418 protein-coding genes and 47 pseudogenes (2 of these 465 only partly in view) are annotated in these 456,689 nt (G+C 69.4%); 230 read left to right on the top strand and 235 right to left on the bottom strand.

Translation table 11 applies throughout. From position 1 onward, the window contains the following. Positions 1-442, bottom strand: the start of a protein-coding gene (locus OHU89_RS52305) for a radical SAM protein (RefSeq protein ID WP_405654067.1). The gene continues 620 nt to the left of window position 1, outside the view; only the first 442 of its 1,062 coding nucleotides appear in the window; its start codon is at positions 440-442; its stop codon lies off the left edge, out of view. A gap of 334 nt (positions 443-776) precedes the next feature. On the opposite strand from OHU89_RS52305, the gene OHU89_RS52300 reads away from it, so the two are divergent. The 3 genes from OHU89_RS52300 (at position 777) to OHU89_RS52290 (ending at position 3,777) form a co-directional block, all read left to right on the top strand. Continuing rightward, entirely contained in the window at positions 777-2,093 is a 1,317-nt protein-coding gene (locus OHU89_RS52300; RefSeq protein WP_405654065.1) for an XRE family transcriptional regulator, read from the top strand. A 113-nt stretch (positions 2,094-2,206) separates the two neighbouring features. Further along, positions 2,207-2,548, top strand: a complete 342-nt coding sequence (locus tag OHU89_RS52295) for a DUF5713 family protein (protein WP_405655083.1) — start codon at positions 2,207-2,209, stop codon at positions 2,546-2,548. Positions 2,549-3,309: 761 nt separating this feature from the next. After that, positions 3,310-3,777 carry a hypothetical protein gene (locus OHU89_RS52290; protein ID WP_405654063.1) on the top strand — a complete coding sequence of 156 codons (468 nt, stop codon included), beginning with the start codon at positions 3,310-3,312 and terminating at the stop codon, positions 3,775-3,777. Between the two features lie 77 nt (positions 3,778-3,854). Here OHU89_RS52290 and OHU89_RS52285 read toward each other — a convergent pair. Then, a pseudogene (locus OHU89_RS52285) lies at positions 3,855-4,016 on the bottom strand (IS3 family transposase); the annotation flags it as partial. On the opposite strand from OHU89_RS52285, the pseudogene OHU89_RS52280 reads away from it, so the two are divergent. Continuing rightward, positions 4,015-4,197: pseudogene (locus tag OHU89_RS52280) on the top strand (DUF3459 domain-containing protein); the annotation flags it as partial. The pseudogenes OHU89_RS52285 and OHU89_RS52280 sit on opposite strands and share 2 nt — an antisense overlap. 27 nt (positions 4,198-4,224) lie before the next feature. On the opposite strand, the gene OHU89_RS52275 reads toward OHU89_RS52280, so the two are convergent. Together OHU89_RS52275 and OHU89_RS52270 are read right to left on the bottom strand one after the other, a co-directional pair. After that, positions 4,225-4,884, bottom strand: coding sequence for a hypothetical protein (locus tag OHU89_RS52275; protein WP_384174654.1), 660 nt, complete (start codon positions 4,882-4,884; stop codon positions 4,225-4,227). 228 nt (positions 4,885-5,112) lie between these two features. Next, positions 5,113-5,268, bottom strand: a pseudogene (locus OHU89_RS52270) (helix-turn-helix domain-containing protein); the annotation flags it as partial. A 434-nt stretch (positions 5,269-5,702) separates the two neighbouring features. On the opposite strand from OHU89_RS52270, the gene OHU89_RS52265 reads away from it, so the two are divergent. Genes OHU89_RS52265 through OHU89_RS52255 form a run of 3 tightly spaced genes read left to right on the top strand, consistent with a single transcriptional unit; the run spans position 5,703 to position 6,979 of the window. Continuing rightward, on the top strand, positions 5,703-6,137 hold the full coding sequence (locus tag OHU89_RS52265; RefSeq protein ID WP_405654061.1) for a hypothetical protein: 435 nt from the start codon (positions 5,703-5,705) through the stop codon (positions 6,135-6,137). 35 nt (positions 6,138-6,172) lie between these two features. Then, on the top strand, positions 6,173-6,571 hold the full coding sequence (locus tag OHU89_RS52260) for a hypothetical protein (RefSeq protein WP_405654058.1): 399 nt from the start codon (positions 6,173-6,175) through the stop codon (positions 6,569-6,571). Between the two features lie 18 nt (positions 6,572-6,589). Further along, positions 6,590-6,979: a hypothetical protein gene (locus tag OHU89_RS52255; protein ID WP_405654056.1), complete on the top strand. Its 390-nt coding sequence runs from the start codon at positions 6,590-6,592 to the stop codon at positions 6,977-6,979. 217 nt (positions 6,980-7,196) lie between these two features. Here the strand turns inward: OHU89_RS52255 and OHU89_RS52250 are convergent, their stop codons facing one another. The 4 genes from OHU89_RS52250 to OHU89_RS52235 all read right to left on the bottom strand — a co-directional run bounded on the left by OHU89_RS52250 (position 7,197) and on the right by OHU89_RS52235 (position 12,177). Then, complete coding sequence (locus tag OHU89_RS52250) at positions 7,197-7,778, bottom strand: hypothetical protein (RefSeq protein ID WP_405654054.1); 582 nt, start codon at positions 7,776-7,778, stop codon at positions 7,197-7,199. Positions 7,779-8,136: 358 nt separating this feature from the next. Beyond that, positions 8,137-9,384, bottom strand: a complete 1,248-nt coding sequence (locus tag OHU89_RS52245) for a PQQ-binding-like beta-propeller repeat protein (protein WP_405654052.1) — start codon at positions 9,382-9,384, stop codon at positions 8,137-8,139. A 651-nt stretch (positions 9,385-10,035) separates the two neighbouring features. Further along, complete coding sequence (locus OHU89_RS52240; protein ID WP_405652878.1) at positions 10,036-11,574, bottom strand: ISKra4 family transposase; 1,539 nt, start codon at positions 11,572-11,574, stop codon at positions 10,036-10,038. A gap of 75 nt (positions 11,575-11,649) precedes the next feature. After that, positions 11,650-12,177: a hypothetical protein gene (locus tag OHU89_RS52235; RefSeq protein WP_405652876.1), complete on the bottom strand. Its 528-nt coding sequence runs from the start codon at positions 12,175-12,177 to the stop codon at positions 11,650-11,652. Between the two features lie 144 nt (positions 12,178-12,321). On the opposite strand from OHU89_RS52235, the pseudogene OHU89_RS52230 reads away from it, so the two are divergent. The 3 genes and pseudogenes from OHU89_RS52230 to OHU89_RS52220 form a co-directional block, all read left to right on the top strand. Then, positions 12,322-12,492 (top strand): annotated as a pseudogene (locus tag OHU89_RS52230) (IS5/IS1182 family transposase); the annotation flags it as partial. 84 nt (positions 12,493-12,576) lie between these two features. Continuing rightward, positions 12,577-12,867: a hypothetical protein gene (locus tag OHU89_RS52225; RefSeq protein ID WP_405654050.1), complete on the top strand. Its 291-nt coding sequence runs from the start codon at positions 12,577-12,579 to the stop codon at positions 12,865-12,867. A gap of 34 nt (positions 12,868-12,901) precedes the next feature. Continuing rightward, positions 12,902-14,548 carry an IS1182 family transposase gene (locus OHU89_RS52220; protein WP_405639002.1) on the top strand — a complete coding sequence of 549 codons (1,647 nt, stop codon included), beginning with the start codon at positions 12,902-12,904 and terminating at the stop codon, positions 14,546-14,548. Here the strand turns inward: OHU89_RS52220 and OHU89_RS52215 are convergent, their stop codons facing one another. The 3 genes and pseudogenes from OHU89_RS52215 to OHU89_RS52205 all read right to left on the bottom strand — a co-directional run bounded on the left by OHU89_RS52215 (position 14,549) and on the right by OHU89_RS52205 (position 17,209). Then, a complete protein-coding gene (locus OHU89_RS52215; RefSeq protein ID WP_405654048.1) occupies positions 14,549-15,412 on the bottom strand; it encodes a PP2C family protein-serine/threonine phosphatase in 864 nt (287 codons plus the stop codon). Between the two features lie 416 nt (positions 15,413-15,828). Beyond that, positions 15,829-16,551: pseudogene (locus tag OHU89_RS52210) on the bottom strand (PAS domain-containing protein); the annotation flags it as partial. Next, a complete protein-coding gene (locus OHU89_RS52205; protein ID WP_405654046.1) occupies positions 16,526-17,209 on the bottom strand; it encodes a TetR/AcrR family transcriptional regulator in 684 nt (227 codons plus the stop codon). The pseudogene OHU89_RS52210 and the gene OHU89_RS52205, both read right to left, overlap by 26 nt. Positions 17,210-17,325: 116 nt before the next feature. On the opposite strand from OHU89_RS52205, the gene OHU89_RS52200 reads away from it, so the two are divergent. The 4 genes and pseudogenes from OHU89_RS52200 to OHU89_RS52185 all read left to right on the top strand — a co-directional run. After that, positions 17,326-18,447: an aminomethyltransferase family protein gene (locus OHU89_RS52200; protein ID WP_266587606.1), complete on the top strand. Its 1,122-nt coding sequence runs from the start codon at positions 17,326-17,328 to the stop codon at positions 18,445-18,447. 18 nt (positions 18,448-18,465) lie between these two features. After that, positions 18,466-19,311: a formyltetrahydrofolate deformylase gene (gene purU, locus OHU89_RS52195; protein WP_405654044.1), complete on the top strand. Its 846-nt coding sequence runs from the start codon at positions 18,466-18,468 to the stop codon at positions 19,309-19,311. A 26-nt stretch (positions 19,312-19,337) separates the two neighbouring features. Then, complete coding sequence (locus tag OHU89_RS52190; protein ID WP_327348267.1) at positions 19,338-20,186, top strand: bifunctional methylenetetrahydrofolate dehydrogenase/methenyltetrahydrofolate cyclohydrolase; 849 nt, start codon at positions 19,338-19,340, stop codon at positions 20,184-20,186. 233 nt (positions 20,187-20,419) lie between these two features. Then, a pseudogene (locus tag OHU89_RS52185) lies at positions 20,420-20,662 on the top strand (cupin domain-containing protein); the annotation flags it as partial. A gap of 80 nt (positions 20,663-20,742) precedes the next feature. Here the strand turns inward: OHU89_RS52185 and OHU89_RS52180 are convergent. From OHU89_RS52180 to OHU89_RS52115, 14 genes are all read right to left on the bottom strand, one after another. Continuing rightward, entirely contained in the window at positions 20,743-21,633 is an 891-nt protein-coding gene (locus tag OHU89_RS52180; protein ID WP_266587600.1) for a hypothetical protein, read from the bottom strand. Between the two features lie 7 nt (positions 21,634-21,640). Then, the gene (locus OHU89_RS52175) at positions 21,641-22,363 is read right to left on the bottom strand and encodes a gamma-glutamyl-gamma-aminobutyrate hydrolase family protein (protein WP_266587598.1); all 723 of its coding nucleotides are present in this window, start codon (positions 22,361-22,363) and stop codon (positions 21,641-21,643) included. Beyond that, a complete protein-coding gene (locus OHU89_RS52170; RefSeq protein ID WP_266587596.1) occupies positions 22,360-23,850 on the bottom strand; it encodes an aldehyde dehydrogenase in 1,491 nt (496 codons plus the stop codon). The genes OHU89_RS52175 and OHU89_RS52170 overlap by 4 nt, the downstream gene beginning before the upstream one ends. Positions 23,851-23,968: 118 nt before the next feature. Next, positions 23,969-25,426 carry an APC family permease gene (locus OHU89_RS52165; RefSeq protein ID WP_405654042.1) on the bottom strand — a complete coding sequence of 486 codons (1,458 nt, stop codon included), beginning with the start codon at positions 25,424-25,426 and terminating at the stop codon, positions 23,969-23,971. A 144-nt stretch (positions 25,427-25,570) separates the two neighbouring features. Beyond that, positions 25,571-27,892: an FdhF/YdeP family oxidoreductase gene (locus tag OHU89_RS52160; RefSeq protein WP_405655080.1), complete on the bottom strand. Its 2,322-nt coding sequence runs from the start codon at positions 27,890-27,892 to the stop codon at positions 25,571-25,573. A 22-nt stretch (positions 27,893-27,914) separates the two neighbouring features. Beyond that, positions 27,915-28,127 (bottom strand): ferredoxin, encoded by a 213-nt coding sequence (locus tag OHU89_RS52155; RefSeq protein WP_266587592.1) that lies wholly within the window; start codon positions 28,125-28,127, stop codon positions 27,915-27,917. Positions 28,128-28,157: 30 nt separating this feature from the next. Further along, positions 28,158-29,354 carry a cytochrome P450 gene (locus OHU89_RS52150; protein ID WP_405654040.1) on the bottom strand — a complete coding sequence of 399 codons (1,197 nt, stop codon included), beginning with the start codon at positions 29,352-29,354 and terminating at the stop codon, positions 28,158-28,160. A 230-nt stretch (positions 29,355-29,584) separates the two neighbouring features. Next, the gene (locus OHU89_RS52145) at positions 29,585-30,187 is read right to left on the bottom strand and encodes a TetR/AcrR family transcriptional regulator (RefSeq protein ID WP_059082810.1); all 603 of its coding nucleotides are present in this window, start codon (positions 30,185-30,187) and stop codon (positions 29,585-29,587) included. A 49-nt stretch (positions 30,188-30,236) separates the two neighbouring features. Further along, on the bottom strand, positions 30,237-31,082 hold the full coding sequence (locus OHU89_RS52140; RefSeq protein ID WP_059082809.1) for a fumarylacetoacetate hydrolase family protein: 846 nt from the start codon (positions 31,080-31,082) through the stop codon (positions 30,237-30,239). Between the two features lie 11 nt (positions 31,083-31,093). After that, positions 31,094-32,020, bottom strand: coding sequence for a 3,4-dihydroxyphenylacetate 2,3-dioxygenase (locus OHU89_RS52135; protein WP_059082808.1), 927 nt, complete (start codon positions 32,018-32,020; stop codon positions 31,094-31,096). Then, positions 32,013-33,476, bottom strand: coding sequence for an aldehyde dehydrogenase (locus OHU89_RS52130; RefSeq protein ID WP_405654037.1), 1,464 nt, complete (start codon positions 33,474-33,476; stop codon positions 32,013-32,015). Before OHU89_RS52130 ends, OHU89_RS52135 begins: the two co-directional genes overlap by 8 nt. A gap of 34 nt (positions 33,477-33,510) precedes the next feature. Then, on the bottom strand, positions 33,511-34,317 hold the full coding sequence (locus OHU89_RS52125) for an acetoacetate decarboxylase family protein (RefSeq protein ID WP_189786219.1): 807 nt from the start codon (positions 34,315-34,317) through the stop codon (positions 33,511-33,513). 14 nt (positions 34,318-34,331) lie between these two features. Next, positions 34,332-35,540, bottom strand: a complete 1,209-nt coding sequence (locus OHU89_RS52120; RefSeq protein WP_059082832.1) for an NAD(P)/FAD-dependent oxidoreductase — start codon at positions 35,538-35,540, stop codon at positions 34,332-34,334. A 2-nt stretch (positions 35,541-35,542) separates the two neighbouring features. Beyond that, positions 35,543-35,731, bottom strand: a complete 189-nt coding sequence (locus tag OHU89_RS52115) for a ferredoxin (RefSeq protein ID WP_059082805.1) — start codon at positions 35,729-35,731, stop codon at positions 35,543-35,545. Positions 35,732-36,047: 316 nt separating this feature from the next. On the opposite strand from OHU89_RS52115, the gene OHU89_RS52110 reads away from it, so the two are divergent. From OHU89_RS52110 to OHU89_RS52065, 10 genes and pseudogenes are all read left to right on the top strand, one after another. Then, entirely contained in the window at positions 36,048-37,403 is a 1,356-nt protein-coding gene (locus OHU89_RS52110; protein WP_059082804.1) for a glutamine synthetase family protein, read from the top strand. A 17-nt stretch (positions 37,404-37,420) separates the two neighbouring features. After that, complete coding sequence (locus OHU89_RS52105; RefSeq protein WP_266587567.1) at positions 37,421-38,707, top strand: cytochrome P450; 1,287 nt, start codon at positions 37,421-37,423, stop codon at positions 38,705-38,707. A 111-nt stretch (positions 38,708-38,818) separates the two neighbouring features. Continuing rightward, complete coding sequence (locus OHU89_RS52100) at positions 38,819-39,757, top strand: TIGR03619 family F420-dependent LLM class oxidoreductase (protein ID WP_059082802.1); 939 nt, start codon at positions 38,819-38,821, stop codon at positions 39,755-39,757. 101 nt (positions 39,758-39,858) lie between these two features. Beyond that, positions 39,859-40,588: pseudogene (npdG, locus tag OHU89_RS52095) on the top strand (NADPH-dependent F420 reductase). 908 nt (positions 40,589-41,496) lie between these two features. Next, on the top strand, positions 41,497-41,961 hold the full coding sequence (locus OHU89_RS52090; protein ID WP_405654034.1) for a hypothetical protein: 465 nt from the start codon (positions 41,497-41,499) through the stop codon (positions 41,959-41,961). Between the two features lie 290 nt (positions 41,962-42,251). Further along, positions 42,252-42,596 (top strand): hypothetical protein, encoded by a 345-nt coding sequence (locus OHU89_RS52085; RefSeq protein WP_405654033.1) that lies wholly within the window; start codon positions 42,252-42,254, stop codon positions 42,594-42,596. A gap of 288 nt (positions 42,597-42,884) precedes the next feature. Further along, complete coding sequence (locus OHU89_RS52080; RefSeq protein ID WP_405654031.1) at positions 42,885-43,442, top strand: hypothetical protein; 558 nt, start codon at positions 42,885-42,887, stop codon at positions 43,440-43,442. Positions 43,443-43,454: 12 nt separating this feature from the next. Next, positions 43,455-43,880, top strand: a complete 426-nt coding sequence (locus OHU89_RS52075) for a hypothetical protein (protein WP_405654029.1) — start codon at positions 43,455-43,457, stop codon at positions 43,878-43,880. Then, positions 43,864-44,577, top strand: a complete 714-nt coding sequence (locus OHU89_RS52070; protein WP_405654027.1) for a hypothetical protein — start codon at positions 43,864-43,866, stop codon at positions 44,575-44,577. The genes OHU89_RS52075 and OHU89_RS52070 overlap by 17 nt, the downstream gene beginning before the upstream one ends. A 320-nt stretch (positions 44,578-44,897) precedes the next feature. Then, a complete protein-coding gene (locus tag OHU89_RS52065; protein WP_405654025.1) occupies positions 44,898-45,812 on the top strand; it encodes a replication-relaxation family protein in 915 nt (304 codons plus the stop codon). Between the two features lie 324 nt (positions 45,813-46,136). Here OHU89_RS52065 and OHU89_RS52060 read toward each other — a convergent pair whose 3' ends face one another. Beyond that, entirely contained in the window at positions 46,137-46,589 is a 453-nt protein-coding gene (locus OHU89_RS52060) for a hypothetical protein (protein ID WP_405654023.1), read from the bottom strand. A 90-nt stretch (positions 46,590-46,679) separates the two neighbouring features. Further along, positions 46,680-46,868: a hypothetical protein gene (locus OHU89_RS52055; protein WP_405654022.1), complete on the bottom strand. Its 189-nt coding sequence runs from the start codon at positions 46,866-46,868 to the stop codon at positions 46,680-46,682. 43 nt (positions 46,869-46,911) lie between these two features. Between OHU89_RS52055 and OHU89_RS52050 the strand changes: the two genes are divergently transcribed. From OHU89_RS52050 to OHU89_RS52025, 6 genes are all read left to right on the top strand, one after another. Further along, the gene (locus OHU89_RS52050; protein WP_405654020.1) at positions 46,912-47,301 is read left to right on the top strand and encodes a hypothetical protein; all 390 of its coding nucleotides are present in this window, start codon (positions 46,912-46,914) and stop codon (positions 47,299-47,301) included. Positions 47,302-47,303: 2 nt separating this feature from the next. Further along, positions 47,304-47,978: a nucleotidyl transferase AbiEii/AbiGii toxin family protein gene (locus tag OHU89_RS52045; protein WP_405655078.1), complete on the top strand. Its 675-nt coding sequence runs from the start codon at positions 47,304-47,306 to the stop codon at positions 47,976-47,978. Between the two features lie 285 nt (positions 47,979-48,263). Next, on the top strand, positions 48,264-50,222 hold the full coding sequence (locus OHU89_RS52040) for a DEAD/DEAH box helicase family protein (protein WP_405655076.1): 1,959 nt from the start codon (positions 48,264-48,266) through the stop codon (positions 50,220-50,222). Between the two features lie 55 nt (positions 50,223-50,277). Then, positions 50,278-51,555 (top strand): IS21 family transposase, encoded by a 1,278-nt coding sequence (gene istA, locus OHU89_RS52035; protein ID WP_405652990.1) that lies wholly within the window; start codon positions 50,278-50,280, stop codon positions 51,553-51,555. A gap of 2 nt (positions 51,556-51,557) precedes the next feature. Then, positions 51,558-52,385 carry an IS21-like element helper ATPase IstB gene (gene istB, locus OHU89_RS52030; RefSeq protein WP_405652987.1) on the top strand — a complete coding sequence of 276 codons (828 nt, stop codon included), beginning with the start codon at positions 51,558-51,560 and terminating at the stop codon, positions 52,383-52,385. Between the two features lie 326 nt (positions 52,386-52,711). Next, the gene (locus tag OHU89_RS52025; RefSeq protein ID WP_405654018.1) at positions 52,712-53,059 is read left to right on the top strand and encodes a helicase associated domain-containing protein; all 348 of its coding nucleotides are present in this window, start codon (positions 52,712-52,714) and stop codon (positions 53,057-53,059) included. A gap of 30 nt (positions 53,060-53,089) precedes the next feature. On the opposite strand, the gene OHU89_RS52020 is transcribed toward OHU89_RS52025, so the two are convergent. The 4 genes and pseudogenes from OHU89_RS52020 to OHU89_RS52005 form a co-directional block, all read right to left on the bottom strand. Further along, positions 53,090-53,452 carry a tetratricopeptide repeat protein gene (locus OHU89_RS52020; protein WP_405654016.1) on the bottom strand — a complete coding sequence of 121 codons (363 nt, stop codon included), beginning with the start codon at positions 53,450-53,452 and terminating at the stop codon, positions 53,090-53,092. Next, positions 53,403-53,729, bottom strand: a complete 327-nt coding sequence (locus OHU89_RS52015; RefSeq protein ID WP_405654014.1) for a nucleoside triphosphate pyrophosphohydrolase — start codon at positions 53,727-53,729, stop codon at positions 53,403-53,405. The genes OHU89_RS52020 and OHU89_RS52015 overlap by 50 nt, the downstream gene beginning before the upstream one ends. Before the next feature lie 326 nt (positions 53,730-54,055). Beyond that, positions 54,056-54,232 (bottom strand): annotated as a pseudogene (locus OHU89_RS52010) (UDP-glucose 6-dehydrogenase); the annotation flags it as partial. Positions 54,233-54,284: 52 nt separating this feature from the next. Beyond that, positions 54,285-54,719: an NUDIX domain-containing protein gene (locus OHU89_RS52005; protein WP_405654012.1), complete on the bottom strand. Its 435-nt coding sequence runs from the start codon at positions 54,717-54,719 to the stop codon at positions 54,285-54,287. Between the two features lie 383 nt (positions 54,720-55,102). Between OHU89_RS52005 and OHU89_RS52000 the strand changes: the two genes are divergently transcribed. From OHU89_RS52000 to OHU89_RS51985, 4 genes are all read left to right on the top strand, one after another. Then, the gene (locus tag OHU89_RS52000; RefSeq protein ID WP_362409139.1) at positions 55,103-55,369 is read left to right on the top strand and encodes a hypothetical protein; all 267 of its coding nucleotides are present in this window, start codon (positions 55,103-55,105) and stop codon (positions 55,367-55,369) included. 267 nt (positions 55,370-55,636) lie between these two features. After that, the gene (locus OHU89_RS51995; protein ID WP_405639058.1) at positions 55,637-56,242 is read left to right on the top strand and encodes a hypothetical protein; all 606 of its coding nucleotides are present in this window, start codon (positions 55,637-55,639) and stop codon (positions 56,240-56,242) included. A gap of 45 nt (positions 56,243-56,287) precedes the next feature. Then, positions 56,288-57,817: an ISKra4 family transposase gene (locus tag OHU89_RS51990; protein ID WP_405654010.1), complete on the top strand. Its 1,530-nt coding sequence runs from the start codon at positions 56,288-56,290 to the stop codon at positions 57,815-57,817. Between the two features lie 210 nt (positions 57,818-58,027). Further along, positions 58,028-58,351, top strand: a complete 324-nt coding sequence (locus OHU89_RS51985) for a hypothetical protein (protein WP_405654008.1) — start codon at positions 58,028-58,030, stop codon at positions 58,349-58,351. 488 nt (positions 58,352-58,839) lie between these two features. Here the strand turns inward: OHU89_RS51985 and OHU89_RS51980 are convergent, their stop codons facing one another. From OHU89_RS51980 to OHU89_RS51970, 3 genes are all read right to left on the bottom strand, one after another. After that, positions 58,840-59,394, bottom strand: a complete 555-nt coding sequence (locus OHU89_RS51980) for a hypothetical protein (protein ID WP_405654005.1) — start codon at positions 59,392-59,394, stop codon at positions 58,840-58,842. 135 nt (positions 59,395-59,529) lie between these two features. Next, positions 59,530-60,363, bottom strand: coding sequence for a transposase family protein (locus OHU89_RS51975; RefSeq protein WP_405653565.1), 834 nt, complete (start codon positions 60,361-60,363; stop codon positions 59,530-59,532). A 73-nt stretch (positions 60,364-60,436) separates the two neighbouring features. Continuing rightward, positions 60,437-60,913: a hypothetical protein gene (locus OHU89_RS51970; protein WP_405654003.1), complete on the bottom strand. Its 477-nt coding sequence runs from the start codon at positions 60,911-60,913 to the stop codon at positions 60,437-60,439. 165 nt (positions 60,914-61,078) lie between these two features. Here OHU89_RS51970 and OHU89_RS51965 point away from each other — a divergent pair, with 165 nt between their 5' ends. From OHU89_RS51965 to OHU89_RS51910, 12 genes and pseudogenes are all read left to right on the top strand, one after another. Further along, the gene (locus tag OHU89_RS51965; RefSeq protein ID WP_405654001.1) at positions 61,079-61,471 is read left to right on the top strand and encodes a hypothetical protein; all 393 of its coding nucleotides are present in this window, start codon (positions 61,079-61,081) and stop codon (positions 61,469-61,471) included. An 895-nt stretch (positions 61,472-62,366) separates the two neighbouring features. Continuing rightward, a complete protein-coding gene (locus OHU89_RS51960) occupies positions 62,367-63,212 on the top strand; it encodes an IS5 family transposase (protein ID WP_405655073.1) in 846 nt (281 codons plus the stop codon). Between the two features lie 300 nt (positions 63,213-63,512). Then, entirely contained in the window at positions 63,513-64,001 is a 489-nt protein-coding gene (locus OHU89_RS51955; protein WP_405653999.1) for a helix-turn-helix domain-containing protein, read from the top strand. 322 nt (positions 64,002-64,323) lie between these two features. Next, positions 64,324-65,379: a hypothetical protein gene (locus OHU89_RS51950; RefSeq protein WP_405653998.1), complete on the top strand. Its 1,056-nt coding sequence runs from the start codon at positions 64,324-64,326 to the stop codon at positions 65,377-65,379. Beyond that, a pseudogene (locus OHU89_RS51945) lies at positions 65,376-65,912 on the top strand (GNAT family N-acetyltransferase); the annotation flags it as partial. The gene OHU89_RS51950 and the pseudogene OHU89_RS51945, both read left to right, overlap by 4 nt. 1,034 nt (positions 65,913-66,946) lie before the next feature. Continuing rightward, positions 66,947-67,651, top strand: a complete 705-nt coding sequence (locus tag OHU89_RS51940; RefSeq protein WP_361495564.1) for a response regulator transcription factor — start codon at positions 66,947-66,949, stop codon at positions 67,649-67,651. Next, positions 67,648-69,048, top strand: coding sequence for a HAMP domain-containing sensor histidine kinase (locus OHU89_RS51935; protein ID WP_361495562.1), 1,401 nt, complete (start codon positions 67,648-67,650; stop codon positions 69,046-69,048). Before OHU89_RS51940 ends, OHU89_RS51935 begins: the two co-directional genes overlap by 4 nt. Positions 69,049-69,126: 78 nt before the next feature. Continuing rightward, positions 69,127-69,543: a hypothetical protein gene (locus OHU89_RS51930; RefSeq protein ID WP_405653996.1), complete on the top strand. Its 417-nt coding sequence runs from the start codon at positions 69,127-69,129 to the stop codon at positions 69,541-69,543. Continuing rightward, positions 69,540-70,529, top strand: a complete 990-nt coding sequence (locus tag OHU89_RS51925) for an FAD:protein FMN transferase (RefSeq protein ID WP_405653994.1) — start codon at positions 69,540-69,542, stop codon at positions 70,527-70,529. Before OHU89_RS51930 ends, OHU89_RS51925 begins: the two co-directional genes overlap by 4 nt. Beyond that, complete coding sequence (locus OHU89_RS51920; RefSeq protein ID WP_405653992.1) at positions 70,526-71,212, top strand: ferric reductase-like transmembrane domain-containing protein; 687 nt, start codon at positions 70,526-70,528, stop codon at positions 71,210-71,212. Before OHU89_RS51925 ends, OHU89_RS51920 begins: the two co-directional genes overlap by 4 nt. After that, complete coding sequence (locus tag OHU89_RS51915; RefSeq protein WP_405653991.1) at positions 71,209-72,552, top strand: NADH-ubiquinone oxidoreductase-F iron-sulfur binding region domain-containing protein; 1,344 nt, start codon at positions 71,209-71,211, stop codon at positions 72,550-72,552. The genes OHU89_RS51920 and OHU89_RS51915 overlap by 4 nt, the downstream gene beginning before the upstream one ends. After that, positions 72,549-72,761, top strand: coding sequence for a ferredoxin (locus OHU89_RS51910; RefSeq protein ID WP_405653988.1), 213 nt, complete (start codon positions 72,549-72,551; stop codon positions 72,759-72,761). The genes OHU89_RS51915 and OHU89_RS51910 overlap by 4 nt, the downstream gene beginning before the upstream one ends. 86 nt (positions 72,762-72,847) lie before the next feature. Here OHU89_RS51910 and OHU89_RS51905 read toward each other — a convergent pair whose 3' ends face one another. Continuing rightward, entirely contained in the window at positions 72,848-73,366 is a 519-nt protein-coding gene (locus tag OHU89_RS51905; protein WP_405653986.1) for a DUF2231 domain-containing protein, read from the bottom strand. 235 nt (positions 73,367-73,601) lie between these two features. Next, a complete protein-coding gene (locus tag OHU89_RS51900; protein WP_405655071.1) occupies positions 73,602-74,771 on the bottom strand; it encodes an RNA-guided endonuclease InsQ/TnpB family protein in 1,170 nt (389 codons plus the stop codon). Between the two features lie 11 nt (positions 74,772-74,782). Here OHU89_RS51900 and tnpA (OHU89_RS51895) point away from each other — a divergent pair, with 11 nt between their 5' ends. From tnpA (OHU89_RS51895) to OHU89_RS51885, 3 genes are all read left to right on the top strand, one after another. Further along, positions 74,783-75,211, top strand: a complete 429-nt coding sequence (gene tnpA, locus OHU89_RS51895) for an IS200/IS605 family transposase (protein WP_266898953.1) — start codon at positions 74,783-74,785, stop codon at positions 75,209-75,211. Between the two features lie 235 nt (positions 75,212-75,446). Continuing rightward, positions 75,447-77,060 carry an IS1634 family transposase gene (locus tag OHU89_RS51890; RefSeq protein ID WP_405638699.1) on the top strand — a complete coding sequence of 538 codons (1,614 nt, stop codon included), beginning with the start codon at positions 75,447-75,449 and terminating at the stop codon, positions 77,058-77,060. 410 nt (positions 77,061-77,470) lie between these two features. Beyond that, positions 77,471-79,600: a heavy metal translocating P-type ATPase gene (locus tag OHU89_RS51885; RefSeq protein ID WP_405655069.1), complete on the top strand. Its 2,130-nt coding sequence runs from the start codon at positions 77,471-77,473 to the stop codon at positions 79,598-79,600. Between the two features lie 494 nt (positions 79,601-80,094). Here the strand turns inward: OHU89_RS51885 and OHU89_RS51880 are convergent, their stop codons facing one another. After that, complete coding sequence (locus OHU89_RS51880) at positions 80,095-81,270, bottom strand: DUF4259 domain-containing protein (protein WP_405653984.1); 1,176 nt, start codon at positions 81,268-81,270, stop codon at positions 80,095-80,097. Positions 81,271-81,665: 395 nt separating this feature from the next. Further along, positions 81,666-83,105: an amino acid permease gene (locus tag OHU89_RS51875; RefSeq protein WP_405653982.1), complete on the bottom strand. Its 1,440-nt coding sequence runs from the start codon at positions 83,103-83,105 to the stop codon at positions 81,666-81,668. Between the two features lie 241 nt (positions 83,106-83,346). On the opposite strand from OHU89_RS51875, the gene OHU89_RS51870 reads away from it, so the two are divergent. Both OHU89_RS51870 and OHU89_RS51865 read left to right on the top strand, forming a co-directional pair. Further along, positions 83,347-84,081 (top strand): FadR/GntR family transcriptional regulator, encoded by a 735-nt coding sequence (locus OHU89_RS51870; RefSeq protein ID WP_307020548.1) that lies wholly within the window; start codon positions 83,347-83,349, stop codon positions 84,079-84,081. 70 nt (positions 84,082-84,151) lie between these two features. Continuing rightward, entirely contained in the window at positions 84,152-85,624 is a 1,473-nt protein-coding gene (locus tag OHU89_RS51865) for an APC family permease (protein WP_405653979.1), read from the top strand. 333 nt (positions 85,625-85,957) lie between these two features. On the opposite strand, the pseudogene OHU89_RS51860 reads toward OHU89_RS51865, so the two are convergent. The 4 genes and pseudogenes from OHU89_RS51860 to OHU89_RS51845 form a co-directional block, all read right to left on the bottom strand. Continuing rightward, positions 85,958-86,449, bottom strand: a pseudogene (locus OHU89_RS51860) (DUF262 domain-containing protein); the annotation flags it as partial. Positions 86,450-86,549: 100 nt separating this feature from the next. Then, positions 86,550-86,924, bottom strand: a complete 375-nt coding sequence (locus OHU89_RS51855; RefSeq protein ID WP_405653977.1) for a hypothetical protein — start codon at positions 86,922-86,924, stop codon at positions 86,550-86,552. 2 nt (positions 86,925-86,926) lie between these two features. Beyond that, positions 86,927-88,726, bottom strand: a complete 1,800-nt coding sequence (locus tag OHU89_RS51850; RefSeq protein ID WP_405653975.1) for a hypothetical protein — start codon at positions 88,724-88,726, stop codon at positions 86,927-86,929. Between the two features lie 179 nt (positions 88,727-88,905). Next, positions 88,906-89,329 (bottom strand): annotated as a pseudogene (locus OHU89_RS51845) (ATP-binding protein). A gap of 301 nt (positions 89,330-89,630) precedes the next feature. On the opposite strand from OHU89_RS51845, the pseudogene OHU89_RS51840 reads away from it, so the two are divergent. The 5 genes and pseudogenes from OHU89_RS51840 to OHU89_RS51820 form a co-directional block, all read left to right on the top strand. Then, positions 89,631-90,071 (top strand): annotated as a pseudogene (locus OHU89_RS51840) (IS5/IS1182 family transposase); the annotation flags it as partial. Further along, positions 90,068-90,394, top strand: coding sequence for a hypothetical protein (locus OHU89_RS51835; RefSeq protein ID WP_405653974.1), 327 nt, complete (start codon positions 90,068-90,070; stop codon positions 90,392-90,394). The pseudogene OHU89_RS51840 and the gene OHU89_RS51835, both read left to right, overlap by 4 nt. 177 nt (positions 90,395-90,571) lie before the next feature. After that, on the top strand, positions 90,572-91,117 hold the full coding sequence (locus tag OHU89_RS51830) for an IS1096 element passenger TnpR family protein (RefSeq protein WP_405653972.1): 546 nt from the start codon (positions 90,572-90,574) through the stop codon (positions 91,115-91,117). Between the two features lie 313 nt (positions 91,118-91,430). After that, on the top strand, positions 91,431-91,790 hold the full coding sequence (locus OHU89_RS51825; protein WP_405653969.1) for a hypothetical protein: 360 nt from the start codon (positions 91,431-91,433) through the stop codon (positions 91,788-91,790). Positions 91,791-91,983: 193 nt separating this feature from the next. Beyond that, positions 91,984-92,862: a Ku protein gene (locus tag OHU89_RS51820; protein WP_405653967.1), complete on the top strand. Its 879-nt coding sequence runs from the start codon at positions 91,984-91,986 to the stop codon at positions 92,860-92,862. 28 nt (positions 92,863-92,890) lie between these two features. Here the strand turns inward: OHU89_RS51820 and OHU89_RS51815 are convergent. Continuing rightward, positions 92,891-93,058: pseudogene (locus OHU89_RS51815) on the bottom strand (DUF6233 domain-containing protein); the annotation flags it as partial. Positions 93,059-93,240: 182 nt separating this feature from the next. Between OHU89_RS51815 and OHU89_RS51810 the strand changes: the two are divergent. Together OHU89_RS51810 and OHU89_RS51805 are read left to right on the top strand one after the other, a co-directional pair. Further along, positions 93,241-93,504, top strand: coding sequence for a hypothetical protein (locus OHU89_RS51810; protein WP_351694255.1), 264 nt, complete (start codon positions 93,241-93,243; stop codon positions 93,502-93,504). After that, the gene (locus OHU89_RS51805; protein ID WP_266882193.1) at positions 93,501-93,866 is read left to right on the top strand and encodes a hypothetical protein; all 366 of its coding nucleotides are present in this window, start codon (positions 93,501-93,503) and stop codon (positions 93,864-93,866) included. The genes OHU89_RS51810 and OHU89_RS51805 overlap by 4 nt, the downstream gene beginning before the upstream one ends. A 140-nt stretch (positions 93,867-94,006) precedes the next feature. Here the strand turns inward: OHU89_RS51805 and OHU89_RS51800 are convergent, their stop codons facing one another. Beyond that, positions 94,007-94,711, bottom strand: coding sequence for a PE-PGRS family protein (locus tag OHU89_RS51800; protein WP_405653965.1), 705 nt, complete (start codon positions 94,709-94,711; stop codon positions 94,007-94,009). 233 nt (positions 94,712-94,944) lie between these two features. Between OHU89_RS51800 and OHU89_RS51795 the strand changes: the two genes are divergently transcribed. The 8 genes from OHU89_RS51795 to OHU89_RS51760 all read left to right on the top strand — a co-directional run bounded on the left by OHU89_RS51795 (position 94,945) and on the right by OHU89_RS51760 (position 99,169). Then, a complete protein-coding gene (locus tag OHU89_RS51795) occupies positions 94,945-95,220 on the top strand; it encodes a hypothetical protein (RefSeq protein ID WP_405653963.1) in 276 nt (91 codons plus the stop codon). A 132-nt stretch (positions 95,221-95,352) separates the two neighbouring features. Then, entirely contained in the window at positions 95,353-95,610 is a 258-nt protein-coding gene (locus tag OHU89_RS51790; protein ID WP_405653961.1) for a hypothetical protein, read from the top strand. 89 nt (positions 95,611-95,699) lie between these two features. After that, positions 95,700-96,413 (top strand): DUF6879 family protein, encoded by a 714-nt coding sequence (locus OHU89_RS51785; protein WP_405653959.1) that lies wholly within the window; start codon positions 95,700-95,702, stop codon positions 96,411-96,413. A 17-nt stretch (positions 96,414-96,430) separates the two neighbouring features. Further along, entirely contained in the window at positions 96,431-97,270 is an 840-nt protein-coding gene (locus tag OHU89_RS51780; RefSeq protein ID WP_405653957.1) for a helix-turn-helix domain-containing protein, read from the top strand. 87 nt (positions 97,271-97,357) lie between these two features. Continuing rightward, the gene (locus OHU89_RS51775; RefSeq protein WP_405653955.1) at positions 97,358-97,816 is read left to right on the top strand and encodes a hypothetical protein; all 459 of its coding nucleotides are present in this window, start codon (positions 97,358-97,360) and stop codon (positions 97,814-97,816) included. Beyond that, complete coding sequence (locus OHU89_RS51770) at positions 97,813-98,013, top strand: hypothetical protein (RefSeq protein WP_405653953.1); 201 nt, start codon at positions 97,813-97,815, stop codon at positions 98,011-98,013. Before OHU89_RS51775 ends, OHU89_RS51770 begins: the two co-directional genes overlap by 4 nt. Continuing rightward, complete coding sequence (locus OHU89_RS51765; RefSeq protein WP_405653951.1) at positions 98,010-98,213, top strand: hypothetical protein; 204 nt, start codon at positions 98,010-98,012, stop codon at positions 98,211-98,213. Before OHU89_RS51770 ends, OHU89_RS51765 begins: the two co-directional genes overlap by 4 nt. 224 nt (positions 98,214-98,437) lie before the next feature. Next, the gene (locus tag OHU89_RS51760; RefSeq protein ID WP_405653949.1) at positions 98,438-99,169 is read left to right on the top strand and encodes a hypothetical protein; all 732 of its coding nucleotides are present in this window, start codon (positions 98,438-98,440) and stop codon (positions 99,167-99,169) included. 613 nt (positions 99,170-99,782) lie between these two features. On the opposite strand, the gene OHU89_RS51755 is transcribed toward OHU89_RS51760, so the two are convergent. The 4 genes from OHU89_RS51755 to OHU89_RS51740 form a co-directional block, all read right to left on the bottom strand. Then, the gene (locus OHU89_RS51755) at positions 99,783-101,405 is read right to left on the bottom strand and encodes an ISAzo13 family transposase (protein WP_405655067.1); all 1,623 of its coding nucleotides are present in this window, start codon (positions 101,403-101,405) and stop codon (positions 99,783-99,785) included. A 61-nt stretch (positions 101,406-101,466) separates the two neighbouring features. Further along, positions 101,467-101,757 (bottom strand): hypothetical protein, encoded by a 291-nt coding sequence (locus OHU89_RS51750; RefSeq protein WP_405653947.1) that lies wholly within the window; start codon positions 101,755-101,757, stop codon positions 101,467-101,469. A gap of 71 nt (positions 101,758-101,828) precedes the next feature. After that, positions 101,829-102,839: an IS3 family transposase gene (locus OHU89_RS51745; protein ID WP_405653945.1), complete on the bottom strand. Its 1,011-nt coding sequence runs from the start codon at positions 102,837-102,839 to the stop codon at positions 101,829-101,831. A gap of 16 nt (positions 102,840-102,855) precedes the next feature. Further along, entirely contained in the window at positions 102,856-103,959 is a 1,104-nt protein-coding gene (locus OHU89_RS51740; protein ID WP_405655066.1) for an IS110 family transposase, read from the bottom strand. Positions 103,960-103,966: 7 nt separating this feature from the next. Here OHU89_RS51740 and OHU89_RS51735 point away from each other — a divergent pair. After that, positions 103,967-104,380: pseudogene (locus tag OHU89_RS51735) on the top strand (ATP-binding protein); the annotation flags it as partial. A gap of 543 nt (positions 104,381-104,923) precedes the next feature. Here OHU89_RS51735 and OHU89_RS51730 read toward each other — a convergent pair. Next, positions 104,924-106,030 carry an epoxide hydrolase family protein gene (locus OHU89_RS51730; protein ID WP_405653943.1) on the bottom strand — a complete coding sequence of 369 codons (1,107 nt, stop codon included), beginning with the start codon at positions 106,028-106,030 and terminating at the stop codon, positions 104,924-104,926. 142 nt (positions 106,031-106,172) lie between these two features. Between OHU89_RS51730 and OHU89_RS51725 the strand changes: the two genes are divergently transcribed. Continuing rightward, on the top strand, positions 106,173-106,655 hold the full coding sequence (locus tag OHU89_RS51725) for a MarR family transcriptional regulator (protein WP_351068831.1): 483 nt from the start codon (positions 106,173-106,175) through the stop codon (positions 106,653-106,655). A gap of 314 nt (positions 106,656-106,969) precedes the next feature. On the opposite strand, the pseudogene OHU89_RS51720 reads toward OHU89_RS51725, so the two are convergent. Continuing rightward, positions 106,970-107,227 (bottom strand): annotated as a pseudogene (locus OHU89_RS51720) (hypothetical protein); the annotation flags it as partial. A 254-nt stretch (positions 107,228-107,481) separates the two neighbouring features. On the opposite strand from OHU89_RS51720, the pseudogene OHU89_RS51715 reads away from it, so the two are divergent. The 3 genes and pseudogenes from OHU89_RS51715 to OHU89_RS51705 all read left to right on the top strand — a co-directional run. Next, a pseudogene (locus OHU89_RS51715) lies at positions 107,482-107,715 on the top strand (hypothetical protein); the annotation flags it as partial. A 139-nt stretch (positions 107,716-107,854) separates the two neighbouring features. After that, positions 107,855-110,569: an ATP-binding protein gene (locus OHU89_RS51710; RefSeq protein ID WP_405653941.1), complete on the top strand. Its 2,715-nt coding sequence runs from the start codon at positions 107,855-107,857 to the stop codon at positions 110,567-110,569. A gap of 81 nt (positions 110,570-110,650) precedes the next feature. Next, a complete protein-coding gene (locus OHU89_RS51705) occupies positions 110,651-113,434 on the top strand; it encodes an AAA family ATPase (RefSeq protein WP_405653939.1) in 2,784 nt (927 codons plus the stop codon). A 46-nt stretch (positions 113,435-113,480) separates the two neighbouring features. Here OHU89_RS51705 and OHU89_RS51700 read toward each other — a convergent pair whose 3' ends face one another. The 7 genes from OHU89_RS51700 to OHU89_RS51670 form a co-directional block, all read right to left on the bottom strand. Beyond that, entirely contained in the window at positions 113,481-114,350 is an 870-nt protein-coding gene (locus OHU89_RS51700) for an alpha/beta fold hydrolase (RefSeq protein ID WP_405653938.1), read from the bottom strand. Between the two features lie 247 nt (positions 114,351-114,597). After that, positions 114,598-115,470 (bottom strand): alpha/beta fold hydrolase, encoded by an 873-nt coding sequence (locus OHU89_RS51695; RefSeq protein ID WP_405653936.1) that lies wholly within the window; start codon positions 115,468-115,470, stop codon positions 114,598-114,600. Between the two features lie 44 nt (positions 115,471-115,514). Next, on the bottom strand, positions 115,515-115,994 hold the full coding sequence (locus tag OHU89_RS51690; RefSeq protein WP_405653934.1) for a cupin domain-containing protein: 480 nt from the start codon (positions 115,992-115,994) through the stop codon (positions 115,515-115,517). Between the two features lie 14 nt (positions 115,995-116,008). Next, a complete protein-coding gene (locus tag OHU89_RS51685) occupies positions 116,009-116,998 on the bottom strand; it encodes an alpha/beta fold hydrolase (RefSeq protein ID WP_405653932.1) in 990 nt (329 codons plus the stop codon). Between the two features lie 71 nt (positions 116,999-117,069). Continuing rightward, positions 117,070-117,900, bottom strand: a complete 831-nt coding sequence (locus OHU89_RS51680) for an oxidoreductase (protein WP_405653930.1) — start codon at positions 117,898-117,900, stop codon at positions 117,070-117,072. Beyond that, a complete protein-coding gene (locus OHU89_RS51675) occupies positions 117,897-118,706 on the bottom strand; it encodes an alpha/beta hydrolase (RefSeq protein ID WP_405653929.1) in 810 nt (269 codons plus the stop codon). Before OHU89_RS51675 ends, OHU89_RS51680 begins: the two co-directional genes overlap by 4 nt. A gap of 272 nt (positions 118,707-118,978) precedes the next feature. Then, positions 118,979-119,218 carry a hypothetical protein gene (locus OHU89_RS51670; protein WP_405653927.1) on the bottom strand — a complete coding sequence of 80 codons (240 nt, stop codon included), beginning with the start codon at positions 119,216-119,218 and terminating at the stop codon, positions 118,979-118,981. A 463-nt stretch (positions 119,219-119,681) separates the two neighbouring features. On the opposite strand from OHU89_RS51670, the gene OHU89_RS51665 reads away from it, so the two are divergent. The 6 genes from OHU89_RS51665 (at position 119,682) to OHU89_RS51640 (ending at position 127,387) form a co-directional block, all read left to right on the top strand. Continuing rightward, positions 119,682-120,347 carry a hypothetical protein gene (locus OHU89_RS51665; protein WP_405653925.1) on the top strand — a complete coding sequence of 222 codons (666 nt, stop codon included), beginning with the start codon at positions 119,682-119,684 and terminating at the stop codon, positions 120,345-120,347. 6 nt (positions 120,348-120,353) lie between these two features. Continuing rightward, a complete protein-coding gene (locus OHU89_RS51660; RefSeq protein WP_405653924.1) occupies positions 120,354-121,874 on the top strand; it encodes a DNA polymerase Y family protein in 1,521 nt (506 codons plus the stop codon). After that, the gene (locus OHU89_RS51655) at positions 121,867-125,025 is read left to right on the top strand and encodes an error-prone DNA polymerase (protein ID WP_405653922.1); all 3,159 of its coding nucleotides are present in this window, start codon (positions 121,867-121,869) and stop codon (positions 125,023-125,025) included. Before OHU89_RS51660 ends, OHU89_RS51655 begins: the two co-directional genes overlap by 8 nt. A 369-nt stretch (positions 125,026-125,394) precedes the next feature. After that, positions 125,395-125,784: a hypothetical protein gene (locus tag OHU89_RS51650; protein ID WP_405653920.1), complete on the top strand. Its 390-nt coding sequence runs from the start codon at positions 125,395-125,397 to the stop codon at positions 125,782-125,784. 410 nt (positions 125,785-126,194) lie between these two features. Next, on the top strand, positions 126,195-126,593 hold the full coding sequence (locus OHU89_RS51645) for a hypothetical protein (RefSeq protein WP_405655064.1): 399 nt from the start codon (positions 126,195-126,197) through the stop codon (positions 126,591-126,593). A 104-nt stretch (positions 126,594-126,697) separates the two neighbouring features. Continuing rightward, complete coding sequence (locus tag OHU89_RS51640; RefSeq protein ID WP_405653918.1) at positions 126,698-127,387, top strand: class I SAM-dependent methyltransferase; 690 nt, start codon at positions 126,698-126,700, stop codon at positions 127,385-127,387. A gap of 593 nt (positions 127,388-127,980) precedes the next feature. Here the strand turns inward: OHU89_RS51640 and OHU89_RS51635 are convergent. Next, positions 127,981-128,388 (bottom strand): hypothetical protein, encoded by a 408-nt coding sequence (locus OHU89_RS51635; RefSeq protein WP_405653917.1) that lies wholly within the window; start codon positions 128,386-128,388, stop codon positions 127,981-127,983. A gap of 39 nt (positions 128,389-128,427) precedes the next feature. After that, complete coding sequence (locus OHU89_RS51630) at positions 128,428-129,105, bottom strand: HAD family hydrolase (protein WP_405653915.1); 678 nt, start codon at positions 129,103-129,105, stop codon at positions 128,428-128,430. 152 nt (positions 129,106-129,257) lie between these two features. Between OHU89_RS51630 and OHU89_RS51625 the strand changes: the two genes are divergently transcribed. From OHU89_RS51625 to OHU89_RS51570, 12 genes are all read left to right on the top strand, one after another. Beyond that, positions 129,258-130,451 carry a helix-turn-helix domain-containing protein gene (locus tag OHU89_RS51625; RefSeq protein WP_405653913.1) on the top strand — a complete coding sequence of 398 codons (1,194 nt, stop codon included), beginning with the start codon at positions 129,258-129,260 and terminating at the stop codon, positions 130,449-130,451. A gap of 96 nt (positions 130,452-130,547) precedes the next feature. Then, complete coding sequence (locus OHU89_RS51620; RefSeq protein ID WP_405653911.1) at positions 130,548-130,910, top strand: hypothetical protein; 363 nt, start codon at positions 130,548-130,550, stop codon at positions 130,908-130,910. Between the two features lie 158 nt (positions 130,911-131,068). Beyond that, a complete protein-coding gene (locus OHU89_RS51615) occupies positions 131,069-131,551 on the top strand; it encodes a hypothetical protein (protein WP_405653909.1) in 483 nt (160 codons plus the stop codon). A gap of 150 nt (positions 131,552-131,701) precedes the next feature. Continuing rightward, positions 131,702-133,099, top strand: coding sequence for an ATP-binding protein (locus OHU89_RS51610; protein WP_405653908.1), 1,398 nt, complete (start codon positions 131,702-131,704; stop codon positions 133,097-133,099). A gap of 36 nt (positions 133,100-133,135) precedes the next feature. Continuing rightward, complete coding sequence (locus tag OHU89_RS51605; RefSeq protein WP_405653906.1) at positions 133,136-133,630, top strand: roadblock/LC7 domain-containing protein; 495 nt, start codon at positions 133,136-133,138, stop codon at positions 133,628-133,630. Next, positions 133,627-134,013, top strand: a complete 387-nt coding sequence (locus OHU89_RS51600) for a DUF742 domain-containing protein (RefSeq protein WP_405653904.1) — start codon at positions 133,627-133,629, stop codon at positions 134,011-134,013. The genes OHU89_RS51605 and OHU89_RS51600 overlap by 4 nt, the downstream gene beginning before the upstream one ends. A gap of 76 nt (positions 134,014-134,089) precedes the next feature. Next, the gene (locus OHU89_RS51595; RefSeq protein WP_405655062.1) at positions 134,090-134,638 is read left to right on the top strand and encodes a GTP-binding protein; all 549 of its coding nucleotides are present in this window, start codon (positions 134,090-134,092) and stop codon (positions 134,636-134,638) included. A gap of 86 nt (positions 134,639-134,724) precedes the next feature. Then, positions 134,725-135,291 (top strand): GAF domain-containing protein, encoded by a 567-nt coding sequence (locus OHU89_RS51590; protein WP_405653902.1) that lies wholly within the window; start codon positions 134,725-134,727, stop codon positions 135,289-135,291. A gap of 52 nt (positions 135,292-135,343) precedes the next feature. Continuing rightward, a complete protein-coding gene (locus OHU89_RS51585; RefSeq protein ID WP_405653900.1) occupies positions 135,344-136,606 on the top strand; it encodes an acyl-CoA dehydrogenase family protein in 1,263 nt (420 codons plus the stop codon). A 309-nt stretch (positions 136,607-136,915) separates the two neighbouring features. Beyond that, entirely contained in the window at positions 136,916-137,389 is a 474-nt protein-coding gene (locus tag OHU89_RS51580) for a hypothetical protein (protein WP_405653897.1), read from the top strand. A gap of 71 nt (positions 137,390-137,460) precedes the next feature. Then, a complete protein-coding gene (locus tag OHU89_RS51575) occupies positions 137,461-137,943 on the top strand; it encodes a hypothetical protein (RefSeq protein ID WP_405653895.1) in 483 nt (160 codons plus the stop codon). Positions 137,944-138,840: 897 nt separating this feature from the next. Then, positions 138,841-139,326, top strand: coding sequence for a hypothetical protein (locus OHU89_RS51570; protein WP_405653893.1), 486 nt, complete (start codon positions 138,841-138,843; stop codon positions 139,324-139,326). A gap of 52 nt (positions 139,327-139,378) precedes the next feature. Here the strand turns inward: OHU89_RS51570 and OHU89_RS51565 are convergent. Further along, positions 139,379-140,580, bottom strand: a pseudogene (locus OHU89_RS51565) (IS3 family transposase). Positions 140,581-140,688: 108 nt separating this feature from the next. On the opposite strand from OHU89_RS51565, the gene OHU89_RS51560 reads away from it, so the two are divergent. Further along, the gene (locus tag OHU89_RS51560; protein WP_405653890.1) at positions 140,689-140,823 is read left to right on the top strand and encodes a hypothetical protein; all 135 of its coding nucleotides are present in this window, start codon (positions 140,689-140,691) and stop codon (positions 140,821-140,823) included. 229 nt (positions 140,824-141,052) lie between these two features. Here the strand turns inward: OHU89_RS51560 and OHU89_RS51555 are convergent, their stop codons facing one another. From OHU89_RS51555 to OHU89_RS51545, 3 genes are all read right to left on the bottom strand, one after another. Beyond that, positions 141,053-141,793, bottom strand: coding sequence for a hypothetical protein (locus OHU89_RS51555; protein ID WP_405653888.1), 741 nt, complete (start codon positions 141,791-141,793; stop codon positions 141,053-141,055). Beyond that, positions 141,790-143,397 (bottom strand): RHS repeat-associated core domain-containing protein, encoded by a 1,608-nt coding sequence (locus tag OHU89_RS51550; RefSeq protein WP_405653886.1) that lies wholly within the window; start codon positions 143,395-143,397, stop codon positions 141,790-141,792. Before OHU89_RS51550 ends, OHU89_RS51555 begins: the two co-directional genes overlap by 4 nt. Positions 143,398-143,750: 353 nt before the next feature. Beyond that, positions 143,751-148,082, bottom strand: a complete 4,332-nt coding sequence (locus OHU89_RS51545) for a hypothetical protein (protein WP_405653885.1) — start codon at positions 148,080-148,082, stop codon at positions 143,751-143,753. Positions 148,083-148,296: 214 nt separating this feature from the next. On the opposite strand from OHU89_RS51545, the pseudogene OHU89_RS51540 reads away from it, so the two are divergent. Continuing rightward, positions 148,297-148,926: pseudogene (locus OHU89_RS51540) on the top strand (helicase associated domain-containing protein); the annotation flags it as partial. Positions 148,927-149,020: 94 nt separating this feature from the next. Next, positions 149,021-149,416 carry a helicase associated domain-containing protein gene (locus tag OHU89_RS51535; protein ID WP_405653883.1) on the top strand — a complete coding sequence of 132 codons (396 nt, stop codon included), beginning with the start codon at positions 149,021-149,023 and terminating at the stop codon, positions 149,414-149,416. 69 nt (positions 149,417-149,485) lie between these two features. Here the strand turns inward: OHU89_RS51535 and OHU89_RS51530 are convergent, their stop codons facing one another. Both OHU89_RS51530 and OHU89_RS51525 read right to left on the bottom strand, forming a co-directional pair. Further along, positions 149,486-150,565 (bottom strand): tetratricopeptide repeat protein, encoded by a 1,080-nt coding sequence (locus tag OHU89_RS51530; RefSeq protein ID WP_405653881.1) that lies wholly within the window; start codon positions 150,563-150,565, stop codon positions 149,486-149,488. Next, positions 150,535-150,915 (bottom strand): hypothetical protein, encoded by a 381-nt coding sequence (locus tag OHU89_RS51525; RefSeq protein ID WP_405653879.1) that lies wholly within the window; start codon positions 150,913-150,915, stop codon positions 150,535-150,537. Before OHU89_RS51525 ends, OHU89_RS51530 begins: the two co-directional genes overlap by 31 nt. An 851-nt stretch (positions 150,916-151,766) precedes the next feature. On the opposite strand from OHU89_RS51525, the gene OHU89_RS51520 reads away from it, so the two are divergent. Next, the gene (locus OHU89_RS51520; protein WP_405653877.1) at positions 151,767-153,968 is read left to right on the top strand and encodes a hypothetical protein; all 2,202 of its coding nucleotides are present in this window, start codon (positions 151,767-151,769) and stop codon (positions 153,966-153,968) included. A gap of 44 nt (positions 153,969-154,012) precedes the next feature. On the opposite strand, the gene OHU89_RS51515 is transcribed toward OHU89_RS51520, so the two are convergent. After that, positions 154,013-155,704, bottom strand: coding sequence for an ISAzo13 family transposase (locus tag OHU89_RS51515; RefSeq protein WP_405653875.1), 1,692 nt, complete (start codon positions 155,702-155,704; stop codon positions 154,013-154,015). A gap of 118 nt (positions 155,705-155,822) precedes the next feature. Here OHU89_RS51515 and OHU89_RS51510 point away from each other — a divergent pair, with 118 nt between their 5' ends. Continuing rightward, positions 155,823-156,641 carry an IS5 family transposase gene (locus OHU89_RS51510; RefSeq protein ID WP_405653873.1) on the top strand — a complete coding sequence of 273 codons (819 nt, stop codon included), beginning with the start codon at positions 155,823-155,825 and terminating at the stop codon, positions 156,639-156,641. A 138-nt stretch (positions 156,642-156,779) separates the two neighbouring features. Here the strand turns inward: OHU89_RS51510 and OHU89_RS51505 are convergent, their stop codons facing one another. Continuing rightward, positions 156,780-157,097: a DUF6087 family protein gene (locus OHU89_RS51505; protein ID WP_405653871.1), complete on the bottom strand. Its 318-nt coding sequence runs from the start codon at positions 157,095-157,097 to the stop codon at positions 156,780-156,782. A 107-nt stretch (positions 157,098-157,204) separates the two neighbouring features. Here OHU89_RS51505 and OHU89_RS51500 point away from each other — a divergent pair, with 107 nt between their 5' ends. Continuing rightward, positions 157,205-157,867, top strand: a complete 663-nt coding sequence (locus OHU89_RS51500) for an HAD family hydrolase (protein WP_405649168.1) — start codon at positions 157,205-157,207, stop codon at positions 157,865-157,867. Here OHU89_RS51500 and OHU89_RS51495 read toward each other — a convergent pair. The 7 genes from OHU89_RS51495 to OHU89_RS51465 form a co-directional block, all read right to left on the bottom strand. After that, positions 157,851-158,725 (bottom strand): IS5 family transposase gene (locus tag OHU89_RS51495; RefSeq protein WP_405649167.1). Its coding sequence is split into 2 segments (ribosomal slippage): positions 157,851-158,348 and positions 158,351-158,725, totalling 873 coding nucleotides; the frame shifts between segments, so codons are not numbered across the junction. The genes OHU89_RS51500 and OHU89_RS51495 overlap by 17 nt on opposite strands. A gap of 20 nt (positions 158,726-158,745) precedes the next feature. Next, positions 158,746-159,894, bottom strand: coding sequence for an ATP-grasp peptide maturase system methyltransferase (gene tgmC, locus OHU89_RS51490; protein ID WP_405653869.1), 1,149 nt, complete (start codon positions 159,892-159,894; stop codon positions 158,746-158,748). Beyond that, the gene (gene tgmB, locus OHU89_RS51485; RefSeq protein ID WP_405653867.1) at positions 159,891-160,844 is read right to left on the bottom strand and encodes an ATP-grasp ribosomal peptide maturase; all 954 of its coding nucleotides are present in this window, start codon (positions 160,842-160,844) and stop codon (positions 159,891-159,893) included. The genes tgmC and tgmB overlap by 4 nt, the downstream gene beginning before the upstream one ends. Beyond that, positions 160,841-161,134 carry a putative ATP-grasp-modified RiPP gene (gene tgmA, locus OHU89_RS51480; RefSeq protein WP_405653865.1) on the bottom strand — a complete coding sequence of 98 codons (294 nt, stop codon included), beginning with the start codon at positions 161,132-161,134 and terminating at the stop codon, positions 160,841-160,843. Before tgmA ends, tgmB begins: the two co-directional genes overlap by 4 nt. 163 nt (positions 161,135-161,297) lie before the next feature. Continuing rightward, positions 161,298-161,612 (bottom strand): hypothetical protein, encoded by a 315-nt coding sequence (locus OHU89_RS51475; RefSeq protein WP_405653863.1) that lies wholly within the window; start codon positions 161,610-161,612, stop codon positions 161,298-161,300. 399 nt (positions 161,613-162,011) lie between these two features. Next, entirely contained in the window at positions 162,012-162,293 is a 282-nt protein-coding gene (locus OHU89_RS51470) for a DUF6415 family natural product biosynthesis protein (protein ID WP_405653862.1), read from the bottom strand. Positions 162,294-162,300: 7 nt separating this feature from the next. After that, positions 162,301-162,912 carry an ATP-binding protein gene (locus OHU89_RS51465; protein ID WP_405653861.1) on the bottom strand — a complete coding sequence of 204 codons (612 nt, stop codon included), beginning with the start codon at positions 162,910-162,912 and terminating at the stop codon, positions 162,301-162,303. A gap of 356 nt (positions 162,913-163,268) precedes the next feature. Here OHU89_RS51465 and OHU89_RS51460 point away from each other — a divergent pair, with 356 nt between their 5' ends. The 5 genes and pseudogenes from OHU89_RS51460 to OHU89_RS51440 form a co-directional block, all read left to right on the top strand. Then, the gene (locus OHU89_RS51460; RefSeq protein ID WP_405653859.1) at positions 163,269-164,513 is read left to right on the top strand and encodes a hypothetical protein; all 1,245 of its coding nucleotides are present in this window, start codon (positions 163,269-163,271) and stop codon (positions 164,511-164,513) included. Beyond that, on the top strand, positions 164,498-165,031 hold the full coding sequence (locus tag OHU89_RS51455; RefSeq protein ID WP_405653857.1) for a GNAT family N-acetyltransferase: 534 nt from the start codon (positions 164,498-164,500) through the stop codon (positions 165,029-165,031). Before OHU89_RS51460 ends, OHU89_RS51455 begins: the two co-directional genes overlap by 16 nt. 357 nt (positions 165,032-165,388) lie before the next feature. After that, positions 165,389-165,487: pseudogene (locus tag OHU89_RS51450) on the top strand (AAA family ATPase); the annotation flags it as partial. A 593-nt stretch (positions 165,488-166,080) separates the two neighbouring features. Beyond that, positions 166,081-166,623: an MOSC domain-containing protein gene (locus OHU89_RS51445; protein WP_405653855.1), complete on the top strand. Its 543-nt coding sequence runs from the start codon at positions 166,081-166,083 to the stop codon at positions 166,621-166,623. A gap of 79 nt (positions 166,624-166,702) precedes the next feature. Next, a pseudogene (locus tag OHU89_RS51440) lies at positions 166,703-167,335 on the top strand (transposase family protein); the annotation flags it as partial. A 132-nt stretch (positions 167,336-167,467) separates the two neighbouring features. Here OHU89_RS51440 and OHU89_RS51435 read toward each other — a convergent pair. The 7 genes from OHU89_RS51435 to OHU89_RS51405 form a co-directional block, all read right to left on the bottom strand. Then, complete coding sequence (locus OHU89_RS51435; RefSeq protein WP_405655060.1) at positions 167,468-167,605, bottom strand: transposase family protein; 138 nt, start codon at positions 167,603-167,605, stop codon at positions 167,468-167,470. Positions 167,606-167,752: 147 nt separating this feature from the next. Next, positions 167,753-169,288 carry an ISKra4 family transposase gene (locus OHU89_RS51430; RefSeq protein ID WP_405654216.1) on the bottom strand — a complete coding sequence of 512 codons (1,536 nt, stop codon included), beginning with the start codon at positions 169,286-169,288 and terminating at the stop codon, positions 167,753-167,755. A 5-nt stretch (positions 169,289-169,293) separates the two neighbouring features. Further along, positions 169,294-169,773, bottom strand: a complete 480-nt coding sequence (locus tag OHU89_RS51425; protein WP_405638640.1) for a hypothetical protein — start codon at positions 169,771-169,773, stop codon at positions 169,294-169,296. Between the two features lie 414 nt (positions 169,774-170,187). Continuing rightward, positions 170,188-170,658 (bottom strand): hypothetical protein, encoded by a 471-nt coding sequence (locus OHU89_RS51420; protein ID WP_405653853.1) that lies wholly within the window; start codon positions 170,656-170,658, stop codon positions 170,188-170,190. 556 nt (positions 170,659-171,214) lie between these two features. After that, on the bottom strand, positions 171,215-172,837 hold the full coding sequence (locus tag OHU89_RS51415; protein ID WP_405654237.1) for an ISAzo13 family transposase: 1,623 nt from the start codon (positions 172,835-172,837) through the stop codon (positions 171,215-171,217). A gap of 359 nt (positions 172,838-173,196) precedes the next feature. Next, positions 173,197-173,562: a helix-turn-helix domain-containing protein gene (locus tag OHU89_RS51410; protein ID WP_405653851.1), complete on the bottom strand. Its 366-nt coding sequence runs from the start codon at positions 173,560-173,562 to the stop codon at positions 173,197-173,199. An 88-nt stretch (positions 173,563-173,650) separates the two neighbouring features. Further along, a complete protein-coding gene (locus tag OHU89_RS51405; protein WP_405653849.1) occupies positions 173,651-174,466 on the bottom strand; it encodes a hypothetical protein in 816 nt (271 codons plus the stop codon). Between the two features lie 267 nt (positions 174,467-174,733). On the opposite strand from OHU89_RS51405, the gene OHU89_RS51400 reads away from it, so the two are divergent. After that, positions 174,734-175,939, top strand: coding sequence for a hypothetical protein (locus OHU89_RS51400; RefSeq protein ID WP_405653847.1), 1,206 nt, complete (start codon positions 174,734-174,736; stop codon positions 175,937-175,939). Between the two features lie 61 nt (positions 175,940-176,000). Here OHU89_RS51400 and OHU89_RS51395 read toward each other — a convergent pair whose 3' ends face one another. Continuing rightward, complete coding sequence (locus OHU89_RS51395; protein ID WP_405653845.1) at positions 176,001-177,242, bottom strand: IPT/TIG domain-containing protein; 1,242 nt, start codon at positions 177,240-177,242, stop codon at positions 176,001-176,003. Between the two features lie 133 nt (positions 177,243-177,375). Then, positions 177,376-178,188 (bottom strand): IPT/TIG domain-containing protein, encoded by an 813-nt coding sequence (locus tag OHU89_RS51390; protein WP_405653843.1) that lies wholly within the window; start codon positions 178,186-178,188, stop codon positions 177,376-177,378. Between the two features lie 634 nt (positions 178,189-178,822). Here OHU89_RS51390 and OHU89_RS51385 point away from each other — a divergent pair. From OHU89_RS51385 to OHU89_RS51375, 3 genes and pseudogenes are all read left to right on the top strand, one after another. After that, positions 178,823-179,182 carry a hypothetical protein gene (locus tag OHU89_RS51385; protein ID WP_405653841.1) on the top strand — a complete coding sequence of 120 codons (360 nt, stop codon included), beginning with the start codon at positions 178,823-178,825 and terminating at the stop codon, positions 179,180-179,182. Positions 179,183-179,234: 52 nt separating this feature from the next. Beyond that, positions 179,235-179,546, top strand: a pseudogene (locus OHU89_RS51380) (IS5/IS1182 family transposase); the annotation flags it as partial. A gap of 85 nt (positions 179,547-179,631) precedes the next feature. Next, complete coding sequence (locus OHU89_RS51375; protein WP_405654237.1) at positions 179,632-181,254, top strand: ISAzo13 family transposase; 1,623 nt, start codon at positions 179,632-179,634, stop codon at positions 181,252-181,254. A gap of 6 nt (positions 181,255-181,260) precedes the next feature. On the opposite strand, the pseudogene OHU89_RS51370 reads toward OHU89_RS51375, so the two are convergent. From OHU89_RS51370 to OHU89_RS51355, 4 genes and pseudogenes are all read right to left on the bottom strand, one after another. Next, a pseudogene (locus OHU89_RS51370) lies at positions 181,261-181,916 on the bottom strand (hypothetical protein). Between the two features lie 260 nt (positions 181,917-182,176). After that, positions 182,177-182,659, bottom strand: a complete 483-nt coding sequence (locus tag OHU89_RS51365; protein WP_405653839.1) for a hypothetical protein — start codon at positions 182,657-182,659, stop codon at positions 182,177-182,179. A 278-nt stretch (positions 182,660-182,937) separates the two neighbouring features. Further along, positions 182,938-183,606 carry a response regulator gene (locus tag OHU89_RS51360; protein ID WP_405653836.1) on the bottom strand — a complete coding sequence of 223 codons (669 nt, stop codon included), beginning with the start codon at positions 183,604-183,606 and terminating at the stop codon, positions 182,938-182,940. Beyond that, positions 183,603-184,763, bottom strand: a complete 1,161-nt coding sequence (locus tag OHU89_RS51355; RefSeq protein ID WP_405655058.1) for a sensor histidine kinase — start codon at positions 184,761-184,763, stop codon at positions 183,603-183,605. Before OHU89_RS51355 ends, OHU89_RS51360 begins: the two co-directional genes overlap by 4 nt. A 400-nt stretch (positions 184,764-185,163) precedes the next feature. Here OHU89_RS51355 and OHU89_RS51350 point away from each other — a divergent pair, with 400 nt between their 5' ends. The 3 genes from OHU89_RS51350 (at position 185,164) to OHU89_RS51340 (ending at position 186,898) form a co-directional block, all read left to right on the top strand. Next, on the top strand, positions 185,164-185,697 hold the full coding sequence (locus OHU89_RS51350) for an RICIN domain-containing protein (protein WP_405653834.1): 534 nt from the start codon (positions 185,164-185,166) through the stop codon (positions 185,695-185,697). Between the two features lie 371 nt (positions 185,698-186,068). After that, on the top strand, positions 186,069-186,416 hold the full coding sequence (locus OHU89_RS51345; RefSeq protein ID WP_405653832.1) for a hypothetical protein: 348 nt from the start codon (positions 186,069-186,071) through the stop codon (positions 186,414-186,416). Next, positions 186,317-186,898: a transposase gene (locus OHU89_RS51340; RefSeq protein WP_405655057.1), complete on the top strand. Its 582-nt coding sequence runs from the start codon at positions 186,317-186,319 to the stop codon at positions 186,896-186,898. The genes OHU89_RS51345 and OHU89_RS51340 overlap by 100 nt, the downstream gene beginning before the upstream one ends. Positions 186,899-186,950: 52 nt before the next feature. Here OHU89_RS51340 and OHU89_RS51335 read toward each other — a convergent pair. After that, a pseudogene (locus OHU89_RS51335) lies at positions 186,951-187,139 on the bottom strand (hypothetical protein); the annotation flags it as partial. A gap of 164 nt (positions 187,140-187,303) precedes the next feature. On the opposite strand from OHU89_RS51335, the pseudogene OHU89_RS51330 reads away from it, so the two are divergent. Beyond that, positions 187,304-187,381 (top strand): annotated as a pseudogene (locus OHU89_RS51330) (e9imm peptide); the annotation flags it as partial. Positions 187,382-187,623: 242 nt separating this feature from the next. On the opposite strand, the gene OHU89_RS51325 reads toward OHU89_RS51330, so the two are convergent. Further along, complete coding sequence (locus OHU89_RS51325; protein ID WP_405654216.1) at positions 187,624-189,159, bottom strand: ISKra4 family transposase; 1,536 nt, start codon at positions 189,157-189,159, stop codon at positions 187,624-187,626. 5 nt (positions 189,160-189,164) lie between these two features. Then, a complete protein-coding gene (locus OHU89_RS51320; RefSeq protein ID WP_405638640.1) occupies positions 189,165-189,644 on the bottom strand; it encodes a hypothetical protein in 480 nt (159 codons plus the stop codon). A 245-nt stretch (positions 189,645-189,889) separates the two neighbouring features. Between OHU89_RS51320 and OHU89_RS51315 the strand changes: the two genes are divergently transcribed. Further along, on the top strand, positions 189,890-190,330 hold the full coding sequence (locus OHU89_RS51315) for a DUF6188 family protein (RefSeq protein WP_405653830.1): 441 nt from the start codon (positions 189,890-189,892) through the stop codon (positions 190,328-190,330). Here the strand turns inward: OHU89_RS51315 and OHU89_RS51310 are convergent. After that, a pseudogene (locus tag OHU89_RS51310) lies at positions 190,327-190,440 on the bottom strand (AAA family ATPase); the annotation flags it as partial. The gene OHU89_RS51315 and the pseudogene OHU89_RS51310 sit on opposite strands and share 4 nt — an antisense overlap. Positions 190,441-190,488: 48 nt before the next feature. On the opposite strand from OHU89_RS51310, the pseudogene OHU89_RS51305 reads away from it, so the two are divergent. Together OHU89_RS51305 and OHU89_RS51300 are read left to right on the top strand one after the other, a co-directional pair. Then, a pseudogene (locus OHU89_RS51305) lies at positions 190,489-191,079 on the top strand (DinB family protein); the annotation flags it as partial. Positions 191,080-191,319: 240 nt separating this feature from the next. Next, positions 191,320-191,541, top strand: coding sequence for a hypothetical protein (locus tag OHU89_RS51300; protein ID WP_405653828.1), 222 nt, complete (start codon positions 191,320-191,322; stop codon positions 191,539-191,541). On the opposite strand, the gene arsM is transcribed toward OHU89_RS51300, so the two are convergent. The 3 genes from arsM to OHU89_RS51285 all read right to left on the bottom strand — a co-directional run bounded on the left by arsM (position 191,542) and on the right by OHU89_RS51285 (position 195,620). Beyond that, positions 191,542-192,402, bottom strand: coding sequence for an arsenite methyltransferase (arsM, locus tag OHU89_RS51295; protein WP_405653826.1), 861 nt, complete (start codon positions 192,400-192,402; stop codon positions 191,542-191,544). It abuts the gene before it with no gap. Between the two features lie 83 nt (positions 192,403-192,485). Continuing rightward, complete coding sequence (locus tag OHU89_RS51290) at positions 192,486-194,006, bottom strand: FAD-dependent monooxygenase (RefSeq protein WP_405653824.1); 1,521 nt, start codon at positions 194,004-194,006, stop codon at positions 192,486-192,488. 150 nt (positions 194,007-194,156) lie between these two features. Next, positions 194,157-195,620, bottom strand: coding sequence for a benzaldehyde dehydrogenase (locus tag OHU89_RS51285; RefSeq protein WP_405653822.1), 1,464 nt, complete (start codon positions 195,618-195,620; stop codon positions 194,157-194,159). A gap of 144 nt (positions 195,621-195,764) precedes the next feature. Between OHU89_RS51285 and OHU89_RS51280 the strand changes: the two genes are divergently transcribed. Continuing rightward, positions 195,765-198,194 (top strand): SpoIIE family protein phosphatase, encoded by a 2,430-nt coding sequence (locus OHU89_RS51280; RefSeq protein WP_405653820.1) that lies wholly within the window; start codon positions 195,765-195,767, stop codon positions 198,192-198,194. Positions 198,195-198,326: 132 nt separating this feature from the next. On the opposite strand, the gene OHU89_RS51275 is transcribed toward OHU89_RS51280, so the two are convergent. Continuing rightward, the gene (locus tag OHU89_RS51275; protein WP_405653817.1) at positions 198,327-198,623 is read right to left on the bottom strand and encodes a group II intron maturase-specific domain-containing protein; all 297 of its coding nucleotides are present in this window, start codon (positions 198,621-198,623) and stop codon (positions 198,327-198,329) included. 158 nt (positions 198,624-198,781) lie between these two features. On the opposite strand from OHU89_RS51275, the gene OHU89_RS51270 reads away from it, so the two are divergent. Continuing rightward, positions 198,782-200,413 carry an IS1182 family transposase gene (locus OHU89_RS51270; protein ID WP_405638794.1) on the top strand — a complete coding sequence of 544 codons (1,632 nt, stop codon included), beginning with the start codon at positions 198,782-198,784 and terminating at the stop codon, positions 200,411-200,413. Positions 200,414-200,527: 114 nt separating this feature from the next. Here OHU89_RS51270 and tnpA (OHU89_RS51265) read toward each other — a convergent pair whose 3' ends face one another. After that, positions 200,528-200,956 carry an IS200/IS605 family transposase gene (tnpA, locus tag OHU89_RS51265; protein ID WP_266898953.1) on the bottom strand — a complete coding sequence of 143 codons (429 nt, stop codon included), beginning with the start codon at positions 200,954-200,956 and terminating at the stop codon, positions 200,528-200,530. Between the two features lie 11 nt (positions 200,957-200,967). On the opposite strand from tnpA (OHU89_RS51265), the gene OHU89_RS51260 reads away from it, so the two are divergent. Continuing rightward, positions 200,968-202,137, top strand: a complete 1,170-nt coding sequence (locus OHU89_RS51260; RefSeq protein ID WP_405654224.1) for an RNA-guided endonuclease InsQ/TnpB family protein — start codon at positions 200,968-200,970, stop codon at positions 202,135-202,137. A gap of 222 nt (positions 202,138-202,359) precedes the next feature. Here OHU89_RS51260 and istB (OHU89_RS51255) read toward each other — a convergent pair whose 3' ends face one another. From istB (OHU89_RS51255) to OHU89_RS51235, 5 genes are all read right to left on the bottom strand, one after another. Next, the gene (gene istB, locus OHU89_RS51255) at positions 202,360-203,085 is read right to left on the bottom strand and encodes an IS21-like element helper ATPase IstB (RefSeq protein WP_405655056.1); all 726 of its coding nucleotides are present in this window, start codon (positions 203,083-203,085) and stop codon (positions 202,360-202,362) included. 108 nt (positions 203,086-203,193) lie between these two features. Then, positions 203,194-204,669 carry an IS21 family transposase gene (gene istA, locus OHU89_RS51250; protein ID WP_405655055.1) on the bottom strand — a complete coding sequence of 492 codons (1,476 nt, stop codon included), beginning with the start codon at positions 204,667-204,669 and terminating at the stop codon, positions 203,194-203,196. A 118-nt stretch (positions 204,670-204,787) separates the two neighbouring features. Then, positions 204,788-205,204 (bottom strand): reverse transcriptase domain-containing protein, encoded by a 417-nt coding sequence (locus OHU89_RS51245; protein WP_405655054.1) that lies wholly within the window; start codon positions 205,202-205,204, stop codon positions 204,788-204,790. Positions 205,205-205,391: 187 nt separating this feature from the next. Continuing rightward, positions 205,392-206,699 carry an IS4 family transposase gene (locus tag OHU89_RS51240; RefSeq protein WP_405653815.1) on the bottom strand — a complete coding sequence of 436 codons (1,308 nt, stop codon included), beginning with the start codon at positions 206,697-206,699 and terminating at the stop codon, positions 205,392-205,394. 60 nt (positions 206,700-206,759) lie between these two features. Further along, the gene (locus tag OHU89_RS51235; RefSeq protein ID WP_405653813.1) at positions 206,760-207,368 is read right to left on the bottom strand and encodes a reverse transcriptase domain-containing protein; all 609 of its coding nucleotides are present in this window, start codon (positions 207,366-207,368) and stop codon (positions 206,760-206,762) included. Between the two features lie 697 nt (positions 207,369-208,065). Between OHU89_RS51235 and OHU89_RS51230 the strand changes: the two genes are divergently transcribed. The 5 genes from OHU89_RS51230 to OHU89_RS51210 all read left to right on the top strand — a co-directional run bounded on the left by OHU89_RS51230 (position 208,066) and on the right by OHU89_RS51210 (position 211,443). Beyond that, positions 208,066-208,341 carry a transposase family protein gene (locus OHU89_RS51230; RefSeq protein WP_405653810.1) on the top strand — a complete coding sequence of 92 codons (276 nt, stop codon included), beginning with the start codon at positions 208,066-208,068 and terminating at the stop codon, positions 208,339-208,341. 27 nt (positions 208,342-208,368) lie between these two features. Beyond that, the gene (locus OHU89_RS51225) at positions 208,369-209,247 is read left to right on the top strand and encodes an ATP-binding protein (RefSeq protein ID WP_405653808.1); all 879 of its coding nucleotides are present in this window, start codon (positions 208,369-208,371) and stop codon (positions 209,245-209,247) included. After that, positions 209,244-210,431, top strand: coding sequence for a TniQ family protein (locus tag OHU89_RS51220; RefSeq protein WP_405653806.1), 1,188 nt, complete (start codon positions 209,244-209,246; stop codon positions 210,429-210,431). Before OHU89_RS51225 ends, OHU89_RS51220 begins: the two co-directional genes overlap by 4 nt. An 8-nt stretch (positions 210,432-210,439) precedes the next feature. After that, entirely contained in the window at positions 210,440-210,811 is a 372-nt protein-coding gene (locus OHU89_RS51215; RefSeq protein WP_405653804.1) for a hypothetical protein, read from the top strand. Between the two features lie 218 nt (positions 210,812-211,029). Then, positions 211,030-211,443, top strand: a complete 414-nt coding sequence (locus OHU89_RS51210) for a LysR family transcriptional regulator (RefSeq protein ID WP_405653801.1) — start codon at positions 211,030-211,032, stop codon at positions 211,441-211,443. A gap of 62 nt (positions 211,444-211,505) precedes the next feature. On the opposite strand, the gene OHU89_RS51205 is transcribed toward OHU89_RS51210, so the two are convergent. Beyond that, positions 211,506-212,012 carry a MarR family winged helix-turn-helix transcriptional regulator gene (locus OHU89_RS51205; protein ID WP_405653799.1) on the bottom strand — a complete coding sequence of 169 codons (507 nt, stop codon included), beginning with the start codon at positions 212,010-212,012 and terminating at the stop codon, positions 211,506-211,508. A 19-nt stretch (positions 212,013-212,031) separates the two neighbouring features. After that, on the bottom strand, positions 212,032-212,427 hold the full coding sequence (locus tag OHU89_RS51200) for a nuclear transport factor 2 family protein (protein ID WP_405653797.1): 396 nt from the start codon (positions 212,425-212,427) through the stop codon (positions 212,032-212,034). A 137-nt stretch (positions 212,428-212,564) separates the two neighbouring features. Between OHU89_RS51200 and OHU89_RS51195 the strand changes: the two genes are divergently transcribed. Continuing rightward, positions 212,565-215,153 carry an excinuclease ABC subunit UvrA gene (locus OHU89_RS51195; protein WP_405653795.1) on the top strand — a complete coding sequence of 863 codons (2,589 nt, stop codon included), beginning with the start codon at positions 212,565-212,567 and terminating at the stop codon, positions 215,151-215,153. 176 nt (positions 215,154-215,329) lie between these two features. Further along, positions 215,330-215,884 (top strand): hypothetical protein, encoded by a 555-nt coding sequence (locus OHU89_RS51190; RefSeq protein ID WP_405655053.1) that lies wholly within the window; start codon positions 215,330-215,332, stop codon positions 215,882-215,884. Here OHU89_RS51190 and OHU89_RS51185 read toward each other — a convergent pair. The 3 genes from OHU89_RS51185 to OHU89_RS51175 all read right to left on the bottom strand — a co-directional run bounded on the left by OHU89_RS51185 (position 215,878) and on the right by OHU89_RS51175 (position 219,126). Continuing rightward, on the bottom strand, positions 215,878-217,242 hold the full coding sequence (locus tag OHU89_RS51185; protein WP_405653793.1) for a glutamate decarboxylase: 1,365 nt from the start codon (positions 217,240-217,242) through the stop codon (positions 215,878-215,880). The genes OHU89_RS51190 and OHU89_RS51185 overlap by 7 nt on opposite strands. A gap of 267 nt (positions 217,243-217,509) precedes the next feature. Beyond that, positions 217,510-217,854: a potassium channel family protein gene (locus OHU89_RS51180; protein WP_405653791.1), complete on the bottom strand. Its 345-nt coding sequence runs from the start codon at positions 217,852-217,854 to the stop codon at positions 217,510-217,512. Between the two features lie 24 nt (positions 217,855-217,878). After that, positions 217,879-219,126 (bottom strand): IS110 family transposase, encoded by a 1,248-nt coding sequence (locus OHU89_RS51175; protein WP_405653789.1) that lies wholly within the window; start codon positions 219,124-219,126, stop codon positions 217,879-217,881. A 430-nt stretch (positions 219,127-219,556) separates the two neighbouring features. Here OHU89_RS51175 and OHU89_RS51170 point away from each other — a divergent pair, with 430 nt between their 5' ends. Continuing rightward, complete coding sequence (locus tag OHU89_RS51170; protein WP_405653787.1) at positions 219,557-219,814, top strand: hypothetical protein; 258 nt, start codon at positions 219,557-219,559, stop codon at positions 219,812-219,814. On the opposite strand, the gene OHU89_RS51165 is transcribed toward OHU89_RS51170, so the two are convergent. After that, a complete protein-coding gene (locus tag OHU89_RS51165; protein WP_405653785.1) occupies positions 219,801-220,394 on the bottom strand; it encodes a DUF4277 domain-containing protein in 594 nt (197 codons plus the stop codon). The two genes, OHU89_RS51170 and OHU89_RS51165, sit on opposite strands and share 14 nt — an antisense overlap. Positions 220,395-220,543: 149 nt before the next feature. On the opposite strand from OHU89_RS51165, the pseudogene OHU89_RS51160 reads away from it, so the two are divergent. Further along, a pseudogene (locus OHU89_RS51160) lies at positions 220,544-221,256 on the top strand (aspartate aminotransferase family protein); the annotation flags it as partial. Between the two features lie 97 nt (positions 221,257-221,353). Here the strand turns inward: OHU89_RS51160 and OHU89_RS51155 are convergent. Genes OHU89_RS51155 through OHU89_RS51140 form a run of 4 tightly spaced genes read right to left on the bottom strand, consistent with a single transcriptional unit; the run spans position 221,354 to position 225,131 of the window. Continuing rightward, entirely contained in the window at positions 221,354-222,652 is a 1,299-nt protein-coding gene (locus tag OHU89_RS51155; RefSeq protein ID WP_405653782.1) for an NAD(P)/FAD-dependent oxidoreductase, read from the bottom strand. Next, positions 222,649-223,476: an amino acid ABC transporter ATP-binding protein gene (locus OHU89_RS51150; RefSeq protein WP_405653780.1), complete on the bottom strand. Its 828-nt coding sequence runs from the start codon at positions 223,474-223,476 to the stop codon at positions 222,649-222,651. The genes OHU89_RS51155 and OHU89_RS51150 overlap by 4 nt, the downstream gene beginning before the upstream one ends. After that, positions 223,473-224,228 (bottom strand): amino acid ABC transporter permease, encoded by a 756-nt coding sequence (locus OHU89_RS51145; protein WP_405653778.1) that lies wholly within the window; start codon positions 224,226-224,228, stop codon positions 223,473-223,475. Before OHU89_RS51145 ends, OHU89_RS51150 begins: the two co-directional genes overlap by 4 nt. A gap of 9 nt (positions 224,229-224,237) precedes the next feature. Next, the gene (locus tag OHU89_RS51140) at positions 224,238-225,131 is read right to left on the bottom strand and encodes a substrate-binding periplasmic protein (RefSeq protein WP_405653776.1); all 894 of its coding nucleotides are present in this window, start codon (positions 225,129-225,131) and stop codon (positions 224,238-224,240) included. 244 nt (positions 225,132-225,375) lie between these two features. Between OHU89_RS51140 and OHU89_RS51135 the strand changes: the two genes are divergently transcribed. The 4 genes and pseudogenes from OHU89_RS51135 (at position 225,376) to OHU89_RS51120 (ending at position 228,146) form a co-directional block, all read left to right on the top strand. Continuing rightward, positions 225,376-226,560 (top strand): CdaR family transcriptional regulator, encoded by a 1,185-nt coding sequence (locus OHU89_RS51135; protein WP_405653774.1) that lies wholly within the window; start codon positions 225,376-225,378, stop codon positions 226,558-226,560. 48 nt (positions 226,561-226,608) lie between these two features. Next, positions 226,609-226,929: pseudogene (locus OHU89_RS51130) on the top strand (DUF4277 domain-containing protein); the annotation flags it as partial. A 334-nt stretch (positions 226,930-227,263) separates the two neighbouring features. Next, a pseudogene (locus OHU89_RS51125) lies at positions 227,264-227,764 on the top strand (lytic polysaccharide monooxygenase); the annotation flags it as partial. Positions 227,765-227,999: 235 nt separating this feature from the next. Continuing rightward, positions 228,000-228,146 (top strand): hypothetical protein, encoded by a 147-nt coding sequence (locus tag OHU89_RS51120; protein ID WP_405653772.1) that lies wholly within the window; start codon positions 228,000-228,002, stop codon positions 228,144-228,146. A gap of 50 nt (positions 228,147-228,196) precedes the next feature. Here OHU89_RS51120 and OHU89_RS51115 read toward each other — a convergent pair whose 3' ends face one another. The 5 genes and pseudogenes from OHU89_RS51115 to OHU89_RS51095 all read right to left on the bottom strand — a co-directional run bounded on the left by OHU89_RS51115 (position 228,197) and on the right by OHU89_RS51095 (position 231,830). Further along, positions 228,197-228,907 carry a respiratory chain complex I subunit 1 family protein gene (locus OHU89_RS51115; RefSeq protein ID WP_405653770.1) on the bottom strand — a complete coding sequence of 237 codons (711 nt, stop codon included), beginning with the start codon at positions 228,905-228,907 and terminating at the stop codon, positions 228,197-228,199. Beyond that, positions 228,904-229,638, bottom strand: a complete 735-nt coding sequence (locus OHU89_RS51110; protein WP_405653768.1) for a hypothetical protein — start codon at positions 229,636-229,638, stop codon at positions 228,904-228,906. Before OHU89_RS51110 ends, OHU89_RS51115 begins: the two co-directional genes overlap by 4 nt. Then, positions 229,629-230,936 carry a proton-conducting transporter membrane subunit gene (locus OHU89_RS51105; protein ID WP_405653766.1) on the bottom strand — a complete coding sequence of 436 codons (1,308 nt, stop codon included), beginning with the start codon at positions 230,934-230,936 and terminating at the stop codon, positions 229,629-229,631. The genes OHU89_RS51110 and OHU89_RS51105 overlap by 10 nt, the downstream gene beginning before the upstream one ends. Beyond that, positions 230,933-231,294, bottom strand: a pseudogene (locus OHU89_RS51100) (NADH-quinone oxidoreductase subunit B family protein). The gene OHU89_RS51105 and the pseudogene OHU89_RS51100 overlap by 4 nt, the downstream one beginning before the upstream one ends. Positions 231,295-231,479: 185 nt before the next feature. Beyond that, positions 231,480-231,830, bottom strand: a complete 351-nt coding sequence (locus tag OHU89_RS51095; RefSeq protein ID WP_336542276.1) for a metalloregulator ArsR/SmtB family transcription factor — start codon at positions 231,828-231,830, stop codon at positions 231,480-231,482. Between the two features lie 214 nt (positions 231,831-232,044). On the opposite strand from OHU89_RS51095, the gene OHU89_RS51090 reads away from it, so the two are divergent. The 3 genes and pseudogenes from OHU89_RS51090 to OHU89_RS51080 form a co-directional block, all read left to right on the top strand. Then, positions 232,045-232,230 carry a hypothetical protein gene (locus OHU89_RS51090; protein ID WP_405653764.1) on the top strand — a complete coding sequence of 62 codons (186 nt, stop codon included), beginning with the start codon at positions 232,045-232,047 and terminating at the stop codon, positions 232,228-232,230. A 19-nt stretch (positions 232,231-232,249) separates the two neighbouring features. Continuing rightward, positions 232,250-232,420 carry a hypothetical protein gene (locus OHU89_RS51085; RefSeq protein ID WP_405653762.1) on the top strand — a complete coding sequence of 57 codons (171 nt, stop codon included), beginning with the start codon at positions 232,250-232,252 and terminating at the stop codon, positions 232,418-232,420. Between the two features lie 174 nt (positions 232,421-232,594). After that, positions 232,595-232,957 (top strand): annotated as a pseudogene (locus OHU89_RS51080) (2-phosphosulfolactate phosphatase); the annotation flags it as partial. Between the two features lie 97 nt (positions 232,958-233,054). Here the strand turns inward: OHU89_RS51080 and OHU89_RS51075 are convergent. From OHU89_RS51075 to OHU89_RS51020, 12 genes and pseudogenes are all read right to left on the bottom strand, one after another. Then, positions 233,055-233,468: an anti-sigma factor antagonist gene (locus tag OHU89_RS51075; protein ID WP_405653760.1), complete on the bottom strand. Its 414-nt coding sequence runs from the start codon at positions 233,466-233,468 to the stop codon at positions 233,055-233,057. Between the two features lie 36 nt (positions 233,469-233,504). Continuing rightward, positions 233,505-233,930, bottom strand: a complete 426-nt coding sequence (locus OHU89_RS51070) for an ATP-binding protein (protein ID WP_405653758.1) — start codon at positions 233,928-233,930, stop codon at positions 233,505-233,507. After that, positions 233,930-234,337 (bottom strand): pyridoxamine 5'-phosphate oxidase family protein, encoded by a 408-nt coding sequence (locus OHU89_RS51065; protein ID WP_405653756.1) that lies wholly within the window; start codon positions 234,335-234,337, stop codon positions 233,930-233,932. Before OHU89_RS51065 ends, OHU89_RS51070 begins: the two co-directional genes overlap by 1 nt. Beyond that, complete coding sequence (locus OHU89_RS51060; RefSeq protein ID WP_405653754.1) at positions 234,334-236,067, bottom strand: SulP family inorganic anion transporter; 1,734 nt, start codon at positions 236,065-236,067, stop codon at positions 234,334-234,336. Before OHU89_RS51060 ends, OHU89_RS51065 begins: the two co-directional genes overlap by 4 nt. Further along, the gene (locus OHU89_RS51055) at positions 236,064-236,405 is read right to left on the bottom strand and encodes an ArsR/SmtB family transcription factor (protein WP_405653752.1); all 342 of its coding nucleotides are present in this window, start codon (positions 236,403-236,405) and stop codon (positions 236,064-236,066) included. The genes OHU89_RS51060 and OHU89_RS51055 overlap by 4 nt, the downstream gene beginning before the upstream one ends. 224 nt (positions 236,406-236,629) lie before the next feature. Further along, complete coding sequence (locus OHU89_RS51050; RefSeq protein ID WP_405653750.1) at positions 236,630-236,989, bottom strand: zinc ribbon domain-containing protein YjdM; 360 nt, start codon at positions 236,987-236,989, stop codon at positions 236,630-236,632. A gap of 135 nt (positions 236,990-237,124) precedes the next feature. Beyond that, positions 237,125-237,256: pseudogene (locus OHU89_RS51045) on the bottom strand (peptidoglycan bridge formation protein FemAB); the annotation flags it as partial. Then, positions 237,256-238,755, bottom strand: coding sequence for a gamma-aminobutyraldehyde dehydrogenase (locus tag OHU89_RS51040; protein WP_405653748.1), 1,500 nt, complete (start codon positions 238,753-238,755; stop codon positions 237,256-237,258). The pseudogene OHU89_RS51045 and the gene OHU89_RS51040, both read right to left, overlap by 1 nt. Continuing rightward, positions 238,755-239,828: a proline racemase family protein gene (locus OHU89_RS51035; protein WP_405653746.1), complete on the bottom strand. Its 1,074-nt coding sequence runs from the start codon at positions 239,826-239,828 to the stop codon at positions 238,755-238,757. Before OHU89_RS51035 ends, OHU89_RS51040 begins: the two co-directional genes overlap by 1 nt. Next, on the bottom strand, positions 239,828-240,745 hold the full coding sequence (locus OHU89_RS51030) for a dihydrodipicolinate synthase family protein (protein ID WP_405653744.1): 918 nt from the start codon (positions 240,743-240,745) through the stop codon (positions 239,828-239,830). The genes OHU89_RS51035 and OHU89_RS51030 overlap by 1 nt, the downstream gene beginning before the upstream one ends. Positions 240,746-240,807: 62 nt before the next feature. Then, on the bottom strand, positions 240,808-242,052 hold the full coding sequence (locus tag OHU89_RS51025; RefSeq protein WP_405653742.1) for an NAD(P)/FAD-dependent oxidoreductase: 1,245 nt from the start codon (positions 242,050-242,052) through the stop codon (positions 240,808-240,810). A 16-nt stretch (positions 242,053-242,068) separates the two neighbouring features. Beyond that, positions 242,069-242,575: a hypothetical protein gene (locus OHU89_RS51020; protein WP_405653740.1), complete on the bottom strand. Its 507-nt coding sequence runs from the start codon at positions 242,573-242,575 to the stop codon at positions 242,069-242,071. Between the two features lie 537 nt (positions 242,576-243,112). On the opposite strand from OHU89_RS51020, the gene OHU89_RS51015 reads away from it, so the two are divergent. The 5 genes from OHU89_RS51015 to OHU89_RS50995 all read left to right on the top strand — a co-directional run bounded on the left by OHU89_RS51015 (position 243,113) and on the right by OHU89_RS50995 (position 246,975). Then, complete coding sequence (locus tag OHU89_RS51015; protein ID WP_405653738.1) at positions 243,113-243,985, top strand: transporter substrate-binding domain-containing protein; 873 nt, start codon at positions 243,113-243,115, stop codon at positions 243,983-243,985. 34 nt (positions 243,986-244,019) lie between these two features. Continuing rightward, on the top strand, positions 244,020-244,835 hold the full coding sequence (locus OHU89_RS51010) for an amino acid ABC transporter permease (protein ID WP_405653736.1): 816 nt from the start codon (positions 244,020-244,022) through the stop codon (positions 244,833-244,835). 5 nt (positions 244,836-244,840) lie between these two features. Next, positions 244,841-245,647 (top strand): amino acid ABC transporter ATP-binding protein, encoded by an 807-nt coding sequence (locus OHU89_RS51005; RefSeq protein WP_405653734.1) that lies wholly within the window; start codon positions 244,841-244,843, stop codon positions 245,645-245,647. A gap of 176 nt (positions 245,648-245,823) precedes the next feature. Beyond that, the gene (locus OHU89_RS51000; RefSeq protein ID WP_405653732.1) at positions 245,824-246,213 is read left to right on the top strand and encodes a PPOX class F420-dependent oxidoreductase; all 390 of its coding nucleotides are present in this window, start codon (positions 245,824-245,826) and stop codon (positions 246,211-246,213) included. A gap of 48 nt (positions 246,214-246,261) precedes the next feature. Further along, the gene (locus OHU89_RS50995; protein WP_405653729.1) at positions 246,262-246,975 is read left to right on the top strand and encodes a GntR family transcriptional regulator; all 714 of its coding nucleotides are present in this window, start codon (positions 246,262-246,264) and stop codon (positions 246,973-246,975) included. Between the two features lie 787 nt (positions 246,976-247,762). Here the strand turns inward: OHU89_RS50995 and OHU89_RS50990 are convergent. The 12 genes from OHU89_RS50990 to OHU89_RS50935 form a co-directional block, all read right to left on the bottom strand. Beyond that, complete coding sequence (locus OHU89_RS50990; protein ID WP_405653727.1) at positions 247,763-248,803, bottom strand: LacI family DNA-binding transcriptional regulator; 1,041 nt, start codon at positions 248,801-248,803, stop codon at positions 247,763-247,765. Positions 248,804-248,976: 173 nt separating this feature from the next. Continuing rightward, positions 248,977-250,020, bottom strand: coding sequence for a Gfo/Idh/MocA family oxidoreductase (locus OHU89_RS50985; RefSeq protein ID WP_405653724.1), 1,044 nt, complete (start codon positions 250,018-250,020; stop codon positions 248,977-248,979). A gap of 95 nt (positions 250,021-250,115) precedes the next feature. Further along, positions 250,116-250,898: a TIM barrel protein gene (locus OHU89_RS50980; protein ID WP_405522439.1), complete on the bottom strand. Its 783-nt coding sequence runs from the start codon at positions 250,896-250,898 to the stop codon at positions 250,116-250,118. Positions 250,899-251,123: 225 nt separating this feature from the next. Further along, positions 251,124-252,107 (bottom strand): TIM barrel protein, encoded by a 984-nt coding sequence (locus tag OHU89_RS50975; protein ID WP_405653722.1) that lies wholly within the window; start codon positions 252,105-252,107, stop codon positions 251,124-251,126. Positions 252,108-252,137: 30 nt separating this feature from the next. After that, a complete protein-coding gene (locus tag OHU89_RS50970) occupies positions 252,138-253,646 on the bottom strand; it encodes a CoA-acylating methylmalonate-semialdehyde dehydrogenase (RefSeq protein ID WP_405653720.1) in 1,509 nt (502 codons plus the stop codon). 29 nt (positions 253,647-253,675) lie between these two features. Next, on the bottom strand, positions 253,676-255,559 hold the full coding sequence (gene iolD, locus OHU89_RS50965) for a 3D-(3,5/4)-trihydroxycyclohexane-1,2-dione acylhydrolase (decyclizing) (RefSeq protein WP_405653718.1): 1,884 nt from the start codon (positions 255,557-255,559) through the stop codon (positions 253,676-253,678). After that, on the bottom strand, positions 255,559-256,431 hold the full coding sequence (gene iolB / locus OHU89_RS50960) for a 5-deoxy-glucuronate isomerase (RefSeq protein ID WP_405653717.1): 873 nt from the start codon (positions 256,429-256,431) through the stop codon (positions 255,559-255,561). Before iolB ends, iolD begins: the two co-directional genes overlap by 1 nt. Beyond that, positions 256,428-257,300: an aldolase gene (locus tag OHU89_RS50955; protein WP_266965894.1), complete on the bottom strand. Its 873-nt coding sequence runs from the start codon at positions 257,298-257,300 to the stop codon at positions 256,428-256,430. Before OHU89_RS50955 ends, iolB begins: the two co-directional genes overlap by 4 nt. Before the next feature lie 4 nt (positions 257,301-257,304). Further along, the gene (iolC, locus tag OHU89_RS50950) at positions 257,305-258,282 is read right to left on the bottom strand and encodes a 5-dehydro-2-deoxygluconokinase (RefSeq protein ID WP_405653714.1); all 978 of its coding nucleotides are present in this window, start codon (positions 258,280-258,282) and stop codon (positions 257,305-257,307) included. A 116-nt stretch (positions 258,283-258,398) separates the two neighbouring features. After that, positions 258,399-259,313: an ATP-binding cassette domain-containing protein gene (locus OHU89_RS50945; RefSeq protein ID WP_405653712.1), complete on the bottom strand. Its 915-nt coding sequence runs from the start codon at positions 259,311-259,313 to the stop codon at positions 258,399-258,401. 5 nt (positions 259,314-259,318) lie between these two features. After that, positions 259,319-260,389: an ABC transporter permease gene (locus OHU89_RS50940; protein WP_405653710.1), complete on the bottom strand. Its 1,071-nt coding sequence runs from the start codon at positions 260,387-260,389 to the stop codon at positions 259,319-259,321. 5 nt (positions 260,390-260,394) lie between these two features. After that, a complete protein-coding gene (locus OHU89_RS50935) occupies positions 260,395-261,399 on the bottom strand; it encodes a substrate-binding domain-containing protein (RefSeq protein WP_405653707.1) in 1,005 nt (334 codons plus the stop codon). Positions 261,400-261,883: 484 nt separating this feature from the next. On the opposite strand from OHU89_RS50935, the gene OHU89_RS50930 reads away from it, so the two are divergent. Then, positions 261,884-262,969: an ATP-dependent DNA ligase gene (locus OHU89_RS50930; RefSeq protein ID WP_405653705.1), complete on the top strand. Its 1,086-nt coding sequence runs from the start codon at positions 261,884-261,886 to the stop codon at positions 262,967-262,969. On the opposite strand, the gene OHU89_RS50925 is transcribed toward OHU89_RS50930, so the two are convergent. From OHU89_RS50925 to OHU89_RS50915, 3 genes are all read right to left on the bottom strand, one after another. Beyond that, on the bottom strand, positions 262,893-264,506 hold the full coding sequence (locus tag OHU89_RS50925; RefSeq protein ID WP_405638699.1) for an IS1634 family transposase: 1,614 nt from the start codon (positions 264,504-264,506) through the stop codon (positions 262,893-262,895). The genes OHU89_RS50930 and OHU89_RS50925 overlap by 77 nt on opposite strands. Before the next feature lie 267 nt (positions 264,507-264,773). Continuing rightward, entirely contained in the window at positions 264,774-265,421 is a 648-nt protein-coding gene (locus tag OHU89_RS50920) for a DUF6292 family protein (protein WP_405653702.1), read from the bottom strand. Positions 265,422-265,550: 129 nt separating this feature from the next. Further along, the gene (locus tag OHU89_RS50915; protein ID WP_361497337.1) at positions 265,551-266,045 is read right to left on the bottom strand and encodes a hypothetical protein; all 495 of its coding nucleotides are present in this window, start codon (positions 266,043-266,045) and stop codon (positions 265,551-265,553) included. A 410-nt stretch (positions 266,046-266,455) separates the two neighbouring features. Here OHU89_RS50915 and OHU89_RS50910 point away from each other — a divergent pair, with 410 nt between their 5' ends. The 4 genes from OHU89_RS50910 (at position 266,456) to OHU89_RS50895 (ending at position 269,147) form a co-directional block, all read left to right on the top strand. Beyond that, the gene (locus tag OHU89_RS50910; RefSeq protein ID WP_405653699.1) at positions 266,456-266,743 is read left to right on the top strand and encodes a transposase; all 288 of its coding nucleotides are present in this window, start codon (positions 266,456-266,458) and stop codon (positions 266,741-266,743) included. Between the two features lie 2 nt (positions 266,744-266,745). Continuing rightward, complete coding sequence (locus OHU89_RS50905) at positions 266,746-267,477, top strand: IS3 family transposase (protein WP_405653696.1); 732 nt, start codon at positions 266,746-266,748, stop codon at positions 267,475-267,477. Between the two features lie 169 nt (positions 267,478-267,646). Beyond that, positions 267,647-268,846 carry an IS30 family transposase gene (locus OHU89_RS50900; RefSeq protein WP_405655052.1) on the top strand — a complete coding sequence of 400 codons (1,200 nt, stop codon included), beginning with the start codon at positions 267,647-267,649 and terminating at the stop codon, positions 268,844-268,846. Beyond that, complete coding sequence (locus tag OHU89_RS50895; RefSeq protein ID WP_405653694.1) at positions 268,830-269,147, top strand: transposase; 318 nt, start codon at positions 268,830-268,832, stop codon at positions 269,145-269,147. The genes OHU89_RS50900 and OHU89_RS50895 overlap by 17 nt, the downstream gene beginning before the upstream one ends. On the opposite strand, the gene OHU89_RS50890 is transcribed toward OHU89_RS50895, so the two are convergent. Beyond that, positions 269,125-269,442, bottom strand: coding sequence for a hypothetical protein (locus tag OHU89_RS50890; RefSeq protein ID WP_405653691.1), 318 nt, complete (start codon positions 269,440-269,442; stop codon positions 269,125-269,127). The two genes, OHU89_RS50895 and OHU89_RS50890, sit on opposite strands and share 23 nt — an antisense overlap. Here OHU89_RS50890 and OHU89_RS50885 point away from each other — a divergent pair. Both OHU89_RS50885 and OHU89_RS50880 read left to right on the top strand, forming a co-directional pair. Then, a pseudogene (locus tag OHU89_RS50885) lies at positions 269,395-269,658 on the top strand (CoA-transferase); the annotation flags it as partial. The gene OHU89_RS50890 and the pseudogene OHU89_RS50885 sit on opposite strands and share 48 nt — an antisense overlap. Beyond that, positions 269,658-270,155: a CoA-transferase gene (locus OHU89_RS50880; protein WP_405653689.1), complete on the top strand. Its 498-nt coding sequence runs from the start codon at positions 269,658-269,660 to the stop codon at positions 270,153-270,155. The pseudogene OHU89_RS50885 and the gene OHU89_RS50880, both read left to right, overlap by 1 nt. Positions 270,156-270,706: 551 nt before the next feature. Here OHU89_RS50880 and OHU89_RS50875 read toward each other — a convergent pair. After that, positions 270,707-271,924 carry an IS110 family transposase gene (locus OHU89_RS50875; protein ID WP_405653687.1) on the bottom strand — a complete coding sequence of 406 codons (1,218 nt, stop codon included), beginning with the start codon at positions 271,922-271,924 and terminating at the stop codon, positions 270,707-270,709. A gap of 303 nt (positions 271,925-272,227) precedes the next feature. On the opposite strand from OHU89_RS50875, the gene OHU89_RS50870 reads away from it, so the two are divergent. From OHU89_RS50870 to OHU89_RS50860, 3 genes are all read left to right on the top strand, one after another. Next, positions 272,228-272,353 carry a hypothetical protein gene (locus tag OHU89_RS50870; protein ID WP_405653685.1) on the top strand — a complete coding sequence of 42 codons (126 nt, stop codon included), beginning with the start codon at positions 272,228-272,230 and terminating at the stop codon, positions 272,351-272,353. Continuing rightward, positions 272,354-272,614, top strand: coding sequence for a DUF2568 domain-containing protein (locus OHU89_RS50865; protein WP_405655051.1), 261 nt, complete (start codon positions 272,354-272,356; stop codon positions 272,612-272,614). 421 nt (positions 272,615-273,035) lie between these two features. Continuing rightward, positions 273,036-273,458: a hypothetical protein gene (locus OHU89_RS50860; protein WP_405653683.1), complete on the top strand. Its 423-nt coding sequence runs from the start codon at positions 273,036-273,038 to the stop codon at positions 273,456-273,458. 101 nt (positions 273,459-273,559) lie between these two features. Here OHU89_RS50860 and OHU89_RS50855 read toward each other — a convergent pair. From OHU89_RS50855 to OHU89_RS50835, 5 genes and pseudogenes are all read right to left on the bottom strand, one after another. After that, positions 273,560-273,850: pseudogene (locus OHU89_RS50855) on the bottom strand (MFS transporter); the annotation flags it as partial. Positions 273,851-274,022: 172 nt separating this feature from the next. After that, on the bottom strand, positions 274,023-276,332 hold the full coding sequence (locus OHU89_RS50850) for an ABC transporter permease (protein ID WP_405653680.1): 2,310 nt from the start codon (positions 276,330-276,332) through the stop codon (positions 274,023-274,025). A 29-nt stretch (positions 276,333-276,361) separates the two neighbouring features. Beyond that, complete coding sequence (locus OHU89_RS50845; RefSeq protein ID WP_405653678.1) at positions 276,362-277,054, bottom strand: ABC transporter ATP-binding protein; 693 nt, start codon at positions 277,052-277,054, stop codon at positions 276,362-276,364. Next, positions 277,051-277,575 (bottom strand): PadR family transcriptional regulator, encoded by a 525-nt coding sequence (locus OHU89_RS50840; protein WP_405653675.1) that lies wholly within the window; start codon positions 277,573-277,575, stop codon positions 277,051-277,053. The genes OHU89_RS50845 and OHU89_RS50840 overlap by 4 nt, the downstream gene beginning before the upstream one ends. 384 nt (positions 277,576-277,959) lie before the next feature. Next, positions 277,960-278,229: pseudogene (locus tag OHU89_RS50835) on the bottom strand (transposase); the annotation flags it as partial. Here OHU89_RS50835 and OHU89_RS50830 point away from each other — a divergent pair. The 3 genes and pseudogenes from OHU89_RS50830 to OHU89_RS50820 form a co-directional block, all read left to right on the top strand. Then, positions 278,229-278,459, top strand: a pseudogene (locus tag OHU89_RS50830) (branched chain amino acid aminotransferase); the annotation flags it as partial. The pseudogenes OHU89_RS50835 and OHU89_RS50830 overlap by 1 nt on opposite strands. Before the next feature lie 538 nt (positions 278,460-278,997). Beyond that, positions 278,998-280,053 carry a protein TolB gene (locus OHU89_RS50825; protein ID WP_405653672.1) on the top strand — a complete coding sequence of 352 codons (1,056 nt, stop codon included), beginning with the start codon at positions 278,998-279,000 and terminating at the stop codon, positions 280,051-280,053. Continuing rightward, the gene (locus OHU89_RS50820) at positions 280,053-282,098 is read left to right on the top strand and encodes a TolB family protein (RefSeq protein WP_405653669.1); all 2,046 of its coding nucleotides are present in this window, start codon (positions 280,053-280,055) and stop codon (positions 282,096-282,098) included. Before OHU89_RS50825 ends, OHU89_RS50820 begins: the two co-directional genes overlap by 1 nt. Before the next feature lie 57 nt (positions 282,099-282,155). Here OHU89_RS50820 and OHU89_RS50815 read toward each other — a convergent pair. The 5 genes and pseudogenes from OHU89_RS50815 to OHU89_RS50795 form a co-directional block, all read right to left on the bottom strand. Further along, positions 282,156-282,539: pseudogene (locus tag OHU89_RS50815) on the bottom strand (RNA-guided endonuclease InsQ/TnpB family protein); the annotation flags it as partial. Positions 282,540-282,576: 37 nt separating this feature from the next. Then, the gene (locus OHU89_RS50810) at positions 282,577-283,788 is read right to left on the bottom strand and encodes an XdhC family protein (RefSeq protein ID WP_405653666.1); all 1,212 of its coding nucleotides are present in this window, start codon (positions 283,786-283,788) and stop codon (positions 282,577-282,579) included. Further along, on the bottom strand, positions 283,781-285,898 hold the full coding sequence (locus OHU89_RS50805; RefSeq protein WP_405653663.1) for a xanthine dehydrogenase family protein molybdopterin-binding subunit: 2,118 nt from the start codon (positions 285,896-285,898) through the stop codon (positions 283,781-283,783). Before OHU89_RS50805 ends, OHU89_RS50810 begins: the two co-directional genes overlap by 8 nt. Then, on the bottom strand, positions 285,895-286,887 hold the full coding sequence (locus tag OHU89_RS50800; RefSeq protein ID WP_405653660.1) for an FAD binding domain-containing protein: 993 nt from the start codon (positions 286,885-286,887) through the stop codon (positions 285,895-285,897). The genes OHU89_RS50805 and OHU89_RS50800 overlap by 4 nt, the downstream gene beginning before the upstream one ends. After that, positions 286,884-287,441 carry a 2Fe-2S iron-sulfur cluster-binding protein gene (locus OHU89_RS50795; RefSeq protein WP_389962290.1) on the bottom strand — a complete coding sequence of 186 codons (558 nt, stop codon included), beginning with the start codon at positions 287,439-287,441 and terminating at the stop codon, positions 286,884-286,886. Before OHU89_RS50795 ends, OHU89_RS50800 begins: the two co-directional genes overlap by 4 nt. A gap of 156 nt (positions 287,442-287,597) precedes the next feature. Between OHU89_RS50795 and OHU89_RS50790 the strand changes: the two genes are divergently transcribed. The 3 genes from OHU89_RS50790 to OHU89_RS50780 all read left to right on the top strand — a co-directional run bounded on the left by OHU89_RS50790 (position 287,598) and on the right by OHU89_RS50780 (position 288,739). Next, positions 287,598-288,203 carry a TetR/AcrR family transcriptional regulator gene (locus OHU89_RS50790; RefSeq protein ID WP_266882349.1) on the top strand — a complete coding sequence of 202 codons (606 nt, stop codon included), beginning with the start codon at positions 287,598-287,600 and terminating at the stop codon, positions 288,201-288,203. 186 nt (positions 288,204-288,389) lie between these two features. Next, complete coding sequence (locus OHU89_RS50785) at positions 288,390-288,542, top strand: helix-turn-helix domain-containing protein (protein ID WP_405655050.1); 153 nt, start codon at positions 288,390-288,392, stop codon at positions 288,540-288,542. Further along, entirely contained in the window at positions 288,479-288,739 is a 261-nt protein-coding gene (locus OHU89_RS50780) for a hypothetical protein (RefSeq protein WP_405653656.1), read from the top strand. The genes OHU89_RS50785 and OHU89_RS50780 overlap by 64 nt, the downstream gene beginning before the upstream one ends. Positions 288,740-288,813: 74 nt before the next feature. On the opposite strand, the gene OHU89_RS50775 is transcribed toward OHU89_RS50780, so the two are convergent. Continuing rightward, complete coding sequence (locus OHU89_RS50775) at positions 288,814-289,569, bottom strand: class I SAM-dependent methyltransferase (RefSeq protein WP_405655048.1); 756 nt, start codon at positions 289,567-289,569, stop codon at positions 288,814-288,816. A 182-nt stretch (positions 289,570-289,751) separates the two neighbouring features. Here OHU89_RS50775 and OHU89_RS50770 point away from each other — a divergent pair, with 182 nt between their 5' ends. The 3 genes and pseudogenes from OHU89_RS50770 to OHU89_RS50760 all read left to right on the top strand — a co-directional run. Then, positions 289,752-290,063 (top strand): transposase, encoded by a 312-nt coding sequence (locus tag OHU89_RS50770; protein ID WP_405653654.1) that lies wholly within the window; start codon positions 289,752-289,754, stop codon positions 290,061-290,063. Beyond that, entirely contained in the window at positions 290,060-290,512 is a 453-nt protein-coding gene (locus OHU89_RS50765) for an IS3 family transposase (RefSeq protein ID WP_405653652.1), read from the top strand. The genes OHU89_RS50770 and OHU89_RS50765 overlap by 4 nt, the downstream gene beginning before the upstream one ends. Further along, a pseudogene (locus OHU89_RS50760) lies at positions 290,509-290,571 on the top strand (hypothetical protein); the annotation flags it as partial. The gene OHU89_RS50765 and the pseudogene OHU89_RS50760, both read left to right, overlap by 4 nt. 40 nt (positions 290,572-290,611) lie before the next feature. Here the strand turns inward: OHU89_RS50760 and OHU89_RS50755 are convergent. The 7 genes from OHU89_RS50755 to OHU89_RS50725 form a co-directional block, all read right to left on the bottom strand. Then, positions 290,612-290,905 (bottom strand): transposase, encoded by a 294-nt coding sequence (locus tag OHU89_RS50755; RefSeq protein WP_405653650.1) that lies wholly within the window; start codon positions 290,903-290,905, stop codon positions 290,612-290,614. Positions 290,906-290,987: 82 nt separating this feature from the next. Beyond that, on the bottom strand, positions 290,988-292,715 hold the full coding sequence (locus OHU89_RS50750) for a thiamine pyrophosphate-dependent enzyme (RefSeq protein ID WP_405653648.1): 1,728 nt from the start codon (positions 292,713-292,715) through the stop codon (positions 290,988-290,990). Further along, on the bottom strand, positions 292,706-293,986 hold the full coding sequence (locus OHU89_RS50745; RefSeq protein ID WP_405653645.1) for a cation:proton antiporter: 1,281 nt from the start codon (positions 293,984-293,986) through the stop codon (positions 292,706-292,708). Before OHU89_RS50745 ends, OHU89_RS50750 begins: the two co-directional genes overlap by 10 nt. 13 nt (positions 293,987-293,999) lie before the next feature. Beyond that, positions 294,000-295,391: a cytochrome P450 gene (locus OHU89_RS50740; protein ID WP_405653642.1), complete on the bottom strand. Its 1,392-nt coding sequence runs from the start codon at positions 295,389-295,391 to the stop codon at positions 294,000-294,002. Then, positions 295,388-296,488 (bottom strand): alpha-hydroxy acid oxidase, encoded by a 1,101-nt coding sequence (locus tag OHU89_RS50735; protein ID WP_405653640.1) that lies wholly within the window; start codon positions 296,486-296,488, stop codon positions 295,388-295,390. The genes OHU89_RS50740 and OHU89_RS50735 overlap by 4 nt, the downstream gene beginning before the upstream one ends. Positions 296,489-296,496: 8 nt before the next feature. Continuing rightward, positions 296,497-298,086 carry an NAD(P)-binding domain-containing protein gene (locus OHU89_RS50730; RefSeq protein WP_405653637.1) on the bottom strand — a complete coding sequence of 530 codons (1,590 nt, stop codon included), beginning with the start codon at positions 298,084-298,086 and terminating at the stop codon, positions 296,497-296,499. A gap of 228 nt (positions 298,087-298,314) precedes the next feature. Next, on the bottom strand, positions 298,315-298,497 hold the full coding sequence (locus OHU89_RS50725) for a hypothetical protein (protein ID WP_405653635.1): 183 nt from the start codon (positions 298,495-298,497) through the stop codon (positions 298,315-298,317). 460 nt (positions 298,498-298,957) lie between these two features. Between OHU89_RS50725 and OHU89_RS50720 the strand changes: the two genes are divergently transcribed. Then, positions 298,958-299,794, top strand: a complete 837-nt coding sequence (locus OHU89_RS50720; protein WP_405653633.1) for a DUF1206 domain-containing protein — start codon at positions 298,958-298,960, stop codon at positions 299,792-299,794. A 152-nt stretch (positions 299,795-299,946) separates the two neighbouring features. Here the strand turns inward: OHU89_RS50720 and OHU89_RS50715 are convergent, their stop codons facing one another. Then, positions 299,947-300,117 carry a hypothetical protein gene (locus tag OHU89_RS50715; protein WP_405653631.1) on the bottom strand — a complete coding sequence of 57 codons (171 nt, stop codon included), beginning with the start codon at positions 300,115-300,117 and terminating at the stop codon, positions 299,947-299,949. 179 nt (positions 300,118-300,296) lie between these two features. On the opposite strand from OHU89_RS50715, the gene OHU89_RS50710 reads away from it, so the two are divergent. Next, entirely contained in the window at positions 300,297-300,725 is a 429-nt protein-coding gene (locus OHU89_RS50710; RefSeq protein ID WP_405653628.1) for a hypothetical protein, read from the top strand. Positions 300,726-300,858: 133 nt separating this feature from the next. Continuing rightward, positions 300,859-301,830 (top strand): YihY/virulence factor BrkB family protein, encoded by a 972-nt coding sequence (locus tag OHU89_RS50705; RefSeq protein ID WP_405653626.1) that lies wholly within the window; start codon positions 300,859-300,861, stop codon positions 301,828-301,830. 59 nt (positions 301,831-301,889) lie between these two features. Here the strand turns inward: OHU89_RS50705 and OHU89_RS50700 are convergent, their stop codons facing one another. The 4 genes from OHU89_RS50700 to OHU89_RS50685 form a co-directional block, all read right to left on the bottom strand. Further along, the gene (locus OHU89_RS50700; RefSeq protein WP_405653624.1) at positions 301,890-302,606 is read right to left on the bottom strand and encodes an ANTAR domain-containing protein; all 717 of its coding nucleotides are present in this window, start codon (positions 302,604-302,606) and stop codon (positions 301,890-301,892) included. A 79-nt stretch (positions 302,607-302,685) separates the two neighbouring features. Then, a complete protein-coding gene (locus OHU89_RS50695; protein ID WP_405653622.1) occupies positions 302,686-303,447 on the bottom strand; it encodes an ANTAR domain-containing protein in 762 nt (253 codons plus the stop codon). Beyond that, positions 303,444-304,100: a hypothetical protein gene (locus OHU89_RS50690; RefSeq protein ID WP_405653620.1), complete on the bottom strand. Its 657-nt coding sequence runs from the start codon at positions 304,098-304,100 to the stop codon at positions 303,444-303,446. Before OHU89_RS50690 ends, OHU89_RS50695 begins: the two co-directional genes overlap by 4 nt. Beyond that, entirely contained in the window at positions 304,100-304,465 is a 366-nt protein-coding gene (locus tag OHU89_RS50685; RefSeq protein ID WP_405653618.1) for an STAS domain-containing protein, read from the bottom strand. Before OHU89_RS50685 ends, OHU89_RS50690 begins: the two co-directional genes overlap by 1 nt. Before the next feature lie 1,104 nt (positions 304,466-305,569). Between OHU89_RS50685 and OHU89_RS50680 the strand changes: the two genes are divergently transcribed. After that, positions 305,570-306,151, top strand: coding sequence for a hypothetical protein (locus OHU89_RS50680; protein WP_405653616.1), 582 nt, complete (start codon positions 305,570-305,572; stop codon positions 306,149-306,151). 411 nt (positions 306,152-306,562) lie between these two features. Here the strand turns inward: OHU89_RS50680 and OHU89_RS50675 are convergent, their stop codons facing one another. The 5 genes from OHU89_RS50675 to OHU89_RS50655 form a co-directional block, all read right to left on the bottom strand. Further along, complete coding sequence (locus tag OHU89_RS50675; protein WP_405653614.1) at positions 306,563-307,282, bottom strand: SGNH/GDSL hydrolase family protein; 720 nt, start codon at positions 307,280-307,282, stop codon at positions 306,563-306,565. Then, the gene (locus OHU89_RS50670; RefSeq protein ID WP_405653612.1) at positions 307,279-307,749 is read right to left on the bottom strand and encodes a cupin domain-containing protein; all 471 of its coding nucleotides are present in this window, start codon (positions 307,747-307,749) and stop codon (positions 307,279-307,281) included. The genes OHU89_RS50675 and OHU89_RS50670 overlap by 4 nt, the downstream gene beginning before the upstream one ends. Positions 307,750-307,831: 82 nt before the next feature. Further along, on the bottom strand, positions 307,832-308,668 hold the full coding sequence (locus OHU89_RS50665) for a helix-turn-helix domain-containing protein (protein ID WP_405653610.1): 837 nt from the start codon (positions 308,666-308,668) through the stop codon (positions 307,832-307,834). A 714-nt stretch (positions 308,669-309,382) separates the two neighbouring features. Next, positions 309,383-309,913, bottom strand: coding sequence for a hypothetical protein (locus tag OHU89_RS50660; protein WP_405653608.1), 531 nt, complete (start codon positions 309,911-309,913; stop codon positions 309,383-309,385). 366 nt (positions 309,914-310,279) lie between these two features. Continuing rightward, complete coding sequence (locus OHU89_RS50655; protein ID WP_405653607.1) at positions 310,280-312,541, bottom strand: MMPL family transporter; 2,262 nt, start codon at positions 312,539-312,541, stop codon at positions 310,280-310,282. Between the two features lie 175 nt (positions 312,542-312,716). On the opposite strand from OHU89_RS50655, the gene OHU89_RS50650 reads away from it, so the two are divergent. The 3 genes from OHU89_RS50650 to OHU89_RS50640 all read left to right on the top strand — a co-directional run bounded on the left by OHU89_RS50650 (position 312,717) and on the right by OHU89_RS50640 (position 315,523). Continuing rightward, entirely contained in the window at positions 312,717-313,889 is a 1,173-nt protein-coding gene (locus tag OHU89_RS50650) for a sensor histidine kinase (protein WP_405653605.1), read from the top strand. Continuing rightward, complete coding sequence (locus OHU89_RS50645) at positions 313,864-314,526, top strand: response regulator (RefSeq protein ID WP_405653603.1); 663 nt, start codon at positions 313,864-313,866, stop codon at positions 314,524-314,526. The genes OHU89_RS50650 and OHU89_RS50645 overlap by 26 nt, the downstream gene beginning before the upstream one ends. 523 nt (positions 314,527-315,049) lie before the next feature. Next, on the top strand, positions 315,050-315,523 hold the full coding sequence (locus OHU89_RS50640) for a hypothetical protein (RefSeq protein WP_405653601.1): 474 nt from the start codon (positions 315,050-315,052) through the stop codon (positions 315,521-315,523). 13 nt (positions 315,524-315,536) lie between these two features. Here the strand turns inward: OHU89_RS50640 and OHU89_RS50635 are convergent, their stop codons facing one another. Then, positions 315,537-316,736 carry an RNA-guided endonuclease InsQ/TnpB family protein gene (locus OHU89_RS50635; protein ID WP_405653599.1) on the bottom strand — a complete coding sequence of 400 codons (1,200 nt, stop codon included), beginning with the start codon at positions 316,734-316,736 and terminating at the stop codon, positions 315,537-315,539. Positions 316,737-316,890: 154 nt separating this feature from the next. On the opposite strand from OHU89_RS50635, the gene OHU89_RS50630 reads away from it, so the two are divergent. The 6 genes and pseudogenes from OHU89_RS50630 (at position 316,891) to OHU89_RS50605 (ending at position 320,499) form a co-directional block, all read left to right on the top strand. Continuing rightward, positions 316,891-317,748: a cellulose binding domain-containing protein gene (locus OHU89_RS50630; RefSeq protein WP_405653597.1), complete on the top strand. Its 858-nt coding sequence runs from the start codon at positions 316,891-316,893 to the stop codon at positions 317,746-317,748. A gap of 42 nt (positions 317,749-317,790) precedes the next feature. After that, positions 317,791-318,056, top strand: a pseudogene (locus tag OHU89_RS50625) (cellulose-binding protein); the annotation flags it as partial. A gap of 212 nt (positions 318,057-318,268) precedes the next feature. After that, positions 318,269-319,744, top strand: a complete 1,476-nt coding sequence (locus tag OHU89_RS50620; protein ID WP_405653595.1) for a cellulase family glycosylhydrolase — start codon at positions 318,269-318,271, stop codon at positions 319,742-319,744. Between the two features lie 161 nt (positions 319,745-319,905). Next, the gene (locus tag OHU89_RS50615; protein WP_405653593.1) at positions 319,906-320,193 is read left to right on the top strand and encodes a hypothetical protein; all 288 of its coding nucleotides are present in this window, start codon (positions 319,906-319,908) and stop codon (positions 320,191-320,193) included. After that, positions 320,190-320,327: a hypothetical protein gene (locus OHU89_RS50610; RefSeq protein WP_405653591.1), complete on the top strand. Its 138-nt coding sequence runs from the start codon at positions 320,190-320,192 to the stop codon at positions 320,325-320,327. The genes OHU89_RS50615 and OHU89_RS50610 overlap by 4 nt, the downstream gene beginning before the upstream one ends. Next, positions 320,299-320,499, top strand: coding sequence for a DUF5990 family protein (locus OHU89_RS50605; protein WP_405655047.1), 201 nt, complete (start codon positions 320,299-320,301; stop codon positions 320,497-320,499). The genes OHU89_RS50610 and OHU89_RS50605 overlap by 29 nt, the downstream gene beginning before the upstream one ends. Before the next feature lie 154 nt (positions 320,500-320,653). Here the strand turns inward: OHU89_RS50605 and OHU89_RS50600 are convergent, their stop codons facing one another. Beyond that, positions 320,654-321,649: a helix-turn-helix domain-containing protein gene (locus OHU89_RS50600; protein WP_405653589.1), complete on the bottom strand. Its 996-nt coding sequence runs from the start codon at positions 321,647-321,649 to the stop codon at positions 320,654-320,656. 160 nt (positions 321,650-321,809) lie between these two features. On the opposite strand from OHU89_RS50600, the gene OHU89_RS50595 reads away from it, so the two are divergent. The 3 genes from OHU89_RS50595 (at position 321,810) to OHU89_RS50585 (ending at position 323,703) form a co-directional block, all read left to right on the top strand. Continuing rightward, complete coding sequence (locus OHU89_RS50595) at positions 321,810-322,118, top strand: hypothetical protein (protein ID WP_405653587.1); 309 nt, start codon at positions 321,810-321,812, stop codon at positions 322,116-322,118. Positions 322,119-322,286: 168 nt separating this feature from the next. Then, on the top strand, positions 322,287-322,460 hold the full coding sequence (locus OHU89_RS50590; RefSeq protein WP_405653585.1) for a hypothetical protein: 174 nt from the start codon (positions 322,287-322,289) through the stop codon (positions 322,458-322,460). Positions 322,461-322,515: 55 nt separating this feature from the next. Further along, positions 322,516-323,703 (top strand): tachylectin-related carbohydrate-binding protein, encoded by a 1,188-nt coding sequence (locus tag OHU89_RS50585; protein WP_405653583.1) that lies wholly within the window; start codon positions 322,516-322,518, stop codon positions 323,701-323,703. A gap of 223 nt (positions 323,704-323,926) precedes the next feature. Here the strand turns inward: OHU89_RS50585 and OHU89_RS50580 are convergent, their stop codons facing one another. Continuing rightward, positions 323,927-325,216, bottom strand: a complete 1,290-nt coding sequence (locus tag OHU89_RS50580) for a hypothetical protein (protein WP_365414213.1) — start codon at positions 325,214-325,216, stop codon at positions 323,927-323,929. 902 nt (positions 325,217-326,118) lie between these two features. On the opposite strand from OHU89_RS50580, the gene OHU89_RS50575 reads away from it, so the two are divergent. The 6 genes and pseudogenes from OHU89_RS50575 to OHU89_RS50550 all read left to right on the top strand — a co-directional run bounded on the left by OHU89_RS50575 (position 326,119) and on the right by OHU89_RS50550 (position 335,050). Beyond that, entirely contained in the window at positions 326,119-327,252 is a 1,134-nt protein-coding gene (locus OHU89_RS50575) for a GH12 family glycosyl hydrolase domain-containing protein (protein WP_405653580.1), read from the top strand. A 238-nt stretch (positions 327,253-327,490) separates the two neighbouring features. Then, a complete protein-coding gene (locus OHU89_RS50570; RefSeq protein WP_405653577.1) occupies positions 327,491-329,641 on the top strand; it encodes a glycoside hydrolase family 3 N-terminal domain-containing protein in 2,151 nt (716 codons plus the stop codon). Between the two features lie 42 nt (positions 329,642-329,683). Next, a complete protein-coding gene (locus OHU89_RS50565) occupies positions 329,684-331,891 on the top strand; it encodes a glycoside hydrolase family 6 protein (RefSeq protein WP_405653575.1) in 2,208 nt (735 codons plus the stop codon). A 100-nt stretch (positions 331,892-331,991) separates the two neighbouring features. Continuing rightward, positions 331,992-333,080 carry a lytic polysaccharide monooxygenase gene (locus OHU89_RS50560; protein WP_405653573.1) on the top strand — a complete coding sequence of 363 codons (1,089 nt, stop codon included), beginning with the start codon at positions 331,992-331,994 and terminating at the stop codon, positions 333,078-333,080. Positions 333,081-333,968: 888 nt separating this feature from the next. Further along, positions 333,969-334,349: pseudogene (locus OHU89_RS50555) on the top strand (transposase); the annotation flags it as partial. A gap of 395 nt (positions 334,350-334,744) precedes the next feature. After that, entirely contained in the window at positions 334,745-335,050 is a 306-nt protein-coding gene (locus tag OHU89_RS50550; RefSeq protein WP_405653572.1) for a hypothetical protein, read from the top strand. Between the two features lie 130 nt (positions 335,051-335,180). On the opposite strand, the gene OHU89_RS50545 is transcribed toward OHU89_RS50550, so the two are convergent. From OHU89_RS50545 to OHU89_RS50525, 5 genes are all read right to left on the bottom strand, one after another. Then, the gene (locus tag OHU89_RS50545) at positions 335,181-336,281 is read right to left on the bottom strand and encodes a hypothetical protein (RefSeq protein ID WP_405653570.1); all 1,101 of its coding nucleotides are present in this window, start codon (positions 336,279-336,281) and stop codon (positions 335,181-335,183) included. A 169-nt stretch (positions 336,282-336,450) separates the two neighbouring features. After that, complete coding sequence (gene fxsT / locus OHU89_RS50540) at positions 336,451-339,003, bottom strand: FxSxx-COOH system tetratricopeptide repeat protein (RefSeq protein ID WP_405653567.1); 2,553 nt, start codon at positions 339,001-339,003, stop codon at positions 336,451-336,453. 768 nt (positions 339,004-339,771) lie between these two features. Next, on the bottom strand, positions 339,772-340,605 hold the full coding sequence (locus OHU89_RS50535; protein WP_405653565.1) for a transposase family protein: 834 nt from the start codon (positions 340,603-340,605) through the stop codon (positions 339,772-339,774). A 73-nt stretch (positions 340,606-340,678) separates the two neighbouring features. Next, positions 340,679-341,155, bottom strand: a complete 477-nt coding sequence (locus tag OHU89_RS50530; RefSeq protein ID WP_405653563.1) for a hypothetical protein — start codon at positions 341,153-341,155, stop codon at positions 340,679-340,681. A 738-nt stretch (positions 341,156-341,893) separates the two neighbouring features. After that, positions 341,894-342,229: a hypothetical protein gene (locus OHU89_RS50525; RefSeq protein ID WP_405653561.1), complete on the bottom strand. Its 336-nt coding sequence runs from the start codon at positions 342,227-342,229 to the stop codon at positions 341,894-341,896. 170 nt (positions 342,230-342,399) lie between these two features. On the opposite strand from OHU89_RS50525, the gene OHU89_RS50520 reads away from it, so the two are divergent. Beyond that, positions 342,400-344,355: an ATP-binding protein gene (locus OHU89_RS50520; protein WP_405653558.1), complete on the top strand. Its 1,956-nt coding sequence runs from the start codon at positions 342,400-342,402 to the stop codon at positions 344,353-344,355. Further along, complete coding sequence (locus tag OHU89_RS50515) at positions 344,343-344,987, top strand: response regulator (RefSeq protein WP_405653556.1); 645 nt, start codon at positions 344,343-344,345, stop codon at positions 344,985-344,987. Before OHU89_RS50520 ends, OHU89_RS50515 begins: the two co-directional genes overlap by 13 nt. A 182-nt stretch (positions 344,988-345,169) precedes the next feature. Here the strand turns inward: OHU89_RS50515 and OHU89_RS50510 are convergent, their stop codons facing one another. Further along, positions 345,170-345,802, bottom strand: a complete 633-nt coding sequence (locus OHU89_RS50510; RefSeq protein ID WP_405653554.1) for a TetR/AcrR family transcriptional regulator — start codon at positions 345,800-345,802, stop codon at positions 345,170-345,172. A gap of 52 nt (positions 345,803-345,854) precedes the next feature. On the opposite strand from OHU89_RS50510, the gene OHU89_RS50505 reads away from it, so the two are divergent. Continuing rightward, on the top strand, positions 345,855-346,619 hold the full coding sequence (locus OHU89_RS50505; protein ID WP_405653552.1) for an SDR family oxidoreductase: 765 nt from the start codon (positions 345,855-345,857) through the stop codon (positions 346,617-346,619). 248 nt (positions 346,620-346,867) lie between these two features. On the opposite strand, the gene OHU89_RS50500 is transcribed toward OHU89_RS50505, so the two are convergent. Together OHU89_RS50500 and OHU89_RS50495 are read right to left on the bottom strand one after the other, a co-directional pair. Then, complete coding sequence (locus OHU89_RS50500; RefSeq protein WP_405653550.1) at positions 346,868-347,305, bottom strand: DUF4259 domain-containing protein; 438 nt, start codon at positions 347,303-347,305, stop codon at positions 346,868-346,870. Positions 347,306-347,562: 257 nt separating this feature from the next. Then, complete coding sequence (locus OHU89_RS50495) at positions 347,563-348,780, bottom strand: IS110 family transposase (RefSeq protein WP_405644442.1); 1,218 nt, start codon at positions 348,778-348,780, stop codon at positions 347,563-347,565. Between the two features lie 424 nt (positions 348,781-349,204). On the opposite strand from OHU89_RS50495, the gene OHU89_RS50490 reads away from it, so the two are divergent. Then, positions 349,205-349,630, top strand: coding sequence for a hypothetical protein (locus tag OHU89_RS50490; protein WP_401897499.1), 426 nt, complete (start codon positions 349,205-349,207; stop codon positions 349,628-349,630). A 298-nt stretch (positions 349,631-349,928) separates the two neighbouring features. On the opposite strand, the gene OHU89_RS50485 is transcribed toward OHU89_RS50490, so the two are convergent. Next, a complete protein-coding gene (locus OHU89_RS50485; RefSeq protein ID WP_405653546.1) occupies positions 349,929-351,125 on the bottom strand; it encodes an RNA-guided endonuclease InsQ/TnpB family protein in 1,197 nt (398 codons plus the stop codon). 217 nt (positions 351,126-351,342) lie between these two features. Here OHU89_RS50485 and OHU89_RS50480 point away from each other — a divergent pair, with 217 nt between their 5' ends. The 4 genes from OHU89_RS50480 (at position 351,343) to OHU89_RS50465 (ending at position 361,317) form a co-directional block, all read left to right on the top strand. Beyond that, positions 351,343-351,702 (top strand): hypothetical protein, encoded by a 360-nt coding sequence (locus OHU89_RS50480; protein ID WP_405653543.1) that lies wholly within the window; start codon positions 351,343-351,345, stop codon positions 351,700-351,702. 256 nt (positions 351,703-351,958) lie between these two features. Then, positions 351,959-352,438: a hypothetical protein gene (locus tag OHU89_RS50475; protein WP_405638640.1), complete on the top strand. Its 480-nt coding sequence runs from the start codon at positions 351,959-351,961 to the stop codon at positions 352,436-352,438. A gap of 5 nt (positions 352,439-352,443) precedes the next feature. Then, positions 352,444-353,979: an ISKra4 family transposase gene (locus OHU89_RS50470; protein WP_405654216.1), complete on the top strand. Its 1,536-nt coding sequence runs from the start codon at positions 352,444-352,446 to the stop codon at positions 353,977-353,979. 177 nt (positions 353,980-354,156) lie between these two features. Continuing rightward, on the top strand, positions 354,157-361,317 hold the full coding sequence (locus tag OHU89_RS50465) for an RHS repeat-associated core domain-containing protein (RefSeq protein WP_405653540.1): 7,161 nt from the start codon (positions 354,157-354,159) through the stop codon (positions 361,315-361,317). Here OHU89_RS50465 and OHU89_RS50460 read toward each other — a convergent pair. The 5 genes and pseudogenes from OHU89_RS50460 to OHU89_RS50440 form a co-directional block, all read right to left on the bottom strand. Next, positions 361,314-361,634, bottom strand: coding sequence for a hypothetical protein (locus OHU89_RS50460; RefSeq protein WP_405653537.1), 321 nt, complete (start codon positions 361,632-361,634; stop codon positions 361,314-361,316). The two genes, OHU89_RS50465 and OHU89_RS50460, sit on opposite strands and share 4 nt — an antisense overlap. A gap of 539 nt (positions 361,635-362,173) precedes the next feature. Then, positions 362,174-362,941, bottom strand: a pseudogene (locus tag OHU89_RS50455) (IS4 family transposase). Further along, positions 362,842-363,267: a transposase domain-containing protein gene (locus OHU89_RS50450; protein WP_405655046.1), complete on the bottom strand. Its 426-nt coding sequence runs from the start codon at positions 363,265-363,267 to the stop codon at positions 362,842-362,844. Before OHU89_RS50450 ends, OHU89_RS50455 begins: the two are co-directional and overlap by 100 nt. A gap of 387 nt (positions 363,268-363,654) precedes the next feature. Further along, complete coding sequence (locus tag OHU89_RS50445; protein WP_405653534.1) at positions 363,655-364,323, bottom strand: response regulator; 669 nt, start codon at positions 364,321-364,323, stop codon at positions 363,655-363,657. Further along, positions 364,320-365,498: a sensor histidine kinase gene (locus OHU89_RS50440; protein WP_405653531.1), complete on the bottom strand. Its 1,179-nt coding sequence runs from the start codon at positions 365,496-365,498 to the stop codon at positions 364,320-364,322. The genes OHU89_RS50445 and OHU89_RS50440 overlap by 4 nt, the downstream gene beginning before the upstream one ends. 247 nt (positions 365,499-365,745) lie before the next feature. Between OHU89_RS50440 and OHU89_RS50435 the strand changes: the two genes are divergently transcribed. Beyond that, complete coding sequence (locus tag OHU89_RS50435) at positions 365,746-366,150, top strand: hypothetical protein (RefSeq protein ID WP_267013246.1); 405 nt, start codon at positions 365,746-365,748, stop codon at positions 366,148-366,150. 304 nt (positions 366,151-366,454) lie between these two features. Here the strand turns inward: OHU89_RS50435 and OHU89_RS50430 are convergent, their stop codons facing one another. From OHU89_RS50430 to OHU89_RS50420, 3 genes are all read right to left on the bottom strand, one after another. Beyond that, positions 366,455-367,618: a pentapeptide repeat-containing protein gene (locus OHU89_RS50430; RefSeq protein ID WP_405653527.1), complete on the bottom strand. Its 1,164-nt coding sequence runs from the start codon at positions 367,616-367,618 to the stop codon at positions 366,455-366,457. Between the two features lie 200 nt (positions 367,619-367,818). Then, positions 367,819-369,354 (bottom strand): ISKra4 family transposase, encoded by a 1,536-nt coding sequence (locus tag OHU89_RS50425; RefSeq protein ID WP_405654216.1) that lies wholly within the window; start codon positions 369,352-369,354, stop codon positions 367,819-367,821. Positions 369,355-369,359: 5 nt separating this feature from the next. Further along, the gene (locus OHU89_RS50420) at positions 369,360-369,839 is read right to left on the bottom strand and encodes a hypothetical protein (RefSeq protein WP_405638640.1); all 480 of its coding nucleotides are present in this window, start codon (positions 369,837-369,839) and stop codon (positions 369,360-369,362) included. A 308-nt stretch (positions 369,840-370,147) separates the two neighbouring features. Between OHU89_RS50420 and OHU89_RS50415 the strand changes: the two genes are divergently transcribed. Further along, entirely contained in the window at positions 370,148-371,080 is a 933-nt protein-coding gene (locus OHU89_RS50415) for a hypothetical protein (protein ID WP_405655137.1), read from the top strand. Between the two features lie 242 nt (positions 371,081-371,322). On the opposite strand, the pseudogene OHU89_RS50410 reads toward OHU89_RS50415, so the two are convergent. After that, positions 371,323-371,499 (bottom strand): annotated as a pseudogene (locus OHU89_RS50410) (hypothetical protein); the annotation flags it as partial. Then, positions 371,426-371,695, bottom strand: coding sequence for a universal stress protein (locus tag OHU89_RS50405; protein ID WP_405653524.1), 270 nt, complete (start codon positions 371,693-371,695; stop codon positions 371,426-371,428). The pseudogene OHU89_RS50410 and the gene OHU89_RS50405, both read right to left, overlap by 74 nt. Positions 371,696-371,890: 195 nt before the next feature. Here OHU89_RS50405 and OHU89_RS50400 point away from each other — a divergent pair, with 195 nt between their 5' ends. The 5 genes from OHU89_RS50400 (at position 371,891) to OHU89_RS50380 (ending at position 378,577) form a co-directional block, all read left to right on the top strand. Continuing rightward, positions 371,891-372,766 (top strand): universal stress protein, encoded by an 876-nt coding sequence (locus tag OHU89_RS50400; protein WP_405653521.1) that lies wholly within the window; start codon positions 371,891-371,893, stop codon positions 372,764-372,766. A 594-nt stretch (positions 372,767-373,360) separates the two neighbouring features. Further along, on the top strand, positions 373,361-374,233 hold the full coding sequence (locus OHU89_RS50395) for a universal stress protein (protein WP_405653519.1): 873 nt from the start codon (positions 373,361-373,363) through the stop codon (positions 374,231-374,233). Between the two features lie 212 nt (positions 374,234-374,445). Then, entirely contained in the window at positions 374,446-377,268 is a 2,823-nt protein-coding gene (locus OHU89_RS50390) for a cation-translocating P-type ATPase (protein WP_405653516.1), read from the top strand. After that, positions 377,265-377,924, top strand: a complete 660-nt coding sequence (locus tag OHU89_RS50385) for a potassium channel family protein (RefSeq protein ID WP_405653513.1) — start codon at positions 377,265-377,267, stop codon at positions 377,922-377,924. Before OHU89_RS50390 ends, OHU89_RS50385 begins: the two co-directional genes overlap by 4 nt. Next, the gene (locus tag OHU89_RS50380; protein ID WP_405653510.1) at positions 377,921-378,577 is read left to right on the top strand and encodes a potassium channel family protein; all 657 of its coding nucleotides are present in this window, start codon (positions 377,921-377,923) and stop codon (positions 378,575-378,577) included. The genes OHU89_RS50385 and OHU89_RS50380 overlap by 4 nt, the downstream gene beginning before the upstream one ends. A 4-nt stretch (positions 378,578-378,581) precedes the next feature. On the opposite strand, the gene OHU89_RS50375 is transcribed toward OHU89_RS50380, so the two are convergent. Together OHU89_RS50375 and OHU89_RS50370 are read right to left on the bottom strand one after the other, a co-directional pair. Further along, on the bottom strand, positions 378,582-378,812 hold the full coding sequence (locus tag OHU89_RS50375; RefSeq protein ID WP_405653508.1) for a hypothetical protein: 231 nt from the start codon (positions 378,810-378,812) through the stop codon (positions 378,582-378,584). Then, positions 378,785-378,955 carry a hypothetical protein gene (locus tag OHU89_RS50370; protein ID WP_405653506.1) on the bottom strand — a complete coding sequence of 57 codons (171 nt, stop codon included), beginning with the start codon at positions 378,953-378,955 and terminating at the stop codon, positions 378,785-378,787. Before OHU89_RS50370 ends, OHU89_RS50375 begins: the two co-directional genes overlap by 28 nt. 323 nt (positions 378,956-379,278) lie before the next feature. Here OHU89_RS50370 and OHU89_RS50365 point away from each other — a divergent pair, with 323 nt between their 5' ends. After that, entirely contained in the window at positions 379,279-380,139 is an 861-nt protein-coding gene (locus OHU89_RS50365) for a CBS domain-containing protein (protein ID WP_405653504.1), read from the top strand. Between the two features lie 25 nt (positions 380,140-380,164). Here the strand turns inward: OHU89_RS50365 and OHU89_RS50360 are convergent, their stop codons facing one another. The 8 genes from OHU89_RS50360 to OHU89_RS50325 all read right to left on the bottom strand — a co-directional run bounded on the left by OHU89_RS50360 (position 380,165) and on the right by OHU89_RS50325 (position 389,312). Continuing rightward, positions 380,165-380,416 carry an acyl carrier protein gene (locus tag OHU89_RS50360; protein WP_405653502.1) on the bottom strand — a complete coding sequence of 84 codons (252 nt, stop codon included), beginning with the start codon at positions 380,414-380,416 and terminating at the stop codon, positions 380,165-380,167. Then, positions 380,413-381,870, bottom strand: coding sequence for a 2-oxo acid dehydrogenase subunit E2 (locus OHU89_RS50355; RefSeq protein ID WP_405653500.1), 1,458 nt, complete (start codon positions 381,868-381,870; stop codon positions 380,413-380,415). Before OHU89_RS50355 ends, OHU89_RS50360 begins: the two co-directional genes overlap by 4 nt. A gap of 2 nt (positions 381,871-381,872) precedes the next feature. Beyond that, positions 381,873-382,871: an alpha-ketoacid dehydrogenase subunit beta gene (locus OHU89_RS50350; protein ID WP_405653498.1), complete on the bottom strand. Its 999-nt coding sequence runs from the start codon at positions 382,869-382,871 to the stop codon at positions 381,873-381,875. Between the two features lie 2 nt (positions 382,872-382,873). Then, complete coding sequence (gene pdhA, locus OHU89_RS50345) at positions 382,874-383,956, bottom strand: pyruvate dehydrogenase (acetyl-transferring) E1 component subunit alpha (protein ID WP_405653496.1); 1,083 nt, start codon at positions 383,954-383,956, stop codon at positions 382,874-382,876. Then, on the bottom strand, positions 383,953-385,743 hold the full coding sequence (gene acsA, locus OHU89_RS50340) for an acetate--CoA ligase (protein ID WP_405653494.1): 1,791 nt from the start codon (positions 385,741-385,743) through the stop codon (positions 383,953-383,955). The genes pdhA and acsA overlap by 4 nt, the downstream gene beginning before the upstream one ends. Before the next feature lie 68 nt (positions 385,744-385,811). Further along, positions 385,812-386,840, bottom strand: coding sequence for an alcohol dehydrogenase catalytic domain-containing protein (locus tag OHU89_RS50335; protein WP_405655043.1), 1,029 nt, complete (start codon positions 386,838-386,840; stop codon positions 385,812-385,814). Positions 386,841-386,929: 89 nt separating this feature from the next. After that, on the bottom strand, positions 386,930-388,450 hold the full coding sequence (locus OHU89_RS50330; protein ID WP_405653492.1) for an AAA family ATPase: 1,521 nt from the start codon (positions 388,448-388,450) through the stop codon (positions 386,930-386,932). Beyond that, positions 388,443-389,312, bottom strand: coding sequence for a universal stress protein (locus tag OHU89_RS50325; protein WP_405653490.1), 870 nt, complete (start codon positions 389,310-389,312; stop codon positions 388,443-388,445). The genes OHU89_RS50330 and OHU89_RS50325 overlap by 8 nt, the downstream gene beginning before the upstream one ends. A 208-nt stretch (positions 389,313-389,520) precedes the next feature. Between OHU89_RS50325 and OHU89_RS50320 the strand changes: the two genes are divergently transcribed. Beyond that, entirely contained in the window at positions 389,521-390,342 is an 822-nt protein-coding gene (locus tag OHU89_RS50320) for a universal stress protein (RefSeq protein ID WP_405653487.1), read from the top strand. A 30-nt stretch (positions 390,343-390,372) separates the two neighbouring features. On the opposite strand, the gene OHU89_RS50315 is transcribed toward OHU89_RS50320, so the two are convergent. Continuing rightward, positions 390,373-391,572: an RNA-guided endonuclease InsQ/TnpB family protein gene (locus tag OHU89_RS50315; protein WP_405653485.1), complete on the bottom strand. Its 1,200-nt coding sequence runs from the start codon at positions 391,570-391,572 to the stop codon at positions 390,373-390,375. A gap of 409 nt (positions 391,573-391,981) precedes the next feature. Between OHU89_RS50315 and OHU89_RS50310 the strand changes: the two genes are divergently transcribed. The 5 genes from OHU89_RS50310 to OHU89_RS50290 all read left to right on the top strand — a co-directional run bounded on the left by OHU89_RS50310 (position 391,982) and on the right by OHU89_RS50290 (position 395,765). Further along, the gene (locus tag OHU89_RS50310) at positions 391,982-392,500 is read left to right on the top strand and encodes a hypothetical protein (protein ID WP_405653483.1); all 519 of its coding nucleotides are present in this window, start codon (positions 391,982-391,984) and stop codon (positions 392,498-392,500) included. A gap of 30 nt (positions 392,501-392,530) precedes the next feature. Beyond that, the gene (locus tag OHU89_RS50305) at positions 392,531-393,928 is read left to right on the top strand and encodes a nicotinate phosphoribosyltransferase (RefSeq protein WP_405653482.1); all 1,398 of its coding nucleotides are present in this window, start codon (positions 392,531-392,533) and stop codon (positions 393,926-393,928) included. An 11-nt stretch (positions 393,929-393,939) separates the two neighbouring features. Continuing rightward, on the top strand, positions 393,940-394,227 hold the full coding sequence (locus OHU89_RS50300) for a DUF1876 domain-containing protein (RefSeq protein WP_405653480.1): 288 nt from the start codon (positions 393,940-393,942) through the stop codon (positions 394,225-394,227). Positions 394,228-394,277: 50 nt separating this feature from the next. Beyond that, positions 394,278-394,736, top strand: coding sequence for an Hsp20/alpha crystallin family protein (locus OHU89_RS50295; RefSeq protein WP_405653478.1), 459 nt, complete (start codon positions 394,278-394,280; stop codon positions 394,734-394,736). Between the two features lie 120 nt (positions 394,737-394,856). Continuing rightward, positions 394,857-395,765, top strand: coding sequence for a pyridoxamine 5'-phosphate oxidase family protein (locus OHU89_RS50290; protein ID WP_405653476.1), 909 nt, complete (start codon positions 394,857-394,859; stop codon positions 395,763-395,765). Between the two features lie 97 nt (positions 395,766-395,862). On the opposite strand, the gene OHU89_RS50285 is transcribed toward OHU89_RS50290, so the two are convergent. Then, positions 395,863-397,059 (bottom strand): RNA-guided endonuclease InsQ/TnpB family protein, encoded by a 1,197-nt coding sequence (locus OHU89_RS50285; RefSeq protein WP_405653474.1) that lies wholly within the window; start codon positions 397,057-397,059, stop codon positions 395,863-395,865. A 154-nt stretch (positions 397,060-397,213) separates the two neighbouring features. On the opposite strand from OHU89_RS50285, the pseudogene OHU89_RS50280 reads away from it, so the two are divergent. The 6 genes and pseudogenes from OHU89_RS50280 (at position 397,214) to OHU89_RS50255 (ending at position 404,115) form a co-directional block, all read left to right on the top strand. Next, positions 397,214-398,205, top strand: a pseudogene (locus OHU89_RS50280) (Acg family FMN-binding oxidoreductase). A gap of 212 nt (positions 398,206-398,417) precedes the next feature. Continuing rightward, the gene (locus OHU89_RS50275; protein WP_405653472.1) at positions 398,418-399,257 is read left to right on the top strand and encodes a universal stress protein; all 840 of its coding nucleotides are present in this window, start codon (positions 398,418-398,420) and stop codon (positions 399,255-399,257) included. A 53-nt stretch (positions 399,258-399,310) separates the two neighbouring features. Next, positions 399,311-401,722: a glycoside hydrolase family 65 protein gene (locus OHU89_RS50270; RefSeq protein ID WP_405653470.1), complete on the top strand. Its 2,412-nt coding sequence runs from the start codon at positions 399,311-399,313 to the stop codon at positions 401,720-401,722. Positions 401,723-402,293: 571 nt separating this feature from the next. Beyond that, complete coding sequence (locus tag OHU89_RS50265; RefSeq protein ID WP_405653467.1) at positions 402,294-402,758, top strand: cation transporting ATPase C-terminal domain-containing protein; 465 nt, start codon at positions 402,294-402,296, stop codon at positions 402,756-402,758. 133 nt (positions 402,759-402,891) lie between these two features. Continuing rightward, a complete protein-coding gene (locus OHU89_RS50260; RefSeq protein ID WP_405653464.1) occupies positions 402,892-403,311 on the top strand; it encodes a CBS domain-containing protein in 420 nt (139 codons plus the stop codon). A 54-nt stretch (positions 403,312-403,365) separates the two neighbouring features. Next, positions 403,366-404,115, top strand: coding sequence for an SDR family oxidoreductase (locus OHU89_RS50255; protein ID WP_405653462.1), 750 nt, complete (start codon positions 403,366-403,368; stop codon positions 404,113-404,115). 93 nt (positions 404,116-404,208) lie between these two features. On the opposite strand, the pseudogene OHU89_RS50250 reads toward OHU89_RS50255, so the two are convergent. The 4 genes and pseudogenes from OHU89_RS50250 to OHU89_RS50235 form a co-directional block, all read right to left on the bottom strand. Next, positions 404,209-404,929, bottom strand: a pseudogene (locus OHU89_RS50250) (LuxR C-terminal-related transcriptional regulator); the annotation flags it as partial. A gap of 77 nt (positions 404,930-405,006) precedes the next feature. Further along, positions 405,007-406,251, bottom strand: a complete 1,245-nt coding sequence (locus OHU89_RS50245; RefSeq protein WP_405653459.1) for a hypothetical protein — start codon at positions 406,249-406,251, stop codon at positions 405,007-405,009. Positions 406,252-407,207: 956 nt separating this feature from the next. Further along, on the bottom strand, positions 407,208-409,028 hold the full coding sequence (locus OHU89_RS50240) for a stealth family protein (RefSeq protein ID WP_405653456.1): 1,821 nt from the start codon (positions 409,026-409,028) through the stop codon (positions 407,208-407,210). Between the two features lie 1,552 nt (positions 409,029-410,580). Beyond that, a pseudogene (locus OHU89_RS50235) lies at positions 410,581-411,223 on the bottom strand (sensor histidine kinase); the annotation flags it as partial. 41 nt (positions 411,224-411,264) lie between these two features. Here OHU89_RS50235 and OHU89_RS50230 point away from each other — a divergent pair. The 8 genes from OHU89_RS50230 (at position 411,265) to OHU89_RS50195 (ending at position 417,739) form a co-directional block, all read left to right on the top strand. Beyond that, positions 411,265-411,969, top strand: coding sequence for a HAMP domain-containing protein (locus OHU89_RS50230; RefSeq protein ID WP_405653453.1), 705 nt, complete (start codon positions 411,265-411,267; stop codon positions 411,967-411,969). Beyond that, positions 411,959-412,285, top strand: coding sequence for an ATP-binding protein (locus OHU89_RS50225; protein ID WP_405655041.1), 327 nt, complete (start codon positions 411,959-411,961; stop codon positions 412,283-412,285). Before OHU89_RS50230 ends, OHU89_RS50225 begins: the two co-directional genes overlap by 11 nt. A 12-nt stretch (positions 412,286-412,297) precedes the next feature. Next, positions 412,298-412,624 carry a rhodanese-like domain-containing protein gene (locus OHU89_RS50220; protein ID WP_405653451.1) on the top strand — a complete coding sequence of 109 codons (327 nt, stop codon included), beginning with the start codon at positions 412,298-412,300 and terminating at the stop codon, positions 412,622-412,624. Between the two features lie 87 nt (positions 412,625-412,711). Beyond that, positions 412,712-413,941, top strand: coding sequence for an FAD-dependent oxidoreductase (locus tag OHU89_RS50215; RefSeq protein ID WP_405653448.1), 1,230 nt, complete (start codon positions 412,712-412,714; stop codon positions 413,939-413,941). A 126-nt stretch (positions 413,942-414,067) separates the two neighbouring features. Beyond that, positions 414,068-415,453, top strand: coding sequence for a rhodanese-like domain-containing protein (locus OHU89_RS50210; RefSeq protein WP_405653447.1), 1,386 nt, complete (start codon positions 414,068-414,070; stop codon positions 415,451-415,453). 92 nt (positions 415,454-415,545) lie between these two features. Continuing rightward, positions 415,546-416,127 (top strand): rhodanese-like domain-containing protein, encoded by a 582-nt coding sequence (locus tag OHU89_RS50205; protein WP_405653444.1) that lies wholly within the window; start codon positions 415,546-415,548, stop codon positions 416,125-416,127. Next, on the top strand, positions 416,124-417,098 hold the full coding sequence (locus OHU89_RS50200; protein ID WP_405653442.1) for a sulfite exporter TauE/SafE family protein: 975 nt from the start codon (positions 416,124-416,126) through the stop codon (positions 417,096-417,098). Before OHU89_RS50205 ends, OHU89_RS50200 begins: the two co-directional genes overlap by 4 nt. A gap of 353 nt (positions 417,099-417,451) precedes the next feature. Then, positions 417,452-417,739, top strand: a complete 288-nt coding sequence (locus tag OHU89_RS50195) for a hypothetical protein (protein ID WP_405653439.1) — start codon at positions 417,452-417,454, stop codon at positions 417,737-417,739. An 18-nt stretch (positions 417,740-417,757) separates the two neighbouring features. On the opposite strand, the gene OHU89_RS50190 is transcribed toward OHU89_RS50195, so the two are convergent. The 5 genes from OHU89_RS50190 to OHU89_RS50170 are packed head-to-tail and all read right to left on the bottom strand — an operon-like array spanning position 417,758 to position 420,506. Beyond that, positions 417,758-417,916 carry a hypothetical protein gene (locus OHU89_RS50190; RefSeq protein WP_405653437.1) on the bottom strand — a complete coding sequence of 53 codons (159 nt, stop codon included), beginning with the start codon at positions 417,914-417,916 and terminating at the stop codon, positions 417,758-417,760. A gap of 35 nt (positions 417,917-417,951) precedes the next feature. After that, a complete protein-coding gene (locus tag OHU89_RS50185; protein ID WP_405653435.1) occupies positions 417,952-418,371 on the bottom strand; it encodes a PIG-L family deacetylase in 420 nt (139 codons plus the stop codon). Positions 418,372-418,427: 56 nt separating this feature from the next. Then, a complete protein-coding gene (locus OHU89_RS50180; protein ID WP_405653433.1) occupies positions 418,428-418,901 on the bottom strand; it encodes a DsrE/DsrF/DrsH-like family protein in 474 nt (157 codons plus the stop codon). A 28-nt stretch (positions 418,902-418,929) separates the two neighbouring features. Further along, a complete protein-coding gene (locus OHU89_RS50175) occupies positions 418,930-419,247 on the bottom strand; it encodes a TusE/DsrC/DsvC family sulfur relay protein (RefSeq protein ID WP_405653431.1) in 318 nt (105 codons plus the stop codon). Between the two features lie 17 nt (positions 419,248-419,264). After that, positions 419,265-420,506 (bottom strand): NAD(P)/FAD-dependent oxidoreductase, encoded by a 1,242-nt coding sequence (locus OHU89_RS50170; RefSeq protein WP_405653429.1) that lies wholly within the window; start codon positions 420,504-420,506, stop codon positions 419,265-419,267. A gap of 276 nt (positions 420,507-420,782) precedes the next feature. Here OHU89_RS50170 and OHU89_RS50165 point away from each other — a divergent pair, with 276 nt between their 5' ends. The 3 genes from OHU89_RS50165 to OHU89_RS50155 are packed head-to-tail and all read left to right on the top strand — an operon-like array spanning position 420,783 to position 423,336. After that, entirely contained in the window at positions 420,783-421,235 is a 453-nt protein-coding gene (locus tag OHU89_RS50165; protein ID WP_405653427.1) for an OsmC family protein, read from the top strand. Then, positions 421,232-422,926 carry an aminotransferase class V-fold PLP-dependent enzyme gene (locus OHU89_RS50160; RefSeq protein ID WP_405653424.1) on the top strand — a complete coding sequence of 565 codons (1,695 nt, stop codon included), beginning with the start codon at positions 421,232-421,234 and terminating at the stop codon, positions 422,924-422,926. Before OHU89_RS50165 ends, OHU89_RS50160 begins: the two co-directional genes overlap by 4 nt. A 41-nt stretch (positions 422,927-422,967) precedes the next feature. Further along, positions 422,968-423,336 carry a thioredoxin family protein gene (locus OHU89_RS50155; protein ID WP_405653421.1) on the top strand — a complete coding sequence of 123 codons (369 nt, stop codon included), beginning with the start codon at positions 422,968-422,970 and terminating at the stop codon, positions 423,334-423,336. A gap of 47 nt (positions 423,337-423,383) precedes the next feature. Here the strand turns inward: OHU89_RS50155 and OHU89_RS50150 are convergent, their stop codons facing one another. After that, positions 423,384-423,971 (bottom strand): rhodanese-like domain-containing protein, encoded by a 588-nt coding sequence (locus OHU89_RS50150; protein WP_405653419.1) that lies wholly within the window; start codon positions 423,969-423,971, stop codon positions 423,384-423,386. Between the two features lie 97 nt (positions 423,972-424,068). On the opposite strand from OHU89_RS50150, the gene OHU89_RS50145 reads away from it, so the two are divergent. Continuing rightward, entirely contained in the window at positions 424,069-424,356 is a 288-nt protein-coding gene (locus tag OHU89_RS50145) for a metal-sensitive transcriptional regulator (RefSeq protein WP_101403955.1), read from the top strand. Positions 424,357-424,519: 163 nt separating this feature from the next. Here OHU89_RS50145 and OHU89_RS50140 read toward each other — a convergent pair whose 3' ends face one another. From OHU89_RS50140 to OHU89_RS50130, 3 genes are all read right to left on the bottom strand, one after another. Further along, positions 424,520-425,266 carry a sulfite exporter TauE/SafE family protein gene (locus OHU89_RS50140; protein ID WP_405653416.1) on the bottom strand — a complete coding sequence of 249 codons (747 nt, stop codon included), beginning with the start codon at positions 425,264-425,266 and terminating at the stop codon, positions 424,520-424,522. Beyond that, positions 425,263-425,649 (bottom strand): rhodanese-like domain-containing protein, encoded by a 387-nt coding sequence (locus tag OHU89_RS50135; RefSeq protein WP_405653414.1) that lies wholly within the window; start codon positions 425,647-425,649, stop codon positions 425,263-425,265. The genes OHU89_RS50140 and OHU89_RS50135 overlap by 4 nt, the downstream gene beginning before the upstream one ends. A gap of 70 nt (positions 425,650-425,719) precedes the next feature. Next, positions 425,720-427,087 carry a rhodanese-like domain-containing protein gene (locus tag OHU89_RS50130; protein ID WP_405653411.1) on the bottom strand — a complete coding sequence of 456 codons (1,368 nt, stop codon included), beginning with the start codon at positions 427,085-427,087 and terminating at the stop codon, positions 425,720-425,722. A 119-nt stretch (positions 427,088-427,206) separates the two neighbouring features. Here OHU89_RS50130 and OHU89_RS50125 point away from each other — a divergent pair, with 119 nt between their 5' ends. The 3 genes and pseudogenes from OHU89_RS50125 to OHU89_RS50115 form a co-directional block, all read left to right on the top strand. Continuing rightward, entirely contained in the window at positions 427,207-427,611 is a 405-nt protein-coding gene (locus tag OHU89_RS50125; RefSeq protein WP_405653408.1) for a DUF302 domain-containing protein, read from the top strand. 405 nt (positions 427,612-428,016) lie between these two features. Further along, a pseudogene (locus tag OHU89_RS50120) lies at positions 428,017-428,100 on the top strand (helix-turn-helix domain-containing protein); the annotation flags it as partial. A gap of 8 nt (positions 428,101-428,108) precedes the next feature. Further along, positions 428,109-428,345 (top strand): annotated as a pseudogene (locus OHU89_RS50115) (zinc ribbon domain-containing protein); the annotation flags it as partial. A gap of 256 nt (positions 428,346-428,601) precedes the next feature. On the opposite strand, the gene OHU89_RS50110 reads toward OHU89_RS50115, so the two are convergent. The 9 genes from OHU89_RS50110 to OHU89_RS50070 all read right to left on the bottom strand — a co-directional run bounded on the left by OHU89_RS50110 (position 428,602) and on the right by OHU89_RS50070 (position 435,324). Then, complete coding sequence (locus OHU89_RS50110) at positions 428,602-429,453, bottom strand: slipin family protein (protein ID WP_405653406.1); 852 nt, start codon at positions 429,451-429,453, stop codon at positions 428,602-428,604. 262 nt (positions 429,454-429,715) lie between these two features. Next, positions 429,716-431,389, bottom strand: coding sequence for a GAF domain-containing protein (locus OHU89_RS50105; protein ID WP_405655039.1), 1,674 nt, complete (start codon positions 431,387-431,389; stop codon positions 429,716-429,718). Between the two features lie 348 nt (positions 431,390-431,737). Continuing rightward, positions 431,738-432,349, bottom strand: coding sequence for a hypothetical protein (locus tag OHU89_RS50100; RefSeq protein ID WP_405653404.1), 612 nt, complete (start codon positions 432,347-432,349; stop codon positions 431,738-431,740). Between the two features lie 20 nt (positions 432,350-432,369). After that, the gene (htpX, locus tag OHU89_RS50095; RefSeq protein WP_405655037.1) at positions 432,370-433,296 is read right to left on the bottom strand and encodes a zinc metalloprotease HtpX; all 927 of its coding nucleotides are present in this window, start codon (positions 433,294-433,296) and stop codon (positions 432,370-432,372) included. A 2-nt stretch (positions 433,297-433,298) separates the two neighbouring features. Further along, on the bottom strand, positions 433,299-433,580 hold the full coding sequence (locus OHU89_RS50090) for a hypothetical protein (protein WP_405653402.1): 282 nt from the start codon (positions 433,578-433,580) through the stop codon (positions 433,299-433,301). Next, positions 433,577-434,353, bottom strand: a complete 777-nt coding sequence (locus tag OHU89_RS50085; RefSeq protein WP_405653399.1) for a PspA/IM30 family protein — start codon at positions 434,351-434,353, stop codon at positions 433,577-433,579. The genes OHU89_RS50090 and OHU89_RS50085 overlap by 4 nt, the downstream gene beginning before the upstream one ends. 13 nt (positions 434,354-434,366) lie before the next feature. After that, positions 434,367-434,732 carry a hypothetical protein gene (locus OHU89_RS50080; protein ID WP_405653397.1) on the bottom strand — a complete coding sequence of 122 codons (366 nt, stop codon included), beginning with the start codon at positions 434,730-434,732 and terminating at the stop codon, positions 434,367-434,369. 58 nt (positions 434,733-434,790) lie between these two features. Then, positions 434,791-435,030, bottom strand: a complete 240-nt coding sequence (locus tag OHU89_RS50075; RefSeq protein WP_405653394.1) for a DUF2933 domain-containing protein — start codon at positions 435,028-435,030, stop codon at positions 434,791-434,793. A 27-nt stretch (positions 435,031-435,057) separates the two neighbouring features. Beyond that, positions 435,058-435,324 (bottom strand): SHOCT domain-containing protein, encoded by a 267-nt coding sequence (locus OHU89_RS50070; RefSeq protein WP_405653392.1) that lies wholly within the window; start codon positions 435,322-435,324, stop codon positions 435,058-435,060. 203 nt (positions 435,325-435,527) lie between these two features. On the opposite strand from OHU89_RS50070, the gene OHU89_RS50065 reads away from it, so the two are divergent. From OHU89_RS50065 to OHU89_RS50055, 3 genes are all read left to right on the top strand, one after another. Further along, positions 435,528-438,278, top strand: coding sequence for a heavy metal translocating P-type ATPase (locus tag OHU89_RS50065; protein WP_405653389.1), 2,751 nt, complete (start codon positions 435,528-435,530; stop codon positions 438,276-438,278). Next, positions 438,275-438,595 (top strand): metal-sensitive transcriptional regulator, encoded by a 321-nt coding sequence (locus OHU89_RS50060; RefSeq protein ID WP_405653387.1) that lies wholly within the window; start codon positions 438,275-438,277, stop codon positions 438,593-438,595. Before OHU89_RS50065 ends, OHU89_RS50060 begins: the two co-directional genes overlap by 4 nt. A 1,215-nt stretch (positions 438,596-439,810) precedes the next feature. Continuing rightward, positions 439,811-440,524, top strand: coding sequence for a CBS domain-containing protein (locus OHU89_RS50055; RefSeq protein ID WP_405655034.1), 714 nt, complete (start codon positions 439,811-439,813; stop codon positions 440,522-440,524). 425 nt (positions 440,525-440,949) lie between these two features. Here the strand turns inward: OHU89_RS50055 and OHU89_RS50050 are convergent, their stop codons facing one another. Next, positions 440,950-441,687, bottom strand: a complete 738-nt coding sequence (locus tag OHU89_RS50050; protein ID WP_405653385.1) for a hypothetical protein — start codon at positions 441,685-441,687, stop codon at positions 440,950-440,952. Positions 441,688-441,989: 302 nt separating this feature from the next. Further along, the gene (locus OHU89_RS50045; RefSeq protein ID WP_405655032.1) at positions 441,990-443,120 is read right to left on the bottom strand and encodes an RNA-guided endonuclease InsQ/TnpB family protein; all 1,131 of its coding nucleotides are present in this window, start codon (positions 443,118-443,120) and stop codon (positions 441,990-441,992) included. A gap of 53 nt (positions 443,121-443,173) precedes the next feature. On the opposite strand from OHU89_RS50045, the gene tnpA (OHU89_RS50040) reads away from it, so the two are divergent. Next, positions 443,174-443,602, top strand: coding sequence for an IS200/IS605 family transposase (tnpA, locus tag OHU89_RS50040; RefSeq protein WP_405653383.1), 429 nt, complete (start codon positions 443,174-443,176; stop codon positions 443,600-443,602). Positions 443,603-444,131: 529 nt separating this feature from the next. Here tnpA (OHU89_RS50040) and OHU89_RS50035 read toward each other — a convergent pair. Together OHU89_RS50035 and OHU89_RS50030 are read right to left on the bottom strand one after the other, a co-directional pair. Next, a complete protein-coding gene (locus OHU89_RS50035; protein WP_405653381.1) occupies positions 444,132-445,613 on the bottom strand; it encodes a sensor histidine kinase in 1,482 nt (493 codons plus the stop codon). After that, positions 445,610-446,359, bottom strand: a complete 750-nt coding sequence (locus OHU89_RS50030) for a response regulator transcription factor (protein WP_405653378.1) — start codon at positions 446,357-446,359, stop codon at positions 445,610-445,612. The genes OHU89_RS50035 and OHU89_RS50030 overlap by 4 nt, the downstream gene beginning before the upstream one ends. A gap of 223 nt (positions 446,360-446,582) precedes the next feature. Between OHU89_RS50030 and OHU89_RS50025 the strand changes: the two genes are divergently transcribed. Then, positions 446,583-447,935, top strand: coding sequence for a ferric reductase-like transmembrane domain-containing protein (locus tag OHU89_RS50025; RefSeq protein WP_405653376.1), 1,353 nt, complete (start codon positions 446,583-446,585; stop codon positions 447,933-447,935). 7 nt (positions 447,936-447,942) lie between these two features. Beyond that, positions 447,943-448,398, top strand: a complete 456-nt coding sequence (locus OHU89_RS50020; RefSeq protein WP_405653375.1) for an FMN-binding protein — start codon at positions 447,943-447,945, stop codon at positions 448,396-448,398. 217 nt (positions 448,399-448,615) lie between these two features. Here the strand turns inward: OHU89_RS50020 and ppdK are convergent, their stop codons facing one another. Then, positions 448,616-451,300, bottom strand: a complete 2,685-nt coding sequence (gene ppdK / locus OHU89_RS50015) for a pyruvate, phosphate dikinase (protein ID WP_405653373.1) — start codon at positions 451,298-451,300, stop codon at positions 448,616-448,618. A 14-nt stretch (positions 451,301-451,314) separates the two neighbouring features. Next, positions 451,315-452,214, bottom strand: coding sequence for a universal stress protein (locus OHU89_RS50010; protein ID WP_405653371.1), 900 nt, complete (start codon positions 452,212-452,214; stop codon positions 451,315-451,317). Between the two features lie 162 nt (positions 452,215-452,376). Between OHU89_RS50010 and OHU89_RS50005 the strand changes: the two genes are divergently transcribed. The 5 genes from OHU89_RS50005 to OHU89_RS49985 form a co-directional block, all read left to right on the top strand. After that, positions 452,377-453,195 carry a universal stress protein gene (locus OHU89_RS50005; RefSeq protein ID WP_405653369.1) on the top strand — a complete coding sequence of 273 codons (819 nt, stop codon included), beginning with the start codon at positions 452,377-452,379 and terminating at the stop codon, positions 453,193-453,195. 73 nt (positions 453,196-453,268) lie between these two features. After that, positions 453,269-453,742: a hydrogenase maturation protease gene (locus tag OHU89_RS50000; protein WP_405653366.1), complete on the top strand. Its 474-nt coding sequence runs from the start codon at positions 453,269-453,271 to the stop codon at positions 453,740-453,742. Continuing rightward, positions 453,739-456,030 (top strand): carbamoyltransferase HypF, encoded by a 2,292-nt coding sequence (hypF, locus tag OHU89_RS49995; RefSeq protein ID WP_405653364.1) that lies wholly within the window; start codon positions 453,739-453,741, stop codon positions 456,028-456,030. Before OHU89_RS50000 ends, hypF begins: the two co-directional genes overlap by 4 nt. Positions 456,031-456,036: 6 nt before the next feature. After that, positions 456,037-456,285, top strand: a complete 249-nt coding sequence (locus OHU89_RS49990; RefSeq protein ID WP_405653362.1) for a HypC/HybG/HupF family hydrogenase formation chaperone — start codon at positions 456,037-456,039, stop codon at positions 456,283-456,285. A 164-nt stretch (positions 456,286-456,449) separates the two neighbouring features. Further along, positions 456,450-456,689: the start of a 4Fe-4S dicluster domain-containing protein gene (locus tag OHU89_RS49985; protein WP_405653360.1), read on the top strand. 894 nt of this gene lie beyond the right edge of the window; the window shows 240 of its 1,134 coding nt (coding positions 1-240); it begins with the start codon at positions 456,450-456,452; the stop codon falls past the right edge of the window.

Here is a 456,689-nt window from a genome sequence, read left to right as displayed (position 1 = left end):
TCGCCGCGAGGACGCCGAGGTAGCCGGGCATGTCCAGGGCCTTGATCTGCGGGTCGGAGGCGCCTTCGAGGGTGTTGGGGCAAAACACGCAACCGGTGCACTGGGAGCGCGCGTTGGAGTTGAGGGTCAGCATCCGGGTGCCGTTGCGCCAGTAGCCCAGCACCGCGTCGTCGTCCTCGATGCCGTCGACCTCGCCGACCTTCTCGCCGTTCAGCCGCAGCTCGTGCTCGTCGAGCTCGAACGGGGAGTCGGTGCGGCCCAGCGAGAGGATCAGGTACAGCGGGGTGTCGGGGCGCGAGTCCAGCCGCAGCTGGAACCGCATGCGGGGCTTGTCCAGCGGGGACCGGGCCCCCGACGCGTTCAGCGCGATCAGCAGCACGTCCTCAGGGTTGATGTTCCATGCGCTGGCCACCTGGTTGAGGTGGCGAACCGACGTGAGCATCCGAGATTCCCTTTCGTGTGGAGGGAGTTGCCGCACCGGCAACGGGTGATGCTGCCGACGGCGCGCGGCGATCAGGCGGGGCCAGAGGCAGGCGGATGATGATCTGCTGGTCCCTGCCGCCCACGTCTCGTCGGCGGCCGCGACCGGAACGGGTGGCGGAGCACATGGCGGACCCCCCCCCCCTTTGCTCGGGCGGACAGCCGCCGCGTGCTGCGACATCACGAGAATGAGCTCAACTGTTCGAGTTCGTCGACCAGTTGAGAGGGGTCCCATGGGGGGTCCCGCCTCCGCAAAAGAGTCACCGGCCCTGTGCGCTGAGTGATTGGATGGAGAGGTGGAAGAGACCACCGGTCACCCGTTGGTGGTGGCACGTCATGCGGCCGGCAAGACGATGGAGGAACTCGTCTCCGGCATCCATGCCGCCGCCGCGCGACGGCATCTGCGCTCAGGGATCGACGAAGCACGGGTGCGTAAATGGCAGCGCGGGGTGCGCCCCAGCGAGGAATCCCAGATCTACATCGCCGAAGCACTCGGCTGGCCTGCACACATCGTCCGCGCCGACGACTGGCCGAACTGGCTGCCGCTCACCGCCAACGGGGTGCTCCCCCTCGGCCCCCACAGCTCCGTGCCCGCTCTGAGAGAGGCCCAGCGAACAGCGATGGAACGCCGCACCTTCCTGACGATCTCCGGCGCCGCCCTGTCCGCCCTGGCCGCGGACTGGGCCGCCGGCCCTGCCGACGCGCTCACCCAAGCCCACGACGGCAAACCCATCGGTGAAGACCTCGTCACCTACCTGGAGAACTCCACCCAGCACCTCGCCAGCCTGTCCACCGAGCAGCGACAGCACACCCCCGCCCTCCTGGACGCCCACCTCACCACGGTGACCGAACTGCTCGAAACCGGCCGCTACACACCCGCCCTCGGCATGCGCCTGCACACCCTGGCGGCCTCCCTCTCCCAGACCGTCGCCTGGCACGCCTTCGACCTGCGCCGCCACACCCACGCGAGCCAGAGCTGGGTCGCGGGCCTGCACAACGCCCACGCGGCAGGAGATCGCGACCTGGGCGCCGGGCTCCTGGGCGACCTCGCCTACCAGGCCGCCTGGCGCCGCGATCACACCACCGCAACCACCATCCTCCACCACGCCCTGACCCGCGCCCAGAATCCCGCCGCCCGCTGCCTGCTCCAACTGCGGCTGGCCCGCACCCTCGCCGCACGCAGCGACCGCAGCGAACGCGGCGCCGTGCTCCGCGCCCTCACCGCCGCCGAGCACCACCTCAACGAAGCCGGCACCGACCGGCCCGCCTGGTGCGCCTGGGTATCCGAAGCCGACCTCGCCGTCGACTCCGGACAAGCCCTCCTGGACCTCGGCGACACCCGCCGCGCCCACCAGCTCATCAGCGAAGGCGAACGCCTCCTGCCGCCCACCCGGGACAAGACCAAGGGCGTCTTCCTCGCCTACCGCGCCGCAAGCTACCTCGACCTGAAAGAACCCGAACCCGCCGCGGCCGCCGCCACCCAGTCCCTGCTCCTGGCCCGCCGCTTCGGAGCACCCCGCTGCGCCCGCCTCGTCGACGACCTGCTCCCCCGCTTTCAGCCCTACGCCCGCGCGCACGGCGTACCCGAGCTCCTCCAACTCGCCACCGCATAGGGCCTTTCGTGGAAATCCTGGTCTCGTGGGGTCTGGCGTACAAAGAGGGCGTCGTTGTCAGTGGTGCCGTGCATGATCGGCGCGTCAGGTCTTCGCGGAGGTCGGGAAGGGCCATGCCGATCACAAACCAGCAGGTAGAGAGGCACGCGTTTCTGCGGCAGATGTACGACGACTCGTACTTCCCTGATCGCATAGTCGACCAGGGGAAGGCGATCCTGCTACGGCTGTGCGAGCGAATCGAGGCCCAGCAGCCGTCGGATCTGGGGACCTTGTATGCGCTCACCCAGGCTGCGACGGAGGAGTTCAACCTGCTTGACAGGGAGTTCGTGGCGGCCGGGAGCGGAATCGAGACCGTTGCGCGTGAGTGGATCTGTGACGAGTTTTGCTTCGTCGCGTCGGCATACGGGTTCACTGACCCACATGCGGAGGTGCTGACCGCCGGCCGGGACTGGTGAACGATGACGGGAAAGCCACCTCCGATCAGAGCCATTCGTATCGCGGGCCAGACCACCGCCCGAGGCGGCACCTCAACATCCTCACAGTCGTATCGCGTGGCGACAGCGCGGTTCGCTGGTGCAGGGCCCTTCGTATCCTCACACGAGTGCCCCTGGAGAGGTTTGGGAAAGAGGGTAGGGACCCAGCTGTGACAGCTCAGAGTCGCCGGACAACTCCGATGTGCCAGTGTCGGATGAGACCATCCGCCCACGAGTTCACGGAGCTGTGAGGGGCGGAGTCGTGGCGCCATTGCCGAACGATGTTGCGGCGGCGGACATGCGCAGGGACGGGACTGCGAGCCGCTGGAGCCGTACCCGGGGAACGCGCGGGCTCGGTGTAAGTGGCGTTGCAGCAAGTACAAGCGGATCATCTACCCGAGTACAAGTGTCGAGTGCGGTGCGCTCCCCGCCTGCCGACGAGTGGCTCCTCATCGTCGACATGTGTGAACCAGGGCACGTCATTGAGAGCGCTGCTCATGCAGTCCGTGATGAGCGCGTGAAGCGGCGCGTTGACGGCGAACGTCGTCACCGTCTCCGGTAGAGCCAACTTCCCTCATAGTCACGGTCAACGGTCTCCTGCGACTCGATGGTGAACCCGCGATAGAGCTCAGAAGCTGTTGTCTTTTCGGGCGTGATCGGTGCGTTTCCGCTGGTCGGGGATAGCAGTGGTGATTCCGTGGGAGTCGTGGCCTGTCGGGTCGTCGCTCCCCGGGAGGTCACGAATGCCGTCAGTCGTCGGACTGCTGGAACAGCACGAGCTCGCCGCTCGCCGTCGAGTCGACGGGCTGCGGGAAGAGGCCGACCGCATCCAAGCCGAACTGGCCGCGGCCGAGCAGGAATGGCAGGAATGGGCGATTGCTCGCAGGCGGGTCGACACGGTGCTGGCTCCGCACGGCGGCAACACCGCCGGCACAGAGGTCACTGAGGATCCGCAGGTTGCGGACGCACCGCCGCAACCCCGGGATGCGGCGAAGCCGAAGTCGCAGGTGCCGATGTGGCGTGAAGGGCTGGCCTGGTCGGTGCTGTCGGTGGACTATCAGCGCATCCTCACCGCGCTCGCGGACCGGCACCGGCTCCATCAAGGGGCCCTGACCTGCCAGGAGTTGGCCGTGACGTTCGGCCTGGACGCGGTGCCGGCGAAGGTGGAGGCGCTGCGGTCGAAGGCGAAACGCCTGGTCGAACCGTGCTGAACCATGCATCTGCTAGAGAAAGGGGACTGCTGCAGGGGTGGGTGACAGCGGGGTTTATGCAGCCAGGGCTGCGGCTCGGTCATGATGGTCTCGTACTCGACGGGGGTCAATCGGGCCAGGCGTCTCTGACGCCGGCGTCGGTGGTAGGTGCGCTCGATCCAGGTGACGATCGCGATCCGCAGTTCCTGGCGGGTGGCCCAGGTACGGCGGTCGAGGACGTTCTTCTGAAGCAGCGCGAAGCGTGGCGATCTGCGGGTCGCGGTCAACCTTTCCGGGAAGCCCGCCGCCATCCCGCTGGGCGCCGGCCGGCACCGGGCCGGCGGGGGGAGGGTGCTGGCCGCCTGGGAGCCGGCCGAGGCCCCGGGCGACGACGGGGTGCTGCACCTGCCGCCGGAGTCGTGCGTGGTGCTGGCCGACGACCGAGACCGCGCCTCCTGCGGGCGGCCGTCAGATCTTCCCCCGGTCCCACGCGTTCAGCATGCCGTCGAAGGAACGGACCAGGGCCAGTACGGCGGCCCCTGACCGCGGGTCCAGGAACGCTTCTTCAAAATGCACCTGGTTTCCGTGCGCCTTGAATTCCAGTGGCACCCGGCCGCCCTCGCGCCAGATGATGCGGCCCGGTCCACGAGGAAGGTCGCCGCCCCCGCCCAGCACGGCCGCCACGAAGAGGAACGGCAGCAGGGGCGAGAACAGCCACCACACGCACCACCAGACGATCCGGCCCTTGTATCCCACCGCGTCGGGTGCGCCGGGCCGGCTCACCGTCCACCGGGTACGCAGCCCCCTCCTGAACGCCTTCTCGCGTACGACGGTGCAGAGGAGCTCACCCTGCTCGCCGAGTACTTGATAAACCGAGACGCCCTTCGCGCAGGAGGCGGTCACCACGGTGGCGACCCGCGCCCCGCGGTACTCGTCCGCCCACAGGACGAAGGAGCGTGCGCCGCTGCCCCGGGCCGCGAGATAGGCGGGCACGCCCCCCGGCGGCAGCTCCCGTTCCACGTGGCCGACCGTCCAGGACGGTCCCGGCTTGACAAAGAGGTTGATCTTGCGGGCGACCGGCTCGGGAGTGACCCCCTCCTGTCGCCTCGGGTGAGTCATCGTCAGCATGCCGACCATCCGGCTTCCCCCTCGTACGGTCCTCGCCGGTGCGAGGAGCGTACGGATCCTACGGCCGTGAGGGTGCTTGTGCCGCTGGGGCCGGGCAACTCGCGTTCCGAGTAAGGGTCTTCGCCCGGCGACGCCGTGCCGAAGCGCGGGAGACGGCTCAGACAACGATGACCCGGCGCCCGCGCGCGTGACCGGCCTGGCTGTCGATGTGCGCCGCCGCGGCCTCGCACCCGCGCGCCGGCCCCGCGGGCGGGACATCAGCGCGTCTCGGCCACCCGCCTGCCACCTCGCCCACCAGTTGTCCACGGCCCTGACCGACACTCTGCACAGGGCCGCAACCTCCGACCGGTCCCGGCCGTCCACCAGCGCGGACACCGCCAGCAGACGTACAGCCTCCTGTGCGTCCGGCGACCAGCGCGAACACAAAGCGTTTCGGATCAATATGCGTTGGAAGGGTAATCCGCTGCGGGCGGGTTCAAGACCGGTCTCCGAGCTGGCGGGATCGGCCTCACGCCCCGTGAAGTCGTCCATTCTGGACCCGTTGATCTGGTGCGACGTCCCGCTGGAGCCGCCGGGCGCCGCTTCGAAGCCTGCCACCAACGCAACCCGATCCCTGTCCTGCGCGCAGGCCGACGACGTCCCTTGCACCGTGCCGTACGACATCTACGGCACGGCCTACGGAAGAAGTGAGACACCGGCCGGACCCACGCTGATGCCGGGGGCCGGCACGGCCCGCCGCTCCGTGCGGGTCGGCCCCCGGCGTACACTCACGGGCGCACCGTCGAGCGACGGCGAACCCGGGGGGGGAGACACCGTCCGTGCATGACTACGACGACCCGGCCTGGGGGAGGCCGCTTCCCGTCCGCCCGGCCGCACTGCGCTGGCTGCTGCTTCTCCCCCTGACCCTGGTGTTCCTGCCGCTGTGGTGGGTGGTGTGGGTCTTCCTCGCGGTCTGCCTCTACTGCGTAGCGCCGGTGGCCGAGCTGATCGTCTACATGGTGCCGCGTGCCGAGAACGGCGCGATGCGGGTGCTGAACGCCACGCTGGGCCAGGTGCCGTTCGTCCCGCTCTGGTGCGTGACCCCGGTAACGATGGTGCGGGAGGGCGACACGGCGTACTACCAGGCGCACAGCACGGATCCCGGATACCTCGCCTACGAGCAGCCGCTCCGCGACAGCAGGTTCCTGACGGATCCTGACTCGTCGGGTAGCGACGTAACCGCCGTGGAGGTCCACGGCGGCCGGAAGCCCTGATGGGCAAGGGCTGGGAACGCCGCAGGCGTCGGCTTGTGAACCGGATGTCTCAGGCGGGGCCGGTCGGCGGCGTGCTCGCCGTTCTGCTCAGCCTGGGGCGGGCGAGGAACTCCGACTGCGAGGACGTGTTCGCGGAGACGGCGCTCGCCGTCGACGGCGTGGTGTCGGCCGAGTTCGACTGCAGCGACATGTTCGGCGGCGGCTGGCAGCGGGGCAAGGTGGTCCTGCGGGCCTCGTCATACGACGAGGCGATTCGGATCATGGACGCGCTGTTGCGGGCGTTCGCCGCCGAGCCGCGCCTCGAACCCCGGTGGGCGACGCCGCAGGAGTACCGCAACGAGGACGGGTCGATCGTCGTCGGCGCGGGGGCCGTCGGATTCTCGGCGGTTCCGACGATCCGTGAGGTGCGCGGACACTACGGAAGGACTGACTGAGTGATACGACGTGAGCGAATGCGGTTGTTGCCGGCTGTCGTGGCGGCGGCGCTGATGCTGTCCGTCTCGGCATGCGGTGCAGCCAAGTGCGAGAAGGCGTTCCCCGCGGCGGCGATGTCGGTCCCCGGTGTGGTCTCCGCAGAATGGGACTGCAGCGAACAGTTCGGCGGCGGCTGGCAGCGCGGTGACGTGGTGATCGAGGCGACCACCGAGGACGAGGCCATCGCGGTGATGGACGCGGCCCTGCGGGCCTTCGCTGCATCGCCCGACCTCGAGGACCGTTGGGCGACCCCGCAGAAGTACGTGACCGAAGACGGGTCGATCATCGTCGGGGCGAACGACGTGGGGTTCAACGGCGCGCCAAATGTCGGCGAGGTGCGCGAACACTACGGCATCACGCCCGGCTGACACCCGCTAGTACCTCCGGCCGGAGAGAGTCCCGGTCGCCTCGGCGGAGACGGAGCGTGAGCTGGTCGGCCGGGCGCTGACGCGGGGGCTGCTGCTCGACTGCCTGGCCCGCCACCACGTCGGGTGGGCACGGTGGTTCGGCATCGCGCTGGGGTACGCGGCGTGCTCGCGGGAGGAACTGCGCACGGCCCTCCCGGTGCTGGTCGAACCAGGAGTATCAGATCATTGAAGAATCCCATGCGCCGGTCGTGGCGGAGCGGCCTGGCCCGGCCACGCCCAAAGCGAGCGTGAACCGGCCCGGCTGCTGCTCGGCCAGCCAGCCGCGGGCCACCAGCCGTTTCGCCTTCGAACGCAGCGTCTCCACCCGCGCCGGCACCACGTCCATGCCGAACAAGACGGCCATCTCCTGACAGGTCGCCGAGCCCTGCCCGAGCCGGACCCGATCGGCGAGCGCCCGCACGATGCGCTGGTAGTCCACTGACAGCACCGTCCAGGCCAGCCCCTCACGCCACACCGGCACCGGCGACTTCGGCTTCGCCGCCCCCGGCGCTGACGACGTCTTTTCAGCCTGCCCCTCGGCGGCCGGCGCTGCCCGGGCCGCCTGGGCGTGACCTTGCCCGGTCCCGTCCACGGGGGCCAGCACCTCGCCGACCCGCGAACGGGCGGTGGCCCACTCCTTCCATTCCTGCTCGGCCACGGCCAACTCGGCCTGGATACGGTCGGCTTCCTCCCGCAACTCGTCCACCCGACGGCGAGTGGCGAGCTCGCGCTGTTCCAGCAGCCCCACGACCGACGGCATCCACGACCTCCACAGGAGCGACAACACAACAGCCCACCACTCCCACAGGATCGCCGACCCCATGCCCGACCAGCGAAAACGCAGTCCTCAAGTCCGGAAAGACAACAGCTTCTAACGTCGTGACCGAGGGCCTGGGCTGGGGGACTCCGAGGTGAGCGGGCGGGCCTGAGCTGGCGCGGCCCGCCGACGGACCGTCTGCCGGCGGTCCAGGAAGGCGGCCAGGCGCTCGCGACGGCCCTGGGCAACCTGTCGGGCCGCGCCTCCCGCGGCCCGACCCATGACGCCCTGCCCTGTCCTGCGGCCGACGCCGGGCGTGGTCAGGTTCCCGCCACCGCGCTACCCGCCCGCCTCCGTCGGCTCAGACGGCCGGCAGCGCGTACAGCCGCTTGGCGTGCATCGCGGCCAGCCGCTTGCCCGCCGGGACCACATACCACTTCTCGTTCTCACCGGTTTTGTCGTTGTACGTCCAGCGCAGCTTCCCGGTCGCCGCGTCGAAGGCATGCACGCCGCCGTTCTTGTCGTGCTCGGTCGCGCCGTACAGCGTGCCGCCCACCTTGGCGAACTGCCACGCCTCCGCAGCAGAGCCCACCAAGTCCTCGTTGTGCCAGATCTGCTTGCCCGTACCGGGGTCCACCGCCCACATGCCGTACGCGCTGTCGGAGGCGTAGAGCACCCCGTCCAGGACCTGCGGATCGTTGAACCAGGTGAACTTCTCATTCGCCAGCGACCAACGCTCCGTGCCCGCGGCCAGCGCGAACGCCCGCAACCGCTGCCCGTCCGGCACGATCATCAGGTCCTCGTGCACGGCGAAGCGGTAGTAGTTGGACCTGCCGATCTTCTTCGTCCAGAGCTGCCGGCCCGTCGTCGTGTCGCGGACGGTCACGTTCTTCCGGAAGTCTGTGTACGCGAGGCGCCCGCCGACGACCGTGGCGGTGATGCCGAACTCCTCGGTCCCCGTGTCCCGCTTTTCACGCCAGGCAATCTTGCCGGAGGTGGTGTCGATCGCGGCGATCACGTTGGTCGGCGTCGAGAGGTTCTCCTCCAGGATCCCGGCGAGGACGTAGACGTGTCGGTCGTCGGCCGCGATGGGGCGCGGCTGCTCGTACTCCTTGCCCAGGCGGCTGCGCCAGGTCTCCTTGCCCGTGGCCGGATCGAGGCCCACCACGTCGCCGTCGTACTCGGCGCTGGCGAGATAGAGCGTCCCCCCGCCGTTGATCAGCTTGGCGCCGGGAATGGTGACGCCCGGCCGTGACCACTTCTCCTTGCCGCTGACGACGTCACGCCCCACCAGCGGGTCACCCGACACCACGACCGTGCCGCCGATGACCGCGAGCGCGTGGATCCCGGCCAGGTCGTCGTTGGCTGTCTTCTGTTGCCACAGCGGCTTGGGCGCGGTGCCCGGGGGCGGAGTGGTGAAGGTGTCACTGCCCTTGTTGGTGTCACCGCCCTTGCTTCCACCGGGAGTTGTGCTGCCGCCCGACGCGCCCGTCTCCTCCTCGGGGGTGCACCCCCATGCGCCTGCCCCCAGCACGGCCAGGCCGAGGCCCGTCCCGGCCAGCCTGAGCGCCTGCCTGCGTGACACCGCGTGCCCGTCACGTATGCCCATGTCGGTTCCCCGTCCCCGTTTTCGCCCGTATGGTGCCGACGCCCCTCGGACGTCTTGATCGCGGTCAGGCTAGCCGTCAGATTTCGGCCAGTCGTCGGGCGGTACGCAACCGGGACGCGTCCGTGAAACTCCTGTCACACAAGATCAGCGACTCCTGGCACTCGCGTAAGCGCTAATGATCTGCTGCGATGGTTCGCAGGATGTACGGCATCCACGCCGCCAGCGGAGACGGGATCACTCTCTCCGCCGGGGGGACCGAGGATCACAACGGACTGCGGGATGATCGGCGCACACGGCCCCCCACCCGGGCACTTGAGGGTGAGTCTTCGTCCGCTGGAAGGGGAATCCGCTGCGGGCGTGGTCGCGGCGTGCTGTCGAGCAGGTGAATTTGGCCTCCCTGTCCTGCGCTCCCGTCCGCAAACACGGAGTTGGGGACGCGTTGGGGAGACAAGGATAGGAACAGACTGACAAAGGCAGGGGAGTGCCGACACAGTTCACCCCATCTGACGTGCAAGAACTCCATGGATCAGCGTAGAAACGCAAGGACCGCCAAGATCCCCAAAGGACTCACACACCGCCAACGAGCGCGAACACAAAGCGTTTTCGGATCAATTAAAGGTGGGTGCGGGTCCTCTGAAGTGACGGTCGGGATCAGGCCGTGAGGCGGTATTTCTGCTGGTCGTGGCTGGGGTAGAGGCGTTGGTGTTCGCGGGCCGTGTGGAAGGTCCAGTAGTCCTCGAAGTCGCCGTTCGTGATCAGTGCGCGGAGTTGGAGGACGGCTTCGGCGCCGTCGAGTCCCCAGCGGGCGCCGGTGATGTCGAGGCGGTCGGCGATCAGGTGGCGGCAGGCTCCTTCGACGGCGCCGGTGGCGATGGGCCAGCCGGCTGTGAGGGCGGTGTCGTAGTGGAGCTGGTCGAGGTGGCCGGTGAGGTAGCGGTGGCAGGTGGTGACGGCGTCGCGGCGGGTGGCGGGAAGCTGTTCGGCTGCGGCTTGGAGGGTCATCTCGGTGGCGGCGCGCTCCGCGTGTCCGGCGAGGATCGCGGTGAGTTTGTCCGCGGCCCAGGTCTCGGCCTCGCGGCTGCCGGGTGGATGGAAAGCATGCGCGGCCGTCCAGCAGTACTCGGCAACGTGCACGAAGTCGAGGAGGACGTTGAGGCGGATGTCGCGGCGGGAGGCTTCGTCCTGGATCAGGTCGAGTTGGTGGCGGGCGCCGTCGACGAGCACGATCCAGTCCCGCAGATGCTGCGGGTCGCGGGCCTCGGCCTGGTCGAAGGCGTCTGTGATGACCTGCTCCGGAGGACGGATCACGGAGGCGGTGCACCATTTGCGCTCCGCTTTCGGGCCCGGCCTGACCGGCCGGCTCTGGCTGCGGCCGCCGGGCGGATGCACGATGTCGTGCGGCCTGCGCGGGGCCGGGACGGTGTCGAAGATGCAGGCCACCGTCGCCATGCGCTTGCGGTTGGGTTTCTCCCCCGGGGCCAGGCGTCCGCGCCGTCCGGCCGCCGCGGTCCTGGCCGCGGCCCGGCGGGTGGCCTCGCGCAGGGCTTCGGGGCGCATCACCACGCCTTTGCCGTCGACCTGGAGGACCAGCGGCATCTCGCGCGTGCACGGAGTGGGGATCTTCACCGTGTAGTAGGCGGCGATGTCGACAGCGGCGGCGACCACGAGTTCTTTGAGGCGGCGCTTGCCGAGCACTCTTCCGCACCGACGCTCGACCGCCTGCTGGGCCTGGTCGAACGAGCCTCTCACGGCTTCCAGGACCGCGAGGCGGGCCAGGCCGCGCGAGTGCCGGCCGGCGGGCAGCGACAACGCTTCGTCCGCCGGGTGCACGTTGGACACGCCCCGGCCGCGATAGGCGATCCTGGTCACCCGCACCGACCCGAACACGCAGGTCAGCCAGCGGGGATGGCTGCTCTCCCGCCAGGTCCGCGCCTGTCCTTCCGGCCCGCGCACCACCGGCCGTCCCGCGCCGGGGCGGGCCGCGGCTTCTTCCGCCCTCGCCCGCGCATCGAGGTGATCCTGCATCAACTGCCGCAGCAGCTCGCGTCCTTGGTGTTCGAGCAGTTCTTCCAGTTCGTCATGGGCCAGGCTGTGCGCCGGGGCGCCGGCCAACGTCGAGACAAGGCGTTCGAAGGCATCACGGGAGGCCACATACCCATCTGGCTCGGATAAGGCATCGTAGGGTTCCATCTGGGGCTCTTCTTCAGGTCTTCTTGCGATTCGGTTTGGTTGGCACCTTCGAATCTACGGAGAAGAGCCCCTTGGTCACCGGGAGTTGACCCGGCCGGTGTCCCCGTCATGGCGGGCCAGGGTGAACCGGCCCGGCGTGTCCTCGTCCAGCCAGCCCCGCTCCACCAGACGCTTCAGCTTCCCCCGGGTACCCTCGATCTTCGCCGTGGTGGCCTCCAGCCCGATCCGCGGCACGATCTGCTTGGCCTGCAACGGACCCGGAGCATCAGCGACGATCTCCACGATGTCCCGGTACACATCCGGCAACACCCCAGCGACCAGACCCTCCCGCCACGGCGGCACCGCCATCACCCCGATCCCGTGAGGCGCCGGCGCCCCCTCGGGTTCCGACGCATCGCGCGCCTCCACCTCCGGTGGTGCCTCCGCGGCCGACAACTCCGCCAGCACCTGCACGACGGTCTCCCGCGTGATCTCCCACCGCGACAGATCTGCCCGGGCCCTCTCCAGGCGGACGGCCAACTCCGCAGCCTCAGCCTGGAGTTCTTCCACCCGCTGTCGAGCCGCGGCCTCCCGCGCCTGAAGCTCTTCCGGCAACGACACCATGGCGCCCCCACCTCCACCTCGCCACGGTAGAAGCACGACGACACCGCCCACACGTCAATCAGCATCTTCCCAGCTCAGCTATCCCTCGAAAGGACCCGCACCCATTAAAGGTTGTCCTGTAACCGGTAGGAGGATTGGGGAGGCATGAGTGGGGTGATGTCAGCGGATGATCCAAAGTGGATCGAGCAGTTCGCGGGTTTGACCGAGGTGCAGTTCACCAGGCTGGTGGCCTTGGTACGACGTCGTGGTGGTGACGTTCAACGAGGCCGGCCTTGGAGACTGCCGCTGGAAGACGGCACCGACGCCGTGATCACACCAACCACAACATGATCGTTTCACTCGGAGAAGGGCAACCAACGCCCCGTACCTTCTCGGCCTGAGCCGGTCCAGAATGCCGCCATGGCCGACGAAGAGCACAAGCAGCCAGGTGCACGCTCCTTCCTGTCATGCGCCACCGAGGTGGCACGGCTGATGGATCTTGGGAACGCGGCCGACGTGCCGGAAGCACGCCGCGCACGGCACCTGGCCCATGCGGTGCGCAAGCCACTGCTCGAACGCACCCACCTGCCCGAAGAGTTCTTCGCCCCATTGAGTGACTCTGTCGGGGATCTTGGAATTCTCAGGCGGAAGGGCATGGTGATCGGGCAGGCTCGGCTTGGTTTCGCAGGTCGTGCGTCTTCTCCGAGGTGAGCCGGTGTCCCTTCGCCCCCGTTGTGGTGAACAAGTGCCCTCCGCGACCGCGCGGGTGGCGCGGGCGAGTAATCCCCGTGGCACGACGGCGATGTGGGTGCGGGACCGGCTGGACGGGCTGTGGCACGACGAGGACTTCGACGCCTGGTATCCGCGGGACGGACGGCCCGGGCTGTCGCCGGCCCAACTCGCCACGGTGAGCGTGCTGCAGTTCCTGCTGAACCTCTCCGACCGGCAGGCGGCGGAGGCGGTGCGCTGCCGGATCGACTTCAAGTACGCCCTCGCGCTGGATCTCGAAGATCCCGGCTTTCATCACAGCGTGCTTTCCGACTTCCGCGACCGGCTGGCCCAGGACGACCGCGCCGACGCTCTCCTCGATCTGGCACTTGCCCGGTTGCAGGAAGCCGGGTTGGTCAAGGCGCGGGGCCGGCAGCGTACCGACTCCACCTATTTACGGGCCGCGGTTCGTGAACTGACGCGGCTGGAGCTGGTGCTGGAAGCAGTTCGAGCTGCTCTGGAGGAGTGCGCCCGCACCTCGCCCGAGATCCTCGACGGTCTTGTGACCGAGGACTGGGCGCTGCGCTACGGGCGGCAGGTCCGTCTGGTCAGCCAGCCCAGCCATCCGGCCGCCCGGCTCAAACAGGCCGGCGCCGACGCCGCCGACCTCCTCGACCGGATCCACAGCCAGCGTCCGGGAGCGGCGCCGGGGCCTGCGGCGGAGGCGCTGCGGCAGATCATGGTGCAGCACTTCCTCATCGACGCCCGCGGCCGACTGCGCCCACGGACGGAGAAGGACGGTCTGCCACCCACCGGGCGGCGCCTGGAGTCTCCTTACGACCTCGAGGCCCGCTACGTCCGCCGCGGTCACCGCACCTGGACCGGCTATCTCGCTCACGCCACCGAGACCTGCGACGAGGGCAGCGTCAACGTCATCACGGACGTGGCCACCACCGCCCCCACCGGCGACAGCGTCGCCCTTCCCGGCATCCACACCCGGCTCAAGCGACGCCGACTACTCCCCGCCCAGCACCTGGTCGACGGCGGCTACACCTCCGTCACGCTGATGGACACCGCCGCCCGCACCCACCACATCGAGGTCATCGGACCGGTCTCGCCCGATAACTCCTGGCAGCGCAAGGCCGGTACCGGCTTCTCCCGCGAGGACTTCACCGTCGACTTCGACCGTCGCCAGGTCACCTGCCCAGGCGGAAAGGTCAGCGGAAACTGGACCGAGCCGCCCGCCCAGGCGCCCTACACGGTCGTGCCGTTCGACACCCGGCACTGCAGCCCGTGCCCCCACCGCGCCTCATGCACCCGCTCCAACGACCCACGCAAGGGACGCACCGTCTACTTCCTCCCCCGTCGTCTCCACGACCTCCAGGCCCAGAACCGCGCCGACCAACAAGACCCGCAGTGGCAGCGGCTCTACGCCTCCCGTTCTGGGGTCGAAGGCACCATGAACGAGCTGGTCAACGGACACCGGATGCGCCGCTGCCGCTACCACGGCGTGGCCAAGGCCCACGTCCAGCACGTCCTGACCGCGATCGCCGTCAACATCGAACGCCTCAGCACCCAGGAGCCAGAAGACTCCAACTACCGGCCCCGACCACCGACGGCGTTCCAGCAGTACCTCGACGACCACGAACTGCCCCGCCCCCGCTGGTGGCGCCAAGGACAGTGATCAAGGAAAACCAAGATCCCCGACAGAGTCTCTCAGTGCGGCGTCGTCCTCGGGGGGCTGGGGCAGGAGTGTGGTGATGACCTTGTCGCATGTCTTGTCCAGTTGGCCGTCCGCGGGTCCGGCGAGTGCGGTGCAGAGAGAGCTGACTCCGGCGTCGATGTCCGTGTGACGGTTTTCGACGAGTCCGTCGGTGTAGAGGGCGAGCGTGGCGCCTTCCGGCAGTTCGATGTCGGCGCATTCGAAGGGCAGGCCGCCCAGGCCGAGGGGCGGTCCGGCGGGAAGGTCCACGAGCTCGGCGTGTCCGTCGGGGGTGACGAGCACGGGCGGCAGGTGGCCCGCCCGGGCCATGACGCAGTGCCGGGAGACCGGATCATAGATCGCGTACAGGCAGGTGACGCCCAGCGCCTGGTCCTCGGCGTCGGCGGGCCCGGCAGGGGCGCCGGTCCGCGCCACGAGGTCGTCGAGGCGGGCGAGCAGTTCGTCCGGCGCGAGGTCGAGCGCCGCAAGCGCCGCGACGGTGGTGCGCACCCGGCCCATGGTGGCGGCCGCGCCCGTGCCGTGTCCGGCGACGTCCCCCACTACCAGCCCGACGCGTGCCCCGGACAGGGGTATGACGTCGTACCAGTCCCCTCCGACGCCGGCGGGCCCGGCCGCGGGCAGATAGCGGTGAGCGACCTCCACGCCCGGCTGCTGGGGCAGGGTGCGGGGGAGTAGATCACGCTGGAGGGTGAGCGCGGTCGCGTGTTCTCGGGTGTAGCGGCGGGCGTTGTCCAGGCAGACCGCGGTGCGGGAGACGAGCTCTTCGGCGAGCTGGATCTCCTCGTGCTCGAAGGGGTCGGCGTGTCGGGAGCGTGCGAAGGCCACGACGCCCAGGGTGGCGCCACGGGCTTTGAGGGGAAGGGCGAGCGCGTGGGTGGCCGCGTCGGTGGCCGGCGCGTCTCGGCCAGGCACCGCAGGCGGACGGCGTCCAGTGCGTCGTACGCAGTGTCCTTGGCCGCGGCGTGATCGGTGCGGTGAGCCACCCGGCACAGGGTGGGGCGGGTGCCGAAGTGTTGTGGTTCCTGCCCGCCCAAGACGGCTTCGACGATGTCCACGGTGACGGCGTCGGCGAACTCGGGGACCACGAGTTCCGCCAGGTCTTGGGCCGTGCGCCGGATGTCCAGGGTCCTTCCGATACTGCCGCTGGCTCGGCTGAGCAGTGCGAGACGCCGGCGCGCCACATAGCGGTCGGTGATATCGAGGGCTGCCTCACAGACTCCGATCGGTCGGCCGTGCTCGTCCTGAAGCCGGAAGTAGGAACACGACCAGACGCGTTCGTGATGGGGGTCGAGGTATGTGGAGCTGCGGTAACGGACGTCGATCACGGGTGCGCCGGTGCGGGCCACGCGCTGGACGATCTCTTCGACGCTCGTGGCTGTCCCGTCGGTCTCCCCCAGCACCTCGCCCTGCGGCAGGATGTCCTTCACGAACCTGTCGGCAGCATCCTCCAGCGGGATTCCGAACTGTTTTTCGATCGCGGCGTTGATCCAGCGCACCCGGGCGTCCGTGTCGTAGACCACCAACTGGACGGGCGCTTCCCGGTCGAGTCCGTCAAGCATGGCCCGGCCGATGGCCTCCCGATGCGCCAGTTCGGCGTCCATGGCCGTCAGCAGCCACCCGGTCGCGCCCGCCCCCAGGGCGAGCGGGGTGAGAGACAAGGACACGGATACCGGGCGGCCGTCACCACGGCGGACCGGCCGGGGGCCGAGCGACCATGCCGCACCACCGCCACCAGCGGCTGAGACGCCGGCACCCGTCTCGGTATCGGCCAGGACGGCGTCGGCGGGCCGGCCGAGGACTTCTTCGGACTCCAGACCGAACAGTTCCTCGGCTTCCCGGCTCCACCCGGTGAACCGCAGGCGCTGGTCCAGCACCGCCGTCGCGCCGACGGGCGTCGGTATGGCCGAGGAAGACCTGCCGGGCGGCCGGACCGGCTGGTCACGCCCTTGGAAAATGCTCGTCATCGCCGCTCCTGAAGTGGGTGCAGGAGAGCTTCGGCTCATTCAATGTACCGCCGACCCTCCTTGGTGACACCTGCGCGCGATGGGCCGCGAGGAGCCGGCGCAAGGCGTCGACACCCTCCTCGGTGCGGTTCGGTGCACCGGACGTGACCTGGTGGAAGACCAGGCCGTCCAGGGCCGCGAAGACGATCTCCGTCATCTCCCGCGGCACGTCGAAGCAGGCCAGTGCCTCGCGGACGGCATCGCGGTAGGCGTCGTAGAGCAGGTCGACGTGGTGGCGCAGCTCCGGCCGCCGACTGGCTTCGAGCTTGAGCTCGAACTGGAAGGCCTGGAGGTCGGGGTCGGCCGCGATGAAGTCGGCCAGGGTGGCGGCGAAGTCCTCCAGCCTTCCGCTGGCGGGCACCAGCGAGGACGTCTCGATACTGCGGGTGACGCACCACCGCAGCGCCTCTTCGAGCAGCGTGTCGCGCGAGCCGAAGTGGTGGGCGACCAGTCCGTGCGTGACACCGGCCTCGGCTGCGACGGCACGGTAGGTCAGTTTCCGCAGGCCGCCACGGGCCACCACCCTGACCGCCGCTTCCAGGAGGGCTCCCCGCCCTTCGCCGTAACCGGGCCGGGCCTCCTGGCCGATTTCTCCGTCTGTTTCTGCCTCGGCAGTCACTCGCCCTCCCGTCCCCCTGTCTGACCGTTCCCCGAAGGTCAATCTATCCTATTGACAAGTTATCCAGATGGATAGATTCTCGCTGCAGCGCACGCCTTCTATCCACTGGAGTCCCCATGGCCATCCCCGAAGGACTGAGCACCACCCCGTTCGCTCCCCGCTACGCGGACCACGTCGAGGAGTGGATCGACGTCTACGGCAACGCCGTACCGCTGGCCATCGGTGATCCGGCCGAGGAGTACGAGGCCATCCGCACCGCCGTCGGGGCCTCCGAGTACTCGATGCTCTACAAGTGGCACGTCGAGGGTGAGGATGCCGTCGCCACCGTCGACGCCGTCTTCTCGCGCAGCGTCAAAGAACTGGGCGCCGGACGCATCGCCTACGGGGTCGTGGCGGATGCCGATGGGATGATGCTGGACGACGTGACCGTGGCCGTCCTCGCGCCCGACCACGTCGTCGTCACCGGCGGAAACCCGGCCACCCAGCAGTCGCTGACCGCCCACGCCCCGGCCGGAACCACCGTCACCGAGCGCCGCGACGAGTCCGCCGTCCTCACCCTGCAGGGCCCGCGCAGCCGCAACGTCCTGCAACGCCTCACCCACGTGGATGTGTCCAACGCCGCGTTCCCCTACTACACCTTCCTGCGCGACGCCCTCATCGCGGGCATTTCCGCACAGGTCAGCCGGCTCGGGTTCACCGCCGAACTCGGCTACGAGATCCAGGTCCCGCGGGATCGCGCGCTGGAGCTGTGGGACGCGGTCTTCGAGGCCGGAGCGGACCTGGGGATCAAGGCCTTCGGCGCCATCGCCCTGCTGACCTGCCGCACCGAGGCCGGGATGATCATGGGGGAGCTGGAGTACGACCACACGGTCACCCCGTTCGAGTGCCGGATGGGCTGGGCGCTCGACTTCGACAAGGGACCCTTCCAGGGCCGGGACGCGCTGCTGGCCAAGAAGGACAGCGTCACCGGCCGCGTCGTCAGCGTCGTCGTCGACGCCGCGCCGGAGGCCGCCGAGGGCGCCCGGCTGGAGCTGGACGGCCGGGACATCGGCTACGTGACGATGGCGCTGCCCTCCCCCGTCCTCGACGGCGCCACCCTCGGCCTGGCCCGGGTGCACCGCGACGCCGTGAAGTCCGGCACCGCGCTGACCGCCGTCGCCGCCGACGGCTCCAAGGCCGACGCAACGGTCCGGCCCACACCCGTGTACGACCCCGAGCGCGCCCGCGTGCGGGCCTGACCCGACGGAGATCCTGACGTGCAACGCTACATTCTCACCCTCCGCTGCCCCGACCAGCCGGGCATCGTTCACGCACTCGCCGCGGGCGTCGCCCAGGCCGAGGGAAACATCCTGGAGAGCGCTCAGTTCTCCGATCCCGACACCGGCGTCTTCACCATTCGCGTGAGCCTGGAGACACCCGCGGCCGACACCGGGAAACTGCGGGACGAACTCACGCTGCGGCTGGCCCGCTTCGACCCGGTCCTGACGATCCGGCCCGAGGAACAGCGCCGCCGGGTACTGCTGATGGTGTCGAAGTTCGACCACTGCCTGGTCGACCTGCTCTACCGCTGGGACCTGGGTGAACTGCCCGTCGACATCCCGCTGATCGTCTCCAACCACCCCGACCTGGAGCCCGTCGCGAAGCGGTACGGCATCCCCTTCGTCCACCTCCCCGTCACCCGCGACACCAAGCCGGAGGCGGAGGAGGAGCTGCTGCGGCTGGTGGCCGAGCACCAGGTGGACTTCGTGGTGCTCGCCCGCTACATGCAGGTCCTCTCCGACGACCTGTGCCGCAGGCTGTCCGGGAGAGTCATCAACATCCACCACTCCTTCCTGCCGGGCTTCAAGGGCGCCAAGCCCTACCACCAGGCCCACGACCGGGGCGTCAAACTCATCGGCGCCACCGCCCACCTCGTCACCGCCGACCTGGACGAGGGCCCGATCATCGAGCAGGACGTCGTCCGCGTCGGACACCGTCACTCCGCGCCCGAACTCGTCGCGATCGGCCGGGACGTCGAGCGAATAGTGCTGGCCCGCGCGGTCCGGCTGCACGCGGAGGACCGCGTCGTCCTCACCGGCTCCCGCACCGTCGTCTTCTCCTGACAGCCGCACCGAGAGGCTCGTACGACATGACCACCGCAACGCTGCTCGACGGGAAGGCCGCGGCAGCCGACACCAAACGTGAACTCGCCGAACGGGTGGCGATGCTGAAGAGCCGGGGCATCACTCCTGGCCTTGGCACCATCCTGGTCGGCGACGACCCCGCCAGCCACTCCTACGTCGGTGGCAAGCACCGCGACTGCGCCCAGGTCGGCATCGCATCGCTCCGGGTGGAGCTGCCCGCCACGGCGACTCAGGCCGATGTCGAGGCCGCCGTGCTCAGGCTCAACGCCGACCAGGCCTGCACCGGTTTCATCGTCCAGCTGCCACTGCCGGCCCACATCGACACCCACGCCGTGCTGGAGCTCATCGACCCGGCCAAGGACGCCGACGGGCTCCACCCCGCCAACCTGGGCCGACTCGTGCTGGGCATGCCGGGGCCACTGCCCTGCACCCCACGCGGCATCATCGACCTGCTGCGGCGCAACCACGTGCCCATCACCGGACAGCAGTTCTGTGTCATCGGCTGCGGGCTCACCGTGGGCCGCCCGCTCGGCCTGATGCTGACCCGCAGCACCGAGCACGCCACGGTGACCCTCTGCCACGAGGCCACCCAGGACATCGCTGCCCACGCCCGCGTCGCCGACGTGGTCGTGGCCGCGGCCGGCGTGGCCCATCTGGTCAAGCCCGACTGGATCAAGCCGGGCGCCACCGTCCTGTCCGTGGGCATCACCCGGACCGTCGAGGGCATCCTCGGAGACGTCCACCCGGACGTCGACCAGGTCGCCGGCTCCTTCGCGCCGCCGGTCGGCGGAGTGGGGCCGATGACCCGGGCCATGCTGCTGACCAACATCGTCGAGGCGGCCGAGCGCGGCTGACGTACACGGCTCGGGGCCGGTACCGCTTAAGCGGTACCGGCCCCGGCGTACCCGAGCCGCAGCACGCGCTCCACGGAAAGGACGGCACCATGCCCCCACGGAAGTTTCCCGCGACCCTGTTGACTCGCCGAGGCGAAGGCCCGCGCGGTCATGCCTTCATTCCTCCTGCGCCACCGGGCCGGCCCCAGCGACTGGCGGTGATGGAGTGAGAGCTTCGGGGCGAGTCCTGGAGCGACAAGCATCCTCACGACGAGCTCAACTACGTTCTCGAAGGCCACTTGTTCGTGCGGTGCGACGGGAAGACGACCGAAGGGCACACCGGGGACCTCGTCCTGGTTCCGGCCGGCACGGTCGGCAGGTATTGGGCGCCGGACTACGCCCGGATGCTTGCCGTCTACGGCCCCAACCCCCAGGGACGACCGAGCCGAGTGCACGGCTACCAGCGGATCGGTCCCGAGCAGGACGCCGGCAACTGACCCTGCCGTCCGCCTGTTTACACGAATGACCACCCGCGGCGCGACCTGCCGGCACGGTGAACCAGTCCCCCGAGGGGGCTTCAGCGGGCGAATTGTTCCACCGGGTCCCCCTCGTAGTTCCAGGGCCACGGCGTCACCAGCCCGCCGACCGCGGAGAAGACCGGGTCGGCATCGCCGCTGCGGCCCGCGCGGACCAGGGCATAGGCGAGGATTCCCAGGTCCGCGACGGCGGCCGCGTGACGCAGGTGACCAGGTTGCGGCCAGTGGGCCATGCCGTGGTCCAGCAGTCGTGCGGTGTGCGGCTGCGACCAGTACCGGCTCACCCCCAGCGCCTCGATACCCCCGCTGCTCCTTTCGCGGTGGTACTGCCGTACAGCCGCCGTCAGGGGCAGGCATGCCGTCGGCGCGTCCCAGGGCATGACCGCGATGGCATCGTCGAGAAAGTCCCGCAGCGCGGCCTGGCTGCCCTGCTCCTCCGGAGACAGATATCCCAGGATCTGCAGGTACGCCTCCCGGTGCCAAGGATCACGCGCGTGTATCTCCTGCCAGACGGGAGAAAGCTCAGAGCTCGGCCTGCCCAGAAGTCGCAGCGCCGCCAGCGCGGCCACCCACGGGGTCGGATCTTCCGGGGCGGCCTCGGTGGCAGCACGGCAGATCGCCAGGGCACTCCGCGGATCGGTCGCCAGTTCGGACCAGGTGGCCAGTACCAGGGCGTCCGGGTCGCGGGGCCGGCGTTCGCGCCAGGTCCGGGCCAGCGCGGGCGCGGCCTGCGCGAGGACGCCGACCCGGTGAGAGCGGCGGTCCCAGTCGTCACCGGTGTCCCGCAGGAGCCGCTCCACCTGGGCGATGGCGAGGTCCTGCGGTCCCGGTCCCCGGGCGGCGGCGATGCCTCTCAGCACCCGGCCCAGCGGAACGTCGTCGAGTTCGGGGGCGAGGCGGGGTGCCTGTCGCTTGTGGCCGAAGAGAGCCATGTCCTTGTCAGTGTCTGTGGTGGGCGGCGTACACCAGCGCGTCGAACAGCGCCTGCTGGGCCGGGTCCTGGTCCGCGGTGTCCTCGGGGTGCCACTGCACCGCCGTGAACCACCCGGGGTGCCCAGGCAGTTCGAGCCCCTCCACGGTGCCGTCGGCGGCCCGCGCGGTGACCGTGAGCCCGACGCCGATGCGGTCGACTCGCTGATGGTGGTAGCAGGAGACCTCCGTCTTCTCGACGCCGGTGGCCTGTTCGAGCAGGGAGCCGCGCTGGATCGCGACCGGGTGCACGATGTGCCGGTGTTCGCGGTCCGCGCCGCCCATGTCCTGTTCGAGGCTCCCGCCGAGGGCGACATTCACCACCTGCAGCCCGCGGCAGATCGCCAGCAGGGGCAGGCCCGAGTCCAGGGCCCGCCGGGCGACTTCGAGGTCGAACACATCCTGGAGGTCGTCGACGTCATAGACGCTGTCATGGGTGTCGGTGACGCCGTAGCGGTGCGGGGCCAGGTCTCCGCCGCCCGGGAGCAGCACGCCGTCGAAGCGGGCGAGGCGCTCGGCCACGTCGGCTCCGGCCGGTTCGGCGGGGTGGATGCTCACCGGCTCACCCCCGGCCCGCCACACGGCCTCGACCAACGCACGGGCGTTGACCTCGGCGACGTAGCGGAGCGCGGACGTGGTGGCGGCGAACCGGGCCGGAATCGCGATCAGAGGTCGCGGGTGCGTACGGGTCACAGCTTGATCCAGGTGGTCTTCAGTTCGGTGTACTTCTCGATGGCGTGGGCGGACTTGTCGCGGCCGTTGCCCGACTGCTTCATACCGCCGAACGGGACGGTCAGGTCACCCTCCTCATAGCAGTTGACCCAGACCGTGCCGGCCTTCAGCGCGCGCGAGACCTTGTGGGCGGTGGACAGGTCGGAGGTCCACAGGCCGGCGGCGAGGCCGTACTCGGTGGCGTTGGCCAGCCGTACCGCCTCGTCGAGGTCGTCGAAGGCGAGGACGGACAGGACCGGGCCGAAGATCTCCTCGCGGGCCAGCCGCACGCCGGGGCCGACCCGGTCGAACACAGTGGGCCGCAGATAGCTGCCGCCGGTCTCGGCCAGGGCCCGGCCCCCGCCCGCGCGTAGCCGGGCGCCTTCGTCCAGGCCGGAGGCGACATGCTCCAGGACCCTGCCGAGGTGGCCCTCGCCGACCAGTGCGCCCATCTCGGTGGCCGGATCGAGCGGGTCGCCCACCCGCAGTTCGCGCGCTCGCGCCACGACGGCCTCCGTGACCTGTTCGGCGATGGAGGAGTGGACCAGTAGCCGGGAGGGTGCGGTGCACATCTCTCCCTGGTTGAAGAAGATGCCCCAGGCCGCGGTCGCCGCGGCCTTCTCCAGGTCGGGGGCATCGGGCAGGACGATGTTCGGTGACTTGCCGCCGAGCTCCAGCCAGACGCGCTTGAGGTTGGAGTCGGCGGCGTAGCGCAGGAAGTGCCGGCCGACGGCGGTGGATCCGGTGAATGCCAGGACATCGACGTCTGGGTGGAGGCCGAGCGCCCGGCCGGCCACCGGACCGTCACCGGTCACGACGTTGAGGACGCCCGGCGGCAGTCCGGCGTCGGTGGCGGCGCGGCCGAGCAGGAGGGCGGACAGCGGAGAGGACTCCGACGGCTTCAGGACGACCGTGCAGCCGGCAGCGAGCGCGGGAGCGACTTTCCAACTCGCCAACGTGAGCGGGAAGTTCCACGGCACGACGGCGCCGACGACACCGGTCGGCTCCCGGGTGATCAGGGCCAGCGAGTCCGGTGCGGTGTGCGGGGACTCGTCCGTGAGCTTGTCGGCGAGCTGCCCGTACCAGCGGAAGGTGTTGATCGCGGCGCGCAGCTCGATGGCGTACGCGTCCGTGATGGGTTTGCCCATCTCCAGGCTCACGGTCAGTGCCAGTTCCTCGCGCCGTTCCTCCAGCAGCTCGGCGATTCGCAGCAGGACCCGGCCACGCTCGGCGGGCGCCAGGTGCGGCCACGGCCCCGTGTCGAAGGCTCGGCGCGCCGCCGCGACGGCGAGATCGACCTCCGCCTCCCTTGCGTCGGCGACCTTCACCAGGGTCTGGCCGTCGCGCGGGGAGATCACGGCGAATGATCCACCGTCACCGGCTTCGCTCCTGCCGTCGATGTGGTGCTGCGTGGGCAGGTCGAGTTCCTTGGCGCGGCGCAGCAGTTCCTCGTGGGTGGCGTTCAGCACGCGCTCTCCCTCTCCGTTTCATCCGTTTCGTTTGGCGAAAACAACTCACGCGCTCCGGCAGAAGGCCGGATACGGCCGGGGCGCAGGCTCCGGCCGTATCGGTGAGGCAAAGCGGTGTTCAGTCGGCGGTCTGTGTCCGGGACCGCGTCAGCCGGGCGGCGACGACGCCGAGGATCAGCACCACCGGGACGGTGAGCTGGAGCCATATGGCCGTCGTCTGGTCACCGCCGATCAGCGTCGTGAAGTTGGCGATGATGAGCCAGATGGCACCCGCGATGCCGAGGGCGCCCAGGACGGGGGCGATCAGCGTGTTCCAGGGGCGGGTGTCGGCACGTGAGCGGCGGAAGAAGACGACGATCGAGGCCGAGGTCAGGAAGTACAGCAGCATGACGCCGAGGACGGCGACTCCGCTGAACCAGGAGAAGAGGGTCAGTACCGGGTCCTTGCCGAGGATGGCGAAGGGCATCACCAGCAGTACGGAGAGCACGGTTTGCGCCGTGCCCGCGACCCAGGGCGAGTGGCGCCGGTTGATGGCGGTCAGCGCGTGGGGAAGCAGGCCCTCCCGGCCGAGGGAGAACAGGTAGCGGTTGGCGGAGTTGTGGAAGGCCAGGATGCCCGCGAAGAGGGAGGTGGCCAGCAGGATCGGCAGCACGTCGTTCGCCCAGCCGCCGAACAGGGCGGCGATCGGGGCGAAGACGAAGCTTGTCGCGTCGCCGCTCTGCAGGGCCTTGCCGGCGTCGCCCGTCGCCTGGGACGCGCCGTGCGCCGAGATCAGCATCCACGAGGTGAAGGCGAAGAATCCCGTGATCACCGCGACCGACAGGTAGGTGGCCCGGGGGACGGTCTTGCGGGGCTCGCGGGCCTCCTCGCCGTAGATGGCGGTGGCCTCGAAGCCGAACATCGACGCCACGGCGAACATCAGGGCCACACCGGGAGCGCCCTGAAGCGCGGCGGACGGCGAGAAGCTGTCCGTGAAGCCCAGGCCCTCGTGTCCGCCGCCCTTGAACAGCGTCACTAGGGCGAAGGCGATCAGGATGCTGAACTCCGCCAGGACGAAGACGGCGAGGATCTTGGCGCCCATCTCGATGCCCGAGGCGCCGAGGGCCTGCACGATCACCATGGTGACCAGCGTCCAGACCCACCACGCGACATGTACGCCCGAGTAGTGCTCGACCAGACCGCTTACCGTGACGCCGTACAGCCCGTACATGGCGGCCTGGACGGCACAGTAGGCGAAGAGGGCGACCCCGGCACTGCCGGAACCGGCCGGACGGCCGAGCCCCTTGCCGATGTAGGTGTAGAAGGCTCCGGCGTCCACGACATGGCGACCCATGGCGACGAATCCGACGGAGAACAGCAGGATGATGACGCCGGCCGCAAGGTAGGCGGCAGGAGCACCCGCACCGTTGCCGATGGCAACGGCGATGGGCACAGCTCCCGCGATGCCCGTCAACGGCGCCTGGGCGGAGAGAACGAAGAAGAGAATGCCCAGGACACCGAGAGAATCGGGCTTGAGCTTGCCTGCCATGGATGCATCATGACCCGTTTGCGTAGGAACCGCGGTCTGACTGTCCACTCGTATCACCTGCCAGGAACGGGGAGGGATGGGGAGATTGTTTTAGGCCAAACGAGTTGCCCCATAGTGGGCCGGAACTATCCGTTTGACAAGGGGTTGCGCGAGATCCTTCGCCAACCGCGGGCGTCTTTGCAGGACCGTGACTCAGGCGGCGGCCAGGTCGGCCGTGCCCCGGCGTACGAGTCGCACGACGACCGACTTCGACGTCGGGGTGTTGCTGAGGTCGGCGGTGCTGTCCAGGGGTACCAGGACGTTGGTCTCGGGGAAGTAGGCCGCGCAGCAGCCGCGGGCGGTCGGGTAGGACACGACACGGAAGTCGGGTGCCACACGTTCGGCGCCGTCGGGGTACTCGCCGACCAGGTCGACCCGGTCGGCATCGGCCAGCTGGAGAGCGGCCAGATCGTCGGGGTGGACGAAGACCACCCGGCGCCCTCCATGGATACCGCGGTAGCGGTCGTCGAGGCCGTAGAGCGTGGTGTTGTACTGGTCGTGGGAGCGGACCGTCTGCAGGAGGAGCCGCCCCTCGGGCACGTACAGCACGGTCATCGGATTGACGGTGAAGCGGGCCTTGCCGGTCGCGGTCGGGAAATGCCGGTCGTCCCGTGGCCCGTGCGGCAGGACGAACCCGCCCGGATGGCGTACGCGCCGGTTGAAGTCCTCGAAGCCGGGGACGACCCGGGCGATGCGGTCACGGATCAGGTCGTAGTCCTCCGCCATGGCTCGCCAGGGGACGCTTGGCGGCTCACCGCGAGCGGCGAGCACCCGCTCGGCCAGTTCGCAGACGATCGCCGTCTCCGAGCGCAGCTCGGGCGAGGCGGGCGCCAGCGTGCCCCGGGAGGCGTGCACCGAGCTCCTCGAGTCCTCGACGGTGACGACCTGCGGTCCGCCGCCGCGCAGGTCGGCCTCGGTGCGGCCGAGCGTGGGAAGGATCAGCGCCCGGCGGCCCGTGACCAGGTGGGAGCGGTTGAGCTTGGTGGAGACCTGCACCGTCAGGGCCGTACGGCGCAGGGCCTGCTCGGTGACGGCGGTGTCCGGGGTGGCCGAGACGAAGTTGCCGCCCATGGCGAAGAAGACCTTCACCCTTCCGTCCCGCATGGCGCGGATGGTGTCGACCACGTCAAGCCCGTGGTGACGCGGCATGGGCAGGCCGAACTCCTTCTCCAGCGCGTCCAGGAAGTCGTCCGCGGGCTTCTCGTAGATCCCCATGGTGCGGTCGCCCTGGACGTTGGAGTGGCCGCGCACCGGGCAGACCCCGGCACCGGGGCGGCCGATGTTGCCGCGCAGGAGGAGGAAGTTGACCACCTCGCGGATGGTCGGTACGGAGTGCTTGTGCTGGGTCAGGCCCATCGCCCAGCACACCACGATCTTCCGGGCCTTCAGCACCCGCTGGTGGATCCGCTCGATCTGCTCGCGCTCCAGGCCCGTGGCCTCCAGGACTTCCGCCCAGGGCGTGGCGCGCACGTCGGCCGCGAACTCCTCGAACCCGTCGGTGTGCTCCTCGACGAACGCACGGTCCACCACCGTGCCCGGGGCCCGGTCCTCGGCCTCCAGCAGAAGCCGGTTCAGGGCCCGGAACAGGGCGAGGTCGCCGCCGAGGCGGATCTGTGCGAACTCGTCCGCCAGCGCGGTGCCCCGGCCGATCATCCCTGAGGGCCGCTGCGGATTCCTGAAGCGCAGCAGGCCGGCCTCGGGCAGCGGGTTGACCGCCACGACGTGCCCCCCGCCCCGCTTCGTCCGCTCCAGGGCGGAGAGCATGCGGGGATGGTTCGTCCCCGGGTTCTGGCCCACGACGAGGACCAGGTCCGCCTGGTGCAGGTCGTCGAGCGAGACGCTGCCCTTGCCGATCCCGATGGTCTCGGACAGGGCCACGCCGGAGGACTCGTGGCACATGTTCGAGCAGTCGGGCAGGTTGTTGGTGCCCAGCGCGCGGACGAACAGCTGGTAGACGAACGCCGCCTCATTGCTGGTGCGCCCCGAGGTGTAGAAGGACGCCTCGTCCGGTGAGTCCAGCGCGGCCAGTTCCCCGGCCATGATGTCGTACGCCTGCTCCCAGCTCACCGGCGTGTAGTGCCGCGCCCCGGGCGCCAGGTACATCGGGTGGGTGAGCCTGCCCTGCTGGCCCAGCCAGTAGTCGCTGCGCTCCAGCAGCTCCGCCACGCTGTGCTCGGCGAAGAAGGCCGGGGTGACGCGGCGCAGTGTGGCCTCCTCGGCCACCGCCTTGGCGCCGTTCTCGCAGAACTCGGCGGCGTGCCGGTGGTCGCCCTCCGGCCAGGCGCAGCCGGGGCAGTCGAACCCGGTCTTCTGGTTGACGCTCAGCAGGGTCAGCAGGGTCCGCTTGGCGCCCATCTGGCGGCCGCCGTGCCGCAGCGACTGGACGACGGCCGGGATGCCGGCCGCGTACTCCTTGGGCGGACCGACGGTCAGACCGCTGTCGCCGGGGTCGTTCTCCGGTGGCCCGGACGCCATCGGTGACATGCCGCGTTCCCGTCTACTCGTGCACCGTGATGGCCTGCAGCGGACAGACCTCGGCGGCCTCGTACAGCTCCTCGGCGCTTGCCTCGTCCACGTCGGCCACGTAGACGTCCGTCGCCTGCGACCGCAGGGACAGGCGTCCCTCGTCGTCCAGCGCGAACAGGTCGGGGGCGGCGTACACGCACTGGCCGTGGTCCTGGCACTTCTTGAGGTCGACTTCGACCTTCATGACGGCTCCTGCCTCTCGGAGGGTCGGGGATCAGAGAAAACGGACGGGGAGGTGGGTGATCGTGCGCAGGAACTCGGTGTGCGCATAGGCGGGCTCGCCCGCCAGCGCGACCCCGTTGAACCGGTTGACGATCGAGCTGAAGACGATGTCGGCCTCGGCGCGGGCCAGGACCTGGCCGGCGCAGCCGTGCATGCCGGAGCCGAAGGCAAGGTGCTGGCTGGCCGCACCCGGGCGGGTGTGGTCGAAGGTGTCGGGGTCGGCGAAGACCTCGGGGTCGCGGTTGGCGGAGGCGATGAGCAGGGCCAGCGCTTCTCCGGCCGGTACGGTGGTGTCGCCGATGACCGTGTCCTGCGTGGTCAGGCGCACCACCATCGACTCGGGTGTGTCGATCCGCAGGATCTCGTTGATGATGCCGGGCCGCGCCTCCGGCTCGTCCCGGTAGGCGGCGAACAGCTCGGGCCGCTGCGTCATCAGCCAGATGCCGTGGTTGATCAGGTGCTTGACGTCGAGGTGGCCCACGGCGAAGAACAGGAAGATGGTGTAGACGACCTCTTCCTCGGTCATCCTGCCCTCGTCCTGCGCGGCGACGAAGGCGTCGATCAGGCCCTCGCCGGGGCGGGCTCGTTTGTCGGCCACGAGCCGGCGGATGTGCTCGGCGAACCAGGCGAACGCCTCCGCGGTGGCGCGGGCTTCCTCGTCGTTGCCGCCGGGGCCGAGGCTCAGCCCGATCTCGTAGGTCTTGCGCTGGATGGTGTCCATCTCGGTCGGCTCGATCCCGAAGATGTGGCAGGTGGTCTCGAAGGTGCACTTCAGCGAGAGGCCGTCGGCCACGTCCAGGGTGCCGTCGCCCTTCTCGACCTCGTCGAGCACGGCCTCCACGGAGGCGCGCATCACCTTGGACCACTCCTCGACGGCCTTGGGTGTGAACCAGCGGTTGGTGATCCGCCGCAGCCGCGTGTGGTCGGGGGCGTCCTTGCCGAGCATGGTGTGGTGGATCGGGGCGGCCGGCCCGAAGTCGAGCTGCTGCACGCTCAGGCTGGGGTTGCGGATCAGCCGGGCGACGTCCTCGTAGTGGGAGACGACGTACAGGCCGACCGGATGCCGGTAGACAGGGTGCTCCTGCCGCAGCCGCGCGTAGTACGGGTACGGGTCCGCACGGAAGCCGGGGTCACGGAAGGGCAGCAGGTCCTCGGTGGCGGACGCGGGTCCGGCGGTGGTGACGGTCATGTAGTGGCACTCCTCGTATCGGGCGCGAGGCGGAGGGGGAGCTGGGGAGTGGAAGAAGGAGGGGCGGACCAAAGGCCCCGTACCGCGAGAATTATCCAGTCGGATAATTTCGTCAATACTTCGCGGGCACGTAATCAACTCTTTACGCCGCCGGAAACGGACGAGCTCCCGTCGCCTGGCGACGGGAGCTCGTCCTGACCTGCTGTTATGCAGGGATTGGCAGGGGGCGACTACTCTGCGTCTCCCGGCTGCCGGGTCAGCAATGACCGCAGTCTTTTCAGCGCGGCCTCGGTGACGTCCGGCTCGTCGAGGACCAGCTGGTGCAGCACGAGACCCTCCAGGGCGGCGAAGACAAGCCGGGTCAGGGCTGGGCTGGTGCCGTCGGGCAGGCTGCGGGACAGCTCCCTCTCCGTGGCCTGGAAATACTCGTCGTACAGCGCGCGGATCTGCGGCAGCAGCTCGGGCCTGCGTCGGGATTCGAGCATGAGCTCGTACTGGAACGTCTGCATGGCAGGCTCGCGGGTGACCATGTCCGCCAGTCCCGCCGCGAAGTCCGCGATGTCGCCCGTGCCGGGTTCCAGGGAGCTCGTACTCGCGCTGGTGCGCACCGCGTGTTCGAGGGCTGCCTCGATCAGCGCGTCCCGCGAGCCGAAGTGGTGTACCACGAGCCCGTGCGTGACACCCGCCTCCTCCGCAACAGCGCGATAGGTGAGCTTGCGCAGCCCGCCCCGGGCCACCACGCGCACGGCCGCATTGAGCAGGGCCTCACGGCCGGTCCCGTAGTCCACCCGCTTGCGGGGCCTGGCCGGGGGCTTCTCGGAGGAATCGCTCATGAGCGCGACCCTACCCGTACGCCGGGACCGGCAGACCGTCGCAGGAGCGTCAACGCTTCGGCGGGCGGATGCCGCGGAACTCCCAGTCGCCGCCGAGCGCGGTGGACAGGACTTCCTCGGACTCGGTGGGCTGGGCGCCGACGTCGGTGCGTACCGGGGTGGGGCCGGTGACGATGTGGTTGGTGAGTCTGCCGAGGCCCTCCACCTCGACCTCGACGACGTCTCCGGGCTGGACGGGGCGGGAATTGGCCGGGGTGCCGGACAGCAGTACGTCTCCCGGGTAGAGGGTGATGGTGCGGGCGATGTCGGCGACGAGGTAGTGCATGTCCCACTTCATCTCGTCCGTCGTACCGTCCTGGACGACCTCCCCGTTGACGTACGTGCGCAGGGCCTTGCCGTGGAAGTCCCAATCGGTGACCAGGCCGGGGCCGAGGGGGCAGAGGGTGTCGGAGCCCTTGACGCGGAGCATGGAGCCGGCGTCGGTGTCGCGGAAGTCGTGCAGTCCGTAGTCGTTGGCGATCGTGTAGCCGGCGATGTACTCGCCCGCTTCGGCCGGGGAGATGTTGCGCGCGGTCTTCCCGATGACGATGGCGACCTCGCCCTCGTAGTTGAGCCATTTGCAGCCCTCGGGGCGGACGATGGCGCCCTTGTGGGAGTTGAGGGCCGAGGTCGGCTTGTGGAAGTAGGTGGGGGTGTCGGGAAGGTCGATCTGGAACTCGTCGACGCGGCTGCGGTGGTTGAGGTGGACGGCGATGACCTTGGAGGGGACGACCGGGGGCAGGTGCTGTGCGTCCTCGGTCTTGACGCGGCGGCCGTCCCCGGCGACGAGTTCGTCACCGTCGACGGTGACCTGGACGGCGGCGCCGTCGAGGAGGATGCGGCGGTACTCGGGCATGTTACGGACTCCTAGATGCGGCTGTGGGGGGTGCGAGGGGTGGGCAGGCCGGTGCCGGTCCAGCCGTCGGCCGGGCGGTCGAACCAGAGGTGCACCTGGCCGGTGCCGATCGAGTTCTCGTACTCGCCGTACTGACGGGCCTTGGCGACGCAGGCGCGCTCGCCGAGGGCGCCGGCCATCATCAGGTAGTGGAAGAACTTCGCCTCCGGCTTGTACTTCCAGAACTCGTCCATGGTGTCGAGGACCTTGCCGTGCCGGCCCTCCTTGAACCAGGCGATCCGCTCGAAGTCCGCCGCGCGGGCCTCGGGCGTGAAGATGTGCACCGGGTCGCTGGCTTCGTGGTCGCGCAGCTCCCGCAACGGCCAGAACGTGTGCGAGAGGGCACCGGAGGCGATCAGCAGCACGCGTCGCCCCGGGGTGGCGGCGATGCCGTCGGCCAGGGCGCGGCCGAGGCGCAGGTGGTCCTCCATGTCGCCGGTCTGGCAGACGCCGATGGTCACCCACCGCTTGTCGGGCAGACCCTCGCCGAGGAACTTCCAGAGGTTGATGGTGGCGTAGTAGATCGGCAGGTACTCGTCGTCGATCGCGGTGATCCAGGTGCCGTGCTTGTCGGCAAACTTCTCGATGTTCCCGGCCAGTTCGGGATCACCGGGGAAGTCGTACGGCATCCGGCACATCCCGCGCGGCAACTCCTCGGAGGTGAACAGGCCGGCGCGGCGGGCTTGCGCGGTCACGACGAACTCGACGGTGGTGGCCCAATGGGAGTCCAGGACGACGACGGTGTCGTAGTCGTCGCGCTCGAAGACATCCTGACGGAGCTGGTTCAGGCCGGTGACGAGGGTGATCTCCTTGCCCCCGTTGAGCTCCAGCCGGGTCTCCTCGGGCAGCACGATGGTGGGGACGTGGGCCAGCAGGCCCGCCCCGACGATCTCACCCATGGTTCCTCCAACCGCTCGGGGCGGTCACGGTGTTCTTGACGTCGCAGTAGAAGTCGAAGCTCCAGGTGCCGCCCTCGCGGCCGACACCGGAAAGCCGGGAGCCGCCGAAGGGTGCCTGCAGGTCGCGGACGAAGAAGCAGTTCACCCACACCGTGCCCGCGACCAGCCGCGCGGTGATGCGTTCGGCGCGCTCGCGGTTGCCCGTGAAGACGGTGGCGGCCAGGCCGAAGCGGGTGCCGTTGGCGAGCAGGACGGCCTCCTCCTCGTCCGTGAAGGTCTGCAGCGTCAGGACAGGGCCGAAGACCTCCTCCTGCACGATCTCGGAGTCCTGGGCGACACCGGTGAGCAGGGTGGGGGCGTAGTACTGGCCGTCCCCCCGGTGGCCGCCGATGACGGCGCGGGCACCGGCCGCCACGGCCCGCTGCACGAACCCGTCGATCTTCTCCAGCTGGCGGGGGTGGATGTTGGGCCCGATGTCCGTGGCCTCGTCACGCGGATCACCCTGCTTCAGCGCGCTCGCCTTCTCGACGAACCGGCGCGTGAACTCCTCCACGACCGCCTCCTCGACCAGCAGCCGGGTACCAGCCAGGCACACCTGGCCGGCGTTGTCGTACTGCTGCACCGCCAGGTCGACGGCGAGGTCCAGGTCCGCGTCGGCGAACACCAGCAGCGGCGACTTGCCGCCCAGTTCGAGACTCAGGGGCGTGAGGTTCGCGGCCGCCGACTCCGCGATGCGCTTGGCCGTGGGCACCGAGCCGGTGAAGCTGATCCGGCGCACGTCGGGGTGCGAGGTCAGCGCGTCGCCGATCTCGGAGCCGTAGCCCTGGACGACGTTGAGGACACCCGCCGGGAGCCCGGCCTCGGCGGCGATGTCGGCCAGCAGGGAGGCGGTCAGCGGCGACCACTCGGCGGGCTTCAGCATCACTGTGTCGCCGGCGGCCAGCGCCGGCGCGACCTTCCAGGTGGCCAGCATGAGCGGGGCGTTCCACGGGGTGATCAGGACGCAGGGGCCGGCCGGGTCCCAGCTGACGTGGTTGGTGTGGCCGCGCGTCTCGAAGTCCTCGTGCTCCAGCGACAGCAGCCAGTCCGCGAAGAAACGGAAGTTGTGGGCGACCCGCGGCATCACCCCACGGCGGTGGGAGCGCAGAAGGGCTCCGTTGTCGATGGTCTCGACGATGGCGAGCTCTTCGATCCGCTTCTCGACCCCGTCGGCGATCGCGTGCAGGATGCGGGCGCGTTCCGCGCGGGAGGTGGCGGCCCAGGCGGGGAACGCGGCCTTCGCGGCGGCCACGGCGGCGGCCGCCTCCATGGCCGTGCCCCGGGAGATGTCGCCGATCGTGCTGCCGTCGATGGGCGAGACGTCCTCGAACGTCTGTGTCGAGGCGACGCGCTCGCCGCCGATCCAGTGCCGGGTGTCGACGGCGACCCCGGCCACGGTGATGATGTGTTCGCTCATGCTCTGTTCCTCCGGTCTCACGAGGTGGTGGGGTCTACTCGGCGCCGGAGGTGCCGGATTCCAGCAGTCGGCCGCCGTCCCAGACGACGCCGACCTGGCGGTAGTAGGCGGCGATCGGCTCGCGGATCTCCAGGCGGGCCAGTTCTTCGGTGGGCGCCTCGAACAGCTCCAGCTCGGCGTCGCCGCGCCAGGCCTGTCCCGCCTCGAAGGACGCGGCGCCCGACTCGATCAGCTCGTCGAGGGCGAGGCCCTTGCCCTTCTCGATGGAGGGCAGCCAGCGGTGGTGGGCCATCGGGTGGGCGTTGACGAAGCCGTTCGTCTCCGACGGCTCGCGCAGGGTGACCACGGTGTGGGCCAGGCGCCGGTCGGCGGCGGCGAGCGTGGCGCCGAAACGGGCCCCCGCCTCGATGCGCGGGGCGGGCCCGTAGGGGTGCGGGCGGGTCTGGTGGATCGAGCCGAGCTTCTTCGGGTAGCCCTGGTGCAGCCCGCGTGCGATGGCGAAGTCCTTGTCGACCCAGATGTAGACGCAGCGCGAGTACGTCTGCCCGCGGTACTTGCAGCGGACGACCGCGAAGGCCTCCTTGTACTGGGAGAGCACCGGGTCGAGCAGTTCCTCGCCGGACGCCGAGCAGGACTGCCAGTCGGCCCAGATCAGCGCGACCGCGCCCGGGTCCTCGTCGGCGAGCTCCAGGGGCTCTGGAAGCAGCTCACGCACGCGGGCCGGGTCGGTGCGGTACTCGACGGTGAGCAGGTCCCCGGAGTACCGATAGGGCGGTGAGGGGATCAGCGACGAGGCTCCGCTCGCCGTCTTGGGGAAGAAGAATCCACGGACGGTGGTCATGATCAGCAAGGTCCTTAGGCGGAGGGGGCGGGCTGCTTGAGCAGTTCGGCGCGGTAACGGGAGGCGGCGGCCGCCGCGGCCTGACCGCCCAGGGCGACGACACCGGCCAGCCGGGCACCGGCGTGGTAGCCGACGACGACGTCACCGTCGAGGTCGCCCTCCAGTACGCGCACGTCCTCCTTGCCGAGTACCGGTGCCCCGAAGGACTGCAGGCGGAAGTCGTGCTGGTCGCTCCAGAAGGTGGGCAGCGGCGCGAACGAGGACAGGTCGTGGCCGGTGCCGCTCAGCCCGGCGACCAGGGTCTTCGCGGCGTGCTTGGCGGTGTCCGTGGGGATGCACCAGTGCTCCACACGGCGCGGTACGCCGTCGTAGCGGGCGTTGGGGAAACGGGCGACGTCACCGACGGCCACCACGTCGGGCCGTCCGCCGACGCGCAGGTGCTCGTCGGTGAGCACGCCGTCGCTCAGGTCGAGGCCGTTGCCGTCCAGCCACTCGGTGTTGGCGACCGACCCGACCGACTCAACCACCACATCGGCGGGCAGGACGGTGCCGTCACCGAGGGCGACGCCGGTGACATGGTCGTCGCCGGTGAAGCCGGTCACGCCCGTGCCGAGGGCGAAGCGCACGCCGCGCTCTTCATGACGCTTCAGCAGGGCCCTGGCGAGGAGCTCTCCCAGGGGGCCGACCATCGGCAGCGGCAGCGGGTCGACGACCGTCACCTCGCGGGCGCCCAGAGCGACGGCGGTGGCGGCGACCTCGCAGCCGATGAAGCCGCCTCCGACGACGACCACCCGGGCTCCGGGCCTGGTGAGGGCCTGTCGCAGGCCCTGCGCGTCGTCGATGGTGCGGACCGTGTGCCGGCCGGCGAGCGGGCCGGGGCAGCGCAGGCGCCGGGGCCGCATTCCGGTGGCGACGACCAGTCCGTCGTACGTGAGTGCCTCGCCGTCGTCGAACTCGACGATGTTCTCAGCGAGCCGCGCGGCGACGACCTTGGTGCCCAGCCGCCACTCCGCGTCGGCCACGCTCGCCCGCGGGCGGAAGGCGAGGGACTCGAAGGGTGCCTTGCCGGCCAGGACCTCCTTGGACAGGGGCGGCCGGTTGTAGGGCATGTGCGGCTCGTCACCGACGAGCGTGATGGCTCCGGTCCAGCCGGCAGCCCGCAGCTGCTCGGCCGCGCGCAGACCGGCCATGGAGGCGCCGGCCACGACGATGCGTGCGTTCATCATCAGCCCTCGATACGGATGGCCTGGAGCGGACACACGTCTGCGGCTTCCTCGACCTCGTCGCGCAGCGCGTCGTCGGGGTCGGAGACGTAGGCCAGGTGGCCGCTGTCGTCCATGGAGAAGACATCGGGGGCGGCGAAGACGCACTGGCCGTGGTCCTGGCACTTGTTCATGTCGACGACGACCTTCATGGCCAGTCCTCCTGAAAGTGAGGGCGTCGGGGCGGGGGCAAGGGGAAGAAAAGGGGCCCGACCGCTGTCGGCCGGGCCCCGGCCAAGGGCCCGGCGACTGACGGGGGCCCTTACTCATTTGGCTTCAAACAACATAAGAAGCCGTCCACCCCTGGTCAATACCTATCCATGCGGATAATTTTTTTCCATCCCCTCTTGTGGGGCGTCCGCAACCCCCATACCGTTTGGCATCAAACAAGTCCCCCGTGCCCCCAACAGCACCGGCCCTCTGACTTCCCTCGCCACCCACATCCCCCAAGCGCCCGAGGAGACATCGGTGAGCGCAGCTCCAACCCCCAGCGTCCGTCAGCACATGCAGCGGCTCGCCGCCGAGGGCATCGACGTGGTGCGCGTGACATATCCCGACCTCATCGGCACCGACCGCGCACGCGACATCCTGCTGGACCACCTGCCGTCGGCCTGCGACCACGGCCTGGCCTTCTGCCGGGCCGTCTACCACACCAGCCCCCAGGGCGACGTGGTCCCCGTCTCCGGCGGTCTCGACGCCGGCCTGCCCGACATCACCGTGCGACCGGACCTGGACAGCCTGGCCCCCCTCCCCTGGGAGCCCGGCGTCGCGTCCTGCCTCGCCGACGTCACCGACCCGGCCACCGGCCTGCCCGCACCGGAGTCGCCCCGCGATCTTCTGCGCACCGTCCTCGCCCGGTGTGCCGAACACGGCCTGCGTCCGGTGGTCGGCCCCGAGCTCGAGTACTTCCTCTGCGACGAGGACCCTGCCTACCCGAGCGGCTGGAAGCGTTACTCGGGCGCCGCCGGCGTCGTCTACACAGCCGGTCTGCGCGCCGACGGCAACAATCATCTGCTCCGCACGCTGCGTCTGCTGCGGGACATGAACATCGGCGCGACCAGCGGCAACCACGAGTTCGACGGCGGCCAGTTCGAGATCAACCTCACCCACTCCGAAGCCCTGTCCGCCGCGGACCGCGCCTTCCGCTTCAAGTCCGCGATCAAGGAGCTGGCCCGGAAGGAGGGGAAACTCGCCACGTTCATGGCCAAGCCGTTCAACGATGCCGGCGGCTCCGGTTTCCATCTCCACCTGTCCTGCGACAACGACGAGGGCGGCAACGCCTTCGACGATCCCGCCGGGCCGTACGGGCTGTCCGCCACCGCCCGCCACGCCGTCGCCGGCATCCTCGCCCACGCCCCGGCCCTGGCCGCACTGGCCAACCCGACCGTGAACTCCTACAAGCGTTTCGGTCCCGACACCCTCGCGCCCTGGCTGATCGACTGGGGCCTGGACAACCGCAGCGCCATGGTCCGCATCCCGCCCGAGCGCGGCTCCGGCGCACGGTTCGAACTGCGCCTCGGTGACGCCAGCGCCAACCCGTACCTGCTGATCGCGGGCACGGTCGCCGCCGCGCTGCTCGGGGTGCTGGCTGGCGAGGAGCCCCCCGCCCCACTGGAGGGGTACGGCTACGACACCGCCAAGGCAGCAGTACTGCCCATGAGCCTGCCGGCCGCGCTGGACGCCCTGGAAGCGGACACGGAACTGACCGACGTCCTCGGCAAGGACTTCACCGCTTCCTTCCTCTCCTACAAGCGCAACGAGATCGAACGCTTCCAACGGCACGTCACCGACTGGGAGTTCACCGAGTACGCCTACCACCTGTGACGACTGGGAGCCATGCGATGACGACCGAGACCCCGACCGCCGCCGTGAACGAGCCGATGCCGCTTGCGGACGTCAACCTCGCCGACCTGGACAACTTCACCGACGGGATCACCCCGTGGCGGATGTTCCACACCCTGCGTCACCAGGACCCGGTGCACTGGCAGCCCGAGGAGGCCCCCAACTCCGGCTTCTGGGCGGTGACGCGGCACGCCGACATCGCCCGCGTCGACCGCGACGCCGAGACCTTCACCTCGATGAAGTTCGTCAACCTCGAAGAGGTCGACGAGGACCAGATCAAGACGCGTGCCTCCATCCTGGAACTGGACGGCGTCCGCCACCGCGCCATGCGCAGCCTGCTCCAGCGCCAGTTCGGCGCGAGCGTCATCAACAGCTACACCGACTTCCTGCGCGGCCTGACCGCCACCACGCTGGACGCGGCGCTCGCCAAGGGGAGCTTCGACTTCGTCAAGGAGGTCTCCGCCGACTTCCCCATCAACGTCCTCGCCCGCCTCCTCGACGTTCCGCCGGAGGACAACCAGCAGCTCATCGACTGGGGCAACCGCATCATCGGCAACACCGACCCCGACTACGCCGACGTCCTGCTCGACAGCGCGGAGAGCGAGCAGTACCGGCACCTCCCGTTCCGCTCGCCCGCCTCGCTGGAGGTCTTCGAGTACGGCCGTGAGCTGGCCCGGCAGCGGCGCGGCGGCGACGGCACGGACCTGGTGTCCAGGCTGGTGAACACCACCCCGAGGGACGGCGTTCCCCTCACGCCGCAGGACTTCGACAACTACTTCCTGCTCCTCGTCGTGGCCGGCAACGAGACCACCCGCCACACCATCACCCACTCCATGCTGGCCCTCCTCCAGCACCCCGAGCAGCTGGCCCGGCTCCAGGAGGACCCGTCCCTGATCCCCGTCGCGGTGGAGGAGTTCCTGCGCTGGGCGTCGCCCGTCTACCACTTCCGCCGCACGGCGACCCGGGACGTGGAACTGGGCGGCAAGCGCATCAAGGAGGGCGACAAGGTCGTCATGTGGTACGCCTCCGGCAACCGCGACGAGGCGGTCTTCGGCAACCCGTACGACTTCGACGTCGCCCGCGCCGACAACGACCACGTGACCTTCGGCAAGGGCAGCCCCCACCTGTGCCTGGGCAACCTCCTCGCCCGCACCGAGATCCGCATCATGTTCGAGGAGCTCATCCCGAGGATCGCCGACATCCGTCTGACCGGCGAAGTCCCGCGCGTGCGCTCCAACTTCGTCAACGGCATCAAGAAGCTGCCGGTCGCAGTCACCCTCGCCTGACCGCCTTCCCGAGCCGCCCAGAAGGTGCGGCCGCCCGGGGCGCCCCGCCCCGCACGAGCGGCCGCACCTCTCGTCCGCCCGCCAAAAACACTCGGCCCGAGGATCACCACGATGACCACTCCCCGCATGCAGCTCGTCCTGAGCGAGAACTGGACCATGACCGGAGGCCGCGCGGATCTGCCGACCGTGATCCGCTGGGCCCGCGAGGCCGAGGACGCCGGATTCGACTCCGTCATGATCAGCGAACACATCGTGCTCGGCCCCGACGCCGGAGCAGGTGGCGTGATGGGCAACCCCCGCGACTACGCCCTGCCCGGCAACCAGGACCCCCACACCCCGTGGCCCAACTCGCTCATGCTGCTCAGCGCGATCGCCGCCGTCACCGAGCGCGTGCGTCTCGCAGCGTCGGCGGTCATTGCTCCCCTGCGGCATCCCCTGCTCCTGGCCCGTGAGCTCGGCACCCTCGACCTTCTCTCCGAGGGCCGCCTGATCGTGCTGCCCAACGTCAGCTGGAGCCGGGACGAGTACGCGGCACTCGGCGTCCCGTTCTCCCGGCGCGGCAAGCTCCTCGACGAGCACCTGGAGATCTGGGCGAAGTTGTGGGGCCCCTCTCCCGTGTCTCACGAGAGCGAGTACTACGCCTTCCAGGACGTCTACTTCGAGCCCAAGGCATACTGCCCGGACGGCCCCCGACTGTGCTTCGGTGGCGCGGGCATGCACGACGCGATGGTCCGCAGGATCGTCCGGTACGGCCACGCCTTCAACCCGCTGGGGAAGGTGACGCCCGAGCAGATGCAGACGCTGAAGACCGCGATGGCCGCCGCGGGCCGCGACATCGCCGATCTGGAGATGATCGGCGGCACCCGCGCCGTGTTCCCCGACGACGACTCCTGCGCCGACCTCGCCCAGGCCCTCGAGCCCGTCCCCGAGCAGATGGCCCAGGGATTCACCACCTTCTGCGTCAAGCCCTCGCAGTTCACCGACGATCCGAACGGAGTGGGCGCGTTCTGCCGCGAGGTGATGCGCCGCGTGGAGTCCCTGACCGCCTGACGGCGCCGATTCGGTGTCCCGCATCGCGGCCCGAGCGGCCCGCTGACGACGAATGGCACCGGGCCGCGGAAGAGCGAACCGAACGAGCCGAGGACCGCAGCATGACGACTTTCGACGAAGCTGCCGGCACCCGTCCCTCCACTCCCGCTGAAGCCACTCGAGACGATCCCCATCGCCTCCCCGACGTGTTCGGCCTGGTCGTCGGCATCCTCGGCGGAACCGGCCCGCAGGGGCGCGGCCTCGCCTACCGGGCTCGCTGGCGCGGGCCAACAGGTCATCATCGGGTCAGGAGACGCCGCCCGGGCCGCCTCCGCGGCAGCAGACATCGGCCCTGACGTCCGCGGCGCTGACAACGCCACGACCGCGCGGGAGAGCGATCTGGTGATCGTCGCCACTCCCTGGGAGGGGCATGCCGAGCTGCTGGCCACGCTCCGCGATGAACTCGCCGGCAAGATCGTGGTCGACTGCGTCAACCCCCTCGGCTTCGACAAGAAGGGAGCCTACGCACTCAGGCCCGAGGAGGGCAGCGCCGCCCAGCAGGCTGCCGCGCTGCTGTCTGACTCCCGGGTGACCGCTGCGTTTCACCATCTCTCCGCCGTCACTCTGGAAGACCGGCAGATCGAGAAGATCGACACGGACGTACTCGTCCTGGGCGACGAACGCGCCGCCACCGACACCGTCCAGGCACTCGCCTCACGCCTCCCGGGCGCACGCGGCCTCTACGGCGGACGACTGCGCAACGCCCACCAAGTGGAGTCGCTGGTAGCCAACCTGATCTCGGTGAACTGCCGCTACAAGGCCCACGTCGGCCTGCGCCTCAGCGACGTCTGAGAGGACTCCCAGCATCTTTCACCGAGCCCCGCCCTCACGTTTCGCCTCCGATCCGGTACGGCCATGGGACGCAACCAGGCTTCATCGGCACCGGACAGCAAGGTCCCCAGTCGTGCCCCACGGAGTGGTGTAGCCATGTGGACGGCGCGCTGACACAAAGCCTGTAGCCGGGCCGCGCGGTGGAGCTTCCTGTGCGGCCGGCCGGCTGGCTACAGCGGCATGACCCACAAAGTTCCCGGGTGCCGGGCGGATCACCACCGCGATCTGCGGCATCACGAAGGCGGCTCGACTACACCACACCACCCGCCAGGACACCATCTCTCCGTGGTCGCCGCGCGCACCGTGAACAGCCACCGCCGCCGCACGCCAACGATCCCCATAGGTCTGACAGCAGCCTCATTCCTGCAGGCATAGACGAACCCGCCCTCGTTCCGGTCTTCAACCTGGCGACGACGCGCGGGTTCAGCGGTTGCCCCCTCCAAGAATCCGCGAACTCGCCTGCTTCCGACCGCACAGCGCAGAAGATCCGCCGCCAGGAGCAGGGTCACCAGTACGCCGAAGCCCAGCTCATCGCGCTCGGGGCTCCGGTGCCGCGGGCCGGGTGCAACCCGGCCGTCTGGCTTCGGGAGGCCCTGGTCGCGGTCGGGGCACGCAACGTACGGCACCGCGGAGCGCACCGTTACGTATGGCGGCTCGGGCGAAGCCGGCGCGAGCGGGAGCAGATCAAGCTCGGCCTCCCCACCCAACGGCCCTATCCCAAACAGCCCGACCCCGAACCGATCGCGGCCTGAGGGCAGTCCAGCCGCACAGTCCGTAGCGCCCGCCGCGGTCGCCCGTCTCACGGGACGCCCCCTATCCCGCCCATAGGCCCTCTGGCCTGCTCCCCAGCTCGGTCATAGGGTCCTGGCATGTCGTGGACACCGCTCGTTGCCGCGATAGTCGGCGCCGTCATCGCGATGGGCTCGACGCTGCTCGCTGAACGGCGTAGGACACAACGAGAGGACGCGGCCGAATGGCGACGGACCCGCCAGTCTCTGTACTCAAAGTTTCTGGCCGCCCATGCCCAGGCGGGCAGCGACCTGAGGAACATTGCATCCACGCCTGATCTTGAGCTTGGCGAACGGTATCGACAAGCTCGAGCCGCCTACACGCTTTGTTACGTCTCCCGCCACGAACTGGAGATACTTGCGCCTGACTCTGTCGTACGTCCCGCGTATGAGTGCAGTCGCTCGGTCCGAGCAATGCGCGACGCCGTCAGTACGGGCGCAACGCTCGACACCCCCGATTTCACGGAACTCACCAATCAGTACCTGCACTTTCGACTGCAGACGACGGTCGCCATGCGAAGCGATCTTGTGTCGGGGCGCCGCTGAGCCGCAGAGGTTCCAGGGTTCGAAGGCAGGCTCTCAATCCGAACATCACCATGGCCGAGCTCATCGCGCTGTCCCGCCGGCGCGACGCCCCGGACCCTGGCGTCGAGGTTGAGGAGACCGAGGACTTCGAGCGGATGGAACGGACGTCCACGCCGCCTTGCGCAAAGCCGCCCACGTGGGACTCCAAAGCCCGTACCGGGCCCGGCGAGCTCCTGCACCGTGCCACCCGGTGCGATGGCTGCAGCTGACCACCACACCAGCGCCGCACCCCCATCCGGGAGGGATACTCGATGACGATGACGACGACCCAGCGCATCCTCGACCTCGCTGCAGCGGCACCGGCCAGCCACGACGAGGACCTGGTGCAGCTCCTGGGCGAGGCGAACGAGCTGTACCAGCAAGGCCTGCAGGATCTGCACCAGGAGACGGTAGACCGCCACACCGAACTGCCCACCGCGGACCTGCTGGCCGCTGCACAGACGGCCGGCCTGCCCTGTGATGCCTCACAGGACCGCGCCGAGGTGATCCTGCTGCTGGCCCTGGCCGAATGGGAAAGGACGCCGGCCGCGATGGCGTTCATCGAGATGGCCGAGGCCGCCGCGCGCCGCGGGGTCTGCCTGATCCCCGAAGAGTAAGCCCCGAGCCGTCAGCACGGCCGCCGTCGAAAAACGCTGTGCCGCGGGCTGAACCTCCCATGGCCGTCGACCGGTCCCATGCAAAGGTCGGGGCGCTGGTCAAAGCATCACCGTGCTCAAGTCCTACGGCACCGTCGGCGCCCCTGACGCGAGTGCAGGCATGGAGGGCATCTACGGACCTGTGGGCGTGCTGGCCGGAGAAGCACACCACATCACACGCCGAAGCACCCAGGTTTGGGGACGTGACCGCTGCCCGTGGCCCTGGGTGTCGGAGGCAGAATCTACGTCATGGCCAACTCGTACGCACAACCGATTCTGAGAACAGCGGACCTCTCCGAGAGTTTGCGCATTGTCGAGCGGTTGCTCGGAATCGCCGATCTCCAGGGCCTCGAAGTCGATTTCGAGGTACGGGTCTCCTCGGAGCAGGTCCTTTCAGCACTGCTGGCATTGATTCCGAACGCCGAATGGTGGGCCGAAGGGGACCGGGACGGCTCGTCGGAGGAAGGGGACGATCCTGCGGCGCATCTCCCCATCCGGCTGCGGAATTGGGCCATGCCTCCCGAAGCGGTGGACCCGTTCCTCAAAGCGGTGGGAGACAGCCCTGCGTCAGCCCGATGGGATTTCAACGCCTGGCCCGAGGCTCCTGAAGTGGGTCTGGGTGTCGGCGGTACAAGGGGTGCGTTCGTGACACTGTGCGTGAATGTCCGCGATGTCGATCTGGCGGAGCCCTCGGCGGATCACACAGTCTTCGTCCACGTCAAGCAGGTCGAGGCAGAACGCGCGCCGTGGCTCGCAGCTCAGGTCGGTCTGACGGTGATCGGCGACCTGGTGATGGCCCCGTACTAAACAAAGCACCTGGTGCTGCTCCTGGGCGAGGCGAATGAGCTGTACCAGCAGGGCCTACAGGATCTGCACCGGAAGATGACAGAACGCCTCGGCCAACTGGCCGCTGCGGACCTGATGACCGCTGCGGAAGCGGCCGGCCTGCCCTGTGATGCCTCACAGGACCGCGCCGAGGTGATCCTGCTGCTGGCCCTGGCCGAGTGGGAGATGACGCCGGCCGCCATGGCGTTCATCGAGATGGCCGAGGCCGCCGCGCGCCGCGGGGCCTGCCTGATCCCCGAGGAGTGGGCCGGGAGCTGTCAGCGCGGCCGCCGTCGAGAAAACGGTGTGCCGCGGGCTGGACCCCCCACCGGAACTTCTGCCATTATTTTCTTTGCGTGCCGGGGTGGCCGGCGCACTGCTGACAGAAGGGGACGGTTCTGCCATGACCTCGCACCGTGAACCTCGCCTGGCCGACGCTGCCGAGATCGCGGCCGAACACGGTCTGACGTCCGCACGGATCAGCCAGTTCTACACCGAACGCACCGAGAACACCGCCGGCACCGCGTTCCCCGAGCCGGTCGACAAGCGCGGCCGGGCCCGCCTGTGGGACCACGCGGAGGTCACCGAGTGGTTTTCGCACCGCTCCTCGGCGCGGCTCACCCAGCACAGGCCGCCCTCCCTCGATCCGGAGACGTTGCTGAACGCCTCGGACGCCTCGAGGTACCTCGGCTACAAGAACGCCAACCAGGTCAACACCTTCGTACGGGACCACCCCGGCTACTTCCCCGAACCGGACGTCGTGGAAGAGATGGGCACGGCCGAGAACCCGTACCGCCGCCAGTTGTGGAAGGTGGCGACCCTTAAGGAGTGGATGGCCAGCCGGCCCGGCCGCGGACGGCGCGCCGGGACCAAGCAGGCGCCGCCGCTGCCCGAGGTGTCCGCCGACGGTGATCCCCAGGAGCTGCTGGGGGCAAGCCAGGCAGCCGCGCTGCTGGGATACAAGAGTGTCGGCTCTTTCTCCAGCGCTCTGTCCCAGGGCAATCTGCCGCTGCTGAAGACCGTGGACGGCGTCGCCGAAGCGGGCCGTCAGAAGGGGCGCCGGCGGTGGACGCGTCGGCGCATCCTGGACCAGGCCGCACAGCGGTCCAGTAGGTAGCACCTGGCGGTGAGCGGACCTGCGCGCACCGCCCCATGAACGCGGCTCCTGGTGTGGGGAGTTGGTCCCTTGCGGGCCGGGGGTCGCACGATGGCCGGCATGGCGTGGTTCGTCACCACGCCCCGCAGCAGCATCTGCTGCTGCGGACCGGCCATCACCCATGTTCCGGCGGCGCGCGCGGACGACTCCACAGCGTCATCCGCCAGTGGCGTGGTCTGGCCAGACCATGGCACAGACCATGAGGTTGTTCTGGGATCGTGACCGTGGTCGGGGTCTCGTGGTCCGGGCCATGGTCTGGGTCGGCCGGTTGTCTGTCGTCCATGACTCGTTCTTCTTCAGGTGTTTCGGCCGCTGAACTGGCCCCCAGCCCTGCTGAGCCGTTGCGCTTGCAGGTCCTGACCGCGCTCGCCCTGCACCGGATGGCCACGACCGGCCAGCTGCTCCAGATGCTGCGGCCGACCGGCTCTCGCCAACTGGTCTCCCGGGCGCTGAACAAGTTGCGCGCGGCGGGCTTGGTCGACCTCACCCCGCTGCCGGACTTGGACCGGCCGCGTACGCATGCCTGGTACCTCACCCCGGACGGGGTGCTGCTGGCCCGCGATCATCCCCTCCTGCGGGGACGCCCGCCCTACCCCATCACCTCAGCGACAGCAGCGTCACTGAAGACGCCGCACACGCTGACCGTCGTACGCACCCACCTGCCGTTCGCGGCAGACGCACGCCGCCTCGGACACGAACACGGCCCGTGGGACTGGACTCCCGAGGTGGCACATTCCATCGGAGAGGGCGAGCGACTCGTGGCCGACGCCGTCCTGCACTACACCGTCATCGACAGCGAACGACGGCGCAAGCTGCGCGCGTTCGTGGAAGTCGACCGCACCACCATGAGCAGCGAGCGCCTGGCCGTGAAGCTGATCGAATACGCCAGACTCTTCCACTACGAAGCCCAGCCCGTCGGACGCCGCCGATCTGTCTCCACCGGCCCGGCGTGGCTGCGCTGGTATCCCGTCTTCCCCCGCATCCTCTTTGTCCTCACCGGTGCCGCCCCGGCCCGGCTGGACGACCGCATCAGCGACCTGCAGGCGATGGTCGCCCACCACCCGCTCGTCGCAGCCCTCGCCCGCGAAGTTCCGCTGGGAGCCGCCGTCCTCGAGGACATCGAGGAACACGCGCCCTCCGGACCGGTCTGGGTACCGCTGACCGGGGGCGAACCCCGCCCGTGGACCGATCTGTGACCACGCCGAGCGTGCGCGTGAACCGGGGCCCTGGAGATCGCCTTTCACGAGGTGCGCATCGAAGCCAACGCACACAACGTGACCTTGCTCTTCTCGGACCTTCAGGTGAGCGAGGTCCCGATTGGATACGCACCCTTCGTCACGGAGTAGGGATCAGGGTTCTGTGATCTTGTGACTGCCGGCTGTCCAGGTCGTTCTTCCAGGTGATCGACGGAATCCTGCCGGGGACGGGGCCGGGGACGCCGGGGGCTGAGGCAGCCCCCGGGCAGCAGGTACACGCCCGGAGCACCGCCCAGCCCGCGAAATTTGGTGGCGGCCTCGTCGCTAGGGCAGGGCCAGCCACGTGTACAGGGCGCCCGCGAGCGCCACGGCGATGCTGACGAACGCCACCCATCGGCCGGAATCCAAGCCCAGCAAGGTCGGCGTCGGAGGCCGTCCAGCCTGTTCACGCTGGTTGAGCCGCATCGCCTCCAGGCTCAGCGCATCGGCGAGACGGCCCTGGAGCTCGGTAACCGCCTCGGCGGCAAGCTGCGCGGAAGCGCGCAGCCTGGAGGTCTCCAGATCGGTTACGGCCACGCTGACCGCCGCGATCACCCCCATAGAGCCGGCAAGTGCGTACTGCTCGGCCTGCACAGCAACACCGTAGGCGGTGCCGAGAATGGCCAGCCACAGCACGAGAACCTGAAGGAACAACACCGCACGGCCACGCCGGTTCTCGTACCAGCGCCACGCATGGTCCAGCGCAACGGCCAGCGTCTCCCGCTCCCCCTCAGACATCGCCACACCATCGCAGAGGAGACAAAAACCGTCCACGTCTTGGCCAACTCTCCGCCGGTTAACGACCACCGTGCGCAGAGCGGTGGCGACCTACACGACACGGACCTGGTCGGCTTCGTCGGTGTACTCGCGCGGCTGCGGGCCGGCGGACGTGCCGGGGAGTGGTTCGCCGATGTCGGGGTCGCCGCACAGGGCGACCAGGACACGGTCCAGGGCGTGGAGCGAAGTCTCGGACGTGACGCCTTCCCGCTGCGTGGAGGCCGCGTCGCACAGGGGCACCGTCCCGCCCAGGGTCCGCCACGCCAGCCGTCATAATGGAGGCATGGCAGCCCGTGCGCACTCCCCCACCCCGAGACCTGATCCGGCTGGAGCGGTCGCGGAGGACCTGGCGCTGTACCGGCGCAAGTTCCAGCAGCGTCTGCCCGCATCCCTGGACGAACTGCAGGGCCCCGCACGCGGTGTGGTGGACCTTCCGCTGCACGTGGCGTGGTCCGGGATGACCTCCTACGACTTGGCCAAGCCGCGGCAGCGGATGGGCCTGTACCGCACTGTCCTGCACGAAGGCCTGCGCGAGGACCTCACGTCTTTGCTGAACCAGGACGTCCTGCTGGAACTGTGGCCGACACTGCGCCGTCTCGTCGGCCGCACCGTGCGCACTGTCTGGGAAGACGCCTTCCCTCAGCTTGCCGCCCGCGGCCGGACGGCCGCGTGAACATGGACATGCCCCAGCTGCACGCACGGCTCCTGGCGGACGTCATCGCCCTCGGCTCCCCTTATCCTCTCGTGCTGACCGGCGGCTACGCCGTCCGCGCACATCGTCTGGTCAGCCGGCCCAGCCAGGACCTCGATGTCGCCACCGAAAACCCCGCCCCCATGGCCGACATCGCCGCCGTGCTGCGCAGCGGCCTGCAAGCGCGCGGCTGGCAGGTGCAGTCCCTGGAAACCGCCCCGCTGTCGGCCCGCTTCACCGTGCGTGACCCGGACACCGACCAAGAGGTCGAAGTCGACATCCTCAAGGAAATCTTCTGGCGTCCCGTTGCCGACAGCCCCTACGGGCCCGTCCTTGCGGAAGAAGACGTGATCGGCACGAAAGTACGCGCCCTGGGAGACCGAGGCGCGCCCCGAGACCTCATCGACGTGTTCGCCGCCTCCCGTCGCTGGAACGTGACCGACCTCGAGGAATTCGGCCGGCGACACGCCCGGGGACGCTTCGAACGAGAAGACCTCCAGGCCAACCTCGCGGGCGCCGAGTGGACCGACGACGAGGCGTTTGCCGCCTACGGCCTCGACGCCGCCACCATCGCCGCGCTGCGCGCCTGGGCCGTGCACTGGGCCGACGACCTCGCCAGCAGACTCCACGAAGAAGACCCCACGCACGACGACGACTAAAGCGCCCGCCCGCGCCCCTGCCCCGGCCACAGGCCCGCGAGCCGGGGCCGGGCGACGGTCACGGCAGCCACCGTGCGGCCAAGGGGCAGCGCCCAGACCGACCAGCACCCTGAGCCGGCTGCGGCACCCACCACACCGCCGCCGCCCCCAACTCCCGCAGGCCCCCACGCCATGCCCGCGACAACGGCTACATTCCCAAGCAATGACCACCGTTCCTGTGCCCACCGCCCCCGCAGCCGCCGCCCCTTCTCCACCAGGTCGGAAGGGTGACGGTTCGTGAGCGCCATGGAACTGCGCCCCCACCAGAGCGAAGCCGTCGACAACGTGCTCCGCCTCCTTGGCACGCCACCCGGCGGACAGGTACCGCCCGGTGGGCTCAGAGCCCAGGTCATCGCCGCCACCGGCTCCGGGAAAACCCTCATCGCCGCCCACAGCGCGCAGCGGCTGTCCGCCCGGCGCGTCCTGGTCCTGGTGCCCACCCTGGACCTGCTCACCCAGACCGCCGGCGCGTGGCGCCGCGGCGGCCGCACCGGCGCCATGATCGGCGTGTGCTCACTGCGAGCCGAGGAGAGCCAGGGCCTGCCCTGCACCACCGATCCCGACGAACTGATCTCCTGGACAGCAGGGTTGGAAGCGGTCACCGTCTTCGCCACCTACGCCGCTGTGGGGCTGAAGATTCTGCAGGGCGCGCACGCGGCCGGCCTCCCGGCCTGGGACCTGATGGTCGTCGACGAAGCCCATCGCACCAGCGGAGACGGCATGAAACCCTGGGCCGCCGTCCACGACCAGACACAGATCCCCGCGCAACGACGGCTGTACATGACCGCCACCGCCCGGGTCTGGGAAGCAGACGGCGCGGACGAAGGCCAGAGCGGGAGTAGGGCGCCGCGGCTGGTGGCCTCCATGGACACAGACTCGCCGGTGTTCGGGCCCGTCGCGTACAAACTCACCCTGTCCGAGGCGATCGGGCGGGGCATCGTCGCCCCGTACCAGGTGCTGTGCCTGGACATCCGTGATCCCGATCTGTACGCGGCTTTGAACAGCGAGGCCACCGGATCCGATGCGGTCCGCGGGGCGCGGCTGGCGGCCGTGCAGACCGGGCTGATGCATGCTGCGGTCAAGGAGCGGTTTCGTCGAGTGCTGTCGTTCCATAGCCGGGTAGGCGAAGCGGAGGCGATGGCGGCCGCCGTGCCGGTGACGGCCCGCCGGCTCGCTGAGGACGCCCCAGACACCTACCCGCCGGCTCGGCAGGTGTGGGCGGACTGGCTGTACGGCGAGCACGCCCCCGGCCACCGGCGGGCCGTGCTGAATGAGTTCGCTTCCGATTTCCTCGCATGGCCCGCGTTCGAGGGTGAGGATGTGCGGGCTGAGCTGCGGGTCCTTTCCTCGGTCCGCGTCCTCGGGGAAGGTGTCGATACCGCCGAATGCGATGCCGTGCTTTTCGCGGATGCGCGTGGCTCCATGGTCGATATCGTGCAGATGGTCGGGCGCGCGCTGCGGTTGCACCCAGGACGCGGGAAACTCGCCACGCTGATCGTTCCGGTATTCCTCGGACCGGACGAAGATCCGAATGAGTTGCTCACCTCGGATGCCTACAACAGCCTCAGCAAGGTCCTCGGAGCCCTGCGGGCGCACGATGCCGAGACGATCGAGGCGCTTGCCGATCCCCGTCTGCGCAGCGGCAGTTGGGTGTCCGAGGACGGCGACGGCGTCGAGGAGGACATTGGTGGTGAGGAGGACGGCCAGGAGCAGGATCTTGTTCCGGCGGTCGGGGCCGCGGCGGCGGGAGTGCTGCGGTTCACCGAGGAACGCGACCCGGCCGTCCTCACGCAATTCGTCGGGCTGCGGGTCATCGACCCCGAACGCGCCTACTGGCTCCGCGGCATCGAGGCCGCCACGAGGTGGCTGCGCGAGACCGGCAACAGCGAGCTGCGCGTGCCGTACACGTTCGTCTGCCCGGAGGACTGGGACAGTAGTGCGGGGCATCCGCTGGGGGTCTGGGTCGCAGATCAGCGGCGCTACTACGCGGCCGGGGCCCTGGACGCCAAGCGGGTCACCACGCTGGAGAACCTCGGCATGGTCTGGTCAGTGCACGCCTCCGCGTGGGATGCCGGCCTCGCCGTGGCCCGCGACTACGCCGCCGTACACGGCCACTTCCTCCCGCCGGCCTCCGCCGTCTGGCAGGACATGGCGATCTGTCGGCGTCGTCTGAACGGTGACCCTCTGGTGGCGGATCAAAACTGACTCACTTCGTGGCATCCATACCAACCTGATCTTGATTGGAGATCGGGAGGAGAGGGTGATCCAAGTGGAGGACTGGGCAGAGATCCGCAGGCTGCACCGGGCCGAGGAGATGCCGATCAGGGCGATCGCAAGGCATCTGGGCATCTCGAAGAACACGGTGAAACGGGCGCTGGCCACGGACCGGCCGCCGGTGTACTCCCGGCCGCTGAAGGGCTCGGCGGTCGACGCGGTCGAACCGCAGATCCGTGAGCTGCTGAAACAGACCCCGACGATGCCGGCGACGGTGATCGCGGAGCGGATCGGCTGGGACCGCGGGATGACGATTCTCAAGGACCGTGTCCGCGAGCTGCGGCCGGCCTACCTCCCTGTCGATCCGGTCTCGCGCACGACGTATCAGCCCGGCGAACTGGCTCAGTGCGACCTGTGGTTCCCGCCGGTGGACATCCCGCTCGGCTATGGCCAGTCCGGGCGGCCACCGGTACTGGTGATGGTCTCGGGCTACTCGAGGATCATCGCCGCGCGGATGCTGCCGAGCCGGATGACAGGCGATCTGATCGACGGTCACTGGCAGCTGCTGACCGGCTGGAATGCGGTGCCGAAAATGCTGGTCTGGGACAACGAGGCCGGTATCGGCCAGGGCAAGGTCACCGTCGACTTCGCCGCCTTCGCCGGACTCCTCGCGGTCAAGATCTTCCTCTGCCGGCCCCGTGATCCAGAAGCGAAGGGGCTGGTCGAGAGGGCCAACGGCTACCTCGAGACGAGCTTTCTGCCCGGCCGCACCTTCAGCGGACCCGGCGACTTCAACACCCAGCTCGGACAGTGGCTGCACGTCGCCAACCGGCGCATCCACCGCACCCTGGGCACCCGTCCCGTCGAGCGGTGGGAGGCCGACCGGGCCGGCATGCTCGCCCTCCCGCCCGTCGATCCGCCCCGCTGGTCGCGCTTCTTCACCCGCATCGGACGCGACCACTACATCCGCGTCGACACCTGCGACTACTCCGTGCACCCCCTGGCGATCGGCAAGAAAGTCCAGGTCACCACCAGCATCGAGGAGGTCATCGCCACCCTCGCTCCCGGCGGGGCCGTCGTGGCCCGCCATGCCCGCTGCTGGGCCAAGCACCAGACCATCACCGATCCCGATCACGCCCGCACCGCCGCTGCCCTGCGCGGTGAGTACCGCCACCACACCGCGGCCCAGGCCGCCCGACTCCGCGCCACGGCCGCCGACCGCCTGGTCGATGTCGAGCAACGCGAACTGACCGACTACGACCGGGTGTTCACCCTCATCGAGGGCGACGCCGGCCGCGACGAGACCGGGGACGGGGTGTCCTGAATATGGCCCGCACCGCCACCACACCGGTCACTGCGAAGACGGGCAGCGGCCGGACCGGCGAGCAGACCGCATCCGACCTGGCCTTCTACTCCCGGGCGATGAAGGCCCCGGCCCTGCTGGACGCCGCCGAGCGCCTCGCCGAGCGGGCCCGCACCGAATCCTGGACCCACGCCGAGTTCCTGGTCGCCTGCCTGCAGCGCGAAGTCGCCGCCCGCGAGAGCCACGGCGGCGAGGCCCGCATCCGCGGCGCCCGCTTCCCCGCGATCAAGACGATCGAGGAACTCGACGTCACCCATCTGCGCGGCATAACGCGCCAACAGCTCGCGCATCTGGGCACGTTGGACTTCATCACCGGCAAAGAGAACACAGTTTTTCTGGGACCGCCCGGGACCGGGAAGACACACCTGGCGATCGGACTTGCGGTCCGCGCCTGCCAGGCCGGCCACCGGGTCGCGTTCGCCACCGCCGCCGAATGGGTCGACCGCCTGGCCGCCGCCCACCACGCCGGACACCTCCAGGCCGAGCTCACCAAACTGTCCCGCTATCCGCTGATCGTGGTCGACGAAGTCGGCTACATCCCCTTCGAAGCCGAGGCCGCCAACCTGTTCTTCCAGCTCATCTCGAACCGATACGAACGCGCGTCCGTGATCGTCACGAGCAACAAGCCCTTCGGACGCTGGGGAGAGGTCTTCGGCGACGAGACCGTGGCCGCCGCCATGATCGACCGCCTCGTCCACCACGCCGAGGTCCACTCCCTCAAAGGCGATTCCTACCGGATGCGCGGACGGCAACTCGGCCGCGTCCCCACCGCCACAACAGAAACCGACTGAACCACCACCAACCACAGGCCACACGGGTCACGATTCAACCGACCAGACTGGGTCCGCGTTCAACCGCCGCCGACACGATCGGGACCTGGGCGAAAAACCAGCGCGCGGCTGCGAAGAAGGCCCGGGAGAACACCGCACGGCGTGCCGCCGGAGAGACCGGCATCTCCAGCGCTGGGGAGCTGTCACCAGCGCGTCTGGAGGCCCTGGAGGAGATCGATCCGGGGCGGTGCCCGGAGTGGGAGATCGGATGGCAACGCTGCTATCGGCTGCTTCTCCGTCACGTCCAGGCCTGCGGCGCCCTCCCCGCCAAGACGGGCGAGCTGGTCGTGCAGGGCGAGGACCTCGCGGTATGGATCGCCGGACAGACGGCCGCGTGGGACAAGCTGACGCCAGCCCAGCACTACCTCCTCGAGAGCCTCGGCATCGACCCCGAGCATGGACCAGAGCTCCGGCCGATGAGGACGTCCCAGGACGAGCTGTGGGAACGCAACATGACCGCCGCACGGCAATTCCACGCCCGCGAAGGACACCTCCGCGTGGCACGGCAGCATCGCGAGGACGTCGAGGGCGAACTGCTCGGGCTCGGGTCGTTCGTAGCCAACGCCCGCCGCAGGGCCGCCAAGCTGAGCCCCGAACGCCGTGAAGCCCTCAACGCGTTGGGGATGCGCTGGTAGACGGTGCGGGAGCAGCTGGTGGCACGGGCACTACCCGGCCCCGGGACTCTCCGGTTCTTCGCCCAACGACGCCAACCCACAGGCTGTCTTCTGGGTATCGGGGTGGCCTTCTCCCAACACCCGCCGCCGACCCTCCAGCGTCTCCTCACCCAACACACGCGCCTCCCCCACCCGACCCACAGCCACCAGGTCAACGGCCAGGTTGTACGCCGTACTCAGCGTGCCCGGTGATCCAACCCCAACACCCCCTGGTGCACGAAGCCGCGTACCAAACAACGTCCCCAACCGCGTACGCAGTTGCGCACGAAGCCGTGTACCGACTCGTCGCCGAGGACAGCCTGGATCAGCGGTTGCCCGTCCAGACGACCCGGTCGGCAAAGCCGCCCCGCTCACCCGCCTTGGCCTCACGGATCTTCTCCAGCCGATCCGCGTCGACCCCCAGGTCCGCAGCGAGCGCGCGCACGACCTCCAGCACGTCCGCGAGCTCCTCCGGCGCCGCGTCCTCATCCGCCTCAAGGAACTCGGCGACCTCCTCGCCGAGCTTGTCCCGCAGCCGGCCGCGATATTCCTCCGGGCCCGCGGTGTAGGTGACCGGCTCGGCCCCGTCCGCCCGGATGATCTGCGGAATCCGGTCCCGCACCAACTTGCCGTGCCTGCTGTAGGGCTCCACCCGTGCTCCCCCGCACCTGTCTTCATGAGGCGGTCGCCAGACGCCGCCCCTTCATGCCGCCGCAGCCTAGAGAAATCGCCTCACCACTCGCCATGCGAACCGCCAATCCCACCCGTTCGGAGGGACCCCGTGCCGCAGCAGCGGCTCGCCACCGCCGCCCCCGCGGCGGAAGCGGGCGCCGAGCCCGTCCGACCGAAGGGCCAGCCCGCTGCCGCGGCGGGATCGTGGGCAGGGCGGTGACACCCAGGGCGGCGTCCCTCGCGGTGAGCGCCTCATCCCGTTCAGCCAGGGCCTCGGCCCGAGCGTGGTGCATGAGCCGGTCGACGGGTGTGCTGGGTCAGGAGGTTATCGAGGTCGCGTTCGAAGAACGGGGCCTTGCCCGAGTTCAAAACGGCGACCTTGTCCATGTCGCAGTCCATACCGAGGACCTCGTGGCCGAGTTCGGCCATGCAGGCCGCGTGGGTGGCGCCGAGGTAGCCGCAGCCGACGACGGTGAGTTTCATGAACGGGTGTCCCTTCGGGATGGGGCCGCCCGGCGGCCCCACCAGGACAAGGTCAGGCGGGCCGGGCGGCCAGATGGCGGTGGATCCCGTCCCGGATGAACGGCGGGATCGTGAGGGTGCCGAGGTGTTCAGGGGCGAAGAACTGGAGCTTGACGCCCTCCGCGAGGGGCAGCGTGGTCTCGTCGCCGTCCCAGGAGGCGGCGAAGAACGTGATCAGCTGCCCGGAGCCGTGCTCGTCACGGATCTCGAAGAGCTCGGTCAGGCCGTGGACGGTCAGGCTGGCTTCTTCGTCGAGCTCGCGGACGATCGTCTCGTGCGGCTTTTCGCCGGGGTCGCAGCCGCCGCCCAGCACGCTCCAGTGATCTGGCCAGGCGATGCCGGGCAGGTCGTCACGCAGGTGGAGGAGGAGTTCGCCGCGGCGGTTGGCGATGATCGCGACCGCTCCGCGGGCGGTGGCCGGGCAGTCGGTGGTGGTGTTCTGGTGCATCGGGATACCGTAGTAAGGCAGTTGAGGCTCATGCGGCAGCCCTCACCGTGTGGTCATGAAACCAGGAGGCCGCCATGAGGGCCTGCATCCTCGTGCGGTCGAACCGCCCGCCCGGCTTGAGCCCGCCCTCCAGCAGCGGCCTCAAAGACCCGGGGGCCTCGGTCAGGGCGGTGTGGATCTGGGCATCCGCCCAGCCTGCCAGGGGCCCGTTCAGCCAGGACGGGACCGGGCTGGCGAAGCCGAGCTTGTCCCGGCCCGCGCAGGGTTCAGGAGCAAGACGTGTCCCTTCTGTATTCCCGACGGGAGTGAGCAGCAGAGTTCGCCAGCCCGTTTATATCAATCTCCAGTTGCAATTAAGGGGCAGTGGAGTGCACACTCTCCTCATGAGCGACACTCCACGCGTCCGTGCCCGGCAGGCCGAGCTCACCCCGGCTCAGCGCCTGGAGCTCGATGAGCTGCAAGCAGCCATCACTCAGGCGAAGGAAGCGTTCGCGCACGCCGCGGGGCGTATCGCCGTGGAGCTGGGCAGAGGAGGTAACTCCGCCGTCGCCCGGCACCTGGATGTCACCCCTCAGCACATTTCCACCCTTGCCCTCGCCTACAAGGCCCAGCAGGCAGACACAGCCAGCGAGGAGGAGGTGGCGGCATGACGAGTGCACCCAAGCCATCGGGCGTCCCTCCGATGCCCGAGCGAAACACCAAAGCGCTGCGCGCCGCGATCGCCCAACACACTCCGCAGCTGCTCGCCGACTACGACCGGCACTGGGACGCCGCAATCGGACAGCCCCGCTACACCGCTCCGGTACCGGCCTTTGGGTGTAGCTCTTCTCCGGTGAGTCCTTTTTGGGCTCGATCGTTGCTGATCGCGGTGGTTTGCCGGATCGTCGTGCCCAGGGTTCGGGTTCTTGGGGGCGTCGATGGTGTCGTGGTTGGAGGAGTTGGAGCGGCGCGAGGCTGGTGCGCGGGCTCGGATCTCGGAACTGCGTGGTCAGATCAATGAGTTGGCGGGGCAGCTGGCCGAGCAGGAAGCCGTGGTTTCCCGGTTGGAGATCACCCGGGAGACGATGACCGAGATCCTGTCCGGGGACGGGCCGGTCACCGGACCGGATGCGGAGATGGAGCCGGAAGGCGAGGCCGGGGCGCCTGAGGAACCAGCGGCGGAAGCGGACCGGTTCGAGGCCGGCTCGCCGGTCGGGGTGCGGCTGGTGCCGTCGTGGACGGACCAGTTGGGGGCGGAGGCGCTGCCGGATGCGTACGCGGACATCGTGGAGGTGCTCGCCGACGCGGTGCATCCGATGCGGGCGCATCAGCTGTGCTCCGTGTTGGGTTTGTCGACGGACAAGAGCAAGGTGGAAGGGTTCCGGTCGAAGCTGAAGCGGCTGAGCGGGCGGGGTTGGATCGCCGAGGTGTCGCCGGGTCTGTTCGCTTCGCGGGATACGGCGCCGCCGGGGCGTGCGCCGGGGCGCGGCAACGACTCCGTGGTGTCGCCTCGCGCCGGTGAGCGGGAGGGCTCTCGCGCCTAGCGTCGAGGGTGACGAAACCATTCGATGCCCCGGAACGAGAGCCCGATGGAAGACTACGAGCATGCCGCGATGGCTGACCCGTTTGCCAGCGCGGTTTCTTTCTTCACTCAGCTGATCTGCGATCTCTCCGGCCCCGCCGTACTGGCCCTGCCCCATCAGGACGTGGAGGAGATGGCCGCGGCGCGGGGCCGGGAGCTGGCCCGGCTGCTGCTGCAGGCCCACCTTGACCTGCGCGCCCGCCACGAGGAGGCGGAACTGACCGTGCTGGATCCATGCGCCCGTGCAGCCCTCGCCGGCGGACGCACCCGGCTGGAGCGCGGGCATCACCGCGAACTGGCCACCATCATCGGGACGGTGAGGGTCACCCGGTGCGCGCTCAGGTCGCCGGGCCAGGCCAACTGCTATCCGGCCGACGCGGTGCTCGGCCTGCCGCACGAGCGGCACAGCCTGGGAGTGCGCAAGCTGGCCGTGCTCGAGGCGGTGCGCGGCTCGTATGACACCGCGATGGAGGCGATCACCCGCTGCTGCGGGAAGGTCGTGGGCAAACGCCAGGTCGAACACCTGGTGCAGGCAGCGGCGGTGGACGTGGCCGCGTTCTACGCCGCGCGCACCCCGGTGCCGCAGAACGCATCCACGCTGCTGGTGCTGTCCGCGGACGGCAAGGGGATCATCATGCGGCCGGGCCATCTGCGCGAGGCCACCCGCAAGGCAGCCGAGCGTGCCAAGCGGACCTTCCGCACCCGCCTGGCCGTCGGGGAGAAGACGGGACGCAAGCGGATGGCGACCCTGGCCGCCGTCTACGACGCCGACCCGGCCGTGCGCCGCCCGCACGACATCATCGCCCCGCCCGGCGGCCGCAGCACCGCCCGCATCCCGCGCCCCGGTCCCAAAGCCCAGGCCAAGTGGCTGACAGGATCGGTCGAGCACGATCCCGAGCACGTCATCGCCGCCGCCTTCGACCAGGCCCAGGCCCGTGACCCGCAGCACCGCAGGTGCTGGGTGGTCCTCGTCGACGGCGCCCGCCACCAACTCGACCTGATCCAGGCCGAGGCCGAGCGCCGCGGCGTGAACATCCACATCGTCCTCGACCTGGTCCACGTGATCGAGAAACTCTGGGCCGCGGCCCGCTGCTTCCACGCTCCCGCCGATCCGGCTGCCGAGGACTGGATCGCCGTCAAGGCCGCCCGTGTCCTGCACGGATGCGGCCAACAGGCCGCCGACGAGATCCGCGCCGAAGCCGACCACCGCAAGCTGACAGGTGATCAACGGACGGCCGCCGACAAAGCCTGCCAATACCTCAACAACAACGCCGACTTCGTCCACTACGACCGGGCACTCGCCGCCGGCTGGCCCATCGCCAGCGGCGTCATCGAAGGCGCAGCCCGCCACCTCATCGCCGACCGACTCGACATAACCGGCAGCAGATGGAGCGTCCCAGGCGCCGAGGCACTCCTCAACCTCCGCGCCGTCATCAGCAACGACGACTTCCCGGCGTACTGGAACTTCCACGTCCAGGCCGAACGCAGGCGCCTACATCCCGCCGCCGACCAGGCCGACTACAAACTCACCGCCTGAGCAACGACCTCACCGGAGAAGAGCTACACCCCCGGCCTTTCTCGCCCGCTGGTGGACCGAGTTCGCCCTTGCCCGCGACCCTGACCTCGACCGCCACGTTCGTGAGCTGGAAGAGCGCGCCGCTGACGCCGCCACCAACGACCAGGCCCTGCAGTTGCTGACCCAGGCCGCCCATCTGCGCCGTGAAGCCGCAAAGGTGGAGCCCGGTCAGTGAACTTCGCCTTCATGGGCCCGCCGTGGCAGATGGACTGGGTCCGCTCGGCGCGCGCCGATCACGATGCGCCGCCCCCTCCTGTGCGCGCCCTGGTAGAAGACGTCCGCGCCGAACTCGTCACGGTCAAAGACCCCTACTTCCGCGGCATCGACAACCTGCCCGATCTACCCGAGGGCTGCTGGGTGGAACCCGGACGCTCAACCGTGCCCGACGGCCCGCACATCGCCTACTTCGACCACGGCCGCGGATGGCTGCGCTACGTCTTCATCCGCCGCACGACCGACCCGCAGATCATCGTCGAAGAAGTCTTCTGGCAGTAACCACTCCCGGTGGGAGCGGATGCCGGGCACCTAGAGCTGCGGGACGTAGGCGACGGTCGCGGCGGGGCAGCCTACGCAGAGACGGACAAAGCACTGGCGTCCTTTGATGTCTGCAGTCGCCCATCGGGCGGGTGTGATGTGGGTACGGGTTCGAAGGATGGCTGTGCACGGCCAGTCGCGTGAACAACCCGGCCGACAGCCCGAAAGTGCCCGAGGCGCCAGGTCAGCAGCACCGCTGCAGGCGGATCACGTGAATCGGCCCCGCCAGAGCCGCGACGCTTGCCCTCACGGACCCCATCACGCCGATCAGGAAGCCCCGCGTCACTGTGCGCGTGTCCGTTCGAAGCGGGGCCCGGGACGAGCGGAATCTGTCAGGCCGCTCCGACATCGGCAGCAGAATCTGCCGGGACAGCGGTGGTTGCGGTCTGTGGGCTTGGTAGGCAGCCAGCGCAGCTCCACCCAGACTTCGTACGCTTCGTAGCCGAACATCAGCTGACATCCCCGGAGATGATCGGGGGAAGCAGTCCGTCGCCCGGCCAGAACGGCCGCTCGGCGACGAGGCCGGTGAGGAACCTGTCGACCTCGGCCAGGACAGCGACGCGCTCCTGCGGCCCGTAGGTGATGACCTGGTCGGCGGCGGCGTCGAAGACCCGCACCTGGCTGTCGGGGCCGACGCAGACAAAAGCGCGCCCGATCTCGGGCAGCCCGAGGCTGAGGGCGTCACACTCTCCCGTGCGGACGAGCTGCACGAGGTCGGTGGTGACCGTTGCCCAGTCGCCGACCGCAGGCCAGCTGGCACCGCCGTCCAGTTCGTGGGTGAGCGTGGACAGCGGAATGATCTCGCCCGGCCGGCGTCCCCGGGTGAGGCGGTCGTGGATCCGGGCGCCGTCGGGCTGCCTCACCTGGGGGTGGAGCAGGGAGGCGGCAGCGACCACGGTGGTGTTGATCTCCTGGGTGCCGGAGTCGGGGTAGTACGCCTCATGCGCGAAGAGCAGATACGTGTCCGTGGCGCGGGCTGAGTCGTCAGTCTGGATGTGCGTCATGAGTTGGGATCCCTTCAGCAGTGAGGCTGCGCCAAGCTCGTTTTTGCAGTTCAGTGGGGCTGGTGTGATGCGCCGGTGAGGTCCTCACGCTGGTAGGCGGAATGATCGTCGGGGCGAGATCGTCCGCCCGTCCCGTCACCGCTGTACTTCGCTGTTCGCCAGGACGAGCAGGGCTCGCAGGAGCGTGGTGGCCTGCCGGGTGTCGGTGCGGAGCTTGGTCAGGGTCCGCCATGACTTGAGGTTCGCGAAGCCGTGTTCGTTGGCGGCGCGTTCGCGGCTGACCAGGCGGTTCGTCTCCTTCTCGGCAGCGGTCAGCTGGTGGTTGCGGGTGGCCTTGCGGCCGGTGATGATCACCGGGTCGTCGTCGGGTTTGTCGTCGAGGCCGACGAAGCCGAGGTCGGCCAGGGCACCGAGGCCGGCTTCCCGCAGGTGTCCGGTGATCTTGTTGTGGCGGGCGGTGGTGATCTCGCTGGACCGGCCGGGCCTGGCCGCGGAGATCCAGATCAGGTTGCCCTTCTCATCGGTCAGCGCGAGAAACAGCAGGCCATGGGCCTTGTGCTTGCCTGAGTAGTTCTTCCGGTCGTCCTTCCCGGTGCGGCGGTGGGTGCGGATCAGGGTGCCGTCGAGGAGGACCACGACCCCGCCGCTGCGGGCGATCTTCTTCAACGCCCGGTCCAGGCGCGGGGACCGGGCGGCCAGCAGCTTCACGACTTCCTTCACCCAGCGGCGGACGGTGGACTCCCCGACACCGTTGCCGCCGGCCATGTCGGCCAGACGCTGGTCGTGGCGCAGGACGGCGAGCACGATGACGGCCTGCCGGCCGGGTTCGGCCTTGCGCCAGGGCGAGCGCATCTGGTTCCGGCGCCGGCGTATCAGGTCGGCGACGAGGCTGATGGTCCGCTTCGACAGCGGGAGGCGGACCTGGTAGACAACTTCCTGAGTGTCCCCGGCGGGCTGGTTTTTGCTCACACATCTACCAACTCCCGCCGGGGGCCCTCGCGTTACGGCAGGAATCGGCCCGTCCGGCCGTCGACACCGCTGGTCAGCGGGGTCGGTAGCGGCCCGATGCGGTGCGGACGAGCCAGCCACGGTCGGAGAGTTTGCGCAGCTGGCCCCGGACCGGCTCGATCTTCGCCGGGGTCGTCTCCCGGCCCAGCGCGAGGGCGACATCCTTGGCCATCACCGGACCGTCCGCCCCGGCCACGATCTCCATGATCCGGCGGTACTCCGAGGTCAGGGCCTCCAGCCCCATCCCCTCGACGCGACCGGGCACCACCCGCATCCCGCCCGCACCCGGGCCCACCGTCACAGCAACCGGCTCCGGCTCCGGCCCCGGCGACACGAAGCCCGGCGGTCGCCGTCCACCGTCGGTGGCCTCGGACCATTGCCCGAACACCACCTCGGCGGCCTCCAACCGGGCCACCTCCAGCTCGAGTTCACCCAGCTCCTTGCGCAGGAGTTCGGCACGTTTCGCCAGCTCAAGCCGCCGCTCGATCGTCCACGTCAGTACGTCCGTCATGAACATTCCTCCCGACGCGGAACCTACGCAGCAGCCCCCGACCCTCACGCCAGAACCCGCGAGAACGCCCACGCCAGACGATCTCGTGCTAACAATCAGGCCACCTGTCAGCGTGAGCACCTCACCGGCGCATCACACCAGCCCCACTGAACTGCAGAGACGAGCTTGGCGCAGCCTCACTGCTACGCGTTCGCCACACACATCCTGACCGGCGGCTACGTCCACGCAGTCCGGCGCCGCACCGACGGCAGGCAGGGCCCGTTCACCGGCGCCGACCTCCAGCCGGCCATCGTGACAGTTGAACGCCCCGGCAGCTCGTACGCGCTCGATCACTTGATGGTGCACCAGGCCGCGATGGCGCCCGACACCGTCACCCTCTTCATCCGCGGCCCCCGCCGAAAGACTGCCTCCCACGCCGCCGAGGAGCTCATGCCCTCCGAGCAGTCCTGGCCCGAGTCCGCCGTACCCGGCAACCAGCCCGAACAGTCACACTCCGCCACCGTCGACGAATCCCTGACGATGCGCCGCTCCCTGCGAGACCGCCCAATCATCAACTGACCCCCGCCGGATCCCGCAGCCCCTACGGCGTGCCGCCCGCCTGCGACACGACAGGCAACGGCGAACACCCCGAACGACACGAGGAGTTTCCGGTGGCCGACGTACTGACGACCGCTCACCCGACAAGAAAAACAAGGCCTTCGGTCCGCTGTGGACCGGCTGGGCCGGTGAAGACCGCACCGCCCTGCACACCCTCACCCTCGCCACCCTCACCTGGGGGCGCACGCACGATGACCTGGAGAAACCATGCGGCAGTTATCGCTGATACAGGCGCCGACACCACTCGCACGCTCGACGCCCTGTGCAGGCCGCGCTTACGGCCTCCCAACACTGGGCTGGAGGCCCCATCCCCCACGCTGCCTCCACCGACCAAGAGAGCGCTTCACTCACCCACCAGCCCATTGACCCTCGGCGCACGGACGCCGAGCGCGGCGGCCTCAAGGTCACCGGCCACTCCTGGCGGGCCAGCGCCAACAGCGACATGAAACGCGGCGGCACGTCACTGGCCGGACGGTGGGCAATACCCGCAGCAGAGTGAATCAGATACTCCGGGTGATGGCCCGGCCAGCGGCGTCCAGGCGCGGGGAGATGTGCGCCGCGGTGGCATCGAGCAGTTGCAGGACGCGCCGAAGCCGGGTGACTGCGAAAGCCACGGTCCTGAGAGGACGTTCGTGTCATCTATGCGGTGGTTTACGGCGGTTGGCGCATGCCGGGAATCAGCGTGTACAGGCTGAACAGGAGGTATGTCTCTTCGGTCGCGACGCACCTGATCTTGCGTTTCACCCTAGTTGGTAACGAGAGCTCCTGTCCGGTTCGAATAAGCACCTGAATTTGGCTTTTGCCTCGCCCGATCGAGCGATATGCCCGATCGGGAGCCCCGTGCATGAGTATCCCCATGGCCACTTCGCAGCAGCGCAAGCCGTACCTGAGTGATCTGTCCGACGCCCGCTGGGAGTTGATCGAGCCGACCTTGACGGCCTGGCGGGCCGAGCGACAGAAGACCTCGCTCCACCTCGGCGGCAAGGTCACTGACCTGCGAGAAGTGATGAACGCGATCCTCTTCCTCAATCGGACCGGCGTCCCCTGGCGCTACCTGCCGCACGACTTCCCGCCGCACACCACCGTGTTCAGCTACTTCAGCGCATGGACCGCCGACGGCACCATCGAGAAACTCGGCGTCCGCCTACACCGAATGGTCCGTGAGCAGGCAGGACGCACCGCCGAGCCCACCGCCTGCGTTCTCGACGCACAGAGCGTGAAGACCGCCACCAGCGTCCCCACCGACACCCAGGGCACCGACGCCGGCAAGAAGATCGTGGGCCGCAAACGCAGCATCGTCGTCGACACCCTCGGCCTGTTACTGCTGGTCATCGTGACCGCAGCCAGCGTCTCCGACAACGAGGCCGGCAAACAGCTCCTCACCCGGATCGCCGCCGACCACCCCACGATCACCAAGGCATGGGTCGACACCGGCTACAAGACCCAGGCCATCGAGCACGGCGCCGCCCTCGGTATCGATGTCGACGTCGTCCCCAGGAACGCCCAGGTCAAAGGGTTTTCCGTGATTCCGCGAAGGTGGGTAGTGGAGCGAAGTTTCGGTTGGATCATGATGCACCGTCGCCTCGCCCGGGACTACGAGACCAAACCCGCTCACTCCGAGAGCATGATCCGCCTCGCGATGATCTCCAACCTTGCGAAACGAGCAACCGGAGAAACGCCCATAACTTGGCACAACCCGTGAACTATCCCGTCTTCAACCGGAACGTCCTCTGAGAACGACGGCGCGACGCGCGGGTCGGTCGCCAACTCCAACGGCTGCCAGCAGGGTTGAGTCACTCCGAGTCATTCTCAGAACTCCAGGGCAGATCACCTGCCCCGGGCCCGGGAACCCGGGCGGCCGCCGGGCTGTACGAGTAGAACCCCGGCCCACCCGCGGCTCGCGGCTTGATCAACTCGCCACCTGTCGCAGCGACCCCGGAATTCGCCTCACGGTGGAGCCTTCGGCGCTCTCCGGGAGACAGACACCACACAGGAGGACGCCATGCCAGCCCACCGCGCTCTGACCGCCAAACAGGAAAGAGAGGTCCGCACCCTCTACGCCCATGGCCTCAACTCAACCGAGTTAGCCGAGCGGTACAGCGTCACGCACAAGACAATCCTCAAGGCCATCCCACAGAACGAGCGCCGGACGTCGGGCGGAAGCACCCTGCGGAAGGACCTGCCGATGGACGAGATCGTGCCCCGGTACGAAAGCGGCGAGAGTAGTGCAGCCGTCCTGGCCGACGAGTACGGGGTCAGCGCGACCACTCTGAAGAGAAGGTTGCAGGACGCGGGCGCCATGAGCCCCCTCGCCCGGATCAGCACCCCTCAAGGGATCCGCGCCCTGGCCCAGGAGTACGACAACGGGGCGACACTCGACAGTCTCTCTGCGCGCTACGGGGTGTCGCGACCCAAGATAAAGCGGCTTCTGGAAGAGACCGAAGTGACGATCCGGCGGCGTGGCCCGGCCAGGAGCAGCCACAGCCGCTGACGGGGGTCCGGCTGTGGCGGAAGAGGTTCTGACAGGTCATTGGGTCGGTGCGTCGTTGGCATCGATCGAGAGGTCGAGCCAGACACGGGGGGTTCTGTCCACGGGCCCGTACGCCGGGCTTGCCCGGCACTCGCCACTGCCGGCCGGTGACATCCGGGGTGACGCCGAGTTTTGGGAACCTACAGGCCCGCTCAGGAACGTGAGGGGCGGCGGGGCTGAGGGAAACCCAGGTTCAGGTTGGTCGGTCAACCGGCGAGTCGGGAAAGGCCGTCACTCCTCACCCATCGAACTGGGTTTCCCGAGGCGCCCACCTGGTGTCACCGTGGGCCGTGCACCACTCCTCGCACAGAAGGGTCCCGAGGTGGAGCGTCGGGCGTTCATGGAGGACTCGATCGGCGCCGCCAGCGCCGTCGGAATGCCCGCATCGACGCGCCAAGGCATACCTGTCGGCCTGAAGGGTGCCATCGGTACCGCCCACCTGATCGGACTCCGCGAAGGCCTCCGTTCCCTCTACCAGCTCGATGACGCCTACGGCGGCGGCGACGTCCGCTCACTGGCCCGCAGACATCTCAAGCGTGTCGAGCGGATCATCAACACCGCGAGCTACCCGGAGACGGTCGGCCGGCAACTCCAGCTGCTTGCCGGGGAAACCACCGAGCACTGTGGCTGGCTGTACTACGACGCCGACGACCAGGGCCGCGCCCGGCGATACTGGGGTGAAGCCCTCACCACCGCGACCGTCCTCGGCGACGACAACCTCGCCATCATGGTGCTCGCCTCCCTGAGCATGCAGGCCAGCTACGAGGGGCGCCCGCGTCAGGGCCTGGACCTCGCCCGCGCTGCTCAGGAGCGCGCCCTGCGCTACGGCTCTCCCATGCTGCAATCCCTCCTCGCCTCACGCGAGGCGCGGGCCCTCTCGCTCTTGGGGGACGACTGTGGTGCGAAGCAACGCCTCGTCGAGTCGATGCGGCTCGTCGAGCGCAGTAACCACGGACGCCCGTCTCCGCACTGGGCCGCCTTCCACGGGCACGCGGAACTCGACTACGCGCAAGGGTTGCATTTCACCGAAGCCGGACACCACCACGGTGCCGTGCAGTTCCTGCGCGCCGCCCTCGACCACCAGGACCGAACCTACGGACGCAACCGCGCCCTGTACCGGCTCACACTGTCCCGCAGCCTCGTCCGGGCCGGCGAGGTCGATGAGGCCGCCGCGCAGGCCGTCGAGAGTCTCGAGCATCTCGAGGAAGTCGAATCCGCACGCGTCACCCGACGGCTCAACGAAGTCACCGGCCTCCTGCGCAGTGTCGACGCCACCAGTGCCCGGGACGCCGCCGATCACCTGACCGAGTACGCCCAGATCAGTGGAGCCGCCCGATGAGCGAGGTGACCTATGTACGGCACGAGGCAGCCGAGGCCACCCGGCAGCTCGACGCGTTCCTGCACGCCTACGAAGAGGTGTACGCCGAGCCGCCCTACCGTGAAGGCCCCAGCGACGTCGCCGAGTTCATCGAGCACTACCAGACACATGCCCAGCGCCCCGGCATGCGCCTGGTCCTCGCTCACGACGGCGACCAGGTCGCCGGTTTCACCTACGGCTACCGCCTCTCCCCCGACACCCGCTGGTGGCACAACCTCCAAGACGTCAAACTCCCCGACGACTTCACCCGGGAAGACGGCCGACGCACCTTCGTCATCATCGAACTCGCCGTGCGCAAACCATGGCGGCGCCGCGGCATCGCCGCGGGACTGCACGCGCGACTCCTGGCGGGCCTGGACGTCGAGCGCGTCACGCTCACGATGCGGCCCGAACCCGAGGCCGCACCGGCACAGTCCGCCTACGCCTCATGGGGATACCGGAAAGTGGGAGTGTCCCACCCCTGGGACGAAGCGCCGCTGTACGACTGCATGCTCGGTGGCCTGCTGCGCCTGACGTGCACGCTTCTGCGTCTCGTGCTGCGCGACATCGCCGGTCAAGACCACCCGCTCGCCCTTGTGACCCCATGTGACGACCTCCTTGCTGCGCTCCAACAGCCACTGTTCGGCCGAGTCCCGGGCCGCCTTCAACGCCATCGGCGCAGAAGTCCTACGCCCCAGCAGAACGTCGCATTCCTTGATCAGTTTTTGGGTGTTGGTGATGTCGCGGCTCTGGCGTGCGGTGGCCAGGCGCTGCAGGAGGTGGCGGACTTCGGGTGATATCCGGGCCGGCTGATCGTGCGGTTCGACGTGAGCGCGGGCCGACGGTCGGGCGATGGGCCGGTTTGGCAGGTCGTCCAGCGCAGGGGTCACCGGTGAACCACTGGGTGCCGCGGGCGGTCTCGGTGCCCATGAGGACGCGGCGGCTCGTGTCCTGACTGTCGCAGCGGATGCGGTGCACGTACGGCAGGCGCTGCAGGGTGAACCGGTCCAGCAGCACCTTGGCCTCCACCACCATGCGGGCCACCGGCTGCGTGTCCCGGTCGGGCCGGACAGCCGCATTCATGTGGATGGTCAGACCAGAACCGTCGCCGAGCCGCAGCCACACCACGGAGCCGGCCAGGGCCAACTCCGGCCCCGGCGGCGAACACACCACCTCGCCCGACATGGCCTGGGCGCGCAGCAGCCGCTCGGCAGCAGCCTTCACGTAGAGGTGGTCCGCGCTGGTTACGTCTCGGGCCCGGCGCGCACACGGCGGCCGCGTCGTGTCCAGATCGGGGTGATGGGCGAAATGGCGCCTGTTCCCTGTCAAGTTCAGCGTGTTGAAGTGGATTCGGCTCGGGGCGGGGTGCATGAGGTGGCGTCTCCCGCACGCTCACTGCTGTGTCGGCAGTCGGGACCTACGGTCTGGTCGACGTGGGTGCCGTTCGCGTCGACGGGGACGGTTGGCCCCTACCGTCAGCACGGGGCGCTGACGCACTCTGGGGGAGTCAGCACAGTAGGTCCTTTCACCCGAGAGGCGGACAGTCCGTATGAACGCCCAGACCAGGGGCGATGCTGAGGAGACGCGCGTGCTGGTCGTGGAGGACGATCGTGGCATCGCGGAGTCCTTGGTGCGTGGCCTTCGGCAGGCCGGATATGGAGTCGAAGGTGTCCGGACCGGGCGGGCGGCGCTGTCGGCGCCCACACCCGACGTCGTCCTGCTGGATCTGGGGCTGCCGGACATCGACGGCGTCGAGGTGTGCCGGCGGCTGCGTGCCCGGTCGGACGCCGCGATCATCGCGGTGACCGCTCGGGGCGAGGAGGCCGACCGGGTGGTTGCCCTGGACGAGGGCGCCGACGACTACCTGGTCAAGCCTTTCGGGCTGGCCGAGCTGCTGGCGCGGATCCGGGCCGTGCTGCGCCGCAGGCGTCCTACGGAGCCGGAGATCCTGCGGCACGGGCCGCTGGCGCTGGACCTGCGAACCCGGCAGGTCTCGGTCGACGGACGTGCGGTGGCACTGACGCCGAAGGAGTTCGGCATCCTGGAGTGCCTGGCTGCGGACCCGGGCCGGGTGGTAACCCGGCAGCAGATCCTGGAGCGGGCGTGGGATGCCCACTGGTACGGGCCGACGAAGGTGCTGGACGTCCACGTGGCCGCGCTGCGCCGCAAGCTCGGCATGCCAGGGCTGATCGAGACGGTCTACGGGCAGGGCTTCCGGCTCGGGACGGTCCAGGAGTCGCAGGAGCATCCGTGACGCGCCGGATCACCTGGACGCTCCTGGTCCTCACGTCCGTGCTGTTGGTGCTGGCGGTGGTACCGCTGGCGGTGTCGCTCACGGCGCGCGAGCGCGTCGCCTACCGCGACAGCCAGCGGGCTGCCACGCGGGTGATCGCCGCGGCGGCCGAGGAGCACCTCTCCGACAACAAGGCGCCGACCGTCATGCGCCAGGAGCTGGATGCCGCGGCGCGGGCGGGGGACTGCGCCGCGGTGTACGACACCTCCGGGCGCGTGGTGGCCAGTACGTCCTGTACGGCGGCCCAGGGTGAGGAGGCGGAAGAACTGGCGGAGGACGTGCTGGCCGGGCACGAGCCGGAGCCACCGGAGAACGAGGGATGGCTTGTGGCCGCGGAACCGGCCGGAGAAGTGCGCCAGCCCGCTGGAGCCGTCGTCCTGGCCCGCTCCGCCGGCCCGTTGGATGCCCGTATCGCGGCTATCTGGGGCTGGTCCGCCGCGATCGGCGTCGCCGGGCTGGCCGCTTCCGCTCTGCTGTCCGTGCGCCTGGCCCGCTGGGTCAGCCGTCCGTTGTCGACGCTGGACGCCAGCGCCCGGCGACTGGGTGAGGGCGTCCTCGACGAGCGGGCCGACGTCGGGCCAGGTCCGCCGGAGGTGCGGAGGCTGGCCGCGACCTTCAACACCATGGCGGCCCGCACGGAAGCCCTGGTGCACGGCCACCGGGCGGTGATCGCGGATGTGTCCCACCAGCTGCGCACCCCCCTGACCGCACTGCGGCTGCGCCTCGACGTCCTGGCCGCCGGCGCCGAGGGTGACACCGCTGCGGAGCTGGGCGCCGCGCAGGAAGAGATCGCACGGTTGTCCCGGTTGGTCGACGGGCTGCTGGCGGTCGCGCGTGCCGAGCAGACGACACCGCGTCCGACCGCAGTGGGGGTCGACGAGGTGGTGGCCGAGCGGGTGGCCGCCTGGTCGCCCGTCGCCGAGGAACGCGATATCCGGCTGACCGCCGTGTCCGAGGAGCCGGCATTGACCGTGGCGCTGGGTGCGGGGCATCTGGAGCAGATCCTCGACAACCTGATCGCCAACGCCGTGGATGCTGTGCCCGAAGGCGGAAGCATCACCCTTGACCGTGGCACGGTGGGGGACGCGGTCCGGGTGTTCGTGCGGGACGACGGTCCCGGGATGACGGACGAGGCGAAGGCGGTCGCCTTCCGCCGGTTCGGTAACCCCCAGGCCCGGGGTGCGGGCCTTGGGCTGGCCATCGTGCACCGGCTGGTCACCGTCAACGGCGGTACGGCACGGCTGGAGGACACGCTCGGTGGCGGGCTGACCGTCGTACTGGATCTGCCCCTGTGGCGGGAGGGTGGGCCCGAGCGGAGCGGGGCGTCGAGATCTTTACCGGTTCTGAAGGAGACGTGAGCGAGTTCCTGGGTGCCGTGAGTACAGCCTGGAGGTGCACGCAGCCGATCCGGGCCGCCGATATCCAGGAGCGCTGCCATGGCCCCCTCGCCCGACGACTTCCCGCCGACATCCGCCCCCGCATTTTCCTCGCACGCACGTGACCGCGGTCTGCGCCGCAGCCGCCGCACCACGCTGTGGATCGCGGCCACGGCTGCGGCTGGCGCGGCGGCTCTGGGCGGCGTCTACACGCATCTGCTGCCGGGCGGTTCGGCCGCCCCCGCGCCGGCGAACACACCGGCCCACAAGCCCGCGGCGTCGACTGCCGCCACTGCGGAGAAGGACGACGAAGGGCGCGAGGAGCCGAACGGTCACGAGGACGACGAGGATGACGAGGATGACGAGGATGACGACGAGGAGGGCGCGGCTGCCGTTACGCAACCGGCTCCGCAGCCCCCGGCCCAGCCGCCCGCCGCGACCCAGCAGCAGCCGCAGACCACGACGGGGGCGTCATGACCACGCACACCCCGGCCCTCTCTCCCTCTCAGGTTGTCTTCCCGGCCCTCGGCACGACGGCCGCCCTGCTGGTCACGGACCCGGCCGCCCTGCCCGCCGCGGAAGCGGTGCTACGCGCCGAGCTGGCTGCCGTCGACCGCGCCTGCAGCCGATTTCGGCCCGACTCCGAGCTCACGCGTGTGAATGTGCGCGTGGGTGTCACGACGACGGTCAGCGAGTACTTCGCCGAAGCCCTGCAGGCCGCCCTGCGTGCCGCCCGTCTCACCGGCGGCGCCGTGGACCCGACCGTGGGCAGCGCGGTGATCGCGCTCGGCTACGACCGCACTTTTGCCTCCCTCTCGCCCGAGGACGCCCGCCCCGTGCCCGTGGCCCGACCGGCGCCCGGCTGGCGGCGGATCGCTTTCGACCCGCGTACCCGCCAACTGTGCCTGCCTCCGGGTACCCGCCTCGACCTGGGCGCCACCGCCAAGGCCCTGGCCGCTGACCGTGCCGCCCGGCAGGTCGCCGCGGTGACCGGCTGCGGAGTCCTGGTCGGTCTCGGCGGTGACCTGGCGGCCGCCGGGCCGGCACCTGAGGGCGGCTGGCGGATCGCCCTTGCCGACGACCACGCCCGGCCCGTCCCGGAAGGCGGTCCCGCCGTGGCGGTGACCAGCGGGGCGCTGGCGACCTCGGGCATCCGGGTGCGCACCTGGCGGCGCGGCGGACGGGTCCTGCACCACATCGTCGACCCGATCACCGGAGACCCCGCCGTACCCGTGTGGCGCACGGTAACCGTCGCGGCCGCCACCTGCGTGGACGCCAATGCCGTGAGCACGGCGTCGATCGTGCTCGGCGAGCGGGCTCTGGACTGGCTGCGAGCCACCGCCCTGCCCGCCCGGCTGACCGGTCTCGACGGCACCGTCGTACGCGTGGGCGGCTGGCCGCCCGACGCCCACGCTCCCGCCCCTGCAGGCTCCCGGAGCACGGCCCCCGGAGGCCCGCGATGACGACACTCGCCCTGACCGGCAGCCCCCTGTGGTACGCCAGCCGGGCGGGCGGCACCCTCGCCCTGATCCTGCTCACCGTCACCGTGGTGCTCGGCATCGCCTCCGGCGGACGCACCGCGCCGCGACGGATCGGCCGGTTCGAGGTCGGGCTGCTGCACCGCAACCTGTCCCTGCTCACTCTGGTGTTTCTCGCCGTCCACGTGGTGACCGCGGTGCTCGATCCGTTCGTGCACCTGAGCTGGGCGGTGTCCGTGGTGCCGTTCGGGGCGTCCTACCGGCCGCTCTGGCTCGGGCTGGGCACGGCCGCGCTCGACCTGCTGCTCGCGGTGCTGGTCACCAGCGCGCTACGGCGCCAGCTCGGGGTGCGCCGCTGGAAGGCTGTGCACTGGCTGGCCTACGCCGCCTGGCCGCTCGCTGTCTTCCACAGCGCCGGGTCCGGTACCGACACCCGGCTCCCCCTCCAGCTGTGGCTGTATGCCGCCTGCCTGGTGTCGGTGGTCGGTGCTGTGTGGTGGCGACTGGCGAAGGCCGGTCCCGGACGGGTCATCGGACGCCTGATGGCCGCCCTGGGCGCGACCGCCATGCCGGTGGTGCTGACCGCGTTCCTTGCCACGGGGCCGCTGCAGCCGGGCTGGGCCCAGCGTGCCGCCACGACGGTGATCCTCCTCGGAGGCCGACGATGAACTCCTCGACTGCGATGCCCTCCGCACCCCACGAACACACGGCCGAGCCGGGCGAATCCACCGCCGCCCGACTGCTGGCCGGATGGCACGCCACCAGGCGACCGGCCGACCTCACCGACCACCTCCGGCGCCACGGGCAGCCTCCTGTCGCCACGGCTCTCGGCAGCCGGACGCCGATGCCGCTGGTGGAGGCCGTCGAGTCGGCCGGGCTCACGGGACGCGGCGGCGCCGGATTCCCCACCGCCAGCAAGCTGCGCGCCGTCGCGGAACGCCGTGGCCGCGCCGTGGTCGTCGTCAATGCCATGGAGAGCGAACCTGCCAGCCGCAAGGACCAGTTTTTGCTCGGCGTCGCGCCCCACCTCGTCCTCGACGGTGCCGTCCTGGCCGCGCTCGCAGTCGGCGCTGGCACCGTCCACGTGTGCCTGCCGCGCACCCGGACCGCCCAGTACCGGCAGCTGAGCGAGGCCCTGGACGAACGACGACACGCCCGCCTCGACTCGGTGCGGCTGCGCCTGCACGCCCTTCCGCACACCTACGTCTCCAGTGAGTCGACCTCGCTGGTGCGCTGGCTCAACGGCGGCCCGGCCCGCCCGCAGGGCAGCCCGCCACGCGCTCACGAACGCGGCGTCGCCCGCCGCCCCACCCTCGTGCACAACGCCGAGACCCTCGCCCACGTCGCCCTCATCGCCCGCCACGGCCCCGACTGGTTCCGCCGCACGGGAACCCCGGACGAGCCCGGCACCCATCTGGTGACCGTCTCCGGCGCCGTCGCCACCCCGGGCGTCCAGGAGGTCGCGCTCGGCACTCCCCTTGCCACGATCCTCGATTGCGCCGGAGGTCCCACGCAGCCTCTGCGGGCGGTCCTGCTCGGCGGCTTCGCCGGCACCTGGCTCCCCACGGAATACCTGGACACCCCCCTCACCCGGCGCGACCTGGCCTCGCTGGGCGCTGCCCCCGGGGCGGGCGTGCTGGTCGCCCTTGCCCGCTCGGCCTGCGGGCTGAGCGAGACAGCGCGCATCCTCGCTTACCTCGCCGCCCACGGCGCCCGCCAGTGCGGTCCCTGCCGCTTCGGACTGCCCGCCGTCGCCGACGACTTCGCCGCGCTGGCCGCCGGACGGGCCGACCCCGACCTGCTGCCCCGTCTGCACCGGAGGATCGGTCTGCTGCCGGACCGGGGCGCCTGCCGCCACCCCGACGGCGCCGCCCGCCTCGCCGCCTCTGCGCTGCACGCTTTCGCCGACGACGTCGATCAGCACCTCACCCGCGGTGCCTGCGCCGCCGCCCGCCGACCAGCCCGGGTCCCCGTGCCGCCCGCCAAACCCCCGGAGACATGGCGATGAGCCACGCCAGAAGCCTGCGCATCGACCGCATCGCCTGCACGGGCCAGGGCCTGTGCGCCGAACTGCTCCCCGAGCTGATCGGCCTCGACGAATGGGGCTACCCCGTCATCAAGGACCGAGCCGTCCCCGACCATCTGCGCACCCACACGCGCCGGGCCGTCGCCGCCTGCCCCCGCCTGGCCCTCCACGCCGACGACGGTCCCGCGTGACGCGCACAGCGTCCCGGGGCACACGCCGGGTGAGCGTTGTCACCAGCACCCGCTCGCCCCGACCGTCGGGGTGAGCACGCCGCGGGTCAGCCATCGTCCGCGTCGCCGCCCGAGGCCGTCTTGGAGAAGCCGTCGTGCCACGCGGCCTTCGCCCCCGAATCGCCGATGCGGTAGACGTCCACAGCGGCTCCCACGGCCACCACGAGCGACAGAACCGCAACCGCGACACGCACTGGCGCCGCGGACCGGCGTGTGCCGCGCGAGGTGCCGGACCTGGACGCGGCGGTGCGGCGGGCCGCCCACCAGACGAAGACCGCCAGAACGAACAGGCCCCCGACCCAGGGAAGCAGTCCGTCGCCGAGGGCGGCGTGCCGGCGCACCAGCGCGTCGCTGCCGACGTGTTCCTCCAGCCACTCCCCGGCCTCCGTGGCCAACGGAACGCTCACCAGCGTGACCAGGGCCAGCAGCGGCAGCACGATGCCCATGCGCTGTGCCGCGCTCGGCCAGATCGCGCAGACCGCGAGTGCCAGCGCGGTCAGCGGAACGAGCACGACGACGAAGTGCACGAGCAAGACGTGCGCGGGCAGGCCGTTGATCAGGCCCATGGGAGATCCTCCAGAAGGTTGGGCACACACGATGTGTCGAAGGCGCGCCAGCCTGGCACAGGAAGCTCTCAGCTTCTTCTGAGCGCCCACGTCGGCCGAGCCGTCGCCGCCTGCCCAGTCATGAGCCTCCACATCGGGCAACCGCATGGGCGTCAACTTGACCCGGCCCTGAAGGACCGGGCTTGGAGGTAGTGCCCGGCTGGCTGCCGGGTTGGACTCCTCCGTCCAGACACCCCTATCGGGTGGCAGGGACGCGTGACTCACGCCCCGCGTTCCACACGCTCTCGCCACGGGTGGCGATGTTGTGGGAAGCATTCCGGTCGGCGTGGACAACGACCCCGCACCCCCGGCAGATGAAAAGCCCCTGGTCGACACGGTTGCGTTTGTCGACGTGGCCGCACTCGGCGCATGTCTGCGACGTGTACGCGGGATCGACGAAGACCAGGGGCACGCCTGCCCGCTTGGCCTTGTAGACGATGAAGTCTGCGAGCTGGGCGAACGCCCAGGAGTGGAGTGCGACCCGTTGGGGCTTGCGGAGCCGTACCCGGGAGCGGATGCCCTTGAGTTCTTCGAGGGACAGGCCGCGCCCGGTGCGTTCAGCCTCGGTCACGATCGTCTTGGAGATGATGTGGTTCTGGTTGGCGACGTGCCGCGCCTCTTTGCGGGCACGGGCCTTGAGTCGCCGCTGGGCGCTCTTGGTGCGCTTCTTCTGGAGCTTGGCACGCAGGACAAGCTGTCGCTTGCGGTACCTGCCCAGCCCCCGCCCGGCGGCGAGGTAGCCGGTGGACGTGGTGGCGATGTTGGCGATGCCGAGGTCCACGCCGATGAAGCCGTCCGGCCCGTACTGCTCGGCCTCGGGTACCTCGCAGGTGGCGATCAGGTAGAAGACGCCGTCACGCTCGATGAGGTCGGACTCTCCCTGCCGGTGCGCCCGGAGCGTCTTGAGCGCGTCGGCGGAGCAGACAAAGCGGACGCTCTTGAGCCGTCCGGAAGTGGTCCAGATGGACACGGTCTGCTGGTCGTACTGCCAGGAAAGGCACCGGTCGTCGTACGCCTGGGCGGCCTCGGGCCGGAAGACGATCGGCTTGGACTCCGCCTTACGGCGGCGCTTGGAGCCTTCCTTCCCAAGATTCCCGGCCCGAACGTTGGCCTTGAGTGTGGTGTAGGCGTCGCGCACCTTCTTGATGGTGTGCTGCGCGGCCTGCGCCCCGAAGCCCCGGGCCTTGAGTTCGGCGTAGGTGTGCTTGCGCAACTCGTACTCACGCGGAACACCGTGCTCGAACGCCACCTCCGACACCCAGTTCGCGGCGTCGTTGACCGTGCGCAGGGTCGACTCGAGTACCGACGCCTGGATGGCATCCGGCACGAGTTTCACCTGCACGACGATCTTCACGGGAACGAATATAGCATTGCTCTATGTCACCTCGATGGGAACCAAACCCCGATATCCGCAGGGGCCGTAGCGTCGTCTACACCCTTCATGCGCACTTGGTCTTCACCCCCAAGTACCGGCGCGGACCGTTCACCGACGACATCCTCAAGCGCTGCGAAGAGGTCATGCGGGATGTGTGCGCGGACTTCGGCGCGGACCTGCGCGAGTTCAACGGCGAGCGCGATCACGTACACCTGCTGGTGCATTACCCACCGAAGGTCGCCATCTCCCGACTCGTCGGCAGCCTCAAGGGCGTCTCCGCCCGCCGCTTGCGCCAGGAGTTCCCCGGCCACATCCGCCGGTACCTGTGGGGCGAGCACTTCTGGTCTCCGTCCTACTTCGCCGCATCATGCGGCGGCGCACCGCTCGCCCTGGTGAAGGAGTACATCGCGAACCAGAAGCGTCCTGACTGAGGTCAACAGTGCAGACCCGTGCGCCCGCGCGGGTCAGAGCAGCCGAGAGAAGCGATTCCTCCCGGGCGTGAACGCCCGGGGTTCCTCGCTAGTCCCGTATTTCGCGGGTCGCTGATTCGTATGGTGTGACCGGCCCGGGGGTGTCCCGGGCCGGGGTGGCGGCGTTAGGCCGGGTGTGTCGATGACTTCCCGGTCCCCGCGGCCACGGTCTGTCCGTCAGCGTCAGCGTCTTGAAGTGGCGGTGACGTCCGTGGTGGAGAAGCGTCTGGGCGCTCTGCCTGTCGCTGCCGAGTTTCTGCGCCGGCTGGATGTCGCCGGGATCGTCGACGAGGTATGTCCTGGTGGCGCGAGTGCGCTGGTGACGCACGGGCAGGTGATCGAGGCGTTGGTGGCCAACCGGCTGACTTCGCCCGCGCCGCTGGTGCGGGTGGAGGACTGGGCCAGGTGCTGGGCGGTGGAAGAGGTCTTCGGGATCGAGCCCGGTCTGCTCAACGATGATCGTCTGGCCCGGGCGCTGGATGCGATCGCTCCGCACCTGGAGCACATCGCGGGCACGGTCGGGGCACGGGCGATCGGTGAGTTCGGGATCGATGTGGCCCGGATGCACTGGGACATGACCAGCATGTCCGTGCACGGGGCCTTCCCGGTTGAGGGTCAGGACGAGGACTTCCCCGTCATCGGCTACGGGCATCCCAAGGACCGGCGCTTCGATCTGAAGCAGGTCCAGGCCGGACTCGCGGTGTCGGCCGACGGCGGCATCCCGCTCCATGCCCGGGTCTTCGGCGGTGGTGCGGCCGAGGTCAGCCAGGTCGTCGGCGCGATGAAGGACCTGCGGGCCATGGCCGGTGAGCGCGGCTTCCTGATGGTCGCCGACTCCAAGCTGGTGTCCTACTCCAACGTCGGTGCCCTGCTGGCGGCCGGGGTTGAGTTCATCGCCCCGGCCCCGGCCGTGCAGGTCAAGGACGAGGTCTATGCCGCTCTGGATCTCGCGCAGGCCACCGTCGTGGACTGGACGCCGGACCGGGAGGCGGGCAAGCCCACCGAGCGGCGTGAGACCTACCGCGTGCTGGAGGACACCCACACCCTGACCGGGCCGCGCAAGAGCGATCCTCACCTCACCGTGCGACGGATCCTGGTCCACTCCACCGCGAACGCCGCCGGCCAGCAAGCCGCCCGGGACAGACGCCTGGCCAAGGCCGCCCAGGACCTGAACAAGCTCACCACCGCAGCCGGCGGACGCCACTACAAGACCCGGGAGAAGATCGTCGCCCGGATCGGTGTCATCGCCGCCAAGCGCCGTGTCACCTCCTGTCTGCGCTGGGCCGTCACCGATAACGAGGACGGCACCCCGGTCCTGGCCTGGCACTTCGACACCGACGTGCTGAAGGCCGAAGCTGCTGTCGACGGCTGGTACGCACTGCTGACGTCCGTCCCCGCCGACCAGGCGGACGCTGGACAGGCCCTGATCCACTACAAGGGCCAGGGGGCGGTCGAGCGCAGATACCACGACTTCAAGGGCCCGCTCGCGGTCGCGCCAGTCTTCGTGCAGCACAACCGGCGCGTCGCCGCCCTGATTCAGGTCATCTGCCTGGCCCTGCTGGTCTTCTGCCTGATCGAGCGGCAGGTCAGACGGGCACTCGGCCCCGAGCAGACCATGAGCGGCCTCTACCCCGACAACCGCCGCGTCCGCCCCACCGGCCGCATGATCTTCTACCACCTCGGCGAACTCACCCTGCGGATCGGCAACGTCACCGACCCGCCCACCGTCCAGATCACCCGCGGCGTCCAACTCCACCTTCTCGACCTCCTCGACACCGACATCGGACAAACCCGCTGGCCGCAGACCTGAAACGGTGAACCGCGAAGTCCGGGGCTAGATCATGCTGAACATCGGGTCTCAACATCGGGTGACCGCCACCTTGCGATGGCATACATGTCCACTGCCCGCACGGCCTGGGAGCAGGGCTGCTCGTCCCCTGGCACCTGCTCGGCTGCCGCGATGTGATGGAAGCGGACCGACCCGACGGTCGTCGCACCGGACGGACCGAGGTACGCCATGAACCACTCCGCCCCCTATCAACAAGGCCGCGCCGCCTGACCGCCGCCGTCGTGTCCCCACGGCTCGAACCCTTCCTCCTGGCAGTCACGGCGGCGGCCCTGACGGCCGGCGGCTTCGCCTGGCTCACGGATGCCGACGGTCTCGCCAATCTGTTCTGGGCTCTGGGCACCGTGTCCGCCATCGTCCCCGCGGTGGGATGGGTGCTGGCCGCCCTGCGGCGCGGACACGCGGGCGTGGACCTCATCGCCGTACTCGCCCTCGGCGGCACCCTGGCCGTGGGCGAGTACCTCGCCGGTGCCCTGATCGCGCTCATGCTCGCCACCAGCCGCACCCTGGAGGCCGCGGCCCAGCGGCGCGCCTCCCACGACCTGCGCGCCCTGCTGGAACACGTCCCCCGCTCAGCACACCGGCGCACCGACTCCGGTGTGGCCACGGTGCCCCTGGGAGAGGTTGCCGTCGGTGACCTGCTCGTCGTCAGCCCCGGGGAAGTCGTGCCCGTCGGCGGCCGCGTGATGAGCGTCGTCGCCATCCTCGACGAGTCGGTGCTCACCGGTGAACCCCTCCAGGTCGAGCGGGTCCAGGGCGAAGGGGTGCACAGCGGTGTGGTCAACGCGGACGGCGCCTTCGAACTGCGCGCCACCGCCACCGAGCAGGACAGCACCTACGCCGGGATCGTGCGGCTGGCCCAGCAGGCCGGCGCCGAGTCCGCACCGGTCGTGCGGCTGGCCGACCGCTACGCGGCCTGGTTCCTCCCGCTGTCCCTCGCGGTAGCCGGCGCGACCTGGCTGATCAGCGGATCCGCGGTCCGGGCGGTCGCCGTCCTGGTCGTCGCGCACCCCTGCCCCCTGCTGCTGGCGGCCCCGGTCGCCATCGTCTCCGGCCTGTCCCGGGCCTCCCGGCTCGGTGTGGTCATCCGCGACGGCGGCGCACTGGAGAACCTCGGCCGCGCTCGCACCCTCCTGCTCGACAAGACCGGCACCCTCACCCGCGGTCGCCCCCGCGTCCTCGACGTCGCCGCCGCCCCCGGTCTGAAGCCTGCGGAGGTGCTGCGTCTGGCGGCCTCACTCGACCAGTACTCGCCGCACGTCCAAGCCCAGGCCATCGTCGACACCGCCCGCGAACGCGGGCTGAAGCTGTTGGCCCCGACAGATGTCACCGAGGAACCCGGCCGGGGCGCCACCGGCACTGTGGACGGACACCATGTCTCCATCGGCCGTCTCAGCCCTACAGCCGTACGCCCCACCTGGGCCAAGGCGGTCAACAACCGCGCCCTCCTCGACGGCGCGGCAGTCGCCTGGCTCACCCTCGACGGACAGCCGGCCGGCGCCGTCCTGCTGCGCGACCCCCTGCGCCACGACGCCCCGCGCGCCGTGCGCCACCTGCGGTCGGCTGGCATCGAGCGGCTGCTGATGCTCACCGGCGACCGCGCCGCACCCGCCCGCGAAGTCGCCACCGTCCTCGGCCTCGACGACGTACGCGCCGAACTCACCCCGGCCGACAAGGTCGCCGCCGTACGGACCGAACGCGAACACGCCGTAACCGTGATGGTCGGCGACGGCGTCAACGACGCCCCCGCCCTCGCCGCCGCAGACATCGGCGTCGCCATGGGCGCCCGCGGCTCCACCGCCTCCTCCGAAGCCGCCGACATCGTCCTGACGACCGACCGCGTCGACCGCCTCGCCGACGCCGTCACCATCGCCCAACGCGCCCGCCGCATCGCCGTCCAAAGTGCCCTTGGCGGCATGCTGATGTCCCTGGCAGCCATGGCCGCAGCCGCCGTCGGCCTGCTCCCGCCCGCCGCCGGCGCACTGCTCCAGGAAGGAATCGACGTCGCCGTCATCCTCAACGCCCTGCGCGCCCTGCGCGTCGACCAGGCCGCACACTCGGCCCTCACCCCCGCCGCCGAAGCCCTCATCCACCGCTTCGCCGCCGAACACGACGACCTCCAGGACGTCCTCGACTCCGTACGCGACGCCGCCGACCGCCTCTCCGACACCCCCGGCCCCAAGGCGCTGGCCGCCGTCGAGGAAACCCACCACCTGCTCACCGAACGGCTCCTGCCCCACGAATACGCCGAAGAACACCAGCTCTACCCCGCACTCGCCCCCACCCTCGGCGCTCCCGAAGCCACCGCCACCATGAGCCGCGCCCACACCGAGATCGAACGTCTCTCCCGCCGTATCGCCACCCACCTGCAACTCGCCCACACCGACGGCGGTCTGGCCCCCGAACAACTCGACGACCTGCGTTCCTGCCTCTACGGCCTCAACACCGTCCTGCGCCTGCACTTCACTCAGGAGGAAGAGAACTACTTCTCCCTCGCGCCGTAGTACGCAGGCCGGCCGCCGTTTCCGCACCGGCCCGGTGCGCCTGAGCGCGGGACTGTCAAACGAGTGGCTCTGTCTCACATTCGGTGGTGACAGAGCGTCATCGCCGATGTGCCTGGTCTGAGCTCCGAAGAAGGCAGTCACAGACGCGCCGTGGAGCGGACCGTGCATGGTGTCGACGGTCGCTTCACCCATGCTGGTCTGGGGGTGTTACTGCCAGCCACGGCAGCTACTTACCGTTACCACCGAAAGTGAGACAGGGCCTTCTTCCGGCCCCACCGAGGCGATTCCAGCAGGCCCCGAAATGTGAAGCCCGCTCCGAGGCGACCTGCATCGGCCCCGCCCGTGACCGGCTCGTCGGGCCATGTAGGACTGTTTTCAAGCCGTCTTCGCTGGCGGCGATCTTCACAGATTGGGGCCGATTCGAGGCGCCTCGGTGGTCCCAAAACGCGGGTCTGGCGCAATTTCCGTGGTGCCACCACTGTGCGTGACTGTGGTCAGTCGCTTGCGTCCAGCGCATCGCGGATCAACTGCACCTCTTGGCGCCATGCGATCGTGTCGTTCTCGTCCACCCAGCCCTGCCTTAGTTCGGATCCGTCTTCGGTGACACGGTGGAGGGCCCTGCGGGCCAGTGCACGTAGGGGTACTGGCAGTTGAGGTAGCGGCTCTTTCGGTCCGTCGTCAGGGTCGATCACGATCCCGCTGCCAGGAACCTGAGCAGCGACCAGGGCAGCAGCGGCGACGGCTTCCACCCCGCCTCCGCCATCCACCCGTGTGCCGGAGTCTGCGACACGCTGGAAGGCCCCGTGCAGCACATCGATGATCTGCTCAGAGGAGAGTCCCTCCAGCCCATCAACAAAGTCTGCGGCAAGGTCACTGTCGAATGGACCGGTTCCCCACGTTCCCATGTGCGGCTCCTGGTATCGCTGGTCATTGACTGAGGCAGCATTCCAGCAGCCACTGACAGAAGTCATGAAGCGAGGAGCACTCGCTTGCGCAGGAGAGCGAATCCGGCACGGCCGCCTCTGGCGTTTGAGCATCTTGATCCGGTTGACTGCGCCCTCGACCGGGCCGGAGTTCCAGTCTGTCGTCAGACCGGCGGTCGCCGCGTCGAAGTCGCTGTGCAGGCCAGCGACGAAGCTGCTGATGCCGGGCAGGTTGGCGTCCGTGGCCTCGGTGATCCAGTCGGGCAGCCGGGTGCCACTGAGTGTGGTGAGTATCTCCGCGAACGAACTGGTCAGCTCGGCGGCGGATGCCAGCTCCGGGCAGTGGTCGAGCACGACCTTACGGTGCAGCTTCTCCTCCTCGGTGAGGGTGGCCGGGTGCCGGGTGAGCCAGCCGGTAACCTGCCGCACCGACGGCGGTGGCGGGGCGGGGGTGAAGCCTTCTGGCCGGGGCAGGCCGCGCCGGGCCCAGTCGCGGACGGTGGAGTAGTGGCCGCGGATGCCGCGGGCGGTGATCTCCCGGCAGAGGTCGAGGATCGTCACCTTCCCATCGGTCTCGGCCCAGCGTTGCGCCAGGTAGGGCTTGAACGGATCTAAAGCTTGCGTCGCTGTCCCTTCGGGCGACGGAGTACACCTCAGCGGCGCACCGTACAGAGCCGTGCCGCACAAGCCCTGACCAGCCATCACGACGACCTGACGCCCTATCAGAACGAGCGTCGCGAGCGTCATTTCAGCGTCAAGACATCGCCCGTAACGCCCACAGCGCCCATAACGCGCACCGACAAAACCGCAGGTCAAGAGCCCTTCGCGACCGGTTCAAGGATGGCAACGCACTCCATGTGATGCGTCATCAGAATCGCGTCAGCGTCAACAAGATTGAGAGAACCGCAGCTCAGAAGCATCTCCTCGACTCGCTGAACGGACCTTCAGGGGCCCGGAGCGTCACATGAGCGTCACGGCCACCGCCTGCGATGGCTCACCCACTGCCGACCCCGGCGAATGCCTTGCGCAGCCGCTCGGCGCGATCGGCCGGCACCGCCCTCCGCAGCAGCGACACCTCGGCGGTGGCATGGCCGAGGAGGCTCATTCCACCGCCGAGGGGATCGGAGCGGATGCGGGTCCGCCTACGACACCTTGACGCGGTCCGGCGTATGCGTCCCCTTCCGGACGGCCCGGCGCTGGCGAACCACGGCGTAGACCACCACGGCCAGGGCCACCAGGGTGGACAGGATGACCTGGTCGCGGCCGCCGCCGTCGGCCGTGTCGGTGAGCATGTAGCCCAGGACGAAGGTGATGAGGGCGATGGTGGCCCAGGTCAGGTAGGGGTAGAGCCACATCCGGACGACCAGCTTCTCCGGTGACTCCCGCTCGATGATCTTGCGCATCCGCAGCTGCGAGAAGCAGATCACCAGCCAGACGAACAGGGCGATCGCGCCGGAGGCGTTGAGCAGGAACTGGAAGACGGTGTCCGGCCACAGGTAGTTGAAGGCGACCGCGACGAAGCCGAAGACGACCGAGGCAAGGATGGCCGAGCGCGGGACGCCACTGTCCGTGGTCCGGCCGAAGGACGCCGGGGCGTCGCTGCGGCGGCCGAGGGAGAAGGCCATGCGGGAGGCCGTGTACAGGCCGGAGTTGAGACAGGACAGCACCGAGGTCAGCACGATGGCGTTCATGATCTCGCCGGCGTGCGGGATGCCGACGGAGCTGAGCGCGGCGACGTACGAGCCGTCCTTGAGGATGGCCGGGTCGTCCCAGCCCACCAGCGAGACCACGATCAGGATCGAGCCCAGGTAGAACACCGCGATCCGCCAGATCACGCTGTTGGTGGCCTTGGTGACGGCGGCCCGCGGGTTCGCGGTCTCGCCCGCCGCCAGCGTGACGATCTCGCTGCCCATGAAGGAGAAGACCACCATCAGGACGCCGGTGAGGATCGCTCCGGGTCCGTTCGGCAGGAAGCCGCCGTGCGCGGTGAGGTTGGAGAAGCCGCTCGCCGGGTGGTCCGAGCCGGGCAGCAGGCCGAAGATGGCAAGGCCGCCGACCACGATGAACCCGGCGATCGCGACGACCTTGATGCCGGCGAACCAGAATTCGAACTCGCCGTAGGAGCTGACCGAGACGAGGTTGGTGGCGGTCAGGACGATCATGACGATCAGGGCCCAGCCCCACTGCGGGACCGCCGGTATCCAGCCGGCCAGGATCTTGGCCCCGGCGGTCGCCTCGACGGCGAGCACCACGACCCAGAAGAACCAGTACAGCCAGCCGATGGTGAACCCGGCCCACCGGCCCAGCGCGCGGTCGGCGTAGGCGGAGAACGAGCCGGAGGTGGGGTTGGCCGCGGCCATCTCGCCGAGCATGCGCATCACGAGGACGACCAGGACGCCGACGAGGGCGTACGAGATCAGGATGCCGGGGCCGGCAGCGGCGATGCCGGAGCCGGAGCCGACGAACAGGCCGGCGCCGATGACACCGCCGATCGCGATCATCGACAGATGGCGGCTCTTCAGGCCGGCCTGCAGGCCGGACTCGGGTTCCGTGGGAGGGCTTTCGGGGACGGTTGTGGTCATCTCGACATCCATGGAGGGAGTGCGGACCAGGGCCCCTGGAAATTAGTTCAGTACGATCCAAAAGAACAAGACTTGTTTAACTGTTCACCTTGCTCTATTTTTCGTGCGACCCCTCCGTGTTCCGGCCGACCCCCCTGGGGAGCCCCCATGCACCACACCGCGGCATGGTCGCGAGAACCCTCCGTACGGATGCCGTCGCCGTGGGCCCTGCCCACGCTCGACAGGGCGTTAGGGTGGCGTCGTGGTGAATGCAGCGGGCAAGTTCGGTCCCTACAACCAGCCGGTGCCCGCGCAGTCCGCGCCGGTCAGCAGGGCATGGGACACCCGCGTTCTGGCCGGCCGGGGCCCCACGGGAGCAGAGCTCGTCCGGTCCAGGATCGCCCTGCGGGTCCGCCTGAGGTCCGTGGCGCCGGGAGACCGGTTGCCGGACGTGGGCGTCCTCGCCGAGGAACTGGGGATCAGTGAGATCACCGTGCGCCGCGCGCTGGAGGCCATGTGCCAGGACGGCCTGCTCGACCGCCGTCGGGGCCGGGCGGGCGGGACCTTCGTCGCCGCCGACTGGGACGCGGTCGTCGCCGTGCTGCACGACGCAGACGAGGCGGCCGGGCTGGACTCCTTCCATCTGCTGCTCGAATGCGGGCTCGTGGCGCACAGCACGGGCGAGGTCCCGGACGGGCGGCTCGACGGACTGCGGGCATTGGTCGAGGAGATGGACCTGGTCGAGGATGCGGCCCGGCTCCTGGAACTGGAGACCCGCTTCCACCTCGACCTCGCGGAGGCTCTCGGCGGCGCCGGGATCCGTGAGTTCGCGGCCGACCTGCTCGGCCGGCAGTGCCTGCTGGGGCCCGCGCCGGACCCCGCGGTCGTACGAGCCCGCAACCGCTGCCACGCCGACCTGCTCGACGAACTCACCCGCGGCGCGATGGACCCGGCGGTACACGCGGTGAAGGCACACCGGCACGCCGGCCTGAACTGATCCCCTCTCTCCCTCCCTCGCCCGCCCTCTCCCTTCCCTGTGTCGCCACCCCGCAGAAGGAGCTGTCGCCATGCCGGACCCCGGAGCTGTCGGCCCGTCGTCGATGTCGGGCCCCGTGGCCGACGCGCCCCAGCGGCTGCGCGGCGGCGTCCTCGGCATGGCGGACATCGCCGCCGCCACGATGGCCAACGTCGGCCCGGCGATGAGCTTCTTCTTCGGCTTCGCCTTCCTGGCCACCACCGCGGGGGTCGCATCGCCGCTGACCATCGTGGCGGCGGGGGTGGCGGTCGCGCTGCTCGGCAACACGCTGGCCGAGTTCTCCCGGGCGCACCCCTCGGCGGGCAGCTTCACCACGTTCGTCGGCCGGACGTTCGGGCCGGTCAGCGCGGTGACCACGGCCCTGCTGGCCGGACTCGGCTACATCATCGCGATGGCCTCGGTGATCGCGATCTCGGGCGGCTTCGTGCAGATCACCCTGTACCACTACACGGGCGTGGACCTGCCGTGGATCATCTGGACGCTCCTGCTGACCGGGCTTTCGGTGGTACTGATGCTGCGCGGAATCGTGGTCTCCACCAAGTGGGCCGGCTACTTCTTCGGCGTGGAGATGCTGGTGCTCGTCGTGGTGTCGGTCGCGACACTCGTCGAGCACCGCGGCAACCTCTCCGCCACCCCGTTCCAGCCCGACCACCTCACCCACGGCCTCAAAGGGCTGGCGGCCGGCTTCCCACTCGCGGTGTACCTGTTCATCGGCTGGGAGAACTCGGCCGCACTCGCCGAGGAGACGGAGAACCCACGGCGCAACGTCGGCCGCGCCGTGTTCTCCTCCGTCGCGATCATGACCGTGAGCTACATCCTCTTCTCCTACGCCACGGTGACCGGCTTCGGCTACGACGTGGAGCGGCTCGGCGCCTCCCGGATCCCCTTCATCGACGTCGCCCACCACACCCTCGGCTCGCTGGCGCTCCTCGCCTACGTCGGCGGCCTGACCTCCACCCTCGGCGTGCTGATCGCGGGCATCAACTCCCAGGCCCGCCTGGTGTTCAACGCCGGACGCGAGGGACTGCTGCCGTCCTTCTTCGGCTACGTCCACCCCACGCGCCGTACGCCGAACAACGCGATCATCACCTTCGCGGTCACCGCGCTGCTGATCATCGGAGGCTGGGGCCTGGGCCATCTGCTCGGGTCCGACGGCGGTTCGATGAACCCGGTGGTCTTCTTCACGGAGTCGTCGAGCCTGGGCGCCATTCTGATCCTGCTGGTCTATCTCGCGTCCAACATCGCCCTGCCGCTGTACTACCGCAGATACCGCCCGCAGGAGTTCCGGACCGTCCGCCACCTCGTACTGCCCGCGATCGGCGTCCTCGCCATCCTGGTCCCGCTCTACTACCTCGCCAAGCCCGGCCAGCCCGCCCCCTACAGCTGGTTCCCGTACGCGGCCCTGGCCACCCTGCTCGCAGCCGTCGGCTACGCGACGCTCCTGGTCCGCCGTGACCCCGGCCTGGCCGAGCGGGTGGGCTCGGTCGTCGCCGACGCGGAGTAGATCGGACGACGGGGGGCTACTCCTGCCCGGACCGAAGCACGTACAGGCTCGGCAGGTTGACGACCACGGCCTCCTGCGTGCCATGGCGTCGGCGAGGAACTGGTCGAAGTCCTGCTCCCGGTACTCGGCCGGCGGCGACAGCCGGAAGGCCAGGAACCGCAGGACCATCTCCCGATCGGCCATCCGCTCGTTCGAAACGCTCCAGTCGGTCGCCTCACCGAACGTCGAGTCCTCGGCGAGGTCGGCGAGGAAGTCCCGGACCGGGCCGGGAATCATGGCGTGCCGGATCTCCTGCCGGGACAGCGGCGGCCCACCCGTGTTGACGCGGGAGAAGACGTTGTACTTCACGGCTTCCGGGGTGCCGTGCCGGACAATGTGCACGTCGACCTGGGTCTCGCGCAGCCGGATGCGCAGCCGTCCCGGAAGGTCCTGGTGACCCATGCCGTGGAACTGCTGGAGATAGTCGAGCCCGCCCAGCCTCAGCGGCCGCATGCCCACCGTGTCCAGCGCCATGAACCGGGCGATCGCGGTGAGCCGCTGGATGCCGTCGACCACCGACCAGGTGTCGTCCTCCTGCTGGGCCATGAAGAAGGACGAGACGGGGATACGCAGCAGCAGCGACTCGATCAGCCTGCTCTGCTGGAGGTCGCTCCAGATACCCGCCCGGCGGTGGAAGTCCGGCGCCAGATCGATCGTGGACTCCCGTAGCCGGGTGAGCAGCTGGTCGAGGGGGAGGCTGTGGGTCTCGATGCCGACGTTCTCCGGTTCGAACGGCGGCGGTGTCGAGACCCGGTCCGTCTCATCCTCGGGCAGCTCCAGCTCCACGCCCGTGGAGCGACCGTTGGCACCGAGCTCGACGGGGGCTCGGCGAACAAGGACAGCCAGAGATCGTCACCGTGGTCCACGGCGCAACCCTACCGACCGGTCACGTGAACAGCGTGTTGATCGCCCCCCGCAGAGACTCGGCGGCGAGGAGCACCTGTGCAGCCGTACCGATCGCCGCGACCAGGGCGCCCAGGGCCACCTTCAGGGACCGCTGCCTCGGCTCGGCACTGCCCAGTTCCTCGTCGATCAGGGCGACGGCCTCGTTGCAGCCGTCGATGTCACCGACCTCACCGCCATGATGTTCCAGCGCCTTGCGGAGCTCGGCGACCCGCGCCTGGGCGGCCTTGAGTTTCGCCGCACCCTCGGGCGAGTCCGCGAACGTCGCGTCCAGCCTCAGATCTCCGCCCGCGGCTCCGGTGGCCACCTTGTTCTCGTTGCCGGTCACGCTGGTGTAGTTGGTGACGTCCTTCGCCATGCTCACCCCTTGACCTTGGATTCCTCCGGAGCCTTCTCCGGCCCGGTCTTCTGGTCGGTGTCGCCACCCGACGCGGCGCTGACCACCGTGTTCTTGTCGCCGTTGACGATCGTGTTGTTGATGACGTTGGTGACCTGCTTGTCGAATTCGCCGAGGTCCGCCCCGTGCTCCTCCAGGAACACCCGCACCCGGGCGAACATCCAGTCCTGGAGGATCGAGATGTGCCGCAGCACGTCCTCCCACTGATGCATGTCCTTCACATCGCGCGGCGCGCAGTGCTCACGCAGACTGCGCGGCTTCTTGTCCTCGTCGTCATCGCCCTCGTCGAAAGGCGGGCGGTATTCACCGCCGCCGCGTTGCAGCCCCAGGCTGCTGCGCACCGCCTGGTACGCCCGGTGCGTCAGCTCCACCGCATCGCCGACGGCATGCAGCGGGACCAACAGCAGATGGCCGGCCAGGTCGGCCCAGCCCTCGGGCGCGGCGACGGTCGTGTCCTTCATCAGCGGCGTCATGATGTGCGGCCGCGTGACGAAGTGCAGGGTGCGGCCCTCCAGCGCCGCATGGGCGAAGACGGTGACCACGATGTGCCCTTCCCAGCTGATCACCTGGGCGGCGAGATAGCGCCGCGACGCCGCGCTGGAGGGCGCGCTGCGGCCGTCGCGGATCATGTCGTCGGCTTCCGGCCAAGTCGCCGCCGGTGCGCTGGGCAGCTTCCCCCACTCCGACTCGGACACACCGAACATCTCCGAGACGTCGCAGTTGGGGAGGGAGTGGGTCTCGATGAGCTTCTCGCGGAGCCGCTCCAATTGGTACCTGACGTTGTCCATCAGCTCGTCGGCCTCGAAGTCCCGCAGCCCGTCCGATCCGCCGTGCTCAGCTGCCTTCAGGCTGTCGTCCCCGTCGTCCGCCCCGGCCGGCTTCAGCCGAATGCGGGAGGCGCCCTTGGACCGGGGCAGACCCGCGCCGACGAAGCGGTCCTGATCGCCGTACCTCTGGTAGGCGATGGTCTGCCAGGTCTCCGTCACCTTGATCGCGGCGATCCGTTTCGCGGCCAGCGGAGCGGCATACGGCCGGTCCCCGATCTCCGCCCTCCCCGGCCGGACGGCCAGCACGTACGCCCAGGCCACCCACCGGTCCAGCACGTATACGGCGATGACACCCAGCGCGCAGAACAGGGCCGCTCGCTCGCCCTGCCGCACGGCCTGCCTCAGCACCGGAGCGTAGGTCCCCGCCAGCCGGTACACGGCGAAGACGACACCGCCGAGCAGGGCGAACGAGACGATCGACGTCGTTCCCCAGCGCAGGATGCGGCCCGCTCTGCCACCCCTGAGGCCCATGTGGAGCAGTGCCACCGCGACGAGAGCAGCGGCGCCGAACGGATACCGGATGCTCGTCACGGCGACAACGGCCACGAGCAGCGCCACCCTCAGTCGCCGCTGCCTTCGCGCGGCCACGCAGTGGGTGAGCACGGGGGCGAGTTCGAAGCCGTACGACGGCGCGGGCCGCTTGTCGGCGAACAGCACCTCGCGCAGGGCCCAATAGGCCAACTGCTCGCCCGCGTACTGGCCGAGCTGCGGTATTCGACGCAGCCTCCGGCGGCGACGAGCCTTGTCCTGCTGACGGCCCGATAACGCCTTCAACTGTTTCAGCCGGTGGGGCCGGTCGTGGACGGCCGCGGCCATGTGACGGGTGACAGCGGTGTGCGGTATGGGATCTCGTTCGGCGTACACCCGGTGGGGTCCGGCCATCTTGTCGAACGGCACCTCCGGTACCGGAACGACCGAGTTGCGGCGGGGTCTCACCCGAGGGCTTCCCGGTTTCACGCTTTTCCAAGACGGCAGAACCAAGAGCCCTCCCCCGACCGAACCCTCAACAGGCTCGTATTTTGACGGTAGTTCAGGGTTGCCGCCAGAGGGCCGACCGGGTGCTGGATGCACATTTCACGCGCCGCTCAGGCACGACCGTTCCCGATCGACCGGTGTCAGTCTGGGACCAGGTCCAGCTCGGCGCGGACCGTCTTGCCGGGAAGTGACACGCCTGGTGTCACACGAGCGAGGACCGACCATCGGTCGGCGAGCGCGTCAACGAGGAACAGACCGCGGCCGGACTCGCCGAGGGGCAGTGGCGGTGCCAGGTTCTCGGGGTCCGGTGGCCGGCGTTCGGTGCGGGTGTCGGAGACCTCGATACACAGGACGTCCGGGGTGTGGGCGAGGCGCAGTTCGAAGTCGCGGCCCGGGATGCGGCCGTGGGTAACGGCGTTGGCGGCCACCTCGGCGACGATCGCGGCGGCGGTGTCGGAGAGTGAGCTCTCATGCGGGATGCCCCACTGGTGGAGTTGGGCGAGCATGAGGTACCGGGCGAGGCGGGCGCCGAGCGGGGGTCGAGCTGAACCGCTGGGTGAACACACGTACGGTAACCCGATGGTGGCGAGTCTGGGGTGGCGTCGTGGGCCCAATGTGCCGCCCGGTTGGGCGAGTTCACCAGGTCAGCGACTCATACGCTGAGTCAGCGTACAAGTACGCAGGGTGGACAGTGATCGTGACTGGCCGTGGCCATGGGCGCGTTCGGTGTGTGCAGCGGGGCGAGTGCGCTGGAGGTGGCCTGGCATGGCGGGCGGTACAGGGAGTACGGACGGTGCGACTGGAAGCGGTGGCCCGGCGACCAGGGGTGAACCGGAGTCATCGGACAGTCTGAGGACGTTCGGCGCGGTCCTGGGGACTGGCCGTCGACGTGCTGGGACTGATCATCGGCGTCGTCGTGCTGGCCGCATCCGTCCACGACAACACGGCCGGCACCGCCCAGTTCGACCAGGCCGCCGAGCGGTGCGGGATACGTCTGGAGAAGGCTCTGGTGGACCAGGGCTTCAAGGACGAAGTCCTCATCCATGGCGCGTTGCTGGACATCGACGTCGAAGTCGTCCGCCGCAACCCGGCCGACCAGCGCAAAGGCTTCGTCCCGCAACCGAAGAGGTGGATCGTGGAGCAGGTCAACGGCACGTTGATGCTGCACCGCAGACTGGCCCGCGAGTACGATCACCGGCCCGACACGTCCGCGTGGCGCGTCTACTGGGCCTCGATCGCGAACATGACCCGCCGCCTCACCACACCGAGTCCGGCCTGGCGCGACACCCTCGGACTGGCGGCGTGAACGTCATCGAACTGCTGGCCGACCTCCAGGCCCAGCACGGCAAGACGACGGCCCGTGCCGGTGAACTGCGTGACCAGATCCAGTACTTGAGCGCCGCACTGACCGAGACCGAAGCGCCCGAGACGAACAGCGTTTACCAGGCCATCGTGAACGCCTTCAACCAGCACCCCGACCAGGAGTTCCGAGCCCGTGAGCTGCATGAACTCCTCGGCATGCCCACCGACGAGGCATCCGTCAACATCACCCGCAGCCGCCTCGGACGCCTCACCCGACAAGGCTTCCTCACCCAGCCCGGACGAGGCCGCTACCAGAAACGGACTTAACGTCCACTCAGAGGATCCGCTCAGGTATGAGTACGCCTCCCGCGTCCTCTCACGCCGCAGCTGAGCGACGGCCAGTAAAAATTCCCCACGTACGGCCAGCTCGATTCCCCAGTCGGCAGTCACACTCAGTAGCCTCGGTGCTGACTCGCGGATCTGGTGCATGAGGGGGTTATTGACGTGGCTCGTACCTGGCTGTCGATCCGGGTGGAGTTGGTCTCCGGTCACGGTGCGGACCTGTGGCCGCGTCCCGGCCGGGTGCTCGCCGCTGCTCGGTCGCACTCCTTCGCGCAGCTCGCCTCGGCCATCGATCTCGCCTTCGCGCGCTGGGACTTGGCTCACCTGCACCTGTTCACGTTGTCCGACGCCACCCATGTCAGCCCGCTGGACTGGTGGGACGGCGAGGCCCCGGACGGCACCGTGGACGGCCATGTGACCAAGCTGAGCAGGCTGCAGGCCGGCGAACAGTTCGCCTATGTCTTCGACATGGGCGACGACTGGGCGCACCTGTGCACGGTGGCGGAGAAGCGTATTGATCCCCTCGAGGAACTCGGCGAGGTGCCCGACCGCCCGGTTCCCTACTGGGGCTGGGGCAACCTCCCGGACCAGTACGCGCGCCGTTGGGACGGGGACGATGGGGAGTCGCCGATGCCGAAGCGGCCGGCCCGCGGCCTCAGCGACCTGCCTCCGATCCTGCCGTGGTGGGGCGAACACCGCCGGGGGTAACCTCACGCTGCGTACATAAGGTGGCCGCCAGTGGGGAATTGAAGTGGCCGCGGGTGGGGAAATTCAACTGGCCGCTGACACAACTGAGCGGCGGCTTGACCCGGATGTTGACGCTCAGCCGCACCGCATTGTCGATGCCGCCCGCCTCTCCGCCCCGAGCTGCGCGAGCCGTTGCGCGCGGTGTTCGCCTCCGCTCGCGAGATGCAGCGGCAGACGCCGGCGGCTGTCTTCCCAATACTGATCCCGTTACCTTGACGACGGTCCGCGCCGAACCACGGAGTGCACCACGCACTCACGATGGAGAGGTTCATCCATGACCATTCCCCTCAGCCCGGCGCGCACCGCGCGGCTGTTCGCCGACCTCGACGCCCAACAGCGCGACCTCCTCGACGAGATCGCCGCCGCAGGCACCGAACCGGACCAGGCCCCGTCCGTCCCCCTGCTGCACCAGACTCCACTTCGACAAGGAGATGCAATGCGCAAAGCCGTACTCGGCTTGTTCGTAGCACTGGCCGCGGTACTCGCCGTGACACCCCTCGCCAGCGCCGACCAGACCCAGACCGTCGCCTGCTGCGGCGGCACCCCCATCCCCCCCGTGAAAGCCCTCGCCAGCAGCTCGACTGCGTACGAGGCCCGTCAGCTTGCTGGCGGGCCCTACTGGCACTCCATGTAGCGGACGCCGTCTTCGACGGCCTTCTCAAGGAGCTGGATGTCTCCCGGGCGATTCCTGCATGCTCTGGTCACGGTCAGCTCCACCCTCAACGCCTTGCCATGCGATCAGGGTGCTCTTGGCGTAGCTGGCCGCATGCTGGGGCGCCTTGTCGGACGTAGGCTGTTCCTGCTCGGGGCTGTCGCGGAGGTCCCCCATGCCCCGAACCATCTGGAGCGGCGCCATCTCCTTCGGCCTGGTCACGGTCCCTATCCACGTGCAGTCGGCCACCGAGAACCACAACATCCAGTTCCACCAGTACCACCTCGAGGACATGGGCCGGATGCGGGTGCGCAAGGTGTGCGAGCTGGAGGACCGCGAGGTCACCCAGTCGGAGATCGGCAAAGGGTACGAGTACGCCCGCGACCAGGTCGTGGCGGTCACGGACGAGGATCTGGGCAATCTGCCGCTGCCCACGGCCAAGGCCATCGAGATCGCCGCATTCGTACCGCTGGCCAGCATTGATCCGATCCGGATCGGCGAGGGCTACTACCTCGCCCCGGACGGGGCCGTGGCGGCCAAGCCGTACAAGCTGCTCGTGCAGGCCCTGGGCAGGTCGTCACAGGTGGCGATCGCCAAGTACGCATGGTCCGGCCGGGAGAGGCTGGGCCTGCTGCGCGTGAAAGACGACGTGATCGTGCTGCATGCGATGCGCTGGCCGGACGAGATCCGCGACCCGTCCGTCGTCGAACCGCCCACGGTCGAGCTGACGGACGACGAGATCGAGGGCGCGCTCGCCCTACTGGAGACCATGACCGTCGACGACCTCACCGGCCCAGACTTCCGCGACCACTACACCGAGGCCCTCGCCGAAGTCATCCAGGCCAAGCGCGCAGACAAACCCCTACCGGCGGCGCCGGAGACGGAGCAGCCCGGGCAGGTACTGGACCTGATGGCCGCCCTGCAGCAGTCCGTACAGAAGGCGCAGGCATCCCGGGGCGAGGACGCCGGCGTGCACCAGCTGCCGAAGAAGAAGGCAGCCGTGAAGAAGACTGCGGCGAAGAAGGCAGCCCGCAGGCCCCGAAAGAGCGCCTGATCATCCGTCGATGTAGCCCAAGGTCGGTGTCGGGCCGGGAGTGCGGGCACGCATCCACGCCTTCCGCGAGCGCTCGCACCGCCTGCTCCCGCGCCACGCCCTTGGACCGCCTGCCCGCCACGTGACAGCCGCCGACGTGTACGCACACCGGCGGGGCGTGATGGCCGATGCCCTGCTCGATCAGCCAGCCCGGCACCGGCGGCCGGGCCTCGATACCGCGTCGGCGCTCAGCCTCACGGCGCTCCTCATCGACGATCCACCGCCGGGTACGGACCAGGGCGTCGAACTCAGGGATGGGAGTTTCTTTGCTGCGAGGCGCGGGTTGAGTCGCCGCAAGCTGCTAGTCACTGGTATCAGCTGTTAGCTATGCTGGGGGCTATGAGTAAGCAGACGAACATCCGGCTGGACGAGGCCGTGCGGGCGGCGGCCGAGGAGCGGGCCAAGCGGCGCGGGCTGAGCTTGCAGGGGTACGTCGCCGATCTGATCGAGCAGGACGTGAACGAGTCCCGCTCTGCCTTCATGGCCGGTGCTGCCGGCTTCCTGGCCTCCTACGCGGAGCGGTTCGAGGCGGAGTTCGGGGAGGACCGATACCCGGGGCTCCCGGACGGGCTGGCGAAGGACGCGCCGAGGGACGCCGCGTGAACCTGAAGGTCGACCTCGCGTGGATCCTGGCGGTGGCGCAGCAGATCCCGGGGGATCCCCAGGTCGTCGACTACGGCGTGCCGGTCGCCGCCGAGGCCCGCCACCGTGCGGAGATCCTGGGCCAGGAGGTCTACCCCGAGCCGCACCACAAGGCCGCAGCGCTGTTGTGCGAGCTGGCGCGGCAGCCGAGTCTGGAGGTCCGCAACCTGCTGTTCGCTGCCACCGTGACCGCCGCGTATCTGGCCGCGTGCGGGCTGCCGGTCAGCCCCGGTCTCGACACCGTCATCCCCCTGGCCCGGGCCGCCCGAGACGGACTCCCAGTACGCGAGGTCGCAGCCCAGATCAAGACGTGGACCAGCTGAACCATCTCTGTCTGAACACGGGAGACAGCCGCCGTGGACTGGGGCTTTGCCTGCACCGCGCTACTAGCGGAACACGCCGCCGCGGCTGAGGGCGTGAATATAAGGCTCTTCGCAAGGCTGGAGCCTACGGCCGAGGACGTTCACTGCAGGAGGGCTGCGACGGACGCGGGGAGAAGATCCCGAAGATCGGTGATCTGAACGTGGGCGGCATGCGTCGCGGTGAACTGGGCGACGGACATGCTCGGTGTGCCAAAGACGGTGGTGAAGGTTCGCAATGCCCCTGGGGAGCGGTCCAGGGCCCACGCCGCAGTCGAAGTGCTGCTGGTCAAAAAGCGGCGGGGCTCGGGGCCGATCACGAACAGCTCTGCCCGGCGGCCGGAGGTGTCGGCAGCGAGCATCACAAGGTCCTTGAAGGTCTGGCGCTTGCGCATGGCGTCCGCGCCACGCCAACGAGCGAGCTTGAACTCCGCGATGCGCTGGTCTGTCTCCAGGTCGTACGGGCGGCCCGGGTCGTTGCCGGCGCCGAGGGAGGGGCGGACGGTGATGCGTTCTTCATCCCCGAGGATGTGGGGCAGCACGAGGAGGATGCCGCAGGCGTGGACCAGGTCATTGATCCGGCCCAGGCTCTCGCGGACCGTGAGCGCTGAAGCAAGCAGCTCCGGCACGACGTGGCCGTCCTCCGTGACCCGCATGACAGTCATCCCGTCGGCGCCCTCCAATCGGTGCTCCAGCGAGGCCAGGGCCTGGGTGAGCGGCTGACGGTTCAGGAAGTCGGCGAGGACCCCCACGGCGGTGCTCAGCCGCTCTGCTTCTTCACGGTCCTGGTGGGCTGAGGAAGTGTCCATGGCGGACAGTCTGGCTCTCCTTCCCGCCTCCGGTGGGCGTTGGGACGGCTCTCGCCGAGAGCCCTGGGCGGTGCAGCGCCGCCTCCCGATGCAGGCCGCCCGGCAGTTTCCGCTCGCGAGATGCAGCGGCAGACGTCGGCGCCCTGTCTTCCCAATACTGATCGCGTTACCTTGACGACGGTCCGCGCCGAGCCAGGGAGTGCAACACGCACTCACGATGGAGAGGTTCATCCATGACCATTCCCCTCAGCCCGGCGCGCACCGCGCGGCTGTTCGCCGACCTCGACGCCCAACAGCGCGACCTCCTCGACGAGATCGTCGCAGCAGGCACCGAACCGGACGAGGCCCCGTCCGTCCCCCTGCCGCGCTGCCCTGCCTGCTGGCGCCGCCCGCGGCAGATCGTCATAGAGGGCGACGGCACCCGTGTCGACTTCGACCGGTGCGGCCACGTCTTCACCCTCACCCGGGCGGCGCTTCTCGTCGGGCTCACTGCGCAGCGCGCGGCCTGAGCAGCGTGCGCCCACCGTCCTGACTGGGTGGTGGGCCCGTCACCCACCCGGTTACAACACGGCTACGCACCGCCCATACCGCCGTCACGCGCGGCATGCTCACGTGCCTACCGACTCATCTCAGGGGGCGTCATGGCGAGCTACAGCGAAGTGCAGAAGGCCGTACGGGTCGAGAAGTTCCGGATCTGGGTCGGGTGGCTGGCCGGGAACGTCATCATGGCAATCATCGCGAATGGCACCCAGGACATCGCCATCGTCAGCGTGGTGACGCAGGCTCTGTTCGTCGTCGTCTTCCTTGCGCTCACGGTGGCGCTGTTCCGGATGACGGGCGCGCTCAACCGGCGGGCCGAGGCAGCACGGCGTGAGGTGCTCGGCAACGACTGGCAGTGACACAACTGGCCAGCCTCGTCGCCCTGTTGCATCCGGAGCGCGGGGGGATACGGTGCGCCAGTCCACGCGACCGGCGAAGGGATCCCACCGTGACCACCAGGCGACTGTGGAAGGTCGGCACCAACTCCGGCAACGATGGATGCCCCACCCTGTACTCCGAGCCCGGCGCCGATACGTACGTCGTCCAGGGCGACCCCGTCACCGAGCCGGCCGAGCTCGCGCAGGGCGAGGCCGCGGTGACGGTGCCCCGCGAGCTGCTCGCCAACTTCGGCCCGAAGGAGCCCGTGCACGTGCCGCAGTTCATCAGCTTCGCCGAGTTCGGCGGCATGTTCTCCACGCTGAAGCACTCCGCGTGGAGGCTGGAGACCCGGCGCCGCTACGCCGAGGACGAAGTGACCGACACCTACCGGCAGTTCGCCGCGGGCGAACCGGTGGCATGGGACCTCGAGGACGCGTGGTGCACCAATCGGCGCGAGCAGTCCGCGCTCGGCAAGCGGTTCGAGCGGGTACGGATCCTCGACGAGCCACCCACCCCGGGGCAGCAGTACCTCCTCGACAACGCCCGCCGGAACACCGCGGTCGGCGAGGACATCCGCGTCCTGGCCCGCGGCGAGGCCGAGGAACTCCAGCTTCCGCGTGAGGACTTCTGGCTCTTCGACGCGCGGGTGGTCGCGCTGCTCTACTTCAACGACGCCGACGAGATGACCGGCGTCGAGCTCATCACCGACCCCGTCGAGGTACTCCGGTACGTCCAGGCCCGCGAGGCTGCGTGGCATCACGCGGTGCCGTACGACCAGGCGTGAGCGGGTAACTTGCCCGTGTGACCACGGACTTCCAGCAGGCCCGCGAGGCGCTCGGCAGACGGCTCCGTGAGCTGCGATCCGGCAAGACTCAACGGGAACTCGCGGCTCTGCTGGAGTGGCCGCAGGCGAAGGTGTCCAAGCTGGAGACCGGCCGCCAGACGGCCACCCCCGAGGACCTCATAGCGTGGGCCAAGGCCACCGGCCACCCGTCCGTCACCGAGGAGCTCATTGCCCGCCTCCAAGGGTTGGAGACACGCACCCGGTCGTGGCGCAGGCAGCTGCGCGCCGGCCACCGCCCGGTACAGGACGTCCTCACCGTCGAGTACGAGCGCACCACGGACTTCCGCGTGTGGCAGGGCGCCATGGTCGTCGGGATCCTCCAGACCCCGGACTACGTCCGGCACGTCTTCTCCCGCATGGCCGAGCTGCAGCAGTCGCCTCACGATGTCGAGGACGCGGTACGTGCCCGTGTGCGCCGTCAGGAGCTGCTGTACCAGCCGGGCCGGACGTTCCACATCGTCATGTGGGAGGCCGCCCTGCACGCCGGTATGGCCCCGCCGGAGGTGCTTGCCGCGCAGCTGGACCGCCTCGGCAGTGTCATCGGTCTGGACACCGTGCGGCTCGGCATCGTGCCCTTCGGCGCGCAGCTAGGAGTCCCGCCGGCCAACGGGTTCTGGCTGTACGACGAGCGCATCGTCATCGTCGAGGACTGGCACGCCGAGCTGTGGCTCGACGACGCCGACAGCCTCGCCCTGTACCGGCGGGTGTGGGACAGCCTCGACTCCTCGGCCGTGTACGGCACCCAGGCCCGCCGTCTGATCGCCCGGGCGCGGACCCACTTCGCCGACCTCGCCTGAGCATCACCGTGAATCGCCCGGAGCAGCAGCCGAATATTCGCGAATCAGAGCGCGCCTTGATTCTCGGTTCTCCCTACGGTGCTGGTCATGGCCGCACAGCCCGCCCGAGCCCTGCGAAACGCCGGTCAGGAATGGCTCCTGTCCTGCGCCCTGCATCCAGCCGACGCACAACACGCCTGGGACACCGAGGCGTTCGCCGAGATCCCGGCAGGCCCGTACTGGCGCGTCGTGGAAGCACCGCTGACCCGCTCGGTCGAGGCCATCCACCGCATCGGCCCCGACCGGCTCGGCCCCGTCCTCGGCGACGTCTACCGCGAGGTCGCCTGGTGGCTGCTCCCGCCCCACCTGGCCGACGAACTCGACGACGTCCGCCCCCTCACCGTGCACCCCGCCGGATGGGTCCTCACGTGCCCGCCCGTACAGCGCTCGCTGGCGGGCCGGTGGTGGATAGAAAGCCCGGACGGGTCCGGCCAGCTGACTGATCCCCTGCTGCTCGGCGCCGCGTTCGCCCCGGGCGGCCGCCCATCCCGGGAGACTTTCGGATGAGAACGGACACGGACCCGCCGATCACACTCGGGCATCCGCTCGACGACCCCGAGCCACCCACGGGCTGCGGAGTATGCACCGCGCTGGTGCGGCAGCGGGCAGAGGCGGCCGAGGAGGGGGACATGTCGCGCGTCTTCGACCTGAACGTCGAGATCCGCAACCACCACCAGCTGCGCCCTCTCCGGAGGCGGCAGTGAGCACCACGGGCTGGGTGTACGTGCCAGCCAGCAGCGGAGCGGGCCACCTGCAACGCGTGGCCAGCAACACCGAGTTCAACCGTACCCAGCGGGCCTACATCGACCACAGCCGCGACTGCCAGACCTGCGCGGTCGACAGCACCGCCTGCACCACGGCGGAGGAGTTGTGGGGCATCTACCGGGCGGCGATGTCCCCGTAAGCCCCTGCCACCGAGACACGGTCTCGGCAGTGCAACAGGGCGGCCGCCTTGTCGTCCCCGAACAGGGCGGCCGCCGGAAGAACACCCGTCCGCCTTCTCAGCACCCCCGGCGATATGAGAGGGCGGGCGGGTCACCCGGCAGGGTCACTCCACGGCATAACTGCCACACAACGGCGCTCCTCCCACGAAGAAGCGACTCCACCACACACGTCCTTGGGGGGACCATGCGCGCCCGGATCACCGCCATCACGACACTCACCGCAGCCCTAGCACTCTCCCTCACTGGTTGCGGCGGCCAAGACGACACCAAGCCCGCCCCCAGCGCCAGCAGCGAAACCGCCAGCCCTACCCCTGACGTGGTCGACCAGCTCATCGAATGGCGCGACGGTGGCGGCAGCGAAACCCTCGACACCTTCCTCCAGGACCTCACCGCCGTTGACAAGGCATCCGACCCCGTGGACCCTGACGGCCTCCGTGACGCCTGTGCCGACCTCGCCGCCCACGTCGAGACCGCACAACTCGAAGATCCCATCCCCGACAAGACCGCCAACAACAGCTGGAAACTCGCCCTCGAACACTTCGCCGCATCTGCCACGGCGTGCACCAACGGCGCCGTCAGCGAAAGCCAGGACGACTTCGACCTGATGGCGTCCGAGATGGACATCGGCATCCGCCACATGACTGCCGTCAGCGACCGTCTCGGCGAACTCGCCCCCCAAATGACATCCCCATTGGGCCGGCGGACGCTGGGAAACGGCTACCTGAGCGTCGACGACCTCGGCATCAGCCTGCGCAGACGCATCGCCTACACCGAGACCAGCCTGCCCAGCCCGATCGCCGCCCGCCCCTACACCACTCCCCCGGCACCCCAGCCCGCCGCCACGTCCCACCCGCCCGCCGGGCCGGGCCGTCCGCCCGCCTGGTGGGAGCAGAAGCAGGCCACCAGCCGGCCCTAACCCGGCCCCTCCACCCCGGCCGCCGACGGCACTCCCCTTCTCGTCGCCCCCGGCCACGTCCCCCTTCGCCCGCCCGGGCGCGGCCGGTCCGCCTGCCGATGCCGCGCCCTGCCCGAAAGGCCAGCCATCCATGCCCGCACACGCCCTGTCCGAACGAGCCGCACGCGCCGCGCCCGCCGCCCACTTCCCCCCCGGCCACCTCGCCGCCGACCTCAACCAGTACACCCCGGCCGAGGTGTGAGACCGGCGCGACCACGGCAGCAGGCCCCTGGCTTCCTACCGGCCGCGCGAGGAACTCACCCAAAGCAGAGCTCACCTGCTCGTTCGTCATCCCCTCGGACAAGGAGTGGCCCACCGCCCTCGTCGGCCTGGGGCCGGACTGCCCGCTGGGCCTGCGGGTCCGCGGCCGCGAGCGACCGCCGCGGCTGACCGGCACGGCCGTCGCCGTGACCGGCACCGGGTCCCCACCGAGCGGGCCGTCACCCGCGCGCACGACGTCGCCACCGCTCTTGCCGAGGCCGGTCACACGGTCACCGCCACGTACGACGTCGCCTGTCAGCTACCGCATGCTGCAGGGGCCTGCCGATCAATAACTCGTCGATCTTGATGGGGATTACGGGAGGGTGGGGTCGTGCCCGGCGATCGCGGCGAGTTGTTGTGCCGTGGTCACGGTGAGGGCGCCGGTCGGGATCTTGTGCCCGAGCGCGGTGAGCACGGGGGTGACCTCCTGGAGGGTCGCGCCGATTCTGCTCTTGGCCAGGCCGGTCGCCTCGGCGAGAACGGTGTTCGTCATGGACCAGCGCCGCTTGAGGAGGAAGACGACAAGCTGGTCGGAGACGGGGAGCCGTCTGCCGCCGGCGCCGGGGCCGCCGTCGGGGCGTTTCCCGGGCAGGAAGATCGGCGGGTGCTCGGCACGCCAGGCTCGGTAGCGGACGGCGAGATCGTCAAAGGCGGCGGGCTCGAGTCCGGTGAGGCTGGGGTGCCGCAGCCAGGCGGGGAGCTTGTCCCCGGTGGGAAAGCGCCCGAACTCGGTGCTGGGCGGGGGCGGTTCGGGAGCGAGTGGTTCGGGGCGCAACGTGTAGTTCCATGCGCCGTGCCACTCGTGCGGCGTCAGGGGCAGGCGCTCCATGACGGTGTCGGGGACGGTGACGCCGGTGGGGTAGGCGCCGGGGTCGAGCTCGGCGTGGACGGACAGCCCGCTGCGTGTCGTGGTCGCTCCGATGGTGCTGACGACGACTTCGTGGCTGGTCAGGGGCCTGCCACGCCAGTTGATACTGATCTGCGAGAACAGCCGGTGCTCTATTTTGTTCCACTTCGATGTTCCCGGTGGAAAGTGACAGACAGTCACATCAAGGCCCGACTCATAGGCGAAATCGGCGAGTTCCTTCTTCCAGGCACGCACACGGTAGCCGTTGGAGCCTCCGGCATCGGCGGTGACCAGCAGGCGAGAAGCGTGCGGGTAGCGGCGGTGCCCCTCACCGTTCCACCAGCGGCGCAAAGTGGCCACCGCGAAGGCAGAGGTGTCCCCGTCGCAGCCCACCGACACCCAGCCGGTATCCGCGCCGATGTCGTAGATCCCGTACGGCACCGCTTTCTGGGCGCCCTTCTCGGGGAAGTCGTGCGCACGCACCTGCACCGGCTGCCCGGCGCGATGCCACTCGCGTCCGATGACCGCGTAGTTGCCCAGCGTCTCCTTCTTCTTGGCATCCACGCTGATGACCGGCTGCCCGTCGGCGAGGTACGCCGTGACCTGGTCGTTGATGTAGCGGAACTGGGCGTCCCGGTCCGGATGCCGGGCCCCCTCGGTGGTCCTCGAGGTGCCCTGCAGGGAGAAGCCCTCCGCCTTCAACAGCGTGGCCACCGTGTCCGAAGCGACCCGGTGCCCCTGGCGCGTCAGCTCGGCCGCCAGATTCCGGGTGGACTTCACCGTCCACAGCAGCGGAGATTCCGGGTCGCCGCGCTGGTCCGGCTCGACCAGCGCCAGCAACGCGGGCACCAGCCCCGGATCGGCCTCCCGCAAGGGCTTCCGCCCCGCGCCCGGTGCCCGCACCCGGCCAGCGGGCTCCTCCGCGTGCTCCAGCTCCCGCTTCCCGCGCGACACCGTGGACTCCGCCACCCCGGCCGCTCCGGCCACCATGCGGATCCCACCGTGGCCCAGAACGCGGGCCGCGGCGCCCAGCATCAGGCGCTGCTGGCGCTCATCGAGATGCGGCAGCAACAGCCCGAACGCATCCACCAACTCTGCCTTCGTCCCCTCCGACACCCCCGCATCCTACGACCCAACAGCCCACGAAAACCTAAGAGTTATTGATCGGCAGGCCCCTGGCCTCCGGGTGCCCGCCGAGGAGTCCCTCCAGTTGCGCCTGCCACTGTGGTGCCAACAACTCGCGGGTGCGGTCGGCGTCCTCCGCCTGTTCCACCAGAGTGTTGTTGGTATCGAGAGTCTGCTCAGCTGCGGTTTGTGTCCCGTTGTGCCGGAAGATGCGAGCGATCCGGTTGCGGGCTCCGTTCCATGAATCGGTCGCCATAGCAGCGACCACGGTGGTCGCGGCAGAGAGCGCCAGTGCCGCAAGCGACGGATCGACCATTACTGCCTCCTAGCGTCGAGGACCCCGGCAGCCCGAAGTGAAGTTCCCCCCTTGACCTGGACAGCGGGTGTTTACGCTGCGGGGGTGAGGTCTTGCCTGAGCAAGGTTCTCGTTTCGAGTGGGGTGACGTACCCATACTCGGGGTGTCTGCGGAGTCGGCTGCGGTTGTACTCGATCTCGATGTAGCGGAAGACATCGGCCCGGGCGGCCTCGCGAGTCTCCCAGACGGTGGTTCCGATCTCCGCTTTCAGGACGGCGAACCAGCTTTCCGCAGCGGCGTTATCGTAACAAGAGCCGACACGTCCCATCGACTGTCGCATGCGCAACTTGCGTATCTCGGTGCGGAATTCATCACTCGTGTATTCGCTGCCGCGGTCGGTGTGCATGATGCAGCCGTCCTCCAGACCACCGCGTCCGTCCGCCATCCGCAGGGCGGCGACCGGCAGCTCGGCACGGTGGTGGTCGGCCGTCGCCCAGCCGATCACCTCCCGCGTCGCGAGATCAATGCAGGTCGCCAGATACAACTTCCCTTCCAGTGTGACGAGTTCGGTCATGTCACCGACCAGTCGCATCCCGGGACGGGGGGCGGTGAAGTCCCGGCCGATCAGGTCGGCGGCGAACACCGCCCGCCTGGCCTGCCTGGTCAGGCCCCGACGCCGGCGGCGGGTGATCCCGACGATCCGGTACTTGCGCATCAGCCGCTCGACCCTCTTCGGGTTCACCGCCCGCCCGGCCCGCCGCAGGGCGGCGTGGATCCGCGGGGCCCCGTAGGCGCCGCGCGATCCGGCGTGGAGCACCCGGATCTCGTCCACCAGGCGTTCCTCAGCGCGCCGCGCGACCCGGCGCGCTGACGCGGCGGCCCGGTGCGCGTAGTAGGTAGAGCGCGGCACTCCGAGCGCACGGCACAGCAGCGCAACGCTGTGACCTGCGTGATTGTCGTCCGATGTCTTCTCCGCGTCGATGAAGCGGCACCGCGTGGCGGTGTCTACCTCATCTTGTCCTGCGCGAAGAAGGCGGTCGCTGAGATGTGAATCCGGGGTCCCACGGGCATCTTTGAGTGCGGCCTCGCCGCGAGGCCGCACTCCTGTCAGGCCGGGTTCAGGCGGGTCCGGTTCCTGCGGGTCCGATGGTGACGTCGAAACCGAGGGCTTCGAGCTGGGCGGTCAGCCGCCTGGCACGTTGCTCGGGGCTGAATCGCCTCGCTGCCCAGTCGGGGCCCAACTCCCGGTAGGGCACCTGGTCGTGGACGATGTGCCAGTAGGCCACGACGATGTCGTGGCGCGTCGCACCGAGAGCCTTGAAGCCGCCCGCCCGGCCTTTGATCTGCATGTGATGCGCGTGCAGGTAGGTGCCCTTGGCCTTGACCGCGCCCCAGGCCGCTTCGGTCAGCGCGGCCTTCAGCCACTTCGGACCGGGCCGGCTGCGTCCGCCCCTGCGCTTGCCGCCCGAAGCATGATTGCCCGGACACACCCCCGCCCAGGAGGCGAGATGAGCCGAGGTCGGGAACGCCGACATGTCCAGACCGATCTCGGCGATCAGCACCTGGGCGACCTTCGCCCCGACCCCGGGGATGGTCTGGATCAGCTCCAGGACCTCCTGGTGCGGGGCAAGCCGGATCGCGATCTCCGCATCGTAGGCGTCGAGCCGCTGCTCGAGCCCGTCGATATGCGCCAGCAGACCGCGCACGATGACACCGTGGTGCTCGATACGGAAGCGGTGCTCGAGAGCCTCCCGCTTCGAGCGGAGCCGTCCCTTGGCCAGTGCGGCCAGCTCCACCGGCGAGGTCACCCCGTCCAGCAGCGCCTCCAGCACGGCCCGCGCCGTCTTCGACCACACCTGCGAGGCCACCGAGGTCAGCTTGATACCGGCGTCCTGCAGCACCTTCTCCAGCCGCTGGATCACCCGCACCCGTTCCTGGGACACCGCCGTACGCGCCCGCGTCAGATCCCGCAGCTCACGAAACTCCTGCACCGGCACGAACGACGGCCGCACCAGACCGCACTCCAGGATCCGGGCGATCCACACCGAATCAGCGACATCGGTCTTGCGGCCGGGCACGTTCCGCAGATGGGCCGCGTTCACCAGCCAGCAGGTGAACCGCCCCTCCAGCGCGGCGAAGACGGGCTTCCAGTACACCCCCGTCGCTTCCATGCCGACCAGCTCCACCCCCTCGCAGACCAGCCAATCGCCCAGGTCGGCCAGCGCGCGCACGGAGGCGGCGATGCACGAGTACCGGGTGAAGTACGTACTGGCCACCAAGCTCGTCAACGAGCTCGTGGAGGCCGCCGACGAGAAGCTGCTGGCCAAGACCATCGCCCGCTACGGCCGCGTCGACCTTTTGTGCATTGATGAACTCGGCTATATGGAGCTTGACCGTCGCGGGGCGGAGCTGCTGTTCCAGGTTTTGACGGAGCGTGAGGAAAAGAATTCTGTGGCGATCGCCTCCAACGAATCCTTTGGAGGGTGGACCAAAACCTTTACGGATCCAAGGCTCTGCGCGGCCATAGTGGACCGGTTGACGTTCGGCGGGAACATCATCGAGACCGGCACCGACTCCTACCGGCTGGCGGCCACCCGCACCCGCGCCGAACAACAGGCCGCAGCACAGCAGACTGCCGGCTGACTCCCGACCGCAGACCAACGTCTGCTGTCGGCGTGCGGACTCGCGTGCACAGGCGCGTACGGGTGAACGTGCACAGGGACGTGGCGTGTTGAAGGCAGGTGTTCGGTGACGAAGGTGATCAGTGTTGCCGGTCGCTGGTCAGAGCCTGCCGCCCCTTGCGCCGATCGTGTCGGCGATGGCCTGGGGTTGGTCCTCGGGTGCGTGGTGACCAGCCGGGCCGCCGTGTCGGGTTTGCAGCGCGGTGATGTTCGCCGCGCACCAAACGGCCATTTCCTTGCCGATCGGCAAGGAACGGCGAGGAGTCGAAGGTGAGGAGCAGCTTGGGGACCTCACCGCTGCCCGCCAGCCACTTGCCGTAGTGCTCGATCCGTTCGGCGACCTCGGCCGGCTCCCCGTCCAGCGGTAGCGAGCGTGCTGTTCCAGCACCGGGCGACGGCGATTTGGGATGCCTGCTCGCCGAGCGCGGCGGGCTGGACATCGGAGGCGAACGGCCTGCTGGCCGCGAGCTCCGAGTGCCCGGGAGTTCGCGGCCAGCAGTGTGTCCTAGCGGGTGGCGACCCGGTGGTCGTCCTTGATGTGGGTGAGGAAGAAGTCCCGGACGTCCTCGGCGAGCAGGTCCGGCACCTCCATGGCGGCGAAGTGGCCGCCGCGCTCGAACTCCGACCAGTGCCTGATGTCGTACAGTCGCTCGGCCAGCGGTCGCACCGACTGCGTGATGTCGTGCGCGAACACCGCCACGCCAACTGGTACCAGGCACGGCTCGATCCGCTGCGGAGCATCGTGGTGCAGCCGCGCCGAGGAAGCCGCAGTGGCGGTCAGCCAGTAGAGCGAGATGTCGGTGAGCATGCGCTCGTCACTGATCGGCGAGCGAGGGTCGGTCCACTGTGCGAAACGCTCGGCGATCCAGGCCAGCTGGCCGACCGGCGAGTCGGTCAGCGCGTAGCCGATGGTCTGCGGGGTGAGGGCCTGCAGAGCCTGGTACGGCGGACGGTTCGCCATCAGCTGCCTGACCTTGTCCAGCCGGGCTTCATCCGTTTCGGACAGTTCGATGTCGGCGCCCGGGACCGGCCGGGTCGGCAGGTAGTTGACGTGCACCCCGACGACCTGCTCGGGTGCCACCGCGCCGAGCGCCGTCGAGATGCCCGAGCCGAAGTCGCCACCCTGCGCGCCATAGCGCTCGTACCCGAGACGGCGCATGAGCTCGGCCCAGGCTCGCGCGACCCGGGTGATGTCCCAGCCGCGCTCGTGGGTCGGCCCGGAGAAGCCGTACCCCGGGATGGACGGGATCACCAGGTGGAAGTCGCGCGACAGCGGTTCGATCACGTCGAGGAACTCCAGGAACGAACCGGGCCAGCCGTGGGTGAGGACCAGCGCGAGCGCGTCCGGTTTCGAAGACCGGACGTGGACGAAGTGGATGTTCTGGCCGTCGATCTCGGTGGTGAAGTGCGCAAGCTCGTTGAGCTTGGCCTCATGCTCGCGCCAGTCGTAGCCGGTGCGCCAGTATTCGGCCAGATCCTTGAGCCGCGCCAGCGGGAAGCCGTAGTCCCATCCGGCGTCGGCGACCTCGTTGGGCCAGCGGGTGCGGGAGAGCCGGTCGGTCAGGTCGTCGAGGTCGGCCTGGGGGATGTCGATGCGGAACGGCTTGATCATGGTCTCAACTCCAGGGGCTTCATTCGGCGTCCAAACGTTCGGACGGCCAGCGTTTGGCACACTAAATCGTTCGTCACACTAACGTTCCTTTCGTTGGCGACGATAGTTTGTTAGTGGGACTAACGCAACGTACGATCGCGGCATGAGCAACAGCACGCCCGACAAGGCGAGCTCGACCGACCGCCTGGCCACTGCCGCGCGGCTGCGGAATCTGGGGACCCGGCTTCTGGCACTGGCCGCGATCCAGTCGGATCGCCTGGTGAACGAGGAGTTGGCGCGCGCGGGCGCCCGCAAGTGGCATTACGCGGCGCTCGCCACGCTGGACGAGTTCGGACCCGCCAGCCAGGCGGAGCTGAGTCGCCGCACGGGGATCTACCGCAGCGACATGGTCACGGTGATCAACGAGCTGGCCGATCGCGGACTGGTGGAACGCTCACCCAACCCTGCCGATCGCCGGCAGAACATCATCGCCGTCACCAAGCAGGGGCACCGGCAACTACTGAAGCTGGACAAACTGCTTGCCGGCGTGGAAAACGAGGTGCTTGCGCCACTGACCCCGTCGGAACGCGAGCAGTTGGCCCGACTCCTCGCCGCCCTTGTGGATCACCACGGCCAAAACATGTGAACAAGCCGCGCCCCCTCATCCGGATCGAAGCAGTGCACGTACACATCGCTGTGCACGTCCATCCGTACGCAGCTATGTGCATCAATCCGTACGCCGACAGGGCTGCTGGTCGGCGTGTTCTCGGACCTGGTGCTCATCCCCGTGCTGGCCTTGATCCTGCTCGTCTCCTCGACCAAGCTCGCCCGTCACGACTGACGCCGCGCAGACGGCCCTGGGCACCGTGGGCCGACACCTCCCAAAGTGGAGTCACTTCTCACCTACCAAACGAGACCCTCCGGCCGCCAGATGGAGTCACAACTCACCTACAAACGGAGTCAACGAACACCTACGAAGCTACTGGGCTGATCATGGTCGGCATGGACACCCGACGGCGAGCCGTCCGCGGGCACCGCCCCTGCTGGCCCCCGTCCAGGCCTGCCTCCAGTCGGCGGGAGAAGGGGCCGCCCGGCCGGGGCGGAGACAGTGAGCTGTAGCAGCCGAGCACGTCGAGATTCTTGCGTGTCAGCGGGGACAGGCGGGACACGTCCTCCGTCCCCGATCTCGTGGCCCTCGGCGCGAAGCTGCGTGACGGCTTTCAGGTGGCCCCTATAGCTGTCGAGATCCCATCGAGCCGGCTCGCGGCGCTGGCCCGGTACGGGCTGGGATCCATGGGCCACGAGCCTGGAGCGGGCGGCGGAGCGCAAGCACACGGCGATGCTCACTGCGTTGATGCGACACCTTGAGGCCGAGGCGACCGACGAAGCCCTGGACCTGTCTGCCGAGAGACAAAAGCTCTGGGCATTGTCGTCGCTGACATGCACGCGAAACGTCATCCCAGGCCAGCTTCATGCCGGTCAAATCGCCGATCGGTAAAGAACGCTTCCTCAGCGAACGGCGTACGTCGCTGCCGGACATCGACCTCGATGTGGAGTCCGAGCGGCGCCTGGAGGTGTACGACGCGATCATCGAGCGGTTCGGGCGGGAGCGGACCGCGGTCACCGGCATGCCCGAGACCTACCGGGCCCGTCACGCCCTGCGCTTCCCTGTCAAGTTCTGCATGTTGAGCTCACGGGTCGTTGAGTCGGCACTGTCCTGAGGCTGAGGCTGAGGCGGAGCGAGAGTCCATCGCATCCTGGTCTGCCGTTCAGGTCGTGGGCTGCGGCGCAGTACCCTGACCTTCCAAACAGACCGAGTCCGGGGACCCGGCTGATGGGGGGACCGTGGGGCTCATCGGTCGGGATGATCAGCTGGATCTGTTGCGTCGGCTGCTGGCCGCGCCGCGGAGCTACGGCGGGGCGGTGCTGGTGCGCGGGGCGCCCGGCATCGGGAAGACGGCGTTGCTCGCCGAGACCGCCGCCGTTGCCGAGGGGCTCGGCTACCGGGTTCTGCGCACGAGCGGTGTCGAGGCCGAGAGCGACATCCCCTATGCCGGCTTGCAGTTCGTCCTGCGCCCTTTGGCCACAGGGGCCGCTGAGCTCGCCGCGCCGCACCGACAGGCCCTGGACACCGCTCTCGGGCACGCCGAGGCCGGTGTCCCCGACGTCTTCCTGGTCGGTCTGGCGGTTCTCAACCTGCTGGCCGACGCGGCCGCGGTGGCGCCAGTGCTGGTCCTGGTCGACGACGTCCAGTGGCTCGACGACGCCACCGCCAGTGTCCTGGCCTTCGTGGCGCGCAGGGTCGGCACGGAGCCGGTGGTCGTGGTGGGAGCCGCGCGCGAGGGCTACCGGTCGCGTTTGAACTCCGAAGAACTCACCTCCGTGATCCTGGGCCCGCTCACGGACGGGCAGGCCGCGGAACTCCTGGCGGACAGCGCCCCCGATCTGCGGCCGACCGTGCATCGCCGACTGCTGGCCGAGGCTGCCGGGAACCCCTTGGCCCTGACCGAGCTCTCCCGCGCCCTCGGCGCGTCGGCCGATCCCCACCTGTCCCAACTGCCCCTCACCGAGCGGCTCGAACGGGCCTTCACCGACCGCCTGGAGACCCTGCCGGACATCACCCGCAGTCTGCTGCGGATCGCGGCGCTCAACGACAGTTCGTCGCTCCCTGAGATCTACCGCGCCACCGGGCACTTCACCGGCGCGACGGCCGGAAGTGCGGAACTCGACCCGGCCGTGCGCGCCCGGCTCGTCCAAGTCGTCGGTACCGAACTGCGTTTCGGGCATCCGCTGATGCGGTCGGCGATCCACCAGACCATGCCCACCGGTGTCCGTCACGCCGCACACGCCGCTCTCGCTGCTGTGCTCGACGAACATCCCGACCGGCAGCTGCGTCACCGGGCGGCCGCGGCCGACGCCCCGGAGGAGACGGTCGCCGCCGCGTTGGAGGACGCCGCTCACCGGGCCGCACGCCGTGGCGGCATCGCGGCGGCCGTCACGGCCCTCGAACAGGCCGCCGCGCTCAGCGAGGACGCCGACCGCCGAGCGGAACGACTGTTGCGTGCCGCCGACTTCGCCGTCGAGCTCGGCCGGGCCGAGACCGTGACCCGGCTGCTGGACCAGGCGCTCACCGGGCCGTTGTCACGGAGGCAGCACGCCACGGTCGTCTGGCTGCGTGGCAGCTTCGACGAGGGACTGCACAGCCACTCGTCAGGAGCCATCTCCTTGACGGCCCTCGCCGAGGAGATGGCCACGGAGGACCGTGTGCTGGCGTTGCGGATCCTGTGGAGCGCCGCGCAGTTGTGCTTCTGGTCCGAACCGGGCCCTGAGGGCCGCCGCACGGTCCTGCAGGCCGTGGAGCGGATGGAGCTCGACGAACTCGATCCGTGGCGCCTGGCCATCTGCGCCTACGCCGCGCCGGTCGACCGTGGCGTCTTCGTCCTGGACCGGGCCCGGCACGTCGCCCTGAAGGAGGGCGACGACGGCCGCGCCTACCGGATGCTCAGCACCGCCTCGCTCCTCGTGGGCGGCTTCGACCTGGCGCGGGCGTTCTCCACGGCCGGCGGCGCGCCGCTGCGTGCCCAGGGTCGTCTGGGGCTGTTGGCCCGGACGGTCGGCGCGGACGCGTGGAGTGCTCTCGTGGTCGGGGACCTGGGCGCTGCGATCGCCGGGACCGAGGAGTCACGAAGGCTGGCGCGCGAGACCAGCCAGACGATGATGTACGCGTTGATGACCGCCACCGCGGCCAAGCTGGCCGCGCTGCGCGGTGAGGTGGATTCCGCTCTGGAGCTGGCCGAGGAGGCGGAGGAGATCGGCCTGCCGGCCGGGGCACGTCCGGTGCTGGCCACCGCGTCGATGGCACGCGGGCTGGCCGCGTTGGGTGCGGGGCGGTTCGAGGAGGCCTTCGGCCATCTCCGCCGGCTTCACGATCCGGCGGATCCCGCGTTCCAGGTCGCCCTGCGGTTGACGGCCGTGAGTGACCTTGTCGACGCGGCGACGCACTGCGGGCGGCTGGAGGCCGTGCTTGCGATCGTGACGGAGCTGGAGGAGGTCGCCACGGTGACCTCCGCGCCGGTGCTGCACGCCGAACTGCGGCTGGTCCGGGCACTGCTGGCGCCCGACGAAGACGCCGACCCGCTCTTCGCGGCCGCGTTGGGCGCCGACCTCAGGGCCTGGCCGCTGATCAGGGCCCGGACCCACCTGGTCTACGGCGAATGGCTCCGGCGCCGACGGCGCAGCGTCGAGTCCCGCGACCATCTCCGTGCCGCCCGCGACATGTTCGACGCGCTCGGGGCGATCCCATGGGGGGAGAGAGCCCGCCGGGAACTGCGCGCCGCGGGTGAGACCAGCCGCCGCCGGGCCCCGGACGCCCGGGACCAGCTGACCGCCCACGAGCTGCAGATCGTCCAGCTCGCCGCCGACGGGCTGACCAACCGCGAGATAGGCCAGCGGCTCTACCTGTCGCACCGTACCGTCAGCTCGCATCTCCATCGGATCTTCCCCAAGCTGGGCGTGGTCTCGCGCGCCGAGCTGCGGATGGCAGTCAGCGCACTGCGTTGACCACCGTCACATGACGCTCGCTTCCGGCGGCGCGGCGCTCCTAGCGTTCCCCTGTCAGGACATCGGCAGGGGGGCGGTCCCATGGTGTGGAACGACGTCCAGCATGCATCCGGGCCGCCGATCGTCGGCCGCCTCGTCGAACGCGAAGCCATCGGACGACTGCTCGACGCGGTGCGCGACGGCTTCAGTGGAGTCCTGGTCCTGACCGGCGAACCGGGGGTCGGCAAGACCCGACTGCTGGAGTACGCCGCCGCCCAGGCCGCGGAACTGCGCGTGGTCCGGCTGACCGCGGTCGAGGCCGAGATCAGTCTCGGCTTCGGCGCGCTGCACCGGCTGCTGCGGCCGTTCCTGAACCGGACGAGCCGGCTGCCCGAGCCGCAGCGGGCCGCGCTGGACGCGGCCCTGGGCCTGGCCTCGGGGCCGCCCGCGGACCGCTACCTGGTCGGGCTGGCGACGCTGACACTGCTGTCCGAGGCCGCCGCCGATCAGCCGCTGCTGTTCTTGCTGGACGACGCGCAGTGGCTGGACCGGGAGTCGGCCGAGGCGCTGGCGTTCACCGCTCGCCGACTGCATGCCGACTCCCTGGGCCTGATCATCGCCGTCCGCGACGGGCTCGGGGACAACGGCCTGTTCGACGCGCTGAGCACGCGCTCCGTGACCGGCTTGCCGGAGTCGGAGGCCAAGGTCCTGCTCTCCTTCGGCACCCGGCGGGTGGACACAGCGGTGGCCGAGCAGATCGTCGCCGGTACTGGTGGCAATCCGCTCGCGCTGCTGGAGCTGGCCGACGCCCTGGCCGCCGAGCAACTGTCCGGTATTGCCCCGTTGCCCGATCCGCTGCCGGTGAGCCGACTGCTCGAGGGCCACTTCCGGCGCCTGGTCCAAGCCCTGCCGCCCGAGACCGGAACCCTGTTGCTCCTGCTCGCCGCGGCCCCCTCGGACGACGCGGGGATGATGTGGCGGGCCGCCGGGAAGCTTGGACTGTCGGCCCGCGCCGTCCAGCCGGCGGTCGCTGCCGGAATCCTCGGCCGGGACACGCCGACGGCCTTCCGCCATCCCCTGATCCGCTCGACGGTCTACGCCGCAGCCGAACCCGGCGAGCGCCGCCGGGCGCACGCGGCACTGGCCGCCGCCTGCGACCCCGTACGCGATGCCGACCGCCGCGCCTGGCACCGGGCTGAGGCCACCGAGGGCGTGGACGACAAGGTCGCCGACGACCTGGGGGCCGCCTCCGAGCGAGCCCGTTCCCGCGGCGGTTACTCCCAGCAGGCCCTGTTTCTGTCGCGCGCCGCCGAGTTCACCGGAGACCCGGACAAACGGGCCGAGCTGCTGCTCGACGCGGCGCAGGCCCATCTGATGTCCGGCGACGCGCCAGCGGCACGGACCGCGCTGGACCTCGCCGGCGCCGACATCCGTGACCCGGTGATGCGCACGCGCGAGCTGCGGGCGCGGGCGACCGCGCAGATGTTCCAGATCGCCGTCGCCGACGTCCCCGTGATGCTGATGGACGCCGTGACCAGGCTCGGCCCGCAGGACCCACGGCTGACCTGGGAGTTGCTCTGCGAGGCGCTGCACGCCGCGCTGGTCGCCCACGACTGCACGCGGGGCACGTCGCTGACCGAGGTCGCGGCGGCAGCCGTCGCCGCGCGGCACGACCCGGACTCCGCCGTGCACGGCCGCGACCTGTTGATGGAGGGGCTGGCCCGTCGCGTGGCCGAGGGCTACGAGCACGGCGCGCCCGTGCTGCGCAGCGCCCTGGACAGGCTGCGGGGCGGCGGAGTGATCGGGGACGCGCACAGTCCGTTCGCGGCGATGCTGCTGATGGCCTGCGACGATCTGTGGGACGTCCAGGCCGGTCGTGAACTCACCGACCGCCTGGCGGTGGCGGAGCGCGACACCGGCGCACTGTACGCGCTGAGCATCACGCTGCTCGTCGAGGCGCGCTACGCACTTCTGGACGGACGGTTCACGGAGGCGGAGGTCGGCTACGCCGAGTTCGACGACATCGTGGCCGACACCGGGTTCCCCGGCGGCGGAGACATCAACCGGCTCCATCTGTTTGCCCTGACCGGCCGGGAGGCCGAGCTGCGGGCGGCGGTGCGGCGGACCGCGGAGATGAGGAGCATGGGCCTGGGCTTGCACCACTTGATGGCGCAGCACGCGCTGGCCTCGTTCGAGCTGGGGCAGGGCCGCTACCGGCAGGCGATGAAGCACGCGCGGACGGTTTTCGAGGAGGACCCTCCGACCTGCGGAAACCTCGTTCTGCCGCTGCTCATCGAGGCCGGTGTCCGCACCGGTGACCGAGACGGCGCGGGCCGGGCCCTGGCCCGGCTGGAGGAACGCGCCCCGCTCGCCGATACTCCGTGGGCCCTGGGCACCCTTGCCGTCGGCCGGGCGCTGACGGCCGACGGCGACCATGCCGAGAAGTTCTACCAGGAGTCGGTCGAACTGCTGGAGCAGGCGCCGCTGGCCCTGGAACAGGCCCGGTCCCGCCTGCTGTTCGGCGAGTGGCTCCGCCGTGGCAAACGGCGTTCCGACGCCAGGAAGCAGTTGCGCGCCGCGTACGAGAGCTTCGACGCCTTCGGCGCGGTGCCGTACGCCGAGCGGGCCCGGACCGAGCTGCTGGCCACCGGCGAGACAGCCCGCAGGCGGACGGAGGAGACCAGGTTCGACCTCACACCGCGGGAACGGCAGGTGGCCTCCATGGCCGCCTCCGGGCTGACCAACGGAGAGATCGCGACACGGCTGTTCGTCACCGCCTCGACCGTCGAGTTCCATCTGAACAAGGTGTTCCGCAAGCTCGGCATCACCTCCCGTAAACAGATCCCTCACGCGATCGGCAAACCGGGCCCGGCGACCGAGGACTGACTCTTCCTAATGGGTCTTCCAGGGCCAGGCGCGACCCCGCGTCGAGTCACGGACCAGGCACTCGGTGCGGGGCCGAGCCGAGCGACTTGCCCAGGAAGGCCAGCAGCGCAGCGTTGACCTCCTCAGCGTGCGTCCACAGCAGACCGTGCGGGGCGCCCTCGATCTCGACGTACTCGGCCGAGGGCAGCAGCGCGTGGAAGGGCCGCCCGGTGGAGTCGACCGGCAGGATCCGGTCGGCCGTGCCGTGCAGGATCAGCGTCGGTACGTCGATCTTGGCGACGTCAGCGCGGAAGTCGGTCAGCCAGGTGGGCACGCAGGCGACCGACGCGTACGCCGACGCGCCCGCTGCCACGTTCCAACTGGCCCGCACGGTCTCTTCGCTGATCCGGTGGCCGAGCGTCTCGTCGAGGTTGTAGAACGCCTCGTAGAAGCCGGTGAAGTAGGCGTAGCGGTCTTTCGTGACCGCCTCCAGGATGCCGTCGAAGACGGACTGGTCGACGCCGTCCGGATTGTCGTCGGTCTTGAGCAGAAAGGGTTCGAGGGAGGCCAGGAACGCGGCCTTGGCGACGCGCTGCGAGCCGTACGTACCCAGGTAACGGCCTACTTCGCCGGTGCCCATGGAGAATCCGACGAGCACCGCGTCGGTGAGGTCCAGCTCGGACAGCAGTGTGTGGAGGTCGGCGGCGAAGGTGTCGTAGTCGTAGCCCGTGGTCGGCTGCGACGACCGGCCGAAGCCGCGCCGGTCGTAGGTGATGACCCGGTGACCCGCGTTGAGCATGGCCGGGAGTTGCTTCTCCCAGGAGTGGCCGTCCAGCGGGTAGCCGTGGATCAGCACGACGGGCTGCCCGCTCCCGTGGTCCTCGTAGTAGAGCTCGATGTCGGTGGAGTTCTCCTGGCCGACGGTGATGTAGGGCATGTCGGTTTCCCTTCGCGGTTTGGTGGATCAGCGTGGTGACGGCGTCGGGGTGGGTGATGTGGACGGCGTGCGGGGCGGCGGCGCCGACTCCAGCGACCGCGCATTCGAACAAAATGAGTGACGCTTAAGCGTTCTACCTGTGCGTCTTTGATTGACGTCGGGCTGACGTGGGCCGAAGTCCCCGCTGTTCGTCCGGGTCGAGGAGCGTCACTCAACTGAAGCCACACCTCTCGCGGATGATGCCGGGTCAGGAGGTGGCGCGGGCGGCGGCCTCGATAACGTGGGCTGTGGCGTCGGGATGTGAGACGAGGACCGCGTGCGAGGCGCCGCGGATCACCTCGGTGTGCGAACCCGCACGCAGCGCCATGGCCTGCTCGGCAGCCGGTGGGATGGCGCGGTCGGCGCCTGCGACCAGGAACCACGAGGGGATGGTCTTCCATGCCGGGGTGCTGCTGGGTTCCGCGAACGCGGCCAGTGCCACCGGCCGTTGCCCGGCTGCCATCAGCCGGGCTTTGCCGGCCGGTACGTCGGCGGCGAAGACCTGCCGGAAATCCGCGGGGTTGACGTAGGCGTCCTGCCCGCCCGGGAACGGCCGGACCGTCAGCGCCGGAGAGAGCTGGCTGCCCGGGTATTTCCCGAGGATCGCCAGGCCGGACTCGCCTTGGTCGGGAGCGAACGCGGCGACGTACACCAGGGCCTTGACGTTGGGGTGGCCCACCGCGGCGTCGGTGATGACGGCGCCGCCGTAGGAATGGCCGACCAGGATGACCGGCCCGGCAATGGTGTCCAGGACGCTGGACACGTAGGCCGAGTCGTCGGCCAGGCCCCGGAGCGGGTTCGCGACGCCGATCACGGGGTAACCCCGGCGCTCGAGCCGCGATATCACCGCGTTCCAGCTCGACGAGTCCGCGAACGCGCCGTGGACCAGGACGACGGTCGGCCTGGGTGTGCTCGGTGCGGCCGACGCCGTCGCGGCGTTCGCGGAGGACGCCGAGCCGGCGGGCGTGGCGGCGGACAGTGCCGGGACAGCGAGCAGTGTCCCGACCGCCAGCGCCGAAAGCATCAGCTTCCTGCGGCGTTGCCTGCCCTCGCGGAATCGGACGGGTGCGATGCCTGTCATGGCTGTTCTCCTCCGTCTGTACTGCAATTTCGGGGCGGTCCGACTCACAAGGACGGCGGCGGTCCGGTGACGCGCAGGTGGAAGGCCTCGGCGGAGGCCACGACCGCTGCGAGATCGAACTCCGGCGGCAGGTCCCCGGCCTCGGCCACCGGGGTGCCGTTGGCCCGGAAGTACTCTTCGATGCAGGCTGGGCTGAACAGCACCGCGATCCGCGCCCCCTGGGGCGAGCGCACCAGATAGCTGTGCGGAACGCCGCGCGGCCCGTACGCGACCTGTCCGGGCGCCAGGTCGTGGCGCTGGTCGCCGACGAAGAACGTCACCTCGCCGTCGAGGACGAACCAGACCTCCTCCTCGTCCTGGTGGACGTGGTGCGGGGGTGCGTGGCCGGCCGGGTCGGCGAACTCCATCAGGCTGAGCCGGTTGTCGGTCGCGGCGCCGGGAAGCAGAATCCTGGCCTGGCCGCCGAGGAACCAGAAGGGTTCGCGCTCGGCCGTCGGGCCGAAGGTCGGGAAGAACCGGGTCATTTCCGCTCCTGACGTCATCGTCGGCCGCCCAGGAAGTGCAGCAGCATGTCGGTCATCTCGTTCGGGTGCTCCTCGTAGATCCAGTGGCCGGAGTCGGGGACGACTGCCGGGGTGACGTGGGTGGCGTAGTGGCGTACCTGCTTCGCGACCGACGAACCGAGGCTGCCGTCGGCGCCGATCGCGAGGACCGGCATGGTCAGGGGCGTCTTCTGGAACCGCGCGTTGTCGGCGATGTCCTGCGGGAAGGTCCGGAACCAGGCGAAGCTCGCTTCCAGGTGTGCGTAGTCGCGCAGGTAGGAGGCGAAGACCTTCAGGTCGTCCGGGGTCAGGGCGTCCTTGTGCACCGCGATGCCCCGCATGAAGCCGGAGGTCCATGCCAGCTCGCGGCCCTGGATCAGGCTCTCGGGGAGGCCGGTCTGCAAGGAGAAGAAGCCGAAGTTCCACACCCCGGGTCCCTTGGTGGTCAGCGCCGGGAACTTGTAGATGCCTGGGTCCGGGATCGGGGCCTCGCTGAGCACGAGCTTCCTGACGCTGTGCGGGTACTGCGCGGCGTAGGAGTAGGCGACCATCGTGCCGATGTCGTGGCCGACGACATTCACGTCGTGGTCCTTGCCGAGCGACACCAGGAGTGCGTGCAGCTTGGCGGCCATGGTCTTCTTGTCGTAGCCGGATGCCGGGGCGTCGCTGTGGCCCGCGCCGGGCAGGTCCGGGGCGATGACGGTGTAGTGCTTGGCGAGCGCGGGCATGATGCCGTGCCACTCGTACCAGGTCTGGGGGTAGCCGTGGATCAGGACCAGGGTCGGACCGTGGCCGCCGATCACGTAGTTGATGCCGATCCCGGCGGCCTGTGTCTTGTGTTCGCTGAAGCCGGCGGGCATCTGCTCGCCGGGCGTCTGCGCCGGCTTGTCGGAGGCCGTGGCCGTGAGGGTGATCGAGCCGAGGCCGACGGCCAGGGCGAAGACCGCTGCCACCAGGCGGCGGGATCTGGGCAGGCGGAATCTCACTGATCTCTCCCAAGGACGGTGAGGGGAAGCGAGGCGCAACCGGGCCGGTGCCGCCGTACCGTGACGGTCGGTCAGAGCGATTCGACGAGACCGCCGTCGATGACGAAGTCGGCGCCGGTGATGTTCGCCGCCCGAGGACCGGCGAGGTAGAGCACGAGATCGGCCACCTCGGACGGCCGGGTGAAGCGGCCGGTCACCGACTGGTCCGCCGCGCCGCGGGCCACTTCCCGGGGGTCGACGCCCCGGGACTGGCCGACCGCGGCGGCGACACCGTCAGCGCCCTGCCACAGAGCCGTCTCCACCGGGCCGGGACCGATGGTGTTCACCCGCACACCGCGTGGCCCCACCTCCTTGGACAGGGCCTTGCAGAAGTTGGTCAGCGCTGCCTTCGCCGCGCCGTAGTCGATGACCAGCGGGTCCGGCAGCCGGGCGTTGACCGAGGAGACGGTGACGATACGTCCCGCTCCGGTGGCGAGCAGGTGAGGCAGCGCGGCCCGGGTGGTGCGGACGGCGGCCATAAAGTTGACCGTGAACGTCCACTCCCAGTCCTCGTCCGTCACGCCCAGGAAGCCGTCCAGCCGCGGCCGCACCGCCCCGACGTTGTTCACCAGGATGTCGACACCGCCATGGACCGCGACGGCCTCGGCGACCAGCGCGGCCGGACCGTCGGCCGTCGCGAGGTCGAGCGCCACGACGGTGAGCTGAGCACCCTGCTTCACGTGCTGGTCGAGGGCTTCGGTGCGTTCCCTCGATCCCGCGACGACGCGGGAGCCGGCTGCGAGGAAGGCCTCGACGATGGCCAGCCCGATGCCGCGCCCGGCGCCGGTGACCACGACGGTCCGTCCGGCCAGGCCCGCGTCGGCACCGGACGTTCCGGCGGCCTGGGACGCACGGGAGGTCATCGCCCAGTCTCCAGTTTCTGCTGCCGCAGCCAGGTGAGGACGGTGTCCGCGACCTCGCGCCAGCCGTCGTCGATCGTCAGGGAGTGCCCGCGGTCGGGGAAGTTGATGATGTCGGTGACGGCCTCGGAGTGCCGGTACTGCTTGAGGGTGGCCCGGGTGACGACCTCAGGCACCGTGTGATCCTTCCCGCCGGAGATCAGCAGCAGCGGACCGCGTCCGCTGTTCTTCGTGTCGACCTTCGCCGGCGAGTGAGGGTTGAAGTTGGCGGAGGCGGCCTCATACAGCGGCTTGCCGGGCGCGGGGATGGTCCAGCGCTCGTACAGGGCCGTCGATTCCTCCTGCGAGATGGCGTTGCCGAACGCGAAGCGGAACTGCTCTGCGCTCAGGGAGACCGACCGGCGCTTGTTGGCCGGGTTCTTGAAGACCGGGAAGGTCGCCTTCAGCGCGGACAGCGGCAGGGGCAGAACGCCCTTAATCTGTGCGGCGTCGATTGCGACCGCCGCGGCGGCGCGGTCCTGGCCGAGCAGCTTCTGCGCGATCATCCCACCGAACGAGTGACCGATCACGATGGGCCGCACGGGCAGGGCCGCGATCAGGGCTGCATAGTGCTCGACGACGTCGTCGATGCCGTAGCCGGCGATGCTCTCGGGGTTCTGGCGCGCCTCCTCGACGGTGTCGGGGTCGCCGGGCCACCCTGGCGCGGATGGGGCGTAGCCCTCCTCGCGGAACAGATCGTTCCACGGTCGCCAGGAGGTGCTGTGCAGCCAAAGTCCGTGGACGAAGACCACGGGAAGCGTGACGGTCATGGCTGGGCCTCTCTTGTCTGGGTGTGCTGACCCGGCATGTGGACACGAAACCGGCAACCCCGTTGCTCTCGCACCGGGGTGACACCCCAGTAGTTCAGGGGCGGACACCGAACGGCCCCAGGGCACCCGCGTCGATCCGCAGGGACTCCAGCAGCGTCCACGCGTTGTCCCGCGTGAAGACGTCGGCGGCGGCGAGGACTCCGGAGTGGGGTCATAGGCTGGTCCCGGCTCGCCGGGCTGAGCCCGCGAGGGGTTGTCGCTGCGAAATCACGTCATTGCTTCCAGGACGTGTTCAGGCCTGATCCGGGCGTGACTGTGCTGTTCCGGGGTGAGATCGGCCACGGCGTGAGGCTGGGTGCCGTGACTGAACCGACCGCCTTCACCTCCTTCGCCATCCGGACGTCGGGATGATTGATCAGCCAGCGGATCGAGCGCGAGTCGACCTGTCCGTCAGCGTGGGACAGAACGAAGCGTCCGAACTGTGGCTCGACCGACTCGACGGTCCACTCCACTGCGTTCAGCATGATCCGACGGCCTGGCGCGGGCCGAGGAGCCCCCGTCCGGCCCCCACTACCCGCACCTCATCGCAGCAGAGCCTGGCCAGGCCAGGCCAGCGAACGGTTTCCCAGCGGACAACCCCGGTCAGTCGCGAGCCGGTGATGCCAGAGCATGTGAGTGATGTGCGCGCGTGGCACCACCGGAAGGCTGCCGACGCCACCAGCTCCGCGAACGGCACCGGGCCCGAGCCGATTGCCACCCCTGCTGCAACCCGAGAGACCCCCTGTCACGGACCGTGGCAGCCCACCGCATCTGCTCGTTACTCAGCGCGATGTGATCGCTTGCAGTGAGAACTCGCCAACTCTGATGAACAAGCGCCAACAAGCCTGAACGGTCACAGCTCTCGGGTGATCTCCATGATGGCGACTTGATTCTTTCGCACGTATATTCGAATATCGGGGTATGGGTGCACCGGTGATGAGCGATGGAGCGGCGAGCCGCACCGGTGAGTGGGAGGCGTCGCCGCTTGGCGCCCTGCTGCCGGGCGGGCATGTGCGGGCCGGGACAGTGGTTACTGCTGGTGGAGACGTGCCGCTGCTGCTGGCGCTCGCCGCCGAGGCGTCCCGTGGTGCGGCCGGGTGGGCGGCCGTGGGTCTGCCCCAGCTGGGGGTGCTCGCGGCCGAGGCGGCCGGTCTGGATCTGGCCAGTGGCATGCGCATCGACGATCCGGGCCGTCAGTGGGCCCAGGTGCTGGCCGCCGTGCTCGAAGCCGTCCCCGTCGTCCTGGTCGGCGCGGTGGGCGCCGTGCCCGACCGTGTCGCCGGCCGGCTGGCGGCCGTGCTGCGTCGCAGCGGATCCGTGCTGCTGTCCGTGGACCGCTGGCAGAGCGCCGAGGTCCGGCTGAAGGTGGTCGCCGCGTCCTGGGAGGGTGTCGGGCAGGGGCACGGCCTGCTGCACGGGCGGCGTGTAACGGTCGCGGTCGCCGGTCGCGGCGCCGCGACCTCCCCCCGGTACGCCGAGATGTGGCTGCCCGGCCCCGGCGGTGTCGTCGCTGCGGTGCACCACCACGACGGCCTGCCACGCCCCGAATCTGCGGCGGTCCCGGCCGGGGCGCGGCGGTCGGTCTTGCACGTGGTGGGGTGAGTGGCCGTGGCCGGCAGAGTGGCCATGGCGTGGGTTCCCGATCTTCCGGTTCTTGCCCGTGGCGGCACAGACGCCGAGCCCCTGGCTGTCATCCACCGGGACGCGGTGGTGGCGTGTTCGGCTGCTGCGCGGGCCGCCGGGGTGCGGCGCCGGATGCGGGTGAAGGTGGCGCAGGCGCGTTGCCCCGGGCTGCGGGTGGTCGAGCGGGACCTGGTCGCCGAGATGCGTTTCTTCGAGCGGGTAGCTGGTCATCTGGAGGGCACGGTGATGCCGCGTCTGGAGGTGATCCGTCCCGGGCTGATCGCCTCACCTTCACGCGGCCCTGCCCGGTACTGGGGCGGCGAGCCGCAGCTGCTCGACCGTCTGGTGGCCGCGATCGCCGAACTTGATCTTCCGGCCCGGGCGGGCATCGCCGACACCGTCTTCACCGCCGCACTTGCCGCGCGCCGCGGCGACATCGTCCCGGTCGGCGGCGATGCGGCGTGGCTCGCGCCGTATCCGGTCGGCGTGCTGGGGGTGCCCAGGCTGGCGGACCTGCTGGAGCGTTTGGGTGTCCGTACGGTCGGCGCGTACGCGCAGTTGCCCCCGGACAGGGTGCTGGCCCGGTTCGGTGCCGAGGGCCTCGCCGCGCACCGCACCGCCCGCGGCGAGGAAGCCCGCCCGCTGTCGGTACGGACCGGTCGCGACGAGTACGGGGTGGTGCACGCCTTCGACCCGGCGGCGGAGCAGCTGGAGCCGGTGGCGTTCGTGGCCAAGGCGCTTGCTGAGCGGCTCCACGACCGCCTGGCGGCTGCCGGCGTGGTGTGCGCCCGGCTGGAGGCGGCCGTCGACCTCGCCGACGGCCGCACCCTGGCGCGGTTGTTTAGGCACGAGGGCCGGCTGTCCTCGCTCGCGGTCGCCGAGCGGGTGCGCGGCCTGCTGCAGGCGTGGACGGATGCCGGCGTATTCGACGCCGACGGCGAACGTGGCATCGTCCGCCTGGGATTGCGGCCACAAGAGCTCAGTGCGGAGACGGGCCGCCAGAGCGCGCTGTTCGGTGAGCGGCACACCCCGGAGGAGATCGAGCGAGCCGCCGCCCGCATCCAGGCCCTGCTCGGCCACCAGGCGGTGGTGCGCATGGAGGTCGGCGGCGGCCGGGCACCTGCCGAGCGCGTCCGGCTCGTCCCGTTCGGCGACCTCGCGCCCCGTCGCGCGGCCGACGGGCCCTGGCCGGGGCGCCTGCCCGCCCCGCATCCCGCCGTCACCTTCCCCAGGTGGCTGCCCGCCCAGCTCACCGACGCCGCAGGCCGATCAGTGCAGGTTTCCGGCCGGATTGCGCTGTCCGCCCCACCGGCGCGCGTCGCGGTGGAGGGGCATGGCGAGGCCGCGGTGGCGGGGTGGGCCGGGCCGTGGCCGGTGCTGGAGCAGTGGTGGGACCGCGAGCAGGCCCGGCGGATCGCCCGCATGCAGGTCGCCACCGCCGACGGGCACGCCTGGCTGCTGGTCATCGAGCACGGCCGCTGGTGGGCGGAGGCCCACTATGGGTGAGGCACAGATCCTCCGCTTCCCCAGGCCGGACGCCGACGATGCAGACCAAGTCGCCGGGCCGGGCTGGGCGGAGCTGCACGTGCACTCCGCCTTCAGCTTCCTGCAGGGCTGCGCGCAGCCGGACGAACTCGTCGCCGAGGCCGTCCGGTTGGGCATCACGGTCCTGGCGGTCACCGACCGGGACGGCCTGTACGCGGCGCGGCGCCTGGCCGAGGCGGCGAAGCCGGCCGGGATCGGCACCGTCTACGGCGCCGAACTCACCCTGAACGATCCGGAGCTGGGCACGCCCGTGGTGCTCGCCCGCACCCTGGAGGGCTTCCGCCTGCTGTCGTCGGTGATCAGCGCCGCGCAGCTGGCCGGCGCCAAGGGCGCCCCGGTCTACGACCTGCACGCGCTCGCCCACTCGGCGGCCGCGGGGCAGTGGGCGGTGCTGCCCGGCTGCCCGCGCCCGGACGCCGACCGGCGCGACGTCGCGGTGGTGGCCCGCCGCCTGGAGCGGCTGGCCGAGGTCTTCGGCACCGGCACCCTGCATGCCGAACTGGTCGACCACCACCTGCCGGAGGACTCGGACGCCAACGACACCCTGTTCGTCGCCGCGCGCCGGGTCGGCATCCCCGTCGTGGCCACCGGCGCCGTCCACTACGCCGCCCCGCGCCAGGCCCGCCTGGCCCAGGCACTGGCCGCGCTGCGCCGCCGCGACCCCCTGCAGCAGGCTGCCGGACACCTGATGCCGGCCCCGACCGCGCACCTGCGCGGGTATCCGGAGATGGCCGCGTGGCTGGCCCGCTACCCCGGCGTGCCGGAGGCGACGCTCGAACTCGGCCGCACCTCGGTCATCGACCTCGACGCACTGCGCCCGGAGCTGCCCGGCTTTCCGACCCCGGCCGGATACGACGAGGACTCCTGGCTGCGCTACCTCGCCGAGCGGGCCTGTACCGCCCGCTACGGGGACCGCGACACCTCGTCCGCCGAGGCGGTGGCGGCGTGGCGACAGCTCGACCACGAGCTCACGATCATCCGCCAGTTGGGCATGGCCGGCTACTTCCTCATCGTCCACGACATCGTGCAGCACGCCATCGGCCGCGGCATCTGGTGCCAGGGCCGCGGCTCCGCGGCCAGCAGCGTGGTCTGCTACGTCCTGGCCATCACCGCCGTCGACGCCCTCAAGCACGGGCTGCTCTTCGAGCGCTTCCTGTCCCTGGAGAAGGCCGGCCCGCCCGACATCGACCTCGACATCGAGGCCGGGCGCCGCGAGGAGGTCATCCAGTACGTCTACACCCGCTATGGCCGCCGGCACGCCGCCCAGGTCGCCAACGTCATCACGTATCAGCCCCGGCTCGCCACGCACGACGCGGCCAGAGTCCTGAACTACCCGGCCGCGCAGATCAGGGAGATGACCCGGCACATCCACCACACTCCGCCCGGCCCCGACGTCGGCTTGCCGCCGGACGTGCGCGAGCTCGCCGCCCAGCTGCACACGCTGCCCCGGCACCTGGGCGTGCACTCCGGCGGCATGGTCCTGACCCGGCAGCCGATCGGCGAGGTCATGCCCACCGAGTGGGCCACCGCCCAGGGCCGCTCGGTGCTGCAGGGCGACAAGGACGACGTCGCCGCCGCCGGCCTCATCAAGATCGACCTGCTCGGGCTGGGCATGCTGTCCGCCCTGCACACCGCGTGCGACCTGCTCCACCAGCACTACGGAATACGGCTCGACCTCGCGTCGATCCCTCAGGACGATCCGGACGTCTACCGGATGATCGCGCGCGGCGACACCATCGGCGTCTTCCAGGTCGAATCCCGCGCCCAGGTCTCCACGCTGCCGCAGCTGCGGCCCGCCACCTTCGACGACCTGGCCGTCGCCGCCTCGATCATCCGCCCGGGCCCGATCCAGGCCGGCTCCAAGCACCCCTACCTGCGGCGCCGACGCGGCGAGGAACCCGTCACTTACCCGCACCCGCTCGCCCAGCGTGCCCTGGAGAAGACGCTCGGGGTCCCGCTGTGGCAGGAACAGGCGATGCAACTGGCCATCGACTGCGTGGGCTTCACCCCCGGGGAGGCGGACCGGCTGCGCAAGGCGATGGCCGCCAAGCACGCCCCAGAACGAGTCGCCCAGCTCCGCGGCCGCCTCCTTGAGGGCATGGCCGGCAACGGCATCCCGGCCGCGGCCGCCGAGCGGATCGTGTCCATGATCGAAGCGTTCTCCGACTACGGCTTCCCGCAGTCCCACGCCCAGTCCATGGCCGGGATCATCTACGCCAGCGCCTGGATCAAGTACCACTACCCGGCCACCCTGATCGCCGGGATCATGGCCCATCTGCCCATGGGCTTCTACGACGTGCAGACCCTCATCCAGGACGCCAAGCGCCAAGGGATCACCGTGCGCCCGGTCGACGTCCACACCTCGGGCGTGCACGCGACGCTCGAACCCGGCCCGGACGGCGGGCAGATGGCCATCCGCCGGGGCCTGACCAGCGTCAGCGGACTGAGCGAGGACACCGCCCGCGCGATCGTCGAGGCCCGCACCGAGCAACCGTTCGCCGGCCTGGAGGACGTCGCCCGCCGCACCCAGCTGCCCGCTCGGCTCATGGAACAGCTCGCCACCGCCGGAGCGTTCGACGGCTTCGCCCACGACCGCCGCACCGCCCTGTGGACGGCCGGCGCCTTCCCCCGCACCCACCAGCCCTACCTCCCCGGCCTCGGCGCTCTCGACGCCGCCCCCGAGCTGGAACCGATGACCCCGGCCGAGGAGACGGCCGCCGATCTCGCCGCCACCGGAGCCAGCGCCACCACCCACCCGGTCCACCACGCCCGCGCCCACCTGGAACGGCGCGGCGCGCTGACCGCCGCCGCCGTGCGCGGCCTGGCCGACCAGACCCGCGTACGCCTCGGCGGACTCGCCAAATACCTGCAACGGCCGCCGACCGCCAACGGGGTGGCCTTCGGCGCCCTGGAAGACGAGACCGGCATGGTCAACCTGATCTTCTCGCCGCCCGTGTGGGACCACTGCCGACGCACCCTGCTCGAAGCCCCGGCCATCCTGCTGGACGGCCACGTCGAGCGGGCATACGACGCGGTCAACGTCCTGGTGCACCAGGTGGAGGCAATTGCCGTGCCCGCACCGGCAGCGCGCCGCCGCCGCTCGGGGCGGTAATGGCCACCTCGTAGGAGTGGAGCGGAGCCGGGCGCCGCCGCGAACAGGCGGCCTGGGTGCGAGTGATGGGCGGCGAACCGGCGCCGACCGGCCCGGCCCGATACGGCGCCGAACCCGCGAAGGACCCGCCCCCCGATCGGCTTCAGCCTGCCGCAGAGGCTGAGGAGCGTCGGCTCGGCCTGCTGACTTCGGAGCCCATAGCGTGCGAGTGCTTCCGCGCACGAGCCGACGCAGCCGGGGCCAAGGAGACGACGCCGGTGGTCTTGCGCAGGTGCAGACTTGACCATGTCTTCGGGGCGACGATGGGGCATGACGGGCTGGCGGCGGTCGTATTGGTGGGGGCTTGCTCTGCTAGGAGCGAGTGCGGCGGTGGGGCTGTTGGTGTGGGTGACGGCAGCGCACCCGGAAGGGTCCGGTCAGACCTGGGGCGTTGCCGGGTCGGTGGCCGGGGTCGCCGCGCTGGGGGTGTCGCTGTGGGAGCTGCGCGTGCCGGACCCCGGCCCTGCTCCGGCGGGCGGCCTCCCTGCGACACCACTCGCACCGGTTCCGCCGCCCAGGCCGGTGGAACCGGTGACCGGGGAACGGGGGGCGATCGTGGCACGGGGGAACGCGACCGGCTCCTCGACCCGGTACACCGGACCGACACCTCCCGCCCCCGCAGCACCGCCGCAGGGTGGTTCACCGGGGCTGGCGGGCAGCGACGGTGCCATCGTCGCGGGCGAGGACGTCGACAACTCAAACACCGAATACCGGCCGTGACCACGGAACCCGAGGAGGTGCCGGGGCGGCCGGCGGCACCCGGCGGACTCCACGGGACCGACGGCGCGATCGTCGCCGGCCGCAACGTGATCGCCTCGTCGACGCAGTACATCAAGACGAATCAGGCGTTCGTGCTCCCTCCGGCGGCGTATGCACCGATCCCCGACGACGCCGCGGCGGGCGGGGTGTCGAACACCGGGACCGGGCTGTTCGTCGGCCGGACCGACGAACTCGACGCGCTGGAGGCGGCGTTCGCCCGACCCGGCGAAGTCGTCGTGCACGCGGTGCACGGGCTGGGCGGAGTCGGCAAGTCCGCCCTCGCCGCGCACTGGGCGGCCCGGCGGCCCGAGAAGGTGCGCTGGTGGGTCACCGCCGAAACTGCAGCCGCGGTCGACGCGGGGCTGGCCTCGCTGGCACGGGCCCTGCAGCCCGGACTCGTCGGGCTACAGCTCCTCGTGCGGGACTACCCGTACGACACGGTCATGGCGGCCAGGGTCCTCGACCAGGGCTACGCCTACCTGCTGACCGCGATGACCCACCGGGGCGAGTGCCTGGGCCTGGCCCCGAGCAAGCTCGTGGACATCGGCGTGCACACGATCATCCTCGACACCGTGGCCTACGCCGAACTGTGCGCGCGCTTCAGCGGCGGGCATTTCCTGCATCACGTGCCCAAGGTCGACATGAAGAACGACGGTTCAGTGATGAAGACGGCGCACTTCGTCGCCGCCGACGGCTGGGAGGTCGATCTTTCTCTGTGGCAGGACGCCGCCGGCTGCGGCCCGTGCCACCCGGGCAGCGACTCGCACTGACCCGGCTCTGGGGCCCGGCCGGATTCCGGTCGGGCCCCAGCATCGTCCGGGTGAGATTCCCCGAAATCGGCCGCACGGCTGGCCATCGCCGCCAGGATGAGGCGGTGACGAGTACCGCAGACCTCTGGCACCACTACGGTCGCGTCCGCGCCGAACGCGACCGCGCCATCCCGCAGACCTTCCACTGGACCTGGAGCCAAGACGGCGGTCCCGGCTCTGAGGCCCTCGGCACTCTGACAGGCCGCACCGTCGGCGACCTGGGTGCCGGATCTGCCCGGCACGCCGCCCATCTGACGGTTCACCACTCCCTTGCCCGCATCGTCGCCGTCGACGGCTCACCCGCCCAGTGCGACATGGCCGCCACGCTGTACGGCCACCTCGCACCGCAACTGCGCATCGTCTCATCCGACGCCGTACACCATCTGACAGCGCATCCTGACACCTACGACGTGCTGTACAGCGTCTTCGGCGCCGTCGACTTCACCGACCCGCACTCGCTGCTGCCGGCGGCAGCAGCCGCTCTGCGGCCAGGCGGCCGTTTAGCGTTCTCCACTCTGGCGCACTATCTGGGCGGCCGGCCCGCGCAGCCGGACGTCGTGGCGGCCGACATCCCGGCGCGAACCCCCCAGGGCAAGGAGACCACGATGCGCCGCTGGGTGCTTCAGGAACACGTGTGGGTGAAGCTCCTGGACGAGGCCGGATTCACCGGCATCGACATCGACCTACTGCCCTCGCCGACCGCTGGCCCTCGTTGCCCCGCCACCCTCCTGGTAACGGCCCACCGCACTGCCTGACCGCTGACGTCCCCCTGCAGACCTGCTGCTGACCGTCGTGTGCCTGCTGGTGACCCTGGTCGTCTTCCGCGTCTCGCGGCGCGACCTCACGGACCGGCGCCTTGCGCGCGGCCGCCGCACGCGGCCAGCGAGCCGCACCCGGGTGTGAACAGCCTGTCACCGGTCTGCCGTTGGGCAGCCTCCCGATCTTGTTTAAGCGTGGCCAAAGCCTGTGCCGTACGGGTCCGGGAACAAAAATCGGCGTGCGTGCAGTGCCTCGCTGGCGCCGAGGACGTAGTGCATCACGGCGATGAAGATTTCCCTACAGGGCCGGGCCTGACTCAGGACCGTGAGCCGAGAAAGCCGCAGGGCCCGTCCGCGCTTGCGGACGGGCCCCACATTCGAGCGCCGGGCAGGCCTTGCACCTGCATCTCCCCGCAGGAAGCGGGGCGTCTTTCCTTGGACCACCAACGCAGCACCGGTTGGCCTGAGTTGCGGCCACCAGCTCGTGATCAAGTCTAGCGTGGCGGAACCACTGCCTTCCACTCGAGGCCGGACCGCTACCTCGCATACAGAAACACCGGATTCGGGGATACACACACAGCCCGGTTCCGCTACTCCCGCCTCCCCGGTTGCGGACCCGATGGCCCAGCAGCACGCCGACCCGGCAGCCGGGTAGCGGCCCAGCGCGCTCTCGGTGCTCTGAACGCGCTGGCTGCCTGGCACGCGGCCAGCAGCACGGCGCCGAGTTGTTGGGCGAAGTCCTCTTCGGGCACGGGCACGTCGAACTCCGGGTTGTCGAGGTAGCCGAGAGCGACCGCTGCGGTGACGTCGTGCATAACGGCGTCGGCGACTTCCGCGCGCGCCCGGGTCGTGGCGCCGAGGTGGGTCAGGACGCGCAGGTCGGTGGGGAAGCTGTCGTCCAAGTCCGGGACATCTGAGTCCGGCTCGTCGGTTTCCTGGTCGATGCCGCTTTGGTGCAGCCACCAGAGCGTGCCCGGATCTCCGGGACTGACGTCCATGGTCCGCGCATGAGGGTGATGGCGTCGGCCGGACGACAACTACTCATTTTCGCCCCGTACAAGCTTCACCAGCAGTTCCGCGTCGCGCAGATCCGACAGCACGACCTCGGCACCGGCGTTTCGAAGTACCGCTTCGTCGCTGCGTCCAGATGCCACGGCGATGACCCGTACACCGTTGGCGTGGGCGCCTTCCACATCGGCCGGTGTGTCACCGATCAGCACCGCGTCCTCGGCCGTTGTGTCCGCGCGGCGCAGGGCGAGTTTGACGAGCTCGGCGCGGCTGTCGTTGTCCTCGCCGTATGCGCCGAGTTCCCACCGGATGTGTCGGTCGAGTCCGAAGACCTGAAGTTTGATCTCGGAGACCGGGCGGATGTTGCCGGACACCACCGTCTGCCGGATCTCAACAGCGTCGAGGGCGTCGAGGGCGGCGGCCGCGCCGGGCAGAGCGTGACCGCGCTCGCGCAGGTGCGCGGTTCGCTTGAGGTGTTCTTCCGTCAGAGCACGAGCGAAGCGCTCGAAGTCGGTTCGGTCGGTGGTCAGCCCGTGCAGTTTTGCGGTCTCGCGGAAGATGACCGGCTCCGTGATTCCGTCGATCTTGGCCTGCTCGCGCATGACCTGCCCTGTGGTCTGCAGGAACGCGGCCGCCGACAGTTCGCGGCCCACGCCGCGGGTGTCGATCAGCGTATGGTCGATGTCCCACAAGATCAGTCGCGGCATGGCGCCTCCCGAACTACCCACCCATCACTGGGTTCTTACCGGTCACCTGAATGTGCGCGGACCACCCGCCCGCTAAAGCACTCCGTTCTACGCTGACGGTACGAGACGCGAGTGGGGAAGGGGGCAAAACGGTGATCGCACCGAGACTGCCCGTGGGCCAGAAGGTCAAGTACTACCGCCGCAAGAACGGCAACCGAACCCAGGCGGCCATCGCTGGGCTGTGCGGCATCACCGAACGCTACCTCCAGCAGATCGAAGCCGGGCAGAAAGTCCCCTCCGCCGACGTACTGTCCCGTCTCGCCGCCGAACTCGGTGTACCGCTAGCCGCCTTGCTCTGCGAAGACGCCAGCGAGGAGTCGACCGTCCCCCACACAGCCGCGCCCGCAGTAGCTCGCGCCCTCATGGGCTACGACCGTCCTCGCAGCGCGGATCCCGCGAGCCCATCGGAGTTGCGGGAACGGGTGGAGCAGGCGTGGCGGACCTGGCAGTCGTCGAAGGACCGGTTCACGGCCGCGGCTGGTGTCCTTCCCGATCTGATCGGTGATGTCGAGCATGCCGTGCGAGTGCACCGCACCGGGACTGATGCCCAGGCGCGGCGCGAAGTCCTGCGCGTGGCAGCGGATTTGTACGGGCTTTTACGATCGTACTGTCGCCGCGCCGGGCGCCTCGATCTGTCGCTCATGGTCGCCGACCGGGCGATCCGGGCCGCCGAAGACGCAGATGACCCGGTGCGTATCGCCGCAGCCCAGTGGAATCTGGGCCACGTCCTGCTGTCCCACGACGAGCCGGGTGCCGTCGAGGAAGCCAAGGATGTTGCGCTGCGCGCCGTCGAGCAACTGCGACAGACGTCGGTGACCGATGAGACCCAGGCCGTCGAGGGGGCCCTCGAACTGGTCGCCGTGGTCTCCGATGCCCGTCGCCGTCGTTGGTGGCAGGCCCGTGCCCGGCTCGAGCAACGCGCTGTCCCGCTCGCCCGGCACGTCGGTGAGGGAAACGTTCAATGGACCGTGTTCGGGCCGACCAACTGTGCTTTGCACGCGATGAGCATCGAGATGCTTGCCGGCGAGGCGTCCGAAGGACTGCGCCTCGCCGACCGGATCGATACACGTGGCCTGCCCAGCCGTGAGCGGCGCTTCACCTTCGGTCTCGAACTGGCCAGGTGCCACGACCTACGTCGCGAGAATGCAGCCGTCCTTGTCCACCTGCTGGACCTGGAGGACATCGCTCCTGAGGATCTGGCGCGCAGTCCTCTTGCCCGCCACATGATCCTGGACCTCCAGCAGCGGGTCCGCCCCACCTTCCGCCGCCAGGTCAACGAACTGGTTCAGCGACTCGCGCTCGTCTGATCACGAACTCGCGGTTCACCCGAACTCTCAGTTCGGGTAGCCGTGTCGCGTCAGTCGTACCTTCGCCGCACAGCGCAGCGAAAGACGGGACGACAGATGATCAGCGATGCGGAACTGATGTTGACCGCGGCAGGGCTGCGACTGGTGGCCGCTGGTGTCGCATGGGACGCCGTGAAGGTGCAACGGCATCGAGGCGTACGTGCGATCGAACTACTCGAAGAGCCCGGCGCCGTGGCCGTAGATCCGGCTCACCCCGAACCCTTGCTGTACTTCTTCGTCCCAGCGGGCAGCGCCGCCCAGTGGGACGTTCTGGACACGCAGGCATTGGGCTCGAACTCATACGTGGTCCTGCCACCGGACCATGCCGAGGCGCCGCCCGGCCCCTACTGGCTCATTCCTCTCCAGCACGGGCTTACAGCGGCCGCGGCGCTGCGCCAGGCGCTCGAGGCAGCTCAATAACTCCTGCTCACCCCGCGATCCGCAGCAGCGCAGGTTTCATCCATGCCATAGCCAGATCAGGCGCGGCACAACGTGAACGAGTACCAAGCCGAGGCGCGGCACACAGGGCTCGTCTTCGTCGACCAGCACAATCGCAGCCGTCATCTCCGGGAGCTCCCGTGAACCCTCCGCCCCAACCCACCGAACCCCCTGCACTCATCGAGATCGGCGGTCAGCCCGCGTATCGGTGGAAGGACCGGTTGAAAGGGGATGACTTCGTCGGTTCCAACGTTCGGTTGCGGGTGCGGCCGCGGCTGACGGTGGCACGCTGGCCGGGCAACATCGACATCGCGACCCGCGTCTGCGGCCACCTTATGGACAACGTGGTCCGGCACGCGAAGCTCTTCCCGGACCGCCTGATTCCCGTCCGGCTGATCTGCCCGAGCCGACACGGCGAGCTGATCATCGAAGTCGACGACGCCCTCCCGGACTTCCCGGGCTTTGACGAGATCGTCAGTCAGGGAACCGACGGCTACCCGCCGGTGACGGGTCTGTGGTGGATCGCCCACGCCAAGGGCCACCTGGCTTGGGATCTGCTGCGCAGCGACGACGGCGAGGTCATCGGCAAGACCGTGCAGGCCGTACTTCCGCCGTCGCCCTGACCGCCGAAACGCCTTCCGCACTGCACCGGCCCTCTCGCTATTCATCCACACCCGTTGTTGAGGATTGTCATGTCTGACGGCGTATCCCCCGCCACCGCCGCAACCCCCCGCCGGCACAGGAGGAGACGGGGCCATCCGGTGCACCGCGGTGTGCAGCATCAGATCCGCGCCGCGGTCTTACCGCCACGGCTGGTGGACGGCGCGCTACTCGGCTCCGCCGCCCTGGCCTGGTGGACGGCGCCCGTCCCGGCCGGGAGCATCCTTGGCGCGATGGCCTGCGGTCTCGGCGTGAGTGGCCTGGTCGCTTGGGGCCGTACGAGGACGGCGTCCCGGGCCGTCCAGCACCACTTCGACGACCAGTTGGCGGGCGTGCAGGGCGCTATCGCCGACGTGGAGAAGGCCACGCAGGCGGCGGTCGATGCGCTGCTGCGCGGGGAGGGGATCCCCTCCCCGGTCGTGTTCGTGCCGGCGGTGGGCGATGACCCGTCCACGGCTGAGGTGAAGCGGCTGCTGGGCGAACTTCAGGAGCGGGTGGTGTGCTCGCTGGCCGAGGTGCATGCCAGTCGGCAGTCGGCGGTACTGCTGGAGGTCCTGCGCCGCCTGGCGCAGCGTGAACATGCGCTGGTGGAGAAGGCGCTGGCCGCGCTGTCGGATCTGGAGGGCGCCACCGACGACGCCGAACTCCTGCACCGCATCTACCAGTTGGACCATCTGGTGACCCGGATCCGGCGGCAGGTGGAAAGCACGGGCGTGCTGGGAGGTCAGTCGCTGCGGGCCACGAGGCGGCCGGTGTCGGTGTCGGTGGTGCTGCGCGGCGCGGTCTCGGAGGTGGTGGCCTACCCTCGCGTCGACGTGGTGGCCGGCCAGCTGGGTACTGCGATCGGGCTGGCGCAGCAGGTGGGGCCGGACCTGTCGCACCTGCTGGCCGAGCTGATCGAGAACGGCTGCCGGTTCTCCGCCCCAGAGACGCGGGTGATGGTGCGGGCGCAGCCGGTGCCGGTGGGGCTGGCCATCGAGGTGGAGGACCGCGCCCTGCGCATGCAGCCCCCGGTCCGCGCCCAGCTCAACCAGCTGCTCGCCGCGCCGGACACGATCGACGTCAGCGACCAGGTACGCCGCGGCCACTTCGGCCTGCTCACCGCAGCCAAGATCGCACAACGGCACGGCCTGACCGTCACCCTGTCCGAAAACGTCCTCGGCGGCACCACCGCCCTGGTCGTCATCCCCCGCCGCCTCCTCATCCCCATCCAGCCCGACGACGCCGAAGACCTGGCAGCCCCCAACGCACCCGCCCCCATGCCCCAGGCCGTGTCAGGGCCCGCCCGGGTTCCCGCCCCACGGTTTGCCGACTCCGCCCCGGCTGCGGCTGGGGGTCCGACCGGGCTGCCGCAGCGGAAGAAGGGGGGCGGGCTTCCGCCTCCAAGTGCGGCCGCGGCGGCGCCCACCGGGGCTGCCACAGCGGGGCTGGCGGGTGCCTTCCGCAGCGCCTACCGCGCCGCCAGCCTCACCACCCCCGCACCGCCGCACCAGCCTCCGGCATCCCACTAACCCCTCCCCCATCCCCCTCTTTTTGGAGTTCTACGCATGCTTCCGCACAGCGATCCTGTATCCACTTCTGACGGCACCGGGGAGCACCGGGAGTCGATGGCCTGGCTGTTGCGCGAGTTCGTGAACGAGGTTGCCGGTGCCACCCATGCGGTGCTGGCCTCGCGTGACGGCGTCGCCTTACTGGACAGCGACATCGACAAAGACTGGGCCGATGAACTGGCGGCGGCCGTGTGCGGGCTGGCGTCCCTGGGCGGCAGCATCACCGGGCCAAGGCACGAGAAATGCATGCCGCGGCAGATCATCATCGAGCGACCGGATTCGCTGATCTTCATTCAGTTCGCCGGCCGCAGCACCGCGTTCGGCAGCCACAACGGTATCGGGCAGCAGTTCGTGGACACCGTGCTGTGCGTGGTGACCACCCCTGAGGCCGACGCCGGCACTGTGGGCTTCGAGATGGGGCGCCTGGTCACAGCGTTCGAACCCCACATGCTGACCGCGGCCCGTACCCGTCCGGCCGACACCACACGATGACCCCGCCCGCGCGGCGCCTGTCGGTGGCGGCCGATCCGGAGACTGCGGCGTTCGTCAGACCGTATGCACTCACCCGGGGCCGCACCCGGCCGCAATACCGGCTGCGCCTGGAGTCGGTGATGCACCCCGGCACCGGACGCCCAGGTCCCGGGCTGCCGGAGGAGTGCGGGCGGATCACGGCCCTGTGCCGCACGCGGCCGCGATCGGTCGCCGAACTGGCCGGCACCCTGGGCTGCGGCCTGACTCCCGCCAAGATCCTCATCAGCGACCTCCTGGCCACCCACGTCCTCGTGCCGGGCGCCGCGAGCGCCGCGTCTGATCCTGACCAAGCCCTGCTCCTGCGGCTGCGCGCCGCCCTGACGATGAAGTGGCTCGATGAATAGTCCAACCTGCCGCGCTGACGGTCCCACGGCTCACGGGCACGCCGAGACCGGCGCAGGCCGCACCGTGTTCAAGGTGGTGATCGCGGGTGGGTTCGGGGCCGGGAAGACCACCGCGGTCGGTGCCATCAGCGACATTCCGCCGCTGACCACCGAGGAACGCCTCACCGAGGCGAGCGTGCCGGTCGACCGCCTCGATCACGTGGCGTCCAAGACGACCACGACGGTGGCGTTCGATTTCGGCCGTGTCGGCTTCACCGACCCCAATCCTTTTGAGCTGCTGCTGTTCGGCACGCCCGGCCAACAGCGGTTCTCCCACCTCTGGTACGACGTCTGCAGCGCAGCAGTAGGCGCCGTCGTCCTCATCGACACCCGCCGCCTGGAGGACAGTTTCCTGGCGGTGTCGTTCTTCGAACAGATCCGACTGCCGTTCATCATCGCGATCAACCCGTTCGACGGCGCAACCCTGTTCCCTCACGAGGATGTCCGCCAGGCCCTCGACATCGCCCCCACCATCCCGATGGTGCGCTGCGACGCCCGCGAGGCCACCCAGGTCGCCGCCGCACTGGTCACCCTCGTCGACCACGCCCTTTCCCGCCTCACCACCCCAGCCCCCTTGGACATCTGATGACCCACCAGCACCCCTATATGCGCTCCCCCGCTGCCGCCGGCCATACCAGTGCACGCCCGCTGTCCTCCCCTAAGGAGTCGATCATGGCGCCGCCCGGCATGCTGCCCCACCAACCGGCCTCGATCAGCGCCGCCACGGCCCAGCTGATCGCCGTGGAGCAGGCGCGACAGGAGGTGATCGCACACTTCGGCATCACCCCCGGCCCCGACGATCACATGGACCGTCTCGCGCGGGAAATGGCCGAACGGACCGGGCTCGCCTACGGCTTCGTCAACATCTTCTGGCCCCAGCAGACGTTCATCGGCCTGCATCAGCCGTCCCCGGACAGCGGGCTGATCCCGGTGGGCCGCAGCATGAGCCGCCGCCACGGCTGGTGCCCGGAAGTCATCGCCCGCCAGAGAGCCCTGCCGCTACCCGACGTCTACGCCAGCCCCCGCTTCGCCGGCAACCACGTAACCGACGCCCTCGGCATCCGCGCGTACTTCGGCGCGCCCCTCATCGACACGGACACTGGAGTCGCGTGGGGGACGGTGTGCGTCATCGACCCCGAACCCCGCCCCCTGGCCCAGGCCCAGCACCTCCTCGACATCGTCAAGGACACCGGCACCACGGTGGTGCAGACCCTGACCGCCACAGCGCCAGCCCGCTGATCCCGTTCCAGCCGCAGCCGTCATGTGAGCCTTCAGGGAGAGGGACCCGCCCATGTCCATGCCCGCCCCACCCCACAGCCTCGACAGGTTCCTCACGCCTGCCCACAACGCACTCTGGGAAGCCGTCGACGACTTCGCCACCCGAGAGATCCAGCCTCGGGTGGAGCGCATGGAAAGTGCGCAGCGGGTGGACCGGAAGATCGCCCGGCTGTGGGCCGGTCGCCGCTGGTTCGGCGTCACCGTGCCCGAGGCGTTCGGCGGCATGGCCGCCGGACACGTCGCCAAGACGATCTTGATCCATCGTCTCGCCCGTGTCTCCGGAGCGGTCGCCGCGATCCTCCAAGCCAGCCTGATCCCCGTTGCCGCTCTGCTGTACTACGGCACCGACGCGCAGCACGCCGCGCTGCTGCCGAGCGTGGCCGACGGCAGTGTGCTGATGTCGATCGCTGTGACCGAGCCGGACCAGGGCGGCCACATCGGCGGCATGACAACCGCAGCCGAGTGGGACGGGCGAGCCTGGGTGCTCACCGGGGTCAAGGCCCATGTCGGCAACAGCCACATCGCGGATCTGCACGTCGTCGTCGCCCGCACCTCCCGCACCGGCACGCGCACCTCGCGCGCCTTGACGGCGTTCCTCGTCCAGGGCGATCAGCGTGGGGTGAACAGCGTGCGGCACAGCGCCAAGCTGGGACTGCGCGGCTTCAGCTACGGTCAGATCACCTTCGACCGGGTGCGTATCTCCCCCAATGACGTACTGGGGGATGTCGGCCAAGGCTTCGAAGTCGCCCAGTCCAGCAGCATCCTGTACGGCCGGCCCAACCTCACCGCACTCTCCCTCGGGTTGCACGAGAGGGCCGTCTCCCTGACTGCCCAGTACGTCAGCCAGCGCCCCCGCTACCAGGGCAAGCTCGCTGACCTCGGCGTCATACAGGATCGGCTCGGCCAGATGTCCGCCCGGCTGCTCATGGCCAGGATCCTGGCGTATCACGCGGTCGACATGCTTGATCGTGGCCTGCCATGCGATGACGAGCTCCTTGCGGCCAAGGCCCTTGGCCACGATCTCGCCTCCGAGACAGGCAACGACGCCATGCAGCTGCACGCCGCCAACGGCTTGGACGTGGACTTCCCCATTCAGCGCGTCTGGCGGGACATGCAGAGCACCTACGCACCCGCCGGGACCGGTGAGGTCCAGCGCCGGCGCCTCGCCGAGAACCTCCTCCAGCAGGAGGACGAGACCGGTGCGCGCACCCCGTGGTCCGTGTTGCATGCCGGGCGCTTCCAGCCCCCCATCGTCGACCAGCCAGTCGGCGTCTAGGAACTCCCGCGCACGCTCACCCCCGTGTGTCCGCAGGACCGTGCGCGGGTCCAACGTCTCACGCTCGGCACCCCCCGTGGCCGAGCGTGAGACACCGGCCCGGCGCGGGGAAGACGGTGCGGCTTCTCCTCCCCTATGAAGACGCCGCCTCCGCCCCCGCGCCGGGCGCCACCACCATCCCGCCGACCGCACAGGGAATGCCCCGTGACAGCCGTCCTGCCCGCCTTCGTCCCTCAGTTACTCAACCAGAGCAAAGACCCCACGGAGATTCCTCAGATCGACCCTTCGCACGCTGAAGGCTGGCTCAGCATGCTCGCGTCGAGGATCCTCAGCGTCCTCGACACGGGCACCTACCGGGCAGACGGCTCGTTCCTCGCCCACGGCTACGCGCATCTTCCCGTCGGGCTGCCGGACGGCCCCCTGACCTACCTTCGGGTGACGACACAGTCCGGCCTGGCGCCCTGGCCGGTACGCGCCACCTCCGTGGTCCTGACGCTCTCCGGCTCACTCGAGCTGGAGATGTACCAGGAGATGGACGACTCCCTCGCCCAATGGCCGTGCTACGCAAGCCTCTTCGGACCAGAAGAGGTGTTCGCCGTGCACGCGGAAACACTCTGCGCCACCCGAAGCAGCGCCGACGCCCTGCACCTGCTGGCCGTGGCGCCTGCTGCGAAGCCTGGTGGTTCGCCACTCACCCCCGACGAATACTCCCGCGCCGCGCACCGGGCACGCGCAGTCCTCGAAGGCGTCTCACTGGCCAGTACGGCAAGGAGGCGTCCCTGAAGACCGCAGACTCCTGGCTGCCGCAGGTCCCGTGTCTGGACACGACCGACCTGGACTACGTGCAGCACGTCATGCGCAGCATTCCTGACCGGCTGGCCACGGACCGGAACCTGCTCACCACGCTCGTCGACGAGGTCGTGCATCATCCCGCCCGCCTGGCAGCGAGCCGTGTCACGCTCCTGCTGAACCGGCTGTCGCTGTGGGAGGCCCCCGACCACAGCTTCGAAATCCGCCTCCATATGAACCCGCGGCCCGAGAACCAACTCGTACCGCACAACCACTGCTACGCGTTCGCCACACACATCCTGACGGGCGGCTACGTCCACGTAGTCCGGCGCCGCACCGACGGCTGGCAGGGCCCGTTCACCGGCGCCGACCTCCAGCCGGCCATCGTGACGATCGAACGCCCCGGTAGCTCGTACGCGCTCGATCACTTGATGGTGCACCAGGCCGCGATGGCGCCCGACACCGCCGTACCCGGCAACCAGCCCGAACAGTCGCGCTCCGCCACCGTCGACGAGTACCTGACGATGCGCCGCTACCTGCGACCGTAGCCGCCCGCCTGCGACGCGAAAGGCTACGGCGAACACCCCGAACGACACGAGGAGTTTCCGGTGGCCGACGTACTGACGACCGCTCACCCGACAAGAAAAACAAGGCCTTCGGTCCGCTGTGGACCGGCTGGGCCGGTGAAGACCGCACCGCCCTGCACACCCTCACCCTCGCCACCCTCCCCCGGGGGTGCACGCACGATGACCTGGAGAAACCATGCGGCAGTTATCGCTGATACAGGCGCCGACACCACTCGCACGCTCGACGCCCTGTGCAGGCCACGCTTACGGCCTCCCAACACTGGGCTGGAGGCCCCATCCCCCATGCTGCCTCCACCGACCAAGAGAGCGCTTCACTCACCCACCAGCCCATTGACCCTCGGCGCACGGACGCCGAGCGCGGCGGCCTCAAGGTCACCGGCCACTCCTGGCGGGCCGACGCCAACAGCGACGTGAAACGCGGCGGCAAGTCACTGGCCGCACGGTGGGCAATACCCGCAGCGGAGTGAATCAGATACTCCGGGTGATGGCCCGGCCAGCGGCGTCCAGGCGCGGGGTGATGTGCGCCGCGGTGGCGTCGAGCAGTCGCAGGACGCGCTGAAGCCGGGTGGCTGCGAAAGCCGCGGTCCTGAGAACGACGGCGCGACGCGCGGGTCGGTCGCCAACTCCGACGGCTGCCAGCAGGGTTGAGTCACTCCGAGTCATTCTCAGAACTCCAGGGCAGATCACCTGTCCCGGGCCCGGGAACCCGGGCGGCCGCCGGGCTGTACGAGTAGAACCCCGGCCCACCCGCGGCTCGCGGCTTGATCAACTCGCCAAGTGTCGCAGCGACCCTGGAATTCGCCTCACGGTGGAGCCTTCGGCGTTCTCCGGGAGACAGACACCACACAGGAGGATGCCATGCCGGCCCACCGCGCTCTGACCGCCAAACAGGAGAGAGAGGTCCGCGCCCTCTACGCCCATGGCCTCAGCTCGACCGAGTTAGCCGAGCGGTACAGCGTCACGCACAAGACAATCCTCAAGGCCATCCCACAGAACGAGCGCCGGACGTCGGGCGGAAGCACCCTGCGGAAGGACCTGCCGATGGACGAGATCGTGCCCCGGTACGAAAGCGGCGAGAGTAGTGCAGCCGTCCTGGCCGACGAGTACGGGGTCAGCGCGACCACTCTGAAGAGAAGGTTGCAGGACGCGGGCGCCATGAGCCCCCTCGCCCGGATCAGCACCCCTCAAGGGATCCGCGCCCTGGCCCAGGAGTACGACAACGGGGCGACACTCGACAGTCTCTCTGCGCGCTACGGGCCGTCTCGACTCAAGATAAAGCGGCTTCTGGAAGAGAACGGAGTGACGATCCGGCGGCGTGGCTCCAGGAGCGGCCGCAGCCGCTGACAGGGGTCGGCTGTGACGGAACAGGTGAACCGTTCCGGGTTTGATCGAGGCTCTAGGTCGTGACTGTGGCCTGGGGTTTCATGGTTTCGCGGTAGTACTTGGTCTCGTATTCGGCGGGTGGGATGTGCCCTATTTCACCGTGGAGTCGGCGGTGGCAGTACCAGTCGACCCATTCGGCGGTGGCCAGCTCGACTTGGGAAAGCGTCTTCCAGGGTCGACGGGGCTTGATCAACTCAGTCTTGAACAGCCCGATCGTCGACTCCATCAGGGCATTGACGTAGGCATCGCCGACTGATCCGATGGATGCGGCGATGCCTGCCCGGTCGAGGTGCTCGGCGAGCGCGAACAATGTGTACTGCGACCCGGCATCCGAGTGGTGTATCAATTCGCCTTTCCGGTAAGGGTGTTGCTCTCGGTCGCGCTGTCACAGGGCCATGTCGAGGGCGTCCAGGACGAGCCGGGTCTCCTTCGAGGTGGCTGCTGACCAGCCGACGATGCGGCGGGAGAAGGTGTCCACGACGAAGGCGATGTAGACGACGCCGGCGAATGTGGTGACGTGGGTGAAGTCGGCGACCCAGCAGCGGTTCGGGGCGGAGGCGACGAAGTCGCGGTCCACGAGGTCCGGGGCCCGTTCCGCGCTCTCGTCGGGGACGGTGGTGATCACCTTCTTGCCGCGGACCGCTCCGGTGATGCCGAGTTCACGCATGAGGCGTTCGACCGTGCAGCGGGCCACCGTGACGTCCTGGCGGTTCAGGTGCCGCCAGATCTTCCGGGCTCCGTAGACACGGTAGTTGGCCTCGTACGCCTCGGTGATCAACGTCTTGAGCTCGGCGTCGCGGACGGTGCGGGCCGCGGGTGCGGCCTGGCGTTTATGGTGGGCGTAGTAGGTGGACGGTGCGATCTTGCAGTCGTGGTCGGTGAGGACCCGGCAGATCGGCTCGACGCCGCCGAAGCGGTCCTTGTGCTCGTCGATAAACGCTACGAGCGCGTGTGTGGCCGGTCGAGCTCGGCCGCGAAGAATGACGCCGCGGCCTTGAGGATGTCGTTGGCCCGTTTCAGCTCGGCGTTCTCCTTCTTCAGCCGCTTCAGCTCGGCCGACTCCTCGCTCGTCGTGCCCGCACGGGTCCCGGCGTCGATCTGGTCCTGGCGGACCCACTTGCGCAGCGTCTCGGTCGTGCCGATGCCCAGCTTCTGGGCGACCGCCTTCATCGCGGCCCACTCGGTGTCGTACTCCGGCCGCACCTCGGCGACCATGCGCACCGCACGACGGCGCAGCTCAAGCGGGTACTTCCGAACCCGGAACGGTTCAGTTGTGTTGCAGACGTGGCCGCAACAACCGTAGCTGCTGCCATGCTGAGCACCATGCCCGAAGACCAGCTCTCAGCCGACCCGGACGATGCGGCCGACAAGGCCGCAGCCGACGACGACATCATCGCCCCCCGCATCGCGCCCGGCTGGCAGCCGACGGCCGGCGAGTACCGGCTCACCACCGAATAGTGGTCAGGCGGCAGCCGCGTGCCGCACCGCCGTCTTCACCGCCATCTCCAGCTCGACACGCTGCATACCCGAGTCCCCGATCACGTGCCTCAGCCCGTCCGGGAGGGCCGGGACGGATCCGAAGGTGCGACCGCTGGCGCCAGTTCAGGCCCGTCCCTCCGCACGCCGTCCAGCGGCTACATTTCCCCGCAATGACCGCTGTTCCTGAACCCGAAGCCTCGACGCGCCGTCAGCCCCGCGAGAGCGCCATGGTCAGCACCGCTACCGCGCCCAACGCCGCCCAACCCGCGGTCGCGCCCGCCAGACGCAGGCCGCTCAGGGCGGGTTGGTCGCCCCGGGAAGCGGCGCTGCGGGACAACAACGGGCGAGGTTCCGACCAGTAGTACGCCGGGAAGCCGAACCCGAACACGAGCGAGGCCAACAGCCAGTAGCCCGCGCTCGGCGACCGCAAGTCACGCCTGAGCACCATGCCCGCGAGCGCGACGGCACAACAGACCGCGACCGGCCAGGCGAAGTAGGGCATGACCCGCCAGTACAGAACGGGAACGAGGAGGTCCAGGACGCCCAAGGCGTCCAATCGGGCACCTTCCTCGAACGTCACACCATCGGCCTGCTCACCCAGCTGCTCCCTGATGTCCGCAGCGAACTGCTCGGCCTCCGGCAAGAGCGGACTGACCTTGTAGTGGTAAGTGAACTCGTAGTCCTGCAGATACCCGGCCGACCAGAAGACCCGTACCTCGCCGACATCCGAGCTGACCACCTGCACCACGGACACGTCCCCCTCTCGCGCGTCCCGCAACAGCTCCGGCACCCCCGCTCGCGCGGGGAACAGCAACGAGCACAAGCCCAGGTACCCGGCCGCCAGCACCACCACGGCCAGCACCCGGAAGACCCTGTCGGCCACTGCCAGGCGCTGCCCGTCCCCGGTCCACATACGGACTCGCGCCATCACACGCGTCTCAGAAATCATTCGTTCACCGTCACGGTCCAGTAGTAGATCTGTCGCAGTGTGCCCTGCTGCCACCCGTTCGCCCTGTCGGGCAGGACATGGGTCAGGGACTCGTAGCCGGTCTCGTTGTACGCAGCGAAGGCGACCGTGAAACTGCGGTTCCGCCGGTCCACGTTGATGACCTGGTGGACTTGATCGTAGGACCCCGTGTACGCCTCGGGCATTCCAGACCCCTTCTTACCACCGGTGAGCATGCCGAGGATGTCCTTGACGATGTTGGTTTTAGGGTCCTTGTAGGCAGACCGCTTTCCGAGTTGGTCAGGAGCGATGTCGTATCCCGCGGCCGAGATCCTCTTCTGGAGGTCCTTCAGGATCTTGGAGCTATGGCTGTTGCCGGCCATTTGCTGTGTGATCAGGCTGCCCGCACCGAAGGCGTAGGTGTCGCCCGTTCCGTTCAGCCAGTCGTTCACGATGTCGTTCATGTCCTTCGTCGAGCCGACGCCCATGAGGTCGGCGCAGGCCGCGGCGGGGCCAGAGGTGACGGATGCTCCCTCCTGGCACGGATTGGTGTTCCCGCCCAGGGCCATCACATATCTCTGCAGTTCGACGGCGAGGGCCTTGTACAGACCGCCCTTGAACTGGTTCTTCAGCGCTTGGAGTGCCTTCAGGCAGGCCGCATCGCATCCACCGCTCTGCACGTTGCTACTGCCGCTATCGCTGCTTTCGCCACTGCCACCGAGGCTGTTGTCGCTGGGGCCGCATTCGGTCCAACCACCGCTGCATTGTGTTCCGTCGGAGTTCAGCCTGATCAGTCCGGACGGGTCGGAGTAGTTGATGGGGTCGTTGCCGCTGTAGCTGTACGCAGAGAGGTTCTGTGGGTCGTGCGGGGTGCTGAGGGGGTCGGGGCTGAGGAAGCGGCCGAGTTCGGGGTCGTAGGCGCGGGCGCCGAGGAGGGACAGGCCGGTGCTGGTGTCTTCGGTTTTGCTAAGGAAGCCGTTGTCGGTGCCGGTGGGCAGAGTGCCGTTGCGTTCGTCGCCGAAGGGGGTGTAGCGGCGGCGGGTGGTGGCGCCGGTGGTGGTGTCGACGGCGAGTTGGGTGGAGGCCTGGGTGTCACCCATGAGGTAGGTGACCTTGCCGTTGGTGGCGGTGGCGCCTTGGGTGGTGCGCATGGCCACTGTCGTGGCGCCACTGGTGTAGTAGCGGGTTGCCGTCACGGTTTCGCCGTCGTCGGTGGTGCGTAGCTCCATGCCGCCGATGGACGCCACGTTTTCATCGGGGGTAGTGCGGACCAGGAGGTTACCGTCGGCGGCGTAAGCGTAGCGGGTCAGTTCGCTACCGTCGGACGTGGTGGCCTTGGCTGTGGCTAGCTGGCCAAGTTTGGTCCAGGTGTAGTCGGTGGTCTTGCCAGGGGCGATGCGCTGGGTCATCTGGCCGGCGTTGTCGTAGGTGAGGTTCTCGGTCGCGGTGGTGGTGCCCGCGCTGATGGTGTTGATCTTGCGGACGGCGTGCGGACGGGCGGCGTTGTCAGTCCAGGTACCGGCATCGTCGTAGCCGGGGTAGAGGTAGTCGCGAGTGGTGGCACTACCGGCGGCGTCGGTGTCGGTGACGGACTGCAGGTTGCCCATGCGGTCGTAGTTGTAGTCCGTCTCGTAGGGGTCCTGGCCAGTGAAGTCGGAGGCGGTATATGTGGAGCAGCCTCCGACCTCGGAGCGGGTGTAGGAGGTGATCAGGCGGGCCTGGTCGTCGTAGCGGAAGCACTGCGACTGTGCGGTCTGGCCGGTCGCTTGTTCCCGTAGGTTGAGGATCTTGCCGTCACGGTCGTGGGTGTACAGGTCCTGCTGTTTCTCGGTCGTGATCAGACCGGAGTTGACGGTGGTGGTGATGCCCCGCAGCCACCGTGTGCCGCCTGCGTAGTAGTAGCTGTAGCTGCGCTGAGCGGTGACATCGCTGGTACCGGACGGGCCGTAGGTGCGGTCGGTCAGCAGACCGTAAAGGAGACGACCGTCGTGCTGCCGGGCAGGGGGTAGTTGTAATTGCTGGTGACGGTTGTGGTGCGGCCGTTGGCGTCATAGGCGGTGTCGCTGCGGCCCGCGTCCGGGTCGACGGTTCGGGTGCGCTGGCCGGCCCAGTCGTACGTGTGGCTCGTGATGTTGCCGCGCGAGTCGGTGATCTTTGAGAGGGCACCCTTGGCCGTGTAGTCGTAGAGCGTGATGAAGCTGGAGGCGCCGTTGTACGGCTTGGCGGCGGCCGGGGTGACGGTGGTGTAGTCGCCGTGATAGGCGGTCAACACCTTGCCTTCGTTGGACGCACGGCTGGTGGTGCCGTCACTCCACAGGATCTGCGACATGGTGGTGCGGCCGGCCCAGTCCAGGGTCAGGTCGGTGTAGGACGGCAGATCCTCCACCTTCGGACTGACCGGCCCCCCGGAGCCCGCGGTGCCCTGGTTACGGAAGAGCGCCGAAGTACCGGTGACATTGCCGGAGGTGTCGTAGCGGGTGACGGCCACCTGTCGGTTCGCCACTCCCTCACCGTCCGGGATCGGAGCCTGCGTCTCCCGGGCGCGGCCTAGGCCGTCGGTATAGGCATAGGAGGACAGGTAGGTGGTGCCGGACTGCAAGGTGTGGCTGGCTACCCGAGGAAAGCCGTCGACCGAGTCCGGGACACCGCTGCTGGAGGTGGGGATGCTGTAGCTGTACTTCAGCGAGGGCGAGGTGCCGCCGGTCTCGGTCGGTTTCCACACCTCGGTGGGACGGCCCGCAGCATCCAGGGTGACCTTGGTGGTCTGCCCGTTGGCGTCCTTGGTCTGATACGGCACGCCCCAGAAGCGCGATGTCCACACGGTGGAGGTGAGGGCCGGGCGCAGGTCGGTAACGGCGTTGCCGGGCTTGGGAGTCGTGGTGGTGACACCGTCGACGGGCCAGGTGTTGGCCGGGCTGAAGGTGGTCGTGGTGCGGTTGCGGTCAGCGTCCTCGGCCCAGATCAACCGGCCCGCGTCGTCATAGCCGAACCGCGCCTTGACGAAGTCGGTTGCGCTGGCACTTGCGTGGGTGCGGGTCTCGGTTCGATTGGCGTCGACCGGCTTGTTGCCCGCCACGTCGGCGGCGTTGTCGAAGAGGGTGACGGTGTACCCGTCCTGGTTGCCGCTCGCGCGGTCGGCGCAGCCAGCCGCATAGTGGCGTGTCTCATCCTCCAGGACGGTCCAGCGCTGGATGCTGGAGCCGTCGTACAACTCGTCGTTGTAGGCACGGCCATACGTGGTGCAGCGGTTGTCCGCAACGCCGGCTTCACCCTGGTCGTCGGTGCGCAGCGCCAGGCCGTAGGTACCCGAGGCGGGTTCGGCGGAGTCGTATTCGTTCTGGACGACGCGGGTACGCCAGCCGGTGGAGATCTTGGTGAGGGTGGTGGTCTCGTCCTCGCGGACGAAACGGGCGTCGGGCAGGCCCTCATACTGGGCGGTGTTGTGGTCCCAGTAGTGGTGGAAAACCCGCTGCTGGGAGCTGCCGGTGTCGTCGCGCTTCGAGGTTTCGATGGTCTTGCCCTGGAGCCAGGGCGAGTCGGTGTAGGCGGTGCCCTCACCGTCATAGACCTTCACGGATCTGGTGTCGGAGGTGTCCTTGGAGGTGCGGTCGCCGTCCAGGCCGCGGTAGAGCCAGTGGAAGGTCGAGTGCTTCACGACGCCGGTACCGGAGGTGACCTCGACGCGCTGGTAGCCGCGCCAGTCCGACCACGTCTCGTCCGCATCCGCAGTGAGGGGGTCGTTGGGGAAGCGCCAGCCGGCGCCGCCCTGGTAGTCGTAGGTGGTGGTCATCTCCGGAGCGCCGTCCTGGCTCTCGGTCACCGTCGGATCGACGACCACCTTCGTGACCAGGAACTTCTTGAACCAGCCGGACTTCGCGGTGGTCTCGCCCTCGGGCGTCCACTTCTGCCAGAAACAGTCCTTCGTGTTCGACGCCTGCGTGGGCAGATCATCGATACTGCAGGCGTTGGGTGAACCGTAGGAAACGGTCGTGGTCGCGCCCAGGTCACCGTGGATGGTGTTCACGCGACGGAAGTTCAGCTCGGTGGAACCGACCTTGTTGTCCAGGTCGACACCGTTGAAGTTGATCACCGGCAGGACGATGTCCGTTCCGTTGCCGTAGGTCTTGCGCTGGACGTAGTCCAGCCACAGCGTCTTGCCGACCGTGCCGTCCGGGTTGGGAAGGGCGTGCTTGGTCTGGTATTGCTGCACCAGATCCCAGCCGTTCATGCTCGTGTTGAGGGCGAACGTCTTGATGTCCCACAGCATGTCCTTGCTGAAGAACGTCGGATAGTACGTCTTGCCTGCGCAGTTGTAGTCCGCCGACGTACCGTCACACATCAGGTCGATCGGGACGTCGGGGTAGGAGCCCGGGGTGCTCTTGATCGAGGGGCAGGCGTCCACCGTGTTGCGCAGCGGGTCGGTTTGCGTCATGCGCTCCACGCACCGGCCCACATGGGACAGTTCGACCTTGCCGGTCGGCTTGGAGCCGGTGATCTGGGCCGGCCAGCCGTACTCAATCGCCGTCAGGTAGCCGCCGGCAGTGTAGGAGCGGGCCTGGTCGACGTCGGCAACCGAGCGATAGTAGTTGGTCTCCTTGTCGTAGAAGTAGGCCGACTCCACCTCGTTCGCGTCGACCGTGCGGTCCAGGCTCCACCGCCAGGCTTGCGAACACGGCACCGGGAACTGGGCGTGGCACGGCTCGCCCGTGTTGTTGCCGACCACGGGGACCGTGAACACGGAGGCGGTGGCGGCGCTGGTGCGCTCGGAGCGGCCCCAGCCGAAGTAGTAGCGCTTGCCGTCCTGGGTAGAGATCACCCAGTACTCGTCGTCCGCACCGTGCCCACCGGTCAGGTGCTGCACCCGCCAGCCCGGGTCGTCCTGCAGGTGGTACCGGCCGGTGCCGGTCCCGTCTTGCACCAACGTGGAGGAGACACCGTTGAGGCTGATGACGTAGACCGCGCCGTCGGGCTCCTCGGCGGTGTTGGGCGAGTCCCAGCACAAGTCACCGATCGTGGACAGGCCGTCCTGGGTGCAGTTGCGGTAGCGCCGCTCGATGAAGCCGACGTTCAGGTCCCAGCCCATGCCGACCCAGGACGCCTGGTTGTTCGACGCCGAGGTCCGCCCGTCCACCGACTGCGAGTTGTACGACATGCCCAGCGAAGGAGCCTCCCCCATCGCCGGCGCGGGCAGGCTGACGGGCAAGTTGTAGGAGAACGCACCCGACCCGGTCGCCACCTCCCACGAACCGGTCGGCGACAGGGTGGAGGCGCGGTAGTCGCCCTTGTCCGACGACGACCCGGTGCCCAGCAAAAAGGCGGAGCCCGAGTCCGCGCCCAGTTGCGTGGACAGACCACTGTTATCGGGCTCGGCCGTCACCGTCGCCGTCAGCGTGCCCGCCGCGGTGTCGTTGTCGACGGGGACGAACTCACGCTCCGTGCAGCCCTCCGCCTCCGGGGTCTGCAACGCACACACCGGAACCTTCACCAGCCGCAGCCGGGAGGCGAAATCACCACCGAAGGCGTACTCGAAACCCGAGTAGTCGATCGCCACCTGCACCAGGCCCGGTGAGGGCACGCCGTCGGTGCGGGTCACCTGCACACCCAGCCCCACACCGCCGGCCGGAGCAATCTGCGCACGGTCCAGCACCCGCACATCCACCTGCTCCGGCGACACCAACTCCGCAGCCGGGTCAGCCGGATCGGCGGGGGCTTCGGGCGGGGAGGTGGGTTCACCGGATGCTGAATCTGACGGCTGTGCCGAAGCGTCCGTGCCCGGCTCGCTGGTGGCGGAAGCGGTGGCCTCCGGGTCCGCCGTCTCCGCCGCCGCGGCGTCCGCAGCGTCTGCGGTGGCAGTGTCTGACGGTGTGGGAGAGGTGTCGTCGGCGGCCAGCCTGGTGTCGGTCAGCTGGGCGCCAGTACCCTCCCCTTCGGGCGCAGGTGCGGGGGCCACCTCGACCACCTCGGCGACCTCGGTGCCCGCGTCCCCGGCCGTCTCGCTCGGGGTGACCGACGGCTGCGGGCTGACCGTACCCGGCTCCCCCGGCTCAGCTTGCGACAGATCAACCGTCGCCTCAGCCGCCTCGGGCCAGCTCGGCTCCGGCAGCGCCTTCCCCGTCTCCTCCGCCTGCTGCGCCGGAACCGTCCCCAGCGACTGCGAGGGCACCAACGGCGTGGAATCCTCCGCCGTCGCGGCCGCGGCAGGCGGCGTCACCACCGACGCCGTCGACAACAGACCGGCCAACACCGCGCCCGCCAACGACACGGACAACCAACGCGCACGCCGAGCAGCCACCCGAACCCCCCACACAACCCCCGCGCACCAAACGGCCAGGAGCCACGAACCGATGAACAACAAAAAGGGACTGGCCAGCGCCCAAGCAGAACCGGTCATGCTCCCCAGCACGAAGAACCCGGCTCAACCAGAAAGTTGATCAGTGAAGCAGGACAGTAACTCCCATGGACAACCTGCGAACAGAGGACCAAACGGACACACTCCACCCCCCTAAGTGACCTTTATCACAGCCTTATATTTGCAGGTCAGAGACCCTACAACGGGACCGAACCGGGCCTATCCGGCGAAAGAATCAAGCCCAACAGACACCAAGCAGCCAGCCCTTGACGGCCTTTCCGCGACGCGCCAGAAGTGCCGGGGGAGGCCGACGGTGAGGCCCGCCAGGAGCAGGCACTTGTTCCGCCGGTTGGGGCCGCTGCGGCTCATCGACCCCGAACGCGCCTACTGGCTCCGCGGGATCGAGGCCGCCACCCACTGGCTGCGCGAGACCGGCAACAGCGAACTGCGCGTGCCGTACACGTTCGTCTGCCCGGAGGACTGGGACAGTAATGCGGGGCATCCGCTGGGGGTCTGGGTCGCAGATCAACGGCGCTACTTCACGGCCGGGACCCTGGAAGCCAAGTGGGTCACCACGCTGGAAAACCTCAACATGGTCTGGTCCGTACACGCCTCCGCCTGGGACGCCGGCCTCGCGGTGGCCCGCGACTACGCCGCCGTACACGGCCACTGCCTGCCCGGCGCCTCCGTCGTGTGGGATTCGTACCCCTTGGGGGTCTACCTGAAGAACGTGAGGGCTGCGGCAAGGAAGACGCGTGAGAACGCCGCACGCCGCGCCAACGGCGAGACCGGCATCACGGCCGGGGAGCTGTCCGAGAGCCGCATGGAGGCACTCAACGAGATCGACCCCGGATGGGCGCCGGAGGCTCACCCTCGCGCACGTGCAGGCGGGCGGGGCGCTTCCGGCTGGGCCAGGGGATGTCGCCGTCCAGGGCGAGGACCTCGGGGTGTGGATCGCCGGGCAGACGGCAGGGTGGGACCGGCTCGTGCCCGTCCAGCAGTACCTGCTCGAGACCATCGGTGTGGACCTCGAGAGCGAGACCATGGCGGTGGTGCCGACGCGGCGTTCGCAGGGCGACCGGTGGGCGGCCAACCTCGCGGCCGCACGCCAGTTCCACGCCCGGGAAGGCCACTTGCAGCCGACGCGCAAGCACGTCGAGATCGTCGACGGCGAGGAGATCAGGCTCGGGTCCTTCCTGGACAACACCCGGCGCCGTGCAGCCAAGCTGCCAGCAGAACGGCGAGCGGACCTCGACGCCCTCGGCATGCGCTGGTAGAAGCCGAGCCCGTCGACCGAGCCCGTCGACCGAGCCCGTCGACCGATCCCTTGCCCCTGGGGAGCCTTCCTACTGCTGTTCCAACCATTCCACCAACTGGACGGTGGTCAGGGTGTCGGGGTGATCCTCACCCAGCACCCGCCGCCGCCGGAGCAACGTCTCCTCTCCCAGCGCCCGAGCCTCCCCCGTCTCCCCCAGCTCCGCCAGCCAGATGGCCAGGTTGTAGGCAGTGCGCAGGGTGTCAGGGTGGTCCTCACCCAGCACCCGCCGCTGCCGGGCCAACGTCTCCTCACCCAGCGCCCGAGCCTCCCCCAGCGCCGCCAGTCGGACGGCCAGGTTGGAGGCAGTGAGCAGCGTGTCGGGGTGGTCCTCGCCCAGGAGACGGCGCCGGCGCTGGAGGGTGTCCTCGTCCAGGGCGCGGGCCCGCTCAGGGTCCTGGGTGTCGCCGTGGGCCTGGGCGAGGTAGTGGGCGGTCCACAGGGTGTCCTCGTGGTCTGGGCCGAGTTGCGCAGACCAGGTGTCGTACAGCTGTTGGAGGCGGTCGCGGGCGGGGTGGGCCTGGCCCCGGTCCATCAGGTACCAGCAGGCGTCGCGGACCCCATTCCGTGCCGCCGTGGTGGTGAGGTGGGCCGGGTCCACCGCGAGGAGGTGGGGCAGGAGTACCCGCCAGGCAGGCCATATCGGGGGATCGCCGACGTCTCCGGGTGTGGCTGCGATCAGGAGGGCTTCGGCGTCCCGTTGGGCCTGCTGGTGTTGGTCGGGGGCGAGTTGGTCGGCCACGACGGCTTGGGTGAGGCGGTGGAGCTGGAGGGTGCCGTCGTGGGCGCGGGCGAGGCTGTGGCGGGTGAGGGCGTGCAGGGTGGGGCGGGCGGTCAGTGGGGTGGCCAGCGCGTGGGTGAGGGGTGTGGAGGCTTGGTCGGGGAGGTGGCCGGCGCAGGTGGTGACGGGGAAGGGTTCGGGAGCCAGCAGGGCCAGGGCGGACAGCAGGGCGGCGGCGTCCGGGTGGTCGGCTTGCAGGCGGCTGGTGGTGAGGTGGATCTGCGCGGCCAGCGAGACGGGATAGCCGTCGGGGCGGCCGTGGGCCAGGACCGCGGCCGTGCTCTTGGCCAGTTCGGCGTTCAGATCGGCGGCGGACAGGCCGTCGGCCAACAGGGCAGCACTCTGAGCGAGAGCGAGCGGCAGATCGTCCAGGCGCTGGGCCAGGTGGTCGGCGGCGGCCGCGTCCAGGACGGCGCCGTGGGCGTGGAGCAGGGCGACCGACTCGGCGCGGGGTCCGAGGTGGCCTTGAGTACCACCACCTCGGCCCGGCGCTCGAGCAGCCAGGCCATCAGCCGCCGGAGATCGGCTCCGGTCGTCGCGAACCGTTCGGTCTCCAGCGTCCACGTTCCGGGCCGCTTCGCGCACGGGGTCCGCACGCAGGCCAGAAGGAACTTCTTGCCCAAGTCCAGTCCCGCTGCCCGAAGATAGAGAACCTCGTCCTTCACATCTTGTCTGGCCATCGATGGGTCCTTCCGCGCACGCTCGTTCCAGCGAGCGCCCGGAGGGATCAGGGAAGTCGCTGAGTCTGACACACGCGCTCCCGGCCGCCGGAAGGCGGACATGGCGCAAACCGAAGTCCCGTAACAGATCCCCATCGCCATCCTGTTGGGCGAGCTGACCGGCATCACAGAATCTTCGGCTTACCGGGCGCCCGGCCCCATTTTCCTCTCCCCGAGGAGGCCAGCGCAGCTGGCCTGGCGAACCTGTTGGTGATGTTGTCCGGGGCGCTGACGGTGGGGCCGTCGGATAGTTCGCTGGAGGAGTGCGGGGTGGCCTCGGATTTTGGGGTGTGGGGCAGTGTCGTTACGGCCGAGGAGTGTCCAACGGATTCCGGTGAGGACTGTGAGAACAGCGCGGGCGGCGTGCCCGAAGGGCACTCCGGCGATGCTGGGACGAGTGGGACACAAGCGCAGAGCCCGCTTCGTAGAGGGCGGAACCACTCCCCCTTGCCTAGGCTTGCGCAAACGTGAGCGCGGCGCTGGCACTTCTATCAGTCGGCAGTGCCGCGACGAGAAGCCCGAGGTGAGAGATGGCCTCGGCAAGGGTCCCAGCAAGTGCGGGCCGCTTCCCAAGCGCATACCTGACTTGCCATCATGGGACGACCCGAGTGGGGGTTGGAATGCGGCGGGCTGATGGATGGGGTTTGATCGCGGCATCAGCGGTGTTGGGCGGAGCGTCTGCAGGGGTGTCGACGCTTTGGCTGGCGGGCGCCTGGGCCTCGGGGATTGGGGCGGTCGGGGCGGTGTTGGCGGGAGTGTGGTCGGCGCTTGGCATCGCTCAGCGGGAGAGGGCTCAACAAGAAGCGGCTTGTGTGCCACGGCTGTTGCGGCTGGATGCCCGGAACCGTCTTCCCCGGGTGCGCAGTTGCACCGACCCGTTGTCCATGGGCGTCCATCCGGCTGAACAGGAAGCGAGCAACATCTCGTGTCCGCGGGTGCCTGCCTACGTTCCACGGGACACGGACGGCGCCTTGGCTCGTGCGCTGACTGATGGGCGATTCGTCGTGCTAGTCGGAGAGTCCACAGCGGGCAAGAGCCGAGCGGCTTTCGAAGCCGCGCACACATCCCTGCCCAACTCGTTCCTTGTAGAGCCGGTCGGCCGCCACGCCGTCGCTGCTGCCATCGACGCTGTGGCCACGGCTTCAGGACCGTGCCTTCTGTGGCTGGACGATTTGGAACGCTTTCTTGGCACAGGCGGCCTTACCCGCCACGACCTGACGCGCCTGCTCGATGCGTCTCGGCATGGCCATCGTGTCCTGGCTACGATGCGTGCTGAGGAGTACGCGCGCTTCACCCGTCCTGACCACATCGGCCCTGACCAACTCGGCGCGGAAACCCGCCGTGTCGGAGAAGAAGTGCTTCGCCTGGCCACCCGGATCGAGCTACCCCGTGCCTGGTCATCGGCGGAACTCGCGCGCGCCGGGAATCACAACAGCGATCCACGGATCGAAGCCGCCCTCGCACATGCCGACCGCTTCGGCGTAGCCGAGTACCTCGCGGCTGGTCCGCGCCTTCTCGATGACTGGCAGCACGCATGGGCGCCCGGCACCCACCCCCACGCTGCGGCCCTTGTCGCCGGAGCAGTTCTGGCCCGCCGTACAGGTATCCACCGTCCGCTGCCCTTGACCGTGCTTGACCATCTCGCCCGCCCGTACCTGGCTGAGCGAGGCGGCCATTTACTGCGTCCCGAGCCCCTGGCCGAAGCGCTTGCCTGGGCAGTCACGCCACTGCACGCCACCAGCAGTCTGCTCCTTCCCGCGGGTGACACTGGCTACCTGGCGTTCGACTACCTCATCGACGCTCTGCCCAAGCGCGTACCCCCGCCGGAAGCTGTCGATACCCTCGTTGCCTTCGCCACCCAAGACGAGGTGATCGACCTCGCAGACGCAACGTGGGGCTGGTATCTGTTAGACCAGGCCGAAGCCGCCTTCCGCCGCGCACTGGACCACCCCGACCCTGATCGCCGCGACTACGCCCTGAGCATGCTGTCCTACGTGCTTGAGGACCGGCACGGGGGCGCATCAGCTCTGCGTTTCGCTTCCGAGGAAGCACGAGAGCGTTCCTTGCGACTTGGTCCGGAACACCCAGACACCCTGAAGGCCACGATGCTGGTCGCCTGGCACACCCATCACAACGGCGACACGCGTGCTGCCAGCCTACTGGCAGAGCGGATACTGACGATAGCCAGACGCGTCTGTGGGGATTCCTCCCTTCCCGTACTGAAAATCCGCCGGGACCTCGCCTGTTTCCGGGAAGGCCTTGACCCGGCCTCTGCGGCAGAGGACTTCCGGCGACTCGCGGCCGACTACTCAGAATTCGCGGGGCCGGCCCACCCCTGGACGCTCAAATGCCGGGCTGCGCACGCTGAGGCTCTTGAAAAATCAGGGGACAGCGAGACGGCGCGCGAAGTGTTGCATGGCCTTCTCAACGACCCCGACATCCTGGCGGAAAGCCAACTGCGTCAACACATCCAGGCGAGGAAGGCGGATCGCGCATCCCGAGCCGGTGATTTCACGACGGCTATTTCTCTCTGGCGGGAATTACTCTCGGAGGCCGAGCAGGCTCACGGCCTATCCCGTGGACAGTGCCTCTACCTCCGTTCGGAATTGGCCAGCTGCATCGGCCGCGGAGGCGACCCGGAAGCAGCGGTGCGCCTTCTGCAGGAGGTTGTCGATGAGCGTACACGTATCAACACCGAGTGGGACTCCGACGCCATCAGATTCCACCGCCGTCTGGCGACCTGGACCGGAATGTCCGGCCATCCCGCCGATGCCCTCTGTCAACTCCGCGAACTTGCTGGGATCAGCAGCCGCGTAAGGGGTGCAGCAGATCCCATCACATTGAACTGCCGTAGCCGCGCAGCGCATTGGACCGCGGTCATGGGTGACATCTCTGACGCCATTGAACAGTTTGAATCGGTCCTGACCGACTTCGAAGTCTCCATGGGACCGGCGCACGAACTCACGGCTGAGTGCCGCGAGCATCTGGATCACTGGCGAACTGTGGTGCATTGAGAGGGCATTTGATATAGAGGGGGATCCTTAGGGCGTGCAGATCTTTAACTCGTCTTTTTGGCCTTGGTCTTGGCGGAGTCGGGAGCGATGAACGTCGCGACGTCTGCTGGTGTCCGGAGGCGGGCGGTAGAGGTGCTGATGAGGTGGCTTTGTGCCTCAAGGAGCGGGCGGACTTCATGTCGCGCGCGGCTGATGGTCATGGCGGTGACCCCGAAGAGCTGGCCGAGGAGGTCCATGGTGGCGAGTTTGCGCAGGTGGAGCACGGTGACCAGGATCCTGTCCGCTGGAGTGAGCTTGGCTTTGGCGCCTGCGCCGGGGGCGACCATGCGCTCGTGACCGCGACGCGTGCGGAGCACGTGCTCGCGTTGAGCCTCCAGCTCGGGAGTCAGTGCGTCGATGAGCTCGCAGAGCTGTTGGCGGGGCATCCCGGTCAGCTCGGGGTCCTGCAGCGAATGCCGCGTGAGGCAGGGCGGACTGCTCGCCGGGGCCTGGTCTGACGTGCTGTCGGTCGTCGCCGCGTCCATCGGATGCTGGGGGTGGAGGGTGTAGTTCCAGTCGCCGTGGAAGCGGTGGCGTGTGATCGGAAGGGCGGCGATCTCGTCGTCGGTGACCTGGATGCCGGTGGGATAGAAGTTGGTGTCGAGTTCGGCATGCACTCTCAGGCCGGTCTTGGTGGTGGTCGCCGCGATGCCCTCAACGATGACTTCGTGGCTGGTCAGGGGCCTGCCCCGCCAGTTCATGGTGATGTGGGAGAACAGCCGGTGCTCGATCCGGTTCCACTTCGACGTGCCGGGAGGCAGGTGGCAGACGGTGATCGTCAGTCCGGCCTCGGCGGCGAACCGGGCGAGCTCGGTCTTCCAGGTGCGGGTGCGGTAGCCGTTGGAGCCGCCCGCGTCGGCGGTGATCAGCAACCGGCCGGCCGTGGGATAGGCGGCCCGCCCGGCTCCGTTCCACCAGCGTCGGATCGACTCGACGGCGAACGTGGCGGTGTCGTGGTCGGTGCCCACGTTGACCCAGCCGGTGTTCGCGGCGACGTCGTAGATGCCGTAGGGCACTGCTCTGCCCAGCTCGCGATCGGGGAAGTCGTGGGTGTCGACCCGTACCGGCTCGCCTCGCGGCTCCCATTCACGGCCGTTGTTCTTGAACGGGCCGACCAGCTCCTTCTTCTTCGTGTCCACACTGATCACCGGCGCCCCGCCGTCCTGGTGGGCGCGGGCCTGTTCGTTGAGGTAGTGGAACTGCGCGTCCCGGTCGGGATGCTGCTTGCCCTCCAGAGTCTTGGCGTTGCTCTGCAGGCTGAAGCCCTCCTCGCGCAGGAGGTCACCCACCGTGTCCGCACAGATCCGGTGACCCTGCCGGGTCAGTTCCTCGGCAAGCTTGCGGGTGGACTTGGTGGTCCAGCGCAGCGGCGACATGGGATCTCCGCGGACGTCGGGCTCGACCAGTGCGAGAAGCGCTGTGCGGACGGCCGGGTTCAGGTCGGCGACGCGTTTGCGGCCGGCGCCCGGCCGGCGGATGCGCCCCAACGGGGCCTCTCCGGAGGCGAGTTCGCGTATTCCGGCAGACACTCTGGCCTCACGGACACCGGCGGCACGGGCAACCGCTCTGATCCCGCCGCGGCCGAGAGACCGGGCCTCCGCCCCTATCACCAGGCGACGCTGCCGCTCGTCCAGGTGCGGCAGAATCGCCTCGAACTTGGCTGCCAGCATGGCCCGTTGCTCTTCCAACCCACTCATGCCGCATCAACGAACCACCGAGCAGAAAGCCACGAGTTAAAGATCTGCACGCCCTAAGAGGTCCTAACAGAAGCTGTTGATCATGTGACTGTCGGTCTGGTTGCTCGTTGGTGTTGTCGTGGGAAAGAGGGAGTCGCGTCCGTGGATCGTCTCGGACGAACTGTGGTCGCTGGTCGAGCCATTGCTGCCTCAGCCGGGCCCGAAGCTGGTGGAGGGCCGGCCGCGGGTCCCGGACCGGCAGGCGTTGTGCGGGATCCTGTTCGTGCTGCACACCGGCATTCAGTGGGAGTACCTGCCCCAGGAGTTGGGCTTCGGCTCGGGCATGACGTGCTGGCGGCGCCTGGCCGCATGGAACGAGGCCGGTGTGTGGGACGAGTTGCACCTGGTGCTGCTGAAGAAGCTGCGGGGCGGCGAAGAAGTTGGAATGGTCGCGGGCGGTGATCGACTCCTCGCACGTGCGGGCCGCTCGGCGCGGCCCAAAAGCGGGCCCAGCCCGGTCGACCGCGCACGGCCGGGCAGTAAGCACCATGTCCTCACCGACGGCCAGGGCATCCCGCTCGCGGTGTCGCTGACCGGCGGGAACCGCAACGACGTCACGCAGTTGCTGCCTCTGCTGGACAAGGTTCCGGCCGTGGCCGGCGTGGTCGGCCGGCCCAGACACCGGCCCGACGCGCTCCTGGCCGACCGCGGCTACGACCACGACAAGTACCGCCGCCTGCTCTGGGCCCGCGGCATCCGCCCGGTCATCGCCGAACGAGGCCAACCACACGGCTCCGGCCTGGGCATCTTCCGCTATGTCGTCGAGAGAACGATCGCCTGGCTGCACGGCTTCCGCCGCCTACGGATCCGCTGGGAACGACGCGACGACATCCACGAAGCCTTCCTCGGCCTCGCGACCTGCCTCATCACCCACCGGCATGTACAGCGCCTTTGTTAGGACCTCTAAGCAGGGCCGGCCACGATCGACGCCGGATCGTGGACCCGAATGCCCGGGGGAAGCGGTCGGGCCCGCAACCAACCGGAGCGAAGAGTAGTGCCGAGGACCTCCAAAGAATCCCCCAACAGCGCGCGCAGGTCAGGGTTTCCGGTGACGTCCTCGACCGGGTCCGAGACCAGGCGGGGCAGGCTGGGCCGCCGGCCCGTTCTCTGGGGCAGGCGCCGGTTCATGGCCGAGGAACTCTCGGGCTGCGTCCGCGTTCGGGGCGACGCCGACCGTCACCCATGTCTGCCCGTCCCACTCCAGCAGGGCGCGCGGAGCGTTCGGTGTGACGTGGGAGGCGCGGGCTCCGTCGGCGAGGGGGACGGCGCGGCGTGTGCCGGTGATCTGCCGTTCCGCAGCCCGGCGTCGGTCGCGTCGGGCTGCCCATTCGTGCAAGGGCTCGTCTTCCGCCATCGTCCGCGCCTCCTGGTGTGCGTTGCCGTCAGACCCTAGGGCCTGTATCGGAAGTACGCGGGGCACCCCGGATCTGGGGTCTCACGTGGCGGTGACATCCTTGGTCAGTGTTCTCATCCGATCATGTGGGCGCTGTGTTCTTCGATGTCGACGGCACCCTCGTCCCAGGCACGAGTTCGTCAGTCTTTCTGGCTGGCTTCCTTGGCCATCGGGACGAGTTGGCCAAGGCCGAGGACGCCTACGCCTCCGGTGACCTGGACAATCGACAAGTCTCCGAGCTGGATGCCAAGGGCTGGGCGGGTGTGTCCGAAGAACAAGTCTCTGGCTGGCTCGATGGGCTTCCCTTGGTCTCGGGCATCACGGAGACCGTGGGCTGGTGCCGGCGGAACGGACTGGTGCCCATGCTGGCAACTCTCGCCTGGTCGCCGGTCGGCAGTTACCTGACCGACCGCTTCGGCTTCCACGCGTTCAGCGGACCTCGGCTGGAGACCACCGACAGCCGGTTCACGGGCCGCGTCGCTTGCCACTTCGATGAGTACGACAAACGTGATTTCGCCCTCGCACAAGCCCGAGAGCTGGGGTTGGCTCCCCGCTCGTGTGGGGCCATCGGAGACAGCCGCTCCGACCTGCCCTTGTTCGCTTCCGTCGCGCTGAGCGTGGCATTCAATGCCTCGCCAGGGGCACGGGCGGCGGCGACCGTCATGGTGGATGGCGGCGACCTGCGAGGCGTGCTCCCCGCCTTGAGCCGCTTGGTCACAGCCACTCGTTGATGGCCGCGACGAGGACGGTCGCCTCGTAGCGGACCGCGAGCTTGTCGTACCTCGTGGCCACGGCTCGATGCCTTTTGAGGCGATTGATGCCGCACTCGACCGCGTGCCGGGCCTTGTAATCCTCCGGGTCGAACTTCGGCGGACGGCCGCCGCGGGAGCCGCGTTTCCTTCGGTTGCGGGCCTGGTCGGCCTTGTCCGGGATGGTGCAGCGAATGCCACGTCTGAGCAGGTAGGCACGATTCTGGCGGGAGGCGTACGCCTTGTCGGCGCGCACTCGCCTCGGCCGGGTGCGCGGTCTGCCGGGCCCCAGCCGGGGCACCCGGACGCGGCCCAGGACGACCTCGAACTGCGGGGAGTCCCCGCGCTGCCCGGCGGTGATCACGACAGACATGGGCTTCTGCCCCTGCTCGACGGCCAGGTGCAGCTTGGTGGTCAGGCCGCCGCGCGAGCGCCCGAGGCCGTGGTCGTCAGGCTCGGTGGCGACGCCGCCGGGCGGCTCCTTCTGCAGATCCCCCTTTTCCGCGCTCCGGCGGCATGCTGGTGGGCCCGGCACACGGTGGAGTCGATGTTGAGATCCCAGGTGATCAGGTCCTGCGCATCGGCCCTGGCCTGGAGTTCAGTGAAGATGCGCTGCCAGGTGCCGTTGCGCTGCCAGCGGCGGAACAAGTCGTACGCCCGCCCCCATGGCCCGTACTTCTCGGGCATGTCCCGCCACGGGATGCCCGTGCGAACCCGGAAGCGTATGCCGTCAATCAGCTGCCGCCTGGTCCATCTCGGTGGCCGCCCGGGCTTCTTGCCCTTCGGCAACAACAACTCCAGCACGGCCCATTGCTCGTCCGTCAGATCTCCCCGCGCCACGAAACAAGATCATCTCACGCTCAAGATCTACTTCCGATACAGGCCCTAGACCAGGTCACGGTCTGTCCGGCAGGTGTGACGGTGACCTCGCAGTGGTTGAGGCCGGGGGCGCCGTCGGCGCGCCACTGGGTCACGGTCTCCTCGATGTCGTCCCACAGGCGGGCGGGCCCGCCCTGGCGGACGGTCCAGGTATCGCCGTCCTGGGCGAGTGCGGCCCAGGCGCCGGCGTCCACGTCGACGAGGAGGTGTTCTGTGCGGCCGTCCCGGTTGAGGGTGAGGCGTTGGGCGCGGGAGGCTGCGAGCTGGGCGACGAAGCGGGTGTTCCAGTCGTCCAGGGCGTCCGCTGCGAGCGGGGTTGCGCGTTCCTCCCCGTCCTCGATGTCGGGCAGTAGGCCGAGCGGGGGCGGGAGCTGGGGGCGGGCGATCATGAAGGAGGTCTGCCCGTCGAGGAGTCGGCCTCGGGCGATGCCATCCTCGCCCACGGTGAGGCGGGCGAGTTCGGAGGAGTAGAGCCAGCCGGACAGGGTGGCGAGGATGATCCCGCCGGGCCGGGTCTGCTCCACCCACGTGTAGGGCAGATCTGTGACGCCGCACGTGGCAATGAGCCGGTCGTAGGGGGCGCCGTCGGGGTGACCCGCGAGCCCGTCGCCGACAACCAGGAGCGGCGCGTACCCGGCTTGTCCGAGGGCCGTGCGGGCGCGGGTGGAGACCTCCGGGTCGACCTCCATGGACGTCACGAAGTCGTCGCCGAGGCGGTGGCAGAGTAGGCCGGTGGAGTAGCCGGTGCCCGTGCCGATCTCCAGCACGCGGTGCCGCTCTTCGACCTGGAGGTCTTCGAGCATCCGGACGACGAGGCTGGGCAGGGTGCTCGATGAGGTGGGCTCGCGCAGGATCTCGCCGCGGATGTCGCGGGGGGCGATCGTCCCAGCGATCTGGGTGACGAGGGAGGCATCGTCGTAGCAGCGGCCCAGCCATCGGCGGTCGTCGGGGAGGACCGGCCGCCACGCGGTGGGGCCGGGGCTGTCGGCCGGTTCGAAGAAGCCGCCGCGCAGGAACTCGTGCCGGGGCACCGCTTCGACTGCCGCCCGCCACAGGCCGGTGCGAAGGTGGCCGCTTGCCTCCAGGCGCTCGGCGAGCGCGAGGCGGAGGGCCTTGTCGTCGTCGCTCACGTCGTGGTCTTCCTCTCCAACAGGTCTGCCAGGGCTGCGCACATGGGCAGACCCGTCTCAGGTTCCAGCCAGTACCACTGACCGGACGGGTTGCACTCCAGGAACCACCATTGCCCGTCTTCGGCCACGCAGAAGTCGAAAGCCCCGAAGACAAGCCCGAAGTGCTCCATGTAGTGGTGGAGGGCCGGCTCGATTCCCGCCGGTGGCTGAACGGGGGTGTAGGTCAGTCGGCCGTAGTCGGTGCGCCAGTCCAAGAGGTCGGAGTCGATACGGACGCAGAACGCTTGGGCACCGATGACGGTCACTCGTACGTCGGCTGTCTTCGGGATGCGCTTCTGGAACAGATGCGCCGTGCCCGCCACACGGTCGTCGATATCTGCGGCAGACACCTCGGCGATCTTGACGACGTTCGACACTCCATCGACTCGGTAAACGGGGTTGTGCAGTGGCTTGTAGATGACCGAGCCGTGCCGCTTGACGAAGGCCCGGGCGGCATCGGGGCTGGAGGTGATGAGCGTGGGCGGCACCGAAAAGCCGGCCTCTACTGCTGCGGCCAGCCCGGGCGGCTTGAACTCCGCGTCCCCGATGCGGTGCGGGTGATTGACGTAGAGGCAGCCGGGCAGTGCTGCCAGCACTCCACCGAGCCCGTACCGGGCCTGCGTGACGGCGAACCGCGCATCCTGATCGTTGAGGTGCGGGAAGGCGAATCCGGTCGGTCGGCGGTAGTACAGAGAGCGAACGGTGGCCAGGTCAGCAGTACGGGACGGGGTGAGGAGGCGGCCCTCGATGCCGTGCTGGGTGATCTCTGCCTCCACCAACAGTGATGCGGGGAAGTCCCCCGAGTCGAGCCGCACGACCGGGATGTCCCGGTCGTGCAGCTCGCGAATCACCACGTCGGCGGTGGGGTCGTTCAGGCTGGTGACGACCAACACCGGACGCGGGTCACTCACTGGTCGCTGTCGCTCCCCGTGTCGGTGTCCTGGGTGGATCCGTTGCCGTCTGGGCTGGTGCCCGTGGACGGGCTCGTGCCGGTGCTGGTGCCGTGACCGGGCATCTCCATGACCTGACCGGAGGCGTCGAAGAACACGGCGGTCTGGGTGTCCGGGTCGAGCCGGGCAGTGGCGTACCCGGGGGCCACCGTGGGGTAGGGCGCCATACGGGTCACGCCCCACGGAAGCTGGGTGATGATTCCCTGCGGGACCGCAGAACTCGTGGGCAGACGGTCGGAGTGGACGAACATGCGTCTCCTCTGTGTCGCAGTGGTGGAACCCGCCGGTGCGGCGGGCATTGGGTGACGCTGGGGCCGTTGGGGGATGTGGCCCCAGCGCCGTTTTCCGGCCCGCGCCGAATGCCGTTCGTCATACGGGCGGAGCTTGCGACCTGCCCGAGGCCCAGGGCAGGAGCTATGCGGCTGCGGACAGCTCCCGCATCAGCTCGTCGAGATCGACGAGCCGGAAGGAGCCCAGCCGTCTGACCAGTTGGGAGGCCAGCAACGTCGGGAGGTTGGCGTGCCCGTACGGCAGCGGTTCCTCCGGCTGCGCGACCACACGCACGCTATTCTCGCCGTAGCCGTACAAGGTGCCGTGCACCCCATACATGGGCGCGCTCTGCGCCAGGTAGACCGTGGACCGGCCGTCGGAGGTACGGGCACAGGCGAGCCGCGGGGACGACGTGCCTGCGGCACAGCGGCGGCTGCGCGGTGAGGACCGACGCCTCATCGGGCCGGTGGTCATCGGGCCCCGCGAGGAAGACGAAGCCCAGAGGCGTTCGCGCGGGCATCACGCACACCTGGCAGAACATCCCCTGCATCGTCTCCCGCTGCCGCGCGGGGTGCATGAGCCTCCACCGGGGTTGGCCCGTGGGCATCTTGTGCTCGTCCCGGCGGGTCTGCGAGCACCGCGACCACAGCACACCCCGCACGTCGCGGTCTTCGGGCACCTCATCCAGGTAGCGCAGCCGGGGCCGGTTATTGGGCCACTCACGGATGATGCTCAGGGTGTCCGGGGCGCCCTCTTCCCCCTCTCTGAGGGGGACGTAGGGCACCAGGCCCGGTTCGCTCGAGGTTCGCCCGGGGGGCTTCTTCTTTCCGCTCTGTGTCGTGCCGGGATGTACGGGCGTCACTCCGCCTCCTTGAGGCATTGGTTCTCCACTAATCGCTCAAGGAGCTCGTTGACGGTCCAGGCCAGACGGCGGACGTGCCCGACGGCTTGCCAGTGCCCTCCGGGCAGTTCCTCGCTACGGATGGTTCGGCCGTCCGTAACAAGCTCAGCGACCTTCTGGTCCTGCGCGTCCACCTTCGACGTGACCGCGAGGTTCACGAGCCGCATGAGGTGACCTCGCAGCCGGAGCACGATGTCCTCGATCTCTTCGTCGTTCGGCGTGTAGTCGTCCAGTACCACCGCGAGGTCATCGAGCAGGGAGCCGTCTACATACGGCTGCCACCGTTGAACCCTCTGAAGGACCCACCGGAGCCGCTCCGGATCGAACGGCTGATCCGCCTGCCTCACGGGGTGGTCCCAGCTCGGGACGGTGGTCGGGGTGAGGTTCCTCCCTTACCGGGAGGTTGAGGCGGGCCCAGGTGGTCGCGCCAGCGTCACTGGTTCCCCAGGTTCCGCCGTTCGCCTGCACCAGGTTCTCGACCAGCGCGAGTCCTCGCCCGGCCTCTGCGTCGTCGTCTGCGGGCTTGGGCTCGGCGCAACCCGGCATGCCGTCGCCCACGGCAATGCGCAGGGATTCGTTCTCAACGGTGATGTTCAGGCTGATCTGCGTGGTGCCGCTGTGCAGGAGCGCGTTCGTGAGCAGCTCCGAGACGATCAGCATCACGTCGTCGTGCAGCGCCTCAAGGCCGCAGTAGCGGAGCCGGGCGGCCGCGATCCGGCGCATGATTCCCACGCGGCATGCGTCCTCCGCGTGGGGCGGGTCGTCGCCATGGCGGGAGGCGACACGGATGCGCTCGTTCAGCACGTCGCCGCCGCGGTTGGGGGCCGTGCGAAGCGCGCGTACGGCTGTCGTCGTCATCACGTCCTCTGGGGGGAGGGTGGGGCCGGCCGGACAGCATGCGCAGGTCTCCACTCCGGGTGGGTAGAGGTCTCGTCCTGCGTAGTGACTGCTCTGGTCATGGTGGCCCTCGGCGTCTGCGGTGGGGGCGATACCCCGCCCGCCTCCCACGGGCAAACGAGGAGCGCGCGGGGCCGTACACAACAGCTAACCCACCGTCACCGCCCGTTGGGCATGACGAAGTTGTCTGGGCCTCCCACCTCACAACTGACGAATTGACTCGCCCTTTACTGTCGGTGGCGGTCCCTGCCTTCTACCGTGGGTTGGTGGCGGAGACCCGGAACGAAGACTTAGCCGCATGGATGTCGGATCACGGCATGTCGGCCGCAGAGCTGACCGATGCCGTCAACGACGCCATCCTCAAACTCACGGGCAAGACAGGCGCCACGTCGGAACGGACCGTGTTCCGGTGGCTGTCCGGCGAGAACCAATGGCCGCAGCAACGCCAGCGCATCGCATTGGAGATCGTCACCGGCCGCACCATCACGGACTTAGGGTTCGTGCCGCGGGGGAAACGCAAGACCGTCCCACCGCCCCCACCAGCACTACCGGAGGACCCTTCCGTGCACCGCCGCCGATTCGTCGGGGCGGCCACCGGCACCGCCGCCGTCGCCGTACCCCTCGTCAGCTCAGGCTTCCGCCCCTCCCACGTCGGCACCTCCGACGTCATCCGGCTCCGTGTCCACGTCGAAAACCTCGTGGAACTGGACGCGGAACGCGGCGGACACACCGCCCTCGAACGGGCCGCCCTCGCGGGAGCCTCCGAAGCCCTCGGCCTGCAGAAGCGGTCCACCACTCAACGCGTCCGGCAGCGCCTGTTCGCCGTCGCCTCGGACTTCACCGCAACCGCCGCATGGTCTGTGATCGACGCCGGGCAACTCGACGACGCCGGCCGCCATCTCGACCGCGCGCTGACCCTTGCAGGCATGGCCCAGGACTCCGAAATGACCATGCAGGTGTGGAACTTGCGGGCCATGCTCGCCCGGCAGCGCGGAGAGTACGCCGAAGCGGTCGCCGCCGCCCAGGCCGCCCAGACGACAACCGCGGTCCGCCGTAGCCCCATGCACGCTTCTCTCGCTCACGCCCGGACCGCTATCGGTCTCGCTCACTCCGGGGACCACCGCGCGGCACTGCGCTCCATCGGCCGCGCCGAGACCGCAATCACCAAGGCCGACATGACGGCCCCGCTGCCTATCTGGATGGCCTTCTACGGACCCGCAGAGCTGCACTCGATCACCGCAATCGTGCGGGATGTCGTCGGGCACCCTGCCGAAGCTGAGGCCGCCTCCTACAGGGCCCTCGCCGCTCTGCCCGAGACATACCGCCGCAACCGCGCGAACGCCACCGTGCGTCTCGCCCTCGCCCAGCTCCATCAAGGCGACGTCGAGCAGGCAGTCACTACCAGCGGCAACGTCTTCGAGATCATGGCCGGTGACCCGATCCCCGGTCGCATGCGTCAAGCCCTCGGTGACTTCCAGCGCGATCTGATCACCCTGGCTCCCTCCGCGCACATCGCGCACGAGTGGATCGACCGCTACCGGACCGAATGGAGTACTCCTTGACCACGGCAACCGTCGAACTCCGCCACTACGGGCACGACGACCTGCCGCAGATCCGACAGACCCTGTTGGATGTGCACGCGGACGCGTACGCGGACGAGATGGAAGACGAGTTCAACCAGCGGTTCCCCTGGTTCGTTGACCACTGGGGCTCACACCCCGAGTTCTCCTGCGTAGTCGGCTATGACGAAGGCGAACCGGTCGGCTTCGCCTACGGCGCCCCAGCCAGCCCAGGCCGTGAGTGGTGGCGTGAGCACATGAGTCCGGCGCCGGCCAATGACTCGACGTTCTCCGTGTCTGAGCTGATGGTGCGCCCGAAGTGGCGTAAGACCGGCACAGCCGAGCGGCTACACACGGCCCTACTGGAGAGCCGGCCGGAGGCCCTCGCCGTCCTCCTGGTCGACCCAGCCCACCCCAAGGTGCAGGACCTCTACGAGACTTGGGACTACCGGAAGGTCGGAAACCGCCAACCCTTCCCGGACTCCCCGAACTTCGCTGTCATGGTCCGAGAACTCCGCTGACCGACACCACCACGACGGCCCGCCTGCGCCGAGGCGGGCCGTCTCCGTACCGGGCGGAGAGTTCGGTAGCTCCTCAACCAGACGACCGGGCCCAACCTCACGTGTCCGCCGCACCCGGTTCCGACGCTACCCCGCCCCCGCCCGCACGCAGCAGGTCACCCCGACTTGACCCCGTGCTTCCACACGACCAGCATGCACAGCAGCGGGGAAGGCCGCCTCTGTCGACGCCCCAGGCGTCTGACCTAAAGAATCATGTCCCTCGAGGACTCGTGAGGGACCTTCCCCGCCCCACTCCCACGTCTTGACAGACCTGTGAGTCTTCATCTGGCTGGTCCGGGACCGGCTGGCAGGGTTGACGTCGGTCGCCTCACCTTCGGCGGCAACATCATCGAAACCGGAACCGACTCCTACCGCCTCGCTCAGACCCGAGCCAGGGCCCAACAGACTGCTGACTGACGACAGCAGGCCCTTCCTCGACAGGTGCCGCGGGCCGACCGATCGCCACCATCACGACACCGGGGAAGCCGCTACTGGGAGGGACCGAACACCCTGGACACGCAACGGTCTGAGGTTCCCGAAGGCTTGCGGTGAAACCACATCCGGGGCAGGGAGCACACCGGCATCATCGATCCTCGCGATGAAGTCGACATCGGCCCAGCCACCGCGGAACAGCACCACACAAAGCTCGGCCTCTGCCAGCCCCGTGATACGGACGCCGATTGAATCGGGGTCCTCCACTCGCGAACGGTCCGTCTCAAACTGCTGAGGCCAAGAAGCTGCTTCGTCACGCCAACTGATAGGCCCGACAACCAATCCTGCGGACTCCCACCCACGTCGACGCTCTGCCATTTCGACGACCGCTTGATCAAGATCGATGACTCTCTTCACGGTCCGATCATCGATCACGCAGGCGCTGAGGTCCATCGTTTACGGCTCGACCAGACACCGGACCTTACGGCCCCACCCGCGATTGATCGCGGATGCTGTGCCCCGAGGGCCAGGGCTAGGCTCTTGGCTGATCACGGTTACCGACGAGGGGGTTCTGAGGTATGAGCGGGAGAGTGACGGCGGTCAGCAGCAACGGGGAGTACTCGTTCACCAAGCCGAACCGGGACAGCGTCAGATTGCTCGCCGGGCTCGGTGTGGAGGGGGACGTTCACGCCGGTGTGACGGTCAAGCACCGCTCGCGCGTCGCGCAGGATCCCACCCAGCCGAATCTGCGCCAGGTCCACCTCATACATGAAGAGCTCTTCACCGCGGTCGGTGAAGAAGGGTTCAAGGTGGCGCCCGGCGAACTCGGCGAGAACATCACCACGCGCGGCATCGATCTGCTCGGGCTGCCGGTCGGCACACTGCTGCGCATCGGCGACTCCGTGGTCCTGGAAGTCACCGGCCTGCGCAATCCCTGCCTGCAGATCGACAACTTCCAGGACGGGCTGCTGAAGCAGGTCGTCGGCCGCGACGAGGCGGGGAACATCGTGCGCAAAGCCGGAATCATGAGCATCGTGAGGGAAGGCGGCGTGGTGCGCCCTGGCGACACGATCGAAATGGAACTTCCCAGCGGTCCGCACCGACCCTTGGACCGGGTCTGACCAGCCTTCGGGCAGGCCGTGACATGACGACGGCCGCGCGGGTTCTTGAGGTGTGAAGATCAAGCAGGCCCGCGCGGCCATGGCCCATGCTGCCTTCTGCGGCGTCGCGCGCCAACATCTCAGCGAGTTGATCGAAGAGCTCGCGCCACGCTGGGAAGCGCGCTGCGAGTCCGCGCGGCACAAGCGGCGCCGGGGAGCGCGCCGACGGCAGGCCGGGGCCGGGCCGAGGTACGAACTCGTCTTCACCGATCGGCTGCTGGCTACCCTGGTTCACCTGCGCACCGGCCTCACCCACGAGGCTCTCGGCGTGATCTACGAGGTGGGCTCCTCCACCATCGGCCGCGCCATCAGCGAGATCCGCCCGCTCCTGGCGGAGCGTGGATTCGCCATCCCCGACCGGCCCGGCCTGCGACTGCACACCTTGGAGGACGTGTTCGCCTATGCCGCCGCCGAGAACGTCATCCTGCGCATCGACGGCACCGAGACCCAGGTCCGGCGCCCCAGGGCCAACCGGCCCGGCAGGCGGGCCTTCGTCTCCGGCAAGCGCAGGCAGAACACCATCAAGACCACCACGATCAGCGATCACCAGGGTCGCACCCTGTGGTCCAGCGCGATGCGTCCCGGCCGGATACACGACCAGACCTGTGTGCGCACCGAGGGCATCGCCGAGCAGTTCCGCCTCCGGCCCAGCGTGAAAGCCGAGGTCGACGAGGGTTACCGGGGACTGGCCAACGACTCCGCGAGCCAGCTCCCGACGGCTCGGTCCAGCGCGTCGCCGTCGATGCGGACCAGCAGCCGGCGGACCGTGGTCTCGGCGGGCAAGACCCTCCTGGGCAGAAGCGGATCAGGGCGGGGCGCCGACCTGTTCCAGCACATACTCTGGGGCGTCGGTGATCCACTCGCCGACCGCCAGCAGCGATGTCGCCCCAGCCAGCACCGCGCACGCGGTGAGTGCGAGCACGACGGTCAGGCGGTGGCGCACCCCGCGTGGATCACGCGGGTCCGGCACCTCGGCCAGCCGCTCCAGCAGGCCCGGGACCTCCTCGGGTCCGACCTGCGGATTCTCGCGCAGTTGGTCAAGGGCAGGAGGGATCAGAGATGGGTGCAGATCTAATGAGGGCGCTGTCGATCAGGTAGGTATGACCTGGTCGCGGTAGCGCGTCTGGTGGTTGCGGGTGAATTCCTGCTGCTGGTGCCAGGTCCAGTAGGCGTCGAAGTCGCCGTTGGCGCGGACGGCGCGCAGCTTGAGTACGGCTTCAGCTCCGGACAGGCCCCAGCGGGCGCCGGTGATGTCCAGGCGGTCTTTGACCAGGTGCCGGCATGCTCCCTCGATGATTCCGGTGGCGATCGGCCAGCCGCGTTCAAGGGCGGTGTCGTAGTGCAGGTGTTCGGCCTTGCCGGTCAGGTAGTTCACGGCCTCGTCGATGCCTTTGCGCTGGGCGCCACGCAGTCCGGCGGTGCGGGCGGCTTCCTCGATGGCGGCGGCGGTCTGCTGCACGCCGCCGGCCAGGAGGGTGCGGGCGTGGCGGGCGACCCAGGTCTCGGCGGAGGCGTCGCCGTTGTCGTGCAGGCACCAGGCTGCTCGCCACAGATATTCGAGCACGTGGATCAGGTCGACGATGATGTGGACGTCCACGCCGCGCTGTAGTGCTTCGGCCTTGATGAGGTCGATCTGATGGCGGGCCCCGTCGACCAGGACGACCCAGCAACGGCGGTGGCCGGGGTCGCGGTGCTCTGCCTGGTCGAACACGGCGGACACCACCTGCGCGGCGGTGTCGGTCACCGAGCCGCACAACCACTTCGACCGGGCCTTCGGCCCCTGGCGGCGCTCGGGCGTCGCGCCGTGGGCGGCGTCGTCCTGCCGGTCGGGGTCGGCGAAGATGTCGTCCACCGTGCGCGGCGCGGGCTCGGCATCGTAGACGGCTCCCAGGGTGGCCATCCGTTTCCTGCCGTGCTTCTCCCCGGACGCCAGCCGGGTCTTCATCGCGTTGCCGCCCTTGGCGGCCGCAGCCTTCGCGGTGTCCTCACGCAGTGCTTCGGGTCTTATCACCACGCCCTTGCCGTCGACCGACAAGATCAGCGGCGTGGTGCCGGTGCAGGGAGCCGGCACGAGGGCGTCGTAGAACGCGTCGATGTCGACTGCGGCGCCGACGGCGAGTTCCTGGACCTGCCGGTGCCCGATTCCGGAGCCGGTGACGGCGTTGATCCGCTCGCAGGCATCGGCGAAGCTGCCGCGGGCGGACTCGATCGCGGCGAGCCTGGCCAGCCCGTGCGAGTGCAGTGCGTCCGGAAGGTTCAGCACCGCGTCAGCCGGGTGCAGGTCCGCCACCCTGGTGCCGCGGTAGGCGATCCGGACCACGGTGACCTTGCCGAACACCGTGGCCAGCATCCGGCGCCGGCCCCGCTCGATCCGGGAGCGCCCGGCACCGGCAGCGTCCACGACGTCCTCACGGCGCACCTCGTCCCTGGCCCGCAGGGTCAGGTGGTCCTGGAACAACTGCCGGGTGACCTCGCGCATCCGCGCACCCAGCAGGTCCTCCAACCGCGCGTGCGTCATCACCGCAGCTTCCGGAGCCGCCAGCTCCGCACACGCCGCGGCGAACAGACCCGCCGAGGCGGCGAAAGCGTCCTCACACTCCGCGAGCGCACCATCGGACGGCCTCACCACGCTCACCACCCCTGCTTTCGGCCGTCGACCTTGAACAGCCCGGACGAAGGCTCGGCCAGGATTCCGCGCTCCACCAGCCGCTTCAGCTTCGAGCGCATCCCCTCGACGTGCCGCGGCTCGGTCCCCAGACCCAGTTGCCGACAGACCTCTTTGCAGCGCATCGCCGCTCCCGAGGTCGCGAACAAGGCGATGATCTCCCGGTACTCCGGCGACATCACCGTCACATCCAGCTCCGACTCGGCCTTCAACAGCGCCACGGCGACCCCGCCGTCACGCCCACCCGCGCCGTCCGAGCCCGGCACCGGCGAAGACGGCGCGGCCAACACCTCCTCCACCGTCTCCCGCGCGATCTGCAACCGCGCCAGCCGTTCCTCGGCCCCAGACAACTCCTCGGACAGACCAGCGATCTGCTCACGCAGCCGCTCGGCATGGCCCAGTACCTCAGCTCGCCTGGCCTCCAACGCCTCCATCAACGACGGCACACCACACCCACCCTCGCTCAGCACCCGCACGCCTCACGGCGGGCTCGACCCCGGCGACGGTAGAAGTCAGCACGACCGACCACATCCCGAACCTCTGCGAATCACCCCAACGAGGCACCCTCAGAAGATCTACACCCATCAGAGATGATGCGTCGGCAGGCACGGTCTTCCACTTGGATCACGGGGCGTAGTGAACTCTATGATCTTGGAAGCCGTGCCTGCCATTACGAGAGGGCCGCTGAGCTGGCAGATCGCCACGAACCTGGCGTCACGCGACTACGCCGAAGCACTGAGGTCCAAGCCCTCACGTCGAACGCTTCGGCGCAGTTGCGGATCACGAACCAGGCATCGTGCAATTACGCAGAAACCTTGCTACAAGCCGGTGCGCAATTCACTGGAACCCTGCGAGTAATTTCAGTGGCGGATCTTCGTGCGGTCCTCTTCGATGAAGCTTGTCGTGCGGGTCTCCGTCCTGATTTGATTTGACTCGCCCGAACCGACCGGCGGCAGGTTCACCGTAATGTTGCAGGTCTGGGTTTGCGTAGCGGTTGTGGTGGCTGCCCCGCCCGTAGCGGCCGCATCACCAGTTGTCGCGTCACCGCCGGTGGTAGTGACGGATTGGCTACACAGAGCGTCCGCTGGTACTTCGGCGACGGGGGCGGGCCTGCTGGTTTCTTCGATCCTGCTGAAGTACTTCTTGCGGTGATGCTTCGTGACATAGAGCGAATCGTCGGAGTGGCCGTCGTGGGACTCTCCGGCGTGCGCGGGGCGGGATTCGTGATTGTGCCCGGGGGGGAGATCCTCGGCATGGGCACTGCCCACGGCGGAGACACTCAGCGCGCCGATTGCTGCACTGAGTAGGGCGGTCTTCATGCCAAGTCGCATGGGAGCCTCCATGGAGTAGCTGCCAGGGTTTGTCCAGGGACCTCTGTCCAACGCGGCAGTGGCCATTTCGTTCTCCTATATTCACCCGCTTGCTTCACGCACTTGCGGGGCGACTTGGAGAAGAGGGTCCCCCAGGTGTCCGGGTGCGTACACACCCCCGGCTGTCTCGATCGTGCGCGTGATTGTGATTCCCCCCGAGATGCGGAGGATTAGTGGGTGAGAACCCAAGGCTTCAGCGTTCTCGTGTGGGCCCGGTTCCTGGCGGCTTATCAGCTCGGTGGCGCTCCGGAAGTCGACAGCCCAGTCCGCGACACCACCTTCGCCGAAGACGCCTCCCAGCTGTGGACCGGCAACACCCCCGCGCGATGGCCACCTGGCGCAACCTCGCCATCAAAGTCCTCCGCGCGGCCGGAGCGAAACATCGCGACCGACCTACGCCGCGACCCTCGCCGCTCCCTCGCACTCCCCGACCTCGAATGATCACGAACCGGACGTCATGCGACTACGCCGAAGCCCTGGGGCCTGCCGATCAATAACTCGTCGATCTTGATGGGGATTACGGGAGGGTGGGGTCGTGCCCGGCGATCGCGGCGAGTTGTTGTGCCGTGGTCACGGTGAGGGCGCCGGTCGGGATCTTGTGCCCGAGCGCGGTGAGCACGGGGGTGACCTCCTGGAGGGTCGCGCCGATTCTGCTCTTGGCCAGGCCGGTCGCCTCGGCGAGAACGGTGTTCGTCATGGACCAGCGCCGCTTGAGGAGGAAGACGACAAGCTGGTCGGAGACGGAGAGCCGTCTGCCGCCGGCGCCGGGGCCGCCGTCGGGGCGTTTCCCGGGCAGGAAGATCGGCGGGTGCTCGGCACGCCAGGCTCGGTAGCGGACGGCGAGATCGTCAAAGGCGGCGGGCTCGAGTCCGGTGAGGCTGGGGTGCCGCAGCCAGGCGGGGAGCTTGTCCCCGGTGGGAAAGCGCCCGAACTCGGTGCTGGGCGGGGGCGGTTCGGGAGCGAGTGGTTCGGGGCGCAACGTGTAGTTCCATGCGCCGTGCCACTCGTGCGGCGTCAGGGGCAGACGCTCCATGACGGTGTCGGGGACGGTGACGCCGGTGGGGTAGGCGCCGGGGTCGAGCTCGGCGTGGACGGACAGCCCGCTGCGTGTCGTGGTCGCTCCGATGGTGCTGACGACGACTTCGTGGCTGGTCAGGGGCCTGCCACGCCAGTTGATACTGATCTGCGAGAACAGCCGGTGCTCTATTTTGTTCCACTTCGATGTTCCCGGTGGAAAGTGACAGACAGTCACATCAAGGCCCGACTCATAGGCGAAATCGGCGAGTTCCTTCTTCCAGGCACGCACACGGTAGCCGTTGGAGCCTCCGGCATCGGCGGTGACCAGCAGGCGAGAAGCGTGCGGGTAGCGGCGGTGCCCCTCACCGTTCCACCAGCGGCGCAAAGTGGCCACCGCGAAGGCAGAGGTGTCCCCGTCGCAGCCCACCGACACCCAGCCGGTATCCGCGCCGATGTCGTAGATCCCGTACGGCACCGCTTTCTGGGCGCCCTTCTCGGGGAAGTCGTGCGCACGCACCTGCACCGGCTGCCCGGCGCGATGCCACTCGCGTCCGATGACCGCGTAGTTGCCCAGCGTCTCCTTCTTCTTGGCATCCACGCTGATGACCGGCTGCCCGTCGGCGAGGTACGCCGTGACCTGGTCGTTGATGTAGCGGAACTGGGCGTCCCGGTCCGGATGCCGGGCCCCCTCGGTGGTCCTCGAGGTGCCCTGCAGGGAGAAGCCCTCCGCCTTCAACAGCGTGGCCACCGTGTCCGAAGCGACCCGGTGCCCCTGGCGCGTCAGCTCGGCCGCCAGATTCCGGGTGGACTTCACCGTCCACAGCAGCGGAGATTCCGGGTCGCCGCGCTGGTCCGGCTCGACCAGCGCCAGCAACGCGGGCACCAGCCCCGGATCGGCCTCCCGCAAGGGCTTCCGCCCCGCGCCCGGTGCCCGCACCCGGCCAGCGGGCTCCTCCGCGTGCTCCAGCTCCCGCTTCCCGCGCGACACCGTGGACTCCGCCACCCCGGCCGCTCCGGCCACCATGCGGATCCCACCGTGGCCCAGAACGCGGGCCGCGGCGCCCAGCATCAGGCGCTGCTGGCGCTCATCGAGATGCGGCAGCAACAGCCCGAACGCATCCACCAACTCTGCCTTCGTCCCCTCCGACACCCCCGCATCCTACGACCCAACAGCCCACGAAAACCTAAGAGTTATTGATCGGCAGGCCCCAGGGTTTCGGCGTAGTTGTGTGACGCCCGCTTTTTGATCACGAGAGGCCGAGGAGTGCGAAGGGGCGGTGGGGGCGCGGGCGTTGCGGCGAAGACCAGCCTTCTTCGCTGCGGCTGCCCGGACAAACCGGCGAGTTGACCCAGCACGGCAGGCATGGGCGATGCTGACGCAGCAGGCACGGTCTTCCGTTGTGGTGATCAGCGAACTCGACACTCCATGATCACCGGGAGCCGTGCCTGTGCGCGTATCTGTCGATCCCTCACGAATCACCACTACGGCAGAGTTGGGGTTTCACTGTGCTCGGCCATCAATTTGCGTGACCAGTGGGTGGCGTTCTTCGGGATCTTCTCCAGCGTCGTGACCACGACCGCCTCCACCTGATCGACACTGATGGTGGGCGGCCGGCCCGGCCTCGGCTCGTCGGCCAGACCGTCCAGTCGCTGAACCAGGAAACGCCGCCGCCACTTGCGGACGGTGTCCGCGGTCACCCCAAGATCGCGGGCGACCGCGACGATCGGCGGTACTTCCGGCCCCGCGCACGCCAGCACAATCCGCGCCCGCAGGGCCAGGGCCTGGGCCGATGTCGCCCGACGCGTCCACCGCTCCAACTCCGCCCGCTCCTCAGCGGACAGCAGCAACGGCTCCAACTTCGGGCCCCGACGAGGAACTGACGCACCAGCAGCAGAAGACATACCACTTCTAACGATCAACTACTGGTGCAGGACACTAGCTCTTCGTTGCCGCGCAGATGGCGTCTTTGCGGGTCTCGCCCAGGACGGGCACGCTCACCAGGTCTTCGTCGGCCCCGCAATACAGGTTCTGGCTGCCGGTCTGCGCGGTGGCGGACTGCGGGCCCACCGCGGTGCCGCTCTCAGCCGTGGCCCTGCCGCGGTGGAAGCCGTCGTGAGACGCGAGTCCGCCGGAGCGGTCCACGGCCGTGCACGTGGTCCTTTTGTCGATGGTGCCGAGGACGTTGAGGGTGAGCATGTCGGCGGAGTTGCCGCAGTGGAGGTTTTGCTCGCCGCTTTGCGCCGTGGTGAACTGAGGGCCGAGAGCAGTCCCGCCGACCGCCGAGGCAGGGCCGGATCCATCTCCACGGCCGGGACCGGGGCCTCGCCCCCTGCCATCGGAGCGACCCAGGCCCTGTTCGGTGTCGCAGGTGGTCCTTTTGTCGATGGTGCCGAGGACGTTGAGGGTGAGCATGTCGGCGGAGTTGCCGCAGTGGAGGTTTTGTTCGCCGCTTTGCGCCGTGGTGAACTGAGGGCCGAGAGCAGTCCCGCCGACCGCAGATGTGCCGTTCCCGGTGAATTCCGTGCCGCCGTGGCCGGAACACGTTTCCCGCCGGGTGGTCCGCAGAACGTTGACGTTGATCAGGTCACGGGTATTGCCGCAGTCGAAGTTCTGGTCGCCTTCCTGAGCGGTGACGAACGCGCCGCCGCCGACTGCGTCATCAAGAGCGCTCGCGTGGGCATCTTCCCCACTCGTACCGAGAAGAGTGCTGACGGCCATCGCCAGCAGCGCTGTCCTGCCGATCACGCCCATTCGGTATCTCCGGTAGTTGGCCGACGAGCAGCACATCGCGACCCGGGAACCGGTCAACCGACACGGGACCAGCAGGTCACGGGCCGGGATATGCGATCACTCGAACAGCGCATCGCGCCGCCGACGATCGGACGGTCTCCTCAAGAGCGCACACATCGCAGGAAGTACGCATATGAGGGAATCCTCATGTGCGGGCCGTGCCCTGACTGAAGGTACAGCGTTGGAGATCCAAAGGCCCGAAGTTGTGAGCGTTCCGTAGGAGGATGCATGAGGACCAGCGCAGTACGCAGGGCCAGGGACGCCGCGCTCGCGGCCGTGGCATTCGCCGGGCTGCTGTCCACGGGCGTGAGCGCGGGAGCGGAAGAGCCCGACGGACCGGACGGCGGCGCGAAGGCCACCGGGGGATCCGGCGTGGCCGAGGTGTTCGATCAGAACACGGCGCTGGACGGCCGGCAGAACAACGCCTGCGGCTTCTTCTCGTCGTCCGCCGGTTCTCTGCTCGACGGCCAGTCCGAAGCGGGCTGCGAGACCGTTGACCAGTCTCACAGCGTCGATGCCTCGTCCACCGCCGACGGCGCCGAGGCCGTCGGCGGTGGCGATGCCGTGTACCAGCAGAACTTCGCCGAGGAGGGGCGGCAGAACAATATCTGCGGCAACACCAACAGCGCGCTGGACTCCCCCGGTGAGATGAAGGCGGACTGCGCGGCACGCGACACCTCGAAGAACAAGGGCACCGTCACCGACAACGGTGGCGCCGAGGCCACCGGCGGTGAGTCGTCCTTCTACCAGCAGAACCTGGCTCAGGAGGGCCGCCAGAACAACGCCTGCGGCAACACCAACGACACGACCGTCTCCGGTGAGACCGAGGCGGACTGTGTGGCACACGACAGCTCGAAGAACAAGGGCACCGTCACCGACAACGGTGGCGCCCAGGCCACCGGCGGCGACGGCGACGGCGTCTCCATCCTGAACGAGCAGAACCTGGCTCAGGAGGGCCGCCAGAACAACGCCTGCGGCAACACCAACAACAGTGGCGTCCCCGGCAGCACCGAGGCGGACTGCGCGGCACGCGACACCTCGAAGAACAAGGGCACCGTCACCCACAACGGCGGCGCCGAGGCCACCGGCGGCGACGGTTTGGGGGCGGCACAGCAGAACCTGGCTCAGGAGGGCCGCCAGAACAACGCCTGCGGCAACACCAACAACAGTGGCGTCCTCGGCAGCACCGAGGCGGACTGCGTGGCGCTCGACAGCTCGAAGAACAAGGGCACCGTCACCCACAACGGCGGCGCCGAGGCCACCGGCGGCGACAGCGCCGCCTCTTTGCTCCAGCAGAACATCGCTCAGGAGGGCCGCCAGAACAACGCCTGCGGCAACACCAGTGGCCTGAGTCTGGACTCGGGTCGGACGAACGTTCAGTGCAGTGCTGTCGACGAATCCACTGACGTCAAGAGCCGGCCCCACCACAAGTAGAGTGTGCGGTCGGGCGTTTCCGCCCTCCGGTCCGCTGTGGTCTGCCGGCCCCGGGCTTGGTTCACGCCTCGTACTGGTACGCGACACCGTTGCTGTCGCCCCCGGGGGTGTGAACGGTGACGTCGACCGTGCCGGGCTCCCCTGCCGGGGAGGTGGCGACAACCAGGTTGTCGGAGACCGCTGCGAACAACGTCACCGTGCCGCCGAAACGGACTTCATCGGTATGGGTGAGGTTGCTTCCGAAGATGGCAACGTTGCTCCCCCCGTGGGCCGGTCCCTCGTCCGGGATGAGGCTGTCGATCGCCGGGATCCCGACGTAGGTGTAGTAGGCGTTGCCCGTACCGGGCGTGCTGGTACCGCCCGGCGTGGTGACGGTGACGGTGACGGTGTCGGTGCCGCCGGGAGCGTCGGCCGTGATCAGACTGTCCGAGAGCACGTTGATGTTCGTCGCCTCGTTGGTACCGAACGTGACGGCAGTGGCGAGTGTCAGATCGGTGCCGGTGATGGTCACCGTGTTGCCGCCGGCTTCCGGCCCCATGCCCGGGTCGAGCGAGAAGACGGCCGGGGCCGCGACATAGGAGTACACCATCGGGTTGCTGGTCCCCGCCGGTGTGGTGACCGTGACATTGACCGGCGCTGCCGGCCCCGCGGGGACGGTGGCGGTGATCTGCGTCGCGCTGACCACGTTGAATGACGCGGGTGTCACACCGAATGCGACCGAGGTGGCACTGGTGAACCCCGTTCCCTGGATCGTGATCACGTTTCCGCCGGCAGTGGGCCCCTGACTCGGGCTCAGACCGGTGATCACCGGCGTCACGGCGTATGTGTAGAAGACGCTGTTGCTCGTCCCGCTCGCAGTGGTGACCGTGACCGGCACCGACCCAGTGCCCGTGGGAGCGGTGGCGGTGATCTGCGTCGCGCTGACCACGTTGAACGACGTGGGCGTCAGGCCGAATGCGACCAAGGTGGCACTGGTGAACCCCGTCCCCTGGACCGTGATCACGTTTCCACCGGCAGCGGACCCCTGACTCGGGCTCAGACCGGTGATCACCGGCGTCGTGACATACGTGTAGACGGCACTGTTGCTCGTCCCGCTCGCAGTGGTGACCGTCACCGCCACCGACCCAGTGCCCGCGGGGGCGATGGCGATGATCCTCGTCGCGCTCAGCACACTGAACGATGCGGACGTCGTGCGGAACCTCACCAACGTGGCGCCGGTGAAGCCCGTCCCGTTGATCACGACTGTGTGCCCCCCCGCGCTGGGGCCCTGACTGGGGCTGAGGCTGCTGATCGCCGCGGCCATGCCGTTCTCCTTGTCGCTTACCGTGTGCGCTGTGCCCTGGCCGACTCCGGCCAGGGCACAGCGGTCTGCGCACGCCGCTCTCGGGGTGTGCTGAAGGGTGGCCGTCAGCTTGGGGTCAGGGGCCGTGGGGTTCTCAGGTCACGGTGTACTGGTCCGCCGCGGAGGTCGTACTCTCGCCGCCAGGCGTGGTGACCGTGATGTCGTACACCTGGCCGGACGTGAGGCCGGCGGGTGCGGGGACGACGAGTTGGGTCGTGTCGAGCCCGACGATGTCCTCGAGCGGCACGTCGAAGGTGTTGGCGGGGGTGACGGTGTTCGTGAAGGTCACGACAGTGACATCGACGAAACTGGTGCCTTCGACGACGATGCCCGCTTCGCCGGCCGCTCCCGTGGCGGGGGACACCGAGGTGACCGTCGGGAGGTTGTAGTAGGTGAACTGGGTCGCGCCGCTGCTTGAGACGCTGTCGCCGCCGACGGTGGTGACGACGACATCCAGGGTCTCCGTGTCACCGGTGACGGTGTGCGCGGGAGGGGTGACGACGACCGTGGTGTCCCCCGTCGTGGTGAAGGTCGTGACCGGGGCCTCGGCGCCGAAGGTCACCGACGCCGTGGTCGCCAGGCCGGTGCCGATGATGGTGACGGCTTCCGTGGGGGTCTCCGGTCCCTGAGCGGGGCTCAGGAACGAGCACACCGGGGCGCCGACGTAGAAGAACGACCGTGAGTTGCTGGTCGATCCTGAGACGGTGACGCTGACGTTGTACTGCCCGCCGCAGAGCGGCGGGACGGTAACGGTGACGGAGGTGGGGGTGACGGTGCTGGGGGTGACCGTTCGGGCCCCGAAGTTCACCTTGGTGGTGACCGTGCTGTTGCCCAGGCCGGTGCCGGTGATGGTCAGGACGTCCCCGCTGTTGCCCTGGGTCGGGCTGATCGAGCTGATGGTTGCCATGATGTGTCTCCTTCTTTCGAGTGCTGCTCGAGTAGTGCTGGGTGGGGGGGAAGGCGTGCGGGCCCGCGCGGCCTCGGGGTACGCAGGCTGTTGGAAGGGGGCGCATGGGGCGCGAACAGGGAGTACGGCAGAGGTGCCGGGGCTGTCCGCCCTGTGACGGGGGTTGGTGCTGGTGTGCCGCGAGCGGCCTGACCCCTCGGCAACGGGGGAGGCGGAGGGCTGAGCGCCCAAGCCGTGCGGGATTTTACGGAAGTCGGGCTGCTCTGAAGGCAGTTGACGCCGTTTATCGGCCGCCGACTATGGGTGTGGAGGAATTTGCGGTCCACCTGATCAGGTAGTTAGAGTAGGCCACCCGAGTGGTGTTCGGCACAATGAAAATGGCAAGATGTCATCCCTTTGGCCGAGCGCGCGATATGTGCATCAAATCAATCTGAAGACCGCCCTCTTTGCGCCCCTTCTGCGGGCCGTCACTGTCTTCTGCAGGGATTGTGCGGGGTGCAGTCGGCTGTGAACTCGATGAGCGAGCCCGCCTCGTACTGTCGGGTGGCCCGGAGGTGAGACCCCTCCGGGTACTACAGCAGCGGATCTTGTGACGGTTGATCGGTGCTGTCGTTGAGTGGTCATGCTGGTGGATGTGACGGAGGAGCATCTCGGCCTGTGGGCTGAGGAGTTGGTGTCGCTGACGGAGGGGTTGGGGGACCTGTTCGCGCGGCCGGAGCCGCGGGAGGTGTTCGCGGACTTGGTCGAGGGCCTGCTGGCGGGCCTGGGCCGGGTGAACGGGTGGACGCTGTCGGCGCGGGCGGGGCATGCGACGCCGGACCGGGTGCAGAAGTTCCTGAACGCCGCGTCGCAGGTCGGGGCGGTCGGCGAGCGGCTGGGTCTGGACGCCTCGGTGCGCGGCAAGCTGGAGCCTCTGCGGGCGAAGATGACCAAGCTCGCCGACCGCGGCTGGCTGCACAAGCGGGGCGACGGGCGGTTCACCGCACGTCCGTAGTCGCGAGGGGCGCGCCCGTAACTGACGGGCCCCCGACAGCAGTTGAGTTTGTGTGACGAAAAACAACAGTTCCGTCGACGGCCCTGACGGCCTTGTCTACACCGCCCGCCTGCCGCTGTCGAGCGCCACCCTGAACTGGCTCGCCGACCTGATACGCGGCCACCTCAAGAAGATCGGCTCGCGGTGGCGCGCCCTGCCCGCGGGGAAGATCGCCACCATCGTGCTGGCAGTGCTGCGCTGTGACCAGCGGCCCGGCGACCTGGCCGGCGGCAACGGAGTACACCGCACCACCGTGACCCGATGGGTGAGGGAGGTCGTCGGCCTGCTCGCCGCCCGCGCCCCACGCCTGGACCGGGCCCTCAGGGGCCTGCCGATCAATAACTCTTAGGTTTTCGTGGGCTGTTGGGTCGTAGGATGCGGGGGTGTCGGAGGGGACGAAGGCAGAGTTGGTGGATGCGTTCGGGCTGTTGCTGCCGCATCTCGATGAGCGCCAGCAGCGCCTGATGCTGGGCGCCGCGGCCCGCGTTCTGGGCCACGGTGGGATCCGCATGGTGGCCGGAGCGGCCGGGGTGGCGGAGTCCACGGTGTCGCGCGGGAAGCGGGAGCTGGAGCACGCGGAGGAGCCCGCTGGCCGGGTGCGGGCACCGGGCGCGGGGCGGAAGCCCTTGCGGGAGGCCGATCCGGGGCTGGTGCCCGCGTTGCTGGCGCTGGTCGAGCCGGACCAGCGCGGCGACCCGGAATCTCCGCTGCTGTGGACGGTGAAGTCCACCCGGAATCTGGCGGCCGAGCTGACGCGCCAGGGGCACCGGGTCGCTTCGGACACGGTGGCCACGCTGTTGAAGGCGGAGGGCTTCTCCCTGCAGGGCACCTCGAGGACCACCGAGGGGGCCCGGCATCCGGACCGGGACGCCCAGTTCCGCTACATCAACGACCAGGTCACGGCGTACCTCGCCGACGGGCAGCCGGTCATCAGCGTGGATGCCAAGAAGAAGGAGACGCTGGGCAACTACGCGGTCATCGGACGCGAGTGGCATCGCGCCGGGCAGCCGGTGCAGGTGCGTGCGCACGACTTCCCCGAGAAGGGCGCCCAGAAAGCGGTGCCGTACGGGATCTACGACATCGGCGCGGATACCGGCTGGGTGTCGGTGGGCTGCGACGGGGACACCTCTGCCTTCGCGGTGGCCACTTTGCGCCGCTGGTGGAACGGTGAGGGGCACCGCCGCTACCCGCACGCTTCTCGCCTGCTGGTCACCGCCGATGCCGGAGGCTCCAACGGCTACCGTGTGCGTGCCTGGAAGAAGGAACTCGCCGATTTCGCCTATGAGTCGGGCCTTGATGTGACTGTCTGTCACTTTCCACCGGGAACATCGAAGTGGAACAAAATAGAGCACCGGCTGTTCTCGCAGATCAGTATCAACTGGCGTGGCAGGCCCCTGACCAGCCACGAAGTCGTCGTCAGCACCATCGGAGCGACCACGACACGCAGCGGGCTGTCCGTCCACGCCGAGCTCGACCCCGGCGCCTACCCCACCGGCGTCACCGTCCCCGACACCGTCATGGAGCGTCTGCCCCTGACGCCGCACGAGTGGCACGGCGCATGGAACTACACGTTGCGCCCCGAACCACTCGCTCCCGAACCGCCCCCGCCCAGCACCGAGTTCGGGCGCTTTCCCACCGGGGACAAGCTCCCCGCCTGGCTGCGGCACCCCAGCCTCACCGGACTCGAGCCCGCCGCCTTTGACGATCTCGCCGTCCGCTACCGAGCCTGGCGTGCCGAGCACCCGCCGATCTTCCTGCCCGGGAAACGCCCCGACGGCGGCCCCGGCGCCGGCGGCAGACGGCTCTCCGTCTCCGACCAGCTTGTCGTCTTCCTCCTCAAGCGGCGCTGGTCCATGACGAACACCGTTCTCGCCGAGGCGACCGGCCTGGCCAAGAGCAGAATCGGCGCGACCCTCCAGGAGGTCACCCCCGTGCTCACCGCGCTCGGGCACAAGATCCCGACCGGCGCCCTCACCGTGACCACGGCACAACAACTCGCCGCGATCGCCGGGCACGACCCCACCCTCCCGTAATCCCCATCAAGATCGACGAGTTATTGATCGGCAGGCCCCTGCGGGGTACCTGGCTGGTCTGTAGCACGAACTTCGACACGCTGAACTTGACAGGGAAGTGGACGGCGAGGCGGGGCTGGTAGGTGATGACGTTAGCGACCTGGGCGGCGTGGTCGCGGCCGTAGACGTACTGGATGACCTCTCACGGCGGCCGTTTTCGAAGTCGATGTCGATGTCCGGCGGGCCGGCCTTCTCGACGCTGAGGAAGCGCTCGAAGAGCAGCCCGTTTTTCAGGGCGTCGACGGCGGTGATCAGGACGTAGCAGACGACGCTGCTCGCGGCGGAGCCTCGGGGCACCAGATGCCGCGGCCGACGGCGAATTGGACGATGTCGTGGACGATCAAGAAGTAGCCGGCCATGCCCAGCTCGGCGATGACGGCGAGTTCGTGGTCGAGTTGCTTCCACGCCCTGACCGTCTCCGGATCCGGTTCGTCGCGGTCGCCGTAGCGGGCGGTGCAGGCGCGTTCGGCGAGGTAGCGCAGCCAGGCGTCCTCGTCATAGCCGGCCGGGGTGGGAAACCCGGGCAGCTGGGGCCGCAGCTGCCCGAGGTCGATGACGCAGGTGCGGCCCAGGTCGACGGTGGCCTCCACCACGCCGGGGTAGCGGGCCAGAGCGCGCCTCATTTCGGCGGGTGAGCGCAGGTGGGCGGTCGGGGCCGGGTGGAGGTGGCCGGCCGCCTGGTCGAGGGTGTCGCGGCGGCGCAGCGCGGCAAGCGCCTGGGCGAGGCGGGCCTCACGGGGGGCGGCGTAGTGGACGGCGCCGCTGGCCACGACGGGCAGGCCCAGGCGGCGGGCGGCGACCACGGTGACGTCGTTCGCGACGGAGTCCTCGGGCAGGTGGTGGTCGGTGAGTTCGGCATACAGGCTGCTGCCGAAGATCTCGCTCAGGCGCTCAAGGCGGTGAGCGACCGCGGTGACATCGCGCCGGTCGAGGCCGGGAGCGGGGCAGCCGGGCAGGACCGCCCAATGGCCGCTGTGCACGGCCACCGACAGCGCGTGCAGGTCGTAGACGGGGGCGTTCTTGGCCGGCCAGCTGCGCGGCGGTGATCGTGGCGGACAGCAGCCGGAACCCCTTCCAGGGTGCGGGCGAGCACCACCGGGGTTGCCAGCAGCGGGTCGTCGAGGGTGAGTTCGGCGCCGTAGACGGTGCCGATGCCGGCCGGGGCGGCGGCCTCGGCCAAGCGGCGGGCCGCGCCGGCGGAGGCTTCGGCGGCCAGCGCCAGCAGCAGCGGCACGTCTCCCCCAGCACTGACCACCGTCCCGGGACGGATACGCCCCTCCGGCAGCAGCGCACCGAGCGGCGACGCGTACACCGGCTCGGCAGCACCGCCGCCCGCTCGCACACGCGCCACCGGTCTTGCACCCATGCCTCGATATTCGAGCATTCGTTCGAATGAATCAGGTAGGCATGCCGTAAAACACCTGCTCACCTGTTGTGGTTGACCTGTCGCAGCGAAGGTTGAGCGTTGTCACCGAAGGTTGGTGACCGCTAGGTTTTCTCACCGAAGGTTGAGTGGCCGCTGAGACCCGGTGTCTGGGCGACGGTGGGGGGAACCGGCACATGCGTCCCGCAGATTCGAGGGCGACAAAGGCACCCGGCGCGGTGCAACCGACAGCGTCTGCGGTCGCGTGCCGCGTGGCCCGCTTATCCTCCGGGTGTCACCAGTCCCGTCTCGTACGCGATCACCACCGCCTGGGCCCGGCTGTTCAGGTCCAGTTTGGTCATGGTGCGGTTGAGGTGGGTCTTGACCGTGGCTTCGCTGATGGAGAGCCGGTCGCCGATCTCAGGGTTGGACAGGCCGCGCGCGATGAGCTTGAGGACTTCGATCTCGCGGGAGGTCAACGTGCCGAGGTCCGGCGGGGGTTGGGCGCCGGGCGCGGACCGGGCCTGGTGCGCGAATGCCTCGACCAGCCGGCGGGTCACGCTGGGCGCGAAGAGTGCGTCGCCGCCCCCGACCGCGGCCACTGCTGCCAGCAGCCGCTCGGGTCCTGAGTCCTTGAGCAGAAAGCCAGACGCCCCGGCACGCAACGCCCCGTACACGTACTCGTCGAGGTCGAAGGTGGTCAGGACCAGCACCCGGGGCGCGGGGTCGGCCGCGTCCGCGAGGATGCGCTCGGTGGCCTGGATACCGTTCATGCCGGGCATGCGGATGTCCATCAGGATCACCTCGGGCCGCATCTTGGCGGCCACCTGCACGGCCTCCTCGCCGTCCCCCGCCTCGCCGGCGACCTCGAAGCCGGGTGCGGCGTTGAGGAGACCGACGAGCCCGGCGCGGATGAGGAACTGGTCGTCGACGACGAGGACTCTGGTCATCTCGTACGTTCCTCTCCCCACCGTGCGCCGGTCGCCGACGTCGGCAGACTCAGGCGGACCGCGAAACCCCCCTCGGCGCGTGGGCCGACGCTGATCGCCCCGCCGTAGAGCTTGGCCCGCTCCCGCATGCCGATCAAGCCGTGTCCGGCGCCGGTTGGAACGTTGTCCGAAATCACCTTCTCTCCGGCGTTGGTGACGCTGACCGTCAGATGGTGCTGCCGGTAATGGAGCCGCACCTGCGCATCGGCATGGCGGGTGTGTTTGAGGACGTTGGTCAAGGCCTCCTGGACGACGCGGTACGCGCACAACTCGACGCCGGGCGGAAGCGGGCGCACGGTGCCCTGGATGCTCAGTTCGACCAGGACGCCTGCGGCCCGGACGCGCTCGACCAGGTCATCGAGACGGGCCAGGGTAGGCATGGGGGCGGCTGAATCGGCGCCGCCCGGATCGTGTTCCCGCAGGACATGGAGCATGCGCCGCAACTCCTCCAGGGCCTCTGTGCTGGTGTCCTCGATGGTGCCCAGCGCGTCCCGGGCGGTGGCGGCATCGGAGTCGAGGACGAACCGGGCCAGGCCCGCCTGCACGGATATCACCGACATGTGGTGGGCGACGACGTCGTGCAACTCCCGTGCTATGCGCCCGCGTTCGGCGGCGACCTCACGGCGGGCCCGCTCGGCCTGCTCGACGCGCAGCTGCCGGGCGAGTTCGCGGGAGCGGCGGGCCAGAGTACCGAACCACACCAGCACGGCGCAGCACAGCAGCGCCTCGATGACGGCCAGCCCAGCGGACCGGCTGTCGCTGACCACACCGCCGTACACCCATTTGGCTATCGACACGGCCGCGCAGCTGATGGCGATCCGTGCCGGACACACCGACGCCACCGTGTACAAGACGAGCGCCGCGCCGAATACGGACAACAGCGGCCAGTACCCCAGGCTGACGTAGGCGACCCCTGCGCACTGCACGGCCGCGAAGACCACGAGCGGTGCCCTGCGCCGCAGGGCGAGGGGCACATGCGCCAGGGCGAGCAGCACATAGGCACGCGCGTCGAGTTCCGGCCAGCCCCGCGCCACCGACCCCTGTCCCAGCCGGACGGCCACGCAGACCACGACGAGCGCCAACAGGGTGTCGACGACGAGCGGCCGAGGCGTACGCATGAGCATCGCCGCAGCGTAACGCCGGTGCTCGCGCGGCGGCGTCAACCTTCCGCGGTACCACGGAAGTTGCAGAGCCCCTACCGCGAAAGTCGCAAGACCCGCGGGGCTACCGCGCGCGGTGGGACGGGAGTTCCACCCACCGCGGGACGCGTCAGCTGCGCCGGCGCCCCTACCGTCATGCCACAGCGGCACCGCCCGACTAGCGGAGCCGCACAGCCTTCGGGCTGCTCGGGGGACCCAACGGGGGAAGCGGCACGCGGCCGGAAAAGGCCGGCATGACCATCGGATGCCCCACCTTCACCCACGGCGTACCCCGTCAACCACCCGACGCTGCCGGATAACGACGTCACCGTCGCCGCTCGCCAGCGTCCGCAACATAAAGACAAAGAAGGCGATTCTCTTGATTCGTAAGGCCATATCCGGCCTGGTGACCTCTCTCGCCGTCATCGCGGCGACGCTGCTGGGCACCGCCAGCCCGGCTGCCGCCGAGGTCAGCGGCCCATGGATAATGCAGCCGTACACAAGTAAGCTCTGCATCCAACCGACCAACAACTCTTCTGCAAGCGGCGTCGTGGTCGAGCAAAACTACTGCGAGTCCCGCGTGGATCTTAACTGGAACTTCCAGACAATCAACGAGGGCTACTACCGGATCTCTTACCGCAACGGCGGCAAGTGCCTTGCTGTGAGCGGATCGTCGATCGCCAACTCGGCCAAGATAGTCACACAGGCGTGCGGTAACCCCACACTCAACGACAATTGGCTGCCGATAAGGAACTTCTCGGCCGGAGATTTGGACTATTACCTGCTGTTCAACCGGCACAGCGGCAAGTGCCTGAACGTCAAAAGCAACTCGACCGCCGCCGGCGGCGATCTGATCCAGTACACCTGCAGCACCACAGCCAACAACGAGGCGTTCACCTGGAACAAGCTGTAAGATCGCCGCGCGACGACCGCGGCTGGGGGCTGGCGAGTCGATACTCGCTGGCCCTCGTTGTCGGGTGGTGGAGAGAGGCCACTCACGCCGTGGTCTCCAGGTCGGAGCGGCCGCCGCGGTCGGTGACGACGATGACCGTCGAGGTAGACGAAGGACGCCTCAGGGTCGGCGGGACAACGGGATCAGCGACCAGTCACTCAACCTTCGGTGAGAATCACTCAACCTTCACTGCGACAGGGACCGCCGCGTGCCGGCTGACCGGCCGCTCACGGGCCACCCACCACCGCAGACTCAAGCCCCCACCGGACCGGAAGCCCAGAAGATCGCAGGTCCAGCCGTCGGCTCTGACGGACCAAGAGCGGGCTGCGGTCTTGGAGCTGATGAACTCGGGCGAGTACGCCGAGCTGCCGCCTGCCCAGATCTGGGCCCGCGAGCTGGATGACGGGCGCTACCACTGCTCGATCTCGACGATGTATCGGATCCTGCGCGAAAAGGGCCAGACGGGCGAGCGCCGACGGCAGGCCACCCACTCCGCCAAGACGGTGCCCGAACTCGTGGCCACCGCACCCTCCCAGGTGTTCACCTGGGACATCACCAAGGCGGCCGACCGGCCAAGGGCATCTGGTATCACGCCTACGTCATCATCGACATCTTCAGCCGCTACATCGTCTGCCACACCGTCGAACTCGCCGAATCGGCCCAGCGGGCCGAGGAGTTGATCCGCGAGACCATCACCCGCAACGGGATCGCGCCCGAGACCGTGCACGCGGACCGCGGCACCTCGATGACGAGCAAGAAGGCCTCCCAGCTGCTGATCGATCTCGGAGTGACAAGGTCACACTCCCGGCCGAAGGTCTCCAACGACAACCCCTACAGCGAGGCCCAGTTCAAGACCACGAAGTACATGTCGGACTACCCCGAACAGTTCGATTCAATGGCCCATGCCCGCGAGTGGTTCGACGCGTTCATCGCCTACTACAACCACGAGCACCGGCACTCCGGCATCGGCTTCCACACCCCCGCCTCGGTCCACTTCGGGACCGCCGCGGAGGTCCGCGACCAGCGGGCCGTCACCCGCGCCGAGGCATACGCCCGCCACCCCGAACGCTTCGGCCGCCGCCCCCGACCACCCGAGATACCCCAGACCGCCTGGATCAACGACCCGGCCAAAAGCCGCGAACCAACACCACAAACCTCATAGCATCACGACTATCTCACTGGACTTGAAATCTTCCGCCGCGGTTGCCAAGGCCGGGTGCCCACGAGGGCCCGACCCGGTAGGCGCGAGGACGGTGCGGGTCGCGGTAGAGAACGCCCTTGCTCTCGAGCGCCATCAGCTGGTGGGCGACCGAGGACGTGCTGGCAAGATCCACGGCTGCGCCGATCTCCCGCAGCGGCCCGCGGGCCCAGAGGGCGGCCTCGACGAGCGTGGCTGGTGGCATCCATCCGGGCCACCTCCGCACAAGATCGGCAGAACGCGACCCTAACCCGCCACCCCTCACAAATGGAACACGCTTTCGGCTTCTAGGGCGGAGTGACCGCAGGCCTCGTCGCAGTTCACGCAAGGGAGCCAAGCGGCATCACGTCCTGCCTTCACCTGTCGCGTTTCTGGCCGCCAGAGCGTGAGCTCTCGGCTGACGAAGTGGTCGACCAGGCCCTGGCGTATCGGCCAATAGCTTTGTGAGAGCGGAGCCCCCTGTTGGAGGCGACGGGCGTAGTCCGCTGGGGTTGGTTCGCTCCCGCATCGATTGAGCCCTGGGGGCGGGTCACAGCGGCACCTCGCCGGGCAGCAGGTGCGCCCGGACCGTCTTGAACCGGGCGTCCTCTGGCTTCGCGCATCAGTGGTGGCCCCGTTTAGGAACGGGTTTTGGCCCCACTTGCGCGTCGGAAAGGCCTTGGGTGCAGATCTAATGAGGGCGCTGTCGATCAGGTAGGTATGACCTGGTCGCGGTAGCGCGTCTGGTGGTTGCGGGTGAATTCCTGCTGCTGGTGCCAGGTCCAGTAGGCGTCGAAGTCGCCGTTGGCGCGGACGGCGCGCAGCTTGAGTACGGCTTCAGCTCCGGACAGGCCCCAGCGGGCGCCGGTGATGTCCAGGCGGTCTTTGACCAGGTGCCGGCATGCTCCCTCGATGATTCCGGTGGCGATCGGCCAGCCGCGTTCAAGGGCGGTGTCGTAGTGCAGGTGTTCGGCCTTGCCGGTCAGGTAGTTCACGGCCTCGTCGATGCCTTTGCGCTGGGCGCCACGCAGTCCGGCGGTGCGGGCGGCTTCCTCGATGGCGGCGGCGGTCTGCTGCACGCCGCCGGCCAGGAGGGTGCGGGCGTGGCGGGCGACCCAGGTCTCGGCGGAGGCGTCGCCGTTGTCGTGCAGGCACCAGGCTGCTCGCCACAGATATTCGAGCACGTGGATCAGGTCGACGATGATGTGGACGTCCACGCCGCGCTGTAGTGCTTCGGCCTTGATGAGGTCGATCTGATGGCGGGCCCCGTCGACCAGGACGACCCAGCAACGGCGGTGGCCGGGGTCGCGGTGCTCTGCCTGGTCGAACACGGCGGACACCACCTGCGCGGCGGTGTCGGTCACCGAGCCGCACAACCACTTCGACCGGGCCTTCGGCCCCTGGCGGCGCTCGGGCGTCGCGCCGTGGGCGGCGTCGTCCTGCCGGTCGGGGTCGGCGAAGATGTCGTCCACCGTGCGCGGCGCGGGCTCGGCATCGTAGACGGCTCCCAGGGTGGCCATCCGTTTCCTGCCGTGCTTCTCCCCGGACGCCAGCCGGGTCTTCATCGCGTTGCCGCCCTTGGCGGCCGCAGCCTTCGCGGTGTCCTCACGCAGTGCTTCGGGTCTTATCACCACGCCCTTGCCGTCGACCGACAAGATCAGCGGCGTGGTGCCGGTGCAGGGAGCCGGCACGAGGGCGTCGTAGAACGCGTCGATGTCGACTGCGGCGCCGACGGCGAGTTCCTGGACCTGCCGGTGCCCGATTCCGGAGCCGGTGACGGCGTTGATCCGCTCGCAGGCATCGGCGAAGCTGCCGCGGGCGGACTCGATCGCGGCGAGCCTGGCCAGCCCGTGCGAGTGCAGTGCGTCCGGAAGGTTCAGCACCGCGTCAGCCGGGTGCAGGTCCGCCACCCTGGTGCCGCGGTAGGCGATCCGGACCACGGTGACCTTGCCGAACACCGTGGCCAGCATCCGGCGCCGGCCCCGCTCGATCCGGGAGCGCCCGGCACCGGCAGCGTCCACGACGTCCTCACGGCGCACCTCGTCCCTGGCCCGCAGGGTCAGGTGGTCCTGGAACAACTGCCGGGTGACCTCGCGCATCCGCGCACCCAGCAGGTCCTCCAACCGCGCGTGCGTCATCACCGCAGCTTCCGGAGCCGCCAGCTCCGCACACGCCGCGGCGAACAGACCCGCCGAGGCGGCGAAAGCGTCCTCACACTCCGCGAGCGCACCATCGGACGGCCTCACCACGCTCACCACCCCTGCTTTCGGCCGTCGACCTTGAACAGCCCGGACGAAGGCTCGGCCAGGATTCCGCGCTCCACCAGCCGCTTCAGCTTCGAGCGCATCCCCTCGACGTGCCGCGGCTCGGTCCCCAGACCCAGTTGCCGACAGACCTCTTTGCAGCGCATCGCCGCTCCCGAGGTCGCGAACAAGGCGATGATCTCCCGGTACTCCGGCGACATCACCGTCACATCCAGCTCCGACTCGGCCTTCAACAGCGCCACGGCGACCCCGCCGTCACGCCCACCCGCGCCGTCCGAGCCCGGCACCGGCGAAGACGGCGCGGCCAACACCTCCTCCACCGTCTCCCGCGCGATCTGCAACCGCGCCAGCCGTTCCTCGGCCCCAGACAACTCCTCGGACAGACCAGCGATCTGCTCACGCAGCCGCTCGGCATGGCCCAGTACCTCAGCTCGCCTGGCCTCCAACGCCTCCATCAACGACGGCACACCACACCCACCCTCGCTCAGCACCCGCACGCCTCACGGCGGGCTCGACCCCGGCGACGGTAGAAGTCAGCACGACCGACCACATCCCGAACCTCTGCGAATCACCCCAACGAGGCACCCTCAGAAGATCTACACCCAAAGGCCTTGATCACCAGTGAGTTTTGGCCCCACTTGGCGGTAGGCCGTGAGGCTTCCGAGGCGAATCTGACTGGCGTGGCCGGTATGCGGCAGTGCATCGTGCGGTGGTGAATGGATCTGCCTTTGCCGAGCATGAAGACCGTTGGATCTTGGGTCTTCGAGGCCTGGATGTCACCAAGATCAGCGTCGACTATCAGCTGTCGCTTCTGCTGGGGTCGGATGCCTGGGTTGTGCTGGAAGGTCCGTGCCGGCTGTCGCAGGGGCCTGCTGCCGGGGACGGCCCGCAGGAGATGCTGGATCCCGGGCAGCAGGATGTGGCGGCGGCTCTGGCCTTGTTCGGTGCCAAGGTCGTGTCTGCACTGGCCTTCAAGACGGGATCGCTGCGGATGGTCTTCGACAACGGGCTGCATCTCAGTTGCCGGGCCGATCCGTCGTTCGAAGCCTGGCAGGTGACAGGGCCGGCAGGTTGGCGGTTTGTGTCGTTGCCGAGTGGGGATCTTGCGGTGTGGTCCGGCGCCGAGGCGGCCGGAGGGGACGAAGATGGTTAGCCGTCGGCCTGTTGGGCTCGAGTCCGGGCGAGTCGGTAGGAGTCGGTGCCGGTCTCGATGATGTTGCTGCCGAAGGTGAGGCGGTCGACGATGGCGCCGCAGAGTCGCGGGGCAACGGTGGAGTCCGGTTGTCAGTGCCGGGTGCAAGACTGCCCGGCATGATCGAACCGAACCCGAAAGCGGACCTTCTCCGATATCTACAAGAGGCGCGTGACGCCCTGTTGTGGAAGCTCGATGGGCTCTCGGAATACGACGTCCGTCGCCCGCTGACCCCCACGGGCACGAACCTGTTGGGGCTGGTCAAGCATGTCGCCAGCGTGGAGCTTGGATACTTCGGCGACACGTTCGGGCGGCCGTTCTTCGATGAAGAGCCGCCGCCCTGGTGGTATACGGAGGATGCAGAACCCGAATCAGACATGTGGGCCTCTGCAGACGAGTCGCGCGAAGAGATCGTGGGGCTGTATCACCAGGCGTGGGGGCACTCCAACAGCACGATCGCGACGCTGACGCTTGACGCGATCGGTCACGTCCCGTGGTGGCCGGAGGAACGCCAAGAGGTGACACTGCACCACATCCTGGTACGCGTGATATCCGAAACCCAGCGGCACGCCGGCCACGCCGACATCGTGCGAGAACTCATCGACGGATCCGTCGGGTATTTGCAGGGCAAGGACAACATGCCACCAGGTGATCAGGCATGGTGGGAGGACTACTGGAGCCGTCTGGAGCGTGTGGCGCGGGAAGCCGGTAACCACGCCACCCTCCCCGCCCCGCCGACCCGTCACCCAGACCGCACCTTCGGTGTCAGTGAGGCCGCGGCCCCGCGACAGTACGCAGCCTGCTCACCTCAGTGCGGTGATCAGGCGTAGGGATGACCAGCACTTCGGGGCGCCGGGTGTTCCCCGACCACCCAAGGCTCACTCGGAGGATCCGCGGCGGGCACGTCATGTCCTGACCAAAGATGCGCCTGCCGGCTCCACCACCTCCTGATGTACGGCCGCACGGCGCCCGCCCTCGCAGAGCGGCGCAGCCGTTCCCGGTCTGGTGCTTCAGCCCCGCCTACCCAAGCTCCGGGCTCACTGACGATCCTGGTCGCCGCCCAGCACCCGGGCGAGACCAGCGGCGCGATCGCGGAGAACCCGGGGTCGCGCTGGCCCGACGGACCGGGGAGCATCCCGCAGCCGTCGGTGGTGACCGTCTGGGCCGACTGATCAGCAGCAGGACGACGTGCCGTCCGGGACGGCCTCGGCAAGCAGCTGCGGTTGTACGACCCCGGACGGCGCGCCGTCCGCTTCCGGCTTGGAGGCTCGGATGATGGCGGAGTGCATCCCGTCGGCCACCTGATGTGTCGGCGTGACCTCGACCGCGGTGAAGCCGGCCGCCTCCAGCCCCTGCCGGTACTCGGCGAAGGACAGCGCGCCGGCGATGCAGCCCACATAGTCCCCGCGCTCGGCCCGCTGCGCCGGAGTGAGCCGGTCCTCGGCCACGACATCGGAGATGCCGATCCGGCCGCCCGGCACGAGCACGCGGAACATCTCCGCGAACACGGCGGGCTTGTCGACGGACAGGTTGATCACACAGTTGGAGATCACGACGTCGATGGTGCTCGCGGGCAAGGGCACGGACTCGATGGTCCCCTTCAGGAACTCGACGTTGGTCGCGTCGGCCTTTTTGGCGTTGGCCAGGGCGAGGGTGAGCATCTCGTCGGTCATGTCCAGCCCGTACGCCTTGCCGCCCGGCCCGACGCGCCGAGCCGACAGCAGTACGTCGATGCCGCCACCGGAACCGAGGTCCAACACCCGTTCGCCTTCGCGCAGTTCGGCGACGGCGAGCGGGTTGCCGCAGCCGAGGGAGGCGGCGACGGCTTCGGCAGGCAGTGCCTCACGCTCGTCGGCCGCGTAGAGCCCCGCACCGAAGCCTTCTTCGATGTCGGCGGTCTGCGAACCGCAGCAGCTGCCGTCATCGCTGTCGGGCCCGCAGCACGCCGCACCGCTCCGCGTGACCTTCACTGCGGCAGCCGCGTATCCCACCCGTACGGCCTCCCGTACCTCATCAGGGCTCTGTCCGGCCATGACAGCCTCCTCCACTGATTCGACATCCATGGATTCAACAGTGCTCCCTGAATTGACAGCCGTCAACATAGAGGAAGGTCGAATCAGACGGACAGCCAGCGGTCGAGGTACTCGCGCAGACCCGCGAGCCGCGCGCCACGGGCCACGTAACCGAGGTAGCCATCGGGACGTACAAGCCCATGCACGACATCAGGCCAAGGACCCTGGTCATCCACGCGATGGACGGCCACGACGCTGTCCCGCCCCCTCAGGACGGCAACGATCTGCTCGTCGCTCCACAGATGGCGCGGACCGGTGAGCAGCAAGTGATAGCCCGGGCCGGCACAACGGGACTGGAGCCCGCGCGGAAGATCGGGCAGCCGGTCACCGGCTCGCGGACCTCGCCGCGGCGGACGCGAGCCCGCCACGGAGACGGGACTGCGCCGGTAGTGAATGCCGAGCTCGGAGACCGTCCGGAAGAGCCGCCGACGCAGCGCCGTCGACCGCAGTGCCAACGGGGCCAGGCGCGGGGCGAGTTGGGTGCGGGCAAGGCGGATGGCCGGGTTACTGCTGGTGCCGATCGTGAACGCGCGGTCGGTGAAGCTCCGGACAACGCGGCCGACCGGCGCCCGCTCGGTGCCGTACGTCTCCAGCAGCTCCTCCGGCGCGGCACCCCGGCAGACGAGGGCGAGCTTCCAGCCGAGGTTGAGCGCATCCTGGATGCCGGTGTTCATCCCCTGCGCGCCCGCCGGGCTGTGGATGTGGGCGGCGTCCCCGGCGAGGAAGCAGCGCCCGGCGCGGTAGCGGGAGGCCCCGCGGTTGTGCAGCCGGAAGTCCGTCATCCATGCCGGGTCCCGCAGCACGAGCCCGTCGTCGGTGTAGCGATCGGTGATCCCCTGAAGCAGCGGGAGGGTGACTTCTGCGTCCGGAGCTTCGGGCGGCCGCATCGAGAGCATGCGCCAGGTGGCCGGCGAGCCGAGCGGGAAGAAGAACAGCATCCCGATCCCGGTCATGTACGTGTGCACGGCGCCGGGTTCCAGTCCGTCGACCTCCAGGTCGGCGAGCAGGAACGTCCGCGGATACGCGTAACCCTCGAAGTCGATGCCCGCCTGTGCCCGCACGATGCTGTGGGCACCGTCGCAGCCGACGACGTATCGCGCCTCCACCACCTCCTCGACCCCGTCCCCGCGTCGCAGCCGACAGCGGACCTCCGCATCCGTTGGCTCCAGACGCACCAGCTCGGTGCCGCGCTCGATCGGCACATCCTGCGCGGCGAGGCGTTCGGCGAGGACACGTTCGGTCTCGGCCTGCGACAGGAACAGCAGGTAGGGATACGGGGTGTCGGTCACCCCGATGTCGAAGAGACGCGTCGCCACGACACGCCGAGGCAGGTGCATCCGCAGCTTCATCGCGGGATTCCCCCAGGCGACCAGCCCGTCCGTGACCCCGAGTCCGGCCAGCGCCTCGAGCGTCCGGGGCTGAATCGCCAACGCGCGTGACTCGTGCACGCGGTCCGTCGAACGGTCGACGATCCGGAACCGTGTCCCGTACGACCGCAGCTGTGCGGCAAGCGCGAGCCCTGTCGGACCCCCACCGACCACCAGCACATCCAGCGGTGCCGTCATGGACCCACGGTAGTGCCGATAAGTCTCGACCGACATGCGCGACCCTGTAGGGCCGTTTCCTCATCGGGCAGTTTCCTTGTCCCTCACCCTGCGAAGCAGAAGGGAATCGCGGCTGCCATAGCCGTCGGCATCGGTGCGGCACCGTAGGCATCAGACCGCCTCGTTCACCGTCATCCAGCGCCACTGGGTGAACTGCTCCAGATTGGCGGTGCCGCCGACGCGGGAGCCGTTGCCCGATGCTCCCATCCCGCCGAAGGGGGCGTTCGCGGCGTCCTTGGCACAGACGTCGTTGAGGTGCACCATGCCGGTGCGCAGCCGCTCGGCGATGGCCGCCGCCCGCGGCACCGAACGGGAGTGCACAGCCGCCGTCAGGCCGTATTCGGTGTCGTTGGCGATCTCGACGGCCTCCGTGTCGGTACGGAACGCGACGACGGGGGCGACGGGCCCGAAGATCTCCTCCGTGAAGGCGGGCATGGTCCGCTCGACGTGGTCCAGGACGGTGGGCGGGTAGAACAGCCCGTCGCGGCGTCCGCCGGCCAGCACCCGTGCCCCGGCGGCCACGCTCTCGTCCACGATCCGTTCGATCCTCGCGGCCTGGCGCTCACTGATCACGGGCCCGAGGACCACACCCTCCTCTCGGGGGTTACCGACCCGCAGCGCCTTGGCCTGCCCGATCAGTGCCTCGGTGTACGGCTCCACGAGGTCGGCGTGCACCAGATGACGTCCGGCGGCGACGCAGGCCTGCCCCTGATAGCCGAAGGAACTCATCGCCCCGGCTGCCGCGGCGGCGTCGACGTCCGCGTCGTCGAGCACGACGATCGAGTTCTTGCCGCCCAGTTCCAGGGCCACCCGCTTGAGCCGGTCGCCCGCGGCGCGGGCGACGGCCCGTCCTGCCTCGGTGGAGCCGGTGAACGCGACCATGGCGACGTGGGGATCGGCCACGACCGCCTCACCGGTGGCGGGGCCTCCGGGCAGGACGTGGAGCAGCCCCTCGGGCAGTTCGGCATCCTCGAACAGCCGCGCCACGACGACACCGCCGGACACCGGTGTGTGGGGATCGGGCTTGAGCAGGACGGCGTTGCCCAGCACAAGCGCGGGCGCGAGGGCCCGCATGGCGAACAGCAGGGGGGCGTTCCAAGGGTTGATGACGCCGACCACCCCCAGCGGTACCCGCCATGCGTAACTGGCCTGACCGGGCATCGACGGGCTCAGGATCTCGCCGCGGGGCAGCGACGCGAGCCCGACGGCCTGCGCCAGTTGGCTGAGTCCGGCCGCGATCTCGTAGTCGGCCTTGGCCGGGACGCCGCCGGACTCTCTGACGATCCACTCGCGGATCGCCCCGCTGTTGTCGCGCAGCGCCCGGGCGGCACGGAGCAGGACCTCGGCGCGCTCCTGGGGTGCGGTCTCGCCCCAGGCCCGCTGAGCCCGGGCAGCCAGGGCGCCGGCCCGGGCGACATCCGCGGGCGCCGCCACGCCCACTTCCGCCAGCCGCTCTCCCGTGGCGGGTTCGTTCACCGACCGAGCCCCGCCCTCGGACTGCCGCCAGCCGCCGCTGTAGATCTTCCCGGTCCATACGGTCGCGTCCGGCCACGTTCCCTCGCGGGTGGCAGTCATGGCACAACCTTCCGCCATCGATGTACTGATACCCCTTTTAGCACCTATAGCCTTATCAAGCTATATATCCACCTACTCCCCCGGTTGCTCCTGGCTGGGCCGGGACGCACGGTGGAATGACCAAGGTGAGGGCGGACGAACGTGATGACGGGTTCTGAAAGCGCCGACGACGACCAGGCGGCGTGCTGGCCGGACGACCTCATCGACGAGTCGGACACGGCCAGAGCCACCGTGGATCCGGACGGCATCGTGACCGGGTGGAGCGAGGGAGCACGACGGCTGCTCGGATTCCGGCCCGCGGAGGTCATCGGCCGGCCCGCGGCCCCGCTGCTCGCCGGGGAGCCGCCCTCCGAGACGCTGCGCCTCCTGCAAACGCTGCCGAGGTGGAACGGAACGGCGACTCTCCTACACCGGGACGGCCACCGCCTTGCGGTGAACCTGCTGGCCCACCGTCGAAAGCCCGACTGCGAGGACAACGGGAGCAGCGAGTGGCTCCTGGTCTCCCCGCTGGCCCGGCCGTCGTCGCCCCTCCAGGACGACGCACTGGTGATGTGGGCGTTCGCCCGGTCCCCGTCCACGACGGCGCTCTACGACACCGGCCTGCGGCTGCGGCGCGCGAACGCGGACATGGAACGTGTCATCGGCCTGCCCGAAGCGGCGATGCAGGGCTTGCGCGTGTCGGAGATCGTGGTCGACCCGGAGGGCGACCGGACGGAACAGTGCATGCGGCGGGCGCTGGAGACCGGCGAACAGCAGCATCTGCAGCAGATCCTGCACCTGGCGGGCCACGAGCGCGAGAGCATCTGGACGACTTCACTCACCCCTGTGCGGGACGCCGGTGGAACGGTACGGGGCGTGCTCCTCTCCGCACACGACATGACCGAGGAGCACCTGGCCCGGGGACGTCTGGCCCTGCTCAACGAAGCCAGCATCCGCATCGGCAGCACTCTGGACCTCGCCCGGACCGCTCAGGAACTCGCCGACGTGGCCATCCCCCAGCTCGCGGACTTCGTCACCGTCGACCTGCTCCCCGCCATCGAAGGCGGCGACGACCCGCGCGCTGGCTCACCGCCCAGCCCCGTCATGCTGCGCCGTGTCGCCTACCAGTCCGTCCTGGAGGGCTGCCCCGAGGTCGTGGTGAAGCGCGGAACGGTGGCCGCGTACCCGGACGAGTCGACTGCGGCCAGATGCCTCATCACCGGCAGGCCGCTGATCGAGAATGTGACGGCCCACGCGATGGACCGGGTAGCGCGCCAGACCCCGGACCGGGCCGAGCGGATGCGACGCTACGGTTTCCACTCAGTGCTGGCCGTGCCGATGCGCGCCCGAGGCATCACTCTCGGCGTGGCCACCTTCTCCCGCCACCGGCGCCCGGAACCCTTCGAGCAGGACGACCTGCTCCTGGGCGAGGAGATCACCGCCAGGGCCGCCGTATGCATCGACAACGCCCGTCGCTACACCCGCGAGCGCCGCACCTCCCTCACCCTGCAGCGCAGTCTCCTGCCACAGCGGCTGCCCCCTCAGGCCGCCGTGGACGTCGCCTCCCGGTACCTGCCCGCCAGCACGCAGGCCGGCGTCGGCGGCGACTGGTTCGACGTGATCCCGTTGTCCGGCGCCCGGGTCGCGCTCGTCGTCGGCGACGTCGTCGGCCACGGCATCCAGGCCTCGGCCACCATGGGACGGCTACGCACCGCCGTGCGCACCCTGGCCGATGTCGACCTCCCGCCCGACGAGCTGCTGACCCACCTGGACGACCTGGTCATCCACCTGTCCGCTGAGGCCGAAAACGCAGCCGGCGACATCGGCGCGACCTGCCTGTACGCCGTCTACGACCCGGTCTCCCGGCGCTGCACCCTGGCGCGCGCGGGTCACCCCCTACCCGCGGTGACGACTCCGGACGGCGCCGTGGAATTCCCCGACGTCCCCTCCGGCCCGCCGCTGGGGCTGGGCGGCTTGCCCTTCGAAGCCGCCGAGATCGAGCTGCCTGAAGGGAGTCTCCTCACGCTGTACACCGACGGTCTCATCGAGGCCCGTGGCCGCGACATCGACGAAGGCCTCGACGCGCTGCGCGAGGTGCTGGCCCGGCCGGCTTCGTCCTTGGAGAGCACCTGCGACACCGTGCTCCAGACACTTCTCCCGGAGGACCGCGCCGCCGATGACGTGGCGCTGCTGATAGCCCGCACGCGCGCCCTGGACGCGGCCCACGTCGCCACCTGGGACGTGCCGCCCCATCCCTCAGCAGTCGCCGAGACCCGTAGGAACACCTGCTGGCAGCTGGCCGCCTGGAACCTGGACGAAGCCGCCTTCGTCACCGAACTGGTCGTCAGCGAACTCGTCACCAATGCCATCCGCTACGGCGGCGCCCCCATCCAGCTCCGGCTCATCCGCGACCGCAACCTCATCTGCGAGGTCTCCGACGCCAGCAACACCGCCCCCCACCTGCGTCGAGCCCGCGCCTTCGACGAAGGCGGCCGCGGCCTGCTTCTGGTCGCCCAGCTCACGCAGGGCTGGGGGACCCGCCAGACGTACACCGGCAAAACAATCTGGGCCGAACAGACCCTCCCCATCACCTGACAGCGGAGCGGACCAGGTCCTCACGGTGAATCAGAGATGGGTGCGGATCCTGGTCGGGTGGCCCGGGGCATCTCAGCCCCGGGCTCCCACAGATCCGTACGTGACGCCGTCATACGGCTCTTGTCGCTCTGGTCACTTGACGGCCGGTTTCACCCAGATCCAGTGTGCGAAGTACCGAGGGTTACGGGCTGCTGCCTGCGCCATGGACTGGCGGGCCCTTCTCAGGGTTCCTGCCCTCTTGTACTTCTTCATGATCCACCGCAGCAGATAGGTGTTGATGCGGTCGAGTACGGGCGTCAGCTCGGTGTGGAAGAAGGCCCCGTAGTAGGCCATCCAGCCTCGGACGATCGGATTGACCATTCGCGCGAGGTCTGCCTCCGTGCTGTTCACGCGCCGGTGCAATCGCCAGGACTTCACCACCGCGCTCATCTTCTTCAGCATGATCTAGCGAGGAACCCCGGGCGTTCACGACTCCGTTGGGAAAGGCGTGATTCGAGCAGGGCTGTGTCGTTCGTCTTGTTGATGGCTATGGTCGTTGGCGGGGTGAGGGGCGCGGGATGTCGCTGGAGTCGCGGTCGGATGATGGGGTGCCTGAGCTGACGGCTCGGGTGGTGCGGGCCTCGTTCCCCAAGGGGACGTTGGCGGTCCGGATCCGGGACGTGCTTGGTCCGCTGTTCACAGACGAGGACTTCGCTGAGGCTTTCGCTGACCGGGGTCGGCCCGCAATCTCGCCGGGTGCTCTGGCCTTGGTGTCGGTCTTGCAATACGCGGAGGGATTGTCCGACCGGCAAGCCGCTGACCAGGTACGGGCCAGGATGGACTGGAAGTTCCTGCTCGGGCTGGAGCTGGATGATCCGGGATTCGACTTCACTGTCCTGGGTGACTTCCGCTCCCGCCTGATCACGCACGGGCTGGAGGAACGGGTCCTGGAGGTGATCCTGTCCCGGTTGTCCGATGCAGCACTGCTGCGGGCCGGTGGCCGGCAGCGCACCGATTCCACTCATGTGCTGGCCGCGGTGCGCACGCTGAACCGGATGGAGTTCGTCGGTGAAACGCTTCGGGCAGCGCTGGAGGCGCTGGCCGCAGCAGCCCCGGACTGGCTGACACCGTTGATCAGCACCGCATGGGTGGAGCGCTACGGGGCCAGGATCGACAACTACCGCTTCCCTAAAGGGGAAAATGTCCGCCGGGAATGGGCCGAACAGGTCGGCCGGGACGGGTTCGTGCTCCTGGACGCCGTCGATGAGACGGCCGCATTGGCCTGGCTGGGGGAGGTCCCCGCAGTGCGCATCCTGCGCCGGGCCTGGATGGAGCAGTACCACCGGGACGGGAAGGGGGTGCGCTGGCGGGAGGGCAAGGACCTCCCGCCAGCCAGAGACCGGCTGTCCTCGCCCTATGACGCCGATGCCCACTACGGCATCAAGCGTGGGTCGGGCTGGTGCGGCTACAAGGTCCACCTGAGCGAGACCTGCGAGGCTGATGCACCGCATCTGATCACAAATGTCGAGACCACGAGCGCCACCGTCAACGACACTGAGCTCACCGCTATCGTCCACCAACGTCTTGCCCAACGGGGGCTGACACCGCACGAGCATGTGGTGGACGCCGGATATGTCACCGCCGCCCACATCCTGGCCGCCCGCGAGGATCACGGCATCGACCTGCTCGGACCGGTCGGCATCGACACCCACCACAGCGGGCGCGATGACCAGGCACCAGACCTGACCCAGGCCGCCTTCACAACGGACTGGGACGCTCGCAGGGTTACCTGCCCGCAGGGCGCGGCCAGTGTCAGCTGGTCCCAGCAGCGCAAAGCCAGCGGCACTCCGCTCGTCCGGGTGTACTTCGCGCTCGCCGACTGCGACCCATGTCCGCTGAGACCGAGGTGCACCAAGGCAGCCAACGGCAAGTGGGGTCGCAGCCTGACCCTGCTGCCCCGCGAGCAGCAGCAGATCCTGGAACAACGACGCGCGGAACAGCAAACCGACGCGTGGAAAGAGCGCTACGACGCGCGAGCCGGGGTGGAAGGCACCATCTCCCAGGCCGTCCGCCGCACCCGCCTGCGACGCACGCCCTACCAGGGCCTGCACAAGACGCACTTGGCGAACATTCTCTCCGCCACCGCTGTCAACATCGCGCGCGTCGACGCCTGGCTGAACGGCACCCCACTCGGCGCAACCCGCGTCACCCACCTCGCTCGGCTTGCCCACGCGACATGACCTCAGCACGAGAACCGCTTTGCGCCTTTCCCAACGGAGTCGTTCACGCCCGGGAGGAATCGCTTCTCTCGGCTGCTCTGACCCGCGCGGGCGCACGGGTCTGCACTGTTGACCTCAGTCAGGACGCTTCTGGTTCGCGATGTACTCCTTCACCAGGGCGAGCGGTGCGCCGCCGCATGATGCGGCGAAGTAGGACGGAGACCAGAAGTGCTCGCCCCACAGGTACCGGCGGATGTGGCCGGGGAACTCCTGGCGCAAGCGGCGGGCGGAGACGCCCTTGAGGCTGCCGACGAGTCGGGAGATGGCGACCTTCGGTGGGTAATGCACCAGCAGGTGTACGTGATCGCGCTCGCCGTTGAACTCGCGCAGGTCCGCGCCGAAGTCCGCGCACACATCCCGCATGACCTCTTCGCAGCGCTTGAGGATGTCGTCGGTGAACGGTCCGCGCCGGTACTTGGGGGTGAAGACCAAGTGCGCATGAAGGGTGTAGACGACGCTACGGCCCCTGCGGATATCGGGGTTTGGTTCCCATCGAGGTGACATAGAGCAATGCTATATTCGTCCCCGTGAAGATCGTCGTGCAGGTGAAACTCGTGCCGGATGCCATCCAGGCGTCGGTACTCGAGTCGACCCTGCGCACGGTCAACGACGCCGCGAACTGGGTGTCGGAGGTGGCGTTCGAGCACGGTGTTCCGCGTGAGTACGAGTTGCGCAAGCACACCTACGCCGAACTCAAGGCCCGGGGCTTCGGGGCGCAGGCCGCGCAGCACACCATCAAGAAGGTGCGCGACGCCTACACCACACTCAAGGCCAACGTTCGGGCCGGGAATCTTGGGAAGGAAGGCTCCAAGCGCCGCCGTAAGGCGGAGTCCAAGCCGATCGTCTTCCGGCCCGAGGCCGCCCAGGCGTACGACGACCGGTGCCTTTCCTGGCAGTACGACCAGCAGACCGTGTCCATCTGGACCACTTCCGGACGGCTCAAGAGCGTCCGCTTTGTCTGCTCCGCCGACGCGCTCAAGACGCTCCGGGCGCACCGGCAGGGAGAGTCCGACCTCATCGAGCGTGACGGCGTCTTCTACCTGATCGCCACCTGCGAGGTACCCGAGGCCGAGCAGTACGGGCCGGACGGCTTCATCGGCGTGGACCTCGGCATCGCCAACATCGCCACCACGTCCACCGGCTACCTCGCCGCCGGGCGGGGGCTGGGCAGGTACCGCAAGCGACAGCTTGTCCTGCGTGCCAAGCTCCAGAAGAAGCGCACCAAGAGCGCCCAGCGGCGACTCAAGGCCCGTGCCCGCAAAGAGGCGCGGCACGTCGCCAACCAGAACCACATCATCTCCAAGACGATCGTGACCGAGGCTGAACGCACCGGGCGCGGCCTGTCCCTCGAAGAACTCAAGGGCATCCGCTCCCGGGTACGGCTCCGCAAGCCCCAACGGGTCGCACTCCACTCCTGGGCGTTCGCCCAGCTCGCAGACTTCATCGTCTACAAGGCCAAGCGGGCAGGCGTGCCCCTGGTCTTCGTCGATCCCGCGTACACGTCGCAGACATGCGCCGAGTGCGGTCACGTCGACAAGCGAAACCGTGTCGACCAGGGGCTTTTCATCTGCCGGGGGTGCGGGGTCGTTGTCCACGCCGACCGGAATGCTTCCCACAACATCGCCGCGCGTGGCGAGAGCGTGTGGAACGCGGGGCGTGAGTCACGCGTCCCTGCCACCCGATAGGGGTGTCTGGACGGAGGAGTCCAACCCGGCAGCCAGCCGGGCACTACCTCCAAGCCCGGTCCTTCAGGGCCGGGTCAAGTTGACGGCGTCCCTGCTGACCGCCGGGAGGAAGGCCGTGTGTCAACGGTCATTGAGACGCCCAGGTAGGTGGCCGTTGGAGGCCCAGGCTGGTGGCCATCAGAAATCCAGGTGTGTGGCCAGTGGTGTTCCTGGGGGTGGGGGTCAGTTCAGGGGGACCACTCCCTTCCCGGCGAGGGCCTCGGCGAGGCGGTGCGAGTCGCCGGTGGTGGTCACGAGGTGAGCGTGGTGCATGAGTCGGTCGGTGCTCGCGCCCGCGAGGGTCTTCGGCATGATCGTGTCAAAGCCTGAGGGGTGAATGTTGCTGGTCACCGCGATGGAGCGGCGTTCGTAGGCGGCGTCGATGATGCGGTAGAACGCCTCGGCGGCGTCTTCCCCGACGGGCAGCAGGCCGATGTCGTCGATGACGATGAGGTCCGCGCGGCAGATCCGGGCGACGGTCCGTGCGGTGGACCCGTCGACCTTCGACTTCCCGATCGCGGCGCTGAGCGTCTCCAGGGTGAACCAGGACACCCGCAGGTCGTTTTCGATCGCGGCCTGGGCCAGGCCCTCGGTGAAGTGGCTCTTGCCCGTCCCCGACGGGCCGGCGATCACCAAATTCTCGGCGCGACCGATCCACTCCAGGGTGATCAGGGAGTTCTGTGTGGGTTCGGGGATCGTGGAGTCCTCGGCCCGCCAGGAGCCCAGGGTCTTGCCGGTGGGGAAGTTCGCCGAGTGCCGTCGCAGCCGCCGGGTGGCCGCGTCGCGGCCGGTGACCTCCTCGGCGATCAGCAGCCGCAACACCTCGGCGGGGTCCCAGCGTTGGGCGCGGGCGGTGGCCAGCACGTCGGGGGCGGCTTTGCGCATATAGGGCAGGCGCATGCGGCGCATGAGCTTGTCGAGTTCCTCGGGGAGGGCGGGCGGGCTGGGAAAACTCACGAAGGTGCCGTTCTCGTTAGTGACGTGCGGTCAGAATGCAGTGGTAGACGGCGTGTTGGCTCAGCGGCCCAGGGCCTGCCAGCCGATGGTTCCGTTCTGGACGGAGTGGGCCTCGTCCGCGCGGATGACCTCGCCGGCGGGCTTGCTGTCCGCGAGGTGTCCCAGGATCGAGAGCAGGTCGTCGTCGGCGAAGCGCCCGGCCATGGCCGCCAGACCGAGGGCCTGGTCGACTTTGTCGTTGCCCAGGACGGTGGCCAGCTCGACCGCGCGGGCCATCTTGGCGCGGATGCGGACCGCGCCGGCGGGGCCGGCCTCCTTGAGCCAGCGGCCCGCGCCGGGGCCGATGCCGACGAACGTGATCTCCGCTGCCGAGCGGGGCTGCAGCCTCGGCTGGTGGATGCTGCGGCCGTCGGGGTGGTCGGGGTAGTGCTCGTCGATGATCTGTGGAACACCCGGGGTGGAAAGCTGGTGGCGCCAAATCTCGGAGAGGTCACCGGAGTTGGTGCGGGCGGTGATGGACAGTTCCTCGCCGACCACCCGGCACCACACCTTGGCGCCGGTATAGCCCGGCGGGGTCGAGTAGCGCACCGCGTTGAAGCTGATGGTGCGGTCGGAGCCGACCAGTCTCTCCTCGCCCAGGGCGAGCGCGAGCGGCTCGATGGGCAGGACGTGCAGCGTGGTGCGTTCGACGTCCAGGCGGCTCGCGGGTATCTGCCCAGTCGCCCGGTGGCGGCGCGAGTTCACCGCATCGCACCAGGTCAGGCAGGCATCGGCGAGCTCGGCGAAGGTGTCGTAGGCGGCCAGCAGGTTCGCGCCGGTGGGCACCAGGTCGGCCTTCGCGATGCGGACCGTGGCCTCCGCGCCGCCCTTCGATTCGGGATCGTAGGGCACGCAACTGACCACCTGGCAGCCGTAATGCCGGCCCGCGGCGACCATCTGCGGATGACGTACCGGGATCCCGGCGATGTGCTCGACGGTGACCGTCTTCGCGTTGTCGGTCAGCACGTATGTCGGCGCCCCGCCGATCCGCCTGAGCGTGGTGTCCAGGCAGGCCACCAGCGTGCCCAAGGTGCAGTCCCAGACCGGGATCACGACCCGGAACCGTGACCAGGACAGCCATGCGCAGAACAGCCAGGTCCGTCGGCCGCCGATGCGCGGGCCCTCGCCCCAGTCGAACTGCAGCCACCGGCCCGGCTCGGGAATCCACGGCCGGTAGGTGCGGCGCTTGCCCGCCTTCCACGCGGTCTTTGCCGTGTTCACCGCCCGTCTCGTCGAGCGTGCGCTGCCCCGGTAGCCCATCTGCACGAGCTTGTCGTGGACCACATCGGCGCGGATCGTCGCCTTCGACTGCTCGACCCACTCCTCGACCTTCTCCAGGAACGCGTCGATCATCTTCGGCCGCGGCTCTCGCTCATAGGGATTGCGCCCGCCGTTGCGGGCCTCGACATACCTCTTGACCGTCTTCGGGTCGTGCCCCGTCAAGGTCGCCGCCGACCAGACCGTTCCGGTCAGGTCGTACGCCTCAAGGATTTCCATGATCTCCGTGTCAGACTTCGTCACAGGACCTCTCCGGCCGGTAGCTGATGCGTGGAAACACCAGCAAACGGTCGGAGGGGCCTCCTCCAGTTAAGGAAGTGATCAGGAACACCACTGGTCAGACGGCCATCCACCGGGAATTCCGGTGGCCATCAGCCTGGACTCGGCTGGCCGCACATCTGGACTTTGCCATGGCCGCCGTCACCGTGAACACCACGCCATCCTTCCGCTGAGCCGACCTCGGCCGGAAGGTGAACCCCAGGAACGTGAACGACACCTGCTCGAACGAGCCGCGCCGGTTGCTGTCCTTGCAGTACACAATCTTCGTCTTGTCCGGGTGCAGCTCCAACCCGACCTCGGCCATCCGTTCGTGCAGCGCGGCCAGGACCTCACGGGCCTGGGTCGCGGAGGTACAGTGCACCACCGCGTCGTCCGCGTAGCGTTCGAAGGCGACCCCGGGGAACTCCCGGGCGAACGCGTAGTGCATGAACAGGTTGGCGAGGACGGGTGAGACCGAGGAGCCCTGCGGGGCAATGCCACTTATTTAAGAAACGGCCAGGATTTTGATGTGGGGCGGGTCCGGGTGGCGGGTTGTGGTTTCGGTTGGGAGTTTCTTCCTGTAGGCGTGGACGTGGACGCGTTTGACGGCGCGTGGGCTACTGCGGTTCCTCCGGCGGGGGTTGAGTCTTTCGACGATTTCTGCGCGTGCCGTCTCAAGGGCGTTAATGAGGTGGTGAGGGGGAAAAGCCCGCCTGGTCTGTGACCTGGCGTCGGATAATGCGCAGTGACCGCATGAAGGACAGTCGGTCTGGGTCGATGTCGGCTGCCTCGCACATCAGATGCCGGACCGCGTAGTGCGTGAGGAGCAGTGCCCAGATCTCCTGCTCGATCATTTCCGGTGTCTTCGAGCGCAGTACGCCGCCACGGCCTCGCTGATGAGTTTTGATCTCGTCCAGGCTGGATTCGAATTCCCAGCGTTCGGCATAGGCGGCCGCGAGTTCAGCGGAACTTGCCTCGTCGGGGTCCATGATGGTGGTGATCAGGCAGAAGATCTCGCCCTTGCCTTCACGGTTTGTCACTTCGTATTCGATGACCCGGACCGGAAGTCCGGACGGTTCCTCGATGTTCGCCGATCCGCGGTGTCGCTGGACCGCGCGCCGGCGGCGGACCTTCGGGTCGAGGAGGAACGACTCGTACGACCCGTCCTTCAGGGGCCGCACCACGGGCAGGTGAGGCCCGTCAGGCATGCGCCACAGCAGATCCGCGCCGGTAGCCGCGGCAGCTTCCCACAGGCGGTACGCATAGAATCCCCGGTCAGCGGTGACCAGCATGCCCGGTTCGAAATCGACGACGAGTTCCCCGGCGAGAATACCTTCATCCACGCGCCAGGGCCCCAGCCGTGCTGCTACTACGGCATGGGTCCCGCATTCGCCCAGCCCCACGATCTTCACCTGGGGAAAAGGCGCCGGATTCTTCGTGCCTCCCGACCGGCCGAACCTCGCGTCATTCGCAGGGGTATCGGGAACATCCAGCACGAAACCGTCGATGGCCATCAGCCGCCACCGCCCCAGCCACGCCCCTTGCGTGCCCCGCCGAGCGCAAGGCAGTGCCACCCGCTCAAGCAGCAGCCTCAACGGCTCCGGTCCCAGACGCCGGCGCGCCTGGGAAATTGCACCCGTCGTGGGAACTGTCCAGTCCTTGCGCCATGTCCCCAGAAACCGCAGACCGTTGACAAGAAGCCGCATCACTTCCTCGTACGACTCGCCGAAGAACAGACACAAGCCCATCACGTAATAGACAACAACACGCGCCGGCAGCAGACGTGACCGCTTTTCCATCCGTCCCGTCTCGACGAGAACCTCATCGACCAGATCACGGTCGACCAGGCGCGTCAGAACACCAACACCCACCCGGTCAGTTAGACGCATGCCCGAAACTGCCGCCGAGCCCTCCAGCACCCCACCCATAGGCGAGGAAGGTATCCGGTCTCCTGGAAACAACAAAGCACCGGTACTTGGATAGTTGACCATCCACAGGCAGCCCGGGCGTGTCGCTGTGGAAAAGTGGACGACTGGACATCAGTCACTTATCTAAGTGGCATTGCCCTGCGGGGTTCCCCGGTCCCGGGTCAGCAGGGTCCCGTCGGGCTGTTGCAACGGCGCAGCCAGCCACCGCGTCACATACAGCACGACCCAACGGGCATCGGTGTGCGCTTCGACGGCCTTGAGCACCAGGTCCCACCGCACGCTGTCGAAGAACTTCCGGATGTCCAGATCGATCACCCAGTCGTACTTCCAGCAGCGTTTGCGGCAGACCCCGACCGCGTCCAAGGCCGACCGGTGAGGCCGATACCCGTAGGAGTCGGGGTGGAAAATGGGCTCCACTCGTTTCTCCATATGGGCTGCCACCACGGTCTGCGCGATCCGATCGGCGACGGTGGGCACCCCGAGCACACGGACACCAACGGCCCCGTGCTGCTTGGGGATCTCCACCGCCTTCACCGGGGGTGGGAAGTAGGTCCCCGAGGACATCCGGTTCCAGATCTTGTACAGGTTTCCCCGCAGATCCTTCTCGAACTCCTCGATGGACACCCCATCCACCCCCGGCGCTCCCTGATTGCCCTTCACCTTGATCCAGGCGTCCCACACCTCCGACTTGGAGATGTCGAACGATTTGCCAGATGCTTTCAGCTGGTCCATCGGGCTCCTCCCAGAGCTCTGGTTGACCAAACGAAACAGCCACGAGCGACCCGGCCCCTTCGCTCCACCCCCGTTACAGAGGCCTCCGCACTACTACGGGCCGGTCCGCCGGCGTCCCCGGCCCGGCACTCGAAGTCCCTACGGGGCACTCCCGACTCGGGCACTCCCGGCGCCCATGCTGCTGAGTACGGGCATGCCGAAGACGCCTTCCCACGTTCCGCACGAGAGCGGCAGACAGGGTTCACGTCACCTCTACGCCGGACGCCGCCCGGCCAGTCGACGGGCTCCCGCCGGGCTTATCCCGGGACCAAGAGCTTCATCCCGGTTCTGACGCCATCTGACTATTTTCGACGCCTCAACAGTGATCGTCTCCCCTGCCCCTACCTGACGCCTCCCGGACGCCTTTTCCCCCATCGCTCACCACGACGGTCTTCAGCCAACGCAGCATGAGGGTGGTTTGAAGCCTCCCCCCGCAGGGCGGCTCCGAAGGGCCAACATCCTTCATCTCTCGTGCAGCACCGCTTGAACAGCGATCTCCATCACCTACATGTCGTTCACCCTTCTCGCGTTCGTGGCACACGCTCATACAAGATTTTCGTAGCCGTTGATCGGTCCGCTGGGCCGTGACATCCCTCTGTTCCAGCGGGATGCTGCCTGTGTGCGATGACGTGTTGAAGCTGTTGCGCAGCTCGGTGCTGTGGAGGTTGGTTCGGTCGAGGAGTTCGAGGATGCGGTCGTGATCTCTGCGCGATCCCGGGCGGAACCAGCTGCATGCACTGGCTGCGGTCGGATCTCTGACTGGGAGCACAGCCGGTACGTGCGCCACGTTGCCGACGAGGCAGTCGGTGGCCGTCCGGTGCGGATCGAGCTGTCGGTCCGCCGCCTGTACTGCGAGAACCCTGCATGCCCGAAGGCCACATTCGCGGAGCAGATCGACGGGTTGACGGTGCGGTATCAGCGCCGAACTCCCTGACTGCAGGCGATTATTGTGGCTGAGATCGTGGAAGCCAACCGCCAGGACGGCGACAAGACCAAGCCGGCCGCCCTCGTGGACGCCTATCCCGGGCTCGGCAAGAGCACGGCGGTGCGCGCCTACGGCCGCGCTCTGTACCGCAAGCAGATCACGTTGCGCGGCGAGAGCACACCGGTCGGGGACCGCCGCGTTCCGGTCATCTACATCGCTCTCACCGGAAACACGTCCGTCCGCGGCCTGAATGCCTCCATCTGCCGCTTCTACGGGCTGCCGACGTCCGGGAACGCGGACATGCTCGCCGAGCGGGCCGTGGACGCGGTGCTCAGCATGAACACCATCGCGATCGTCATCGACGACGTGCACTTCATGTCCGGCTCGAACAGCAACGCGGTCCGGATGGCCAACCAGCTGAAATACCTGGCCAACGTCTTCCCCGTCACCCTGCTCTACATCGGCGTCGGGGTGCGGCAGCGCGGTCTGCTGCGCGAGGGCCTGTCCCCGCACCAGGCGCTGCTGGCGCAGTTCGGACGCCGTACCACCCCGCTGACGCTGCTGCCGTTCCAGGTGGAGGACACCGCCGGTCGCCGCCAGTGGCGCACGTTGTTGAAGACGATCGAGAAGCAGCTGGTGCTGGCGGACAAGTACCCGGGCATGCTCGCGAGGGACCTCTCCGACTATCTCTACTCACGCTCCACAGGGCACTTTGCCTCCCTGATGACGTTGATCAACCGCGGCTGCCTGCGCGCGATCCGCTCCGGACACGAGCGCCTGGACAAGAACCTGATGGACCAGGTCAAGAACGACGCCGCGGCCGAAGACGCCCGGCAAGAACTCCAGGCGGCGATCGAGGCCGGACTGCTGACCACCCGCCCGGACGACGGCGAGCAGCCCCGGAAGTCGGCATGAGCATTTGGACCCCGGACAGGATCCCGATCGCCCTGATGCCGATGCCCGGCGAGGCCCTGGACAGCTGGATCAGCAGCTACGCGCGCCGACTGCGCACGACCGACCGGGGCCTTTTGCGCCATATCGGACTGCCCGCCGCCCGCGTCGACCACATGCTGCTGCGGCTGACCGAGCCAGAGTCCCGGGTGCTGCACAAGGCGACCGGTGTTCCCGCCGAGGTGCTGCGGGCCATGACGCTCGACTCCTACAACACCTTCGCCGTCAACGTCGCGCCGGGCCGCCGCCAGCTCGAGCGGCCGCCGGCGTGGGCCTTCCGCAGCAGCCGCACCCGCTACTGTCCCGCCTGCCTGCGCGAGAACGGCGGCCGCGGGCCGCTGCTGTGGCGACTGCCGTGGGCCTTCGCCTGCACCCAGCACCAGCTGCTCCTGGCCGACTTCTGCCCCACCTGCGGCCGCCCGCCCCACCCGTGGAAGATCAGCTTCACGGGACCCCGCGGCATCGGTGCCTGCACACGCGACCGACTCGACCACGCAGTCAAGGGCCGCAGGCGCCCCTGTGCCACCGACCTGTTCCACGCCCCGGCGAACGCCCTTCCCTCCGACGGTCTGGTACTGCGCGCACAGCACCGCGTGGCCGGACTGCTGGCGGTCGCGCCGGACCAGAGGCCGGGGGCCCTGATCGAACTCAAACAGCTCTACGCCCTGGCCTGGCGGGCGCTGCGCGGCCTGCGGACCAACCGCGACCATGCGCCCCACCTCGTCCACGCTGTCCTCGACGAATGCGGCGGCACGTTCCCATCTTCCTTCCCGGACGGCAGCGGACAGTCGGCCTACCACCTGTCCGGCAACAGCGGCAGCCGCCGAGGTGAGGATGCTGCCAGCCTTCAGACCCACCACGTCGCCGCGGGTACGGCCCTGGCGCAGGTGGCGCTCCGCGGCGGACACCCCGAGCATCAGCGGCTCTTCGAATGGATCGTGCAATCGGACCACCCGTCGGCCGCGCGCGACCTCAACCTCGGGGAATTGGCCCTCCGTTGGCGCGACAGCGGACCGGACCTGTTCGCCCGCGTGATGTCCTACCAGGATCCGCACACGCTCCTGCATAATCGGCTGCGCTACGCCAGCGCCACGCCCCCCGACGGCCCGACCGCAGCAGAGCGGACATCCACCGCCGCGCCACCATGATCCCCGCGATGCTCTGGCCCGGATGGGCTCTGCGCCTGCTGCCTGTGGACCGTCTGCGATCACAAGGCCGCGTCTTCCGTGTCGACGCGTTCCGCCATGGCTGCTCCGGTCTCCTCCTCGTCCCGGGCGGGCCGGCCGACCTGCCGTATGTACGCGCCGCACCGCTGCTGGGCAACGCCCGCGCCGCCCGCGACCGCGAAAGCGTCGAGCAGCGCGTGTACCGCGACCAAGACCTCACCCCACTGGCCTCGACGCTCGCCCAGCTCGCCCGCGCGCTCGACGAACACGGCTCACCCATCGACTACACCCGCCGCCGCGCCACGTTCACCGAAGCCACCGTCGACCTGAACCCTGACGCCTACCGGCGCCTGGTCCTCTAGCACGGCTGGCTGGCCGGCGGCGAGCACCGCCAGCAGGTCATGCGCTGGTACCTGCTGCTGTTGCTGACCGGGCACAGCCCGCCCGCACCACAGGGAGCCGCCACCCGCTTCGCCTGGAGCTGCACCGAATTCCGCTTCCGCGCCCCCCCCTGCCGCTACGCGTCTTCCTGCACGAGCAGGCAGAACAGAACCTGGCGGCCCACAGCATCGATGAGCCGGTGACCTGGGAGCCTCCAGCCCACTGGGTCCGCAACGTCGAGTGGCCGGGCACCGCACGCGTCCACCCTCCCGACGGCTACAACGGCCTCGGCCACCTCGACCTGCCCCCGCAGCTCTCACTGGCAATGCAAGCTGTCATCGACGGCCGCGAAGCCCTGGACCGGCTGCGCACCATCGTCCAGGTCGAAGGCCACGACAGCATTCCCGCGGCCGCCGACAGCTTCTACGGGGGCAGACACAGCACCCTCGCCCACCGCATCCGTGCGATCGAGCACAGAGCCGGCTTCCGCATCATCGACCGCGACACCCGCCCCCTCGCCCCCACACCCCTCGGACGCGACTTCCTGCGAGAAGCACAGCAGATCCTGCGCATCGCGGGCGACGCCGAACTACCCCGGTCCGAGACACCGTGAGGGCAGGGCCGGGTGCGGCAGTTGGTGTCGGTCCGGCCCTGCGCCGGTGTTCGCGTCCGCGCCTATGCGATCGGTTGATCGCGCTGAACCGACTTGCGCATTGCGGGAAGAGGTCGCTGCCCGGCTTCGCGTCCTGCGTCACCGGTGTGGCCGACGGACCGTAGCCGCGTAAGGGTGGCGGTGAGCTTCTCCGCCTCGCCGTCGTCGAGCGCCGGGCCGAAGCGGCGGCGCAGTTCTTCGTCGAAGACCCGCAGGGCCTTGTCGAGGATCTGGCGTCCGGCAGGGGTGAGTTCGACGATGGAGGAACGGCGGTCCTCGGGGTTGGCGCGGCGGGCGCAGTATCCGGCCTTCTCGACGCGGTCGACGACCTTGCTGGCGCCGCCGATGGTGATGGCGAATTCCTGGGCCATGTCCTGGACCCGGCATCCGTCGGTCCGCTCGAGCATTCGGAGGATGTCGAGCCAGGTCATCGGGAGATCGCAGGCGGCCCGCAGGGCCGAATCGACGCCGTTCCACACCTCGGTCTCGAGGCGGATCACGGCGTCGAACAGTGGCTTCAGGTCAGTCATCATCCATTTCCCGCAGGGCTCACTTGCCCCAGAAGGCGTCCTCGGCGTCCGGGTCGCTGGAGAACAGCCATACCTCGACGATCCTGCTGTCCTGGATGCGCAGCAGGTCGACGCCGTCCATCGCCATCGATGCCTTGTCGGTGCGTCCCGCGAAGTGGATGGTGGCGGCAACCAGGTCGCCGTTGACCATCAGAGCGTGAACCTGGTCGATGGCGAAGCTGCCCTGGCTGGCCTCCATCATCCCGCCAAGCATGGCGAAGACGGCGTCACGGCCCTCGCGGACGCCGGAGAACTGGTTTCCGCCGGGCTGGTGCCAGACGACGTCGTCGTCGAGGAGCTTGCCCACGGTGTCCAGGTCGCCGCTCTGGATGGCCTGGAAGTAGCTGCGGGCGATGTCGATGGCCGTGTCGGCCATGAGGGTGGCTCCGTTCGTCTGGCGCGTGTCGCCCTGACGCTCAAAGAGGGCGAATCTTCGCTTAGCGCATCTCCAGGAAAGCAGATACATTCCATGGAAGCAACTTCTGAGTGTGTATATCTGGCGAAGGGAGAACCGTGGCGGCCGCTGTGGAGGATGTAGGGCCCGAGGCGTGGGAGGGGGCGGCCGAAGGCGATCAGCCGCTGGCGATCCGGGTGCACGGAGCCAGGGTGCATAACCTCAAGGACGTCGACGTGACCGTGCCACTGCGGCGACTGGTCGGGGTCGCCGGGGTGTCGGGGTCGGGGAAGTCGTCCCTGGCCATGGGGGTGCTGTACGCGGAGGGCTCGCGGCGCTATCTGGAGGCGCTGTCGACGTACACCCGGCGGCGGATGGCGCAGGCGCCGCGGGCGGCGGTGGTGGAGGTGGAGCATGTGCCGGCCGCGCTGGCGCTGCGGCAGCGGCCGGGCGTGCCCGGGGTGCGCTCGACCTTCGGCACCTCGACCGAGTTGCTGAATGTGCTGCGGCTGATGTTCTCCCGGCTCGGGGCGCATCTGTGCCCGAACGGCCACCGGCACGAGCCGACCATCGACGTGGCCGCCAACATGGATCTGACCTGCGCGGTGTGCGGGGCGGTCTGGTATCCGCCGGGGGCCGAGTCGTTCGCGTTCAACTCCGACGGTGCCTGCCCGCGCTGCACCGGCACCGGCATGGTCCGCGAGGTCGACGAGGCGGCGCTGGTGCCCGATGCGTCGAAGTCGATCGCGGACGGGGCGGTGGCACCGTGGTCGATGTTCGGGCTGACGGTGATGCCGCAGGTCGTCGCCGAGTTCGGGGTGCGCACCGACGTGCCGTACGCGGACCTGACCGCGGCCGAGCGGGAGATCGTGATGCACGGCCCCGAGGAGAAGCGGCACATCAGCGTCCGGTCGAAGAACGGCAAGCTGTTCGAGCTGGACTTCACCTACCGCAACGCCCGCCGTGCGGTCGAAGAAGCCCTGAACAATGCCGCCACTGAGCGCGGGTTGAGCCGGGTGAACAAGTTCCTGTCCACGCAAGTCTGTCCGGACTGCCACGGCACCCGGCTCAGTGAGGCGGCCCGCGGCACGCTCCTGGACGGCACGAACCTGGCCGAGGCCACCGCCAAGACCCTCGACGACCTCGTCGCCTGGATGCCGACGCTGCCCGGCGCGCTGCCGCCCGAGACGCGAGAGATGGCGGACAACCTGATCGCCACCCTGCTCGGCGCCGCCCGCCGGCTCACCGAACTGGGCCTGGGCTATCTCACCCTGGACCGGGCGAGCTCCACTCTGTCCACCGGCGAGCGGCAGCGCGTGCAGCTGGCCCGCGCGGTGCGCAACCGCACCACCGGCGTGCTGTACGTCCTGGACGAGCCGTCCATCGGCCTGCACCCGGTGAATGTGGACGGCCTGCTCGGCGTGATGCGTGACCTGCTGCGCGACGGCAATTCGGTGGTCTTCGTCGACCACGATGTTCAGGTCCTGCGTGAGGCCGACTGGCTGATCGAGATCGGTCCGGGCTCGGGCGCCGAGGGCGGCACCGTGTTGGCCACCGGCGATCCCCGCGGCCTGGGCAAGGACTCCGCCTCCCTCATCGGCGGCTTCCTGACCGGCCGCGAACCCGTGCTCGTACGGACACGGGCGGACCGCGACACGGTATACGACTGCGGCCGCATCCACCTGGCCACTCGCCCGTTGCACACCGTGCACGCCCTGGATGTCGATGTCCCGCGGGGCAGGCTGACCGCTGTCACTGGCGTGTCCGGCTCCGGTAAGACCACCCTGATCCTGGAGAGTCTCGTCCCCGGCCTTAAGGCGCAGGCCGCCGACGAGCCGCTGCCGGAGCACGTCAAGGCCCTGGACGCGGCCGGGATCAGCCGGGTGCACATGGTCGACGCCACCCCCATCGGCACCAACGTCCGCTCCACCATCGCCACTTACAGCGGCATCCTGGACGACCTTCGTCGTGAATACGCCGCCACTCCAGCAGCCGTCGAACGCGGTCTGGCGGCCGCGGACTTCTCGTACAACACCGGCTCGCTGCGCTGCCCGCGCTGCGAGGGCACCGGACAGATCTCCCTGGATGTGCAGTTCCTGCCCGACGTCGACATCGCCTGCCCCGCTTGCGATGGCACCCGCTATGCTCCCGCGGCCCACGACATCCTGCGGCCCACGCCCGCAGACCCGGGATCCGACGGCATCAGCCTGTCGGATCTGCTGGGTCTCACCGTCCGCCAGGCTCTCGCCCACACCGAGGACATCCGCCGCGTACGCACCCGCCTCAACGCTCTCAACGCCCTCGGGCTCGGCTACCTCACCCTCGGCGAGGACACCCCCGCCCTCTCCGGCGGCGAGGCCCAGCGCCTCAAGCTCGCCACCGAACTGACCCGCGACCAGAGAAACGCCCTGTTCGTCCTCGACGAACCCAGCGTCGGCCTCCACCCCCTGGACATCCGCACCCTTCTGGACGTCCTGCAGCGTCTGGTCGACAAAGGCGCAACCGTCCTCGTCATCGAGCACGACCTTGACATGATCGCCAACGCCGACCACGTCATCGACATGGGCCCGGGCGGCGGCGCATCCGGCGGTACCGTCGTCGCCACTGGCACCCCCGACGACATCATCCAACACCCCGAGAGCATCACCGGCCGCTACCTTGGCGAGCATCTGCGGCCCGACCAATGGCTCGCCGACATCGGCCTGTGAGACGTCCGTAGCGTATCGACAGAACCCCGACGCCGGGGCGGAGGAGCGGCACAGGCACCCTGAGCAGAAGGTGAAGGGCCAGCCGCGCCAATACATTCACCACGCTGTCGGCGTCCGGTTACAGGGAGTCGCGCTGTCAGCGGTTGGGAACGTCGGGATTGCTCACTGAGCCGCGAATGCGGTGCTGCTCGCGAAGCGTGGAATACGGCGTCTCCGCAGCACCCGCTGCTCACGGCCAGGCGGATCCTAGAGTCACCGTCATCACCGCCGACGGCACAGCCAGCATGATCGACTTCCAGCCCTTCGACCGGATCGTCGTCACCGTACAGGCCGCCGACATCCCGTCCTCCTGGGTGCACCAGCTCGCCCAGGGCGGCCGGCTCATCGTCCCGCTGCGCATGCGCGGCATGACCCGCACCATCGCCTTCGTCCGCGACGGCCACCGGCTGGTCAGCGACGGCTTCGAGCTGTGCGGCTTCGTCCCGATGCAGGGCGCCGGCGAGAACCGTATGCAGCGCGCGGTAGCCGTCCCACTTGGGCTGTGCCGCCCACCCGGCAGGCAGCGCCGGGTCGTTGACCGGTACGGCGCGCATCGGCTCGGGCAGCGACCAGCTGGACCCCAAAGACGGAGGGATGCCCGCAGCATGCTGATGGTCCGCCGGCGTCCAGCGCCCCTGTCGCTGAGGCGCCGGCTGCGACGGCCGGCCGTGGAGGCGGGAGTGTGTCAGTAGCCGGTGCCACGCTTGACCTGTTCTCGCTCGATGCCGTGGGCTGCGCCCTTGTCGTCCAGGGTGCGGCACGCGTCCTCGATGTCCTGGCTCAGGCGGTCGACCTGCTCGCGGCTCAGGGTCTCCTTGACCAGAGCGCGCAGGATCTTCACCTTCTCGGCGTTGGGCGGGAGCGTGTATGCCGGAACCATCCAGCCGCGCTCGGCCGAGAGTTGCCAGGCGATGTCGGACTCGTCGTAGGCGTGCTTGTCGGCGAGACGGAAGGCGACCAGTGGCAGCTGTTCGAGGTCGCTGCCGATCACTTCGAAGCGGCCGCTGCTGCGCAGGTTGTCCGCCAGGGCGCGGGCGTTGTCCTGCATGATCTTCATGACGTAGGTGTAGCCCTGGCGACCGAGCCGCACGAAGTTGTAGTACTGCGCAAGCACCATCGACGCACCGGTGGAGAAGTTCAGTGTGAACGTCGCGTCGGTCTTGCCCAGGTAGTTCTCGTAGAACACGAGGTCCTTGGCCAGGTCGGCCTCCTCGCGGAAGACCAGCCATCCGATGCCGGGGTAGACCAGGCCGTACTTGTGTCCGGAGACGTTGATCGAACGGACCTGTTCGAGCCGGAAGTCCCATTTCGAGTCGGGGTAGAGGAAGGGCCATACGAATGCGCCGCTGGCGCCGTCGACGTGGATCGGGATGTCGAGGTCCCGCTTTTTGCGGACGTCCCGCAGGAGCTTGTCGATCCCGACGACATCGTCCTTGTGACCGGTGAACGTGGTGCCCAGGACAGCGACGACGCCGATCGTGTTCTCGTCGAGGTGGGGCTCCACGTCGTCCGGGCCGATCGTGTACTTGCCCTCCGCGAGCGGCACGATCCGCGGTTCGACGTCGAAGTAGCGGCAGAACTTCTCCCACACGACGTGGACGTCCCCGCCGAAAATCAGGTTGGGCCGGTCGGCTGACAGGCCGGCCGCCTGGCGGCGCTGGCGCCACTTCCACTTCAGCGACAGCGCCCCGAGCATGATCGCCTCGGACGAGCCCTGGGTCCGGCACCCGGTCGTTGGGCCCGGTGCGTGGAAGAGGTCGGCGAGCATGCGGACGCACCGCTGCTCGATCTCGGCGGAAATGGGGTACTCCGCGTGGTCGATGAAATTGCGGTGGAGGTTCTCGGCGATCAGCCGTTGCGCCTCCGGCTCCATCCACGTGGTGACGAACGTGGCGAGGTTGCGCTGTGGGTCGCCTTCCATGGCGAGATCCACATCCACGAGCCTCATCGCGTCCGTCGCGGCCATGCCTTCCTCGGGGAAGGTCTCCGAGGGAGCGGGCACAGTCAAGAAGCGGTTCCCGAAAAGAGTTGAATCCGCACGCTTCGTCATGATTCGATCTAACAGCGCCGCCGCTTGCCTTGACGAGAGACGCGGCGGGGCGGGACGACGGGCCTCGCTCCTGGAACAGGGCTCCAGGAGCGGCGACCTGCATCTTCAGAGGTGTTGAGGTGCGACGTGATCTGCCCTGCCGCCGATACGGCAATAGGATGAACACGGACAAAGGGTGCATGGCACTCTCAGGCACACACCGTGGCCGCAGTTGCCGTGTATCGAGTAGGGCAGAACGTGATGGGTCCAAAGGGACACGTTCTGTCGTCACGGTCCGCCCGTCGTCCCGCCGTTCTCGGCGTCGGTCGCTGGGTGATCCTTTCGCTTCCTGGCCTGCTCGACCGCCGACAGCAAGAACCGGGCCGCGACACCGATCAACAACAGATTCGCCGCCATTTGCCCCGTGACCAGCAATCGCGCCGGCTCGCTGCGCGGGCTGATGTCGCCGAAACCGACCGTGCTGAACACGGTCACGGTGAAGTACAGCGCGTCGGACCGCGACAGCGGTTCGCTGAAGCTGCCGGATGCGCTGCGCTCCATCAGGTAGTAGGTCGTGGCGAACAGGAGAAGGTACAGCGGAAGGGTCGTCCCTACGGCTCTCTTGAAAATCACCTGAGTGATACGCGTCGGCGCGGTTCATGCGGTCTGTTCGCGTGCGGTGATGGTGACGTCCATGCCGAGGGCCGTGAGTTGGGCGATCAGGCGTCGGGTCTGGCGTTCCTTGCCGAGGCGGTTGGTGAAGTGATCGGGGCCGAGATCGCGGTAGGGCACGAGGTCGTGGAGGATGTGCCAGGCGGCGACGAGGATGGAGTGTCCGACGGCAAGGGTCGCCCGCTTGGCGCCTCGGTGCGGGACCAGCCGCCGAAATTGCGCGCCCAGGTAGGTCGTCTTGCTGTGGGCGGCGCTCGCGCCGGCGATGAAGAGGGCGGTCTTGAGCCAGGTGTCGCCGTGGCGGGTGCGTCCGGATAGCCGTTTGCCGGCTGATTCCTTGTTGCCCGGACACATTCCGGCCCAGGAGGCGAGGTGTCCGGCGGTGGTGAAACGGCTCATGTCGACGCCGATCTCGGCGATCAGGACCTGGGCGAGCGTCAGGCTGATCCCGGGAATGGTGATCAGCAAGTTGACGTGCTGCTGCAGGGGCTGCAGCTGGCGGTTGATCTCCTCGCTCAGGAGGGAGATCCGGTTGTCGGCCTCGTCGATGGCCCGCAGCATCGAAGCGATCATGAACGCGTGGTGCTCGTTGAAGTCACCGGTCAGAGCACGGGTCGGCAACGGGACCTTGCCCTGCAGACTGCCCAGGGCGAGGGGTGCCAGCACCTGCGGGTCCCGTTCGCCTGCCACCAGGGCATCCAGCATGGCCCGCGCCGAGCGGCCGGTGATGTCGGTGACGACCGAGGACAGTTTGATCCCGGTGTCCTCCAGGAACATCGCGAGACGATTCACGTCGCGGGCCCGGTCCCGGACGGTCTCGGTTCGATACCGGGTCAGGTCCCGCAGCTGACGGATGTCACGCGGCGGAACGAAAGAGGGGCGGACCAGGCCGTGTTCGACCAGCTTGCAGATCCACTGGCAATCCTTCACGTCGGTCTTGCGACCGGGAACCGTCTTGATGTGCCGGGCGTTCAGCAGCCACGGCTCGATCCTCTCAGTGGCCTCGAGCAGGTAGAACAGCGGCTTCCAGTACGACGCGGTCGCCTCCATGCCGATCCGAGCGATCCTGTTGTCCACCAGCCAGTCCCGCAACTCCAACAGCCCGTCGTTCATCGTGGAGAACGTACGGACCTCGTAACGGGCGCGCTTGCCAGTGCCCGGGACCCGGATGCATACCTTGACATCCGTCTTGCCCAAGTCGGCGCCCCCGCACCGTTCCTCGATCACATCCATGTCCCGCCCCGCCCTTCCTCGCGTGCACCAGGAACGGTGCCCGCCCATCAGGGACCACAGGATTCAAAGAAGCTCTCTTGCGTGCTCGCGGCAACACCACTGGACTCCTGCGCTCGGCCCCAGCGTCCGACTACCAAACGGGCTCAACGTTCGGCACCAAGCTCGATCGACGTCCTCCGGACGGGCACCAGCCCCGATTTTCCCGGCCACGGGGCGGGACCGACAGGGCCCGGGATGACTACCAAGAGGCCCTGCTTCCATGCGCCGGCCCGCACGCGATCACCCGATCAGGAACCCAGTTCGACCAGACCCACGTGATCGATAAGCGGATGGCGTCTACCAAGAGGCCCTGCTTCCATGCACCGGCCCGCACGCGATCACCCGATCAGGAACCCAGTTCGACCAGACCACCCACGTGATCGATAAGCGGATGGCGTCTGAGCACAGCCCGGACCTGAAGGCGCTGCTCGACCTCGGCGAAAGGGGTACTCCCTGCTCGAACGCAGCGAAGCGGAGTGGAGAGCTTGGGGGGCGGGGCAGCCTCGGGTCGCTGCTGTACCGGCGGGCGCTGGGCGAGGCCGTCGCCACGGCGCTGACGGTACGCGACGGCGCGCCGTCGACCGGCCCCGCACCCCCGTACGCGCAGGTGCAGGCCCTCGTCGACGGGCCCGGCGTCACGTGCCGGTGAGCTTGTCGAGGTCGGGGGCGTAGACGGTCATCCAGTGCGAGTTCAGCCGGTAGTAGACGACCTCGCGGTTCCAGTCGAAGGCGTCGTCGCCGTAGAAGTCCTTCAAGTAGGCGAGGAGTTCCTGCCAGTCGGCCGTGGTCTCGGCGTCCTCCGGGTTCATCTCCTCCACCGTGCCGTGGGTGAACACGCCGAGGTCCTCACCGCGCATGTGCGCGACGTCCCAGTGCAGCCGGGACACATCGATGCCGAACTCGGTGATCGCCCGCGCCCCGACCGTGCCCGCGATCCGCTCCAGCTTCGGGGCGATCGCATCCAGGACCCTCGCCAGGCGGTCGTCGTTGAGCTGGTCCGCCTCGATGCCCAGCACTTCCTCCACAGCCCAGGTCCGGCCCCAGTCGGCGACCCGCAGCACCGGTGCCGGCGAGGTCAGCCGGTTCGCCACCAGCGCCTCAACGACCTGACCGTGCGTCAGGTGCGCGCTCGCACCACCGGGACACAGCTCATCAACGACCCCGGCCACGTCCAGACGGCGCAGAAACTCGGCAGCGACAGGCAGAGCACCCAGACGCTTCTCCACCACAGACATCACCATGCACTCAAGGCGCTGACGCTGGGACCGAGGCCGCGGGGACCGGGAGGTCATCGACACACCCAAGTAACGCCCACAACCCCACCCCGGGCACCCCCGAGCCCAGTACTCCATCCGATTCAACGCCCCGCGAAGACGGGCCTAGCTTCCGTGTGGTCCCGTACAACGACCTGGCCGCGCTCGAAGCGGCGGTCGACGAGACGACGGCGACCGTGCTCATCGAGCCCATCCAGGGCGAGGCGGGCGTCGTCATCCCGGACCAGGGCTATCTGGCCGGCGTGCGCGAACTGACCCGGCGGGCCGGCTGTCTGTTCGTCGCGCACGAGATCCAGTCGGGCCTCGGGCGTACGGGCCGCACGCCGGCCGTCGAGCACGAGGCGGTCGTCCCGGACATGCTGCTGCTCGGCAAGGCGCTCGGCGGCGGCATCGTCCCGGTCTCGGCGGTCATCGCGCGCCGCGAGGTGCTCGGGGTTCTGCGGCCGGGTGAGCGCGGGTCGACGTTCGGCGGCAATCCCCTGGGGGCCGCGGTCGGCTCGGCCGTCGTGGAGTTGCTGGAAAGCGGTGAATTCCAGTGCAGGGCCCAGGAGTTGGGCGTAGTGCTGCGGGGTGGCCTGGCGGCTCTCGAAGGCAGGGCGTGCGGAGTTTCCGGGCGCGCGAGCTGTGGGCGGGCGTCGACATCGACCCCGCCATCGGCACAGGCCGCGAGATCAGCGAGCGCCTCATGCGCGAGGGAGTCCTCGTCAAGGACACGCACAGTTCGACGATCCGGCTCGCTCCACCACTGACCATCACCAGCGAAGAGCTCCGCACGGCCCTCGAGGCGCTGGAGAAGGTTCTGGCGGAAGGGGCGTGACAGCTCGGGCTTGAGAGTTCAAGGCTCCGCAGGCCGGCGCGGGTTTCCGCGTCGGCCTGCGGCCTTCGCCGCCGCAGGGTCCGACGGTACGGTCGGCTCAGGGGAGGAGCCGGTCGAACCGGAACGGCGCGAGGGCTTCGGGACGCTGTCCCGTGCGGATGTACTCGGCGAGGTTGTGCCCCGTGACCGGGCCCAGCGTGACGCCGAGCATGCCGTGGCCGGTGGCCGCGAAGGCGTTGTCGTGCCCGGGGACACGGTCGATGACCGGGAGTCCGTCGGGGAGGAACGGGCGCCCGCCGACCCAGGGATCGCGGATGAGGCTGACCAGGTCGTCCGGGTCGTCGAACCAGCGGCCCAGGTAGTGCCGGCTCGCCAGGGCGACGGCGACGATACGGCGCCAGTCGAGACGGTTGTTGTTGCCGCTCAGCTCCATCGTGCCGCCGATCCGCGTGGTGCCGCCGATCGGTGAGGCGACGGCCCTGCGCTCGCCGAAGTACAGCGTGTGCCGGGGCGCCGGATCCAGGTCCACCGAGAAGCTGTAGCCCTTGCCCGCCTGGAGGGGCAGCGGGTGTCCCAGGGATCTCAGCAGGTGCGAGGAGCGCATACCGGCCGCGATGACGACGGCCGAGCAGGGAATCTCGCCCTGGGCGGTACGCAGTGCGGTGACGCGTCCGCCCGAGGTCCGGAACCCGGTGGCCTCCGCGTTCTCGTGGACCTTCACGCCCTGAGCGGAGAGCGCCTCCCCGAGCGCGTGGGCGAACGCCTCCGGGTCGACCACGCCCTCCCCCTCGACGAGATACGCCGCGCGCACCCGGGGCGACAGCGCGTCGTCCAGCAGACGTGCCTCCGGACCCGTGGTGACGTCGTCCGGCATCGGGTAGCGGCCCTCCGCCATCTCCCGCTGGACCGCGAGGTGGTGGCGGGCCTCGGCCGACGACAGGAAGGCGTGCACCATGCCGGGCCTGGTCAGCGTCGTGTCGACACCGGCCTCCTTCAGACCGTCGAAGAGGTCGAAGGTGCTGTGGTTCAGCTCGGCGATCGCCGTGTACCCGCGCCGGAACACGGCCGGTGTACTGCTCCGCCAGAACCGCCACAGCCACCGTACGAACGCCGGATCCGGCAGCGGCCGCAGATAGAGAGGTGAGTCGGGCTTTCCCAGCGAGCGCAGGGCGTACCGCACCACACCCGGGGCGGGGACGGGCGTCGAATGGCTGAGGCAGACCCAGCCCGCGTTGCCCCGGGACGCCCCGGAGCCCAGGCCGCGCCGCTCGACGACCTCCACCGGCAGACCGGCCGCGGCGAGGTAGTACGCCGTGCACAGTCCTACGACGCCGCCCCCGACGACCACGACGGGCTGATCGCCGACCGGGCCCGCTTTACCGAGCACACCGGTCATGACGCGGACCCGTACGAGGCGAGGAACTCCCGGGTCCGGGCCTGGGCGGGGCTGTCGAGGACGTCCTCGGGCCTGCCCTCCTCCACGATCCGGCCGCCGTCGACGAAGACGACGTGGTCGGCCACCTCGCGGGCGAAGGGCAGTTCGTGGGTGACCAGCATCATCGTCATTCCGTCCGCGGCGAGTTCCCGCATCACGCTCAGTACCTCCCGGGTGGCCTCCGGGTCCAGGGACGACGTGGGCTCGTCGAAGAGGAGCACTTCGGGTTTGAGGGCGAGGGCCCGGGCGATGGCGACGCGCTGCTGCTCGCCGCCGGAGAGCTGGTCGGGCTGGGCGAGGGCGCGGTGCGCCACGCCGACCCGGCGCAGCAGTCCGACGGCCCGCTCCAGCGCCTCCGGTTCGGGGATGCCCGCCTTGCGCTGCGCCAGCACGACGTTCTCCACGGCCGTGAGATGCGGAAACAGGTTGAACCGCTGGAAGACCATACCGACGGTGCGGCGCAGCAGGGCCAGGTCGGGGCAGACCATACGGCCGTCCTGGTGCACCACCTCTCCGGCGACCTCGATCGTGCCCTTGTCCGGCCGTTCCAGCAGGTTGACACAGCGCATCAGGGTCGTCTTGCCGCCGCCGCTCTGCCCGATGACGCTGACGATGCGGCCCCGGTCGACCTCCAGGTGGACATCGTCGAGGACCAGCCGTCCGTCGAAGGACTTGCTCAGGCCCTCGATCCGTACGACGGCCTCGGGCGCCCCGGACTCGGTGGTCCGCGCGGTGGTCTCAGTGCTCTCGGGTGTGGCCTTCGCCGTGGTGACAGGCTCGGTCATACCGCGGTCTCCTTCACTCGTACGTCCGCGGTCGTGTCGACGGCGAGGAGGGCGCGGGCCGCCCGCAGGCGTCGCCGTCGCCAGGGGGACAGGGGGACGCCCGCCCGTACCTTCCTTTCCAGCAGCAGGAGAAGCTGGGAGAGCGGGTAGCAGAGGGCGAAGTAGATGGCCGAGATGACCAGGTACACCTCCAGCGCCCGGAAGGTCGATGAGGTGATGAGCCGTCCCTCGGACATCAGCTCGGCGGCGGAGACGGTGACGAGCAGCGAGGTGGACTTCAGCAGGTCGACCAGGAAGGTGTTGGTGCCGGGCAGCGCCTGTCGGAGGGCCTGCGGCAGGATGATGTAGCTGAAGATGCCCGCCTTGCCGAGCCCGAGCGCCTCGCCCGCCTCCGTCTGCCCGTCGTGCACGCCGCTGATCGCGGAGCGGAAGATCTCGGACAGGTAGGCGGCGTAGAAGACGACCAGGCTGAGGCAGCCGGCAGTGAACACGTCGAGCTTGATCCCGGCCGAGGCCAGGCCGAAGTAGGTCAGGAAGATGATGGCGAGGAGCGGGACGTTCTTGAACACCTCGGTGTAAACGGCGGCGACGGCGCGGGCCGGCCATGCCTTGCTCAGCCTGAGCAGCGCCACGGCCAGGCCGAGCAGCACCGCGCCGATGAAGCTCACGACGGTGTAGGAGATGGTGCGCCAGAGTGCGTCGAGCAGGTCGGACTGGTAGTCGGACCAGGGGACTTGGAAGAAGTCGGACATGTCATCCCCTCACTGCGCGATGGACGGCGGCGTCCAGTCCTGGGACCGGTCCACGCCCTGGCGCGCGGTGGCGACATCGGCGGAGGGCTTCAGGAACTGCTCGGGGTCACCGCCGTACTTCTTGACGAGCTTCTCCATCTCGCCGTTCTCGTACATGGCGTCGATCTCCGCGGAGATCGCCTTCTCCAGCTTGGTGGCCTTCTTGGGCAGGTAGAAGCCGGTCTGGTACGGCTGGAAGTACTCGTAGGCGGGCTCCGCCTTGACCTGTTCGGCGGTCGGCGGCGTCATGTACTGGGTGTCGATCTTCAGTTCCGGCCGTTCCTTCTGCGCCGCGATGATGATCAGGGGGTCGAGGAATCCGACGTCGACCCGGTCCGCGCCGAGGTCGTCGAACACCCCGTTGGCGTCGGGGTAGGCGTGCAGCTTGGCATCGGGCACGGCCTGGATCGACTTCACCCAGACGTAGCCCTCGACCGTGCCCAGATCGAGGCCCTTGAGGTCGTCGACCGTCTTGTAGGTCTTCCCGGACCGGACGGCCATCGCCGGGGGCGAGTAGTAGGGCGGATCGGTGAACAGCCCCTGCTTCTGCCGGTCGGCGGACCAGGCGACGCCGCCGATGGTGATGTCCACCCGGCGGGACTGGACCCCGGCGAGCATGCCGGCGAAGTCCGTCACCTGGGGCTTGACCTCAAGGCCCAGCTTCTCGGCCACGTAGGCGAGGATGTCGCCGTCCAGCCCGACGATCTTGCCGCCCTGGACGCTGGTGTAGGGCGCGTACGGCTGTACGGCCACCTTGATCTCACCGGGCGTGAGCGTGCCCAGCGCGGCGGTCTTCGCGGACACGTTCGTCGGTTCGTCGTCGTCGCCCGAACCACAGGCGGCGAGCGCTGGAAGGAGGAGCATCGCTGACAGACCAGCAACAAGTGAGCGCACACGGATCATCGGCTTGGGCCTTCCGTTTCGGCACTGAAGGAACCCGCCCGTTCACCGCGTCGTGCCCCCGGCGGGGATGTTGTGATGGGCCCATACGCTAGGGACAGGCGCGCCGTGCGTCACCGTTCACTTCGTACGAACTTGTGGCTGAAATCGCTCGACGCACTGTACGGTGCGTCCATCTTCGGCCCATCCCTCGACGGGAGGAACCTCCGTGCTGAGCCCGTCACTCGCGCAGGAGATCGCCGGGGACACCTCCGCGGTCATCGGCTTCAACGTGCTGATCACGGACGCGGAGGGCACGGTCATCGGCAGCGGCGACAGCAGCCGCGTCGGCAGCTTCCACGAGGCGTCCGTCGAAGTGATCCGCACACAGGAACCGGCCACGCACAGCGCGTCGCAGGCTCACCAACTCCGGGGTGTGCGGCCCGGGGTCACCTTGCCGCTGGTCACGGACGGGCAGGCGGTGGGGACGGTCGGGATCACGGGTACACCCGCCCAGGTGCGCCGCTTCGGCCTGCTCGTGAAGCGCCAGACGGAGATCCTGCTCCGGGAGTCCGTGATGCTGCGCTCCCGCCTGCTCGCCGAACGGGCCGCGGAGAAGCTGCTGGCCGACATCGCCTCGTACGATCCCCAGGTCGTGGAAGGCGATTTCCTCTTCTTCCGGGCCGCCGAGCTGGGCTTCGACCTGCGACTGCGGCGGGTCGCGGTGGCGTTCGAGGTGACCGTGCCCGACAGGGCGCACCGTCGCCACGGCACGCCCACCCGGGACATGGCACTGGTCCGCTCGGAACTGCTCCGCACCATCCGCGAGGTCTTCGCCGACCCCCAGGACATCATCGCCACCACGGCTCCCGGCTGGATCGGCGTCCTGCACCGACGCCCGGCCGACCAGCCCGTAGCCTCCCTGGTCGGCGACTGCCGGCGGATCACCGACGTCATCGCCGCCCAGGGCGGCCTCACCGCCCGCGCGGGCATCGGCGAGTCGGCTGCCTCGATCGGCGCTCTGCACGACTCCTACCAGGACGCGTGCGACGCACTGCGCCTCGGCACTCGCCTCGCGGGCAACTCCCCCGTCCACCTGATCACCGACCTGCGGGTCCACCAGGTCCTGGCGGCCGTGGGCCAGCCCGCCCGCAACCGTCTGGTCGGCCTGACCGCCGCGGACCTGCGCACCCAGCCGGACTGGCCGGTGCTCCGCGACACGATCACCGCCTGGTGCGAGAGCGGGTTCAATCTCGTACGGGCGTCCGCGGCGCTGCATGTCCACCGCAACACCGTCGTCTACCGGATGAACAAGATCGAGCAGATCACCGGCCGCCCCCTGCGCGATCACCGGACCACCATGGCCCTGTATCTCGCCTGCCTGACCGACCAGCTGGGGAGCGGCGGCGCCTAGATCTGTATTTCGCGGGTCGTTGAATCGTATGGACCAGGGGCTGAGACGGTGTCCGGCACGGGGTTGGTGGCGTTATCTGGGTGTGTCGATGACTTCCTGGCCCCGCGGCCACGATCCCGCCGTCAGCGCCTTGAGTGCGCGGTGGTGTCCGTGGTGGAGAAGCGTCTGGGCGCTCTGCCTGTCGCTGCCGAGTTTCTGCGCCGGCTGGACCTGGCCGGGATCGTCGACGAGGTGTGTCCGGGAGGCGCGAGTGCGCACCTGACGCATGGTCAGATCATCGAGGTGCTGGTGGCGAACCGGCTGACCTCGCCCGCGCCGCTGGTGCGGGTTGGAGACTGGGCGCGGACCTGGGCGGTGGAGGAGGTGTTCGGTATCGAGCCGGACCTGCTCAATGATGATCGTCTGGCCCGGGCGCTGGACGCGATCGTCCCGGAGCTGGAGCGGATCGCGGGCACGGTCGGGGCGCGGGCGATCGCCGAGTTCGGCATCGACGTGAGTCGATTGCACTGGGACATGACCAGCTTGTCCCTGCACGGTGCCTACCCGGAGCAGGACGAGGCGTTCCCAGTCGTCAAGTACGGGCATCCCAAGGATCGGCGGGTGGACCTGAAGCAGGTCCAGGCCGGGCTCGCGGTGTCCGTCGACGGCGGCATCCCGGTCCACACCCGGGTCTTCGGCGGCGGGGCGGCCGAGGTCTCCCAGGTGGTCGGGGAACCACACGAACCCGGCCATGCAGACCGAAGACCCCATGTGCTGGCAGGCCTTCCAGGCCAACCCCGACACCATGTGGAACTGGATGAGCGCGCTCCGCGACGGCCTCGGTGGCCAGTTCCAGGCGCGGACCCCCGATGGGACGCTCTGCAGCAACAACCTCTCGAGGAACGCCAGCCTGGACAAGCCCGGGCAATGGAAGACCACCACCCTCGGCAGCAACTTCTCGGTCCACCTGTACGACCAGGCGTCCCACGGTGCCGACTACTTCAAGGTCTACGTGAGCAAGCAGGGCTTCAACCCCCAGACCCAGACCCTGGGCTGGAGCAACCTCGACTTCATCACGCAGACCGGCCGCTTCGCCCCGGCGCAGGACATCACGTTCCCCGTCCAGACCTCCGGCTACACCGGACACCACATCCTGTTCGTGATCTGGCAGGCCTCGCACCTCGACCAGGCCTACATGTGGTGCAGCGACGTGAACTTCGGCTGAGCCGGAGAGCACCGCACACGGCACCGGCCTCTGACGGGCGCCGGTAACCCGCCGCCCGGCCGACCGAGCTCCATCGGGGCAGGAGACCCAGTTGGTCACCCTGCACCGACGGGGCTTCCTGCGCTCCTGGCCTCGCGCTTTCATGAGGCGGGCCGCTCAGAGGTTGATCATAAACACGGAAAGTACCCTTGACCTGCAACGATAGGACTTGCTGAGGGTCCTGTTGGCTGCACGGATGTCCCCGGAAGGAGCCCGCGAGGAGTTCGGGCACGCGGAACAGGCGCAGCTTCGCCCAGAACACCTCGGCCGCCGCCAGCGCCATGCCCAGCACCGCCACCTTGAGTACGACCAGCAGCAGGGCCAGCAGTACGGCGGTGAGTGAGGCGCTGGTGGCGATTCCCCATGGGGCGAACAGCGAGGCCAGCAGAACGGTCAGCCGCAGCTGTGCTCCGAGCTCGACGAGTGCCAGGTCCGGTCCGGTCCGGCGTATTCGAGGACCATGGCCTCGTGGACCATGGTCAGCTCCAGGTGGGTGGAGGGGTTGTCCACCGGCAGCCGGCCGCTCTCGGCCAGTACCGCCACCGCGAGCGCCGCGATCGCCAGCAGCCCGGCCGGGGAGGTGAGGCGGGCGGGCTCGTCGGCGGCGCCAGCGACGATGACGGGCAGGTTCGTCGACCCGGCCGGTATCGACAGCGCGAACACCGCCATCAGAATGGTCGGCTCCACCAGCGCGGCGATGGTCATCTCCCGGGAGGCGCCCATGCCACCGAACGCCGTACCGGTGTCCAGGCCCGCCAGCGCCAGCGCCAGCGTGCCCAGCGCCAGCAATGCCACCACCAGGATCAGGTCCGCCCGGCCCCGCACCGGCGTGTCCGTGGACACCAGCGGCACCAGCACCGCCAGCACCAGCGAGGTGGCGACCAGCAGCGGCGGCGACCAGCGGAAGGCGGGCCCGGTACCGACCGGGGTGATCGGTTCCTTGCGCAGCAACTTGCACACGTCCCGCCACGGCTGGAGCACACCGGCCCCGGCCCGGCCCTCCAGGCGAGCCCGGGTCTGCCGCATCAGCCCGGTCAGCAGGGGCGCGCCGACCACCACCGCGCCCACCTGGAGGGCGGTCGCCGTGTATCCGACCGTGTTCACCAGCCCACCACCAACACGACCAGCAGAGTGACCAGTCCGAAGAAGCCGTAGCCGAGATAGGTGTGCACGCTGCCGCCCGCGAGCCGCCTGGCCGACTGCCCGGCGGTGGCGAGGAGTTCGAGCACCGGTCGGTACAGGCGGTGTTCGATGCGGCCGGGCACCCGGTTGCGGAACTTCACCCGCTCCACGAGATACGCCGACTCGCGCACCGGTGTGACGTCCACGTCCTGCTCCGGAGCGAGTACGTCGTCGAACACCCGCTGCAGCGGCTCGGCGAACGAGGTGGCCGTATAGGCCATCCGCGGGGTCGGAGCCCCGCCGCCGCAGTCCCACAACCTGGCCTGCGTACGCCGCTGCCGGCGCCGTGCCGCCCACTGGACCGTCGCCATGACCGCGCCCAGCGCGACCACGAGGGCCGCGATGACCCATAGCGGGGAGAGCGTGGCGGACACCTCGTCCAGGCGCACCCGCAGTCCACCGCCGGACACTGGCCGCGTCCCCGCCAACCCGACGGCCGCCACCGCCCGCTCCAGCCCCTCGCCCAACAGGCCCGGCACCAGGGCCAGGGCCACGCACAGGGCCGCGAGCAGTCCCATGCCCACCCGCATGAGCAGCGGCGACTCCCTGGCCGCGGCTGCCTGTTCGCTGCGCGCCCGGGCGAAGAAGCCCACGCCGAGCGCCTTGACGAACACCGCCGCCGCCAGGCCCGCCGACAGGGCGATCACTGCCACCGCGAGGGGCAGCACGATCGCCGTGCCCCGGGAACGGCCAGCCCGTGGATCATCGACTGCAGCAGCAGCCACTCGCTGATGAACCCGTTGCCCGGCGGCAGCGCCACCGCGCCCAGGGCGCCGACCGTGAACAGCCCCGCTGTGACCGGCATCCGGGCGCGCAGCCCGCCCAGGCGGTCCAGGTTCCGCTCGCCGGTGGCACGCAGCACCGAACCCGCGCCCGTGAACAGCAGGGCCTTGAACGCCGCATGGTTGACGACGTGCAGCAGTCCGGCGGCCAGCGCGAGCCCGGACAGTGCTGTGTTCCCGGCGTGGGCGAACAGCCCGGCCGCGCCGACGCCGAGCACGACGAGCCCCATGTTCTCGGATGTCGAGTAGGCCAGCAGCCGCTTGAGGTCGGAAGCCATCGCGGCCTGCAGGATGCCGTACACCGCCGACAGCCCGCCCATGGCCATCACCAGCAGCCACCACCAGGCGGGTCCCCCGCCGAGCAGGTCGAATCCGACGCGTACGAGGCCGTAGATCCCGAGGTTGACCATGGCCGCGCTCATCAACGCCGACACCGGGCTGGGCGCTTCGGGATGCGCGCGCGGGAGCCAGGCGTGCAGCGGCACCAGCCCCGCCTTCGAGGTGAACGCCACCGCCGTCAGCACGAACACCAGCCCGCGCACGGTCGGCGAGATCCCCGCAGTCCCGGCCCGCAGGGCGGCGAAGGTCTCACCACCGGCCTGCGCGGCGTACACCATGAGGCCCACCAGCAGCAGGACCAGCCCGAGGTGGGTCATCACGGCGTACCAGAGCGCCGCCTCCCGTACGGCGGGCCGGGCGCGGTGTCCGGCCAGGACGAGGAGCAGGGAGGTGAGTGCCATCAGCTCCCACAGCAGCAGGAACGTCGAGACGGAGGCCGTCGCCGGCACCAGCAGCAGACTCAGGGCGAACAGCGGGAGCACTGCCTGCGCGCCTCGCGAGCCGAGGCCGTACGACCCGTGCCCGGCCACATAGCCGACGGCGTAGACCGCCACCGCCACCACCACGGCCCCGGCCACCGCCATGAACAGTCCGGACAGCGCGTCCACCGCGAAGTGCGCCCCGACCAGCGGCAGCAGCCCGGATACTGCGGCCGACCAGCCGCTTCCGCCCAGTGCAGCCATACCCGCCGTGCCACCGGCCACCCCTACACCTGCCGTCAACGCCCCGACGACCCAGCAGCGCACCCGCTGCGGCAGGACCATCCCGGCCGCAGCGCCCTCGACGCCCAGCGCGGTGGCCGTCGCGAGGCCGGCCGGAATCAGGCTCACCGTCCGGTCACCCTCCGCAGCGCCGCAACGATCTCCTCCGGCCGCGGCGGGCACCCGGGCACCGACAGATCCACCGGTACGACATCGGCGACGGCGCCTTCGACGCCGTAACCGCCCGCGAAGTCCCCGCAGTTGATCGCGCAATCGCCGACCGCCACCACCAGCCGCGGCTCCGCATCGCGGCGACCGTACGCCGCAGCGGCTCGGCCATGTTCCGGGTCACCGGCCCGGTCACCAGCGCGATGTCTGCGTGCCGGGGCGAGGCCACCAGCCGGGCGCCGTAGCGCTCGGCGTCGTAGACCGGGTTGAAGGCCGCGGCGATCTCGATCTCGCAGCCGTTGCAGGAACCGGCATCCACACACCGCACCTGCACCGAGCCGCCGAACTCCCGCGCCTGTGGCAGGACGTCACCCTCCGGGTGCGGTGGCGCGGGTTCGGCCACCCGCGACCGGAGTTACGGCACTCGGGGGTGAAGGCGACCGCCTCCCGATACCAGGGAGCGCTGTCAACTCCCGGGAGACGGCCGCCGCTTTAGGGCCGTCGCTAGGACGGCGGTTTCGCCTGCGTCTGGGCGGCCTGCAGATCGGCCAGCAGTTCGGCCTGCCCGGCCAGCACCCCGGAGAGGATGGTCCGCGCGACCCGCAGGAGCTCGGCGATGTGCGGGCTGGTCAGCGAGTAGTACACGGTGGAGCCCTCCTTGCGGGTCACCACCAGGTTCGCCCGGCGCAGCACCGCGAGCTGCTGCGACAGGTGGGCCGGCTCGATGCCCACCTCGGGCAGCATCTCCGCGACCGCGTGCTCGCGCTCGCTCAGCAGCTCCAGGACCCGGATGCGTGCGGGATGCCCGAGCGTCTTGAAGAACTCGGCCTTCAGTTGGTACAGCGGCGTGCTCATCGTGCGGTCGCCTCTCCGGTACAGCAGCCCAGCCGCACCGGCCAGCCCTCGGTACATCGCATCCACCTACTCGTCAACAACATGGGCCCCATCCTCACGTGCGGCGACGGCCACGCCGAATCCGCGCACGAGGCCAGAACCGCCCGAAACCAGCGGTGACGACCTCAGCAATTGCTAAGATTAGCAAGTCCATACGTTGCATGAGGAGGCTTGCATGAGAATCACTCCGCTGCGCGGCGCGGGCGTCGTGTGGTTCAAGTGCCCCGCATGCCGCCTCAAGTGCCGACCCACCGCCGTCGGCCCGGAGGGCCAGTGCCCGCGCTGTGGGCACAGCCGCATGCTGAAGCTGTCCCTCGGCGGTAGGTCCGCCGTGTCTACGTCGGACGGCGACCTGAGCTGACCCACAAAGGGGGCAGGGCATGGGTGACTGGGCCGGCCAGTCCGGTAGTGGGATCCGCTTCGAGTGGGGATCTGCCGGAGCGGGTCGCCTCGCCGCGAAGGCCGCCTGTCTGGTCATCGTCGACGTGCTGTCCTTCACCACGACGGTGAGCGTTGCCGTCCGGCAGGGCATCCGGGTCCTGCCGTTCTGACTGCCCGACGACCCCGTCACCGCAGTCGAGCGCGCCGCGGCGGAGAAGGCCGCCGCCGTCTACGCGCAGCAGTCGGGCGCGCGGCTGGCCGTCGCCCGCCGCGATGTCACGCCCGACAGTCCCTGGTTCCTCTCCCCGGCCCATCTGCGCCGCGCCCCGTTCGCCGCGCGCCTGGTGCTGCCGTCTCCGAACGGCGCGGCGATCGCGGCGGCCGCACCGCCGCACGTGCGGGTGGTCACCGCCTGTCTGCGCAACATCACCGCGGTCGGTAACTGGCTCACGGCCTGCGGCTGCGGCACGTCCGAGCGACCTGTTGCCGTGATCGTCGCGGGCGAGCGCTGGCCGGACGGCAGCCTGCGCCCCGCGCTGGAGGACCTGCTCGGCGCCGGTGCCCTCATCTGCTACCTGCGCGCCCAGGGCGCGGGCCCGCTGTCCGTCGAGGCAGCCGCCGCGAAGGCGGTCTACGAGGGCACCGCCGACCTCACCCGCGCCGTCGCCGCCTGCGCGTCCGGCCGGGAGCTGGCCGCGACGGGCTTCGTCGAGGACGTGGCCATCGCCACGGAGAAAGACATTTGCACTGTCGTTCCCGTGCGGGACCAAGACGGCGCCTCGCCCCCGGCTGAACCTGCCGGGCTCACTCTCCCGCGTCGTCTCCGGTCGGCCGCCCCGTTGTCCGCCACTCGTGGCGGCCCTCCGACGGCTCGCCCTGCCGGGTGCTGTGTGCCGCGAGCGCGCCGGCCAGGTCGGCGTGCACGGGGATGGGCGTGCAGTCCCCGCCGGGCACGAGGGAACCGTCCGCGGGGATCGCAGCCAGCTCCAGGCCGCGGCCCGCATCCGCGAGACGCCGGGCGGCCTCGGTGATCGCCACCTGCCCTTCCGCCGACCAGCCTCGCAGTCCGGTCAGGTCGACGATGACCGGACCACTCCCGCGTCCCACCACCCAGCCGACGGCACCCGTGAAGCGATGGACGGCGTCCGGGCCCAGGTATCCGGAGACGGACAGGATGCCGAGATCCTGCTCGACGGTGTAGCGCCACTCGATGGTCATGGTCGTCAACTTCCTTGCGCGGTCAGCCTGTGTGCTTCAGAGGGGGAGGGTGATCCAGATGCTCTTGCCCTTGCCGTCGGCGTCGCCCCGGACGACCGCGGTGCCGCCCAGGCCGAGGGTGAGCTCCATGACGGTGGCCAGGCCGCCGCCACCGGCATCGGTGACCGCGCCGTACAGCGGCGGCTGGTAGGGGTGGCGGTCGTGGACGGCGAAGGCCAGACAGTCCTTGCCCGCCGCATAGATGACGGTCACCTGCGGAGAGACTGTGGCGGCGTGACGGATGGTGTTGGTGACCAACTCGCCGAGGATCAGGAGTGCGGGGCCGATGGCGGGATGGCGCAGGTTTATCCCCCACTCGGCCAGGGCTCTCTCGGCGGTCTCCCGGGAGAGCCGGACGGCGGACGGCAGCGTGGGAAGGGTGAGCACATGGCGGTGGGGCAGGGCTTCGAGCCGGGTGCTCATCACGCCTCCGCGCGGGCCAGGCGGAATCCGGTCACGGTCTGCGGCTTGATACGCAACAGGGTGTCGTGAGGGCCGTGACTACAGCTGGTGAGGGTGCGCTGGTAGTGGCCAGCCTCGTGGGGATCGCTGATCACTTCGACCGGTCCGACGACGGTGACGGTCCAGCCGGTACCTGCCTGGGGGCGGATCTCCTCCACGTGGTACGTCGCTGTCCGCGGGACCGCGGCTACTTGCACCGGGGTGCGCACAACGAGGCGTCCGAACTCCCACACGTGCCGGGCCGGGCGCACCAGAGCCGTCTCCCGCTGGACGTACACCAGCCGTCCCAGCGCGCTGCTTTCCAGCAGCCACAGGGCCTCGGCGCCGGAGACCTCGACCATACGCAGGTCTGAGGAGGGAGTGCTCATCCGACGGTTTCCTCTGTTTCCACGCTGAAGGGCCTGGACTGCTGGAAAGGAAGGGGCGGCATCACGCCGGCGCATTCCAGATAGGTGCGCGCGGCCTGAATCGCCTCCGGCGTGGTGGCGTGTTCACGCCCGTCCAGGCGCAGCAGCTCCAGCGCGCCGACGGAGTCCAGGACCTGGCGCTGGCCGGGGCGTATCCCAGAGGTCATCACGGCGATGCCGCGCCGGTTCAGCTTCTCCACCACGTCCTTCAGGACGAGGGCGCCGGTGGCGTCGATGGTCGTCACCCGGGACATGCGCAGGATGATCACGCGTACGTCGGCCACCTCGGCCAGCTCCAGCAGGAAGCGGTGGGCGGCGGCGAAGAACAGCGGGCCGTCGATCCGGTACGCCACGATGTGCTCAGCCAACAGCGCGTGCTCCTCGGCACTGTGGTCACCACGATCGAGCGGCACCTGGTCCAGGCGGGCCTGCTTGGCCACCGCGCGCAGCGCCAGGGCGCCCGCAACCACCAGGCCGATGATCACGGCGTACACGAGGTCCAGGGCGAGGGTCGCGACCGCGGTGAGGACGAGGATCAGCGCGTCGGAACGGGTGGCCTTGGCCATCGCCCGCAGCGAGCCGACCTCCACCATGCGGATCGCGGTGGCCAGCAGCACGCCGGCGAGCGCGGCCAGCGGAATTTTGGAGACGAGGGGCGCCGCCGCGAAGACGATCACCGCGAGGATCGCGGCATGGACGAGGGAGGCAAGCCGGGAACTCGCGCCGGTACGGACGTTGACGGCGGTGCGGGCGATCGCGCCGGTCGCAGGCACGCCGCCGAACAGCGGGGCGGCGATGTTGGCCAGGCCCTGGCCGAACAGCTCCCGGTCCGGATCATGTTTCTGGCCGACCGTCATGCCGTCGGCGACGGAGGCCGACAGCAGCGATTCCAGTGCGGCCAGTGCCGCCACCGCAACCGCCGGGGCGAGCAGGGAGCCGAGCGCGCCGGGGTCCAGGAAGGAGAGGGACGGTGCGGGCAGGCCGGACGGCAGGTCGCCGATCGGCTTCGCCGCATCAAGGCCGGCGAGCTGTGCCACGATCGTCGCCGCGATCACGGCGAGGATGGAGAAGGGGATCGTGGGCCGCCAGCGGGCCCCGATGAGCATGATGGAGGCGACCGCCAGGGCGAAGGCGATGGCGGTCCAGTTCGAGTGCTTCGCGAACTCCTGCAGCGCGCGCCAGGTCACCACGAGGACGCGGTCGCCCTCCGGCTTGGGTACGCCCAGGGCGTTCGGGATCTGCTGCAGGCCGATCACACAGGCGATGCCGAGGGTGAAGCCCTCAACGACTGGCGCGGGGACGTACTGCATGTACTTGCCGGCCTTGAGCAGGGCGAGCGCGACGAGCATCACGCCCGCCATCAGCCCCACGGTGAGCACCCCGGAAGGCCCGTGCTCGGCGACGATCGGCACCAGCACCACCGTCATCGCGCCCGTCGGCCCGGACACCTGCAGATTGGATCCGCCGAACACCGCGGCGAGCGCACCGGCGATGACGGCGGTCGCCAGCCCCGCTTCGGCGCCGAGGCCGGAGGAGACGCCGAAGCCGAGCGCGAGCGGCAGCGCGACGATCGCCACGGTGAGGCCGGCCAGCAGGTCCCGGCGCGGGTCGCGGCGTATCTCCGCCAGATCACTTCGGCCGGGCAGCAGCGCGGTGAGCCGGGCCCCGACCCGGCCCAAGGAGGTCCTCATCGCGCGGCGACCTCGGCTTCCCGCAGCTCGGCCAGCAGCTCGTTCTGACCAGTGAGCACCTCGGTCAGGATTCGGCGCGCGGCCCCCATCAGATCGGCGACGTCGCCGCTCGCGAGGGCATAGACGACGGTTGAGCTCTCGCGTTGGGAGGTGACGATGCCCGAGCGGCGCAACACCGCCAGCTGCTGCGACAAGCTGGAGGGTTCTACCTCAATCTCGGCCAGCAGCTCCCGTACCGGCATCGGCCCGTCCTGCAGCAGCTCCAGCACCCTTATCCGAACGGGATGCCCCAGCATCCGGAAGAACTCGGCCTTGGCCTGGTACAGCGGAACGGACACGATCCCTCGGCTTCCCCGAAAGCGCCCCACCTTGAGGGCAAGCGAAGGCTGTGCCCGCGGCTACCTGCGGACACAGCCAACATAGCATCTAACGAATTGCAAACTTTTGCAATTCAGCATCCCGTTGCGGCCCAGATGATCGATCTATGGACAGGACGGCGGGCCAGACGGCGAGGGCAGCTGTCGGCCGGCGAGTGGGGCCGTTCACCTGCACCAGTCGCGGATCAGGCTTTCTTGACCACGCCGGACTTGAGCTGCATCGCCCCGAAACCATCGATCTTGCAGTCGATGTCATGGCCGTCGACCCCGTCGACCAGCCGGATGCTGCGCACCTTGGTGCCCGCCTTGATCCCCGAGGGGCTGCCCTTGACCTTGAGCGCCTTGACGACGACCACGCTGTCGCCGTCATTCAGCACGTTGCCGACGGCATCTTTGACGACCCGCTCCCCGGCGGCGTTCCCGCCCTCGGCGCCGCTCTCGGCAGGAACCCATTCGTGGCCGCACTCCGGGCACACGACAAGGGCGTTCATCTCATAGGTGTACTCACACGAGCACTTCGGGCACGAAGGAAGGTTCTCAAGCATCCCGTCAGGATATCCGGCCCGAACGTCTGTCCGGACGGACGAGAAAGGCCACCGCGGCATCCCTCGAAGAGGGAACCGCCTGATGGCGTCTCCAGGGCGGTTCTCCCCGATCACGGTCGGTCGGCTGCCGCAGGCTCAGCGGCGGGACATGTAGAGGTCGAGGGCCTTGTGCAGCGCCTTGTTGAGCGGGAAGTCCCACTCGCCGAGGTATTCGACGGCCTCGCCGCCGGTGCCGGCCTTGAACCTCAGCAGCCCCATTAGGTGGTTCAGCGGCTGGTGAAGATCACGTCGTGCCAGCTCTTGTGCGATGCGCCAGTGATGTCCGAGATGACGTGTTTGACGTTGGTGTATTCGTCGAAGGAGTAGGCGGACATGTCCTTGCCGAAGCCGGACGTCTTGTAGCCGCCGTGCGGCATTTCGCTGATGATCGGGATGTGGTCGTTGATCCAGACGCAGCCCGCCTGGATCTCCCGGCTCACGCGTCCGGCGCGGTAGACGTTGGTCGTCCAGGCGGATGCGGCCAGTCCGTACGGGGTGTCGTTGGCGAGGCGGAGCGCCTCGTCGTCGCTGTCGAAGGGCAGGCAGACGAGGACCGGGCCGAAGATCTCCTGCTGCACGATGGCGGAGTCCTGTGCGGCGTCGGTGATGAGGGTGGGCTCGTAATAGGCGGCCCGGCCGAGCGGTCCGTCCGGGATCTTCCCGCCGCGTACGACAGTGGCTCCGGTCCGGCGGGCGTCCTCGACCATGGCGGCGACTTTGTCGCGCTGACGGAAGGAGATCAGGGAGCCCATGTCGGTGGCCGGGTCGTCGACCGGGCCCAGGTTCACCGCGTCCATCAGCTCGGCGACGCGGGCCACGAACCCCTCGTACAGCGGCCGTTGGACATACGCGCGCGTGGCCGCCGTACAGTCCTGGCCGGCGTTGATGAGCGCCCCCGCCACCGCACCGCGGGCCGCGGCCTCCAGGTCGGCGTCGTCGAAGACGACGAAGGGAGCCTTGCCGCCGAGTTCGAGGTGGACACGCTTGACCAACCCGGCTGCCTGCGCGGCGACTTGGCGGCCGACCGCCGTGGAGCCGGTGAAGGAGACCATGGCGACATCAGGGTGTGTCACCAGCGCCTGCCCCGCGACGGGACCGGTACCGGTGACGATGTTGATAACACCGTCGGGGATACCCGCCTCCTGGGCCGCCTCCGCGAACATCACCGAGGTGAGCGGGGTGAGTTCGGACGGCTTGAGCACGATCGTGTTGCCCGCGGCCACGGCGGGCAGCACCTTCCACGCCGCCATCTGCAACGGGTAGTTCCACGGCGCGATGGAGCCGACGACGCCGACGGGCTCACGGCGGATGCTGGAGGTGTGGTCGCCGGAGTACTCGCCGGAGGCGCGGCCCTCCAGGTTGCGGGCCGCACCGGCGAAGAACCGGACGTTGTCGATGGTGCCGGGGATGTCGAAGCCGCGGGTCAGCCTGATCGGTTTGCCGCCGATACGGCTCTCGACCCCGGCGAACTCCTCGGCACGTGCCTGGAGTTGGTCCGCCCAGCGCAGCAGTGCCTCGGAGCGGTCGGCGGGTGTGGTGCGTGACCAGTCCGCGAAGGCCTCGCGGCCGGCGGCGACCGCCTCTGCCACGTCCTCGACGCCGGCCAGGGTGTCGGTCGCCAGGACCTCCCCGGTGGCCGGGTTGGTCACCGAGAACTCCTCGCCGGACGTGCCGGGGCGGCGCTTGCCCGCGATGAACTGCGTACCTGTGGTGTCGGGGGTCTGCATCAACGCTCCTGTTCGGTGGCGCCCCACAGGTCGCCGAGGGTGTAGCCGTGCGGGAAGGGGTCGGTGTCGTCCAGGACGTACTGGTTGAATCCGGTGATCCAGCCGCGTCCGCTGATCGTCGGCAACACCGCCTCGTATGGTCCGACGTGGGTGGTGTCGAGGAGTGTGCCCGTGAAGGTGGTGTTGATGATCGACTCGTGGACGAAGGGAGTGTTGAGGGGGAGTTCGCCTCGTGCGTGCAGGGCGGCCATGCGGGCGCAGGTGCCGGTGCCGCAGGGAGAGCGGTCCAGGGAGCCGGTCCAGGTGGCCGGGTCGGCAAGGTCCACCTCGCCGTTGGGCAGGACGACGGTGTTGCGGCCGGAGACGCCGGGTGTGGGCGAGGGGCCGTGGATCATCGTCAGGGCGATCTCGTTGATACCGGGATTGAGCGGATGACTGACCGGGAACTGCTGCTGGGCTGCCGTGCGCAACACCGCGCCGGCGCGGGTGAGGTGCTTGGCCGAGGAGCGATCCAGGGTGAGGCCGAGGTCGGCGGCGCGGGCCTGGACGAAGAATTGGCCGCCGAAGACGATGTCGACCGGGACACGGCCGTATTCCGGCAGGTCCAGTTCGTGCTCGAGGGCCACCACGAAGGCCGGGACGTTGGCGAAGGTGACCCGGGTGGCCTTGCCGCCGGACACCTCGGCGCGGACCCGGACGAGGCCGACCGCGGTGTCCACGGTGAGTTCCGTGACCGGCTCGCTCACCGGCACCGCGCCTGTCTCCACGAGCGCGGTGACCGCGCAGATGAGGTTGGAGCCGGACATGGGGCGGAAGCCGCCCTGTTCCAGCACCACCAGGCCGAAGTCGGCGGTCGGGTCGGCCGGGGGCAGCACCAGGGCGCCGCACAGGGCCGGGTAGCCGCGCGGCTCCTGGAGCAGCAGCCGGCGCAGGTCCTCGAGGTGCTTCTCGCAGTAGTGCAGCCGCTCGGCCATCGTGGCGCCCTTGACGTGCAGATGGCTGCCGATCAGCACGCGGCCGGGCTCGCCTTCGGCGTGGACGTCGATGGCGTGGACACGGCCGTACGAAGGCATCAGGCGGCCACCCTTTCGTCCACTACGGCGACTCCGGCGGCGATCAGCAGGTCGCGGAACTCCTCGACGTACTGCGGGGCCAGCGGCAGCACCGGTCGGCGGGTCGGGCCGGCGCTGATGCCGACCAGGTCGAGGCCGGTCTTGATGCCGCAGGCGTAGTTGTGGGACTCCAGGAACTGGCAGATCGGGAAGATCTTCGCCCACAGCTCGCGTCCGGCGTGCAGGTCGCCTCGGACGGCGAGGGCGTCGTACAGGTCGGCGCACAGCCGGGGGATCACACTGGCGGTACCCCAGACGCCCGCCTGGGCCCCGCTCGCGAGTGCGGCGAAGGTGAGGGTGTCCCAGCCGTTGAGGGCCGTGATGGCTTGTGCGTGCTGTTGCTGGACGGCGGTGAACCAGGTGAAGTCGCCGCCGGTGTCCTTGTAGGAGGTGACCGCGGTCTCCCGGGCCAGCTTCGCCAACTCTTCGGGCGCGAGGTTGACGCCGGTGGCCGACGGGATGTTGTAGTACATGATCGGGATGTCGATGGCGTCGGAGACCGTGCCGAAGAAGCCCAGCATTTCGTCGAAGGTGGGGGCGTCGTAGAACGGCGGCACGATCATCACGGCGGATGCGCCCGCCTTCTCCGCGTGCACGCTCAGCTCCACGGTGTCCGCCGTGCTGAGCGCGCCCGTCCCGGCGACGACCGGGACGCGTCCGGCGGCGGCCTCGACGTAGACCTCGGTGACCCGCTTGCGCTCGTCGAGGATCAGCGTGGTGAACTCGCCGGTGCTGCCGCCGGGCACGAGGCCGTGGATGCCGCCGCCGATGATGTGCTCGGCCTGGCGCCGTATGCCCTCGGCGTCGACGGTGGAGCCGTCCGCGGTCAGCGGGGTGACGACGGCGGCGAGGATGCCGGTGAACTGGGGGGCGCTCATGAAGGGACTCCTGAGATCAGTATGGGGGAATCAGTCGGAGGGCAGCCGGAGACAGGGTCCGGTCAGCGGCGGGTGAAGCGGCGCGGTGAGACGGCCTCGGCGACGGACGGCAGGCGGCCCGTGGTGATGGCCTCGGCGATGATCTCGGCGGTGGCCGGGGCGAGGGTGAGCCCGAGCATGCCGTGGCCCGAGGCGACGTAGACGTTGGGCAGGGGATCGAGGCGGCCGATGATCGGCAGGCCGTCCGGGGTCATCGGGCGCAGCCCGGCCCACGGACTCGCCTCCCCGGGCGGGTTGTCCCAGCCGGTGAGCGAGTCGGCGGCCGCCTGCTTGATCGCGGCGATGCGCCGGGGGTTGATGTTCTCCTCCAGGCCGCCGAACTCCATGGTGCCCGCGAGCCGCAGGAACCCGTTCAGCGGGGTCACCGCGACACGGGCGTCCTCCAGCGTGAGGGGCGTGCGCAGCGGCACCGGGGAGGGCGAGTAATCGACGCTGTAGCCCTTGCCCGGCCGGATCGGTAGCGGGACGCCGAGCTGGGCGGCCATCTTGGCGGTCCACACCCCGCCGGCCAGCAGCAGAGTGTCGCCCGTGTACTCGCCCTTGTCGGTGACCACGCCGGTGATGGTGCCGCCCTGGCGCAGGAAGCGGCGTACGGGGGTGTGTTCGTGGATCTCGACGCCGAGTTCGCCGCACCGCTTGAGCAGGCCCTGGGTGAGGGAGTCGGGTTCGACCTGTCGGTCGTCCGGGAAGAACAGGCCGTGCTTGATACGGCTGTTCAGTACCGGTTCCCTGGCCTGTACGGCGTCTCCGTGCAGGTGTTCGGCGACCATGCCGAAGCTCTCGAAGATGTCGAGGGAGGCGAGCTGCTCCTCGTAGCGTTCCCGCGTCTCGAAGGCCAGCAGGACGCCCGCCTTGTGCATCTCGAAGGCGATGCCGTCCCGGGTCCAGTCGTCGAGGAGGTCCATGGTGCCCTCGGCGAGGCGCAGGGTCGTCTGCAGACCCCGGCGGAAGTCGCGCGCGGTGCAGTGCCGGGCCATCGTCAGCATGAACTTCACGAAGGCGGGGTTGAGCGAGGGCTTGACGTAGAGCGGGCTGTCCGGCTTCAGCATCCACTTCAGTGACTGCAGGATCACGCCCGGCGCCGGCACCGGGCCGCTCTCCGCCAGGGCGATCTTGGCCGCGTTGCCGTGCGAAGCGGCGGAGCCCGCGCTCCGGGCGTCGAGAACGGTCACCTCGCAGCCGCTTTTGGCCAGCCGGTAGGCGGCGGCCAGGCCGACGGCGCCGGCTCCCACAACGATGGTCCGCATGGGGTCGTGTACCTCCTTACAAGGCGTCGAATGATCCGGGGCACAGGTTCTGGCCCGACGCGGTCAGACCTCCGGCTCCCAGGGACGTCCCACCACGAAGCCGTTCTGGAACGGATCTGTCAGAGCCAGGACCAACTGGCCGAAGGAGGTGGTCTTGGCGCGCCCGGAGACGCTGGGGACGACGGCGTCGTATGGCCCGACCCTGGACGGTGGAGCGGACGGAGGTGCCCGTGCCGCACGGGGAGCGGTCGATCCGGCCGGCGAACACCGCGTTCGTGACGCCAGGGATCAGCGGGTTCTCCGGGCGGCTCACCCAGCCGAGACCGGGAACGTCCAGGTCCGCTGACTTGCGGTGGACGAAGGCGGGCCGGCTGACCAGCTTCACCCGCCGCATCTTGCCGTCGGCGCAGTCGAACTCGAAGACGCTCTCCCCGTGGACAGACCCGCCCCCACCCACGACGACCTGGCCGGAGGTGCCCTCGGCCGGCGCGTCCACGACGTTCACGGCATGGCTGAACCTCATGGGCCTTCCTTTCGACGAGATCGCAGATTGTCAAACAATCGGCGGGAGGCTGACGCTAGACCGGGCCACCCGGCGTGGTCAATGCCCGGAAGTGAATGAATCGACCAGGCTGGCGCGGCCGTGGACTCATTTCACGGCCCGTTCGCGCGGGCTGAGCACCATGGCGCCGGACGTCGACAACGGCTTCGCAAGCACGCTTTAAGGCCAGGTCGAGGCCCCGTTCGCGGAATGGGCGCCTACCGTCGCGGGCCGCGGCGCCGATTGATCGCCGCCTCGGAACATCACGATTTCGGCTATTGACACAGCGCAGCGGCGTTCCTAGCCTTCCGGCACATCTTGCTGTGTGTCTGACAATCTACGGCGCCACTGTCTGCGGGAGCGCCCCGCATCGAAGGGGCGCCGCGTACTGCGGTTGCCCTTCTCGTCTCCGGAGCGGTCCACCCATCCACCGCTGACCGCAATGCCGCTCCACCCCGGACCGACTAAATCCCCTGCCGCACCCTGCACCACTCAGCCCCTAGCACTGGAGCACCGGCCATGGCCCTCACCAAGCAGAGCAGATACACCTTCTACGTGGTCGGAGTACTCATCCTGGCCTGGCTGGCCGGCTACTTCGGCGGGAAGGCCGGCTCGGACGGCGGCTCGACCCAGACCGTCGCCAGTTCGGGCAACTCCGCCAAAGCCGCCTGGGTAGACAAGATCAAGAAGGCGGGCGAGCTGCGGGTCGGCTGCGCCGACGCCCCGCCCACCATCACCGTCAAGTCGGACGGCACATGCGCCGGACCCGACCTGATACCCCTGGAGAACTTCGCGGCCGGCATCGGTGTGAAGGTCAAGACGGTGGCGACCACCTGGCAGAACATCGTCGCCGGGCTCCAGGCAGGCAAGTACGACATCGCCGCCGACCTCGACCAGACAGTCGAGCGCAGCCTGGCGATCGGATTCACCCACGGCTCGTGGTCCTACCCGGGCGTGCTCCTGGTAGAGCGTGACAGCGACTACAGCACCAGCAAGCAGGTCCTCGACGCGAACAAGCCCATCGCCACCACGCAGGGCTCCGCCTTGGACGCGGCGCTGCAACAGGCGGGCGCCAAGGAACTGCGTGTGGACACCTACCAGAACGCGGCCGCCGGTGTGAAGGCAGGCAAAGCCATCGCCGTCTTCACCGACCTCGGCACCGCCGTCGACATGGCCACCAAGGACAAGTCCCTCGGCATCATCGTCCCCGACCCGACGATCTTCGTCCACCACGTGGCCTACGGCGTCCCCGCCGGCATCGACGCCCGCTCCATGGACATCCTCAACGTCGCCATCGACAACTCGGTGGCCAGCGGCGAGATCGACCGTGCCTTCGCCGAGGCCGGCTACCGCGACGTGGACGCCCTGGGCGACCTCGAGATCAAGTCCTGACCGGATCTCGCCGACCCCTCGGAGGTAGTCCGCGATGCATTCCGTGAATCTCGCCTACGAATTCGATCTGAGCGTCATCGGTCCCTCGCTGCCCACCCTGCTGGACGGGCTGTGGCTGACCCTGGAGATCTCGACGATCGTGATCCTCGCGAGCGCCGTCCTCGGCTTCCCCCTCGCCGTGGCCCGCATGTCGAAGATCGAGGTCATCCGCTGGCCCGCGCAGCTGTACATCGAGGTGTTCCGATGTACACCGCTGCTGATCCAGCTGATCTGGGTGTTCTACGCCCTTCCGGCACTCCTCGGTATCGACCTGCCCGGCAAGCTGTCGATCATCATCGCCCTCACCGCGCATCTGACCGCGTTCATGTCGGAGACCTACCGCGCCGGCATGCAGTCGGTGCCCGTCGAGCAGATCGAGGCGGCGCACATGCTGCGCCTGAACCGGCTGCAGATCATGCGGCACATCATCGTGCCGCAGGCCTTCCGTCAGCAGATCCCCACGATCCTGTCCCTGAACGTGAGCATGTTCAAGGACACCTCCCTGGTCTCCGCGCTGGGCATGGCGGACCTGACCTTCCAGGGCAACATCCTCGCCAGTCAGACCTACCGGCCCATGGAGATCTTCACCATGGTCGCCGTCATCTACTTCGTGATCGCCTTCCCCGCCACCCTGTTCACCAGCTACGTCGAGCAGCGGCTGCTCACCAGCGGTTCACGTGGTGCCCAGCCGCCCACGTCCGGGCTGCGCGGCACACTCGCACGGCTGCGCCCCGGACAGCGGCCACCCGCCCTGGCCGACCCCGCCCTCACGTCCGTACCCACGTCCGCACCCAAGCCGGAAGGTGTCTGATCACGATGACAGAGACCAGCCCGACCCTCGACAAGGCACCGGACACCGATGCGGACGCGGAGCTCGACGGCGCGTTCGTGCGCACGCGCGGTGTGAGCAAGTCCTTCCACGGCCGCCCGGTCCTCAAGGAGGCCGACTTCCGGATCGGCAGCGGCGAGATCGCCGTCCTCATCGGCAAGAGCGGTTCCGGCAAGAGCACCCTGCTGCGGGTGATCGCCGGTCTCGAGGAGCCGGACGCCGGGGACATCGACCTCGCCGGCCAGGCCGTCGTACGGGACGGCGAGTACACGGACGCGTGGAAGGACCTCCGCGGCCAGATCGGAATGATCTTCCAGAGCTACACCCTGTGGCCCCACATGAACGTCCTCGACAACCTCACCGTCGCGCCGCGCCTCACCCTGGGCGAGTCCAAGGCCCAGCTGCTGGAGCGGGCCGAACGGGCCCTGACCGAGGTGGGCATGGCACATCACCTGCGCAGCCGCTGCACCCAGCTGTCCGGTGGTGAGCGCCAACGAGTGGCCATCGCACGGGCGTTGATGATGCGGCCCCGTCTGCTGCTGTGCGACGAGATCACCTCCGCCCTCGACCCGCCGGTGGCGGCCGAGGTGCTGGGCGTACTCACCAAACTGAAGGAGGAAGAGGGCATCGCCTGCGGCATCGTCACCCACGACATGGCCTTCGCGGCCCACGCCGCCGACCGTATCTGCTTCTTCGAGGACGGTCTGATCAAGGAGGACGTGCCACCGGCGCAGGCCTTCAACGATCCGCAGACACCCGGACTCCAGGCATTCATCGACGCCGTCCGCTTCTGAGCGTCCCCAGCGGCCGACCTGGATCGGCGGCCCCGCCCACCGCACCGGGCCGGTCCGTACTCCGCTGCACCGGCCCGGGCGGAGCCGCGCACGGTGGCAGGCCCGCACACCCCTCCCCCGGGGCCTGCCACCACCCCTCCCGCACACTTCACCTCCTACCGGAATAGGTCACCGACATGCCCCAACTCACCGAGCTGGCACGGAAACTGGCCGCCGCGCCCAACTTCGCGACACTCGCCACGATCGGCAAGGACGGCCTGCCCCAGCAGACCACGGTCTGGGTGAACGCCACCGGCGACGGGATCGCCTTCTCCACCGTCGAGGGCCGCGTGAAACACCTCAACCTGCTGCGCGACCCCCGCGCCAGCATCCTGATCACCGAGCGCGACAACCCCTACGTCTACGCCGTGGTCCGAGGATCGGTCACCATCACCCGGGACGGTGGGCCGGAACTGATCGACGAGCTCTCCCACAAGTACGAGGGCAAGCCCTGGCAGGAGACCGCGACAACGCCCAGAGTGGTCGTCACCGTCAGCGCCGAGCGCGTCACCGAGTACGGCTGCTGATCACCCACCCGGCGGCTAGTATGTGGTCTGACAATCTGCGGAGGACCCATGAGTGACCACGCCCCCCAACCAGCCACCGGGCCCCGGCCGGTCAGCAACCAGACCCGCCGCGACGCCGTGGTGAACGAGTTGCGGAGGGCCATCCTGGCCGGAGAACTGGGACCGGGGCAACGGCTCCGGGAGGTCCAAATCTCCCAGCAGATGGGGGTCAGCCGTCCCACACTGCGTGAGGCCATCTACCAACTGACCCACGAAGGACTTCTCGAACAGCAGCCCTACCGCGGAGTCGTCGTCACCGACATCGACGAGAAGTTCATCACCGACGTCGCCGCGGTCCGGGTCGCCCTGGAAAAACTGGCCGCCAGGGCCCTGGCCGACGATCCCGACGGCTCCCGGAAGGAGACGCTCCGGCGCAGCTGGGAGGAGTACCAGGCGGCCCACGCCGCCCAGGACCCGGACCGCCTCCACCAGGCCCATGTCAACCTGCACTGGACAGTGTGGACCGCCTCCGAGAACACCATGCTCGAACGCCTGTGGCCGACCGTGGAAGCCCAGATCAACATCGCCATCATGGTCGACGAGAGCACCCGTTCGGATCCCGACCGCGCCCTGCACGTCCATGAGCGCCTCATCGAGGCGATCCTCAACGGCGACCCGGACACCATCGATGCCGAGGTGGAACGCCACACCATGGCGAGCGCCGGCGAACTCATCGAGATGCTCGCCGAACGCAAGAAGCACGCCCACGGCCCTGTCGCCTGAGAAAGAACCGGGCCGAGCGCGGGACATCCGTCGATGCGCTTGGCCTCCTGCCGGGCTACCAACCCATGGCGCGTGACGCGTTCGTGCCGCGTGTCTGTCCTGCGCCCCGCCACGTTGAAGAGCACTCTGGGCGTAAGTGACCGCAGGACTCGGTGGAGCCGGCAGGGTCGGCTTCTGGCCCAGGTGATCAGCGCCCGCGGGGGTCACTGCCCGGCTGGCGCCTGCGGCGGACCCCGTTTGGGGAAGCCTGTATCCCGTGCACCGCCCCGCCATTGCGAAGGTCGGCCCGTCCGTCCCGTCACCGCTAAGGGCGGCTACGGCATCGGTGGACGGGATACGACCTGGGTGCATGCGATGACACGCGCTGTTCGGGGCGGCACGGCGGCCCGCGCCTCCGCTGGTCCGGCGTCGAGGAGAACGAGTTTCCCGGCCGCGGCGACCTGAACTGGACCTGCGAGTGACGAGCTAAAGGGGCCAAGTGGAGCCATTCCAGACGTCGCCGTAACCACGTTGCCCTCCTGACAGCCAGGACGGCTTCGGAGAGGTGCGGGTGGCGGCCCTGCTTCAGGCGGGTGTAGTCGGTGGTGACACCCGCCAGGGGCGCGACCTCCTCACGGCGTAGCTTGGGCACCGGCGCGCCCCGCGCCCGGAGGCAGTCCGGCGGTGTTCGGGGTGAGGAGGGCGCGACGGGAGCGGAGAAAGTCGCCGAGTTCGCTGTTGTGCCCCATTCCTCAGGTATTGGAGGCGCGTGGGACTGTGTGCGGTGCGAGGTTGGCCCAGACGACGCTCAGGTGGCCGGTGCGGTAGAGGGCGGGGCCGTCGTCCCCCGGACCACGAGGTGTGGAGCGACCACCTGTTCCCTGGTACCGGTGTCGCGACCGTCCAGGCGCGCGATGGCCCGGTCCACGGCGAGGTGGGCGAGGCGGGGGATGTCCTGCCCGACGGTGGTGAGGTCGATATGGGCCAGGCGGGCCAGATGGCTGTCGTCGAAGCCGACGACGGAGATGGCGCCCGGGACGGGAATGCCGCTGCGGAGGAAGACATCGAGGACACCGGTCGCGCAGCGGTCGTTGAAGGCGAGGACCGCGGTGGGGCGCGGGTGGGAGGCGGCGAGAACCTGGGCGGCCTCGGCGCCCTCTGCCTCGGTGAGGCCCCCGGGCACGACGCGGATGTGCTCGGTGAGACCGTGGCGGTTCATGGCGGTGCGGTAGCCGCGTCGCCGGTCGGCTGCGCCGGGTGCCTTGCCGCCGTCGATGTGGGCGATGGCGCGGTGGCCCAGCGCCACGAGGTGGTCGACCGCCTGGCGGGCGCCCTTGTCGTCGGCGGTCCGTACGACCTCCAGGCCGGGGACGGGTGGCCGCAGGTGGCGGGCCACAGAGACAACCGGCAATTGCCCGGCGAGCTCCGTCAGCCGTGAGGCGGGGGTCTGTGGGCCTAGCAGGATCAGCGCCTCGCAGCGGTCGTCGAGCAGGGTTTCGACGGCACGCTGCTCACCCCGTCCGGCGGTCACGGCGCTCAGCGCGATCTGGTATCCGGCTGGTTCGGCGGTGGCGTAGATGCCCTCCACCAGGTCGGCGTGGAACGGATGCTGGAGGCCGAACTGCACGCCGAGCAGGTGGGAGCGGTGGCTGCGCAGCAGTCTCGCCCGGGCGTCCGGGCGGTAGCCGATCTCCCGCGCGGCCTCCAGGACACGCTCGCGGGTGGCGGCGCTGGCCCCCTTCGCCCCGCGCATCACGATGGAGGCCAGCGCGGTGGACACACCTGCCCGCGTCGCCAGGTCGGCGAGCGTCGGCCGCTTCCCGTCCGGGACCGCCGGGGTCGCAGGCATCCTGTCCTCTCCTGGTCGGTCTCGTCTGCTGGAGACCGATTGTAGAACGTTCCATGTGGGCGTTGCTTCAGGAGGGGGCTCGGCAACGGCACGGTGACGTGAGAGGTACGACCCTGGCGGCGGCCGCTTGGGCTGGAGACGGCGCCGCCGAGGCGGCGTGCGTGTGCTCGGTGCTACGGCCGCACTGTCACCGGGCTCTCCCTGACGTCACCCACGGTGACCGCACCGCCTGTGGCGATCGAACCGATCGCGGCGAGGGCGATGCCCAGCGCGGCCCGAGCGTCCTCGCCGGTCACCGACGGAGCACGCTTGTCCCGGACGCTGTCAGTGAACTCGGCCAGTTCGGCAACGTAGGCCGCGTGGAAGAGATCCTGGTCGTAGCTGACGCACTCGGCGGCTGCGCCAGCCGCACCGTAGGACGTGAGGTGGTTGCTGCGCAGGTCACCCAGGGTGAGCATGCCGGTCGAGCCCTTGACCTCACCGCGGACGTCATAGCCGTACACCGCCTGGAAGTTGGCCTCCGCCGTGGCGATGGCGCCGTTGTCGAAGCGGATCGTCACCACGGCCGTGTCGAGCAGTCCGTGGTCCTTGAAGTCGGGCCGGATCAGGGCGTCGGCCATGGCGAAGACCTCGACGGGCTCTGAGCCGGGGTTGAGGTAGCGCAGGGCGTCGAAGTCGTGGATGAGCGTCTCCAGGAAGATCGTCCATGGCGGGATGCGCGACGGGTCGTGCAGTTTGGGGTCCCGGGTGAGGGAACGCAGCAGCTGCGGGGTACCGATGTCACCGGCGGTGATCTTCTCGTGGGCGGCGCGGAAGCCGACGTCGAAGCGGCGGTTGAAGCCCACCTGGAGCGCCACGCCCGCCTCATGTGCGGCGGTGATGGCGCGGTCGGCTTCGTCGAGGGTGATGGCCATCGGCTTCTCGCAGAAGACCGACTTGCCGGCGCGTGCTGCGGCCTCGATGAGTCCGGCGTGGGTGCGGGCGGGCGTGACGATCACGACCGCCTCGATCTCGGGGTCGTCGAGCAGGTCACCGATCTCCGTGTACGTCTTGGGGCAGCCGAGACGATCGGCCAGAGCCTTCGCGGCCCCGGGTGCGGGATCGGCAATGGCGGCCAGCCGTACACCGGGGAGGCGGCGGGCCAGGGTCTCGGCGTGGAAGGAGCCCATGCGTCCGGCGCCGATGAGGCCGACCGCGAGGGACTGGGGGGAGGTCATGGCACATACTCCGTGATCTACGTCGTGGCTTCGGTGGTGGCGGCTGCCGTGGTGCGCGGACGCGAGGGCGGGCAGATATCCCGCGGCCGCTCCTGTCAGACGGTGAAGGCGGCCCGGAAGCGCTCCAGAGCGGCCTCGCTGTCGCTGGAGGCCCATGCCTCCATGGCGACGGTGCCGTCGTAGCCGATGTCTGCGAGGGTGCGGGCGATGGCCGGGTAGTTGATCTCTCCCGTGCCGGGTTCGCAGCGGCCCGGCACGTCCGCCACCTGGATCTCACCGATGAGTCCCGCGCCGTGGGCGCGGCGCACCAGCTCGATCAGATTCCCCTCGCCGATCTGGGCGTGGTACAGGTCCAGGTTCATGCGCAGACCGGGCCGGTTCACGGCGGCAACCAGCGCCAGGGTGTCGGCAGCCTTCGCGAAGGGCACCCCGGGGTGATCGACGGCGGTGTTGAGATTCTCGAGGGTGAAGGTGACCCCGGCGTTCTCGCCGAGCTCGGCGATCCGTGTGAGTGTGCGGTGCGCGGCCATCCACATCGCGCCGGTGGGCTCCCCGGGTACCGGCACCACGGGCAGCCCCTGGCCGTCCAGACCGGTTCCGTGGAGGTTCAGGCGCGTGCAGCCCAGGTGCTCGGCCGCCTTGAGTGACTCCTCGGCCGTGCGCAACAGTTCGGCGGCGCCGTCGTCATCGGTGAGGCTGCCGCTCACGTACCCCGTCATCGAGACGATCTCGGCGGACGAGCGGGCGAGGGCATCGAGATCGTGGTTCGTCCAGTCCCAGATCTCGACCTGGAAGCCGGCCTCGTGGATACGCCGCGCCCGCTCCTCGATCGGAAGGTCGCGGAAGACCATCTCCGCACAGACCGCTAGTGCGTACATCGTGGTTCTCCTCATCTCCGGACGGCCGGGAACTAGAACGTTCTATATGCTCTGACCAGTACGCCAGTCACCATGAGCCGCTGTCAAGTGTCCGGTGGCCATGAAGCCTGTAACGTTCTAGAAATCTCGCGCGGAAGCCGTGAGTACCGCATAGAAGCCCGCCACGGCGCGTCAACTGCGCCGGGGGTCTCCATGCGCCGGCCACCGCGCGAGCCGGTGGCTTGGTTACTTGGGGGCTCTGCTCGGCTGCTCGTCGGCAGGGAGCGTCAGCCTCGGGCGTCGGGTGCCGGTCAGGCCGCAGGTGGCCAGGTGCTCGCGCGTGCTGACGGCGATGGGCAGCGGTACCTCGGGTGCGCAGGGGTAGAGGTCTTGTTCGACGATGACGAATAGCTCGGCGTCGAGTGTGGTGAGTGCGGTGACGATGTCGGCGGGGTTGGGGACGCCGGCGGGCGGGGAGACGCAGACGCCGCGTTTGACGGCCTCGCCGAAGGAGAGGTTTTCGGCGGCGACCTGGGCCAGGACGGCGGGGTCCATCTGTTTGATGTGGACGTAGCCGACGCGTTCGCCGAAGCGGCGGATGAGGTCGAGGTTGTCGCCGCCGCCGTAGGCGACGTGGCCGGTGTCCAGGCAGAGGTTGGTGTAGCGGGGGTCGGACTCGTTCAGCAGCCGTTCGATCTCGGGCTGGGTCTGGATGTGGCTGTCGGCGTGCGGATGGATGACGAGGCGTACGTCGTACTCGTCGAGCAGCAGCTTGCCGAGCCGGTCGGCGGCCTTGCCGAAGCCCGCCCACTGTTCGGCGGTCAGCTCGGGCGGCTCGGTGAACGCGCCCGTCTTCTCGTCCCGGTACATGGGCGGGATGAAGACGAGGTGGTGGGCGTCGGCGGCGGCGGTCAGGCCGGCGATCTGCCGGACGTGGGCGAGCATGTCGTCCCAGGCCTCGGGGCGGTGCAGCGCACCGAAGACGGTGCCGCCGGAGACCTGCAGGCCGCGGGCGTCGAGTTCGTCCTTGAGGCGCTGCGGGTCGGTGGGGAGGTAGCCGTAGGGGCCGAGCTCCAGCCACTCGTAGCCGGCCTGGGCGAGTTCGTCGAGGAAGCGGGTGTACGGCACCTGGTGCTCGTCCTCGGGGAACCAGACGCCCCACGAGTCGGGGGCCGAGCCCAGGCAGAGGTTGCCCGCAGTGGTGCGGAAGGGGGGTGGCGCCGTTGCCATGGTGTGTCCTTCGGAGAGCGGCACGGAAACTCAGTTGGAGGTGGGGAAGTTGAAGCCCGCGCTGACCTGCTGCTTGGGCTGGGGCCAGCGAGTGGTGACGACCTTGGGGCGGGTGTAGAAGCGGATGCCTTCGGGGCCGTGGATGGGGGAGTCGCCGATGAGGGAGTCCTTCCAACCGCCGAAGGAGTAGTAGGACATCGGCACGGGCACCGGCACGTTGATGCCGATCATGCCTACCTTGATGTTGCGCTGGAAGCGGCGGGCAGCTTCACCGGAGGCGGTGAACAGGGCGGTGCCGTTGCCGTAGGGGTTGGCGTTGATGACGTTGATCGCCTCGTCCAGGGTCTCGACTCGGAGGATCGCCAGCACCGGGCCGAAGAGTTCCTCCTTGTACGCCGCCATCTCGGTGGTGACGTGGTCCAGGAGGGAGGGGCCGGTGAAGAAGCCCTCGGCGTAGGCGGGGTCGTCGAGCTTGAGACCGCGGCCGTCGACGACGACGGTGGCGCCCTGCGTGGCGGCGACGCCGACCGCGCTCTCGACGCGCTCCTGGGCGGCCTTGGTGACCAGCGGCCCCATCTCGGTGCCGGGCTGGTCACCGGGGCCGACCTTCACCTCGCGGGCCTTGCGCTCCAGCACCTGCACGAGTCCGTCGGCGGCGTCGCCGACGGCGACGGCGACGGAGACGGCCATGCAGCGCTCGCCGGCGGAGCCGTAGGCGCCGGCGGTGATGTGGTTGGCGGCGAATTCGAGGTCGGCGTCGGGCAGGACGACGGCGTGGTTCTTGGCGCCGCCGAGGGCCTGGACGCGCTTGCCGTGCGCGGTGGCCTGTTCGTGCACGTACTTGGCGATCGGAGTCGACCCGACGAAGGAGACGGCCTCGATGTCGGGGTGGGTGAGGATCGCGTCGACCGCGTCCTTGCCACCGTGCACCACGTTGAAGACACCGTCGGGCAGGCCGGCCTTCTTGTACAGCTCTGCGACGAAGTTCGCGGCCGACGGGTCGCGCTCACTCGGCTTCAGGATGAAGGTGTTGCCGGTGGCGATGGCCATGGGGTGCATCCACAGCGGCACCATCGCGGGGAAGTTGAACGGGGTGATGCCGGCGACGACGCCGAGGGGTTGGCGGAAGTTGTGCACATCCACGCCACGCGAGACCTGGTCGGAGAAGGAACCCTTGAGGATGTCGCCGAGGCCGCAGGCGAACTCGACGACCTCGCGGCCCCGGGTGATCTCGCCGCGGGCGTCGTCGACGGTCTTGCCGTGCTCGGCGGAGATGATCCGGCCCAGCTCCTCCTCGTGCTCGAGGAGCAGCTGGCGGAAGGCGAACATCACCTGCGTGCGCTGGGTGAGCGACGATTCCGACCAGGTCTCGAAGGCAGCAGACGCAGCCTGGACGGCAGCGTCCACGTCGGCCGCGCCGCCGAGGACGACCTGGGCCTGCTCGGCGCCGGTGGCCGGATTGAAGACCGGCTGGGTGGCGGTGGCGGTGGCGGTGCCCTGGACGGGAGCGCCGTTGATCCAGTGCTGGATGGTGGTCACTGTGCGGGTTTCCTTTGCGGGTACGGGAGTTACAGGTAGTGCCGCTGGGCGCGCTTGTTCGCGGAGTACGTCTCGTGTGCGGTGCGGGTGCTCTCCAGGGCGGAGACTTCGCTGACCGGGACGTCCCACCAGCCGTGGCCGGGCGGGTTGGGGCCGTAGAGATCGGTTTCGACGTGCACGACGGTGGTGCGGGTGGCGGCCTTGGCCTTCTCCATCGCCGCCCGGAACTCCTCCACCGAAGTGGCGTGCAGGACGTCCGCGCCGAGGGAGGAGGCGTTGGCGGCGAGGTCGACCGGGAGGACGTCGCCGTCGAGGAGGCCCGAATCGCCGTCGCGGAAGCGGTACTTGGTGCCGAAGCGCTGGCTGCCGAGTGACTCCGACAGCGAACCGATCGACGCGAAGCCGTGGTTCTGGACAAGCACGATGATGACCTTCAGTCCCTCGGAGACCATGGTGACGATCTCCTGGGCCATCATCAGATACGAGCCGTCGCCGACCAGCACGACGACCTCGCGGGTCGGGTCGGCCATCTTGGCACCGGCACCGGCGGCGACCTCATATCCCATGCAGGAATAGGCGTATTCGACGTGGTAAGCCTTAGGGTCTCTGGCGCGCCACAGCTGCTGCAGGTCGCCGGGCATGGAGCCGGCCGCGTTGATGACCACGGCCCGGTCGTCAAGGACCTCGTTCAGGGCGCCGAGGATCTGCGTCTGGGCGGGCAGATCACCGGTGTTCCGCTCGGGAGCAAAGCACTCGTCCTCGATCTGCCGCGTCCGGGCGATCAGCTGGCGGATGTGACGGCGGTAGGTCTTTTCGACCTCCCAGCCGTCCAGCGCTCCGGCGAGGGCCTGGATGCCGAGCCGGGCGTCGGCGACCAACGGCTCCGCCGAGTGTTTGACGGCGTCCAGGCGGGCCACGTTGAGGTTGACGAAGGTGACGTCCGGATTGCCGAAGACGGTGTGGCTGGCGGTGGTGAAGTCGGAGTAGCGGGTGCCGATGCCGAGCACCACGTCCGCCTCGCGGGCGAGTTGGTTGGCGGCATACGAGCCGGTGGAGCCGATGCCGCCGGCGGCGTAGGGGTGATCCCAGGGGACGGCGCCCTTGCCGGCGTGGGTGTCGGCGACCGGGATCCCGGTGGCTTCGGCGAACGCGCGCAGCACGGTCTCGGCGCTGGAGTACACGGCCCCGCCGCCCGCCACGATCAGCGGCTTGCGGGCATTGCGCAGCAGACGGGCGGCCCGCTCGACGGCGGCCGCCTCCGGCACCGGGCGGCCCACGTGCCACACCCGCCGCCGGAAGAACGACACCGGCCAGTCGTATGCCTCGGCCTGCACGTCCTGCGGCAACGCGAGGGTGACGGCACCTGTCTCGACCGGGTCGGTCAGCACCCGCATGGCCGCAAGGGCGGCCGGGATGAGCTGCTCGGGCCGCGAGATGCGGTCGAAGTACTTGGATACGGCGCGGAAGGCGTCGTTGACGGTGACGTCCCCGCCGCGGGTGTCCTCCAGCTGTTGCAGCACCGGGTCGGCGGCGCGGGTAGCGAACATGTCAGAGGGCAGCAGCAGGACCGGCAGCCGGTTGGTGGTGGCCAGCGCCGCGCCGGTGATCATGTTGGTGGAGCCAGGGCCGGTGGAGGCGGTGCAGGCGAAGGTGGCCAGCCGGTCGCGCAACTTGGCGTAGGCCACCGAGGCGTGGACCATGCCCTGCTCGTTGCGGGCGAGGTAGTAGGGCAGGTCGGCCTCGCCGGTCGTGGCCGCTTGCAGCAGCGCCTGGCCGATGCCGGCCACGTTGCCGTGCCCGAAGATGCCCCACACCCCGGGGATGAGGCGCTGCTCCTGGCCGTCGCGCTCGCTGTACTGGTTCGCCAGGAAACGCACCAGGGCCTGAGCGGTGGTCAGTCTGATCGTGTTCATCAGTGGTTCTCCTCGGCCGCGAACGGCAGCCGGTCATCGATGTCCTGGGCGTCCCAGGTCGAACGCACCCAGCCATGGGCGGGGTCGTCACAGATCAGCCAGGCACGGTCTGGGCCGGGGCCGGCCATGACGTTGAGGTAGTACAGGTCGTAGCCGGGCGCGGCGATGGACGGCCCGTGCCAGCCGTGCGGGATCAGCACCGTGTCCCCGGAACGCACCTCGGCCAGCACGTCGATCGGCCGCTCGGCGCTCCCGTACACCCGCTGGTAGCCGAAGCCGTTCTCGCCGCCGGAAACCTCGAAGTAATAGATCTCCTCCAGCTCCGACTCCTGGCCGGGCCGGGCCTGGTCGTGCTTGTGCGGCGGATACGACGACCAGTTGCCGCCGGGTGTGAGGACCTCGCAGACCAGCAGCTGCTCGGCCTCGAAGGTGCCCGGCAGGCAGTAGTTGTTCACCTGCCTTGAGCAGGCCCCGGCACCGCGCAGCTCCACCGGCACGTTCTCCTTGGACCCGTACCGGGCGGAGAGTGAGCTCCGCCCGGTACGGGCGCTGGGCAGTGCGAACCGGCCGCCGGCCGCACTGCTGATCAGGGCCTCCGACTCGCGGGGGAGGTAGGCGAAGTCGGTGACCGAGGCGAACACGCCTGTCCGACCGGTGAGTTCGAAGACGCTGCCGTCCGTGGTGACGGTGCAGGAGCCCGTCAGCGGCAGGACCAGGAACTCGGAGTCGCCGGTGGACACGGCGTGTGCCTCGCCCGGCTTGAGGGTCAGGATCCTCAGGCCGGAGTATCCCCAGCCCGCCGACTCCGGCGTGACCAGGAGGTCATAGGGGCCATCGGAAGAAGTCCCCGCCGGCAGGTGGTACTTACTCACAGCAGGCTCACCGCCTTGTCCACCGCACCGGCGACGTCACCGTTCGAGGGGTAGAGCAGAGACCGGCCCACGACGAGCCCCTGCGCGGTCGGCTGCTGCAACGCCTTGCCCCATGAGGCGAAGGCCGCATCCGCGTCCTTGACCTCGCCGCCCAGCAGCAGCGCCGGGAGGGTGGAAGAGGCCAGCACCCGTCCCATGTCCTCCACCACCGGAAGCTTGAGCCAGGTGTAGGCGGTACGCCGGCCGAGCCCCGAGGCGATGGTGACGGACTTGACGACGGCATCGGTGGACAGATCGTTGCGGATCTTCCCGTCCTGCCAGGCGGACAGGAACGGCTCGACCATCGCGATGAGCTGACGGTCATTCAGCTCATCGATCGCTCGGGCACTGTTCTCCAGGACGGCCGGTGTGGCGGGGTCGCCCAGCGCGATACGGGTGAGCATCTTGCCGCCGTCGAAGCCCATCGCGGCGATCGTGGCGGCGTCGTAGCCGGTGAACCGGTCATCGATCTCGAACACCGACCCGGCCAGGCCCGCCCGGTTCATGGAGCCGAAGACGCTCTTACCGTCCAGCACGCCGAGCAGCAGCAGGTCCTCGAGGATGTCCGCGGTTCCCAGGACACCGGTCACCCCGGGCCGTTCCAGCGCGATGCACAGGCGCTCCAGCAGTTCGAACCGGTCCGCCATCGCATTCGGGTCCCCGCCGACGCCGTTGGCGCCGCGGGCAGGGTGGTCGGCGGCGATGATCATCGCCTTGCCGTGCTCGCCGAGCAGGGAGGGAGCCTTCACCCGGCGCGCAGCGGCGGCCGCGACGGCGCCGGGGTCGCCCACCCGGGCGTTCACGATCCGGCTCACATTCTCGGACAGCACGTCGTCACACCTCTTGCTGGGAGTCGTTGGTGGATGTTCCGGCCGCCTCGCCGAGCTTGGCGTCGACCTCGGCCTCGGTCGGCATCGCGTCGGAGCAGGAAAGTCGGCTCGCGACAATGGCGCCGGCGGCGTTGGCGAAGATCACGGTGCGGCGGGTGTCCCAGCCCGACAGCAGGCCGTGGCACAGCGCGCCGCCGAAGGCGTCTCCGGCGCCGAGCCCGTTGACGACCTCCACCGGAACCGGTGGGATCTCGGCGGTAGAACCGTCCCGGTCCATGGCCAGGACTCCCTTGGGGCCCTGCTTGACTATGGCCAGCTCCACTCCGGCGGCCAGTAGCGCCTCCGCCGCCGCATACGGCTCACGCTCGCCGGTGGCCACCTCGCACTCGTCAAGGTTGCCCACAGCAACCGTCGTGTGCCGCAGGGCCTGCGCGTAGAACTCGCGCGCCTGGTTCGGGTTGGCCCAAAACATCGGCCGCCAGTCCAGGTCGAAGACCGTCGTCCCCGCCTTGGCCCGGTGAGCGAGGGCGGCCAGCGTGGCCGAGCGGCTCGGCTCCTCGCTGAGCCCGGTACCTGTCACCCAGAGGACCGCCGCGTCCCGGACTGCCCCCAGGTCCAGCTCACCAGCGGTGATGTCCAGGTCGGGGGCCTTCGGGAGCCGGTAGAAGTACAGCGGGAAGTCATCCGGTGGGAAGATCTCGCAGAAGGTCACCGGCGTCGGTGCGATGTCCGACGTACCGACGAACCGGCTGTCGACGCCGTAACTCTCCAGTGCCTGCCGGACGAAGTCCCCGAACGGGTCCGTGCCCGTCTTTGTGATCACAGCCGAGGAGTGCCCGTACCGGGTCGCGGCCACCGCCACATTGGTCGGGCTACCCCCGAGATACTTGCCGAACGAGGTGACCTCCGCCAGCCCCACGCCGGTCTGAAGTGGATAGACATCCACTCCCACGCGGCCAATGGTCAGCACTTCGAACGGCATAACACTGATTTCCCTTCGCTCCGGAGACTCCGGGGGTGGAGAGGTGGACTTGGCGTCTCAGTTGGTTGCGCCCATCGGTGGCGGAGACGTGTGGGCGGGGCCGGCCGCCACGGTTATCAGGAGGCGGCTTCCTTGGTGACTACTGCTACGGGTGCGGTGAGGTCGGCCTCTTCGGGGAGTTCCTCGACGTCGACGCCGCGTACCTGGGACAACTCGTGCTTGAGTGCGGCGAGTTCGGCGCCGCCGGCCATGTGGTTGGTCAGCTCCTCGAGCGTGATCTGGCTGCGCTCGGCGGAGAGTTCCATGGTGCCCAGGCGCAGCACGCTGAAGTGGTCGCCCACCATGTAGGCGTGGTGGGGGTTGTGGGTGATGAAGATGACGCCGAGCCCGCGGTCGCGGGCGGCGGCCACGTACTTGAGGACGACGCCGGACTGTTTGACGCCCAGGGCGGCGGTGGGTTCGTCCAGGATCAGGACGCGGGCGCCGAAGTAGACGGCGCGGGCGATGGCCACGCACTGGCGCTGGCCGCCGGAGAGGGTGCCGATGGGCTGTTCGAGGTCGTCCAGGACGATGCCCATCTCGCGCAGCTCGTGGTCGGCGGTCTTCTTCATCTGCTCGATGTCCAGGCGCCGCAACGGCCAGGGGCCCTTGGTCACCTCGGAGCCGAGGAAGAAGTTGCGCCACACCGGCATCAGCGGGACCACGGCCAGGTCCTGGTAGACGGTGGCGATGCCCTTGTCCAACGCCTCACGAGGGGTGGTGAAGCGGACCGGGGCGCCGTCAACGAGGAACTCGCCCTCGGTGTGCTGGTGCAGCCCGGAGATGATCTTGATGAGGGTGGACTTGCCGGCGCCGTTGTCGCCGAGCACGCAGGTGACCTGGCCGGGATGCACCGTCAGGCTCACGCCGTGCAGGGCACGGATGTTGCCGTACGCCTTGCCCGCGTTGCACAGTTCGACGACCGGGGAGTTCTTCTCGGGGGCCCTGTCCGCGAGGACAGTGCCGTGGGTGCCGGTTTCGTTGGTTGTCATTCGGGTCACCTCCGGGTCGCTGTGCGCTGGACCCACAGATTGATCAGGACAGCGCCGAGGAGCATCACGCCGAGGAAGGCCTTGAACCAGTCGGGGTTCCAGCCGGCGTAGACGATGCCCTGCTGCACCATGCCGAACATGAACGCGCCGAAGACCGGGCCGATTGCGGAACCAGAGCCGCCGGTCAGCAGGCAGCCGCCGATCACCGCGCCGGAGATGAAGATCAGCTCGATGCCGACGCCCTCGCCGGACTGCACGGTGTTGAACGAGAACAGTTGGTGCATGCCGACGAACCAGGCGCCGACGCCGACCAACATGAACAGCGAGATCTTCGTGAAGGCGACCGGGACGCCGACCGCGCGGGCCGACTCCTTGTTGCCGCCGACCGCGAAGATCCAGTTGCCGTACTTGGTGCGCAGCAGCACCCAGGTGGCGGTCGCCGCGAACAGCAGCCACCAGAAGACTGTGATCTTCACCTGGACGCCGCCAATGTCGAAGCTGGAGGCGAAGACCTTCCTGGCCTGGTCGAAGCCGTCCATCGTGCTGATGTCGTCGGTGGCGACGTTGCCGGTGACCAGCTTGGTCACCGCGAGGTTGACCCCTTGCAGGATCAGAAAGCTGCCCAGGGTGACCAGGAAGCTCGGCAGTCCGGTCTTAACGACCATCCAGCCGTTGAAGAAGCCGATCGCCAGCGACACGATCAGGGCGGCGATGACGCCGACCCAGACGTTCATGCTCAGCTGGTAGGCGGTCATGCTCGCGGTCAGCGCCGAGGTGATCACTCCGACGCCGGCCGACAGGTCGAACTCGCCGCCGATCATCAGCAGTGCCACCGGGACGGTCACGATGCCCAGGGTGGAGGACTGGTAGAGGATGTTCGCCATCGAGCTGGCGTCGCGCACCGGCGGCGCCGCGATCAGGAAGAACACGTAGACGGCCACGGCACCGAGGAAGACGCCCACGTCGGGGCGGGCCAACAGCCTTACGATCATGGACCGTTCGGCGGTGCGCCCGTCGGTGTCCTTGGGGCCGGGGGCCGGCGGTGTGGTCACCGCCGGCTCGGCGTGCTGGGTCATGCTCGTCACCGGGTTCCCTTTGCGGCGAAGGCGGCGACCTTGTCGACGTTGGACTTGTCGACGAAGGCCGGGCCGGTCAGCACGGGCTGCTCACCGCCGCCGCTGTAGTTGCCGTTGTTCTTGTAGAGCCACAGCGCGTCGACGGCCAGGTAGCCCTGGAGGTAGGGCTGCTGGTCGACGGCGAACTGGATGGAGTTCTTCTGGATGGCCTTGATGAGGTCCTTGTTGAGGTCGAAGGTGGCGACCTTCGCCTTGCTGCCAGCGTCTGAGACCGACTGCGTGGCGGTCAGCGCGATCGGCGCGGCAAGCGTGACCACCTCGTCGATGGACTTGTCTGCCGAGAGCTTGGCGGTGATCGTCGACTTCACCGACGGCATGTCGGTTCCGTTGACGTAGAGGACGTCGGTCTTGCCGGAGAAGGTCTTCTTCACGCCGTCGCAGCGCTGGGTCAGGGCGACGTTGCCCTGTTCCTGGACGACGCAGACGGCGTGCTTGGCGCCGATGTCATTGAGCTTCTTGCCGAACGCCTCGCCCGCCACGGTCTCGTCCTGGCCGAAGTACTCCAGGAGGCCCAGACTCTTCCACTGGCTCAGGCCGGCGTTGAGGCCGGTCACGGGTATGCCGGCCTGCTCCGCCTTGGCCAGGACGGACTTCATGGCGTCCGGCTTGGCCAGCGTGACGGCAATGCCGTCGACCTTCTGGTCGATCGCGTTCTGCACCAGGTTGGCCTGGTTGCCCGCGTTGGGGTCGGCGGAGTAGACGAGCTTGATGTTGTCCTTGGCCGCGGCGGCCTCGGCGCCCTTGCGGACGGTGTCCCAGAAGGTGTCGCCGGGGGCCTGGTGGGTGACCAGCGCGACGGTCATGCGGGGCGTGGTGGCCTTGCCCGCCGACGCGCCGTTCGCGGTCTCCTCGGACTTCTTGCCCCCTGAGCTGCTGGAGCAGCCGGTGGCGAGAAGAGCACCGGTGAGAACGGTGGCGGCCAGTGCGGCGGCTCTGTGGTGTCTGTGCATGTCCCTTGCACCTCGCTGTGCTGATCAGGGTGGGAATGGGGTTCCGGCCTCGGGAGGCCCGCGCCCGGCCGAGTGGCGCGGGCGAGCGGTTGATGAGAACGCCGTGTGCGGCGGAAGGTGTCGTCTGCGGCAGCCAATGGGTGTGTGCGGCTCGGCAGCGTCTAGAACGTGCTACTAGTACGTTCTAGATGCCCGTACTATTGGACGCCCCGCTGGCGATGTCAAGAGGTTTGTCAGGACGTATCGACAACATGGACTGCCTGGCCACCGACGTGATCTCGAGGATGTCGGGCGTTCGCTCCTCTTCTTGCCGCTCGATCCCGACAGCAGCCGCGACGTCATCACCGACGCCATCAAGTCCCACATCGCCACGGCGAGCCGGCCCCAAGCGGTTGCCGGTTCTGGGCCATGAGGAGGCAGACGTCGTCGGCCGTCTGGGGGACGGCGTGCCGGAATGCGGTGGTGATGCTGGAAGACGTCGACCATGTCTCCGTCTTCGCCGTCCGGCTGGTCGCTGCCCGAGCCGATGCGCGCCGTACCGGTCAGCGACTCCACGCTGCCTGCGGGGTGGGCGGCGCAACCCAAGTGGGACGGCTACCGGGCGCTGGCCGGCCGGTGGGCCGACGGTCGTGTCGCCGTTCGCAGCCGTCACGGCAGCGACCTGGCCGACGCGTTCCCGGAGATCGAGGAGGCCGTGCGGCGGCTGCCGGACGATACGGCCGTCGACTGCGAGCTCATCGTGTGGGAGGCGGGCCGGCTCGCATTCGAGCGTCTCCAACAACGAATGCACCGCCGCGGTGCGGCCACGGCCCGCGCGGCGACCGAGTGGCCGGCGCACCTGGTCGCGTTCGACCGTCTGCGCCTGCACGGCCGGGACCTGGCCGGGCGCCCCTTCAGTGAACGGTACGCCGCGCTGGAGGCGTTGTTCCTCAAGGAGGGGCTGGCGGCGCCGTGGTCGCTGTGCCCGACCACGACCGACCCCGAGCAGGCGGCTACGTGGCTTGCCGACTACACAGCCGTCAGGATCGAGGGCTTGGTGTTCCGGCCGCTGGCAAGCAGGTACGTGGCGGGCGGGCGGGGGTGGACCAAGTACAAGGCACGGCACACCGTGGAGGCGATCGTGGGTGCGGTCACCGGCAGTCTGCGGGCGCCCACCACGGCGTTGTTGGGCCGCTACGACGAGAGCGGGAGTCTGCGGTACACCGGCCGCACCACCACGCTGGGCGCGGCCGTCCGGCACGCCCTCGCCGACCAGCTGCACGCCGGAGACGCCGACCACCCATGGACAGGGCGCACCTTCAGCGTCGGGTGGGGCTCGCGGGAGCAGCTGCCGGTGCGCCTGGTCGCGCCCGACGTCGTCGCCGAAGTCGCCGTGGACGTCGCCCGGGACAGCGCCGGATGCTGGCGCCACCCGCATCCGTACCGACATGGGACCAGACGAGGTGCCGTTGTTCGGGGCGGCTGTCTAGCCCCGGACTTCGCGGTTCACCGTTTCAGGTCTGCGGCCAGCGGGTTTGTCCGATGTCGGTGTCGAGGAGGTCGAGAAGGTGGAGTTGGACGCCGCGGGTGATCTGGACGGTGGGCGGGTCGGTGACGTTGCCGATCCGCAGGGTGAGTTCGCCGAGGTGGTAGAAGATCATGCGGCCGGTGGGGCGGACGCGGCGGTTGTCGGGGTAGAGGCCGCTCATGGTCTGCTCGGGGCCGAGTGCCCGTCTGACCTGCCGCTCGATCAGGCAGAAGACCAGCAGGGCCAGGCAGATGACCTGAATCAGGGCGGCGACGCGCCGGTTGTGCTGCACGAAGACTGGCGCGACCGCGAGCGGGCCCTTGAAGTCGTGGTATCTGCGCTCGACCGCCCCCTGGCCCTTGTAGTGGATCAGGGCCTGTCCAGCGTCCGCCTGGTCGGCGGGGACGGACGTCAGCAGTGCGTACCAGCCGTCGACAGCAGCTTCGGCCTTCAGCACGTCGGTGTCGAAGTGCCAGGCCAGGACCGGGGTGCCGTCCTCGTTATCGGTGACGGCCCAGCGCAGACAGGAGGTGACACGGCGCTTGGCGGCGATGACACCGATCCGGGCGACGATCTTCTCCCGGGTCTTGTAGTGGCGTCCGCCGGCTGCGGTGGTGAGCTTGTTCAGGTCCTGGGCGGCCTTGGCCAGGCGTCTGTCCCGGGCGGCTTGCTGGCCGGCGGCGTTCGCGGTGGAGTGGACCAGGATCCGTCGCACGGTGAGGTGAGGATCGCTCTTGCGGGGCCCGGTCAGGGTGTGGGTGTCCTCCAGCACGCGGTAGGTCTCACGCCGCTCGGTGGGCTTGCCCGCCTCCCGGTCCGGCGTCCAGTCCACGACGGTGGCCTGCGCGAGATCCAGAGCGGCATAGACCTCGTCCTTGACCTGCACGGCCGGGGCCGGGGCGATGAACTCAACCCCGGCCGCCAGCAGGGCACCGACGTTGGAGTAGGACACCAGCTTGGAGTCGGCGACCATCAGGAAGCCGCGCTCACCGGCCATGGCCCGCAGGTCCTTCATCGCGCCGACGACCTGGCTGACCTCGGCCGCACCACCGCCGAAGACCCGGGCATGGAGCGGGATGCCGCCGTCGGCCGACACCGCGAGTCCGGCCTGGACCTGCTTCAGATCGAAGCGCCGGTCCTTGGGATGCCCGTAGCCGATGACGGGGAAGTCCTCGTCCTGACCCTCAACCGGGAAGGCCCCGTGCACGGACATGCTGGTCATGTCCCAGTGCATCCGGGCCACATCGATCCCGAACTCACCGATCGCCCGTGCCCCGACCGTGCCCGCGATGTGCTCCAGGTGCGGAGCGATCGCATCCAGCGCCCGGGCCAGACGATCATCGTTGAGCAGACCGGGCTCGATCCCGAAGACCTCTTCCACCGCCCAGCACCTGGCCCAGTCCTCCACCCGCACCAGCGGCGCGGGCGAAGTCAGCCGGTTGGCCACCAACGCCTCGATCACCTGCCCGTGCGTCACCAGCGCACTCGCGCCACCAGGACATACCTCGTCGACGATCCCGGCGACATCCAGCCGGCGCAGAAACTCGGCAGCGACAGGCAGAGCGCCCAGACGCTTCTCCACCACGGACGTCACCGCCACTTCAAGACGCTGACGCTGACGGACAGACCGTGGCCGCGGGGACCGGGAAGTCATCGACACACCCGGCCTAACGCCGCCACCCCGGCCCGGGACACCCCCGGGCCGGTCACACCATACGAATCAGCGACCCGCGAAATACGGGTCTAGCGGGTCAGTCGGCAGGTGTTCCAGTTGCGTCCCGCGGACCAGGGCGCCGCTGTGTTCCAGAGTGCGCGCACACCTGCGCACTCGGGGCTGAGTCTCTCCGCTCAGCGCCGCCGAAGAGACTCAGTCGTCTGCGACAGATCGGGGTGCAAACGGCCCGCCAGAACATCTGGGCTGCGCCCGTACGCGGCCTGCACGGCCGTGATCGCCTCCTCGTAGGTGTCCGTGTGCGTGTCGATCGTCAGCTGCACGCCCTCCTCTCCCCCGGTGTCCGGCCCGGCCCCGGGTCCGCTCGTGGTGTCCTGGGGGGGCGAGCGGGGCGAGTCCGAGGACGGAGCGGCGGAAGTCGCGGCCGGCGGCGCGTACGTCTTCTGCTCCGTCCCACTCCGTGCGGTACTCCATGTCAGGGAGTTGGCGGAAGCACACCAGGCGTTCGGCGACCTCGGCAACGTCTTCCGGTCTCGGGAAGACGGTGCGGAAGGGGGCGACGGTGTAGTGGAGGACGTCCTGAGAGTTGATGCCGGTCAGGGCGTAGAACCAGCCCAGGCGCTCTTTCCAGTGCAGGCGGATCCCGCGCTGACCGCGGGTGCGGCTCATGTCCCAGGTGAGCCACATGTAGGTGGTGAAGCCGCGTCCCCGGGTGGTGGCGTCGGCCCGCACGGAACCCGGCGGGATACCGCGTACGGTCAGGGCGTCGTCGACGGCCCGCACATACGGCCAGTGCGGCAGACCCTGAGGGCTGCCCTCCCATCCCGGCGGCTCAAGCAGCATCCGAGTCTGGCTCCACCGAGGCAACCTCACCCACCACGGCCACGACTCCGCAGGCCGTGGTGCGTGAGGGTGGCAGTGCCGTGAGAAGGGCGAAGGAGCAACCTCTCCTCAGCTTCGACGGGCCCGGGTTCAGGTAGCCGGCGACTTGCCGAGGTCGTGACCTCCGGCGGACCCTTTTGCGTACACGTAGTCCTCCCCGGGGAGGGTTTTCCCAAAGCACACCGACCACGAGTTCGCCGCGACCCCCGTGGTAGACGAGCACGACCAGCTTTTCACGTAGCGACCATCTGACCAGTTGTACATGTGCGCCGCTGCCGAGGTGTGGTAGACGCTGTCTCGGTTGTTACGCACGATCACCGCCACCTGGGATGAGCCCCAAGACTCTGACCTGACCGCGCAGACCTGCGCGCCCACGCTGGTATCGATCTGTACGGTGCTGGCGCAAGCCCAGTAACTGGGGCTGTTGGTGATCGGGTTTGTGTTGCCGTAAAGCGCCCAGGCGCCGATGTCGGCTGAAGCAGGCCCGGCGGTCGCAATGCCCAGCCCGACAGCAGCAGTGACGAGAGCTGTCGATCCCGCGATCATTCGCGCAACTCGCATGTAGTTCCCTTCCGGTTCACTCACGCCTATTGCGGCAAGACCAACACGCCATATTGGAAGGCGTGCCTCATCAGTCTGGGAGTCCTTCCCGCGCCGCGCACCTATAACTTTCCAGGGTGAAAGGCGAGAGCATGGAGGCCATGGAGTCGCAGAACATCCGGCCCGGCCACCTCACAGCCCACCAGACCGCGTAGCAGCTCGGCATCACCCTCGGCGGCGTCCGCCTCCTCGTCCACCGCGGCCAACTGCACCGCTCGGGCGGCACACCCCGACAGCCCTGGTACGCCGTCCAGGACGTCGCCACCCTCGCCGCCAAACGGTCCGCACGCACCGCCGCTTGACCGCAGGTCAGACAGCGTGTAACGATCTCGGTGAACAACTGTGTCCCTCCCCTCGTAGCGTGAAGACCGTGACTGCAGGGGAAGTTGGGAGTCATGGCGGAGAAGCGACGGAAGTTCGATCCGGAGTTCCGTGAGGGAGCTGTACGGATCGTGACGGAGACCGGCAAGACGGTCGCCGAGGTCGCCAGGGACCTGGGCATCAACGAGACCACACTGGCCAGCTGGGTCTCCCGGGCCCGTCGGGCCGGGACGGCGCCGACTGGCGAGAGCGACGAGCTGGAGCGGCTGCGGCGAGAGAACGCCCAGCTCAAGCGGGACAACAAGGAACTGGTCATGGAGCGTGATGTCCTCAAACGCTGCATGGTCCTGTGGGTGAAGTAGCCGTGGCGGACCCGTCCCAAGTGGTCGGGGTGATCAGCGACTTCAGGACCGAGCACGGCATTCCGCAGCGCGTCTCGTGCCGCGCTCTGGGCGTGAGCGAGTCGTGGTTCTACAAGCACCGCACCCACCAGACCACCGCGCGGCAGATACGCCACCTGCGGCTGGTGCAGGCGGTGACGGAGGAGTTCACCGACTCCGGCGGCACCTACGGCTCGCCGAAGATCTGGATCACGCTGGTCCGCAAGGGCTGGCGCGTCTCGGTGAACACCATCGCGAAGATCATGGCCGAGCTCGGCCTGGCGGGCCGCACCGTCCGCAGACGGCGAGGGCTGACCCGGCCCGGCAAACGGCCGGCGAGCCCGGACTTCGTGCGCCGTGACTTCACCGCGGAGGCCCCCGACCTCGTGTGGTGCGGGGACATGACGGAGATCGACACCGGCGAGGGCAAGCTGTATCTGGCCACCGTCATCGACCTGTTCTCCCGCCGCCTGCTCGGATATGCGATGGGTGCCCGCCACGACGCCGACCTGGTCGTTGCCGCTCTGCACATGGCCGCCTCGACTCGCGGCGGGGACGTCCGTGGAGTGATCTTCCACAGCGATCGCGGGAGCGAGGGTGAATTCAACTGGTCGTCGCAACACTTTGATCTCGGAGGTGTGCGACGTGGCCACGGCGGACTGGAGTTTGAAGACCAGCGATGTTCCGGAGGGTCGGCGTCGGCAGTGGCGCGCTGATCGTGCGTTGCGGCCGGCGATGCGTTCGCCGGGGCGGCCTGATCCGTCTCGAGTCGTGCAGCGCCAGTTCTGGCGGCTGATCGCCACGGGGGTCACGACGGTGGAGGCGTCGTTGGCGGTCGGCGTGTCGTGGCCGGTGGGTGCGAGGTGGTTTCGTCACGCTGGCGGCATGCCTCCGATCTCGTTGGCCGAGCCCACGGGCCGGTACCTCGCGTTCGAGGAGCGCGAGGAGATCGCGATCCTCAGGGCGATGAACAAGGGCGTGCGCGAGATCGCCCGGGCCCTGGGGCGTGACCCCGGAACGATCTCTCGCGAACTGCGCCGCAACGCCGCAACGCGCAGCGGCAAGCAGGAGTACCGCGCGACGGTCGCCCAGTGGAAAGCACAGCAGGCCGCCAAGCGCCCGAAGACCGCGAAGCTCACAGGCAACGACAGGTTGCGGGAGTACGTACAGGACCGGCTCGCTGGCAGCGTCCGCCGCCCCGACAACACGATCGTCCCCGGACCCAGGACGCCCGCGTGGAAGGGGCTGAACAAGCCGCACCGGCAGGACAGACGATGGGCGACGGCATGGAGCCCGGAGCAGATCTCGCACCGTCTCCCTGTCGACTTCCCCGATGATGAGTCCATGCGCATCAGCCACGAAGCGATCTACCAGGCGCTGTTCATCGAGGGCCGTGGCGCGCTCAAGCGGGAGCTGGTCACGTGTCTGCGTACCGGCCGGGCGCTGCGGACTCCCCGTGCACGGTCGCAGAACAAACCGCAGGGGCATGTCACCGCGGACGTCATCCTCAGTGAACGCCCCGCCGAGGCCGCAGACCGCGCGGTCCCCGGACACTGGGAAGGAGATTTGATCATCGGAACGGGCCGATCCGCGATCGGCACGCTGGTCGAGCGCAGCAGCCGCTCCACGCTCCTGGTGCACCTGCCCCGGCTCGAGGGCTGGGGTGAGAATCCGCCCGTGAAGAACGGCACCTCGCTCGGGGGCTATGGCGCGATCGCGATGAACACAGCGCTCACCGCCTCGATGACGCAGTTGCCCGAGCAGCTACGCAAAACCCTCACCTGGGACCGCGGAAAGGAACTCTCCGGCCACGCCCAGTTCGCCCTCGATACCGGGACGAAGGTGTTCTTCGCCGATCCCCACTCGCCCTGGCAACGACCGACGAACGAGAACACGAACGGGCTGCTGCGTCAGTACTTCCCGAAGGGCACCGATCTCTCCCGGTGGTCTTCCGCAGACCTCGAAGCCGTCGCCATGGCGATCAACAACAGGCCCCGCAAGACCCTCGGCTGGCGGACACCCGCCGAGGTCTTCGAAGAGCAGCTACGCTCGCTGCAACAGCCCGGTGTTGCAACGACTGGTTGAACTCGCCGAGTACGCGTCGCGAAGGTTCAGCCGGGCCTGCCGGAAGCTGGGCGTCACGCAGTCCATGGGCCGGGTCGGCTCGTGCTTCGACGCCGTCAGCGAGGCGTTCAACAGCGTGCTCAAGGTCGAGTACGTTCACCGGCACACCTTCGCCACCCGCACCCAGGCCCGGGTCCGGATCGCAACCTGGATCACCGACTTCTACAACACACACCGGCTGCACAGCGTGTGCGGCTGGAAGAGCCCGATCGACTACGAACTTGGCTATCGGGCCGGCTTCACCGAGGAGCTGGCTGCATAGGAAGGTCTCCACGAAACCGGGGGATTGACAGCGCGGTGGCGTCGAGGTCCTGCCCGGTAGGCAAGACCCAGGCGACACAGCCGTCGGGCCGGATGAGCAACGCGTCGACGTCCACCCGGTCCGTGCGGGCGGTGACGCTGTTGACCCGTCCGGTCCACGCGGCCGCGTCGTCGCAGGCCTCCGCGCGGTCGACGAGGTCGAGCTGGAGCCCACGACCCTCACACAGCAGGTCCGCCGACCAGGTCAAATCACCACGGACTACGCCCTCGTACGGGCCTGGCGCGGCGACCGCCACGCCAACCTCGTCTTCCGCAGGGCCGCCGCCAATTTCAACCCCCTCGCAGCCATGGCCGGCCGTATCACCGTCGCCGAGGTCGAGGACCTCGGCGCACCGGGCGAACTGCGTCCCGACGAGGTCCACCTGCTCGGCATCTACGTCCAGCGGGTCGTCGAACTGAGCGTCGACGACGCTGCCGACAAGCAGATCGAGAAGAGGACGGTGCGTTCCTGATGGCCTGGACCCGCGACCAAATGGCAGCCCGGGCCGCCGCCGAACTCACCGACGGCTCCTACGTCAACCTCGGCATCGGCCTGCCCACCCTGATCCCCGGCCACCTCCCGCCCGGCGTCCACGTCGTCCTGCACTCCGAAAACGGCATCCTCGGCGCCATGCAGGTCTCGCAGAACGGCGACCTCGCCAACTGGATGATCTCCGGCAAGATGGTCAAGGGCATGGGCGGCGCCACGGACCTGGCCCACGGAGCCCGTCGCGTCATCGTCCTCATGGATCACACCGCCAAGAACGGCAGCCCGAAGATTCTCAGGGACTGCACGCTCCCCCTCACGGGCGAAGGCCGTGTGCACCGGGTGATCACCGACCTGGGCGTTCTCGACATCACCGACAACGGCCTCGCCCTGGTCGAGACCGCTCCAGGCGTCAGCGTGGAGAGCACCACGGCACCCACCGACGCGCCCGTACACCAGGACGGCACCACGACCGCCCACTGACTTCAAGTGGAACCCAACGTTTCCGACCTGCACGGCACCTACACCAACTCGATCACCCCAACCCGGGCTCGACCGACCCAATCGCCTGATGGCTGCCATGGCCCATCATGTTCCGGCTGTCCGCCGCCATTGACGCACCTCGTGTGTCCGCCACGAACACATCGCTCGGTCCAGCCCTACGAGCGGGCCGACGCGCAGGTTCGTCAACACGGTCCGAGATTCCTCGAACCCGCGCGCTTCCAACTTCGACGGGTGCGGCTCTTGTGGAGGGAAGGGAGAGCCGACGGTCTGCCGAGTCGATGGCCCGTCCTCCCGAGTCGCGGCAGTGGAGGCTCTGGTACGGCGGATCGCTGTGGCCGACCACAGTCCCCGCCTCGTTCAGGTCGTCGGCTCTTGTCGAGGCTTCCCGGTTGCGGAAGGATGCTTCAGTCCACCTGACGTGACCTGATCCACGACTGTCAGCACGCGCGAGTCGGCATCAACGGGGGGTGCCTCTATGTCCTTCGTCAAGGCACCCCTGTCGGGCTTTGGGTGATTCGGTCTTGCTGGGGTCATGCGGCGAGTTCGATGTCCACGGGCGTGCGGGGTTCGTAGAAGGTGCCGTCCCGGAGCATGGCGAACAGGACGCTGATGCGTTGGCGGGCGAGGCGGAGGAGGGCCTGGGTGTGGGTTTTGCCGCGGGCGCGTTGTTTGTCGTAGTAGGCGCGGGAGGCGGGATCGGCGTTCATGCAGGCGAAGGCGGAGAGGAACATGGCACGTTTGAGCTGCCGGTTTCCGCCTCTGGGTGCGTGTTCGCCGTGGATCGAGGTCCCGGACGACCTGGTCGCCGGGGCGAGTCCGGCGTAGGAGGCGAGGTGGGCGGCGGTGGGGAAGCTGGTGCCGTCGCCGACGGTGACCAGCAGGACTGCGGCGGTCCTGACGCCGACGCCGGGCATCGACGTCAGGACCGGGGAAAGAGGGTGAGCCTCCAGCAGGGCGTTGATCTGCGTCTCCAGGGCCCGGCGCTGTGCGTGGACAGCGGCGAGCGATGCGGCCAGGGAGGGAATCACGATGTCGAGGGTGCCGGTGCCGGGCACGATCACCGTCTGTTCGTCGAGCGCGGCGAAGACGTCGTCGATCAGCCGGGCGGCCATGCGCGGGGCCTTGGGCCGGATCAGCTCAACGAGCCTGCGGCGGCCGGCTTTGCGCAGCGCGGCCGGGGAGCCGTAGCGCTCCAGCAGCCAGGTGACGGCCTGGTGGTCCAGGCGGGGGCCCAGCACGCGTTCCAGGCTGGGGTGGAACTGGGTGAGCAGGCCGCGTATCCGGTTGGACGTGCGGGTGGCCTCGGCCGCGAGGTCCTGGTCGAAGCCGACGAGGACCGTGAGTTCGGCGGTGATCTCGTCGGTGAGTTCCAGCGAGCGCAGGGTGTGCGGCATGGTGCGGGCCGCATCCGCGATCACGGCGGCGTCCTTGGCGTCGGTCTTGGCCTCGCCCGGATACAGGTCGGCGATCCGGCGCATCGCGAGTCCGGGCAGGTAGGCGACCTTGCAGCCCGCGTCGCGGGCGACCGTGAGTGGGAGGGCTCCGATGGATGCGGGCTGGTCCACGATCACCAGGACGGTGCCGAACTTCGCGGCCAGCTTGTCGAACACGGCCCGCAGTTTCGGCTCGCTGTTGGGCAACTGCTTGTCGAAGACCTTCTTCCCGGCCGGGGTGAGTCCGTGGCCGTGGTGAGCGGTCTTGCCGACGTCCAGGCCGAGGAACACGCCCACGTCTTCGGTGTCGAACATCGCGCCCTTCCCGGGGAGTTGAACGTGCCGGCCTTGGCAGTGGTGTCGTACGCGCGCATCCACGTTATGCAGACCTGCCGCCCGCGAGCTGTCCGGCATTGCGCCGGACCGGGCGGTGGCCGGACCTCTGATCAGCGTCTCCGACGGCACCTCCCGGGCCCGGTGACACCACCCCCCCAGGTCATGCCATCGACAGGGGGGGAACAGTCATGCCGGGCCCGGAGGCCAGCGGCCCTCTTGCAGGACCGCGGAAAACATAACGGGGGACGATGACATGCTGGTTGAGGCACCTGCGGAGGCCTGGTGAACGTCACGCTGGCGCTCGCCAACAACGACGCCATGCTCGCGATCCGCTTCCTGCTTGAGCTGGTCTCGCTGCTCTGCCTGGCCGTCTGGTCCTGGCGCAAGGTCCCCTCTCCATGGCGCTGACTGCTGGTCGTCGCAGTGCCCGTGGCTGTGGGCTGGGCGTGGGGTTCCTTCGCCGTGCCGGATGACCCGTCCCGTTCTGGCGAGAGCGATATCCACACCCCGGGACCAGTGCGCCTGCTCCTCGAACTCACTGTGTTCTTCGGCGCGGTGGCCGCGCTCAACTTCGCCGGCCTGCGCCGCGCGGCCCGCCGGCTCCTTGTGATCATGGTCGGCTACCAGGTCCTCGCCTACGACCGAATCGGCTGGCTGCTCAGCCACTGATCCGCCTCCGATACGTTCGCGCCGTTGGCCGGATGCCGAGACGACCCGCACCACCGCCCAAGGAGACCAGGTTGTCCGCACCCCCCGCTGGTCGCTGCTGGCCACCCTCGTCTACGGCCGCGGCGGCCCGCGCAGACGGGGACGAGATGGCCGGGTTCGGCGAGCCATGTCTTAAGGGCGGCGTCGAGTTCGGCCGTGAGCGCTGAGGCGTCTGGGTGGACGGGGCGTTGGGTTGGCGGGCTGCGGGGCCTGCAAGGCGTCGCGCACTGCTTCGTGGCAGCGCTGTCGATGGCCGCCGAGCTCGGGGAGATGGGATGCGCGACTCCGAAATCCAGGAGATCCGCCGCGGAGCCCCCGAACGGCTGCGCGGCATCGCCGACAGTCACGACCGCACCCGGATCACCCTGAAGGACACGGCACAGTGAGCGGAGCAGCAGACGAGCGCGACCGCATCCGCATCGCCATGGACCGCATCCTGACCGGCCGTCCCGAGCGCTCCAACGGAGCCCTGACCATCGTGGCCCTCGCCATCGAGGCCGGCGTCCCCCGCAACGCCCTCACCCAGCGCCACCTCGACCTCAAGAACGAGTTCTACGCCAAGGTCAAAAAGCGCGGACAACCCACGGACGCCGAGACCCGGTTCCGCAAACAGGTCGTACGGCTCAAGGAACTCCGCGAGAAGGACAAAGCCGAGCTCGAACAACTCCGGGCCGATGTCGAAGGGCTGGTGCGGGCGGTCAACCAACTCACATTGGAAAACCGGCATCTGCGCGGACTGCTGTCGGCTCCCGACCCGGCCGTCCGTGTCCTTCCCGTCCGGTACATCCCGCCCCAGTCCAGCTGACATTGAGGCCTGGCGGGGTGGCGCGGCTGAGGAGGCGACGGGTCAGGCCGCCTGTGTGCGGGCAGGAACCAATGACGTCAGTGAGCCCCTCCCGCATCCGCCTACCGCTCCGAGCAGCTCGGCAGGATCGCCACCGCTAGGGCTGGCACTGCGGCCAGGATCAGCCAGGGCACGGCAGGTAGCAGGCCCAGGTCGAGCAGGGAGCCGGTGACTGAGTTGCCGATGAGGACGATCAGGCCGGAGACGGAGGACAGTGCGCCGGTGTAGAGGCCGATGCGGCCGTCCTCGGCGAGGTCGGGCACCCAGGCGCGGGCAGCGGGGACGACCAGCATCTGGCCGAGGATGAGTAGGACGACGTACCCGGCGGCGGGCAGCAACCCCGTCACCCCTGTCCGGATCCAGCAGATCCAGGACGCCATGTGGCAGCCCGAGTACGGCTGACAGGACGAGGCAGCGTCCCTTCCATCGGTTCCTCCCTCCTGCCGCTGCCGCTGTCGCGGGTGCGGGTGCTGGATCGGGACGCCCGAAGGGCCCTTCCCCGGTGGAAAGGGCCCCTCAGTGGTCCTACTCGGTGCGCAGCCCGTCCGGGCGCATCAGCCGGATCAGTGGTGGCAGGCTGAGCACGGTCACCAGCAGGGTGACGGCGGCGCCGATACCGGTCATCGACAGTACGCTCGCCCAGTCGACGTCCACCGCCTTGTGCGTCATCTTCAGCAGTACCGCGCCCAGCGTCAGCCCGACCGCCGTGGCCAGCGCCAGGCCGAGACCGATCGGGATCGCCGTCTGCCACAGCACGGACAGGGTCAGTGTGCGGCGCCGGGTGCCGAAGGCGATCAGCGACGACAGCAGTTTGCGGCGCTCGCGCAGCTGCTCCAGCTGCGACACCAGCAGACTCGCGCCGATCAGCGCCAGTACGCAGGTGGCGCCGACGAACAGGAAGGTGCGGATGGAGGCGTAGGTGTCGTCGCTCTTGCTGGACACCAGCACCACCGGGTCGGAGGGCAGGCCGAGACGGTGGGCCGTGTTCCGCGCGTAGTCGGGCGCGTCCGCCAGCCCCTGGTCGAGCGCGAGGTAGATCTCCCCGTCGAGACCGTGTGTGGCGCCCGGGGGCAGCGCGCCCGGAGTCAGCAGCAGGCCGCCACGCTTGTTCCCTGCCGGGTCCGCGATCGACCGCGCCTGTTTCACGTCCGCCGGCACGGTCCAGGGCGTCGGCCTGTGAACGACACCGGGGTCGCCGTCGAAGTAGTCGAACCAGAGCGTGCTGCCGGGCTTGGACATGCCGGGCGTCGCCTCCCCGTATGCGCCACCCTGGACGACGAAGGAGTCACCGTCCTTGCAGGAGGGGAGGGAAGCCACCGCGCGCAGGGACGCACAGTCGGCGATGGTGACGCCGGCAGTGTTCCCCTCGTTGTCGCGCCGGTCGGCAACGTAGCCCTCGTCGAACGCGTAGATCTTCGCGACACCCTCGGTCGCCTTGAAGTCGGCCGCCGCCCGGGCGAGCGGGACCTCCTTTTCCAGGTTCACCTTCATCTGGGCCCGGGTGAGGTCGTTGGTGGTGTGCTTGGTGTACTGGCCCTGCACCCCGGTGAACAGCATCTGCAGGGCGATGGCGCCCGCCACCGCGACCGCGATGCCGTTGACCGTGCGGGCGGCCGTTCCGCTGCTCAACTGAAGCCGGCGAATGGCCAGTTGCCAGGCGACCCCGCCGGATCCGAGCCGGGCGACGACCGTCTCCATGACCCACGGCAGCAGCGCGGTCACCCCGACGAGCAGCAGCAGGACGCCACCGGTGACCTGGTACTGGTTGAAGTCTTTGCCGTACCGGTCCTTGCCGATCATCGGGTAGAGCAGGCCGAGCCCACCCACGGGCAGCAGCAGCCGCCACCACAGCCGGCGCCGCAGGGGCTTCGCGGTGCGCACCACGCCGAGCGGCTCGATCACCACGCCCCGCAGCGCGAACAGGGTGACCAGCACGGCGGCCGCCGGGACCGCGACCGCGACCAGCAGGGCGAGCAGGGGGGAAGGGATCAGATAGCTCGGGAACACGCTCACGTCGAACAGGTCCACGGACCCGGAGAACTCCCGGATGAGCAGGAAGAAGACCGTGCCGAAGGCCAGGCCGGCCACGGCGCCGGCGAGGGCCTCGCCCGCGGCGATCCGCCGGGTCATCCGGCTGTCCGAGCCCACCAGCCGCAGGGCCGCCAGTCGCCGGTCCCGGCGCTCGCCGCCGAACCGCACGGCCGCGGCGATGAAGACGCCGACCGGCAGCAGTAGCACCAGGAACACCACGAGGGAGAGCAGGACGAGGATGGGGTCTGTCTCCTGCGACTCCAGGTACCCTGCGCCGAATCGGTCGATGCGTTCGACCCCGCCGCTGTATTGCTTGAACACGAGATCGTCGGCGCCGCGGTAGAAGGCGAGCTCCTGGGCACCGATCAGCCCGGGCTCGGCGATCGTGCCGACGATCCGCCCCGGCAGCCGCTCCCGCAGCATCTTCCCCTCGCCAGACTCCAACAGCCGCTTCAGCGCTGGGGAGACCACCATCTCGCCCACCCCCGGAAACCTCGAGACCCCCGACGGCAGGGGCGCCTTGGGCCCCTCGGGCTGCAACGCCCGCCCCCGCACCTCCTTGTCACGGAAAACCGTCCCGGCGTCGCGGACCAGCAGTGTGTTGTCCGCCTTCCGCATCGGCGACTCGCTGAACGCGTGCGTGAGGTCGCTACGCGCCTCCTCCCGGTCGTGCCGGACGGCCAGCGCGTTCGGCACCGCGGTGGCGAGCAACAGCAGTGCCACACCCAGCCCCACGCCGACGGCGGTGAGCAGCATCCGCGCCCACCCCTCCCGCCCGCCGGCGACAGCGAATCTGACCCCCATACCCAGGTCCCTGGACCACTGGCGCGTCTTCATACGACCCGCTCCATGTCCCGGGACTTGCCGTCCCGTACGACGACCTCGCGGTCGGAGTAGGCGGCGACCCGTGCCTCGTGCGTGACCAGCACGACGGCGGCGTTGGTGGAGCGAGCCGCCTCGGTGAGCAGCCCCATCACACGCTCGCCGTTGAGGGAGTCGAGTGCGCCGGTCGGCTCGTCAGCGAACAGCACCCGGGGGCTCGTGACCAGCGCCCGGGCCACGGCCACCCGCTGCCCCTGACCGCCGGAGACCTCGCCGGGCCGCTTCTTGCGCAGGTCGTCGACCTCCAGCCGCTCCATCCAGGTCAGGGCCGCCTTCTCGGCCTCCTTGCGGGAAGTGCCGTTCAGCCGCAGCGGCAACGCCACGTTCTCCACACAGGTCAGCTCGGGCACCAGCTGACCGAACTGGAAGACGAAGCCGAACTCGGAGCGCCGCAGCGCGCTGCGCTGCGCGTCGTTCATGGTAGCCAGCTCACGCCCGTTGCAGGTGATGGACCCGGAGTCGGGCCGCACGATCCCGGCGAGACAGTGCAGCAGCGTCGACTTGCCCGAGCCGGAGGGGCCCATCACAGCGACGACCTCGCCGGGGCGGATAAAGAAGTCGGCGCCGTCGAGCGCGGTGGTCGGCCCGTACGCCTTGCGCAGGTCCTGGGCGGCGAGCAGAGAACTCGGAGGAACGAGAGTCACGCGGTCACCGCCTCGGCGAGCTTGTCCAGACGCGCGGCGGTGAGCTCCAGCCAGCGCAGATCGGCCTCCAGGTGGAACAGGGCGTGGTCGCAGATCAGCTGGTCCGCGAAATCGCCCTTGCGCTTGCGGTCGGTCAGGATCCGCATCATGCGCAGGTGCTCGGAGCGCTGCGTGTCGAGGATGTCGGCGGCGTTGCGACGGGTCAGCAGCGCGAGGACGACCTTGCTGTACAGCAAGGACTGCAGGTACGGCTCGGGCTTCTCCGGCGTCGCGAGCCAGCGCTCGACGTCGCTGATCCCGGCGTCCGTGATCGCGTACCGCCTGCGCTCGGGCCCACTGCCCGCCTCGACGCCGTCGACTTCGACGAGGCCGTTCTTCAGCAGCCGGGACATCGTCGCGTAGACCTGGCCATAGTGCAGCGGCCGGTCATGACCGAACTTCTCGTCGAAGGCCCGCTTCAGGTCGTAGCCATGACGCGGACCGGACTCCAGGAGCCCCAGGAGGGTATTGCCGATGGACATGCCAGCACTATACACACCATGTATACGCGGCCTGTATACGCGCAGTGTTTAGGCGATGGCACAAGCTCAACGGGAGACCGCGCCAGCTACGTGGCGAGCCGCCAGAGCGGCTCATGCCCCATCTGAGCCTGAATAGGGTCCAAGTCCCCTCACGAAGCCCAGATCTCAGTACGGAGCAACGCGACCGGCACGAGGAGAGGGCTATGCACGTGCGGATCGCGCAATTCCCGAGCCGATGGCCGAGCACCTGTGCGCCTGGGCGATGGCCCTGTGTGGGCGCGGCCGTTGCCAGCACGCAGCAGCCGAGTATCCGCATCCTCTTTGACTTCCTCCTCCTCGTGAACGAGGAGGATCCCTACGGCTCGCGCCGTGGGGTTTTCTGCTTCATCGCCGACTGCCCGCCCGGAGAACTCCGTTGAGGTCTACCGGTAGGACGTTGACGCGGCGGCGGGCCAGGGCGAGGACGGCCTGGATGTGACGCTTGCCTTCGGCTCGCTTGCGTTCGTAAAACCGGCGGGACTCATCGCAGTGTCGGATGCTGAACAAGGCGGAGATGTAGAAGACGCGTTGGAGTCGGCGGTTGTAGCGCCGCAGCCGGCGAAGATTGCCGCTGAACTTGCCGGAGTCGCGGGGAACAGGTGCGACGCCACCGAAGCCTCCAGCAGTGGCGCGAGGACGCCGCCTCCGGCGCCCTCACCGAGGTCTTCGCCTGCGGCACCGCCACGGTGGTCACCCCGATCGGCCACGTCAAGACCAGGACGGACACCTGGACCCGCGGCGACGGCACCCCCGGCGAGGTCACCCCGAACCTCCGTGATGCCCTGCTCGGCATCCAGCGGGGCGTCCGGGACGACAAGCACGGCTGGATGCCCCGACTGGGCTGATCCCGGCGGGCCACTCGGCCCGCAGCCCTTCCAGGGCCCGTCCGGACGAGTTCCGGGCGGGGCCGCTCTGCGTATTCCCTCCCATTCTCTCCCGTCCATGCGGCCGCCCGAACCGGCCAGGCTGCCGTACGGATCCTCCTCGACCGGGAACTGGACGACTCCGCGTTCGACGCCCTGCGCGACCTGGATCTGACCGGATTCGGCAGCGTAACCCTGCGCTACGACACCACCGAGGCCTGCTGGGTCCCGGTCCCCGCCGACGACAGCCCGGAAGCCGACTGGCCGAGCCGGTCCGGCGGCTCGACGAGATGCCCGCGTACCCCGGTGGGACGGGTTGCGGACGATTCTCGGCCACGTACGGCCGTTCCTGGACGAGCCTCTCCTCGCGGACGCGTGACCTTCCGTCCGGGTTGTACGCAACAAGGCCGATTGACCCTGTGGTAGTTGGTGCGTTTGCCTCGAAGGGAGCCCCCGGCGCGGGGCCGGGGGTCATGCGTCAACGGGGAACACAAGGGGGAACATGTCCAAGGCTTCAGCCATGTCCGGCAGAGCTGTGACCGTGTCCGGCATTTCCTTATCGACGGCGCTGCTGCTCGCGTTCACCGGAACGACCGCCGGTGCCGCGCAGCACGCGCCCCGGACGGAGCGGGTCAGCACCGCCGCCGACGGCACCCAGGGCGACGGCGCCTCCAGTACGGCCGTCACCACGCCGAACGGCCGCTACATCGCGTTCCGTTCGTCGGCCACCAACCTCGTGCCCGAGGGGGTCACCCGCCCGGGCACCTACTCTTACATCCGTGACCTGACAACCGGCGAGGTCACCAAGATCGAGCAGGCGCTGAGCACGCCCCGGCTCAGCGCCGACGGCCGCTGGGCCACGTACACCGACTGGGGCAGCCGCAACATCAACGTCTTTCTGTCCGACCTGAGCACGGGCACCAGAATCCGGGTCGGGGCCCCCGACGGCCGGGACACCGCGTCCTCGCCGACCATCAGCGAGGACGGTCGCTACATCGCCTACCGGTGGCTCGGGCACCCTGATTTCCCGACCCGCATCGACCTCTACGACCGTCTGACCGGCACCCGTGAGACCGTCAGCGCGGGCCCGCAGGACTCCAACCGGGACATGGACAGACCGTCGATCAGCGGCGACGGCCGCCGGGTCGCCTACCAGGACAACGGCACCGGTGACGTGTGGGTCGCCGATCGCGTCACCGGCGCGCAGACCGAGGCCGACGACGGCACGCCCTCGACCGTGGTCCAGCTGAGCGCCAACGGCCGTGTCCTGGCGATGGATTCGGCCGACGGCTCCTATGTACGGGACCTGCGCACGGGCCGCGTCCGGCACTTCCCCGGCGTCCGCGTCCTGGCCGTCAGCCCGGACGGGCAGCGGCTGTTGACGCGGGACGCGGACGCGAACCTGACCCTGCGCGGCCTGCACGGCGGACGCGAGATCCCCGTCGGACACGGCAGCGCCACCGCGGGCTCGGTCTCCGCCCACGGCCGCTCCGTCGTCTACTCCACGCAGGACGCGGACGTCGTCCCCGATGACACCAACGGTCTGTACGACGTCTTCCAGTGGAGGACACGCTGATGTTCCGCGCCTCAAGAGCCGTGCTCGGCACGGCAGTCGCGATCGCGCTCGCCTGGACGCCGGCGGCCGCCGCACAGGACCGGGGTCACCAGGGGCCCGACGAGCCCCGTACCGTGCGGGTGAGCACGGCCGCCGACGGCGGTCAGGCCGACGGACCGTCGAGCGGGGCCTCGATCAGCGCCGACGGCCGCCAGGTCGCGTTCACGTCCACCGCGCCGAGCCTCGGCTGCGAGCGCCTCTCGCCGTGCCTGTTCGTGAAGGACCTGGCCGACGGCGGTCTGACCAGGATCGACCTCGGCAGCGGCCACACCTACGACGCGCCGCTGTCCAGCGCCGACGGGAGCCGTGTCGCCTTCTCCGCCGGCACCCGCTTCCAGGCTCCTTACCTGTACAACAGCGCCACCGGCCGTTCGGAGCGGCTGTGGCCCGAAGGCCCGCCCGGCTCGGCCGAGTTGGGCCGCGCCCAGTCGATCAGCCCCGACGGCACGCACGTCGCGTACACCGTCGGCGGCCGCAACGGAGGGCAGACCGCGCGGCTGCTGTACGTCCGGGACACGGAGACCGGCACCGAGGAGCTGATCTCGACCGCCGAGGAGGGCGACAAGAGCAAGGCCTCGGTGAGCGGTGACGGCAATCGGGTCGCCTACTCGGTCCAGGGGGACGCCGAGGGTGACGACCCGAACGACGTCTTCGTCAAGGACCGGGCGACGGGCCAGCGCATCCACGTCGACGCGGACCTCGGTGTCGCCCATCTGATCCGGATCACGGCGGACGGCCGCCGGGTCCTCCTCAACGCCAACACCGGGGTGTACGTCCACGACCTGAGCACGGGCACATCGCGACGGGTGGCCGACGGAACCGCCTCCTCGGCCACGGCGGACGGCCGGTACGCCGTCGTCACGGGCACGGACGGCGTGCGGGTGCGTGACCTGCGGACGGGGCTGCGAGGGGCCACCCTCTCGTGGACCGCCACGGTGATGGGCGACTCGCTGGCCGCCAAGGGACGTGTGGTGGCGTTCAGTTCGACGGAGTCCCACCTGGTGCCGGGCGACACCAACCGGCAGTCGGACGTGTTCGCCTTCTCGGGCGGCCTCGGGAAGAACCCGGCCCCGATGCCGTCCGTCACCGAACGGCTCGGCGGACCGGCCGGGGCATCCCACGACCCGGAGATGGATGAGCGCAAGCTCGTCACCTTCACCTCGGAGGAAGACGTCTTCATCAACGCGCCCCTCCGCGTCGTCCAGGTCAACTCCGACACGGAGAAGCCGTCGTCGGAGAGCACCCCCTGCTCCAACGGACGCATGGTGGGCTACCTGGTCCCGTCCGCCGCCGACGGCGCCCCGGAGGTCCACATCCGCTACCGCTCAGTCGGCCAGGTCACCACCCTGGACTCCTACCAGGGCGTCCGCTTCACCTGGATGGGGCGGCCCCGGATCAGCCCCACCTGCCAGTGGATCACCTACGAGGCGACCCTGCCCGCCACCGACGCCGCCCCGGACCCGCAACCCCGCGTCTACCGCTTCAAGTTGGACGGCGGCACCACGGACGTGGTCAGCGCGCCCTCGGGCGGTCCGGCGGGCAACCCGTCCATCGACTACGACGGCCGGTACATCGCCTTCGAGCAGGGCGGCGACGTCTACGTCCGTGACCTGGACACCAGCGACCTGTCGAAGGTCGCGGACGGCGCCTCGGCCCCCTCCCTCAGCGGCCGGACGATCGCCTTCCAGCAGGGCCGGTACGTCTATGTCCGGGACCTCGACACCGGCACCACCACGGCCCGGGTCAGGGGCGCCCAGCCCTCGCTCTCCAGGCACGGCACAGAGTTCGCGTACACCTCGGGCCGTTCCGTGTACCTGCTCGAAATCGCCACGGGGAAGAGGCAGTTGGTCAGCGTCGATCGCTGGGGCGGCCGCAACGACCTCCCGGCCGGGCACCCCTCGGTCAACGCCGACGGCACGGTCGTCGCGTTCGAGTCGGCCTCACCCGATCTGGTAGACGGGGACACGAACGGGGTGACGGACATCTTCCTGCGAACAGTGCGTTGACTTGCTCCTCGGGCTGAAGCCCGAGGATTCTGGCCTTCTCCCCCGAACGCTGTTCCGCTACGCGGCACGGGGTTCGGGGGAGAATCCGTGGCTTCCTGCTTCGCTGCGCTGTGCCAGGACGGGTCCTGGTCTTACCTGCGCTCCACAGGCTGACACCGCCAGTCCGGCGGCCGTCTTCACGTTCTTCGCGGCATTGTGGTCCCGGTCGTGGACCGTTCCGCAGGCGGCGCAGGTCCACTTCCTGATGTGCAGGGGCTTGGGCCCGTCCTTCACCCCGCACTGCGAGCAGACCTGACTGGTCGGCTCGAACCTGCCGACCTTGACCAGGGTCCGGCCGTACCTGACTGCTTTGTATTCCAGCATCGCCACGAACTGTGCCCAGCCCGCGTCGTGGACACTCCTGGCCAGCCTGGTGCGCGCCAGTCCTTTGACCGCCACATCACCGCGGAATCCGGCGGGCTGGGCAAGGGAGCAACCTTCACCTTGCGCCTACCGCAGGATGCCCACTGAGAGCCGCTGCACGAGTACGTCGGGGCGCATGGCTGTGGTGGATCGGTCCGCCCGACCCGGTCAGGGGCGTGCCCGTCCCACCCCGCCGGGTGGCGACGATCTCCGCCGCGATGGACAGCGCCGTCTCCTCGGGTGTGCGGGCACCGAGATCGAGTCCGATCGGCGACCGCAGCCGGGCCAACTCCCCATCGCTCAGGCCCGCTTCACGCAGCCGTCGTTCCCGGTCGGCGTGCGTACGCCGTGAGCCCAGGGCGCCGACGAACGCGGCCGGCATCCGCAGGGCCGCTTCCAGCAGGGGTACGTCGAACTTGGCGTCGTGGGTGAGCACGCACAGCACCGTGCGCGCGTCGGTCGCGGTGCCCCGCAGGTAGCGATGCGGCCAGTCGACGACGACGACGTCGGCGTCGGGGAAACGGGTCCTGGTGGCGAAGACGGGGCGGGCGTCGCACACGGTCACGTGGTAGCCGAGGAACTTGCCCACCCGTACGAGGGCCGCCGCGAAGTCGATCGCTCCGAAGACGATCATGCGGGGCGGCGGCACTCTCGACTCGACCAGCAAGGTCACTCCGCCGGGACAGCGCGAGCCGTCCGCCGAGAGCTCGACCGTGCCGGTGCGGCCGGCGTCCAGCAGGGCGCGGGCTTCGCCGGCCGCCGTACGGTCCAGCTCCGCGTGCCCGCCGAGTCCGCCTTCGTACGAGCCTGCCCCGGACCCCGCCCGGGAGGGCCCCGCTCCCGCTTCACCCGGCCGCACCAGCAGGGCCGTGCCGAGGAGTTCGGCGGGGCCGCGTACAACGCGGGCGAGGGCTGCCGGTTCGTCCCGCGCGGCGGCCGACAGGGCCGACCGGAGCACCGGCCGCGCGGGCGCGTCCGCGCCGACCGGGGTGACCATGATGTCGATGGTCCCGCCGCAGGTCAGCCCGACCGCGAAGGCGTCATCGTCGCTGTAGCCGAACCGTTCGACGACCGTCTCACCGTCCTGGAGGGCCTGGACGCACAGGTCGTACACCGCTCCCTCCACGCAGCCGCCGGAGACCGAGCCGATGACCGTGCCCTCGCTGTCGACGGCGAGGGCGGCGCCGGGGCCGCGCGGGGCGCTGCCGCCGACGGCCACGACGGTGGCGACGGCGAACGCGCGGCCCTCCGCGATCCAGCGGTGCAGTTCCCCGGCGAGGTCAAGCACGGACGCCTGCCATCAGGACGCGGTCGGGACGGATCGGCAGGTCCCGGTGGCGTACGCCGGTCGCGTGCCAGACCGCGTTGGCGACGGCCGCGGCGGCGCCCACGATGCCGATCTCGCCGATTCCCTTGATGCCGACCGGGTCGTCGGGGTCCGGGTCGTCGATCCAGTCCGCCTCGATGGCCGGGACGTCGGCGTGGGCGGCGACGTGGTAGCCGGCGAGGTCGGCGCCGTAGTGGCTGCCCAGGGCCCGGTCGCGGACCGCCTCCTCGTGCAGGGCCATGGAGATGCCCCAGGTCATGCCGCCGACGAACTGGTTGCGGGCGGTGAGCGGGTTGACGATCCGGCCGGCCGCGAAGATGCCGAGCATGCGGCGCACGCGGACTTCACCGGTGGCCGGGTCCACGGCGACCTCGGCGAACTGGGCGCCGAAGGAGTGCCGTTCCTTCTGGGCGAGGGCGCCGATGGCCTCGGTGGTGTCCGACCGCACGGTGATCCCCTCCGGCGGGATGTCGGCGCCGAGGACGAGCCGTTCCCGCAGTTCCCCGGCGGCGATCGTGACCGCCCAGGCCCAGGAGCGGGTGCCCATGGAGCCGCCGGCGATGAACGCGGGACCGAGGTCGCTGTCACCGATCAGCACCCGGATGTGTTCCGGTGTGGTCTCCAGGGCGTCGGCGGCGACGAGGGTGAGCGCGGTCCGGGCGCCGGTGCCGATGTCGGCGGCGTTGATCCCCACGGTGTAGGTGCCGTCCGCCTCCGCTGTCACGGCCGCCGTGGAGGGGCCGGCGCCCGCCGGGAAGGAGGCGGCGGCCGTGCCGGTGCCGAGCAGCCAGCGTCCCTCGCGGCGCAGGCCGGGGCGCGGGTCGCGGTCGGCCCAGGCGAACCTGCGGGCGCCTTCCCGGAAGCAGGCGATCAGGTTGCGTCCGCTGAACGGCAGCCCGGACACCGGGCCCGTCTCGGGGTCGTTGCGGGCGCGCAGTTCGATCGGGTCGAGGCCGCACTTCTCGGCGAGTTCGTCGATCGCCGACTCCAGCGCGAACGACCCCGGTGCCTCGCCCGGCGCGCGCATCCAGGTCGGGGTCGGCACGTCGAGCCGTACGAGCCGGTTGGCGGTGTGGTGGGCGTCGGCGCCGTACATGGTCCGGGCCGGTCCTGCGGCCGACTCGATGAACTCGTGCACGGTGGAGGTGGCGCTCAGGGATCGGTGCTCCAGCGCGCGCAGCCGGCCGTCGGCGTCGGCGCCGAGCCGCAGGCGCTGCCGGGTGGGGCTGCGGTAGCCGGCGAGCGAGAACATCTGCCGCCGGGTCATGATCACCCGTACCGGGCGCTGCAGTTCGGTCGCGGCCATCACAGCGGCCACCTGGTGGGCGCGGACGCCCTTGCTGCCGAAGCCGCCGCCGACGTGTTCGGAGCGCACCCGGACCGAGGCCGGGTCGAGCGAGAACATCTTCGCGAGTTCGCTCGCGACCCAGAAGGTGCCCTGGTTGGAGTCGACGAGTTCGAGCCGGCCGCCGTCCCAGCAGGCCGTGGCCGCGTGCGGCTCCATCGGGTTGTGGTGCTCTTCCGGGGTGGTGTACTCGGCGTCCACAACAACCGCGGACGCGGCGAGTTCGGACTCCAGGTCGCCCTTCTCGATCACCGCCGGAATGTGCCTGTCGACCGTGTACGCATCGGGGTGCTCGCCAGTGAAGTCGACGTCGTGCGGCTCCTGTTCGTAGTGCACGACCAGCGCCTCGGCGGCCTCCCGGGCCTGTTCGGAGGTCTCGGCGATGACCAGCGCCACCGGCCAGCCCGCGTGCGGCACCCGGTCGTGCTGGAAGACGGTCGCGGTCGGGTCCGGGACGCCCAGCAGACCGACGTAGCCGGTCTCGACCCGCGGGGCGTTGCCGTGGTGCAGGACGGCGACCACGCCGGGCATGGCGAGGACGTCGGCGGTGTCGATGGAGCGGACGCGGCCACGGGCGACCGTGGACAGCACCAGCCAGCCGTATGCGAGGTCGGCGAACGGGATCTCACCGGCGTAGCGGGCGGCTCCGGTGACCTTGTCGCGGCCCTCGACGCGGGCGTGCGCGGTGCCGACGGCGTTCTCGCGTGCTGTGGGGGCGGTGGTCATCGGGCGGCCTCCTCGGCCAGTTCGGTCAGCACGGCCACGACGAGGTTGCGCATGAGGGGCACCTTGTACGCGTTGTGCAACAGCGGTTTCGCCGCTGCGAGTTCGGCGTCCGCGGCGGCGGCGAAGGTCCCGGCGTCGGCCGGCGCTCCGGTCAGGACGCGCTCGGCCTCCGATGCCCGCCAGGGCCGGGACGCGACCGCCCCGAAGGCCAGGCGCACCTCGCGTATGACGCCGTCCTTGACGTCGAGCGCGGCGGCGATCGAGCCGATGGCGAAGGCGTACGAGGCACGCTCGCGCACCTTGCGGTAGCGGGAGCGGGCGGCCACCGGAGCGGGCGGCAGGGTGACGCCGGTGATCAGTGCGCCCGGCGGCAGCGCGGTCTCGCGGTGCGGGGTGTCACCGACCGGAAGATAGAAGTCGGCGAGGGGCAACGCGCCGGACCCGTCGGCGGTTTCGTAACTGACGAGGGCGTCGAAGGCGGTCAGCGCGACGCCCATGTCCGAGGGGTGGGTCGCCACACAGTGCTCGGAGGCGCCCAGGATGGCGTGGTTGTGGTGCTCGCCCTCGATCGCGGGGCAACCGCTGCCGGGCACACGCTTGTTGCAGGGCTTGGTCACGTCGGTGAAGTAGCCGCAGCGGGTGCGCTGGAGCAGGTTGCCGCCGACGGTGGCCATGTTGCGCAACTGACCGGAGGCGCCGGCCAGGACGGCCTGGGCCAACGCCGGGTAGCGACGGCGGACTTCGGGGTCGGCGGCGAGGTCGCTGTTGGTGACGGTCGCGCCGATGCGCAGACCGCCGTCCGCCGTCACCTCGATGTCGTCCAGCGGGAGTTCGCGGACGTCGACCAGGTGGGCGGGCCGCTCGACGCCGGACTTCATCAGGTCGACGAGGTTGGTGCCGCCGGCGAGGACCCGGGCGTCGGGGTCGGCGTCCAGCAGGGCCAGGGCCCCGGAGACGTCGGGGGCCCGGTCGTAGAGGAACTCCCTCACGCTGCCGCCTCCTCGGACTTCGCTTCAGCCGCCCGGGCCACGGCCTCAACGATCGAGACGTACGCGCCGCAGCGGCACAGGTTGCCGCTCATCCGTTCCCGGATCTCCTCGGCGCTCAGGGGCGGTGGCCCGGCCTCGGGGCGGATGTCGTCGGTGGCGGCGCTGGGCCAGCCGGCCGCGTGTTCCTCGATCACCGCGATCGCCGAACAGATCTGGCCGGGAGTGCAGTAGCCGCACTGGTAGCCGTCCAGGTCGAGGAACGCCTGCTGCACCGGGTGCAGTCGGTCGCCCTCGGCCATGCCCTCGATGGTGGTGATCTCGCGTCCTTCGGCGGCCACGGCGAGTTGCAGACAGGACACCGCCCGGCGCCCGTCGAGCAGTACGGTGCAGGCGCCGCACTGCCCCTGGTCGCAGCCCTTCTTGGTACCGGTCAGGTCGAGGCGCTCGCGCAGGGCGTCGAGCAGGGTGGTGCGGTGGTCGACGGGCAGGGTGTGCTTCTCGCCGTTGATGTTCAGGGTGATGTCGCTGGACGTAGAGGGTGGGGCTGGGGCCATGTTCAGCCTTCTTTCACGTGTCCCGGACACGTCGGGGCGTCAGTCCGACGCTAGAGTGAGCTCAAGCGGACAGCTGTCCGCTATCGGTCCGAACGTAGTGGACAACTGTCCGCTTCTCAAGGACCGCTTTCGGACACGAGCCGGCGAGGAGGACAAGTGCGCCAGAAGGACGACCCGCGCCTGCGCTCGGACGCGCAGCGCAACCGCGAACGCATCCTGGAAGTGGCCCTCGCCGAACTCTCCCGGGCCGCCGACACCCCGCTGAGCGCGATCGCCAAGAAGGCGGGCGTCGGCCAGGGCACGTTCTACCGGAACTTCCCCAACCGCGAGACGCTCGTCCTCGAGCTCTACCGCCACGGGGTCCAGCAGATCGCCGACTCCGCGTCCGAGCTGCTGGAGACCAGGGAGCCCGACCGCGCGCTGCGCGCGTGGATGGACCACCTCGCCGGGTTCGCGATGACCAAGGCCGGCCTGGCGGAGGCGATCCGCCAGGCCACCTCGTCCGGGAAGGCGGCGAAGCCGGGCCACACCCCGGTGACCGACGCGGCCGACCTTCTGCTCCGCGCCTGCGAGGAGGCCGGCACGATCCGTCCCGGCGTCACGGCCGACGACTTCATGCTGGCCATCGCCGGCCTGTGGCAGCTCGCCCCGCACGATGACTGGCAGTCGAGGGCGACGCGCCTGCTGGACATCGTCATGGACGGGTTGCGCGCAGGGGCACCCGGACCCCAGGGCCTGCCCGGCGGATCAGACCGGCTGTAAGGGACGTGCCTCGTCGGCACGGGTGAGCGGGGCTTGGTGCGCCCAGACGCGAGACGTACCAGCGGCGCCAGCCGGTTTCGACTTCCCCTGGGACAAGCGACTGCGACCACGAACAGCCGGAGCCCTCTCGCCGTCGTCGTGGACAGGCTCAGCAACTTCTTTAGGTATCCCTAGTGTTGTGCATGTATCGTCGCGTGTATGGAGTTGCTGCGCATGTCCAAGGCTGCGAAGCGTCTCGGGATCCACCCAATGACGCTTCGTCAGGCCGCGATGGCATGTCGAACCGGGCGTTGCAGTGCAAGTACGGCGTCACCTGGAACACGGTCAACAAGGCCCTGACCTCGGCTTGGCCGCAGCCACGCACGACAACCGCTTCGGCGCGGCCGTCGAAGCTGGATCCGTTCACGCTGCTGATCGACGAGATCCTGCTCATTGATCTGGACGCGACCAGGAAACAGCGCCACACCGTCACCCCGGATCTACCGCCTTCTGATCGACGAGCACTCCTCGTCCGAGGCGTTGCGTTGACCACTTGAACCCGCACCGATGAGAGGGCGCAAGCGTCCTGCGAGCAACCGCGCGGTCCGGCCAGGGACTGAGAGTCCGGTGTTTATACCTTGCTCGCGACCACCATGTAGTTCTCGGCCTCAAGATCGAACGTGCTCAGTTCCGTTTGGAGTCCGACCCGGTGCAGCTCGACTTCGAGTTCCTCATACCGGTAGGGCCAGCAGGACAGCAGTTCCGAGCGGACAAGAACCAACCCGGTCGCATCAACTTGCGCGATCGCAATCTCGATGTAGTGCTCCTCCTCCCAATGCGGCGCAATCTCCCATCGGTAGACCACGACGGCATCGCGACCGTTCCGGCGGACGAGTCGGTCACTGATCTCCAGCCGGGAACCTCTGGCCCTCACGAGTTCCCAAGTGCGGGATGTGAGTACCAAGCGCCCGCCGGGGCGCAGAAGCCGTGACATCGACTCCAGAGCAGCACCCCTGCCTGTCGCGCCCGCGGCATGGTGAAGCGAATTGCCAACGCAGAACACCATGTCGAACGCGTTGTCCTGGAAATGGTCGGGCAACTCTTCCCAGTTCGCCCGTACGGCCCGGACGGATGCCCCGAACTCCTCAGACAACTCTGCAGTCCGACGAACCATCGCCTCGCTGGCGTCAGTTGCGACAACCTGCATGCCACGACCGGCGAGGCCAACCGCCAACTGTCCGGTTCCGCACGAACAGTCGAGGACGTGAGCGTTCGACGGCAGGAGATTGAGGACGTCGTCGAACGACGCAGCGAACTCGGCTGGAGGCAACTTTGCATCCGAGATGAGCCATTCGTACACCTCGGCAAGCACGTCATAGCCTGTCACAACCACTACCTCCGTCACGCGGCAGTCTCACGGTAGGACGTCAGTCCATCAGCGGAGCAAGCCGGGCACCAATGGTTTTCGCAAGGATGGCTCTGACGGTGTTTGTGGGTTGAGGTGCACCCCGTTTCGTGGAGTCCCTGATGCCAGGGTTACGATCCTGGCGAAGGAGATCCACCAGCACCATGGCAGCGCCGCGTAAATACCCTGACGAGCTCCGCGAGCGCGCAATCCGTGAGGTCCGGGCCACCGGCCGGCCCGTCGCGCATGTCGCGAAGGACCTCGGCATCCATCCTGAGGCCCTGCGCGGCTGGGTCCGCCAGGCCGAGGCCGATTCCGACGATCGGGACGACCGGCTGACCACCGCCGAACGCGACGAGCTCAAGCAACTCCGCAAAGAACCCTCAGAGTTGAAGCGGGCGAACGAGATCCTTAAAGCGGCCAGCGTGTTTTTTGCCCAGGAGATCGACCGTCCCCGGACGAGGCCGAGCAAGTGATCGACCACCTGCGCGAACGCAGCCTCGGGGTCGATCCCGTCTGCCGGGTGCTGGAGTTGTCACCGTCCACCTATTTCGCCCGCAAGAAACGTCCGAAGTCCGCCCGCCGGCTCCGCGACGAACAGCTCATGCCGCTGATCGAGGAGATCCACGTCGAGTCCGGGGCCACCTATGGGGCCCGCCGGGTCACCCGCGCCCTGCGGCGCAAGGGCATCGACGTGGCCCGCTGCACGGTCGAGCGGCTGATGCGCGAGCTGGGCATCAAGGGCGTCATCCGCGGCCGGCGGCGCCGCACCACGGTGCCCGAGCCGTCGGCGCCCCGCCCGCCGGACCTGGTCGACCGTAACTTCACGGCTTCCCGTCCCGACCAACTCTGGGTGGCAGACATGACATATGTCCGCACCTGGTCAGGCTGGTGGCGTTCGTCCTGGACGTGTACTCACGGATGATCGTCGGCTGGCAGGTCGCGAACCACATGCGCACCGAACTCCCGCTGGATGCCCTGGAGATGGCCCTGTGGAGACGCAGGATCAAGACGGGCTCCGGCCTCATTCACCACTGCGACCGGTTGAACTCAAGGCGGCCTTTTTCAGGAAGTTCACTTCCATCTCCAGCTCGCGGTTGCGTCGTTCGAGTTCCTTCAGGCGGGCCCGCTCGTTCACGCTCAGTTCCGCATCGGGAGCCGGTTCCTGCTGCTTCTGGTGCTTCTTGACCCAGCCGCGCAGTGTCTCCGGGTTTAGCTCAAGCTCCCGGGCGACTTCGGAGATCGTCTTGCTCGACCTCAACGCGATCTGGACGGCTTCCTCGCGGAACTCCGGCGAGTACTTACTGGGTGGCGCCACTTCTTCCTCGTTTCCTGTTCAGGACAACCCTATTGGGTCCCTGTCCAGGAACCTCGTGGCCCCTCACTTCGACACCGGGGCATCACGCCCGGACCGAACCGGGTGAGCCGCCGAGCAGCAGCGGCCACACGCTGGGCATCTCGGTCACCGGCACCTCGATCAGCGAGGGCCCCCGTTCGCCGAGGCATTCCTTGAGTGCCCCGGTGAGGTGGGCGGGGGTCTCGGCGCGGACGGCGGGGACCCCGAAGGACTCCGCCAGCCGCACGAAGTCGGGGCTGCTCAGGTCGCTGCCGATGAAGCGGCCCTCGAACTCGTCCGCCTGGATGCGCCGTACGTTTCCGTAGGCGTTGTCGTTGAAGACGACCGCGGTGACCCCGATGCCGTACGTGCGGGCGGTCGCCAGTTCCTGCATGTTCCAGCAGAATCCGCCGTCGCCGTTGATGGAGACGACCGCCCGGTCCGGGTTGCCCACCTTGACGCCCAGTGCCGACGGGTAACCGTAGCCCAAGGTGCCCTGGTAGCCGGGCGTGAGGAAGGTCCCCGGGTGGTGGACGGGGTAGCCGACCGCTGCCAGATAGCCGACCTGGGTCAGCTCGTTGACCAGGAAACCGTCGTCCGGGATCGCCTCGCGCAGGGCACGGACGTACGACCATTGTGGTTCGACGCTCTCGACCTTCCGGGCACACCAGGTGCGTACGTCGGCCAGTTCGCTCGAGGACCATCCGGGCCCCGGCCGGGGCGGTCCGGCTCGGCCCGTGGTCAGCGCGGCACGCAGACTCTCCAGCGCCGTCCGGGCGTCGGAGCACAGGCCGAGGTCGGCCCGGCGGGGTGGTCCCAGGTCGGCCGGGTCCGCGTTGACCAGGGCGACGGTCGCCGCGGGGGCGGTCGGCATGGCCGTGCCGCGTGGGGTCACGAAGCGGCTGCCCACGACGAGAACCACGTCGGCCGAGGACAGCATCCGCGGTGCGGCGAGGCTGGGGAAGGCGAGTCGGTGGTGCGACGGGACGGCCCCGCCCGCGTTGCGGCTCATGACGACCGGGGCGGACAACTCCTCGGCCAGGGCGGTCAGTACGGCGCCGGCCCGCGAGGCGAGGACTCCCCCGCCGGCGTAGAGCAGGGGGCGGCGGGCCCCTCGTAGGACTGTGGCGATCTCTGTGAGGACGTCCCGCTCCGATTCCGCAGACTGACCGGAGCGGACACCCTCCGATCTCGGACCGCCGACATCAGTACCCTTCGGGTCCTCCGCCGCACTACCGGTAGCAGAACCCTCCAGGTCCGTTTCCGCCCGCGCGGCCAACACATCGGCCGGAATCGTCAACGCCACCGGTCTGGGGCGGCCGGACCGCGACTGCCGTATCGCTTCTCGAACCAGGCCGGGAATGCGGCCCGGCGTCTCGGCGCGAGCCGACCACTTCGTGATCGAGGCCAACACTCCATCCTGGTCAGGCAGTTCGTGCAGCATGCCCAGCCCTCGGCCCGCGAGTGGCGACGGAATGTCGGCCGCCACGCACAGCATCGGCGACGAGCAGGCATACCCCGTGGCCACGGCAGGCAGCGCGTTCAGCACACCAGGACCGGGGACGACCAGGCAGACGCCCGGCCGCCCAGTGGTCCGTGCGTACGCCTCCGCCATGTGGGCGGCGCCCTGTTCGTGCCGGGCGGTGATGTACTCGATCGGTCCTCCGGCGGAGCGGGCGCGGGCCAAGGCGTCCAGGACATGGTCGAGTTGGACGCCGGGCACGCCGAAGATGTGGCGTACGCCCTCCCGCTCCAGCTGTCTCACCAACGCCTGTGCCCCGCTCAACTCCACGTCGCCGCCGCCTTCTTGTCCTCGGGCTCCGCCTCGCCGGGCGCCTGCGCCCTGGCATCCCGGCGGTCCAGCCAGCTCAGTACCGGCACCGTCATGACCGTGGTGATGAGGGCGACGAGGACCAGCGCGGTGAACAACTCCTCGCTGACGATGCCGGCCGCCAACCCGATGTTGAGCGCGATGAGCTGCATCAGGCCGCGGGCGTTCATCAGGGCGCCGACCCTCACGGCCACGGGACCCGGCTCGCCGCGCAACCGAGCGGCGGCCCAGCAGCCGCCGAACTTGCCCGCGACCGCCAGGACGACCGCGGCCGCGCCGAACGCCATCACGGACGGGTCGGAGAACACGTCGAAGCGGGTGTTCAGGCCGGAGTAAGTGAAGAACATCGGGACGAAGACGACCTGGGTCACGGACTGAGTGGTGCGCACCAGCTGTTCGGACGCCTCGCCGCGTGGCATGGCCATCCCGACGCAGAACGCGCCGAAGACGGCGTAGAGGTCGATGACGTCGGTGAACCAGGCAGCGCCGAACAGTACGGCGACGGTGAACAACAGGCGCGTGTCGTCGCCGAGTCCGGGCCGGTTCACGATCCACGCCAGCAGCCGCCGACCCAGCAGGAACAGCACGGCCACAAACAGCAGGGAGCCGCCGACCGCCGTCAGCACGGGCCCGGCCTCGCCGGAGGCCACGCTCAGCACCCCGGCGAGGAGGATCCAGGCGACGGCGTCGTCGGTGGCCCCGGAAGCGAGGGAGAGGGAACCGAACCGGGTACCGGACAGCCCTCGTTCGGTGATGATCCGGGCCAGCATCGGGAAGGCGGTGATGGCGAGGGCGACGCCGACGAAGGCCGCCGTCACCCAGACCGAGACCCCGTCGACGAAGATGCCGACGTGGCCGTGGGCCACGAGGGTCAGGCCCACGCCCAGTGCCAGCGGGATTGCCACCCCGGCCGAGGAGACCGCGACGGCGGTACCGGCCAGCCCGCGCCCGGCGTGCGCCCGGAACTCGTATCCAGCGGCGAACATCAGGGCGACCAGGCCGATCTGCCCGGCCACGTACAGCACCGGCTTCAGTTCCGGCGGGAAGACCTCCTCCGACAGGCCCGGGGCCAGCAGCCCGAACAGCGAGGGGCCGAGCAGCACCCCGGCGATCATCTCGCCGACCACAGGCGGCTGTCCGAACCGGCCCATCACCAGGACGACCACACGGCACGTCAGCAGAATCACGACGACGGCCAGGAAGAAGGCGGGAGCGAGCTCCACGGGAGTCATGGTCGCGTTCCTCTCAACGGCCTGCGGCGACGGAGGGTGCGGAGCCGCCGGACGAGGCGGCGAAGTAGTTCCGGCACAGCCCCTGGCGGCGGGCGTCCCACACCATGTAGCTGCCGAGGACGAGTTGGACGAGGCTGCGCGGGACGGCAGCCCAACGGTCGGCCAGCCGCAGCGCCGCGAGCCGGATCCGTCGGCCGACGGGGCTCCACAACGCTCCGGTGCGCGGGACGAGCAGACAGGGACCGCGGCTGGGCAGCGACCGCGTGTGCTCCGCCGACGACTCCAGCCGGAACCGCCGTAGCGTCTCCTCGGCCGCGACCCGCATGGTCAGGACGGCGAAACCACGTGCCGGGCAAGGGCGGTTGGCCGTAACTCCGAACGGGATGAAAGCGGATGGCTTGGTGTCCGGGGACAGCCACCGGTCGGGGTCGAACCGCCCACCGTCCGAGCCTTGGTATTCGGGGTAGTTGAACAGCAGGACCGATCCGGCGGGGATGGGGTCCCGTCCGTCCCGGGGGATGGCATCGGACGTGATCCGGTGGGCCACACCGAAGAGCGGGAAGTGCTGCAGGGTCTCGTTGATCACCCGGTCCAGGAAGTCGGCGTCCTCCTCGCCGGCCGCCAGACGGTCCTGCACCGGCCGGTGTGTGGCCAACGCCAGCAGCAGGTGGGCCATCGCCTCCGACATCTGCACCACGGCCGTGTTGAAGAACGTCCCTTGCAGGTAGTACGCCCTCTCGCGCTCGGAGAGCGTGGACGGAAGCGGCACCGACGGCGGGTCGTGTGCGAGCCGGTCCCGCAGATAGGCGGTGAGCCGGGACCGGCGGTCCATGTGGCGCAGTCGGGTGCACTTCAGGGCGCTCACCACGTCGTCCGCGTTGCCGACGATCAGGTCACGGGCGTAGCGCGGGCACCGCTCGCGGAAGACGACCTCGTAGTAGACCTCGGCCCACACCGGCATCATCAGGTCGCGCAGCCGGACGCGGTGCACATCGGTGGTGTCGTCCAGCTCGTCGAGCACCCGCCGGGTGCAGCGGCCGACCGACTCCGTCCACTGCTCGCGGGAGAGCCCGGCGAGGATCTGCCGCGTGGTCCGGGCTACGTCGTCGTAGCGCGGCCCGGGTTCCAGGTGCTCCTGATGCACCTCCGGGCCCGGCGAGAGCCAGTACCAGAACAGGTCGGACAGCGTGGCACCCCGGCTGCGGCCGTTGGCCGCGGGATGCCCGTACACCTGCTTGAACTCCTCGGCGGGCACCTCCCGCCCGGGCGCCTGGATGCCCTCCTCGCCACCGACCCGGGCGAAGATCCGGACCCGTAGCGCGATCACCGTGCGCGGCAGCCAGTACGGCAGGCTCACGACCACGGCCAGGGCGAGGGCGAGGGTCGTCCATCCCTGGGCGCTCATGACACCGCTCCCCCGAAGAGCCGCCCGGACCAGGCCGGCCGGACGAGGCCGGGGGTGAGCTCGTCCAGACCGGATGCCCCGCACAGAGCGACGGTGTCGTCGAGTTCCTCGCGCAGCAGCTCCAGCAGCCGCCGCACGCCCTTCTCACCGCCCTCGGCCAGGGCCCACATCACGGGCCGTCCGATCCCGACGGCGGCCGCGCCGAGCGCCAGCGCCTTGACGACGTCGGTGCCGCGTCGCACTCCCCCGTCGAGGAGGACGGGGATCCGTCCGGCGACGGCGGCGGTGATCTCGGGGAGCATTTCCAGGGTGGCGGGTACGGTGTCCAGCTGCCGTCCGCCGTGGTTGGAGAGCAGCAGCCCGTCCACGCCGTGGCGCAGGGCGAGGCGGGCGTCCTCGGGATGCAGCACCCCCTTGAGGAGGATCGGCAGCGAGGTGGTCCGGCGCAGCCAGTCGATGTGCTCCCAGTTGAGCTCCGCGGACATGAGGATCTGCCGTACGTGACCGCTCTCGCCGTCCCGCAGATCGCGCAGGTTCTCGCAGCGCAGTCCGGCCGGCAGGTCGTGAAAGCCGTTGCGCCGGTTGCGCTCGTTGGCGCCCAGCACCGGGGAGTCCACCGTGACGACGAGGGCGCTGCACCCGGCCTCGGTGGCCCGCCGGACCAGGGTCTCGGTGATCTCCAGATCGGGCTGGATGTAGAGCTGGAACCACAGCGGCACGCTCGCGCCCCCGGCCGCGCGGGCCGCGTCGGCGATCTCTGCGACCGCGACCGTCGACGCCATGGACACGATCATGATCGCGCCGGCGGCGGCAGCAGCCCGGGCGGTCGCCAACTCCCCTTCCGGATCGACCAGTTTATGGAAGGCGGTCGGCGACAGCAGGATCGGCATGCCAGCCCGGTCGCCGAACAGCCGCACCTCCAGCTCCCGTTCAGCGCTGCCCCGCAGCACCCTGGGCAGCAGCCGCAGCGCGCTGAACGCCGCCTCGTTGGCCCGCACGGTGATCTCGTCCCGTGCGCCGCCTGCGATGAAGTCGGCGTAGACAGGGTCGAGTTTGGCGCGGGCCGCGGTCTCGAAGTCCTGGACACTCAGCATCATGGCGTCCGTCACCGCCCGGCCGCGACCGCGGTGGGGTGCTGGATGTCGAGTTCACGGGCGAAGAACTTGGCGAGCGGGGCGTGGTGGACCTCGGGGTGGTCCCACTCGTTCTCCAGGTTCTCGGCCAGGTGATGGGTGCCGAGGAGCTCGCCGTCGCGGTAGTGGCGGATCACCGGGTGGAGGTACGCGGCGTCGAAGGCGTCGTCGACCGAGTTCTGCGCGGTGCGGCGCACGGTGATGTCGAAGGGGTCGACCTTGTCGTGGTCGGGCCCGTATTCCAGGGTGATGGTGAAGTAGTCGCCGCTTTCGGCGAGTTGGCCCTCCTGGGCGTACGCGACGGGGACTTCCTCGTGGTAGCGGGCCGGTTCGCCGGGTGCGGTGACGATGAGGTCTCCGATCACGCCGAACTGCTGCCACAGCGCCGAGCTGCGGTTGACCCGGGCCACCACGGCGTCCGCCAGTGCGGTCGGGGTCGTGTCCAGCGGCTGGTGCGGCCAGGGCCGGTCGTGGTGGCGCTCATCGAGGATGTGACTCAAGGACCGTACGGCGTACCGGAATCCGTGGATGAAGCCGCCGGTGGACTTCTTGAAGTCACGCTGCTGCATCAGAGTGCCAGCGAAGTACAGGCCGGGCACGTTCACCGACTCGTAGGCCGGGGAGAGGGCGGCGAAGCGGTCGTTGATGACCAGTTCGGGTTGGCAGTCGCAGTCGAAGACCGAGGCGTCGAAGCGGAAACCGGTGCACACGATGACCCGGTCGTACTGCAGCTCCTTCACCACCTCGTCGGCTCGGGAGAAGCTGAAGCGGACCCGGTAGCGCCCGTCGTCGCCCTTCTCGATGGACAGCGCCTCGCCGTCCAACAGGGCGTTCTGCGACTTGAGTTGATAGGTGTCGAGGAAGTTGTTGTTCACCGCGCGCAGATGACCGACGTAGTGGGTGTTCCAGGCCATCCGTATGGAGTGCGGGCCCGCGACATGGATCACCGCGGCGGTCTCGACAAGGTTGTCAGCGGTCTCCAGGGCGGAGTTGCCCTTGCCGAGGATCAGAACGCGCTGGTCGATGAAGTCGTCCGGGTCCACCGAGACCACGGAGTAGTCCTCGGCGGTCTCGATGCCGGGGATGTCCGGCGTGTTGGGCCGGGTCAATCCGGTGGCCATGATCAGACGTCGGGAGTGGTGCGACTGCCCGTGCTGGTCGGTGACGGAGAAGCCGTCCTCGTCGCGCCGGATCCGTACCGCCCGGGTGTCGTAGGCGATGTCCAGCTTGAACGTCTCGGCGAAGTCGGCCAGATAGCGCACCAAGTCGTCGGCGTGCGGAAAGTATCGCCTGCTGTAACGGGCGAACAGCAGCCCGGGATCCGGGGACAGCAGGGAGTTCCAGTCCATCCGGAGGTTCAGCTCGGGGTCGTCGGTGCCGTTGTGGACCTTGTTGATGGAGATCAGCTTGCGGTGGCGGGGGAAGGTACGGAAGAAGGTTCCGGGCGCTTGGCCGCTTTCGAGGATCCGGTATCCGTGCCCTGCCGCCTGGAGTAACTGTCCGAGCTGGAGTCCGGCGGGGCCGCCGCCGACCACAAGGTATTCGAGACGGTCACTGTGCATGGTCGCTCCTTCTGCTCCGGGCGGAGACAGGCCCGGAGACGGGTGGGGGGAGACAAGCCGGCGTCCAGGCATCAGCCGCAGTGGGTCCACCGGCCGGCCAGAACGGGAGTGCTGCGCAGGTGGGGTGAGCTCTTCCGGGAACGGCCGCAAGGGCGGCGAGAAACAGGGCGGCCCGTGCTGTTTGGCATGGGCATGGCAAGCCCTTCCATCGGATGTCCCATTGAAATCTCAACGAGCACGGTAGTCAGCGGCAGCCGCCATGGAAACAGGGCCTTCGGCGATGACAGGGATTCGACAGGTGCAGCCGGTGTTCGACGCGCAGTCGGCGAGCGCGGTGTCGCGTTCGCTGGAGGCCTGCTCGGCGAGCTTGGCCGGGTCCTGATCGCCGGCCGCGCCGCTTGGGTCGAGCACCTTGCGCAGTGCGCCGAGCAGGTCGTCGCGCTCGGCCTGCGCCTATTGCGCTGCCTGCTCGGCCGCGGTCGCGCGCTGCTCGGCCGCCGGTTCGGTGGCGGGCGGATTTGGTGTCGACGGCACGGTCGGCGGCGGGGCGGGTGCGCCGCGCGGCACGGGCGGTGAAACAGCGGGCCCGGCGGCAACGACCCTGAGGCCACGACAACTCCCCTTGCTTCTCCGCGCTCGACGAGTCGGGCGGTACGCCGCACAGTCGGAGGCCGGTGCGGCACAGGGCTCGGCCCTCCAGGCCCACGCCGGAAGTGACCCGTGCTACGCCGGTGACGTCCAGGACGACGACCGATGAATCATCCTGTCCCGTCCAGGCCGCGCTCGTCCGCTGCGCACATCAAATGCCCGGCCCGGGGCACTTGGGGGGCAGTGGACGCGTATCGCGCGTCCACACCATGGGGAGGACATCGTGACCTCGTCCAACACGCAAGGGCGCGGCCGGGCCGTGAAGTCCGCGGCCCTCACCACCCAGAACGAGATGCTGACCGCCGCGGGGCGAGCGGGCTTTGTCGCACGGGGTGTGGTGTATGTCCTGATCGGCGCCCTTGCTCTTCAGATCGCCCTCAGCAGCAGCGACGGCGAGTCGGCCGACCGGCAGGGCGCGCTGGCCCAGGTCGCGGAGCAGCCGTTCGGGAAGGTGATGCTGTGGGCGATGGTGGTCGGCTTCGCCTCCATGGCGCTGTGGCGGGGTACCCGCGCAGTCCTCACCAGGGGGCCTCAGCGGAAGGCCGGTTCGCGCGTGCTTGACGGCGGACGGGCGGTCTTCTACGCCTTCGTCTGCTGGACCACCGCGGCGTACGCCGCCGGCGGCGGCCAGGGCTCCAGCGGAAACGCGCAGTCGCAGGACTGGACGGCATCGGTGCTCAAACTGTCGTACGGCCAAGTGCTGGTGGGAGCCGGGGGCTGCCTCCTGATCGGCATCGGTGCGGTACTCGCCGTCCGGGCGGCCATGCGGAGCTTTCTCAAGCAGCTGGACACCGGCACAATGAGCCACCGTACGAAGCAGGTCGTCACCGCCCTGGGCGTGGGCGGAGGCGTGGCGCGTGGCGTGGTGTTCGCCGCGGCTGGGATCTTCATCCTGGTGGCAGCCGTCCGCTTCGACCCGGACGAGGCCAAAGGCGTGGACGCGACGCTCCGCAGCTTCACGCAGACACCGGTGGGGCCATGGCTCCTGGTCGCCGTCGCGATCGGGCTGATCCTCTTCGGCGTCTTCTCCTTCGCCTCCGCTCGGTGGCGCCGCCTGTAACGGTGATACAAGCCTGATCTGCCGGCTCCTCGCCAGGCTCGCCTTTGGGCCGGCCCGTCGCCACGCACTTGGTCAACACAAGAGCAGCGAACCGTCCGGCCCCCATCTCCGAGCCGCATGTGGAGCGGCGGTCCGCCCTCCACCACCACGCGTCAGCGGGCCGGGCGTCGGCGCATGCGCGATACCGAGCGCACGAGCAGGTACAGCACGGCGGCGATGAGAAGCAGCACGCCGGTGGAAACCAGATACAGCAGGCCGTCGACGACAGCACCGATGACGATCAGCGCGATGGCACAGATGAGTAGAACCAGGAAGAAGACCATGCCACTACGCCTCCTGGGGTGGTGGCGGATGGGCGGACCAGAGGCCGTCCACCCAGTAGCGCCGGTGTCCTCCGGTCTCGCCCTTACCTCAATTTCAGGGTAGACGCAACCCGTGGCAGTGGCCTGCCGGGCAGAACGGTTCTACCGTGGGGAGAGGAAGCAGATCCCAGGAGCGCGCCATGATCATCCTCGGACTCGTCATCCTCGTCGCCGCGGTGGTCATCGCTGTCGCCGGCGTTCTTTCCAACAGTGACGGCGCCCACGAGTTCACCGGCGGATTCTCTGTCTTCGGTGTCGACGTCACCGGCTCCACCGGCACCCTCTTCCTCTGCGGCATCGTCGTCGGGGCGGCGGCGTTGCTCGGGTTGAGCCTGATCCTGGCCGGTACACGCCGTACCACCCGCCGCCGCACGGCACATCGCGGGCCCAAACCGTCCCGGCGCGGGTCTGTTGCGGCCGAACGGGAACCCGGTGGCCTGACCAGCGAACGCGACGCCTCCCGCGGGCAGACGGTGCAGGCGGAGAGGGAGGACGAAGACCGGGCCGACCTGGTCGAACGCCCCCGTCACAAGCAGAACTGGTTCCACCGCCGGGCCGCTCCCCGCTGACGATCTCGCAGGCGACCGTGCCCGCACCGGACGCCCGGACGCCGCTGTGGTCATGAGCGGTCGGCTGCGACACAGACCTCGATGGACCTGCCGGGCACGGTGACGATGGGTACGCAGAGAGCGGGTGTTCCTCATGGACTGGCTGAGAAGGCTGCCCGTGATCGGAAAGCTGATGCGGACGCACGCTGGGCGGGCGTTCGAGCGGCTGGATGCCGTCCACTGGGCCCGGCTCGCCGCGGCCATCACCTTCACCAGTTTCATCGCGCTCTTTCCGTTGATCACCGTGGGTGCGGCGATCGGTGCCAAGCTGCTGAGCGAGGACCAGCTGGGGAAACTCCAGGACAAGATCGCCGACCAGGCGCCGGGACTCTCCGACCTGCTGGACCTGGACAGCCTTGTCGCGCATGCCGGATCCGTCGGACTGATCGCGGGCGCGCTGCTGCTCGTGATCGGCATCAACTGGGTCGGCGCCCTGCGCGGCAGCCTGCGCGCGGTGTGGGAGAAGGAGCAGGACCCGGGCAATCCGTTCCTGCTCAAGGTCAAGGACTCCGTGGTGCTGGTCGGCCTCGGCGTGGTCGGGCTGGTCGCGATCGGCGGTTCGGTGTTCGCGAACATTGCCGTCGGCTGGGCCGCCGACAAGGCCGGTATCGAGGCCGGGGCGGGACGGGCCCTGCTGTTCTTCGCCGGCCTGGCCATCGCCCTGGTCGTCGACTTTCTGCTGCTGGTCTACCTGCTCACCCGGCTACCGCGGGTACATCCCGGCCGGCGTGCGGTCGTGGTCGCCGGGCTGATCGGCGCGGTGGGCTTCGAACTGCTCAAGTGGTTGCTGACCGGCTACCTGCAGGGCGTTGCGGGGAAGAGCATGTACGGCGCCTTCGCCGTGCCGGTGGCCGTCGTGCTGTGGATCAACCTCATGGCCAGGCTGCTGCTGTACTGCGCCGCATGGACAGCAACGGCGGCGGGGACGGCGGCGCAGTCCGCCGAGACAGCCGAGGGCGAGAGCCCGGAGCCCGGGATCAGTCCCGCAGCCGACGGCGCACCACAGCGTGCGTCAGTCGGCAGCGGCGCACCAGCAGCACCGCACCTCCAGAAGCACGGGCCCTGATCTGGGCGTGATTCCTCGTGCTCGGGCAACTGCGTGCGGTCACCGCTTCGGCGACGGTGTCAGGACACCAGGCCGGGGAGGGGTTCGGAGGCGTCGATGAAGGCGCGAGCCACCTCGGACAGGCGGCGGTTGTGGGAGCGGGCGTAGCCGCGCAGCGCGGTGAACGCCTGTTCCATGTCGATGTTCTGGCGTTCGGCGAGTTTCCCCTTGGCCTGCTCGATCAGTACGCGGCTGTTCAATGCCGTCTGGAGTTGTTCGTTGAGGACGGTGCTGCGGTGGGTGGAGCGCTGTTGCAGAAGGCTGATGGTGGCGACGTCGGCCAGGGCCTGGCCGATGAGCGTGCCGGCCGGGTCGAAGGGGCCGGGGGTGGCGTGGAAGAGGTTCAGGGCGCCGACGGTCTCGTCCCGCAGGCGCATGGGCAGGGCCTGGACCGCCCCGAAGCCGCTGCGGTGGGCCGCCGTGACGAAGTGCGGCCAGCGGTCGACCTCGCGGGTCAGGTCGGGGACGAGCACCGGTGTGCCGCTGCGGAAGCATTCCAGGCAGGGGCCTTCGTCGTTCTGGAGCTGGAAGAGTTCCAGCAGGCGTACCCGTTCGTCGGAGGCGGCCATCACGCGGAGTTTGCCGTCGCGGTCGGCGAGCAGTACCCCGGCGGCGCTCGCGTCGAGCATGCTCACGCAGCGGTCGGTGAGCAGACGCAGGAAGTCGATCAGGTCGAAGTCGGCGACCAGGTTGTCTGCCAGCTCGACGAAGGTCTTGGCCAGGAGCTGCTGATTCATGATGAACACCCTCGATTGAGACTAGTCCCGCCGGGAGGGGGCGGGAAGCGCAGCACGCTTATCGTCCGGAACCGGTGCGTCAGGCGTCATCGTCCGTCCGTTTCGGTTCCGTGTCGGGGGAGAAGCGGAGCCGGTGGGCCACCACGTCGGCGGCCACGTCGGCGAGCCGGCGTCCCTGGGTATAGGCGTAGGCGCGCAGCCGGACGAAGGCTTCGTCGATGCCGACTTCGAGCTGGACGGTGAGGATGCCGGTGGCCTGGTCGATCTCCGCCCGGTATCCGCCCAGGTCCTCGAAGCCCCGGTCTGCCAGTGCTCCGTCGACCGGCGCGCCCGTCTCATCGATACGCGCGTCGAGCAGGAGCAGTGTCGCGAGGTCGGCGAACGCCAGCGCGTCGGCCAGTTCCTCCGCGTCCAGCACGGTGGGGACGTTGGCGTACAGGTCCAGGACTCCCGGGCTGATCGCCCCGATCTGCAGGGGGAGCGCGAAGACAGCGCGTGCCCCGGCATCCAGGGCCGCGTCGGCGAACACGGTCCAGCGGTCCTGCAGTTCACCGGTGAGCAGATCGGGCGTCAGGACGGCCGAGCCATCGGTGAAGGCGTCCACGCAGGGTCCTTCACCCAGGGTGAGCTGCAGCTCTTCCAGTTGCTCGCTGATGGTGTCGGTGCTGCACAGCGGATGGCTTGCAGCGGTCCGGGACATCGCCGATACCCCGGCTCCGCCGACCGGGAGGGCGGCCACGGCCGCGGTGCACACGTCCACGACACCGGGCCGGGTGCCGCGTCGGGCCGCCTGCTCGGCGACCAGCACCTGGATCCGGGCCGAGCGGCTGTCGGACCTCATCCGGGCCACCGTGTCCAGGCATCGTGGGCCAGGCCTTCCAGCCGCGCCGCGGTTCGCTCGCCGACCGGAAGGACCAGCGCGCGGAACATGGTCGGGCCCGCCGGCCGCCACACCTCTCCCAGGTCCAGCCATCCCCAGGAGCGGAGTGAGGCAAGAGTCGGGTGATCGTTCTGATCCACCATGGTGGCGCCGAGGGGTGCCTGGTGGTCGCTCAGCAGCCGCTCCTGCAAACGGCGGGCCATGTCCTGGTCCTGCGGGTGTGGTTGGACCAGGATGCTGGTGATCGCGAAGACGCCGCCGGAGGCGGTGAGTTGCTCGATGCTCTGCGGCAGTGCTCCGTCGAACCCGAGCCACCAGAAGCCGTCGCTGCTCACCGGGAACCCGAAGGCGCATCCCACCAGGTGGTCCGTCTCCGCGATCACCATGGCGAACCCCGGCCGCCGGATGTCACCGGTGAGACGGTTCAGGAAGTCCTGGCGGCTGCGGTACACCTCAGGGACGGACGCCTCTCCGGAGTCGACGTACAGATCCGACAGCTCCCCGCCCAGGCCCTGCGCCAGCCAGCGGTTCACCCGGCGCAACCGCACCGCGTCCATGGTGGACGACTCGCCTGCACGGGGCTTGTGCGGCTGCCCCTGCCTGGGCTGGGCCATCACCGCACATCGCCCGACAGGACAGCCACCAGCGGAATACTCCGGTCCGGCAGGGCCGGAGCGACCGGGTCAGGGACGTCCCGGAGAGACGGTGACAGATGCCCGAGCGGAAGGCCCAGAAGCAGGAACCCGCAGCCGGTGAGCTCGAGGATCCGCCCCAGTGACGGTGGCGGATTGTGCAGTCGTAGGATCCCGCCGGCCTCCCTGGTCCGCTGCGCGGCGTAGAGGAAGGTATTGAGGCCGCTGCAGTCGCAGAAGGTCACGGGGGTGAGGTCGACATCGACGATGCGGATGCCGTCGCTCAAGCACTGTGCCAGTGCCGCGCGCACCAGCGGTGCCGATTCCAGACCGATCTCACCGGACACGGTGATCAGTGCCCGGTGCCTTTGGGTATGGCGGTAAATGGTGAGCTGTGGGACAGGCATGACGCCTCGGTTCAAAGACCATCCGGCAGCGAGATGGGGACACCGGGTTTACCGGCCCCCTTGGCGCACTGTCGGCAGGGGCGTACGTTCGGCGGAGACGGAACGAGGGCCGGTCCGAGGGCCTGTGCAACAGGACAGAGGACCCACCCGGATCCCTCCAGGGATGCGCCGGGTGACGGACGAAAGGTCCGCTCCCCGCAGCCATCTGTGTCGTGAAACGACAAGCCGCCGGGGTCTGGGACGCCTGTATAGCAGCATAGCCCTGGCCCAGTGCGACAGACCGTCCGAGACCGTCCCATCTCAGGATGTGGATGGTGTCAACCTGTGGCGGCGCGCTCATGTCCGTTGCCCCGCACGGTACTTGGTCCCACAACGTCAAGCCGCGGCCCACAGCCGCTCAGGTCTGACAGACCGCCGGCTGTCCGACGGAGGTTGTCGACGGACGGGCCATTTTCGGCTCTGCCGGCGATCCTGGATGCTGCTGGTGATCTTCAGGTGGTCAAGATCCGGCAGAGTAGCCGGAATTGGCCGACTCGCCTGATCCGGCCTGGTGGTGAACTGCCCGGTGGGATGCATCCGCTGAGTCTGATGATGTCGGCTCGGCGATCGGCTTGCCGGTCTCCGTCATGATCCGTACCGCCCCCTTGTGGAACTTCGGATCCGTCGGGAGGAGTCCTGTCGCGGTGGGGAATCGGCCACTACTGCAGTGCGTGGACCACGGCTGAGAACAGCGGGGACATCCGGGATGCTGCGGGGACGATGAGGCGGGCGGTGCCAGGTCGGCGGCTCGCGGCCGGCAGGGCCCCGGTCAGCAGTCGCCACGATGTCGGTGATCTCGGACTGGGTGCGACGGTGTGGTGCGAGGGCACCGTAAACGCCGGCGATCCGCGTCATATGGTTCCCGTCCGGTTACCAACTCGGGTGAGTTGCTTCCCACGTGTTCCCCGGTCCGGGGCTTCGACACCACGAATCGCCCGTCCGGCCGTTCGCCCCTGGGGGCGCGTGTACCGGTCGGGTGGGGCCAGGGCGCCTACGATCGGCCGGGTGGGCACTCCCGAGCACTCGACGACCGGCGGCCCCGGGGAGAATTGGGCCGGCCGGGTGAGTGGCCTGGCCGGGTCCTGCCACCCCGGGCCTGTTGTGGCGGTCACCGCGTTGATGGCCGCTCTGGCCGTCACCGCCGGTCAGAGCGTCGCGCGTTGCGCCCTGACCGCCGCCGCTGTGTTGAGCGAGCAGCTGTCCGTCGGCTGGTGCAACGACGCGTTCGATGCGCGCCGGGACATCGCCGCCGGCCGCCACGGCAAACCAGCCGTCTACGGCACGGTCGGTGTGACGGAGGTGTGGGTGGCCGCGTACGCCGCGCCGGCGCTGTGCGTGCCGCTCTCGATCGCTTGCGGCCTGTGGGCGGGCGCCGTTCACCTGACGGGGGTGGCGGCGTGGGCCTACGACCGGCGACTCAAGGCGACAGCATGGTCCTGGGCGGGGCGGAGGCGGCAGCGGAGACGTCGTCGTCCAAGCCCCGTCGATCTGCCCCAGACGGTCGGCCGGAACGGGACAGGGCCACGTTCCCATCAGGGCGTTGTCGGCGAGGGCAAATCCGACCTGTTGACTTGCTCCTCGCCCTGAAGGGCGAGGATTCTGGCCTTCCCTGACTGGTTGCCGTGCCGCTACGCGGCACGGTTTCCGGTCGGGAATCCGTGGCTTCCTGTTTCTTCGCGCTGTGCCAGAACACGTTCTGGTCCTACCGGCGCTCCGCAGGCTGATACCGCCAGTCCGGCGGCCGTTTTGACGTTCGTACCGCACCGGGCGAGTGGGCGTCACGGCCACGCCGATTCTCCTTCACGCGGTAGAGAGCGGACCGGTCTCGGGCGGACAGCCGCGGCCGTGCTGGATGTCTATGGCTTCGGACGAGCAGCACACGGTGTCTTACCGATCGGCACCGAGCTGCTGCCCGAAGCCCGGGACAGGTTGACCGCCTGGATCGGATGCCACCTCCGCGGGGTAGATGGCATCCGACTGGCCGGGCGCCGGAACCAGCTACGCGCTCTGGGGCAGCAGAGCGGCGTCGATGACCTCAGCGATAAGGGTGGCGCCGCGGCTGTTCTGGTGGATGTGGTCGGTCGTGAGCACGAGACCTCGCCGCCGCGAGATCGTGTCGAGGCTGCGGCGCAGCACTGCGTGCTGGACGAGGACGCCGACAGCCGCTGCGGGCGTCACCTCCCGGTATGAAATCGGCGGCGGGTCCGCTTGGCGCAGTTCCTCGATCTGACGTTCGTTGAGCGGCAGGTAGGCCACCTCGTTGGTGGCGGCGATCTCGGCGATCATCCGGCTGTACGCCTGTGATGCCTGTGCCGCTGCTCCGTCGAGTTGTTGGCCGAGTACCGGTAGCGACAGCAGAGCGATCGTGGCGTCGGTCTCCGCTCGCAGCCGTGCGACGACGGCTTCCAGGCACTGTTGGAACCAGCCGGCCGACGGGCGGTCGGGGAGCTGTTTGCGCTTCATGGCCTGCTGGACGGGGTAGCCGGCAAGGCTCGCTCGGGCGTCGTTGGTCCCGATCAACACGGTGATCACATCGGGTGGGTTCGTGACGACAGTATCGAGGCGCTGCAAGAGGTTGTAGGCGAAGTCGCCGTTGGCGCCGAATCGGGCAAGTTGCACGTCACAGGGAGGGCGGCGGCGTGCGAGAAGATCCAGGTAGTCGACGCTGAACTGCGCGCGGGTGAGGCTGTCGCCGAGGCACGCGATGCGTGTCGTCACGACGCTTCCTGCGGGCTGGGCGTGCTAACGCGTTCGGTCGGGCGGGTGTCGGTACGAGGACGGTGGTCGGTGCCGAGGGTCGCAGTGATGGCCAGGATGGACGTCGGCCCCTGCATGTCGACCACGTGCCATACCCCGGCCGGGTTGATGGTGGCCTCGCCCGGTCCGAGCACAACGCGGTCGGGCACCCCGTCCACGTCGCGGGTAACCGTCACGGACCCGCTGAGGCAAACGACCAGTTCGTCGCCTGCGGGGTGGCTCTCCCAATGGTCGCCGGGCCCGTCGCCGTCGAAGATCATCACCATCCGGCCCTCGGCGCCGTCTGGCGCGACCGCGGCGCTGTAGGCCTGGAGCACCTCCGGGTCCCAGGTGAAGCCCTCGACGGGTTTCGCTTTCGATCCCAGTCCGAGGTGCACGGGGGTGGTCCGCAGGTCCATGGCATTAGGTTCGTGGTTGACGAGTCTCATGCCGACGATCGTCCACGCCAGCGATCGGGCGGTCTTGAAGAAAAGGGAAGAGAAGCCGACGCGCCGGGCAGGCGGTCGGCGGCTACCCGGCTCCGAGGAGGACTTCGCTGCGACGCCAGGCCGTTGGCGAGCGGCCCGTGAACTCGCGCCAGTCCCGAATGAGATGGGCCTGGTCGGCGTAGCCAGCAACGGTTGCCACATCGCCCCACGGGAGCGGGTCCTGCGCCGCCGCCAGTTCGTGCGCGTGCTCGAAGCGCAAGACGCGGGCGAAGGTCTTCGGCGACAGGCCCACCTCACCGCGAAACCGCTCGGTGAGGTACCGACGGCTCCAGCCGAGTTCCGCGGCGACCGCACCAACCTGGACGCAACCCCGCGCGGCGACGAGGCGGCGCCACGCCTCGGCTACCTCGGGGCGCGCCCACCGCACATGGTCGCCGCGGGCGCGACGGCCGACAGCTCGCAGGAGCAATTCGTCCAGCGCGGTGAACCGCGCCGCCCATGTTGTCGCCGATCGGAGCCGGTCGACCAGCTCGACGGCAAGCGCTCCGAGAAGCTCGTCAAGTGGGACCAGTCGGTGGGCGAGTTCGGCGGCGGGCATGCCGTAGATGGCCCGGGCCCCGAGCGGTGTCAGCGATATCTGAACACCTTGCTGGCGTCCGTCGTGGTGAATCGCGACGGACCGGCACATCAGACCGCCGGCCACGCTGCCGAATCGGGTGACCGGTGACCCGTCGTCAACGCCCGCCGCCACCTCCAAAGGATCTGACAGGCTGATCACCGCAGTCAGCGCCCGGCTCGGCGGGCCGCAGTGCACCCCCGCCGGGAGCCCGCGCAGGTCAAAGCCGACATACGAGTCGACGTACTCCCGCAAGACGGGCGCCGGACGTGCACCGATCCCAGTGGCCGTATGGTCCTCCATTGTCGTCAGTGTACGAGCCGCCCAGCCCAGGAAGATCACCATCCAAGGACTGATCACCGCCGTCTGCGGCTGGTGACGATCCTGCTGGCATATTCCGTGCCCGGCGGGGCTGGCGGCTCGTTGGTCGGGGCAGCAGCGGCCGTCTTGGTGTTCCCGGTCGCGGGTGGGGTGTGGAATGTCGATGCGGCCGAGCCGTGGCCGGAAGTGCCGCAGGTACGAGGCCATTTCCTCGGCAATGGCGACGAACCTTTTCCGGACGAGGCGTGGGCCATACCCCAACTAGCAAGATCGACAGCAACGAGCGTGTGATGCACGACGACTGCCCCGCTGATCGCGCAGGTACGGACCGCGATCCTTCCCGCGCCCGGGGCGCCACAGACCTTGTTGAGGTCGTCGGCGGTCGGTTGGGCGATCCAGGCAGAGCAGAATGCAGAGCCCTGGCCTTCAGCAACCGACTGCGCCGCTGGACAAACCGCACGTCATCGTCAGCGAGTGGGACCAGTTCCCGACTCGGCCCTGGTTCTAGCGGGCGTCCACGCCACCCTGGTCAAATCCGCATCCACCGCACGAACATCACCTGAGCCGCTACCGTGATTCAGCGTGGAGGCATCCTGGCAGCGCCCTGAATTCTCTGACCTACTGCACCGCCTCGACAACCCGGACTATCGGGGTGTCTTCGTTCTAGGCGGCCCGGGGCGGCGAGACCGTGCTGCTTCAGCAGCTCGAAGCCGAAGTGCAGCGGCAGGGCCGGGCGGTCTTCTTCGTCCACCTGAGGCACATCAATATCGATGTGGATGATCTCTCGACCGGGATCTTGAGCAAAATCACGCAGGGGACAAACGACTTCGAGGGTGAACGGACGATCCGCGCATCGGGGGAGGCCCGTTCCGGGAGAGCACCGCCGCGCTGAATCAGGTCGCCGGACAGCTGCAGGCGCCTGTGCTGCTGCTCGACGGCCTCGACGAGATGCTCTATCCGCAGCGGTCGGCCGCCGCTGTCGAGGAGCTGAGCCAGGCCCTGAACGGCTGGAGGCTCGTCGTGACATCGCGACGCGTCCCCGGCATCGAGGTCCGCCGGTTCGCCCGGTTCGACGTGCTTCAGCTCGAGCCCCTCGCCGAAGCGGACATGGTCGCCATGCTGCGGGAATCCGCTCCGAACCTCGCAGAGGACACAGCCCGCGCTGTAGTCACGCTGGCGAACGGAACACCACTCATTGCTCGCCTGGCGGCCGGTGCCGTGCAACACGACGCGCCACCCGGGGTGGTACTCGGGGGCAACTTGGTGGACCTGATCGAATCGCTGATCGCCGATGCCCTCAGTGCCTCGCCGGATCGGCGCCTGCTCTCTCTCTTCCTGGAGGAGCTCGCGCTCGCCGGCGACCGGGACCGGATATCAGCACTGGCAGGGAAGCTGCGGATTCCGGAAGACCAGGTCCGGAGGGTAATCCTGCCGGTGCGTCCCCTGCTCACCGTCGACGAGCGGGCCGGGACTGTGGCGTTCTTTCACGCCTCCATCCAAGACACCGTGCTGTCCCGTCGGGTCTTCTTGCGGCCGTTCCTGCTGGCCGAACTCAGGTTCGGTGCGGAGGAGGCAGAACGGGCAGGGGTTGAGTCAACGGTCAACCAGCCGTGCACGCGGGGCCTCACCCGTGGATTCCGCGTCGGTGCCGACCGGGCCGCGGGGAAGCATCCAGTCCAGCCACTTCGGCAGCCACCAGTTGGTCCTGCCGAGGAGTGTCATGGTCGCCGGTACCAGCACCATGCGTACAACCGTGGCGTCGATGAAGATCGCGGTGGCCAGGCCGAGCCCGAACATTTTGGTGGAGGGGTCCTCGGCGACGGCGAAGGACAGGAAGACCGCCACCATGATGAGGGCGGCAGAGGTGATGATCCGGGCGGTGCCCGCGACGCCCTCAACGATCGCCGTTCCGTTGTCGCCGGTGCGCAGGTACTCCTCGCGTACGCGGGAGAGGAGGAACACCTCGTAGTCCATCGACAGGCCGAACAGGATGGCGAAGAGGAACATCGGGATGAACGACACGATCGGAACCGTCGCTTCCAGCCCGATGAGTGCGCCTCCCCAGCCCCACTGGAAGACCGCGACCATGATGCCGTAGGCCGCACCGATGCTCAGCAGATTCAGCAGTACCGCCTTGAGCGGTACGAGTATCGAGCGGAAGACCAGCATCAGCAGCAGGAACGACATCGCCAGCACGGCGGCGACGAACACCGGCAGGCGTTGGCTGGTGCGTTGGCCCACGTCGGACAGGCTCGCGGCGGCGCCGCCGACGTGGGCCCTGGCCGGGCCGTGCCCGATCGCCGTGGGCAGCACGTCGGTGCGCAGCCGGGCGATGGTGTCGGCCGTGGCCTTGTCCTGAGGGCTGGTGGTCGGGAACACCACGAGGGTCGCGATGCCGGTGGCCCGATCGATGTGCGTCGGCGCGACGGATGCGATGCCCGGATCCGCCGCGACCGCCCCGACGAGTCGGTCCAGCACCCCCGGATCACCGGTGGGGTCCGCGGAGATGACGAGGGGACCGTTGGTGCCCGGGCCGAACCCCTCGGCGACGAGGTCGTAGGCCCGGCGCTCGGTACGGCTGTGGGGCAGTGAGCCGTCGTCGGGCAGGCCGACGCGCAGGCCGAGCACGGGCAGCGTCGCGGTCAGCAGCAGCCCCGCCGCGCCGACCGCGTACGGCACCGGGTGCTGGCTGACGTGCCCGATCCAGCGACGCCACCCGGCGGCGTGGGCGGCGCCTGCCGCCGGGTCCCGCCGCCGTGCGAGTCGGCCCAGCTTCCTGGTCTGCAGAGCCCGGCCGATCCGGCCGGCCCGGGCCAGGCGCGGGCCCGCCGCACCGAGGAAGGCCGGCAGCAGCGTCACCGACGCGAGCACCATCGTCAGGACGACGATCGAGACGGCAACCCCGCCCACCGTCATGAACGGCACGTTCGCGACCGCCATGCCGAGGATCGACACGACGACGGTGCCGCCGGCGAAGACCACCGGCCGCCCCGCCGTTGCCACTGCTCGTCCGGCCGCCGCCTGCGGATCGAGCCCGCACGCGAGGTACTCCCGGTGCCTGGCGAGCACGAACAGCGCGTAGTCGATGCCCACTCCGAGCCCGACCATGCTGCCCAGGACCGGTGCGAAGGTGGGGACGTCCGCGAACCCCGCCAGTACCGTCATCGTGGCGACCCCGACGGTCAGTCCGAAGACCGCCATGCCGATCGGCAGCGCGGCGGCGACGAGCGAACCGAACGCCAGGAACAGGATCGCAGCCGCGGCGAGGAGGCCGATCAGCTCGCTTGCGCCGCCGGCGGGGTCGGAGAAGGCGTAGAAGAGGTTCCCGCCCATCTCGATGCGCAGGGGCAGTTCGGCGCGCAGCCGGTCGCCGAGATCGACGAGGGCGTCGAGGTCTTTGGCCGACAGCCGGCTCTGGTCGGGGTACTGCACCCGGACGACTGCGATCCGCCCGTCGGCCGAGACAAGGCCGCCGCGCACGGTGGTGTCCCCGCGTGCGTCGAGTGCCCCCGCCGGGTCGCTCGTGCCGAGCACGTGCGGCAGCCGCTTCACCTCGGTCTGCAGCCGCGTGAGAGCGGTGCGCGCGCTGTCGTGGTCGAAGAACGTCGCAGCGCCGTCGAGGGGGGTGACGACCACTTGGGCGGTCATCCCCTCCTGGCCGGTGCCGGCCCGCTCGATCAGTTCCGCGGCCCGTTGGGAGTCCAGTCCCGGAGCGGTCATCGAGTCCGCGGTCCGCCCGCCGAAGGCGACGGCGGCGAGGACGGCGAGCGTGGCGGCGACCAGCCATGCCGCGATCACCCGCCAGGGATGGCGGGCGGCGCTTGCGCCCAGGCGCAACAGGGCTTTCGAGAGCATCGGGTCCTCCAACCACCTCGTCGGCCGTCCTTGTACGGCCGCCGATGCCGAGGCTCGTCGCCACGGCGCTCCGCGGCATCGGCCCGCGGGCCGCGGATCCGTCAGCCCCGGGGCGGAGAGACGACCCGTCCTTTCGGCCGATGCGCGGCACGCCGCGATCTCTAAGCTGAGAACCGTGCTCCGAGACGACCTGCGAACCCTGTGGACCGAACCCCGGCCGCCCGACGCGCCCGCCCGGGTGCGGCGGGACTGGGCGCTGCTCGCCGCGGGCCTTGCCGGTGTGGCGCTGGAGGCCACCCTGCGCGAGAACATCGTGTGGCGGCCGGTGGCGGTGGTGTTCGCCGTATGGCTGTGCCTGCTGCCCCTGTGGCGCCGGACCCGCCCCCTGGCGATGGTCACGCTGGCGTTCGGCTCGGTGATCCTGCTTCAGGTGGCATCGCTGGTCGCCGCACCGCGCGAGCCCGTCGGCCTGAACACCGGCGCGGTCGTGCTCGTACTGGTGTATGCGCTGCCCCGGTGGGGATCGGGACGCGAGATCGTGCTGGGCGGCGCGGTGATCCTCGCGGCCAGCTCGCTGTGTTCCGTCACGGACGAGACCCCGGTCGTTGAGAACGTCGTGGGCTTCGTCTTCCTGCTGCTGCCCGGCGTGTTCGGGGCTGCCGCGCGGTTCTGGGTGACCGCTCGCGAGCGGCAGTTGGAGCAGGTGCGCTCCCGCGAGCGCGAGCAGCTCGCCCGGGAACTGCACGACACGGTGGCCCACCACGTGTCCGCCATGGTGATCATCGCCCAGGCGGGCGGGGTGCTCGCGGACGCCGACCCGACTGCCGCCGTCAAGGCGCTGGAGGGGGTCGAGGAGGAAGGGGCGCGCACGCTGGAGGAAATGCGTGCCATGGTCGCCGCGCTGCGCGACCGCGGGGTCGGCGCCGAGCTGGCGCCCCCTGCCGGAGTCGCGGATCTGGAGCGCCTGGTGCGCACCCCGGGTGGCCGCCTCAGGGTCGACCTGGGGCTCGACGGCGAACTGGACGCGCTGCCCCCGGCCGTGGACGCGGCCGTCTACCGCATCGTGCAGGAGTCGGTGACCAACGCGCTGCGCCATGCGGTCGACGCGACCGAGCTCGTCGTTCGGGTCGCCGCGGAACGGCACACGGTACGGGTGAGCGTGCACGACAACGGCAGGCGCACCGGCCGGGGTCGCGACGGATACGGACTTACCGGACTGCGCGAGCGCGCGACCCTGCTCGGCGGCACACTACGAGCCGGCCCGGGTACCGACCGGGGCTGGCATGTCGAAGCCGAACTGCCGAGAGCGAGGAGCGAGAGCGGTGTCCATTCGCGTCCTCGTCGCTGACGACCAGACGATCATCCGCACCGGGTTGCGGATCATACTGAACGCCCAGCCCGGCATCGAGGTGGTCGGCGAGGCCGCCGACGGGCGGGACGCGGTACGTCTGGCCCGCGAACTACGCCCCGACGTCTGCCTGTTCGACATCCGCATGCCCGTACTCGACGGGCTCGAGGCCACCCGGCTGGTCGCCGGCCCGGGCGTCTCCGACCCGCTGGCCGTGGTCGTCATCACCACGTTCGACCTCGACGAGTACGTCTACGGCTCACTGCGTGCCGGCGCCCGCGGATTCCTCCTCAAAGACACGGGACCGGACCTTCTGGCGCAGGCCGTACGGTCGGCGTCCGACGGTGAGGCGCTCATCGCGCCCAGCGTCACCGTCCGTCTGCTCCAGGCATTCGCGGACCTGCCCGCCGGCCGGCCGGCGGCTCAGCCGGTCGCCCCCGTCACCGCCCGCGAGGAGCAGGTGCTCCTCGCCGTCGCTCGCGGGCTGACCAACACCGAGATCGCCGATGCACTGCACATCAGCCTCAGCACGGTAAAGACACATCTGGCCAGCCTGATGGCCAAACTCGGCGCCCGCAACCGGGTCGAGATCGCGATGTGGGCCTACGAAACGCGCCGTATCCTCCCCGGATCCTGAGCCGGGTACCGGGCCGTGTCCCATGAGTCCCCGCCCGGACATCAGTGCACCGGTCGGCTCACGTCGGCTCCAAACGCACGATCCGCCCCGGCGTGGCTGATGAACCATCGCCGGTTCGACGTGTCGTCAGATGCCTTGCCGGATCCACCGTTCGTGCTCATCGTGCTCCCCCGAAACCACGCTCCCGTGCTGCGTTCCAGCCTATGGCCCGCGTGCCTGCCGGGACTTGGCTCCACGCCGCCCCGGTCCAACTGTGGACCTGCAACGGCGGCACCAACCAGCCGTGGAACCTCAGTTGACTCCACCCCTGTCCGGCCCGGGCACGCCCCGGCTCGGACAGGGCGAAAACTCCGACGGGAACCCACACACTTGTCAGGGGCATGACCCTCTTCTACAGTCTCCGGATACGGACACTGTGGGAGCGCTCCCATGGGTGAGGTGTTCCAGCGCTCACTCCCCTCCCTCCGAGAGGACTCCCATACGAACGTCACGGCGCCCCGTCACGAAGAAGGCGGATCCCTCCATGCAGCTTCCTTCGACCCCCCGCTCGCCGACCCGAAGGCGCACCGCCACGTTGCTGGCAGCGCTCTGCTGCGTCGTGTTACCCGTCGTGGCCGCGGCGGCCCAGCCGCCCGCGGCGAGTGCCGCCGCAACTGAGGTCCTGGGCAACGCGACCCACTTCGCCGGGCTCGGCAGCCCCTACGGCGGCTGCGGTCTGCCGCAGCGCGAACTGGACAGCCAGGACTTCGTGGCGCTCAACGTGTTCAACACACCCGGCGACTACTCGAGCACCTACCCCCGCCCGGTGCCGGACTCAAGCGCATCGGTCAAGGGCGTCTTCGACAACGGCCGCAACTGCGGCCGCTGGGTCACGGTCACCATCGGGGACTACTGCACCGGCACCAACGACGGCGCCCCGGGCCGGCCCTTCTGCCGCAACGGCTCCTGGGTGGCCGACAAGTACAACGGGGCCACCTTGACTTCCTCCTCCTCGTGAACGAGGAGGATCCCTACGGCTCGCGCCGTGAGGTTTTCTGCTTCATCGCCGACTGCCCGCCCGGAGAACTCCGTTGAGGTCTTACACCGGCTCCACAGACAGAGGCCGCCAGCCCGGCGGCCAGAAGGTTCTTCGCTGCGTTCACGTCCCGGTCATGGGCCGTTCCGCAGGTCTCGCACGTCCAGGCACGGACGCTGAGCGGCATCCGCTCTTGCAGGCTGCCGCAGCCGGAGCACAGCCTGGTGGAGGGGAAGAAGCGGTCCACCGCGATCACTTCCCGCCCGTACCAGGCCACCTTGTACTCCAGCAGACAGCGGAACTCACGCCAGCCCGCATCCGCAATAGCCCGGGCGAGCGGACGGTTCTTGACCATGCTGCGCACGGTCAGGTCCTCGATCACGAGCGTTTGATTGTCACGCACGAGCCGAGTCGTCAGCTGGTGAAGCAAATCCCGGCGCCGATCGGCGATCCGCGCATGGATCCTGGCGACCCGACGGCGGGCTTTACGGCGGTTGGCTCCCTCGCCCTTGGCCTTGCGGGACAACTCCCGCTGAGCCCTGACCAGCCTGGCCCGGTCACGGCGCTCATGCCGGGGATTGGCGACCTTCTCCCCCGTGGACAGGACGAGGAGATGGTTGAGGCCGACATCGATGCCGATGGCCGTATCCGTGGCGGGAAGTGGCCTGACGCTGGGGTCGTCGCACAGGATCGAGACGAACCAGCGTCCGGCCGCGTCCTGGGACACGGTCACCGTGGACGGCTTCGCTCCCTCGGGCAGCGGCCGGGACCACACCACATCCAGCGGGTCCGCCATCTTCGCCAGCGTCAGCCGGCCGTCCCGGATACGGAATCCGCTGCTGGTGTACTCCGCCGACTTCCGCGACGTCTTCCGCGACTTGAAGCGCGGGTACTTCGCCCGCTTGGCGAAGAAGTGGGTGAACGCGCTCTGCAAGTGCCGCAGCGTCTGCTGCAACGGCACCGACGACACCTCGTTGAGGAACGCCAGCTCCTCGGTCCTCTTCCACGCCGTCAACATCGCCGAGGTCTGGTGGTAGTTGACCCGCTCCTTGCGTGCCCATGCCTCGGTACGGGCGGCGAGCGCCAGGTTGTAGACCTTGCGGACGCAACCGAACGTCCGCGCCAGCTCCGCCGCCTGCGCATCACTCGGATAAAAGCGGTACTTGAACGCCCGCTTCACATGGTTCACGGCCACGCCCACAACCTAGCCAGACCGCAGGCAGCGATCAAACCTGCCGGTCACGGCACGGGGATCCACCCTGGCTGCGCATCCCAGCTCCATGCCCTGCTCCGCAGGAGTTTCGTTTCCTCCCCCGGCTGAAGCCGGGGGTATCCACGAAAGGATTGCGATGACCATGCTCGTCGCGGACAGCTGCGCCGATTCCAACGCCTGGTGCCGGGACGACCCCAACCACCTTGACCTGGCAACCGATTCTCTCAACCGCTTCCGGATCGGCGGCACCCCAGTGGCGACGATGTACCCGGACCACTGGAACAACCGTCATGTCTCCTGGAGCTTCGTCCCGACCCCTGACTACAGCGGCGACATCCGTATCGGCTTCCTCAGGGGAGCCCAGCGTTACTGGCCCGCCATCGCCGTCTCCCATCTGCCCAACGGCATCCACGGCGTCCAGTACCGGGCGAACGGCACCTGGACCGACGCCGCAATGAACAGCGACATGGGGCAGTCCTACGTCATCGGCGCGACGACCTCCGGCCAAAGCAGCTTCACCATACGGATCCGCGACGCAGCCGACACCTGGCTGGGCGGCGGCCGTACGTACTCCTTCTCGCTGCCGTCAGGCTGCGCGGGAGGCTGCTCGCAGGACTACGCCCCCGTCCCCTACACCACCGACAGCTCTGGAGGGACACTACCGCCCACTCCCGCGCCGAGCCCCTCCGGCGACACCGCCTGCATGGCGGAGTGGAAGCTGACCGGCTCATGGCAGGGCGGGTACCAGGCCGACGTCACGGTCACCAACACCGGGTCCCGGCCGGTCACCGACTGGTCGGTGCACCACACCCTGCCGGGCGGTGTGACCGTAGCAAACCGCTGGAACGCGGTGGTGGATCCGTCCCGCCACGCCACCACCGTTCACCACGCCTCCTACAACGGCTCGCTGACACCGGGCGCGTCGACGACCTGGGGGATGACGCTCAGCGGCGACGACCGAAACCTCGGCCCACTCTCCTGCACCGCGTCCTGACTCTCGGAGATTGATCATGGCCATGACGTCATTACGCGTTCGCCGCTGCCGGCCGGCCGGTGGCTGTGCCTGCAGTTCCAGATCGACACCACCGCCCAGTCCATGCGCACATCGGTCGCCGACCAGGAGGTCGCCGCACTGCACGTGGACGGGGTGGCGACCCAGAACGTCGACGGGCAGTGGCTCGACCCGTGGGACCCCTCCCCCGCCCCACCGGCCTGCGCCTGGGATGGGAGAGCTACGGCACCGGGGACGACACTCTCTGGTTCGACGACGTGGCCCTGGGCTCCTCACCGATCGGCTGCTGACGCCCGCGTGGGATCCGTCGGGAAGACAGGATGTGAACGCGCGACAGTTGTTGATTCCTTGATCCGTACAGCGCGCAGCACCCGCCTGGTGGACCGGTCAACTGCAGGCCCTCGGCCTGGGTCCGGCTCACCAGTTCGTCGATCAGCTGGGTATCGAACTCGTCGATCCCTTACAGCAACGAGGAGATCAAGTGAAACGTCGTCACGCCTTAATGGCCACCGGCGCCGCCGGTGCACTGATCCTGGGTGGCCTTGCCTTCGCCACCCTGCCCGCATCGGCAGCCGCCACCGGCTGCTCGATCGCGTACAAGGTGCAGAGCGAATGGCCGGGAGGGTTCACCGCGAACCTGGCCATCACCAATCTCGGCTCCGCCGTGCGAGGGTGGACCGCGACGTTCGACTTCCCGAACTCCGACCAGAAGGTCACCAACGGCTGGAGTGCCACCTGGACTCAGTCCGGAACCCACGTGTCCGCCACCAGCCTCGACTGGAACGGGGCGCTGGATACGGGCGGGTCGGCTTCCATCGGGTTCACCGGTGCGTGGAAGGGCGCCAATCCGCAACCCGCATCGGTTGCACTCAATGGCGTGACCTGTACCGGCTCGGTGACATCCCCGACCCCCAGCCCCACCACCACTCCGACCAGCGGTCCCAGTGGTCCGGCCCCGGAACTGAAGGTTTCCGGCAACAAGATCGTCACCGCGAGCGGCAAGCAGTACCGGCTGCTGGGTGTGGACCGCTCCAGCGGTGAATACGCTTGCGTGCAGGGCAAGGGGCTTTGGGACAGCGGCCCGGTCGACCAGGCTTCCGTCGACGCGATGAAGACCTGGAACATCCACGCGGTACGCCTGCCGTTGAACGAGGAATGCTGGCTCGGCATCAACGGCTCGCCCAATGGACCCACTTACCAGCAGGGCGTCACAGACTACGTCAACCTGCTGGTGGCCAATGGCATCACCCCGATCCTCGACCTGCACTGGACGCGGGGTGCCTATACGAATGGGCCGGACTGGCACTGCAAGGACGCCACCGCGACCTGCCAGAAACCGATGCCGGACGCGCAGTACGCCACCCAGTTCTGGACGGGTGTCGCCAACGCCTTCAAGGGCAATGATGCCGTCGTCTTCGATCTGTTCAACGAGCCGTACCCGGAGATCGCCGCCGACTGGGACAAGACCGTCGGCTGGCGGTGCTGGCGAGACGGCGGTACCTGCACGGGCCTTCCCTATGAGACGGCCGGCATGCAGGACCTGGTCGACGCGGTCCGGGCCACCGGAGCGACCAACGTCCTCATGCTGGGTGGCCTGGAGTGGGCCAACGACATGCGCGAGTGGCTGACGCACATGCCGACCGACTCGTTGAACAACATCGCCGCGTCATGGCATTCGTACAGCTTCAACGCCTGTGCGACCGAATCCTGCTGGGACAGTCAGGTCGCGCCGCTCGCACAACAGATACCGGTCGTCATCGGTGAGTTCGGCCAGGACAACTGCGGCTTCGACTACATGCAGCGGTTGGTGGACTGGGCTGACGCGCACAGCATGGGTTATCTCGCGTGGACGTGGAACCCGTGGGGCTGCAGCACTGGTGCCGTGCTCATCAAGGACTGGGCGGGCACCCCGGAACCTGGCATCGGCGAGGGTCTGAAGGCCCACCTGATCAGCCAGGACCCCTACACGACCCCGTAACCGCGCACCCAGCGGCTGCCCAGCCGCGTACGACGCCGCCCCGGCCGGATGCCCCAACGGCACAACTCGGCCCGGGCGGCTTTCGACCACCACGAGTGTGAGTGCGGCGAGGTGCTCGAACCGCAGCCCACAGGGGAGTTGCCTGCTCCCACACTCCAGGTGTGAAACCGGTCGGCGGCCGGCATCGGAGCGTCCCGCACCAGCCGGATGCCCATTCCTTCTGGCTGGGGGAACTCGACGCGGCGGTGTGCATCGCACTGCCCCAGGTCGAGCAGATCCTCAGACAGCTCCTGCACCCCCGAGCCGTTATCGTGTCCGTGGCCAAGGGCCAGTCTCCTGGGACCGTCGACCCGATGGGCGGACTCATTCGCAGCATGCCGGCCGCCGGGTATCCCGGGACTGGAGCCGCGCCCTGGAGCTGCTCCTCGTCGACCCCGACCGCGGCATGAACCTGCGCAACGACGTCTGCCACGGCATGGTCGACACCCTGCCCAAGCACCGCGTCGCACTCATCCTCCAGGCCGCGTTGTACCTGCTCAGCCACGCCCACGGGCATCGATCCCCTGCCCCGCCCACCCCTTGAAGGATCAGCAAGCGAACCCAGCAGGAAAAGCTGGCGGCCCGCCCTCGCCTGGCGGCCGAACGCCTCTGAACTGCTGATCGGACGCCTCCGTCTGACCAACGCACAGGGCGGGCCCCTTTGCGCACGAGTCCGGCCCCCGCACATCACCTGGACCGCCGAACGCGCCGGCTAGGAGAGGTCGCACGCCGTTCCGGCCGACATCAGCGCCGCCAGGACGCTCAGCGGCGGCGGCAGCTGCATAACCGCACGTCAGCGGGGTGGCCCGCGCGACGGTCACGTAGGCCCACGCGCCTTGGCGACAGGCACTGTCACCGTACGGGCGCGGGTCACGGGTGGGACGGGAGCCAGTGCTGTTGGACGGCTCGTACGCCGGCCTCGAAGCGGCTGCGGGCGCCGAGGCGGTCCATGAGTTCGGAGGCTATGCGGCGGGCGGTGCGATGGGAGACTCCGAGGCGCTTGGCGATGGCCTCGTCGGTGTGGCCCTCGGCGAGCAGGCGCAGGGCGGTGGACTGCTGGCCGGTGAGGCCGTGCGCGTCGGTGGGGACGAGCCGGCCGAGCGGCTGGGCGGATTCCCAGATGGTCTCGAAGAGCGCGCACAGTGCGGTGAGCGTGCCCTGCCCGGTCAGGAGCACCGCGCCGGCGGCGGTGTCGTCGCTGCTGACGGAGATCATGGCGATCTGCCGGTCCATGAGGATCATCCGGGTGGGAAGCGACGGCACCGTGCGGACCTGACCGCCCAGCCCGGCCAGCCAGTTGGCGTGCTGAACAGTGGGCCGGTTGGCGCGCACGCTGTCCAGGTAGATCGTGCGCATCCGCACCCCACGGCCGAGCAGATCCTCGTTGAGCGGCCGGGACGCGGCCATGTTGTCCGCGGTCTGCGGCCCGCCCGGCGCGAACGTCAGGAACTCCTCGCGCACCTCACGGGTGAGCACGGCCAGCCGGTCGCGGATCTGATCGAGCCCCACCAGCTGCTCCACGCCGGGATGACTGGCCGCCGGCCTCAGCTCCGCGTACTCCGAAATGAGCTGGGCCGCAGCCGCCCGCGAGACCTCCAGGCGCTGCTGCTGCGCCGCCAGCTGGGCCTGCTGCCGGGCCATCAGGATCTCCATGCCGATGTCCGGCGAGACCGCCCGCAGCCGCCCCGCGTCCCCGGCCGCGGGACGCGCCAGCGCCAGCTCGCTCAGGGTGTCGAGGGCGTCGCGCACCTGCTCCTCAGACAGCCCCGCGGCGTCGCCGAGATCCGCGACACCAGCGGCCGGATGTCTGAGCATGGCGCGGTACACCGTCTCCGCGACAGCGTCGAGCCCGAGTGCGGTCAGCACGTGCGTCCCCCCGTTTTCTGCACACAACGCCCCCTCTTCAGCGCCGATCTTCGCAGAACAGAGACGTTTCGTCACAGGGGCGGGCCGGAACGGGCCAGGGACACAACCGGCCACCCGCCAGGGGGGCTTGGCGGCCTCATCCGTTGAGACGCTGGAGTGCATGTATCTCGTCCACGCGCACCTGGAACTCCCTCCCGGCAACCGTCTGCCGCCGGACGTCCGTGAGTTGGTGCGCGCGTCCCTCATTCCCGGTGACCGCGTCGAGCACGTCGCCGTGCATCCCCGCTCCTCCTCCCGACTCACCCTGGGCTTCTACCTGCTGGCCGACGGTCTGGGAGAGGCCGAGGAACGGGCCGTCCGCTTCTGTGGCCGACTGCTGTGCGACGTGCCGCAGTTGGCGGGAGCGCGACTGACGGGGGCCGGGGTGCCGTTGATTCCTCTGGCGTTCGAGGCGCAGCCGGTGGACTGAAGCGGCCCGTGTGGACGTATCGGTCCAAGGCCCTTTCCGTCCACCGAGGAACACTTCTCAGGGGCCCGGGCGGCGACGAACCTGGTGATCACCGGCCGGTCAGCGCGTCACCGCGGGACGCGACGGCGGGCCGGACCTCCCCCCTCGTCCCGGAAGGAACAGACAGCCATGCCTCGCACCCGTATCGCCAAGGCCGTCGCGGTCGTCTCCCTCGTGGTCACCGCGGCCCTCGCCACTCCGGCCGTCACCTCGGCATACGGGACGGACGCCGCCGAGCTCTCCTCCGTCGTCACCGCGGACGCCGGCTGGCAGGCCGTCCCGGCCGACGCCGGCTGGCAGTAAGCCGTCCGCGTCGCCACTGACTGCCCGACACCAACCGCCCCCGGGGGAACCAGAAGTGAAGACCATCCGCACCCACGGCCGCAGAGCCGCCGGTCTGCTGACCACCGCCGCCCTGAGCACCGCCCTCCTCACGGTGACCGCTCCCACCGCCGACGCGGCCACCACCTGCTCGGGCGGCGTCAACATCTACGGCGTACTCGGCGACGGCAGGCTCACCTTCAGCCAGATCAACCCAGCCACCGGCGATCTCGCCAAAGTGCTCGTCGGACCGGACCTCGGCTTCGAGCCGCAGGCCATGGCGACCCTGAACTTCAACACCGTCCTGATGACCTCGACCAGCGGCGCCCTCTACCGCGTCGACATCAGGACCAACAACACCAGCCTCACCCTGCTCAACCCGCCGGTGAGGATCGCCGACAGCGGCTGGACCCACGACAAGCTGACCTACGACGGTCACGGCCACATCTACGGCACCACCACCTCCGGCCTGCTGCTGCGCTACAACGTCACTGAGGACAAACCGGCCGGCTCCCAGCACATCGGCGTACGCACCGAGATCGGCACCGGGTTCGTCCTGAAGACCCTCACCGCCACCGGCGACGACCGGCTCGGCGCCACCACCGAGGACGGGCGGCTGCTCGACTACACCGTCGCGGGCGCCGGTTCCTGGAAGAGCAACTCTCTGAAGTCCTCCGGCTGGTCAGGCTTCAACCAGCTCGTCTCCCCCGGAAGCGGGCTGTACTACGGACGGCTCTCCACCGGGGCCATGTACTGGTACAAGGACGCCAACCCGACCGACGGCTCCGGCGCGGACATCTCGTACCACCTCGACGACCCGGTCAACACCAGCGGCTGGACGCAGAAGCTGCTGTCCGCGCAACCCGGCACCTACACCTGCACGACCTCCGTGGACACCGTCGACCGCGGCAACATCACCGAGGTCAAGGCGGCCGGGCGGCAGCTGATGAACCAAAAGGACGCGGCCTGGGCCAACGCCTCCCAGTGGGCCTGCCTGGAGAACCTCTGGGACCACGAGAGCGGCTGGCGCTGGAACGCCACGAACCCGTCCTCCGGCGCGTACGGCGTCCCGCAGTCGCTGCCCGCCTCCAAGATGGACTCCGCGGGCGACGACTGGCACGAGAACCCGCTGACCCAGATCAGATGGGGTCTGAGCTACATCGACGGCCGCTACGGCTCTCCGTGCAACGCGTGGAACTTCTGGCAGGCGAACAACTGGTACTAGGACCGTAGTTACGGGCTTACGGACACGGCACAAGGGCGGCGCCCCTCAGAGGAGGGAGTGCCGCCCTTCGTCGTGCGGGCGTGCGGGCGGGCGTGCCGAGGGGGATGGACATCGTCTGCCGGTACGGCGCCGCCCCCCGTCCCTGGGCCGGGCATGCGCGCATGCCGAAAGGGCCCCGCCGGTGTCGGCGGGGCCCTCGGGGCGGCGCGGCAGGGCCAGGGCGTCAGGCGATCTTGTTGTAGCGCAGGGCCACGTACGCCGAGGCCGGGTGGCTGTCGATGGTGCCGCTGTAGGCGTTCGCAGACCGGTAGTTCATGTCCGAGTCCGGGCTGCCCTCGGAGTAGTAGTAGAAGGTGCCGGCGTCCTGGTCCTTCCAGCCCGCGAAGAGGACCGCGTGCCCCTCGCTGCTGGAGTTCAGCGCGTCGCCGGGCCGGAGGTCGGCCTTGGAGATCTGCGCGGCGGCATTGTCGAGCGTCTGCGTCGTCAGCGAGGAGGTGAGGTGCCAGGCCATGGAGACGAAGCCGGAGCAGTCGGTGCGGTAGGTGTCGTCGCCCTCGATGTCGGTGGCGTAAGCGCTCTGGCTGTACTGGATGTTGCGGTTGTACCAGTCCTTGGCCCGGGTCATGACCTCGCTGCGGTAGATCGTGCCGCCCTGCACGGAGTGCGGCGGTGCCGGGGGCACGTAGGCGCAGTTGTCTGCGTACGCCGACAGCAGGCTCTGCGTCCAGCCGGAGGCGTCCACCGGGTCGCTCGGGTGGTACGCGATGTCGGAGCCGTCCGCGTCGGTGGGGTCCGAGTCGTGGTACCAGTACATGCCGCCGTTGGTGCGGCCGTAGTAGAGGCCCCCGCCGGGGGAGGACAGCGAGTCGACCGCCGACCAGCCGCTCGACTTCAGCACCGCGCGGTCCCAGTCGTTCACACCGTTGATCTTGTAGCTGAGCAGGCGTCCGTCCGAGGTGGAGGCGATGATGCGGTCGTCGCCCGCGGCGGCCAGCGTCTTGAGGACGAAGCCCGTGTCGATCACGACATGCTGGCCTATGTGGGCCGACCCGGAAGGCTTGTCCTGCGACACCAGGTACTGGTGAAGCTGCCCGTCGACCGTGCCGTAGAGGTGGCCGGCGCCGTCGTAGACCATCTTGTCGAAGGTCCAGCCGCCGTCCCAGATCTTGGTGACTCCGGCGAGCGCGAGGGCGGTGTTGTTGGTCTGGATGTCGACGCGGTAGAGGTCACCGGCCGTCGAAGTGACCAGCACCGTGTTGAAGTTGAGCGTCGCCATCGCCTTCGGTGTGAAACCGAGGTTCGGGCCGATGAGTGTCTTCACGCGGTCGCCGGTGTTCGGCTCGATCTGCGAGTACGTCAGTCGGCCGTCCGCCAGTGTGCCGTAGATCGACACGTTCCCGGTGCACGAGGCGACGGCCTGCGCGGCCTCGCCGGCGACGGTGACCAGCCCCAGGGACATCGCCCCGACGGCCAGTGCGGCGGATGTACGGCGAATGACGTTGCTCAGCTTCATGGTCTCTCCTGCGGCACGGAAGTCGAGTGGGCGAACGCACGTCCCTGGCCCGGACAGCTGCCCTGCAGGTACAGCTGTGAGGGTTGTTCGCGGGTGTGGCGCCCGGTGTCAGGAACTACTCTCGCCGCAGGTCAGGGGTGCCGGAAGAGAGATCCGATGGCCGCAAACGTCCCTGGCCGGTTGCGTCCTGACGGGGCGTTCGCCCATGACAGCGTCCAGGCTGGGCGGGCTATGGGGCCAGCCAGTCCCGCGGACGAAGCACGCCGGTCGATACCCTGGGCCGGCTGCTCGTAGCCGACCTGTAGAACCAGGCGAGCCGCACTGCGCACTCAAGCCTCAGAGAAGGGCCAGTCACGGCTGCGCCAGAGTGATCAGCTTGCGCTGACCCCTTGCCCTCGGCCCGCCCTGGTGCTGGCGAGTCCGCCTGGCCGTCGCGCAGGACCGACTGGAGGAACTCCGCGGCCTCTTGGCGGCAGGAGCCGACATCCACGAGGAGTACAACGGGTTCACTCTCCTGCATCGGGCCGTCGACGGAGAGATCGACGGGCATGTCCAGACCGGGGAGCCCCTCCATGTGGACGCCACGTGCTTCCCACGGTCTCAAGATGCAGATCCCACGCGCCGTGGTGCGCGGCTCGGCCTGAGGTCGCCGACGGGCCTGGGCGAAAGTTTCGGGAGCGCTCCCAACTCCCGGCGCCCGTCGAAAGGTTGCGGACGTGCGCGCCTGAGCTGCGACTTCGAAATCGATTCGATCCATTAGGGCGCACAGGGTTGTCAGGGACATGGACGGACTTCTACAGTCCGACCCGAACCGGTGGGCTGGGAGCGCTCCCATCAGTGGGGAGGTGGGAGCGCTCCCCCACCGGCCCCGAAATCCGAGCCACGTTCGAGAGAGGCACTGCATGCGACCGTTACCGCACCGTCCCCGCCCCGCGCGCGGCCTGTTCGCCGCGCTGCTCTTAGCTCTCGCCGCGCTCGCGGCTCTCCTCGTCGCCGCACCGTCGGCCCAGGCCGACACCACGATCTGCGAGCAGTACGGCTCGACCGTCATCCAGGGCCGCTACGTCGTACAGAACAACCGCTGGGGCACCAGCGCCACCCAGTGCGTCACCGCCACCGACAGCGGCTTCCGCCTCACCCAGGCCGACGGCTCGGTGCCCACCAGCGGCGCCCCGAAGTCGTACCCGTCGGTGTTCAACGGCTGTCACTACACGAACTGTTCGCCGGGCACCAACCTTCCGGCGCAGCTCAGCACCATCTCCAGCGCGCCCAGCAGCATCTCTTACGGCTATGTCTCGGGCGCCGTGTACAACGCCTCGTACGACATCTGGCTGGACCCGACGCCCCGCACCGACGGCGTCAACCGCACCGAGATCATGATCTGGTTCAACCGGGTGGGCCCGATCCAGCCGATCGGCTCGCAGGTCGGCACCGCCACCGTCGGCGGCCGCACCTGGCAGGTGTGGACCGGCAGCAACGGCTCCAACGACGTGATCTCCTTCGTCGCTCCCTCGGCGATCAGCAGCTGGAGCTTCGACGTCATGGACTTCGTCGACCAGACCGTCGCCCGGGGGATGGCGCAGAACAACTGGTACCTGACGAGCATCCAGGCCGGGTTCGAGCCGTGGCAGAACGGCGCCGGACTCGCCGTGAACTCCTTCTCCTCCGCCGTCAACCTCGGTGGCGGCGGCGACCCGGGCGGCCCCGGTGACCCGACCACGGCCTGCCAGGTGACCTACGCGACCAACGTCTGGCAGGGCGGCTACACCGCCGACGTCACGGTCAAGAACACCGGTACCACCGCCCTGAACACCTGGCAGCTCGGCTTCACCCTGCCCTCCGGACAGCGCGTCACCAGCTCCTGGAACGCCACCCTGTCCGGCTCCTCCGGCGCGGTGACGGCGACTCCCGTGGCGCACAACGCGCAGATCGCCGCCGGCGGCAGCCAGACCTTCGGCTTCCAGGGCACCTACAGCGGCACCTTCGCCAAGCCCGGCGCATTCGCCCTGAACGGCACGGCCTGCACCAGCGCCTGACCCCGCCGGCGCGCCGCACCGGCCTCCTCCGGGGCCCGCCCCCCTTCCCGCACCGACGGGGGCGGGCCCCGGCCCCCACGTCCGCCCCTCCGGCCCGCACCCGGAAAGGCCGCACCCCATGAGCCCGAGCCGCACCGTGTCCGCACCCCGCCCGCCGACCTCACCCCCCAGCGGGCCCTTACGTTCCCGGACCTGCCGCCCCGCCCTCGTCGCCGCACTGTGCGCCGCGACCCTCGCCGTGACCGGTCTTGCCGCCGCCCCGCCCGCCCAGGTCCCGACGGCCGCCGTCGCCCTGCCGTACCAGGACCCTTCCGTTCCGGTGCCCCAGCGGGTCGTCGATCTGCTCTCCCGGATGACGCTCGACGACAAGCTCGGGCAGATGTCCCAGATCGAGAAGGACGCGCTCGTCCCGCAGAGCGACCTCGCCACCTACCGCATCGGCTCGGTGCTCTCCGGCGGCGACTCGACGGTCAGTCCCAACAACGCCCAGACCTGGGCCGACACCTACGACTCCCTCCAGCGCACCGCCCTCACCACCCCGCTCGGCATTCCGATGATCTACGGCATCGACGCGGTGCACGGCCACAACGCGGTGCGCGGCGCCACCCTCTTCCCGCACAACATCGGCCTCGGCGCCACCCGTGACCCGGCGCTGGTGCAGCGGGTCGGACGGGCGGTGGCCGAGGAGGTGGCCGGTACCGGCATCGACTGGTCCTTCGCGCCCTGTCTGTGCGTGGCCCGCAACGACCGGTGGGGCCGCACCTACGAGTCGTTCGGGGAGAAGCCCGAACTGCCCACCTCCATGGCCACGTTCGTCACCGGCATGCAGAGCACGGCCCTGGGCGGCGACCCGGCGTCGGTGCTGGCCACCGCCAAGCACTACATCGGCGACGGCGGCACCACCGGAGGCGTCGACCAGGGCAACACCGAGCTGTCCGAGGCCGAGCTGCGCGCGATCCATCTGCCGCCCTTCCAGGAGGCGGTACGGCGGGGCGTGGGCTCGGTCATGCTGTCCTACAGCAGCTGGAACGGCGTCCGCTCGCACGGGCACAAGTACCTGGTCACCGACGTGCTCAAGGGCGAGCTGGGCTTCACCGGCTTCGTCGTCTCGGACTGGGCCGCGGTCGACCAGCTGGACGGGCAGAGCGGCTTCACCGGCGCCGAGATCGCCACGGCCGTCAACGCCGGCGTCGACATGGTCATGGTCCCGCACGATTACAAGAAGTTCCTCACCCTGCTGCGCGGCGAGGTGAGCGCCGGGCGGATCCCCGTGGCCCGCGTCGACGACGCCAACCGGCGCATCCTCACCAAGAAGTTCCAGCTCGGCCTGTTCGAAAAGCCGCTCACCGACCGGTCGTTGACCCCGACCGTGGGCTCAGCGGAGCACCGGGCCCTGGCCCGGCAGGCGGTGCGGCAGTCGCAGGTGCTGCTGAAGAACGACGGCGCGATCCTGCCGCTGGCGAAGAACGCCAAGCTGTTCGTGGCCGGCAAGTCCGCCGACGACATCGGCAACCAGAGCGGCGGCTGGTCCCTGGGCTGGCAGGGCCGCAGCGGGCCCGTCACCGAGGGCACGACCGTCCTTAAGGGCATCCGCGCCGCCGCCACCGACCCGTCCCGGATCACCTACGACCGCTACGGCAACGGCATCGACGGCAGCTACACCGCCGCCGTCGCGGTGGTCGGGGAGACGCCGTACGCCGAGATGCACGGCGACCGGCCCGGCGGCATGGGGCTGGACCAGGAGGACCTGCAGACCCTCAGCCGGCTCAAGGCCAGCGGGGTGCCCGTCGTGGTGGTCTTGGTCTCCGGGCGCCCGCTCGACATCGCCGCCCAACTGCCGGACTGGCGCGCCCTGCTGGCGGCCTGGCTGCCGGGCACCGAGGGCGGCGGAGTGTCGGACGTGCTCTTCGGCGACCACGCCCCGACCGGCAAGCTCCCCATGACGTGGATGCGCAGCGCCTCCCAGCAGCCCATCAACGACGGTGACGGCAAGAGCCCGCTCTTCGCCTACGGGCACGGCCTCACCTACGGCGCCGGTCCCGACCCCGACCCCGACCCCGATCCGGATCCTGACCCTGACCCGGAGCCGCAACCCGCGCCCTGCACCGCCCAGTTCAAGGTCGTCTCGGCCTGGTCCGGCGGCTACCAGGCGGAGATGACGGTCAAGAACTCCGGCACCGGCCCGCTCACCGGCTGGTCCGTCGCCTGGGATCTGGGCGGCTCCACCGTCACCAGCCTGTGGAACGGCTCCCTGACCGTGACCCAGGGCCGCGCGACCGTCCGCAACGCCGCCCACAACGGCGCCCTGTCTCCCGGCGCCACCACCTCGTTCGGCTTCACCGCGAACGGCGGCGCGGGCACGCCCGCTCCGCAGTGCACCGGCTCCTGACGTACGACCGGCACGCCCGCACGTACCACCGAGGAGGGCCCGATGACCAACCCGACCAGAGCCGACGGCGCCTGGCTGCCGCGCAAGCGCCGACGACGGTCGGCAGCCCTGGGCACCGCCCTGGCCACCCTGATGCTCGGGGTGGCCGGCCAGATCGGAGGACAGCCCGCGGCAGCGGCGGAAGCGCATGTCGACAACCCCTTCGCGGGGACGACCTTCTACCTCAACCCCGACTACGCCGAGCACGTGGACACGTCCATCGCACAGACCTCCGACGCCGCACTCAAGGCGAGGATGGAGAAGGTCAAGAGCTATCCGACCGCCGTCTGGATGGACCGGATCGCGGCCGTCCACGGGGGTGAGGCCAACGCAGGACGCAAGAGCCTGGCCGACCACCTCGACCTGGCGCTCGCCCAGAAGAAGCCCGAACAGCCGATCACCGCCACCTTCGTGGTGTACGACCTGCCGGGACGGGACTGCGCCGCCCTCGCCTCCAGCGGCGAACTCCCGCTCACCCAGGCGGGCCTGGACCGCTACAAGAGCGAGTACATCGACGTCATCGCGAACGTCCTCAAGAACCCCAAGTACCAGGACATCCGCATCACCACGATCATCGAGCCCGACAGCCTGCCCAACCTGGTCACCAACACCGCCGACCCCGAGTGCGCCCAGGCCAAGAGCAGCGGCATCTACGTCAAGGGCATCCAGTACGCCCTGGACAAGCTGCACGCGATCCCGAACGTGTACACGTACCTGGACTACGCGCACTCCGGCTGGCTCGGCTGGGACAACAACCTCACCCAGACCGTGCAGCAGTACACCGAGGTGGCCAAGGGCACCGCGGCCGGACTGAGCAGCGTCGACGGACTGATCACGAACGTCGCCAACTACACGCCGCTTGAGGAGCCGTTCCTGACCAACCCCGACAAGACGGTCGGCGCCAACATGGTCAAGTCGAGCAAGTTCTACGAGTGGAACCCGAACTTCGACGAGGTGGACTTCACGAAGAACGTGCACCGGGCGCTGGTCTCGGCGGGCTGGCCCGCCTCCACCGGCCTGGTGATCGACACCTCCCGCAACGGCTGGGGCGGCGCCGCGCGGCCCACCGCGGAGAGCACCAGCACCGCCCTCGACACCTACGTCAACGAGTCCAAGGCCGACCGCCGCGCCCACCGCGGACTGTGGTGCAACGCGAGCGGAGCCGGGCTCGGGCAGCCGCCGCAGGCCGCGCCCTCCGGATACCCCGACTCGCACCTCGACGCCTTCCTGTGGGTCAAGCCGCCGGGGGAGTCCGACGGGGCCAGCAAGGACATCCCCAATGAGGAGGGCAAGCGCGCGGACCCGATGTGCGACCCCGACTACACCGCGTCCAACGCCGGCAACAACAAGACCGGGGCGCTGCCCGACGCACCGCTGGCCGGCCACTGGTTCCACAACCAGTTCCTGATGCTGGTCCGCAACGCCTACCCTGCCGTGCCGACGGGCGGCACCGACCCGGGTGACACCACCGCCCCGACCGCCCCGACCGGACTGCGGGCCACCGCCAAGACCGCGAGCAGTGTCTCCCTGGCCTGGACCGCGGCCACCGACGACGTGGGCGTGACCGGGTACGACGTGTATCGCAACGGCACCCGGGTCGGCTCGCCGGCCGCCGGCACCACGTACACGGACACCGGGCTGAGCGCCGCCACGGCCTACAGCTACACCGTGCGGGCCCGCGACGCGGCCGGCAACGTCTCCGCCGCCTCCACCGCCCTGAGCGTCACCACCGAGACGGGCGGCGGCCCCGACCCGGCAGGCGGCCTCAAGGTCGCCTACAAGAACAACGACTCCTCGGCCACCGACAACGCCATCCTCCCCGGCCTGCGGATCACCAACACCGGCAGCGCCGCTGTCGACCTGACCGGGGTGACCGCCCGCTACTACTTCACCCGGGACGGCGGCTCGTCCACCGTGAACGCCTGGTGCGACTATGCCGCGGTCGGCTGCTCCAACGTCCAGCTCAGGGTCGTCCCGCTGAGCACCCCGGTCGCGGGCGCGGACGCCTATCTGGAGGTTCGCTTCTCGGCCGGCTCGCTGGCCGCGGGCCGGGACACCGGTGACCTCCAGCTGCGCATGGCCAAGTCCGACTGGTCCGCGTTCAACGAGGTCGGCGACCACAGCCGCTCCACCGCCACGTCCTACACCGACACCCCGGCGATCCCCGGCTACCTCGGCACCACCCTGGCCTGGGGCGCACCGCCCGCCTGATCCGCGTACCTCCCCACACTCCCCCGCCCGCCCGGAGCGACCTCTTCCCCGGGCGGGCGGGGGCTCCACAGCGGACCGCAAAGGAACGACAGGAGGCACCATGGTTCGACGCAGAAACCGGCTCCTCTCCTGGGCGGCGGTGCTCGCCACCCTGCTGAGCGGCCTCGGTCTGGCCCTGCTCGGCCAGGGCAGCGCGCAGGCGCACGGGGTGGCGATGACGCCCGGATCGCGGACGTATCTCTGCTACCAGGACGCCAAGACCGGCACCGGCGCCCTGGACCCGACGAACCCGGCGTGCAAGGCCGCGCTGGCCGAGAGCGGATCGACGGCGCTGTACAACTGGTTCGCCGTGCTCGACTCCAACGCGGGCGGGCGCGGCCCCGGTTACGTACCGGACGGCAAGCTGTGCAGCGCCGGTGACCGCTCCCCGTACAACTTCACCGGCTACAACGCCGCTCGCTCCGACTGGCCCCGCACGCATCTGACCTCCGGGAAGAGCATGCAGGTCCGGTACAGCAACTGGGCGGCGCACCCGGGCGACTTCCGGGTGTACCTGTCCAAGCCCGGCTACTCGCCCAGCACCCCGCTGGGCTGGAGCGACCTGGAGCTCATCCAGACCGTCACCAACCCCGCCCAGTCGGGTTCGGTGGGCAGCGACTCCGGTCACTACTTCTGGAACCTGAACCTGCCCGCGGGCCGCTCGGGCGACGCGGTGCTGTTCATCCAGTGGGTGCGCTCGGACAGCCAGGAGAACTTCTTCTCCTGTTCCGACGTCGTCTTCGACGGCGGAAACGGCGAGGTGACCGGCATCCGCGGCTCGGGCGGCAACCCGACGCCCTCGCCGACTCCCACGCCGACGCCCACCCCGACCGACCCGCACACCGGCTGCATGGCCATCTACTCGGTGACGAACGCCTGGAACGGCGGTTTCCAGGGATCCGTCCAGGTGATGAACCACAACACGTCACCGATGAACGGCTGGGCGGTGCGCTGGCAGCTCGGCACCGGCACCCGGCTCAGCCAGGTCTGGAACGGCACGCTCAGTACCGGATCCGACGGTACGGTCACGGTCACAAACGTCGACCACAACCGGACCGTCGCGCCGGACGGCAGCGTGAGCTTCGGCTTCACCGCCACCTCCACCGGCAACAACCATCCGGTCGGCTCGATCGGCTGCGTCAACCCGTAACAGGTTCCGCCGAGGCGCCAGCCCCCGCACCGCGGGGAGCCGGCGTTTCTCGACGCCCGCTCGTGCCGTGGCCCGCGTGCCCGCGCGTCCCCGGAAGGGCCATGGGCCTTTGCACATCGATGAAGCCCACGAGGACCGTGGACAGCCGAAGGGATGCGCGGTTGTGGGTGGTCAGCGCGATCCGGCGGGCGGGGTACCGGGTCAGCCGGCGCATCGCCAGCCGCTGAACCAGGCTCCCGGCGGGGGGTCAGCACCCCGATCTGCCGCGGGAGTTCGAGCGGGGAGCCGTCGGTGCCAGCGGACCAGGCCGGCCAACCCCACCTGGTGCGCTCGTAGACCAACACCGGTTCACCCGTGTTGGTGGATGTGGCGCTGCCGTGGAGGCGACCGGATCGCAGCGCGCGGGATCGTTGTGTCTCCCAGCGTTCCGGGGCGCCGGCGAAAGGCCGCAGCGGAGCCTGCTGTGCCATCCGTGGTGTGTGGGGCGTCCGTCATGCCACGACAGGACGACAGCCCACCACCCTGACCACCCAGCACCCTCACAAGGCCACCGCGTGGCCGCGCGTGCAGGAACGCAGCCGATGCGAAAGTCCAGCAACTGCCGCCGCGGCGGCGGACAGCGAGGGCGGCCCTGGCCGCGCGGAATCCACGTGGTGGCCTGCGACAACGCGAAAGGCCCCGAGGAGACGCCTGACGGATTGGGAAGCCATCCTGGTCCGGCGTTCCCACGGGCTCACGTACCGGCCTTCCGGGCAAGGTGGGTCGGGCGTGCGCCCGGTGGAAGAAGACGGCAACCGTGTCCTCACCCTGTCCCGCCTTGCCCCTGCCCGAGCCGATGCGCGCCGTACCGGTCAACGACCCCGCGCTGCCCGCGGGGATCACACCGTCTTCCCCTACGTCTTCCTGGACGCCACCTACTGCAAGGCCCGGGTCAACCACCGGATCGCCTCGCAGGCCGTGGTCATCGCCACCGGAATCTCCGCCACCGGGCACCGAGAGATCCTCGGCGTGATGGTCGGCGACAGCGAATCGAAGCTGTTCTGGACGAAGTTCCTGCGCTCGCTGCGGGCCCGCGGCCTGGAGAACGTCCAGCTGGTCGTCTCCGACATCCATAGCAAGCTGGTGGCCGCGATCCGCACCGTCTTCCTCGGCGCGGCCTGGCACTGCTGCCGCGTCCACTTCGTCCGGGACGTCTTCGCAGTGATCGAAAAGGGCTCGGGAGAGATGGTCGCGGCTACCATCCGCACCATCTTCGCGCAGACCACCGCCGCGGAGCCGAGCATCCCCAGGCGCCCACCGTCTCACCGATGTGGTGACCTCGACGGCGAGCGCGGTGCAGTACAGACGACGGCAAGACCCCCACACCAAGGACCCGGTAGCGGTCGGCTCCGCTGCGCCCGATCACCGGCTCGAGGCGCCACCACTTCACCGCGTGGGCTTCCACCTCGCGCAGGGGCTCTCGGCATCATCGCCGCGGGCGCGGTGTCCGGCCGCGCCAGGAGGCACTGGACGGCTCGGCCAGAGTGGTGCCCGTTTTGCCCGCGGACACTAACCCTTCTCGGATGGACGCACCGGAGTGCACCGGCTATACCCGCGGCTTAGCTTCGCAGTGATATGCCGCGGGCCGTCCGGACGCGGCGCTCCAGGCGGCGAAAGGAAACTCCATGGCAGTCGTGATGACCTTTTCCTGGCCCGAGATCACACCCGACGTCTACGACGCGGTGCGCAAGAAGGTGCACTGGGAAGAAGACGCACCGGACGGGTGCGTGCTGCACGCCGCCTGGTTCGTCCACGGCGGCCTCAACGTGATGGACATCTGGGAGTCTGAGGACCACTTCAACCGGTTCATCCAGGCCAGGATCGCCCCCGTACTCAAGGGCGAACTGGGCGTGCAAAGCGACCCCGAGCCGAAGTTCTACCCCCTGCACCGGCGCTTCGTCGCCCCCGGGGTCAGCGGCGCCAGCTCCTGAGGTACGCCTTGCGCGTGAGGGGCCGCGTCAGCGATGCCTCCTCGGCCTTCGCCCCGCAGAACCGCACCAACGTCACCGCCACGGTCTTCTCAGACTCCGACGGCGACGACGTCACGGTGCGCTCGTGGAGTCAGCCCGGCCTCCAGCCCGGGGGAAGGGGGACCACATCGACGAAGAGCGTCCGGTCCTGGAGTTCGGCGGGCTCGGCCGAGGAAGGCGGCAGGGCGGGGATCCCTTCCACCTCGCGGACCCGGAGGCGCAGCGGGGCGGTGCCCGGCGGCATGTGCAGGACCGACGGGGTCTCCGGGCTGTCGGTCGTCACCCTGGCGGAGAGCGGACGCCAGGCCGGCACGGCGACAGCGGCCGGCGAGCCGAGGTCGACGAGGTCTGTGGCGCCCGGGACGGTGCCGGCCGGGCCGTGCGCTTCTTCCAGGACGGCTTCCAGGCGGTTGGGCGGCCGGGGGCCCGTACCCAGCAGGGAGATGCGCAGGTCGGGACCAGTGCGCTCGACGATCAGCCGGCGGTCGGGCAGCAGCCGCACCGGGTCGGCCACCACTACGGGGGACAACGACATGCCGCGCAGGCTGTTGGGCTGGAACCGGGCCAGGGCCAGCCGGACGAACGGCGCGTAGGAGGGGGCCGCCGCGGGCGGGGTGATCTCGATGTCCGCGTACCAGCGGTCGCCGTCGCGGGTGACGGCGTACGGGACGAGCAGCACCGATGTGCCCAGATCGGCGGAGGCGGCGGGGGGCTCGCTGAATCCGGTGAACCATTCCTTGGCGGCGAGCGGCGGGAGGGGCTCGGACGCGAAGAGCGGGTCCCGGCCGACCTGGGTCACCGGCATCTCGGGGGCCGCGCCGGGCGCGGCGGACAGGACGGCGACACGTTCCCCTTCCCCGGTCGCGTACCACGGGCCCGCGAGCTCCACGCGGAGCCGCCGGGAAGCGCGGACGCGCTCGATCCGCGAGCCGGCCGTCTGCGTGTCCCAGCGGAAGGACGGTGTGGTCGACAGCAGCACCAGGTCCGGCGGGGAGGCACTGGAGGGGATGGTGACGGTGTCCTGGGCGAGGCTCAGCTGGAAGGCGTCGTCCGGGTCGTCCTCGTCGAAGTACGCACGGAAACGGCTGATCGCCTTGAGCGTGTAGATGACCTTGCGGTGCTTGGTGTCGCCGAACTCGTGGCGGATCACCGGCGCGGGCGGATCGCCCCGCGCGACGGTCTGCCCGTACACGTGCGCGACGCCGGCGCGCGAGGACGTTGATGGCGAGCCGCTCGGGCTGGGGTCGTTCGTCGCCAACGACCGCCGCCAGGCTGCCAAGCTGAGCCCCGAACGCCGTGAGGCCCTCAACGTGTTGGGGATGCGCTGGTAGACGGTACGGGAGCGGCCAGTGGCGGGGTCACTACCCGGCCCCAGGAGTCTCCGGTTCTTCGCCCAACGACTCCAGCCATCCGGCTGTCCTCTGAGTGTCGGGGTGGTCTTCTCCTAACACCCGGCGCCGACGCTCCAGCGTGTCCTCACCCAGCGCACGCGCCTCTCTCACTCGACCTGCATCCGCCAGATCGACGGCCAGGTTCGACACCGTGAGCAGCGTGGACGGATGCTCCAACCCCAACACCCGACGCTGCACCTCCAACGTCTCCTCCCCCAACACCACCGCCTCCTCCACCCGACCCACACCCGCCAACCAGACTGCCAGCCCGGTCGCCGTAAGCAGCGTGGACGGATGCTCCAACCCCAACACCCGACGCCGCGCCTCCAACGTCTCCTCCCCCAACACCACCGCCTCCTCCACCCGACCCACACCCGCCAACCAGATGGCCAGGTTCGACGCCGTGAGCAGCGTGGACGGATGCTCCGGCCCCAACACCCGACGCCGCGCCTCCAACGCCTCCTCCCCCAACACCACCGCCTCATCGACACGACCCACAGCCGCCAACTCGACGGCCAGTCCGGCCGCCGTGAGCAGTGTCTCCGGATGCTCGGACCCCATCACCCGACGCTGCAGTTCCAGCGTCTTCTCGTCCAGGGCGAGGGCTTCCTCGTACCGTCCCACCGCCCACAGCCGGACGGCAAGGCTGTGGGCGCTGGCCAGGGTGTCGGGGTGGTCGTCACCGTAGAGGCGTCGGCGGCGCGCGCGGGTGTCTTCGTCCAAAGCGCGGGCGCGTTCGTAGTCCTGGGTGTCGTTGTATGCGCGGGCCAGGTGGTGGGAGGCCCGCAGGGTGTCGTCGTGGTCTGGGCCCAGCTGATGCAGGCAGCTGTCATACAGCCGCTGCAGCCCCTCTCGGGCCGGGCGGGCCTGCCCACGGTCCATCAGATACCAGCACGCCTCAACCACCACGAACCGCCCCCAGCTGGTGGTGAGCCGGGCGGGGTCGAGGGCCAGGGCGTGCGGGAGCAGGACCTGCCAGGCGGACCAGAACCGCGGCTCACCAGCCCGGCCGGGGTTGGCTGCGGTCAGGAGGGCTTCGGCGCCGGCCCGCGCCTGATCGTGCTCCTGCTCGGTCATCTGACCCGCAAGGATCTCCTGGGTGAGGCGGTGCAGTTGGAGGGTGCCGTTATGGACCCGGGCCAGGCTGTGCCGGCCGATGGCTCGTAGGGCTTTGCCGGCGGCCAGGCGGCTGGCGCAGGTCTCCTGCAGGGGTGGGGAGGTGTCGGCGGGTAGGTTTCCCGTGCAGTTGGTGGCGGGGAAGGGCTCGGGAGCCAGCAAGGCCAGGGCAGCCAGCAAGGCAGCCGCGCCGGGATGTTTGGCTGCCAGACGGGCGGTGGTCAGGCGTACCTGGGCGGCCAGCGAGACGGGGTAACCGTCCGGCGGGTCCGCATCCAGCACTTCGGCCGTGCTGCGTGCCAGCTCGGCTCTCAGGTCCGCGGCCGACAGGCCGTGGATCGTCAGCAAGGCGGCCGCCTGCGCCAGCGCCAACGGCAGATCATCCAAGGTCGCGGCGATGTCATCGGCGTCCGCGTCGGCCAGGCCCGCGCCCAGGGACCGCAGCAACGCCACGGACTCGATCCTGGAGAGGGTGTCGACGTCGAGAGGGATGGCGTGGGTATGCCAGTGCGGATTGCGGGAGGTGATCAGCACATGCCCGGTCCCGCCCGGCAGGAACGGGGCGAGCGCGTCGGGGTCTTCGGCGTTGTCGAACACCAGCAGCCAGCGTGAACGGGTCCGCAGTTCGGCGAGCAGCGCGGAGACCGCGTCGGCGGGCGGTGTGCCCGCGGGCGCGGCACCCGTGTGCAGGGCCAGCGCGGCAAGCTGGTCGGGGATGAGCGCGGGGTCCTCCGATGCCACCCACCACACCAGCTCGTACTCACCCGCGAACCGGTGTGCGTACTCGATCGCCAGCTGCGTCTTGCCGACCCCGCCACGCCCGTGCAGGGCTTGCACCGCCACCCGCTGCCCGGACGCCAGCGCTTCGCGCACCCTGACCAGCATGCCGTCGCGGCCGGTGAAAGCCGCGTTGCGGGCCGGCACATTCCACACCCGCGGCAGACTCCCCGGCAGCCGCGGCCCGCTCCCGCTCACCCGGGCCAGCATCCCCGGCGGCCGCGGCGGCGCCTGGTCCGGCCGGGACGGACCCTCGATCGCCCGCAACAGCGCCTCGCGAGCGGCGTGGTCATCCAGCCCGAACACGTCCGGGGCCAGGAGGAAGCTCAGGATCGCCGGCGGGGCGGTCTTGGCGATCCGGACCGGAGTGATCTTCTCCTTCCTGGCGACCATGGCGGCCCACTCCGGGGTAGTGAATCGCTCCGGCTCGAAATACGCCGGCGAGAACAACGCCAAAAACCGGCCCCGCTCCAGAGCCGCGTTCATCTTCAGAACAAAGTTGTCGCCCGCACCCCAGTCCCAGTAATCCAGCTCGACCTCGTGCCCGGCGTCCAGGAGCTGCCAGCCCACCCATTCCGCCCACGCCCGATCCGCACCCGCATGACTGATGAACCATCGCTGATCCGACATCCCGTCAGATACCTTGCCGGACCAGTCGATCGCGCTCATCGTGTCCCCCGAAACCACGCCGCCGTGCTGCGCTCCAGCGTAGAGGGCCAGAGCATGCGGGGACCTGGTCTTCACGGCGCTCAGTCCAAGGCGCGGGCGTGGTGGTGCCGGTACGACGTTCGCAGGGCGACCGGTGGGCGGGGTCCCAAGGAGTCAAGGAAGCTGCTGACAACAGCAGCGAAGCCGACCGGGTCGGTTTCGTGGACGGCGTGGCCAGTCGGCTGCTCGATGAGCTGTGCGTGAGGGCGTCGTGCCGCCATGTCTTTCGCGTGCTGGCTGCTGAGAACCGAGCTGCGGCTGCCGCGGATCAGCAGGGCAACCGCTGGCAAGCCAGTCGCTCCAGTGGCTGCCGTTGAGTTGCTGCTGAGAGATGATCATGTCCTGCGGACTGAAGGAGAGGCCCCACCCGTCGGGGTATTCGCGGACAGCGTCGGTGAGGTGGTTCGCTGACGCCCCGAGACCCTCCAGAAGCCCGGCGCGGGTCGGGGCTCGATGCGGCCAGGACAGGCTGAATGACAGGTCATCATCGACCTCGGCGCCGATGTCTTCGATGATCAGAGCGCGGACCAAGTGCGGGTAGCGAGCGGCAAGTTGGTAGGCGTTGACGCCTCCCAGTGAGGCTGCGCCAAGCTCGTTTTTGCAGTTCAGTGGGGCTGGTGTGATGCGCCGGTGAGGTCCTCACGCTGGTAGGCGGAATGATCGTCGGGGCGAGATCGTCCGCCCGTCCCGTCACCGCTGTACTTCGCTGTTCGCCAGGACGAGCAGGGCTCGCAGGAGCGTGGTGGCCTGCCGGGTGTCGGTGCGGAGCTTGGTCAGGGTCCGCCATGACTTGAGGTTCGCGAAGCCGTGTTCGTTGGCGGCGCGTTCGCGGCTGACCAGGCGGTTCGTCTCCTTCTCGGCAGCGGTCAGCTGGTGGTTGCGGGTGGCCTTGCGGCCGGTGATGATCACCGGGTCGTCGTCGGGTTTGTCGTCGAGGCCGACGAAGCCGAGGTCGGCCAGGGCACCGAGGCCGGCTTCCCGCAGGTGTCCGGTGATCTTGTTGTGGCGGGCGGTGGTGATCTCGCTGGACCGGCCGGGCCTGGCCGCGGAGATCCAGATCAGGTTGCCCTTCTCATCGGTCAGCGCGAGAAACAGCAGGCCATGGGCCTTGTGCTTGCCTGAGTAGTTCTTCCGGTCGTCCTTCCCGGTGCGGCGGTGGGTGCGGATCAGGGTGCCGTCGAGGAGGACCACGACCCCGCCGCTGCGGGCGATCTTCTTCAACGCCCGGTCCAGGCGCGGGGACCGGGCGGCCAGCAGCTTCACGACTTCCTTCACCCAGCGGCGGACGGTGGACTCCCCGACACCGTTGCCGCCGGCCATGTCGGCCAGACGCTGGTCGTGGCGCAGGACGGCGAGCACGATGACGGCCTGCCGGCCGGGTTCGGCCTTGCGCCAGGGCGAGCGCATCTGGTTCCGGCGCCGGCGTATCAGGTCGGCGACGAGGCTGATGGTCCGCTTCGACAGCGGGAGGCGGACCTGGTAGACAACTTCCTGAGTGTCCCCGGCGGGCTGGTTTTTGCTCACACATCTACCAACTCCCGCCGGGGGCCCTCGCGTTACGGCAGGAATCGGCCCGTCCGGCCGTCGACACCGCTGGTCAGCGGGGTCGGTAGCGGCCCGATGCGGTGCGGACGAGCCAGCCACGGTCGGAGAGTTTGCGCAGCTGGCCCCGGACCGGCTCGATCTTCGCCGGGGTCGTCTCCCGGCCCAGCGCGAGGGCGACATCCTTGGCCATCACCGGACCGTCCGCCCCGGCCACGATCTCCATGATCCGGCGGTACTCCGAGGTCAGGGCCTCCAGCCCCATCCCCTCGACGCGATCGGGCACCACCCGCATCCCGCCCGCACCCGGGCCCACCGTCACAGCAACCGGCTCCGGCTCCGGCCCCGGCGACACGAAGCCCGGCGGTCGCCGTCCACCGTCGGTGGCCTCGGACCATTGCCCGAACACCACCTCGGCGGCCTCCAACCGGGCCACCTCCAGCTCGAGTTCACCCAGCTCCTTGCGCAGGAGTTCGGCACGTTTCGCCAGCTCAAGCCGCCGCTCGATCGTCCACGTCAGTACGTCCGTCATGAACATTCCTCCCGACGCGGAACCTACGCAGCAGCCCCCGACCCTCACGCCAGAACCCGCGAGAACGCCCACGCCAGACGATCTCGTGCTAACAATCAGGCCACCTGTCAGCGTGAGCACCTCACCGGCGCATCACACCAGCCCCACTGAACTGCAGAGACGAGCTTGGCGCAGCCTCAATGGTTGGGGCTCATTCATGGCGATAGCTCCGGCCCGGGAAGTGGGATGAGGAGGCAGTCCATCAGCTGCCGGACGATACGGGGGTCGACGGCGAGCTCATCGTGTGGGAGGCGGGCCGGCTCGCGTTCACGCGTCTCCAGCAGCACATGCACCACCGCGACGCGGCCACAGCCTGCGCGGCCGTCGCACCAAGTAGCGGCCCACGGAAACCGCACACCGCTCAATCAACCTGCACACACCACATACACGCAGGTCAGACAGCGACTCCCCCTCAGTCCTCACTCCGAGCACCGCAGCCACCCCGAAACCCCCCTCAGGAAAACAGAGAAGCCCCAGCTCGCAACGACGGCAACCACTCAGAAAAACTAGGCGACGACATCGAGTTCCGTACTCAAAGGGGACGGAGTGCTGACACATCCGTGCTGGCACGAGTCCCGAGGGCCAAGGGCCGGCTTCGCGGCAGGGTCCGGTGTCCGGCAGCATCCGCCGACCACTCATCGCAGGCAGCGGCGCCACGATGGTCGTGGCGCCGCTGGTGGAGGATAGGTTCGCCGTGGGTCAGACTGCGCAGATGACGTAGAGCGTGCCCGAGCCCCCGGCACCGCTCGATGTCTTCAGATCGCCCTTCCAGCCGATGGGCGTGCGGGCGGAGTTCTGCACCGGCTCGGTGCGGCCCACGTGCGTGGTGGAGGGATTATCCGCTCCCACGCCGCCGCCCGTGGCCACCCAGCCGTCAGGGCAGTAGAGCGTCGCCTGGTTCGAGAAGTACATCGTCTTGACGAACGAGGAGGAGGCCGCCGCGTCGGCCGGGGCCGAGGTGACCACGACCAGGGCGAAGAGGGCGGAGACAGCGGCCGCGAGGGCGTAGGCGGTGCGTCGGACAGTTGCGCTCATGAGGACTTTCCCTTCCAAGTGTGGTCCGTCCGGCGGTTGAACCGTCCGGAGGGATGCCGTGCCTGAACTGTCCCGGAGCGCAGGTGCTGGCCACATCGGTGCTCGCACGGGACCCGGTATCCGTGCCTGTACGGATACCGGGCGCCTTGTTGCGCCACTACCGTGTGCCCATGTCCTGGCCCCGTCGTCTCTCGTCGGCCACGGCCTCGCTCACCGCCGTGGTGAGCGTGGCGTGCTGCGCCGTGACGGCCGCCGCGCCGGACGTCTCGGCCGGGCTCGTGTTCGCGCTCGTCTCGGCGGTGCTCGCCGGCGCGCTCGCCACCGGCCTCGGGCTGTTCGTCTCCCGACGCCGCCCCGCCAACCTCGTGGGATTCCTGCTCACGTTCATCGGTCTGGTGCCGCCGGTGCAGACCCTTCTCGACGCCTACGCCGAGGTGAGCCTGTCCCGCCCGCTGCCGGGCGCCGAAGCGATCCATCAACTGGCCGCGGGGCTGTGGACGCTCTGGTACGCGCCGGTGCTGCTGCTGATGCTGTACTTTCCCGGCGGCCGGCTGCCTCCCGGCCGCTTCCCTCGGCTGGTGCTCTACGGCGTGCTGAGCGTCACCCCGGCCTTCATCCTCGTCGCCGCCCTCGATCCGACCGCGTACGACCCGCCGTTCGAGGAGTTCGGGCACCCTCTGCCCACCCTGCCGGCGCCGGTGATCTGGCTCCTTGTGCTGCCCCTGCTCGTGCTGTTCATGGCCTTGCTCATCTCGTCGGCGCTGGTGATGCGCCACCGCTATCGCACGGGCGGCCCGGTCGAACGGGCGCAGCTGAAGTGGTTCAGGCTGGGCGCGGTCGCGCTGCCCGGCACGCTGCTGCTCTGCTGGGTCAACTACCTGCTGTTCGGCGAGCTCACCGCCCTGATCTGGGTGGGTCTGGCCGCTCTCGCGATCGGCGTGCCCTCGCTCACCGCGCTCGCGATCCTGCGCCACGACCTGTACGACGTGGACCGCACCACCAGCGCCATAGTGACCTGGGGCCTGCTGAGTGCCGGGCTGCTCGCCGTCTACAGCGCGGTGTCCTTCACCGGCGGCCTCGCGCTGGGGCGGGGCAGTGCGGTGGTGTCGGCCGGGGTGACGGCGCTGGTCGCCATCGTCCTCGTACCGGCTAAGAACCGCCTCCGCCGCTCGGTGGACCGGCGTTTCTATCCCGTGCGGGAGCGGGCCCTGGCGGCCGTGGCCGCGCTCGAGCGCGAGGTGCACGCCGGGCGGGCCCGGCCCGAGCAGCTGGAGGAGGTGCTGCGGGACGCCCTGCGCCAACCCGGCCTGCGGGTCGGCTTTCTGCTGCCGGGCGGCACGGAGTTCCACGACATGTCCGGCTCGCCGGTGGCCGGGGGCATCGAGGTGCGGCTCGCCGGGCGGGCCATCGGGATCCTCGACGGGCCCTGTCCGCGCGAGGTGGCCGACGCCAGCGCGCTGCTCGTCGAGACCGTACGGCTCCGGCTCGAACTGCGCCAGGCGCTCGGCGAAGCGGAGGCCAGTCGCGGCCGGCTGCTGCGGACCGGATACCGCGAACGCCGCCGCCTGGAACGGGACCTGCACGATGGCGCCCAGTCACGGCTGGTCAGCCTCGGCATGGCGTTGCGGCTCGCGCAGCGCCATCTCGACGACGGCAGTGTCGACGTCGACGGACTCCTCGACCAGGCCGTGGCCGAACTGGGCACGGCCGTCGCGGAATTGCGTGAACTGGCGCACGGCCTGCGGCCCAGCTCCCTCGACGACGGCCTCGGCCCCGCCTTGGAGTCCCTGACGCTCAGGGCTCCCGTGCGGCTCGACTGGCGACTGGAGGGACGTGTCCTGCCCGACGACGTCGCCACCACCGCGTACTACGTCGCCAGCGAGGCCGTCACCAACGCCGTCAAGCACGCCAAGGCCACGAACATCGGGGTCGTCGTCGGCGCTGACGACGACGGAACGCTGCACGTGAGCGTCGAGGACGACGGGCGCGGCGGCGCCGACCCCCGCCGGGGATCGGGGCTCGCGGGACTCAGGGACCGGGTCGCCGCCCTCGGTGGCGTCCTGCACATCACCAGCGGCCCCGGCCAAGGGACGACCGTCAGGGCGGTGCTGCCATGCGTATCGTGATCGGTGAGGACTCCGCCCTGTTCCGGGAGGGCCTGGCGCGGCTCCTCGCGGACGCCGGCCACGACATCGTCGCCCGCGCCGCCGACGCGCCCGCGCTCGTGGCCGCCGTCCTGGAACACCGCCCCGACCTAGCCGTGATCGACATCCGCATGCCGCCGGACCTCACCGACGACGGCGCGCGCGCAGCCCGGCAGATCCGCAAGACCCGTCCCGAACTCGGCATCGTGCTGCTCTCGCAGCACATCGAGACCCGTAACGCCGTGGAACTGGTCGCCCAGGGCCGCTTCGGCTACCTCCTCAAGGACCGGGTCTTGGACGTCGACGACTTCCTCGACGCCCTGGTCCGGGTCGCCGCGGGCGGCACCGCGCTGGATCCCGAAGTCGTCGCCCGCGTCATCGGCGTCCGCCGCGACCCCCTCGCCGCGCTCACCCCACGCGAACTGGAGGTCCTGGCCCTGATGGCCGAAGGCCACACCAATCTGGGCGTCGCGCGACGGCTGTGGCTGACCGAGCGGACCGTGGAAACCCATGTCGCCTCGATCATGGCGAAGCTGAGCCTCGGCACCAGCACGGAACACAACCGCCGTGTCCTGGCCGTCCTCGCCTACCTCACGGCCCGAGGGGCCAGATAGGCCGGCCGACCATGGCAAACCCTCCAGCGAAGCGCATGGTGGAGCTGGTTCGCACCGAAGCCGCGCTGTGTTCGGTGGTCAAGTCAGGATTGAGCGCCCGGTCCGTATTGCTCGGCGGCGGCAGCGCGTCAACAAGGGAGTCGGCCGAGTGGGAGCAGTTCCCACGGCGGGCAGGGGCCGTCTCAGTCCTTCCGGCGGGTTGGGACGGCGTCATCACCGAAGGACGCGGAGAGCGCCTGTGCGATCAGGTCGGGCAGCTTGGGGTGTCCGTCGCTCTCGGCCCAACGCGTCAGCGCGGTGTGCATCGCGGCGAGGCAGGCGCTGGTTGCCGCCTGGGCGCGGAATGTGGCGTCGGGATCGGTGGCGTCGGCCTCGAGGGCGTTGACGATGGCCTGTTGCAGCGCGTACTGGCTGTCGAGGTGCCGGGCCCGCAGCGCAGGCGTTGAGACCATGAGCCGGAGGCAGTCCAGCAAGAACAGCTCGTTCGCCGCCTGTTCGTCCCCGTTGCCGCCGGTCAAGGCCGCGGCCGCGTCGATGACGGCGCTGCCGACGCGCTGCACCAGGGGTTGCGTCGCGGAGGACGCGGCGACGTGCTCGGCGATGAGCTGGGCGGGCTGGTCGATGAGGACGAGGTCTTCCTTGGTGGGGAAGTGCCGGTACACGGTCATGGCCGAGACGCCGGCGGCCTCGGCGACGTCAGCCACCGTCACCGCGTCGTAGCCGTGGTCGGTGAACAGCCGCACCGCGTGCGCTTGGACCAGGCGCCGGGTCTCGGATCGTCGTCGTTCCCGCAGGGTTGGATGCCGCTCACTCATATGCTAGACACTACCATCATGTTAGTAACTAACACATGGGTGGGGTGAAGGCGTGGGCGACTTGATGGGCAGAACGGCGCTGGTGACCGGCGCGTCGCGCGGCATCGGGCAGGCAATCGCGGCTCGACTCGCGGCCGAAGGGGCCACGGTCATCGTGCACTTCGGCACGGATGAGAGCGGGGCGGCGGCGACGGTCGCCGCAATGGAACGCGCCGGCGGGACCGGCTTCGCCGTCCGAGCCGAACTGGGCGTGGACGGTGACGTCGAGACACTTTTCGCCGGCGTGGAGGCCGGCCTGACCGGTAGGCCGCTCGACATCCTCGTCAACAACGCGGCAGCCGCACCGGCCGGCCCGCTCGGCGAGACGACCCGGGCACAGTTCGACCACTTGTTCGCGGTGAACGTGAGAGCGCCGTACTTCATCATCGAACGCGCGCTGCCACTGCTGCGCGACGGCGCCAGGATCATCTCCATCTCGTCGATGGCCACCCGGATGGCCAACTCGTCCCAGACATCGTTCGCCATGACGAAGGGCGCGATCGAGACCATGAGCAAGACCCTCGCCGCCCAACTCGGCCCCCGGGGAATCACAGTGAACGCGGTCGCTCCCGGGGCCACCCGGACGGCGACCAACGGAGCCGTCTTCGACGTGCCGGGCCTCGCCGAACAGATATCCAACATGACGGCGCTCAACCGGCTGGGCGGGCCCGATGACGTAGCCGACGTGGTCGCCTTCCTCACCTCCGACGCCGCCCGCTGGGTCACCGGCCAGACCATCGACGCCAGCGGCGGACTCTTCCTCGGCCCACACCTCTGACCAATCACGGCCGAGCAACGGCGGCGCGCCATGCAGCTCCACGCAGCGTTCCAGCTCCGTGACATCCGTCCGCAGAGCCCGCGCGGGAACCCGTCTGGCGGGCCACGTCGACCGGGGGTTCGCGCTGCCTGACGTCGTGAACAGTTCGGTTTCTGCGGCGCTCCGAGCGCCGCCCCATCTCGTGTACAGGTGCTGTCGGTTCTCGGACTCTAGTCCAATTTCTGTGACCCGTGACTGTGGGTGATCACTTAGATGTCGAAGAGCGCTTCCTCTTGTGGAGGCACCTTAGGGTCCAGGACACCGCGAAGGCGGTTGAGGTCGTGGCGCCACTTCGGGCCGTTCGCAGCGTCGTCCCAAAGTTCGGCGAGTTCAGACCGCTCGGAGGCCACTTGGTCCAGCGCATCGACGGCGAGCGTTCGCAGGTCTGCGGGCAACTCTGGCAGCGGCTCTGACGGACCGTAGTCCAACCACGCGAGTTCGCCATCAGGGTGCTGAGCAACGACCAGAGCGGCCGCGGCCACTGCTCGCTCGCCGTCGGAAGTGTCCAGGAAGCCCCCAGGGCCAGCGGCGCGTTTGAGCGCGCCGCGGATCAGGGTTTCGCGTTCTTCCAGGGCTGCCTCGTCCAGGTCACTTCCGAAGTCGGCGGCGGTGTCATTGTCGAAGGGGCCGATGTCCCAGGTGCCCATTTCTCTCCCCGCTTGGCCATTGAGGGATCGTCGCATTGGCCACCGACAGTGAGGTCAGGAGGCAAGCAGTACACGCTTACGCAGGAGCTTGAAGCCCGCGCGACCGTGCATCTGCCGCTTGAGCATTGTTTGGGCCGGGGCGGCCTGGGCGTGCTGAAGGCCATGCGCATCCGGCCTCGAGTTCCGGACGCGGGGTGCCTCTATGTCCTTCGTCAAGGCACCCCTGTCGGGCTTTGGGTGATTCGGTCTTGCTGGGGTCATGCGGCGAGTTCGATGTCCACGGGCGTGCGGGGTTCGTAGAAGGTGCCGTCCCGGAGCATGGCGAACAGGACGCTGATGCGTTGGCGGGCGAGGCGGAGAAGGGCCTGGGTGTGGGTTTTGCCGCGGGCGCGTTGTTTGTCGTAGTAGGCGCGGGAGGCGGGATCGGCGTTCATGCAGGCGAAGGCGGAGAGGAACATGGCACGTTTGAGCTGCCGGTTTCCGCCTCTGGGTGCGTGTTCGCCGTGGATCGAGGTCCCGGACGACCTGGTCGCCGGGGCGAGTCCGGCGTAGGAGGCGAGGTGGGCGGCGGTGGGGAAGCTGGTGCCGTCGCCGACGGTGACCAGCAGGACTGCGGCGGTCCTGACGCCGACGCCGGGCATCGACGTCAGGACCGCGGAAAGAGGGTGAGCCTCCAGCAGGGCGTTGATCTGCGTCTCCAGGGCCCGGCGCTGTGCGTGGACAGCGGCGAGCGATGCGGCCAGGGAGGGAATCACGATGTCGAGGGTGCCGGTGCCGGGCACGATCACCGTCTGTTCGTCGAGCGCGGCGAAGACGTCGTCGATCAGCCGGGCGGCCATGCGCGGGGCCTTGGGCCGGATCAGCTCAACGAGCCTGCGGCGGCCGGCTTTGCGCAGCGCGGCCGGGGAGCCGTAGCGCTCCAGCAGCCAGGTGACGGCCTGGTGGTCCAGGCGGGGGCCCAGCACGCGTTCCAGGCTGGGGTGGAACTGGGTGAGCAGGCCGCGTATCCGGTTGGACGTGCGGGTGGCCTCGGCCGCGAGGTCCTGGTCGAAGCCGACGAGGACCGTGAGTTCGGCGGTGATCTCGTCGGTGAGTTCCAGCGAGCGCAGGGTGTGCGGCATGGTGCGGGCCGCATCCGCGATCACGGCGGCGTCCTTGGCGTCGGTCTTGGCCTCGCCCGGATACAGGTCGGCGATCCGGCGCATCGCGAGTCCGGGCAGGTAGGCGACCTTGCAGCCCGCGTCGCGGGCGACCGTGAGCGGGAGGGCTCCGATGGATGCGGGCTGGTCCACGATCACCAGGACGGTGCCGAACTTCGCGGCCAGCTTGTCGAACACGGCCCGCAGTTTCGGCTCGCTGTTGGGCAACTGCTTGTCGAAGACCTTCTTCCCGGCCGGGGTGAGTCCGTGGCCGTGGTGAGCGGTCTTGCCGACGTCCAGGCCGAGGAACACGCCCACGTCTTCGGTGTCGAACATCGCGCCCTTCCCGGGGAGTTGAACGTGCCGGCCTTGGCAGTGGTGTCGTACGCGCGCATCCACGTTATGCAGACCTGCCGCCCGCGAGCTGTCCGGCATTGCGCCGGACCGGGCGGTGGCCGGACCTCTGATCAGCGTCTCCGACGGCACCTCCCGGGCCCGGTGACACCACCCCCCAGGTCATGCCATCGACAGGGGGGAACAGTCATGCCGGGCCCGGAGGCCAGCGGCCCTCTTGCAGGACCGCGGAAAACATAACGGGGGGTGAGGCGTCGGCGATGAGGAATGATCAGCAAACGGCTCCTGCCTCTGGCCCAAGATCAACCTTTTCGCTAGCATCCGTTCGCTCTCGATTCACCTGCGGCCGCCGCCCGTTGACTTCGCCGTCCGCAGGTGTGACACCGTCAATCAGAGGATCACCAGGATGAAGAAGCACTCCAAGCTCATAGGCGCCGCTGCCGCCGGCATGCTGGCCGTACTCGCGGTAGCCGCCCCCGCCTCCGCCTCCACCTACACCGTCACCTACCCCGGCCCTCACGCCGGCGACCTGTGCACCGATGAGCCGAACTACTGTGACGGGTCGGCGTCGTTCGTCCGTGACGGCGAGCATCTGCTGGTCTGGGACAACAATGCCGACGGCCACTCGGTGATGGTCATGTACTACCGGTCCGACAGCGGCAACACGCAGATCAGAGACTGGAACCAATATGGATATGGATCCCGGCTCGACATCAACATGAGCCTTCCGGAGTCCGGTTGGGTCGAGTACCGGGTCTGCCTCGGTGAATACCCCACCCAAACGTACGACATGAACTCGTGCTCGGGCTGGCTGCACGAGAGCGCCAGCTGACCCGTCCGCCCGCCGGCCGTGGCGAGCGCCGGCTGCCGGTCCCCGTGACCGGCAGCCGGTCGCCGTCTGCACCATCACACGGTGCTGTGTCCCGCCAGGGTCTCCACCGCCCAGGCCGCCTCGGCCCGCGCGCCCGGCTCGGAAACCGCTTGGGGCAACGCGGTAGTGAGCCTTTCCCACCTCACGCTGACGCGTGGTGAAGGACGAGGAAACTCGAGGCAGCTCAAGCTGCCGTTCTCGTCGCCCGCCTGTTTTACTTCGCGCTTGACTTCCTCCTCCTCGTGAACGAGGAGGATTCCTACGGCTCGCGCCGTGGGGCTTTCTGTTTCATCGCCGACTGCCCGCCCGGAGAACTCCGTTGAGGTCTTACACCGGCTCCACAGACAGAAACCGCCAGCCCGGCGGCCAGAAGGTTGTTCGCCGCGTTCACGTCCCGGTCATGGGCCATCCCGCAGTTCCCGCACGTCCAGATACGGACGCTGAGTGGCATCCTCTCCCGCACGCTGCCGCAACCGGAACACAGCCTGGTGGAGGGGAAGAAGCGGTCTACGGTGATCACTTCCCGCCCGTACCAGGCGGCCTTGTACTCCAGCATCGAGCGGAACTCGCGCCAGCCCGCATCCGCAATGGCCCGGGCGAGCGGCCGGTTCTTGACCATGTTGGTCACGGTCAGGTCCTCGATCACGAGCGTTTGATTTTCACGCACGAGCCGAGTCGTCAGCTGGTGAAGCACATCCCGGCGCCGGCCGGCGATCCGCGCATGGACCCTGGCGACGCGCCGGCGGGCCTTGGCCCGGTTCGCCGAACCCTTGGCCTTGCGGGACAACTCCCGCTGAGCCGTGGCCAGCCGGGCCCGGTCACGGCGCTCATGCCGGGGGTTGGCAACCTTCTCCCCCGTGGACAGGGTCAGCAGATGGTCCAGACCGACATCGATACCGATGGCCGCGTCCGTGGCGGGAAGCGCCTTGACACTAGGGTCCTCGCACAGCAGCGAGACGAACCAGCGCCCGGCCGCGTCCTGGGACACGGTCACCGTGGACGGCTGCACCCCCTCGGGCAGCGGCCGCGACCACACGATGTCCAGCGGATCCGCCATCTTCGCCAGCGTCAGGGCGCCGTCGCGGAAGCGGAACCCGCTGGTGGTGTACTCCGCCGACTTCCGCGACGTCTTGCGCGACTTGAAGCGCGGGTACTTCGCCCGCTTGGCGAAGAAATGGGTGAACGCGCTCTGCAGGTGCCGCAGCGTCTGCTGCAACGGCACCGACGACACCTCGTTGAGGAACGCCAGCTCCTCGGTCCTCTTCCACGCCGTCAACATCGCCGAGGTCTGGTGGTAGTTGACCCGCTCCTTGCGTGCCCATGCCTCGGTACGGGCGGCGAGCGCCAGGTTGTAGACCTTGCGCACGCAACCGAACGTCCGCAACAGCTCCGCCGCCTGCACATCACTCGGATAAAAGCGGTACTTGAACGCCCGCTTCACATGGTTCACGGCCACGCCCACAACCTAGCCAGACCGCAGGCAGCGATCAAACGTGCCGGTCACGGCACTGCGATCCGCCCTGGCTGCGCATCCCAGCTCCATGCCCTGCTCCGCAGGAGTTTCGTTGCCTCCCCTGGCTGAAGCCGGGGGTATCCACGAAGGGATTCCGATGAGAGCAGCCTTCTGCACCTGCCTGGGCATGGTGATCGGGTCAATATTCGTAGCATGGCGCGTGCGGCGGACGGCTGCCCGGGCCGCAGCAGGGATCGCCGTCTCCTTCCCGGTCGGGGCCAACCTGCCCGACGAGGGACGCCGATACAGCCTGGGCCGGGTGCACACCGGACGCGAGTTCCGATGGGAGCCCCGCTGGTCGCGGACGCGGCTGCGCGAACTCCCGACAGACCTGCGCTACGTCCGCGCACGCGAAACGACCCTCCGTGAAATGTTGTGGCTCCCGGCCAGCGCGCTGGTGATCGAGTGCGAATCCTCCGCCGGGCCGGTGCGGCTGTGGGCCCACAGCCAACAGGCGGTGCAGGTTGTGGAGATGATCCGCCGTACAGGTGCCCCGAACATGAACAGGCCAGGACACTGAGGGGCCTCGCTTACGCCCTGAACGCGTGATGTCGGGCTTGCCGGTAGGCGGCGACAGACCCAGCTCGCGGCTTCCCGGGGCGGCCGGAGTTCGAGGATGATGTCCGCGTGATTCGGGATGGGTGTAGATCTTCTGAGGGTGCCTCGTTGGGGTGATTCGCAGAGGTTCGGGATGTGGTCGGTCGTGCTGACTTCTACCGTCGCCGGGGTCGAGCCCGCCGTGAGGCGTGCGGGTGCTGAGCGAGGGTGGGTGTGGTGTGCCGTCGTTGATGGAGGCGTTGGAGGCCAGGCGAGCTGAGGTACTGGGCCATGCCGAGCGGCTGCGTGAGCAGATCGCTGGTCTGTCCGAGGAGTTGTCTGGGGCCGAGGAACGGCTGGCGCGGTTGCAGATCGCGCGGGAGACGGTGGAGGAGGTGTTGGCCGCGCCGTCTTCGCCGGTGCCGGGCTCGGACGGCGCGGGTGGGCGTGACGGCGGGGTCGCCGTGGCGCTGTTGAAGGCCGAGTCGGAGCTGGATGTGACGGTGATGTCGCCGGAGTACCGGGAGATCATCGCCTTGTTCGCGACCTCGGGAGCGGCGATGCGCTGCAAAGAGGTCTGTCGGCAACTGGGTCTGGGGACCGAGCCGCGGCACGTCGAGGGGATGCGCTCGAAGCTGAAGCGGCTGGTGGAGCGCGGAATCCTGGCCGAGCCTTCGTCCGGGCTGTTCAAGGTCGACGGCCGAAAGCAGGGGTGGTGAGCGTGGTGAGGCCGTCCGATGGTGCGCTCGCGGAGTGTGAGGACGCTTTCGCCGCCTCGGCGGGTCTGTTCGCCGCGGCGTGTGCGGAGCTGGCGGCTCCGGAAGCTGCGGTGATGACGCACGCGCGGTTGGAGGACCTGCTGGGTGCGCGGATGCGCGAGGTCACCCGGCAGTTGTTCCAGGACCACCTGACCCTGCGGGCCAGGGACGAGGTGCGCCGTGAGGACGTCGTGGACGCTGCCGGTGCCGGGCGCTCCCGGATCGAGCGGGGCCGGCGCCGGATGCTGGCCACGGTGTTCGGCAAGGTCACCGTGGTCCGGATCGCCTACCGCGGCACCAGGGTGGCGGACCTGCACCCGGCTGACGCGGTGCTGAACCTTCCGGACGCACTGCACTCGCACGGGCTGGCCAGGCTCGCCGCGATCGAGTCCGCCCGCGGCAGCTTCGCCGATGCCTGCGAGCGGATCAACGCCGTCACCGGCTCCGGAATCGGGCACCGGCAGGTCCAGGAACTCGCCGTCGGCGCCGCAGTCGACATCGACGCGTTCTACGACGCCCTCGTGCCGGCTCCCTGCACCGGCACCACGCCGCTGATCTTGTCGGTCGACGGCAAGGGCGTGGTGATAAGACCCGAAGCACTGCGTGAGGACACCGCGAAGGCTGCGGCCGCCAAGGGCGGCAACGCGATGAAGACCCGGCTGGCGTCCGGGGAGAAGCACGGCAGGAAACGGATGGCCACCCTGGGAGCCGTCTACGATGCCGAGCCCGCGCCGCGCACGGTGGACGACATCTTCGCCGACCCCGACCGGCAGGACGACGCCGCCCACGGCGCGACGCCCGAGCGCCGCCAGGGGCCGAAGGCCCGGTCGAAGTGGTTGTGCGGCTCGGTGACCGACACCGCCGCGCAGGTGGTGTCCGCCGTGTTCGACCAGGCAGAGCACCGCGACCCCGGCCACCGCCGTTGCTGGGTCGTCCTGGTCGACGGGGCCCGCCATCAGATCGACCTCATCAAGGCCGAAGCACTACAGCGCGGCGTGGACGTCCACATCATCGTCGACCTGATCCACGTGCTCGAATATCTGTGGCGAGCAGCCTGGTGCCTGCACGACAACGGCGACGCCTCCGCCGAGACCTGGGTCGCCCGCCACGCCCGCACCCTCCTGGCCGGCGGCGTGCAGCAGACCGCCGCCGCCATCGAGGAAGCCGCCCGCACCGCCGGACTGCGTGGCGCCCAGCGCAAAGGCATCGACGAGGCCGTGAACTACCTGACCGGCAAGGCCGAACACCTGCACTACGACACCGCCCTTGAACGCGGCTGGCCGATCGCCACCGGAATCATCGAGGGAGCATGCCGGCACCTGGTCAAAGACCGCCTGGACATCACCGGCGCCCGCTGGGGCCTGTCCGGAGCTGAAGCCGTACTCAAGCTGCGCGCCGTCCGCGCCAACGGCGACTTCGACGCCTACTGGACCTGGCACCAGCAGCAGGAATTCACCCGCAACCACCAGACGCGCTACCGCGACCAGGTCATACCTACCTGATCGACAGCGCCCTCATTAGATCTGCACCCTTTTCTGTTGTTCATCGGTTCGTGGCTCCCGGCCGTTTGGTGCGCGGGGGTTGTGTGGGGGGTTCGGGTGGCTGCTCGGCATGCGCGTTGGTTGTCCGTGACGGTGGCAGGCGCGGTGTTGGCCGGTCTGTTGTCGACCACATCGGTGGTGACGCCGTCTGCGGCGGCGACTGCGGAGGATTCCACGCCGTTGGTGCCCTCGCAGTCGCTGGGGACGGTTCCGGCGCAGCAGGCGGAGGAGACGGGGAAGGCGCTGCCGGAGCCGAGCTGGCCCGAGGCGGCCGAGGCGACGGTGGATCTGTCGCAAGCTGAACCCGGGGAGCCGGGTACGGTCACCCCACAGCCGTCGGCCACCCCGAGCGAGACGGCCGGGGACGCGGGCACCGACGTTGCCGAGGTTGCCGAGGTTGCCGAGGTGGTCGAGGTGGCCCCCGCGCCAGCGCCCGAGGGTGCTGCCGCCCAGCTGACCGACATCCGGCTGGCCGAAGACGACGCCTCTCCCACACCGTCAGAGACCGCCACTGGCGCTGCGGACGCCAACGCGGCGGCGGAGACGGCGGATCCGGAGGCCACTGCTTCCGCCACCAGCGAGCCGGGCACGGACGCTTCGGCACAGCCGTCGGAGTCGGCATCCGGTGAACCCACCTCCCCGGCTGGCGATTCGGCCGATCCGGCCGATCCGGCTGCGGAGTTGGTGTCGCCGGAGCAGGTGGATGTGCGGGTGCTGGACCGTGCGGAGATTGCTCCGGCCGGTGGTGTGGGGCTGGGTGTGCAGGTGACCCGTACCGACGGTGTCGGTACGCCGGGCCTGGTGCAGGTGGCGATCGACTACTCGGGTTTCGAGTACGCCTTCGGTGGTGATTTCGCGTCCCGGCTGCGGCTGGTGAAGGTGCCGGTGTGTGCGTTGCAGACCCCGGAGGCGGAGGGCTGCACCGAGCGCGAGTTCATCCCGGTCGACAACGACACCGCGGCGGGAACGCTGACGGCGACGGTGACGGCCGGGCCCGACTCGAGTGGTCTGTCCACGCAGCTGGGCGCTGACTCGGGCTCCGCTTTCCTTGTGGGTACCGGTTCGTCGTCGGACAAGGGCGACTACCGCGCCTCGACCCTGTCGCCGACCGGGTCGTGGGAGGTGGCGACCGGTTCGGGTGCCTTCTCCTACAGCCTGCCCGTCAGCCTGCCCGCGCCGGCGATGGGGTCGGCTCCTTCGCTGGGGATGTCGTACAACTCGCAGTCGGTGGACGGGCGGACCTCGGCGTCGAACAACCAGGCGTCCTGGGTCGGCATGGGCTGGGACCTGAACGTCGGCTTCATCGAGCGCAGGTACCGCAACTGCACCCAGGACGGCCTGTCCACCATCGGTGACCTGTGCTGGGACTCGCCCAACACCACTGAGGAGCCTGATGGCGCGGTCTACGTCATCAACCTCAACGGTGTCTCCTCCACGCTGGTGCAAGACGGGACCGGCACCGGCCGGTACCACCTGCAGAACGATCCGGGCTGGCGGGTGCAGCACCTGACTGGTGGGCACGGTGCGGACGACGAGTACTGGGTGATCTCCACCCAGGACGGCAAGCGCTACTACTTCGGCTGGGGCCGCTCCGAGCGCACCAGCGCCGCCACCGCCTCCGTGTTCACGGTCCCCGTGGTCGGCAACAACACGGGCGAGCCGTGCCACGCCCAGTTCCCGGTGCCGTGTACGCAGGCCTGGCGGTGGAGCCTGGACCGCACGGTCGACGCGAACGAGGTGGAGTCGGCCTACTTCTACGACAAGGAGACCAACTACTATCGCTCCGTCGCCGACGTCGACCAGGCCCGCTCCTACCCCGCGAGCGGCTATCTGACGGCGATCGAGTACGGCTGGCCGGCCCAGATCACCGGCTCCAAGCCGACGGGCAAGGTCGAGCTCACCCACGTGGGCCGGTGTACGGAGCGCATGACGGACACCGATCCGCTGCGCGGCGAACCCGGCGCCTGCCCGTCGATCAAGACCACCCCCGGCTCCTACCCCGACGTCCCCGTCGACCTGCTCTGTGACGGCACGTCGGCGGACTACAACTGCGCGGGCAAGACGTACTATCCGACGTTCTTCAGCAAGGACATGCTGTGGGACATCAAGACGTTCGCCCTCAACACGGGCATGAACGGCTGGGATCTGGTGCAGCAGTACCAGACCAAGCACGGCCTGCCCAATCCGGACGGCACGATCGGTAAGACGCTGTGGCTGGACTACGTCCAGCGCAAGACCTACGGCAACGGCACCGACATCGTCCTGCCGGTGATCAACTTCAACGGTGTCGACCTGGACAACAAGGTCGGCTCCACGGAACTGAACTTCCGCCGCCTGGACACCATCCACGGTGATCTGGGAGCCACCACCACCGTTTCCTACGGGTCACCCAACGCATGCAGCATCGATGACCTGCCCACGCAGGCGTCGAACACGAAGGACTGTTTCTGGCAGAAGTGGACCCCTGAGGGCGAGACCACTGCGAAGTCCGGCTGGTTCAAGAAGTTCCTGGTCACGAAGGTGACCGTCGACCCGACGGTGACCGAAAGCCAGGACGGTGCCCCGGAGATGACCACCACCTACGACTACCAGGGCGGCGCCGGCTGGCGTTTCACCAACGACCCCCTCACCAAGGACGAGGACGAGTCCTGGACGGACTGGCGCGGCTACCAGCGCGTGGAGGTCACCTCCGGTACCGGGGCGGTGAAGCACTCCACCTTCCACTGGCTCTACCGCGGCCTGGACGGCGACCGAACTTCCAAGGAGACTTCCGACACCCGCTCGGTGAAGGTCTACGACGGTGAAGGCACCGCCTACACCGACTCGCCCTGGCTCCAGGGCAGGACCATCGAAACCTCCCAGCGCGACGACACCGGCAACTCCCAGCAGCGGGTTTTCCACCACTACTGGGACCACAACACCGCCCAGTACGAGGGCCTGCCCGACGCCCGCTTCGTCCGCGAGGACGAGACCACCACCCTCACCAAGATCTCTACCGGCTGGCGCACCCACGTCGTCCAGAACGAATACGACTCCGCCGAAGCAGCCTCGGGCACCTACGGCCTGCCGCTGCGCGTGGATGATCAGGGTGAAGCCGGCGTCGCCGACAACCGCTGCACCACCTACGGCCGCGCCTACAACACCGACCTGTACGACGGCTCCAGCATCCAGCGCTGGACCGTCCTGGGCGACGAGGTCCGCCACTACGCAACCGTCGGCAGCGGCTGTGACGGCCGCGCCAGCGGTAACCAGGACGGCTACACGGTCACTCTCTACGACAACGCCGCCGATGTGGCCAGCAACAAGCCGGTCGACGGCAATCCCACCGAGACCCGCACCCACGCCAGCGCCAGCACCACCGACTTCATCAAGGCGCGGTTCGGCTATGACGACGCGGGCCGGGTGCTCTGGTCCGAGGACGCGGACCGCAACCGCACCTCGACCACTTACAACCCGGCCAACACCTGGCCCGTCGACGGTGTCACCACCACCACTCCCAAGCCAGGCGACGCCGTCACCGACCTGCGCCCGGCCCTGACCTCCACCGTGTGGATATCGCGTTTCTGGGGCGTGCCGTATCAGACCAAGGATGCCAACGGAAAGACCACCACCATCAGCCTGGACGCCGCAGGGCGCCCCACCGAGGTGTGGAAGCCGACCGAGACCGGCTCCTCGCCCTCGCTGAAGTACAGCTACAGCATCCCCACCTCCCCCAGCAACGGCGTCCCGGACTCGGTCGACGGCTACCCGAGGGTCGCCAGCCACATCCTGCAGTCCGGCACCACCTACCTGACCGCCTACGCCTACTCCGACGGCCTCGGCCGCACCCGGGAGGCGCAGTCTCCGCTCCCGGACGATGAGGATGTAGCGAACCGGCAGGTCGCCGTCACCCGCTACGACACCTCCGGCAACGTCACCGGCACGTCGGCGGTCTTCCGTAACCAGGGAACCGCCGGCATTGGGGGACCGGTCAGCCCGAAGGTGGAGGATCTCCCCTCCTACACCGACCTGACCCTGGACTGGGCCGGCCGCACCACGTACTCAAAGATCATCGCGTACGGCGGGACCGGCGTGGCGAGGTACGGCTGGTCGAGCGCCACTTACCACGGTGACTACGCCACCGCCTCGCAGCCGGCGCGCGGCGACGTGGACACCTACACGGACGTGTTCGGGCAGACGTCGAAGGTCGTCGAACACAACGGCACCTCCACCTTCACCACCCAGTACGGCTACACGGCCAAGGGCAGCCTGAAGAACATCACCGACTCCCGCGGCAACCCCACCACCTACACCTACGACTGGGCCGGCCAGCGCACCGTGACGAAGGACCCGGACACCGGCAAATCCACCACGCAGTACGACGCCAACGGCCGGATCAGCAAGACCAGCAGCGACTTCGACGACATCACCGGCTGGGCCAGGACCGTCCTCACCTACGACTACGACAACCTGGGCCGCAAGACCTCGGTGACCAGCGGCAGCACCGTGGTCGCCTCCTGGGACTGGGACGGTGTAGCCGGCGGCAAGGGCCAGATCACCGCGACGGCCAGCCGGGACACCAGCGGCAGGAGTTTTACAACCAAGACCAACAGCTTCGACGACCGCGGCCGCCCCCTGAGCACCACCGTCACCATCCCTGCCGCTGTCACCGGCCTGGCGGGGGACTTCACCACCAAGTACAGCTACGACGCGGCCGACCACGTCACCTCCGTCAGCTACCCCGAGGCGGGCGGCCTTGACGCGGAGACCGTCACCACCGCCTACAACGACTACGGCCAGCCCCGCAGCCTCACCTCCGACTGGCAAAGCTACGTCCGCACGACCGCCTACGACGCCTACGGACGCCTGTCCGGCCGCTCCTACGGCCCCGCAGTCGCCACCAGTACCAACGCCACGGTCCAGCGCTCCTACGGTTACCGGGACGACGACGGAACCCGCTGGCTGAACAGCATCTCCACCACGACCAACTCCGGCCTCATGGGCGTCGTCAAGGGTGACGCGCAACAGGACACCTACAGCTACGACTTCGCCGGCAAGCTGACCGGCCTGCGGGAATCCGCCAGCGGCCAGACCGCGCAATCCCAGTGCTTCACCTACGACGAGCAGGCCCGCCTCACCAGCGCATTCACCCGCGGTGACACCTGCTTGTACAAGACCGAGTCGGACTTCACCGGGCAGGACCCCTACCAGACGGCCTACACCTACGACCGCCTGGGCAACCTGCAGTCCGTCACCGACACGAACAAGGCCGGCACGGCCACCACCGGCGACTACCTCTACCCCGGATACGACGACTCCGGCACCTGGACCACCGCCGACGCCGAACAGCCCCACGGTGTACGCAAGATCAACACCATCGCCTCCGGCACCACGACCGCGACCGAGAGCTTCCTGTACGACAACGCCGGCCAGATGACCCAGCGCGTCGAGACCGGCAAAACCACCGACTACGCCTGGACCAAGCTCGGTCAGCTCGCCACGGTCAAGACCACTACCTCCAGCGGCAGCGAACAGACCAGTTACAGCTACGACGCCGACGGCGGCCTCCTGCTCCGCACCACCCCCCAGGAGACCGTGGCCTCGATCGACGGCATGGAACTGCGCACCACCGACGGAAAAACGGTGACCGCAACCCGCTACTACACCAGCGGAACCACCACCGTGGCCATGCGCACCACACAGGGCACGACCGCCACGCGCGGCAAGCTCACCTACCTGCTGGCCGACACCCAGGCCTCCACCCAACTCGCCGTCGACGCCACCACCGGAGCCACCACCCGCCGCCGCTACACGCCCTTCGGCGACGAACGCAGCGGCACCCTGCCCACCGGCACCAACCACGGCTTCCTCGGCAAAACCGAAGACACCAGCACCGGCCTGTCCCTCCTCGGCGCCCGCGCCTACGACCCCGCCCTCGGCCGTTTCCTCAGCCCCGACCCCCTCAGCACCCCCTACGACCCGCAGAACCTCTCCGCCTACAGTTACAGCGGCAACGACCCCATCAACTACGCCGACCCGTCCGGCCTGTTCCTGGTACCCGCCGCCGGCGGCGGCGCGGAAGAGGGCGACCCCGCACCAGATGGCGGCAGCGAATCTGCTGGCAACGGCAACGGCAACGGCAACGGCAACGGCAACGGCAGTGGCACTCCCTCCAGCAACGGCGCAGGAACTGACTGCTCGCAGTACGGATACATGGTCCGTGACGCCTGCCTCGCCCAGCCATATACCGAAAACCACGACAACACCGGGTTCTGGGCAGGCGTTGCAGGCGCAGTGGCGTCCGCTGTCTCCTTCTCTGCATGTGAGACCGTCGCCATCGGAGCAGCGGCGCCAACGGGCGGTGCGAGCCTAGGCGCCACGTACATGTGCTTTGGTGCCGCCGGTGCCGCCGGCGCTGCCACATCGGACGCTCTGGACGGAGACGAAGAGTCCACAACCGAAGCTCTCGCCAATCAAGGTACAGGCGCCGTTTTGGGCGTTCTGACCGGGGGCCTCAACCAGGCAGCGAAAGCGCTCAACAAGCAAGCGGCGAGCATATGCTCCTTCAATAGCTTCCTGCCCGCAGCGCGTATCCTCATGGCCGATGGGACTGTGAAGGAAATTCAGGATGTCAAGGTAGGCGACAACATAATCGCCACCGACCCTGAAACCGGAAAGACAGAAGCGCGCACTGTCCTCGCTACTATCATCACAGAGGACGATAAGGAATTCACGGAAGTAGCAGTCAGAACGAGTGACGGTACTGCTGAGATCATCGCAACCAACCACCACCCGTTCTGGTCGCCGTCAGAACACGCATGGATCAACGCGGTCGATCTGGAGAAGGGGGCGACCCTACGCACGAACACCGGCGCGGTGGTCGAGGTTGCCGCAACCCACTCGTTCGACCGAAGGCAGGAAACGCGCAACCTCACCGTCGACGGCTTCCACACGTACTATGTGCTGGCGGGGGCTACGCCTGTCCTCGTGCACAATTCCACTCCGTGCGGTCCCGATCTGGATGCTCTTTCGCTGAGTGGGATGCGTCCGGCTAAGGGGAATACGACTCACGCAGGACGCGAATACCAGAAGCATATGACCCGCGGGGATCTGCCCGTAGTTCCAGGTAAGCAGTTGAAATCGGCGGGTCAGGACCTGTTGGATGACATTCTGACCAACCCGAGAACAGCTACGTCTCCGGTCACTTCTGGCAACTTCGCCGGCGGGACACGGTATATCATGCCGGACCCGGCCGGCGGGCGCGGGATCGGGGCGACGTTCGACGCTAATGGTCAGTTCCAGTACTTTGGGCGGTATTAGGTATGTTGGTAGTTCTGCCGTGGGCTGCTCGGGCAGATGGTGGCACCGGTCTTGCTGACCTTCAGAACACTGTCGTAGGAGAGGTCGTAAGGACCGCCCGCTATGTAGTGCTGCAAGGTGAAGTCTGGCCCGAAGGGCATAGGGAAGATCGTGCCCACGAAGTCGACATGGCCGTTGAGCTGGTCATGGGCAGCGGTAGCGCGCTGGTTCTGTCCTGGGCGATGGATGGTCTCAACGAAGGCTTGGCGATTGAATTCAGGAACGCCCGAGAGCTGGATGTCGGCTTGCCAGGGGATGCTATCGATGTGAGTGATCACGTCGATTGGGCGAGATTCCTTGGGGTGCCAATCGCGAGTATTACTCCCGTCTGGCATGTGCCTAACGAGGGGTGTTCGGAAATGCCTTGGTCGTTCCGCTTCGAATTCGCTAACGGGTCGAGCCTGGTAGTTGCACTGGGCAAGGCCGAAGGATCAGGATTCACGTACTCTCCTGATGATCTAGTTGTAATCTTCGAAAAGGCTCTTGCGGCTGCCTACAGGATTCCAGCGAGTGCCACCTCTTCGTACGGATAGGTCGAATCAAGTCTCTTAATTCTTAGCAATCATGGATTGAGCTTCTTGAGGCGTGGCTAAAGGCAATGCTGTTGCTTTACGGGTCTGCGGGTTGGGGGCGTTGGATTCGGACAGCTTGGGTGCCGGTGCGGGTGGGTTGGGGCCAGGTGCGGTGTTCGGCCCGTTTGAGTCGGTAGTTGGACATCTTGCGTTTGACGACGCGAGGCTGGCTGCGTAGGCGTCTGTGTGGCAGGACGCGTTCGAGCAGGTCGTGTTGGAGCCAGACGAGGGCTCTGACCAGCAGCTCAGGGGGAAAAGCTGCCCGGCGTGATGGTCACGCTGCGCCGGGCGGAGCGCAGGGTTTCGGTGAAGGAGATCAGGTCGGGATCCAGGCTGCGGGTGGCGGCGGTTCTGACCATAAGCTCGCGCAGCGCGTGGTGGACGAGCAGGTGGGCCCAGATCTGCTGCAGGATTCCGTCGGGCGTCTTGCTGGTGAGCACGATGCGGGCGCCGCGTTGATGGGTCTTGAGCTCGGCGAAGACAGCCTCTGCTTCCCAGCGTTCCTGGTAGAGCGCGGCCAGCTGGCGGGCGGGGTAACGGCGGGCATCGAGCAGGCTGGTCACCAGCCGGTAGTCCTCGCCTTCGCGGCTGGTGCCGTGCAGTTGGTAGGCCATCACCCGCACCGTGACCGGATCACGGTGCGCGGGATCGGTGTGGGCGTGGATGCGGGAGAGCCAGGACCCGTCCCGTAACTGCCGCTCGACGGGCAGGATGCGGTTGGCGGGCACCCGCCACAGCAGATCGGCGCCGCTGTCGGTGAAGGCCCTCTACAACGGAACGCCGAGGAACTCCCGGTCCGCCAGGACCAGTTCGCCGGACTGACAGGAGCGTGGCAGGCGGCTGACCAGGGTGACTTCGCCGGTGCGGCAGCCGGCCAGCTCGGCATCCAGGACGAGGTGGGTGCCCACCTCGATCAGACAGGCCATCCGCACCTGAGGAAAGGAGGACTTGTCGTGGCCACGGCTGTTCCCGGGACGGCCGAAGGCGGCCTCATCCGCCGCGCTGTCGGCCACGTCCCAGCAGGTGCCGTCCACTGCCAGCAGCCGCAGCCCTCGCCAGAAGCAACCCGAGTGGTCTCCGTGCCCATCGGCTTCGCGGTCGTGGCAAACAGCACCCGCAGCGGCTCCGATCCCAGCCGCTGGCGAGCCCGAAACAGCGACGACTTCGCAGGGATGCGCCACTCGCCCAACAGGCCCTGGCTCCGCAGGCCCTCGACCAGATGCCGCATCACCTCCAGATACGGAGCCGGCGAGAACAGGGCAAGGGCGAGCACGAAATACACCACCAATCGGGCCGGCAGCAGGCGTCTGCGCTGCTCGCCACGACCGCAAGCGGCCACCACACGATCCACCAACCCAGGCCGATACACCCAGGTCAGCAGTCCCAGCCCCGATAACTCGCCGACATCCGCAGACACCCGCACCACCCCCGGGAAGCACTACGCAGCAGCGTACGCCCGCAACTAAAACAACGGCATTGGCCCTAGGCGTTGCCGGGCCCGAAACAGGGACGACTTCGCCGGGATGTGCCACTCGCCCAGCACCCCCTGGCCTCGCAGGCGCTCCACCAGGGCCTTCTCCATCCCGAACGCGCCCTCACCGCCGGGGCCCGGCCCGATCTCCGGATGCTCGTGGGCCGCCCAACGTCTACGCCACGTGTACGCCGCGCCAACGCGCACGTCACCAACTGAACCTGGGCGTCTGCGGTCGCGGGCCGCGCAGCCCGCCTACCCTCCTGGTGTCACCAGGCCTGTCTCGTAGGCGATCACTACCGCCTGGGCCCGGCTGTTCAGGTCAAGCTTGGTCATGGCGCGGTTGAGGTGGGTCTTGACCGTCGCCTCGCTGATGGAGAGCTGGTCGGCGATCTCGGGGTTGGACAGGCCGCGCGCGATGAGTTTCAGAACGTCTACCTCGCGGCGGGTCAACGTGTTCAGGTCCGGCGGGGGTTGGGCGTCGTGCGCGGATCGGTCCTGTTGGGCATACGCCTCGACGAGCCGCCGGGTCACGCTGGGGGCGAAGAGTGCGTCGCCGCCCCCGACCGCGGCCACCGCGGCCAGCAGCCGCTCGGGTCCTGAGTCCTTGAGCAGAAAACCTGACGCCCCGGCACGCAATGCCCCGTACACGTATTCGTCGAGGTCGAAGGTGGTCAGGACCAGCACCCGTGGCGCGGGGTCGACCGCGTCCGTGAGGATGCGCCTGGTGGCCTGGATGCCGTTCATACCGGGCATGCGGATGTCCATCAGGATCACGTCGGGCCGTGTCTTGGCGGCCAGCCGCACCGCCTCCTCGCCGTCCCCAGCCTCGCCGGCGACCTCGAAGCCGGGCGCGGCGTTGAGAAGGCCGACGAGGCCGGCGCGGATGAGGAACTGGTCGTCGACGACGAGGACTCTGGTCATCTCCTGCGCTCATCTCCCCACCGTGCGCCGGTTGTCGACGTCGGCAGGGTCAGGCGGACCGCGAAACCCCCCTCGGCGCGTGGGCCGACGCTGATCGTCCCGCCGTAGAGCTTGGCCCGCTCCCGCATGCCAATCAAGCCGTGTCCGCCGCCTGCCAGGACTCCGGCCGGAATCAGCCCGTCTCCGTTGCCCGTTCCGTTGTCCGTGACAGTGACGGTCAATTCATGCTGCCGGTAGTGCAGTCGCACCTGTGCGTCGGCGTGGTGGGTGTGTTTGAGGACGTTGGTCAAGGCCTCCTGGACGACGCGGTACGCGCACAGTTCGACGCCCGGGGCGAGCGGACGCACGGTGCCCTTGATTCTCAGCTCGACCGGGACGCCACCGGCCCGGATGCGCTCGAGCAGGTCGTCGAGTCGTGCGAGGGTGGGCACGGGGGCGGCTGACTCGGCGCCGCCCAGATCGTGTTCCCGCAGGACGTGCAGGATGCGCCGCAGCTCCTCCAAGGCCTCGCCGCTGGTGTCCTCGATGGTGCCGAGCGCGCCCCGGGCAGTGGCGGTATCGGAGTCCAGGACGAACCGGGCCAGGCCAGCCTGCACGGAGATCACCGACATGTGGTGGGCGACGACATCGTGCAGCTCTCGCGCTATGCGCCCACGTTCGGCGGCGACCTCACGGCGGGCCCGCTCGGCCTGCTCGACGCGCAGCTGCCGGGCGAGTTCGCGAGAGCGGCGGGCCAGCGTGCCGGACCACACCAGCACCAAGCTGAACAGCAGGGCCTGGCTCACCACCAGCGTCATGGACAGGCTGTCGCTGATCACACCCACATACACCCACTTGGCGGTCATCACCGCCGCACAGCCGACGGCAATCCGTGCCGAATACACCGACGCCACCGTGTACAGGGCGAGCATCGAGCCCAACGCGGACGCCACCGGCCAGTACCCCAGGCTGATGTAGGCGACGCCGGCCAACTGCACGGCCGCGAACACCACCATCGGTACCCTGCTCCGAAAGGCGACCGGCAGATGCGCCAGGGCGAGCAGCACATAGGCAGGGGCGTCGAGTTTCGGCCAGCCCCGCGCCACCGACACCTGACCCAGCCGGACGGCCACCCACGTCATGGCGAGCGCGATCAGCGTGTCGAGGACGAGCGGGCGGGGCGTACGCATGCGCATCGCCGCAGCCTAAGGCCGGTGAACGCGCGGCGGCGTCAACCTTTCGCGGTACCCCGGAAGTTGCAGGAACCACTGCCGCGGAAGTCGCACGAACCGCGCGGCTACCGCGCTCGGTGGGGCCAGTGTTCCACCCGCTGTCGGACGCCTCCGCCGTGGCACCGCGCCTACGGTCGAGGACCAGCGGCACAAACCCACCCAACGGAGCGGGCACCAGGCCGCCGCACCGTCCACGATCAAAGGAGTGATCATGTTCCGGATCCGCCGATTGGCCGCCCTGTCAGCCGGAGCGCTTGTGCTGGGCTCGGGAGCCCTCATTCCCTCCGTCGCCCTCGCGGCGCCGACCTCCGTCACGCCTGCGGCGAAGGCGCAGGCCGGGAACAGCCAGGCCCAAGCGCCGACGAAGGTGACTCCGATGGCAGTGGCGCCCAGCTGCGTCACGTTCACCCAGTACCCGCACAGTGACATTTTGGGCCCTTACACCAACGTCTACGTCGACAACCGCTGCTCCACCGCCCAAAGAGTCAAGGTCATCATGCGCAACGGTTACGACAGCGGCTGCCTCCAGCTCGCGGCGGGCGAGTTGGACCGTAAATTCCGCTCCAACAGCAACAACAGCTTGCAGCCCTACGTCGACCGCCTCGAATCCTGCTGACCCAGCCACTGTGCACGTGCGAGGCCGACCGTTCCGGCCCCGCACGTGCCGCACTCGGGGGCAAAACGCTCGCCAACCTCGGCACCGACCTCGAAATCGTCCAACGCGTCCCAGGAGCAAGGGGATTTACAGGCGATCGCGGCCGTGCAGGCCGCGTACGGATGCAGCCAGGATGTTCTGGCGGGCCGTCTGCTCCCCGATCTGTCGCAGGCGACGGTGCGGCCGGATGCAGTGGACCTGAGCGGCGAAGGTCCAGGGGAGGGCGGCACGTAGCGTGCGCACCCCGGCTTTAGACATCCTGCCGTCAGGACGTAGGCCGATACCAGCCCGGGGGCAAGTCCAGTCCCGTCGGTAGGGGTTGTCCGTCCTGAGGCACCAAGCCAGATGGCTCGCCACCGATCACATTAGAGAAGCGGACGGTGCCGCCGAAGAAGCTCGCGAGGTCGAAGCGGACGGTGCCGCCGGAGAAGCTCGCGAGGTCGAAGTCGACGGTGCCGCCGGAGAATTGCGTCAGTTTGAAGTCGGCGGTGCCGTCGGTGAACAACACGCGGTCGAAGCGGACGGTGCCGCCGGAGAAGTGCGCACGACTGAACCGGATGGTGCCGCCGGAGAGCACCGAGCCGGAGAAGGTGACTTTGGCGCCGGAGAACACCGCGCCGGAGAAGTCGACGGTGCCGGAGATGTCCGTGCCGAAGAAGTCAACGGTGCCGCCGGAGAACACCACGTCGGCGAAGCGGACAGTGCCGCCACGGGAGAACACCGCGCCGGTGAAGGAGACCGTGCCGCCGGAGAACACCGCGCCGGAGAAGTCGCCGCCGTCGAAGACAGCGCCGGTGAAGTCCAGGTCGTGGCCGCGCCAGGAATGGGGGTGTTCGGGCGGGAGGCGGAGGTGGTCGCGAATGAGGCGGATAGTGGTGTGCCGCACCTCCCGCATCGCCATGTAAGCGTGCCGGGCAGACACATCGTCTGACGGTGGGTCGACCTCGGGAACGTATGTGTACGGCAGGCGGAGGTAGGCGCACAGCACGTCGATGCAGGTTTGACGCAGGTCGCGGGTGGGAGCGTCGTCGGCGAGACCGGCCAGGGCGTGCACGCCGCCCAGGCGTACTGCGGCGGATTCCTCACCGAGTTGGGAGACGGCTGTGGTGAAGCGTTCGGTGTGCAGGCGGGTGGCGTCTCGCAGGGCTCCGTCCTCGTCGACCCGCTGGCGTCGATAGGCCACGATCAGCGCGACCAGCGCACCGGCGCCGGCGACTACCCCGAAGGACAGTTTGACCAGGTCGAAAAGGGTCTGTGAGGTGAGCTGACGCTGGGGCTTGAGGCCCTGGGCGCCGAGCAGATCCCACCCGGCGAAGAACACCCCCGCGGCGATGGCGATCGCGGTGACGAAGGCCAAAGCGAGGACGATACCGACGGGCCACAGGCGTAGGCCGCGCCGTTCCTGGCGCCGGGGCAAGTTCGGACTCATACACCGCAGGACCATTGGGACGCCCGGCCGGTTGCAGCCCCTCGCCATCGGCACCATCACCGGCGCGCCCGGCTGGAGCTGCCCGTGTGCCCCGCCCGAGGACGGCCGGCACTGTCCCGAATGCCGCACCGACATCGCCCGCCAGCCCGACGGGCCTGCTCAAAGCCCTCTGGGTGCAGATCTAATGAGGGCGCTGTCGATCAGGTAGGTATGACCTGGTCGCGGTAGCGCGTCTGGTGGTTGCGGGTGAATTCCTGCTGCTGGTGCCAGGTCCAGTAGGCGTCGAAGTCGCCGTTGGCGCGGACGGCGCGCAGCTTGAGTACGGCTTCAGCTCCGGACAGGCCCCAGCGGGCGCCGGTGATGTCCAGGCGGTCTTTGACCAGGTGCCGGCATGCTCCCTCGATGATTCCGGTGGCGATCGGCCAGCCGCGTTCAAGGGCGGTGTCGTAGTGCAGGTGTTCGGCCTTGCCGGTCAGGTAGTTCACGGCCTCGTCGATGCCTTTGCGCTGGGCGCCACGCAGTCCGGCGGTGCGGGCGGCTTCCTCGATGGCGGCGGCGGTCTGCTGCACGCCGCCGGCCAGGAGGGTGCGGGCGTGGCGGGCGACCCAGGTCTCGGCGGAGGCGTCGCCGTTGTCGTGCAGGCACCAGGCTGCTCGCCACAGATATTCGAGCACGTGGATCAGGTCGACGATGATGTGGACGTCCACGCCGCGCTGTAGTGCTTCGGCCTTGATGAGGTCGATCTGATGGCGGGCCCCGTCGACCAGGACGACCCAGCAACGGCGGTGGCCGGGGTCGCGGTGCTCTGCCTGGTCGAACACGGCGGACACCACCTGCGCGGCGGTGTCGGTCACCGAGCCGCACAACCACTTCGACCGGGCCTTCGGCCCCTGGCGGCGCTCGGGCGTCGCGCCGTGGGCGGCGTCGTCCTGCCGGTCGGGGTCGGCGAAGATGTCGTCCACCGTGCGCGGCGCGGGCTCGGCATCGTAGACGGCTCCCAGGGTGGCCATCCGTTTCCTGCCGTGCTTCTCCCCGGACGCCAGCCGGGTCTTCATCGCGTTGCCGCCCTTGGCGGCCGCAGCCTTCGCGGTGTCCTCACGCAGTGCTTCGGGTCTTATCACCACGCCCTTGCCGTCGACCGACAAGATCAGCGGCGTGGTGCCGGTGCAGGGAGCCGGCACGAGGGCGTCGTAGAACGCGTCGATGTCGACTGCGGCGCCGACGGCGAGTTCCTGGACCTGCCGGTGCCCGATTCCGGAGCCGGTGACGGCGTTGATCCGCTCGCAGGCATCGGCGAAGCTGCCGCGGGCGGACTCGATCGCGGCGAGCCTGGCCAGCCCGTGCGAGTGCAGTGCGTCCGGAAGGTTCAGCACCGCGTCAGCCGGGTGCAGGTCCGCCACCCTGGTGCCGCGGTAGGCGATCCGGACCACGGTGACCTTGCCGAACACCGTGGCCAGCATCCGGCGCCGGCCCCGCTCGATCCGGGAGCGCCCGGCACCGGCAGCGTCCACGACGTCCTCACGGCGCACCTCGTCCCTGGCCCGCAGGGTCAGGTGGTCCTGGAACAACTGCCGGGTGACCTCGCGCATCCGCGCACCCAGCAGGTCCTCCAACCGCGCGTGCGTCATCACCGCAGCTTCCGGAGCCGCCAGCTCCGCACACGCCGCGGCGAACAGACCCGCCGAGGCGGCGAAAGCGTCCTCACACTCCGCGAGCGCACCATCGGACGGCCTCACCACGCTCACCACCCCTGCTTTCGGCCGTCGACCTTGAACAGCCCGGACGAAGGCTCGGCCAGGATTCCGCGCTCCACCAGCCGCTTCAGCTTCGAGCGCATCCCCTCGACGTGCCGCGGCTCGGTCCCCAGACCCAGTTGCCGACAGACCTCTTTGCAGCGCATCGCCGCTCCCGAGGTCGCGAACAAGGCGATGATCTCCCGGTACTCCGGCGACATCACCGTCACATCCAGCTCCGACTCGGCCTTCAACAGCGCCACGGCGACCCCGCCGTCACGCCCACCCGCGCCGTCCGAGCCCGGCACCGGCGAAGACGGCGCGGCCAACACCTCCTCCACCGTCTCCCGCGCGATCTGCAACCGCGCCAGCCGTTCCTCGGCCCCAGACAACTCCTCGGACAGACCAGCGATCTGCTCACGCAGCCGCTCGGCATGGCCCAGTACCTCAGCTCGCCTGGCCTCCAACGCCTCCATCAACGACGGCACACCACACCCACCCTCGCTCAGCACCCGCACGCCTCACGGCGGGCTCGACCCCGGCGACGGTAGAAGTCAGCACGACCGACCACATCCCGAACCTCTGCGAATCACCCCAACGAGGCACCCTCAGAAGATCTACACCCATTGCCCTTCGCGGCTTACCGCACCCATGGCGCGCGTCACTCCGCCTCGTCAACGAAGGCCGCGCCTGTGAACACGTCCCGGTACTCCGGAGAGATCCGGGCATCGTGCCGCGAGCCAATTCGCCGACTCTTCGTCACTCTCTGTTGTTGATCGCGAATGTACCGGTTCGCATGATGATGTCCTGGTCCTCCGGCTCACGCGTAGATCACCCGTCCGCCTTCGTCGTGCGGGACGTGCAGTCCGCCGGAGCAGAGATCTTCGGCGCCCAGGCCGACTGGCACAGCCCCGGCAGCGGCATCCACGGTGCCGCGATCGCACGTACCAGCAGGAAGGCCGCTCTCCAGTACGCGGCCGTGAGCCTGCTCGGACACCTGAGCGGAGTCGAGCCGGTGGAACCGACCGGCGAGACGGAGAAGGGCTGGGTGCCCGCGGCCCGGCACTCGGCCGGGTCGGCTCCGGCGCAGGCCCGCGATCAGTCGTTCGCCACACGGTTGCAGCGTGCTTTGGCGCAGCCACGCGTCGCGCCTGCCGTTGTGGCGGAGGTGGCGACGCGTATCAGCGCCCGAGCGCTCATCCCCCGCGACCTTCACACCGTGCTCTACGAGCCGGCCTCCTCCACGTGGGAACCGGCGCGCAACGCCGCCCTGCAGGCAGCCGGTGCGGAGCCGGGGACGGCCGTAGCCGTGTTGACGCTCTACCAGTCGCTGCGCAACCGCCCCAACCCGGTCTTCGCCGAGGGAAGTGGCTCGGGGCTGTTTCGGGCTCGGGTGACCTGCGTGATCGATGATGAGAGCGTCACCCTTGTCAGCCCCTGGCACCCCAACAAGCGCCACGCGCGCGGGGCTGCAGCGCTCCAGATCCTGGCCGACCTTGCCGAGCTGCCCATCGAGCTGCCGCCCGCCCGGCACGCACCAACCCCCGCGCCGAGTACGGTCGCCGTGCACGAGGAAGTGGGCCCCTTGGGAGGAGTCGGGCGTGCCTGTCGTGCCGGGCCCTGGACCACCTCGCTGCTCACCGGCACGTCCGGATACCGCTGTTCCGGGCCACGCAAGGCGTCGGCGAGCACCTGGGCAGGCGGGCGATCGAGGGCTTGGAGAGCGTAGCCGGACAGTCCCGGAGGCCCAGGATTCCTTACCGGGACACTCCAGGTGTGCACCGCCAGGAGCCGGCAGCCCCGCACTTGGGCCTCGCGGAACGCGAAGTCCACGGCCGTACCGCTGCCCTCCCCGTCCTCGACTCCGGCAATGGCGCACCCGAACCGGCCGTGCCGGTGCTCCACGCCGCCGCGCACGACGACGACCGGGCAGTCGGCACGGGCCGCCACAGCCAGGCTGACCGATCCGAGGAGCAGCCCGGCGAGACCTCCGAGCCCTCTGAACCCGAGTACCAGAGCGAGGGCGTTGCGTCTTTCGCCGCCCAGCGCGGACGCCGCGTCCTCGGACAGCACCTCACTCGACAGCCTCACCGCAGAAGCACTCTTGCCGGCTCTCTGAGGCTGCGGCGACCAGGTCTGACGCGTCATGGCCGGCTGCGGCCGCGTGCAGGAGACGGAGCGGCACGTCGTGCCGGGCTGCCTCGTCCGCAGCCCAGTCCACCGCCTCGAGGCTCGCCTGGGACCCGTCGATGCCGACCACCAGGGGAACCGTCGTTGCTTCCGCCTCCTCCTCATGCCGGACTTCACGTCCGTCCGTCCGTTCGCCGCCGTTCCGGGACCGCATGCGCCGCGAGGAGATCTGGGGTACTCCTCAAGGGAGAAGCGCCGTGGTCAACGCGCCGGCACAAATGCTCATGCGTGCGCCGGCCACGTCCCGCAGCCAGCCCGCACGGCCAAAGACTCAGCGAGACCGCAGCAGTCCGGACAGCGGCCACACTCGCTGCCCCTTCCAGTTTCGTACGAGACGGAGGCAATCGCCATGGAACGAGTCCTCACCGTGGGCCTCGACGGCTCACCCGAGAGCCTCGCCGCTGCCCACTGGGCCGCCGACGAAGCCCAGCGGCGCAAACTCACCCTGCGCCTGCTGCACGCGTGGCCGCTACTGGCGCCGGAACCGACCGCCGTCCCCTCGGAAGTCGACCAGAACTACTGGGCGAAGCGGCTCGTGCACAACGCCCAGACGGAACTCCAGGCGCACCATCCGGGCCTCACCGTCGTCGGCAACCTGGTCGCCGACGACGCGCAGGACGCACTGATCCAAGCGGCGTCCGAGTCGGAGATGCTCGTGCTCGGCTCGCGCGGCCTGACTCCTGTGGAGAGCTACTTCCTCGGTGACATCAGCATGTCCGTCGTGGCAAGCGCTGAGGGGCCCGTGGTCCTCGTCCGCGCCGACAAGCGTGCTGAAGGCCCCTCGACGCCTGAGTCGGGTGCGGCAGGCGGAGTGGTGGTGGGGCTGAAACTGCACGGCCCGTGCGACGACCTGCTCGAATTCGCCTTCACCACGGCAGCAGCTCGGGGCGTGCCCCTCCGCGCCGTCCACGGCCGCGCCATTCCGATCCACGCGTACGCCCCTTGGGGCGTGGACCACGCCGTGACCCAGGAGATCATCCAGGACGCGCACAAGCACCTGAGGCAGGCCCTCCGCCCCTGGTGCGAGAAGTTTCCGGGCGTGGCCGTGACGGACGACGTCCGCCTCGAAAGCCCCGCCAGGGTCGTCGTAGCGGCCGCCGAGCGCGCCGAACTCCTGATCGTGGGCCGGCGCAGCCACCACGCCCCGGCACCACGCCTGGGTTCCGTGGCCCAGGCCGCCGTCCACCACGCGCGCTGCCCAGTCGCCGTCATCCCTCATGAGTGAGCCGAGCCACTACGGGAAGCCGGTGGTGTCGGACCCACTCGGCGTCACGGACGCACTGCTGCCGTCCGCCGTCTGGGCCATCGCAACGCGGGACCTGCGGCACCCGGCGGCGACACCACCTGCACAGGTCCAACTCTCGCCGGCTGCGCACCGGGCGGGAGCCACCGCGAGCACCCGATATTCCCCAAGCCGCTGACACCGCTAACCCGGTCCTGCTCGGTGGTGTGCTCTTGGGTGAGCCCGCGTGGCAGGAGTGGCCGGGACCGTGACGACGGGCAGACGAGATCGCCGGTTCTCGCCCCCGGCGCGGCCAGCGCCCGCAGCTGCGCAACAGCCGAACGACCCCGCTGTCGGGGCCTGTGGCAACGCCGAGCGCCAGGTGTCAGCCGTGGGGGCTCTCTGCCGTTGGGCGTCGCCGCCCGTTGCGCCGTCAACGGCGATGACGACGCCGCTGATCGAGTCGGCCCCTTGAAGCGCAGGGCGGCGAGCACGAGCGGGTGCCGCCGCGAGGCCGTGACGTGGCGGCTCCCGACGGCTGGGGGCACGCTGGAAGGACAGTGAAAGGACGGCGGCACGGGATCTGCTGGAGGTGGCATGAGCGGTCCGCACGGGCGTGAGCCGGTCGTCGTGGGTGTCGACCCCGATCCCTCGAAGCGGCTGGCACTCGCCTGGGCCGCCGACGAGGCGGAGCGCCGTGGCCTGCCGGTGCGGCTCGTCCACGCCCAGGGTGTGCCGACGGGTGGTTACCGGTCGGGCGAGGTGCTGCCGTCCTGGGAGGAGTGGAACCGGACGCTGCACGAAGCGGGTGCCGAGGTGCTCAAGGAGGCGGTCGCCTTCGTCGAGTCCCGGCGGCCGACGGTGGACGTGTCAACTGTGCTGGCGGAAGGAGAGACGGCGTGGGTTCTGCGGGAGGAGGCGCGGAACGCCTCGTTGGTCGTGGTGGGTTCCTGGCATCTGGGTACCCGGCGCGAGATGTTCACCTCCGCCTCCGTGGCGCTGCCGGTCTCCGCCCACGCTCCCTGTCCGGTCGTCGTCGTTCCGGAGCCGGAGCACGTCACCCAGGAGCGCGCGTACTTCGTCGTCGGCGTGGACGGCAGTCCGCACGCGGCCGCGGCGGTGGACGTGGCGTTCGAGGAGGCGGCCCTGCGCGGAGCGGCCCTCAGGGCGCTGTACGTGTGGCATCCGCCGCTCCTCGGTGTCCTGGACGAGGACGCCGCTGTGCGGGAGTGCCGCCGAGTGCTGTCCGAGACGGTCGCGGGCCGGACCGCGAGGTACCCGGGAGTGGAGTTGCACCACGAGGTCGTCCTCGGCCACCCGGTGCGGGTCCTGACGGAGGCCTCGGAACACGCGCTGGGCCTGGTCGTGGGAACCCGCGGGCACGGAGGTTTCACGGGTGTGCTGCTGGGCTCGGTGAGCCAGGGAGTGCTGCGCCACGCCCGCTGCCCCGTCATCACGGTCCCGGTGTGAGACGCCGAACGGCGCCATCCCTTGCCCCGTACGGCCCTGGTGGCGGCGGACGGCCCGTTCCACGATGAGAGGGCGCTGCCGCTCAGGGGCGGCACACCGGCCGGACGGCCGCCGAACTCACTGGAGTCCGTGATGGAAGCCTCACGCAAGGCCCTCCGCGCGATCCGACCGGCTCCGCCGGAACCGAGGGCCTCGGCGCCGTACGGGTTCGGATGATGCGCACCGGTACGGACCCGCTGGTACCAGGTGGAGGGACGGACGCGGCGGTCGACGCCACATCCGGTTCCGGTCCGCGTCCCCCTATACGGGAACTCACCGCCGGTGAGGTGTTCACCGATCTGGGCAGCTCACGGCGCGGCTTGTCGACGGATCGGGCACGGGCGGGGCTGGAGCGGTACGGGGCCAACGAAATGCCGCGTACGAGGCGTCGCCCCGTGTGGCGGCAGCTGGGGGCACAGTTCACGGATCTCTTCGCGGTCGTGCTGATCGTCGCGTCGGGGATCACTTTCCTGGCCTACTGGCTGGAAGAGCCGCGCGACGTGGGCACTCTGCAGCTGGCAGTGGCAATCCTGGGCGTCGTGGTGCTGAACGCCGCCATCGGCTTCGCGCAGGAGTACTCGGCCGAGCGGACCGCCCAGGCGCTGGAGGCGATGGTGCCCCACGCCTGTCGGGTGCTGCGCGACGGCAGGCGGCTGGAGGTGCCCGCCCGGGACCTGGTGCCGGGCGACGTGGTGGTGCTGGAGGCCGGGGACGCCGTGCCGGCGGACTGCCGGGTGGTCGAGGCGCACGAGCTGGCGGTGAACAACGCGCCGTTGACCGGGGAGAGCAACCCTGTGAGCTGTACGGCCGATCCGGTGGCGACCGGGTCGCCGCTGGAAGCCCGCAACTGCGTCTTCATGGGAACCGACGTCGTCGCCGGATCCGGACGCGCCGTGGTTTACGCCTCCGGTGCGACGACCGAGTTCGGGCAGATCTACCGGCTGGCCGCGGCGGCCCCGCGGCAGAAGACCCCGCTGCAGCACCAGGTGGCCTCCATGGCGCGGCGGGTGGCGGGAGCGGCCCTGGCGATCGGTGCCCTGATGTTCGCCGTGCGGCTGCCCACCGGGGAGTCCGTGGTGACCCTGTTCGTGTTCGCGCTGGGGGTGATGGTCGCGCTGGTGCCGGAAGGACTGCCCGCCACCCTCTCGGTGTCGCTGGCGATCGGTGTACGGCGGATGGCGCGCCGCCATGCTCTGATCAAGCAGCTGCTGGCGGTGGAGGCGCTCGGGTCGACCACCGTGGTGTGCACCGACAAGACCGGGACGCTCACGCAGGCCGAGATGACCGTCACCCGGGTGTGGGCGGGGGATGCGACGTACGCGGTGACCGGTGTGGGGTACGCCCCTGGCGGGGAGGTCGCCGACACGGCGCCGGTGCGCGAGCTGCTCCGGGTGGCGGTCCTGTGCTGCAACGCCCGGCTGGTCCCGCCCGACGACGTGCAGCACTGGCGGGTGCTCGGCGACACCACGGAGGGCGCGCTGCTCGTCGTCGCGGCCAAGGCCGGTCTCGACCTCGGCGTGGAGGAGGCTGCGGCTCCGCGAGTCACCGAGTTCCCCTTCGACTCGGACCGCAAGCTGATGACCACGGTGCACAAGAACGCCGTGGGCTACCAGGCGTGCGCCAAGGGAGCGCCGGCGGAACTGCTGGCGCGCTGCGCCGAGGTGGAGTGGGAGGGGCGGAGCGGGCCGCTGACAGAGCAGGACCGGGCTGCAGTGCTCGCGGTGAGTGACGCGCTGGCGTCGCAGGGGCTGCGGGTGCTGGCCGTCGCGCGGCGGGAGCTGGACGGACCCCACCCCGCGCAGGACGAGGCCGAGTCGGGACTGACGTTCCTGGGACTGGTCGGCATGCTGGACCCGCCGCGTCCGGAGGTCACCGACGCGGTCGCCGCCTGCCGCCGGGCCGGCATCCGGATCGTCATGGTCACCGGCGACCACCCGCTCACCGGGGAGGCGGTGGCCCGGCGGGTCGGGATCGTACGGGGGCCGGATCCGGTCGTGGTGACGGGCGCCCGGCTCGACGCGATGGACGAGGAGGCGCTCGACACGCTGCTCGCCGAACCGTCCGAGCTGTTGCTGTGCCGGGTCAGCCCTGAGCACAAGATGCGCGTGGTCACCGCCTTCCAACGGCGCGGCGAGGTCGTGGCGGTCACCGGGGACGGAGCAAACGATGCCCCGGCGCTCAAGCACGCCGACATCGGCGTGGCGATGGGGGCGTCGGGCACCGACGTGGCCCGGGAGGCGGCCTCGATGGTGCTCCTGGACGATTCGTTCGCATCCATCGCCACGGCGGTGCGGCTGGGCCGGTCCGTCTACCAGAACATCCGCAAGTTCCTGGTCTACGTCTTCAGCAGCAACATCGGCGAGCTCGGCCCGATCCTGGCGGCGACGTTCGTCGGCTTCCCGCTGGTGCCCATCAGCGCGGTGCAGATCCTGGCGATCGACCTGGGCTCGGACGTGCTGCCCGCCCTGGCGCTGGGTGCGGAACGGCCCGAGCCGGACGTGATGGACCGCCCGCCGCGCTCCAGGCGCGAGCGGCTGTTCTCCTCCGCGGTGGTGGGGCGCATCCTGTTCCTGGGCGGTATCCAGGCGCTCGGCGTGTGCGCCGTGTTCTTCTGGCACATCCATTCCTCCGGAGTTCCCTTCGACGACTTCACCGAGGACGATCCCGTCTACCGGGAGGCCGTCACACTGGCCCAGGGCGCGATCGTGTTCAGCCAGTTCTTCATCTCTCTCGCGGTGCGCACCGACCGGCAGAGCATCCTGAAGGTGGGGCTGCTGTCCAATCCAGCCCTGCTGGCGGCGGGCGGGTTCGGCGTCGCCCTCATGGCCGCGATCAGCTATGTGCCGCTGCTGCAGGCCGTCTTCAACACCGCCCCGCTCGACGCCGCCGCCTGGGCGGTACTGGCCGGGCTCGGGACCCTGCCCCTCATCGCGGACGAGATCCGCAAGTGGTGGCTGCGCCGCCGCGCCGAGCGCCTGAAAGGAGCACAACAGTGAAGGTGATCGTCGTCGGCTGCGGACGGGTGGGCGCCGGCCTCGCCGGTCTGCTCGCCTCCGAAGGACACGACGTACAGGTCGTCGACCGGCGTCCCAAGGCGGCCCGGCAGCTGCCCGACAGCCCCCACATCCACTTCCACGAGGGCAACGGCTACAGCCGCTCCGTCCTCGAGGCCGCCGGTGTCGAGCACGCGGACGCCTTCGTCGCCGTCACCTCCGGGGACAACAGCAACATCGTCAGCGCGCGCACCGCGAAGGAGACCTACCGGGTGCCGAACGTCCTCGCCCGCATCTACGACCCGCGACGCGCCGACATCTACCGCGAACTCGGCATCCCCACCATCACCAGCGTCCGCTGGACGGTCCACCAGATCCACCAGATGCTGCTGCACCGCCACCTCTCCCCCGAAATCAGCTTCGGCAACGGCGAGACCCTGCTCTACCGCTCCGAACTGCCGGCCTATCTGACCGGGCGGCCGCTGACCGAGTTCGAGGTCGACAGCGAGATCCGCGTCGTCGAGGTCACCCGCGCCGGCCGCTCCCTGATCCCCGCGCACAGCACGCCCGCGCGGGCAGGCGACCTGGTCACCTTCGCCGTCGCCGCGACCGCGCTCGGCAGGCTGCGCGGCTTTCTCGACAAGGAGCTGGGCACGTGAACGTGATCATCGCCGGAGCCGGACGGCTCGGCACCCAGATCGCCCAGGTGCTCGCCGCCGCCCACAACGAGGTGACGCTGATCGACGCCGACGACGACCGTGTCGCCGAACTGGAGGGGCGCGTCCCGGTGCGGCTCATCGCCGGGGACGCCTGTGAACCCACCCTCCTGGAACACGCCGGCGCTCTCACCGCCGACCTTCTCATCGCCACCACCGGGGACGACGAGGACAACCTCGTCATCAGCCTGCTCGCCAAACGGCAGTTCTCGGTGGCCCGCGTGGCCGCCCGGTGCAACGACGCCGACAACGCCTGGCTGTTCGATGAGCGTTGGGGCGTCGACGTCGCTGTCCCCGCCGCCACCCCGCTGATCTCCCTCATCGAGGAGGCCACCGGGGCCACCGACACGGTCGCCCTGCTGCGGCTCAGCAAAGCCGGCGTCGACGTCATCGAAACGGCCATCACACCGCAGTCCAGGACGGCGGGCCGTGCCCTGGGCGACGTCCCGTTGCCCGAGGGGACGGTCGTCGCCACGATCGTGCGCGACGGACAACCGACCGTGCCTGATCCGGCGGTGCGGCTCCGACCCGGTGACGAGATCCTGCTCGTCTCGCACAACGCGACCGAGCAGGAGATCGACGCGGCGTTCCAGTGAACGGTCACCGCTGGGGGCTCCGAGCCGCCCAGCGCCGCCGGACGCCGTCCTCGTGCTCGGCCTGCTCCAGGGCGAGGTCGGCCCCGGTCGAGCGGCTCCCGCAGGCGGGGAATCCAGTGGGCCACCTCCCCGTGGCCTCCCGGGGTCCGAAGTGACCTTCCCCCGGCGGCACGGTCGACTCCGCTTCCGCCGCGAGGTCCTCCAGCATCAGGGCGAGCACCCGGTCGACGAGCACGGGTGTCCGGCTCTTGGTACGGCCATGGACGGCGACCGCCTCGCGTTCTGCTGCAGTGCCGCGGCCTCGCCCTCGGCCGCGCGCAGCACCTCGTCGGCGGTGCGCGCCCGTACCTGCCGGGCCTCCTCGTACGCCGCGGCCACGATCGTCTCGGCTCGCTCCGGCGCGATGCGGCGGCCGCGTCGGCCCGTTCGCGTATGTTCCGGGCCTCCGCCTCCGTCTGTTCGAGGAGGGCCAGGGGCGGTGTGAGTTCCGCACGGAGTGCGGCGGAACGGTCCGCGGGTGCACCACCCGGTGCGGCGCGGCCGCGCGACGCCGGCGACCGCAACCGTGTCAGAAAGTCCCGGAAACCCGTCGCGTCGCACTTGGCCGCCTGGCCCCGGCGCGGCCGTTCGGCCCAGAGGCCGCACCGGTCGATCGATGCGAAACTGAGCTCATAGGTGAACGGCGTCCCCAGGAGGCAGCCGTGAGCGACTTCCAGCACAGCTCGGCGGAGAAAGAAGCCCGCCGCACCATGCCAGGCCGCCCCTGGTCACCCCAGGAGGAACCACGCCAGGACGCACTGCGCCGCTACCTCGGTGCCATCGCCGGCGCAGCGTCGGCGAGGAACACAGAGGAGTCCGAGCACCCTCACGGCGGGGAAGATACCGGACCGCCGGCCACCGCCGCACCCGGGCCGCCCGCCCCGGAACCGGCCGTACTTCGCGTGCGTGACGTGATGCGGGTGCCGGCGGCCTCCGTGGCTGGTGACCTGCCGTTCCTGGACGTGGCCCACACGCTGGCCCGTGAGCAGGTGAGCGCCCTGCCGGTGGTCGACTCGGACGACCATGTGATCGGTGTCGTCTCGGAGTCGGATCTGCTGGCCAAGGCCGCCGTGATGGCGGAGCCGCGTCGGCACGGAGCCGTCGGCAGGCTGTGGCAGCACCGCCTGTACGACAAGAGCCACGGCGACACGGCCGCCACGTTGATGACCTTCCCACCCGTCACCGTCCACCCGGAGCAGAGGGTGGCGGACGCGGCGTGGACCGCCGCGCACGGCCGGTTGAAGCGCCTCCCCGTGACCGACCATCACGGTCGGCTCGTCGGTGTGGTGAGCCGGCACGATCTGCTGCGTGCCCTGATCCGCGACGACGCCGAGATCCTCGCCGAGGTCGCGTCCCTGGTCGGCCGACACCTGCTGGACCCGCGCGCCGTCGAAGTCACCGTGGAGAACGGCGTGGTGACCGTGGCGGGGAAAGTGGACAAAGCATTCGTCCCCGAACTGCTCGCCTCAGTGCGGGACATCGACGACGTGGTGGGTGTCATCGACAACACCGAAGCGGCTTGAGCCGTTCACGTCCACGGAGGGCACATCAGCCCGTGCGGGCGACGAGAAAGTCGGCACTGCCGGCCAGCGTGGTCAGCGAGGGTGTGTCCTCGTCCTCGATGCGGACACCGGACCGTTCGCTGAGCACCTCGACGAAACTCAGGAAGTCCAGGGAGTCCATCTCCAGCGCGTCACGGAACGCGTCGTCGGGCCCCAGTGCGGCGAGGTCGGCGTCCGGGACGACCCGGGAGATCGATTCCCTCACCATGTCCAGCGCGTCGGTTCGGTTGATGTTCACAGCTGCTCCGGATTCTGCAGGAGGCGGGTGACCGCCGTGAGGTAGCGGGCGCCGACAGCGCCGTCCGTCGCTCGGTGGTCGGCCGAGAGGGTCGCAGTGACTACGGGCCGCACGCCCAGCATGCCGTCGACGGCGCACGGCCGGTCGACCACACGCCCGAAACCGACGAGGGCCACCTGCGGCGGGTAGATCACTCCGAACACGGTCTCCACTCCCTGATCTCCGAGGTTGGTGACCGTGATCGTGGCGTCCGACACCTCGGAGCCGCGCAGTCTGCCCGTACGGGCCCGGGTGACCAGGTCCTTCAGGGCCGTCATCAGCTGCGGGAGTGCCAGGGTGTCGGCGTGGTGCAGCGCGGGGGCGACGAGCCCGCCGCCGCGCAGCGACACGGCCACGCCGAGATGTACGCCCTCGCCGGCCGTGAAGTGGTCGTCGGTCCAGGAACCGTTGAGCTCGGGGACATCCCTGGCCGCCAGAGCCGCCGCCTTGAGCAGCAGGGCAGCGGGAAGCAGCCGTTCGCCGAGCGGGCTGCGCCGATTGTGCTCGTGCAGCCAGTCCATCGCAGCGGCCATGTCCACGGTCGTAGAGAGGTAGTAGTGGGGAATGTCCCGGTTGGCGCGGCTCATCAGACCGGCGATCGCCCGGCGCATGGCGGTCCCCCGGTCTCCCGAGAGACGCTCGGCGGACGGACGTACCGCGGGGGCGCCGACATGCGCGGACGGGGCCTCGGTCGCAGGCCCCCGGGCCGCCCGGCGTACGTCCGCAGCACGGACGGCCGAGTCCTTGCCCGTCCCCCTCACCATGGCCAGATCGACGCCCATTTCGGCCGCCAGTCTCCGGGCGAGAGGGGTTACCCGCAGGCGCGGTTGCCGGGCGGCCACCGCTTCCTCGACGTCGGTGCGGGTGACGCGTCCTCCAGGTCCGGAACCGTGCAGTGTCTCCAGGTCGACGCCGCTATGCTCCGCCAGATGCCGGACCAGGGGACCTGCCTCGGTGTGGATGCCTTGTCGAGTGGTGGTCAGGACCGGGGCCGGGACCGTGGCGCGTTCGGGAGGCGGGGACGGGGGCTTGGCAGGCTCGCGCTTCTTCGGTGCGCGACGGGCCGCTCGTCGCTTCGCCGCCTTCTCGGTCTTTTCAGAACCCTCGGGTTGCCTGGCGTTGCGCGGTTCTCGGGTCGTGTGCGGCTTCTCCTCTCCTGCCGGGTGCTCGGGCTTCTTGGCCGGCGCCCCGATCAGCGCGAGCGGTGTGCCCACCGGCACCGTCGTGCCGGGCTCGACGAGCAGCTCGGCCATGGTTCCGGTCTCGAAGCACTCCACCTCGATGGTCGACTTCGCGGTCTCGACGACCGCGACCGGATCGCCCTTGTGGACGAGGTCTCCGGGTCCCACCAGCCACTCCAGGAGCGTTCCCTCGTCCATGTCGGCGCCGAGGGACGGCATGGTGAACTCGGCCATGGTCAGTCCACCGCCCGGTGGGCGGCCGCGACGATGTCGGGGGTCTGCGGCAGGGCGGCCTCCTCCATCTGACGGGCGTACGGCATGGGCACCTCCGCGCTGCACACCCGCTCGACGGGCGCGTCCAGTTCGTAGAACGACTCCTCGGCGATACGGGCGGACACCTCGGCGGCGAAGCTTCCCGTCCGCCAGGCCTCGTCGATGACCACCGCACGGTGGGTACGGGCCACGGAAGCGGCGACGGTCCGGGCGTCATAGGGCCGGAGCGTGCGCAGGTCGATCACTTCGGCACTGATGCCGGCGGCGGCCAGCTCGTCCGCCGCCGCAAGGGTCTTGGGCAGCGATCCTCCGTACGTGATCAGCGAGATGTCGGTGCCGGGCCTGCGGACCGCTGCGGTGTCCAGGTCAACGGGCGCGGTGGCCGGGAGGAGTTCGCCGGAAACGTTGTAGAGACTTCCGTGCTCGAAGATCAGGACCGGGTCGGGGTCCGCGAGCGCCGGGGCCAGCATGTGGCGTGCGTCCTCAAGGGTGGCGGGGGTGAGGACCCGGATGCCGGGGATGTGCGCGTACCAGCCCTCCAGGCTGTGCGAGTGCTGGGCCCCGAGCTGCCGTCCGGCACCTGTCGTCATGCGGATGACCAGGGGCACGGCCAGTTGGCCGCCCGACATGTGCAGCAGGGTGGCGGCGTTGTTGAGGATCTGGTCGAGGGCGAGCAGGCTGAAGTTGACGGTCATGATCTCGACGATCGGCCGCAGCCCGGCCAGGGCGGCGCCGATGCCGGCGCCCACGAACGCGGACTCCGACAGCGGGGTGTCGCGGACGCGTGCCGGACCGAACTCCTCCAGCAGGCCGAGGCTGACGCCGAAGCCTCCGCCGTAGCGGCCCACGTCCTCGCCCATCAGGAAGACGCGGTCGTCGGCGCGCAGGGCGTCCCGCAGCGCCTCGCGCATCGCTTCCCGGTAGGTCGTCTTCGCCGCCTGCGGCCGCTCACCGTCGCCCATGGTCAGCTCACCTCCGCCGAAGCGCTGGTGACGTGGTGCAGGAGATGCTCCACCGGTTCCTCGGGCGCCTGCTCGGCCGCCTCCACGGCGCGGTCGACCTCGGCGGCGACCCGGCGCTCGATCCCGGCGAGCGCCTCGTCGACCGGCTCGCCGTCCTCGCGCATGCGGTCGAGAAGCCGGGTGATCGGGTCCCGCTCCTTCCACCGCTCGACCTCCGCCTTGTCGCGGTAGCGGTCCGGGTCGTACATGGAATGGGCGCGGAACCGGTAGGTGCGCAGTTCGAGGAAGTGCGGCCCGGCACCGGACCTGACGGCCTCCGCGGCCCGTCGTGCGGTCTGTTCCACGGCCTCGACATCCATGCCGTCGACGGCCCATGCGACCATGCCGTACGAAGCGGCCCGCATGGCCAGGTCGGTCTGCGCCTCGTGCCGCGCCAGGGCCGTGCCCATGGCGTAGAGGTTGTTCTCGCAGATGAACAGCAGGGGAAGTCGCCACAGGGCCGCGAGGTTCGCCGTTTCGTGGAACTCTCCCTCGGCGAAGGCTCCGTCACCGAAGAAGCAGCAGGTGACGCGGTCCTGTCCGCGCATACGGTCGGCGAGCGCGAGGCCGGCGGCCAGCGGGAGTCCACCGGCGACGATCGCGTTGCCGCCGTAGAAGCGCCGGCTCGCGTCGAACAAGTGCATGGAGCCGCCCCGGCCGCCGCTGCACCCGGTCGCCCTGCCGTACATCTCGGCCATGATGGCCTCGGCCGTGATCCCGCGGGCCAGGGCGTGGCCGTGCTCGCGGTAGGTGGCGACGACCGCGTCCTCGGACGTGAGGGCCTCGTTGACGCCGACGGCTACGGCCTCCTCGCCGATGTACAGATGAACGAAGCCGCGGATCTTGGTGGCGCTGTACAGCTCGACGCACCGCTCCTCGAAGCGCCGGATGCGCAGCATGGCCTCCAGCAGGTCCGTCCGGTGCCCGTCGGCCGAACGGTCGGACGGAGATCCGGCGCCCGCCTGCCGGCTGGTCTTCGCGGCCTTCTTGCCGGTCTTCCGGTGAGCCGTGTCCTTGCGTGCGCCGGTGGGGCGGGCCGGGCTCATGAGGATCCCTCCAGGGTGGACAGGTCGCCCGTGGGCAGGCCGAGTTCGCGTGCGCGCAGCAGACGGCGCATCACCTTCCCGCTGCGGGTCTTGGGCAGGTTCTGGTCGAACGCGACCTCCCTGGGTGCGACGGCGGGCCCCAGCTTGCGACGGCCGAAGGCGAGCAGTTCCCGCTCCAGCTCCGGAGTCGGCGGAACACCGGGGCGCAGCGACACGAACGCCTTGACGACGTTCCCGGCAACCGGGTCCGGCCGTCCGATCACCCCGGCCTCCGCCACCGACGGGTGCTCCATCAGCGCGCTCTCCACCTCGAACGGGCCGATCAGATGGCCGGCCGACTTGATGACGTCGTCGGCGCGCCCCACGAACCAGTACCAGCCGTCCGCGTCCCGGCGCACCAGGTCACCGGTCAGATACCAGCCGTCCGCGAACGCGGCGTCGTAGCGCTCCTCGTCGTGGAGATAGCCACGGAACATCGACGGCCAGCCCGGCCGGAGCGCCAACTCGCCCTCGACATCGGCGCTTCGCACCTGCCTGACCCGGCCGTCGGTGACCAGGGCCCGGCCGTCCTCGCCCTGTTCCAGCACGGTCGCCTCGACGCCGGGCAAGGGCCGCCCCATCGAGCCGGGCCGGATCTCACAGGCGGCGAAATTCGCGATCATGATGCAGCCGGTCTCCGTCTGCCACCAGTTGTCGTGCACCGGCAGGCCCAGCACGTCCTGGCCCCACAGGACGGCCTCCGGGTTGAGGGGCTCGCCGACGGAGGCGATGAAACGCAGGGCCGACAGGTCGTAGGAGCGCGGCAGGTCGTACGGGCCCTGGCGCGGTGTGGCGCGCATCAGCATCCGCAGGGCGGTCGGCGCGGTGTACCAGACGCCGACCCGCTGCTCGTCGAGGATCCGGTACCAGCGCCGGGCGTCGTAGTCCCCCTCGTCGACGACCACCGTCACGCCGTGGACGAGCGGGGCGATGATCCCGTACGACATGCCCGTGACCCAGCCGGGATCGGCGGTGCACCAGTACACGTCCTCGGGGTGCAGGTCGAGGGCGTACGCGGCCGTGGCGTAGTGGGCGACGACGGCCTCGTGGACGTGGACCGCGCCCTTGGGGGTGCCCGTGGTACCGCTGGTGAAGTGGAGCAGGGCCATGTCCCCGGGCGAGGTCGGCGGGATGGTGAAGGTGTCCGGGGCGGCGGCCATCACGTCGTCGAAGGAGACGGTGCCGGGCAGTTCCGCGGTGCCGGGCCCGACGATCAGGACGTGTTCCAGTCCGGGAACCGAGGTCCGCCGTTCGGTGACCTTGCGCCGGTACAGGGCCGCGGTGGTGACCAGAACACGGGCGTCGCCGAGCCGTAGCCGCTGCTCCACCGGGTCAGGACCGAAGGCCGAGAACAGCGGGCACACCACGCTGGTGTTCTTCAGGGTGCCCAGCACCGTGGTGTACAACTCGGGGCAGCGGCCGAGCAGGGTGAACACCCGGTCTCCGCGGCCGACGCCGAGTGACCGCAAAACGTTCGCGAAACGCGCCGAACGTCGGGCCAGTTCCGCGTACGTGACGGTGGAGACCGAGTCGTCCCGAGCCACGCACCGCAGGGCTGCCCTGTCCGCGTGGGCGGACGCCGCGTGCACGTCGACCGCCTCGTGGGCCATGTTGAGGCCGCCGCCGGGCAGCCCGGCCAGCTCGGTGCGCGCCTGTGCCCAGGTGAAGTCCGAGCAGGCTCGGTCGTAGTCGGCCAGACGGGGTGGGACGACCGATGTGGTGTCCTTGCGGATGGTTTCCCAGTGCATCGGTACTCCTCCCGGCTCTGCGTCCAATGGACCGGCCGGCCCGTCGGGCTCCTGCTTCCGGGCTCCTCTCACTCCTGGTGCAGCACGACCTTGAGGGCACCTGTGGTGGCGCCCTGCGAGAACACCTCGTAGGCGTGCTCCATCCGGTCAAGGCCGAAGGTGTGGGTGACCAGCTGGGAGACGGGCAGGCGTCCGAACCTCACCAGCTCCAGCAGCCACGGTGTGGAGGACGTGTCCACCTGACCGGTGCTGATCGTCACGTTCTTCCGCCACAAGGACTCCAGGTGCAGCGTGGCCGGTCTGCCGTGCGTCCCGATGTTGGCGATGTGGCCTCCCGCCCGGACGGCCTGGGTGCACAGGACGAAGCCGTCCGGTTCGCCCGATGCCTCGATGGCGACGTCGGCGCCCGGTCCCTCGGACAGCTCGGCGATCATCTTCCCCGGCACTTCGGCGGCATCGGCCCCCACGCGGGCGGCGGCTTCCAGCCGGGCGTCGGACAGGTCCACCACGATGATCCGGCGGGGTGAGTACAGCCGCGCGACGGCGACCGTGGCGAGACCGACGGGACCCGCGCCCACCACGACGACAAGGTCTCCAGGGCCGACGTGTCCGTTCCGTACCCCTACCTCGTAGGCGGTGGGGAGGACCTCGGCGAGCAGAAGCGCGTCGTCGAGCGGGATCGCGGGAGGCCGTCGGAGGGTGGAGTGGTCGGCGAAGGGGACCCGCACGAACTCGGCCTGGGTTCCGTTGATCTGGTTTCCCAGAATCCAGCCACCGCCCCCGCGACACTGCCCGCGCATGGTGTCTCGGCACGCCTGGCAGCTGCCGCAGGACGAGACGGACGACACGATCACCTGGTGGCCGGGGCGCAGGCCGTGGACATCACGGCCGACCTCCAAGACCTCACCCACGGCTTCGTGGCCGAGCACCGTCCCCGGTTTCACCCCGGGGAGGTCTCCTCGCAGAATGTGCAGATCACTGCCGCAGACGGTGGTGGCGTCGACGCGCACGATCGCGTCGGTCGCCTCCACCATCGCGGGGTCCGGGGCGGTGTCCCAGGAGATGTGGTCCGGGCCGTGATAGACGAGCGCTCGCACGGTACTCACTCCCTCGCTCCCCCACCTCCACGGTCACCCCGGCGGAACACCCCGGCAACACGGACCGCCGCGTCGTCCTGCATCTCCCGTCAGTCCGGCTCCATGTAGGGGCGGCGGAAGACCGGGGCCTGGCCGGTGCCCCAAGGACGTACGGCTGCCAGCGCCCGGGCGACCGCGGACTCCAACGGGCCGCTGGTGTCGACGGCGACGGCCTCGGGCCACGCGGGTTCCCTGGCCGCCATGGCGGTGGCGATGTCGACGTCGGCGTCGGACGGGCCGGAGGCGCGCGTGCTCAGGCGGGCCGCCGACACGTCGTCCGGGACGTGGCAGTGCAGGGCGACCACGTCGGCGCTGGTACGTTCGGCCACGCGCTGTGCCGCTTCACGCTGTGCCGTGTCCCACCAGGTGGCGTCCAGGACGACCGACTCACCGGCGGACAGCAGCGCGGCCGCCCGGTCGAGGAGGGTGGCGTAGGTTCTGGCGGTCCACTCGGGTGTGTACAGCCCTTCGCCGTAGCCGGCCGCCGCGGACTGCTCCGCGGGAATGCCCGCCAGTTCCTTGCGGACGCGGTCGCTGCTGAGGAGGGTGACTCCCAGCCGGTCGGCCAGGGCGCCGGAGAGGGTGGACTTCCCGCTGCCCGGCAGCCCTCCGACGACGGTCAGGCCGACGGCGGAGGTGCGCAGGTGGCGCAGCGTCGTCGAAACAAGCCTTCGTGACGCCGCCTCCGCGCCCTGCGCGCCCTGGCGGGCCTGGATCAAGGAGACCTTGGCACGGACGAACGCGCGGTAGGCGACGTAGTGGTGCCACAGCGACGCGGGAGCCGGATCACCGGAGTACTCGCTGTACTGCGCGAGGAAGTACGCGGCGGCTTCCGGGGCGCCGAGCTGTTCCAGGTCCATGGCGAGGAAGGCGGCGTCGTCCAGACCGTCGACGTAGCGCAACCGGGCGTCGAACTCCAGGCAGTCCAGGACACGGGGGCCGTCGTCGAGGCAGAAGATGTCCTCGGCAAGCAGGTCACCGTGGCCGTCGACCACCCGCCCTTGCTCGATACGGGACGCGAACAACCGCTCGCGGCCTGCGAGAAAGCGGCGCACCAGTTGTTCCGTCTCCGTCATCCCCTCGGGCACCGAGCCGTCGTCGGCCAACGCGTGGATCTGCGCGAAACTGGCCTCCCACCGCGACGACAGGGCGTCCCGCGTCCCCTGCTCGTCCACATCCCGGCCACGGGGCGCGTCCGCGTGCCACGCGGCGAGGCGCCGTGCAACGGCCCTCAGGACGTCGTCCGGGACGGCCCCTTCTCGTACCAGGCGGGAGAGACGCCGGTCCGCGGGCATACGTCTCATCACCACGAGGGGTTCGGGTGCTTCGGCGTCCGGGCTGCTGAATTCACCCAGGCCCAGATAGACGTCGGGGGCGAAGCGGCGGTTGAGAGTGACTTCGCGTTCGCACGCTGTCCGGCGTGCCGCGCGCGTGGTGTAGTCCAGGAATCCCAGGTCCACCGGTTTCTTGACCTTGTAGGCGCGGTCCCCGGCGAAGAACACGATCGCGGTGTGGGTCTCGCACACCTCCGCGCGCGGGGGCGGTGGCCCGTGGTGGCCGGGCTCAGTCATGGGGGACGACGGCGACCGGGCAGCGCCCGTGATGGATGGCGGCGTGGGCGACCGGACCCAGGTGGGGAGCCACACCGTGCCGGTGTGCACGCCGGCCGACAACCAGCAGCGTGGCGCCTTCGGCGGCCTGCACGACGGCCTTGGCGGGGCTTGCGAGACGGATGCTGTCGGCCACGTCCACCTGCGAGTACTTCTCGCGCCAGGGGCGGAGGGCCTTACTCAGCTCCCTCTGCGCGTCCCGCGTCATCTCTTCGGTGGCGGCGTGATCCACCCCCCAGGGCACGCGCGCGTGAAGCGGCACGCTTCGGCCGTGAACGGCCAGGAGCGGAACCCCTCTGGCCGCGGCGGTGTGGAACGCGAAGTCGAGCAGGTCGTCGGAGGATCCGCCCAGTTTCAGGGCCACGACCACCCGGCCCGCGGGTGCCGGATGTGCTCCCACCAGAGGGGTTTCGGCGCGGACCAGTACCACCGGCCGCTCCGCCCGGGCCACGACCGGCATGCTGACGTCGCCCAGGAAGTAGCTCCCGACGGGCTCCAGCCCCCGTGAGCCGAGCACGATCATCTCGGATTCCGACGCCGCCTGGAGCAGAGCGTCCTGAGCGTCGTCGGCCACCAGACTCCCGACAATGGTCAGGCCCGGGTGACGGGCCTGCAGCTCGGCCCGCGCGGTGTGCACGAGACGCTTCGCCCAGTAGTTCTGATCGACCTCGGCGGAGGCGTGGGCGGGTTCCGGCGCGAGCAGGGGCCACGCGTGCAGCAGGCGCAGCGTGACCCTGCGCTTCTCGGACTCGTCGGCGGCCCAGCAGGCGGCGGCGAGACTCTCGGGTGAGCCGTCGAGGCCCACGGTGACAACTGGCTGCATGGCGGCGGCCTCCGTCTCGTACGAAGCTGGATACGACGGTGGGTGACGGTGAACGAATCCGATGGCGCGCATGCTCCGGACGTCGCCGACATGCCGAGCGCGGTGCTTCTCTCCTTCGAGGAGTACCCCAATCCCCGCCCCGGCGCATGTGGAGCCGCGGCGTGGGAGGCCAGTCACGTGGCACCCGTCACGAGAGGAGACAGGCGCTGTGGCGATTCCCCTGGTGGTCGGCATCGATGGGTCCGAACCAAGTCTGGAGGCGGTGGACTGGGCCGCCGACGAGGCGGTCCGGCACAGCGTGCCGCTCCACCTCGTGCATGCGGCGGCCGGTGACCGCGAGCCGTCCGACGTGATCAGTGCCGCCTCGAAACGAGCCAGGAAAAGAACTCCCACGGTGCAGCTGTCGAGCGAGGTGCTGCACGAGGACGCCGCCGCTGCCCTCCTCGACAAGGGACGCAACGCCTTCGCACTGGTGCTCGGCTCCAGAGGGCTCGGAGACCTCGCCGAAATGCTCCTGGGCGCGGTCACCCTGGCCGTGGCAGCCCGGGCGGACTGCCCAGTCGTCGTGGTGCGCGGTGCCGCTGAGCACCGGGACGGCCGCTTCGGAAACATCGTCGTCGGTGTCGAGGAGGGGGAGGGCAGCGGCACAGCCTTGCAGTTCGCGTCGCGGGAGGCTCACGCGCGGAGCTGCCGGCTGACAGCGGTGCACGCCTGGAATCCGTCATCCAGGGCTCTCACCACGCGGCCGGCTCCGTCGTGGTACGCCATGGAAGCCCATCGGCGCCCGCCGTCCCAGGTCCTCGACGACGCCCTGCGCGGACTCGCGGAGCGGTATCGCGACGCCCGTGTGAGCTCCAGGGTGATCGAGGGCCCGGCCCGCCGAGCGCTCCTGGACGCGGCGTCGGAAGCGGACCTGCTGGTCGTCGGCGCCCGCAGGCGCCACGGGCACCCGGGCCTGCAGCTGGGCCTGATCAATCACGCACTACTGCATCACGCGCCGTGTCCCGTCGCGGTCGTACCCCAAATTTGACTTCCTCCTCCTCGTGAACGAGGAGGATCCCTACGGCTCACGCCGTGGGGGTTTCTGCTTCGTCGCCGACTGCCCGCCCGGAGAACTCCGTTGAGGTCTTACACCGGCTCCACAGACCGTCGCCGCCAGCCCGGCGGCCAGAAGGTTCTTCGCCGCGTTCACGTCCCGGTCATGGGCTATCCCGCAGGTCCCACACGTCCAGGCACGGACGCTGAGCGGCAGCCTCTCCCGCACACTGCCGCAGCCGGAGCACAATCGAGAGGAGGGGAAGAACCGGTCCACCGCAATCACTTCCCGCCCGTACCAGGCCGCCTTGTACTCCAGCATCGAGCGGAACTCACGCCAGCCCGCATCCGCAATAGCCCGGGCGAGCGGACGGTTCCTGACCATGTTGGTCACGGTCAGGTCCTCGATCACGAGCGTTTGATTGTCACGCACGAGCCGAGTCGTCAGCTGGTGAAGCAGGTCCCGGCGCCGGTCGGCGATCCGCGCATGGATCCTGGCGACCCGACGGCGGGCTTTACGGCGGTTGACTCCCTCGCCCTTGGCCTTGCGGGACAGCTCCCGCTGCGCCTTGGCCAGCCGGGCCCGGTCACGGCGCTCATGCCGGGGATTGGCGACCTTCTCCCCCGTGGACAGGGTCAACAGGTGGTCCAGACCGACGTCAATGCCGACCACCGCGTCCGTGGCGGGAAGCGGCTTCACGGACGGGTCTTCGCACAGGATCGAGACGAACCAGCGCCCGGCCGCGTCCTGGGACACGGTCACCGTGGACGGCTTCGCTCCCTCGGGCAGCGGCCGGGACCACACCACATCCAGCGGGTCCGCCATCTTCGCCAGCGTCAGCCGGCCGTCCCGGATACGGAATCCGCTGCTGGTGTACTCCGCCGACTTCCGCGACGTCTTCCGCGACTTGAAGCGCGGGTACTTCGCGCGCTTGGCGAAGAAGTGGGTGAACGCGCTCTGCAGGTGCCGGAGCGTCTGCTGCAGCGGCACCGACGACACCTCGTTGAGGAACGCCAGCTCCTCGGTCCGCTTCCACGCCGTCAACATCGCGGAGGTGGCGTTGTAGTTGACCCGCTCCTGGCGTGCCCACGCCTCGGTACGGGCGGCGAGCGCCAGGTTGTAGACCTTGCGGACGCAACCGAACGTCCGCAACAGCTCCGCCGCCTGCGCATCACTCGGATAGAAGCGGTATTTGAACGCCCGCTTCGCAGGGTGCACGGCCACGCCCACAACCTAGCCAGACCACAGGCAGGCATCAAACCTGCCGGTCAGGGCACTGGGATCCGCCCTGGCGGCGCATCCCACCTCTGTGCCCTGCTCCGCAGGAGTTTCGTTTCCTCCCCGGCTGAAGCCGGGGGTATCCGCGAAAGGATTCCGATGACCGACATGACCGCGGTCTACCGCAACGGGACCAGGCCGGAAACCGGTGGAACTGGGCCGAAAACCGGCCCGACAGGGACATTCGGCCCTGTACCCCGACCCCGCTGCCGGTCGAGGGTGGGAGCAGGTGGTGGGGGACGGCCGGCGAGCTGCTGGAGGCCGACTCATGAGCGCACCAGGTTCACCGTACGCATCCGGTCCGCCGTCCAGGCGCGGCGATCACGTGCCCAAGGGCACGAACTCCCTGAGCCGTATGTCCGACAGGTTCGAAGGCTGGTTCCGCCGCGTCCTGATGGTCGTTCTCGTCCTCGGGCTGCCGGCCGCCGCGGTCAGCGCGGGACTGACGGCGTACGAGGCGTCGATGCGCACCGTGCGAGCCCAGGCGGCGGAACGGCACCAGGTCACCGCCCTATCGACAACAGGCGTCAAGAACGACGACGACTGGGCGAAGCGACCGGCGCAGGTCCGCTGGACCGACACCGACGGTGTCGTGCGAACCGGAACGGCCCCCGTGAAGCCGGGAACTCCCAAGGGCGCCACCGTGCGTGTGTGGGTGACACGGGACGGAACCATCACCAGTCCGCCGGTAAACACTCTCAATGCGACGACCAGTGGCTGGATGGTGGGCGGTATGGCGGCGTTCGGCGTGGCCGCCGTCTCCTATGCGGCCTGGACGGGCATGCGCCTGGTCCTGGACCGCAGAAGGTACGCGCAGTGGGACGCCGAGTGGGACCTGGTGGAACCGCAGTGGTCCGCGCGCTTCCGCCGGTGACGAGCAGGAGGCCGGACGGAAGCCCAGGAGGTGACACCGATGTCGGATGCGACGACCACCGATCTGTACGAAGTCACGATGGCCATGTCCTACCTGCGGGAGGGGATGACGGGCCCGGCGACGTTCAGCCTCTTCGTCCGCAACCTGCCCGCTGAACGTGGCTTCCTGGTGGCGGTGGGGCTTGAGTCGGCACTCGACTACCTGGCCGGCTTTCATGTCGGCCCCGAGGACATCGACGCGTTCGCTTCCGCGCTGCACAGGCCGCCAGGGGACCTGGAGCCTCTGCTCGGCCTGACGTTCACCGGCCAGGTGCGGGCGGTCCCGGAGGGGCGGATCGTATTCGCGGGAGAGCCGCTGCTGGAGGTGACCGCACCACTTCCGCAGGCGCAGTTGGTCGAGTCGTATGTACTCAACCGACTCAGCCATCAGACGGCGATCGCTTCGAAGGCCGCACGCTGCGTGCTCGCGGCCGCCGGTCACCCGGTCGTCGACTTCTCCCTGCGGCGCACCCACGGCCCACAGGCGGGGTTCCAAGCCGCTCGTGTGGGTGCGATGGTCGGCTTCGCCGGGACCAGCAACGTGGCGGCGGCCACCGCTGAGGGCATCCCCGCCGTCGGCACGATGGCCCACTCCTTCGTGGAGGCGTTCGCCTCGGAGGAAGACGCGTTCCGCGCCTTCGCCCGGTGCCACCCCGGCCCGGTGACCCTGTTGGTGGACACCTACGACACGGAGGAAGGCGTCCGCGTCGCGGCCCGCGTCCTGCGGGACCTGGACCGCGGGCCCGGCTCCGCCGTGCGGCTGGACAGCGGTGACCTCGGGGCCCTGGCGGTACGGGCCCGGTCGATCCTTGACGACGCGGGTCTGCCGGACGTGCGGATCGTCGCCAGTGGTGGTCTCGACGAGTACGCCGTGGACGACCTCGTGCGCTCCGGAGCACCGATCGACACGTACGCCGTGGGCACCCGTGTCGGCGTGTCGGCCGACGCGCCGTACCTGGACTCCGCGTACAAGCTGGTCGAGTTCGACGGCCACCCGGTGATGAAGCTCTCGTCGGCGAAGGTGACGGCACCCGGCCGCAAGCAGGTGTTCCGCCGCCCCGGCTGCGCCGACGAGATCGCTCTCGCCGACGAGCAACCCCCCGACGACGGCGTTCCGCTGCTGCAGACGGTGATGCGGAACGGGCGGCGCACCGGCAGGCGGCCCACCCTCGACGAGTGCCGGGAGAGACTCGCCGCGGACCTGGGAGAGCTGCCCTCGGCCGCCCGCCGGATCCGAGCGCCCGTCGCGCCCCGGGCGACGACCTCCGAGCGACTGAGCGTACTCACGGCCCGCGTCCGGCAAGGCATCGAGGACCAGCTGGCAGCCGCCTCCGCACGGCAAGCCCCACAACGAGCCCCATCAGGATCGCATCGGTCCGTACCGAGGTGAGGAGGAAAGTGATGCCGCATACGTTGGAATGGACGGTTCGTCTTCATCTGTTCGAGGACGACGCGGGAACGACGAAGGCACATCTGATCCTGGACACCGGCACCACAGAACTCACCGGTCACGGGACCGCGCACTGCCATCCGGCGGATTCGAACGTGCCGGAGATCGGTGACGAACTGGCAGCGGGCCGGGCCATGAACAACCTGGCCGGGCAGCTGCTGAAGACCGCCGAGCGCGACATCGAGGGCATGGGCGTGCCGCGGCCACACGGCCGGGAGGTCGCCGGGTGGCCCACGTGACCGACGGCGACACAGCGGCCCCCAAGGCAGAAGTGAAGGAGGGATCAGCCATGACACATCCCGCACGACACAGCAGAAGCGGGCTTCCGGCAGCCCTGCGGGAGCTGGAGGACCTGCGTAGCAGGGTCGACCAGCTCATGCACGCCGCCTTTCCCAGTGGCGGCCTCCCCGGGTTCGGCGCGGCCGAGCCATGGGCACCCCTGGCCGACATCGAGGACACCGAGGACGCCTACCTGGTGGAACTGGAGCTGCCCGGAGTGGACAAGGACCAGATCACCGTGGAGGTCGCCGAAGGCGAACTCGACATCCATGGGGAGATCAGGGAGAAGGAACACACCGGGGCGGTCCGCCGGCAGACCCGTCACATCGGCCGGTTCGACTACCGCACGATTCTGCCGCCGAACTCCGACACCGAGCACATCAGCGCGGACCTGAACAACGGAGTCCTCACGGTGAAGGTCCCCAAGACCGAGAAGGGCAAAGCTCAGCGCATCGAGATCACCGGCTGAGCCGGTCGACGGCCGTGCGGGAGCGAGGCGGGGCAGTCTCCCGGGCTGATCGGTCCCGTGCGGCCGCCCGTGGCGCGTGGCACGTTGGATACAGCACCATTCTGAGGAGAGGGCGGCGTCATGAGAGCTCACCTCGGCGACCAAATCGTCATCGAGCGCACGACGACCGGCGCCGCCAAGCGCGACGGCGAGATCGTCGGACTCCATCACGAGGACGGAACGCCTCCTTACGACGTGCGCTGGTCGGACACTGACGAAGTGACGCTCGTGTTCCCCGGGCCCGACGCGCACATCCACCATCTCGAACACGGACAGCCCGGGAGCACCCACACCCTCTCCGGCCCCGACACGGCCGAGGCGGAGGCCATGTCGCCCGGGGCACCCGGCCCCGGTGACATCGGCCGACGCGTGGCCCTCGAACGCCACCGACAGCGGCTCAGCCGCGAGGAGACGGCCCGCCGCGCCAGAATGTCCCCCGGTTACCTGGAGTACCTGGAGTCACGGCCTGCCGACCCGAGTCTGGCGAGCCTCATCAGTCTGGCCGACGCGCTGGGCACCACCGTCACCACGCTGCGCGGCGGAGGAATGGATCTGCCACCCGGCCAAGGACAGGCGCTGCTGCATCCTCAGCTGCGGGACATCGGCCCGGAGGAATGCCGCACGCTGCTCTCCACCCACGGTGTGGGGCGCATCGCGGTCTCAGCGCCTGACGGCCGCCCGGCGATCGTGCCGGTCAACTACGACGTCATCGATGACGCGATCGTCTTCCGGACCGCGCCGGACTCCACACCCGCGGCAGCCGTCGGAACCGAGGTCGCCTTCGAGGTCGATCACATGGACGAGTCCCTGAGTCAGGGCTGGAGCGTCCTCGCCGTCGGCCCCGCGAGCGTCGTGACGGAGCCTGACACCGTGCGCAGGCTCACCGAACACGCCCACACCACGCCATGGCCGGGCGGTGAACGCGAGATGTGGGTGTCGATCCGGCCCGCACGCCTCACCGGCCGCCGCATCACTCCAGCCGATGGATGACCAGGCAGTCGCGGGCCATTGAAGAGCGCTCCGTCCCGGGCGGGGCTCTCGAAGGGTGATCCGTTGACTTCCTCCTCCTCGTGAACGAGGAGGATTCCTACAGCTCACGCCGTGGGGTTTTCTGCTTCTTCGCCGACTGCCCGCCCGGAGAACTCCGTTGAGGTCTTACACCGGCTCCACAGACAGACGCCGCCAGCCCGGCGGCCAGAAGGTTCTTCGCCGCGTTCACGTCCCGGTCATGGGCCGCCCCGCAGGTCCCACACGTCCAGGTACGGACGCTGAGCGGCATCCTCTCCCGCACACTGCCGCAGCCGGAGCACAGCCTGGAAGAAGGGAAGAAGCGATCCACCGCAACCACTTCCCGCCCGTACCAGGCCGCCTTGTACTCCAGCAGGCAGCGGAACTCACGCCAGCCCGCATCCGAAATAGCCCGGGCGAGCGGACGGTTCCTGACCATGTTGCGCACGGTCAGGTCCTCGATCACGAGCGTTTGATTTTCACGCACGAGCCGAGTCGTCAGCTGGTGGAGCAGGTCCCGGCGCCGGTCAGCGATCCGCGCATGGACTGTGGCGACGCGACGGCGGGCCTTTTGCCGGTTCGCCGAGCCCTTGGCCTTGCGGGACATCTCCCGCTGGGCCTTGGCCAGCCGGGTGCGGTCACGGCGTTCGTGCCGGGGGTTGGCGACCTTCTCCCCGGTGGACAGGGCGAGGAGATGGTTGAGGCCGACATCGATACCGATGGCCGCCTCAGTGGCGGGAAGCGCCTTGACGCCGGGGTCTTCGCACAGGATCGAGACGAACCAACGCCCGGCCGCATCCTGGGACACGGTCACCGTGGACGGCTTCGCCCCTGCGGGCAGCGGCCGGGACCACACGATATCCAGCGGATCCGCCATCTTCGCCAGCGTCAGGGCGCCGTCCCGGATACGGAATCCGCTGCTGGTGTACTCCGCCGACTTCCGCGACCTCTTGCGCGATTTGAAGCGCGGGTACTTCGCGCGCTTGGCGAAGAAGTGGGTGAACGCGCTCTGCAGGTGCCGCAGCGTCTGCTGCAGCGGAACCGACGACACCTCGTTGAGGAACGCCAGCTCCTCGGTCCGCTTCCACGCCGTCAACATCGCGGAGGTGGCGTGGTAGCTGACCCGCTCCTGGCGCGCCCACGCCTCACTGCGGGCGGCGAGTGCCAGGTTGTAGACCTTGCGCACGCAACCGAACGTCCGCAACAGCTCCGCCGCCTGCACATCACTCGGACAGAAGCGGTACTTGAACGCCCGCTTCACAGGGTGCACGGCCACGCCCACAACCTAGCCAGACCACAGGCAGGCATCAAACCTGCCGGTCAGGGCACTGGGATCCGCCCTGGCGGCGCATCCCACCTCTGTGCCCTGCTCCGCAGGAGTTTCGTTTCCTCCCCCGGCTGAAGCCGGGGGTATCCACGAAAGCATTCCGATGAGCCAGCCAGCACCGACCGACGAATGGGTGGCCGCCGTGGTACGCGACGCGGTGGCCGCGCCGTCGATGCACAACGTGCAGCCCTGGCGCTTCCGTTATCTCCGGCAGAGCCGCGCTTTCGAGGTGTGGGCCGACTTCGAGCGCGCCATGCCGCACTCCGACCCCGATACCCGCGGCCTTCATCTCGGTTGCGGCGCCGCCCTGTTGAATCTTAGGGCCGCCATCGCCCACGCGGGCTGGCATTCGGAAATCCGGCTACTGCCGGACCTCACCGACCGGGCACTCCTCGCGAGCGTGCGGTTGGCCGGCCGTACGAAGGGTGTGAGTGACCTCGGCTCGCTGTATCCGGCGATCCGCCAACGGCACAGCAGCCGCTACCCGTTCGAGGAGAGGCAGATCCCCGAGGCCGTGCGGGAGGCTCTCGCCGCGAGTGCTCGCGTACAGGGAGCGGCACTGGCGTTCCCCGACTCATGGCATCTGCGGGAAGGGCTGGAACTGGTTCAGGAAGCCGAGGCACGCAACATCACCGACCGCGGCAGCGACCAGGACCTGGCCCGGTGGACGCGTATCGACGCCCCGTCGGTGAGCACCGCCGACGACGGCGTCCCACACTACGCCTTCGGGCCGCGCAAGCGCGGGGGCAAGGCGCCCTGCGCGACTTCGCGGGCCCCCGGCAGGTGGCGGGACGTGACGCGGCGGACTTCGAGCAGAACCCTCAGCTGGCTCTCATCAGCACGGATCACGACCGCCCGGAGGACTGGCTCCGCGCCGGCCAGGCGATGGAACGCGTCCTGCTGCTGGCCACCCGCGAGGGCCTCGTCAGCTCCTTCGTGACCCAGCCTCTCGAATGGACGGACCTGCGCTGGCCGGTGCGCGACCCGATGACCGGGACGGGCTACACACAGGTCCTGCTGCGCCTGGGATGCGGCCCCAAGGGTCCCAGCACGCCACGCCGCCCTGTGTCGGAGGTACTCGACATCGAAGCCTGACCCTGGACTGTCCACGGCCGGGGTCCACGCCCAGACGTCAGGGGACCGTAACCCTGGGAGCGCTCATGTGCTCCTCGGCGGTCACCGCCTCACCGCAACCCGTCGACGGCCACCCGGTCCGAGCGCCCGCCCGAATGTCGCGGCGGCGCGCGGGCGGTGCGACGGTATTCACAGGGGGTCTGTCAGCAACGGGACGAAAGGCGGTGGCCCCGATGGAAGTCCCGCTGGTCGTGGGCGTCGACGGATCGGAATCCAGTCTGCTGGCGGTCGACTGGGCGGTGGACGCAGCGGCCCGCCACGGCCTGCCGCTGCGGCTCGTCCATGCCTCCCTCTGGGAGCGTTACGAAAGAGTCCGGCCTTCCTTGAGCACCGATCGCCTCGCCGGAGAGGTCATGGCGCAGAACATCGTCGCCTCCTGCGCGGAACGCGCCCGGCTTCGCGACCCCGAGGTGAAGGTGTCCGCCGACGTAGTGGCCGCCGATGCGGTGTCCACGCTGCTTCGGGCGGGGTCCGAGGCGTTCGCCCTGGTCACGGGCGTTCATGGGCGCGGCGAGGTCGCCGGGCTGCTGCTGGGGTCGGTCAGCCTCACGGTGGCGGCTCGCGCCATGTGCCCGGTCATCGTCGTCCGAGGCGAGGAGCGCAACCTTCGGGGATCCCTTGGCCGGGTCGTGGTGGGGGTAGGCGATGCGACCGGCGGCACGGGTGCCGTGCGGTTCGCCGCGCGCGAGGCCGAGGCGCGGGGCTGCGCCCTTTCCGCCGTGCGGGCCTGGCGCAGTCCGGTTCACGAGCCGGGCTCCGAGGAGCAAGTCTCGGCCACCCTCGACGACGCGCTGCGCGAGGTCGTACGGGAGCACCCCGAGGTCGATGTCGGCCGCCGCGCGGTCGAGGGCCCCGCGCACCGTGTCCTGCTGGAGGCGTCGGCCGATGCCGACCTGATCGTCGTCGGCGCTCTGCGCCGGCACGGGCACTTCGGTCTGCAACTCGGCAGTGTCACCCACACCCTGCTGCACCACTCCGCGTGCCCGGTCGCCGTCGTCCCCCATCGGGTCTGAGGTTCACCGTGCAGGCCCCGCTCCCACGGCTTCCGAACTGAGGAGGGCGACGGATGTCGGAGTGGACGTGGGAGTGGAAGGGATACGACCTTGCTGCCGAACGGCTGCGGGAATCGCTCTGCACGCTCGGCAACGGCTACTTCGCCACAAGAGGCGCGGTGCCGGAGTGCCGGGCGGGCCTGGTGCACTACCCGGGAACCTACGCAGCCGGATGCTACAACCGCCCGGAGTCGACCGTAGCGGGACGACAGGTGGCGAACGAAGACCTGGTCAACCTCCCGAACTGGCTGCTCCTGCGGTTCCGCCTGCGCCCCGCCGAGGGTGCGTGGGGCCCGTGGTTCTCCCCCCATCCGCACACCCTCCTGGACCACCGGCACACCCTGGATCTGCGCCGCGCCACGCTCACCCGTACCTTCCGCCACCGGGACGAGAGGGCAGGTGTGGTCGCTGTCGAGCAGACCCGCCTGGTGCACATGGGTGACCCTCATCTGGCCGCACTACGGACGGTCTTCACCGCCGAGGACTGGTCGGGGGAGGTCGAGATCGAGTCCTGCCTCGACGGCGAGGTGACCAACGGCAATGTGCACCGCTACCGTGCCCTCAACCGCCACCAGTTGACCCAGGTGCGGACCGGGACGCGGGACCCCCACACCGTCTGGCTGACGTGCCGGACCACCACCTCCGACATCAGCGTCGCCATGGCCGCCCGGACGGTCGTCACCGAACGGCCACCGGCCTCGTCGGAGCTCCGCCCAGCCCACCACCGTGCCGTTCACCGTCTGGTGCTCTCCCTCGCTCCCGGCCGTCCCGTCGCTGTGGAGAAGACCGTCGCGCTGCACACCTCACGCGACACGGCGATCAGCGACCCTCTCGACGCGGCGGTCGACCGGGTGTCCTCGGCGGCGGACTTCGCGGGCCTGCTGAACTCCCACGTCGCGGCCTGGGAGCGGTTGTGGCGGCGCGCGGAGATCCAGGTGCCTGGTCAGTCCGGGCGCGTACTGCGCTTCCACCTCTTCCACCTCCTGCAGACGCTGTCACCGCACACGGCGGACCTGGACGTGGGCGTCCCCGCCCGGGGGCTGCACGGCGAGGCGTACCGGGGCCACGTCTTCTGGGACGAGCTGTTCGTCCTGCCCTACCTCAACCTGCACTTCCCCGAGGTTTCCCGGGCCCTCCTGAACTACCGGTACCGACGCCTCCCACGGGCCTGCCGGGCCGCCGCCGCGATCGGCCGGAGCGGGGCGATGTACCCCTGGCAGAGCGGGAGCGACGGCCGCGAGGAGACCCAGGAGTGGCATCTCAACCCCCATTCGGGGCGCTGGCTGCCGGACCACTCCCGGCTCCAGCACCACGTGGGCTCGGCAATCGCCTACAACGTGTGGCAGTACTGCGAGGCCACCGGCGACACCGAGTTCCTGCACACCAGAGGCGCGGAGATGCTGCTGCAGATCGCCCGCTTCTGGGCGGACCTCGCGGTCTTCGACCCAGCGACGGAGCGCTACCACATCCGCGGAGTCGTCGGCCCTGACGAGTACCACGACGCCTACCCGGGCGCCGACCTGCCGGGGCTGGCGGACAACGCGTACACCAACGTCACCGCCGCCTGGGTGCTCGGCCGCGCCCTGGACCTCCTGCGGCGCCTTCCCGCCTGGCGCCGGGAGGAACTGCGCGATCGCATCCGGCTGGACGACGGCGAACCCCCCAAGTGGGAGGAGATCTCCCGACGGTTGTGGGTGCCGTTCCACCGTGGCGTCATCAGCCAGTTCGAGGGCTACGACGATCTGGCCGAACTGGACTGGGACGCCTACCGCACGCGCTACGACAGCATCCGGCGGCTGGACCGGATCCTGGAGGCGGAGGGCGACACGGTCAACCGCTACAAGGCGTCCAAACAGGCCGACGTCCTCATGCTCGGCTACCTCTTCTCACCCGGCGAGCTGCGGCAACTGTTCGAGCGTCTCGGCTACGACGTGGACGACGAGGTCTGGCGCGGGACCGTCGACTACTACCTCCGGCGCACCAGCCACGGCTCCACGCTCAGCGGCCTCGTCCACGGCCTGGTCCTCGCCAAGGCCAGACGAGCCGAGGCATGGCAGTACGTCCAGGAGGCCCTGGAGGCGGACATCGCCGACATCCAGGGCGGCACGACCGGCGAAGGCATCCACCTCGGGGCGATGGCCGGAACCCTTGACCTGGTCCAGCGCGGTCTGACGGGACTGGAGACGCGCGAGGACGCCCTGTGGCTGGACCCCGTGCCTCTTCCGGCGCTCTCCGAGTACGGATTCTCGCTGCGTTATCGCGGCCACTGGGGGGTGCGCATACGGCGCCTGAGCGGACAGTTGCAGATCAGCGTGCCCGACTCGGAGGAGTCGGCGATCCGCGTGGTGCTGGCGGACCGGGCCGTGACCGTGGCGCCTGGGGAGACCTGCACGCTCGTTCTGAAGGCGGATGATCCGAGCGAATGAGCATGGCCTACCCGCATCCGTATCGTCACGCGCGGCACACGGCCTACGCTCCAAAAGGCGGGCTTCCGTTCATGCCAAAGGGCCGTCGGAGACGCGGATGAAGTGGTTGGTCTCACTGGCCGGTGCCGGGCTCGTCGTGGTCACCCTGCGGGACCTGTTCCACACGCGCTGGCACCCCACACGCCACGGTGGCCTGAGCCGCCTCGTGATGACAGCACTGTGGCGCCTCGCCCGGCGCTTCCGTGCGCCCGGCCGCGTAGTCGTGCTCATCGGGCCGACATCGGCGTCGCCATGGGGCGGCGCGGCACCGAGGTGGCACGCCAGGCGGCCGATCTGGTGCTGGCCGACGACAACCCGGCCACGATCGTGGCAGCCGTCGAGGAGGGACGCCGGGTCTACGCGAACGTACGCCGGTTCCTGCTCTACGCACCCGCCGGTGGGACGGCGGAGATCCTGGTGATGCTCCTCGGCCCATTCCTGGGGATGCCGCTGGCGCTCCTGCCCGCACGGATCCTGTGGATCAAGCCTACCCGGCGTCGCTCTCGGTGCGGAGCCTGTCGCCCCGGACACGATGCGCCACCCGCTTCGGCCGCCCGCGGAGAGCGTGCTGGGCGCCGGCCTGTGGCCGCGGATCCTGTTCATGGGCGCCTTCATCGCCACGGTGACGCTCGCGGCCGGCATCTGGGCACGGGAGACCGGACGCCCCTGGCAGTCCATGGTCTTCCTGGTGCTCGGGGCGACCCAGCTCGGCGTGGCACTCGGCTCCCGGGCACGCCCGGGCAGCCTGGCCAACCCGTTCCTGCTGATCGCGGTAGGAACGGCTCTGAGTCTTCAGGCAGCCGGCGTCTACCTGCCGCCCCTCCAGGACCTGCTGGGTACGGAGCCTCTGTCTCCCACCGATCTGGTGATCGCCTGTGCCCTGTCCGGCCTCGGCCATGTCGTCATGCGGCTCCAGACACGGCTGAGACCGGAACGCCCGCCGCGCGGGCGCCCACCGGCAGCCCGGGACGTCATCGAGCACACCGCCACACGGTGACGTGAGCGCCTGTTCCCCGGCATGCGCAGGGGAGGTGAGCAGCCGACACTGGTCTTGAGGACGAGACCGGCCGGGGCGGGCCACACTCCACGAGTTCCTCCCGCGCCGACAACGACGCCGGAAGGAGACGACCATGACGACTGCCCAGGAGATCATGCACGCCGGTGCCACCTGCGTACAGGAGAGCGAAACGCTTCAGGACGCGGCGCGCAGGATGAAGGAACTGGACGTGGGGGCCCTGCCGATCTGCGGGGAGGACGACCGGCTCCACGGGATCATCACCGACCGCGACATCGTGGTGAAGTGTCTCGCCAGAGGCAGGGACCCCAGGACCATGACCGCCGGCCAGCTGGAACAGGGCAAACCGATCACGATCGATGCCAAGGCCGATGCCTACCAGGTCCTGCACACCATGGAGGAGCACAGGATCCGTCGGCTGCCGGTGATCGACAATCATCGCCTGGTGGGCATGATCAGCGAGGCGGACCTCGCACGTCACCTGCCCGAGGACCAGGTGGGCCATTTCGTCGAGGTCGTCTGCGCGACCTCCTGACCGACCTGTCATTCCCCGGCGAATCTTCGTCGACCATTGGTTCAGGAGGTCGTGATGGGACGTCTCGACGAGCAAGTGGCGATCGTCACCGGTGGTGCAAGAGGGATCGGCGCCGCCGTGGCACGTCTGTTCGCCACGGAAGGCGCGGCTGTGACGGTCGCCGATGTCCTCGACACCGAAGGAGAAGAACTGGCGGCCGAGCTCGGTGGCCCCGCCCGGTATGCGCACCTCGACGTCAGCGCCGAGGACGGCTGGCAGACGGTGGTGTCGGAGGCGGAGCGGGAGCTGGGCCCGGTCTCGGTGCTGGTGAACAACGCCGGCATCCTCGAATGGGGAACCATCGAGGAACAGCCCCTCGAATCCTTCCGCCGCGTCATCGACGTCAACCTCCAGGGCGCCTGGCTGGGCATGCGCACGGCTGCCCCCTCCCTTCGCCGGGCCGGTGGAGGCGCGATCGTGAACATCTCCTCGATCGCCGGTATCACCGGCTACGCAGGCATCGGAGCCTATGTGGCCAGCAAGTGGGGACTACGCGGCCTGACCAAAGCCGCTGCACTGGAACTGGCCCCGGACGGGACCCGTGTCTGCTCGGTCCATCCCGGTGCGGTGCGCACCGCCATGACAGCCGACTTCGACGACTCCTTCACAGCCACGCAGCCCCTCCCCCGGTTCGGCGAGCCCGAGGAGGTCGCCCGCATGGTGCTCTTCATCGCCGCCGACGCCACCTACTCCACCGGCACGGAGTTCATCCTGGACGGCGGCGTCACCGCCGGCCCACCGACCGCTCTGACGCCCGGCCACTGATGGGGCTGCAGCACCAGGTCGCCGACCTGTCCGTGACTCACCAACGCGAGAGCAGCCAGGCCGAACGGAACCCGGTGGGAACCCGAGACTGCCCCGCAGCCGCTCGACGAGCATCGCCGCCTGGATACGGCGGCCCACCCCCAACTTGGCCGGGATCGACGAGACAGGTTCTTGACCGTCTTCTCCTTCAGGAACAGCCGCTCGGTGATCTGGCGGTTCGTCAGCCCTTCAACGATGAGGTCCAGGATCTGCGCCTCACGCGGGGACAGTCGCTGCAACTCCGCTGAGAACGCGGCCGGTTCGGGTTCCGGGCAGGGACCACGCAGCCGTGCCATGGCCCGTGCCGTGGCCCGCGGGTCGAGCATCACTCCCCGCCCACCACCGTACGGATCCCTGCGACCAGGTCGGAGCCGTCGATCCGCTTGAGGACATAGCCTGCCGCACCCGCCATGATGGCGTCGAACGGCGCCTCGTCGTCGAACGACGTCAGCATCAGGCAAGCCAGCTCGGACATTCGGGCCCTCAGCTCGCGACACACCGCCACCCCAGCATGGTCCCCGCCGCCGCCCTCGCCGCGCCGCACGTCGAGAACGGCGACATGCGGGCGGACAGCGGGCACACGGGCGAGCGCTTCCCGGGCGTTCGCGGCCTTCCCGGCCACCACCAGGCCCGGCTTGGCTTCGATCAGGTCGCGGACCTCTCTGAGACTCGCCCAGCAGGCATCGAAAGGGCCCCGGCGGTCTGCTCGGGCCGTCCCACGCCCACCAGGCGCGCCATGTCCGTTCCCGGCCTCGCCTTGCCAGACTGGCGGCACATCGAAGGTCGGGACGGGCAGGCCCACTTGGGAAGGTCAGTCCGGCAGGAGCACCTTGGTCTGGGTCACGTCCGCTCTTATGCCCCAGAGCCTTGGGCACCGGTCGGCGAGGTGGCTCCCTGGGGTTCTTTCGGCAGCTGCACAAGCGTCTGGCGAACTGTTTCGCGCGCCCCGTCGCTCACGGGGAGCGCGAAGAGGACGGCCATGGCCACCAGGGAGGTCCGCACACCGGTGCCCGCGTCACCGACGCCCGGTGTGAACGGCACGATGAGAGCTGCCAGGATGAGGACGACCGGTGCGGCCGTGCGATGCAGGACCAGGCTGAGGCGCGAGGCAAGAGATACCTCGGGGGCGCTTTCCAGCAGTGTGGTCCAGTCGCAGCTGGAAGCCGCCAACGCCCGGCGAAACAGTTGTTTTCCGATCTTGCGATATTGGCGCCCGGTGGCGCCCTGCCGGATCTCGCTGCCGTAACCGCGAACGAGGGCAGCTATGCGCGCGTGCCGTTCGCGGAGCGCCCTGCGTGCAGACCGGTCGCGCAGGGAGGCCACACGCCTGGGTAGCGGGTCGACCTCGATCGCACGCGCGACCCTTTGGACGTACGAGCACAGGAACCTGACGTCTTTCACACTCAGAGGGACACGGGACTCCGTTGCTCCCAGAGTCAGGGCGAGGTCCAGGAGCGCGATCGTGGGGAAATCCAGAGGAAGTTCTTCGTCGCGGCGCAGATGACGGAACAGGTAGTCGAGATAGAACTGCCACCAGCGGATGGCTACACAGCCCATGCCCGCCGCAACTGACAGGAAAATGAACCAGCTCGGCCACCACTGGCCACCGGCTGTCCACAAGAAGACGACCGACCAGGGAAGTCCGACAAGGGTGAACCCGATCGCAAGCACCAGCGCCACGACACCCGAATCGAAGCGGCGCGTCGGCCGGCTCGGCTGTTCGAATACGGGATGGGTCATCCGACGGGCCGCCTTCACGGCGGCCCTTGGGTGACTGAGCAGGGCTGCCACCGACACCACTGAGGTGAGCAGCAGAAGCTGCTGCCCCAAGGAGGCCTCCAGTGTGCCGACCACGCCACTGTCCAGCAGTGCCATGAGTGCCGCTGCCACGACTGCGCCCCCGAAGCACGTCAGGGCCATCGCCGTCTGCTCAGCCCGGTCCAGCATCCAGACCGGCCGGGGACCACGGCCGAATGCCGCCAGGTAGACGTTGATCAGCTGTTCGCGGTGCCCGGTCTGCAGCCACGGAGCCGTGTGCAAGAAGGCTGCGCGCAGATCAACCCTGATAGCTTCGACCCACCGCTCCTGCCTGCGCAATTGCCCAGGCGAATGCGCTCTCTGATACCAACGCCATAGCTTGTCTGGTCCCCACATGCATCCCCCGAGACGGCAGCCGCGCCACGCGGTGGCCTCACCCAGCGTGCCACCCGCAGCCCCTCGGAGACAGGGCGCCGAAGCGCAACCGGCGTCGATTGACGCTCTTGGCAATCGGTTCAGGCCATACGCTTGTGGAGTGTGACGAGGCGTCACACTCCTGGCATCGTCATCTATGTATGCCGAACCCTCAGAGGCTGTCGGACCCGTCGGCGGCCTCGTCCTCCGCGGGCCTGCCCGACAGTTACCGTCGCATCCCAGGGATCACGACCGGCACCGCAGCAACCGACCGGTACCGCCCCAGCGGGCACCGGTGCCGGGGCCGTCCTTCGCGCGGGAAACACGCCGTGCAGGACGAAACCGGCCACCGCTTCGTGAGAGCACACCGCCATGTCCCTGCGACGGGTCGACTCATCTCCCGACGAGACCCTCCACCTGCTCGGCACGGCTCCCCCAGGCCGGGTTGTCTTCACCCGGCTTGCCCTGCCCACCGCGCGCCCCGCCAACCACATCATCGACGACGGCGACATCGCATCCGCACCCACGAGGGCACAGCACTGGTCTCACGCGCCCGGCAGGAGGTCCCGCACGGAGTCGTCGTCTACGAGGCCGACGAGATCGACGTCGACGCCCGCCTCGGCTGGAGCGTCGTCGCCACCGTCTATTGCCTCCGCGTGACGGACTCCGGGCAAGTGACCCGCTACCAGGCGTTGCTCCACACCTGGCTGGGCCAGCCCATGGACTACGTCGTACGGAACGGACCCGGGTCCGGGCCCTGCGTTGCGCCGTGCCTACGCCTTGGGATAGTTCTCCGGGCTGCTGCAGGAGTTTGCGTACGTCCTCCCTAGCACGTGACAAGCGGTGATCTTGATGCGATCAGCGCCGGCGCAGCGAGACGCTCACCGAGCGTCGTGCCGATCTTCATACGGGCCCGGGACGGGGAAGTACTCCTCCAGGAACGACGTCAGCTCAGCCTGCTGAGCGGGCAGGTCCTGTTCACCGGAGACCGTGTCGTTCAGGCAGAAGACGAGACGGTCCCGCCGTGCGAGCAGGGCACCCAGGCGGACCGCAAGAGCGGGGTGGGTGAGGTCAAGGTAGGTGTAGCGCAGGCGGCCCGGCACCGAGCGGGCGGTGTGGAAGGCGTAGTAGTGGTGCAGGGACGAAACGATCGACAGGTCGTCGGGGCTGCGCAACCGGTGACTCGCGGTGGCGTGGTGCTGCACGGGGAATCTTTCCTCGATCTCGTACAGGACGCTTCGCCGCAGTGGGTGCGGGGTGTGCTTCATCTTCTGGCTGATCACTGTGCCGAAGGTCGCCTCGATCAGGGCGCGGTTGTTCTTGCCCGCTGCCGCAACGGGCACGTCGTCCTCACAGGGCGGACCCGGTGGGATGAGGACCGTCGAGGGAAAGAACTTCGTCAGACCGTTGGCGAGAAAGAAGTCCTGCGGGGTTGTTGGCCTGCCGAGGAACACGTCGTCGTTGAAGTACAGGAAGTGCTCGGACAGGCCGTCGATGTGGTGCAGCTGGCTCTCGATGGCGTGGGAGTTGAAGGTGGGCAGCAGGCCCGGGTCGCTGAAGATCTCCTTGTGGCTGACGACGCGGAGACCAGGTAGGCCCGCGTCCAGCCATGACGGTGTCTGCTCGTCCGTGACCAGGTAGATGGTGCGTACCCAGGGCGCGTACAGATGGAGGGAACGCAGGGAGTAGCGCAGTTCGTCACGGTTGAGGTAGCGGGCCGCGTTCGCGGCTTCGTCGTGGTAACCCGTCCCGGTACATGCCGAACGGTGGCTCAGCCACTCCGGGTCACTGCCGTCGACCCATGTGTACACGACGTCCACGGGGAAGCGGATGTCGTCGGGTGCCGGGCGGGCGAACTCCCGACGGGTGCGCACACTCGGCGGCACGGTTCCGGCGGGTGTGAGCCACGTGAACAGCGAGTCGGAGGCGTACACCGCCAAGTCGGTGCGCCGCACCTGGTCGGCCTTGCGATTGGGACGCGGGGCGCGGAGCATGTCCCCTTCCCCGGTCCAGAACTCCACGTCGCAGCCGTATTTGGGGCCCAGCGTCAGCTGCCCTCGCGGGTCACTGTAGTACCAGGTCACGCGGATGGTGTCGGCGAAGGAGAGCCATCGCCAGGAACCGTGTGTGAACCCCGGCCTGGTGGAACGCCGTTCATGCCATCGCGTGTCCAGCGAGCAGACGTAACCAGGCCGCTCCCGGCAGGCCCGCTGCAAGGCGCGCACCACGGCCCTGCGGTCGTCGGAACAGACCGCGACAGCCGCCGCAGTGTTGCTGCGGCCACGGACCCGGAAATAGTCGATGCCCGCCTGCTCGAACGCCTGACATACCGCTGCCGCGTTGGCGTTGCGCGCGGCCAGTGGTGACACGTCGCTCTGCACGATCACCACCTTGGGGACGTCCCGCACCAGACGCACCGCCCGGTCAGCACCCTCGCTCAGCCTGTGCCGTACGCGTCGCAGCCAGGTCGCCCGCACCGTGCCCACCAGGTGCCGTGCAAGCGGTACCACCGCCATCTGCCGCTTCATCCGGGCGCGGGCCGCGACGGACGTCCGGGCCACGACGGCCCGTCTGATGCGACCGGGCACGGCGCGACGGTACAGGCGCAGCAGCGCGGAGTCCTCAGAACCGCGGCCGACCACGAGCCCTGATGCAGCCACGGCCGAAGACGACCTACGCCCCTGGGGCGTTGCAGCAGCCATGGGTTCTGCCCCCTCCGTCACATGGGTTCCTGACCAATGTCCCGCGAGCGGGAGCACTCGCACGGGGGCCTGGAGTCCTCGATCCGAAGCCGAACGGGGCACGTCACGCGGGACCTTCGGATCGTCGGCGTCCAGATCCGGCAAAAACCCGATCGTCGCGCGATGCCTACGACGGCTGCGCCGTCAGCTGGCATGCGGTGCTGGACGTGCTGTGTGCTGTGCGCTCTGCGGGCAATGGTCATAGCGTGAGGACGCTCAGGGCATCAGCAGCTCGGCAAACTTCGACGTCGCCGACCCGCAGGGTTTGCTCAGCTCGCTGACGGTCAGCCCGCTGGCCAGAAACGGGAGCGCGACGGCTCCAGTCAGACCCGGTGAGCAGCTCACGGCAGCGTCCCGGGCCACCGGCAGGTCGCCACGCCCGAGGCCCATGGGCGCCCCGGCCCTTGCTTCCACATCACCTAATGCAGAAGCAGGCGATCGCCTCAGGCCACTCACGGGCCGGCCCTCGCCGCTGTTGGATTGCTCCGTCGTAGCAGGCCAGTAGTTCCTTCCCGCGTGGGTGCGCGTGACGCACGAACCGCTGCCCCCGCTCTGGCACAGGAAGGTGTCGCCGGGCCGGGCGCGGACTGCTGGGGCCGGCGTCGCCTTCGACTGCCCGCTCAGATGCCCGCCCGGCCCGAGGGCCCGTCCACAAGCACCCGCTTCTTCCGCGCGTACTCCATAGCCGAGATCGGCCGCCTGAGCACGCCAGCGCACCACGGGGCGTCTTCGCGCCGTCGAGGTGCACATCGAGTCCGTGCACGTCGTCGGCATCCGGGCCATGGCCCTCCCGGCAAGGAAACTCTCGACGCCTCCCGTGACCATCGGGCTTCTCGGCCGAGGGCCCGCCTGTGGGCACAAACGGGCTCGGCCGGAGCGGCGGGGCCGGGGAGCGTGCCGCGGCCGCCCGATGCGCGCGGCGCGTGGTCGACGACCCACTCGCGGCCACGCCCTTTCCTCAAGGCCGCTCCCCTTGGCGTGGGCGCCGATCCCACAGGGCGGGGGAACCCCGGTGTTGAGATATTCGACGCCCTCGCCTACTTCAATGATCGGACGAAGGAGAAGTACGCAAGAGGCCCGGCCGGGGCCATCCTGAAGCCGACAGGGGCCTTGTGTCGTGTCTCATCGCGTGATCCACGTTCCCGCGTCTCCGTCCCTGCCTCTCCGAAGAGTCCGGGCCGGGTACCGGATGCATTTCACCGGACACCACCGGACCGCTGCGGTCAAGGAGCAGAAAGCACTGCCATCAGGGCCGGACGGCCCTCGGGGAACCGGCACGGGAGTGGTGCAGTGAAGGCGACGGGGAGGGCCCCGTACAGAGACGCGGAGGAGCAGCTGAGGGGGGTGCGCACCGCGTCATCAGGAACCGCGAGAAGCGGTTGGAGGGCCCTTCCCGTCGAACGCGCTGCCGTTCGTTCGCGCGGGGGTCACGTTGTCGGGCGGGCGGCCAACAGGGCCACGACGTCATCGGCGCCGCACTCCTCGCCCGAACGTGGGCGGGAACGGACGCATGTCAGTTGCGGAGCAGCAGGCGGAAGGTGGTGTGCCCGGGGCTGCTGGTGACGTCGACGGTTCCGCCGTGGGCGGTGATGACGGCGTGGACGATGGCGAGGCCGAGCCCTGTGCTTCCGGTGCTGCGTGAGCGGGCGCGGTCGGCGCGGACGAAGCGTCCGAAGACTTCAGGCTACAGGTCTAGTGACGGGGTCTTCGGGGAGGTCGAGGAGCCAGCGGTGTTCGGGGCCTGCGGCGCGGGCGTCCTCGGTGGCGTTCAGGACGAGCCGGGTCAGGTCGACCGTCTCGCGTTCGAGGGGGCATCCGGCGTCGAGGCGGGCGAGGAGGAGCATGTCGTCGACGAGGCGGGTCATGCGCTGTGATTCGGCGTCGATGCGCTCCAGGGCGTGGTGGACTTGAGCGGGGACGGGGCCGTGGCGGCGCAGGGCGAGTTCGGCGTGGCCGCGGATGTCGGCGACGGGGGTACGTAGTTCGTGGCCGGCGTCGGCGGCGAAGTGCCGGAGTCTCTCCTCGCTGGCGCGGAGTCTTTCCTCGCCCGCCTGGCGCCGGGTGAGAGCGTCCTCGGTGTGGCCGAGCATGTGGTTAAGTGCGGCGCCGACCTGGCCGACTTCGGTGCGTGGGTCGGTGTCGGGCAGGAGCTGCGGCCGGCTCCGGTTCGGCGGGCCTGTCCGTCGCCTGGGGCTGGGTGGCCGCGGCCGCCGTCGGCGCCGTTGCCCTGGCACTTGCCGTGAGCTGGTTCGTCACCCGTCGCCTGACCGCTCCAGTGGGGCGGGTCGCGGCCACTGCCCGTGCGCTGGCCACCGGAGACGGCACCGCCCGAACCCACATCGACGCACCAGGCGAATTCGGCGACCTCGCCCGCGCCTTCGACGCCATGGCCGACGACGTCGGTCACGCCGAGCAGGCCCGCCACCGGCTCGCCGCGGACGTCGCCCACGAACTGCGCACCCCCCTGGCCTCGTTGCAGGCGAGGCTTGAGGAACTGCGGGACGGCTACGCCGACCCGTCGGCGCGGCGTCTGGCCTCCCTGCACGACCAGACACTGCGGCTGAGCCGTATCATCGGCGACCTCGGGGAACTGGCGGAGGCCGAGTCGGCCCGGCTGTCCTTGCACCTGGCCGAGGTGGATCTGACCGCCCTGGCCGGCGCCGCCGTGACCGAGCGCGAGGCCGAGCTGCGTACGGCGAGGCTGACCGTACGCACCCTCCCCGGCCCCGCTCCCCTGCTGGTCCACGCGGACGCGGACCGGCTGCACCAGGCCCTCGGCAACCTGCTGAGCAACGCCGCCCGCCACTGCCGTCCCGGCGACACCGTCACGGTCAGCACGTCCGCCACGCCCGCCGAAGCGCTGGTCGAGGTGACCGACACCCGGTCCGGGCATCCCCGCTGACGAGCTGCCGTACGTCTTCGAGCGACTGTGGCGAGGGCCCCGGGCCCGTAACGGGGGCGGCAGCGGCATCGGCTTCGCCGTCGTCAAAGAGCTGGTCACCGCTCACCAGCGGAACGGTCTTCGCGGATTCCGGACCGGGCGGCGGGACGCGGATGACCATCCGGCTGCCCAGGGCCGAGCCACGGGGGTGACGGCTCGCTCCCGGCCCTGGCACCGAGCCGCGATTTACCTCCTGGGCAAATACCCCCTGGGGTATTTGACGACCCGCTCTCGGCCGACCTACTCTCAACCGCAAGACACCCCTGGGGGTATTTGAGGAGGCAATCAAGTGGCTCGAGAGACAACGCAGGAGGCGTTCGCCGTGGCCTGGGCCGACGGCGGGCTCGTGATCGACGTACGGGAGGCGGACGAGTACGCGGCCGGACACGTGCCGGGCGCCCAGCTGATGCCGCTGCACTCCGTGCCGACCCGATGCGGTGAACTGCCCACCGACCGTCCGGTGTACGTGATCTGCGCCAGCGGCAACCGCAGCAGGACCGCCGCCGACTGGATGAACTCGCGTGGCATCGACGCCTACTCCGTGACCGGCGGCACCGGCGCATGGGCCCGCGCCAGGCACCCGATCGCAGCCGGACGCCAGGAGCACGCGGTCTGAGCCGCTGCGCGTTCAGCCTTCGCTGCGGCCACCGACCACTCAAGACCCCCGCGATCCGCGCTCGGCCACTTGGGAAGGAGTTCCGCCTTGACCACCACGCCCTCACCCTCCGACGCACCGATCGTCGGCCGCCACCGCGTCGCCGTCATCGGCGGCGGCAGCGCCGGCATCAGCGTCACCGCCCGCCTGCGCCGGGCCGGCGTCACCGACATCACCCTGATCGAACCGTCCGACACCCACTGGTACCAGCCCCTGTGGACCCTGGTCGGCGGCGGCCAGGCACCCCTGCACACCACCCGCCGCCCCGAGGGGTCGGTGATACCGGACGGGGTCCGCTGGATCCGCCGCCGCGCCCTGGCCGTCGCCCCCGAGGCCCGCACGGTGACCCTGTCCGGCGGCGACGAACTCACCTACGAGTACCTGGTCATGGCGCCCGGTCTCCAGCTCGACTGGGACAGCGTGCCGGGCCTGGCCGAGGCCGTCGGCCACGACCGGGTGAGCAGCAACTACGCGCCCGAGTACGCCCCGCGCACCTGGGACCTGATCAAGCAGATGCGCTCCGGCACGGCCGTCTTCACCCACCCGGCCACCCCGCTGAAATGCGGCGGCGCCCCGCAGAAGATCGCCTACCTCGCCGCCGACCACTGGCGCAGGCGCAAGGTCCTCCATGACATCAGGATCATCCTCGTGATCCCCGACCCGGCGATGTTCAAGGTGCCCGCCTGGTCGCAGGTCCTGGAGAAGGTCGCCGCCCGCTACGGCATCGAGGTGCGACTGCGCTCCGAGATGACCGCCCTCGACGGCGACGACCGCACGGTGACCGTCACCGACCACGCGAACGGCACCAAGGAGACCATCGGCTACGAGCTCCTGCACGCCGTACCGCCGCAGAGCGCCCCCGACTGGATCAAGACGGGCCGGCTCGCCGACCCCGCGAGCCCGCAGGGCTTCGTCGACGCCGACAAGCACACCCTCCAACACCCCTCCTACGACAACGTCTTCGCCCTCGGCGACGTGGCGAACCTGCCCACGTCCAAGACCGGTGCCGCGGTGCGCAAGCAGGCGCCGGTCGTGGCCGGCAACCTGCTCGACGTCATGCACGGCCGCTCCCCCTCGCACCGCTACGACGGCTACACGTCCTGCCCGCTGGTGACCGCCCGCGACCGGATGCTGCTCGCCGAGTTCGACTACGACCTCAACCCCACACCCACGTTCCCGCTGCTCGACCCCTTCAAGGAGCGGCGCACGATGTGGCTGCTCAAGCGGTACGGCCTGCCGCCGGTGTACTGGCACGGCATGCTCACCGGCCGCCTCTGACCGGTCGGCCCGGGCATCCCCCGACCCGGGCCGACCCACTACCCCCGCCCTCCCACAAGGGCGGACCACACCCGTTTACATACCCCCCGGGGTAATGCACCCCTTCCGATACGGAGGTCACCTCACATGTTCTTCGCCCAGTACTACCTGGACTGCCTCTCCCAGGCGTCGTACATGATCGCCGATGAGACGACCGGCCGAGCCGTCGTCGTCGACCCCCGCCGCGACGTGTCCGAATACCTCACCGACGCCGCCGAACACGGTTTCACCATCGAAGCCGTCATCAACACCCACTTCCACGCCGACTTCCTCGCCGGCCACCTCGAACTCGCCCACCGCACCGGTGCCTGGATCGGCTACGGACAGCGTGCAGAGGCCGAGTACCCCATCCGCAAGCTGAGCGACGGCGAACGCATCAGCCTCGGCGACGTCACTCTGCAGATCCTCGAAACCCCGGGCCACACCCCGGAGTCGATCAGCGTCCTGGTCTACGAGCACGCCGACGACACCGTCCCCTACGGCGTCCTCACCGGCGACGCGCTGTTCATCGGCGACGTCGGCCGCCCCGACCTGTTGGCCTCGATCGGCGTGACCGCCGACGAACTCGGCACGATGCTCTACGACACCATCCAGCACAAGCTGATGGGCCTCCCGGACGCGGTCCGGGTCTTCCCCGCGCACGGCGCCGGATCCGCTTGCGGCAAGAACCTCTCCACCCAGCGTCAGTCCACCATCGGCGAGCAGCGCGCCACCAACTACGCCTGCCGGCCCATGAGTGAGGAGAAGTTCGTCGCGCTGGTCACCGAGGGCCAGCCGTCCGCGCCCGCGTACTTCGTCTACGACGCCATCCTCAACCGCAAGGAGCACGGTCTGTTCGACGCGGCCACAGCGCCCCGGCCGCTGCCGGTCGAGGAGTTCCTGCAGCGGCGCGCGGCGGGGGCGGTCGTCCTCGACGCCCGCTCGCCTCAGGACTTCGCCCCGGGGTATCTGCGCGGCTCGGTCAACGTGCCCGCGGACGGCCGCTTCGCCGAACAGGCCGGCATGGTCGTCACCCCCGAACAGGACCTCGTCGTCATCGCGCCGCAGGACCGCGAGGAGGAGGTCGTCACCCGGCTCGCCCGGATCGGCTTCGACAAGGTCGGCGGCTACCTGCGCGAGCCCGAGGGCGCCTTCCCTGCACTGGCCGACGAGATGGAACAGTCCAGCCGCCTGACCGCCGACGAACTGCGCCGCCTCCTGGACAGCGGCGAACCCCCGCTGGTCCTGGACGTGCGCAACACCGCCGAACGCGAAGAGGGCTTCATCGACGGCTCCCTGCACATCCCGCTGGCCGAACTCGCCCGCCGCAGCGACGAGATCCCGGCCGAGCGGCCCCTGGTCGTGCACTGCGCGGGCGGCCACCGCTCCTCCATCGCCGCCAGCCTGCTGCGCCACCAGGGCCGCACCGACGTCTCCGACCTGCTCGGCGGCTACGGCGCCTGGCTCGCCCTGCCTGCACCGGCCGACGTCTGATCCGCACCGCTCCCGGGCGGCAGCCGAAACCGTCGACTGCCGCCCCGGTCCCCCTCACAAGAAGAACGCTTCACGGACAGCAAGGACCCCCGATGACCACCAGTGCCGACAAACCCCGGCTCGATCCGGCGACCCTGCGCAACCTCACCCGCGACGGGGAGGGCCCGCGGCTGCTGGACGTGCGCACGCCCGGCGAGTTCCGCACCGCCCACATCCCCGGCTCCTACAACGTCCCCCTCGACACCCTGCGCGAGCACCGCGCGGAACTGCTGCACCACCTCGACGAGGACGTCATACTCATCTGCCGCTCCGGTGCCCGCGCCGCCAAGGCCGAACAGGCCCTCGCCGAAGCCGGACTGCCCAACCTGCGCGTCCTCGACGGCGGCGTCACGGCCTGGGAGACCGCCGGCGGCCCGCTCACCCGGGGCCCCGAACGCTGGGACCTGGAACGCCAGGTGCGCCTGGTCGCCGGAACCCTCGTGGTGGTCACCGGTATCGCGGGCCTGTTCCTGCCCGGACTGCACCTGATCGGCACCGCCGTCGGCGCCGGACTGAGCGTCGCCGCAGTCACCAACACCTGCGCCATGGGCATGCTGCTGGCGAAGCTCCCCTACAACCGCGGCCCGCGCACCGACCTCGACACCGTCGTCGCCGCCCTGCAAGGCCCGTCATGATCGCCGTGATCATCGCAGCGTCGCTGCTCATCGGCGTCAGCCTCGGCATCCTGGGCGGCGGCGGGTCCATCCTGACCGTTCCCATCCTGGTCTACCTGGCCGGCATGGAGACCAAGGAAGCCATCGCCACCTCGCTCTTCGTCGTCGGCGTCACCAGTGCCGCCGGCGTCGTCTCGCACGCCCGTGCCGGACGCGTCCGCTGGCGCACCGGGCTGCTGTTCGGTCTGGCCGGCATGACCGGCGCCTACGCGGGCGGACGACTGGCCGAGTTCATCCCCGGCACCGTCCTGCTGCTCGCGTTCGCCCTCATGATGATCGCCACCGCCGTCGCCATGATCCGCGGCCGCCGCGGCGCGCCCAAGAAGGTCCACCACGAACTCCCCGTCCTCCACGTCCTGCTGGACGGCATCGTCGTCGGCCTGGTCACCGGACTGGTCGGCGCAGGCGGCGGCTTCCTCGTCGTCCCGGCCCTCGCGCTGCTCGGCGGGCTGCCGATGACCGTGGCCGTCGGCACCTCATTGCTGGTCATCTCCCTGAAGTCCTTCGCGGGCCTGGCCGGTTACCTCGCCAGCGTCCACATCCACTGGGGGTTCGCCGCCCTGGTCACGGCGACCGCTGTCGTCGGCAGCCTGCTGGGCGGCCTTCTCGCCGGACGCATCCCCCAGGACGCACTGCGCAAGTCCTTCGGCTGGTTCGTCGCCGTCATGGGCGTGTTCGTACTGAGCCAACAGATCAGCCCCGACCTGCGCCACACCCTGCTCACAAGCCCCTGGGCCTGGGCCTCCATGGCCGCGGCGGCGGGGGTCGTGTTCAGCTGGTACATGCTGCGCAGATCCGACGGACCATCGCCTGAGCAGGCAGGCGACACCTCGGTACCGTCGGGCGACGCAAGCCGGAGGGCTCTCCCGCGCCCCACCCCTGCTGAGACCGTGCGGAGCAATGGCACCACCGCGTCACCGCACAACACCTGACGCTGCAACAGAGACTTCCAAGAACCCGGCCCCCTGGAAGTGTCCGGTGGACGACACAGACGTCGTGCACGTCGCGGACGCGGACTCGGAGGAACCCTCCCGGACGGCCACACAGTCAGATACCCCGCCGGGTAATTTCACTACCCGAACTCTTCGCGCACCCGACGACCCCGTCCACTGCCCCATCACCCCTTGCGCCGTCCGACCAAGGCACCCGCAGCACTGCGGCATGCGTACGGGAACGGGAACAAAACGGCCTTGCGCAACGCTTCCCCTTATACCCCGTCGGGTATTCGAGTCCCAGAAAACGCCCGCCGGGGACGACACCGACCCAGCGCAGGAGCGTGAGAACGTTGACGACGACTGGATCTGACCGGCTCCCTACGAGCGAGGACGACTTCGTCGTGACCACCTGCGGGCGCAGGATCGCCGTCCGGCGCCTGCGGCTCGCAGCCGCGGACCGGCCCATCAGCCGGATCACCCTGGACGTTGGCCGGGACCAGGGCGGCGAGCCGGGAGCGTGGGCGTCGCTCACCGCCGACGAGGCACGCGACCTGGCCCGCCTGCTCCTCCTGCAGGCCGGCCCGGCAGAGCACGGCACCGAGCCCGCAGACCCGTCCGGCAAGGCCTCGTCCGTCTGACGTCGCCACCGGTCCGGGTCACTCCAGGATCCGCAGATACTCCCGGTCGCCCGGGAGTTCCAGACGGTGCCGGAGCACCGGGTTGTCGGACGGCTGGCCGGCATCGCACGCCAGGGCACGGTCTTGCCGCTCGCGCGGCACCGGTTCGACGACTTCGACGACATGGCTCCCGCCCATGCCCCGGCCGGTGAAGGACGTGCCGGACTCGGCGTTCAGCCGGTCTCCGTCGCCCGCTGCGGCCGGCTCCAGCCCGGGACGGCTCGACCGGCCCGGTGGGCGGCGAGCAGCGCGGCGCCGGTGGCCTGTCGGTGGTCCGGGCGCCCTGTGGCGTTTCCCGTGTCGAAGAGGAGCAGGTGGCCAGGGCGCTGCCCGCCGATCGGACGGCCCGCCTCCGCGGCGAGCCGGGGCAACGCGATGTCGACGAGAGCGCCGTCCGGATGGTCGGCCCGTTCCATGTGCTCGACGCCCAGCTGCGGTGCGGCGCAGGAGAGTTCGTCCGCGCGGCCGGTGTGCAGGTCGCCTGACCTGCCGTGCAGGATGGGCGCCGCGCCGTGGGTGAAGCAGGCCACCGCCGCCGGGCAGCAGAGCCAGGAGGCCGCCCAGTCCGAACTACTCGTCGTCGGGATGGGCAACCATGGCCGGCAGCCGCCGTACCCCGTCCGGCAGGCCAGGTGCCGCAGCGGCCATGTCAGGTGTAGATGATCTGGCCGCCGGCCGCGTGCTCGTAGAACTCGCCGACCGTGATGATGCCCTGGACCTGCTCGATGAGGTCACCCTTGTCGAGTTCGAAGAGGTCCACGGACGCCTTGCAGGCATAGATGCCTGCGCCGGTGTCAGAGATCATCTCGATGAACTCGGGGATGGGCGGGATGTCGAGCTTCTCCATCTTGCGTTCCATGTACCGGGTGATCAGGTCCGGGACGCCGGGGAGACCGCCCAGCAGGGTGGGCAGGTGGAGGCCGGGGTTGCCGACGGTGGCGAGCTTGATGTGGTCGTACTGCTTCTTCGTGATGGCGTCGAGGCCGAAGAAGGTGAAGAACAGGTCGGCCGCGATGCCCTCGGCGCGGGCGCCGTTGGCCATGATCAGGGCCGGGTAGATCCCTTCCAGGGATCCCTTGGAGACGATGATCGAGACCTTCTCGATCGTGGCGGTGTCGGGCATGACGGCACGCTCCTTCGGGTCGGACCGGTCAGATGCAGCCGCGGGGCTTGGGGATGCCGGCGATCTTCGCGGCCGTCTTCGCCGGGCCTTTGGGGAAGAGCTGGTAGAGCTCCTTGACGCTGATGCCGGAGGTCTTGCCGAGCACCCGCACGGTGGGGCCGGTGCCCTTGGTGGCGTACTGGGCGCGCATGAAGCGGATGACCGTCCAGTGCCGGTCGGTCAGCGCCTCGATGCCGATCTCGCGGGCGATCTGCTCGGCCATGGGCTCGGTCCACCGGTCGGGGTCGGTGAAGAAGCCCTCATCGTCGACGGGGACGGCGGTGTCGCCGTAAGTGGCGGTGGGCATGGCGTTGCTCCTTCGGTTCAGGCGTGGACGTGGTGTTTGCCGTGCTCGGGCATGGCCGAGCCGATGCCGGGTATCTCCCGGCCGGGCAGCAGGCTGTGCCAGTACAGCCACTCGAAGGCGAGCTTGCCGAGGTGAGCCGCGTGGGACTCCTTGAGCAGCGGCAGGCCGACGGGGCCCGGGAAGTGGCCGGGCAGCGGCTCGGTCTCGTAGTTGAAGTCGATCAGCAGGGCCTTGTGGAAGCCGGTCTCGACGAAACAGTTGGTGTGCCCGTCGAAGGTGGCGTCCAGCGGCTGCCCGGCCAGGTGTCGGCCGATGTTGTGCACCAGCACCTCGCCCTCGAAGTGGGCCACCGATCCGGCCTTCGAGGCAGGCAGACCGGCCGCGTCCCCGATGGCGAACACCTCGGGGTGGTCGGGGTGTTGGAGGGTGTGCGGGTCGACGGGCACGAAGTCCAGCTCGTCACCGAGGCCCTCGGAGCGGCCGACGTACTCCGCGCCGCCGTGCAGCGGGACGACGACCGCCAGGTCGAACGGCAGCTCACGTTCGTCGTACGAGACCAGTCGTCCGCCCGGACCGTCGACCTCGCCCAGCGTGAACTCGGTGACCAGCTCGATGCCCTTGTCGGCCAGCAGCCCGCCCAGCGCCTTCGCCGCGACCGGCTTGGTGAAGGCGGCGTCCAGCGGGGTGGCGTAGGTCAGCTCGACCTTGTCGCGGATCCCGCACCGCTGGAAGTACCAGTCCGCCAGGAAGGCGAACTCCAGGGGAGCCACGGGGCACTTGAGCGGCAGGTCCGCCACGTCGATCACGACGCGGCCGCCGGTGAAGCGCTCCAGCACATGGTGCAGGCCGACCGCGCCGGGCAGGTCGTAGAAGGTGAAGACGTTCTCGCCCCAGCCGGGGCCGGTCAGCCCCTCGGTCTCCTCGGGCAGCAGCCGGGCCCCGGTGGCGACCACGAGGACGTCGTAGGACAGTCGGATGCGGCCGGCCAGGTGCACCGTCCGCTCGTTCAGGTCGACCCGCTCGATCCGGGCCTGCTTGTAGTCGCAGGCGGTGTTCAGCTGCTGCGGGCGGGAGCGGACGAGGTGGTGCGGCTGGGCCAGCCCGAACGGCACGAACAGCAGGCCGGGCTGGTAGACGTGGTCGCCGTCCTGGTCGACGACCGTGATCCGGAAATCCCGCTCGCCGTACGTATGTTGCAGGCGGTTGGCCGCCATGGTGCCGGCGGTTCCGCATCCCAGAATCACGATGTGTTTGCCCATGTCCCCACTGTCGTGCGGCAGATGGGGGCGAGGCATGGGCCACTGGTCCCCACCCAAGTACCCACCGGGGTATATCTTCACCCAGCCCATATGGGCTTGCAGTCGGCTTGCCTGCCGCGAACGCGCTGATAAAATACCCAGTAGGGTATATAGCCACGACAGCTTGCACGAGGGCCCAACGGCCCCGGCCGCACCCCGTCGGCCTCTCGATCCGCCGCACCATCCGCGGTCGACTGGAATCCGGCAGCAGTCGGCACCAGCGAGAAGGACCCGGCCATGACCGCCAGCACACAGCAGACCCCCTCCACGAACCAGCCGCACTCCACGGACATGCATCGCTTCGAGGTCACCCACGTCGACTGCGACGCCTACGCCCTGGACATCCACGGACACCGCCTCCAGGTCGACCAGCCCATCGAGGCCGGCGGCACGGACACCGCGCCCACCCCCACCGAACTCTTCGCCGCCTCCCTGGCCACCTGCGTCGCCTTCTACGCGGGCCGGTTCCTCCACCGGCACGGCCTCAGCCGGACGGGGCTGCGGGTACGTACGGAGTTCACCATGGCCACCGACTTCCCCGCCCGGGTCGCCTCCCTGCGCGTCACGGTCGTGCCGCCGCCGGAGCTCCCGGAGAAGCGCAGGGCGGCTCTGCTGGCCGTGACCTCGCGCTGTACGGTGCACAACACGCTCCGGCAGCCGCCCGGCATCGACCGAGAGCTGGAGCCATGAGCACCTCCTGGGCGCCGGCCGCGTCGGCACTACTGGAGCGCATCCGGGCCGGGCTCATCGGGGACGACGAGGTATTGGAGGGCCCGTACGGCCCTAAGCGGATCGTCTACGCGGACTACACCGCCTCCGGCCGTTCCCTCGACTTCGTCGAGGACTTCGTCCGCGAGCAGGTGCTGCCGCGCTATGGCAACACGCATACGGAGAGTTCCAGCACCGGTCTGCAGACGACCCGGCTGCGCGAGGACGCCCGCCGGATCATCCACGACGCGGTGGGAGGCACCGAGGACGATCTGGTGATCTTCTGCGGCTCCGGTGCCACCGCCGCGGTCAACAAGCTGATCGGCATCCTTGGTCTGCGCCGCCCCGGCCGGCCACCGGAGGCACGGCGCCCGGTGGTCTTCGTCGGCCCCTACGAGCACCACTCCAACGAACTTCCCTGGCGTGAGTCGATCGCCGACGTCGTGGTCATCGACGAAGATCCGGACGGCCACATCGACCTGGGCCGGCTCGAGGCGAGGCTGCGGCAGTACGCCGACCGACCACTGCGCATCGGCAGTTTCTCCGCCGCCTCCAATGTCACCGGCATCCTCACCGACGCCGACCGCATCGCCCGGCTGCTGCACGCACACGGTGCTCTCTCCTTCTGGGACTACGCGGCGGCCGCCCCGTATGTCCCGATCCGGGTCGCGCAGAGCAAGCCCGGCGAGGGCGACCAGAAGGACGCGGTCTTCCTCTCACCGCACAAGTTCGCCGGCGGCCCGCAGACCCCGGGCGTGCTCGTCGTACGCCGTGAACTCGTGCGCAACCAGGTGCCCACCGCGCCCGGCGGCGGCACCGTCGCCTTCGTCGACCCGCTCGGGCACCGCTACCTCGACGACCCGGTCGCCCGCGAGGAAGGCGGCACCCCGGCCATCGTCGAGTCCATCCGCGCCGGACTTGTCTTCGCTCTCAAACAGGCCGTCGGCACCGACACGATCCAGGCCGCCGAGGAGCGCCACTGGCAGCAGGCCCTGGCGCGCTGGGACACCAACCCGCGGATCGAGGTCCTCGGCAACCGCCACGCTCGGCGGCTGTCCATCATGTCCTTCCGCATCCGCCACGGCGAACGTTCCTTCCTGCACCACAACTACGTCGTCGCCTTGCTCAACGACCTTTTCGGCGTCCAGGCCCGCGGCGGATGCTCGTGCGCCGGACCGTACGGTCACCGCCTGCTCGCCATCGACGCGGCCACCTCCCACGCTCTGCTCGACGAGGTCGTCCAGGGCTGCGACGGCGTCAAGCCCGGCTGGGCCCGCGTCAACTTCAACTACTTCATCAGCGACACCGTCCGCGACTACCTCATCGACGCCATCGACCTCATCGCCGCGCACGGCCACCGGCTCCTTCCCGACTACCGCTTCGACCCGCACACCGGCCTGTGGCGCCACCACGCCGGCCCGGCCGCTCCCCCGCTGCGGCTGACCGACGTGCGCTTCACCGCCGACGGACGGATGACCGCATCGGCGCTCCGCCGACACCGGCTGGGCGAGGAGGCACTGGCCGGCCAACTCGACCGCGCCCGCGAGGTGCTCGCCTCTCGTTCCGCCCTGCTCGACGACGGCCCCACCGGGCTGCCGGCCGATTTCGAGCAGATGCGCTGGTTCCCGCTGCCGCCCGCCTGCCTGGAACAAACCCGGAATGGCGCCGGTTGAGATGAATACCCCACCGGGTATACGAGAGGAGGCCGGACACCATGCCGACCCTTGAACTGACCAAGGACAACCTCGAGGAGACCGTCACCGGTTCAGAGATCGTACTGATCGACTTCTGGGCAGCCTGGTGCGGACCGTGCCGGATGTTCGGCCCTGTCTACGAGAAGGCGGCCGCGCGCCACCCCGACATCGTCTTCGGCAAGGTCGACACCGAAGCACAGCCCGAACTCGCCGGGGCCTTCCAGATCTCGTCCGTCCCCACGCTCATGGCCGTCCGCGACCGGACCGTCCTGTACTCACAGCCGGGCGCGCTGCCGCCGCACGCGCTGGAGGAGCTCATAGGCAAGATCCGGACCGTCGACATGGACGACGTGCGCCGGCAGCCCGCGGGCTCGGCGGGAGCGAACTGACGCCAGGGCACCCGCGGAGTCTCCACGGGTGGCCCGGACCGCACCGCTCAGCGGTTGCGCAGAGCGGCGAGCGTGGCGTCCAGGTCGGCCGCGCGCGGGCGGTTGTGGGGCAGCGTGCCGAGCACGACCGCCATGCCACACGTGTTCGTGAGGGCGGAGAACACCAGGCCACCCGCGATGCCGACAGTGAGGAGCTGGAAGGCCGGGTGCACGAGCAGACCCAGAAGGAGGCCGAGCAGGACCAGACTTCCGGCGGTGAAACGGACCTGGCGTTCCATACTCCAGCCCGCCCGCGTGTCGCAGGCGGCCGGCGTGTGCAGGTCATGCCCCTCGGCGGCCCAGGCGCCGGTGCCGCCGACCAGCGTGGCGGTGGTGACACCCTGCTCGGCCAGCAGTTTGCAGGCACTCTCGGAGCGCGCGCCGGAGGCGCACACCACGAGGACGTCACCGCGCCCGGCGGCGTGCCGAATCTCCGGCAGCGCCCGCCGGATGCGGCCGAGGGGGACGTTGAGGGCACCGGGCAGATGGCCGGAGGCGTACTCGGCGGGGGTACGCACGTCGATGACGGTCAGTTCATGGAGCCGGGTGCGGGCCTGGTCGGTGGCGAGGGCGAGGGGGGTGGGTGAGCTGGTCATGGCAGGTGTGATCCTTAATGGTTGAGATTTTTTGATGGTCGACGCCGTCCCGAACCACCACGTAATGTACCCCTAGGGGTATTTCTTAGGAGTGATCGTGGAACTGGAGCTTGAGGGTGCGGACCTGAAGTCCGTGCTGAACCGGCTGCGCCGGGCGCAGGGGCAGATCTCCGGTGTGATCCGGATGATCGAGGAGGGGCGGGACTGCGAGGACGTCGTCACGCAGCTCGCCGCGGCCTCCCGCGCACTGGACCGCGCCGGTTTCGCGATCATCGCGACCGGCATGCAGCAGTGCATGACCGACATCGAATCCGGCCGCAAGAACGGCGAGGACGCCCAGCAGATGCGCGCCCGGCTGGAGAAGCTGTTCCTGTCCCTGGCCTGACTTCCTCCTCCTCGTGAACGAGGAGGATTTCTACGGCTCGTGCCGTGGGGTTTTCTGCTTCGTCGCCGACTGCCCGCCCGGAGTGCTCCGTTGAGGTCTCCCCCGGCTGAAGCCGGGGGTATCCACGAAAACCATCCGCTGCGAGTTCGCGCCGCGGCGGCCGTCACAGGGCGGCGTCGATCAGCATGAGGGCCGCCACGGCCAGCAGCACCAGGGCGAAGATCCGCTGCAGTGCGTGCGTGGAGACCTTCGTGGCCAGCCGTTTCCCGTCCCAGGCGCCGAGGACCGCGGCCCCGACGAACGGCCCGACGACCGCCCAGTCCAGCTCCTCGACCGTACCGGCGCGCGTCATCAGCGCAGCCATCGAGTTGACGGTGATGACCAGCAGGCTGGTGCCCACCGCGGTCCGCATCCGCATGCCGAGCACGCTCACCAGAGCCGGTACGGCGAGGAAGCCACCACCGACGCCAAGGACGCCGGTGACCGCGCCCAGCCCGGCACCCGCGGCCGCGGCCCGGCCCGGCCGTACCGGCACGACAGTGTCCGGGTGCGGGCGGGTCCGCAGCATGCGGAGCGCGGCCGCACCGGCCACCACCGCGAAGGCCGCTGTCAGCGCGGCCGCCGGAATGCGTCCGGCGAGCGCGCCGCCGAGCATCGCCGGGCCGATCCCGGCCGCCGCGAACAGCAGCCCCGTGCGCCAGCGGACGTGCCCGTCGCGGGCGTGCGCGGACATCGCGGTGGCCGAGGTGACGGCGACGATGACCAGGCTCGCGGTGGTGGCCGCGACCGGGGTGAAGTCGAGCAGGTAGATCAGGGCGGGGACGGCCAGCACACTGCCCCCGCCCCCGAGCGCGCCGAGCGCCAGGCCGATGACGGCCCCGGCAATCAGGGCAAGAAGGAGAGCACTCACGCGACGACGCCGTTGCGGCCGCGAAAGTCCACCACCGGCAGCCCCGCTCCCGCCCAGTCCTTCATGCCGCCGATCACGTCCACGGCCTCCGCGCCGCGGGCGACGAGTATCTCGGCGGCCTGCTGGGAGCGGTTGCCCGAGCGGCAGATCACGATCAGGGACCGTGCCTGCGCGTTCGCGGGCAGCCCGGCTCCCGCGACCAGCGCGGACAGGGGCAGGTGCACGGCTCGGGGGGCATGTCCCGCCTGCCATTCGTATGGTTCGCGGACATCCAGCAGCACGGCATCGCCGCCGCCTACGGTGCTGCCGTGGCCGGTGCGCGCGGCCGCCTCCCGGGCGGTCACGCGGCCCGCGCCGCCCCGACTTCGTCGGAAGATGCTCATCTTGGTTTCTCGCTCCTGTTTCCCGTGTCGGTTGGTCAGATCGGCCGGCCCTGTGCGGCGTCCGGCACCGTCAGGGGTTGCGCACGGTGAGTCCTGCCTTCTCGGCGGCGTCGAAGGAGTCGTCCACGGCGACGACGGCACGGCCGGCGGCGTCGAGCAGGGAGGCGGCGATGGCGGCGCGCATGCCGCCCGCGCAGTGCACCCACACCTCACCGGCGGGGACCTCTTCGATGCGGCGGTGCAGGGCGTGGAGCGGGATATGGACCGAGCCCTCGACATGCCCGCCGGCCCGCTCGGAATCCCGCCGGACGTCCAGGACGACGACACCCTGTGCCGGGAGCCGACCGGCGAGGTCGGCAAAGGTCGCGCGGCGGAAGGAGGCCGGTGCCGCGCCCTCGGGCACCCAGCCCTTCGGCCCGCCGATCGCCGCGGCGGCCGGACGGTCGATGCCCACCCGGACCAGCTCGCGCTGAGCGGCGGCCAGTTGGCCGGGCGACTCGGCGAGCAGCGTGACCGGCTTGCCCCACGGAATCAGCCAGGCCAGATAGGTCGCGAGCTGGCCTTCGGCCTCGAAGTTGAACGAGCCGGAGACGTGCCCGGCGGCGAACGCGACACGGTTGCGCAAGTCGACCACCCACTCCCCCGCGGCCAGCCGAGCGGCGATCTCCTCGGCGTCCGCGAGGGCGGGCGGGGTCAGATCGACGGGTTCCGGGCCGGCGGCATTGGCAGGTCCCATGTGCGTGTAGTAGGCGGGGATGTCGTCCAGCCCGGCCAGGAGGCCGGCGACGAAGTCGTCCACGTCCCGGGTGAAGGCCTCATTGGAGGCTTTCTCCTTGCCGATGGTCGTGTCGCTGCCCTCTGTCTGAGCGGAGGAGCAGAAGCTGCCGAAGCCGTGCGTGGGCAACACCGCCGTTTCCTGGGGCAGTTCGGCGGCCAGCCGGTGCGCGGAGGCGTGCTGGGCCCGTGCGAGGTGCTCGGTCAGCCGCGGCTCGACGAGGTCGGGGCGGCCGACGGTGCCGATGAGCAGCGAACCGCCGGTGAACACCGCGACCGCCGTGCCGTTCTCCTCCAGCACGTAAGAGGTGTGGTGCGGGGTGTGACCGGGTGTGGCCAGGGCACGCAAGGCCAGCCCGGCGTCGGCGTCGACCTCCGCGCGGTCGCCATCGTGCACCGGTACGCGCTCGAATGAGACTCGCGCGCCGGCGGGGACGAGATACGCGGCGCCGACGACCCGGGCAAGCTCCAGCCCGCCGGTGACGTAGTCGTTGTGGACGTGCGTCTCGACGACATGGGATATCCGCACCCCGCGCCGGGCGGCCGCCGCGATCACCTGGTCGACGTCGCGGGGCGGGTCGACCGCCAGCGCCGTTTGCCCGCCGCCCGCGAGATAGCTCCGGTTTCCGAGTCCCGGCACCTCGATCGTGTCGACGAAGAACACGAGGTACTCCCTTCCAGTGAAGAATTACCCCTGGGGGTATGTCTCCGACGGTAACATGAGTACCCCCGGGGGTATTTTCAAGGGCAGGGAAAGCCCGCAGAAACGAGAAAGGCCACGCCATGCGCTACGACCGCACCGTGCACCTCGACACCGACTTCGCCACCACCGTGGAACGGGTCCGCGAAGCCCTCGCCGAGCAGGGCTTCGGCATCCTCACCGAAATCGACGTCACCGCCACGCTCAAGGCGAAGCTCGATCACGACATGGAGGACTACGTGATCCTGGGCGCCTGCAACCCGCCCCTGGCCCACCGCGCCCTGGAAGTGGACCGCTCCATCGGCCTGCTGCTGCCGTGCAACGTAGTCGTCCGCTCCGACGGCGCCGGCACCGTCGTACAAGCCCTCGCACCGAACACGATGGTCGCCCTCACCGAACTCGACGCCCTCCGTCCGGTCGCCGAAGAGGCCACCCAACGCCTCGACGCCGCCCTCACCTCCCTCACCACGACGGACGTGACCACCTGACCTCAGAGCCCGAATCGACCGCCGGGTGCGGGCAGCCGGCCTGACGCCCACGAGCCCCATGGACACGAGCTCCCGCTGGGCTGATCCGCGGCGCGACAGTGCACAGCCGCACGGCGCGCTCGGCGACCGGCCGTGCGGTTCCAGCCGGAGCAGCAGCAGAGCAGTCCCCAGCGTCCACGGCTCCTCACGTTCCGCGCACCGAACGGCGCTGCCTCCATCCGCAGCAGCCGATCCCATCACGAGGCTGGGCCCGGTCATCGGAATCTTTCGTGGATACCCCCGGCTTCAGCCGGGGGAGGAAACGAAACTCCTGCGGAGCAGGGCACAGAGGTGGGATGCGCCGCCAGGGCGGATCCCAGTGCCCTGACCGGCAGGTTTGATGCCTGCCTGCGGTCTGGCTAGGTTGTGGGCGTGGCCGTGCACCCTGCGAAGCGGGCGTTCAAATACCGCTTCTATCCGAGTGATGCGCAGGCGGCGGAGCTGGCGCGGACGTTTGTCCCTCCACCAGGCTGTGCTCCGGCTGCGGCAGCCTGCGGGAGAGGATGCCGCTCAGCGTCCGTACCTGGACGTGCGGGAACTGCGGGATAGCCCATGACCGGGACGTGAACGCGGCGAAGAACCTTCTGGCCGCCGGGCTGGCGGCGACGGTCTGTGGAGCCGGTGTAAGACCTCAACGGAGCACTCCGGGCGGGCAGTCGGCGAAGAAGCAGAAAACCCCACGGCGCGAGCCGTAGGAATCCTCCTCGTTCACGAGGAGGAGGAAGTCAAGGCACCCGTGAGGCACCTGCGAGCAAGGAGAACGCCTGGCCGCCCGCGATGACCGCCAAAGGACCTGGAAGTCCGGATACACGAGCATGCCGAGGACTGCTCCGACGAGAGAAGACGACCAACGCACGAGCGGTGCTGACGTGCGCGCAACGCACCGTGAGCGCGAAGGGGCCGTGGCGCGTAACCGGGCGGCCCCGTTCGGACAGCTCCGATGTACGACGCTCACGCGGACTCGGGTACACCGTTCGGCGTGGGGCTGGGGATCGTCTTGGCGAGATCGACGGGCAGCGTCGGTGAGGCGGCCGCCGCCGTTTCCCGGGCCAGGAAGGTGCCGAGTTCGCCGATCGTGCTCATCAGCGGTGCGGGGAAGACCACCGTGCTGTTCTTGTCGACGGCGATCTCCACCAGGCTCTGCAGATTGCGCAGTTGCAGGGCCAGGGGGTGAGCCATCATCGTGTCCGAGGCGTCCCCGAGCGCGGCGGCGGCCAGCGACTCGCCCTCCGCGTTGATGATCTTCGCCCTCTTCTCCCGCTCGGCCTCGGCCTGGCGGGCCATGGCGCGCTTCATGCTGTCGGGGAGCTGGATGTCCTTGAGCTCGACCAGCGTGACCTGTACTCCCCATTCCGCTGTGGTGACGTCGAGGGTCTCGCGGATGTCGAGGTTGATGCGGTCGGTCTCGGAGAGCGTCTCGTCAAGGGTGTGCTGGCCGACGACCTTGCGCAGGGTGGTCTGGGCGATCTGGTTGATCGCCGCATGGACGTTCTCGATGGCGATGACCGACTTCACCGCGTCGGTCACCCGGAAGTAGGCGACCGCGGACACGTCCACGCTCACGTTGTCCCGGGTGATGATGCCCTGGGACTGGATGGGCATGGTGACGATCCGCAGTGACACCCGGTGCAGGACGTCGACGAACGGGATGATGAAGCGCAGCCCAGGATCCCGGGTTCCCTTCAGCCGTCCGAAGCGGAACAGCACTCCTCGCTCGTACTGCTTGACGATTTTCACGGCCATCGCAAGTGTCACGACGGCAAGAACACCGACAATGACCAGAAGGAAGATCAGTGCTTCCATGTGCTGCTCCTCAGGATGAGGACCACGTCGGTGTCGCGCGAGGTCCCGGGGCGGGGGATGACACGGCGGCGCGCGACCCACCGGGCACCGGGCACGCTGTCCAAGTGCTCGGACCGTCGTGAGAGCCGCGCCGTCGCATGAGCGGGGCACGGAAACGCGATGCGGACCGGTGGGCCCGCCGTTTCTCCAGCATCCCTTGCCGCGCGCGTCCGCCGCTTGGGCCGAACGGTCCCCGACGTGCCGGGATTTACCCGCGGGCGGCTCAGCCGTTGTCGGCGAGGAGAGGGACGGTCCACTCCAGAGTGGTGCCGGTGGGACGGTGTGGAGCGAGGGTGAGGGTACCGCCGAGTTCCGCGGCACGGGTGTGGAGGTTGGCCAGTCCGCTGCGCCGGGTGCGGGCAGGGTCGATGCCCAGGCCGTTGTCGGTGACCCGCAGCCTCAGGCGGGCGATGGTGACCTCGACGCTGACGTCCACGGCGGTGGCGTGGGCGTGCCGGGCGGTGTTGGTGAGTGCTTCGCGGAGCACGGCGATCAGGTGGTCGGCGATGTCGTCGGCGACCTGGGTGTCCAGCAGGCCGGTCATCCGCAGTGCGGGGCTGAAGCCCAGGACGGCGGAGGCCCGGCCGGTCTCGGCGACCAGCCGGGTCCGCAGGCCGGTGTCCCTGTCGGTGCCGCGTCGCCCGAGGGCGTAGATCGTGGACCGGATGATCTTGATGGTCTCGTCAAGGTCGTCCACGACCCCTTCGATGCGCTCGGCGGCCTGCGGGCGGTCGGCGACCTGCGCAAGGACCGATTGCAGGGACATTCCCCCGGCGAACAGCCGCTGAACGGCCAGGTCGTGCAGGTCGCGGGCGATACGGTCGCGGTCACCCAAGAGCTGGAGCTGTTCGGCCGCGCGACGGTGTTCGGCGATCTCCAGGGCGAGTGCGGCGTGGTTGGCGAATCCGGCGATCATCGCGACGGCCGCGTCGGCGAAGGCCGGGCGGCCGGGAAGAGCGGAGACCTGGAGCACGCCGCGTACGTGTTCGGGGGTGCCGAGGGGGACGAGAAAGGCCGGCCCCAGGGGGAGTCGGGCGGTGTCGTGTTCGGTTCGGGGGTCGGTGCTCCAGTCGTCGGTGGTGATGGTCTCCCCGGATGTGTAGACCTTCGCGGCCAGCGTGGTGTCCGGCAGGACCAGCCCGCGGACGCTGTCGCTGTCCTGGCCGGCGGCGGCCTCGACGACCAGGTTTCCGGTGCCGACAACGGGCACGGCGAGGGACACCAGACTGGCGTCGGCCATCTCGCGGACCGTGGCGGTGAAGGTGTCCAGGACCTGCGCGGGGTCCGTTCCGTGCAGCAGGCGGCGGGTCAGTTCGCTGCTGGCCGTCAGCCAGCGTTCGCGGCGCTGTACGGCGTCGTACAGGCGGGCGTTGTCGATCGCCACCCCGGCCGCGGCGGCCAGTGTCGCCAGTACCACCTCGTCGTCGGCGTCGAACTCCGCCCCGCCGCGCTTGTTGGTCAGGTACAGGTTGCCGAACACCGCCTCGCGCACTCGTACCGGGACGCCCAGGAAGCTCCGCATCGGCGGATGTCCCGCCGGGAACCCCGTGGCGTCCTGGTGCTTGTTCAGGTCGGCCAGCCGCAGCGAGTGCGGCTCGCGGATCAGCAGCCCCAGGATGCCCCGGCCCTGCGGGTAGTGCCCGATGCCGGCGATGGTCTCCTCGCCCATGCCGACCGTGACGAACTGTTTAAGACCGCCTTCCTCGCCCAGCACCCCCAACGCCCCGTACTCGGCGTCGACCAGGGTCACCGCGGACTGCACGATCTGCCGCAGCACCATCGCCGGATCCAGATCGGTCCCGACGGCCAGGACCGCCTCCAACAGCCCGCGCACACGCTCCTGGGTAGCACGTACCTGCGCGATCTGCGCCTGCAGATCGTCCAGCAGCTCATCCATCCCCAGCCGAGGCGCCGCCGCTCCCTCCCACCGCGCAGCGCCCGAGTTCCCGTCCACGCCGGCTCCCCTCGGGAAGGCAACTGCCCTCAATCCCTCCAGCATGCATCGGCTCGACCACCGATGGCAAACCGCGATCAGCTGTTCACAACCAGTGAATGACAGCGATGTCCACTGCGGGACCTGATGGGTATCCCCATGCCCAAGTCACCCCACGCGGTGCCGCCCCGCCCCTGACGGACAGCTCCTTCCGCGGCGGTACGCCTTTTCGATCCCGGCCACCGCCGGCACCGTACGGCCAGTACCGGTGGGTGCCCCGTCGTCGCTGCGGGCATCGGCGCCGGTCATGCGTCACTTCCCCGGGTCGGGCCGGTCCGTCGCCCCCGGCAGACCCGGAGCACCCCAGAGCGGGAACCAGCGGCCCAGGTCCTCCTCTATGCGCAGGTCGTCCTTGACCGTGGCCTTGACCTGGAGTTCCAGCGGGTTGTCGCGTTTCCGGCCGGGCAGTGGAGCGAACGGGTAGAAGCTACCGCGCTTGTAGAGGTAGACCAGCGCGAGCGGGCGCAGCTCGGCGTCGTGGAAGGTGACCAGGGAGCACAGGAGTTGCGGGCCGAAGCCGCTGTCCTGCAGGGCGGAGTTCACCGCGTGGAGATCGTTGACCAGCGCGGGCAGATCACCGGGGTCGCGGCGAGAGAGCAGCCACGAGTATCCGTAGGCGTCGCGGCTGAACTCCACCGGTACGCCGCCCCGTTCGCAGTCCGCGTCCAGCAGGGCTTGCACCTCCTGTTGGACCTGGGCGAATGCCCCGCCCTCGATGGCGGCGAAGCACACCGCGCCTTCGCCGGTCGGAGTGAAACCGATCGCGGCCTGGAGGGTGATCGCCGCCGAAGGCAGGCCGAAGAGCTGGTCCAGGTCGGGCTTGACCGGCTTGGTCCGGCCGAGCAGGACGTCCAGGAAACCCATGGGTCCTCAGCTCCTTCTCCTCATGTCTCTCCACGCGGTTTCCCACCGGCCTCGCCCAGTTCGACGGAGATCTCCGCGAGCGCCTCGATGCGGCGTTCCAGGCTGGGGTGGGTGGAGAAGAGCTTGGCGATCACCGTGCCGGGCCCGAGGGCCGGGGTGAAGAAGAACGCGTTGAACGCCTGGGCGGTGCGCAGATCCTTGGTCGGGATACGGGCGATGTCGCCGCTGACCTTGGTCAGCGCCGAGGCCAGCACGGAGGGTTTGCCGGTGAGCATGGCCGCGGCACGGTCGGCGGCCAGCTCGCGATAGCGGGACAGCGCCCGGATCAGCAGGAAGCTGAGGGCGTAGACGAGCGCGGAGACCGCCATGACGATCCCGAGGAGGGCGGCGGTGTTCTGGTCGCGGTCGTTGCGTCCGCCGAACAGCTGGGAGTAGAAGGCGAAACGGACGATGAGCCCGGCGATCACACCCAGGAAGGAGGCGATGGTGATCACCGCGACGTCGCGGTGGGCGACGTGGGACAGCTCGTGCGCGAGGACGCCTTCGAGTTCCTCGGTCTCCAGGCGGCGCAGCAGTCCGGTGGTGACGCAGACGACGGCGTGGTCGGCGTTACGGCCGGTGGCGAACGCGTTGGGCAGGTCCATCTCGGAGATGGCCACCCGGGGTTTGGGCATGTCGGCGGTGGCACAGAGCCGGTCGATGACGCCGTGCAGCTCGGGCTGTTCCTCTGCTGTGACGAGGTGGCCGTGCATGGCGTACAGGGCGATCCGGTCGGAGAACCAGAACTGCGCGCCCAACAACCCTGCCGCGATGACGACCACCACGACCACGGACTTGAGCAGCACGATCAGCGCGGCGATGAACGCCACGTACACCAGCCCGAGCAGGAACATCGTGACCACCATGCGGGCGGTCAGCTGCCGGTCGGGTTCGAAACGGCTTCGCATCGTCATCGCCCCGGGATCAGGCCGTCGTCGGAAAGCAGTTCACGCACCTGCCGCAGGGTGGTGTCCTCGTCGGGCAGCACCAGGTCGGACGGTGTGATCCGCTCGTCCGGCAGTGGTGTGCCGAGGCTGCGTACCGCGTCCAGCAGGGCCGACAGGGCGGAGGCGAACTCCGTCTCGTCGCCCGCGTCGGCGGCCGACTGCAGGGCGGAGTCCAGTTGGTTGAGCCGGGTCAGGTGCTGTTCGGCGATCTCGTACTGGCCCTCGCCGAGAATCCGCATGATCATGACGTCTCCTTCTGGTCCGACGAGCCCTTCGACGGTTGTGTGCCCTCCACCGCCAGCGGGGTAGCGGCGGCCGGGAGCTGGGCCTTCATCCGGGCCAGCTCGATCTCGACGTCCTGGCCCGCGGTGACGGCCTCCAGTTCGGCCTGGATATCGTCACGCCCGGCTGGCAGCGTGGCGTCCTCCAGCGCACCGGTGGCGATCAGCTCGTCCAGTGCACCGGCCCGAGCCTGGAGTTGCTCGGTCTTGTCCTGGGCGCGTTGCATGGCCAGGCCGACGTCGCCCATCTCCTCGCCGATGCCGGTGACGGCCTCGGTGATGCGGGTCTGCGCCTCGGCCGCGGTGTAGGTGGCCTTGATGGTCTCCTTGCGGGTGCGGAACGCGTCCACCTTCGCCGCCAGACGCTGTTCGGCCAGGATGAGCTTCTCCTCCTGCTCCTTCAGCGACGCCTGCTGGGTCTGCATATCGGTGATCTGTGAGGCCACGGCCGTGCGGCGGGTGAGCGCCTCTCGGGCCAGGTCCTCGCGTCCCACGGCGAGCGCCTGACCGGCCTGGTCCTGCAGCTTGGCCGTGGACTGCTGCAACTGGGTCACCTGCAGCTCGACGCGCTTGCGGCTGGTCGCCACATCGGCAAGGCCGCGTCGCACCTTCTGCAGCATCTGGAGCTGCTGCTCGTAGGAATAGTCCAGGACCTCGCGTGGGTCCTCGGCCTTGTCCAGTGCCTTGTTCGCCTTGATCCGGAACAGGGCGGCGATGCGGTGGGTGATGCTGGTCATGGCGACCGCCTCCTCAGTTGGCTTGCTCGTGTTCCGCACGGCCCGTCACCGGGCTTGTGCCGCTTCGGGTCTCGGCGGACGTCCGGCGGGGGCGTCTGGGCCAGAAGGCGGGCGTGCGGGCGGCGTAGGTGTCCCACTGTTCACCGAACCGGTGGGCGACCTCGCCGCTCATCCGCCGCTGGTGGTCAGGCGCATCGATCCCGCCGTGCGTTCGCAGGCCCGCACACCGGCGTCCGGCGGCCTCCAGGCCGACGCGGCGGCCCCGGAGCCGGGCCACAGGAGGGCAGCGGTTCTCGCGGGGTGCGATCAGGCGGCCTGTGTCGTAGGCCAGTGTCGCCATGATCAGCACGCCGATCGACATCGCCGCCGGCGTCTGCATGACCAGTCCCCTCCATCACGATGCGTCCAAGACAGGTCCCCTGCCGTTTCCGTGTGTCTCAGCGGAAGGGCTTGTGGTCGTGCGGTTCGCGGCCTTTGGGTGCCTCGTCGTGGCCGGGCCCGCGTCCGTGCACGTCACCGCCGCGCATGCCGCGCATCATGAAGAACATCATCAGCGGGCAGGCGAGCACGATGAGGAGGAAGGCGAGGTCGCCCAGCGGCACGCCGAGCGCCAGTGCGCCGACCACGACGATGGCCACCGCGACCGCGTACAGGCCGTAGTTCCTGTTGTTGTTCATAACCGGTCCTCCTCCTTGGGAGGGGCCTCAGTGTTTGGTGAGAGGGCCGGAGGAGCGCAGGACGGCGAGGCGTCGCTGGTACTCCTCTTCATCGATGTCGCCGCGGGCGAACCGCTCGGCGAGCAGCTGCTCCGGCGAGGGCCCGGCGAGGGTGTGGGGATGCTGCTCGGGGGCGCGGTTCACGGCCCGGAAGAACAGGACGGCAGCGGTGATGATCAAAGCCCAGAACAGGATCATGCTGGCCGACATGGCGAACCAGCCCCAGCCGCTGACGTCGTGGTCGTACCAGAACATTGCGATTCACTTCCCCGCACTCGGGGGCTGCGGGCTCGGGGCCCGCCGTCCGGTCGGCGTTCTCTGGTCCTTCCACAGTCGCCCCGTCCGGGTCCCCTGCACAGGGCCGCCCGGCCCCCTGCGCCGGGACGTTCAGCCCTTACCTGGTAGGGGTAGCGGGGCGACGCTGGGGGTGTGCCATCCCGCAGAAGGGACGATCCGCCATGGATGTCGCCGATATCGCAGTAGTGGTCCTGGCCGTCGCGTTGATCGCCGGTTTGGGCTGGTTCTTCTTCGGCCCCCGCAAGGCGCGCACCGCGCGGCTGGAGGGCGGGGTGCAGTACGTCGAGGTGACCGTGCGGGGCGGCTACAGCCCCGACGTCATCAAGGTCCGCCAGGGGATTCCGCTGGAGCTGGTCTTCGACCGGCAGGAGTCCGGCGAGTGCACGTCACGGGTGGTCTTCCCCGACCTGCGGGTGAGTGCCGGGCTGCCGGCGTATACGCGCACCACCGTGCGGGTGGATCCGGCCGAGACCGGTTCCTTCGGGTTCGCGTGCGGGATGAACATGATCCACGGCACACTGCTCGTCGAACCGGACAGCGGGCAAGGTACCCCGGACAGTCGTGAGACCCACGTCGCTCCTGCCGCAGGGCCTCCCGGCGGTGATACCTCGGCCGGCGAGGCGGAGGCGTCGGAGGCCGCCGAGCGGCACGCGGAGATCACCGACCTGACGCGCAGGGTGGCCATCGGCGCGGCACTCACCGCACCGGTCCTCTTCGCCGTGATGGCGCACGAACTCTTCGGCGCCGACTGGGTTCCGGGCTGGATGCTCAACCACTGGTTCCAGCTGGCTCTCGTCACTCCCGTCATGTTCTACACGGGGTGGCCGATCCACGTGACGGGCTGGCTGACCCTGCGCCACCGCGGCGCGGACATGAATTCCCTGATCACGCTGGGCACTTCGGCCGCGTACGGCTACAGCCTGCTGGTCACGCTGGCCCCGGGTCTGCTGCCCGAGGACGTGCGCGAGGTGTACTTCGAGGCGGTCGGGGTGATCCTCACCCTGATCCTGCTCGGCCGCCTGCTGGAGGCCCGTGCCAAGGCCGGAACCGGCGAGGCCATCCGTGCGCTGCTGGGTCTGCAGGCCCGCACCGCCCGGGTGATCCGCGACGGAACCGAGGCCGAAATCCCCGTCGAGGACGTGGTTGTGGGCGACGAGATCGTGATCCGGCCCGGTGAGAAGATCCCGGTCGACGCCGAGGTGCTGTCCGGGTCGTCGGCGGTGGACGAGTCCATGGTCACCGGCGAATCGATGCCGGTCACCAAGCGGGCGGGCGACACGGTCATCGGCGCGACCGTGAACACCACCGGGTCCTTGCGGGTGCGCGCGAGCAAGGTCGGCGCCGACACGATGCTCGCCCAGATCATCCGCCTGGTGCAGCAGGCCCAGGCGTCCAAGGCACCGATCCAACGGCTCGCCGACGCCGTCTCCGCCTACTTCGTGCCCGCCGTCATCGCGATCGCCCTCGCCGCCTTCACGCTCTGGTACACCGTCGGCCCCGCCCCCGCGCTCACCCTCGCGCTGGTCTCCGCGGTCGCCGTACTGATCATCGCCTGCCCCTGCGCGCTGGGCCTGGCCACCCCGCTGTCCATCATGGTCGGCACCGGCAAGGGCGCCCAGGCGGGCATCCTCATCCGCTCCGCCGAGGCCCTGGAGACCGCCCACAAACTCGACACCGTCGTCCTGGACAAGACCGGCACCGTCACCGCGGGCAAGCCCGTCCTCACCGACGTGCACCCGGCTGACGGGTTCGACGAGGCCAGGCTGCTCGCCCTGGCCGCGGCGGCCGAGGCCGACAGCGAACACCCCCTCGCGGGCGCCATCGTCACCGGTGTTCGGGACCGGGGGCTGGCGCTGCTGCCGTCGTCCGGCTTCGACTCCGTCACCGGCAAGGGCGTACAGGCCACCGTGGACGGCCGCGCCGTGCTGGTCGGCACCGCCCGCCTGCTCTCGGACGTCGGCATCGACACCAGCGCCCTCGCCCCGGTCGCGGCCGAACTGTCCGCCCAGGGCAAGACCCCCGTACTCGCCGCCGTCGACGGCCGGGCGGCCGGAGTGCTGGCCGTGGCCGACACCGTCAAGGACGACTCCGCCCAGGCCATCGCCGCACTGCGGCACCTCGGCATCGACGTGGTCATCCTCACCGGCGACAACGCACGCACCGCGGCCGCCATCGCCGCCCTGGTCGGAGTGAACCGCGTGCTGGCCGAAGTACTTCCCGAGCACAAGGCCGACGAGATCCGCCGTCTGCAGGGCGAGGGCCGCACGGTCGGCATGGTCGGCGACGGCATCAACGACGCCCCCGCCCTCGCCGCAGCCGACGTCGGACTCGCCATCGGGACCGGCACCGACGTCGCCATCGAGGCCGCCGACATCACCCTCATCTCCGGCTCCCTGACCGGCGTGGTCACCGCCGTCCGCCTGTCCCGTGCCACCATGCGCAACATCCGGCAGAACCTGTTCTTCGCCCTGATCTACAACGCCGTCGGCATCCCGCTCGCCGCCGGCGCCCTCTACCCGATCTGGGGCATCCGCCTCAGCCCGATCATCGCCGCCGCCGCGATGGCCCTGTCCTCCCTGTCCGTGGTCACCAACTCCGGCCGCCTGCGCCGCTGGCGCCCCACCCCCCTGCCGACGACCGCACCGGCCCCGGTCGAGCCCCGGGTCGAAACCGCCGCCGACCGGACCGCGCCCGAGGCCGGAGCCGATCACCAGCACGACCACCCCACCACAGTGGTGGACCCGGTGTGCGGCATGCGCCTGCACCCGGCGACAGCCGCCGAACGACGCGATACCGCCGCGGGCAGCCTCTACTTCTGCTCCCCGCAGTGCGCAGCCGCCTACGACGCAGCCCCGGACCGCTACCGCATTCCGGCGGCCGGTGGAACGCACGAAGGAGATGAGCCCCGATGACCATCGCCCCCAGTGACAGCGCCCTCGCGCCCGCACTCCGTGGTTACGCGGATCACAAGCCCGATCACCTCGCCCGGCTGCACAAGATCGAGGGACAGGTACGCGGGCTGACCCGCATGGTCGACGACGACCGCTACTGCATCGACGTCCTCACCCAGATCACCGCCGCCACCCACGCCCTGCAAGAGGTCGCACTGGGCCTGCTCGACGACCACATACGGCACTGCGTCCAGGAAGCCGTCCGCGCCGACCAGGACACGGGCGAGACGAAGTACGCCGAACTCACGATCGCCCTGCGACGCGCGCTGCGCCTGTGAAGGGGCGGACGAGACGGCAACAGGGGGCCGGGCTAAAATCGCGCCGTGGTTACGGCCCGGTCGCCCTCCGCCAAGACGCATGCGCGGCGCCGTCCTCGTCCCTCTCGGCATCACCGCGTCGTTCGTCAGTACGTCATCAAGGACGCGGACGAGCCCGGGCAGGACACGCACAGCACCGACGAAGCTCCTCCCGCCACCGGTGCACAGGCGCCCAGTTCGTCCCCGCCGGCGGACAGCGGCACCTCTCCGAAGCCGGGTCACGACGACGGCCACAGCCATTGACCGAACGGCCGCAGGACGTACACGCACCCCCGCACGTCGGTCGCCGTGGTCGCATCGGCTTCCGGCGCACCGGCCTCACGCCCTCACGACGGCCGCCCGATCCCAGCGCATGGTCACCAGGTACGGCTTCGAACCGAGCCGTCGCGATCGCCAGCAGTTCGGTGGCGGTGCGGCTGCCGTCGACCGCAACGGGCGTGTTCATCAACCAGGCGGCAGTGTCGGCCACCGTCGCGGGAGGAGTGACGGGCAAGGTGCGAAGCCCCTCGCGACAGGAGCAGAGCAGCATCTCGTCCTGCTCGCGACCGGACACGAACCACCCCACGACAGGCGGTTCTGGCTTGGCGGGGGTGCTCCGAGGGTCTGGACGCTGGAATGTCCCTGGTCAGGTTGTATGAACTCCTGGCCAGGGACACGCAGACACCTGTCTCCCCAAAGAAGGCTCTGCCGCCCCGGGCCGTCTCCGGGGCGTCCATCGCGTCGGGTGCTTCTGAGAGAGTCCCTAACTCTTGCGGAGCACCACTGGGGTCTGTGTCATTGATACGCCCTCCGGCGTTTCGTGGAGAGGGCTGGTTGGGCACACCCTGGCCCTGACCGGCCTGTTGCGCTGTCCCCCTCTTCTCAGGTCGCCCGGTTCGCAGGGAGTCGGTGGCCAGGAGCAGCTCTGGCCTCCCGACACGGTGGGCATTCTGACCTTCTGCCGGCATCACCGGCTCCGGTCTCGCACGGCCCTGCCCGTCGGTCCGCGGGTCTCGGGTGTGTCACGGCCGAGGAGGGCTCTACTGGATAGGTGACGTGAACCGTGTGCGAGCCAGCCCCGCATGTCGTGCTCCAGCAAGGAGGACCGGTAACGAGGGCCGACCGGCCCTGTCCGGATTCGCGTCAGGCGAGGAGCGTGAGAGACACACCCCGTTCCGAGCAGGAGTGAGGATCATGCTGCAACACCGGACCGTGCAGGATCTGATGACCCACGGCGTCGTGCACGCCCGCCCGGACACCCCGTTCAAGGCGGTCGCGGCGATGCTCACCAACAACGACATCACGGCTGTCCCCGTCGTCGACGACCGCAACTGCCCGATCGGCGTGGTCTCCGAGGCCGACCTGCTGCGCCACGAGGCCGTCCTGCCGGATCCCGAGGGACACGCCCCCGCACTGCGGCTGAGCCCGCGGGACCGTGGCCGTGCCGAGGCCGACACCGCCGGCGGCCTGATGAGCGCACCGGCGATCACCGCCCGCCCGCAGTGGAGCATCGTGGAGGCGGCACGGGCGATGGACCGCCACAGGGTCAAGCGGCTGCCCGTGGTCGACGAGACCGGACAGCTCGTCGGAATCGTCAGCCGCAGCGACCTGCTGCGGGTCTTCCTCCGCCAGGACACCGCGATCGCTGAGGAGATCACACGCGAGGTCCTGCACCGCACCCTGAGGGTGGGCCCCGGCGCGGTCGATGTCACCGTGACCGACGGAGTCGTCACTCTGCGCGGCAAGGTCGGGACCAGGAGCCTCGTCCCCGTCGCGGTACGGCTGTGCCGTGCGGTCGACGGAGTGGTGGCCGTGCACGACGAGCTCGGCTTCGACGTCGACGACAGCGAGGCCGGGGCCGCGGAGAAGCCGTACGCGGACGGCGTCAGCGGATCAACCGGCCGTCAGTGAAGCCGACGGGTCCTTCTCCCGCTCCGCCTCCTCCAGGAGGGTGTTTGACGGATCTCCTAGGACTACAGCCGGTGGTTTCACGGTGCGTGAGCGCGGTGCGGTAGTGGCTGGTGCGGGCTCGGGTCTGGTGGTGAGTGCGCCAACGGCACCGGACAAAGGCACCCATGCGCGGCCCGACACGTACATGCGCGGGGGCCCTGCTGGGCCAGCGATCGAACACCTGAAGCGGGTGTCGCAGGTTCGAATCCTGCCGGGGGCACAGAGAGAAGGGCCGGCCCAGGAGAGAGGTTTCCTCCCGGGCCGGCCCCTCGCCGTCTCCAGGCTCGTGCCACACCCGTGCCACTACATCTGTGTGGAGGCCGGATCCCCTGGCCGAAGGAGCGCTGTGAACCGCGGCACGTACGTCATCCCCCCGCCCGACGAAGTCAGGCGAGCTTCTTCAGCTGCGCGTCGACGATGTCCTGGGGGATGGTCGGGGGTTGGAAGGGGTTGAGGGACAGGAAGGTGGCGATGGTGGAGTCCTGGCGGACGACCAGGATGGTGATGGGGATACCGGGCCCCCCGCTGGTGATGATCTGGGTGGCGTCGAAGGCGAGGGTCTCGTCGCCGTAACCGGAAACGGACCGGGACTGGGTACCGGAATACCCCAGCCCAGCACCCGGGTGGGCAGCGGACGGGCGCATCTCGGCGGTGGCGCACTTCGGAAGCGCTGCGCGCAGTTCGGTCATCACCGTGCGGGCGTCGGCAAGGGTGTAGGACGTCAGGCCGACACTCGCGTGCGGCCCGAGATCGTCGGAGGCGGACACGATGTCCTGGCTGACCTGGGCCGTGAAGTCGTGCAGGCTGCCCAGCTGTGCCGCCGCGAAGACGGGGCGGCAAGGTGCGGGTGTGACGGCACGGTAGGTCGTGAGGTCGTCGTGGTTCACCGGGCTGCCCTTGCCCGTGACGGTGTTGACGGTATAACCGGGGACGTCGTGCGCGGTCAGCGCCAGGCGGTCGAGGCCCTTCTGGTTGAGGCCCTTCCCGGCCGCGGAGGCGGGCGATCCGGATGCCTGCTGCGACGCCGAGCTCGCAGACGAGGCGGCCCCGGCGGTCGCAGACTGCTTACGTCCCCCAGCATCGTCCCCGCTGTCCGCACCACACGCGCCGGTCAGCGCCAGCACCGACACGACACCCGCCGCCCCAACGACCCGTCTTCCGACCGCAGAAGTATTCATCATTCGCCCACCCCCCGGCGCCCCGACTCGGAGCACCCACACAAGAAGCCCCGGCGTGTGCCGAGGCTGAAGTTCACAGGGAGCCTAGCGGGAACAGCCCGTGGGTCCACGGTGAGTGAGCGCGGATGCGCCGGCAGGCAGGTACGGATCGTGGTGCCGTATTCGGTCAACTTGACCCGGCCCTGAAGGACCGGGCTTGGAGGTAGCGCCCAACTGGCTGCTGGGTTGACTCCTCCGTCCAGACACCCCTATCGGGTGGCAGGGACGCGTGACTCACGCCCCGCGTTCCACACGCTCTCGCCACGGGTGGCGATGTTGTGGGAAGCATTCCGGTCGGCGTGGGCAACGACCCCGCACCCCCGGCAGATGAAAAGTCCCTGGTCGACACGGTTGCGTTTGTCGACGTGGCCGCACTCGGCGCATGTCTGGGACGTGTACGCGGGATCGACGAAGACCAGGGGCACGCCTGCCCGCTTGGCCTTGTAGACGATGAAGTCTGCGAGCTGGGCGAAGGACCAGGAGTGGAGCGCGACCCGTTGGGGCTTGCGGAGCCGTACCCTCTGCCGGATTCCCTTGAGTTCTTCCAGGGAGATCCCGGCCGAGGTGCGTTCAGCCTCGGTCACGATCGTCTTGGCGATGGTGTGGTTGGTGTTCTTGACGTGCCGCGCCTCGCGGCGGGAGCGCTCCTTGAGCCGGCGCGTGGCGGACTTGGTGCGCTTCTTCTGGAGCTTGGCCCGCAGGGCAAGCTGCCTCTTGCGATACCGGTTCAGGGCGCGTCCGGCGGCCTGGTAGCCGGTGGATGTGGTGGCGATGTTGACGATGCCGAGGTCCACGCCGATGAAACCGTCCGGCTCGTACGTCTCGGCTTCGGGAACCTCGCACGTGGCGATCAGATAGAAGACGCCGTCACGCTCGATCAGGTCGGACTCGCCCTTGCGGTACTGCTGGAGCACCTTGAGCGCGTCCGCCGAGCACACGAACCGCACGCCCTTCAACCGGCCTTCGGTGGTCCAGATCGAGACCGTCCGCTGGTCGTACTGCCAGCTCAAACACCGGTCGTCATACGGCTGCGCGGCATCGGGACGGAACGTGATCGGCTTCGACTCCGCCTTGCGGCGGCGCTTCGACTTCGGCTTGCCGAGGTTACCGGCCCGGATGTTCGCCCTCAAGGTGGTGTAGGCGTCGCGCACCTTCTTGATGGTGTGCTGGGCGGCCTGCGCCCCGAGACCTTCGGCCTTGAGGCGCGGGTAGGTGTGCTTGCGCAGCTCGTACTCACGCGGCACCCCGTAGGCGAACGCCACTTTGGAGACCCAGCACGCCAGATCGTTGACCGTGCGCAGGGTCACGGACAGCGCGGCGGCCTGCTCGGCCTCCGGCATCAGCTTCACCTGCGTCACGATCTTCACGACGATCACCGTACTACAGTTGATCTATGTCACCACGCTGGGAACCGAACCCCAACATTCACAGGGGCCGTACGGTCGTCTCCACCCTTCACGCCCACTTGGTCTTCACACCCAAGCACCGGCGCGGACCGTTCACCGACGAGATCCTTACGCGCTGCGAAGAGATCATGCGGGCCGTGTGCGCCGACTTCGAAACCGAGCTGGTGGAGTTCAACGGCGAGCGTGATCACGTCCACCTGCTCGTGCACTACCCGCCCAAGGTCGCCATCTCGCGGTTGGTCGGCTCCCTCAAGGGGGTGTCCGCCCGCAGACTCCGCCAGGAGTTCCCCGGCCACATCCGCAAGTACCTGTGGGGCGACCACTTCTGGTCCCCGTCCTACTTCGCCGCATCCTGCGGCAGCGCACCGCTAGAGATCATCAAGGAGTACATCGAGAACCAGAAGCGACCCGACTGAGGGCAACAGTGCAGACCCGTGCGCCCATGCAGGTCACCCCTGTCTTGAGAAGCGCTTCCTCCCGGGCGTGAACGCCCGGGGTTCCGCACTAGATCATGCTGAACTGTCGGTTCAGGAGCTATTCGGGAGCTTCGGCCGGCCGTAGTTGCGGGGAAAGGGCCTTCGGCCGCAGCTCACCACGCGGCGTTTCCGGGCCTGGCTCGAGCAGAGTGCACCCGGCAACCCACCTCGCGACACGCCACCGGCACGATGACCGCCGTCATCCGGCCCATTCACTGTGCCGGTCCGAAATTACGCGTCGCACGGCGATCCTCAGCGAGAGGGAGACGCGGATCGTCGTGCCGGCGGCCGCGGTCATCGCCGGCCCAGGGCGGCGGTCGCGCGCTCTTCGCCCCACCCACCCGCTCGCCCACGATGGTCTGCGTGACCTCACTGGTGCGGTGGAGCGGCTCAGCGTTTCGGCTTGGGGTCTCTTGGCTACTGTGGTGCTCCCCTGGAACAGGCGCCGGAAGGGTGCAGCGGCTTCCGGTCACTCTGCGCCGGTGGGGAGGCAGACGGTGAACGTGGTCGATCCGGGGCGGCTTTCGAGTACGACGCTTCCGCCGAGGGCCTCCACCACCGCCGCCACGATGGACAACCCGAGGCCGGTGCCGGTGCCCACGTCCTCGGTGCGGCGGCGGTCCCCGTGAGCGAAGCGTTCGAAGACCTTGGCCCTGATGTCCTCGGCGACGCCCGGTCCGTCGTCGTGGACCTTCAGTGCCGCCGCACCGGCGTCGGTCTGCAGGGAGACGGTCACCGTGCTCCCGACGGGGGTGTGCAGGCGGGCGTTGGCCAGCAGGTTGGCCAGCACCTGTTGGAGGCGGTGGGCGTCGCCCGGCACCGTCACGGGCTCCTCGGGCAGCTCCAGCGTCCAGCGGTGTCCGGGGCCCGCGGCCTGCGCGTCCGTCACGGCATCCAGGACGAGGCGGGTCAGGTCGACGGGACGGCGTTCCAGTGGGCGGCCCGCGTCGAGGCGGGCGAGGAGCAGCAGGTCGTCGACCACCTCGCCCATCCGGGCGGCCTCGGCCTCGATGCGCTCCAGGGCCCGTACGACCTTCTGCGGCACCGGGTCCGGGTGCAGCAACGCCAGTTCCGCGTGGCCGCGGATCGACGCCACAGGCGTACGCAGTTCGTGGCTGGCGTCGGCGGCGAAGCTGCGCAGCCGTTCCTCGCTCGCGTGCCGTTTGGTCAGCGCGTCCTCGACGTGGCCGAGCATCGCGTTGAAGGCACCGGCGACACGTCCCACCTCGCTGCGCGGATCGCTCTCGGGCGCACGGGACGGAAGAGCCACCTCGCCGCTCGAGAGCGGCAGTTCACTGACCCGGGTGGCGGTCGCGGCCACGCTGCTGAGCGGGCGCAGTGACCAGCGCACCCACAGCGCTCCCGCGACGCCGGCGACAGCAAGCGCCGCGCCGAAGACGATGGCGGCGACCAGTTCCAGCCGGTGGATGGTTGCCTCCACGGACTCCATGGGCAGCCCGGTGATCAGGACGTCGCCGTCCCGGCCGTGGGTCGCCATCATGCGGTAGTCGCCCAGTGAGGAGAGGTCCATCGTGTGTCCCTCGCCGTCGGCCGGCAGTTCTGTGAGCTCTCTTGTGTCCTGCGCGCCGAGCGATACGGTCACCGTGCCGCCCGTACCGCTACCGGACGGCACCACAGCAGCGTTGGTGACCGTGTCGCCGACCAGCCGGGCGCCGAAGGTTCCGACGGCCTGGCGGCGGGTGTCACCGTCCTCGTCGCCGTCGTGGTCGGACGGCAGCGTCCCGCCGTGCTCCAGGCTCGCCGGGAAGCGCACCCCCGCCTCGTGCAACTGCTGGTCGAGACGGTCGGTGAGAAATCCGTTCAGCTCCACCACCGCGGCCACCCCGACGGCCGCGCAGCTGACCGCGAGCAGCACGACGAGGCCGGCGGTGAGCCGTGCCCGCAGCGTGTGCAGGCGCAGCACAGTGGGCAGCCACCGACGTGGCCTCACCGGGTCACCGGCTTGAGCACGTATCCGGCGCCCCGCACCGTGTGGATCATGGACGGGCGGCCTGCGTCCATCTTCTTGCGCAAGTAGGAGATGTACAGCTCGACGACATGGGCCTGGCCGCCGAAGTCGTAGGACCAGACCCGGTCGAGGATCTGCGCCTTGCTCAGGACGCGCCGCGGGTTGCGCATGAGCAGGCGCAGCAGTTCGAACTCCGTCGGGGACAGTTCGATCAGTTCGCCGCCCCGGGTGACCTCGCGGGCCTCCTCGTCCATGACCAGGTCGCCGACGGTCAGCCGCGGCCCGTCCTCCGCCTGCCGGGCCATGCCGGCGCGGCGCAGCAGTCCGCGCAGGCGGGCGACGACCTCCTCCAGGCTGAACGGCTTCGTCACGTAGTCGTCACCGCCAGCCGTGATGCCCGCGATACGGTCCTCGACGGCGTCCCGCGCGGTCAGGAAGAGCACGCACACGTCGGGGCGTACGGCGTGCAGCGAGCGCAGCACGGCGAAGCCGTCGGTGTCCGGGAGCATGACGTCCAGGACGACGGCGTCGGGCAGCAGTTCGCGCGCCTCGGCGACGGCCGAGACGCCGTCGCCCGCCGTGCGGACCTCCCAGCCCTCGTACCTCAGGGCGCCGGAGAGGACCTCGGCGAGGTCGGGATCGTCGTCGACGACGAGGACCCGGAGCGGGGCGCCGTCGGTCCGGGTCAGTGCAGGGCGGGCGGGGCCGCGGGGGCGGTGGGTGTTCATCTCACGTACCAGGATGCGGCCTCGCCTCGTTCGGGGCCGCTTCCCGGACCTCTGAGTTCGCTCTGAGTCCGCCGTTCCCCTGGACCGCCCTGGCCGCCCTCCCCACCTGCGGCGGGGCCGCGCCGCAGGCCACGCGCTGAGAGCGGGCTCAGAGGTTGCGTCGGCACAGTGGCGTCCCGCACGGCCGACGGACGTGCGGACAGACAGCCGAAGGGACACACGGATGACGACGGCGTACGCGCAACGACGGGTCGCTCCCGCGCCTCCCGCGCCACGGCGCTCCCCCGCCGGCCCCCTGCTCGCCGCCCTGTGGGGCGGGGCCGCCGCCCTGATCGCCCTGTGGTGGCACGACACGGGCTCGGTCGTGGGTGCCGCGGGCTGGCTGACCGGCGCCGGGCGGATCGCGGGGCTGCTCAGCGGGTACGCCTGCGCCGTCCTCGTCGGTCTGATGGCCCGCGTCCCGCTCCTGGAGCGGCGGATCGGGTCGGACCGGGTGGCGCGCTGGCACGCGATGGCGGGCCGCTACACGATCTGTCTGCTGGTCGCCCACGTCGTACTGATCCTTCTCGGGTACGCCGCCCAGGACGGCTCATCGATCGTGGACGAAACGCTCACCGTGGTCCTGGACTACCCGGAGATGCTCAAGGCCACCGCCGGTACCGCCATCCTGTTCGCGGTCGGGCTCGTCTCCGCCCGCGCGCTGCGCCGCCGGGTCAGCCACGAGTTCTGGTACTACCTGCACCTGCTCACGTACGCCGCGGTCTTCCTCTCCTTCGGCCACCAGCTCGCCCTGGGATCCGACTTCACCGGCAACGGGCCCGCTCAGACCGCCTGGTACGCGCTGTACCTGGGCGTCGCGGCGCTGGTGGGGTGGTTCCGGATCCTCGCTCCGGTACGGCTCAACCTGCGCCACCGGCTCCGGGTCGACTCCGTGCACCGGGAGGCGCCCGGCGTGTACTCCGTCATCATCCGTGGCCGGAGGCTGCACGAGATGGGAGCACGGCCGGGACAGTTCTTCCGCTGGCGGTTCCTGACCGAGGGCATGCGCTGGACCTCCACGCCGTACTCCCTGTCGGCGCCGCCGCGCCCGGACCTGCTGCGCATCACCGTCAAGGCGCTCGGCGACCACAGCGCCGCCGTCGCCCTGCTGCGGCCGGGCACCCGCGTGTGGGCGGAGGGCCCCTACGGGGCGCTGACCGCCGAGCGGCAGACCTCACACAAGTCGCTGCTGATCGCGGGTGGTGTCGGCATCACCCCGCTGCGGGCACTGTTCGAGACACTGCCCGGCGACGTCACCCTCCTCTACCGTGCCCGCACGGCCGAGGACCTCGCCCTGGGCGGCGAGCTGGAGGCCGTCGCACGGTGGCGCGGGGCGAAGGTGCTGTACGCGCTCAACGGCGCGTACGGCCGGCGCCCGGATCTCACGGCCCACTCTCTGCGCGCGGCTGTGCCCGATCTGGATGCCCACGACGTGTACCTGTGCGGCCCGCACGGGTTCGCGCGGGAGCTGTACGAGGCGCTGCGCACCGCCGGGGTCCCGGACCGCCGTATCCACCACGAGTCCTTCGAGCTGTGAGGCCGTCTTGCACACGTTGAAGAAGAACCGCCCGCTGCGCCGCATCGTGCTGGCGGGTGCCGCAACCGTGTCCGGAATAGTGCTGTTGCTGTCGCTCAAGCCGCACACGACGCCCGCTGTCGCCGGAGTGGCCACCGTTCCCGCACCGTCCAGCAGTTCAAGCGGCACCAGCGGATCGGCCACGGGTACCCGGACCCTCACCGGGGACTCGGTCCAGACCCGCTACGGTCCCGTCCAGGTCCGCGTCACCCTGAAGAACGGGAAACTCACCGACGTCACCGCCGTCACCTATCCCCAGGAAAACCCGAGGGACCAGCAGATCAACAGCTACGCCATCCCGCAGCTGACCAGAGAGGCGCTCACCGCCCAGAGTGCCGACATCGACACCGTCTCCGGAGCCACATACACCAGCGAAGGCTACCGCCAGTCCCTCCAGTCGGCGCTGGACTCCGCGAGCAGCTGACGCCTGTCCTCGCCCATCGACCAGGACATGGGCGGTCTCCAGACGTCGAGGCCGCCGAGGACACCGGAACCGGTCGGCGCCGCCGAGGTCGCGGTCGGCCCTCACGGGAGGCAGCCGAAGCGCGCAGCAATGAGCGGGCCGCGCCGGGACACCTACCCGCCGTTCCGCCTCGACATGGGCGGCACCGAACCGGCCATCTACGTCAATGTCTTCCGGATCAGCGGCTGTCGCTCGTCTCTGTCTCTGTGAGGGCCGCCCGGCCTGCCTCCAAACGGGCCGCCGGGAGGCGGAACGGTGAGCAGGAGACGTAGTCCAGGCCTGCCCGGTGGAAGAAGTGGATGGAGGCCGGGTCGCCGCCGTGTTCGCCGCACACTCCGGTCTCCAGACGGGGGGCGACGGCGCGGCCGGCCGCCACCGCGAACTCCACCAGGCGGCCGACGCCCTCCTCGTCGATCGTCTCGAACGGAGAGACTCCGAAGACGCCCTTGTCCAGGTACAGGGGGAAGAAGGAGGCCTCGGCGTCGTCCCGGGACAGGCCCCAGGTCGTCTGGGTGAGGTCGTTGGTCCCGAAGGAGAAGAAGTCGGCGGCCTCGGCCATGCGTGCCGCGGTGAGTGCGGCGCGTGGCAGCTCGATCATCGTGCCGATGGGCAGGTCGAGCGGGGTGCCGGTCTCCGCAGTGACCTCGGCGAGGACACGTTCCGTCTCCGCCCGGGCCAGGCGCAGTTCCTCGACCGTCCCGACGAGCGGAATCATGATCTCGGCATGTGGGCTGCCGCCGGCGCGCAGGCGGGCGATCACCGCTTCCGCCACCGCGCGTACCTGCATGGCCATCAACCCCGGCACAGCCAGGCCCAGTCGGACGCCGCGCAGGCCCAGCATCGGGTTCTGTTCGTGCATGCGCTCGACGGCGTGCAGGAGCTCGCGGTCGTGCGGGTCCGGATCCGGAGTTGAGGCGAGGCGGACAGCGAGCTCTGTGCGATCGGGCAGGAACTCGTGCAGCGGCGGGTCAAGGAGCCGGATGGTCACCGGCAGTCCGTCCATCTCCTCGAGGATCGCGGTGAAGTCCTGTCGCTGCGGGGGCAGCAAGGCTGCCAGGGCCGCCTCGCGCGCGGTGTCGTCGCGGGCGAGGATCATCGCCTCGACCAGCGCCCTGCGTTCGCCGAGGAACATGTGCTCGGTGCGGCACAGGCCGATGCCCTGCGCACCGAGTGCACGCGCGCGTGCGGCGTCCTCGGGGGTGTCGGCGTTGGCCCGCACTTCCAGGCGGCGCACGGAGTCGGCGTGGGCAAGGGCGCCCAGCACGGCCTCGGTGACCGGTCCGGTGGCCCGGCCGGTCTCCAGGGCGCGGCCGACATCCGACGCGGTGAGCGGGAGCGCGCCCAGGTGGACGGTGCCGGCGGTGCCGTCGACGGAGAGGGTGTCGCCTTCTCGTACGACCGTTCCCGATTCCGTGGTGAAGCGGCGGGCTACCGGGTCGACGGCGAGTGTCTCGGCGCCGCACACGCAGACCTTGCCCATCCCCCGTGCCACGACGGCAGCATGGCTGGTCTTCCCACCCCGGCTGGTGAGGACGGCCTCGGCCGCGATCATGCCGGCCAGGTCGTCGGGAGTGGTCTCCCGGCGCACCAGGATGACGGGTTCCCCGGTCGCGGCCCGGCGTACGGCCTCGGCGGAGTCGAAGACGACAGTGCCGACCGCCGCGCCCGGCGAGGCGGGCACGCCGCCGGCGAGGGGCAGGTCGGTGGCCTTCGCCTCGAAACGAGGGAACATCAGACGGGTCAGCTCGGTACCGTCGACGCGGATCAGGGCCTCGTCAGCGGTGATCGTGCCGTCGTCGCGCAGGTCGTGGGCGATGCGGAAGGCCGCATCGGCGGTGCGCTTGCCGACGCGGGTCTGCAGGATCCACAGCCGACCGCGTTCGACGGTGAACTCGACGTCGCACAGGTCGCGGTAGTGGGCCTCCAGTGTGTGCAGGTGATCGCCGAGTTCGTTGTACGCGCGCGGGTCGAGGTTCTTGAGTTCGCTCAGCGGCAGTGCGTCGCGGACGCCCGCGACGACGTCTTCGCCCTGGGCGTCGGGCAGGTAGTCGCCGTACCTGCCCCTCTCGCCGGTGGCGGGGTCGCGGGTGAAGGCGACGCCGGTGCCGGAGCCGTCGCCGAGGTTGCCGAAGACCATGGCCTGGATGTTGACGGCGGTGCCGAGGTCCTCGGGGATGTGTTCCCGCCTGCGGTAGACGCGGGCACGTTCACCGTTCCAGGAGTCGAAGACGGACCGGATGGCACGGGCGAGCTGTTCGGCGGGGTCCTGGGGGAAGTCCTCGCCGGTCTCCTTGCGGATGATGTCCTTGAACTCCTCGGTGATCAGGACGAGTTCACCGGCGTCGAGGTCGTGGTCGCTCCGTGCCTCGCGGCGGGTCTTGTGCGCGGCGATGGCCTGCTCGAAGAGGTCGCCGTCCACTCCCATCACGGTGCGGCCGAACATCTGGATGAGCCGGCGGTAGGAGTCCCAGGCGAACTTCTCCTGCCCGGAGCCCTTCGCGAGCCCGGTGACGGACCGGTCGTTGAGGCCGATGTCGAGGATGGTCTCCATCATGCCGGGCATGGAGAACCGGGCACCCGAGCGGACCGACACCAGCAGCGGGTCGTCGGGCGCGCCGAGGGTGCGGCCCATGGCCCGTTCCAGGGCGGTGAGGGCATGAGCCGCCTCGACGCCGAGCTCGGGCGGCTCCTCGCCCGTGGCCAGATAGACCTTGCAGGCCTCGGTGGTCACGGTGAAGCCGGGCGGGACGGGCAGGCCTAGCCGGGTCATCTCGGCGAGGCCGGCTCCCTTGCCACCGAGGAGGGCGGCCATGTCCCGGCTGCCCTCGGCGAACGCGTACACGTACTTGATCGGCGTGCTCATCAGGGCTCGGCCTCTCATGCGTGGGCAACGACGGCCACGGGGCAGCCGACGTGATGGATGGCGGCGTGGGTGACGGGCCCGGTGCGTGGTCCGGCGGGCCGGTCGGTCATACGGCGGCCCACGACAAGGACGCTCGCCCCGGAGGCCGCGCGGACCAGCACGGACTGCGGGCGACCCTCGGTGACGGTCTCGGCGACCTCGACGCCGGGGTACTTGTCGCGCCACACCTGCAGGACTGCGGTCATGAAGCCCAGCCACTCCTCCGCGCGGTGAGGTTCCTCGACCAGTCCGATCTCGCCGGGCCCCAGCGTGAGCGGGGACGGGGATTGCCACGCGTGGACGGCCCTGAGGCGGGCGCCGCGGGTCCGGGCCGCCTCGAACGCGAACTCGATGACCTCGTCGCAGGGGTCGCCCAGGTCGAGGGCGAGCACCACGTCCCGGTAACCGGTGCGGGTGGAGTCGCTGCCGTCGCCGGCCGGCAGGTGTTCGTCGGCGGCCTCCTCCCCCGCCCGAACCAGGACGACGGGACGCTCGGCGCGCGCCACCACGCTCTGGGCGACCGATCCCACCAGGAACCCGGTGAAGCCACTGAGGCCGCGCGAGCCCAGGACCAGCACATCGGCCTGCTCGGCCATGCGCAGCAGGGCCGCGGTCGCGGGGCCCTCGACCTGTTCGTCGTCGAGGACGACGTTCGGGCAGGTACGGCGGATGCGGTCCTCGGCCTGGCGCAGGACGCGCCGTGCCAGATGCCGTTGGGCCGCGGGGGCGGGCTCGCCGTCCTGGCGCGGGTGCCAGCTCCTGGCGTGCACCAGACGCAGGGGCCGCTCACGGCGGACTGCCTCGCGGGCGGCCCACTCAGCGGCGGCGAGGCTCTCGGCCGATCCGTCGACTCCGGCGATGACGGGGCGAAGCATGATGCGCACCTCCTGTGCTCGGTCTGCTCCTGATGCCAGCGTCCCGCCGGGCACCGTCCACGGGTATGGGCCGCCAGGTCTCCCGCCGGGGCCGTTCGGCCCCCTCACACCTCATGGGATCGCGGACAGGGTGGGTGTTCCGCGTAGGGAGGGATGCGCACCATGGAACGAGTGATCATCGCCGGAGTCGACCGCTCGGCCCGCAGCCGTTCCGCGGCCGACTGGGCCGCACGCGAGGCGCTGCTGCGCGGACTGCCCCTGCGGGTGGTCCATGTGTCGCCCTCGCGCGGTCCGGACCCGGCGCAGCAGTGGCCGTACCGGCCGGAGACCGTCGCGGACCGCGCGGTCGCCGAACTGGCCGAACGTCACCGGGTGTTGTCGGCTCGGGGCATGACCCTCGACGGCCCTCCCGTCCTCGGCCTGCGCGCGCAGGCCGAGGACGCGGAACTGCTCGTGCTCGGCCTGCGCGGCGACGGAGGTCATGCCGGTGTCGCGGTGGGTTCGACGGCCTCGGCCCTGGCCGCCGAATGCGCCCGGCCGGTTGTGCTGGTGCCCGGTACCTCCGCCGGCCGGTGGCGGCCGAGCCGTGCCGACGGCGTGGTCCTGGGGATCGACGCCCGTGACCCGGCGGACGGCCCTCTCGGCTTCGCCTTCGAGGCGGCCCGGACACGCGGCGCGCGACTGCACGCGGTGCACTGCTGGACCTTGCCCGCACAGACGGCGCGGTCGCCCTTGCCGGTCCTGGAGGAGGACCGCGCCACCTGGGAGGACGAGCAGGTGCAGGCGCTGTCCGACGCGCTGCGGCCGTGGCGCGGCAAGTACCCGGACGTCGACGTCCTGGAGGACGTACGGCTGCTCTCCCCGGCCGAGGCCCTGACACACACCTCCGGAAACGCGGAGCTGGTGGTGGCCGGGCAGGGCGCCACGGCTCTCGCCCTGCTGCGGCACGCCCAGTGCCCGGTCGCCGTCGTACCGGCGTAGCCCCGCTCGGCCCTGCGGATGGGGTCCTTCGGCCCCTGTGGGAGTGCGGCGCGCACAACCCACCGTAGGTGTCATGAAGAGCCGCGGTCGTATAGCCGTCATCGGCGTCGGGAACGAGTTCCGGCGCGACGACGGCGTGGGCTGGGCGGTGCTGTCCCGGCTGCGCGAGCGGCCGCTGCCTCCCGGCACCCGGCTCGCCACCTGCGACGGCGACCCCGGACGGCTGATCGGCTTGTGGGAGGGCGCCCGGCTCGCCGTGGTGGTGGACGCGGCACACGCCCACCCGGGCACTCCCGGCCGCGTGCACCGCCTCGAGCTCGACGCCGAACTCCTCCCGCAGCCGCAGACCACCAGCTCGCACGGGCTGGGGCTCGGCGAGGCCGTCGAACTCGCGCGAGTGCTGGGCCGGTTGCCGGACCACCTGGTGGTCTACGCCGTGGAGGGCGCCGACAGCGCGCTCGGCACCGGCCTCTCCCCCGCCGTCGCCGACGCCGTGGAACCCCTGGTGAAGGCCGTCGAGGCCGAGATCGCGAGGAGGCCGGCATGACCGCGCTCCGCTTCCACGTGGAGGGCATCGTCCAGGGCGTCGGCTTCCGGCCGTTCGTCCACCGCACGGCATCGGCGCTCGGCCTGGACGGCTGGGTCGCCAACGTCAACGGCCATGTCGAGGGCGAGGTCGCCGGACCGCCCCGTGCGATCGAGGAGTTCGCCGCCCGTCTGCGCACCGACGCACCGCCCCTCGCCCGAGTGCGCCACGTCCGGCTGACCGGCGCCGAGCAGCGGTCGGCCCACGACCAAGGCTTTGAGGTACGCCACAGCACCCCCGGCCGCACGGGCGCGGCACCGCGCGAGATCCCACCCGACGCCGCGATCTGTGCCGCCTGTCTGCACGAACTGCGCGACCCGCACGACCGCCGCCACCGCTATCCGTTCATCAACTGCACCGACTGCGGACCGCGCGCCTCGATCATCGAGGACCTGCCGTACGACCGGATCCGCACCACCATGCGCCGCTTCCCGCTGTGCGCCCGGTGCGCCGCCGAGTACGCCGACCCCGCAGACCGGCGCTTCCACGCCGAACCCGTCGCCTGCCCCGGCTGCGGGCCGCGGCTCGCCTGGGAGGAGCTGCGCGGCGAGGAGGCACTGCGGGCCGCGGTGAAGACCGTCGACGAGGGCGGGATCGTCGCGGTGAAGGGCCTGGGCGGCTATCAACTGATGTGCGACGCCGGCGACTCCGCGGCCGTGGCGGAACTGCGGCGCCGCAAGCACCGTCCGGCGAAACCGTTCGCCGTCATGGTCCAGGACCTCGGCGCAGCGGCCCGACTGGCGCGGATCGGCGCCACGGAACGCCAGGTCCTGACCTCCCCGGAGCGGCCCGTGGTGCTGCTCGCCCGGTGCCGCCGACACGCCGCCGTGGCTCCGCTCGCACCCGAAGTGCACCCCGGCCTGGCCCGGATCGGACTGTTCCTGCCCACCACCGGCCTGCACCACCTCCTCCTCGACGAACTGGCCCGGCCCCTGGTGGTCACCAGCGGCAACCTGAGCGACGAGCCCATCGCCGTGGACGACGCCGAGGCGGCACGCACCCTCGCCCCGGTCGCCGACGGCTTCCTCACCCACGACCGCCCGATCCGCTCCCGGTACGACGACTCCGTCGTCCAGATCACCGGACGCACCCGGATCACCGTCCGCCGGGCCCGCGGGCTGGCCCCGGCCCCCCTGCCGCTGCCGGTGCGCGAACCGGTCGCGGGGGCCGGCGCCCAGCTCAAACACACGGTCACGCTGGCCGCCGACGGCCGGGCCCACATCGGACCGCACACGGGCGATCTGTCCGACCTTCCGACGTACGACGCGTTCCTGGCCTCGTACGACCACCTCAGGCTCCTCACCGGCATCGAACCGGTGGCGCTCGCCCACGATCTGCATCCCGGCTACCACTCCACCCAGTGGGCCGAGGCGCAGCCGCTGCGCCGGATCCCGGTGCAGCACCACCACGCACACGTGGCCGCCTGCGCGGCCGAGCACGGTGTGCGCGGCCCGTTCCTCGGCGTCGCCTACGACGGGCTGGGGCTGGGTGACGACGGCACCCTGTGGGGCGGCGAGATACTCGTCGCCGACCTGCGCGGCTACCGTCGCGTGGGCAGGTTCGCCACCGCGCCCCTGCCCGGCGGCGACGCGGCGGTACGCCATCCGTCCCGCACCGCCCTCGGCCACCTCCTCGGCGGCGAGACACTGGGCTCCCCACGCCCCTACCCCTGGCTCACCCGGCCCTTCACCGACCGGCTCGACCCCGCCGAACTCAACGCGGTGCGCGCCCTGATCGCCCGGGGCGTCAACTGCCCGCGGGCCTCCAGCGCCGGACGGCTCTTCGACACGGTGGCCGCGCTGCTCGGCCTGTGCGACCGGGTGAGCTACGAAGGTGAGGCGGCCGTCCTTCTCGAAGCGGCGGCCGGCGACGAGCACGCGGTGCCGCTCGCCCACCGGGTCGTAAGGGCCCAGGGCCTGTGGGTGTACGACCCCGCGCCGACCCTGACCGACCTGCTGGAACGGCAACACGACGGAGAGCCGGTGGCCCGGCTGGCGGCCGCCTTCCATCTCACGATGGCCAACGTCACCGCGGACCTCGTCGCACGCATCGTGGCCGGGGGCGCGCCTCGCACGGTGTGCCTGGGCGGCGGCTGCTTCGTCAACCGGCGGCTGCTGACCGAGGTGAAGCGGCGGCTGCACGCACAGGGACTACGGGTGCTGGTCGGCGGTCAGGTCCCGGTCGGGGACGGCGGGATCAGCTACGGACAGGCGGCGGTCGCGGCAGCGCGGCTGGACAGGGAGAGGTGAGCGCGGATGTGTCTGGGCATTCCGGGGCGGATCGTGGAGGTGCACGACGATGCGGGGCTGCGGATGGCGACGGCCGACTTCGGAGGTGTGCGGCGTGAGGTGTGCCTGAGCTGTACGCCTGAGGCAGAGGTCGGGTCGTACGTCATCGTGCATGTCGGGTTCGCCATCAGCCAGGTCGATGAGGGGGAGGCGCGGCGGACGCTCGAGGTGCTGCGGGCGATGGGCGATGTGGTCGAGGCGGAGCTAAACGCATGAGTCCAGGAGAGCCGTAGTAGCCCTGGGCATCTTCAGCCCGCGACTGTCTGCGAAGGACCCCTCGGCTCACCATCAGGGCCGGTCGGCCCCTGCCCCTGACATCAGGCCTTCGCCGAACCTGGCTGTGGAGGAACACGGAGCCGCCCCGGACGAGGAGGACCCTCATGACCGCCACCACAGCTTCAGCCGTGCTCGACCGGAACGGGCTGGACGCGCTGGTCACGGCTCTGGTGGCGCAAGGGCGGACCGTGATCGGGCCGACCGTCCGTGACGGTGCGATCGTGCTGGCCGAGCTGACCTCGGCGGATGCACTCCCCTTCGGCTGGGGCGTAGAACTCGATGCCGGGCGTTATCGGCTGCTCCGTCGCGACGACGGGGCCGCCTTCGCGCACAGTGCGGGGCCG

It is taken from the genome of Streptomyces sp. NBC_00019, assembly GCF_045041015.1.
Lineage (GTDB): Bacteria > Actinomycetota > Actinomycetes > Streptomycetales > Streptomycetaceae > Streptomyces.
Note: the sequence above shows the minus strand (reverse complement) of the source record. Positions and strands in the feature narration are given on the sequence as shown.

Excerpts from the sequence above, each read along its gene's own strand:
- OHU89_RS52125 (WP_189786219.1), bottom strand. The coding sequence starts at position 34,317 with ATGACCACCGTCCGTGGATTCTTCTTCCCCAAGACGGCGAGCGGAGCC.
- OHU89_RS51905 (WP_405653986.1), bottom strand. The coding sequence starts at position 73,366 with ATGGGCCTGATCAACGGCCTGCCCGCGCACGTCTTGCTCGTGCACTTC.
- OHU89_RS51695 (WP_405653936.1), bottom strand. The coding sequence starts at position 115,470 with ATGACAGGCATCGCACCCGTCCGATTCCGCGAGGGCAGGCAACGCCGC.
- OHU89_RS51790 (WP_405653961.1), top strand. The coding sequence starts at position 95,353 with ATGGCGAGCTACAGCGAAGTGCAGAAGGCCGTACGGGTCGAGAAGTTC.
- OHU89_RS51220 (WP_405653806.1), top strand. The coding sequence starts at position 209,244 with ATGAGCATTTGGACCCCGGACAGGATCCCGATCGCCCTGATGCCGATG.
- OHU89_RS52225 (WP_405654050.1), top strand. The coding sequence starts at position 12,577 with ATGGCCGACGAAGAGCACAAGCAGCCAGGTGCACGCTCCTTCCTGTCA.
- OHU89_RS52290 (WP_405654063.1), top strand. The coding sequence starts at position 3,310 with ATGCCGTCAGTCGTCGGACTGCTGGAACAGCACGAGCTCGCCGCTCGC.
- fxsT (WP_405653567.1), bottom strand. The coding sequence starts at position 339,003 with ATGTCGGATCAGCGATGGTTCATCAGTCATGCGGGTGCGGATCGGGCG.
- OHU89_RS50180 (WP_405653433.1), bottom strand. The coding sequence starts at position 418,901 with ATGCCCGACACCGCCACGATCGAGAAGGTCTCGATCATCGTCTCCAAG.
- OHU89_RS51040 (WP_405653748.1), bottom strand. The coding sequence starts at position 238,755 with ATGCAGACCCCCGACACCACAGGTACGCAGTTCATCGCGGGCAAGCGC.
- OHU89_RS52255 (WP_405654056.1), top strand. The coding sequence starts at position 6,590 with ATGCGGTTGTTGCCGGCTGTCGTGGCGGCGGCGCTGATGCTGTCCGTC.
- OHU89_RS51060 (WP_405653754.1), bottom strand. The coding sequence starts at position 236,067 with ATGAGGACCTCCTTGGGCCGGGTCGGGGCCCGGCTCACCGCGCTGCTG.
- OHU89_RS51630 (WP_405653915.1), bottom strand. The coding sequence starts at position 129,105 with ATGCCGCGACTGATCTTGTGGGACATCGACCATACGCTGATCGACACC.
- OHU89_RS52245 (WP_405654052.1), bottom strand. The coding sequence starts at position 9,384 with ATGGGCATACGTGACGGGCACGCGGTGTCACGCAGGCAGGCGCTCAGG.
- OHU89_RS50070 (WP_405653392.1), bottom strand. The coding sequence starts at position 435,324 with ATGTTCTGGTACGACCACGACGTCAGCGGCTGGGGCTGGTTCGCCATG.
- OHU89_RS51090 (WP_405653764.1), top strand. The coding sequence starts at position 232,045 with ATGAGAATCACTCCGCTGCGCGGCGCGGGCGTCGTGTGGTTCAAGTGC.
- OHU89_RS50900 (WP_405655052.1), top strand. The coding sequence starts at position 267,647 with ATGCCTCCGATCTCGTTGGCCGAGCCCACGGGCCGGTACCTCGCGTTC.
- OHU89_RS50265 (WP_405653467.1), top strand. The coding sequence starts at position 402,294 with ATGCGCCACCCGCTTCGGCCGCCCGCGGAGAGCGTGCTGGGCGCCGGC.
- OHU89_RS50840 (WP_405653675.1), bottom strand. The coding sequence starts at position 277,575 with ATGTCCATCGGCAATACCCTCCTGGGGCTCCTGGAGTCCGGTCCGCGT.
- OHU89_RS50945 (WP_405653712.1), bottom strand. The coding sequence starts at position 259,313 with ATGACAACCAACGAAACCGGCACCCACGGCACTGTCCTCGCGGACAGG.
- istB (WP_405652987.1), top strand. The coding sequence starts at position 51,558 with ATGGCCCGCACCGCCACCACACCGGTCACTGCGAAGACGGGCAGCGGC.
- OHU89_RS51015 (WP_405653738.1), top strand. The coding sequence starts at position 243,113 with ATGGCCCTCACCAAGCAGAGCAGATACACCTTCTACGTGGTCGGAGTA.
- iolC (WP_405653714.1), bottom strand. The coding sequence starts at position 258,282 with ATGCCGTTCGAAGTGCTGACCATTGGCCGCGTGGGAGTGGATGTCTAT.
- OHU89_RS51200 (WP_405653797.1), bottom strand. The coding sequence starts at position 212,427 with ATGGCCGACACGGCCATCGACATCGCCCGCAGCTACTTCCAGGCCATC.
- arsM (WP_405653826.1), bottom strand. The coding sequence starts at position 192,402 with ATGGCCGGACAGAGCCCTGATGAGGTACGGGAGGCCGTACGGGTGGGA.
- OHU89_RS50795 (WP_389962290.1), bottom strand. The coding sequence starts at position 287,441 with ATGGCCCCAGCCCCACCCTCTACGTCCAGCGACATCACCCTGAACATC.
- OHU89_RS52155 (WP_266587592.1), bottom strand. The coding sequence starts at position 28,127 with ATGAAGGTCGAAGTCGACCTCAAGAAGTGCCAGGACCACGGCCAGTGC.
- tnpA (WP_266898953.1), top strand. The coding sequence starts at position 74,783 with ATGTCACCTCGATGGGAACCAAACCCCGATATCCGCAGGGGCCGTAGC.
- OHU89_RS51605 (WP_405653906.1), top strand. The coding sequence starts at position 133,136 with ATGCTTCCGCACAGCGATCCTGTATCCACTTCTGACGGCACCGGGGAG.
- OHU89_RS51030 (WP_405653744.1), bottom strand. The coding sequence starts at position 240,745 with ATGAGCGCCCCCCAGTTCACCGGCATCCTCGCCGCCGTCGTCACCCCG.
- OHU89_RS51505 (WP_405653871.1), bottom strand. The coding sequence starts at position 157,097 with ATGGCGGAAGACGAGCCCTTGCACGAATGGGCAGCCCGACGCGACCGA.
- OHU89_RS50495 (WP_405644442.1), bottom strand. The coding sequence starts at position 348,780 with ATGTTCGACACCGAAGACGTGGGCGTGTTCCTCGGCCTGGACGTCGGC.
- OHU89_RS51550 (WP_405653886.1), bottom strand. The coding sequence starts at position 143,397 with ATGGGCAACCTGCAGTCCGTCACCGACACCGACGCCGCCGGTAGTGCC.
- OHU89_RS51280 (WP_405653820.1), top strand. The coding sequence starts at position 195,765 with ATGACGGGTTCTGAAAGCGCCGACGACGACCAGGCGGCGTGCTGGCCG.
- OHU89_RS50490 (WP_401897499.1), top strand. The coding sequence starts at position 349,205 with ATGAAGAAGCACTCCAAGCTCATAGGCGCCGCTGCCGCCGGCATGCTG.
- OHU89_RS51810 (WP_351694255.1), top strand. The coding sequence starts at position 93,241 with ATGAGTAAGCAGACGAACATCCGGCTGGACGAGGCCGTGCGGGCGGCG.
- OHU89_RS51475 (WP_405653863.1), bottom strand. The coding sequence starts at position 161,612 with ATGAGGCGTCGGTCCTCACCGCGCAGCCGCCGCTGTGCCGCAGGCACG.
- OHU89_RS50330 (WP_405653492.1), bottom strand. The coding sequence starts at position 388,450 with ATGACTGAGCCCGGCCACCACGGGCCACCGCCCCCGCGCGCGGAGGTG.
- OHU89_RS50025 (WP_405653376.1), top strand. The coding sequence starts at position 446,583 with ATGACGACGGCGTACGCGCAACGACGGGTCGCTCCCGCGCCTCCCGCG.
- OHU89_RS52090 (WP_405654034.1), top strand. The coding sequence starts at position 41,497 with ATGTCGTGGACACCGCTCGTTGCCGCGATAGTCGGCGCCGTCATCGCG.
- OHU89_RS51820 (WP_405653967.1), top strand. The coding sequence starts at position 91,984 with ATGCCCCGAACCATCTGGAGCGGCGCCATCTCCTTCGGCCTGGTCACG.
- OHU89_RS50100 (WP_405653404.1), bottom strand. The coding sequence starts at position 432,349 with ATGGGTTTCCTGGACGTCCTGCTCGGCCGGACCAAGCCGGTCAAGCCC.
- OHU89_RS52275 (WP_384174654.1), bottom strand. The coding sequence starts at position 4,884 with ATGCTGACGATGACTCACCCGAGGCGACAGGAGGGGGTCACTCCCGAG.
- OHU89_RS50295 (WP_405653478.1), top strand. The coding sequence starts at position 394,278 with ATGACACATCCCGCACGACACAGCAGAAGCGGGCTTCCGGCAGCCCTG.
- OHU89_RS51970 (WP_405654003.1), bottom strand. The coding sequence starts at position 60,913 with ATGACGGACGTACTGACGTGGACGATCGAGCGGCGGCTTGAGCTGGCG.
- OHU89_RS50935 (WP_405653707.1), bottom strand. The coding sequence starts at position 261,399 with ATGCACAGACACCACAGAGCCGCCGCACTGGCCGCCACCGTTCTCACC.
- OHU89_RS51920 (WP_405653992.1), top strand. The coding sequence starts at position 70,526 with ATGACGACACTCGCCCTGACCGGCAGCCCCCTGTGGTACGCCAGCCGG.
- OHU89_RS52150 (WP_405654040.1), bottom strand. The coding sequence starts at position 29,354 with ATGACCGTCACCACCGCCGGACCCGCGTCCGCCACCGAGGACCTGCTG.
- OHU89_RS51635 (WP_405653917.1), bottom strand. The coding sequence starts at position 128,388 with ATGGACGTCAGTCCCGGAGATCCGGGCACGCTCTGGTGGCTGCACCAA.
- OHU89_RS50745 (WP_405653645.1), bottom strand. The coding sequence starts at position 293,986 with ATGACTCCCGTGGAGCTCGCTCCCGCCTTCTTCCTGGCCGTCGTCGTG.
- OHU89_RS50690 (WP_405653620.1), bottom strand. The coding sequence starts at position 304,100 with ATGGCCCAGCCCAGGCAGGGGCAGCCGCACAAGCCCCGTGCAGGCGAG.
- OHU89_RS51405 (WP_405653849.1), bottom strand. The coding sequence starts at position 174,466 with ATGGGCGTGATCGGCAGGACAGCGCTGCTGGCGATGGCCGTCAGCACT.
- OHU89_RS50085 (WP_405653399.1), bottom strand. The coding sequence starts at position 434,353 with ATGACCAGCATCACCCACCGCATCGCCGCCCTGTTCCGGATCAAGGCG.
- OHU89_RS51940 (WP_361495564.1), top strand. The coding sequence starts at position 66,947 with ATGAACGCCCAGACCAGGGGCGATGCTGAGGAGACGCGCGTGCTGGTC.
- OHU89_RS51145 (WP_405653778.1), bottom strand. The coding sequence starts at position 224,228 with ATGTCCGACTTCTTCCAAGTCCCCTGGTCCGACTACCAGTCCGACCTG.
- OHU89_RS50735 (WP_405653640.1), bottom strand. The coding sequence starts at position 296,488 with ATGATGCTGAGTGTCCAGGACTTCGAGACCGCGGCCCGCGCCAAACTC.
- OHU89_RS51990 (WP_405654010.1), top strand. The coding sequence starts at position 56,288 with ATGGAAGACTACGAGCATGCCGCGATGGCTGACCCGTTTGCCAGCGCG.
- OHU89_RS50210 (WP_405653447.1), top strand. The coding sequence starts at position 414,068 with ATGTTCTTCGCCCAGTACTACCTGGACTGCCTCTCCCAGGCGTCGTAC.
- OHU89_RS51205 (WP_405653799.1), bottom strand. The coding sequence starts at position 212,012 with ATGACTGACCTGAAGCCACTGTTCGACGCCGTGATCCGCCTCGAGACC.
- istB (WP_405655056.1), bottom strand. The coding sequence starts at position 203,085 with ATGCGCCGCATGCGCCTGCCCTATATGCGCAAAGCCGCCCCCGACGTG.
- OHU89_RS50715 (WP_405653631.1), bottom strand. The coding sequence starts at position 300,117 with ATGGTCTTCTTCCTGGTTCTACTCATCTGTGCCATCGCGCTGATCGTC.
- OHU89_RS51855 (WP_405653977.1), bottom strand. The coding sequence starts at position 86,924 with ATGGCGAAGGACGTCACCAACTACACCAGCGTGACCGGCAACGAGAAC.
- OHU89_RS50525 (WP_405653561.1), bottom strand. The coding sequence starts at position 342,229 with ATGAGCGCAACTGTCCGACGCACCGCCTACGCCCTCGCGGCCGCTGTC.
- OHU89_RS50135 (WP_405653414.1), bottom strand. The coding sequence starts at position 425,649 with ATGAGCATCTTCCGACGAAGTCGGGGCGGCGCGGGCCGCGTGACCGCC.
- OHU89_RS52000 (WP_362409139.1), top strand. The coding sequence starts at position 55,103 with ATGAGCGACACTCCACGCGTCCGTGCCCGGCAGGCCGAGCTCACCCCG.
- OHU89_RS50110 (WP_405653406.1), bottom strand. The coding sequence starts at position 429,453 with ATGGAAGCACTGATCTTCCTTCTGGTCATTGTCGGTGTTCTTGCCGTC.
- OHU89_RS50260 (WP_405653464.1), top strand. The coding sequence starts at position 402,892 with ATGACGACTGCCCAGGAGATCATGCACGCCGGTGCCACCTGCGTACAG.
- OHU89_RS51705 (WP_405653939.1), top strand. The coding sequence starts at position 110,651 with ATGGTGTGGAACGACGTCCAGCATGCATCCGGGCCGCCGATCGTCGGC.
- OHU89_RS52135 (WP_059082808.1), bottom strand. The coding sequence starts at position 32,020 with ATGGGTGAGATCGTCGGGGCGGGCCTGCTGGCCCACGTCCCCACCATC.
- pdhA (WP_405653496.1), bottom strand. The coding sequence starts at position 383,956 with ATGAGCCCGGCCCGCCCCACCGGCGCACGCAAGGACACGGCTCACCGG.
- OHU89_RS50710 (WP_405653628.1), top strand. The coding sequence starts at position 300,297 with ATGATCATCCTCGGACTCGTCATCCTCGTCGCCGCGGTGGTCATCGCT.
- OHU89_RS50530 (WP_405653563.1), bottom strand. The coding sequence starts at position 341,155 with ATGACGGACGTACTGACGTGGACGATCGAGCGGCGGCTTGAGCTGGCG.
- OHU89_RS51930 (WP_405653996.1), top strand. The coding sequence starts at position 69,127 with ATGGCCCCCTCGCCCGACGACTTCCCGCCGACATCCGCCCCCGCATTT.
- OHU89_RS51360 (WP_405653836.1), bottom strand. The coding sequence starts at position 183,606 with ATGACCAGAGTCCTCGTCGTCGACGACCAGTTCCTCATCCGCGCCGGG.
- OHU89_RS50620 (WP_405653595.1), top strand. The coding sequence starts at position 318,269 with ATGGCCACCGGCGCCGCCGGTGCACTGATCCTGGGTGGCCTTGCCTTC.
- OHU89_RS51980 (WP_405654005.1), bottom strand. The coding sequence starts at position 59,394 with ATGACGCACATCCAGACTGACGACTCAGCCCGCGCCACGGACACGTAT.
- OHU89_RS50290 (WP_405653476.1), top strand. The coding sequence starts at position 394,857 with ATGAGAGCTCACCTCGGCGACCAAATCGTCATCGAGCGCACGACGACC.
- OHU89_RS51465 (WP_405653861.1), bottom strand. The coding sequence starts at position 162,912 with ATGACGACGACAGCCGTACGCGCGCTTCGCACGGCCCCCAACCGCGGC.
- OHU89_RS50550 (WP_405653572.1), top strand. The coding sequence starts at position 334,745 with ATGGCAGTCGTGATGACCTTTTCCTGGCCCGAGATCACACCCGACGTC.
- OHU89_RS51025 (WP_405653742.1), bottom strand. The coding sequence starts at position 242,052 with ATGCGGACCATCGTTGTGGGAGCCGGCGCCGTCGGCCTGGCCGCCGCC.
- OHU89_RS52295 (WP_405655083.1), top strand. The coding sequence starts at position 2,207 with ATGCCGATCACAAACCAGCAGGTAGAGAGGCACGCGTTTCTGCGGCAG.
- OHU89_RS51460 (WP_405653859.1), top strand. The coding sequence starts at position 163,269 with ATGTCGGCCGCAGAGCTGACCGATGCCGTCAACGACGCCATCCTCAAA.
- OHU89_RS51730 (WP_405653943.1), bottom strand. The coding sequence starts at position 106,030 with ATGATCAAGCCGTTCCGCATCGACATCCCCCAGGCCGACCTCGACGAC.
- OHU89_RS52190 (WP_327348267.1), top strand. The coding sequence starts at position 19,338 with ATGACCACCGCAACGCTGCTCGACGGGAAGGCCGCGGCAGCCGACACC.
- OHU89_RS50980 (WP_405522439.1), bottom strand. The coding sequence starts at position 250,898 with ATGTACGCACTAGCGGTCTGTGCGGAGATGGTCTTCCGCGACCTTCCG.
- OHU89_RS50510 (WP_405653554.1), bottom strand. The coding sequence starts at position 345,802 with ATGAGTGAGCGGCATCCAACCCTGCGGGAACGACGACGATCCGAGACC.
- OHU89_RS50005 (WP_405653369.1), top strand. The coding sequence starts at position 452,377 with ATGGAACGAGTGATCATCGCCGGAGTCGACCGCTCGGCCCGCAGCCGT.
- OHU89_RS50820 (WP_405653669.1), top strand. The coding sequence starts at position 280,053 with ATGTTCCGCGCCTCAAGAGCCGTGCTCGGCACGGCAGTCGCGATCGCG.
- OHU89_RS51580 (WP_405653897.1), top strand. The coding sequence starts at position 136,916 with ATGCTCGCGTCGAGGATCCTCAGCGTCCTCGACACGGGCACCTACCGG.
- OHU89_RS50240 (WP_405653456.1), bottom strand. The coding sequence starts at position 409,028 with ATGGCTGCTGCAACGCCCCAGGGGCGTAGGTCGTCTTCGGCCGTGGCT.
- OHU89_RS51355 (WP_405655058.1), bottom strand. The coding sequence starts at position 184,763 with ATGCGTACGCCTCGGCCGCTCGTCGTCGACACCCTGTTGGCGCTCGTC.
- OHU89_RS52160 (WP_405655080.1), bottom strand. The coding sequence starts at position 27,892 with ATGGCGTCCGGGCCACCGGAGAACGACCCCGGCGACAGCGGTCTGACC.
- OHU89_RS52105 (WP_266587567.1), top strand. The coding sequence starts at position 37,421 with ATGACGACCGAGACCCCGACCGCCGCCGTGAACGAGCCGATGCCGCTT.
- OHU89_RS51995 (WP_405639058.1), top strand. The coding sequence starts at position 55,637 with ATGGTGTCGTGGTTGGAGGAGTTGGAGCGGCGCGAGGCTGGTGCGCGG.
- OHU89_RS52060 (WP_405654023.1), bottom strand. The coding sequence starts at position 46,589 with ATGTCTGAGGGGGAGCGGGAGACGCTGGCCGTTGCGCTGGACCATGCG.
- OHU89_RS50310 (WP_405653483.1), top strand. The coding sequence starts at position 391,982 with ATGTCCGACAGGTTCGAAGGCTGGTTCCGCCGCGTCCTGATGGTCGTT.
- OHU89_RS51800 (WP_405653965.1), bottom strand. The coding sequence starts at position 94,711 with ATGGACACTTCCTCAGCCCACCAGGACCGTGAAGAAGCAGAGCGGCTG.
- OHU89_RS50565 (WP_405653575.1), top strand. The coding sequence starts at position 329,684 with ATGACCAACCCGACCAGAGCCGACGGCGCCTGGCTGCCGCGCAAGCGC.
- OHU89_RS50995 (WP_405653729.1), top strand. The coding sequence starts at position 246,262 with ATGAGTGACCACGCCCCCCAACCAGCCACCGGGCCCCGGCCGGTCAGC.
- OHU89_RS51390 (WP_405653843.1), bottom strand. The coding sequence starts at position 178,188 with ATGGCAACCATCAGCTCGATCAGCCCGACCCAGGGCAACAGCGGGGAC.
- OHU89_RS51185 (WP_405653793.1), bottom strand. The coding sequence starts at position 217,242 with ATGACGAAGCGTGCGGATTCAACTCTTTTCGGGAACCGCTTCTTGACT.
- OHU89_RS52065 (WP_405654025.1), top strand. The coding sequence starts at position 44,898 with ATGACTCGTTCTTCTTCAGGTGTTTCGGCCGCTGAACTGGCCCCCAGC.
- OHU89_RS52100 (WP_059082802.1), top strand. The coding sequence starts at position 38,819 with ATGACCACTCCCCGCATGCAGCTCGTCCTGAGCGAGAACTGGACCATG.
- OHU89_RS51525 (WP_405653879.1), bottom strand. The coding sequence starts at position 150,915 with ATGGCCAGACAAGATGTGAAGGACGAGGTTCTCTATCTTCGGGCAGCG.
- OHU89_RS52180 (WP_266587600.1), bottom strand. The coding sequence starts at position 21,633 with ATGGCTCTCTTCGGCCACAAGCGACAGGCACCCCGCCTCGCCCCCGAA.
- OHU89_RS50670 (WP_405653612.1), bottom strand. The coding sequence starts at position 307,749 with ATGAGACTCGTCAACCACGAACCTAATGCCATGGACCTGCGGACCACC.
- ppdK (WP_405653373.1), bottom strand. The coding sequence starts at position 451,300 with ATGAGCACGCCGATCAAGTACGTGTACGCGTTCGCCGAGGGCAGCCGG.
- OHU89_RS51865 (WP_405653979.1), top strand. The coding sequence starts at position 84,152 with ATGCCGGACCCCGGAGCTGTCGGCCCGTCGTCGATGTCGGGCCCCGTG.
- OHU89_RS50065 (WP_405653389.1), top strand. The coding sequence starts at position 435,528 with ATGGATGTCGCCGATATCGCAGTAGTGGTCCTGGCCGTCGCGTTGATC.
- OHU89_RS50075 (WP_405653394.1), bottom strand. The coding sequence starts at position 435,030 with ATGAACAACAACAGGAACTACGGCCTGTACGCGGTCGCGGTGGCCATC.
- OHU89_RS52250 (WP_405654054.1), bottom strand. The coding sequence starts at position 7,778 with ATGCCGTCGGTCGTGGGGCTGCTGGAACAGCGCGAGCTCGCCACTCGC.
- OHU89_RS52140 (WP_059082809.1), bottom strand. The coding sequence starts at position 31,082 with ATGCCCGAGTACCGCCGCATCCTCCTCGACGGCGCCGCCGTCCAGGTC.
- OHU89_RS52070 (WP_405654027.1), top strand. The coding sequence starts at position 43,864 with ATGACCTCGCACCGTGAACCTCGCCTGGCCGACGCTGCCGAGATCGCG.
- OHU89_RS50155 (WP_405653421.1), top strand. The coding sequence starts at position 422,968 with ATGCCGACCCTTGAACTGACCAAGGACAACCTCGAGGAGACCGTCACC.
- OHU89_RS50405 (WP_405653524.1), bottom strand. The coding sequence starts at position 371,695 with ATGCGGTCCCGGAACGGCGGCGAACGGACGGACGGACGTGAAGTCCGG.
- OHU89_RS51445 (WP_405653855.1), top strand. The coding sequence starts at position 166,081 with ATGAGCGGGAGAGTGACGGCGGTCAGCAGCAACGGGGAGTACTCGTTC.
- OHU89_RS50160 (WP_405653424.1), top strand. The coding sequence starts at position 421,232 with ATGAGCACCTCCTGGGCGCCGGCCGCGTCGGCACTACTGGAGCGCATC.
- OHU89_RS51675 (WP_405653929.1), bottom strand. The coding sequence starts at position 118,706 with ATGACCGTCACGCTTCCCGTGGTCTTCGTCCACGGACTTTGGCTGCAC.
- OHU89_RS50165 (WP_405653427.1), top strand. The coding sequence starts at position 420,783 with ATGACCGCCAGCACACAGCAGACCCCCTCCACGAACCAGCCGCACTCC.
- OHU89_RS50610 (WP_405653591.1), top strand. The coding sequence starts at position 320,190 with ATGAACCTGCGCAACGACGTCTGCCACGGCATGGTCGACACCCTGCCC.
- OHU89_RS51875 (WP_405653982.1), bottom strand. The coding sequence starts at position 83,105 with ATGACCACAACCGTCCCCGAAAGCCCTCCCACGGAACCCGAGTCCGGC.
- OHU89_RS51140 (WP_405653776.1), bottom strand. The coding sequence starts at position 225,131 with ATGCTCCTCCTTCCAGCGCTCGCCGCCTGTGGTTCGGGCGACGACGAC.
- OHU89_RS51290 (WP_405653824.1), bottom strand. The coding sequence starts at position 194,006 with ATGACGGCACCGCTGGATGTGCTGGTGGTCGGTGGGGGTCCGACAGGG.
- OHU89_RS51795 (WP_405653963.1), top strand. The coding sequence starts at position 94,945 with ATGACCATTCCCCTCAGCCCGGCGCGCACCGCGCGGCTGTTCGCCGAC.
- OHU89_RS51005 (WP_405653734.1), top strand. The coding sequence starts at position 244,841 with ATGACAGAGACCAGCCCGACCCTCGACAAGGCACCGGACACCGATGCG.
- OHU89_RS50325 (WP_405653490.1), bottom strand. The coding sequence starts at position 389,312 with ATGCAGCCAGTTGTCACCGTGGGCCTCGACGGCTCACCCGAGAGTCTC.
- OHU89_RS50000 (WP_405653366.1), top strand. The coding sequence starts at position 453,269 with ATGAAGAGCCGCGGTCGTATAGCCGTCATCGGCGTCGGGAACGAGTTC.
- OHU89_RS50990 (WP_405653727.1), bottom strand. The coding sequence starts at position 248,803 with ATGCCTGCGACCCCGGCGGTCCCGGACGGGAAGCGGCCGACGCTCGCC.
- OHU89_RS51235 (WP_405653813.1), bottom strand. The coding sequence starts at position 207,368 with ATGGACCAGCTGAAAGCATCTGGCAAATCGTTCGACATCTCCAAGTCG.
- OHU89_RS51700 (WP_405653938.1), bottom strand. The coding sequence starts at position 114,350 with ATGCCCTACATCACCGTCGGCCAGGAGAACTCCACCGACATCGAGCTC.
- tnpA (WP_405653383.1), top strand. The coding sequence starts at position 443,174 with ATGTCACCACGCTGGGAACCGAACCCCAACATTCACAGGGGCCGTACG.
- OHU89_RS50910 (WP_405653699.1), top strand. The coding sequence starts at position 266,456 with ATGGCGGAGAAGCGACGGAAGTTCGATCCGGAGTTCCGTGAGGGAGCT.
- OHU89_RS52040 (WP_405655076.1), top strand. The coding sequence starts at position 48,264 with ATGGAACTGCGCCCCCACCAGAGCGAAGCCGTCGACAACGTGCTCCGC.
- OHU89_RS51420 (WP_405653853.1), bottom strand. The coding sequence starts at position 170,658 with ATGCGACTTGGCATGAAGACCGCCCTACTCAGTGCAGCAATCGGCGCG.
- OHU89_RS50175 (WP_405653431.1), bottom strand. The coding sequence starts at position 419,247 with ATGCCCACCGCCACTTACGGCGACACCGCCGTCCCCGTCGACGATGAG.
- OHU89_RS51050 (WP_405653750.1), bottom strand. The coding sequence starts at position 236,989 with ATGCTTGAGAACCTTCCTTCGTGCCCGAAGTGCTCGTGTGAGTACACC.
- OHU89_RS51395 (WP_405653845.1), bottom strand. The coding sequence starts at position 177,242 with ATGGCCGCGGCGATCAGCAGCCTCAGCCCCAGTCAGGGCCCCAGCGCG.
- OHU89_RS51035 (WP_405653746.1), bottom strand. The coding sequence starts at position 239,828 with ATGCCTTCGTACGGCCGTGTCCACGCCATCGACGTCCACGCCGAAGGC.
- OHU89_RS51825 (WP_405653969.1), top strand. The coding sequence starts at position 91,431 with ATGACCATTCCCCTCAGCCCGGCGCGCACCGCGCGGCTGTTCGCCGAC.
- OHU89_RS51400 (WP_405653847.1), top strand. The coding sequence starts at position 174,734 with ATGAGGACCAGCGCAGTACGCAGGGCCAGGGACGCCGCGCTCGCGGCC.
- OHU89_RS50875 (WP_405653687.1), bottom strand. The coding sequence starts at position 271,924 with ATGTTCGACACCGAAGACGTGGGCGTGTTCCTCGGCCTGGACGTCGGC.
- OHU89_RS51175 (WP_405653789.1), bottom strand. The coding sequence starts at position 219,126 with ATGGATGTGATCGAGGAACGGTGCGGGGGCGCCGACTTGGGCAAGACG.
- OHU89_RS51915 (WP_405653991.1), top strand. The coding sequence starts at position 71,209 with ATGAACTCCTCGACTGCGATGCCCTCCGCACCCCACGAACACACGGCC.
- OHU89_RS51600 (WP_405653904.1), top strand. The coding sequence starts at position 133,627 with ATGACCCCGCCCGCGCGGCGCCTGTCGGTGGCGGCCGATCCGGAGACT.
- OHU89_RS51880 (WP_405653984.1), bottom strand. The coding sequence starts at position 81,270 with ATGACGCTCGCGACGCTCGTTCTGATAGGGCGTCAGGTCGTCGTGATG.
- OHU89_RS50350 (WP_405653498.1), bottom strand. The coding sequence starts at position 382,871 with ATGGGCGACGGTGAGCGGCCGCAGGCGGCGAAGACGACCTACCGGGAA.
- OHU89_RS51620 (WP_405653911.1), top strand. The coding sequence starts at position 130,548 with ATGATCAGCGATGCGGAACTGATGTTGACCGCGGCAGGGCTGCGACTG.
- OHU89_RS51775 (WP_405653955.1), top strand. The coding sequence starts at position 97,358 with ATGGCCGCACAGCCCGCCCGAGCCCTGCGAAACGCCGGTCAGGAATGG.
- OHU89_RS51555 (WP_405653888.1), bottom strand. The coding sequence starts at position 141,793 with ATGATTTCTGAGACGCGTGTGATGGCGCGAGTCCGTATGTGGACCGGG.
- OHU89_RS50275 (WP_405653472.1), top strand. The coding sequence starts at position 398,418 with ATGGAAGTCCCGCTGGTCGTGGGCGTCGACGGATCGGAATCCAGTCTG.
- OHU89_RS50060 (WP_405653387.1), top strand. The coding sequence starts at position 438,275 with ATGACCATCGCCCCCAGTGACAGCGCCCTCGCGCCCGCACTCCGTGGT.
- OHU89_RS50045 (WP_405655032.1), bottom strand. The coding sequence starts at position 443,120 with ATGCCGGAGGCCGAGCAGGCCGCCGCGCTGTCCGTGACCCTGCGCACG.
- OHU89_RS50255 (WP_405653462.1), top strand. The coding sequence starts at position 403,366 with ATGGGACGTCTCGACGAGCAAGTGGCGATCGTCACCGGTGGTGCAAGA.
- OHU89_RS50150 (WP_405653419.1), bottom strand. The coding sequence starts at position 423,971 with ATGACCAGCTCACCCACCCCCCTCGCCCTCGCCACCGACCAGGCCCGC.
- OHU89_RS51095 (WP_336542276.1), bottom strand. The coding sequence starts at position 231,830 with ATGAGCACGCCGCTGTACCAACTGAAGGCCGAGTTCTTCAAGACGCTC.
- OHU89_RS51155 (WP_405653782.1), bottom strand. The coding sequence starts at position 222,652 with ATGACCGGTGTGCTCGGTAAAGCGGGCCCGGTCGGCGATCAGCCCGTC.
- OHU89_RS50700 (WP_405653624.1), bottom strand. The coding sequence starts at position 302,606 with ATGAATCAGCAGCTCCTGGCCAAGACCTTCGTCGAGCTGGCAGACAAC.
- OHU89_RS51770 (WP_405653953.1), top strand. The coding sequence starts at position 97,813 with ATGAGAACGGACACGGACCCGCCGATCACACTCGGGCATCCGCTCGAC.
- OHU89_RS51925 (WP_405653994.1), top strand. The coding sequence starts at position 69,540 with ATGACCACGCACACCCCGGCCCTCTCTCCCTCTCAGGTTGTCTTCCCG.
- OHU89_RS51300 (WP_405653828.1), top strand. The coding sequence starts at position 191,320 with ATGTACGGCCGCACGGCGCCCGCCCTCGCAGAGCGGCGCAGCCGTTCC.
- OHU89_RS51020 (WP_405653740.1), bottom strand. The coding sequence starts at position 242,575 with ATGAGGTTCAGCCATGCCGTGAACGTCGTGGACGCGCCGGCCGAGGGC.
- OHU89_RS50080 (WP_405653397.1), bottom strand. The coding sequence starts at position 434,732 with ATGCAGACGCCGGCGGCGATGTCGATCGGCGTGCTGATCATGGCGACA.
- OHU89_RS50920 (WP_405653702.1), bottom strand. The coding sequence starts at position 265,421 with ATGCTGCTTGAGCCGCCGGGATGGGAGGGCAGCCCTCAGGGTCTGCCG.
- OHU89_RS52240 (WP_405652878.1), bottom strand. The coding sequence starts at position 11,574 with ATGGAACCCTACGATGCCTTATCCGAGCCAGATGGGTATGTGGCCTCC.
- OHU89_RS51010 (WP_405653736.1), top strand. The coding sequence starts at position 244,020 with ATGCATTCCGTGAATCTCGCCTACGAATTCGATCTGAGCGTCATCGGT.
- OHU89_RS49990 (WP_405653362.1), top strand. The coding sequence starts at position 456,037 with ATGTGTCTGGGCATTCCGGGGCGGATCGTGGAGGTGCACGACGATGCG.
- OHU89_RS51585 (WP_405653900.1), top strand. The coding sequence starts at position 135,344 with ATGTCCATGCCCGCCCCACCCCACAGCCTCGACAGGTTCCTCACGCCT.
- OHU89_RS50125 (WP_405653408.1), top strand. The coding sequence starts at position 427,207 with ATGCGCTACGACCGCACCGTGCACCTCGACACCGACTTCGCCACCACC.
- OHU89_RS51150 (WP_405653780.1), bottom strand. The coding sequence starts at position 223,476 with ATGACCGAGCCTGTCACCACGGCGAAGGCCACACCCGAGAGCACTGAG.
- OHU89_RS50560 (WP_405653573.1), top strand. The coding sequence starts at position 331,992 with ATGGTTCGACGCAGAAACCGGCTCCTCTCCTGGGCGGCGGTGCTCGCC.
- OHU89_RS50590 (WP_405653585.1), top strand. The coding sequence starts at position 322,287 with ATGCCTCGCACCCGTATCGCCAAGGCCGTCGCGGTCGTCTCCCTCGTG.
- OHU89_RS50740 (WP_405653642.1), bottom strand. The coding sequence starts at position 295,391 with ATGAGCGCCCAGGGATGGACGACCCTCGCCCTCGCCCTGGCCGTGGTC.
- OHU89_RS50595 (WP_405653587.1), top strand. The coding sequence starts at position 321,810 with ATGTATCTCGTCCACGCGCACCTGGAACTCCCTCCCGGCAACCGTCTG.
- OHU89_RS51680 (WP_405653930.1), bottom strand. The coding sequence starts at position 117,900 with ATGACCTCCCGTGCGTCCCAGGCCGCCGGAACGTCCGGTGCCGACGCG.
- OHU89_RS50270 (WP_405653470.1), top strand. The coding sequence starts at position 399,311 with ATGTCGGAGTGGACGTGGGAGTGGAAGGGATACGACCTTGCTGCCGAA.
- OHU89_RS51085 (WP_405653762.1), top strand. The coding sequence starts at position 232,250 with ATGGGTGACTGGGCCGGCCAGTCCGGTAGTGGGATCCGCTTCGAGTGG.
- OHU89_RS50780 (WP_405653656.1), top strand. The coding sequence starts at position 288,479 with ATGTCGAACCGGGCGTTGCAGTGCAAGTACGGCGTCACCTGGAACACG.
- htpX (WP_405655037.1), bottom strand. The coding sequence starts at position 433,296 with ATGCGAAGCCGTTTCGAACCCGACCGGCAGCTGACCGCCCGCATGGTG.
- OHU89_RS51655 (WP_405653922.1), top strand. The coding sequence starts at position 121,867 with ATGGGTGAGGCACAGATCCTCCGCTTCCCCAGGCCGGACGCCGACGAT.
- OHU89_RS50445 (WP_405653534.1), bottom strand. The coding sequence starts at position 364,323 with ATGACCAGAGTCCTCGTCGTCGACGACCAGTTCCTCATCCGCGCCGGC.
- OHU89_RS51750 (WP_405653947.1), bottom strand. The coding sequence starts at position 101,757 with ATGGTCGATCCGTCGCTTGCGGCACTGGCGCTCTCTGCCGCGACCACC.
- OHU89_RS50770 (WP_405653654.1), top strand. The coding sequence starts at position 289,752 with ATGGCAGCGCCGCGTAAATACCCTGACGAGCTCCGCGAGCGCGCAATC.
- OHU89_RS51455 (WP_405653857.1), top strand. The coding sequence starts at position 164,498 with ATGGAGTACTCCTTGACCACGGCAACCGTCGAACTCCGCCACTACGGG.
- OHU89_RS51690 (WP_405653934.1), bottom strand. The coding sequence starts at position 115,994 with ATGACCCGGTTCTTCCCGACCTTCGGCCCGACGGCCGAGCGCGAACCC.
- OHU89_RS50390 (WP_405653516.1), top strand. The coding sequence starts at position 374,446 with ATGATGCGCACCGGTACGGACCCGCTGGTACCAGGTGGAGGGACGGAC.
- istA (WP_405655055.1), bottom strand. The coding sequence starts at position 204,669 with ATGGAAATCCTTGAGGCGTACGACCTGACCGGAACGGTCTGGTCGGCG.
- OHU89_RS50440 (WP_405653531.1), bottom strand. The coding sequence starts at position 365,498 with ATGCGCATGCGTACGCCCCGCCCGCTCGTCCTCGACACGCTGATCGCG.
- OHU89_RS50850 (WP_405653680.1), bottom strand. The coding sequence starts at position 276,332 with ATGGGGGTCAGATTCGCTGTCGCCGGCGGGCGGGAGGGGTGGGCGCGG.
- OHU89_RS51000 (WP_405653732.1), top strand. The coding sequence starts at position 245,824 with ATGCCCCAACTCACCGAGCTGGCACGGAAACTGGCCGCCGCGCCCAAC.
- OHU89_RS51215 (WP_405653804.1), top strand. The coding sequence starts at position 210,440 with ATGCTCTGGCCCGGATGGGCTCTGCGCCTGCTGCCTGTGGACCGTCTG.
- OHU89_RS51240 (WP_405653815.1), bottom strand. The coding sequence starts at position 206,699 with ATGGTCAACTATCCAAGTACCGGTGCTTTGTTGTTTCCAGGAGACCGG.
- OHU89_RS51960 (WP_405655073.1), top strand. The coding sequence starts at position 62,367 with ATGGCCACTTCGCAGCAGCGCAAGCCGTACCTGAGTGATCTGTCCGAC.
- OHU89_RS50105 (WP_405655039.1), bottom strand. The coding sequence starts at position 431,389 with ATGGATGAGCTGCTGGACGATCTGCAGGCGCAGATCGCGCAGGTACGT.
- OHU89_RS52080 (WP_405654031.1), top strand. The coding sequence starts at position 42,885 with ATGGCCAACTCGTACGCACAACCGATTCTGAGAACAGCGGACCTCTCC.
- OHU89_RS50400 (WP_405653521.1), top strand. The coding sequence starts at position 371,891 with ATGGAACGAGTCCTCACCGTGGGCCTCGACGGCTCACCCGAGAGCCTC.
- OHU89_RS50630 (WP_405653597.1), top strand. The coding sequence starts at position 316,891 with ATGACCATGCTCGTCGCGGACAGCTGCGCCGATTCCAACGCCTGGTGC.
- OHU89_RS50430 (WP_405653527.1), bottom strand. The coding sequence starts at position 367,618 with ATGAGTCCGAACTTGCCCCGGCGCCAGGAACGGCGCGGCCTACGCCTG.
- OHU89_RS50010 (WP_405653371.1), bottom strand. The coding sequence starts at position 452,214 with ATGCTTCGCCCCGTCATCGCCGGAGTCGACGGATCGGCCGAGAGCCTC.
- OHU89_RS50435 (WP_267013246.1), top strand. The coding sequence starts at position 365,746 with ATGTTCCGGATCCGCCGATTGGCCGCCCTGTCAGCCGGAGCGCTTGTG.
- OHU89_RS51285 (WP_405653822.1), bottom strand. The coding sequence starts at position 195,620 with ATGACTGCCACCCGCGAGGGAACGTGGCCGGACGCGACCGTATGGACC.
- OHU89_RS50695 (WP_405653622.1), bottom strand. The coding sequence starts at position 303,447 with ATGAGGTCCGACAGCCGCTCGGCCCGGATCCAGGTGCTGGTCGCCGAG.
- OHU89_RS50930 (WP_405653705.1), top strand. The coding sequence starts at position 261,884 with ATGTCTCCGTCTTCGCCGTCCGGCTGGTCGCTGCCCGAGCCGATGCGC.
- OHU89_RS50640 (WP_405653601.1), top strand. The coding sequence starts at position 315,050 with ATGCAGCTTCCTTCGACCCCCCGCTCGCCGACCCGAAGGCGCACCGCC.
- OHU89_RS50500 (WP_405653550.1), bottom strand. The coding sequence starts at position 347,305 with ATGGGCACCTGGGACATCGGCCCCTTCGACAATGACACCGCCGCCGAC.
- OHU89_RS52120 (WP_059082832.1), bottom strand. The coding sequence starts at position 35,540 with ATGAACGCACGCATCGTCGTGGCCGGCGCCTCCATGGCCGGTCTGCGC.
- OHU89_RS51065 (WP_405653756.1), bottom strand. The coding sequence starts at position 234,337 with ATGAGCACTCCCTCCTCAGACCTGCGTATGGTCGAGGTCTCCGGCGCC.
- OHU89_RS50880 (WP_405653689.1), top strand. The coding sequence starts at position 269,658 with ATGGCCTGGACCCGCGACCAAATGGCAGCCCGGGCCGCCGCCGAACTC.
- OHU89_RS52005 (WP_405654012.1), bottom strand. The coding sequence starts at position 54,719 with ATGCACCAGAACACCACCACCGACTGCCCGGCCACCGCCCGCGGAGCG.
- OHU89_RS51190 (WP_405655053.1), top strand. The coding sequence starts at position 215,330 with ATGCGGTGCTGCTCGCGAAGCGTGGAATACGGCGTCTCCGCAGCACCC.
- OHU89_RS52130 (WP_405654037.1), bottom strand. The coding sequence starts at position 33,476 with ATGAGCGAACACATCATCACCGTGGCCGGGGTCGCCGTCGACACCCGG.
- OHU89_RS50300 (WP_405653480.1), top strand. The coding sequence starts at position 393,940 with ATGCCGCATACGTTGGAATGGACGGTTCGTCTTCATCTGTTCGAGGAC.
- OHU89_RS50825 (WP_405653672.1), top strand. The coding sequence starts at position 278,998 with ATGTCCGGCAGAGCTGTGACCGTGTCCGGCATTTCCTTATCGACGGCG.
- OHU89_RS50170 (WP_405653429.1), bottom strand. The coding sequence starts at position 420,506 with ATGGGCAAACACATCGTGATTCTGGGATGCGGAACCGCCGGCACCATG.
- OHU89_RS50705 (WP_405653626.1), top strand. The coding sequence starts at position 300,859 with ATGGACTGGCTGAGAAGGCTGCCCGTGATCGGAAAGCTGATGCGGACG.
- OHU89_RS52045 (WP_405655078.1), top strand. The coding sequence starts at position 47,304 with ATGGACATGCCCCAGCTGCACGCACGGCTCCTGGCGGACGTCATCGCC.
- OHU89_RS51515 (WP_405653875.1), bottom strand. The coding sequence starts at position 155,704 with ATGAGTGGGTTGGAAGAGCAACGGGCCATGCTGGCAGCCAAGTTCGAG.
- OHU89_RS51275 (WP_405653817.1), bottom strand. The coding sequence starts at position 198,623 with ATGAGCGCGGTGGTGAAGTCCTGGCGATTGCACCGGCGCGTGAACAGC.
- OHU89_RS52235 (WP_405652876.1), bottom strand. The coding sequence starts at position 12,177 with ATGGTGTCGTTGCCGGAAGAGCTTCAGGCGCGGGAGGCCGCGGCTCGA.
- OHU89_RS50190 (WP_405653437.1), bottom strand. The coding sequence starts at position 417,916 with ATGGGCGGGAGCCATGTCGTCGAAGTCGTCGAACCGGTGCCGCGCGAG.
- OHU89_RS51560 (WP_405653890.1), top strand. The coding sequence starts at position 140,689 with ATGCCCGAAGACCAGCTCTCAGCCGACCCGGACGATGCGGCCGACAAG.
- OHU89_RS52115 (WP_059082805.1), bottom strand. The coding sequence starts at position 35,731 with ATGAAGGTCGTCGTCGACATGAACAAGTGCCAGGACCACGGCCAGTGC.
- OHU89_RS51070 (WP_405653758.1), bottom strand. The coding sequence starts at position 233,930 with ATGAGCACCCGGCTCGAAGCCCTGCCCCACCGCCATGTGCTCACCCTT.
- hypF (WP_405653364.1), top strand. The coding sequence starts at position 453,739 with ATGACCGCGCTCCGCTTCCACGTGGAGGGCATCGTCCAGGGCGTCGGC.
- OHU89_RS50940 (WP_405653710.1), bottom strand. The coding sequence starts at position 260,389 with ATGACCCAGCACGCCGAGCCGGCGGTGACCACACCGCCGGCCCCCGGC.
- OHU89_RS50415 (WP_405655137.1), top strand. The coding sequence starts at position 370,148 with ATGATGATGTCCTGGTCCTCCGGCTCACGCGTAGATCACCCGTCCGCC.
- OHU89_RS52200 (WP_266587606.1), top strand. The coding sequence starts at position 17,326 with ATGGCCATCCCCGAAGGACTGAGCACCACCCCGTTCGCTCCCCGCTAC.
- acsA (WP_405653494.1), bottom strand. The coding sequence starts at position 385,743 with ATGCACTGGGAAACCATCCGCAAGGACACCACATCGGTCGTCCCACCC.
- OHU89_RS51575 (WP_405653895.1), top strand. The coding sequence starts at position 137,461 with ATGCGCAGCATTCCTGACCGGCTGGCCACGGACCGGAACCTGCTCACC.
- OHU89_RS50975 (WP_405653722.1), bottom strand. The coding sequence starts at position 252,107 with ATGGCAACGGCGCCACCCCCCTTCCGCACCACTGCGGGCAACCTCTGC.
- tnpA (WP_266898953.1), bottom strand. The coding sequence starts at position 200,956 with ATGTCACCTCGATGGGAACCAAACCCCGATATCCGCAGGGGCCGTAGC.
- OHU89_RS50655 (WP_405653607.1), bottom strand. The coding sequence starts at position 312,541 with ATGCTCTCGAAAGCCCTGTTGCGCCTGGGCGCAAGCGCCGCCCGCCAT.
- OHU89_RS50205 (WP_405653444.1), top strand. The coding sequence starts at position 415,546 with ATGACCACCAGTGCCGACAAACCCCGGCTCGATCCGGCGACCCTGCGC.
- OHU89_RS50805 (WP_405653663.1), bottom strand. The coding sequence starts at position 285,898 with ATGACCACCGCCCCCACAGCACGCGAGAACGCCGTCGGCACCGCGCAC.
- OHU89_RS50985 (WP_405653724.1), bottom strand. The coding sequence starts at position 250,020 with ATGACCTCCCCCCAGTCCCTCGCGGTCGGCCTCATCGGCGCCGGACGC.
- OHU89_RS51665 (WP_405653925.1), top strand. The coding sequence starts at position 119,682 with ATGAGCGATGGAGCGGCGAGCCGCACCGGTGAGTGGGAGGCGTCGCCG.
- OHU89_RS50355 (WP_405653500.1), bottom strand. The coding sequence starts at position 381,870 with ATGGCCGAGTTCACCATGCCGTCCCTCGGCGCCGACATGGACGAGGGA.
- OHU89_RS52085 (WP_405654033.1), top strand. The coding sequence starts at position 42,252 with ATGACGATGACGACGACCCAGCGCATCCTCGACCTCGCTGCAGCGGCA.
- OHU89_RS50580 (WP_365414213.1), bottom strand. The coding sequence starts at position 325,216 with ATGAAGCTGAGCAACGTCATTCGCCGTACATCCGCCGCACTGGCCGTC.
- OHU89_RS50200 (WP_405653442.1), top strand. The coding sequence starts at position 416,124 with ATGATCGCCGTGATCATCGCAGCGTCGCTGCTCATCGGCGTCAGCCTC.
- OHU89_RS51760 (WP_405653949.1), top strand. The coding sequence starts at position 98,438 with ATGCGCGCCCGGATCACCGCCATCACGACACTCACCGCAGCCCTAGCA.
- OHU89_RS50090 (WP_405653402.1), bottom strand. The coding sequence starts at position 433,580 with ATGATCATGCGGATTCTCGGCGAGGGCCAGTACGAGATCGCCGAACAG.
- OHU89_RS51570 (WP_405653893.1), top strand. The coding sequence starts at position 138,841 with ATGCCGGCCCACCGCGCTCTGACCGCCAAACAGGAGAGAGAGGTCCGC.
- OHU89_RS51955 (WP_405653999.1), top strand. The coding sequence starts at position 63,513 with ATGCCAGCCCACCGCGCTCTGACCGCCAAACAGGAAAGAGAGGTCCGC.
- OHU89_RS51725 (WP_351068831.1), top strand. The coding sequence starts at position 106,173 with ATGAGCAACAGCACGCCCGACAAGGCGAGCTCGACCGACCGCCTGGCC.
- OHU89_RS50395 (WP_405653519.1), top strand. The coding sequence starts at position 373,361 with ATGAGCGGTCCGCACGGGCGTGAGCCGGTCGTCGTGGGTGTCGACCCC.
- OHU89_RS50575 (WP_405653580.1), top strand. The coding sequence starts at position 326,119 with ATGCGACCGTTACCGCACCGTCCCCGCCCCGCGCGCGGCCTGTTCGCC.
- OHU89_RS52145 (WP_059082810.1), bottom strand. The coding sequence starts at position 30,187 with ATGAGCGATTCCTCCGAGAAGCCCCCGGCCAGGCCCCGCAAGCGGGTG.
- iolD (WP_405653718.1), bottom strand. The coding sequence starts at position 255,559 with ATGAACACGATCAGACTGACCACCGCTCAGGCCCTGGTGCGTTTCCTG.
- OHU89_RS52050 (WP_405654020.1), top strand. The coding sequence starts at position 46,912 with ATGGCAGCCCGTGCGCACTCCCCCACCCCGAGACCTGATCCGGCTGGA.
- OHU89_RS51120 (WP_405653772.1), top strand. The coding sequence starts at position 228,000 with ATGTCCCCGGAAGGAGCCCGCGAGGAGTTCGGGCACGCGGAACAGGCG.
- OHU89_RS51590 (WP_405653902.1), top strand. The coding sequence starts at position 134,725 with ATGGCGCCGCCCGGCATGCTGCCCCACCAACCGGCCTCGATCAGCGCC.
- OHU89_RS51075 (WP_405653760.1), bottom strand. The coding sequence starts at position 233,468 with ATGACCATCGAGTGGCGCTACACCGTCGAGCAGGATCTCGGCATCCTG.
- OHU89_RS50730 (WP_405653637.1), bottom strand. The coding sequence starts at position 298,086 with ATGCACAGTGACCGTCTCGAATACCTTGTGGTCGGCGGCGGCCCCGCC.
- OHU89_RS51910 (WP_405653988.1), top strand. The coding sequence starts at position 72,549 with ATGAGCCACGCCAGAAGCCTGCGCATCGACCGCATCGCCTGCACGGGC.
- OHU89_RS51170 (WP_405653787.1), top strand. The coding sequence starts at position 219,557 with ATGGCGTCTGAGCACAGCCCGGACCTGAAGGCGCTGCTCGACCTCGGC.
- OHU89_RS50520 (WP_405653558.1), top strand. The coding sequence starts at position 342,400 with ATGTCCTGGCCCCGTCGTCTCTCGTCGGCCACGGCCTCGCTCACCGCC.
- OHU89_RS51365 (WP_405653839.1), bottom strand. The coding sequence starts at position 182,659 with ATGGGTGCAAGACCGGTGGCGCGTGTGCGAGCGGGCGGCGGTGCTGCC.
- tgmA (WP_405653865.1), bottom strand. The coding sequence starts at position 161,134 with ATGTTCGTCCACTCCGACCGTCTGCCCACGAGTTCTGCGGTCCCGCAG.
- OHU89_RS50515 (WP_405653556.1), top strand. The coding sequence starts at position 344,343 with ATGCGTATCGTGATCGGTGAGGACTCCGCCCTGTTCCGGGAGGGCCTG.
- OHU89_RS50030 (WP_405653378.1), bottom strand. The coding sequence starts at position 446,359 with ATGAACACCCACCGCCCCCGCGGCCCCGCCCGCCCTGCACTGACCCGG.
- OHU89_RS50665 (WP_405653610.1), bottom strand. The coding sequence starts at position 308,668 with ATGGAGGACCATACGGCCACTGGGATCGGTGCACGTCCGGCGCCCGTC.